We start from the raw sequence: 442,244 nt of genomic DNA, 5'->3' as shown, positions 1-442,244 counted from the left end.
GCCCGGAACGCCACGTGCGTTCCGGGCCCCTCGGGCGTTCTCCGCTCTCAGCCGGCCTTGTTCCAGGGCTGACTCGCCATGAGCGGCTTGACGTTGGCGACGTAGCCCGGGTTCGGGATGACGAGGCTGCCGACGGTCCCGCCGGCGGCCGGGTCGGTGGCGGTGTTGTAGTGGACGTTGCCCGCGCCCGCGTTGTAGGCGGAGATGACGAGGTCGAGCAGCGGGGTCTTCCCGGTGGCGGGGCCGGGGGAGAGGTCGTACGTGCCGCCGAACCCGGAGTCGCCGAAGTAGGCGACCAGCCAGTCGAGCAGCTGGGTGCCGAGCTGGACGTTGCCGGCGAGGGTCTTGGCGTCGGAGACGGTGCCGAACTTGGTGTTCATCCAGCTCACGGTGTTCGGCATGACCTGCATGGTGCCGGTCCCGCCGTAGCAGGCGAGGATGCCGGACTGCCAGCCGCTCTCCTGCCAGGCGATGGCCTTGACCAGGTTGACCGGCAGCGGCGGGAGCTTGTCGGTGCCTCCGCTGCTGAGGGTGAGCGTGCGGGCCTGGCCGGCCGCGGCGGTGAGCGCCGCGCCCACGGCCTCCTTGGCCTCGTCCGGCTGCGGCTTGCTCGGCTTGCAACTGCTCTGCAGCGGCGGGGCGTGCGGGCCCTCGGGCACGGGCGGCGGCGGGGGAGCGACGGGGCCGGGCTTGGCACCGCTCGCCGTCGGGCCCGGGCTCGCCTTGGCTGCCTTGCCCGCCGACGCGCTCGCGCTCGGACTGCCGGTGGCGCTCGCGCCGGGCGACGGCGTCGCACTCGCGGACGCACTCGCGCCGGCCACGTCGGCGGGCGACGCGCTCGCGGCCAGAGCCGTCGTGCTCGGCGCCGCACGGGTGTCGGTCGTCGCGGACTTGCTCCCGCACCCGGCCAGGATGGCGGTCGAGACGGCCGCCGCCGACACCATCACCAGCGCACGCCGGGATGTGCTCACTGCCATGTGGGGTTCCCCCCACTTGATCGCCGGTGGTCCCGGCGAGTGGCGGTCATCCTACGGGGGCGTGTTCCCACCCTGTACGAACGGGTGGTCGAGCGCCGTGCCGAGCACCGCCGGGGCCTCGACGAGCGAGGGCCCGTACCAGGTGAGGTGGCGTCCGCTGACCAGCGCCGCCGGCACGCCGGGGAACGCCTCCGGGCCGTCCCCGGCGGTGAACCGGTACGGCTCGTCCGGCAGGACCACCAAGTCGGGTGCGCAGGCGAGCAGTTCGGGCAGCGGGACGGCCGGGTAGCGCTCGGCGTGGCCGGCGTGGACGAGCCGCACCCCGAGGCGCCGCAGCACGTCCCCGGCGAAGGTGTCGCGGCCGAGGACCATCCACGGGCGCCGCCAGATCGGCACGATCGCCCGCGGACCGTCGGTCTTCTGCCCGCTCCGCCGTCCGTCGGTCTCCCGCCCGCTGCGCCGACCGTCCACCCCGCGCCACGCCGCCTGCGCCTCGTCCAGCCAGCCCGGCCGCGGCAGGCCGCACGCGAGGGTCAGCAGCCGCTCCAGGGAGCGGAACGCGTCGTCGACGGTGCGGATGTCGGTCACCCACACGGGCACGCCGGCCGCCCGCAGCGCGTCGAGGTCCGGCCGACGGTTCTCCTCGTCGTTGGCGAGGACGAGGTCAGGGGCCAGGGCGAGGATCCGCCGGACGTCCGGGTTCTTGGTGCCGCCGATCCGAGCCACGTCCAGTCCGGCCGGGTGGGTGCACCAGTCGGTGGCGCCGGCCAGCAGGCCGGGGGCGGTGACGGCGAGCGACTCGGTCAGCGACGGCACCAGCGAGACCACCCGCCGCGCCGGGCCCGGACCGAGCCGGACGGGCAGGTCGAGATCGTCCCGCAGGACGGTGGGTTCGGCCATCGGGCCAGCCTACGCCCCGCGCCTGAGCCCGCGCGTGAGCCCGCGGGCGAGCGGACGCGGTCGCGCCGGAGGGGGCCGTGCGCCCGGGGCCGTGCGCCCGGGGCCGTGCGGAGACGGCCCGGCGCGGAACTCCCCGAGATCCGCGGGAACCCGCCGCGCGGACCGGCCGACTACCTGGTCCGGGTCCGCAGGACGGACCCCCAGCACGAGCACCCACCAGGAGAGTTCCCATGCGCCCTCGCACCGCCCGCGCCGTCGCGGCCGTCGTCGCCCTGTTCGCCACGGCCACGGCCTGCGGAAGCACCGGAGGAGGGGGCGGCGGCTCGGACGCGCAGGCGACGGCCAAGGCCGCGCCCGCCGGATCCTTCCCGGTCAAGGTCGCCGATTGCGCGGGCCAGGAGACCACCATCGCCAAGGCCCCCTCGAAGATCGTCACCAGTAACGCTTCCAGCCTGGAGATGCTGCTCCGACTCGGGGCCGGGGACCGCCTGATCGGCACCGGCTTCCCGCCCGGCAAGGGCAGCCTCCCGGCGGACCTCGCCGAGCAGGGCACCAAGGTGCCCGTCCTCGGCGACCGCGTCATCCCCAAGGAGAAGCTCCTCGGCTCCGGCGCCGACCTCTACGTCGACACCTTCGGCGCCATGCCGATGATGGGCGGCGCCACCGGGCCGAGCCCGGAGGAGTTCGCCGCGGCCGGCATCCAGCACGTCTACCTCCTCTCCACCGCCTGCGCCGGCACCCCGAAGGCCGCCAAGGCGCCGCGCACCGACCTCGCCCAGGTCGAGGACGACATCCGCAGGCTCGGCGCCGTCACCGGCACCGCCGCCCGCGCCGAGGAACTCGTCGCCGGCATGGAGAAGCGCGTGGGCGACGTGCGGACCGCCCTCGCCGGAGTGCCGGACGACAAGCGGCCGAGCTACTTCGTCTTCGACTTCGACGCCGGCACCAAGCAGCCCACCGCCGTCTGCGGCCGCCAGGTCGCCAACGCCGTGATCACCCTCGCCGGCGCCCGCAACGTCTTCGCCGACTGCGACGCCGACTTCAAGCCCGGCTCCTGGGAGGACGTGGTCGCCAAGAACCCGGACTGGATCCAGCTGGCCGTCCGCAACCGCGGCAGCGAGGAGGCCACCCGCAAGGCCTACGACGACGCCGAGGCGTTCCTCAAGGGCTTCCCCGCCACCCAGGGCCTGAAGGCCGTCCAGGAAGGACACTTCGTGCGGCTCGGCTCCGAGGTGACCACCATCGCGGGCGTGCGCAACGCCGACGCCGTCCGGCAGATCGCCGCCGCCGTCCACCCGGACCTCGTCAAGAACGGGCAGTAGACCGTGCCTCCGTCCGTCACCGGCGAGGATCCCGGCGCGACCTCCGTCGCTGCCGCTGCCGCCGGCGGCCGCCCGGCCCGCTCCCTGCGGGCCGGGCCGCTGGCCGCCGCCCTCGGCGCCGCGCTCGTCCTCGCCCTCACCGCCGCCGTCTCCCTCGGCGCCGTCGACGTCCCGCCCGGCGAAGTCTGGGCCGTCATCGTCCGCCGACTCACCGGACACGCCCCCGAACCCGGCACCCGCGACCTCATCGTCTGGCAACTACGCGTCCCCCGAGCCCTGTTGGCCGCCGTCGTCGGCGCCGGACTCGGCCTCGTCGGCACCGCCGTCCAGGCCCTCGTCCGCAACCCCCTCGCCGACCCCTACCTCCTCGGCATCTCCTCCGGCGCCTCCCTCGGCGCCGTCGCCACCCTCGTCCTCGGCACCGCCCTCGGGCTCCAGCTCTCCTTCGGCAGCGCCCTCGGCCTCACCGTCTCCCTCGCCGCCTTCGCAGGCGCCCTCGCCGCGTTCTCCCTCGTCTGGCTCCTCGCCCGGCGCGGCGGCGGCTTCTCCCCGCTGCGCCTGGTCCTCGCCGGCATCGGCATCGCCCAGTTCCTCGGCGGCATCACCAGCTACCTCGTCCTCCAGACCAGCGACGAACAGCAGACCAGAGGCGTCCTGTTCTGGCTCATGGGCAGCCTCGGCGGCGCCGTCTGGTCCCAACTCGCCATCCCCGCAGCCGCCGTGGCCCTCGGCCTCGCCCTGCTCCAGGCCCGCGCCCGCGCACTCAACGCGATGCTCATGGGCGACGAGACCGCCGCCGGACTCGGCGTCGACGTCACCCGGCTGCGCCGCGAGATCTTCGTCGTCACCAGCGTCCTCACCGGCGTGCTGGTCGCCGTCTCCGGCGCGATCGGCTTCGTCGGGCTCATGGTGCCGCACGTGTGCCGGCTGCTCGTCGGCGGCGACCACCGGCGCCTGCTGCCGCTGTCCGCCCTCACCGGCGCCCTGCTGCTCGTCGTCGTCGACACCCTCGCCCGCACCGCCCTGGACAACCAGGAACTGCCCATCGGCGTCGTCACCGCCGTCCTCGGCGCCCCCACCCTGCTCTACCTGCTGGACCGACGACTGGAGCGCAATTGAGGATCGCCGTCGAAGACCTGAGCGTCGCCCTCGCCGGACGCACCGTCGTGGCCGGCGTCCACCTCGTTGCCGAGGAGGGCGAGATCGCCGGACTGGTCGGACCCAACGGCAGTGGCAAGTCCAGCCTGCTGCGCACGGTCTACCGCCACCTGCGGCCGAGCGCGGGGCGGATCCTCCTGGACGGACGGGAGTTGGAGGGCATCTCCCCGGCGGAGTCCGCCCGGCACATCGCGGCCCTCCCGCAGGAACGCGGCGGCGACTTCGAACTGACCGTCCGCGAGGTCGTCGCCATGGGCCGCACCCCCTACAAGCGCGCCTTCGCCGCCGACGACGCCGAGGACCACCGCGTCGTCGCCGACGCCCTCGTGCGCGTCGGCATGACGGAGGCCGCCGGCCGCCGGTTCGCCCAGCTGTCCGGTGGCGAACGCCAGCGGGTGCTGCTCGCCCGGGCGCTCGCCCAGCAGCCGGACGTCCTCGTGCTGGACGAGCCGACCAACCACCTGGACGTCCGCCATCAGGTCGAACTCCTCGCCCTGCTACGGGAACAGCGCCGTACCACCCTGGTCGCGCTGCACGACCTCAACGCCGCCGCCTCGGTCTGCGACCGCCTGCACGTCCTGCACCGCGGCGCCCTCGTGGCCTCCGGAGCACCGCGCGACGTGCTCACCTCCGACCTGCTCGCCGAGGTGTTCGGCGTGCGGGCGGCGGTGGTCGAACACCCGCTCACCGGCGACCCGCTGATCGCCTTCGACCACCGCACGCCCGCGTCCTCGGCCGGTGCTCCGGTGGACGCCGACGCGGCGCGGGCTCAGACCGTCTCGTAGTGGCTCGGGCGGCCGTCGCTCTCGACGAGCCGCCCGAGCTCCGCGGCGTCCGCGCTGCGCAGCAACTCCCAGCGGCCGTCGGCCCGGTGGAGCACCGAGGAGTGCCAGGGCGTCGTCCACGCGTCCGCCGCCTCCAGCAGGCGGATGCCGAACTTCGGCGCCCCGGCCCGCTGCGGGTGGATGGACAGCCGGAACGCGTCCGGGTGGTGCTCGGCGATCAGGTCCCCCCAGGCGCGGCTGCGCTGGATCACCCCGTACGCGCGGCGGCGGCACTCGCGCTGGAGGGCCGACTTGGTGCCGGTGAAGCCGACGGTGTCCTCGGCGAGGAACCGGGTGATGCCCCGGTAGAGCCGCAGGGTCTCCTCGTCCGTCAGCACCTGCTCGCGCAACTCCTCGATGCTCGGCGCGTATCGAGCGTGCACACGGGCGCGCTTCTCGTCGAACGGCAGGTCGCCGAGGACGGCCCGCAGGTCGAAGGTGGCCAGGTGCCGCAGGCCCTCGCGCTCTATCATCGCGGCCAGCGCGTCGGAGTACTCGTCGATGTGGTTGTCGGGGACGTGGATGAGGTCGCCGAAGATGTGACCGTCCGAGCAGATCAGGATCCGCGCACCGGGCGCGTGGAGCGCGCCGATCCGCTCGCACAGCGCGTCGAGGAAGGTGAGCGACAGCCGCTCGCCCTCGTCGGGCAGGTGGCCGAGCACCTTCGCCGGGTTCGGCGACTTGCAGGGGAAACCGGGCAGGGTGAACACGATCGGCTCGCCGGCGGCGATGAAGTCCGCGAGCTGCGCCAGCTGGAGCGGGAAGTGGCGCGGCTCTGCGGCGAGTTCGGGGTCGGAGGCGCGGCGGTGCGGCAGGAGCAGGCCGAGGACGCGGGCGGCGAGGTGCTCGGCGGCCCCGTACGTGTGGGTGGATGGCTCGCGGGCGGTGATGGTGCCGACGGGCGGCATGGTGGTCCTCCAACGGGACGTTGTCGTAAGGGCTATGGGTGCGGGTGCGGGCTGCGAGCAGGCGTGGCCGTGTCCTGGCCGGCGGTGCGGTCGCGGGCCAGGGGGTGGTGGTCGCCGCCGGTCAGACGCGCCGGTCGTAGGCGACCGGCAGCTCGTTCACACCACGGGCCAGGACGGCGGGGATCCAGGTCAGGGCGTCCAGGCCGTCGCCGCCCTCGGCCGGACCGGCGGGGCGCAGTCCGGGGAGCCGGGTGAGCAACGTGCCGAGGGCCACCTGGAGTTCGGCACGGGCGAGGGCGGCGCCGGGGCAGTAGTGGATGCCGTGTCCGAAGGCGAGATGGGCGTTCGGGGTGCGGTCGAAGTCGAGCCGGTCGGCGTCCGGGAACTGCTCGCCGTCCCGGTTGGCGGCGCAGAGCGAGACGATGACCGAGTCGCCGGCCGGCACCGCGGTGCCGAACAGGTCGCTGTCCTCGGCGAAGAACCGCCAGGTGGTGAGCTCGAACGCGGCGTCGTGGCGCAGCAGTTCCTCCACCGCGCGGGGGAGCAGGCCGGGGTCGGCGGTGATGCCCTCGGCGAGCCTGACGAGGTGCCCGGGGTGGCGCAGCAGGGTGATCAGCATGGTGGTGATCTGGTTGGTGACCGGTTCCTGCCCGGCGACCAGCAGCTGGAACACGATCGAGTCGAGCTCCTCCGGGCTCAGCTCGCCGGCGTCACGGGCCGCGACGAGCCGGCCGAGCAGGTCGTCCTCGGCCCGGGCGGGGTCGTGGTGGGCGCGCTTGTGCTCGACCACGTCCGCGATGTACGTCTGCAGGCCGCGCAGCCGCGCCTCGTACGCGGGCCGGCCGGGATCGAGCGGGCCGACCGGCTGCACGGCCTTGCCCCAGTCGCGGTCGAAGCGCACGGCCAACTCGGGCGGCAGGCCGATGGTTTCGGCGAGCGCACGGAACGGGTAGTGCGCCGCGAACCCGGCGACCAGATCGGCGCCGCCGGTGGCGGGCAGCTCGTCGACCAGGGCGTCGGCGAGCTCCTGGAGGCGCGGCCGCAGGGCCTCGACCCGGCGGGGCGCGAAGGCGTCGACGACGAGCCGGCGCATCGTCGTGTGCTTGGGCGGGTCCTGGTGGAGCAGGTGCACCTGGAGCTGCGAGTGCTGCGGCTCGGGCATGATCGAGGCGAGCCGGCGCCAGTTCTCGTTGCCCAGGGCGTGGTTCTTGCCCAGCCTGCTGTCGTTGAGGGCGGCGTGTGCGGCCTTGTAGCCGGTGACCAGCCAGGCGTGGATGCCGCTCGGGAACTCCACCCGGTGGACGGGGCCCGCCTCGCGCATCCGCCGGTACAGCGGGTACGGGTCGCGCTTGTACTCCGTCCCGTAGAGCGGTACGGGGGAGGGGAGTCGGGTGCCGTCGCGATCGTCGTCGCCACCGCTGTCGCCACCGTCGTCGGACGGGAGGCCGTAGCCGAACGGGCAGCGGGCCGCCGGGTCCGCTGGGTCCGCGGGGTCCGCGGGGTCCGCGGGGTCCGAAAGGTTTGCCGGTTCTGCCGGGTTCGGCGGGCGGACGGCGGCGGGATCGAAGTCGGTGTCTATGTCGGTCATGTGCGGTGAACCTCCGGTCGTACGGTGTTCCAAGGGGGTGGCGGTCGGCCCGGGCGGCCGTGTCACGCCGTTGCGCGGTGGGCGCGGCGGTGGTGCAGGGCGAGGAGGGCGACGGCGCTCGCGGTGGCCAGGACGGCCAGGGCGATCCCGGCGCGGGTGCCGGTGGTCGCGCGGTCGCCGGCCAGGGTGGCCGCGGTGGCGAGGGCGGGCCCGAGGGCGAAGCCGAGGCTGCGGGCGAGCTGGACGGCGGAGCCCGCGGTGGCGAGCCAGCCGGGCGGCGAGGCGGTCATGACCAGGGCCTGGGTGGGGCCGCCGTTGAGGCCCATGCCCGCGCCGGCGAGGGCGAGGCGCCACGCGATGTCGACGTTGGTCCAGTCGCCGTCCAGGGGGAGCAGCAGGAGCAGACCGAGGGTGGTGACGGCGGCGCCGCTCAGCGCGGTCGGCCGGGCGCCCCAGCAGTCCGCGAGCCGTCCGCCGAAGCGGCCGGCCACCACCATGCCGAGCGGGAAGGCCAGCATGGTGAGTGCGGTGCGGGTGGCGCTCTCGCCCTCCTGGCCGCGCAGGTGCTGGGCGAGCAGGTAGTGGCAGGCGGCGAAGCCCGCGGCGAGGGCGAGGACGGAGGTGTTGACGCCGGTGGTGCCGGCGGCCCGCAGCGTCTCGGCCACCGGTCGGCCGCCGGGGCGGCGCAGCCAGACGGCGACGAGCGGCGCGGCGGGCAGCGCGAGCAGGAGCCACAGCGGGGCCTTCGGTGCGAGGGTGAGCGCGAGCAGGACGGAGGCGATGGCGGAGCCGATCAGGGCGGCGTCGCCGAGCGAACTGCGGTCGGGCGGCGAGAGCCTGCCGGTGCGCGGGGCGTGGCGGAGCACGATCAGCGCGGCGGCGAGGCAGACCGGGAGTTTGACCAGGAACACGGCCCGCCAGCCCACGTGGTCGAGCAGCAGACCGCCGATCACCGGACCGGCGACGGCCCCGAGCGGACCGAGCGTGGCGGGCACGCTCATCGCCCGCCCGCGCAGCTCGGGCCGGACGGCGGTGGCGGCGAGCACCGGCATCAGGACGAACAGCACCGCGCCGAAGGCGCCCTGGGCGAAGCGCGCCGCGATCAGCCAACTCGCCCACGGGGCGAGGGAGGCGAGCGCGCTGCACGCGGCGAAGCAGCCGACCGCCGGCAGGAGGGCCGAGCGCGTGCCCACCTGGTCCAGCCATCGCCCGGCGGGCAACAGCAGGGCGACGAGCGGCAGTTGGTAGCCGAGCGCGGCCCACTGGGCGACTCCGGGGGAGACGTGCAGGCCGGCGGATATGTCGGTGAGCGCGAGGTTCACCACGTTCATGTCGAGCATCGCGACGAACGAGAGCAGCCCGGCGGCGACGACGAGGCTCCACCGGTCCGCCGGACCGTCCGGGTTGCCTGTGCTGTGCCTCAACTTGGCTTCGGGCAGGCCGTGTTGCGCGGCCATGGAGTCCTCCGTTCCCCCGCTGCGTACCGGACGCTGTCGTCGCGGCGGCAGCGTCCGGTACAGCAGTCGGGGGTGGAGGGGACGGGGTTCCCGAACACTTGGAGGAATTTCTCCGAAACCCGCACGAGGGGAGCGGGCGGGCGACGGCGGTGGGCAACTGACAGATGACAGATAACAGATTTCGAAATCTGTTATCTGTCATCTGAAACTTGTCAGCTGTCAGCTGTCGGCTGTCAGTCGCCGGTCCTCATCGGCTGCACGCCGCACGCCGCACGCCGCTCACGGCTCGCGGCCGTCCGCCCCTCGGTCATGGTGCTCAGCACGCCGCCGCGAGCTCCCCGCCGTCGGCCGCCCGGAGGCGGGCTATCAGCTCCTCCCGGGCCCGGGCCACCCGGGACCGGACGGTGCCGACCGGGCAGCCCGCCACTGCGGCGGCCTCGGCGTAGCTCAGGCCGACCACCTGCGTGAGCACGAACGCCTCGCGCCGCTGCGCGGGCACCCGGTCGAGCAGGTCGCCGAGCGCGATCCCGTCCTCGAACCCGGCCGCCGGCCCGGAGCCCTGCCGCTCCGCCGCCTCCTGCCAGTCCGGCAGCGCGGCCAGGCGCGGCCGGGCGGCGGCCGTCCGGTACCGGTCGATCACGGTGCGCCGGGCGATCGACAGCAGCCACGTGCGGGCCGAGGATCGCCCCGCGAACCCGGGCAGGCTGCGCAGCGCCCGCAGGAACGTCTCCTGGGCGAGGTCGTCGGCGGACTGCACGTCGGTCAGGTGGGCGACGAAGCGCCACACGTCCCGCTGGGTGGCGCGGATGAAGGCCTCGACGTCCGGTGCCCGTCCGGCCCGGGCGGTCAGGGCGAGCGCGGTGAGCTGGTCGTCATCCACGGCGGCCTCCGTCGCGCCGTCCGTGGAGCCGCCCGTCGGTCCGGTGAGTCCGGCGGACCCGGCCGCGCCGCCCGTCGAAGCCGTGAGGGACGATGACCATATGAGATGCGCGCAGTTCCGCACCGCCCTGTCCGCCCGCCTCGACGGCGAGGCGGCAGGGCTCCCGGACGGCCGTCTGGACGGTCACGTCGCCCGCTGCGCGGGCTGCCGGGACTGGCTGCAGCAGGCCGAACGGCTGCGCGGCCGGGTGGCGGCGAGCGCGGCCGACGGCCCGTCCGCCGACTGGTCCGCGAGCCTGCTGGCCCGGCTGGAGGAGGACGGGCCGGGCGGCCCGCAGCGTTAGGACGAGGGCGGCAGCCGGAGCCGGTGCGCCGTCGTAGTCAGGCATGAAGGGTCCTGAGAGAAGGGCTGGGAGCGGCACCGCCTTGAGCGGCACCGCAGGTGTCCGTGGGCCGTCTGCGCCGCACGCCGTACCCAGGGGGAGCGGCGGCAGGCGCGGGCCCGGGCCCTGGCGGCACGGCGGCGCAGCGCGCTCGGCCGGACGGCAGGGCGACCTGCCCGTCGGAGTGCCCCCGGTGGCAGTGGCCGACCGGGTGGAGCGAGTGGAACGCGGGGAGACGGGCGCGTCAGCAGGCGAGGGCGAGCGCGGGTGGCCCGCGCCGCACGACGGCGTGCGTGAGCAGCACCTGTCGCGGCTGCCGCGTCCGCCGGGCGGCGCGCCGGGGCGGGGCCGGCGGGCGGACGCCGAAGGGCCGCGCGAAGAGGGTCAGCAGCGGAACGAGCAGCGCGCCCGCGACGACGGCGCCGAGCGCGCCGAGCAGCTCGAAGATCCGCACCAGCGCGGCGTCACCGCGCCAGAGCAGCAGGGCGCAGGCCAGCGCGGCCAGCACGTGGGCGGCGACCATCCCCACGGACATCCCGTGGGCCATGCCGTGCGCCATCCCGTGGGTGGCCGCGGCCTGCCCGGAGGCGTCGGCCATGCTGTGCGCCGGGGACGTCCCCGTCATGCCCGGCACCCCTGACATGCCCGGCATCCCCGGCATGCCGCTCATTCCATCCATCCCGGCCATGCCGGTCACGTCCATGCCCGTGCCGTCGCCGAGACCGGCTCCCGAGCCCGCGGCGGAACCCGCGCCGTGCCGCAGTCCGGCCACGGCGTGCAGCCCGGAGGCCGGTGGTGCGTCCGGGTCGAGTCCGGCCATCCTGGCCAGGTCCGCGGGAGACGGTCCGCCCGGTACCCGGCCGGGGTTGCAGAGCAGCAGGGCGGCCCAGTCCGTGCCGGTCAGCCGGCCGAGTCCGCCGCCCGTCGGCGCGAGCGCTCCGGCGCGCTCGAACAGCAGGTGCAGCGCGGTCTGCGCCGCGACCATCCAGGCGCTGATCACCCCGAGCCCGCGCCGCTTCCCGGCGAGCAGCCAGGTCACACCGAGGACCGCGCCGGACGCGCCGGCCAGGACCGACGGCGACACCCCGGCCCCGCCCATGGCGACGTGCGCCGCGGCGGCCAGCGCCACGCACAGCGTGGCGAAGACCACGGCGCGCAGCGAGCGGATCCGGTCGGTCATCACGATGGCACTCATCGTCGCACCCGCCGGCCCGCGCCCGTACCGCACCCTCCGGTATTGGCCGGTTCCGCCGCGTGAGACCATGCCCGGCCGCGTCGCCGGAGGCCGTCTCCTCACCGGACGTGCCCGGCCCGGGCCACCCGGCCGTGACCGCCCCGCCCCGCCCCGCCCCGGCCCGCCCGGCCGCGCCCGGCCGAGAGCCGACCAGCCCGACCGGCCGACGAGCCGACGATGCGAACAGCTGCTCGTACGACCATCGAGGTGATTTGACATCTCCCACCCCCTGGTCACTAAATGTGCACAACCCCGTACGATGCGCACACGCCGGCGCCGGAGCCCGGCACCAGTGTCGGCACAGCGGACCACCAGGAGGCACGGCCATGGACACCACGACCGGCCGGCCGGCCTCGGCCGGAGCCCGCCCCGGCGCTACCTCCCGCTCCGGCTCAAGCCCCGCGTCCGGCGGCGCCCCGGACCTGGCCGATCCGGGCTTCTGGCGGCTCCCCGCCCCCGCCCGCGCCGCCGCCTTCGCCGAACTGCGCCGCCGCCCCACCCCCCTCTACGTCGGCGACCGCGCCGGCGGCCGCGGCTACCACGCCCTGGTCCGCCACGCCGACGTCGTCGAGGCCAGCCGCACCCCCGCCGTCTTCCGCAGCGCCCCCGGCGTCACCACCCCCGAACCGCCCCGCTGGGTCCGGGCCCTGTTCGGCGACTCGATGGTCAACCTGGACGACCCCCGCCACGCCCAGCTGCGCCGCGTCATCTCCCGCGCCTTCACCCCCCGCCTCCTCTCCGGAGCCGAGGACGACATCCGCCGCGTCGCCACCCGCCTCGTCGACGTCGTCGAACGCGACCGCCCCGAGGACTTCGTCACCGCCGTCGCCGCCGAACTCCCCTTCCAGGTGATCTGCAATCTGATGGGCATCCCCGAGCGGCCCCGCCGCGCCATCCTCGACCAGGTCAACCACGCCTCCGAACACACCGGCGTCGCCCGGCCGCTGCGCCGCCGCCTGCGGGTGCCCGGCCGCGGGCTGGCGGCGCTCGCCCGGATGCAACTCATGGTCGCGGCGATCGGGCGCCGGCGCCGCAGCGCACCCGCCGACGACCTGATCACCGCCCTCGTCACCGCCGACGTCGACGGACGCCGGCTCACCGGCCGCGAGCTCGGCGCCTTCTTCTCCCTGCTGCTCGTCGCCGGCGTCGAGACCACCCGCAACGCGCTCGCCCACGGTCTCCACCTGCTCACCGCCCACCCCGACCAGCGCGCCCTGCTCCTCGACGACCTGGACGGGCGGCTCGGCGGCGCGGTCGACGAGATGGTCCGGCACGCCACCCCGATCATCCAGTTCCGCCGCACCCTGGCTGTCGACCACGAGCTCGGCGGCCCCGGCGGACCACTCCTGCGGGCCGGCGAGAAGGCCGTCCTCTTCTTCGGCTCGGCCAACCGCGACGAGACGGTCTTCGCCGACCCGGACGCCTTCGACATCATGCGCACCCCCAACCCCCACCTGGGCTTCGGCGGCGGCGGTCCGCACTACTGCCTCGGGGCGCACCTGGCCCGGCAGGAGATGAAGGTGCTGTTCCGCGAACTGTTCACCCGCCTGCCCGGACTCCGGTCGGTCGGCGGGCCCGACCTCGTCCCGTCCAACTTCGACAACCGCGTGCGGTCGCTGCGCTTCACCTTCTGAGCCCCGTACGTTCCGAGCCCTGCACGTTCCGAGCCCTGCACGTTCCGAGCCCCGTACGTTCCGAGCTCTGCACCTTCCGAGTTCTGCACGTTCCGAGCCCCGTACGTTCCGAGCTCTGCACCTTCCGAGTTCTGCACGTTCCGAGCCCTGTGCTTCCGGCCGTCACGTGAAGCCCGCGAACGCCTACCCGGCCGACGGTTCCCACACCGCGTTGTCGTGCGCGAACAGCACCCGGCGCGGCCCGAACGACGCCAGCCGGTCCAGCCACCGCGGGTGGTCGGGCAGCGGCTGCGCCACGCCGTCGAGCGCCGCGCGCCGGGCGAGCACCGCCGACCCGTAGCCGGCCGCGAAGTCGTACGCCTGGCCCGCCAGGACGATTGCGCCGTCCCTGCGTTCGACGACGAGCGACTGGTGCCCCGCCGTGTGCCCGGGTGTCGGCACGACCCGCACTCCCGGCCAGACCTCCGCCTCGCCGTCCAGCACGCGGTAGTCCGCGCCCGGGAAGTCGACGAGCGCGTCGATCGTGTAGTCGCCCTCGCGGGCCGCCGCGAGCTCCTCAGCCTGGACGAGCACCGGCGTGCCGGCCAGCAGCGGGTTGCCCCCGCAGTGGTCGAAGTGGAGGTGGCAGTTGACCACCAGGTCGAGGTCGCCGAGCGCGACACCGGCCGTCGCGAGCGCCTCCGGCAGCGGGCGGCGGACCGGGCGGTAATGGGCCTCGGTCTCCGGATCGCCGCCGCCGATGCCGGTGTCGAAGAGCAGCAGTCCCTCGGGACGCCGCACCAGGTAGGCGAGCACCGGCTCGACGCGCGGCTGCGGCTCGCCCGCCTCGGCGGCGGGCCGGACGAAGTAGCCCAGGTCGAGACGGCGGATCGCGTGCATTCAGGCCCCCCGGAGGCGTTCGTGCGCCGCACCGGCGCCCGGTCCGCACCCTACCCGTTGGCTGTGCGCGTTCAATCCGTCGATCGGCAGGCTCAGGCGGGCACGTCGGCGAGGTGGGGTGGCGGCCGTCACGGCGGACGTCCGGGAAGCGGAGCACAATGCGGCACATGACAGAGCGTCCGACGCCCCCGGCCGAGCAGATCCCCGCCGTCCAGACGACCCACGGGCCGACTCCCGCCGGGCCGGCGCCCCTCGGGCAGAACCCGCCGGCCCAGGCACCCGCCGACGCCGACGGCCCCACCGCGCACGCCTGGGCGGCCCTCGGCGGCTCCGCCGACCTCCTGGACCGGGTCGCCTTCCACGGCCCCGACACCGTCCTGCCCTCCGGCCTGCCCGTGCGCCGCCTCGCCCGGGCCACCGTCGCCGCCTGCTCCCTCGCCGCCGCCGAACTCGCCGCCCACCGCGCCGGCGGCCCCGTCCCCGCCGTCCGGATCGACCAGGGCGCCGTCGCCACCGCCTTCGTCAGCGAACGCCACCTGACCGTCGACGGCCGCGCACCCGTCAGCTTCGCCCCGCACTCCGGCTTCTGGCGCACCGCCGACGGCTGGATCCGCACCCACGCCAACTACCCGCACCACCGCACCCGGCTGCTCACCGCCCTCGGCCTGCCCGGCGACGCCGGACCCGAACAGCTCGCGGCGGTGCTGAGCGAACAGCCCGCCGGACTCGTCCAGGAGCGCGCGTACGAGGCGGGGGCGCTCGCGGTGGCCGTCGTACCGGTGGGCGACACCGTTCACCCCCTGGTCGAGACCCGCATCGTGACCCCGAACGGCCCGGCGCCCGCCGCACCCCGCCCGCTCGGCCCCGCCCCTCTGCCCGCCGCCGGCATCCGCGTCCTCGACCTCACCCGCGTCATCGCCGGCCCGGTCGCGACCCGCACCCTCGCCCTCCTCGGCGCCGACGTGCTGCGCATCGACTCCCCCCACCTCCCCGAGGCCGACGACGCCCACGCCGACACCGGCTTCGGCAAGGGCTCCGTCCTCCTCGACCTCGCCGACCCGGCCGACCGCGCCACCTTCGAGGAACTCCTCGCCACCGCCGACGCCGTCATCTCCGGCTACCGCCCCGGTGCCCTGGACGCCCACGGCCTCGCCCCCGACGCCCTCCTCGACCGCCACCCCGGCCTGATCGTCGCCCAGCTGTGCGCCTGGGGCTGGACCGGGCCCTGGGCCGGCCGCCGCGGCTTCGACAGCCTCGTCCAGGCCGGCGTCGGCATCGCCGCCCACGAAGCCGCCCACGAGGGCCACCTCGACGGCCACTCCGTCGGCCACCCCGTCGGTCACCCCGGGGTGCTCCCCGCCCAGGCACTCGACCACGGCACCGGCTACCTCATCGCCGCCGCCGTCCTGCGCGCCCTCACCGAGCAGCGCACCGGCCGCCCCGGCGGACGCCACCTCCGCTTCTCCCTCGCCGGCACCGCGTCCTGGCTCCTCCACGACATCCCGCGCTCCGAAGACCGCACCGGCCCCGACGGTCCGTCGGACGCCGCCCCCTACGACCCGGCGCCGTACCTCGCCGAGACCGACTCCGCCTACGGACGCCTGCGCCACGCCCTCCCGCCCGTGGCCTACGACGGTGCGCCCACCAACTGGTCCCGCCCGCCCGGCCGCTGGGGAACCGACCGGCCCACCTGGCTCTGACGCTGTCACAGCCGTCTGGCAGCATCGCCCCATGACCGCACACGCCACCGACTTCACCTGGTTCGCCGAGCGCCACCCCGTGCTCGGCGAGGCCTACTGCCTCACGTACGTCCAGGGCATCGGCGCCGACGAACTGCTGCGCCGCTTCGACGCCGCCCCGGGCGGCGAGGTCACCGGCCTGGAGGCGGTCGTTGCCGCGTGGGAGACCTTCGACGACGGTGAGGACGGGACGGACGACGAGGACCTGTTCGACGACGACGAGGACGACGAGGCCGACGACGAGGACGACGACGAGGTGGCCGAGGGCCCGTCCGACGATGACGACGACGAGAACGCCGACCGCCTCTTCGTCGCCGTCACCGAACTCGACGGCTGGGCCCTCGCCGTCGAGCCCTACGGCTACCTCGGCAGCCTCTGGGACATCCTGCCCCGCCTCGCCGACGGCACCCGCGCCGTCTCGCACTTCCGCAACGTCAACGCGGTCGACGCCTTCAACTGGTGGGAGGGCCCCACCTGCCGACTCCACTTCGAACCGCTCTTCCCCGACCAGCGGCACGGCACCGACGCCGACGCCGACGGCATGCAGGACCTGCTCACGGCCTGCGGCTTCCGCCTCGACGACAAGAACACCGAGCTCAACACCGAGTCCGCCTTCGCCCTCGCCGAGCGGCTGACGGACGTCCGGATCGGCGCCGGCCGCCTGGAGACGGCGACCTTCCGGATCGGATACGCGCCCAGGCCGTGACGCGCGCCCGGCCCGCATGGGACAGCCGCACGCCCGAGCCCGCTCGGCTACGCGCCCGAGCCCGCTCGGGCTATACGCCGGACGGGATCCGCTTCGCCCGGCCGCGCATCTGGAGCGCCGTCACGATCTCGATCAGGCCGAGGATCAGCAGCCAGCAGCCCGCCAGGACCGTCAGCGCGGCGATCGAACCGACCGGCCACACCATCAGCAGCACACCGGCCAGCGTGTTCGCCACGCCCGCGAAACCCTGCCAGCTGCGCGCGGGCATGTACGGGTCCGAGAACGCGGCCGCGAGCTGGGTGATGCCCCGGAACAGCCACCCGATGCCGATCCAGAGCGCGAGCAGCAGCAGCGACTGCGCCGCGCTGCGGAAACAGAGCAGGCCCAGCAGCACGCAGATCGCGCCGCTGATGAACGCCAGCACCCGCAGCGCGGTGGTGGCGTGGGTGCCGAACGCCGCGACCAGCTGGACGATCCCGATGACCAGCAGGTAGAGGCCGAAGAGCACGCCCACCACCAGCAGGGTCTCGCGCGGCCAGGCGAAGACGACGATGCCGAGGCCGAGCGAGGCCAGACCGGCGAGCAGCAGGACCTGCCAGGCGGCCTTGGCGAGCAGCCCGAGCGGGCCCTGCACCTCGGTGCCGTCGGGGGTGATGATCGGGGGGACCACGGTGGTGCCTCCTCGGGCCGGGGCGAGCCGGGAACGGGTACGGAACGCGTCGGAAGCGGACGGGGGACGACACCCACCCTCGACGCACCGGCCGCGAACCGCCCGTGCGGTACCGCCGTTCGGGGGTCCCGCGGTTCCCGGAACGACACCTTCCGAACACCTGGCGTGGATATCATCCGTCGGTATGACTTCTGAAGGGTGGGGGACCCCTCCGGTCGAGCCGATCAGCCAGCACTTCGTCGTCCGCGGCGGGAACGCGCTGGCCCACCGGCTGGTCCTGGAACTCGTCGAGCACTACGAGGTCCCGGTCGTCGTCCTGGTCGCGGACCGCGACCACGACCACGCGCCGCAGATCGAGCAGCTGACCGGCGTCTCGGCCGTGGTCGAGTACAGCAGCATCACCGACGAGGCACTGCGCGCGGTGTCCATCGGGACCGCGCGCGGCCTCGCCCTCGTCGAGGGCGACGACCAGGAGAACATCCACGCGGCGCTCAGCGCCCAGGGCCGCAACCCGAACATCCGGATCGTCCTGCGGATGTTCAACCAGCGCCTCGGGGAGAACATCGAACGCCTCCTCAGGAACGGTGCCGCGCTCTCGGGCTCCGCCACCGCGGCACCGGCGTTCGCGGCGGCGGCGCTGGGCCGGCCCAACTCGGTCGCGGTCGGCGGACGCTTCCTGCACATCGCCTTCGACGAGGCGATCACCTCCGACCGGCTCTGCATCGTCGCCGACCGCATCGACCGCCAGGACGTCAGCAGGATCCGGCTGATGCCCGAACAGGAGGGCGGCTCGGCCGAGTTCGTCCGGCTCGCGAGCGAGTTCGGGGACGACGGTCCGGTGCGCGTCGGCGGCGCCGAGGTCCCCGCCCCGCGCCGCCCGGCCGAAGCCGCCGAGCCTGCCGAGCCCGCCGGGGCTGCCGGGGCTGCCGGGGCGGCCGAGTTAGCCGAGTCAGCCGGGGCGGCCGCGCAGGAGGAAGCGACCGGAGCGGTGTCCACGGCCGTCGACGACGAGGGCGGGATCGCCGCCCTCCAGGCGCTGCCGGTCGAACCGCGCGAACCGATCAGCTGGGCACGGCGGTTGCGCTGGCGGCTGCTCGACACCGCCCGCTACTTCACCAGCGCCCGGATGCGGCTGGTGCTGCTCATCGCGCTCGCCGCCGTGCTGATGGCCTTCTCCGTCCTCTGGTACCTGAGCCGGGACTTCGGCTGGACCGTCTACATCTCGCTGCTCGACCTCGCCGGCGCGGCCCAGCCGGACCAGCCCGCCGACATCGCCGCCGGGACGGGGACGGGCGGCCTGTGGCAGCGGGTCGCACAGGTGGTGATCACGCTGTGCGGCATCACGTTCGCGCCGGTCGCCACCGCCATCGTGGTCGAGGCGCTCGCCTCCGGGCGGCGCGGCCAGCCCCGCAACCCGAGCGCCGGCACCCGGGAGCACGTGATCGTCGTCGGCCTCGGCAACGTCGGCACCCGCGTCGCGAGCCAGCTCCACGAACTGGGCGTGCCGGTGGTGTGCATGGAGCGCGACCCGCAGGCGCGCGGCATCGCCGCCGTCCGGGCGCTCGGCATCCCGGTCGTCCTCGGGGACGGCCCGTTCGAGGAGCAGCTGCGCCGGGCCCGGCTGAAGTACAGCCGGGCGGTGGTCGCGGTCAGCGGTGACGACGCGACCAACCTGGAGGCGGCGCTGGAGGCGCGCCACGGCAATCCCGAAGTACGGGTGGTGGTGCGGCTGTTCGACGACGACTTCGCCGGGCACTTCTACGCGACGCTGGACAACGCGGCGTCCCGGTCCGTCTCCTACCTGGCGGCGCCCGCGTTCGCCGCTGCCCTGATGGGACGTGAGGTGCTGGGCACCCTCTCGGTGTTCCGGCACGTGCTGCTGATCGCGGAGCTGACGGTTGAGGACGGCAGCGGGCTGATCGGCATGAACCGGCACGACCTGGAGGACCCGGGCGGCGTCCGGGTGATCGCCGCCCGGGTCGCCCGCAGTCCGCACCTGCAGTGGAACTACGCCGACCGCACCCGCCGCCTCGGCCCGGGCGACCAGATCGTCGTCGCCGCGACCCGCAGCGGGTTCGCCCGGCTCAACACGGTGCTGGCGGAGGAGGGCTGACGGGAGTCGGCGAACAGATAACAGATTTCATCATCTGTTATCTGTTCGCCGTCATCTGTCACTCGTCATCTGTCACCCGTCAGGCGTTTGCCGTCCTACCCCGGGTGTGCGGTCCGTGCTCAGCGGTTGATGAACGCGGCCGGCCGCTTCTCGGCGAAGGCGTTCATGCCCTCCTTCTGGTCCGCGGTCGCGAACGCGGCGTGGAACAGGCGCCGCTCGAAACGGACGCCCTCCGCCAGCGTGGTCTCGAAGGCGCGGTTGACGCTCTCCTTCATCATGATCGCGGCCGGGGCGGACATCGCCGCGACGGTCTCGGCCGTGGCCAGCGCCTCGGCCAGCAGCTGGTCGGCCGGGACGATCCGGGAGACCAGGCCGGCGCGCTCGGCCTCCTCGGCGCCCATCATCCGCCCGGTCAGGCACAGCTCCATCGCCTTCGCCTTGCCGACCGCCCGGGTCAGCCGCTGCGAGCCGCCGATGCCGGGGATGACGCCGAGCTTGATCTCCGGCTGCCCGAACTTCGCGGTGTCGGCGGCCAGCAGGATGTCGCACAGCATGGCCAGCTCGCAGCCGCCGCCGAGCGCGAAGCCCGCCACCGCCGCGACGACCGGCTTGCGCAGCTGGCCGAGCCGGTCCCACGGGCCCAGCCAGTCGTCCAGGTAGACGTCCGGGAACTGGTTGCCCTGCATCTCCTTGATGTCGGCGCCCGCCGCGAAGGCCTTCTCCGACCCGGTGATCACCAGACAGCCGATCTCCGGGTCCCGGTCGAACCGCGTCGCGGCCTCGACGACCTCGTTCATCAGCTGCGTGTTCAGCGCGTTGAGCGCCTTCGGACGGTTGAGCGTGATCAGCCCCACCCGGCCCTTGCGCTCGACCAGGATCGTCTCGTAGGTCTCGGTCTCGGTCATCGCCGTCGACTCCCATTCCGCTGCTCGGCGCCGCACGGGCGCGCCCTGACCACCCAACGATCTACGAAGCGCCCCGCCTCGCGCCAGTCTTGGCATGCGAGACAGTCGTCACGGGTCCAGCCCGCGGCCGAGCGGTGGGCGGAGGGCGCGCGGGTCAGGCCAGGCCGAGCTCGTCGCCCTCGCGCGGGGCGAAGTGGCGGGCCACGTCGGCCTCCGTCACCTCGGCGAGCGTGGCGGGGGACCAGCGCGGGTTGCGGTCCTTGTCGATCACCTGGGCGCGGATGCCCTCGACCAGGTCGTGACTGTCCAGCGCCGCACAGGAGATGCGGTACTCCTGGTCGAGCACCGCCTCCAGCGTCGGCAGCGGCCGGGCCCGGCGCAGTGCGGCGAGGGTGGTCTTGACGGCGGTCGGCGAGTTGGCGAGGACCAGTTCGGCGGCCTCCTTCGCCTCGGGCACCCCGGAGTCGAGGAGGCGTTCGACGATCTCCTCGGCCGTGTCGGCGGCGTAGCAGGCGTCGATCCACTCGCGCTGGGCCGCGAGGGCGGAGGGCGGCGCCGGTTCGGCGGCGGCGACGACCACGGCGGTCACGGCGTCCGCGTCCGGGGCGTCCGCGAGGGCGGAGAGCAGGGCCGGGATCTTCGCGGACGGGACGAAGTGGTCCGCGAAGCCGCACAGGAGGGCGTCCCCGGGGCCCATCGACGCGGAGGTGAGGCCGAGATGGGTGCCCAAGTCGCCCGGGGCGTGGGCCAGCAGGCGACTTCCGCCGACATCCGGCACGAGGCCGATCCGGGTCTCGGGCATGGCGATGACGGAGCGCTCGGTGACGATGCGGACCGAGCCGTGGGCGGAGAGGCCGACGCCGCCGCCCATCGTGATGCCGTCCATGACCGCGACGTACGGCTTGGGGCAGCGGGCGATGAGGGCGTTGAGCCGGTACTCGTCGCGGAAGAACGCCCGGGCGCCGGCGCCGCCCGCCTTGGCGTCGTCGTGCATGGCCCGGATGTCGGCGCCGGCGCAGAGGCCGCGTTCGCCGGCTCCGGTCAGGACGATGGTGCGCACGGTGTCGTCCGCGGTCCAGGCGTCCACCGCCTCCCGGACGGCGGTGATCATGCCGTGGGTGAGGGAGTTGAGCGCCCTCGGCCGGTTCAGCACGATCCGCCCGGCCCAGCCGTCCTGGAAGTCCTGCACCTCGCCGCTCATCGGGCCCGCTCCCGTTCGTCGGTGTCGAAGATCCCCGTCCCTGTCGCCCACCGTACTAGGCCGAACGGGCAACAGATGACAGCTGACAGAAAACGAAATCTGTCAGCTGTCATCTGTCATCTGTTCGCCGTCACGCGCCGGTCGTACGACTCGACTACGACCCGACTACGACCCGACTACGACCCGGCTAAGGCTGGACCCGCCCCGTCACCTCGCCGAAGCCGACGACCGTCCCGTCCGGGCCCGGAGCCGTCGCGGTGATCGTCACCTCGTCGCCGTCCTCCAGGAACGTCCGCGTCGTGCCGTCCGCCAGCTTCAGCGGCTCCTCCCCGTTCCAGGTCAGCTCGATCAGCGCACCCCGGGTGTCCGGCTCCGGCCCGCTGACCGTCCCCGACGCGAACAGGTCGCCGGTGCGCAGCGACGCGCCGTTGACCGTCATGTGGGTGAGCTGCTGCTGCGCCGTCCAGTACATCGACGCGAACGGCGGCCGGGAGACGAGGTGCCCGTTCAGCCGGACCTCCATCGCCAGGTCCAGGCCCCACGGCTCGCCGCCGCGGTCGTCCAGGTACGGCAGCGGCTCGACGTCGCGCTCCGGCGGGCTGACCCGGGCGTGCTGGAGGGCGTCCAGCGGGACGATCCACGGCGAGACCGAGGTCGTGAAGGACTTGCCGAGGAACGGGCCGAGCGGCACGTACTCCCAGGCCTGGATGTCGCGCGCGGACCAGTCGTTGACCAGGCACACGCCGAACACGTGGTCGCGGAAGTCGTCCAGGGCGACCGGCCGCCCGAGCGTGGACGGCGCGCCGACGACGAAGCCGACCTCGGCCTCGATGTCGAGCCGGCGGGTCGGCCCGAAGGACGGCACCGCGTCGGCCGGCGCCTTGCGCTGCCCGTGCGGGCGCACGACCGGGGTGCCGGACACGACGACCGTCCCCGCCCGCCCGTGGTAACCGATCGGCAGGTGCTTCCAGTTGGGGGTGAGCGGCTCCGAGCCCGGGCGGAAGATCCGGCCCAGGTTGGTGGCGTGGTGCTCGCTGGCGTAGAAGTCGACGTAGTCCGCGACCTCGAACGGCAGGTGCAGCTCGACCTCGCCCGCCGGCAGCAGCGCCGGCGTCAGCGCCTCGCGGTAGGACTCGTCCGTCAGCCACAGCGTGAGGTCGGCCCGCACCTGCGTCCAGGCCGAACGCCCGGCGGCCATCAGGGGGTTGAGCGAGTCCGCGGCCAGCAGCACCGACGGCGACCCGGCGGCACGGGCGGCGGCCCCGGCGTCGAGCACGAAGTCCCCGACGCGCACGCCGATCCGGCGCCGCCCGGGCTGGTCGGCGGCGGTGAAGACGCCGTACGGCAGGTTGTGCACGCCGAACGGCGAGTCCTGGGCGCTGGCGAGCCAGCTGCGGGGGGTGCTCAACGGTCCTCCTGGGCGAGTGGGCTGGGCGACAGCAGGCCGAGCGCGGCCAGGTCGTCCAGGGGTTCGGCGATGCTGCAGGTGCCGAACGCGGTGAACGAGTTGCGGATCACCGTAACCTGGTGCGCGCTCAGGACGCGGACTGCCTTGGCCAGCACGTGGCCGTCGCGTTCCGCCAGCACCTCGGCGGCCGCGGCGCGGTCCGTCTCCTGCGCGGCCAGCAGCACGTTGAGGAAGCCGTGGTGCTCGAAGCCGGTCACCGGATCGGTGTGCCGGACGGCGTTGTGCAGCCCCGCCGTGCACTTGTACGGCAGGCCTCGCCGCGCGCAGCCGGTGAGGAACGCGGCCAGCTCGTCCTCGCCCGGGAAGGCCTGCGCGACGACCCCGCCGGTGCGGAACTTCGCCCGGTAGGCGCTGTCCACCAGGGCGTCCAGCGTCTCGTCCAGTCCGTCCCCGTGCAGGAGTTCGCGCGGCAGTTCGACGGCGGCGGGCACGTCCGGCGGCAGCAGCCGGTCCAGCTCGGCCACCGCCTCGTGCGCGTCCCGGGTCGCGAGCTCGACGCCCGCGACCTCGAACGGCCCGGCGGCGGCGAGAGCCGGCCCGAGCTCGGCACTGCCCCCCGGCAGCACCAGCCCGACCCTCAGCGGCCCGGTGCCCTCCACCGCCGCGGCCAGCTCGCCCAGCCGGCCCGCCCCGCACAGGAAGGGGCCGACCGCGTCGGCGTACCAGGCCGTGCGGTGGGCGCGGTGCGCGGGCACCGCCTCGGCGACCGGCAGGTTCCCCGGCGGGAACACCGCCGCGTCGTCGAAGAGTCCGCGGAACAGGTCCGGGATCGCGGAGCCGCCGGCGCTCATCGCCCGGGCCCCCGGCCCGACCACGTCCACGCGTAGTTCGCGTCCTCGCTGGCCCGGCCGCCCTCGCCCAGCTCCAGCGGGCGGAACGTGTCCACCATGACCGCGAGCTCGTCGAAGAACTCCGCGCCGATGCTGCGCTCGTACGCGCCCGGCTGCGGGCCGTGGGTGTGCCCGCCCGGGTGCAGCGAGATCGAACCCTGGCCGATGCCCGAGCCCTTGCGGGCCGCGTAGTCGCCGCCGCAGTAGAACATGACCTCGTCGCTGTCCACGTTCGCGTGGTAGTACGGCACCGGGATCGACAGCGGGTGGTAATCCACCTTGCGCGGAACGAAGTTGCAGATCACGAAGTTGTTGCCCTCGAACACCTGGTGGGCCGGCGGCGGCTGGTGGATCCGCCCGGTGATCGGCTCGAAGTCCCGGATGTTGAAGACGTACGGGTACAGGCAGCCGTCCCAGCCCACCACGTCGAAGGGGTGGTGCGGCACGGTGTAGCGGGTGCCCGAAATGCCGTTCGGTCCACGGTGCTTGACCAGCACGTCGACGTCCCCGGGGGTGTCGACGACGAGCGGCCCGACGGGCCCGCGGAAGTCCCGCTCGCAGTACGGCGCGTGCTCCAGCAGCTGCCCGTACTTGGAGAGGTAGCGCTTCACCGGCGTGATGTGGCTGTTCGCCTCGATGCAGTACGCCCGCAGCGGCTCGTCCCCGGAGGGCACCCAGCGGTGCGTGGTCGCCCGCGGGATGATGACGTAGTCGCCCGGGCCGACCTCCAGCGCGCCGAAGACCGTCTCCACCGTGCCGGAGCCGGACTCCACGTACACGCACTCGTCGCCGAGCCCGTTGCGGTACAGCTCGCTCGGCGCCCCGGCCGCGACGTAGGAGATCCGCACGTCGCCGTTGCCGAGGACCAGCCGGCGGCCGCCCACCACGTCCGCGGCCTTCCACTCCTGGCCGGCGAACAGCTCGTGGAGCTTCAGGTGGCGGGGGAGCAGGGGATGGTTGGGCACCGTGGACTGGTCCGGAAGCTCCCACGGCACCGCGTTCACCACGGCGGACGGGATGCCGCGGTGGTAGAGCAGCGAGGAATCGGAGGAGAACCCCTCCTCGCCCATCAACTCCTCGTAGTACAGCCCGCCTTCGGGTGTGCGGTGCTGCGTGTGCCGCTTGGGCGGGATGCTGCCCAGCTGCCGGTAGTACGCCATCTCCCTGCTCCTCCTCGACCGTGCTCAGCCGCTCGTGCTCACGGTACGTCGACCGCGTTCACGGTACGTCGACCGTGTTCAGAGTTCCGCGACCCTCACAGGTTGCCGCGGGCCTCCTGCTCGCGCTCGATGGACTCGAACAGCGCCTTGAAGTTGCCCTTGCCGAAGCCGAGCGAACCGTGGCGCTCGATGAACTCGTAGAACACGGTGGGGCGGTCGCCGATCGGCTTGGTGAAGATCTGCAGCAGGTAGCCGTCCTCGTCGCGGTCGACCAGGATGCCGCGCTTCTTCAGCTCCTCGATCGGCACGCGCACCTTGCCGATCCGGGCGCGCAGCTCCGGGTCGTCGTAGTACGCGTCCGGGGTGTTGAGGAACTCGACGCCGCGCGCCCGCAGGATGTCGACCGTGGTGAGGATGTCGTTGGTGGCGAGCGCCATGTGCTGGCAGCCCGGACCGGTGTAGAACTCCAGGTACTCGTCGATCTGCGACTTCTTCTTGGCGATCGCCGGCTCGTTCAGCGGGAACTTCACCCGGTGGTTGCCGCTCGCGACGACCTTCGACATCAGCGCGGAGTAGTCGGTGGCGATGTCGTCGCCGACGAACTCGGCCATGTTCACGAAGCCCATGACCCGGTTGTAGAACGAGACCCACTCGTCCATCTTGCCGAGCTCGACGTTGCCGACCGCGTGGTCCAGCGCCTGGAACAGCCGCTTCGGCGAGCCCTCCGGGTGCTTGACCCTGCTCTCCGCGACGACGTAGCCCGGCAGGTACGGGCCGTGGTAGCGGGAGCGGTCGATCAGGGTGTGCCGGGTCTCGCCGTAGGTCGCGATCGCGGCGCGGCGCACGGTGCCGTTCTCGTCCGAGACGTCGTTCGGCTCCTCCAGCACGGTGGCGCCGGTCGCGCGGGCGTGCTCGATGCACTTGTCGACGTCCGGCACCTCCAGCGCCAGGTCGACGACGCCGTCGCCGTGGCGGCGGTGGTGGTCCAGCAGCGGGCTGTCCGGCTGGACGCCGCCCTTGATCACGAAGCGGCACGAGCCGGAGCGGAGCACGAAGGCCTTGCGGTCGCGGCGACCGGTCTCCGGGCCGGAGTAGGCGACCAGCTCCATGCCGAACACGGCCTGGTAGAACTGCGCCGTCTGGGTGGCGTTGCCGACCACGAACACGACCGCGTCCTGGGCGGTCACGGGGAACGGGTCGGTGGCCGGGTCGTGCTCGACGAGGCCGACGAGGCGGCGCAGCTGGTCGGCGTCGAGACCGGCCTCGCGCTCCTCGGGGGTCAGCTCAAGGGCGTGGGACTGCGGGGTCATCGGTCTTCCTCCACTTTGGGCCTCGGCTCTGAGGCGTCCGCTTGAGGCGGCCGCGCCGCTGATGGGGGTGGGCGGTGCGGCTGAGCGGAGAGCTTGCTCCTGTCCGGGTGGTTGGGCAACAGGTCGGTTTTTCACTGTTCAATGTGTACAAGCTGATCAGGAAATCCCGCGTTCGGCTGCGCAATATGCGCTGCTGATCGGGGTCGATTCACGAACTCTGCGTAACCGGTTCGAAGGGGTCGCCCGGTGCTCCGAGGTGGTGCCGGAACCAGTCCCCGGCCAGCTCGGCGACCTGGTCCAACGCGCCCGGCTCCTCGAACAGGTGGCCCGCTCGGGGGACCACCGCGAGTTCACTCTCGCAGCGCAGCCGGGCCCGCGCCCGCCGGTTGAGGTCGATCACCGTGCCGTCGAGGCCGCCGACGACGAGCAGGGTCGGGGCGGTGACCCGCCCCAGGGCGTCCGGCCCGGCCAGATCGGGGCGGCCGCCGCGTGACACCACGGCGCCGACCCCGGGCCCGAGGTCGGCGGCGGTGTGCAGCGCGGCGGCGGCGCCCGTGCTCGCGCCGAACAGGCCGAGCGGCAGGGCCCGGGTCGCTTCCAGGGCGGTCAGCCGCTCGGCGACGGCGGTCAGGCGGGAGCCGAGCAGGCCGACGTCGAACACCTTGCTCCGGTCCGGCTCCTCGGCCTCGGTGAGCAGGTCGAACAGCAGCGTGGCCAGGCCGGACCGGTTGAGTTGGCGGGCGACGTGACGGTTGCGGGGGCTGTGGCGGCTGCTGCCGCTGCCGTGTGCGAAGACGACGATGCCGCGGGCGTCGGCGGGGACGGTCAGGTGGCCGGGCAGGCGGACGCCGGCGGCGGAGAGCTCCACCTCGCGGTCGAGGGCGACGGGCGCGGGCGGGCGCTCGCCGCGGGCCTCGGCCAGCAGGCTCAGGACCTCGTCGTCGCCGGTCTGGGAGAAGTCGCCGTAGAACTCGCCGATCGCGAAGAACGGGGACGGCGTGGCGACGCAGACCAGTTCGTCGGCGACGTCGGCCAGGCGGTCCGTCCAGTCCCGGGGGGCCACGGGGACGGCCAGGACCACGCGGGCCGCGCCGCGGGCGCGCACGATCCGGCAGGCGGCCCGGGCGGTGGAGCCGGTGGCGATGCCGTCGTCGACGACGATGACGGTCCGGCCGCGCAGGTCGGCGGGCGGGCGGTCGCCCCGGTAGCGGCGGGCGCGGCGCTCCAGCTCGGCGCGCTCGCGCCGCTCCACGTCGGCCAGTTGGTCGGGGGCGATCCCGCCGAGGCGCATCACCTCGTCGTTCAGGACCCGGACGCCGCCCTCGCCGATGGCGCCCATGCCGAGCTCGGGCTGGTAGGGCACGCCGAGCTTGCGGATCACGCAGATGTCCAGGGGCGCGCCGAGCGCCGCGGCGACCTCCGCGGCCACGGGCACCCCGCCGCGGGGCAGGGCGACCACGACCGCGTCCGACCCGCTCAGGTGCCCCAGGCGGGCGGCCAGCCGGCGGCCCGCGTCGGTGCGGTCGGTGAAGTGGGTACCGGTGACGTGCATCGCGCAGCCTCCGAGTTCCACGGTACGTCGGGTGGGCGGGGCGGGGGTGGGCGAACAGCTGACAGATAACAGATTTCGAAATCTGTTATCTGTCAGCTGTCATCCGTTCGCCGTCGGCTGTCGGCTTTCCGTCGTCCCACCCATCCCACCCGTCCCGCCCCCGTCCCGGCCGAGTCCCGTTCGCCGCCCGCCCGAGTTCCGTTCGCCGCCCGGGCGGGGGACGGGCACGGCCCGGGCGCGAGCCGGGAATCGCACGGGACCCAGCCCCCGTGCGGCCGGGACGGCGGGCGGCGGACCGTGATGTCGAAGGCGGGCCGCCGGGGCCCGCCGCGACCCGAAGGAGCCCCGAGATGCCGGGCACCGTCCTCACCGACCTGCGCCGCCGCGGCGCCGTCGACCCCGGTCGCCTGCTCGCCGGCCCCCTCCGCGGTGTCGGCCTGCAGTGGCTAGACCCGGGCCGCAGCGCGGAGCTGGGCGCCGACACCGTCGAGCACATGCTCTACGTCACCGCCGGCTCCGGCCTGGCCGGTGAACCCGGGGAGGCCGGCGCCACCGACGCCGGCATCCCGCTCGTCGAGGGCACCGCGCTCACCCTCCCGATCGGCGCGCGGACCGTCCTCACCGCCGGCGCCGCCGGGATGGAGTACTTCCACGCGGTCCTCGCCGTCCCGCATCCCGCCCAAGCCCCGAAAGAAGGCGAACCCCGGTGATCGTCTCCAGCGCGACGGCCTCCGCCGCCGTCATCCTCGGCCCGAACGGTGAACGCGTCCGCGTCCGCTGCCTCGCCCGTCGCGACATGCTCACGAGCGCCTGCGAGTCCTTCGACCACCTGCGCCTGAGCCCCGGCGCCCACCACGTCCTGCCGGGACGCGCCGATGCCGAGACCGTGCTCCACGTCCTGCGCGGCACCGCCACCATCGGCCAACAGGCAGACGAGCCAGGCCACTTGGCATCGGACGGCGACCTCCTCCTGGCCGTGAGCGGTCGCACGCTCCATCTCGAAGCCGGCCCGCTCGGCGCGGAGCTGCTCTGTCTCACCCTCGCCGTTCCGCGCCGCACCGCGGGGACGCGAGAGAGTCTCGCCCGCCGCCGTGCCGAACGGCGCCACGTGCGCCACAACCGCCCTTGACCCCAGTGCCGTTCACCTGCACATGACCCTCGGAGGTCATCCGCGTGATTGTCGTCCCCGCCGCCGTGCCCCGCACCGCGCCCGCCCTCCAGCGTCCGATCGACGCGAGCCGCCGCCCGCCCGTACTCGCCGGCCTGACCATCGAGACGCTGCCGCCCGGTGCCCACATCGAGCAACGCCCGTCGGCAGGCGCCGAATCGGTGACCGTGGTGCTCGCGGGCTGCCTCGCCGCGGCAGGCCGGATCCTCGGTCCGGGCGAGGCGCTCCACCACGCGCCCGGCAGCGTCTGCCGCCTCACCGCCCTCCGGGGTGCACCGACCGCCATCCTCACCGTCCAGCCGGTGGGGGCCGAAGAGTCGGTCGACATTCCTTCCCAGCGCAGGAGTTCTTCGGAACGGATGGCCTGGCGGAGGGTTGCCGTCACATCGATGACCCTCGCCGCCGGTGAAGGCCACGAGCTCCTCCGCTACCCGGCGTCCGATGCGTTCATCGTCGTCATGTCGGGCACCGGCGTGCTTCTCGGCGAGTACGGCGAAGTCTCCCTCTTCCCCGGTGACTTGGCATACGTCCGGGCGGGGGAGCGGCACGGCCTCCGCGCCGGTCCGCAAGGGCCGGTCACGGCGCTTCTGGGCCGTGTCGGATGCCCGGACCCGCCCACCGACCACCTCGCCGACAGCGACCGGCCGCGCCCCTGCCGGTCGCACTGAGCCATCGCCGTCCTTCCTCCGCCCCGGGCCGGGACCGCCCCTCTGGGACCGGACCGGGACGGCGGTCCCATGCGGCCGGGGCGCACTCGTGCGCACAGTGGGGGGTGACCGATCGATCGACTCGGCCGTTCGGAAGAAGCGGGAGTACCACTCATGGCAACGAACACCACCACGAAGGCGCTCTGCGTGGCCGGCGCCGCCGTCGGCGCGATCGCGGCGGCGGTCGCGCTGAAGAACGCATGCTCATCGTCGGCCTCGGTGTCCGGCACCGGCTCGGCGCCGGGCATCGGGGAGTCGCCGCAGGGCTGCCAGCTCGGCCAGAAGTGCAGGCCCGGCCACACCTGACAGTCGGCCCTGTCCCCGATCCCCCTGATGGCCCTCGGCGCCCCCCGCGCCGAGGGCCGTGCCGTGGGGTGGCGGGTGGCCTGCCGAACGGCCGCGACGGCTCACGCCCCGACGTCTCACAACCCGGGCGCGGAACCCGAGCCGTCCGTGCCCTGCTCCCGGGAGGGCGACCGCGGCAGCGTCGCCAGCACCTCGGTCCCCGCGTGCTCCGGCAGGGGCCCGACGGTGCACCTGCCCCCGACCTCGGCGGCCCGGTCCGCCATCGACCGCAGCCCGACCCCTCCGGCCCCGTCGGCCCATCCGTCCCCGTCGGCATCCCGGGCCGTCTCCCCGACCAGCCCCACCCCGTCGTCCCGCACGGCCAGGGTGACGGCCTCCGCGTCCACCCGGATCGTCACCCTGGCGTGGCGCGCCCGGGCATGCCGCAGCACGTTGTTGAGGGCCTCGGCGGCGATCCGGTACACCGCGACCTCGACCGCCGCGGGCAGGTCGGGCAGCGGGTCCGGCGACACGTCGGCCGTCACCCTCAGCCCCGCGCCGCTGAACGTCCCGGCCAGCTGCCGCACGGCCCGCGTGAGCCCGAACTCGCCCAGCGGCGCGGGCCCGAGGCGTTCGGTGATCCGCCGCACCTCCTTGATCGCCATCCCGAGGTCGGCCGAGATCCCCCGCAGCGTCCCGCCGAGGCCGCCGTCCAGGACGGATGCCGCCGGAATCCCTGCACCTCCTGTTCCCGCAGGAGCCGATGCCGCGGGAGCCGACGCCGCGTTGTCCACCCGCAGCCGAAGCCCCGCGAGCGCCGGACCGAGCCCGTCGTGGATGTCCCGGCGCAGCCGGCGCCGCTCCTCCTCCCGCGCCGCGACGAGCTGCTCCCGGCTCGCCTGCAGGTCCTCCTGCAGCCGCAGCGACGCGACTGCGGGCGAGGCCTGGTCGGCCAGCGAGCGCAGGATGTCGATGTCGCTCGGGTCCAGCCGTTCCTCGCCGTCCCGCAGCCCGACCGTCAACTCGCCGATCGGCTCGCCGTGGTGGACCAGCGCGAAGCCCTGCTCCCGCCGCCCGTCCAACCGCCCCACCGAGGCGAGCGGGCGCCGCCCGGCCCGCGTACTGACGGTGAGCGCGACCCCGGGCAGTCGCAGTTCCTCCGCGACCGTCGCACACAGCGCGGCGGGCAACTCCGCAGGGTCGACGACCTGCCGCACCCGCCCCGCCAGGCGCCGCAGCACCTGGTACGGCTGTGCCCGCTCGCCGTAGTACAGCCGGTCCACCAGCGAGACGGCCCACCGGGTGGCCCGCGGCAGTCCGGCACCGAGCGTGAACACGAGGGCGATCAGCACCAGCGCCGGCCCACTGTGCCCGGGCGCCAGCCGGCCGGACAGGACGGCCGCGAGCGCCACGAACAGTGCGGTGATCCCGGTGGCCAGCAGCAGCCCGCTGAGGACGCTGCGCGCGGCGCGGTCGAGCCGCCAGCCGCGGTCCCGGACGACCAGGTACCCGACCGCGACCGCCCAGGCGAGCCCGGCCGCCGCGAAGAGCGCGTAGCTGAGCCAGAACGCCTCCCGGTACATCCGCCGGTAGAAGTCCTGCATGCCGGCCCAGAACAGGTAGGCGGCGAGCATCGCCGCGACGTTCGCGCGGTGCCGCGCGACGGGTTGCCGCTGCCCCGCCGCCGGGGCGGCCGGCCGGAGGATCCGCGCCAGCAGGACGACGGCGGCGATGCCGACGAGCAGGTAGTTGACGGCGTCCGAGTACCCGTAAATGTGCTCCCCGAGCGCTCCGAAGAACCGGGCGGGCGGACTGTCCGCGAGTGCGTTGGGGCGGTCGAACACCTCGGGCCTGGCGAGGAACGACAGCGAGCCCGGCAGCACCCAGAGCGCGACCGCGGCGATGTACCACCACCAGCGGCGCGTGGTCAGGCGGCCGGTGGGCAGCCAGAGCGGAAGAACGTAGAAGAGCGTGGAGTTGACCGTGTCGCAGAGGACCTGGAACACCGCCGCGGCGCCCACGACGCCGGGGTCGGCGACCTGGACGGTGACCGGCGCCGCGGCGGCGTTGGGCAGGACGAGCGTGACCGCGTAGACCAGCATGACCCAGCCGAGCGGGTTGCCGGGGCGGTGGGCGTGGAGCAGCATCCCGGCACCGGCGGTCGGCAGGGCGTAGATGAGGATGCCGAGCTCGTTCCTGGGCGTGACGACGCTCGGGTCCCCCATGTGGACGAGTACGTAGCAGATCCAGGCGGCGGCGACGACCAGGCAGACCGCCGTGACGACCGCCGCCGCCGTGAGCTGCTGCCGTGCCGCCGTCCGGGGCCGGGGGGAGGACGCCGTGGTCATGGCACCGCCTCGGAGGCTCGAAGGTGGACGTGGGCTTCGGGTACTCGGGGCTCCGGCCCGGGACGGCGAGGGGTGGCCGCCGTTCCGTGGGCCGCGTTCCAGTCTCGGCGGCCCGGTGTCCCGGGCGCATGGGGCAGGGGTCTCGTCCGCGGCCCGCAGCGGGTCACCGCCGGTGTCCCGCTGCTCCGGCCCGGCCGGTCAGCCGCCCGGATGACCCCGGAGCATGTCACGGAAAGTCACGTGATCGTCGCTGGTAGCGTCGGCCGGGTGAACGAACACCGGGTGGACGAACCGCAGCCCAACGCGCCGGATCCGGACCTGTCGCAGCCCGGCACGCTGCGACCCGAGGGCCCGAGGCGTGATGAGCCGAGGCGTGATGAGCCGAAACCCGAGGACCCGATGCCCGTGGAGCCGAAACTTGCAGAGCCGAAGCTCGCAGAGTCGGGGTCTGGCGAGCCGCAGGGAGTCAGGCCCGTCCGCGTCCTGGTCGTCGACGACCACCCGCTGTTCCGCGAGGGCCTCAAGGCGGCGCTGGAGAGTGCCGAGGGCATCTCCGTCGTGGCGCAGGCCGAGCGGATCGCCGAGGTGCCGGGGGCCGTCGAGCGGTCCGCGCCGGACGTCGTGATCATGGACCTCTCACTGCCCGACGGCTCCGGCCTGGAAGCCCTCCGGATGCTGTCGGGGCGCGAGCAGGCCCCGCCCGTGCTGATGCTGACCATGTCGGACGACGACGGGAACCTCCTCGCCGCCCTCCAGGCGGGGGCCCGCGGCTACCTGGTCAAGGGGGCCGGCCGGGAGGAGGTGCTGCACGCGGTGCGGACGGTCGCGGCGGGCGGCGCGGTCTTCGGGGGCGAGGTCGCGGGGCGGATCGCCGAGTTGCTGGCGGGTGCGCGGATGCGCGAGGCGGGACAGCTGTTCCCCGAACTCACCGCCCGCGAGGCCGAGGTGCTGGACCTGGTCGCGCGGGGACTGGACAACCGGCGGATCGCGCGTGAGCTGGTCGTGGCGGAGAAGACGGTGCGCAACCACGTGACCCACATCTTCGAGAAGCTGCACGTCGGCACGCGCGCCGAGGCGGTGGCCCGCGCCCGCGACATGGGCCTCGGTGACGGCTGACCGTCCCGGCCGGTCCAGGCCTTGGCCGACGGCCGACCGCTGCGCCACCCCTTGACGACCCCGGGGCCCGGCCGGATCCTCATGAACGCGTCAACCTTGCGATCGTGACCCGTCCCGACCCCACAACAGGTGTTCCGCCCGGAGTCCCCAACCCCGGTGCGCGTCCGCGAGGTTACGCCTTCCCGTTCTGCCCCACCGGAACCTGGAGCCTCCCGTGACCGAGCGCACCCCGCACGGCGTCCGTGCTGTCCTTCGACGTGCCGTCCCTCGTCGTACAGTCCTCCGCCGTGCAGCCCTTCGCGGCGCCGTTCTGCCCACCGCACTGGCCGGCCTGGTTGCCGCCGCCCTCCATGCCCCTGCCGCCCCGGCCACCGCAGCCGCCCCCGCTGCCCCGGCCGTCTGGGTAAAACCCGCCGGCCTCAAGGCACTTCAGGACGCCCCCGCCATACCCGTGGCCAATGTCAAGGCCCACCTCGCGCAACTGCAGTCCATAGCCGACGCCAACGGCGGGAACCGTGCCCACGGCACCTCCGGTTACCAGGCCTCGCTCGACTACGTGAAGGCGCAGCTGGACGCGGCCGGATTCACCACCGCCGTCCAGCAGTTCGACGACGGGGGTGCGGGCGGTGCCAACCTGATCGCCGACTGGCCGTCCGGCGACTCCGCGCACGTCGTGATGGCCGGAGCCCACCTCGACTCGGTCCAGGCCGGCCCCGGCGTCAACGACGACGGCTCCGGCACGGCGGGCATCCTGGAGACCGCCCTGGCCGTCTCGCGGGCCGGGCTCAAGCCCGCCAAGCACCTCCGGTTCGCATGGTGGGGAGCCGAGGAGAACGGCATGGTCGGCTCCCGGAACTACGTCAACGGCCTTTCCCCCGCCGACCGTTCGTCGATCGACACGTACCTGAACTTCGACATGATCGGCTCGCCGAACCCCGGCTACTTCACCTACCGCCAGGACCCGGCCCTGGACGCCCTGTTCCACGACTGGTTCGCCGCCCGCGGCATCGCCACCGAGCAGGACTTCGAGGGCGACGGCCGCTCCGACCACGCGCCCTTCCAGGACGCGGGCATCCGTGTCGGAGGGCTGTTCAGCGGCGCCGACTACATCAAGACGGCCGACCAGGCCGCCAAGTGGGGCGGCGCCGCGGGCCAGGCGTTCGACGCCTGCTACCACGCCGCGTGCGACACCAGCGCCAACATCGACGACACCGCGCTGGGGCGGATGACCGACGCCATCGCCCACGCGCTCTGGACGCTCTCGGCCGACGGGAGTTGACCCCGCCGGCCCGCGAGGGCACCCGGGGGTGCCGGTCCGCCGACCGGCACCCCCGGGTCCTGCGTAGCCGTCCGCAGGACTACGGCTGCATCTCGTACGCGCCCGACAGCGCCTCGACGCGCGCCCACACCTTCGCGGCCCGCTCGGCGTCGGCCACCGGCCGGCGCACGTGCGCGAGCGCCCAGGCGGCCTGCTCCTCCGTGGCCGAGGCCTTGCCGTGCAGCTCGGTCGCGTGCGCGGAGAAGTCGCGGACCAGCGCGTCGAAGACCTGGTCCAGCACGTCCGCCTCCAGGCCGGTCGACTCGGCCTGCTCCAGCACCAGCTGGCCGTAGACGATCAGCGCGAACAGCTGGCCGATCTCCAGCAGGAAGTCGAGGTCCGCCTGCTGCTCCTTGCTCGGCGCGTGCGTGAGCAGCAGCTCGCAGAAGCCGTCGGCCTGCTCGCGGAAGCGGGCGACGTTCGGCAGGTGCGCGTGCCGGTCGTAGGCGGTGCGCCAGTCGTGGAAGCGGATCGCGCCGAGGCCGCGGGCGGGGCCCTGGTGGAACAGGAAGACGTCGTCGGCGGCGTCCTTGCGGGTCGGCACGGGCGCGTAATCGGCCGGGGCGAACAGGTAGTTGGCCATGAACTTGAGGATCAGCGCCAGGTTGACGTGGACGGTGCCCTCCAGCTTCGGCAGGCCGCGGATGTCCTTGGCGGCCTTGTCGAAGTAGGTGTCCGCCTCGAAGCCCTTGGCCGCGATGACGTCCCACATGAGGTCGATGACCTTCTCGCCCTCGGTGGTGACCTTCATCTTGGTCATCGGGTTGAAGAGCAGGTAGCGGCGGTCCTCGGGGGAGGCGGTGCGGAAGTAGTCCACGGCCCGCGCGCTGAACAGCTTCATCGCCACGAGGCGGGCGTACGCGTCGGTCAACTCGCGGCGCACGTGCGGGAAGTCGGTGACCTTGCGGCCGTACAGGACGCGGTTGTGGGCGTGCGTGACCGCCTCGTACATGGCGTGCTCGCAGATGCCGACCGACGCCGTGCACAGGTTGAACTTGCCGACGTTGACGGTGTTCAGCGCGGCGTCGAACGCGGCCTGGCCGGTGTGCAGCACGTCCTCGGCGCGCACCGGGTAGTCCTCCAGCCGGAACTCGCTGACGTACATCTGGCTGTTCACGACGTTCTTGACCAGGTGGTACGCCTCGTGGCGGCTGTCGGCGGCGAAGAAGACGTAGCCCTCGGGGCCCTCGACGTCCGAGCGGCGGCCGAACACCGAGACCAGGCCGGCGACGTTGCCGTTGCCGATGTAGTACTTCGGGCCGGTCGCGGTGAAGCCGCCCTCGCCGTCCGGGGTGAGGATCATGTCGGTGGAGTAGATGTCGGCGCCGTGGGTGCGCTCGGAGAGCCCGAAGGCCATGACGTGACCCTCCGCCAGGAGGCGGGCGGCACGGGCGCGGACGGCCTCGTTCTCGCTCTGCCACACCGGGCCGAGGCCGAGGATGGTGACCTGCCAGGTGTACCAGTAGCCGAGGCCGTAGAAGCCGAGGATCTCGTTCAGCTCGGCGATCCGGGAGGTGTCCCAGCGCTTGTCCGGGTCGGCGGCGGAGGGGGTCAGGAACTCCGCGAACAGGCCTTCCTTGGCGGCGAATTCGAGGAAGTCGCCGTACCACGTGCGGTCGATGTAGGTGTCGATGAGCGCCTTCTTGCCGCGCGACTCGAACCAGTCGACGGTCGCGCGCAGCAGCCGGCGGGTCGGCTCGTCGAACTGCGCGGGGTCGTAGGTACGCGGGTTGAAGAGCATCACGGGCTCCCGGGGGTCGAGGGTGTGGAGTGACTGTGGGGTGGCTGTGGGGTGGGGCCAGGGGCGGCGCGGGAGGGCGGTCGACGGCCGACGACGGACAGGTAACAGATAACAGATTTCAAACTCTGTTATCTGTCTTCTGTCATCTGTCGGCCGTCATCTGTTCGCCGCGGTCCGCTCCCCGTTGCCTGTCGCGTCGTCAGGGCCGGTGCCGTCGGCGACGAGGCGGTGCAGGGTGGTGAGCACGTCGTCCAGCCAGGCGAGGGTCATCCGCTCGTACTCGATGCCGCCGCGCAGCACCACGTGCTGGAGTTCCTGAGCGGTGTCGAGCGAGGTGAGGTCGGGGAAGTCGCGCTGCTCGCCGTGCAGGTAGCGGGTGAGCAGGGCGGCGTGGCCGTCGCGGTGGCGCTCGACCTCGGAGATCAGTGCGGCCGGGTCGTCGAAGGCGGCGGCGCGGATCTTCACCGCGAGCTCGTGCCGGACGGTCTCCGGCTCGACCGGTTCGCGCAGCCAGTCCGCGAGCGCGGCCCGGCCGGGCCCGGCCGCCGAGTAGACCTTCTTGTCCGGCCGGCCGTCCTGGGCGATCTCCTCGGCGGCGATCCAGCCGTCCGCCTCCATGCGCCGCAGCACCCGGTAGATCTGCTGGTGGGTGGCGGTCCAGAAGCGGCCGATCGAGCGGTCGAAGCGCCGGGCCAGCTCGTAGCCGGAGCCGGGCTGCTCCAGCAGTGAGACGAGGATCGCGTGCTCCAGTGCCATGCCCCGCATCCTGCTATGCAACGAGTTGCATAGGCAATGGCTCGCCGGAGCGGTGAGACGCAGGTCACCGCCGTGATCGGATGGTTATCGACCTTTTCGGACTATTAGGTGCAAAACGTTCGAGAAGCGCCAGAATGGGTACGGGGCAAGCGCCTTCCACGATCCGAACCACAGGAGGTGGTATCGGTGTCAACCCACACCCCGATGGGCATGGAGCACCATCCGGACATCGTCGAACTACGCGAACACTACGAGCGGGTCACCTCGACCCCGCGCGCCCAGGGCATCGAGGCCCTGGCCGTGCTGGCGGGCCTGTTCCTGGCCGCATCGCCCTGGATCGTCGGCTTCACCGCCTTCAGCACCCTCACCGTGACCTGCCTGATCGTGGGTCTGGCCTACACCCTGCTGATGGCGGGCTACGGGTCGGCCTACGAGCGCACCCACGCGCGGGCCTGGGCGGCCGCGGCGCTCGGCATCTGGACGATCATCTCCCCCTGGGCCGTCTCCGGATCGGTCGCGCACGGCAAGAACATCGTCACCTGCGTCATCGTCGGCGCCGTGATGTTCCTGCTCGGCCTCGCGGCGATCTCGATGGCCACGATCACGTCGAACGGAGCAGCGATGCGACTCGGCCGGGCCGGCCGCGCCAAGGGCTGACCTTCCCCGCAGCCCGCGTCCGGGGCACGGAACGGCGGCCCGCCGCCCTCCGCGCCCCGGCGCACACCGGCCGCACGTACACCGGCCGCACGCCCGCCGTACGGGCATGCGCCGCCGAGCCCGTCGCCGCACCGGTCCGTGACGGCCCCCGCTACGGACGCGTCATCCGCAGCACGTCCAGCGCCTCGTCCAACTGCTCCTTGGTGAGCTTCCCCTCCTCCACGTACCCGCGCTCCAGCACCACCTGACGGATGGTCTTGCGCTCCGCCAGGGCCTGCTTGGCGACCTTCGCCGCCTCCTCGTACCCGATGTACCGGTTCAGCGGGGTGACCACCGACGGCGACGACTCGGCGTACTCCCGGGCCCGTTCGACGTTGGCGGTGATGCCGTCCACCGTGCGGTCGGCCAGCAGCCGGGCGCTGTTGGCGAGCAGCCGCACCGACTCCAGCACGTTGCGGGCGATGACGGGGAGCATGACGTTCAGCTCGAAGTTGCCGCTCGCGCCGGCCAGCGTGACCGTCGCGTCGTTGCCGACCACCTGCGCCGCGACCATCAGCACCACCTCGGGCAGCACCGGGTTCACCTTGCCCGGCATGATCGACGAACCGGGCTGGAGGTCCGGCAGGTTGATCTCGCCGAGGCCGGTGCGCGGGCCCGAGCCCATCCACCGCAGGTCGTTCGCGATCTTGGTGAACCCGACCGCGACGGTGCGCAGCTGACCGCTCAGCTCGACCAGGGCGTCGCGCGCGCCCTGTGCCTCGAAGTGGTCGCGGGCCTCGGTCAGCGGCAGGTCGGTGGCGCGGGCCACCTCCTCGATCACGGCCGCCGGGAAGCCGGGCGGGGTGTTGATGCCCGTGCCCACCGCCGTGCCGCCGAGGGGGAGTTCGGCGACCCGGGGGAGCGTGGCCAGCAGCCGCTCGCGACCGTGCCGCACCTGGGCGGCGTAGCCGCCGAACTCCTGGCCCAGCGTGACGGGCGTGGCGTCCATCAGGTGCGTGCGGCCCGACTTGACCACCTGCGCGAACTCGGCGGCCTTGCGCTCCAGCGCCTCGGCCAGGTGCTCCAGAGCGGGGATCAGGTCGTGCGTGACGGCGGCGGTGGCGGCGATGTGGATCGAGGACGGGAACACGTCGTTGGACGACTGGCTGGCGTTGACGTGGTCGTTCGGGTGCACCGGCCGGCCCAGCCGCTCGGCGGCGAGGGTCGCGATGACCTCGTTCGCGTTCATGTTGGAGGAGGTGCCCGAGCCGGTCTGGAAGACGTCCACCGGGAACTCGCCGTCCCAGCGGCCCTCCGCGACCTCCTCGGCCGCCGCCGCGATGGCCGCCGCCGTCTCCTCGTCCAGCACGCCGAGCCGGGCGTTCACCCGTGCCGCCGCGGCCTTGATCCGGGCCAGCGCGGCGATGTGCGCGCGCTCCAGGCGCTGCCCGGACACCGGGAAGTTCTCCACCGCCCGCTGCGTCTGCGCCTGCCACTTGGCGGCCGCGGGCACGCGGACCTCGCCCATCGAGTCGTGCTCGACGCGGTACTCCTGCCCGGCCTCGTGGACCTGGCCGGCCTGGTGGCCCCGGTGGTTCTGGTCGGCCCGCTGTCCGTGGCCCTGCTGATCACCCATCGCGTGCTGCACCTCCTGAACGGTCCCGAACGGCGTCCCCGTCCCGGTCTCCGATCTTGACAGCCGTGCGCGGGCCCCGGGTATTTCCGGTGGCCCGCGCGTTCACCCTCGGGGGTTACGGCAGTTCGGCGCGGACCAGGCCGCCGGGCGCGGTGCCGGCCTGGGCGACCGGTGCGCCGACCGGTGCCCAGAAGCCCGAGCCGCCCGAGGCGGCCGGGAAGTCGCCGCTGGCCCCGGCGCTGGTGGAGAGGACGCTCCAGACGCCGTGGGCGGCGGCCCTGGCCCCGAGGTGCTCGTCGCGGCGGGCTGCGGATTCGGGCGAGGGGCCGTAGAGGGTGGACGCGACGTAGGCGTCGATGCCGAGGGCCGCCGTCTCCTCGGCGTGCGTGGGATCGGCGGCGTCGGCGCAGATCGCGAGGCCCAGCCTGACCCCGTCCAGCTCCAGGACGACGGGTGCGTCCCCGGCGGTGAAACGGTTCAGCTCCTCGCCGTGCAGCCGCATCTTCCGGTAGACGACGGAGACCCCCTCGCCGGTGACCGCCATGGTCACGATGTATTCGCGCCCGTCGGCGTCCGCGGCCGGGGCCCCGGCCAGCGCGGTGGCGCCGGTCTCGGCGCAGGCGGCGATCAGCGGCGCGAGCCGCGCGTCCGTCGGGTCGAGGGCCGGGGCGGTGAGGTCGTAGCCGGTCAGCGACAGCTCGGGGAACACCACGAGCCGCGCTCCGGCCTCCCGGACGGCCGCCGCGTGCCGGGCGGCGTTGCCGGAGACGGTGTCCGGCCGGCCGGGCTCCTCGCAGACGGGCTGGGCGACGGCGACGGTCAGGGATGCGGGCATGGCGGTGCTCCCGGGCGCGAGGCGGAAAAGATCAACTTATGCGGTCGTCCGATGGCCCGACAAGAGGCTTCGGCGGGCGGCCATCCAGGTAGAGGGCTAGGCAGGACGGAACCGGGGTCGGGCTCCGGCACGGCTGGTCAGCCGCACGCCGGCACGCCACTATGAGCCGCATGACCAACGACCAGGACGCCACCGCCCGCTACGAGGCCATCGCCGACGAACTGGCGCCGCGCGGCGCCCACCGGAGCAAGATGTTCGGCATGCCCTGCCTGAAGGACGTCAACGGCAAGGCCTTCGCCGGACTGCACAGCGGCGAACTGGTCTGCCGCCTCGGCCGCGACTCGGCCGAGCACGCGGAGGCCCTCGCGACGGAGGGGGCGCACCTCTTCGACCCGGCGGACGGGCGGCCGATGAAGGACTGGGTCTGCCTTCCCGAATCGGCGGCCGGGCAGTGGCAGCGCTACGCGGAGGCCGCCCTCGCCGCGCCGCGCTGACGGGCCCCGGGCCACTCCGGCGGCCCCGGCCGCGCATCGGCATGAGCCGTGATCACTCGTACGGGTGAATGATCGGCTGGAACGCTTCAAACGGCCGTCCGCCACTTCGTACGCTCCTGCCCGGACCGGGGACCGACGACGGACACCCGGGCGACGAGCTCAGGGGGCGGGACGGTTGACCACAGGACGGTGGCGCGGAGCCGGCGGCGGTCGGGACGGCGAAGCGGTGCGGGCGGCGGATCCGGGCTCCGCCGACGGGGCACGAGCGCACGGCGGCGGCCTGACCAGGCGCCAGATGCTCGGCGCGTCCGCCGCGCTCGGCGCGGGGGCCTGGCTGCTGCGCGGCACCGTCGGCCCGGACAGCGCCGAGGCCGCCACGCCCGTCCCGCCCGGGCTGCCCGCCGGCACCGAGCTGTACCAGCGGGTCTTCCAGAACTGGTCCGGCGAGATCCGCACCGACCAGCTGTGGACGTGCGCCCCCCGCACCCCGGAGGAGGTCCCCGCCCTCGCCGACTGGGCGCACGCCAACGGCTGGCGCCTGCGCGCCACCGGCTACCGCCACACCTGGGCGCCGCTCACCGTCGCCAACGGCACCCCCGACAGCGCCCGCGTCCTCCTGGTCGACACGAGCCGCCACCTCACCGCGATCACGGCCGACTCACCGACCACCGTGCGCGTCCAGACCGGCGCCACCATGGAGGACCTGCTCGCCCACCTGGCCGGCCGGGGCCTCGGCCTCACCGCCTGCCCGGCGCCCGGCGAGCTCACCGTCGGCGGCGTCCTCGCCATCGGCGGCCACGGCACCGCCGTCCCGGCCGCCGGGGAGACCCGCCAGGACGGGCACGGCTACGGATCGGTCAGCAACCAGGTCACCCGGCTCACCGCCGTCGTCCTCGACCCGGCCACCGGCCGCTACGCCCTGCGCACGTTCGACCGCTCCGAGGCCGACAGCGCCGCCTTCCTGGTCCACCTCGGCCGGGCGTTCCTCACCGAGGTCGTCCTGCGGGCCGGCGCCGACCGGCCGCTGCGCTGCGTCAGCCGCCTCGACATCCCGGCGAGCGAACTCTTCGCCCGTCCCGGCGACACCGGCGGCGGCGGACTCCTGGGCGGCCTGCTCGGCGGCGGCCCACCGCGCACCTTCGCCGACTTCGTCGACCGCGACGGGCGCGCCGAGGCCATCTGGTTCGCCTACACCGAGTACCCCTGGCTCAAGACCTGGAGCGTCGCTCCGGCCAAACCGCTCGCCGCCCGCACCGTCGACCAGCCCTACAACTACCCGTTCTCGGACAACGTCCCGGAACCCGTCGCCCGGCTCGCCGGCCAGATCGTCTCCGGTGCCTGGGCGTCGGCCCCGCTCTTCGGCCAACTCCAGTACCTCGTCGCCAAAGTGGGACTCACCGGCGACCTCACGGACGTCCTCCTCTCGGGCGGACTGCTGCGCGACCTGCTCACCGGCGACCTCCTCACCCACCTCCTCGCCGCCGGGCTGCGCTCGGACCTGTGGGGCCCCTCCCGCACCCTCCTCCAGTACGTGCGCCCCACCACCCTGCGGGTCACCGCCAACGGCTACGCGATCCTCTGCAAGCGCGCCGACCTGCAGTGGGTCGTCAGCGAATTCGCCGCCCAGTACCGGAAGCTGCTCGCCGACTACCAGGCGCGCGGCGAGTTCCCGGTCAACGGCGCGGTCGAGATCCGCGTCACCGGCCTGGACGACCCCGCCTACGCGGGCGTCCCCGGCGCCCGGCCGCCCCTGCTCTCCGCGCTGCGCCCGCGCCCGGACCGCCCCGAGTGGGACACCGCCGTCTGGCTCGACGTCCTGGCCTTCCCGGGCACCCCGGGCCTCGAACGCTTCGCCCGCGACCTCGAACAGTGGCTGCTGCGCACCTTCGACGGCACCCGGGCCGGCCTGCGCGTGGAGTGGTCCAAGGGCTGGGCGTACACCGCCGACGCGGCCTGGTCCGACCCGGACCTGCTCGGCCGGGTCATCCCCGCGAGCCTGCGCGACGGCGGCGGGCCGGGCTGGGACGAGGCGGTGGCCGTCCTGAACCGGCACGACCCCCACCGGGTCTTCGGAAACCCCTTCCTGGACGGCCTGTTGACGTAGCCGACTCCGAACGGTCGGCCATCGACGATCCGTCGGGTGCGTCAGATGTGTTCCATGACGATCACCGCCAGGGTGTCCGGGGCGAGCGCGCGGAACACGTGCGGGGCATCGCCCGGGTAGCTCACGTAGTCGCCCGGGCCCAGCTCCACCGGGGCCTCCGTCGGCCCGGCCAGCGCCCGGCCCGCTCCCAGCATCACGTGCTCGACCGTGCCGGGCATGTGCGGGTCGGAGGCCCGGGTCTCGCCCGGCTGCGCCTCGATGCGGTAGATGTCGCGCCGGGCGTTCGGCGGGCAGGACGACAGCACGGTGGCCGCGTAGTCGGCCCGCTCCGAGTGCGTGACGGGGCCCTCGCCCGCCCGGATCACCCGCACCGCCGGTCGCGGCGGATCGACGAGCCGGCTGAACGGGACGTTCAGTGCCACGCCGAGCGCCCACAGGGTCTCCACGCTCGGGTTGCCCGACCCCGATTCCAGCTGCGAGAGCGTGGACTTGGCGATGCCCGCCCGTCGGGCCAGCTCGGCCATCGACAGGCCGCTGCGCTCGCGCTCGCGCCGGATCGACGCGGCGATCAGGCCGATCAGCTCCGTGCCGGAGCCCAGGGGGGAGCCCGCGCCGGGGGGCGTACCGGATCCGGCGGAAGGGGCGGGGTTGGGGGTCGGGTCACTCATGCTGTCCACTCACGCTTCCTCGCGCCTCCTGCGGTCCCGTCTGCCTTGTCGGCCGCGCCATGCTCCCATGTCCGGCTCCCTGGCTCCCTGGCTCCTGGGCTCCCGAGCTTCCTGGTTTCCCGGCTCCCAGGACCTGGCGTTCGGTGTGGCGGTCCAAGGGTTCGCCTTGACGAACGGCTGGCCTCGGGTTCATTCTAATGGACATGCGTTCGCTCTTTCGAACACTGGAGTCTGCCACCGTCCGTGACATCGCTCTGGTCTGCCTGGCCGACGCCCTCGTCGGCGCCTCCTTCGGTGCGATCAGCGTCTCCGGCGGCCTGCCGCTCTGGGTGCCGGTCGCCATGTCCCTCCTCGTCTTCGCGGGCGGGTCCCAGTTCGCCGCCGTGGGTGTGGTGCTGTCCGGCGGCGGTGCGCTCGCGGCCGTCGCCACCGGGCTGGTGCTCAACGCCCGCCTGCTGCCGTTCGGCTTCACCGTCGCCGACGTGCTCGAAGGCCCGTGGTGGCGGCGGCTGTTCGGTGCCCAGCTCATCACGGACGAGAGTGCCGCGTTCGTCCTGCGGCAGTCGGACGGGCGGCGCCGGCGGGCCGCGTTCTGGCTGTGCGGGGTCGCGCTGTTCGTGGTGTGGAACGTCTCCGTCGTGCTCGGCGCGGCCGCGGGCGGGCTGATCGGCGACACGGACGCGCTCGGCCTCGACGCCGCCTTCCCGGCGGTGCTGCTCGCCCTCGTGCTGCCCACGCTCGACGACCGTCGGACGCGCGCGGCCGCGGTGGCGGGAGCGGTGGTCGCTGTGGTGGCGACGCCCTACCTGCCGGCCGGGCTGCCGGTGCTGCTGTCGCTCGTCGGGCTGCTGTTCACGGGGAAGCCCTCGGCGGCGGGGGAGTCTCGGGCGGCAGGGGTCGAGGGTGTGGTCGCCGTGGAGAACCGGTCCAACGCCGTTAAGGAGGAAGTCCGTTGATGCCGCTGTATGCCGTGCTGCTGCTGGCCGCCGGTACGTACGCCTACCGTCTTGCCGGGCCGCTGCTCGGGCACCGGATCGAACTGTCCGAGCGACTCCGGCACTTGCTGGCCGTGGCCGCGTCCGTCCTGCTGGTTGCCCTGGTCGCCACGGGCGCGCTCACTCAGGGCCATGGCTTCGCGGGGTGGGCCCGGCCGGCGGGCGTCATGGTCGCAGGTGTCCTCGCCCTGCGTCGTGCGCCGTTCCCGGCCGTCGTCGTGGCGGGCGCGGCGACGACCGCGGTGCTGCGGCTGTGCGGGGTGGGCTGACCGTCGATAGGTGACGAGTGGCGGCGAACAGATCACAGCGAACAGATAACAGATGACAGATTTCGAAATCTGTCATCTGTCATCTGTTATCTGTTCGCCCCCACCCGTCACCTCCCGCCCGCCCCCACCGCCTTGAAGAACACCGTCGTCGAGCACGGCGCGCCCGCCGGGTCGGTGGCGTAGTCCGGCACCTCGCCGACCCGGTTCCAGCCCGCCGCCTCGTACATCCGCTCGGCCGGGCTGCCCGTCTCGGTGTCGAGCACCAGCAGTCGCAGACCCAGCTCCGCCGCCCGCTCCTCCAGCGCGGCCAGCAGCCGCCCGGCCAGCCGGTGCCCGCGGTCCGCCGGGTGCACCATCAGCTTCGCGACCTCGCCCCGGTGCCGCCCGTTCGCGGTCGTCGCCGGCCGTAGCTGCACCGTCCCGGCGAGCCGCCCGTCGGCCTCCGCCCGCGCCGCCCACACCACCAGTCGCCCGTCCGTCACGTCCGGCACGAGCGCCCGCCACCACCGCGCGGCCTCAGCGGCCTCCAGTGGTGCCAGGAACCCGACCGACGCGCCACCGTGGACGGTCTCCACCAGCAGTCCCGCCATCTCGTCCGCCGCGCCGCGCAGCTCCTCCGCGGTCACCTCGCCGACCACGTACCCGCCACCGGACATGTCGCTTTCCTCACTCGCTCGCGCCCGCCCGCCGCCCCGCCGGGTGCGGAATACTCCCCGGTATCCCGTCATCCCGCCGAGACTACCGAGACCCCGAGACCCCAAGGAGCTTCGATGACGAAGCCGACCCGGATCGACCCGGCCGACCTGCTCGCCGTCGGCGATCTCCTCACCGACGAGGAGCGGCTCATCCGCGACACCGTCCGGAAGTTCGCCGACGAGCGGATCCGCCCGCACATCGGCGACTGGTTCGAGCGCGGGGTGTTCCCGGCCCGCGAACTGGCCCCCGAGCTCGGCGCGCTCGGTGTGCTCGGCATGCACCTCGACGGGTACGGCTGCACGGGTTCGAGCGCGGTCGCCTACGGCGTCGCGTGCATGGAGCTGGAGGCCGCCGACTCCGGGCTGCGCAGCTTCGTCTCCGTGCAGGGCTCGCTCGCCATGCGCGCGATCCATGCCTTCGGCTCGGAGGAGCAGAAGCAGCGCTGGCTGCCCGGCATGGCGGCCGGTGAGCTGATCGGCTGCTTCGCCCTCACCGAGCCGGACTTCGGCTCCGACCCGGCCAACATGCGCACCCGGGCGGTGCGCAAGGGCGGCGAGGGCGGTGACTGGGTGCTGTCCGGCAGCAAGATGTGGATCACCAACGGCAGCATCGCGGACGTCGCCGTCGTGTGGGCGCAGACCGAGGAGGGCGTGCGCGGCTTCCTCGTGGAGCACGGCACCCGCGGCCTGACCGCCACCGACGTGCACGGCAAGCTGTCCCTGCGCGCCTCCGTCACCAGCGAGCTGGCCTTCGACGACATCGTGCTGCCGGCCGACGCCGTGCTGCCCGGGGTCGTCGGCCTGCGCGGCCCGCTGTCGTCCCTCAACGAGGCCCGCTACGGCATCCTCTGGGGCACCGTCGGCGCCGCCCGCGACTGCTACACCGCGGCCCTGGACTACGCGAAGACCCGCATCCAGTTCGAGCGCCCCATCGCCGGCTTCCAGCTGACCCAGCAGAAGCTGGTCGAGATGATGCTGGAGGTGGAGAAGTCGTACCTGGTCGCGCTGCGGATCGGCCGGCTCAAGGACGAGGGCGCCGCCCGTCCGGCGCACATCAGCTTCGGGAAGCTCAACAACGTCCGCACCGCGCTGGAGATCGCGCGCAGCGCGCGGACCGTCCTCGGTGCCAACGGCATCACCACCGAGTACCCGGTGCTGCGGCATGCCAACAACCTGGAGTCGGTGCTCACTTACGAGGGCACCAGCGAGATCCACACGCTCGTGCTCGGCGAGGCCATCACCGGGGAGTCCGCCTACCGCTGACGCCCGGTGAGCCGGTGGCGGGCGGGAGAAACGCGGTGGCCGGGCCCGGGCGGGCTCGGCTACCGTCCCCTGCCATGAACGGCCAGACCACGCAGAGCGCCGCGACCACGGCGAGCGCCCCGACCGCACAGAGCGCCCGGACCGCCACCACGACCCTCTGGCGCCCGACCGGCCCCGAGGAACTGGCCCTGGTCGAGGCCGCCGACTGGCGCGCCTGGCCGCCCCGCCTGCCCGAGCAGCCGATCTTCTACCCCGTCCTGAACGAGGACTACGCGGTCCGGATCGCCCGCGACTGGAACGTCCCGGCCTCCGGCGTCGGCTACGTCACCCGCTTCGAGGTCGAGACGGAGTTCCTCGCCCGCTACCCCGTCCAGCGGGCGGGTGGCCGGACCATCCTCGAACTCTGGGTGCCGGCGGAGGAGTTGGCCGAGTTCAACCGGCACATCGTCGGCCGGATCGAGGTCGTCCACGAGTTCCGGCCGCAGGCCTGACGCCCGCCGCCCGCCGTCGCCCGCCCGTCGCCCGCCCGCCGCCCGCCGCCGCCCGTCCCCCGACCTCAGGCCCCCGCCGACCGGCGGGGTGCAAGGACAATCGCCCGACACCCCACGGACACTGCCCGTTCGGTGACCGGACACCAACCGGTACGGCGAGCGGTGAACCATGGCGCGGTCGGCGGCGCCCTCGGCGGGCACGCGCCGGATGCGCACGACCGAAAGGAACCCCCATGACCGCTGCCCCGTGGCCCCGCCCCCGCGTGCTCGTCGTCGGCATCGACGGCGTCCGGTACGACTACCTGGAGCACGTGCCGATGCCGCGGCTCACGGAGGTCGCCGACGCCGGGTTCCTCGTGCCCGTCACCGTCGCGGACACCACCCCCACCATGTCCGGGCCCTGCTGGGCCACCATCGTCACCGGCGTCGAGCCCGCCAAGCACGGCGTCTGGGGCAACCACCTCGCCGGCAACCGCCTCGACGTCTTCCCCGACTTCGCCACCCGCCTCAACCGCGGCGACCGCCGACGCACCTTCGTCGCCGCCGGCTGGGACCCGCTGATGATCAACGAGTCCGGCGGCCCCCTCTTCCGCGCCCCCGGCCGCCTCTCCTACATCGCCCCCGCCGAGGACACCCCCGAAGCCTGGGAGACCGTCGACGAGGAGGTCACCCGCGAGGCCGTCCACGTCCTCGCCACCGCCGACCCCGAAGCCTCCTTCGTCTACCTCGGCGCCGTCGACGAGACCGCCCACTTCCTCGGCTGCGGCGACGAGTACCGCGCCGCCATGCGCAACGCCGACGAACGCCTCGGCCGCCTCCTCGACGCCGTCCGCGGCCGCGCCACCCACGCCGACGAACAGTGGACCGTCATCGTCGTCACCGACCACGGCCACGTCGACGCCGGCGGCCACGGCGGCCGCACCACCGAGGAGCGCACCGCCTGGGTCGCCTGCGCCGGCCACGGCATCCCCGCCGGCCCGCCCACCGGGGAGATCCGCCACCCCGACGTCGCCGCCCAGGTGTACGCCTCCCTGCTGCGCCCGATCGACCCGCACTGGACCCTCGACGGCCGCCCGTTCCCCGTCTCCCGGCCGGTGCCCGCCGCCGTCTGACGGGTGTACGGTACGGGGCCGGTGCCCCGGGTGCAGCACACCGGGCTGCGCACGGGCCGGACTTGAGTGACGCTCTATCGGGACCCCGGCACCGCTCCGGCGCACACCGCCGGCGCGGCGCCCGCCACCCGAAACCGCGGGTGGCGGCACGTACGTCTGAAGGTGGAGAGGCTACCCCGTGGGATGGAGGCGTGATCGCGACCTCGTGGTGACGCCCCGGCCGTCCGGCGCGGGCCAGGATGGTTACACCGGCCGGGGGAACACCGCGGGCCGAACGGAACACTCGACACCCGCACCGACAGCGGACACGGAAACCGGACAGGGAGAGGGCAGGCGGACATGAAGGGCATCGTGAGCAAGGTCGCGCTCGGAGTCGCCGGGACGGGCATGGCCGTCGCCGTGGCCGCCGTCGTCATCGGCCCACGCGTGTCCGAGTGGTACGACGGCCGCCACCAGGAGCAGGTCTCGTACGCCACCGGCAGCGAGGCCAAGGCCGACCGCCACTCGATGCCCGGCTGGCTGCCCGACAACGCCTCCGCCGTCCGCTACCTGATGTCGACCACCGGCGACGACCGCCTGCTGCGCGCCACCCTCCCCGAGGGGCGGCTGCCCGTCGGCTGCACCACCGGGCTGACCGGCAAGGGAGCGCACCCGGTGCCGGTGTCGCTCAAGGCGGGCTGGTTCCCCGACGGCGTCGCGGGCAAGGCCACCGGCACCTGCGGGCACTACAACGTGATGCTCTCCGGCAACCAGCTCTACGCCTGGCAGGACGGCGCCGCCGTCCAGGCGGCCATGCGGGCGGAGCGTCCCGAGAAGCGCTGAGGCACGGGCCCCGGGGCGGACGGGTGAACGGTCCGGTGCCCCCGCTGTCGGAGCGGGGCCGGGCTGCGATAGGACGGAGCGTGGACAAACCCGTCCCGCCCCGTCCCGCCCGTCCAGCAAGGGAGCCCCATGCCTGGCCCCGGCCCCGGCCCTAGCGCCGGCCCGTCCGACGAGACGCCCGGCCCTGCCGCCGGCCCCACCACCGACCTGTCGTCGGCCCCAGCCGGGGCTCCAGCAGATGCGGCCACTCCAGCCACTCCAGCCACTCCAGCCGCAGCGGCCGCAGCGGCGGCCCCGGCGGGGCCCGGCAGGGGCACCGTAGCCGTGCTCGGCGGCCTGGTCGCGCTCGGCCCGCTGACCACCGACCTCTACTTGCCGGGCCTGCCCGCGATCGCCGACGACCTCGCCGCCGATCCGGCCGCGGTGCAGCTCACCCTCACGTTCTCGATGTTCGGGGTGGCGGCTGGACAGCTGCTGTTCGGGCCGCTCAGCGACCGCTTCGGACGCCGCCCGCCGCTGCTCGCCGGGCTCGTCCTCTACACCCTGGCCAGCACGGTGTGCGTGATCGCGCCCAACCTGCCGCTGCTGATCGCCGCCCGGTTCGTCCAGGGCGCGGCCGGGGCCGCCGGACTGGTCATCGGACGGGCCGTCGCCCGGGACCGCTTCCAGGGCGTGGCGATGCTCCGGTTCCTCGCCTCGATCACCCTGATATCGGGGCTGGCGCCGATCCTCGCGCCGATCGTCGGCGCGCAGCTGCTCCGGGTGACGTCGTGGCGCGGCACCTTCGGGGCGCTGACGGCGCTCGGGCTGCTTCTCGCGCTGGTGGCGTTCGGCGCGCTGCGCGAGACGCTGCCCGCCCAGGCGCGGCACGGCGGAGGGTTCGGGTCCACCCTGCGGACGATGGGCGGGCTGCTGCGCGACCTGCCGTTCCTCGGGCTGATGCTCACGGGCACGTTCGGGTTCGGGGCGCTGTTCGGGTACATCAGCGGGTCGTCGACGGTGCTGCAGCACGTCTACCACGTGTCGCCGCAGACCTACAGCCTGCTGTTCGGGCTGAACTCGGTGGCCATCGTCGGGATGACGCAGATCAACGGGCGGGTGCTGGCGCGGCGCTTCACGGCGGGCGCGCTGATGCTGGCCGGGCTGGGCCTGGCGGTGGTCGCGGGCGTGGCGCTGGTGTTGGTGACGACCGTGTGGGACTTCGGGCTGCTCGGGGTCTGCCCGGCGCTGTTCGTGATGATGGGCAGCATGGGGATGATCCTGCCGAACTCGGCGGCGCAGGCGCTCGGTCTGGTCGAGCCGCAGGCGGCGGGGACGGCTTCGGCGCTGCTGGGGACCGGCAACTTCCTGTGCGGGGCGCTGGTCGCACCGCTGAGCAGCCTGGGCGGGCGGCCGTCGGCGGTGCTGCTGGCGGTGGTCGTGCTGTCGAGCGCGGTGCTGGCGAGCGCGGCGTACGTGGCGCTGTGTCGGCCGTGGCAGGCGCGGGCCGAGGTCCCGGGGCGTACGGGGAGCCAGGCGGGCTGAGGGGCGGCCGGCGGTCGGCGGCTGACGGGGGACGGCGGACGACGAACAGCTGACAGATAACAGATGTTGAAATCTGTTATCTGTCAGCTGTTATCCGTTACCGGTTACCCGTTACCCGCTATCCGTCAGTCGGCCCCTTCAGCCAATCGCGAAGTCGTCGCCGTACACGTTTCCCTGCCCGTACCACCCGTGCAGGTAGACCGTCACGGTGCCGGTGCCGCCGGTGGTGAACGGGACGCTCAGCTTCGTCCAGCCGGCGGAGTTGGTCCAGGTGCTGGCGTTCGCCCCGCCACTGACGCCGAGGTAGGCGTAGTTGCCCTGCACCCAGCCGCTCAGCGTGTAGCTGGTGTTGGGCTTCAGGGTGACGGTCTGCGTGCACTCACCGGTCTGGCTCTCGGTCGGCGCGGCCTGCAGCGCGTACGAGCCGGAGTGGACCGGCGTGCTCACCACGGCGCCCCCGCCCTGGCAGGTCCACGGGGCGAGGCTGCCGCTCTCCAGGCCGCCGTTGGCCAGACCACCGGGAGGCGGAGTGCTGCCGGTGACGGTCAGCGTGTAGGTGGCGGTGTGCGTACCGGACGGAGCGCTCGCCTTCACCGTCAGCGGGTACGTGCCGGCCGCGGCCGCCGCCGTCGTCGTGACGCTGAGCGTGGCGCCGGTGCCGGCGGTGACGCTGCCGGGGGTGACAGTGGCGGTGACGCCCGCCGGGGCGCCGCTCACCGAGAGGCTGACGCTCTGCGCCGAGCCCGACGTCACGGCCGTCGCGATCGAGGCCGACGTGGAAGAACCAGCGGCCACCGTACCGGAGTTCGGGTTGACGGCCACCGAGAAGTCGTTCGTTGTCGGCGTGCCGCTCGTGAACGGCGCGAAGATGTGCGTGAAGTCCCAGGCGTTCTGGGCGATCCCGGAGCACGAGTCGTTCCCGGCCGTGCCCGGGCAGCCCCCGTTGTCGCGCTGGAGCGCCCAGAAGGACAGCGTGTTGATGCCCTTCGACACCGCCCAGTTGTACACGGTCGTCGCGTTGGCCACGGTGAACGTCTCGGCCGCGCCGTAGTCGTCGATGCCGACCATCTCGGTGATCCCGATCGAACCCCACAGCTGCGCCGGGGACTTGCCGGGGTAGAGCGTGGCCAGCTGGTTGTACAGGTCCTGGGCGGAGGTCTGGGTGTCGGCGGCCATGTCGTGGGTGGCGCCGTCGTAGTAGTCGAAGGTCATCATGTTGACGACGTCGATCCGCGCGTTGTTGCCGATCGCGTTCCGCAGCACGGAGAGTCCGTTGTCGGCCAGTCCGCTCGTGGTGGTCGGCAGCGTGTACGAGAACTGGACGGAACGGCCGTTGGCCGCGGCCCAGTCCTGCACCAGCTTGATCGCCTTGTTGCGGCGGTCGATGCCCGCCGAGTCGGTGAGCGAGTTGTCCTCGATGTCGAGGTCGATCCGGCTGATGTCGTACGTCGTGACGAGGCTCTCGTAGGCGGCCGCGATCTGGTTGACGTCGGTGCAACTGTCCGCGATCTCGGTGCCGTTGTGGTCGGCCGTGTAGCCGCCGAAGGACGGGATCACGTCTCCGCCGTTGGCGCGGATGGTGGCGATGTCGGCGCCGAAGGTCGAGGAGGAGACGGGCTTCGAGGTGTCGCCGTTCCAGTACGGGGTGCACGAGCCCTTCGCGGAGGCCTGGAGGAAGGCCATCGTCAGGTACTTGGCGCCGGACTGCGCGGCCAGCGTGGCGGGGCTCTGGCCGGTCCAGGACTCGAAGTAGGGGGCGAAGACCCGGCTGGGGAGCGGGGTCGCGGCCTGGGCGGAGCCCGTCCCGGCGGCGACGAGGCCGGCCGAGGCGGCCAGCGTGGCACAGGCCGTCAGGGCCGCCTGGATGGTTCTGCGTAGACGCATCGATTCTCCAACAGACATGGTGGGGCAGGACGTTGGGGCGGCGCAGGGACGTACGGGTCGCGCGGCGGGGAGCGGGCGGCGTGCTCGGGGCAGGCGGTGTCCACGGACTCGCGCGGCGGCGAACGGCGGTGCGGGTGGTGCGGACGCGCGCGCCGGGCGGGTTCGGGGGTGGAGCGGAACAGGGCAGGGCGGTGCCTCGGCCGCCGGTGGTCACACCCCCACAGTGCATCCCGGTCGGATCGACATGCTTATGGTTGGACTAGACCACTTCTCTGTCAAGGTGCCTTGCGGTTCGTCGCCGCACGGCCCCGGCCGCGTCGGGAGCCGCCGAAGGCGGGCGGCCGGACCCCGGGCCGGTTATTGGATTGTGGACACCGAACCCCGTCCGGGAGGATCGGACCCTTGTCCGACAGGACGCCCGACACGGCACCACACCCACCCCGGAGGAACAGCCCTGTGACGACCCCCTCGCTGGACGAAGCCTGGCGCCACCTGGAAGCCGGCGACCCGCAGGCCGTCCTGCGCGAACTGCGCGCCCTCGCCGAGGACGTGCCCGCCGCCCAGGTCGCCCCGCTGGTCCAACGGCTGGCCGCCGGCAGCGGCTTCGACGACCTGGCCGAGGCCGCCGCCCGCCTCGCCACCGCGAGCGGGGCAACCGCCGGGAGCGCCACCGGGGCCGGTACCCCCGATGCCGTCGCCCTCTACAAGTACGGGTACGCCTGCGTCGAACGCGGCGCCGCCTTCCTCGCCGCACCCGCGCTCGCCGAGGCCCTGCGCATCGCCACCGCCGAGGTCCGCGAGGGCGAGAAGACCAAGCGCGGCCTCTTCGGCCGCAGCAAGCCCGGCCCCGACAACCGCCTGCCGATCCTCGCCGAACTCGTCTCCGCCCTGGAGGACGAGGAACGGCACGCCGAGGCCGTCACCGCCCTGCAAGCCCACGAGTCCGTCCTCCGGGACTGGCCCGAGCGCTACCTCCTCGCCTACAACGCCCTGATGGCCGGCGACCGGACCACCGCCCGCACCACCCTCGACCGGCTCTCCGCCCCCGACGACCAGTGGCGCCCCGCCGCCGACCGCGTGCGCCGCGCCCTCGGCCGGGCCGACACCGTCGAGGCCGCCGCGTCCACCACGGACCCGTTGAACCGTCAGGACCTGCGCGGCTGGCACTTCGCCCTCACCGGAGGCCTGCTCGCCACCCTCTCCCCGTACGGGTTCACGGCGGGAATGACCGGCCGCTACGCCTTCCTCCAGGACTCCTACGGCCTGTGCCGGCACGGGCTGGAGCGGCTTCGCCTGATCCTGGACGCCGCCGGTGTGCGCCCGCAGTCGGTCTCGCTGCTGCCGGGCCGGGCCGATCGGGCCCTCGGCCTCGCCGCCGCCGAGCTGCTCGGCCTGCCCGCCCGGCCGTACCAGCCGGGCACCGGGGACACCGTGGTCGTGGCCTACGACCTGAGCGACGTCGAGGGCATCGGCCCGGAAACGCTGACGGCGCTGCGCACGCGCTCCGCGGGCGAGGTGCTGTACGAGCACGCGACCTGCTGGACCGACACGCCGCCGGTCACCGCGGACGTGAGCGGCCTGCTCGGCCAGACCGTCGCCCCGCCGTGGCGGATGCTCGGCAACGAGCCGGACGAGCGCCCGGCCGAGGAGCTGACGGCCGAGATCCTGGCCGCCGACCCGGCCCCGGACGGCGGCGACGGCGAGACCCCGTCCGACCCGGACGAGGCGTTGGCGGCCTTCGCCCGCGCGGTGCGCGAACGCTGGCTGGACGGCCCGCGCGACCGCTGCCGCACGAGTGGTCCGGTGCCCAGCTCCCGCTTCCGGTAGGGCACTTGGGTGGGGGTGTCCGAGGTGCCACGGCCGCGCGTCTGCTGACGACGCGCGGCCGCGGCGGCCCGGTGCTCAGGACACCGGGCGCGCGGGGGCGCCGCGCCGGGTCAGGCCGGCGGCGGGCAGAGGGTCGTGCGCAGCGCCTCGTTGATCTTCGCGGCCTTGTCCGGCCCGAAGCCCTGCGGGTGGTCGGGGGTGGTGAAGCGCTGGTCGGCCAGTTCGACCAGCTTCGCCTTGTCCTTGGGGAACTGGTACATCGACTGGCACTGGCTGCGGGCCCGGTCGATGGCCTGGTCGGGCTTCCCGCCGACGATCGCCGGGTCGATCGCGTCCAGTGCGGCGACCAGCTTGGCGGTGACGTCGGTGCCCGGTTTGGCGGGCATTCCGGCGTCGGTGGGCGGCGCGGGCTTGGCCGGCGCCGACCCGCCCGCGGTACCCGAACCGCCGGTCGCGCCCGAACCTCCGGACGCGTCCCCGGCGGCGGAGCCCGTCGAGGCGTCCGCGGGCGGGGTGGCTCCGGGGGCGGGGGTCGCGGTGGCGGAGGCGGAGGCGGCGGCCGAAGCGGGGGAGGCAGCCGCGGACGTTGAGGTGCCGGTGCCCGCTCCGGAGCCCGAGGCGGAAGTCGAGCCGGAGCTGGAACACGCGGCGAGGCTCACCGCGGCGAAAGCCGTGAGGGTGGCGGCGAGGAGACGAGTGCGCATGGCGTCACACTGTCATGTTCGCGGCGCGGGAGGGAAGGCCCTCAGGCGGGGGTAACGGTGGGCGGCGAACAGCTGACAGATAACAGATGTTGAAATCTGTTATCTGTCAGCTGTTACCTGTTACCCGTCATCTGCCGGCGGTCGCCCGCAATCCGTCAGCCCAGCCCGTTGGCCTTCAGCCAGTCCTTGGCCACCGCCGACGGGTCCTCCTTGTCGACCGACACGCGCTTCATCAGCGCCGTCAGCCCGGTCGTGTCGAGCTTGGCCGACACCGCGTTGAGTGCGGCCGTCGCCGTCGGCCCCACCCCGGCCTTGTTGACCAGCGGGGTGACGTTCTGCGCGCCGAAGACGCCCTTCGGGTCGGCCAGCGGGACGAGCTTGAACTGGACGATCTTCGGGTCGGTGGTGAACACGTTGCCGACCTGGATGGCGCCGTCCTTGAGCGCGTTGGCCGTCGTGTCGCCGGTGGGCTTCCACTCCTTGAAGGTCAGTCCGTAGACGTCCTTGAACTGCTGCTCGCGGCGGGACTTGAATTCCGGCGGCCCGCCGATCGTGAACTCGCCCGCCTTGGCGGCCAGGTCGGCGACGGTCTTGAGCCCGTACTTGTCGGCGGTCTCCTGAGTGACGCTGAGGGAGTCCTTGTCCTCGGCGGGGGAGGAGTCCAGGATCCCGAGCGAGGCCGGCAGGGTCTTGGCCAGCGCCGCGTTGACGTCGTCCTTGGCGGTGGCGGTGGACTTGGCGTCCAGGTAGGCGAGCAGGGCGCCGTTGTACTCGGGCAGGACGGTGAGGTTGCCGCTCTGCAGCTGCCCGTAGAGCACCTCCCGGCTGCCGATGTTGAACTTCTCCTCGACCTTGACGCCCTTGGCCTTGAGCGCCTGCGAGTAGATCGAGCCGAGCAGCACGTTCTCGGGGAAGTTCGCGGAGCCGACCACGACGGTCCCGCCGTCGCCGGCGCCGCCGCTCGCACCCCCGCTCCCGGCGGCCGTGCTCGCGCCGCCGCCGGCCGCCGCCGAGGACGAGCCGCTGTCGAGCGGGTTCCCACCGGAGGAGCCGCAGGCGGTGGCGCCGAGGGCGAGGGCAGCGAGGGTGCCGAGGACGGCGGCGCGCCTGGTTCTGCGAATTGTCGACATGGTGACAGGTGTCCTTCCGAGACGATGGAGACAGAGGTTCAGGGGATCCGGCCGCGGACCCGCATCAACGGGCCCAAGGCGACGGGACAAAGCCGACGGGCCGGAGCCGACGGGCGCGAGTCGGCAGGCCAATGCCGACTGGCCGAAGTCAGCGGGTCCGGTCGGCGGCCCGGCGCTGGGCGCGCACCCCGCGCGGCAGCGCGTACCGGGCGAGCAGGACGAAGAGCAGCTGGGCGGCGACCGCGAGCAGCACCACGAGCACCGCGCCGCCGGCCGTCACCGCGTACTTGCGGGTGGCCAGCCCGTCGAACACGTACCGGCCGAGGCCGCCGAGCCCGACGTACGCGGCCACCGTCGCGGTCGCGATGACCTGGACGGCCGCCGTGCGGAAGCCCGCCAGCAGCGTCGGCGCCGCGGACGGCAGGCACACCTGCCACAGCACCTGCGGGTGGGTCAGCCCGATGCCGCGCGCCGCGTCGCGCACGTCCGGGTCGGTGCCGCGCACTCCCTCGACGGCCGCGACCAGCAGCGGCGGGGCCGCGAGCGCGACCAGCGGGACGAGCACCGCCGTGTCGCCGACCCCGGCGAGCAGCACCGCGAGCGTGACCAGCCCCAGGGTGGGCAGCGCGCGGGCGAACCCGGCCAGCGCCGTGACGGCGGTGACGCCGCGTCCGGTGTAGCCGATCAGCAGCCCGAGCGGGACGGCGACGAGCGCGGCGAACAGCAGCGCCTCACCGGAGAACGCCAGGTGCTCGGCGATCCGGTGCGCGATCGAGTCCGGACCGCTGCGGTGATCCGGGTCGGAGAAGAAGTCGCTCAGCCACGAGAGCCAGTTCACCGGCCTGCTCCCTTCTCGCGGACGGCCCAGGGCGCGAGCAGCCGCCGCGCCCCCACCAGCACCAGGTCGACGGTCAGCGCGAGTGCCGCGATCAGCGCGATGCCGGCCACGATCGGGGTCGGGAAGGTGCGCTGGAACCCGTCCATGAACAGGTAGCCGAGCCCGCCGCGCCCGACCAGCGCGCCGACGCTCGCCAGCGAGATGCTGGACACCGCGGCGACCCGCAGTCCGGCGATCAGGTACGGCACGGCGGCGGGCAGTTCGACGGCGGTCAGCCGGTGCCACGGCCCGTAGCCCATGGCGGTCGCGGCCTGCCGGACGGCGTCCGGCACGGCGCGCAGCCCGTCCACGGTGGTGGGCAGGAGCACGGCGAGCGCGTAGAAGGTGAGCGGGATCATGACGGTGGCCTGGGTGGCGAGGCCGGTGTACGGGATGAGCAGCATGAAGACGGCCACGGCGGGCAGCGCGTAGACGATGTTGAAGACGGCGGCGAGCGGCTGGTACGCGCGGGGGAAGCGGGCGCAGGCCAGGCCCAGCGGGACGGCGATCAGCAGGCCGATGAGCACCGGGACCAGGGCGATCACGGCGTGGTCGGCGAGCAGGTTGCCGAGGTAGCCGAGGTGGTCGCCGATCCAGTACCAGCGGACGATCGGTTCATCGTCCACCGGTGGCCCCGCCCTTGCCGTCCGCCGCGCTCTTCGCCTCGGCCTTCTCCCCGTCCCTCTCCTCGCCCTTCGCCTCGCCCTTCGCCTCGTCCTTCACGAGTGTCCCGGTGTCGCTCGGGGCGGTGGCGGTCGTGTCGCCCGGCGCCGTCAGGGCGCGGAGGACGGCCTCGCGGTCCGCCGTGCCGGTGGCCCGGCCGTCGGAGTCGAGGGCCACGGCGACCCCGGCGGGGGAGAGGACGGCGGCGTCGAGCGCGGTGCGCAGCGTGTCGGTGTCCGGCCGGTAGCCGGGGGCCGGGCGCAGTTCGGCGGTGGGGGCGTCGCGGTCGATCCAGCCGATCGGGCGGCGCTCGTCGTCCAGTGCCAGCTCCCAGCCGTCGAAGCGCAGTCCGCCGGCCAGTGGGCGGGTGGCGACGGTGCTCGCCGGGCGCAGGCCGAGGCCGCGCAGGCCGCGATCCCGGCCCAGGAAGGCGGCGACGTCGTCGTCGGCGGGCGCGGTGAGCAGGGTGTGCGGGTCGGCCAGCTGGGCGATCCGGCCCTGGCCGCGCAGCACGACGACCTGGTCGCCGAGCCGGACGGCCTCCTCGATGTCGTGGGTGACGAACAGCACCGTCTTGTGCAGTTCGGACTGGAGGCGCAGCAGTTCCTCCTGGAGCCCGGCGCGCACCACCGGGTCGACGGCGCTGAACGGCTCGTCCATCAGCAGCACGGGCGGGTCGGCGGCCAGGGCGCGGGCCACGCCGACGCGCTGCTGCTGGCCGCCGGAGAGCTGGAACGGGTAGCGCTTGGCGGTCTCGGGCGCGAGCCCGACGAGGTCGAGCAGTTCGGCGGCCCGGGCGCGGGCCTTCTTGCGGTCCCAGCCGAGGAGGTAGGGCACGGTGGCGACGTTGTCGATCACCTTGCGGTGCGGGAAGAGCCCGGCCTGCTGGATCACGTAGCCGATGCCGCGGCGCAGCTTGGCGGGTTCCAGCCCGGCGACGTCCGCGCCGTCCAGCAGCACCCGGCCCGAGGTGGGCTCGACCATCCGGTTGACCATGCGCAGGAGGGTGGTCTTGCCGCACCCGGACGGTCCGACCAGGACGGTTATCCGTCCGGTCGGCACGTCCAGGTCGAGGCCCTCGACGGCGATGGTGCCGTCGGGGTGGCGCTTGCCGGCGCCGTCGAATCTGATCACGGGGAGTTTCCTCGTCCGGGCGCCCCGCGGTGGCGGCGCCGTTGGTCGGTCTGTCGTCGGTCTCTCGGTTGATGGCGGTCTTGTCGACAAACGGTGGCGGTGCGGACCGCGGTGGTGCCTGTCGGATCTCCTGCCCGGGCGTTCTTCCGCCCGCGTGGCTGCCCGGCTTCGGACCGGCGGAAACTCTGATCAGACTATGACTTACATCATCTCCTGTCCCTTATTCACCGCCTGTCACGAGGAGCGGAGCCGCTGCGGCAGGGCTCCGTCGGGGAGTCAAGCCGGTCGGTCGCGCCGCTGTTCAGTCGTCGTCGGGCCGCCGTTCAGCCGCCCTGACGGGTCGGCAGTCCGGCCGCCGCCCAGCCGACGAAACCGCCGTCCAGGTCGGTCGCCCGGTGCAGCCCCAGTTCGCGCAGCGACGCCGCGGCCAGGCTCGACGCGTACCCCTCCGAGCACACCACGATCCACTCGACGTCGTACCCCGACGCCTGCGGGATCCGGTGACCGCCCGTCGGGTCCAGCCGCCACTCCAGCACGTTGCGCTCGATGATCAGCGCCCCGGGGATCTCCCCCTCCGCCGCCCGCTGCGCCGCCGGACGGATGTCCACCAGCAGCGCGCCGTCCAGCTGCGCCTGGTACGCCTCCCGGGCGCGCGGGCGGTACACGCCCTCGCGGGCCCGCTCCACCAGGTCGTCGATCGTGGTCACCACTGTTCCGGTCCTTCCTCAGAGGTGCGGACGAGCCCGCCGGCCCGCAGGTCGTAGTGCGCCATCGAGCTCAGCGGGGGCGAGTAGGCGTGCAGGGTGACGGCCGGGCCCGACGCCGTGTTGCGCACGTCGTGCACGTACTCGGGGCCGAAGGCGCGGGCCGTCCCCGCCGGGACGCGGCGGATCAGCAGGCCCTGGTCCGGGCCGCCGAGCGAGAGCTCCTCCAGTTCGCCGAGGGCGACGGTGAAGGCGCCGCGCGAGCCGCCGTGGTCGTGGAAGCCGGTGGACTGGCCGGGCAGCCAGCTGATCAGCCACACCTCGTGGTCGTCGTCGGCCACCAGGCGCCGGTACCAGCGCTCGTCCGTCGACAGGCGGACGTGGTGGATCCACTGGTCGGGCCGTTCGGCGAGCTCGCGGACGATCGCGCGCAGGGCGTTCGGGGTGAGCGGCGCGCGGGCTTCCTCGACGGCTGTGTCGGCGGCGGCGTGGGTGGCGGCGGCGTACGTGGCGTTGGTGTTCGTGGCGGCGGCGTTCGTGGCGTCGGTGGGTGGACGGTCGGGGGCGAGGTCCAGGCTCATGGGGCGTCCTCGGGTGCGGCGGGAACGTCGGGAGGGTGCGCCCGCCGTCCGGGAGCCGCGGCGGAGCGGTGCCGAAGGAGCGGCACGGCAGCGCGAGGGGTGCACCGGGCGGGGGCGGGTTCAGAACTGCGGATGCGGGTGCGCGGCGCGGGCCCTGGCAGACGTCACAGGGCGGAACCGGCGCGGAGGGGCAAGGTCAACAGGCACACATGGAGCTCGCCTGGCGTCGCAGATCGACGTGCAGGCGGCAGACCAGGGTGGTGCCGGAATCCATGGTCCGGATCCTTCCCGACCCGCGCGGCGGGAGTCAAGCGGGACCCGCAGTGCGTCCATACCTCGGACCAAGGCTGCTCACACCTCGGACGCCCCGCTCCTTCCACCCTCGTCTCCAGGCCCGCGTCACCCCTCGGCGGAGCGCCGCGGCGCCGGGGGAGTGACGGCCGATCGGGCCGTACCCGCGCTGCCGGGCGACTGCGCCGGTACGGGCCCCGCCCCGCCACCGGCCACCCGCTGCGCCGCCAGCGCGGCCTCGACCAGCGGAGCCGCCTGGTCGCCCAGATAGCGGCCCAGCGTCTGGTACGCGTCGAACTGCCGGTGGTCGAACCACTGGTCGCTGGTCAGGTCGTTCGGGAACGCCGCGTTGCCCACCGCGTAGGACAGCAGCTCGTACGGCATGTCGGCGGTCAGGACGGCCTGGACGACGATCAGCGTGCCGTGCCGGGCGTCATCGCTCCCACCGGATCCGCCCGCGCCGGATTCGCGCTCGCCGGATCCGCCCTCCCCGGCGAGACCCGCGAGCGGCACCGGATAGTGGATGTCCCCCGTGACCACCGTCCGCTCCGACAGCCGCGCGGACAGCTGCGCCGCGAGCCCCCGCAACGGCTGCGGCCCGTCCGACGACGCCCTGCCGTCAGCGGCCGCGGCCTGCGCTGCCTGGGCGGCCTGTGCCACCTGCTCCGCGGCGCTCCCCGGGATCAGCACCTCCGGCTCGTGCAGCGTGATGACGACGCCCAGCTCCTCGCGCGCCAGCGTGATCGCGGCGGCGAGGTTGGCCGCGTACCCGGAGTCGCCGCTGGCGTCGATGCAGACCGCCGTCCGGACGCCGTGGCGCAGCAGCTCGACCAGGCCCAGGTTCTCGTAGTGCCCGCCGTCGGTGGTCAGCAGGAACCGGTCGTCCATCGGGAACCGCCCCGTCAGCTCCCGCAGTTGGTACTGCAGCCGCCGTACGGCCGGCTGCGCGGGGCGCCGCCAGTCCGGCACGCCGGACCAGTCCGGGCCCAGCACGGCCGGGTTGGGCAGCCAGGTGCCGAGCCGTGCGTTGGTGACCGCGAACAGCCCCTGGTACGCCTTGGACTGACGGCCCATCGCCGAGGAGAACGCCGCCCCCGACACGGCCATCGCCGACTGCACGGTGAGGTCCCGGGCGATGTGCCGCCGGGTCCGCCGCTCCAGCAGGTCGGTGCGGGCGTAGCCCACGTCCGGACCGCCCACGTAGTCGTGCGACAGCGTGAAGGACACCGCCCGGCGGCCCGGCGGGGTACGGGTGTCCCCGGAGAGGTTGGCCGCCGCCGAGAAGATCACCTGGGGGAAGTCCGGGTGCCGGGCGCCGTAGTGGCTGAGCCACGTCTCCTCGCGGAAGAAGTCGTACGGCCGGGCCACCACCGCGCCGCCCTCGGCGACCCGGCGGACCGCGAACGCCCTTGCCAGCCGCAGCCGGTAGAACGGGTGCAGGCTCATCCACGTCTGGTCCAGGTTGAGCCCGACCGCGCCGAGCACCAGCGGCAGCGCCACCTGGACGGCCGTCGGCCACGCGTACCCGGTCGCGACCGCCCAGCCGAGCGCGAGCAGCGATCCGGCCGACAGGACCGCCAGAGCCGCCCACACCACCACGTACTGGGGGAGGTTGGCGGTGAGGCCGCCGCCGAACCGGCCCGCTCCGCGCAGCGCCCCGGCGACCGCCGCCGCGCCCCGGCGGATCGTCCGGCGGTCGCGCCAGAGTATGCCGAGCAGCAGCGCGAGGTAGCTGAGCACGACGGTGAGGCTGAGCCCGGCGCCGGTGAGTCGTGGGCCCGCGGCCAGCGCGGCCTGGAGCCGCACCGCGCTCCACGCCAGCGCGGGCACCGCGAGGACGCCGGTGGCCACCAGCGCGGCCAGCGCGAGGCTGCCCTGGAAGAGCCGGCGGAGCACGCGCGGCAGCACGGCGTCCCAGCCGAGCGGGGGGAACACGAGCACCGAGAGCAGCCAGCACGCGGCGCCGGTGACGAGCAGGACGGCCAGGACGGTGACGGCGGGCGCGCGGAGGACCAGTGCCCCCGGCGACCCCGCCCCGCCGGTACGCAGCCCGGCCGCCGCCAGGCCGTCCAGCGGGGTGACCGGCACGAGCCGGTAGAACCGGCTGAGCCCGAGGCCGACCACCAGGACGGCGGTGAGCAGCAGCGTGAACGCCGAGATCACGCCGCGCAGCAGCGTGCCGAGGGCGACCAGCCACTCGCCCGAGCCGTCGGCGATGTACTTGCCGTGGCGGCGGAGGTGGTCCTCCTCGGGGGAGCCGGGCTCCAGCACGGTGTCGGCCGTCAGGCCCGAGACGGCGTGCACGGAGGCGCCGGGCGCGGAGTCGCTGAGCGCGAGCTGCATCGCGCCGACCGCGTAGCCGCCGCCCGAGACGGAGACCAGGTACCGCGCCCGTCTCAGCCACGGCCGCAGCGACTGGAGCGCGCCGAGCGTGACGCAGGCCGAGCGGATGCCGCCGCCCGAGGCGCAGAAGCCCAGCTCGGCGGGTTCGCGCCCCGGTGGCACCCGGGAGCCGTCACGCCAACGGGCCTGGCCCGCCCGGGCGGTGGCGTCCGCGGGGGCCTCGGGAGGGCAGCCCGGTGCGCCGTTGCGCGGTGGCCACAGCGCCCCGTGCGTGGTGACGACCGGCCAGGGCGGGATCAGCGCGGGACGGTCGGGGGAGCCGCCGGGCGTCGCGTCCCCGTCCGGGCCCGGGCCCGTGACGGGTGGACGGGACCGGAGCCCCCGCACCGCTCGGACGGCGGTGACGGCGAGCGCCCCCGCGGCCGCGGCCCCGGCGGGCAGGAGCAGCAGCCACGCCGTGGTGGCCAGCCCCGAGGCGACGGCGAACGGCGCGTCCGATCCGTCCGGGCGGTCCAGGGCGCGGGCGAGCAGCACGTCCGCCGCGAAGGCGCAGCACGCCGCGAGCAGCCCGGCACCCCCGGCGGCGAGCGCGGTCAGCCGCCAGCGCGCCCGCCCGAACACGTACAGGCCGAGCAGCGCGGCGGCGGCCAGCGTCAGACCGGCGCCGCCGGTGAGCCAGGCGTCGGCCCGGAGGGCGGCCGGCCCGTCCCCGGCGCGGCCGCCGAGCGCCGCCAGCGCGGCCGTCCGCGAACCGGCCAGCCGCAGCGCCACCACCCCGCCGGGCGGCGCCATCCGGCGGAACAGCAGACCGCCGAGGGCAACGGGCAGCAGCGCGCCGAGCGCCAGCAGCAGCCCCGCCCACGGCGGCACGGCGGGCGGGCCGGCCGGCGGATCCGCCCGCCGCGCCCACGCGAGCAGGCGGCCGGGACCGAGCCCGGGCGGCGCCTTGCGCACCGCCCTCCCGAGAGCCGTCGTCATGCCTGCCACCCCCTGATCCCCGGGCCCGCGCCGGCGGGCGAAGTCGCGCTGCGCCGCCGCACGGTAACGGTCCGAAGCGGCGTCCACGCGCGTTTTACCCACCTTGGCCGGAACCGGCACCCGGAACGCCCGGATTCACTCGAATGAGTAAGGAGCGCACTCCCGGGGTAGATGACCGATTCATCCCGTCCAGGCGGACCCGCGTGTCCGTGTAACAAGATCGCCCCGGACGCGTTACCCCCAACGTATTGTCAGGCCACCGAACCCGGCCTACGGTCGACAGATCGCAATTTCTACGCACGTAGACGCACGCCGCCGCACACGGCTCCGCGTGGACGCACGCGGAGCCCCTGCCACGCCTGCCGAGCGTGCGCGGAAAGGCGCGCGGAGACCGTGCCGCGACCCCGCACACCGGCCTGCGCGCCGCAGGCCAGAGCCACCCCGTCAACCCTCAGACCGCAGGCCCGGCTCCCCGGCCGGGCCCCGGAGTTGCGGAGGTACCCATGTCGCAGATCGTCCGTGCCGCGCTCGTCCAGACCCGCTGGACCGGCGACCAGGAGAGCATGATCGCCCTCCACGAGCGGTACGCCCGCGAGGCAGCCGCCCGGGGCGCGAAGATCATCGGTTTCCAGGAGGTCTTCAACGCCCCCTACTTCTGCCAGGTCCAGGAGCCCGAGCACTACCGCTGGGCGGAGGCCGTGCCCGACGGCCCCACCGTCCGGCGCATGCAGGACCTGGCCCGCGAGCTCGGTCTCGTCATCGTCGTCCCGGTGTACGAGGAGGAGCAGGCGGGGGTGTACTACAACACCGCCGCCGTGATCGACGCCGACGGCCGCTACCTCGGCAAGTACCGCAAGCACCACATCCCGCAGGTCAAGGGCTTCTGGGAGAAGTACTACTTCAAGCCCGGCAACCTCGGCTGGCCCGTCTTCGACACCGCCGTCGGCAAGGTCGGCGTCTACATCTGCTACGACCGGCACTTCCCCGAGGGCTGGCGCGCCCTCGGCCTCGCCGGCGCGCAGATCGTCTACAACCCCTCCGCCACCAGCCGCGGCCTGTCCGCCTACCTCTGGCAGCTCGAACAGCCCGCCGCCGCCGTCGCCAACGAGTACTTCGTCGCCGCCATCAACCGGGTCGGCACCGAGGAGTACGGCGACAACGACTTCTACGGCACCTCCTACTTCGTCGACCCGCGCGGCCGGTTCGTCGGCGAGGTCGCCTCCGACAAGGAGGAGGAACTCGTCGTCCGCGACCTCGACCTCGGCCTGATCGAGGAGGTCCGCCAGCAGTGGGCCTTCTACCGCGACCGCCGCCCCGACGCCTACGGACCGCTCGCCGAGGCCTGAGGAGCACCCCGATGACCACTCCCGACCCCCGCCACCGCACCGTCATCCGCGGCGGCCTCGTCATCACCGCCTCCGACGAACTCCACGCCGACGTCCTCATCGAGGGCGAACGCGTCGCCGCCCTCGCCACCACCGGCAGCTCCGCCGCCGGGGCCTGGACCGCCGACACCGTCATCGACGCCGCCGGCCACTACGTCATCCCGGGCGGCGTCGACGCCCACACCCACATGGAACTGCCCTTCGGGGGCACCGCGGCCTCCGACACCTTCGAGACCGGCACCCGCGCCGCCGCCTGGGGCGGCACCACCACCATCGTCGACTTCGCCGTCCAGCCCGTCGGCGGCTCCCTGCGCGAGGGCCTGGACGCCTGGCACGCCAAGGCCGACGGAAACTGCGCCGTCGACTACGCCTTCCACACCATCGTCTCCGACGTCACCGACGGCGTCCTCAAGGAGATGGACGCGCTCGTCGACTCCGGAGAGTCCACCTCCTTCAAGCTCTTCATGGCCTACCCCGGCGTCTTCTACAGCGACGACGGCCGCATCCTGCGCGCCATGCAGCGCGGCGCCGCCAACGGCGGGCTCGTCATGATGCACGCCGAGAACGGCATCGCCATCGACGTCCTCGTCGAGCAGGCGCTCGCCGCCGGGCGCACCGCGCCCCGCTACCACGGGGAGGTGCGCCGCGAACTCCTGGAGGCCGAGGCCACCCACCGGGCCATCAAGCTCGCCCAGGTGGCCGGCAGCCCGCTCTACGTCGTCCACGTCTCCGCGGCTTCCGCCCTCGCCGAGATCGCCCAGGCCCGCGACGCCGGGCTCAACGTCTTCGGCGAGACCTGTCCGCAGTACCTGTTCCTCTCCACCGACAACCTCGCCGAGGAGGGCGCGGACGGCTTCGAGGGCGCCAAGTACGTGTGCAGCACGCCCCTCCGGCCGCGCGAGCACCAGGAGGCCCTGTGGCGGGGGCTGCGCGCCAACGACCTCCAGGTCGTCTCCACCGACCACTGCCCGTTCTGCTTCGCCGGGCAGAAGGAACTCGGGCGCGGCGACTTCTCCAAGATCCCCAACGGCCTTCCGGGCGTGGAGAACCGGATGGACCTCCTCCACCAGGCCGTCGTCGACGGGCACCTCACCCGCCGCCGCTGGATCGAGATCGCCTGCACCACGCCGGCCCGCATGTTCGGCCTGCACCCGCGCAAGGGCACCATCGCGCCCGGCGCCGACGCCGACATCGTCGTCTACGACCCCACCGCGGTGCAGACCGTCTCCGCCGCCACCCACCACATGAACGTCGACTACTCCGCCTACGAGGGACGCCGACTCACCGGCCGGGCGCGGACGGTGCTCTCGCGCGGCACCGTCGTCCTCGATGGCGACAGGTGGCTCGGCCGCGCCGGACACGGCACCTTCCTGCGCCGCGACACCTGCCAGTACCTGGTCTGACACCGCCCTTCCCTTCCCCTCCTCCTCCGGTCCGTCCGCCGTCCGGGCTCCTTCCGGCCCCGGGCGGCGGCCCCGTCCCCCTTCCTGGAGCCACCGATGGACATCGGCCTCGTCCTGCAGACCGATCCGCCCGCCCGCCTGCTCGTCGACCGGATGATCCGCGCCGAACGGGCCGGGTTCAGCCACGGCTGGACCTTCGACTCCTGCGTCCTGTGGCAGGAATCCTTCGTCATCTACAGCCGCATCCTCGCCGAGACCGAACGGCTCACCGTCGGTCCGATGGTCACCAACCCCTCCACCCGCACCTGGGAGGTCACCGCCTCCCTCTTCGCGACCCTCAACGACATGTACGGCAACCGCACCGTCTGCGGCATCGGCCGCGGCGACTCCGCCATGCGCGTCGCCGGACGCCGCCCCGCCACCCTCGACCGGCTCTCCCACGCCATGCACGCCATCAAGGAGTTGGCCGAGGGACGCACCGTCGAGGTGGACGGCACCGAGATGCACCTGCCGTGGGTGCGGCCCGGCGCCTCCCTGCCGATCTGGATGGGGGCGTACGGGCCGAAGGCGCTCGCGCTGACCGGACGCCAAGCGGACGGATTCATCCTGCAGTTGGCCGACCCCTACCTCACCGAGTACATGGTGAAGGCGGTGCGGGCCGCCGCCGTCGAGGCCGGCCGCGACCCCGACAGCGTCACCATCTGCGTGGCCGCGCCCGCCTACGTCACCGCCGACGACTCGCCCGCCGCACTCGCCCACGCCCGCGAGCAGTGCCGGTGGTTCGGCGGCATGGTCGGCAACCACGTCGCCGACCTCGTCAACCACTACGGCGAACACTCGGACTTCGTCCCGGACGCCCTCACCGACTACATCAAGGACCGCCAGGGCTACGACTACAGCCACCACGGACGCGCCGGGAACCCCGACACCGCCTTCGTCCCGGACGGGATCGTCGACCGCTTCTGTCTCATCGGGCCCCCCGCGGCGCAGCTCGCGCGGCTGGAGGAACTCCGCTCGCTCGGCGTCGACCAGTTCGCCGTCTACGCGATGCACGACGCCGTCGAGGCCACCATCGACGCCTACGGGACGGACGTCATCCCGCAGTTGTGACGCGCGACCGCGCCGTGGCGCCCAAGGCGGTCACGCCCTGCACGGACCACACCCGGGAACGGATAGGGGAGTTACCCATGGCCGACACCGCGACCACCGGCGGCGGACAGCTGCAGCACTCCGACGGACGGGTCGAACTCGACCCGTCCAGCGGGGAGTTGCCGCCCAACGGCTTCACCAACGACGACCTGCGGCCCGTCCCGGTGGCGCGGCGGACCTGGACCACCTACAACTTCCTCGCCCTCTGGGTCGGCATGGCCCACAACATCCCCTCATGGACGCTCGCCTCCGGCCTCGTCGCACTCGGCATGGACTGGAAGCAGGCCGTCCTCACCATCGCCCTCGCCAACCTCATCGTGCTCGCGCCGATGCTGCTCACTGGCAGTATTTGTAAAGAACAAAACCTCCTGACCTGCACAGACGCGCGCTGGATTGGTCGATCGTGGGTACTTGCTGCCCCCAGATGAGGCACGGGTGGGCAGGAGGCCTCATCAGGGGGCAGCAGCTCTGAGGGTGCACGGGAAGGGAGTTGGGCCCGCGCGGCAGGCTGTCTACGACGCTACCGCAGGGGCCGGCTATCCCCGACCGGTGAGGCGCTGAGGGCTGTCGCCTTCGGTGAAGGCGTCGTACTCAAGCTCCGCGATCTGTGCCTCGCTGAGAGCCTGTTGGTCCAGGCTCATGGCGCCGTACTCCGGGTCGTGAGTGCGAAGAATGAGATCGGCGGCGGCCGCCAGGACGGGCTCGCAGACGATTTGGCATCGCAGATCGAGTACTGCGGGTGCCGTGATGACGGTGGTGCCTCGCTGCTCGATCAACGGGGCAGCGAGCCGCGGTACACCGTGCCAGTGTGCCAGCGCGTCCAGGTCTTGGCCGTCGCGGTGGGAAATGGGGCTCAGGTCGATCCAGATCGCTTCTCCGAGCGTCGGCAGCAGGTCCTGCATCACCCTTTTCAGCTCAGGGATCGAGCCGAAGAGGGTGATGACTGCTGCTGGCGCGGCGGCACCGCCGAGGATGTTCGGCTCCGTCAGGCCGGGCCCCTTGCTGCCGGTATCCGGGATGTTGACGGGGCGGACGTCGAAGCCGGCGAGGGCGAGGCGGCTGGCGGTCTGATTGGCGATCGGCGTGGTGCCGAGTAGGGCAAAGTGCACCGTTAACTCCTGGGTGTGAGGGAGACCCGGGGTTGTCGTGGGAGGTCTACGGTAGGGGCGCACAACCGGCGCACGAAACGGAAAAAGTGCGCCGATTTTTCGGGGTGAGCACAACATGTGCACCGATTGTCAGTGCACTTTCACATTCGGAATCCCGGAGTCGGCCATTCCGGTACCGGGACCTCACCCAGGACCGCGGCCGCCAGGAACACCTCGCCGCTGCCGACTACTCCGCGGTCGGCCATCTCGGGTTCGCTCTCTGGCAGAGACCCGAGGAGTCGTCGATGGAGGAGCGCTTCGGCGGCCTTCAGGTGGGTGCGCACTGTCGCATCTCTGAGCGTCAGTGCCTCGGCGGCGGCGGTCACATGGCCGTTGTGAGTCAGCCAGGCGATCACGGTGCGGCGTAGCGGGCGGTTGTCGGTGTCGAGGCGCCCCAGCAGTGAAGCGGCCCAGGTGCGGACGTCTGGGGTGCTGAGGAGGTCGGCGAGCGCCACGAACTCGCTCGGCGGCCCGCAGTCTGCGCGCGCGTCGACCGCGAGGGCGAGATCGAGAATGGCCCGGTCTTGGAACTCGGTCAGGCGCAGGCCTAGGATCCCACCGATTCGCTTCATCCGGTTGGTGACGACGCCCCGGCTCGTGCGGAGCAGCGTTGCGACGGCTGAGTGGTTGAAGGCCAAGGCGAGGCTGGCGGTGTCCGTCAGTAGGTCGCGCCGGTTCTCGGCTTGGTGGTGGAGGGGTTCGAGCAGGTTTGCTGCCCAGGCCTGGGCGCGTCCGCCGAGGATATGTACGAGGCGGATGTCGGACGAGTGGAGGGCCGCTCGTTCGGTCAGGTACCGGGCGCTGAGGAGGGCGTTGGAGGCGTCGCCGTAGGCCTGGGCGGTGTGGGTGAGGGTGGAGATTCCGCTGCCTCCGAGGTGCCAGCTTGGGCGCGGGTCGGTGACGGTCCTGAGGCGAAGGCCGGTCAGGTCCCAGCCGTTGGTGATGGCGCGGGCCGGCAGTGGGGCGACGACGATGACGTCGGAGTCGTAGATCGGGCAGCGGGTAACCAGTGCCGTGCCGTGGACGGCTTCCCGGCATGCCGCGAGGACTTGGTCGCGTTCGGCTGCGGGGCCTCGGGCGATGTAGACGCGGCAGGTGTCGGATTCGAGCACGCCGTCGTCCAGGAGGGGGCCGAAGATGCGCCGGAAGTCGGCCACGTGCCCGGTCATGAGGTACTGGAGGGCCGAGACGTGGATCTGGTCGATTATGGCGTGGAGGTCTGTGGGGCGGTGCATGGTGCTGTCGTCCTGTCTGGCCAGAGGGTTTCGGTCTCCTGTGGTGGCGCAGTTAAGGCGCTGCTGGCCGGCCGGACGGGGCTATTGGCGGTGGTGGCTGCGGTGTGAGGGGGTCTGCAGCCTGGTGGCACTGGGCCTCCTGGGGTCGGTGGCGGGCGATGCCTCTGGCGGGTCTTGGCTGATGTCGGCGGCCGTTGGCATATGCCGGGGGTCGGGGTGGATCGTTCCATGTCGGCGTGGCGATTAATCGAACGAATGATCAAGGATTTGGTTACGACTTGGGCTCGCCGGTGCTGGCGAATGCAAGTCGGGGCATGGCGGTGCCGACGACTGGTATCGAACAGACTATCGATAAGTGGCGGCGTACCGGTACAGACTTTTGATCAAAGACGGGCCAGCGTCAAGGGGTGCCTGCGCCCTACAAGCCCGACGACCAGCAGCTCCGCGACCGGCGAGACGTGGGATCGCGGGTCTACTCGCTCCGGCTGCAGGCCAACCTCACGCAGGAACAGCTAGGGGAGCACACCCGGATGGACCGGCGGACCGTCGGAAGGCTGGAAAACGGCCTCATCGCGCCGACCCTCGATCAGCTCAGCTCGATCGCGCGAACGTTCGGGGTCCCGCTGTGGAGGCTCTTCCGAGACGGATAGCCCTACTCGTCTCGCTCCGGGCGGTTGTCGAGCGTTCCCGGGCAGCCGACGTGGTCGCGGATCCAGTCGGTCAGGGCTGTGCGGATGTCGTCGAAGCGGCCGCGGCCGAACTGCCCGCAGTCCCGGCAGTAGCCACTGGCACGTCCGGGTTCTGGGTCCAGTGACACGCTCCCACCTGCGGCGCTCACTGGCTCGCCGTCTCTGTGGGGCGCGGGCATCCGATGTGGTCGACGATCCAGTCCGAGAGTCCCGTGCACCGGCCGTCGAACGTCCCGACGCCATAGTCGTCGCAGTCCCTGCAGAAGCCGCTGACTCCGCTCTCCGGTGCCTGTGTCTGGGTGGTGTCGCCGCTGTTCACGTTGAACGCTCCTTCGGTCTCTGTGTGTCTCGTTGTCGTGGTCGGCAGATCGCACATGTGCAGGTCTCGCGCCAGCGGACGGCGGGGTCGTCCTCGCTGGACTCGCCGGGCTCGGGTTCGGGCTCCCACTGGCCCGTCCATCTCGGGGGTCTCACGGGCCCTCCGTCGGCTGGTCCTCGAATCCGGCTGCATTCCCGTGCATCGCGTCGGATGCGGAAATGCAGGGCCACGTGGTGCCGCAGCGCACGCAGTGGCCGCCGATCGCGCGGTGCTCGTCCAAGCGCATCCGCGCCGCCGTGGCCGCGACGTGGTCTTGCAACCCGTGGCGCGACGGCCGGCGCTTGCCGCGAGGGTCGACGTTCACGAGGTCGTTGGTGCCCATTCGGGTCCTCCAGAGAGGTGGCGCCCGCATGCGCAACCGGGAACGAGGCAAAGGCAGATCACGACTCGCTCCCGAGGCAGTCGGGGTGAGCGGCGATCGCCCAGCCCAGCGGTGCTCCAGGGGTAGGGGTGTACGCGTGGCCGGCCGGCGCCAACGGCGGATCGCTGTGGCCGCAGACGATGCAGGCCTCGCCTCGGCACTGCTTCGCGCTGTACTCGGCGGCGAGCGTCGTCTTCCCGAGCCAGATCTGGCGCGAGAGAACGGCCCGCATCAGGTACTCGTCCACCCCCACCAAACCGGCACCGGCATCGAGGGGACGGGCACCTATCAGCAGAGTGATCACGCCACCACGGCGGACAAAATCGGCCCACTCCGACGCCGACGGGACGCGAATGGCTCCCGATGCGTTAGGCAGCAACACGAGGGCGTCGGCGTCGGCGAGCGCTACGAGGATCCCCGGGGCCGGCAGCGGGAGCTCCGGCGTCGCCAAGCCGGCTGCCACCGCGACTTGCCGAAGATCGCGGCGCTCTCCGCTCGCGGGGGTGATCAGCATGAAAGCGACGAGCCCGTCAGGCGTCGAATCGATCCATGTCCATGCTGATAACGACAAGTCCGCTACGTTGAGCTCGGCGGCCGTCAACACGGGCCCCCTCCTGGAACGTCGGGTCTACCATCACCTCTAGGCAACACCGCGAGCACTGCCATGGTCATCGGCGTGGGGGGTGTTGGAGGGTGTTGAATCTGCGGCCGGTTGTGAGGACGGGTAGGCAATGGCCATGAAGACGCCGAATACCAAGCTCTCCGGGTGGCTGCAGCGCGCCGACCTTAGCAACAAGGCCCTGGCCCGAGCGGTCAAAGCTGCAGCTCACGGGGCTGGACACGTTCACATCTCATGCGATGGATCGAGCGTCGGGCGATGGCTTCGAGGCGAGCAACCTCGTCGGCCGCTGCCCGAGATCATCGCTGACGTCATTTCAGCCGAGGTTGGATATCGGGTCACATCGTACGAACTCGGGCTCGGCGAAAGCAGGGCCGAGGACCGCTCGCTCCTTTACTCCCGCAGCTACGAGGTTACGGTGGAAACCGTCTCTGACCTGGGGAGAGCAGACGTGGACCGCCGCCGTTTCCTTGCCGTTGCACCGTTCGCCGCCGTCGCCGCGACCGGCCCAAGTCGGGACTGGCTTCTCGCCACCCTCGACCAGCAGCCGGAACCCGGTCCACGGGTCCGTCTTGAGGATGTCACCGCCGTCAAGAACATGTTCTCCGAGTTCCAGAAGATCGACATTTTCCAGGGCGGCGGCAGCGGCCGACTCATCCTTGCCGCGTACATGAACGTCCACGTCTACCCGCTCCTGCGTCGGCCGCAGACGGACGATGTCCGGCAGGCCCTGTGCGAGGCCGCCGCGGAACAGACCTACCTGCTCGGCTGGATGGCCTACGACAACGGCGAGCACGGCACCGCCCAGCGCTACCTCATCCAGTCGCTCCGCCTCGCCCAGGAATCCCGGAACGTGCCCCTCGGCGCGCACGTCCTCGCCGGGATGGCCGACCAGGCCACCCTCCTCGGACACCCGGACGAGGGCCTACGGCTCGCCCAGTCCGGCCGACACGGCCTCCGCGGGTCGTCAGCTGCAGCGCTCGCTGACCTTTGGGCGCTCGAAGGGAGGGCACTCGCGGCGATGGGCGACAAGCGAAGCGCGATCAGTGCGGTGGCCCAATCCGAGGCCGCTGCCGAGCAGATCCGTGCAGACGACGAGCCTGAGTGGGCCCTCTTCATCGACCCGGCCTACCTGCACGGCGAACACGCGATGACGCTCCGGGACGTCGGCGACCACACTGCCGCTGCCGAGCACGCCAAGCGAAGCATCGATCATGCCCGGCAGCAGAAGCGCGCTCGCCGTGGCGCGCTCTCACAGGCCGCCCTCGCGTCCACCCACCTTCAACGACGAGACCTTGACCAAGCCTACGCGGCCGGCCTGCGCACACTCTCGCTGGCAGGCAAGGTCAAGAGCAGCCGGGCCATCGAGGCGGTAGCGGACCTGCAGAACCGGATGGAGCCCTTCGGGCGAAACAGGTTGGTCGCGGACTTCGCAGAGCGGGCGCGTTTGCTAACTGCCGCCTGAGCTAGGTTCCGGGTGTAGGGCGTCCACGGGCGGACCTGCCCGCACCCCTCGCACAGCATCATGGCCGATTCCATAGCTTCACCGTACTGCCGTGGGAACGGCGAAGCGGCCCCCGCCCGGCGCGCGGCCGGGCGGGGGCTCAAACATCAGGAGTGGACTACGGCGACCACCGTGCCGGCCACCGTCGCGATCGCGACGACGAGACCGGCGACGAGGCTCAGCAGCTGCATACGACGGCGGTCGGCTTGCCGGACCTCCTCGTCGGCCGCGACCCGGCGCTCCAGCCGGTCGAGACGCCGGTCGTGGTCGTCGATCTCCGAGGCCTGGGTCTTCAGCTGCTCGTCAACCTGTCCCGCGCGCTGGACCAGGAGGCTGAGGCTTCCCTTGGTCTCGGCGAAGCCGGTGGAGACGGCGCCGCGGAGTTCGGCCACGGCCACGGCGAGGGCGGCCTGAGGGTCGCCCGCCGGGGTGCTCACTCGCGGCTCCCTGCGATGGGTATGACCTGCGCTCGCGTGGGGGCGGCGGCGGACACCGGGGCGGTGACCTGGGTCCTGGTCCACATGCCGACCGCTGCGGCGACGAGCGACATGACCAGGGCCTGCTGCTCGGCGCTCCAGTGGAGGCCGAGGCCGACGGCGAGCGCGAGCACCGACTGGACCGCGCCCATCACGGCCGCGGAGACTCCGTCCTGCGTTGTCACTGCCACGGCCACGCCGACGGCCGATGCCACCACGGCGTTGACGAGCGCCTGCTGGTCACCGGAGAGATGTATGCCGAACGCGGCTACCGTCTTGACGATGACCGCGGCCAGGGCTGCCCAGAGTGCCGGTTCCCGCCCGAGGAGCTTCGGCATCACGAGGCCGCCGTTCCGGTGGCTGCCGGGGTGCCGGCGACGTCGACCTGGACGTGTACCGTCGCCGATGCGATCGCCTGCTGGACCGCGGCGACGACTGCGGCGGTGTCGACGGCGGGGTGCTGCGCCGTGATCTGGGCGGCGAGGGCGGTGATCGCGGCGGACTGGGCGGAGAGCGTGGTCTGGAGTCCGGCGAAGGCCCGCGCGGTGGCGCGGTCGCTGATGTCCTTGCCAGCGACGTACCAGTACGCCTCCAGGTCGCCGTCCGCCGTCCAATCGTCCTTCAGATGGGGCAGCTTGTAGTTCCAGACCTGCTGGGGCAGCGACCGGACGAGGGAGCGGATGCCGTCCGGGTTGTCGTCCCCGTAGTGGACGGCGTAGGCGATGGCGTCGCGCACGGGCTGGCTGCTGACGGCGCCGGCCACGGCGGCGCTGATGCGCGCGATGTCATTGTCGTCGAGGGGCATGGTGTCCTCCTGGTTGGGGCGTGGGGCGCCGGCCTGGACCCACGCGTAGAGCGTGTCGCCGGGGCAGTCGGTCTGGTAGCCGTCCCTGTGGCCCTTGATCTCGGGGCCGGCGGGTCCCTGCTGCTGGCAGTACTCGATCGCGTCGCGCAGGCCTTGGAGCTGTTCCGGTGTGGGCTCGGTCGAGCCGGACGACCCGAGGAGGGCGCAGACCGCGTAGTGGGCTTCGTTGAGCGGGACGTCCCCGTTGGCGCTGTTCCGGCGGGTGAGTCCGCGGCCCTCGAAGACGAAGCCGTGCTCGCAGACGACGAAGGAGTAGCCGATGTCGGACCAGCCGTTGCTGTCCATGTGCTCGGCCTGGACCCTGCGCACATAGGCGGGGCAGCCGGCGTGGTCGCCGAATGTGTACGGAGAGCCCAAATAGTGGACCTTCACGCCAAGGCGGGGGATGGCGTACGGGATCGAGCCGTTCGGCTCCTTCCACGGCCGCGCGCCCCACTGGGCGCGGGTGACCAACTGCAATCCCGGCCACGGACCTGCGGCTGGCGGGGCTGCCGCAGGATCGGGCGTTGCCGCGCCGATCCATGCCCGGAGATCGCCGATCGTGCCGCTGTACACGTCAGTGTCGAGCGGGGTATCCGTGAACTGGTGGAACCTCCAGGCGGCTTGGACCCGCGGGTTGCCAGGCTGAACGTAGTCGGCGATCCACAAGAAGTCGCCGGCGTTGTCATCGGTCCTGTGCCACCAGTCGACGCTGGTGTACGTGCCGACCAGGTGTCCCGGGTAGCGCTGCCGAACGGCGGCGAGCCAGGCGTTCTTCGCGGCCGTGGCCTGAGCGTCGGTAACCGGCTGTCCGTAGGGCTCGAAGTCCAGCACCAGCAACTCGGTGCTCGGGACGTCGCCGACCACCCGGCAGAAGTGGTCGATCTCCCCGGCGACTGGGTTCTCGCAGTGGATGAAGTGGTAGTGGCCGAGCACGATTCCACGGCGCCGGGCCTCGGCGACCTTCGCCGAGTAACCGGTCTGCTCGGTCCGGGAACCCTCGCTCGCCTTCACGAACACGAACTGGGCGTCGGCGGGAATCCCGGATTGGTAGTCGGAGAGGTCGTAGCCGCGAGCGTTCGCCATCACGCAGCCCCCTTGTCGATCGGCGGGTTGGCGATGCCGAGATGGGCGGCGATGGCCTTGTTCCAGGCGAGCGCCGCCTCGTTCACTTCGTAGTCGTGTTCTGCGCGCAGGCGGTCGTGCTCGGCTTGCCGGTTCTGGCTGAGCAGCAGGATGGGGCCGGTGAAGCCGGCCTGGAACGAGTACACGAGGTTGAGCAGGACGAACGGGTACTCGTCCCAGCGGGACCAGCCGTGGACGGTGTTCGCCGCGATCCAGGCCGCGGTGAACAGGGCCTGGCCGATGATGAACCGCCAGCTGCCCATTCCGTAGGCGAGGCTGTCGGCCACGCGGTCCCCGAAGGTCTTGTCGTCGTGCCGGGCTTGGTTGGCAGGATGGCGGTTCACGAGGCGTTCCTGCTGGATGCGTTGAGCATGTGGTGGTGGATGGCGTCGATGCGGGCGCGGGCCTCCGCGGCGACCAGCGGGTCCCGGATGAGCGTCGCCTGGTTGTCCTGGAGCGCTTCGCCGGAGTGGCTCCAGTTGGTGGAGCCGGTGACGACGTCGACGCCGTCGATGATCAGCATCTTGAGATGCATGATCGCGCCGTGCTCGGAGCGGCCGACCGCCACGCTCGACGCCGGGTACGCCTCGCGCCCGAGCAGCGTCCGCTCATGGACGCCGCCGGCCTGACTGGAGTCGAGCGTCAGCTGGACGAAGACCTTCTCGTCGGCCAGCTTGGCGTGCAGGGCGTCGGCAAGCTCGTCGTCGTCGAATCCGTACATCGCCACGACGAGGCTGGAGTTGGCGGACTGGATCAAGTCAAGCAGTGCGCCGTGGACGTCGTCGACCGGCGAGTACCAGGTGCGGATGTGGGCCGGGTAGCCGGGTGGGAAGCCGCCGGTCTTGTGCCGGTCCAGGTCCGTGAGGGCGGGTAGAGCCATGAGGGCCTCCAAGCATGGGGAAGCCCCCGGGTTGCAGCACCGGGGGCTGGGGATGGTCGCGGTTCAGATCTGGGTGAGGCCGGGCACCCATGGCTGGACGGCGTTGGCCCACATTCGGGCCATGGTCAGGTAGCCGGCGTCGGACGGGTGGACGCCGTCGAAAGTCCACCTTCCAGGGGGCGGCGTGATGCCGTTGTTCAGGTTGTCCCGGCACCACTGCGCGGTGTTGACCTGGGTGAGGTCGACCAAGGTCACGCGGGGGTTCGTTGAGCGGGCGTTGTAGGTCGCCTGAATGACGTTGTTGGCGGCCTGCTCATAGCTGATCAGGTTGCTGTCGGCTTGGCTGATCGGGACCAGGGCCACGGCGACCTTGACGGTCGGTGAGAAGGCCAGGATCTGGTCCACCAGCGCGCCGTACGCGGCGGACGTGAACACGGTGGTGTCGTGGTCGTTCGTGCCGATGTTCAGTAGCACGATGTCCGGTTGGCTGGTGGACAGGGCCGAGGCCATCTGCGGCTGCAGGTCGCTCAGCTTCCAGCCCGGGTAGGACACGTTGGACATGACCGGGTGGACGCGCTGCTGATCGATGAGGTCGGCGAGCCACGCCCGGTAGCCCTGGCGGTCGGCGCTGCCGTAGCCCCAGGTGATGCTGTCACCGGCGCAGAGGATCTTGACCTGGGTGGCGGGAGTGGGCAGCAGCGCCTTGCGCAGCCGCATCATGCTGTCACGCTGACCGCAGGCCAGCAGCCCGAGCTGCCCCTGCATGACCTCGAAGTTGTAACGGGTCGCCCAGACGTCCGTCGTGCTGCCGTTGCCGGCCTGCTCGATCCATCCTGCCGCAGTGGAGCCGGTGGCGACGGCCTGTGCAGTGTCGGGGCTGTAGGGGCCGGTGGGAATCATGCCGTGATCTCCTCTGCGTCCCGGGTCGCGGCTTCCGCCTACGGGTGGCGGGCCCCCGGTGGTGGTGGTCTTGCTGCGGGCGCCCGCCGGTGGGCGTTGGCGGGGTGCTGGGAAGTCAGCCGAGGAGCGGTTCGATGCCGATGGAGCGCGAGTAGATGGTCGCGGATCCGCCGGCGGAGTCGACTTTGTGGTTCCAGGTGACGGTGATCGTTTCGCCGATGTTGGTGCTGCTGACCCGGATGGTCAGGCTGTTGCCGTCCTGCATGTAGCTCCCGGTGGAGCCGACGAGGAGTGAGAAAGCGTCGGACGGCGCCCGGATCGCCCCGGAGACGCTGCCGGTCACGTTGAAGGACGAGATGGCGTAGTGGTTGGCGTTGATGTCCTGCCGGACGGTTCCGTAGACCCGGAGCCGGCCGGACGGCGGGACCGTGGCGGTCGCACTGAGGGACGGCGTGGTGATGGCGGCGTACGACGTGTTGGTGATGCCGTTCGAGGTGGTGTCCTCGACGTACGCCGACGCCATGTTGCCGGCCTGGAGGGTTCCGTCGGTCTTGAGCTGGCCCGCACCGTTGCGGTAGAGCGTGGTGTCGGTGGCGGCGCTGCCGGGGCCCCAGGACATTTTGCCGGCCATGTCGCGCTGGAAGCGGGCGTTGGCGTCGCCGGTGGCGCGGGAGTTCTCGGCGGCGCCGGTGGAACTGGTGGCGCGCAGGTCGATCAGGGGGTTGGCGTTGCCGCTGGCGGTGGTGGATGCCAGCAGGGCGGTGGAGTCCGTGGTCAGGGCGACCGTCTGCTGGCCGCGGGAGGACCAGGGGAAGCTGGTAGCGGTGGTCGGGCTGCTGGTGGTGCCGGTGGCTTCGAGGACGTTCGGGCCACGGAAGTAGTTGGTGTTGGTGCCGTCGTCGTAGACGCCGGTGGTGGCGCCCTGGACGTATCCGGCGGTGAGGGTGACGTTCTGGGCGCTGGAGGTGACCTTGATGCCGTACTGGGGGCTGTTGGTGCCTGTGCCGTTGTCGTCGACGCCGGGGAAGACGGTCACGCTGTTGATGATCACCGGGATGGTGGAGGCGACCATGGCGATGCCTGCGAAGGAGCCCCCGCCGCTGCCGCCGTTGCGGCCGTCCCGTCGGAACATCCCACCGTTGACGATCACCGGGACCGTGCCGGTGGCGGTGATGTGCAGGCCGTCGCCGGCGTTGCGGTCCGTGGACAGACCGGTGATGACGAGGCCGCCGGCTCCCGTGCCGGTGGCCCACGCGCCGGTCAGCTCGACACCGTGACTGCCGTTGCGCTCGGCCCGGCAGTCCGTCAGGTGCGAGTTCGCCGCCGAGGCGTTGAAGTAGATCCCCGAACCCGTGCAGCTGAGGGCCTCCAGGTCGTACCAGGTGGAGTCGATGAACCCGGCCACGCTGAACCCGTAGCCGCCCACGCCCTTGGCCAGGACGCGGGAAACCCGCCACGATGACGGCGCGCCACTGGCGTTGGAGGCGCCGGTGATCCCGTTGCCGCCGACGGAGGCGATCTGCACGTTGTCGATGGCGACGGAGTGCACGTACCCGGTGGCGAGGATGCCGTGGACGCTGTTGCCGCCGGCGAGCGCCGAGCCGTCGACGTTCAGGTTCCGAATCTGCTGCTCGGCGCTGACAGCCGAGTACGAGCCGGTGGCCTGGTCGACCATGCTGATGACGGCTGTGCCGGAGAACGAGGCGAGCGGCTTGATGGACACCCCGCCGGTGTCGGCGTGGTTGCCGTGCGGGCCGGTCAGCGCCACGCCCGGCGGGATTGTGAGGGGGGCGCTGGTGCGGTAGGTGCCGCCCGGCAAGTAGACGACCTGCCCGGCGGTGGCGGAGTTGAGCGTGGCCTGGATCGCGGTGGTGTCGTCGGTGGTGCCGTCGCCCTTCGCGGCGGGCTTGACGCTGATCGCGTCGGTGCCGGGGGCCTTCCAGGAGGCGTTTCCGGCAGCGTCGGACGTGAGGACGCTGCCGCTGGCGGGGCTGGCGGTCAGCTGGAGGCCGGGGACGGTCAGGGGGCCGGTCATGGTGTCGCCGGCCTTGAGGACGCGGTCTGCCGCGCCGTACATCGCCGCCGTCATACCAGCTTCCCGAGGATCACGTACGTGCGGGTGGACCGGACCGGAAGGACGAGGACGCTGTCGTTCGCAGCCGGCGTGTAGGAGGCCAGGCGCTGGTAGGGACCGGTGAGGGTGGTGGCCCCGTTGACGAACGCCCTGGGCTGGCCGCTGGTGTAGGCGGGGTCGATGACGGCGGGCAGGACGGCGAGGGGCCAGCCGGAGTCGATCGCGGAGGTGCGGGTTTCGACTCGGCCCAGGCGCAGCTGGATGGACTGGAGTTCGGCGGGGAAGCGCTGCTCCAGCGGGCGCGGGTAAAGGGGCACCGGAGGCTCACCGGCCTTTCTGGGACTATCCGGTGACGACGCCGGAGGTCTGGAGCTGGATGGTCTCGGGCTGCTGCGGGCCGGGCGGGTAGCAGGTCCAGCCGACGACGCGGACCTGCTGCTGCAGTCCGGGGGCGCCGGTGGAGGTGGGCGGGTGCAGCGGAGAGGTGGCGACCAGGGTGGTGGTGTCGCCGAGGACGATGTCCCGCAGCTTTGGGTAGCCGGATCCGCCGATGGTGACGAGCGGATTGGTCATGGCCTGGGCGCGCAGCTGGACTTCGCCGTCCGCGAAACCGTCGATGGCTGCCTGGGTGGTCACCCAGGAGCCCTGCCAGGAGACGGAGGACTCCATCAGCGGGTAGCCGGCGGAGAGGTCTCTGGCGTCGGATCCGTGGGGGTAGGCGGACTGCCACTGGAGGGCCGCGCCGTTGGGCGGGGCGGTTGCCCAGACGACGTTGCTGCTCTGGCTGCCGGTGCGCTGGTAGCTGTAGTCGATCAGGTTGCCGGGGTAGGTGAGGGTATAGCCGGAGGCTGGGGCGGGGCGGCCCATCCTGAGGTAGGCGAGGCGAAGGAAGATCGCCAGCGCGCCGGAGGAGTCGATGCCGGGGACGAACGCGTATTCCAGGTTCCCGGAGGCGCACATGTCCTGCCAGGCACTGCTGATCTGGGTGAGGTCGGAGTACGTGTAGGAGGCCGTCCACTGTGTTCCGGCGATGGCCGCGGCCCCTTGCGGGACGACCAGGCGGGACACGGCTCCGTTGCGGGCGACCATCGACAGGTAGGTGGGGGTGCGGGTTGTCGCCGGGGACAGGGAAGAGATGTAGGCGGACTGCTTGGAGGTGCCGTAGCGGACCAGGTCGATGAACGCCTGGAACAGGTCTACCTGCTGGTAGATGATGGTGTCGGTGATCAGCCGGTGCTGCCACAGGGTGTCGATGGTCTGCGCTGAGATCGGCAGCGTGCCCTGTTTGCGGCCCTGGTCTGGCCAGTCCCAGACGATGCCGGCCCACACGGGGTAGCCGTCCTGGAGGACCCAGAGTACGGCGCGGCGGCATTCGAGTGCCTCGACGGCGGGGGCGTTGACGGCGTAGGCCTCGTTGAGGGCGAGGGATCCGGTGAGGCTGCCCGATCCGTTGAGCTGCATCCCGAACGACTGGACGGACAGGGGGAGGCTGTCGGCGAGAGTCTCTCCGCTGATCAGGTCGGTCGCAGCGTAGGTGTAGGTGCTCACAGGGTGACCGGCTGCACCCGGAGGATGATCTTGCTGTTCTGTCCGACGACCGTGGTCCAGTTGTTGGTGCCGACCATGCTCTGGGCCGTGACCTTGACGGTGTGGGTGCCGGCGGACGGTGTGTCGCCGGTGGCGCCGCTGGTGTAGTAGGACCAGGACCCGCCGGAGTAGGTCCCGTTGTCGGTGGGGCAGCTTGCGGTGAAGAAGTTGTCCAGCACCGTACTGTCGATGTACATGCGGAACAGGACACTGAAAGTCGTCGTCGACGAGTTGTTGGACGACACCGCACCCCACTTGAAGAACACCTGGATGTCGGTGGTCCCGTCGGTGGTGATGGTGCCGCTGAGGACTGTCGTCTCGGCGCCGAGAAAGCTGAAGTTGGAGGTCAGCGTCGTGATGTAGGGCGGCCACGGGAGCACCTTCAACTGCTGCGCGCCCGAGCTGTTGTTGTGGTAGAAGCTGCCGCTGCCCTTGTCCCAGGCGACCTGGCCGCCGTAGCCGGTCACGGCGTTCTTCGGGGCGACGAGGACGCCGCCGGCCGTGGTGGTGAACGGCCGCTGGTCGGCGATCATGCCGTTGGTGATGGAGCTGGCGGCGGCCGGGACGGTGAGCTTCGCGAGGGTGATGGAGTTCGCCGGGGCGGCGGGCGTGGACGGGGTCACCGCCGCGACACCCGTGATGATCTGGATCGCGCCGAGGCTCGACGAGGTGCCGACATCGGACACGTACGCCACGATGATGTCGATCCGCGGGTTGGACGGGTCCGCGGTCTGCACGGTCAGCGTCGCGGCCGACGCCAGGGTTGAGACGTAGCCGCCGGCGGTCGGGGTCGCGGTGTTCGGAACGACGTAAGAGCCGGGGCCGACGACGACCGTCATGCCGGATCCCGCGGTCACGGCGAGGCCGGCGCCGCCGATGACGCCGCCCAGCACGCCGATGTTGCTGCCGGTGACGATGCCCGGGTCGTAGAAGTAGGCGGTGACGGCGGAGTTGCGAAGATCGTTGCCGCCGCTGGCGTCGTACGTCTTGCCGGTGAGCCACAGCGGCACGGACGTTGTCACCTGGGTTGCCATCGGTTCCCCTCTCGGCGTGATGGGTGGTTCAGACCCAGGAATCCCGCCAGTAGTACGTGGTCATGGCGCCGGAGCCGGCCGCGCCGCCGAACCCGATCTGGCTGACGCCGGGCGCGAGTTGCCACCAGGACGAGCCGATGTCGGCCGGCCAGAAGGTGCCGCCGGTCGATGGCATGCCGGGCGACGTGGAGGGCACGGTCGGGTTGACGAACCCCTGCCGGTTGAGGAAGTCGACGACGAAGATGTCCCCGGCATTGAGAGTCAGCCCGGACCAGGAGACGGTCTGGTTGGTGGCCAGGTTGGTGAGCGTCGGCCCGGTGATGGGGCCGGACACGACGGCGACCGGTGGCGACTGGAACGACCCGGCGTTGGTGGCGGCCGCCGCGCCCGGCGGCGCGGACGCAGTCAGGGTGAACGGCACGGTGAACGGCACCACCATGCCGCCGCCGCCCCCGGCCGGCGTCAGGCCGATGCTCAACGACCTCTGCGCGGTGGCGTACTTGCGCGGGTCGGGGGCGACCAGGCCGACGGTCCAGGTCACGTCGGTCAGGGTCGGATAGGCCTCGGTCAGTTTCCCGGAGCGCCTCGCGCACACGAACTTGGGGACGGGTTCGTCGACCCGCAGCATCGCCAGGTCGCTGACCGGGACGGCCTGCTGCAGCATGGCGCGGGCCTGGTCCCGCAGTGCCTGGGTCGGCGCGGACGCGGTGACGGTCCAGGTCAGGGTGCGGGGCGCGAAGTACTGAGGGGAGGCCCAGCCGCCATGGTCTCCGGCGCGCGCGATGACGCCTGCTCCCTGGACGTCGGGTCCGTCCCAGCCCTCCAGTTTCTGCCACAGCCAGGCGATGCCGTTGGCGTCGACCTTCCCGAACTCGATGTCAATGCCCGCGGCCGCGTAGGTGAGGCCGCCGGTCCAGAAGCCGACGTCACCCGCCGGCACCGGCAGAGCGAAGCCGCCAACGACGGTGAAGTCCTCGACCCCGAGGAACGTGTTGGCACCGTACTGGCAGGACCAGTTGGCGACGTAGACGCCCTGCGCGGCCGAGGCGGGGATGTTCCACGTGCAGGCGTACTGACCGACGCCGGTGCGCCATACCTGCCCGGAGACGGGCTGGGAGGCGCCCTGATAGGTGTACGGTCCGGCCGTGTCCGCGGCGAGTCCGACCTGCTGCCCGTACGTGATGTCGAGCTGCACAGCCGAGGGGTCGGTCAGCGCGCCGCCGGTCTCGTTGTAGAAGGCGAGGTAGAGCGTCCACGGCTGGCCCGCAGCGGCCTGTCCCACCCGTCACCACCTCCGGTGCCTCGATCGACTCGGTCACGGTCCGGCAACGTGGCGACGGCGTGATCGGAGCGCTGCCACACTGACTGCACCAAACCGCCACAGCCCCGGGGGTTACCCGTGCGTCGCGTCTTCCCGGCACTCGCCGGTGTCCTGCTGACGGCCGCGTGCGCCAGCACCAGCACCACCACTGCGCACCCGCCGGCCTCGCCGCCGGCCGCGACACCGAGCCCGGCCCCGTCGGCGACGGCGATCCCGACACCAGCAGCCACGCCGACCGCGACACCGAGCCCCACCGCAGTGGCCACGGGACAGCTGGAAGTGGCGATCCCCGCTGCTCGGCTGCCCTACAAGCCGGCGCAGGGCGCGCCCGAACTCGACGACGTCAAGGTCGTGAAGACCGCGGCCGATCCGTGCGGGATCCCGGCCGACGACTCCGGCAACGAGGCGCAGCTCCTCAACGCCCGGATGGACGTGAACGTCATGATCGTGACGTTTGAGTTCACCAACCCCTGCCCGGTCCCGGTGAGCTACACCTTCCACGTCACCCAGGCAATCGGCAGCCAGACCGGACCGTCCGGCGGCCCCGCCGTCGATGCGACCACGTCACCCATCCCGCCGGGGAAGTCGATCTCCTTCAACGTCAACGTCGATCCCAGCCCGAAGCTGACCGCCGCCCAGGTGAGCCGGCTGTGGGTGGGGGTCACCCGGATCGCCAAGGCGTAGGCCCAGCCGACCCCTTGGCGTGGGGCACCGCGGACGAACCCCCGACGCCCCACACGCCTGCGCGAGGTCAGACGCCGCTGAGCGAGAGCGCAAGCCGGCGCTGCATGTCGGCCTGCTGCTCCACCGTCGGCAACTGCGTGCCGTGGTAGTGCTGCTCGACGGTGACCTGCCGGCCGACGGACGCCCCCGCGGCTCCCTGCCCAGCGAGATGCCGCACCAGGTCCACGAACGCCGCAGACTGCTCCGGCGTCAGGACAGCCTCCGGCTTCGCCAGACCGTTCACCGGGACGGTGCCCGGCATCAACCACCCGCCCCGGTCGTAGCCCTGCGGCGGCAGATTGGGGTTGGCCTGCTGCACACGGCTGATGCTCCCGTAGCGGCCCACGATGTAGCGGGTCGCCGCGGCGACGTTGGCGACCGGATCATAGATGTCGGTGCTCGTGCCGGGAACATGGTTCGACAGGAACGTCGACATGATCGTCTGCGCCAGGCCGCGCGACGGGTCGCCGTTCTTGGCGTTGATGTCAGTGAGGTTGATGGCTCTGGGATCCCAGCCGGACTCGCGATTGATCAGCGTGTTGAGACCGGCCCGCCACTCGTCCTGCGTGCCCGGCGGCGGTACACCGGCGGCCTGGAGCGCCGCGTCGATCACGGCCAAATGGTCCCCGGTGGGGATGGGGCCGCTCCCCGCGCTGGGTGCCGGGTGCGTGCCGAGGATCGCCTGCACCATGTCGCGGATCAGGGTGGTCGGCACGCCGGTCATGAGCTTGGCGTAGTTGCCGGCCGCGCCCTGGGTCCCGACCAGCTTGGTCAGGGCGTTGGTCAGGGCGTCGCCGTTGCCGGTGGCGAGGGCTGCGATGATCTTCGCGATGTCGGTGGCCGTGCCGATCAGGTCGCCGACGAAGCCCTTGACGGCGCCGACGATGCCGCCGCCCGCGAAGTTCCCGTCCGAGGACTGCCGGCCGCCGCCGTACGCCGCGTTCAGGGCGTGCACCGCTCCCGGACCGATCGCCTGCACGGCCTCCGGAACCAGCACGCCCTCGCCGGGCGAGAGCATCGCCGGCACGGTGTCCTGACCGGGCGCGTAGCCCGGGACGATGCCGCCGGTGGCAAAGCCGGCGATGAGCGGCAGGTCCAGACTGTGCATGCCGATCGCGCTGGTGACGGCGTTCCAGAGCTTGGCGATCCCGCCGTCGTAGACGGTGTTGACCATGAACCGCACAGGCGCGATGAAGATGTCCGCGAGAGTGCCCCAGGTCTTCTTGAGGGTGTTGACGAAGTCGGAGAGGCCCTGACCGATGCCGTTCCACATCGGCTCGAACACGCCGTGCCACAACCACTCCGCCTTCTGATCAACCCAGTCGACCGCGGTGCGCCAGTGCGACGCGAAGTCGAGGATGGCGGAGATCACCGAGACGATCGCGCCTTCCACCGGGCCGGTCAGTTTCGCGGCGAATTCCACGAGGACGCTGGCGATCCGGATCACCAGACTGACCAGTGGCAGCAATGATTCGATGAGTCTGACGGCGGCCGGCACCAGCGGTAGAATCGCCTGAAGGGTCTGGATCATTCCGAGCTGCAGGTCTTTGGTGAGGAATTGTGCCAGCTGAAGAACGACCGGCAGTAGCGCCTGGAATAGCGGCGTCAGATCCTGGCCGATCTGACCGATAATTTGGCCAAGAACCGGCAGTAGCGGGGCAAAAGCCTGAACGACTCCGGTAATCGCCTGGGCAACCGGTACCAAAAGCGGCCCAAGGGCGGAGAAAATCGGGCTCAGCCCCTGCCCGAGCGACCCGGCAAGCGTCGTCACCGCAGGCAGAAGGGCCGCGAGTGCGGGCGCCAGCGCCTGCGCAATGCCGCCGACAACCGTGCCCAGCAGCGAGCCGATAGGCGCCAAGGCCTGCCCAAGAGTGGACAGCCCAGAAGAAAGTGCGCCAACAAACGGAGAAAGTGACTTTACAACGGCAGTCAGCCCATTGGCAATTCCGGCAACCGCGCCGGCCAGGCCATCCGCCGCGCCTTTCTGTGCCCCGAGCTTCGCCAGCGCCCCCACGAATCCACTGACCGCAGGGACCACCGTCTTCACGAGCGTGAGACCGTTGTCGATCAGCCCCTGGAGAACGTCCTGCCCCGACTTAGACTGAAGCGCCGAACCGAGGCTGCTGAACACCTTGCTGATCTCCGAGCCCATGGCCGACACGCCAGCGGTCAGCGCGGGCATCGACTGCGAAAGCCCGGTGACGAACTGCGCCAACCCGGGCGCGATCGCGTTCTGCGCCGCCTCCCGCATCCGCGTGAACGCGCCGTTCATCCCCAGGATCTGCTCGACCACGGCACGCATCGCCGGGGTCATCCGCGACAAGTCCTTCGCCAGCTGGTTGGCGGCCTCATTCTCGGTGGCCTTCATCGCGGCCCACTGGAGCTGCTGCTCCTGCACCACGTTGCTGACGTTGCGCTCCGCCAGGGCGACGCTTCGGGCGTCCATCTGCCGCTGGTAGGCGGCCTCCTGTTCGGCGGCCGTCAGCTGCATCTGCGCTTCCTTGACCTGCGACGCATTGTTGAGCTGCGTGTTCGTCAGGTTCTGCTGCGCGATGGCGTACTGGGCCTGCGCGTCGGTCTGCCCGAACTGCGCTGCGACGAGGGACTGCTTCGCCTTGATGATCTCTTGAGAGCCGTCGATGCCCTCCTGGTTGGCCACGTTCGCCTTGTACTGGGAGGCGGTCAGCTGGTCCTGAGCGTCGACGAGCCGCTGCTGCGCCTGCGCGACCGCCAACGCGGCCTGCTGCCGGTCCAACTGCGTGGAATAGGCGTTCTCGTTGACCAGCCTCTGCTGGTAGATCGCCTGCTGGATGCCGAGCTGAGCCTGCTCGACGTTCAGCTTGCTGTCCGCGAGCTGGTCGTCGAGCTCCCGCAGGTTCTCCCGGGCCCGCTCCCACGCCTGGTTCAGGTTGTACTGCGCCTCGGACAGTGCGTAGTTGGCCTGCTGGACGCCCTGCTCGGCCTGCACGACCGACTGCAGTGCCTGCACCTGCTGGGCGGCGGCGGAGCGCTCCACCGACGCAAGATTCATCTGCGCGGACTCGATCGACCGGGCCGCGGTGATCGCGTCCTGCGCCTGCTGCATGCGCGCGGTGGTGACCTGCTCCTGCGCCCCCTGCCGTTGCACGGAGTTGCTGAACTGGATTGCGGCGGTCTGCTGGGGCAGCATGCCGATGTTCAGGGCGGCCTGGTGGGCGTCGCCCAGGGCTTTGGCGACCGGGCCGAGCGCCAGCGCGCCGGCGCCCGCGAGAAGACCGCCGCCCATCGCGGCGCCGCCGATGCTGGGCAGCAGGCTGGTGATGCCGCCGGCGATTCCAATCGGCATCTTGTACTCGGACAGGAAGCCGGCGAAACCACCCTCTCCGCCGGAGCCACCACCGCCGGCGCGAGGCTTGGCGGACTCCCCGTTCAGCTTCTTGAGCCGAGCCTCGGCCCGGTCGACTTTGGCATTGAACTCGCCGTCGTCCAGGTTGAGCCGTGCCTTGGCCTCCTTTGAGTCGAGCTCGGCGAGCTTCGCCAGCAGGCGGTCCAGGTCTGCTGTGGCGCGCGTCAGGCCGGCGGACGCCTGGACCCGAACCTGCGCGTCCCGCGTCTGCAACTCGTCGAGCCTGGAGCGGAGGATCTCCAGCCGACTCTGAGCCTTCGCGATGTCGGCGGTGACCTTGGGAGTCGCCTCCTTGGTGCTCAGCTCCTCCAGCTTCGCCGTCAGGGCTTCGATCTGCGCTTGTGCCGACGCCATCTGCGGGGTGACCGCGGGCCGGGCGATGACCGAGTTGAGCCGGTCGATCTTCGCCTCGATGGCTTCGACCTTGGCCTGAGCGTCGGAGATGTCCGCGCGGACCCGCGGCGACGGGTCGGCAGCCGCCAGGGCCTGGAGACGCTCCCGGATCTCGCCGATCTTCGCGGTGGCCTCACCGTCCTCCAACCTCACGTTCGGACGGGCAGTGCGAGCGCCGAGCTCATCGACCGTGGCCCGCGCCCTCTCGGCACCGGCGTCGAGCTCGCCAGTGTCGAGCTCAACCCGCACCCGGGCGCGCGTCCCAGCGGTGGCCTCCTCCAGCTTGGCGAGGAGTTCCTCCCGGAACCCCTCGGTGTCCGGCGACACGGTCACGAACGCGGCGGCGATGCGGAAGCCCTCGGGCACGACTCACCCCCGGGCGATCCGTAGCTGAAGAGGCCGGCGAATGCCGGGTCGGCTCTGAGCGCCGCAGGAGTGCCGGGGTTGATCTCCTCATGGCGGCCGGGCGCCATTTGCGGCATGCTCCCGGCGCCGCCGTCCTCCTCGCGGGCGGCGGTGGCCCTGACCCGCATCACGCCCTCGTACGCGGGCATCCGCCAAGCGAACCGCAGGAACGTCGGACCGTCGAGGACGGTGATGTCGCCGATACGGTGGAAGACGCTGAAGTCGGAGGCGAGGTCGTCGAGATGGTCCAGCACCCACCCGACCTGCACCACCCGGTCGACTACGCTTTTGGGAGCTCCAGAGCGCCCATGGTCTGCCGGGTCGCGATCGCGGTGATCTGCTGGAACTGCTCCGGGGTGAGCTGGTCGTACTCCCGCAGCGCCCGGTAGCCGTCCTCGCCGAGGAGGCTACCGAGGAGGTAGTCCGCGGCGACGGCATCACCTTGGTCCTTGGCGAGGTGCATGTACTGCAACGCTACGTTCATGCGCGGGCGGGCCGGGATCGTGTACTCGACATCGTCGATGTAGAACAGCGGGACCCGCTTCTCGTCGGCCCGCGGGGCGGTCGTGAGGCGCAGGACCTCGAATCCGGGCTCGGCCGGCGCCAGTGGCGCGGGGGGCGGACTCATACGGCTGGCGGCCTTCTTGCTGGCGGTCACCTTCGCGGCCATGAGCTCCTCTTCGGGGATGACGGGGATGGAGGGGATCCGACAGTGCTGCAGGGCGGGCGCGACGTCCCGGGACGAGCCGGGGTGGCCATCGGCCCCGCCCACCTGGCTAGGCCGTCTGGTCCACGATGTGCACGGGCGGGATGCTGCTGCTCACGTAGTACGCGCTGAAGGTGCAGTCGTAGGACTGCTGGGTCTTCTTGTCGTAGGCGAGCTGCGCCTTCACCTGGCTGAGGACCTTGCGGACGATGACCCGGCGCAGTGCCGGCTGGCCGCTGGCGAGCATCGGCGCCCAGCCGTCAATAATCAAGCCGGCGTAGGTGGGCTGGGTGGACGCGGAGGTGACGGGGATGTCCAGCGTCGTGTAGCCGGTGTTCGTGGCAAGGGTGCCGATGTTGTTGAGCGCCGTCTGCAGGTTGGTCAGCGTCATCTCGGCGAGCTTGGCGGTGACCGTCATCTTCATGGCGGTCAGGCGGGCGCCGACGTCCATGGTGATCTGATCGACGGTGAGGGAGGTGTAGGTGTTGTCGACCTCCCAGGTGACGCCGCCGTCGGTGCCGCCGACGTCTGTCCAGGGGGCGCCGGGCGGCGTGGTGGGGCCGTTGGGAGTGACGGCGGAGTCGAGCGGCTCGGTCGAGCCGAACGGTGCGACGTACAGGCGGGCCGGTCCGAGGACCAGGTTGGCGGCATTCACTGCCACAGGGATCATCCCCTACGTGGTGGGTGCGGGCATGAGAAAGGCCCGCACGAAGCGGGCCGGAATCTGGGCGTTGGAACGCGGGTTAGAAGACACCGCTGTTCTGGAGCAGTGCGACGCCGGTGACGCTCGCCGGGGTGCCGAAGTCCACGAAGATCAGGCCGCCGGGCTGGTTCTCGTCCGTGGGGAACGGGCCGACGACGTTCGTTGCGTTCGTGGCCAGCGACGCCGTGATCGCGGAGACAGGCTGGCCTTCGATGGTGGTGCCGATGTTCACGATGACGGTGCTGCTGCCCGCGCTGCTGTTGCTGGACTGAGGCGCCAGGCCGGTGTTGGTGGGCGGGGCGGTCAGTGTCAGGTTGGTGCCGATCGCGGTCGGGGAGCCGGCGGTCTGCTGGCGGGTGTAGCTGGCGCCGCTGGCCTGGGTGACGTAGGCGTACCAGCCGGTTGCGTTGCCTGCGGCGGCCGGGGAGGTGACCGTGATGGTCGAGGTCGAGCCGGTCGTGGTGACGCTGGCGGAGGCGGAGGCGACGGTCTCGCCAGCGGTGTTGGTGTAGGAGACCTCGACCTGGTAGGTGCCGGCGGCGACGGTGCCGCCGGTGGTGGCGGTGGACACGCTGGGTGCCGTCGGGGAGGTCAGCTGGCCGAGCTGGACGTGCAGCACCTCGCGGCCGGTGTTGGTGAAGGACACCCCGGTGTTCGCGCCGAGTGTCGTGGCGTTGAGCAGCGAGGTGAGGTTGAGCGGCGAGGCCGAGCCGGTCTTCGGCTGGGCGGTCGCGGTCAGGCTGAGGCGGGTCATCAGACGTCCTTCGGCTTGGGCCCTGCCTGCTGCTTGGCGGGCACGGGATCGGCGGCGGCCGGGCTGGGCTCCTCGACCAGAAGGCCCTGGGCACGGAGCACCTGGGCCTCGTCGTCGGGGACCTCGACGGCGTCGGGGAAGAAGGTGGTGCGGACCAGGGGCATGAGGTCCTCGCTCAGTAGAGGCGGTCGTTGACTGTCACCCACGACAGGGCCAAGTCCGCTTGGTGCCGGGCGTAGTCGCCTTGGTCGTCGTAGAGGCGGCGGAAGGCGGTGGCCAGGTAGGCGGTCTGTACGGCGGCTGTGGGGTAGACGATCCCGTTGGCGGTGATCCGCAGGGGCCGGGCGATGGCGCGCCGGTCCCAGGTCGCGCGGCGGATGGCGCCGGCCAGGGCCGAGGCCTGGTTCCAGGGCGGCTTGTTGCTGCCGGGGACAGTGGCCCAGCAGTCGATCTGCATCACCGGCCGGTTGACCGGCAGCTGCGGGTCGGGGCCGCCGCCGACCACGGCGACGGTGACGAACCCGGTGGAGACCCACGGGGCCGGGGAGCCGTCCGCGTTGACGTCCGGCGGAAGGGTGGTGCCGACCATGGCCGGGGTGAAGCCGGGGATGGTGGCGATCCACTGGGCGCAGACGAGTTCGTCGGTGCCGTCCAGCGGAAGAGCGGGGGTGGCCACCGCGGGGCCTCCTCTTACTCGCCGCGCTGCTGGAGGAGGGCCGGGCGCAGGAAGGGCTGGGGTCGGGTACCGGGGTGGTGGACCTCGCGGACCGGGTGCGCGGCGCCTTCCCAGTAGAGGGCCTGTTTTCCGTTCGGGCGGATGACGTGCGGGCCGGTGCCGAGTTCGACGTAGGCGGCGTAGGTGCGGCCGTCGGCTCCTCCGGTCGCGGAGACGATCAGGTCCGGGCCTTCCATGTGGTGCTCGATGGAGGCGGCGAGCGCCCCGGTGTCCTCGGGGCAGTAGCGGGCGGCGTCGGCGGTGATCGCCGGGCCGAGCCGTTCAGCGAACAGCCGGGCCACGGCGACGCTTACCTCGTCCTCCCAGACACCGTCGATCTCCACGTGGGCCACGAGGTACCTCCTCAGTCGGAGCCGGCGGTGACGCCGGAGCGCTCGCGCAGCGTCAGCGTCTTCGGCGGCGGGTAGTAGCCGATGCCGGGCTGCTCCTGAATGTTCTCGATCATGAAGTAGCGGCCGGTGGTCTCGTCCCGGATGGTGTCCGTGGTGCGCACGTCGGCCCAGTTCGGGACAGTGCAGGTGATGCTGCGGATGATCTGCTGACGCTGGCTGGCCGAGTCGAACGCGGTCTGCTCGGTCTCCGCCAGGGAGGCCGGGACGCCGGTGTAGGTCGGTACGCCCACGTCGGTGGCATCGCCGTAAGCGTTGACGGTAGTGCCGCGCATGATGGTGATGGTCCGGTTCCAGAAGCGCAGGACCCCGGCCGTCCCGGAGGCCCCGCCGCTGCCGAAGCTGGGCCGGCGCCGGGCCATCAGACCACCCGGCGATAGTCGTCGAGCAGCATCTCGACCTCCGTGGCCAGGGCACCAGTCCCCCCGGCGAGTTGCCCGGACAGGGACTGCGTCGCGATGGCGTCGATCCCCTCCAACGCCTCCACCGCGGCGGCGAGCCCGGCGGCGTGAATGACGTTCGCCGGGAGCGCCGACACGACCGCTCCCACCGGGTGGGCCTGCGTGAGCGGCTGCGCGAGCTGGATCGTGCCGGGCCCGGCCTGCACCGCGATCGCCGTGTTCGGCAGCACCGTGGGGGTCGCGGCGGTGGCGCTGCTCACCGCGATGTTCTCCGAGGCGGCGCCGTCGTACAGGAACCCGGCCGTACCGTGCGCTCCGCCCCAGCCGGTCACGTCGTCCACGCTGATCGACATCGCCCCAGCCGCGGCAGCGACGGTGAGGCCGGCATGCGGCCACCCCGAGGAGCAGGACGACTGGACCTGCCAGCCGCCGCGGCCCTGGCGCCAGTCGATCCAGCCAGCGGCGACGTCGATCGCGCTGCCGCCCGACGGCCCCGTCGCCGGGCCCGGTCCTGCGAACGACACCGGGGTGCGGAGCCGGAACTGGCCGGCGGCCACCGGCGACCAGGCGGGCGGGAACGAACGCGACGGCGAGACGAGCACCGCCCACACGTCGGAAAGGTGCCGGTGCCTGGCGATCAGCGTGCCCAGCTGGGTGTGCCGGTCGACGGCGACCCGCGGGCCGCCGGGGCCCGCGTTCGTCTCCGTGACGATGACCGAGCGCAGTGGCTGCCGGCAGTAGGAGTCGACGACCGCGGTCGCGCTCCAGCACACCTGCTGGATCTGGGCGAGCTGCGACGGCGTGTCCGCCGTCAACGTCGGCATCACCCGCCAGCTGATTCCGGCTGGCTGCGCCAGCAGCATCGCGGGCGTGATGTACGGCGTGGCCACGCGGGATCACCTCCGGATCGGAAGGGAGCAGCGATTCGGAGCTGGGAGCGGCCGGCCTATTCGACCTCGGCCGCCTCGGGCCGGGAGGCGGCGGCCTTGCGTGCGCGGGCGGGCTTGGCCGGGCCGCGGTCCTCGTCGAAGCCGGCGGTTTCCTGCTTCGCCGCGTTCGCTGCCTGCGCGGCCTGCACCAGCTGCTGTACGGCGTCGAGCAGCGTGGCCGGGTCCTTGCGGCGCTCGATCTCCTCGGCGACGAGGCGCTGCTGGCGCTCCACGTCGGTCTCCCAGGCCGGGAAGCTGCGCAGTTCCTCCGCCAGCTCCTCGGGCAGGTCGAATCCGCCGTGGCCGGGGTCGGCCTCGATGCGGCCGTGGTGGGGGTGGTCGAGCGCGGTTGCGCCCGTACGTGAGTAGAGGCGCATGCCTGTGCTCCTTGAGGGTGAAGGAAGGGCTGCCGGTAGCGGCCGCGGGTCGGTCAGCGGCCGAACAGACTGAAGCTCACGCCGCTGAACGTCGGGCTGCCGGTGCCCGTGATGGTCCACCGGATCCGGCCGCTATAGGCCAGGTTGTAGCCGGTCGAGATGTTGCCTGCGACCGTGCCGGCGAAGCCGAGAACCACACCCGAGATCGCGATGTTGTTCGACGTGAGGACCCAGTTTCCGAAGGCGTCGCGGACGTCGAAGAACACGGCCAAGCCGGGGGAGGTGCCGGTCGGGGCATTCGCGACGTTGACGACCAGGAGGCCGTTGGACACCGACGAGACGTCGATCAGGCCGCCGGTGGCGCTGTTGACCTGGTTGGTGATGTTGGCTGTGACGGTGTCCGAGTTGCCGCTCAGCGTGAGCCCGTCGGCCCGGAAAAGCTCTTGAGTGGCAGTGAAATTCGGATAGGGAACGCCCGCGCGTGCCGGGGGCATCCGCGCCTCCTCGTCGTCAGGGCAAGCGAAAGGCCGAGAGTGCTCGACTCCCGGCCTTTCTGAGTATTGCCGCTCAGCTATTCGCCGTCGCGGTGCTTCTCTATGTAAGTGGCTGCGGCTCGCATGCGGATGGGGTCGTCCTTGAAGTGCCCCAACCCTGAGTTGCATGTTCCGCAGAGAAGCTCACGAACGTTGCCCGTCCTGTGGCAATGATCCACAACCAGCTCGGCGGGACGGTTGCAGATGGCGCAGCGCCCCTCCTGGGCGAGCACCAGTTCATCCCAGCGTTCAAGTGACAGCCCGTAGAAGTACTCAAGCTGCCACTTGCGGTTTCCGCGCGGGTTGTTCTTTCGCCATCGGGCGTAGCGTTCTCGCTGTCTGGCCTGAAACTCTGGGTCAGCTTGGCGAGCTCGGAGCCGTTCGAGATTTGATTCGTGGTTGCGGTACCAGCTCTCGCGCTTCTGTTCCAGGATGCGTTCGCGTTGAGGACCTTCGCGGCGAGCCTTTCGGTTCGCCTTGTACTTGTCGCTCTGGCGGTACTTTCGGTCAGCTTCACGCTTTGCTTCGGGGTTGTCCTTGGCTCGCTGGCGGGCAGCAGAGATGGCACACGGCTTGCACCTGTACTGCCGCCCGTCCGGCGACTTCGATGACTTGTGGAAGTCATCTGACGGCTTGGCGATTTTGCATACGTGACAGGTTTTCACCTGTTCAGCGTATCCCTAAATCGCGCCCCCTATCGGGGCTTAGGCGACATTCTGCAAAGACGCCATCGCGACCGGGGCGCGGTTCAGGAAGGCGCCGACGCTGCGGATTTCGAACTCGCGCCTGGGGCCGCCACCGGCGGTGTTGGCGATGCGGGAGACGCCGTAGTCGAACTGGGCGGTGTCGCGCAGGGCGCGGTACTCCAGGACGGAGCTGATGTTGGCCTGAGGGAACGGCACGCGGTCGGTGCGGGCGATGATGGTGCCCGGCGGGAGGGAGACGTGGACCTCGATCGGCACGGTGACGCCGCCGGCGGGGGCGTTGACGATCTCGCCGACCCGGCCGCCTGCGGTGACGGAGACGCGGCCGGAGGCGTCGGTGTTGAGGTAGGTCGTCGCCGAGCTGGAGCCGAGGATCAGGTTGGCGATCTCCTGGGCCTGGGCGGCGTTGACCATGATCGCGGTCGGGGAGCACTTGACCTGCTGCCACAGCGGCAGGAACAGGAGGTTCTCGATCTCGGTGATGCTGCCGCCGGTGAGGGTGAGTGCTGCGCCGTTCAGCGAGTTGTTGATTGCCGGGTTCGCGGTGCCGGTGCCGGGCTGGCCAAACTGGCCGGCGCCGTTGTAGTCGCCGTTGAGGGAGGCGAGGAAGCCGTCGTACTCGGCCGCTGCGGCGGACCCGTTGTCGGCGGCGGCGTTGTACGTCGGGGACGCGTTCGCAGTGCCCTGCCAGGAGGTGGACAAGTCGGGGGCGGAAGTGAGCGACGGCAGCGCCTGGTTGGACGTGATGACCTTGGTCATGGTGACTGCGTTGACCGTGGTGGTCGTGTAGTAGTACCAGGTGGTGCCGTTGCTCGACTGGAACCAGTCGTAGGCGACGGCGCCGCGCACCGAGCCGACGGTCGCGGAGACGGTGTTGGTGCTGCCGGCGCCGGTGGCGATGTTCGCTGAGTTGCCCTGGCTGTTGCCGTTGCCGTAGTAGTAGCCGGTGCCGGTGCGGGCGGCGACGCCGACGTACACGGTGGTGGTCGCCGCGATGGTGCCGCCGGTGGTCGACGTGGTCAGGGTGGGCGCTGCGGGCCGGGCGAGCGCGAACGACTGGCCGCACATGAGCTGCCGGTCGTCGCCGATGAGGACCTGGTTGAGGACCTGGAAGGTGGAGATGGCGAAGGGGTCGCCGTAGCCCTGGGCCAGGTCGTAGGCGTCCTGGGTGACGAGGCCCGCGAAGCCGGTGGGCTTGTAGCGGGCCTGGAAGTCCTGCTCCTGGAACTGGACTTCGTTCGCGGCGTAGTCGAAGCCCATCGCGGGCGAGGGCTGGCTGTTGGTGAGGTTCATGATGGCGCGCCACACGGCGTAGGGGTTGCCGTTGGGGCTCATCTTGCGGGCGACGATGTCGCGGAACGGGGTGACGACCGGGATGAGGGAGACGAGCTCGCTCAGGTCGTAGGACCAGATGCCGGTGTTGTTGAGGATGCCGCTGGTCTGCGCCTTGCTGATGGCGGCCAGCGTGTCCTCGGTCATGGTGCCGAGTGGTGCGCTCAAGGGGTGCCTCCTGGGCATGCGAAAGCCCCCGGGGCGCTTGGCGCTCGTCCGGGGGCTGCGGGGTGGCTGTGGGTGCGGTGGGGCTACCGCTGGTGAATTGCCTGGAGCGCGGCGATGGCGGCGGTCTGCATGTCGGTGGCGGCGCGGTTCTGCTCGGCGGCGGTACCCCGGTAGAGGACGCCCTTGAGCTCACGGGCCTTGGCGACATCGACGGCTGCGGGTGCGCCGTGGTCCTGGCCGCGCAGGTGCTCGGCCGGTGGGGTCGCTCCGTTGGTGAACACCTTCGGGGCGGCGGGCTGCTCCTCCAGCACCGTGACGCGGCCCTTGAGCGTCTCGACGAGGTCCGCCAGTTCCAGGACGGCATCGCCGGTCTTGGCGATCTGGTCGGCCTGGGTGGCGCTGTGCTTCGTCACGACGTCCTCGACCGCAGCCAGGAGGCTGCTCTTGAACATCTCCGGGAAGGTGGTGCCGTCGTCCGGGGTGGTCTTGGTAACCGCCTCGTCGTCCGGCGCGTTGGTGGGGGTGCCGGCCTCGGCCGCGGGCTGCGGTTCGAGGTCGGGGGTGTCATCGTCAGCAGACGAGTCGTCGGTGGCGTCGGAGTCGTCGCCGTCCATGTCGTCGGGCCCGGCCTCGGCGTTGGCGACCGGGGTGACGTCGGAGGGGTCGACGATGCCGATGAGACGCCCCTTCTGGTCGTAGACGACGACCACGGCTGGCTTCTCGCCGTCGGCCTTGGCCAGCGGCTCGGCGCCAGCAGCGGGCTCGGCGATGCCCATCGCGGGCTCCTGGCCGGACGCCGCGGTGCGGTCCTCGGACGGGGTGGGCGTGGGCATGGCGGGCTCCTCGTTGGCCGTCTTGGCGACCGGGGCTTCGGGTAGCGATGCGAGGACCTTCTGAAGGTGCTCGGCGGCGGTGCGGATCGCGTTCTCGTTCGCGGCGGACAGGACCCGGCCGGCCTTCGCGACCTGGCCGAGAGCCTCGACCGTGTCCAGCGCGGCCGGGTCGAAGCCGTCGAGGGCCTTCCCGACCTGGGCCATGGCCTCGCCGCAGAGCTCGGCCTCGGCCTGCTCGCCGACGGCGAAAGAGGCGAGGGTGTCGATCACGTAGTCCAGCGCGAACTGCGCGTCCTGGAGGTCCCAGGCGGCCTCCGCGTCGTCGGGGTCGGCGCTGGCGGCCTCCAGCAGCTCCCGCTCGGCCATCACGCCGAGGGCGTTGCGCAGGCGGACGGCGATGCTCGTCCACTTCTGGGCGGTGGCGGCGTCGATGGCCTCCCACGCCGGGCTGCCGGGCTCGTTCACGTCGCCGGATGCGTCGTCGTCGGGTGCGGCGAGGACCACGGTGGGGTCCAGGCCGTCCACGCCCTCGTCCGGGTCGCCGCCGATCATCTTGCTGACCTCCTTGAGGCTGCCGTCGGCGGCCCAGTTGTCGGGAATCTCGCTGGTGGCGCCGAGCGCCTTGGCGCGGGTGATCACGTGGCGCCTGATCGCGTCGTGGTCGGCGCCGCCGCGGCCGATGGCGCGGATGGCCCGGTCGAGGTCTTCGTGGTCGGCGATGGGGTAGGACTGGTCCTTCATGGCCTGGCCGTCGGCGGCCATGTTCTTGAGGTCGTCCGCGTCGTACTTGGCCTTGGCCACGTGGGCGTCGTCTCTGCTGTCGCGGGCGCGCAGTGCGGCGGTGTGGATCATCTTGGCGATCGCGCCGGGGCTGCCGGTGACGGTCACCTGCTCCTGCGCCGTGTCGGGTTCCGGGCCGGCGGTCTTGCCGATCAGGTCCCGGACGAAGCCGGGGTCCATCAGCCCCCGGCCCTGCGGCTCGGCGGCCTTGGCGATGAGGAACCGCGTGCCGTTGGCGGCCTTGTCGACCAGGTCCACGCGCGGGATGGTCGCGTCGCGCAGTTCGGTGAACTCGTCGTCGGGTGTGGTCATCAGCTGCTCCGGTTGGGGATGCGCCGCGCCGTGCCCTGCGGCGAGAAGCCGGTGATCCGGCCGGACTTGAAGAGCTGCCACGCGGGTTCGTCGAGGACGGCGCCGACGAGCCAGTCGCCGGCCTTCACCACGACGCCGTCGCCGAGGTCCCAGTCCGGGCCGCGCCAGATGTAGGACTCCACGACGGTGGCGGCTCCGGTGGTGCCGTCGACGTGGTTGAGGCCGACCTGGGCGCCGCCGGCCTGGAGGAACGACCAGGCGGCCTTCTCCAGCTCGGCCGGGCTGAAGAAGTCGCGGCCGCCGTCGGCGCCGCGCTGGATGCGGGGGTCCGGGCCTGCCTGGTAGGCGACGCCGAGGACGTAGCGCTGCTCGGGCACGGGGCACCTCCTAGGCGGGGAGGACGGCGCATCGGCACCGGGGGTGGGCGGGCGGTCCGGCGTCGCCGCTGGGGTAGGGGTGGCCGATCGGGACTGGGCCGGTGGCCGAGTTGGCGTCGCAGACCGCGCAGACGTTGCCGTCAGGCTCGGTCTGCCAGCGGCCCAGCGCGACGCCGGTGCGCCGGTAGCCGTCGGCCGCGCCGGCGGTGACGGCCCGCGTGGCTTCGGTGATGGCGCTCGCGTAGGCGCGGTCGGAGTCGGTCATCGCCGTGTGCATCGCAGCGCCGATGGTGCGCGGCGCATGTCCGGCGGTAACGCCCGAGGCGAGGGCCGTGGCCGCATCCTTGATGCGGGACACGGTCAGAGCCGCCGCAGCGGCTGCGGCCCCGGCGGTCAGCACCCCGAGGGCAGGCCCGGTGCCGTGCTCGTTGATGCGGGCCTGCGCTGCAGCCGGATTGCCTGGCTCCCAGCCGTCGAGGACTGCGGATTCGCCGCCGGTGACCGCTGAGGCGGACGCCGCGCCGACGAGGTAGGCATCGGTGTAGAGGCCGGCGAGCGAGTCCGCGAGCGCGGGCCCGGCGGTGATGGCCTGTCCGCTGAGCCAGGTGACGGCGGCCGCGGTCAGGGCCTGCTGGCCCGTTCCCTGACCGCTGTTGCCCGCGGCGAAAGTGCGGGCGAGCCGGGCTGCGGCCGTCGCGGTGAGCGCGGTGCCGAGCGCGGCGGCGATCAGCGGCGCCCAGTAGCGCGCGGTGCGCTCGTCCTGCTCCCAGCCGGGCCAGTCAGGGCTTTTGGGTCCGCATCATCACCGGCCTTCGCCACGTCGGCCGGATCGTCCTCGCCGAGCGCGGCAAGGACCTCGGGCAGAGCGGCCAGCAGCTCCGGCCGCACCGCGGGGTTCCCGGCGAGAAGCGCCGGGTCCCACCACGCGATGGCCTCGACCTGGTCGCCGTCTGGGTCGTCCGGGTTGTCGACCTGGTCGCGGCCGCCGGCGACCGGAACCATGTCCTCGGAGTCCACCGTCCAGACCGTGCCCTGGTAGATGCCGTCCGGACTGGTCCAGGAGCCGGTGCACGCTCCTGGAGGAGGGATGCAGCCGGTCTCCTCGGCCCATTCGCGCCAGGCGCCCTGCAGCGGAGTCTCGGCGCCTTCGAGGTGGCCGCCGGGGAACTCCCACATGCCGGCCGCGGGGTCCTCCGGGGCGAGGGCGCGCTGGATCATCAGGACGCGGCCGGTGTCGGCCGCCTGCACGGCGAGCCCGGCGACGGCGACCTCGCCGGCGGCCTTGCGGACGGCGAGGCGACGGCTCTGGTTGAGCCGGCGCGCGCGCGACGGCGCGACGTGCTGGAAGGTGAAGTCCCGCCAGCGGCCGTCACGGCGCCGGGCGCGGGCGAACCGGTGGAAGGCCGCCAGCTCCTCCTTGGCCAGCTCCGTGCGGTCCTGGTTCTCGTCGTCGTCCTCGCCGGTACCTACGAGGTCGTAGCCGGTGATGCCGGTGGCCGACGTGATTCCCGCGGTCGGCGTCGCCAGCGCAGAGGCGCCGGCGTCTTTGGCGACGTCCGAGGCGTGGACCAGTTGGTTGTACTGGGTCTGGTAGGCGTCCTCGGCGGCCGCCGACGCGGCTTGGTCGGTGGTGCCGGGGGCGGGCACGGTTCCCGGCGGCGGGATGAACGGCTGGGCCAGGATCGGCTGGTCCTTGGCCGGGCCGTACGTCTCGGGGTCGACCCTGCCGGCGATGCCGTCGATGGCGAGGAGCGGGATCGGTCCGACACGGGGGGTGGAGAAGAACCGTGGGGTGGGCCGGGTAGGGTCGGCGGGCAGGCCCAGAAGAGCCTCGCGGCCCTCGTCGGCGGAGGCCATGCCGGTCTCGATGTAGACCTGCCACGCTTGCGCCAGCACCAGGCGGTCCTCTTTCTCCTGCCCGGTGTCGAAGGTGAAGGAGAGCGGCAGTTCGAGGTCGTTCTGGAGGAAGTCGCTGAGAACCGACTGGATGTGGGCGATCAGCGGGAGGTCGCCGACGCGGTGCTGGACGTCGCCCTGGGACTCGGACGAGGACAAGTTGACCGTCTCGGTGAAGCCCAAGTCGGACGGGACCACGTGGTAGGCGGCGCAGGTCTTGCGCATCAGGAACAGGGAGAAGGTGTCGCTGAAGTCCTTCTCGTTGCTCCAGGTGATACCGCTGCCGCCCGGCATCCACTTGATCTGGTGCTTGGCGGCCTGGTCGCCGAGCATCATGGCGTCCCACACGGTCTGCCACTGCTCGATCTGGTCGGGGGTCCACGTCTCCGGCGCGCTCGCGAATGCCTCCGGGATGTTGCCTTCGGTGAAGCGCTGCAGGAAGTGGGCCTGGAACCGGAGGTCCGTGTTCGCGTTCAGGAGCACCGTCTCCAGCGGCGCTGTGCCGTACGGGCTGTTGGAGCGGGGCCGGAACGGCTGGTAGATGAGGTCGTCGCGGGTGAGCCAGTTCCAGGGCAGGCCCTGCACGTACTGGACGTACGCCTCGGCGTCGGTTGGGATGTTGCCCCAGTAGTCGAGTAGCGGGGCGATGGTGGTGCCGTCCACGACCTGCAGCCCGATCGCGTCGCCGCGGCGGTTGCGGAGCCGGTATAGCGTGCCGGCGTCGTAGGCGAGGACGTCGTACAGGTAGGTGGCGAGCCAGTTCGCGAACGGGGTCTGACGGTCGGGCTTAGCCAGGACGGCCATGCCCTGGGCGATGGCCGCTTGTGCGTCGGCGTGGAAGCCCGGGGCCGCGGTGAGGGACCAGTCCAGGGCCCGGATGGAGTCGATCCGGTGCCAGATACAGGCCTGCGCGACGTCATAGGCCTCGACCAGCCCGCGCAAGGTATGGAAGCTGACGCGCTCGTGGAGGCGCGGCCGGGCGGCGATGTTGACGCCGCTCTGGAAGTCCCGGCTTCGGGGCTGCCGCGAGTACCCGTCGAACGGCATCTGCGGGGTGCCCGGCGAGAACGGCGACTGCGGGGTCATCTGGGCGGCCTGCTCGGCGGCCACGAGCTGATCGGGCACCCGGTTTCCGCTTCCGAAGACCTTGGCGATGCGATCCCGGATACCCACGCGCCCTCCTTACGGATGGTGGTGGCGTTGCTGCCGCATGGCGGCGGTGCGGGCGCGTCTGCGGGCCTCGGCCGGGTCTTGAGAGGCTGGTTCGGGTGCGGTCACTGCGGCCTGGCCACTGTCGGGTACCGGAGTGGGCTGTTCGAGCTTCTTACGCAGGTGGTCGATCCAGGCGTGCGCGCCGGTCCCAAGGTTGGTGAGGACGTAGCGCAGGGCGTCGGCGGCGTGGTCATCAGAGGTGCTGTCGGCGTCCTCTGGATCGCCCTTGGTGGCGTGCGGCAGGTCCGACAGCTCGCGGTAAAGATCGGTGACGGTCGAGAAAATGTGCAGCTTGGGGCAGGTTTCCCAGCCGAGCGCCCGATGGTGAGGGCAGGCCGGAGCCTCTTTTAGGTAGGACCTCACGCGCTGCCAGCCGATGACGCGGGAGCCTGCGCCCTTGCCAGCCTTCGTGAGGTGTACGCCATTTTCGGCGTACACCGTGGCGATCGGCTTGGCGTCGCCTCGGGTTGCCCACATCGCGTCGTCGGCGTAGCGGGCGGTGATGCGTTCGTCTTCGGTGGCGAGGATCTGCTGGGCCTGCTCGGCTTCGCCGACGTGCCGCCTATATATCTCCCGATAGACCCACACGCGGCCGTCTTCGTCAACGGCGGCCCACAGTACGGCCCATGGGGCGGAGTAGCCCCAGTCGATGCCGTTGTAGCGTCGCCAGGAGGTGGGGAGTGTGATGGGGGCGAGGACGTGCCGGTCTCGTTTGATCTCGGGGAACATCTGGCCGGCGAACACGTCCCAGTTCCCGTCGAGGAAGGCTGAGCGGAGTTTGCCCTCCAGGGCTTGCAGATCGCTCTCGTACTCGGGGTTGACGTGCGGGTTGTCGGACAGTTTCGACGGAATGAACCGAACGGTCCGGCCACGTACGTCGGTGATGACTCGCGTCCCGTAGTCGGTCGGCTTGATGTAGCGGGTCTTCACTGCTCCGTGCCCGGGCCCGCCGGGGTTCGTGCCCGAGCGGATCCCGACGACGGGGATGTCCCGGCGTCCGGACCGCAGCCGGGATTCCAGGAAGGAGCAGACGTCCGGTGGGGTCAGCGTCCTCTCGTCGAACGTGAGCTTCTGGTACTGGCCGCCTTGGCGGCGGGTGGCGTCCTGGAAGGACTCGGCGTACCGGTACATGATCAGCGAGCCGTTGGAGAACCGCAGCTCGAACTCGGTTCCGTTCCACTGCGCCCCGATGGCCCGGGCGAAGCCGGCCTGCGCCAGCTCCGCAATCAGGGACTCCTTGAGCTCACCGTAGGTCCGGCGGAACGCCCCGATGCGGATCCCCGGGTAACGGACGCAGTCCCGCAGGTCATCCATCAACAGGGCGCGGGTCTTGCCTCCGCCGGCGGCGCCGCCGTAGAGCACATCGAACTCGGTAGCGGCGTGGAACTCTTGCTGCTTCGCGGTCGGCACGTAGCCGAGGTCGGCGAAGACGTCTGGCTCGGGGGCTTCGAGGCTTTCCGCGAGGAGATCGAGCGCGTCCCGCCGCACGGCTCACCGCCCTACGTGACCGCCCTGAGCTTGCGGGCCATGACCTGCTTGACGGTGGTCGCTTGCTCGCTGGTGACGCCGATTGCAGTGAGGCCGGCTTGGACGGCGTCCATGAGGAGCTGCGCCTTGGCCTCTTCGATCCGGGCGAGTCGGCCGTCGATGTCGAGGCGGGCGATGGTCGACAGCACCGTGTTGGTTCGGTCCATCGCCCGCTCGTACAGGCTGACTTCGGCCCGCAGCTGTTCCGCGCCAGCAGCGCCCTCGTAGCGGACGTCACTGCCGAGCCGGTTGACGATCTCAGCGATGGCCTGCTGCCAGGCGACGACCTGCCCGGCGAGTTGGGCGAGGGCGGTCAACGGGTCATCGATCGGCTCGACGTCGAGCTCGGCGAGCACCTTCCGGACCTCTCGTTCGGCAATCGTGTGGGCAGCTTGGACTCTCTGGCCGGAGGTGTTGCCGCCGTGCAGCTTGCACCGGCCGACGCCGGGGTGGTCGGTGCCCCAGCCGGCGGGGAGTCCGCAGTGCTCCGCGGACCCCTCCTGTCTGGTCTTCGCGCCGCAGACCGGCCCGTTGCCCCTGGCCACGGTCAGACCTGCGGGGACGGCTTCTCGACCTCCGCCGTTGCGGCCTTGACGTCGGCGATGGCTTCGGTGCCCAGGGCCTTGGCCTCCTGGGCCACGTCCTGGCCGATCGACTTGGCGTCGCGGGCAGCCTCGGCGACGACTGGGCCGGCGTCGTGGGCGACCTGGCGGGCGTCCGTGCTGACCTCGGCGGTGAGAGCGGTCTCGTCTCCGTGGAGGCGCGTCCACAGGTCGTGGGCTTTGGCGGCGAGGTGGTGGCCTTCGTCCTGGAGCTTGGTGGCGAGGGAGTGGAGTTCGTCGGCGATGGACATGCGGGTCTCCTTAGGGCGAGGGCTGATCAGGCGGTGGAGCGGGTCGCGGCGGCGGTGTCCGGCAGGAACTCGGCGGGCACGGGGGCGGTGACGTGGTCGACGCGTCGGGCTCGGCAGGTGGGTCCGTCGTGCCACCAGCGGCGCTCGCCGAGCCACGCGCGGTGGCCGCATCGGGAGCAGGTGCCGGGGATCGGGTCCCACTCGGTCGGGTCGGTAAACGGGGCGTCGAGGGCGCGCCATCTGTCTTGGGCGGGCTCCATGGTCACCTCCGGGGTGGGGCTCGCGGCCTGGGGACGGTGGTGCCAGGCCGCGAGCCGGGGCCCGCCGCCCTCAGGGCGGGCCGTCCCCGCCGGCCAGCGCGCACGGGCGGCACACAGCGGGGAGTCTGAGGAGGATCAAGCGGCTTGCGCTCGGCCGCTGCGCATCTCGGCCTCGACCTGGAGGACCTCGGCGGCGCGGTAACGAGGCCTGGTCGCTCGGGGATTGACCGCGTGGAGCTTGCCGCGGTGCGCCCAGATCCGGATCCGCCCGGGCGGGACTCCGGCGGCGTCGGCGGCTTGCTGGGTGGTCCAGGTGATGGTGCGGAGGTCGCCGTCGAGGTGGATCACAGCGGCCTCCTTCGGGAACGACGAAGGCCCCGCGCCGCTGAGGCGGCCGGGGCCTGGTCGAAGACATGGGGGTACGGGGAAAAGTGTTACATCGATTCCGGATTCGTCAAGCTGCGCTCCGGTGCGGCGCGGTCGCGGTGATTTCGCTGGCCCAGTCCTGGTATTCGGCGGGGGTCATCAGCAGCCCGCAGTTGCGGCATTCGACGTAGTCGGCGCCGTCGGCGTGGGCGAGGGCCCGCCAGTCGCAGCGTTTGCACGGCGCGGCCTTCTGTTCCATGCGGGCGTCGCGTGAGGTGAATCGTTTCGCCGTGCGGTTGAAGTGCCGGATCTGGGCTGCCGGGTTGCCGCTGCCGGGTTCGTGGGTCTCGTTGGCCGCGGGGTGGTGTTCGAGGATCCAGTCGAGGTGGGCGTTGAGGAAGCGGACGGCCTGGGTGGCGGTGGTCCCCTCGCGGACGTCGTCGGGGCGCGAGCCGAGCCCGCGCAGGTCCCGTACGTCGTCCTCGATCTCGGTGAGGCCGCCGACGATGTGGTCCGTGAGGAGCCTGCTGGCCTGGCCGGGCCACGGTGCGATGCCGGCGGGCCGGCTGGTGGTGACGTCCGCTGGTCGGGCGGTGCCGTGGGTGGCCTCCAGCCATATGGCGGCGAGGAGTTCGGGGAGCTCGGTGAGGTCGGTGCGGGTGCGGTCCTGGCAGGTCTGGCAGTGGACGGGCTGGCCCCAGGTGGGGGTGTAGTCGTGGGGGAGGCCGGTGCGCTCGGCGTCGCGCCAGGCGCAGTTGCAGGGGCCGGGGCAGGCGGTGGGGGTGGTGGGCATGCTGGTCCTCCCGGGAGCATCGCGGGCTGATCATCACCAGTGTGTCACCGGAAGCGACAAACTGCGTCAAAGCCCAGCGTCCGCCCGTCACATCGGACGGGCGGGCGCATCATCGGCGCATCAGCTGATGCGCTGCTCCCACGGCCAGGCTGCATCCCGTCCGGCCTCAAGCAGCGGAATCATCCGGAAGGCGTGATCGGTTAGCCCACCGAACGCGTGCCGGTTCCCACCACCGGACGGGCCGTGGCCGGCCCGGTAGCCAGCGAGGTTCCAGGTGTACACCGGCACGTTCGCCGGGACCTGCGCAGTCGGGTCCGATCCGTAGTAGCCGTAACCGGTCTGCTCGTCCGTGACGACGACGACCCGATCGTGTCCCCGGTAGTGCTGGCGCACGGCCTCGGCGGTGTTCGTGCCGCCGAGGTCGAGGAATCGGCCGATGATGCGCAGGACCGACTCCCCCTGGCCGTATGGCACCGCCACGGAGTGCGTGCCGAACTGGACGAGGTCGGCGTGGGCCGCGCGCAGAGCGACGGCCGTGCCGAACACGGCAGCGGCGTCTGCCCGGTTCAGCTTGGTCTGCTCGCTGATGCCGCCGAACATCGATCCGGACCGGTCGACCAGGACCAGCGTCCGGCCCGGGAGCGCCGGCACGTTCGCGAGCGAGTAGCCGAGGGCCTTCTCCAGGGCGTAGCCCCAGCGCAGGGACGGGGCGTGCTTGAAGGCGGCGAGGAACCGGAACGGGAACTGCCGGGACTTCGCGACCTGGTCGGGGTCGCTGATCCGTGCCGCGACCTGCTCGGCGACCTCGTCCGAGACACCGGCCTCGTCGAAGTTCCGCAGGTTCCGCAGCAGCGCCATCGTCCCCATGGACGGGATGATCGCCTGCCACGCCTCGGCGTCCATCGGGCCCTGGAGCCACCCGGCGAGCATCTCCCACGTGAACCCTGCGGCGGACAGTCGGTCTGCCGCGTCCGGCAGGCGCAGGAACTCCCGGCGCTCCCCGACTTCCAGGGACCGGATGGCGAGGTTGGCGGTGAGCGTCCGGTTCGACCCGGGCGCGACCGCGGTGTCCGGGTTGTGTCGGCGGTCGAGGGCGTACTTGAACAGGTCGCCCTGCCACGGCTTGTCGGGGTGCGGGGTGGCGTGGACGAGGTTGAGGACGTCGCCGAAGCGGTAGCCCTTGCTGTCGGTGTCGTACTTGAGCAGGGCCTTGCTGTTGTAGAGGCGCTGCACGGCGTCGGCGATGCCGCGCTTGACGGGCTTGGGCAGGTTCCGGCCGTGCTGCGAGGTCCAGTAGGCGAGCAGCTCGCCGGGCTCGTCGGGGCGCTGGAGGACTGCGTTGATGACCTGCCGGGACTGGCCGTCGAGCTTGGCGGCGAGGCGGGCTGCGGCGAACTCGGCTGCGCCGACGAGGGATGCGGTCCGCATGTTGCCGTCCGAGCGGAGCCATCCGAGGAACTGGGCGGTCCACTGGGGGTCTTCGACGGCGAGCTGCCGGATGAGCTGGGTGTAGCGGTCGTCGCGGTGGCCGGCCTTCTCGTAGAAGGTGTTCTGACCGACCATGTTGGCTACGGCGAGGAGGAAGAGCTCCGACTTGGGCTCGCGGAGGTGGCCGTTGCCGCCCTGGTGGTTGATCGTGGTCTGGCCGGTGCTGCGGATCGGCGAAGTGGCCGCCGGCCGGGTGTTGCGGGTGTTGAAGCGGGACATGAAGAAACCCCTCATTGTGGAGGGGAGGCTTCAGCAGTGGGCGCCCGAGATCGAGAGTCGGCGACGGGCTTGCGACTGATGCTCTACCTTCTGAGCTACCGGCCAGAGGCCGGGCGGGAATTGAACCCGCGACCGTCAGTTCCAGAGAAGGATCCGTTGCCTGCGCACCGGGCGCCCCGATGCTGGTGCCTCCCGAGATCAATGCGGAGCGCGGCGTGATTCATGCGAAGAAGTAGCCGTGCTCCAGCGCACCGGGAGGTGCAGAATCTGAAGTTGTTTGCCCAGAGATCGAGTTCGGCTGAGGGAACGTAGGCGCTCTGCCAACTGAGCTACACCGACCCGTAGTCGATGACGGGACTCGAACCCGCGACAACCCCATTAACAGTGGAAGTAACCTCGGCCTGCGCACCTGGGCGATGACCAATGTACTCCGATCGGCCGGAAGTGCAGTGAGATTATCGGCGTGTCACCGGCGGTCGGGCTGAGGAGGCGCGCGGCGGCTTCGGGCGGGCGCGGAGAGCACGACTCACCCCCGGACCTCGGGGTAGGTGTGGCCAGCGGGCGGGTAGGTGCCGTCGTAGCGGCGGGCGTACGACTCGACGAGGGCGCCCTCGATCAGGTGGGCGAACTCCGGTGGGGCGTCCCCTTCGGCGAGGGTCTGCCGGATGTCGACGAGGAGGTACGCGGTGCGGTCGTCGTCCGCCAGGCAGGGGTCGGTGATCACTGCCCGGCCTCGCGCTGGCGACCCATCTCGGCCTTGATGTCGTCCTCGGTGGCGCCGAGGGCGATCGCGTCCCCCATAGCTCGGAGGCCGATGTGGGGGTCGGTGAGGCAGTAGGGTCCGCCGTGGGCAAGGATCTCCCGAGCGGCCTCGCTGACGGCTTCTTCCTTCGTCATTTGGGAGCGCCTGTCGGGTAGTTCGAGGGGTAGTTGTCAGGTAGTTCGAGGTAGTTGGCCGGGTAGTTGTTGCAGGTCAGAGCGTGAACTACCCGGCGAGAGGGGCCTCCTGCGGCTCCTCTTGGGGGAGGGGCGGGAGATCGGCTCTGGCGATGCCGACGCTGGTGCTGCCGGCCACCTTCAGGGAGTCGCGGACGCGGATCCCGTGGTGGGCGGCGACGGCCCGGATTCCGGGGATGCCGCAGCGGTCGAACGGGGGCTCCTTGGCGAGGTCCCGGAGGAGTACCCCGTTCCGGTTGCCGATGGCCCGACGGAGGTGGTCGAGGAAGGCCTCGCGGGGGTCGTCTTCATCCTCCTCTTCGAGGGCGTCCTCTGCCGCCTCGGGGGCCTCGACGGACGGGACCGATCGGGGGTGCTCGGCGGCCGGTTGGGGCGTGCTGTGCATCAGCGCCAGCACCACCCACACGACGGCCAGAGCGCCGGCGATGGCCGGTAGGTACCGGTGTAGCGCCATCCACCCGCCGACCGTCAGGCAGGCTGTGCAGAAGGCTCCAGGCCAGCTGACGATCCCCCAGGCGCGGGCCTGGCTGACCGCTGCGTTGAGCAGCTCGCGGCGCCACAGGCGGCGGGCGAGGGCCATGGTGCCGGTGCCGAATGCGCGGCCGATCCCTGCCGGTTGGACGTAGGGGCGGAGGTCTGGCGCGGCGAAGGCGCGTGTCTTCTGGGGCTTCTCCAGGCTGGTGGCCATCAGTGGATCCCGAGGAGGTTGCCGGCGGCCTTCGCGAGGACGCCGGCCGGTACGGCCCAGATGCCGCCGGCCTGCTGGAAGATGGTGAACGCGGCTACCCCGAGGATGGCCGACATGCCGGGCGGGACCTTGGCACCGTAGGCGATGACGGCGAGGAGCAGTGCGACGCCGCCCATGCCGCCGTTGCCGACTGCCCCGTCAGGGCCGGTGAGGGCGGATGACAGGCCGCCGGTGATGACGGCGGCCGAGGTCCAGAAGGTGGCGCCGACGGAGTAGAAGTAGCCGGCGACATATCCCCAGCAGGCGGCGCTGTGCTGGCTGAGCTTGATCTTGCCTTTGCCGCGGCAGCCGAGGATCAGGATGGTGGTGGCGATGAGGGCGGCGAGGCCGGAGCCGATGACGCCGAAGATCTGTCCGGTCTGCATCAGATCCGTCCGGGGGCGTAGAGGCCGAGCGCGAGTACGGCGGTGGCGAGGGGGACGCGGGCGAGGGTGGCGGGCACGAGGCTCCAGCTGGTGATTTGAGCGAGGGGCCGGCCGCCCCGGAGGCCGATGTCGACAATGAGGCCTCCGGTAACGGCGAGGAGGCCGATGCCGACGCCCCACTTGGGATCGGCCTGGCCGAGCTCGGCGATCGAGGCGCTGAGGAATGGCCCGTAGCCGAGCGCCCAGCCGATGCCAGCGGCGGTACCGGTGATGAGGAGGACACGGACCCGACCTCGCTGGCGTTCGTCGCGGGGGGTGGCCCGTCGGGCGGCGGTGCTGTCGACGGCGGCGAGGGCGAGGCGGCGTCGGCGGGAGAGCTGCGATTCGGTGGCCTCGGCCGGTTCAGGCTCGGGCTTGTCGGGGACTTCGGCCGAGGGTGTCTGTGGCGGCTGCTCGTCGGCGGTCGGCTTGCTGAGGTCGACGTGCGTGGGGCGCCGGATCCGCGTTGTGCGGGGCTCCTGCTTGGCCTTGCGCTCGGGGGGCTGGGTGTGGTCAACGACCGGGGGCCGGTTGGCGATGGGGATCCGGGGTCGGGGCGGCTCGGCAACCATCGGCTGGCCGATGAGGACGGTCGGCTCGGGCGCGGTGTTGGGCGGTTCGATGGGCTGCGGCGGGATGACGAGGGCGGGTTCGACGACCCGGCGTTCGGCCGGGACGGGCAGGAGGTCGGACATCTCAACTCCGGAGGAGGAGGGGGAGGGCGATGAGGGTGAGGGCGATCCAGATGCCGGCGGCGGCGCGGAGCGTCACAACGGCGTCGCGGGGGCGGAGCACCGCGAGCAGGGTGAGCGCGCACGCGGCGGGGATCACCCAGAGGAGGGCGGCCGTCACGGGTAGAACCCCGCACCGGAGAAGCGGTCCGGGCTCGGCTGCTCGGCCGGCTCCGACTTCTTGGCGGCCTTCTGTTCGGCCCTGCGGGCACGGGAGAGCGCGGTCCGGATGTACGCGGTGTCGGTGGCGATGCCCTGCTGTGCGAGGGCGATGGCGATGGGTCCGGCGGGGGTCTTGAGCCCGCCGAGGTGCTGGGCCATGGCCACAATGGCGTCGGCCTTGGTCATGCCGCTGACCAGGGGTGCATTCGGTGCAGCATTCGGGCGCATCCGGGGTCCGATGGCGGGGGTGGGGCCGGCTGGCGGCTGCGGGACGCGGTCGAGGCGGACAGTGGGGACGGCGGCCCGTTCGAGCAGCAGGGCAACCTGCCCCGGAGTGACGGTGACCTGGTAGGCGGCGAGGATCTGGGCGATCTCGGTGTCGTCGGCGCCGGGGTTGGCATCGGCGACGCGCTGAACCGCGGCGGCGGGGCCGATCTCGGCGAACTCAGCGGCAATGACGTCTTCGGCGGTGCGGGCCGGGAGGGATGATACGGGCGGATGCGTCGGGGATGCGCCGCTGGTCACGTGGGCGACGGCCTGTGTCTTGAGGGAGCGGTAGGCCTTGCTGCCAGCGAGAGTCCAGCCAAGGAAGCCGTAGGCCGGCATGCGCATCGGGGTCTCTCCTCGGGCGCCGCGGCAGGCGGCTCGCTCGGCTGCCCAGGAGAGGGCGGAGACCAGGAGGAAGGCGATGGCCGGGGAGGCGTACAGAACTTCGGCGGGTCGGCCGCCGCCGGTGAAGCGGGCGTGGACGAGGTTGAGGTAGACGGACAGGCCTGCCATGCCGAGGGTGGCGAGGATGGGGGCGGCGGCGGAGCGGTCGTCGCGGACTGCGTCCGTGGCGAGCTTGAGGCAGACGTAGGCGACGCCGTCGTAGACGAGGCCGGCCACGATGGCGAGGAGCATCGGGACGTCGTAGTGGCGGGCGACGACGTAGAGGGACCAGGCGGCCATGAGGGCAGCGGCGGTGCGGACGAGGCCCATGGCGGCCGTCCAGCCGATGGGGTCAGCGGTGTCGTCCGGCGGGGTGGTGGTCATGGTGGGTGTGCTCCGGGGATGCGGGCGTGGCGGCATGGCCGGACCAGCGCACTGTGGCTGGCCCGGCCGGTACCGGGGGCTACGCGGCGTAGGCGAGCTGCCAGGTGAGGGCGTGGTCGTGCTGCTGCTCGGCGCCGTCGAGGCAGTCGAGGCAGTAGGGGCGGCCGGCGTACTCGCGGATCTGGTGGCGGGGCACCTCGTCCAGGCAGGCGGTGCAGGGGACGAGGTCGTCGGCGGTCACGCGTCGTCTCCGAAGGCGCGCCACGCTGCGGGCCTGGTCTCGGGGTCGGCCCAGTCGACGCCGACGTCCGGGGCGCCGATGAAGGTGGTGGGCGCGGACCGCTCGGGCTCGCGCAGGTGCGCGGTCTCTTCCTTGAGCTCGGCCGCGAGTCGGGCGAGGTCGACGGGCTCGTTCACCGCAGGCTCCCGTTCTCGTCGCGCTGGGCGGCGGCGAGGGCTTCGGCGGTGTCGGCCATGCTGGTGCGCAGGTCGGCCGCGGTGACCGGGTCGCCGGCAGCGCGGTGCCGGGCGCCGAGGTCGTAGCACCGGCGGACGGCACGAACGAGCTGCGGCGAACGGGTGGTGGCCGGCGTGGAGTGGTGGCGCGGGCTCCCCGGGTAGGAGGAGCAGCTGGTGTTCCGGACCGGGAGCCGCGGGGCGGTGCCGGTCGGCGGGGTGGTGACACTACGATCGGGCATGGTCCTGTCCTCGTACTTTGCGGTGGAGGGTGGGACTGGCCCCGGCCATGTGGCGTCGCAAGCGCCGGCCGGGGCCTTTGTGTTGCTGCAAGCACTGTGAGTGCCGCATTGCTCTCACTGTAGGGGTCCCCTACAGTTAAGGCAAGCGGCCACGAGAGAAGGGGCCGAATTGGGCAACGAGGAGGTGCAGCAGGTGACCGACGCCCTCGAAGCGGTCGAGAGAATCCCGGACTTGGAGGAACGCGTCCGAGCTAAGAGCCAGATCATGGCTGACCAGGTAAAGCGCAACCGAGCCTGGGCCAAGGAGCGCAAGGAGTTGATCGAACGACTGCACGACGAGGGCGAGTCCTACCGGGCCATCGCGGACCGGCTGGGTATCAAGCTGAGTACCGTGCAGGATGTGTTCCGCGGCTACACCGGCTCAGGCACCACCCGACCGAAGAAGCAGGCCGCGGACCATCCGCTGGCCTGACGCATCACCATGCATCGCGGCCCCACCTGATTTCCCGGGTGGGGCCGTTGTTGTGTCGCTGACCAGCGGCGCATCCGGTGCGCATCGCACGGCATCCTGTGACTCGTGGGGCCGGAGCGGCTGGCCGCGCAGGTGATGGCAGCCCGGTACGGTGGACTTCCCCATCCACGAAGGAACGTTCATCCATGCGCCCTGCCCGCTTTCAGCAGCTCCTGCTCGACGCCGCCGCCGCTTTGCCTGGCGCCGCGGCGAAGACCTTCGCCGATGCCGGCGGCAGCAAGCAGCCCTTTGGAGTCGTCGTCGAGGCCGGCGGCCGGTCGACCCGCTGGCAGATCGTCGTGATGAGCGCCCCCGGCGAGAAGTGGGGCGACCACCCCGACCCGGAGCCGGCACTGGGAGAGAAGCCTGTGGGCCCCGCTATGCCGGCCGAACTGAACGACCTTGCCGCAGTCGAGCACGGGCTCGTCGCCGCGCTCCTGGCTGCCGACGCGGGTGAGATCGCCGCGGTCGAGGTCTACTCGGCGCGCCCGAACCCGCCGGTAGTCGGCCACGGCGCCACCGTCGACCTGCACGACGGGTCGAGGATGTTCATCAACCACGTCCGCTAGAAACGCGGGTGCGCTCCACCGAAACGATTCGGTGGGGCGCACCCGCGCGTGGACCTGGATGCAGGCTGCGTCAGGTCGCGGGCCCCAGAGTCAGCACTTCCTCGCCGGCATGGTCCAGCGGCGCGAGCAGCGGCACCTCGTCCATGCCGAGCTTCACGGCGATGCTCTGGACGGCTTCTCGCAGGTACGGCCGGAGGATGGGTGATGCCACTCGCTTGGCGAAGGCGGCAATGATCTCTGGGGAGACGGTCAGCTTCTCGGATGCCTGGAAGAAGGCGGCCACGTCTGCCACGAGGACGCCCTCCTCGGCGTGGACTTCCGCGCGCGCTCGCGCGGCGAGGACCTTGCCGTCGAAGAACTGCATCAGGCGGACCTGTGCGAGCCCCTCTTTGGGAAGATCGCGGTCGGTGCGGTCCGAGCGCTCGAAGCCGTCGAACCTTCGCCCGCTGACTTCGTAGTGCTGGATGCTGTTCAGGTGCGCCACCGCGAGAAGCTCATCGACAGACGTGATCTTCCGGGGGCTTTTGCCTGTCATGCCGTCTTCCGTCGGTTGGACGAGCTGGGGATGCGCTCTTCGGTCTCTGCGACCTGTGTCCAGCTGCTCGACGGCTGCGCTGCTTCCTGGTCGGTGTGCGCCTTGATGTAGATCTTCAGGCCGACGGCCCGCGCGTATCTCATGATCGTTGACAGACGGGGGTCGCCGCCCAGGCGCTCGAACTCCGATACCGCTGACTGTGTGGTCTCCATGTCGGCGGCAACGGTCTTCTGTGTGAGCTTCGAGGACTTCCGGTGCGCTACGAGGGTCTGGATGAGCTGCATCAGGGCTTCCGCGTCCTCTTTAGCCCGCTTCGCGTCCGGGTCGTCCGGGTCGATGCCGAGTAGTGCTGCGAGGTGGTCGTCCATGGCGCTTTCTCCCCTTGAAGATGCTCCGAGTATCGCCTAAGCCAGATATTCCATCAACGGCGGCCCCCTACTCAGGTCACGACCGTCGACGCGTAGTCCACTCGGTCAGCCGCTTGCGTGCGACCTCGATGTCTTCCGACCGGGTAGCGATGCCCTGAGTGGACTTCTTGTTGATGAACTTGAGCGCGAGCAGGACAGGGCCGTCGCTGTCGACCTCGGAGTAGAAGAGACGGAAGATCCGCCTCTCACCCTCGAAGCGCAGCTCCAGCAGGCCGTCACCAAGGTGTTTGACGTCGGGAGGACGGAGCGTGCCGGACGCGGCGCGCTCCATGATCGCCTGGAGCTTTGCGGCCTCGAATCGCTTCAGGTCGCACTTCTTGATCTCCCGACTGACTACGTCGGCCCCCACGGACGACCGGTAGAAGTCCCAACGTCTGGGCACAGGCGACCCCCATCATTCGGCAGACCCACCCCCGTCAGGAAGGGTAGCGGATATCGCTTGAACCGATACGGGGTTTCCGCTCCCCCACCGCAGACACAGCTGCACCCCGCTGGGGAAGGCCCGGCAGGGCGCAGCTGTGAGCGGTCAGTCCGTTGCCTTGGGGTGCCGCGGGCTGGCGATAGTGGCCCAGCAGGTACGCTCCGCCTCGTCGTAGAGGTACCAGAGAGGCCGAGCCGCGCCTCGTTCCGCCGAGGATGGCTGCTAGCGACGTCGCGCTTGATCGTGAACCCGCACAGGCAAGCCGCCCAGACCACCTGCCAAATTTGGTAGGTGATGGCCTGCGGCCACCCCGGGGAGCTGGCTTCCGTCCCCGTGGCGACCGAGCGCGTCTTTGTCCGAAGAGCGGGCCGAATCGCAAGCGTCAGGCGGCCCGAGGTTCCTTGAGGTGTCGGCCCACGTACCAATTTTGGTACGTGCATGCGCCTGAAGTGCTTGATCGTGGATGCGTACACGGAAGCAGTTCTGATCACCTACCAGATCTTGTAGGTGGTGGCAGGGCCGGCTGTTCGCGACGGCCGTCCGGCGGAACTACGCGTTCTCGTCTTTGGCGGCTGCGAGTCCGGCGGCAAGGGCTTCGATCGAGGTTCGAAGTAGTGGAAGTCGATCGCCCGGAACTCCCCACCGTTGGCCGAGCTCGGCCGCGATGTCAGTCATGGGCGGCGTTGTAGGGACTCCGATGTCGTCCTGGTCCATGATTCCCGCCCCGATGAGCAGGTCGATCACTGAGGCATTCACGGTTCGGGCAATCGCCTTGAAGTGCTCGGGTCCCGGGATGCTGGCTCCGTCGAGCCACCGGCCGGCAGTGCTCCGCGAGACGTCACATGCATCGGCCAGTGCGGCCCTTCCGCCTCCGCGCTGGCTGTCGATATCGAGGCCGGCGGCTCGCATGGCCTGGGTGAGCCACCTAGCGAATTGCTGGGCGGGGGTCATGGCGGGCCTCCGGGGGCTCGTTGTTCCGATCGAGCAAATGGTCGCACAGATGCAACCTCGCGCGCGGCGCTGCGGGCGGGTCATCCAAGTCGGGGATTCCATTTGTAGAAGTAGTTGCGCAAGTGGTACTTGAGGGCTAGGTTGATGTCATCAGGGATCGCCCATCTGGAAGGTCCACATGGCTCACCGATTGAACGCCAGAAGCCTCCGCGAGGCAGCTGCCCTCGCCGGAGACACCACCGACTACCGCATCGCGAAGCGCTCCGGGCTGGCCCGCGCCACCCTGTCGCGGCTCGTCAACGGCCGTGTCGAACCCTCGGTCACGAACGTCATGCGACTCGCCAAGTGCTACGGAGTCACCGTCGAATCGCTGCTTCGCCCGGTCGACGTCAACGCCGCGGTCGCCGCCTGAACGAGTAAGGGCTCGGTGCGCGAACACCGAGCCCTCAACACCAAAGCGCCTAGCAAGGTCTGGACAACCGAAGGCGCAGATTTGGAGCACTCACATGATGGCACCTTCCCCTGCCATGCCCAAGCCCGCCCCAATCCGGGCGGCCCTCGCGCCGGCCCTGCCCGACGACGCCGTGTGCCCGCTGCGGATCCACCGCATCCCCGAAGGCGTCGTCGCCGCCTACTCCCCGGCCCAGCTCGACCGACCCGCCGCCTGGCGGCTCCTGCTCGACGTCTTCGGCGACCTCCTCGACGTCACCCCCGCACCGGCCCTCGGCAGCTGAACGCCCCGCCGCCCCTGACCGCCAGGGGCGGTCCGCCCGTCACCTATTGGGGCGCCGACAAGGCGCACAGCGCGTTGGAGCAACAGCAGTGGATCCCTTCACCGACCCGACCTTGAGCCTGCGCGCCAAGGGGGTCTACAGCGTGATTGTCAACTTCGGCGAGAACGCGCGAGTCAGCGCCGACACGATCGCCTCGCTCTCCCGTGACGGCCTTGAGAGCACCCGGGCGGCCATCCGAGAGCTAAAGGACCGCGGCTACCTTCGAATGGAGCGAACCCGCGGCAAGGGGGGCCTGCTCGGAGCGCCGAGGTACGTCCGGACGAAGCCAAGGGCGCTGAGCCGTTCGGAGAAGACGCTCATCGCGGAGGCCAGCAACCGGCACGGGACTCTTGGCTGGACCTACGCGGTGAGCGCCGCTGACCGGAGGCACGTCAAGATCGGCCGCGCTGTAGACCTCGACCGTCGCCTCAACAGCCACAACACCAGCTCGCCGGTGCCGCTCACCATCATCTGGGCACAGGAAGGCGGCGCCGGCCTGGAGACCCATCTGCACCACCACTTCGCCGACCGATGGATCCGCGGCGAGTGGTTCGACTTCACCGGCACCGACGCAGTCCAAGTGATCACCGTTGCCGCCTCCCAGTTCGGGGGCGCGTCGTGACCATCAACGGATCTGCGCTGGTCGTTCGTGCCTGGGAGCCCCCAGAGGAGGTCATCCTGAGCCGGCACATCATCGAGTCGCCCGGCCTGCAACCCGAAGATATCGGAGTCCTTGCTCGCCTCCTGGTCCGCGATCCGGGCCAGCCGTCCACGATCCTCGCGCTCGCCAGGGAACTGCACGAGGCCGGCTGGAAGATGGGAGAGAGCCGGTTCGCCGCGATCTTCAAGCGGCTTAAGAAGGCCGGTCACGTCCAGCACGTCTCCGAGTTCAACCCCGCCACCAACCGCCCGCAGTGGGTCGTACGGGTCTACCGAAACCCCGCCAACAACGACCAGTACGTCCAAAACGGCGTCGAGGCGGCGTCGCAGGTCAGGGCCGAAACAGTGGAAAGCTCGGTTTCGCCCGCCGAACGACCCCGCGAAGCCGTGGAAACCGACGTTTCGCGAGGTCAGAGCGAAACCGTGGAAACCACGGATTCGGGAGCGAAACCGTGGAAATCCGGGATTCGGAAAACCACGGTTTCGCGAGGTCAGAGCCGGAACCGTGGAAACCACGGATTCGCGGTTCACCCCCCACACCCCCCGGAGGAGGTGGATACCTCCTCCCCCAACCCCCTCACGCAGCCGGCTGCGCCGGCGGGGGAGGAGGCCGGGTTCTCGCCGGAGCAGACCGTGGCGGCCGGGCGGTTTCTCCAGGAGCTGCCGGCACCGTGGGCGGTCGGCCGGCGTACTGCGGTCCGGCTGGCCCCGAAGCTCTTGGAAGCGATCGCGGAGCAGGGCTGGGACCTCGACCAGGCGCTCGTCGCCGAGCTCACGAAGAACCCGAACGGGATCAACAGCCACAGCCGCGTGCTGGCGACGCGCATCGACGACCTGCCGCTGCACGCCGTCGTCCGACCGGCACCTCGGACGGTCGCGCCTCCCGGCCGCCGCGCGGCCCGGACCATGTGCACCTGCTGCGGAGTCCAGGCGGCAGCCACCACCATCCACGACGGCCAGCCCTACTGCGACGCCTGCACCACCCCCTGCGCCCGCTGCGACACCACCGTCCCCACCGACCAACTCCACCACAGCCAGTGCCTCACCTGCCTGCCCATCACCCACAGGACCGCCCCGTGACCGACATCGCCGTCCGCGGCACCACCCCACCCTCCGAGGTCGCCGCCGCCGAACTCGCCGTCGCCGGCGCAGCGCTGAGCCGCATCGACTGCACCGAAGCCGCCGCCGCGATCCTGCGCCCGGACGGCAGCGACTTCGTCAACCTGCCCGCCGGCGCCGTCTTCGCCGCCGCAGCCCGCATCGCAGGCTCCGGAGCAACCGCGGTCGCCCCGCCCATGGTGCTGAAGGAGATGCACCGCTCTGGGACGGCGCAGCTGGTGCAGGGCGACATCAACCGCCTCTGGGCTCTGGTCGAGCATGCGGCGATCGGCGTCGACAACACCCTGTACCAGGCGAAGCTGATCGCCGATGATGCGGCACGACGCGCCCTGTTCCACGCCTGCTACGAAGGCGCGATGCGGTCGGCCGACGCGTCATTCGACCTGGGCCTCGACCTCGATGCGGTGATCGGCGCCGTCACGGCGGCCGGCACTGCGAGCCGCGCCGAGAACCAGACGCTGTACGCCCGGGATCACATGAACTCCCTGGTCGACCAGCTGCGGAACCCGGACAAGTCCCCGGTGCTGCCCTCTCCCTGGCCGGACCTCGACCGGGTCGTGAAGCTCAAGGCCGGGAAGTTCATCCTGATCGCCGCGCGGCCCGGCGGCGGCAAGTCGCTCGCCGGCGTGAAGATCGCCGCCCACGCCGCGATCACCCTCGGCGAACCAGCGGTGATCTTCTCGATGGAGATGCCTGGCACCGAGGTCATGGTCCGCATCGCCGCAGACCTCGCCCAGGTCTCGATCAACAAGCTCGACGAAGGCACCCTGTCCGACTGGGACTGGTCCCGGATCGACAACGTTCTCCCGCTCGTCGAGCAGGCCCCGCTGGTCATCGACGACACCGAACGCCTCACCATGGCCCACGTCCGCACCCGGCTGCGATGGATGATCACCGAGGGCATCAGGCCACGCTACGCCGTTTTCGACTACGTGCAGCTTATGCAGCTCGACCCGTCGTGGGGCGACTCCGGTTGGGAGAAGCTCGGCGGTCTGTCGCGCGAACTCAAGATCCTCGCTGGCGAGTTCGACCTCGTCGTGATCGGCCTCGCTCAGCTCAACCGCGAGTCCGCCAGCCGGCCCGGCAAGATCCCGGAGGTCTCCGACCTCCGTGGCTCCGGTTCCCTCGAACAGGACGCCGACGTCGTCATCCTGCTGTACCAGGAGCCCCATGAGTCCGACCCGAAGGAGCTCGCCCGCCCCGGTGAAGTGGACATGCTGATCGAGAAGAACCGGCAGGGCCCGAAGGCCCGGGTGTCACTCTCCTGGCAGCCCCACTACGGGCGCATCGCCCAGATGGGCACGTAGGTGCCGCACAGCCAAGGTCTGCAAGCCATCGAGAAGTTGAGCGCATTCCGTCACGTCACCGGGCTACTCGTACGTCTGCACCACTGGAACAATTCATCACATACCAGGAGGTAAGGCCCATGACTCGCACCGCGACCACCCCCACGCGCATCCAACGCCAGCGCACCAAGGGCTGGAGCTCACCCGAAGGCGCCGTCTATGTCGGTCGGCCGTCCGGCTGGGGCAACCCGTTCCGCCTGGGCGGCCCCTACCGGTTCGTCGACGCCGACGAGCGGGTCCTCATGGGCGTCGTACGCACTCACGACCAGGCCGTCGAGCTGTTCCGCTGCTTCCTGAACGGCCGCCCGGATCTTCAGGCGAAGGTCCGCGCCGAGCTCGTCGGCCGGGACCTCACCTGCTGGTGCCCGCCCGGGCAGGCCTGCCACGCCGATGTCCTGCTCCAGATCGCCAACCCCAGCACGGAGGACTGACTCATGGCCAAGCCGAAGCGCACTGCCCGCGAGGAGATCGAGCGCGCGTTCCACGTCTCGTTCAAGCTGCCCGAGCAGGCCGCTGAACTCCTCGACGACTACCGCGCCGAGGTCCTCGCCGAGGCCCACGCGATGATCCTTGCCGCCTCGAAGGGGCTGCTCGACGCCATCGACGAGGCCGACCTTGCGCCCAGCGACTGGGGCCGGCACCAGGAGTGGTGCGACGCCGCCGACGTCCTCAGCCGGGCCGCCAAAGCCGCAACCGCCAACTGACCACCTGCCACGCCACGGAGAATCGTATGAGCACTCACTACGCCACCGGAGATGTGTGGATCGGCAACGTCGACAGCGAGGACGAGGTCGAGCACATCGCCGAGATCATCGATACCGCTCTCGGCGCTGCCGGCTACCACGCCACCGTCACCGTGACCGCCGGCTCCTACGGGACCGCGGGGGGAGACCGGTGACCAACATCCCGCCGCCCGCACTGCCCACCTCCCACCAAGGCGAGTCCGTCACCTGGGGCAGCTGGGAGCCCGCTACCGCCGGAACCATGGCCACCTGCGGTCGCCCTCGTCTGCCGAGCCCCTGCCAGGAGTGCGGTGCCGATGCCCGCTGGTACGTCTCCGGCACCGTCGGGCGGCCGGCGAACGCTCAGGCATACGGCAACTTCTGTGGCGCCTGCGGGCGTCTGGGCCTTCGGTGCGTCCGACCGCCAGCGCCAGGGACGTGGCGGGCCACCGTTGAGGCCATCGAGCTCCCCTCCGCAGTAACGGGAGAAGGTGATGCCGAGTGAGGCCCTTCACGCCCCCGCCAGAGGGCTTGTGTGGCGTCTGCGAGGCAACCGTCCAGGTCCGCCGCGACAGCCGACTCAAGGTCCACCCCGCGCCGTACGACGCGGACACGCCGATCGTCTTCACCATCACCGACCGTGGACCCGTCGCCTGCACCAACTGCCCCGGCTCCGGCGAGCCGCCGGCGGTTCTGCTGGAGATGACGTTCGCCCGCTGGCTCCACGCCCACGCGAACCGCCGCGACGCCCACACCAACGCGATCACCTACCTCGCGCAGCACATGTTCCGACCCTGCTCCCGCACCCGGAAGACCCCCGCCGACGTCACCTGGTCGACCGTCGACGAGCTCCACCTGCTGCTCCACGGCGACGACACCGACTGCGGCTGGCAGTGCCGGTACATCGAACAGGTCGCCGTGGCCTACGCCGCGTACGACGACACCCGTCGCGTCGCCTGAACCCCGCCGCTACCCCTCGAAGGAGACCGCACCATGCCCGGCCACCTCCGCAACGTCTACCTGGACACCGAGTTCGTCCCCGCCGACCCCACGACCAGCGGCCTTATCAGCATCGGCCTCACCGACAACCACGGCCGCGACTACTACGCAGTCAACGCCAACATCAACCCCGCCGAGATCGCCTTCCACCCCTGGCTCGGCAAGCACGTCTGGCCCTACCTCCCGAAGAACGACGCTGGCTTCCTCGATCTGTTCCACCCCGACGTGAAGCCCCTCGCCGAGATCCGCGACGACATCACCCGCTACTTCGGAGACCACGAGTCGGCTCACCTCTACGCCTGGTACGGCGCCCAGGACATCTGCCGCCTCCACTCCCTCTGGGACAACGACTGGTCCCGCATGCCCGAGGACATCCCGCAGTGGTTCCACGAACTGCAGTCGCTCGCCTGGCAGGCTGGCAACCCCCAGCTTCCGCAGCAGGAGAGCGGGGAGCACCACGCCTTGGCCGACGCCAAGTACAACCGGCAGCTCCACGAGTTCCTGGTCACGGCTCGTGGGTGACGGCCAGCCTCGGCGTCGACGAGCAGCAGGACTGGACGTAGATCGCTGCGTCCTTCTCGCGCACCACGTCACCTTCCAGCGCCTTGGGTGCGCCTTTTCCCATCAATAGGGCGACCCCTGCAAGGTACGGTTGCCGTCTGTAGCGGTGTGATCACGGACTTGGGGGTGTGTCCAGTGATGAAGATCGACCAGATCATCGGCCAGCGCATCGAGAAGGGGAGGCGCCGAAGGGGCTTACACCAGGGGCAGCTCGGGGTCGAAGTGGGGCGGTCCGAATCGTGGGTGGGGCAGGTGGAACGCGGGGTCATCCCACTGGACAGCGTCAGCATGGCCGAACGGCTCAGCCAAGTCCTCGGGATGACCGTCAATCACATCCTGGCCTTCGACGTCCGATACCCCAACGCGCCTGTGGTAGCACAGTCAGGCAGATCGCAGGCGGCATCCCCGCCGTTGTCCCGCGCCCTGGCGCCCGATGCGGAAAGTTATGACACCGTGCTTCGACGTACGTTCACCCTTGGTTCGCTCGCCGGCCTGACCGCCGCCTTCGCCAGCATGTCACCCGACGCCCAGGCCCAAACCAGCCGGCCCAGCACCGTAGACCAAACGCTCGTCGACGAGTTGCGCGCGATCGGCGCATCCTATCGCCGCTCCTACAAGAGCTTCCCCGCCTCCAGCCTGGTACCGGTCGCGCACCACCAGATCCAGCTCGTCTCGTCGCTGCGGCCAAAGGACCAGCCCACTCACCTGCGAATCCCGCTGCTGGCCCACATGGCCGAGATGGCTGCCCTCGCCGCGATCCTGCTCTCCATCGACCTCGGCGACCAGGAACAGGCCGAGGCCTACAGCGACCTCGGCTACCAGGTCGCCAAGGAGATCCAGAGCCCCGAGCTTTGCGCGCTTCTGCTGGGCGGCCGGGCCTTCGGCGCCTCATACGGGGGCGACCCCGGCGGCGGCCTGGACTACGCGCTCGCTGCGGTGGACGCCGCCGAACGCGGGGCCTCCGCCCGAATGCGGGCCTGGACGCACGCCGTCGCGTCCGAGATGCACGCCTCCACCAACGACGAGCACGGCTTCCGATCCTCTCTGGAGGAGTCCCGTACCGTGCTGTCCGGTCCGATGGACGACGAACGGTGGGGCGGCATCGCCTGGTTCGACGAGTCCAAGGCGTCCGCCTACGAGGGCAGCGACCTGTTGCGCCTGGGCAAGTACGAGGAGGCCCTGCCGTCCCTGGATCAGGCGATCGACAATCTGGGGCCCGAGATGCTGCGGCACCGCTGCACCGCCCACATCGCCCGCGCGGAGGCCCACGCCGGTGCCGGCCACGTCGATGCTGCCTGCCAGGACGGGCATGCAGCCCTCGACCTGGTCGCCAAGATCCAGCACCGCGAGACTCTGCGGCGGGTCAGCGAGCTGCAGCGCAGGCTCAGGACGTCCAAGACTTCCGCGGCCCGGCGCCTGGGCGAGCACCTGATCGACACCCGTTCGGCCCTCGCGGCGGCCGGCAGCGTGGCCTGACCCCAGAATCTCCGGACGGCAGGACCGGATCGAGATCGATCCGGTCCTGCCGCTTTTCTGTCCCTCCCGCCGATCCTATTGCTGGTCAGAGCCCACACTTCCCCAATTGGTCCAGACCGACCCGCAGCCAGGTTGCGGTGCCACAACCTGGCTGCGGATCTGATCTTCGCCCGGTCGGCACCATGGTCTCCGGCCGCCCAAGAGCGCGAGATACACCGGCCCCTCGGGGCGGCCCACCAAACCGCGACGGCATTCCGGAACGGAGACTCAGGTGACCGCCACCGTCGAATCACAGTCCGCGACCGGCCAGCATCGGGGCCGGCACCGCGACCCAGTCGAGGCAGCCCTGAAAACACTGGTGGTCTGCGGCCACGTCGTCGTGCTCGGCCTGCTCGGCGTGCTCGTCGAGCGAGAACAGGTCCACCACCAGGCCGTGACGGCCACCGCCGCACCGGACATCGAACCGCCCACCACCGCAACCACGACGAAGACCCCCGACGCCCGGCGCTGAGCCGCCGGCACCGGTTGCTCACTGATGGGACCAGCTCTCGTGAAGACCACATGCGCTACCCCGCATCAGCCGCGCCGCCGAGTCGACGCCTACGTGCTGATCCGTGACCAGGGCGGCAGAGTGCTGCTGATCCAGCCGCCGTACAGGGACGACCTCGTACTGCCCGGCGATGGCGTGCATCCCGGTGAGCAGGCCGCCGAGGCGGCAGCACGGGCACTCGCCGACAGCATCGGCCTGCGCAGGACCCTCATGGGCGCCCTGGCCTACGACACGGTGCCGGCGAACTTCAACACGGGAGCCGCCGAAACCCTGAGCGTGGTCCTCAACGGCGGCGTGATGACCACCGTCGAGGCTGACGCCCTCTCCCTACCAGTTCGGGCCTCGGACGGGATCGACGCCCTCGTCTGGGTACACGTCGACGACCTGCACCAGCACGTGCTGCCGCCCACCGAGCACCGCATCCGCGAGGCAAACGCTGCAGCGCTGCTCGGAATCCGACTGCCCCCGCCCTACATGGGCGAGTTCGCCACAAACCACGCCACCGCGTAGGCACCACACAGACCCCTGTTCCAGGCGGGCTCGAACTGCCGCCCGCTGTCCGCCGGTCAGTCCGGGCCCTGGCACTACGAGACGGGCGCTCCCGGCGCTACCTCGCTTGGAGCGGGCCCGCCTCGAACCAGGCAAGCACTCACGGCCTCGCCTTTGGCCGAATGCAGCGGTCACCCAAGTGAAGGACGGTCCGATGAACAGCCCGACGCACGCGCGCTTCCAGCATCGCATCGCCCGCAAGCCCAGGAGCGTCGTAATGCAGGGCACCGGGTTCTGCAACGCGGCCTGTACCTACTGCTACCTGCCGAACAAGGACGACAAGACGCCAATGTCCTTGGAGGTCGCCAAGGCAGTGGCTGCGGCGATCGCAGCCCTGGACCACTCCGACGGCAGTCCCGTGAACGTGGTCTGGCACGCGGGCGAGCCGATGGCCCTCGGGACAAAGCGGATGGCCGACTTGTTGGAGCCGTTCCGCGGACTGATGAACGCGGGGGCGGTCAGACACGGGATGCAGACCAACGCCATGCTCGTCTCAGAGCGATGGCTCAGCCTGATCCACGAACACCGCATCGACGTCGGCGTCAGCATCGACGGACCCGAGCACCTGTGCACGCAGCGCGTGGACCGAAACGGCCGCCCGATCTTCCGCCGAGTCATGAGAGGCATCGAGCGCCTACGGGATGGCGGCGTCCCCTTCAGCGTCATCGCGGTCGTCACCGGCGAGAGCGTCAAGCGCCCGGTAGAACTCCTCGACTTCCTCGCCTCGCTGGGCCCCTGGAACATCGGGCTCAGCATCGAGGAAGCCGAGGGAGCGAACCTAGGCCGGCCACAACCGACACGCGAGGACGCCCAGGCGTTCTGGACGGAGACCATCAACTGGGTGCGACGCCAGGGGCCCCGCGGAGTCCAGGTTCGAGAGGTGAACCGGCTCGGCCAGTTCCTGAAGGCCACACCGAAGGAACGCGCGCAGCGTCGAGAGCAGTACAGAGTCGACCCGCTCCCGACAGTCGCCACGAACGGGGACGTCGTTCTTCTCTCCCCTGAGCTTGCCGGGATCTCATCGGATACCTACGGTGATTTCCTGGCGGGAAATGTCCTGCAAAAGGACCTCCAGTCGATCATAGGCGACGGTCATGAACTGCGCTATGTCCGGGAGTTTCTCGAATCCCTGGACTACTGCAAGGCCAAGTGCACGTTCTACGACTTCTGCCTCGGATCGCAGGCAGGAAACCGCTTCTTCGAGCACGGTTCCTTCGTGCCATCGGAAACGCGGTTCTGCCAAGTCACCGAAATGGCGCTCATCGAAGCGCTCAACACCACCATCAAGAAGGAGAAATCAGCATGAGCATCCTCCTGGACGACCTGGTCGGCAAGGAGCCGGCCGTGACCGACCTGGTCTCCATCGTCACGGCCGACGCCGCGGAGCTGAGCGGCTGGAACAACTGGTCCAACTGGAACAACTCCGCGCCGGCCCCCAAGCCGTAACTCCTCGGTAGCCCAGGAACAGAACGCGTGACATAAGCGGCCCACTGCCCGACGACAGTTGATTCGGGCAGTGGGCCGCACCTTCTCAGAGACCACTGCGAGGAACGAGGAAAGAGCATGGTGTTCTTCTCACTGGAAGCCGGTGTCGAACAGGTCGCGCGGCGCTGCCAGGTCAGCGGGACGCGACTGGCACTGGAGGAAGTCGACCCCGACTACGAGCCCGGCGCCGTCATCCCCGACGGCGCCTGGCGGGACCTGGACCCCTTGCACGCCCGGCTTCTCTGCACGGAGCGCGACGTGCGGCGAGCGGTTCGAATCGTCTCCGCCGCCGACGTGCCGGGCACGGCCCCGTTCGCCAAGGACGCGACGTACCTCGGCACCGTCACCAGCGGAGCCGACGCTCTGACTACGACAATCAACAATGCCAGCGGCCAGCGCCTCGGCCTTCACGTCGACAACTGGGACCGCCTCACCTGCAGACACCGGGTCGAATCCCGACTTCGGCTGTGCATCAACCTCGGGCCCGCACCTCGCTGGCTGCTGGTCGGTGACATCGATGGGGTAGCCATCTGCTCCGAGCTGTACCCACGCGAGTACGCCGACAGGACCCCTCACACCGACGACGTCCGAGCCTTCGTGAAGAACGGACACGCTCTCGGATGTCTCCGGATACGCCTCGAACCCGGCGAGGGCTACATCGCCCCCACGGAGCTGATGGTGCACGACGGGTCGACGGCCGGAACCGCTGGGCCGTCGGAGGCCGCATTCTGGCTTGGCCACATCCCGCAGGGGGCCTTCCAACCGGTGTGGTGACGCGCATGAGCGCCGCTCTCCAACTCGTCAAGCGAGATGGAGAGCGGCGACCGCTTTTGAGCGTTAGCCGCGGCGTCCCGGCGCCCGCTCGGACCGGCGCTGCGCGGGAAGCGGGATCGGCCGGGATTGGGTCGGCGGAATCGCCTGCGTGAGGGGTTGAGCCGACGGTCCGAGCGGCGCCAGGTCGACCTGCACGCCGTAGTCGGCGAGCGCGTTCAGCTCGTGCGCGGAAACCTCGTGGGTCGCCGCGTTCTCGTCGGTGACCAGCCGGGTGATGGTATCGGTGGGCACGGTCGGGAACATGGAGTGCGCGCCGATCTTGGTGTGGTCGGCGAGGACGATCACCTCGGTGGCGGACTCCACCATGGCCCGGTCCACGCTCGCGCAGAGCATGTTCGCCGTGGAGAGGCCACGTTCGGCGGTCAGACCGCCACCGGAGAGGAACGCCTTGGTGGCGCGCATCTCGTGCAGCACCTGCTCTGCGTCGTTGCCCACCAGTGTGGTCCCGCCGCACAGGGTGCCGCCGGTCATCACCACTTCCACCCGATTGGCGTGCACCAACGCCTGCGCGACGAGCAGCGAGTTGGTGACCACGGTCAGACCAGGCACCCGCGCGAGCCGGCGGGCCAGCTCCTGGGTGGTGGTGCCGGCGCCGACCATGATGGTGTCGCCGTCCTTCACGAGGGTGGCGGCGAGGTCCGCGATGGCACTCTTCTCGACCGGGGACAGCAGGGTCTTCTGCGGGTAGCCCGGTTCGCGGCTGAAGCCGCCGGGGAGCACCGCGCCGCCGTGCCGGCGGTCGAGGTGCCCGTCTGCCTCCAGCGCCCGTACGTCTCGGCGCACGGTCACTTCGGAGGTCTGGACGACGCGGGCCAGCTCGCGGAGCGAAACGGCTCCGTTGGCGCGCACCATCTCCATGATCAACTGACGACGTTCTGCAGCAAACACAGAACTGACGGTAGCTGAACGGTCGCTGGCTTTCAGGCTCTTGCGGTCAGTAACACGAAATGCCCACCTGATTGCGGCGCGTGACCGTAGAATGCGCGCCCCCCTGTACCTTCATCGAACCCGTCGCCCCTGTCGGCATCCCCTGTCATCATCCGAAGATGCTCATCACACCGCGCCCGGGCGCCAACCGGGACAGCCTCCTCCAAGCCCTTCGGCAGGCCCACGTGGACGTTCGCAACCTCTACACCTCCGGCGACCGAGACACTCTCAAGGCGCTCCTTGCATATCTGGAATGGGCGAACAACGCGACCAGCCAACTCGCGGGCCAGGTCAGCGACCGGGACCTCGACCGTCTCATCCTGACTGCCCGGCACAGTCAGATTCTCGCGAACCTCGGCATGCTGGCCGCGCCGGACACCGCCCGCTTCGCCAACGGACTGCTCAACCTCGAACTCCGACAGCGCACCGACGACTTCGACGCCGCCGTCCGGTCCCTCGAAGCCGCTGTCAACCGCCGTCGACAGGCCGGCCGTGACATCGTCTTCGACACCGGCGTGTTCATCAACCACCCCGAGAAGCTCGAAGCGATCGACTTCCGGGAGCTGACCGACGTCTACGACAGCACCATCAACCTGGGCATACCGATGGTGGTCATCGACGAACTCGACAACCTCAAGCAGGGCAAATCGGACGTTAGATGGCGCGCGGGCTACAGTCTCGCCGTGATCGACCGGCTCTTCTCCTCCGGTCGGCCGACGTTCGCGGTCCTTCACGAGGCGGATCTGTCGGAGACCGTGTCGGGAGGGCTGCCGCAGCCGAAGGTCACGGTCGAGCTGCTCTTCGACCCGCCCGGTCACGCCCGACTTCCGATCGCGGACGACGAGATCGTCGACAGGGTCGTCGCCCTACAGGCGCTCGCCGGTGACGCGGTCACCCTGTTCACCTACGACACCGGGCAGTCGACGAGGGCACGTAACGCCGGCCTCTCCGTGCGGAAGCTGGTGAAGGCGGACCCGGAGCCGCAGGGGAAGGCGTGAGGAACCGCGCCCTGCCGCCTTTGGGACAGGCAGGACGCAGCCCTGTGGGCGGTCACGCGCGGCCGCCAACGGAGTTGGGCGCCCACAGCCGGGCACCCGGGTGACCACCCCTCCGTGGCGAGGAATGCTACGCCCGCGGAATTTGGGCATCCAGATGTTGCGCAGCGGAATCCTTGGCCACCTGTTCCTCCAGCTGCAGCTGGCAGTCTCGCCACACCGTGAACCAGCGCCGCCACTCCCGCAGCTGCGCCCCGCGGTCGAACCACGGCCCACCCTCCATCGGCGGCCCGCAATCCTGCACCTCGACCCCCGGCGCCACGTTGCACGCCGGCCGTTCCCTCCGGATCGTCGCGTGCTCGGTCGTCATTGACTCCGGGAGGCCGTACGGCAGCCACTCGATCTCCGTCCGCGCGACCGCGGGCCACCAGCCGAACCACTTCGCGTGCTCCCGGAACCGGCGAGTCGGGTCGAGAGTGGTGCCGATGTACAGCAGCCACCTGTCGGCGTCGTAGCACCGGTACAAGGCCGTCGGACCCGCGTGCGCGCGCTGGCGGCGCACCTCCAGCCGGACCTCCCAGCAGGGCCTGCAGCGCTCGCCGGGCCAGCGTCCGGGGGAGTGCCGGCCGCAGTCCCGGCAGGGGCCGGCGCCGTTGCTGCCAATGTCGGCGGAGTTCATGGGCGCAGCATGGCAGGCGGCCCTGACAGACGCCGAGAATAGCCTGCGGAGTCACCGGCTGCCCCGCCAGCGGTGTCCCCGGTAGCGCCGCGCTGCGCCGCCACCGCGCAACCCACCAGGCCGACCCGAAGGAGAAGAACGCGTGATCCAGATCCTGTTCGTCCTCCCCGACGACCGCGAACGCACCCGCACCATGCCCGCCGTCCCCCGAGTCGGAGACCACATCGGCTGGCAGCCCGACCCTGACGGCCACCACGAAGAACACACCGTCCAGTCGGTGTACTGGTCCCTCGACGACCGGGATCAGAACCACGTCGTCATCACCCTCGAAGACCGGATAGTCGACGGCCGGCCCGCGAACGGTCCAAGCGCACCATGGCCGAGCCTCTGACCGGTCCTCCCGCCAGGCCTAGCAGGCTGACCCGCCACACCTTGCCCGCACTGACTACAGGAGGATCGGATGACCTTCATGAACCCGGAGCACGCCGCCGACCGGCTCGGAATCGCCGAACAGAACCACGACCTCTTCGTCGCCCTCGTCGACGCGCTACGCACCCCGGAAGCCCGTGACGCCGAGACCGCGCGACTCCGGGCCGAGCTGGCCGCAATCGACGAGGTCCTCGTCGAGAACGGCATCGACTACCCGCTCGGAGCGCGCGGGGTGCGGGACCTGGCAGCGTTGCTCAAGGCTGCTGAGTGACGACGGTGGGCTGAGTCGAACGCAGGCGGGTCCGTCCGGGGATGGGCCTCCTGCGTGGGCCACGTCGGTGCAGGTGGGGGCCCGATCAGGCTCTGTGGAGCCTCGGCTGGCTGACGTTTGATCACTCGAACAAAGTATCGAATACTGAGGTCGTGTCCCCCACCACGCCCACCGACGCCGAACCCGCGCCCCGCGAGCTCATGACCCTCCCTGGCCAGCACTACTCCGTGCGGCGGTGGCACCTCGCCGAGATCCACCTCGAAGGCCAGTGGCGGCCCGCGATGCTGTCCGAATGGCGGCGCCCGCCCGGCAGCCCCCGCTGGGTCGCGCATCTCAGGTGGGGCCCCGACGCCAGCGGCACCCAGGCTTGGGGCTGGTTCCTGCACTCTGACCAGGCGATCCGGCCGCTCGCCGAACCAGCCGACGGCGGCACCCCCGACGCCGCCGTCGTCCCCACCGAGCAGGCCGGCGCGCCCGACCCCGACGACGCCGGCCGCTGCTGGCGACTCGCCTGGATCCGCACCGGCGGCGCCTGGAGGTCCGCGATCGTGTTCGAACAGCGACGCCCCGGACCGGGCCCGTGGATCGCGCACGCCCGCTGGGGCGAAGACCGCGAAGCCGCCTGGGTCGTCGCCGACGGCGTCTCCCTGCGCCCGGTCCAACAGCACGCCGTCACCGGGGGACGAAGCCGATGAACCTCGCGACCGCCTCACCAGCCCCCGACCGCGCCGAGCGACTCGCAGACCTCCTAGACCTCACCTCCCCAGCCACCCGCACCCGCCGAGCACAAGCCGACACCCTGCCCGTCCTCGAACCGCTGCGCCCACTCCTGCCCGGCGGTCTCGCGAAGGGAACGATCACCGAAATCCCCGACATGAGCCTGCTCCTCGCCACCGCCGCAGGGCCGGCCACCGCCGACCGGTACGCATGGACGTCAATCGTCGGACTCGGCGACCTCGGCCTGGCCGCGGCCGCCGACTACGGAATCGACCTGCGCCGCCTCGTCGTCGTCGACGAGCCAGGCCCGCACCTCCCGGAGGTCCTGGCCGCGCTCGCCCCCGCAACACCCGTGATCATCGCCGGCTCGCCCGACCGCCTCCCACCGCGCGCTATGGACCGCCTCGCCGCACACCTCCGCCGAGCCGGCACGATCCTCGTCACCCCTGGACCGTGGCCCGGCGCGCAGCTACGCCTGGAAGTCACCTCCGGGCGCTGGGAAGGGCTCGGTGACGGCCACGGACAACTCACCCGCCGGCAAGTCGAGGTGCGGGTCACCGGGCGTGGACCGGCTGCCCAGCCGCGGACCGTGCAGCTCTGGCTGCCGGACGACGGCGGAGGAGTGACTACGGTCATGGATGAGGCAGTGGAACCGGACACCATCGCGGCGCTGGCATGACAGGAAGCACGCCGAGCGATCACTCTGCCTTCGGCACCTGGCGCCATCCGTAGGCCGCTGCGCCTTCATGTATCCAAGCCGCAGTGAACTCCATGAACAGATCCATCGGCCGCTGGCCGTCCGGAAGCCCGAGGACGGCTAGAAGCCGACCGCCGGTGGTGGCCCCGGTGTCGCAGTGGTGGCACAAGTGGAGATCGAAGCCTTCGCCGAGCGTGAGGTGTGCAGTGAGGGCGACCGTCCGGCCGCACCTGGAACAGGGGTCTGTGCCGACGGCGACGGTCGCAGTGGGCCGCGGGGCGGGATCCGGCATCGGGCCTCCTCCGTGACGGGGTGGCCAGCATCCGCCCGTGATCATGCGGAGTCAAGGGTTCCAGCCGCACCCCGACGGCACCGAGCTTTACTCGCAGCTGCCGAAACGGCACTCGAAGTCGGCGCGGTCGGCTTCCGCCGCGGCGCGGACCTCGCCCGGCAACCAGTGCGGCTCCGGAGATTGGAGCCACCGCCCGACGGCACCGTGATCGCAGGTCAGTTCCGCCGTGACGAACCAATGGTCACTCCTGGACCACGGCACCGTACATTCGCATGCCCACCCGCGATCACAGGAGGTGACCCGTGCGGAGGGGCAGCCGTTGAGATGCGTCAAGCCGATCGGGGAGGATCCGCCCCGCAGGTTCACGGTCTGAAGGCCTCTGAGCAGCCACGCCTTGACCGCCTCATCGAGGTCATCGTTCACAGCCGGTCCTCTCGGTCTCGCAAAGCACCGACGCTCCGTCATCGCCTGTCGGCTGACGCTACCCGGTGAGGGGTGAGTGCGGCCCTGACATCGTCAGCACGAGCGCTTCAGAGCGTCTGGGAGGTGGCGCGACTGAGGCGCCTACAAGAGGTCGGGCTCGTAGGCGAGGAGGGCGTGGCCGCGCTGCTGGTACCAGGCGGTGACTGTGGCGGCTACGACGTCTCGGATTTCCTGGACGACGTCGTCGGCGTACATCTGCCTGCCGTCCTTCTCGGGGAGGTGTTCGCAGTCGAGGATGGTGACGGTGAACTCGACGTGGCGGAGTTCGCGGCTCACCGTGCGCTCCGGTCGTGCGGGCAGCGGCAGCCGGGCTTCACGTGCACCCACCCGAACGATGCCTCGTAGCAGGCGGCCGAGATCTCCGGCGGCCGGCAGGACACACGGAACACCGAATCAGCCATCGCCGTGAACGGCGTCCAGGCCTCGAACTGCTCAGCCTGCCATCCAGCCATCTCGGCCAGCAGGCCGATGCCGAGCTCCGCTGCCTCCGCCTCAACAGCCCGCAACGATCGGGCAGCACCCGCCCGAGCGGCAAGGTAGCCAGCCACGTCGAAGTCGCTCACAGCCCCTCCTCCCAGCCGTATCCCTCGGCGAGCAACCGAACCGTCCGGCACGGCCACGTCTCGCCCCAGCACGTCGAGCAGCACGAGACCGTCCCGGTGTTGAGCACGAACGACGGCCGGTCACGGACATCCACCTGGTGCTCGTCGAGGATCTGCCGGTCGGCCGCAACTCGGCGCAGGACCGTCTGCGGGTCCCACAGGGCGATGTGCCGCGCCTGTTCGTTGGTCGGTGATCCCTCGTCGTAGATCACCGGCCTGTCTTTACCTTCGACGAGCCAGCGGTCCTCCGGGTTGTGGGTCCAGGTCGGCCCGTTCGCGATGGCGGCGGTGCGCGCGATCTGCTCCACGCGGTCCAGCTCGGCCCGAAGCCACGTCACGAGGGCGCTCACGGCCTCTCCTCAGCCGGCGTCTGTGAGAACGGCACGGTTGGCGGCGTCGGCCGGAGGTGGATCTCCCCGGACCGAAGTGCCGGGTCTTCGACCAGCGGGATCCGGTAGCCGAGGAGCACCGCAACGTGCACGGCACCCCAGGACGGATTCGGGCCTTCGGGGTAGAGGCGGCCGAACCGCGTGAGAGTGCCGCGCTCGGCCGCGATCTCGTGGACAGGGTCCGTGCGGATCACGGTGAACTCGGCGGGATCGACGGGCGGTTCCGTACCGCGGCTGCTCATGCGGCTCTCCTGGTCTGGTAGGTGGCGATGTCGGGCAGGTCGACTATCCGTGGCCGGGCGGATGGGGCGGGGAGCGTGAGGCTGTCCTCGATGGACTGCTGGCGTTCCTCGTCGCTGGCGTTCTCCCACCAGTCGATGAACGCCTCGACGTCGCCCGTCACCCCCACTCCTCGGGTGCGGCTTTGTGCTCCTCGGCCCACTCGTCGGCGTCGTCCTCGGTGCCGATGTTGTCGACGTAGGCGGGGCAGGACCGGCACGAGACGTTCCACTCGCCGTCCACCTCCCAGATGCGGGAGTCGTGGACCTCGGGCCGGTCCTCGGGAGGCTGGCAGCAGTTGGCGCAGGTGCAGCACAAGGGCGTGCCCTTGTAGTTGCGGTAGACGACGTCTGGCCTGCCGCAGCCAGCGCACGGTGACGTACTCGGGACTCCGAGGGCGGCTTGGGCGGCGGCGATGCGGGCCTCGGCCTGCTCGGCACGGGCTTTGTGGTCACACTCGATCGGGGCCGGGCAGCCGCGCAGCTCGCCGAACGCCAGCTGCCGGATGGCCTCGTACTTCTCGGCCGTGGTGTGGCCGTCCCACTGGGCGCGCGGGTCGTCGGCGGCCACGTGCTCGACGTGGCCGTACAAATCGGCATCTCGCGGCGCGATGTGCCAGGAGAACTGCCGTCCACCGGCGGTGATGTACAGGATCTGCCAGCCGGGTTCGTCGATGTCGGTGGCGGGGGTGATGACGGCGGGGTGGATGGTGGCGAGCCAGGCGGTGAGGTGGGCGCGCTCGCGGTAGGCGCCGTCACGCTCGACCGTGGCGGCGTCGACGGCGGCCTCGGCGTCAAGCATCTGGGCTCGGCGTCGCGTGCTGGTCTTCTGCGACGCGGCGAGTTGGCGGGTCAGCTCCTCGATGGCGGGTGCGATGTCGGGCCACGCGTCGCCGTGTCCGCCCCAGGGTTCGAGGAGGTCACGAGCGTGTTCCAGCAGGGCGGCCCGTTCGCGGGCTCCGGCCTCGGCAAGCTGTGTGCGTTCGATGAGGCCGCCACGCTCCCGGCGGAGCTTGCCGAGTTCGTCCTCGGCGGCGTCGAGCTGGGTCTTGAGCTGCTGCTGGTAGGCGCTGGTCATGCGGCCCTCCGGGGCTTGCTGATCTGCGGGTTGGCGTCGGTGGTTTCGGCGAGCCGGGCCGCGGCTTCAATCGCCTGCGCGATGCCGGCAGCCCCGCAGTCGAGGTCGAGCTGGCCAGCCTGGTGGGCGAGGACGACAGCGTGAGTGGTGCTGCGGGCGCCGAGCTTGATGCGGGCGCCCTGGGTGCGGTCGAGGATGGCGTTGCGGCTGAGGCCGAGGCGGCGGGCGGTCTGCTCGCTGGTGTAGCCGTCGGCGGCGTATCGGAGCGCTTCGATCTCCCCGGGGCTGAGGGGCTGTCCGGGGTGGGCCTTGATGGTCATCTCTGGCGCTCCCATTGCTGTTCGAGGAGGTGGATCTGGTGGTCGACGTAGGTGTCGGTGATGGGCGGCGGGACGTAGATCGGGCGGCGGTCGGCGTGGTTGGTGTTGCGGAGCATCCAGAGGCCGACGAGGGCGCCGGGCCCGCAGGTGGCGAGGACGGTCCAGGCGGTCATGCGGCATCGTCCTCGTCGTGGTCGTGGAGGGCTTCGATGGCGTCGGTGATGGCCTGCCGGACGTCGGCGAGGGCGTCGTTGTAGCCCGCGATTGCGGCGTGGTATTCGGGGTCGTCAGGGTCCGAGAACTTGTTGGCGACCGAGTCAGGGATTCCGACGACGGCCTTGAGGGCGGCGATCAGCTCGTCGACGGGGATGAACTCGACGACGGTGGCGCCGTCGTGGCCGTGGATCTCCTTGACGTGGCCGAGGTGGTCCCAGACGACGGTGGATCCGCGTTCGCCGCGCCAGCGAACGACGGCCCGGGACTTTCCGGCGGCGGGGAAGAGGACGCCGTCGGCGACGATGCCGGTGCCAGAGACGCCGGTGATGTCGTGGTGGCGGCGGAGGACGAACGGGCTTGCGGCGGGGCTGAGGGTGTCGAGGTAGGCGGTGATGCGGTCGGCGGGGGTCATTGGGAGTCTCCAATCGGGGCGGTGTGGTCGTCTCGGCCGGTGGGGTGGAGGGCGAGGAGGACTGTGTCCAGGCCGGCGCCCTCGCAGACGCCAGCCAGGACCAGCCACGGACTGACGGTCATTCGGTGGCCGGGTCGACGAGGTCGAACAACTGCCACCGGCCGCCCTCGCGGTCCCACTGTTCGACGCGGATTCGGGTGACTCGGCTGGTGCCTGCCTTCACCGCGGTGACTTCTGCGCGAACCCGCTCGTAGGCCTTGGCTTCGCTGGTGAATTCGGTGCGGGTGGGGCTGCCGGGCAGGTTCAGGACGACGGCCCAGGGTCGGGACTTGCGCTTCGGGGCAGTCACTGCTGGCCGCCTTCCGGCTGGTTGTGGATCTGGATGGCCTGGTCGAGGGTCCTGGCGCCGAGCTTGCGGATCGCGCGGCGGACGGTGCCGCGTACGGCGCTCTCGGTGATGCGAAGGGCGGCGGCGATGTCGTAGTCGGTGCGGCCCTCCGCCTTGTAGCGAAGGACGTCGCGCTCGCGCGGGGTGAGCGGGCGCGTCACTGGTCACCGACCTGACCGAGCACCGCGCGGGCCACCGCGAGGGCGGCGTCCTGGTTGGCGTTCGTGAGGTTGGTCCACGTGACTGCGGCGACGTCCAGCCAGTCGGCGAGGGCAAGGCCGACGCCGGGGTGCATCAGAGCGATGTAGGTCGCCGCCACCGGCGGAGCCTTCGGGTCGGTGAAGGTGTTGGCGATGAGCAGCGGCACGCCAACGTTGCTGATCGCCTGGGGGTAGCCGCTCGGGCCGCTATGAACCGTCCAGGGTCCACGGATGCCGTGGAGTTCGAGGTAGCCGACGTGTTCGCGCAGCACCTCGGCTGCGGCGGCGAGCAGGTCGGCGGGCTGGTCGGTCACGGGTGCTCCTCGGGTTGGGGCCTGCCGCCGTGGGACGGCAAGCCGGGGTGGGTCAGCGGCGGGCGGCGTTCCGAGCGGCAGCGAGACGCTTCGCCCGCCACTCGTCCGGGATGTCGTACAGGGCGGCGAGCGCGTCCCGGATCGGCCCGGCTTGCTCAGCGGGCATCGCGTCAAGGACGGGGGCGAGCAGGCCTTCGAGGTGGGTGATGCGGTCGTCGGTGGTGCTGCGGGTCCAGGCCGCCAGATTGACGGTGGGGATCTCGATCTGGCGGCCGGCGAAGTCCCGGAGCCAGGTGCCGTGCTTTTGCTCGGCCTCCTGGAGCCTGCTGACGCCGTTGATGAGGCGCGTCTCGATCCAGGTGGTGCCGTCGGGGTCGCGGTAGATCCGTTGCACGGTGTCCTCCTCGGTGGGTGGCTGGTGCCGCCCGCGGTCACGGGCGGCGTCAGGCGTCAGGTCAGGCGGCGGCGGGGGCGGCTCGGTGCCAGAGTTCGGCGAGGGCGGCGTACGCCTGCTGCGGAACGACACCGTTGCCGCCGGCCTTGAGTTGGGCGTTACGGGCCCTCGCGGCGGTCATGCCATCCAGCAGGGGGGCGTCCGTGATCCAGCCGGCGGGAAGGCCCATCATCCACTCGACGACCTGGGGCGCGAGGCGTCCGTGATCGTCAGTTGGCCGGGGAGCTGTCCGTCCGGTGACGTGCTCCCAGCGGCGGATCGCGGGCTCGTAGACGCCCCAATCCGGGGGCTCGCAGGTAGCAGCGAGACCGCGGTGCGCAGGTTCATGCCGCCGTGCGCGGTGTGTCCGGGGCCGGTGTGGTCCGAGCTGGTCGGTGACGGCAACAGGCGTACGTCCGACCGCAGCCCCCACCCCGTGGTGGATCCCCTGTCCGTTCCACCGTCCGACGCTCTCGGCGTGGAGAGCAGCTTGACCCGCTCCACCAGCGAGTCCGGGTAGCCGCCCGACTTCCAGTCGCGGGCCCCGGGCGTCGGCAGGCCAGGCGAGGATGAAGACGCGGTCGCGTTGGTGGCAGGCGCCGATCTCGGACGCCCGTAGGCTCGTCCACTCCGCATCGAGCCCGAGCTCGGCCAAGTCGCCGAGAACGGCGCCGAGAGCTCGAAGATGGAGTTCGGCTCCGGAAGCACCATCCACACTCGGAGCGTCGGGTCCCATTCCACGATCGGCGGGTGCGGAGAGGAGGCCGGGGACATTCTCGATCACCACCAGGTTGGGTTGGAGGGCGGCTATGGCGTGGGCCATGTGGGCCCACAGTCCGGAGCGGGTTTGGTTGTTGAGGCCGGCACGTTGTCCGGCGAGGGAGACGTCGGTGCAGGGGAAGCCGCCGGTGAGGATGTCGACCGGCCCGTGGTCGGCGAGGACCTGGTCCCAGTCGACGGTGGTGATGTCGCCGAGGTTGGGGACGCCGGGCCAGTGATGGGCGAGGATTCGGGCGGCGTACTGGTGCAGGTCTGGGCGGCCCCTCTTGTCCGGGGGCTCGTACTGGGAGTGCCAGACGGTCCGGGCCCCGAAGAACGCTTCGACGGCGAGATCGAGGCCGCCGTAGCCGCTGAACAGGGAGCCGATGCGAAGGGGCATGGTGGCGGTTCCTCAGCTGGTCGTGTCGCGGGCGGCGGCTGCGAGGTCGGCAGCGGCGCGGCGCAGGGGGCCGTGCTCGATGCCGGTGATCCCGTTCCACTGGCCGTCGATCTTGTCGGCGGTGGAGCGGAGGAGGGTGGCGGCGGCCTGGGCGGCCATACGGAGCCGGTCGATCTCGGCGTCGCGGCCGTCGAGTTCGGGCTGGACCACGGCCAGGACGGCGTCCACGAGGGACGGGGCGTCGCCGTGGCAGAGCGAGCAACCGGTCTCGAATCGGTGGCCGCCCTCGCCGTGCTGGGTGAGCGGGGGCATGTTGGCTGCCCAGGGAACGGCAGCGATGCGCAGGGCATACTCGATGCGCTCGGCGAGCGGCGGCGGGGTGTCGCTCACCGAGCACCGCCAGCGGTCTTGTCGGCGACGGATCGAAGCGTGTCAACGGCCCAGTCGACGCCATCGCTGAACTCGGGGCTGCGGTCGGGGTTGCCAGCCTCCAGGACGTCGGCTGCGCGGCGGTAGGCGTTGGCGGTCAGCTCGTTGACGAGGGCCGTCGTGGGGCCGTCGCCGAGGAGGTCGGTGAGGCGCTGGCGGGCGGTGGGCTGGGGCCCGTAGATGTCGCCGTCGTCGTAGATGCCGGTCACCGGGCACCGCCGTTCAGGACGGCGCGGGCGGCCTGCTCGATGGCGTGGTTGATGGCGTGCTCGGCGTCGTCGACGGGCTCGCGGATCAGGAGGGCGCGAACACGCTCGGCGGCGGCCGCAAGGATGTTGCGGGTCTCGTTGGCAGTGGCCATTACGGGTCTCCGTGTCCGGTGTGTGGTTGGTTAGTTGGTGGCGTGACCAGGAAGGTTCAGCGCATTGGCCGTGATCTGCGCGATCTCTGCGATGGTCTGCGCGTAGCCGAAGATGGTGCGGTTCAGCTCGTCTCGGACCTGCCAGCCGTCTGTGATCGGCGCCTCGGGGTGCCCGACGTGGCCGCGACTCGGGGCCACGGGAGATCCGTATGCCCAGGGCAGTCGGGGCCGGCGCGGCTCGGGGAGCGCGAGTTCGGCTGGGGTGGGCTGCGGGGCGATGCCGATCACGTTCCAGCTGGAATGGCCGTGGGGGCCACATCGGACGGCGGCGTAGGCGCGCCCGTGGATGGTGACCGTTTCGATGGGGCTGAGGGCCATGGGGTGCTCCGGGGATCGAAGAAAAAACCTTGTGGGAACACAGTAATCAAGAACCGTGTGGGCACACAAGCTGCTCGGTGATAAATCCGTGTGGGAACATGACCGATATGACCGAGGACAGCGACCACACATTCGCCACCCGCTTCCGCATCCCCCGCCGCATGTGGGACGCCTACGGCCGCATCACCGACCGCCAAGGCACCGACCGCACCGCCGACCTGGTCGCCCACGTCCGCGCCGTCATCCAGCAGCACGGCACCCCCGAGGACCTCGCGGACCTCGCAGCCGCAGAGCAGGAGCTGAAGGAACGCCGCTCCCGCAAGGGCGGCCGGCCGCCCAAGGTCAAGCCCGAGCAGTAGACCCATGCCGCAGGGCGGCCGCCGACCAGTGCCGCGCGGCGCTTCATGCTGCCCGCGTCCGGTGACGCTGGCCGGGTACTGCTGATGCATCGTCGGGCCTCCGTGGCGTGGCGGGCCCCCTGACGGCCTCGCGGGGGCGGGGTGGTGTCGTGGTCCGGTGCGGGCGTGCGCGGCCGTTGTGGGGCTGTCCTGGCCGCGCACGGGGCCGTCAGGTGACGGGCTGGACGGTGAGGGGGGTGACGCGTCCGGGGCCGCGGTGGAGGGGTCGGTCGGTGTCGGGATCGACGTGGACGATCTGCTGGGCGCCGTCCTCGGGGATCCAGTCCCAGGAGGTGAGTTCGGTGCGGGCGTAGTCCTCGCAGTGGGCGAGTGCGGCGGTCTCGGTGGGCCACAGGGTGGGTTCGGTGCCGTCGTACTCGGCGAGCCAGTAGGTGGTGGGCTGGGCGGCCTCCAGATCCCGGACCCGGGCGAGCAGGTCCGGAACGGCGGTGCGGGCGGCCTCGATGAACTCGCCGTCGGCCTTGATGCCGATGCTGATCACGATGTGGTTCTCGCCGGGGCCGTCGTCGGGGCTCTGGAGGACCCACAAGTGTCCGGGGTAACCGTGGCCATCGAGGTCGTCGCGGAGGGTCCACGGGCCGCCGGTGGCGGCGTCGAGCCGTGCCTGGATGGCGTTGAGGTCGAGGGGCTGGGTCATCGGTGGTCCTCGCAGTCGGGGCAGACGCGGTAGAGGTGGGCGAACCCGTCGGCCTGGATGGCGCCGAGGGTGCGCAGGGTGGCGTAGGGCTCTCGGTGGTGGTCGTGTGGCGTGGTGCGGCTGTGGGTTCGGATGGCTGGGTTGCAGAGCGCGGTTCGTTCGGGGGTCCAGCGGTGGAGGTCGTGGCGGTCGGTTGTGGTGCCGGCCCAGTCGGCGGGCTGGAGCTGCTTCATCGGGTGGTCTCCTCGGTGCTCGCCTCGCGCAGCCCGTGGAGGTACACGAGCGCGGCCTGCAGGCCAGCCATCTCCGGGTCGTTCTGCGGACGGCCCGACATCAGCCGGACGATGCCGCTAATGCCCTCCTGGATGGCGGCGCGGCGGGTCTCGTCCTCGGTGAGCGGGAACACGGCGGCCAGGAGGGCGCGGATCTCGGTGGCGTCGCGGTCGTCGAGCTCGGTCTTCAACAGGCTGGTGCTGCTGCCGTTGAACTTCGGGCCGGCGAGCCGGTAGCCGTGGCCACGACCGTTCTCGTCGACCTGGTTGATGCTGATCTGGAGGCCTTTGGTCCATCCGTCGCGGCAGACCTCGATGGTGATGCGGTCGGTGGGCTTGCTCATCGGGTGGTCTCCTCGGCGCGCAGGTCGATGTGCTCCAGGCTGATGCCGCCGGCGTAGCCCTCGACGGCGACGACCGGCTCGCCGTGGCCGAGGTTCCAGGCGAGAGACCGGGTTCGGGTCTCCAGGCGCTGGTAGTCGGTGATGCCGATCTCGGCAGCGAACTCGGGGCGGACGCCGGGGTAGGCGGTCACGAACGTGCCGACCGGGTGGGCGGTATTCCACTGCTCCGCGGTCAGGTCGCTCATCGGATGGTCTCCTCGGTGATGGTGAGCTGGCCGGCCGCTTCGACCGCGGCTCGGCGGGTGGCGGCGGCGGTCTGCCGGTGGTGGTCGCGGTCGTAGTGCAGGTGGCACTTGTGGCCGACGTGGTCGCGGTACGCGCGCAATACCTCGGGCAGGGTCTGTGTAGGCGGGCACCGGAATTCGTCGATCCCCCGCGCTCGGCTGCTGCCTGTACGGAAGCGCGGTGAGGTCAAGGTGATCGACGCACACTTCCGGACGCTCCGGGCCGGTACCACCCAGGTATGCACGCGCTGTTCGGCGTCGATCCCGATCAGGGTGATTACGTCGGCGGCCTTCTCGGCGCCGAGTCCCTTCGGTGCCGCGAACTTGAAGATCGCGCGGCGCCCCGACCGGAACGTGCACCAGCTCTCCTGGGCGTACTTGACCTCGATGCGCACCGGCCGGTCGAGGTAGGGGAGTTCGACGTCCCACGGGCATCCGTGCTCCGTGAGGGCGCCGCCGGTGAGTCGGGCCACTGCGGCTTCCCAGAACTGGTAGGTCCGGGTGACGTCGACGCGGAACTGCTGCCGCATGAGGTTGGTTGCGGCGAGCTCCTCGGGCCCGAGAAGGGTGCTTATGGGCTCAGATAGCAAGGTCGTCTCCGATGGGCAGTGAGGTCTGTCCGGCAGCGGCGAGCGCGGCGGCACGCGTGCGGCGCCGGGTCTCTCGGCGGTGGGGTGCGTCGTAGGAGTTGTGGCATGCCTGGCACATGGCGCGAAGGTTGGCGGGGTCGCAGTCCTCGGGGGTGTGGTTGAGGTGGGCGACGGTGAGGACCACCTTCGAGCCGGTGCCGTACGCCTGGCTGCCGTTGAGGTTGGGGCAGCGGCCGATATGGGTGCCGCGCCCGCACTCACCAAGGCATTCGCAGCGGCCGGCGGCCCGGTTGGTGCGGATGTCGAGGCTGATGGCGTCCCAGTCGGCGGGGTAGCGATCGCGGTTCTCCGGGCGGATCGGCATCAGGTCTCCTCAGGCGGCGGGGAAGATGTCGGGGTGCTGGACTTTCCAGTCGAGCCAGTGCTCCATCGGCTTGTCGTCGGCGACCGTGTGGATGCGGTCGAGCAGCCGCGGGAGGGAGAGCGGGCCGAGCGACTTGTCAGGTGTTCCAGGGCGGCGCATGCGGGGAGGCTCGGGGACGAACATGGGCCCGTACTGCCAGCTGTCCAGCCGGTAGGCCCAGTCGTCGCTGCCGTACTTTCGGAAGATCGTCGTGTTGCAGCCGCTGTCGACGTCGAGGGGCCGCTCGGCGAGCTGGCGCTGGTAGCTGTCGTTGAACCAGTGCTTGAGGTAGTGCTCGATGTGTGAGGCGATCATGAGTGCCTCGGCGTCGGTCGGCCGCGCGGCGCTCTCCCGGTCGAAGGTCGCGACGTACCGCCAGCGGGGGAAGGTGCTGGTCACGGGGATACGGAGCGTCACGAGCGGGTCGTCGCGGTCAGCGTCGAAGGGCCAGTCGGTCTCGGGACTCACGGTGGTCTCCTAGGCGGCGGTGCGCGTGGTGTTGGTGCCGGTGCGGCCGGTCTCGGTGTCGGTCCAAGCAGTCCACGCGAGCCGATAGCCGTGGCCGAGGCCACTGGTGCAGACGTACGTAACGTGCCTGCCGATGGGCTGGATGCGGCCACTGATGGTGCACCCGCAGGTGAGGGTGATGCGGAAGGGACTGCGCGGAGGGGAATGTCGGTGACGCATCGTGGCTCCTCAGGCAACGGGCCGGGGATGGTGGCCTGGGGCGGAGGGCGCGGACCTCCTCCACCCCAGGCAGAACGGGACGACTCAGCTAGCGGCAACCTTCGCGAGGTCCAGGCGGATCAGGTCCGCCGCGGAGCCGTGCAGCACGCACTTCGCGCTGCTGAAGACGGCGGTGTGCACGACCTGCTGCGGGCCGAGCTCGCGGCAGAGGACGCTGACGCGCCGGCCGATCTCCGGGACGGTGACGCCGAGTTCCTGGGCGAGGCCGGCGACGGTGATGTTCTGGCTGGTCATGATGCTTCCTTCGGTGAGTGGGTAATCAAGCAGGTGCTGGGGCGAGGCGGGCGAACAGCTCGGCGGTGGTCAGCCGTTCGGCTACAGGTCAGCGACCAGGCAGGTCGCGTTGTCGCGGTGCGCGCCGCCGAGGCTGATCGCGAGCCGCACGAGGTGGTTGGCGCAGTCAGCCGGGCCGAGGCGTCGGTCGAGTTCGTGCGCGAGGTCCCGGCCGGCGTCCTCGATCGGCTCGTAGCAGCCGTCGGAGGCGAGGAGCAGCCGGGCCCCGGTCCGGTCGTGCACTGCGGTCCACTCCGGAAAGAGGGCGTCACCGCCGGCTTCGGCGCCGAGGCAGCGCGTCACGTAGTTCCGCGCCCACCGCGGCGCGACTCCGCCCAGCGCTTCGATCACGGCACGTTCGTTGTGGTCCGTCGTCAGCCGTGTCAGGCGTCCGCTGGCGTCGAGAAGGTAGGCGCGGCAGTCGCCGATCCAGGCGACGCGCAGGAGTGCGTCCGGCCCGGTGACCGCGATCACCGCGCACGCGCCTTCCACCTCACCGTCGGCGTCCAGCGCCCGTTCCGTGACGACCTCGTCCTGCACGCGGCTGATCGCCTCGTGCGGCTGCAGCGTGCGGGCGGTCAGGACGGCGAGCCGACGCGCCCGCATGCGGGTCCAGGCGCGGACCTCATCGTTGCTGCCGATGCCGTCGAGGAGGGCGTAGGCGCGTCCGCCGTCGGCGGTGGCGCGGGTCGCGACGGCGTCGCACTGGTGGCTGCGGTCACCGACGAGCTGGGCAGAGGCGTAGCTGCGCACAGGAGTCTCCTTGGTGCGGTTCGAGCGGTAGGGGGCTGGTCGGGGTGCCCGTGCGGGACGGGCACCCCCGGCGGCGGTCAGGCAAGGGCGATGCAGGCGGGGTCGGGGCCGGCCCGGTCGACGGCGTCCGCGAACTGGGCCTCGTGCTCGGCCCCGTCGCGGGTGCTCACCTGCTCGACGGGGATCCAGGAGTCCCAGGGAACGGGGTTGGGGAGGTCGATCCGGGTCTCGGCGTACGTCGGCCGGCGGAGCACGTCGACGCGGAAGACGTCGTTGCTGCGGCTGGCCACGGTCAGGTACGTGCAGCCGCCCGTGGAGGTCGTCCTGGCGTCGTAGACGGTGAACGTGGTGGACGCGAGTACCTCGCGGGCGTCGGTCATCTCCTGGTTGCGGGCCTGGATGTCGTACAGCTCCTGGGTGCAACCGGAACAGACGGCCATGAAACGGCCGGCGGACGGGTGGCGGCGGCAGGTCTGGGTGCGCATCTCGGTCAGGCGCCGGTCACGAAGAGGTGGGTGACGGCGGTGCCGTACAGGTTGGTGACCTGGATGGACGTCCCGCCACGGCGCTGGGCGATCTCGATCATGCGCGCGACGTCGGCGCGGGTGAGACCGGTGCGGTGCCAGTGGTGGCCGGAGGTCTGGAATCGCAGGGTGAACAAGGCGTCTCCGTTTCGGGTGGCCGGGGTGGTGGGTGGTGGCCGGTCAGGCGGCCAGGAGCAGCGCGGCGGCCAGCGCGTGGTAGCAGCGGCGCCCCTTGAGGCCGGCCGGGCAGTTGCACTGGCCACTCACGGCGGTCAGGTACATCTCGGTGCCGTCCGACGAGACGGAGCGGCAGACACGGGGGCGGATCTGGATGATCGCGCCGTCCTCGATCAGCTCCCGGGCGGACTCGACCTGCGCCGCGCTGTAGTCGCTGTGGTGGGCGGCGGCCTGGCGGACCTTCGCGGCGCAGCCGCGGCCGTAGCCCTTGGCGATGCTGGCCGGGCTGGTGAGCTTGCGACCGCAGCGGAGGCAGTTGGCGTGCTCGTTCAAGGGGGCCTCCGTACGGGAGTTGGGCCGCTTGGTGCTGCCCGGTGACTCCAGTATGTTGGCCAATGCTTGGCCAGTCAAGAGGCCAATGCTTGGTCATCTTTGGGATTCCTGGAATGGCCAACACGTGGCCTTTCCGGTGGCCAAGGAATCTGGGACCATAGGCGCTATGACCGCCTACGAACCCGATCCTCAGACCGCCAAGCTCTTCGCCCAGCACAAGACAGCTGCCCAGATCGTCAAGCGCACCCGCAAACCCGTCCTCGCAGCCGCCGAAGCCGCCGTCCGAGCCGGCGCAACCAACCAGCAGCTCGCAGAACTCACCGGCATGTCCGACGAGACCTTCCGCAAGCTCGCCGAGCGGATCGGCGTCGACAACCGCCAGAAGGCGCCCACCGTCGGCCGCGAAGTCGAAGCCAAGAAGCGCGCCATCGAGAGCTGACCCAAGCCACCCCATCAGCCGCCGGCCCGCCGCGCCGAGCGGCCCTTCGTGCTGCCCGCGCCCGGTCACCGCTCCGCCTCGAAGCGCCGCACCGGAATCCCCACCGCCTCCGCACGCCGAACGCAGTCCACCGTGCCGCGGCTACCAGGTAGCACGAACGCGAGCACCAGCCGCGCACCCGCGTTGACCATCGCCTGATTCCGCCGCGGACCAGCCGACTTCCCCCACCGCGGCCAGTCCGCCGGCCACGGCTCCACCTCGACGCCAGCCCGCCGCGCCCACGCCGCAGCCATCGCATCCGCGCCCGTCGGACAAGCCCCGTGCACGATCACGATCGGCCGGAACAGCCCGAACGCAGCCCCGAGCGCGTGCTCCACGGCCGCACAGTCCGACCAGGCGCGCGACCCGGTCACCAGAATCCGAGACGCGCTCACGGCCGCACCCCCACAGCCCCGCAGTGCGAGCAGGAAAACCCAGCTGGCGGAGATCCGAAACACGTCCCGCACGTCGGCATCACCTCGCCGTCCCCCGCAGCCAGCAGCGCCAGCTCAGGTGCCCAGTCCAGCCAGATCAGAAGGCTCAGCAACAGGTTCGCGTCCGGCGCACCGCCACGCCCCATCCGCGTGAACGCCCCCGACGTCGTTCCCAGTGCCGTCGCGAGACGCCGACGCGACCAACCGAGCTCCGCCCGTCGCGCATCGGCCAGCTCCAGCAGCCGGACGGCGTCCAGCCTGTACGCCGTCACGACAGCACCCCTGCATCCGACAGACGCACCACATGCAGCGTTCGCGGCGCCACCACCCCGGACACCGGCCGGCACCACACACCCCTCGCGGCCTCGCACCGCCGGCACTTCACCGACAGGCCCGGCGTCACCACGGCGGCCATCTCCCGCGCATGCTCGTCCCGCTGCAACTCGGCATCCCGAACAAGCCGCCGCAGCTCGCCACCCGCGCCGGTCAGACAGGCCGCCAGGTGCTCGACGCTGCGTCGCAGCTCGGCCGCCTCCACGGGGCTGAGGAAGCGCTTCTCGGTGATCGTCAGCAGCTCCGCGAGCCGGGCTGCGGACGGCGGCGAGGCCGCCGCGGATCGAGGGGGAGTGGAGGTTGCAGTCGCACTGTGCGCCATGAGTGCCTCAAATCGGGGCCAGGAGGGGGCAAGGGGGCGCCTTGCGGGTGGGGTTGGAGTGATTGCCTTAAGTGGCACCCTTCGAGTGCCTGAGTGGCCATCAAGGGCTTTCGGGCGTTCGCTGCGCCCGCCGAGGCCTCACGTCATGACGCTGAAGCCGATGACCTGACAGTCACGACGCTCCGTCGAACTCGTCGTCCTCGTACGCATCCGCCAGATACTCCGTCCGCCACTGCCGGAAGCAGCTGCAGCAGCGCCACGTCGTGCGGTGGTGGGTGCCGTCGTCGTGGTGGTCGACGATCCGGGCGCCGGACAGGCAGATGGGGCAGTGCTCGGTGAGGGTCATGAGAGGGCTCCGGTGGGGGAGTGGCCGGTGTACGGGTCGGCGTCGATCGGCTTGTAGGTGCGCCAGGGCCAGGAGCCGTCGTGGCCTTGGCAGATGAACCGGGGCCAGGCGCGTTCGTCGCGGGCTCCGCGCCAGGGCAGGACGCGGCGGGCCCGGTCGTCGTGGGCGGATCGGGCGTCCTCGACGGGGCGGAGACCGAGGCCGAACTCGGGCCAGCGCAGCCACAGGGAGCTGCCGACCGGGCGGAGGGTCCGCGGGCCCATGGGGCCGCCCTGTGGGGAGTGGGCTTCCATCGACAGGGCGCAGCCTGCGGTGGCGCGGGCCTCGTCGAGGACGACGGTCACCTTGCGGGCGAGCTCCTCCGAGTTGGGGTCGCCGGCGTGCAGGCGGTAGATCGGGCCGACGATCAGCAGGTCGGGCATGACGGCTTCGACGCGGCGCATCAGCCACGCCCTGCCGTCGCCGCGGGTCAGGTCCACGCCTTGGGGGCGCAGGTCGATGTGCAGCTGGCCCCGCTTGACGGGTGCGCCGACGTGCTCGGCGACCTGGATGAGGCCGCGGTAGTGGCGGCGCGACTGGCGGCTGGAGTTCTCGCAGTCGAGGATCAGGACCTTCTGCGGGCCCAGCGCGTTGCGGTCGCCGAACGGCAGGAGCCCGGCGGCGGCGGTGATGCCGATCTGGCGCTGCAGGACGGACTTTCCTCCGCCTTCGCCTGCGGTCCACACGATGCGGTCGGTGCGCTCCAGGTAGCCGGGCAGGGTCCAGTCGTAGGCCGGGTCTTCGCCGGCGAGGAAGTCGTGGATGTCCTGGACGGGGGAGTCGTCGGCTGCCCGGCCGGCGTCGCGGACTTCGCGGATGCGGGTAACGGCGTATTCGGCGAGGTCGCTGGCTTCGGTGTCGGTGCCGTAGCCGAGTTCGCGGATCTCGGTGCCGGCGTGAACGAGGGCGCGGCGCAGCGCGAGGCTGCGGATGCGGTGGTCGAGCCAGGCGAGGCTGGGGCCGTGCTGGGCGGCGTCTATGCAGGTGTTGATGTAGTCGCGGCCGCCGCAGCGGGCGAGTTGCCCGCGGGCTTCGAGTGCCGCGGTGACGGTGAGCGGGTCGATCGGTTCGGCGGTGTCGGCGACGGCGAGGATCGCCTGGTGCATGAGCGCGTGGGCGGGCCGGTAGTAGTCCTGGGCGCCCACGGTGGTGTCGCGTAGCGCCCGGCGGGGGTCTCTGCTGAGGACTATCCCGCCGAGGAAGGCCTGTTCGGCGGGGACGTCGTTGGGTTCGGCCCGCGAGAGTTCGGTGTCGGTGGTCACTAGAAGACCCCCTGGTCTGAGTAGGCCTGGTAGTTGGTGGGCTGCTGGCGCTGCTGCTGGGCCTGGGCGCGGAGCCGCAGCTGGGGGTACTTCTGGCGGAGCTTCGGCATCGAGAGGATGTTGCTGCGCCAGAACTCGTCGTTCTGGGACCAGCGGATGGCGCCGAGGACGTCGGTGAGGGAGACCTTGTCGGTGTCGATCAGGAGCCGGGCCGCGTCGCGCCACCGCTTGGTGATGTTCGGGCGCTTGGTGCCGTTCGCGGCGACCAGATCCGCGAGGAGCGTGCAAGCCTCCTCCACGTCCGGCCGCTCTTGGCGGGCGGACCGGATGTCGACGACATCCGCGACGAAGAGAGAAGGGGACTGGGGTAGGGGTAGGGGAAAACGCGCCCGCGCGCGCGTTGAGCCTTCCTCCACCCCTTCCGGAAGGGGTTCCGCAACCCCTTCCGCAGCCCCTTCGGGAAGGGCCACCGCAGGGGGATTCGGATCGGGTTCACGGAACGCTGCCCGCAGCGCGGCGATGTGCCGCGACACCTCCTGCAGGGGCGACAGACCCTTGCGGCCCGGCTCGTCGCTCAGCTCGTCCAGCGGAATCCGCTCTACCTCCGCCAGCAACGCCGACCGCAGCCGGCGGGACGAGATCTCAAGGGCCCCCGACACCATCGCGCCCATCACCTGAGGCTGCTTCCACACCCCGTCGTTGCGCACGAACGAGCGCACCAGCAGTTCCTCGGTGTCCTCGTCGACCACGACGAACCTGCGCTCGGCCAACACCGCGAGCTGGCGCCGCAGCACCTCCGGACTCAACCCGTGCGCCTTCGAGCTCCACCGCTTCAGCGTCAGCGGCAGCAGGCCCGCATGGTTCAGGTTCGGCTGGCTGATGAGGAACAGGTAGAGCCGCTGGATCTCCCCGGGCAGAGCGGTGAAGTCGGGGTCGTCCCAGATGCGGGTGAGGATGCGGCCGTGGCCACGTGCCATGGGGGGCTCTTCTCTCAGGCGTGCGGGCGGGGAGTGAGGGCTCCGGGGCGGGCTTCCGCTAGGGCTGTCCGTGGGTGAGTGCCGCCTCGGCCGACGTCCAGGTCGGACACGGCCAGGAGACGAGCGAGCCACTGACGGAGCAGGCGGCGCAGATCGCGGCCGGCGAGTCGGGGGCGATAGCGGGCTGCGGGCGGTGGCGGTCGCGGAGGTTGGTGAACTCCTCGCGAAGGCGGGTGACTTCGCCGCAGGCCTGCGAACCCGTGGTGATGGCTTCGGTGATCTGCTTCATCAGTTCCCTGCCCTGCTCGGGAGTCGGACCCTCCTGGCCGGGGACGGGGAGCATGAGCTTGACGAGGCCAACGACGGCGTTGCTGATGGTCTTGTTGGCGGTGTCGACGTCGAAGATGGTGGCGGGCGTGTTCATGGCAGGCTGCTTTCTGCGAGGGCTGGTTGGAGAGTTGTGATCGGTGTGGTCAGAAGGGCGGCTCGGGGCTGTTCGGCTGCTGCTCGCCCCAGCCGCCGCGCTGGGTGGGGCTGCCGCTGGCCCACGGGTCGTCGCTCCGCGCCGCCTGCTGCGCCCCGCCCGGTCCGCGGTTCGCTCGGGTGACCTTCGCCGTGGCCCCCCGCAGGGACGGGCCGACCTCGTCGACCTCGACCTCGAAGACGGTGCGCTTCTGGCCGTCCTTCTCGTACGACCGCTGCTGCAGTCGGCCCTGGACGATGACGCGCATGCCCTTGGTGAGGGACTCGGCGACGTTCTCGGCCGGCTGCCGCCACACGTTGCAGGTGAGGAACAGCGCCTCGCCGTCTTTCCACTCGTTCGTCTGGCGGTCGAAGGTCCGCGGTGTGGAGGCGATGCGGAACTTCGCGACCGCGACACCCGACGGTGTGAATCGCAGCTCAGGATCGTCGACGAGGTTGCCGACGAGGGTGATCTGGGTCTCTCCGGCCATGGCCGTCCTTCGGTTCGCGGGTGAGGGCCTGCTCGGCGCAGACCTTGTGGGAGGGGCGGCGATCCTCATCGCGGAGGTGGGTGAGGTCGCCGCAGTACCTGCACGGCTTGGCCTGGGTGGCCCAGTGGGAGCGGTCGCCCCAGGCCAGGACCGTGGTCATGCTGCGGGCGCGAGGCGCCTCTTCTTGTTGATTGCCGCTCGCTCGCCTGGGGTCTTGTCGCCTCGAACGCCGTGGCGGTTCTTCGCGTCGGCCTGACCCTCGTCGTTGAGCGCCTCGGTGAGGCACTGCTCGGCGACGGGGCACCGATGGCAGTAGCTCTTGGCTGCGGCGATCTTTGCCAGCCCTTCCGCATCGCGGTACGACCTGGGGTAGAAGATGCCGAACGGGGCCTTCTCGATGCGGCAGGTTGCAAGCAGGCGCCAGCTCATCGCGCACCTCCAAGGCGGATTCCGTCGGGCCACACGGCCTTCGTCAACGCTGCCCGGTTGGCAGCTGGCATCGGGGCGATCGGGTGGTCGAGGTAGTCCCGGCCGGCGGCCATGAGGACGACGGCGTCGGCCAAGTTGTCGTCGCCCTCCGTCGGCCAGGAGGGCCAGCGGCGGGCGACTGCGTCGACGACGGCGGACTTGGCGGCTGTGCCTTTGCCGGTGGCGTAGAGGGCGCGCTGGTTCGGGGTGAGCAGACCGACGGGGATTCCGCCGGATTGAAGCCAGCGGTAGACCTCCCACCAAAGCCACGCGCGTTCGTGGCTGGCGCCTCCTGCCCGGGAGGGTGCAGGGAGTTCGAGGACGACGAGGTCTGGGCGGCCGATGCCCTGGATGATGCGTTCGCGAAGCCTGACGAGCTCGTAGAGTCGCTCGGGGTGGGGAAGCTTGCTGAGCTCGCGGCCCTTCTTCTTCCGATCGGGGTAGCCGACGGCATCGCACCAGCCACGGGAGGACGCGATGCCGGTGCCGGTGGAGCTGTAGCTTCCGATGGCAAGGTCGAGACCGATGACGGTCGGGCCGTGGGTGAGGGTGCCTCCCGGGGGCGGGAGGAGGGCGGTGTCAGTCATCTCGGGTGCTCCATGCCGTGAGAGCGAGAGTGATGAGGGCGAGCGCGGCGGCGGTCAGGAGGATGAAGGCGAGCCCGTACCAGGCCTGGTCGTCGACGAGTTGGCGAAGGAAGCGGCGGATCACGGATGGTCTCTGTCGGGACCGCGGCGGCGGCCGTGGAAGAGGAGCTGGACGGCCTGGACGCCGGTGTGGACGAACCAGGCCAGAGCGAGTGCGAAGGCCAGATTCACGCGGCGATCGAGTCGGCGGCCTGCGGCTCGACGACGCCGGCCGCCGCCGCAAGGTCCCGGTAGTGGTGTTCGTTCGCGTCCCGGAGAGCCTCGTTGCGGTCTTCGAGGAGCTTGATGCGTGCGAGCAGGTCCTTCTCCCGGAGCTGCTGTGAACGGCGCAGCGCTTTGATCTCCGCCCGGTACCGTTCGCTGTCGATCAGGAGCGTCGCGTTCTGGAGACGGGCCGCGGTGAGCTTCTTCGTGACCGATTCGATGTCGCCAGCGAACCGCTCGGAGCGGCGGAAGTGGTCGCCGGCTTCGCTGCGGGTCGCGCCCAGTGCCATGTTGAGCTGCTTGACTCGGCTCTCTAGCCAGGCGATGCGCTCGTCCTTCTCGGCTATGCGGCGTCTACTGCCGAACAGGTTCATGCTGCCCTCCGGACTGGGGTGCGGGATTGGTGGCGACGTCGGCCGGGAGCTGGCCGAGGCCGATGGCGAGGGCGATGGCGTGCGGGCCGCTCTGGGCGCCGAGCTCGTCGAACGCCCGGCGCAGTAGGAGCCGGCTGGCCCGGACGGTGATGTCGAACAGCTCGGCGATCTGCGGGTGGTCAAGGCCCTGGGCGAGGCCACGGAGCACGTCGTTCGAAGTGACGCCGCCGAACGCCGGGGCGGGGATGAGCGGCCAGTTCCGGTCGACGACCTCGGTGGGGTCCTTCTTCCGCAGGTACTGCTCGAAGCCCTCGGCCCAGGTGGCGAACCAGCCGATCTGCCAGCGGTGCAGGAGCTCAGCGGGCGCCCGTAGCTGCGGGTACATGTCGAAGATCCGGCGAGCGACGTCCAGGGCGGCCTGGGCGTCGGCGGCGGCAGCGTGGGCGTTGGTCAGCTCAATGCCGTAGTGGGCGGCGAGGTTCTCCAACTTCCGAGGGCCCTTGCGGTACTTGTCGGCTGCCCGGTCCATGACGAGCGGGTCGACGACGGGGCCGATCGGCTTGCCGTCAAGCTTCTCGGTGAGCGTGGGGACGCCGTGCCGGGTGCACTCGCGGTCGAGGATCGTGAGGTCGAACGGGGCGTTCATGACGACCAGGGGCGACCCGGCGTTCAGCTCGGCGGCGAGGACCTCCGCGATCTCCTCGACGACCTCCTTCGCCGGGCGTCCGTGCTCGCGAGCGTGCTCGGTGGACATGTGGTGGACCGAGGTCGCCTCGGCGGGGATCTCGACGCCGTCGACGTCGGTGAGCCATTCGCGGACGCCGGCCGGGGTGATGAGCGCGGCGCTCACGATGCGGTCGGTCTCGACGTCGGTGCCGGTGGTTTCAGTGTCGAAGGCGGCCATGCGGCCGAGGTGCCAGCTCACTGGCCACCGCCCGCACGCTCACGGCCGATTCGGATGACCATCGCGCCGATCGGCTCCTCGTCTCCGACCTCGTTGGTCACTAGCGCGTTTGCCTGCCGGGTCTGCTGCAACTCGGCGTGGATCTGCCGGAGCCGGCCGACGCTTGTAGCCGGGTTGCTGATCTCGTCCAAGTAGGAAGCAGCAGGTCGAGCAGGCGCCTCGCCGCGTTCCACGTACGAGGAATCCGGGTCCGGGTCGGAGGTCGGGGTGAGGCCAAGCGTCAGCAGGATGACGCGGAGTGCCACCGACTGGGCCTTTGCCGTCGCCTTGTCCGCCGAGTCCAGAGCCTCGCCGGCGGACTGGACGGGCGGAAGGCTGTCACCCATCGGTCCCATCAGCTGCCATGTCACCAGGACGGTGCACTCGTGCATCTTCTTGTTGTTCGCCGACGTGGCGTCGCGGTAGGTCGCCTCGACGTTGATGGGCAGGAGGTTGAGACCGCGGGAGAGCGTGACGGGACCGAAGGTATTGACCGTGGTGTCGACGCCGCGGAAGTTGAAGCGCGTGCCGCCGCCGTTGTACTGCTCCCGCTTGCCGATCGCTCGGACGTCGCGGCGGGCGCGGAGCCAGGCGATGTGCACGGGCACCATTTCGGGGTCGCCCTCGCCCGGCTCGTACTCGCCGAGGTCGGGGATGACGTCGCACACCGGGGCCTCTACGTCGGTGCGCTGGGCCAGGCCGACATCGGCCCGGCCGGCTTTCGCGGCGGCCCGCTCGGCGAGCGTGGGCTGAGTCATGCGGCGTACCTCTTCCGAACGTCATTGGGAATGCTGAGCTGGTCGTACGAGCGGTCCTCGACACAGTCCGCGTACGCCTCGGGCCACCGTTCACGGAGCCGCGAGATGTCTGCGGTCTCCTTGCTGCGCTGCTCGATCGAGTACGCGGGGCGGTCGCCCATCACGGCCATCTCGGCGCCGCCGAGCGCGGCGAGCATGCCGGCCTTCGCTGCCTTCTGCCGCTTCTCTGCGGCAGTGACGTCGGCTCGGGCCTGCAGGTAGGCGGTGAGGGCGTCCTGGGCGTCGTCGTCGCGGTCGATGTGGACCACGCCGGACCGCTCAGGGTGTAGCCGTCGGTAGAGTTCGAGAAGCGGGTCCGGGTCGGCCTCCGGAGTGAGGACCGGCGGCCGGCCATCAAGGATGCGCTGCCACAATTCTTCGGCGGCGGTCCGGAGATCGAGCAGCAGCTGTTGGTGGTCGGCGATGCGGACCGTGAACTGCCGGTAGTCGTTCCCGCCGATCTTGACTCCGACGTGCATGTGCTCGAACCCGCAGACGTCGGCCTGGTGCAGGGTCTGCGCGAGGACGTCGTCCGGGCACCCGCGCCGCCACATCGGGGCCTTCATCTTGTCGCGGCACTTGATCTCCAGCGCGCACTGGGCGCCGGGCTCGATCGGGCACTCGATGACGCGACGGTCGAGGGTGCACATCTGCCACGGACGCTCGACGTTGGCAACGAGGCCGACCCGGCGAACGACGGAGCGGTTGCTCATGGCCCAGCGACGTGCGACGCCTTCCTCGTCGACGCGGCCCCAGTAGGCGGGCTCCGAGTCGTCGGACTCCAAGGGGAGTTCGCCGCGCTTGTCGTAGTAGACGGACAGCTCGTTGCCGTACTTGGAGAGGCCAAGCATGGCGGCGATGTCGCTGGACCCGATACCGCGACGGCGGGCGGCGAGCCAGGCGCCGCGGTCGGCGTCGGCCGAGAGGACGAGCCGGGCGGTCGGAGTGACGCGCCGCCCGGCGGCCGGGGCCTGGGCCCCGGCCGGCACGGTAGTGGTCATCGGTCACCCTCCCGCCGACCAGGCAGGTACCGGACCACCTCGCGCGCATCCTGGGCCGCCCGGATCGACCGAACCCGCTGCCGGGCCTGCCAGTCGAACCAACCGAGCAACGCGAAGCCGACCACGGACGCGACGATGGCGAAGACAACCATCACGCCACCTCCCCGTGCTTGTGCTGGTGCGGGAACGCGATGACCTCGGGGGCCATGGCGGCCTCGCGCCGGGCCGACATCGTCAGCGTCGCCGCCGCGGCCAGCTCGTCGGCGAGCCGGTAGGCGTCCAGGTGCGTCAACTCGACCTCGGCCTCGCCGAACTCCAGGTTCGCCTCCAGGTCGTCGACCGCCGCGTCCCACGCCTCGCCGCCCTGCGAGACGACCGCGGCCAGGGCGTCGAGCTCGTCCATCACCCGCTGCCGCGAGTCACCCCACGCCTCCGCCAGCGTCCGCAGCGTCCCGTACCGGACCTCACGGACGCGCAGCAGCACGTGCATCCACATCGGGTCGATGCGGGCGTTCAGCATGCCGTCGCTCATCGGCCCTCACTCCCCTCGGAGTCGGCGACCTTTCGCCAGGCCCGGTACTCGGCGAAGCTGCCGCTGCGCGGCTTCTCGTCGACCAGAGCCGTTGCGGCGGCCAGGGCGAGCGTCGCGTGCACCTGCGCCTCCGCGATCAACAGCACGGCGGCCGGCGACGTCTCGTCGTTGAGCGTGGGGATCTTGCGGACGTCGGCGAGCAACTGCTCAGCCTCGTGGTAGTGCTCCGGGCCCGTCATCGGGCACCGTCCGCGCCATGTACCAGCTCCAGGGCCCGGCGGTACGCCACGACGGTGTCTGACGACCAATCCGCCGGATCCCCGTGATCGCCGACGAACCACGCCGCGAGGTCACGCTCGGACAACCGGACCTGCGACCACGCGAGGAACTCGCCGTCGTACACGGATCCCGCCAACTCGGTCTGCAGGCGCACGCCGCAGCCGCCGTCATCGAGGCGCAGCTCCTGGTGGACGACGCCCCCGAACCGACCCTGGTACGCGAAGACCGCTTGCGCGTCGTCGAGGTGGACATCCACGACCGCGCGCCGGTTCGACCAGTGCAGGCGGACCCCGTAGGGGACCGGCTCGCCGAAGGCGACGATCGTTTCGGCGAGCGCGAGCGCGGCCATCATCTGGGGGCGGCTGCGGCGCGCGTGGCGCACCGGCCGGCGGGGGCTTTGGGTAGGCTGTGTGATCACGGCCTGCCTCCTTGGTGTGATGAGTTGATCGGTGGGCCGGGGCCGTCCCTGGTTCGCGCCAGAGGGACGGCCCGCTCAACATCTGTCGGGTGACGCGGGACCAGCCAGCGTCGGTGAGCCGCGTTCGAACTCGTCGAAACACTTCGGGAGTTCGGCACGGGTCGGGGCGGCTGTCGTTATGCGGCGGCCTGGCGAGGGAGTTCCTCGGCCGACCGCGGGGACCGCTGGTAGGGGTGGGTGCCGTTGCGCCACTGCTCGTCGGCCTCGGCGCGCTGGCGGATGATGAGCGCCTCGATGGCGTCGATCGAGCCGAGCCGGTGCCCTGGGTAGAAGGCGGCCTCCGCCGCCTCGCGCGGGGTCAGAGCGTCACGCTCGGCGCGGGCCTGGGCAAGGACCAGGCCGGCGGCTCGTATTGCCTGGCGGCGGACCTCGTCCTGCTCGGGCGTCATGCGGCCCGCCCGTCGGGAATCGGGTTGGTGTGCCTCTTCGCTCGGTGGCGACGGGGACGCGGGGTGCGGCGACGGACGATCAGGTCTTCGATGCGCAGCCCGTACGCGGCCGCGAGTTCGACGACAGTGCCGAGATCCGGCCCATTTTCGTCGCGAACGACGCGACTGAGGGAGGCACGGTCGAGGCCTGCGTGCTTGCTGATGGCATAGAGGTTCATCTCGCCGCTGTCGTGGACGTGGTCGGCCTTCGCGGCTGCGGCGTGGAGCTTCTCGGTGTTGAGGCTGAACGTGGGGGGCATGGTCACCTCCTTGCGTTGGCGCAGAACAGCGTGGTTGTGGCCACACAATGCGTGTGCTCGCACATCAACCATAGAACGAAGCGTGTGCGGGCACAAGCACTGACCTGAATCGCTCGCCCGCCCTGGCGTTCCAGTGCCCGGTAGGGAACTCTTGGAGTGCCCAGGTCAACGCCAGTCGCGCCCTTGGAGTGCAATGTTGTGCGCGCACACCTAAAGCCCCGCCAGTCCCGACCCGATAACATCACCGAGCACGCGCACACGAACCCCGCAAAGGAGCAGCTCATGGACGACCGCGACGTCCCGTTCCACGACTGGCTCCGCGCACTCGCCATCCAGGCCGGCTACGACCTCAACGGCCGCGGCGGCCTGACCGACTTCTCCCGGGCCGCCGGCACCGACAGGGGTCAGACAAGCAGAGCCATCCGTGGCGAAGTACGGCCCAGCATCGACAACCAGCGCGCCTGGGCGCGCGTGCTCGGCGTACCACTCACCGAGATGCTCGTCCGCTCCGGAACCCTCAACTCCGACGACCTGCCCGAGTCTGGCTCCACCCCGCCGCCCCGGGTGCGGGAGATCGACCTCTTCGCAGTCGCGGCAAAGTTCGGGATCCCACCTGAGCGCGCCCACCTCTTCGTCAAAAGCGTCGAAGCCGTCGCAAACACGTTCGCGGACGACGACAAACCGCTACAGTAGATCTGATCGCAAACGGGTGGGCACCCAGTCTGCGATGAGGTGGTATGTCATGCCGTCAGCTCTCGCGAAGTGGCGCTCCGCGCTTTCCTTCGCAACGGCAGTCGGGCTGGCCGCAACCCTGTTCGGCGCTGTCGTGCGCGACCGAACGGTCGAACTTGCGAGCCTTGCGGTCCTTACCGTAGCGGTGGCGTCCCTGCTTGCTGCTTCACGAAGCTGCATGAGCCCCACAGAGGTGCTCGCGCTCCGCGAGAGGACCCAAGCCGAGGCCTTCGCCATGGCCATCGAACTGTGGCGCGACGGGCAACTCGACACGGCGCCCGCGAACGCTGGCGGATCCGAGCTCTCCCCCGATGGCCAGCAGTAGCGGTCGGTCCCCCGCTGCACTCCCGACCTTCAAGCAGCCTGAGCCCAGACGCCGTTCGCCACCACCCCGGGAAGACTCGTGACCAGCCTCGACGACCCGATCCCTGCCATCGGCTACATCCGCGTCAGCATGGCCCGAGAGGAGATGATCTCTCCCGAGCTCCAACGAACATCCATCGAGACTTGGGCTCGACGTAACAACCGCCGCATCGTGGAATGGGTCGAGGACCTCGACGCGACCGGCCGCAACTTCAAACGCAAGATCATCAGAGCGATCTCGTACATCGAGACCGGCGCGGCCAAGGAGATCGCCGTCTGGAAGTACAGCCGCTTCGGCCGAAACCGGCACGGCAACATCAACAACCTCGAACGAGTCGAACGCGCCGGCGGCCAGCTCGAATCCGCAACGGAACAGGTGGACGCCCGTACGGCATTCGGTCGCTTCCAACGCGGCATCCTGTTCGAAGTCGCAGTCTTCGAATCCGAACGGGCCGGAGAACAGTGGAAGGAGACCCACGACTGGCGCCGGAAGAATGGGCTACCGTCGGGCGGCGGTGAGCGCTTCGGATACATCTGGCATCGCAGAAGGCTGTACGAACCAGACGGCACCATCCGTCTTCAAGCCGAGCGCTACGAACCCGACCCCAAAGTAGCGCCCGCGGTCAGGGAGATCTTCGAGATCTACGCAGAGGGTCGAGCCGGCTTCGACTCGCTCGCTCGCTACCTCAATGCGCTCGGGCTCAAGACAACCCGCGGATACCGCTGGCATGGAGAGTCGCTCCGTCACTACATGGACTCAGGCTTCGCCGCCGGATACCTGCGCGTGCACTCACCGAACTGCCACTGTGACCCCTACCTGTCGGGGTGCCCCAACCACATGCTCATCAAGGTGGCAACGAAGGCCGGAGAAGAACCAGTTCTACCGGCGATCATCAGTGAGGAACTGTGGGCCGCATACGTCGCGCGCCGGAACGAGGTCAGGTCTCTCCCTCCCAGAGCGCGCCGGGCCACCGGACCGTTCACGGGCGTGACCAAGTGTGCCCTCTGTCTCGGATCGGCGATTCCGGCCTCCGTGAAGCCTTACCTCTACCTCCAGTGCAACAACCGGCGAAAGCTTGGCTCAGTCCACTGCCAGGGCGTGAGAGCCCGCTTCGAAAGCGTGGAGGAGCAGCTCCTGACGTGGCTGCGACGCATCGCATCCGAGATCGAGCGTGAAGGCAGCGAGCCGCCGACGAGGAAGGCCGCGGGCCTCCACATGACGGCGTCCGAGGCCCGGAAGAACCAAGCACAGGAGTTGAACGACCAGAAAGCGCGTCTTGAGCGTGCCGTGGCCAAGCACATGCGCGCGTACGCCCTGCTGGAAGCAGATGACGACGACGGCGCCCTGGAGCGGGAGTTCCGGGAGACGCTGGCGACGCTGCGACAGGAGAAGCAACAGGTCGAGAGCCAGATCGCAAAGATGGCGCCGGCCCTCGCCGCCGAGGAACGGCTGGCTGAGGCTCGGGCTGCAGCCGCGCCGGTGGTCGCGGGCCTGTTGGACGAGTGGCACTCGTTGTCCCCTGAGATGGTGAATGCGCTGCTCCGCAAGCTCGTGCGGCGCATCGAGATCAACCGGGACAAGTCCATTACACCGGTGCCGACTTGGGAGCAGGATCCGCGCGCGTGAGTCCAGGGGCAGTTTTGTGCCTTGCAGATACTTCCGACAGGACACGCGGGCACCAAGTACGGCATCCCGTTCCCGGTGTTCGCCCGCGCCTCCTTCGGGCTGCGCGGCGCCAACCTGCCCGCCCTCATCCGGGCCGCCGTCGCGTGCGCCTGGTTCGGCATCCAGACCTGGATCGGCGGCGAGGGCATCTTCCTGCTCGCGGGCAAACTCCTCGGCGAATCCTGGCGCACCGCGGGCGAGTTCGGCGGCTACCCGTGGACGCAGTGGCTCTCCTTCCTGATCTTCTGGCTGATCGAGATGGCCATCATCGCCCGGGGCATGGAAACGCTGCGGCGCTTCGAGAACTGGGCCGCGCCCTTCGTCATCGTGGGCGCCCTCGCGCTCCTCGTCTGGATGGCCCTCAAGGCCGGCGGACTCGGGCCACTGCTCGACCAGCCGTCCCAACTCGGCTGGGGCGGCGGCTTCTGGAAGGTCTTCTTCCCGGCGCTGATGGGCATGATCGGCTTCTGGTCGACGCTCTCGCTCAACATCCCCGACTTCACCCGCTTCGGCGGCAGCCAGCGCGCCCAGATCCGTGGCCAGGCCCTCGGCCTCCCAACGACGATGACGCTCTTCGCGCTGCTCTCCGTCCTCGTCACCTCGGGCTCGCAGGCCGTCTACGGCAAGCCGGTGTGGGACCCGATCGAACTCGCCGCGAAGATGGAGAGCCCGGTCGGCCTCCTCTTCGCGCTGCTCACCGTCCTGGTCGCGACGCTGTCGGTGAACATCGCCGCCAACGTCGTCTCGCCCGCCTACGACCTCTCCAACCTGCTGCCCAGGTTCATCGGGTTCCGGACCGGGGCGCTCGTGACGGGCGTCGTCGGGATCGCGATCTTCCCGTGGAAGCTGATCTCCGACCCGCACGTGTACATCTACACCTGGCTCGGAGTGGTCGGCGGCCTGCTCGGCACGGTCGCCGGGGTGCTCATCGCCGACTACTGGGTGCTGCGCCGTACCCGGCTCCGGCTCGCGGAGCTGTACCGGCCGGGCGGGGCGTACTGGTACGCGGGCGGGTGGAACTGGCGGGCCGTGGCCGCGCTCGTGGTCGGCGGCGTGCTGGCGGTCGGCGGGTCGCACGGCGGGCCGTTCCCGGCGGACGGGCTGGTGCCGGCGCTCCGGCCGCTCGCCGATTACGGGTGGGCGGTCGGGTTCGCGGCGTCGTTCGTGCTGTACGCGGGGCTGGGGTGGCGGGGGAGGGGGCGGCTGATGGCGGACGACTGACAGATGACAGATAACAGATTTCAAACTCTGTTATCTGTCATCTGTTTGTTGTCACCTGTCACCTGTCACCTGCCGCCCGTTGCTTGTCGCCCGTCGCTTGTCGCGCGCACCGCTCCCCGTCAGTCGGCAGCCCGCTCGACCGCCGCGAGGACCTTCGCCGTGCCGTCCTCGGCGGCGAGCGTGGCGGCCACCCCCGCGGCCCGGTCGCGGTACCGGGGATCGTCGAGGGTCCGGCGGATGGCGGTCGCGAGGCGGGCGGCGGTGAGGTCGCGGAGGGGGACCGGGCCGGGCGAGACCCCGAGCCGAGCCAGGCGCGCCGACCAGAACGGCGCGTCCAGCTGGGCCGGCACCGGGACGGCCGGTGTGCCGCAGCGCAGGGCCGCGGCCGTGGTCCCGGCGCCCGCGTGGTGGATCACCGCGGCCACGCGCGGGAACAGCCACTCGTGCGGGGTGTCGCCGATCGTGAGCACGTCGTCCGTGTCCGCCGCGGTGAGCTCGCTCCACCCCGACTGCAGGACGGCGCGCACCCGGGCGGCACGGACCGCCGCGAGGACGGTGGCGGTGAGCCGCTCCGGATCGGGGACGACCAGGCTGCCGAATCCGACGAACACCGGAGGCGGACCCGCCGCGAGGAAGTCCAGCAGACGCTTCGGCGGCTGCCATCGCCGGTCCGGGCACGGCCACCAGTACCCGGCGACGTCCAGGCGCGGGTGCCAGTCGGTCGGCCGAGGAATGACGGTGGGCGAAAACCCGTGCAGGACCGCGTGGTTGTGCCGCGCGCGGGCGATGCTGAGGCGCGGCAGGCCGAGGCGGCGGCGCAGCGCGCGGACGGCGGGGGCGAAGAGCTGGTCCGTCGCGGTCTGGACGGCGTGGCCGGCGAGCAGGTTGCCGGGCCCGCCGAGCGACCGGGTTCCCGTCACGGCCGGTGCGAACTCCCGGGTGGGAGCGATCGGTTGGAGGTAGAGCCCGATGCTGGGAATGCCGGCGGCCTCGGCGGCGGCCTGGCCGAGCGCGCTGGTGGTGCTGGTGGTGAGCAGGAGGTCGGTGCCGAGTGCGGTGGCGTCGGCGATGCCGTCCCCGAGTGCCGGCATGAACTGACGTCCCAGGCGCAGAAGTCGGAGTACCACGCGCGGTCCCGAACCGGCTTTCAGCAGGCGCCGCCCTTCGTCCGAGGCGAGTGCGGCCCGCGGGTCGACGGGCAGCGGGCGGAATTCGAGTCCGGCGGCGCGCACCTGGTCGGCGAACGTGGTGTGGGTGGCGACGGCGACCTGGTGCCCGGCCGCTCGCAGGCGGGTGCCGAGCCCGGTGAAGGGGGCGACGTCGCCCCGCGATCCGGCGGTGGCGATCAGGATGCGCATGGCCGCAGTATCCCGGCGCCGCCGCCGTGCCGGGAGGAGGCCACGCCCGTGCGTCCACCCTGTGGCCGCTCGTGTACGGGGCCCGGTCGGCGACCGTCCCGCCAGTGCGTGCCGGAACCGGCGGGCCGCCCTCGGGCGTCCGTACCGGCAGAGCGGTCGGACGGGGCCGTCCGCTGGAGAACGGGAGGGCACATGAGCATCGTTGCCTGGATCGTGCTGGGCCTGATCGCGGGAGGCCTCGCCAAGCTGCTGCTGCCGGGGAGGGACCCGGGCGGCCTGATCGTGACGACCCTGATCGGCATCGCCGGGTCCTTCGTCGGCGGCTGGATCTCCGCGCGCTTCCTGCACCGGCCGGTGGCGACGCACTTCTTCGACCTGGCGACCTGGGCGTCGGCGATCGGCGGCGCGCTCGTACTGCTGATCATCTACCGGCTGCTGTTCGGCAACTCCCGGCGCTGACCTGGCCCGGTGGACGGCGCCCGGCGGCCGACGGCCGGTGGACGGCGGCCGGGCGCCGCGCCGGTCAGACGGTCGCCGGCAACTCGGTGACCCAGTGCGGCAGGTCCTCACGGGCGGCCAGCCAGGCGGCGGGGACGCCGGCGAGGCCGGTCCGGGCGGCGACCACCCCGGCGGCGATGGCGCAGGTGGTGTCCTTGTCGCCCAAGCCTTCGAGGGTGTGCCAGATGGCGTCGGGCAGCGAGTCCAGGTGCCCGGCGGCGGACCAGAGCGCGAACGGCACGGTGTCCGGCGCGGACAGCCGGAAGCCCGAGCCGAGCACGTTCGCGGCGTGCCGGACACTGGCGTGCTCGGGCAGCCGGGCGGCGATCCGCAGGCCGGACCGCACGTCGCCGTCCGGCAGCCGCCCGGCCACCTCGGCCAGCAACTCGGCTCGGGAGGGCGGGTTCTGACCCCGGCTGCGGACAGCGAGCGCCGCGGCGAGTGCGACGGCGACCGAGCCGGCGACGGCCTCCGGGTGGAAGTGCGTGGTGAGCGCCTGGAGTTCGGCCTGCCGGGCCACCTCGTCCAAGTCGTCCGCGAACCACGCGCCGAGCGGTGCGACCCGCATGGCGGTGCCGTTCCCGTGGGAACCCTGTCCGTCGAACTGGGCGGCGGTGACGATCCGCCAGTCCTCGCCGTGATCTATCGCGCGCAGCACCCGGTGCGTCGACGGGCCGTACTTGCGCCCGTACTCGCGGGCGTACTCCGCGGCGAAGTCCCGGGCCAGCACGTCCTGTTGGATCTCGCCGTGGGTCGCCAGGTGGCGGACGAGGACGAGTGCCATCGCGGTGTCGTCCGTCCAGTGCCACGGCGCGGGCCGGGTGAGGCGCGCCGCGAGCGCGGCCGGGGCCTCGTCGAGTGGCACCGAAAACCAGCGGTCGCCGAAGGCGTCGCCGAGGGCGAGCCCGTGCAGGCTGTCGAGAACGGGACCGGTGGTGCCCGCGCGCATGTCATCCTCCGAGTGAGATCAACCGTGCGCGGAAGTCTGCACGAACACCGCGCGGACCGGCGACCGGTTTACGCCCCGGCGCCGGCCCGCCCGGGCCCGGACGTGCGCCGTCACCTGGCGCGAAGGCCGTTGAGGATGAGCGTCCAGAGGGCCTCGAAGCGCTCGTTCGCCTTCGGGTCGGACCACTCGCCCGCGTACGCGGGGTCGTGGAAGTGCGCCGTGGCCTCGAAGACGGCGCGCGCCGTCGTGAGGATGTGGGCGAGCTTGAAGTCCTTCTTCTCCATGCCGTCCTGGACGATCTGCGCGATCTGGCGGACCATCGTGTCGATGTGCGCCTCGACCGTGCCGCTGTTCTCCTCGACCAGCACCATGTAGGTCGCGAACAGCTGCGGGTCGTCGAGCGCCTTCTTCCGCTTGGCCGCGAACAGCGTCACCAGCCAGCGGTGCAGCCGCTCCTCGGCCGGGCCGCCCTCGATCGAGATGTTCGCGAGCACGAAGTGCGCCTGGTCGAGCCAGCGCTGGGTGACCGCCTCGCGCAGCGCGGCCTTGCTCGGGAAGTGGCGGTAGACGCTGCTGTGGCTGACGCCGAGGATCCGGGCGACGTCCACGACGGTGGCCTTGGCCGGGCCGAACCGCCGCAGGACGTCCTCCGCAGCGGTCAGGATCTGCTCGGCGGTGAGGGTGGTGTCCGTCGTCACGGGAGGTACGTCCTTACGGGAGGGCCGCCCGCCGTGGGGCGGACGGCGGCGGTACGGGCGGGGGTGTCTGGCGTGCGGTGTGCCGGCCGGGACGTGCTCCGGCCGGTCAGCGCTCGCTGTCGAGGCGGGCCATCTGGTCGGCGGCGTACCGCTCGCCCGCGGCCGAACCGGCGGGGACGACCGCCTCGATGGCCGCGAGGTCGGCGGCGGTGAGCTCGACGTCGAGCGCGCCGAGCGCCTCCGCCAGGCGGTCCCGGCGGCGGGCGCCCACCAGCGGGACGACGTCCTCCCCGCGCGAGGCGACCCAGGCAATGGCGACCTGCGCGACGCTCGCGCCCTTCGCCGTCGCCACGTCGCGCAGCGCCTCGACGAGGGCGAGGTTGTGGGTGAGGTTGTCGCCCTGGAAGCGCGGGCTGTGGCTGCGGAAGTCGGTGCCCGCCAGCGGGCGTTCGGTGTTCCAGTGGCCGCTGAGCAGGCCGCGCGAGAGCACGCCGTAGGCGGTGACGCCGATGCCGAGCTCGCGGGCGGTGGGGAGGACGGCTGCCTCCGCGGACCGGGAGAGCAGCGAGTACTCGATCTGCAGGTCGCTGATCGGGTGCACGGCGGCGGCCCGGCGCAGGGTGTCGGCGCCGACCTCCGACAGGCCGATGTGGCGTACGTAGCCGGCCTTGACGAGGTCCGCGATCGCGCCGACCGTCTCCTCGATCGGGACGGTCGGGTCCAGGCGGGCCGGGCGGTAGACGTCGACGTAGTCGGTGCGCAGGCGGCGCAGGGTGTAGGCGAGCGCCGTCTTGGTGGCGGCGGGACTGGTGTCGTAGCCGACCCACTGGCCGGACGGGTCGCGCTGGGCGCCGAACTTGACGCTGATCTGCACGTCCGAGCGGTCGCGGCCGCGCAGGGCGTCGTGGATCAGCAGCTCGTTGTGGCCCATGCCGTAGAAGTCGCCGGTGTCGAGGAGTGTGATCCCCGCGTCGAGGGCGGCGTGGATCGTGGCGATGCTTTCGGACTCGTCGGCGGGGCCGTAGAGGTCGGACATGCCCATGCAGCCGAGGCCGAGGGCGGAGGTGAGGGGGCCGGCGGCGCCGAGGGCGCGCTGCGCGGGCTTCGGGGTGCGGTCGGAAGCAGACATGAGGGCTCCAAGGGTCGGTACGGCGCCGGGAGGCGATGGACGAAGTGACCCGGGTGCCACTATGGCACGACAGCGAACAGATTTCAAAATCTGTTTGCTGTCATCTGTTATCTGAAATCTGTCATCTGTTACTCGTCGCTCGCAGCCCCGCCATCCGTGCCCTCAGCGTCCGCGAGCCGGTAGCGCAGCGCGCCGGTCGGGCAGCGCCGCACGACCTCGGCGACGGCCGTGGCGGGCGCCGCGTCCGGGGAGATCCACGGCCGCCGACCGGTGTCGAACACCGCCGGCAGCCCGCGCACGCACTCGGCGGCGTGCCGGCAGATCCCCGCGTCGAACGTCACCGTGATCCCCGCGGCCTCGTACGCCTTCGCGCCGCGCGCGGCGGTGCCGTCGCCGCCCATCAGTCGCTCACCCGGCTTCGGTTCTCGTACGCGAGGTCCGTGTACTCGGGGTGGCGGATCATCCAGGCCTTGATGAACGGGCAGGTCGCCAGCACCGGCAGGTTCCGGGCGCGGGCGTCGTCCAGCGCGGCGCGGGCCAGCGCGCCCCCGAGGCCCTGCCCCTCGAAGTCCGGTTCGACCACCGTGTGCGGGTACACCACCAGGTTGTCGCTGCGCAGGTACTCGGCGAAGCCCGCCATGCGGTCGTCCACCCAGGCCTCGAAGCGGTTCCGCTCCTCGGCATCACGTACGGACAAGGTCATCGCGGGCTCCTCGCTGCCGGAATCGCGGGGCCGGGCGTGGCCCCGGTCCATCATCGAGCGGCCGGAGCCGCGTCGCCCGTCGGTTCGCCGGATACCGCGGCCGTGTCCTCGCCGGCCAGGGGGCGGAGTCCGGTGCACGGTGCCGCGTCCCAGGCCGCCCGACCACCCGGGGCGCGCAGCAGGTAGGCCCGAGTCGGGGGCAGGTTGCGCCACACCGTCCGCTCGCCCAGTCCGTACGCCGCCTCGAATCGTCGCAGCAGGCGGACCACCGCCCGGTGCCGGGCGCCGCGCCGTGGTCCGGAGGTGAGGGTCCGGGCGGCCGTCGTCCCCAGGTAGCCGAAGTACGTCAGCTCGCCGCCGGGGACGAGCAGCCGCACGTACAGGTCCAGGAGCCTTCGGACCTGCGCCGGTTCGAAGTTGGTGAACGGCAGCCCCGACACGATCGCGTCGTAGCGGCCGCCCGCCGGGCCCGCCGCATCGTCCAGCTCCTCGACCCGGCAAGCGGAGAGCCGCAGTTCGAGCCCCGCCGGACGCGCGGCCAACACCCGGTCCTCGCGCAACCGGTCCGCGAAGCGCGGGTTCGCCTCGACGACGTGCAACCGGTCGCCGGGGCACAGCACTTGGACCAGCCGCCGGGTCACCGCACCCGTTCCGGCGCCGACCTCCAGTACCGAGATCGGCCGGTTCGGACGGCTGGTCGCCGGAACGACCAGCGCGTTCACCAGCTCCGCGCTGCTCGGCGCCAGCGCACCGGTGTCGTGGAAGGTGCGCAGTGCCTCGGCGAAGAACAGGAGATGGTCGCGGGTCGCCGACTGTGGTGAACTGCCGTGCGGAGATGATGAGTCGGACCATTCGTTCGTCATGCCGTCGACGCTAGGAGCGCCCGAAGTCCCCGGAATCGGCCGACGGACCGCGCCGACCCCTGACGAAAGTCGAGGGTCCCGGTGACCGCAAGGAGGGGGCCGCGCCGCGTCGGCCGCCCGTAGCATCGAGCCGGACGGATGGAGGGATCGTCGGGAGAGGACGGGGGTGGGCCGATGCGCACGGGCCCGCTCGGCTGGTACGGACCCGGCCGCCGCCCATGGGTCGACACGCTGCTCCTGCTCGCCGTCCTCGCGCTCGCCGTCGAGGAAGCGCTCGTCCACTGGTCCCGCACGGACGACCCGTTGCGTGTGCCGGAGGCCGTCGCAGCGACCCTCGCCTCGCTTTCCCTGCTCCTCGCCCGCCGGTATCCGGTGGCCTCCGCCGTGCTGCCGGTCCTCACCGGCGGTCTGCTCAACCGAGCCCTGCCCGGATTGTTCAGCGTCTACCACCTCGCCTATCTCGGCCGCGTAGGTCCCGCCGTCGTCGGCGGCACCGCCATCGCCGTGCTCAACGCCACCCGGGCCGACACACTGGTCGGCTGGGCCGGCGCCACCGGATCCCAACTCCTGCTCCAGGCCGCGACACTGTCCGTCGGCCTCTGGCAGCACGGTCGCCGCGTCCTGATCCGCACCCTGCGCGAACAGGTCGAAACACTGAGCCGCGAACGGGAGTTGCGCGCCGAGCAGGCCAGATCCGCCGAACGGGCCCGCATCGCACGGGAGATGCACGACGTCCTCGCCCACCGCCTGAGCCTCCTCGTGCTGCACGCCGGAGTCCTGCGCGACCAGGCCAGGGCCGGTACCGTCGCCGAAGACCCCGACCGCCTCACCCACCGGCTCGAACTCCTGCGCACCACCGCGGCCCACTCCCTCGACGACCTGCGCGACGTCCTCGGGGCGCTGCGCGCCGACCCGCCGCCCAGGCAGCAGTCTCGCGAACCGAGGCCGCAGGACGGTGAACCGGGGCCGCGGGACGGTGAACCGGGGCCGCGGGCGCAGGAGTCCGCGCGGGTGGCGGCGCCCGCCCTGCGCGATCTCACCGAGCTGGTCGGCGAGGCCGTCGAGGCCGGGCAGGAGGTCGAACTCGCCCTCGCCGGCGATCCCGACACCGTCCCGACCACCCACCGCCTGGCCGTGCACCGGCTGGTCCAGGAGGCGCTGACGAACGCCCGCAAGCACGCGCACGCCGCACCCGTCACCGTCCGGGTCGGCTACGGAGCTCCGGCCACCACCGTCGAGGTTCGTAATGGTCCAGGATCGGCGACGCCCAACGGCTGTGCGAGTGACGGAGGTTACGGCCTGGTGGGGCTCGCCGAACGTGTCGCCGCGCTCGGCGGACACCTCGACGCCGGGCCGGACGGCAGTGGCGGCTACCGCCTCTCCGCACGCCTCCCGGAACGTCTCTCGGCACGCCTCCCGGCAGCGGAGCGCCCGTCGCAGGCGCTCCCGGAGGTCACTGCCGGGGATGGGGCGGTGTCGGCTGGAGCGGACGGTCCGCGGCGGCGGCCAGGCCGACCGGATCCGGACGGTCGGGTTTCGGCCGAGTCGGACGCGGAAGGGCCGGATTCCGCTGGGCCGGTTTCGGCCAGGCCGTCGACAGACAGACCGGATCCGGACATAGTGCCCGGCCCGCCCATCCTCCTGCCCCCCGCTCCGCCCCCGCTGCCCGAGGACGTCCCATGATCCGCACAATGGTGGTCGACGACGACGCACTGGTCCGGCTCGGCCTCGTCGACCTGCTCGCCCAGGACCCGGGGCTCGTCGTCGTCGCCGAGGCCGCCGACGGCCTCCAGGCCGTCGAACTGGCGGCCGCCCGACGGATCGACGTCGTGCTGATGGACATCCGGATGCCCCGCCTCGACGGCATCGCCGCCACCCGCCGCCTGCGCGAGCTGCCCGAGGCCCCGCGCGTCATCGCGCTCACCACCTTCGACCTGGACGAATACGTCTACCGGGCGCTCGCCGCGGGTGCCGACGGCTTCCTGCTCAAGGACACCCCGCCGGCCGAGATCGCGCGGGCCGTGCACGTCGTCGCCGGCGGACAGGGCATGCTCCACCCGTCCGCCGCCCGCCGCCTCATCGACCGCTACCACCGCACGGGCGCGCCCCGGTCCGTCGCGGCCCGCAACAGGGTCGCCGGGCTCACCCCGCGTGAGACCGACGTGCTGCGCGAACTCGCCGACGGACTCTCCAACGCCGAGGTCGCGGGCGTCCTCGGGATGCGGGAGAGCACCGTCAAGGCACACGTCAGCCGGATCCTCACCGCCCTCGGCGTCGGCAACCGCGTCCAGGCCGCGCTGATCGCACGCGACGCAGGGCTGGTGGCGGACGGCGCCTGAGCCCGGCGCGTCCCGGCACCGCCTCCGGCTCCCGGCCCGGCGGGTGACCCCGATGCCCCTGGTCGCGCCCCGGATTCGTACCGCGCGCTGAGCCCGTGTCACCCATCCGGCGTGGAAATGCGGCGCCTTGGCGGTTTGCGCTGCCGAAGCGCGGCGGCGGGTCCATGGTGGAGGTGGACGCGATCCGGCGACCGCGTCCGCGCGCCGAACCGGGCCCGCACGCCGAGCGTCCGCCGCCGTTCCCCGACGGGTGCCCGAGGCTGGGTCCGGCCCGGCACGCTGGGAGCAGGGCCACCTCGCAGGAAGCCGAACGGTTCTTCTAGGCTCACATCTCGGCTTCCCCGCGGTGCGCTCACCGCGCCCACCGCTACGAAGCCGCCGTCCACGGGGCACCGGGCGAACCGGAGCCACCGGATCGAGCGAGGAGGACGCAATGCCAAGCACGCCGACCAGCCGTTCCACCGCAGTTGGGCCGGACGGGCCGTCCGGACGGACCGCCCACCAATCCGGCCGCCCGGCCCGGCCCGCCCGGGTCCGGCACGCCGGATGGACCGGCCGGCCGGTGCAGCCGCTGAATACCGGCGGCGGCCGAGGAGGCGAGCGTTGAGTCCCCAGATCGTCGGGTCGCCGCGTGCGACCGCGGCCGCCACGACTGCACCTGCCGCACCCGCACCCGCCACGGCCGCACCCGCCACGGCCGCACCCGCCGCGACCGCACCCGCCGCGACCGCGCCGAAGTCCACGCCCAGGACGACGTCCACCGCAGCCTCCGCGCCGGTGCCCAAGGCCGCCTCCTCCGTGAACGCCACTGTGACCGCCACCGGGAGGGCGACCGTGCCTGGCGCCACCGAGGGCGAGACCCGGTCCGAGGCCCGGTCCGAAATCCGGTCCGAGGCCCGCGCTGCGGCCCGCGCCGAGACCCGTGCTGCCGACGCCCATGTCGTCGAGGCCCGGCCCGGCGCCGTCGCCCAACCCGCCTCCACCGCCGCGCTCCCCGGGCTCCCGCAGGCCCTCAGCACCCGCGCCCGGACCCTCGCCGGCGGCGTCCGACGCCGCTGCGCCGACCTGGCGCGGATCGAGTCCCCGAGCGGTGACGCTCCCCGACTCGACGCCCTCGCCGAGGAGTTGGCCGCCGGCTTCCGTGCCACCGGAGCCACCGCCCGTCGCGAACCCGGTCCGGCCGGCGACCACCTCGTCCTGGAGTGGGCGGGGCAGGACGAGACCCTGCCCCACCTGCTCATCGTCGGCCACCACGACACCGTCTGGCCCGTCGGCACCCTCGCCGACTGGCCCGTCGCCGAACAGGACGGCACGCTCACCGGTCCCGGCGTCGTCGACATGAAGGGCGGCCTCGCCGTCCTGGAAGGCGCGTTCGCGCTCCTCGCCGACCTCGGGCAGCGGCCGCACCGCAGCGTTCGGGTGGTCGTGGTGTCCGATGAAGAGATCGGCAGCCCGGACGGGCGGCGCCTCGTGGAGCGCCAACTGCGGGGCGCCGCAGCCGTTCTGGGCCTCGAACCGCCGCATCCGGACGGCCGGCTCAAGACCGCCCGGCGCGGCAGCAGCCGGGTGCGGCTCACCGTCACCGGCCGGGAGGCCCACGCGGGCAACGACTCCCGCGACGGGGTGTCGGCCGTCGACGAGCTCGTCGACCAGCTCGTCGTGGTCCGCGGACTGGCCGGTCAGCCCGGAACGGAGCTCAACGCCGGTCGGATCAGCGGCGGTTCGCGTGCGAACGTCGTCGCGGGGCGGGCCGAGGCCGAGCTCGGTCTGCGGTTCTCCACCGCCGAGGCGCAGCGCCGGACGCTCGACAACCTGGCCCGGCTGACCGCCCTGCGACCGGGGGCGCGGGTGCGCACCGAGGTGCTGTCGAGCCGTCCGGCGTGGCCGGAGCGCTCGGGCAATCCGCTGCTGAGGCACGTCCGTTCGCTCGCGGCGGTGCTGGGGCAGCAGCTCGACGGCGGTCCGGCGGGCGGCGCGGGGGATACCAACCTGCCCGGCTCGCGAGGACTGCCGACGCTGGACGGCTTCGGCGCGGTCGGCGCCGGGGCGCACGCTCGGCACGAGTACATCCGGATCGATCAGCTCGCTCCCCGGATCGCCCTGCTCGCCGCGCTCCTCGCGGTGCCGCTGCCGAGGCTGCGGGACCGCGCGGAGGGCTGACGGGCGGGCGGCCGACGACTGGCGACGAACAGATGACGGCGAACAGATAACAGATGACAGCGAACAGATTTTGAAATCTGTTCGCTGTCATCTGTCTGTCCGCCCGCACCCCCGCACCTCCCGGCGCCCCTGCGCCCCCGCATCCCCCGCATCCCCCGTCACCCGCGCCATCCCCGCGACCCTCATCCCTTGCCAGGGCCCTGCCTCGCCGCGCAGAATGGTACCGACCGAACGGTCAGTCGGTTGATGCGCGGCGAAGGCACGTGAGAGGGGACCGTGGTGACAGCAGAGGTGGCCGAGCCGGTCCCCGCACAGACGCAGGAGGAGCGGTTCGAGGCGGTGATCGCCGCCGAACAGCGGATCGAGCCCCGGGACTGGATGCCCGACGCCTACCGGGCGACCCTGATCCGCCAGATCGCCCAGCACGCGCACTCCGAGATCATCGGCATGCAGCCCGAGGGCAACTGGCTCACCCGCGCCCCGTCGCTGCGCCGCAAGGCGATCCTCCTGGCGAAGGCCCAGGACGAGGCCGGCCACGGCCTCTACCTCTACGCCGCCGCCGAGACGCTCGGCGTCGACCGCGCCGAGCTGACCGAGAAGCTGATCTCCGGCCGCCAGAAGTACTCCTCGATCTTCAACTACCCGACCCTCACCTTCGCCGACGTCGGCGTGATCGGCTGGCTGGTCGACGGCGCCGCGATCTGCAACCAGGTGCCGCTGTGCCGCTGCAGCTACGGCCCGTACGCCCGCGCGATGGTCCGGGTCTGCAAGGAGGAGTCCTTCCACCAGCGCCAGGGCTACGAGCTGCTCATGACCCTCATGCGCGGCACCGACGCCCAGCGCCGGATGGTCCAGGACGCGGTCGACCGCTGGTGGTGGCCGTCGCTGATGATGTTCGGCCCCTCGGACGCCGACTCCCCGAACACGGCCCGGTCGATGGCGTGGCGGATCAAGCGCCACACCAACGACGAGCTGCGCCGGCGCTTCGTGGACATGACCGTCCCGCAGGCCGAGCACCTCGGCGTGACCCTCCCCGACCCCGAGCTGCGCCGGAACGAGGAGCGCGGCGGCTGGGACTTCGGCGAGCCCGACTGGGCCGAGCTGACCCGCGTCATCAAGGGCCAGGGCCCGTGCAACGCCCAGCGCGTCGAGCGCCGCCGGGCCGCCCACGAGGACGGCGCCTGGGTCCGCGAGGCGGCCGTCGCCTACGCGGAGAAGCGCGCCGCCGAGCACCGGGGCACCGAGCAGCGGGGCGCCGAGCACCGGACCGCCGAGCACGGGACCGCCGAGCAGCCCAGCAGCACCGAACAGGAGAACGGAAAGTGACCGAGTCCAACGTCGACGGCGTCGCCAAGGCCGGCTGGCCGCTGTACGAGGTGTTCGTGCGCCCCCGGCGCGGCCTGAACCACGTCCACGTCGGTTCGCTGCACGCCTCCGACGACCGGATGGCCCTGCTCGCCGCCCGCGACCTCTACACCCGCCGCAACGAGGGCGTGAGCCTGTGGGTGGTCCGCTCGGACGCGATCACGGCCTCCACCCCGGACGAGCGGGACCCGTTCTTCGAGCCCAGCGGCGACAAGGTCTACCGCCACCCGACCTTCTACGACATCCCCGAGGATGTCCCGCACATCTGACGGGGGAACCACCGTGCACGACCACACCGCACCCGCCGGCACTGCCGCCGCACCGGACGACGACCACGTCTACCTCAGCCTCTCCGAGGCCGCCCCCGGCCCCGAGGGCGAGGGCCGCTGGGCGTACGGGACGGGCTTCGCCGACCCGCTGCTCGGCGTGGACAGCGCCCTGCCCGAGGGCGTGGACGGCGCCGACCTCGCCGCCTACTGCCTGATGCTCGGCGACGACGCCCTGATCCTCGCCCAGCGGCTGATCGAGTGGTGCACCCGCGCGCCCGAGCTGGAGGAGGAGGTCGCGCTCGCCAACCTCGGCCTCGACCTGCTCGGCCAGGCCCGCCTGCTTCTCACCAGGGCCGGCCAGGCGGACGGCACCGGGCGCACCGAGGACGACTTCGCGTACTGGCGCGAGGAGCACGAGTTCCGCAACGTCCGCCTCGTCGAGACGCCGAACGGCGACTTCGCGCACTCGGTCGCCCGCCTGCTCGTGTTCGCGACCGCCCGCGGCGCGCTGTACGAGGCGCTGAGCGCCCACCCGGACCCGGTGCTCGCGGCCGTCGCCGCCCGCGGCGTCAAGGAGCTGGCGTACCACCGCGAGTACGCGACCGCCTGGACGCTGCGGCTCGGCGACGGCACGCCGTACTCGTCGGCGCGCATGCAGGCCGGGCTGGACGCGGTGTGGCCGCTGCTGGAGGAGCTGTTCACGGCGCACCCGGTGGAGCTGCGCGTGGGCGTCGACCCGGCGGTGCTGCGCGAACCGGTGCTGCGCTCGCTCGCCGCGGTCCTCGCCGAGGCGGGGCTGACGGTGCCGGACGTGCTGCCGCTGGCCACCGTCCTGGGCCGCGCGGGCCGGGACGGCGTGCACACGGAGGTACTGGGCCCGCTGCTCGCGGAACTGCAGGTGCTGGCCCGCGCCCACCCGGGGGCGACGTGGTGACGGGCGCGGGCGTGTCGGCGGAGCCCACCGTGCGGGACCTGGCCCGCGCGATCGCCGCGGCCGTCCCGGACCCGGAGCTGCCCATGCTCACCCTGGCCGACCTGGGGGTGCTGGCCGACGTCGAGGCGGACGGCGCCACGGGCGCGGTGACCGCCTGGCTGACCCCGACGTACTCGGGCTGCCCGGCCGTCGCGGAGATGGCCGCCGACGTCGACCGCCGCCTGCGCGCGGCCGGCTACCGGGACGTTCGGGTGCGGCTGCGGCTGGACCCGCCGTGGTCCACCGACATGATCACCGCCGAGGGCCGCCGCAAGCTCGCCGAGGCGGGCATCGCCCCGCCGCGCCCGGGCGCGGGGGCCGCTGGTGCGGCGCCGGTCGCGCTCACCCTGGGCCCCACCCGGACGGCCGCCTCCGCCGCCCCCGTGCCGTGCCCGCAGTGCGGCAGCGCCGACACGGAGGAGCTGTCCCGGTTCGGTTCCACCGCCTGCAAGGCCCTCTGGCGCTGCCGCGCCTGCCGCGAGCCGTTCGAACGCGTCAAGGAGATCTGAATGCCCGCCGCCAGCACGGAGACCAGCGCCGAGACCGGCACGGAGACCAGCGCCGAGACCAGCGCTGAGACCAGCGCCGGGATCGGCGTCGCGGCTCCCGCGGCCGCCCGCCGCCCCGTCTTCCACCACCTGCGGATCTCCGGGATCGAACGGCTCTGCGAGGACGCCGTCGCGGTGACCTTCGCCGTGCCGGACGCGCTCGCCGCCGCGTACGAGTTCCGGCCCGGGCAGACGCTGACGCTGCGCCAGGAGGTGAACGGCTGCGACGAGCGCCGCTCGTACTCGATCTGCGCCCCCGCCGGCGGCCCGCTGCGGATCGCCGTCCGCGAGGTGCCGGGCGGTCTGTTCTCCCGTCGGCTGGTGCGCGAGGCCCGGGTCGGCGACGAGCTGGAGGTGCTCACGCCCACCGGCCTGTTCAGCCCCGAACTCGGCGTCCCCGCCGACCACGTGCTGCTCGCGGCCGGCTCCGGCATCACCCCGATGCTGTCGATCGCCGCGTCCGTCCTGGCCGCCGACCGCGCCTCCACCGTCACCCTCCTCTACGGCAACCGGCGCAGCGACACCGTCATGTTCGCCGACGAGCTGGCCGACCTGAAGGACCGCTACCTCGGCCGCTTCCAGCTGGTCCACGTGCTGTCCCGGGAGACCAGGGACGCCGAACTGCTCAGCGGCCGTCTGGACCCCGAGCGGGTGCGCGCGCTGCTCGGCGCCCTCGTGGACGTCGGGCGGGTCGGGCACTGGTGGCTGTGCGGCCCGTTCGGCATGGTCGCCGGGGCGAAGGACCTGCTCGCCGAACTGGGCGTGCCGGGCGAGCGCGTCCACCAGGAACTGTTCCACGCCGAGGACGAGCCGGTCACGGAGCGGGCCGACGACCCCGACGCGGCGGACGCCGGGGCGGACGGCGCGCACAGCGAGGTCACCGTCGTCCTCGACGGGCGCGGCAGCACGCTCTCCCTCCCGCGCGACCGCTCGATCCTCGACGGGGCCCAGCGCTCCCGCCCCGACCTGCCGTTCGCCTGCAAGGGCGGCGTCTGCGGCACCTGCCGCGCGCTCGTCACCGACGGCGAGGTGGAGATGCGCCGCAACTTCGCGCTGGAGGAGAAGGAACTGGCCGCGGGCTACGTCCTCACCTGCCAGGCCCGCCCGCTGACGGACCGGGTGACGGTCGACTACGACCGCTGAGCTGACCCGGGACCTGCCGCCGGACCGCCGTCAGCTGGATCCGGACCGCGCCCGGACCGCGCCCGGACCGCGCCCGGACCGTGTCGGACCCCGACCACGTCAGACCCCGACCGGGTCGGGGCGCCTCGCCGGCTCACCCGCCGGCTCACCCGCCGGCTCACCCGCCGGGTCGCCGAGCAGGCGGACCAGGTCGTTGACGGCGGCGCGCCCGGCCCGGTTGGCGCCGACCGTGCTCGCCGACGGTCCGTAGCCGACGAGGTGGACGCGCGGATCGGCGGTGGCCCGGGTCCCGGTGAGGGCGATGCCGCCGCCGGGGGAGCGCAGCCCGAGCGGGGCGAGGTGCCCGACCTCGGGGCGGAAGCCGGTCGCCCACACGATCGCGTCCACCGCCGACTCCTCGTCCCCCCAGGCGACTCCGTGCTCGGTGAGCCGGTCGAACATCGGCCGGCGGTGCAGCGCGCCCAGCTCCTCGGCACGCCGGTACGCGACCGACGGGCCGAGCCCGGTCACGCTCACCACGCTGCGCACGGGCAGTCCCAGGCGGACCCGCTCCTCGACCTTCGCGACCACTGCCCGCCCGTACTCGGGGGTGAACGGCCCCTCGTGGAAGACCGGCGGGGTCCGCGTGACCCACACCGTCTCGCCGACCGCCGCGACCTCCGACAGCACCTGGATCGCGGACGCCCCGCCGCCCACCACCAGCACGCGCTTCCCGGCGAACTCCGCCGGCCCGCGGTACTCGACGTAGTGCAGCTGCCGCCCGGCGAAGTGGCCCGGGTAGTGCGGCAGGAACGGGCGGGTCCAGGTGCCGGTGGCGTTGATCAATGCCCGGGTGGACCAGGTGCCGTGGTCGGTCTCGACCAGCAGGCGCGAGTCCGGCCGGTCCGACTCGGCGCGCACCGCGTGGACGGTCACGGGGCGCACGACGGGGAGCGCGTGCCGCGCCTCGTACGCCGCGAAGTACCCCGGCACGACCTCGCGGGCGGCGGAGGCCGGGTCGGGGGCGGGCAGTTCGGCGTCGGGCAGGTCGTGGAAACCGTGCACGGTGGCCATCCGCAGGGAGGGCGAGCGGTGCGCCCACGCGCCGCCCGGACCGCTCCCCGCGTCGAGCACGACGAAGCCGCCGTCGGCGTCCGCCCGGTAGGGGGCGAAGCCTCGGCGGCGCAGGTGGTAGGCGGCGGACAGGCCCGCCTGCCCGGCACCCGCCACCAGGACGTCCACCCGCCGCTGCCCCGCGTCGTCGGTTGCACCGTAAACAGTCACGCCGATGAAACATCGGGGGTGGGGCGGGTGTTCCCCACCGCCCCCGGAGCCCCCAGGAGCCCCCCGGGGGCCCGGATCAGCCGGACCGGCCGCCTCAGGTCGTCGGGGAGATCACGGCCGCCGTGCCGTACGCGCAGACCTCGGTGCCGACGTCCGCCGCCTCCGTCACGTCGAAGCGCATCATCAGGACCGCGTTGCCCCCGCGCGCCTTGGTCTGCTCGACCAGCCGCTCCATCGCCTCGTTGCGGCTCTCCACCAGGGTCTTCGTCAGACCCTTCAGCTCGCCGCCGATCAGCGACTTCAGCCCGGCACCGATCTGGCTGCCGATGTGCCGGCTGCGCACGGTCAGCCCGAACACCTCGCCGATCACGTGGTCGACGCGGAAGCCGGGGATGTCGTTGGTGGTCACGACCAGGACGTCGGCGTTCGGGCCCTGCCCGCCGCCGTACTCGTTGATGTCAGCCATGGGCCCCATCCTGCCGCCGTCGCGCGTCCGAGTGACAGAGGCGTGGCCGGGGCGTGGCGGACAAGGTGTCCGGAAGCTGGTTCAGACCGGTGATCGGGCGGCCGAAAAGCCGTACCGTAGCCCCATGGGCGAGCGAAGCGATCATCCACAGGGGCCGGGCGCGGCGGAGGACTCCGGTGCGCAGGAGATCGAGGCGACGGTGGTGCTGGGCCTGCGGATCACCAACTGGCCGGCGCTGCGCGCCGCGGCGATCGCGGCCGTGGAGGAACTGGACTTCGACGGCATCGATCCGGCGGGCCAGCGCCGTGACCTGCTGCGCGAGGTGGCCGAGGACGCCAACGCGGCGCTCGGCGCGCTGCTGCACCCGGACCGGCTGGTGGCCGCGATCCCGGGCGTCGAGGCGATCGGCGGGACGCTGGAGATCAGCGTCACCGAGGACTTCGCGCCGGATTTCGCCGAGCTGTTCCCGCTGGAGGGCGACGACGAGGACGGCGGCGGCGCGGGCGGGGACTGGACGCTCACCCCGCGCACCGCGTGCCTCCTGCACGCCCAGCTGCTCGGGCTGGCCGACGCCGCGTACGACGACCTCGACGAGCACGGGGACGACCCGGTCGCCGACGGCGAGGACGCCGACTGGACGGTCTTCGCCCGGCTGCCCCAGCGCACCTGGCGCCTCCACCGGGGCTGGCGCCGCGGGATGGCCCGTGCGTTCGACGACCTGGCCGACGACCTCGCGCTCGGCGAGTGGCCGCTGCCGCGCTGCCTGGCCGAGGAGATCGCGCTGCGGATGGCCCTCCTCGACGCCCGCGCGCTGCTCGGTGCGCAGCCCGAGTCGGTGGCCGACATGATGGGCGACCTGCCCGCCGACCTGTACGACTACGACTGGGACGGCTGCCACGACGAGCTGTTCGGCGTGTACGGGCCGGACGACGGCGACCCGGAGCTCGCCACCGAGCAGCGCACCGAGCTGCTGCTGGCGGCGACGCACCCGGAGGGCTGGTTCCTGGCCTACGAGGACGCGGAGGAGCGGGACGGCCAGCGCGGCTACCGGCGCTGACCCGCCGTCCGGCGCGTTCCGGGGGCGGCGGCTAGGCTGCGGACATGTCCGATGTATCTGATATGCGCGACGTGCCCGCAGGCCCGGACGGGCTCCCGGCGGCCGGGGACGACCAGTTCCTCTCCCGGATCGCGCTCGGACTGGACGGCGTGCAGGCGGCGCAGCGCGGCCGTACGGCCGAGGCGCGGGCAAGCTTCGAGGCGCTGTGGGAGGCGCTCGGCGAGCGCGGCGACGTCTTCCACCGCTGCGTGCTCGCCCACTACCTGGCCGACCTCCAGGACGACCCGCGGGCCGAACTGGAGTGGGACCGCCGGGCGCTGGCCGCCGCCGACTCGCTGACCGCCGAGCGGGCCCAGACGTACGAGTCCGCGCTCCAGGTGCGGGCGTTCTACCCGTCGCTGCACCTCAACCTGGCCTCCGACCACCTCAAGCTGGGCGAGGCCGACCTCGCGCGCGAGCAACTGGAGCGTGCCGTCCGCAGCCTGGACGCCCTGCCGGAGGACGCCTACAGCGCGGGCATCCGTGCGGCGGTGGACGAGCTGCGGCAGCGGCTGCGGTAGCCGCCGGCGGGTGTGGCCAGCGGGTCTGGCCGGCGGGTGTGGCCGGCGGGTGTGACCGAAGGGTGCGGCAGAGGGCTGGGGCCGGGAGGGACCTGCCGTGATCGGGTGACCCGGGGGGCTGGCATGCTGGACGGGTGACTTCTCCGTTCGATGCCCCCGTTCCCGTGCCCACCTCGGACGACCGCGACGGCCGGCCGCAGTACGTGCTGCCGCTGGTGGTGCGGATGGAGCGGGCCACGCCGCCCGGGCGGACGGACGCGCTGGAGACCTCGGCCCGCGCCGTGCTCACGCTGCTCGCCGACCCGCGGGTCACCGAGGCGGACGGCGAGTGGACCGAGCGGGTCGTCGCGTGGGAGGACGCACGGATCCGCAAGGTGGTCCGGCGCGCCCGGGGCGGGGAGTGGCGCCGGGCCGGCGAACTGCCCGGGATCACCGTGCGGGGGCGGGAGGCGGAGGTGCGGGTGTTCCCGCCGGTCCCGCTGGACGGGTGGCCGAAGGAGCTCGCGAAGCTCCAGGTCTCGGGGACGGACCTGGAGGAGACCGAGGAGATCGGCGCCCCGCAGGCGGGCCTGCCGGTGCTGTGGCTCAACCCGGACGTGGAGATGAGCGCGGGCAAGACGATGGCCCAGACCGGGCACGCGGCCCAGCTCGCCTGGTGGCGGCTGGACGAGGCGCAGCGCAAGGAATGGGCCGAGTCCGATTTCGCGCTCGCCGTGCGGACGCCGACGCCGGAAGCGTGGGCGGAGCTGGTGGCGAGCGGCCTCCCGGTGGTCCGCGACGCGGGCTTCACCGAGATCGCCCCCGGCAGCTGCACGGTGATCGCGGAGCACCCGGCGCTGCGCTGAGCCCGAGAACCGGATGCCGCCGTCGCGTCGACGGTGCCCCGGCGCGTCGATGGTGCCCCGGAGCGGAGCCGGCGCCCGGCCTCCTCGGTCCTGCCTGGCCGGGCCGGGTCGACGCCGTGTCGGGCTGCCGTCCCGGCCGCCGTGGTCCGCGGGCCGTCGAGCGCGGCGAGGGCTCCCGCGCGGATGTCGTCACCCGGAGGACCAGTACCGGGCGTCAGGCCGCGATGAGCTCCTTCTCGCGGGCCGGTGTCCCGACCTTGGGCTTCCTGTTCGGCAGCGAGAGCCGGAAGACCTTGCGCCACGCGGAGAACACCTGCTTGGGCAGCGGCCCGGTGACGTACTCCAGCTCGTACTTCTCGAACAGCGCGCGCACCTTCACCGCGACTTCGGCGTACCGGTTGCTCGGCAGGTCCGGGAACAGGTGATGCTCGATCTGGTGGGACAGGTTGCCCGTCATGAAGTGCATGGCCCTGCTGCCGCTGATGTTCGCCGAGCCCATCATCTGGCGCAGGTACCACTGGCCGCGCGTCTCGCCCTTGACCGACCGGCGCTCGAAGACCCGTACGCCCTCGGGGAAGTGCCCGCACATGATCACCGAGTGGGTCCAGATGTTGCGGACCAGGTTCGCGGTGAACGTGGCGGCGAGCGTGGTGAGGAACGACGGGCCCGACAGCAGCGGGTGGATCACGTAGTCCTTGAGCACCTGCTTGCGGATCTTGCGGCCCACGGCCTTCGCCCGCGCGCGGAACTCCGGGTTCCCGCGGCGGCGCTTGTGCAGGTTCTTGCCGAGTTCGAGGTCGTATGCCGCGATGCCGTACTCGAAGAAGCAGGCGTTGACGAAGTTCCACAGCGGCTGGCCGAGGTGGAGCGGGTGCCACTTCTGGTCCTCGTCGACGCGCATGATGCCGTAGCCGAGGTCGTTGTCCTTGCCGATCACGTTGGTGTACGTGTGGTGCAGCTCGTTGTGCGAGTGCTTCCACTGCTCGGCCGGCGAGACGTGGTCCCACTCCCAGGTGGTGGAGTGGATCTTCGGGTCCCGCATCCAGTCCCACTGGCCGTGCAGGACGTTGTGGCCGATCTCCATGTTGTCCATGATCTTCGCCACGGACAGGCCGGCGGTGCCGAGCAGCCACGCGGGCGGGAAGATCGAGAACAGCAGCACGCCCCTGCTGGCCAGCTCGAGCTTGCGCTGCGCCGAGATGACCTTGCGGATGTAGGCGGCGTCCTTCTCGCCGCGGTCGGCGATCACCGCGTCGCGGATCGCGTCCAGCTCGCGGCCGAGCTCCTCGATCTGCTCCGCGGTCAGGTGGGCGGTGGGGTCGATTGCGGTCAAGGTGCCTCTACCGTTCGATGTCGCAGGGGCCCGCCGCGGCGGACACGCAGGTCTGGATGAGGACGCCCGGCTCGGCCTCGGTGATCTCGCCGGTGCGCAGGTCGCGGACGGCGCCCGCCTTGAGCGGCGTGACGCAGCCGAAGCAGATGCCCATGCGGCACCCGGAGGGCATGAGCACTCCGGCTTCCTCGCCGATGTCCAGCAACGGCGTGGCGCCGTCCGCGTCGACGGTCTTACCGGTGGTGCTGAACGTGACCTCGCCGCCGCCGCCGTCGCCGTTGCCGGCGACGATGCGGGGGCGGAACCGTTCGGTGTGCAGGCGCTCTCGGACGCCGTGTTCGGTCCAGTGCTCCTCTGCGGCGTCGAGCAGGCCCGCGGGCCCACAGGCCCAGGTCTCGCGCTCGGCCCAGTCGGGCACGAGTTCGCCGAGGCGGGCGATGTCGAGCCTGCCGTCCGTGGAGGTGTGCACCTCGGTGAGGCGCAGCTTCTTGTCCGCGACCAGGCCGTGCAGTTCGTCGCGGAAGATCACGTCTTGCGGCCGGGGCGCGCAGTGGACCATGACGACGTCGTCGAACTCGATGTCGCGCAGCATGCCCATCACGGGCGTGATGCCGCTGCCGGCCGTCAGGTAGAGCACCTTGGCGGGCTTGGCGCGCGGCAGCACGAAGTCACCGGTCGGCTGGTCGAGCTGGACCAGCGTGCCCGGTGTCGCCCTGCGGACGAGGTGGTTGCTGACCTTGCCGTCCGGGATCGCCTCCACGGTGATCGTGATGCGGCCGTCCCGGCGGTCCGTCGGTGAGGTGATGGAGTAGGAACGCCACAGGCGCCTCCCGTCGACGTCGACCCCGATCCGTACGTACTGACCGGCCGTGTGGCCGCGCCAGCCCCGTCCCGGCCTGATCACGACGGTCGCGGCGTCACCCGTCTCGGGGTGCACGGCCTCGATGCGCCCACGCAGGTCGGCGCCCGCACGCAGCGGGCTGACCAGGTCGAGGTAGTCCGACGGCAGCAGCGGCGTCGTGACCATCTCCAGCAGTTTCCACGCCCTGCTGCGGAGCGCTGCACTCGTCATGACTCCAGCTTGCTGCGCCTCGGGGCGTAAAGTCCTGACCGTAGGACGTAAATCCGATCGGCTGAGTTGTTCGCAGGGAACAAGAACATGAGCCAAGCAATCCGGAGGGCCGGCGAGCTGGTCCTGGACGAGACGACGGTCACCGCGCTTCGGGCGGCGCTGACGGCCACCGCCGACGAGGTCGTCGAGGCGATCATCGACGAGGTCCCTCCCTACGCCAACGCGCTTTCTGGCCGCATGGGCGGCACCATCCGCCGAGCCGTCCGCACCGCCCTGGGGCACTACCTGGACCTCGCGAGCGGGAACGCCACGGGTGGCGACGCCGGTGACGCGGCCTACGAGCTGGGCCGCGGCGAGGTGCGGGACGGCCGTTCGATGGACGCCCTGCTCAGCGCCTACCGCGTCGGCGCCCGTGTGGCCTGGCGATGCCTGGCAGCGGGTGCCGTGCCCGCGGGTCTGCCCGCCGCCGAGGTCGCCAAGTTCGCCGAGCTGACCTTCGCCTACATCGACGAGCTCTCCGCCGCGAGCGCCGCGGGCCATGCCGACGAACTGGCCGCCCGGGGCAGGGCCCAGGAGCGCCACCTGGAACACCTGGCCCGCGACCTCCTCGCCGGCGCGAGTCCGGACGTGCTGCTGGCCTCCGTTCAACGGGCCGGGTGGCAGCCCCCGGTTACGCTGACCGCGGTCCTGCTGCCCGCCGCCCAGGCCCGGCCCGCCTACCGCGTGCTCGACCCGAGCACCCTCGTCCTCGACGATCTGCCGGACGCCACCGGTGTGCTGCTCGTCCCCGATGCCGACCGGCCACACCTCCTGCGGCAGCTGACCGACCGCACCGCCGTGGTCGGCCCGGCACGGCCATGGATTCGTGCGTCCGCCTCGTACGCGCGAGCCGTACGTGCGCGCTCCCTCTCCTCTGAGATTCGCGACACCGAGGACCACCTGCCCGAGCTGGTGCTGAGCGCCGACGCGGACGCGTTCGCAGACCTGCGTACCCGAGCCCTCGCGCCGCTGCGGACCCTGCCTGTCGCGACCGCACGGCGGCTGGAGGAGACGTTGCGGGCGTGGCTGCTGCACCAGGGCAGGCGGGACGAGGTGGCGGCGGCGTTGTTCGTCCATCCTCAGACGGTCCGGTACCGGATGTCGCAGCTGCGGGAGCTGTTTCCGGATCTCGCCTCGCCCGACCGGGTCCTTGAACTGACCCTGGCGGTGGGTCTTCGGGGCGGCTGACGCGTACTTCGACCGTCCACGGCTGTGTCTGGCCGCCTCGCCCGAGCGGCGAACGGTGGTCGGGTGACGGCGAACAGGTAACAGCGAACAGATAACAGATTTCAAAATCTGAAATCTGTTATCTGTTCGCTGTTTGTCGTCGCCCGACGGCGGTCACTCCGCCGCCCTCGCCCCCTCCGCCGCCGTCGCTCCCTCCGCGAGGTGCTTGATGGCCAGGAGGCGCCGGTCCCAGGCGTCGGCCAGGTCGGCCATCCAGCGGGCGGTGGCCGTGAGGGTGTCGGGGGCCGGCCGGTAGCGGACTTCGCGTCCGGCGCGATGGGCGGTGACGAGGCCCGCCCGGTCGAGGACGGCGAGGTGCTTGACGATCGCCTGCCGGGTGACGGGGAGTCCGTCGGCGAGCTCGGTGGCGGTCGCCGTGCCCCGGGCGGCCAGGGCGTCGAGGACGTGCCGCCTGGTCGGCTCGGCGAGCGCGGCCAGTACCGCCGCGACCGGATCGCTTCCGTGCTCCGGTGTCACGCGGGCAACTTCGCGACATGGAGGACGAGTTCGGGAAGCTTCCGATCCCATCCGGCGCTGTTCTGCTCGTGACGGGCCAGGACGGCTTCGGCGGGCAGTGTGAGGGTGGCGAAGCCGCTCTCGACCATCCGCAGCCGGGTGCCGCCGGGAACGGTCGTGAGGGTGAACCGGACCAGCGTGGAGTTGTCGGCGGCGGGCTCCTCCCCGGCCGCGCCCTGCGACCAGCGGTAGGAGAACACCGCGGGCCGCTCCACCTGTTCGATCCGGGCGGGCAGCGTGCCGTGCACCCCGTGGTCGAAGACCATGCGCCCGCCCGGCCGCAGGTCGATCTCGGCCGGGGCGCCGCTGCCGAACCAGCGGCCCAGGAACTCGGCCCGGGTGAGGATCTGCCAGACCCGCTCGCGGGGTGCCGCGATGACGATCTCGCGTTCGATGCTGTCGGCGGCCGTGCCGTCGGTGACCGTGCTGTCGCTGACCATGCCGTGGATCTCCCCCATCCGGTGCCGTTGTGTGCAAGTCCAGCGTTGCACGTCGATCCGCCGACGTGCAACCCGAAAGTTGCTAATGGCCCGACGCCTCGTACCGCCGCATCGCCCGCAGTCCGCCGTAGGCCGCGGCGGCCGTCCACGCGGTCATGATCAGTAGGCCCGTCCAGTGGCCGTAGTGGATGCCCGGCTCGGTCCGGGTGCGCATCGCGTACAGGCCCGCGCGGTCGGGGAGGAACTGGCCGGCCTCGCGTACGCCGGGGACGGCCGCCAGCCACGTCGTGCCGAGGAAGACCATCGGCGGGATCAGGCCGAGGGCGGCGCTGAGGTTTCCGAGCATCGCCGTCAGTCCGAGGCAGAGGGTGACCAGCAGCGGGTGGTAGGCCACGCCGGCCAGGAAGCTGCGGGCGAGGCCCGGGGTGGAGAGGTCGAGGCCGGTGGTCGCGGCGGTCGCGGCGAACGAGCCTGCGGTGGAGGCCAGTCCGAGCAACAGGCCGAGCCAGAGGCCCACGGCGAGCTTCGCGCCGTACAGGCGTCCGCGCGACGGGACGGCGGTCAAGGAGGTACCGATCATGCGGGTGTTGAACTCCTGGCCGATCAGCAGGACGCCGAGGCAGGCCACGCCCACGTGGCCGAACAGCAGCCCGTAGTGGATCGTCGCGGCCGGGTCCTTGCCGGGCGGTGCAGGGTCCCGCCCGGACGCGGCGCCGACGGCGGCGGTGATGCCGACGGTCAGCGCCAGGGTGACCAGCGGCGCCGCCCATTGGGACGGCAGCGTGGTGAACTTGATCCGTTCGGCGCGCAGTGCGTTGTGCGTGGTGGTCATGACGGTCCTTGGTTTCCAGAGCAGTTGGCGCGCTCGTGGTCGGCGCTCTGTGGTCCGTGGGAGGTGGCCCGTGGTCAGGCGGCACGGCGTCGCAGGGCGTGCAGGCCCGCGTACGCGGCGGCGCCCGCCCAGAGTGCCGCGATCAGCAGGCCCGTCCAGTGTCCGTAGGCGACCTGCGGCTCGTCGGTGTAGCGCAGCGCGTACTGGCCGGCGCGGTCGGGCAGGAACTGCACCACCCGGTCTGCTCCCGGGATGCCGCCGAGGAGCGGCGAGAGCAGGAAGACGGTCGGGGCCAGCAGGCCCATGGCGGCGGTGAGGTTGCCGAGCAGGGAGGTCACCCCGAGGCAGAACACCGTCAGGAGTGCGGGGTAGAGCACACCGGCGGTGGCGCTGCGCACCAGAGCCGGACCGGTCCATACGCCCGGGACGGTGGCGGCGTACCCGGCGAACGCGCCCGCCGTCCCGACCATGTCGACGACGAGGGCTGCCGCGGCTGCGAGGGTGAGCTTCGCGCTGTACAGGTGTCCGCGTGACGGGATGGCGGTCAGGGAGGTGCCGATCATGCGGGTGTCGAACTCCAGGCCGATCAGCAGGATGCCGAAGCAAACCAGCGGTAACTGGCCGAAGTTGAGGCCGTAGTAGACGCCGGAGCCGGGGTCGTCGGTGAGGTGGGGCTCCGTGCCGCCGAGCGCGGCGCCGACCGCAGTGGTGATGCCGGGGGTCAGGAGGAGCGCGAGCAGGGGCGGGATCCAGAGCGATGGCAAGGTGGTGAACTTGATGCGTTCGGCGCGAAGGGCGTGGCGAAACACGCTTCCAGTGTTGGTGGTTGAGCTCATGTTGCGGCCGCCGAGCCGGCGCGGTACTCGACGCTCTCGGCCGTCATCCGCATGAACGCCTCCTCCAGGGAGTCCTGTTGGAGGGCGATCTCGTACAGCACCACACCGTGCTCGGCGGCGAGTGCGGCGATCCGTTCCGGTTCCGCCCCGCTCACCTCCCAGGCTCCGTCGTCCATTTGGGCCGCCGATACGCCGTCCGCGGCCAGCCGGTCCGCGGTCAGTCGGTGCGCGGTCGTTCGGTGCGGGGCGTCGCCGCCGAACAGTGCGGCGAGCTTCGTCGCGTCGACGGCGCGGACGCGCACCCGGGGGCGGCCGTGGCGCTCGATGAACTCGGCCGTCGGGGCGTCCGCGAGCAGGCGGCCGCGGCCGATCACCACCAAGTGGTCGGCGGTGAGCGCCATTTCGGACATCAGGTGGGAGGACACCAGCACCGCCCGCCCCTCGGCGGCGAGCTCGCGCAGCAGGGTGCGGATCCAGCGGATGCCCTCGGGGTCGAGGCCGTTCACCGGCTCGTCCAGCATCAGGACGGGCGGGTCGCCGAGCAGGGCCGCGGCCACCCCGAGGCGCTGGCGCATGCCGAGTGAGAAGCCGCGGATCCGGCGGGTGGCCGCGTCGGCCAGACCGGCCTGCGCGAGCACCTCGTCCACCCTCTGCTCCGGAAGGCCGTTGCTCGCGGCGAGCCAGCGCAGGTGGCCGCGTGCGGTCCGTCCACCGTGCAGTGCGTGGGCGTCGAGCAGGGCTCCCACCCGCCGCAGGGGGTACGCCAGTTCGGCGTACGGGCGGCCTCCGGCCGGGCCGCCGCCGCCGATCAGCGCGCGGCCGGCGGTCGGGCGCTCCAGGCCAAGGACCAGGCGCATCGTCGTGCTCTTCCCGGCGCCGTTCGGGCCGAGGAAGCCGGTGACGACGCCGGGCCGGACAATGAAGGACAGGTCGTCGACGACCCGCCTGCCCTCGTACTCCTTCGTGAGGCCCTGGATCTCGATCACGGCCGCGCGCTCCTTCCTGCCGTTCCTCTTCGTTCCTCTCGCCGGGCCCGAAGGCGTTCCGGCCGGGCGCCCGTGCCGGTCCTCCGGCGGGTGGCTCCATTGGACCGGGGCGGGCCGGTCCGGCGGATCCCGCCGCGGAGGGGATGCGCCTCCCTCTCGGGAGGGAGCCGGTCGTGCACCGGCGAGGGACGCCAAGGGTGGTGCTGACCTGGCAGGATGGCGCAATGCCGAGGTTCATAGCGCCGCTGCTCGCAGGCGCCACGTACGCGCGCTGGCTGCACCTGCTGATCGGGTGGGTCTTCGCGGGCGTCGTGCTGATGATCTATCCCGGGACGTACCGGAAGGGCCTCGCCGAGATCCTGGCGCAGAGTGTCGCCATGGACGCCGTCCTGCTGTCGCTCGTCGTGCTGGTGCCCGCGATGCGCCGTGCGGAGGGCGTCCAGGCGCGGCTGCTGCTGGTGCCGGACCGCGAGGAGGACATCGCCGCCGAACCGTCCCGCACCTGGACCGACCGGCGGCGCACGGCCGCCTGGCTGATCGGGCGCGTCGCGCTCGGAACGGTGACGGGGTTCGCGTCGGTGGCCGTGCTCACCGCCGTCTATGCGCTACTGACCGGATCCGACACGGCCTTCGCCGGGCTCCGACTTCCCCACGCACTGGGGCGGTTCTGGCGACCGCTGGCGGCACCGGTGCTGCTCTTCGGCTACGGCTGGCTGGTTGTCTGGGCCGGGCGGCTTCAACTGGCGATGGCCATAGGGCTGCTGAGCCCGTCACCGGCGGAGCGCCTTGCGGAGGCCGAACTACGGGCCGAACGCCTATTGGAACGCAACCGGTTGGCCCGCGACCTACACGACTCAATCGGCCACGCCCTGACGGTGACGGTGCTTCAGGCCGGTGCCGCGCGCGAGGTCGGAGATCCGGCGTTCGCCGCCAAGGCGCTCGAAGTCATCGAGGAGACCGGCCGCAGGGCCATGGACGACCTCGAACGGACGCTCGTCCTGCTGCGCGAGGCTCCGGACGGAACGGCCACCGAGAATCCGGGTCTTGAGCACCTTTCCTCCCTCTTCGACACCGCGCGGGCGGCGGGGAACCCGGTCGACGCGTCGATCGACGTGCCCGCCGGCGTCCTGCCCGGGGTGCTGTCCCGCGAGTCCTACCGGATCGTCCAGGAAGGGTTGACCAACGCGCTCAAGTACGCGCCGGGCGAGCCGGTCAGCGTCCGGATCGCCGTCCGGGACGGGCGGTTGGAGCTGCGCTGCGCCAACCCGTTGCGCAACGACTCACACGCGCGCGGCGGTTCATCGGCTCGGGGTGCCGCGCCGGGTGGCCGCGGCGGGAAGGGGCTGCGCGGGATCCGCGAACGGGCCGTCCTGCTCGGGGGCGAGGCCACGGCGGGGACAGCGGGGGCAGCGGGGACAGCGGGGCAGGGCGGGGGCGGCGCCGGCCCTGGTGAATGGGTGCTCGCCGTCCGGCTGCCCCTACGCTTGGGATCGTGATGATCAACAACGGGCGCACCGCCGGGACCGTCGACATCGTGCTCGCCGACGACGAGGAGCTCGTCCGGGCCGGCCTGCGGGCCGTCCTGGAAGCACAGGGCGACCTGCGGGTGGTCGGCGAGGCGGCCGACGGCGCCGAGGCAGTGGCACTCGCCCGCGCGTTGCGCCCGGACGTCGTGCTGATGGACGTCCGGATGCCCGTCCTGGACGGCCTGGCCGCGACCCGCGAACTCGTCCGGCCCCGGGCGGCGGCGCACCCGGATGGTCCGGGGGCCCCGGAGGAGCGGCTGCCGAGGATCCTCGTCGTCACCACCTTCGAGAACGACGACTACGTCTACCAGGCCCTGCGCGCGGGCGCGGACGGCTTCCTGCTGAAGCGTTCCCGCCCGGCCGAGATCGTCCACGCCGTGCGGCTCGTGGTGGCCGGGGAGTCGCTGCTCTTCCCGGCCTCGATCCGCCGCCTCGCCGCCGGCCACGGCAACCCGGCGGCCCGCGCCGCGTTGGCGAGGGCGGCCCTGACCGAGCGCGAGGCGGAGGTGCTGCGGCTGGTCGCCCGGGGGCTCAGCAATGGCGAGATCGCCGACCGGCTCTTCGTCGGCGTGCAGACGGTCAAGACGCACGTCAGCAGCGTCCTCGCGAAGCTCGGCGCGCGCGACCGCACGCAGGCGGTCATCGCGGCGTACGAATCAGGGTTCGTCGAGCCGGCGGAGTAGCAGTCTCGGAGTACAAGTCTCGGAATAGGCGTTTCGGGACAGGGCGGGGCGGGGCAGGCGCGGCGCGGGCCCCTGTCTCAGGCCGGGTAGGCGTGCGTCTGGGCGGCCTTGACCGACGCCCACACCGTGGTGCCGGGCGCCAGGTCGAGCTCCGCGACCGCGGCCGGGGTGAGGTCCGCCGCCATCGGCAGCTCGCCGGTCAGGTCCGTGCGGACCTGGTCGCCGTGCAGGTCCAGCCCGACGACCTTGGCCTCCCACACGTTGCGCGCGCTGGAATCGGGCCGCTCCCGGTGCAGCGTCACCGCGGACGGCGGGAACGCGACGAACGCCGGACCGGACAGCTCCTCGGTGGTGGCCAGCACCGTGCCGTCCGCCAGCTCGACCCGCCGTCCGTCCGCCCGTCCCTGGTACAGGTTGAGGCCGACCAGGCGGGCGATGTAGTCGGTGCGCGGCCGTCGGGCGATCTCCGCCGGGGTACCGGACTGCACCTCCTGGCCCCCCTCGATCACCACCAGCCGGTCCGCCAGCACCATGGCGTCCAGCGGGTCGTGCGTCACCAGCACCGCGACCGCCTCGAACTCGGCCAGGTGGCGCCGGAGTTGGGAGCGGACGTCGAGGCGGGTGCGGGCGTCCAGGGCGGCCAGCGGCTCGTCCAGCAGGAGCAGCCGCGGGCGCACCGCCAGCGCCCGGGCGAGGGCCACGCGCTGCGCCTGCCCGCCGGAGAGGCCGCCGGGACGGGAGGCGGACTGGTCCGCCAGGCCCATCCGCTCCAGCCAGACGGCCGCCTCGGCGCGGGCCTCGCGCTTGGGACGGCCCTGGCAGCGCGGGCCGAAGGCGACGTTGTCGAGCGCGCTGAGGTGCGGGAAGAGCAGGTAGTCCTGGAACACCACGCCGACCGGGCGCTCCTCGGCGGGGGTGTGGACGTGGCGCGCGGGGTCCGCCAGCAGGGCGCCGTCCAGGCGCAGGTGGCCGCCGGTGAGCGGGAGCAGCCCGGCGAGGGCGCGCAGGGCGGTGGACTTGCCGGCGCCGTTCGGGCCGAGCAGGGCGATCACCTCCCCGGGCGCGGCGGTGAGCGCCAGGTCGAGCGTGAACGCGGCCCGTTCGATCCGCAGCCGGGCGTCGAGGGCGGGCGCTGGACGTCCGGCTGCGGGATTCCCGGGCACGGGGCTTCCGGGCACAGGACCTTCGGACGCGGGACTTCCGGGCACGGGGCTTTCGGTGGCCGGGTTTCCTGAGGCCGGGCTTCCTGAGGCCGGGTTTCCTGAGGCCGGGTTCGGCTGAGCGGGGTTCACGGGTCCTGGGTTCATCCGGGCGGCGTCCATGGGGCGGGGGAGAGGGAGGGGGCGGAAGCGGTCATGGGGTGGTCACGGCGTGGTGGACATCCACCGGTCGCGCAGACCGACCAGGACGGCGACGGACACCGCGAGCAGCACCAGGGACAGCGCGATCGCCGCCTCCGGGTCGGACTCCATGGCGAGGTAGACGGCCAGCGGCATGGTCTGGGTCTTCCCGGGGAAGTTGCCCGCGAACGTGATCGTCGCGCCGAACTCGCCGAGCGCCCGGGCCCACGCGAGCACGGCCCCGGCGGCGATGCCGGGCGCGATCAGCGGCAGCGTGACACGGCGGAAGGCCGTCAGCCGGGACGCGCCCAGGGTCGCCGCGGCCTCCTCGTAACGGGGGTCGGCGGCGCGCAGCGCGCCCTCGACGCTGATCACCAGGAACGGCATCGCGACGAACGCCTCGGCGATCACCACGCCGGTGGTGGTGAACGGCAGGGTGATGCCGAACGCCGAGTCCAGCCACGAGCCGACGATCCCGCGCCGCCCGAGGACCAGTAGCAGCGCCACGCCGCCGACCACCGGCGGCAGCACCAGCGGCAGTGTAACCAGCGCCCGGATGACCCGTCGGCCGGGCAGCTCGGTGCGGGCGAGCAGCCACGCCAACGGGACGCCGAGGACCAGCGACACCGTGGTGGCGAGCGTCGCGCAGATGAGGGACAGCCGCAGGGCGTCCCAGACGGCGGTGCTGGTCAGCTCCTCGGAGAGGGCGCTCCACGGGGCGCGGACCAGCAGGCCGACGAGCGGGAGGATCAGGAACGCCAGCCCGAGCAGCGCCGGGAGCAGCAGCGTGGCCGGGACGCGCGGCGCGTGCCGGCGTCGGCGCGGTCCCTTCCTGGCACGGGACGGCGTACCGGGCGTACCGGGCGTGCCGGTCGTGCTGCCGGGAGTGCCGGTTGCGCCGGCCTGGCCGGCGGCGGGGCGGGCGCCGGCCGGGGTGTCCCCGTGGCCGGTGCCCGCCCCGGTGCCGTTGTCTCGGCCGCTCACGGTGCCTGGAAGCCCGCCGCGGTCAGGACCTGCTTGGCCTCGGGCGACTGCACGTAGGCGACGAACGCGGCGGCGCCGTCCTTGTTCGGGGCCTTGGCCAGCGTGGCGATCGGGTAGTCGTTCACGGCCTTGGCGGCCTCGGGGAAGTCCACGCCGTCGATCTTGCCCGCGTCGGCCTTCACGTCGGTCTGGTAGACGAGGGAGGCGTCGACCTCGCCGAGCTCGACCTTCGTGAGCGCGCCCTTGACGTCCTGTTCGAGGGTGACGGGGGTCAGGTTGACGCCGGCGGCCTGCAGCGCCGTCAGGGCGGCGGCGCCGCACGGCACCTCCTTGGCGCACAGCGCGACCTTCACGCCGGAGGCGGTGAGGTCCTTCAGCCCGGTGATGTGCTTGGGGTTGCCCTTGGGCACGGCGATGGTCAGCGTGTTCTTGACGAAGGTGGCCGGCGTGCCGCTCGCGCCGCCCGCGTCTGTCACGGTCTTCATGGTGGCCGGGCTGGCGGCGGCGAACACGTCGGCCGGGGCACCGGAGTTGATGCTGGTGGCGAGGCTGGAGCTGCCGCCGAAGTTGAACGTGACCTTGGCGCCCGGGTTCGCGGCCTCGAACTTCTTGCCGAGCTCGGTGAAGGTCTCCTTGAGCGAGGCGGCGGCGAAGACGGTGATGTCGCCGGTGGCCTTCGGGACCGAGCCCGCGCTCGCCGTGCCGCCGGCCGCCGCCGAGCCCGCGGAGGCCGCCGGGGTCGTCGCGCCGGCCGAGGACTTGCCGCCGTCGCTGCCACACGCGGTGACCCCGAGGCTGAGGACGAGGGCCGCGGCGGCGGCGACGGCGAGTCTGCGGGTGGTGGTCGTGCGGGAGCCCATCGGTGCTTCCCTTCCTCGGCGCGCGCCGGAAGGGGCGCGGGGTGAGGCCGCAGGTGCGGCCGTTACGGTGATCATAGTGCCGCAGATGCGAGCGGAAAATCGTCTGTCGCATTGCACAGGCGGGGCGTGGCGAGGGTGTCTTCCCAACTGTGGGAAGGCTCAAACGTGCACGGACGGTGGTGTCGGGGTGGCCCCGGGGTGGTCCTGGGGCGCACTGGGGGTGCGGCCGCGGATCGGGCGCTGCCGGGGAGCAGCAGGGGAAGGCGCACAGTGGAAGGCATGCGGTGGAAGGCATGCGGCGGAAGGTGCACGGCAGAAGGCCCACGGCAGGGGCGCGCTGAAATTCCGTCGCGCCCGGTGGTCCGAGCCGACAGAGTGGTGGCGGTCCGCGCCCGGCCACCCGGCCGGGTGCACCGAGAACCACGGGGAGGAGCCCGTCCGTGTCCACGCTGCGCGTCACCGCCGAGAAGCTGGTCGTCCTGGAACACCCGAACGCCGACGCCCTGGAGCTCGCGCAGGTCGGGCTCTACCGGGCGGTGGTCGCGAAGGGCGTGTACCGGACCGGCGACTACGCCGTCTACATCCCCGAACAGTCCGTGCTCCCCGAGGAACTGATCGCGGAACTCGGCCTGACCGGCAAACTGGCCGGCAGTAAGGCGGACCGCGTGAGGGCCGTCCGGCTGCGCGGCGAACTGTCGCAGGGCATCGTCTGCCGCCCCGCCGCGCTCGCCGGCACCGACCTGGCCGCCGCGGCGGAGCACGGCGAGGACTTCGCCGAGGCCCTCGGGATCGTCAAGTGGCAGCCGCCGATCCCCACGTCGATGAACGGCGACGTCGTCCGCGCGCCCGACCTCCTGCCCTGGGTGGACATCGAGAACCTCAAGCGCTACCCGGACGTCTTCGAGCCCGGCGAGCCCGTCGTGCTCACCGAGAAGCTGCACGGCAGCTGCTGCCTCGTCACCTACACCGCCGCCACCGGTGAGGTGCACGTGTCGTCCAAGGGCATCGGCGCGCAGGGGCTCGCCCTGGCCGAGGACGAGCGCAACCTCTACTGGCGTGCCGTGCGCGCCCACGGCATACCGGACGTGGCCGCCCGACTGGCCGAGCGGCTCGGCGCCGAGCGCGTCGGCATCTTCGGCGAGGTCTTCGGGGCCGGCGTCCAGGACCTGACGTACGGCGCCGCCGGCCGGAGCGAGCTGCCCGGCTACGCCGCGTTCGACGTCTCCGCCGTGGTCGACGGGCAACTGCGCTGGCTGCCCGCGGCCGACCTGCTCGACGGCCGGCTGCCGCTGGTGCCCGAGCTGTGGCGCGGACCGTTCGACCCCGACACGGTGCTGGGGCTCGCGCAGGGCAAGGAGACCGTCTCCGGGCGCGAACTGCACATGCGCGAAGGCGTGGTGATCCGGCCGGTGACCGAGCGCTGGAGCCCGCTGCTCGGGAGCCGGGCGATCGCCAAGGTGGTCGGCGACGCCTACCTGACCCGCAAGGGCGGCACCGAGTACGAGTAGGGGCAACGGCGGGCTCGGCGGCCAGTCTTGCTCGGCGGGTGCGGGTGCGGGTGCGGGTGCGGGTGCCGGTGCGGGAGCCGGTTCGGGAGCCGAGGCCGGTGCGGGAGCCGGAGCCGGAGCGGGGCAAGCGCGGGGGCGAGCGCGTTCGGTACGGCCGGGCGCGTTCGATGGGGTGTCCGCCCTCCCCGCGCACCCTTCCGCCGATGATTACCGGTCAGTTAGGTTGTTGGGGCGCCGTGGAGAAGGAGACCCGATGACGATCGCCGCCGCCCCCGCACCTGCCGTCCCGACCCGCTCGATACCCGGACCGCCCGGCCTGCCCCTCATCGGCTCCGGACTCGACATCGGCCGCCGCCCGCTGCGCACCCTGCGCGACGCCCGGCGCGACTACGGCGACCTGGTCCGCTTCCACGTCGGGCCGATCGGCCTCGGCACGGACCTCTACGCGGTGTTCTCCCCCGAGGGCGCCCAGCAGGTGCTCGGCGGCGAGGCCGCCAACTTCCGCAAGGAGAACGCCTTCTACGACGAGCTGCGGACCAGCGTCGGCAACGGCCTGCTCACCAGCCAGGACGACGACTACCAGCGCCAGCGCCGGCTCATCCAGCCGCTGTTCACCCGTCGCCGGGTGGACGGCTACGCGGACGCGATCGCGCTGGAGTCCCGGGCCCTCACGGCGCGCTGGCACGCGGTGCCGGACGGCGTCGTGGACGCGGCGGACGAGATGTCGCGGTTCGCGCTGCGCACGGTGTCGCGGATCCTGTTCGGCGCGGACGTGGAGGAGGCGGTGGCGGTCGTGCACCGCAGCTTCCCGATCCTCGGCGCCTACGTCCAGGACCGGGGCGTCGCCCCGATCCGCCTGCCGCGCCACTGGCCGACCCCGGGCAACCGGCGGGGCGTCGGGGCGCAGCGGGACCTGTACGCGGTCTGCGACCGGATCATCGCCGACCGGGCGGTGCGCGGTGCCGACCCCGACGCGGACGACCTGCTGACGCTGCTGGAGCAGGCGCGCGGCGAGGACGGCGAGCAGTTGGACCGGGACGAACTCCGGGACCAGGTCCTGGTGTTCCTGCTCGCCGGGCACGAGACGACGGCGACCTCGCTCGCCTTCGCCCTGCACTTGCTCGCCGGGCACCCGGAGCAGCGGCGGCTCGCGCAGGAGGAGGCGGAGAAGGTACTCGGCGGTCGGGCGCCGACTGCCGCGGACCTGGAGGAACTGCCGTACATCACGCGGGTGTTGAAGGAGGCGATGCGCCTCTACCCGGCGGCTTCGCTGATCGGGCGGCGCTCGGTGGAGGAGACGGTCATCGGCGGGCACGTCCTGCCGGGAGGCTCGCAGGTGCTCGTGGTGCCGTGGGTCACCCACCGGCACCCCGACCACTGGGAGGAGCCGGACCGCTTCGACCCGGACCGCTTCCTGCCGGAGCGGGAGAAGGGGCGGCACCGGTACGCGTGGTTCCCGTTCGGGGGCGGTCCGCGGGCGTGCATCGGGCAGCACTTCTCGATGCTGGAGGCGGTGCTGGCGCTGGGCGTGCTGCTGCGGGACTTCGATCTGGAGGTGGTCGACCACCGGGTGGCGCTCGCCCAGGGGATCACGTTGCGGACGGCGAGCCCGATGAGGATCCGGGTGACGCCGCGGTGATCGGGTGAGGGGTGGCGGGGGGCAAGGGCCAAGGGGGCGGTGGCCGGCGAACAGATGACAGATGACAGATGACAGATTTCAACATCTGTCATCTGTTACCTGAAACCTGTTCGCCGTTCGCGGACCGCCGTTCTCCGCCCGCTGTTCGCCGCTCGCGCGCCCGCCAGTCCGCTGGGCTCTCCGGGCCCAATCGTCCCGGGGTGCACAACCGACCCATTCGACCACACGGTTCCCGCCCCGCGGGCAGCTTTTCGGATCTTCCGCTGGCCAATGCCGGTCCTCGGTAGCGTCCCACGCATCCCGGACCGGGGTCGCATGAGCGTCCGGCATATGCCGGGGACAGGCCGACCGGAGGTCCCATGGGAAGCGTCAACCACCTCGGCTCCGGCTGGCTGACACCCACGCTCTCGTACGTCCTGGCCTGCGCGGGCGCCGCGCTCGGCCTGCGCTGCACCCTGCGCGGCCTCGCCGCGACCGGCGTCGCCCGCCGGAACCGGCTCCTGACGGCCGCCGCCGCGATCGGCTCGGGCATCTGGGCGATGCACTTCGTCGCCATGTCGGGCTTCGCCGTCGCGGGCACCGAGTTGCGCTACGACATCCCGCTGACCGTCCTGAGTCTGTTGGTCGCGGTGCTGGTCACCGGTCTCGGCCTGGCCGTCGTCGCCTACCGCGGCGCCCGCGGGCCCGCCCTCCTGGTCGGCGGCCTCATCACCGGCCTCGGCGTCGCCGCGATGCACTACCTCGGCATGGCCGCCGTGCGGATGCGCGCCGGCCTGCGCTACGACTCCGGGACGGTCGCGCTGTCGGTCCTGGTCGCGGTCGGCGCCGCCACCGCCGCGCTCTGGGCCGCCGTCACCATCCGCAACGGCTTCGCGGCGGCCGCCGCCTCGCTGGTCATGGGGCTCGCGGTGAGCTGCATGCACTACACGGGCATGGCCGCCGTCCACGTCCACCCCGAGCTCGCCCGGACCGGCTCCGGCGGTGCGAGCCCCATGGAGTTCATCTTCCCGCTCGCCGTCGGTCTCGGCTCCTTCCTCTTCCTCGCCGCGGCCTTCGTCGCGCTCTCCCCACCCGCGCAGGACCGGGCCGGCCGTCGCACGGCGGGCGAACTCGCCATCGAGGAGTTCCCGGCGCCTGCCGCGCCCGCGTCCGCGGACCCCGGCCGGCACGACCGGGCGGCCTGAGGGTGCCCGCGTACGGACGCGGCAGGTGTGCGGGCCGGGTGCCGCCCGGTCGGTGCGGCACCCACGGTCGGACCCGCGTTTCGGGGATCAGCCCCGGCTCTGGAACAGCACGCGGGTCCAGGTCGAGTTCGGGCAGTTGCCCCACACGTCCCACGCCTGCGGCCGCGCGCCGATCCACAGGCCGGTGCTGGACGTGCCGTTGGCGCAGTAGGTGATGGTCCGCAGCTCGCCCGAGTAGATGTCGCACTTCCCCTCCCAGCGCCAGCCGTAGTTGGCCGTGATGACGCAGTGGTAGGAGGCGGTGGCGGCGTCGGCGGCGAAGTTCGGGCCGGCGGTGATGGTCTGGTCGGCCGCGGGGTCGGCGGCGGCGGGCAGGGTGGTCGTCCCGAGGATGCCGAGGGCGGCGGTGGCCGCGGCCCCGAACGTGGTGATCTTCCTGGCGATGCGACGCGGCATGGTGGTTCTCCTCGCTCGGTCGTTCGAATCGGGCGGAGTGTCCAGGCCGTCCGGAGCGCGGGAGTGGCGGCGGGAGCCGGTTCGAGCCGGTGTTCTGTGGCGAATTCCCGTTCTCCGTACGGATGATGACGCGTTGCACACGATTGAGCGCGTACAGTGAGACGACGAACTATGATGTGAGCTGAGTCACATGTGTGCGCCTGGTTGGGGCGGCTCCAGCTGGGTGTTCGGGTGCCGATTTCCGGGGAGAGCGGCATGGCGGAATTGACCGATCGATGTGCCGGCGGACGTGATCCGGTCGGCGAACCGACCGATTTCAACCGGGTGTTCACGGAAATGCTGCCGAGGCTCCACCAGGCGGCCGCCTCGCTCACCGGGAGCCCGTTCGCGGCGGGTGACATCGTCCACGACGCGTACCTGCGGATCGCCCGGCGCCCGGAGCGGTTCCTCGGCCATCCGCAGCCGTACGCCTACGTGTTCACGACGATGGCGAACATCCTGCGCGACCAGTGGCGGCGGGAGCGGCGCCGCGTCACGGTGCCCGAACCGGCGGAGCGGGAGCGGGAGCGCGCGGCGGCCGATCCGTCGGGTGGCGGGATGGCCGAGCTCCAGGCGCGGTGGGAGGTGGTCCGGCTGCTGCGCTGTCTGACGGCCAAGCAGGCCAGGGCGGTGGTCCTGGTGGACCTCGACGGCTACAGCGTCGACGAGGCCGCGGAGCTCCTCGGCCTCCACCGCAGCACGCTGGCGGTCACCCGGCGCCGCGCCCACGTGCGCCTGCGCGCCGTCGTCGAGCGCGAGCGGGCGGCGGCGGGCGAGCGCGGCCGCAGGGGCGTCGGCCGGGGCGGGAAGGGTGGTGAGGCCGCCTGCGGGGGCGGTGTGCGTGCTGCTCCGACGCACCGAACTGACGGCAAGTCAGCTGATGTGACGTCCCGGCCCGTACGCTGAAAATCGTGATCACGTACGAGGACCGCCGTATGCGCGCCCTGGCCGACGAGGGCCGCTGGCCCGAACTGCTGGCCGCCTACCGGCGGGCCCGAGCGGCTGCGGTGGCGCGCTGCGGCGAGCTCTTCGGGGCGGAGGAGGCCGCGCCGCTGGGCCATCTGATCGCGTACGCGGCACCGCCGGAGGTGGCCGTGCGGCTGTTCGACCGGGACGGTGGGCCGGGTGCCGTCGCCGGGCTGGGCGACCACGACGCGGGACCGCTGTGGGAGGTGCTGGCGACCCGGCACTCGTGGCTGAGGCTGGCGCCGCTGCTCGTCCCGGCGCGCGTGCGGCGGCTCGTCGCGCACACGCGGGTGCTGATCGGCGAGGACTTGTCCTACGGCGCCGAGCCCGACCCGGAGGGCGTGCCCATGGTGCTGGAGCCGTGGGAGGCGGCGGGGTGGGGCGAGGGGGTGCGGGTCCGCGACTACCTGCCCCGAGGGGGTGCGCGCAGTGCGGTGCTGACGCTGCCGGCCAGCCGGGAGGGCCTCGGGCCCGTGGCGCTGCCCGACCCGGGGCGGCGACTGCGCGGGCAGCGGGCCACCCGGGTGCTCGCCGAACTGGTGGACTGGGCGGAGGTGGCCTGTGTGCGCGGCCCGGCGCCGCAGGCGGCCGCCCATCTGGCCCGCAGTGGGCTGGTGACCGGCGGGTACCTGCCCTTCGCGCTCGCCGTGCCCGCGCTGGTGCAGGCGGGGGCGGTCGATCCGGCGCGGGGCACGGCGCACGGGCGGCTCGCGCTGTGGCGGGCGCTGGGGGCGATGGCGGGGGCGGACGGCCCGGACCGGGGCGAGGTGAACGCGCTGGTGGCCCGGATGCGGTGCTTCACGTGGTGCGAGCCGGCGGACGGTCTGCGGCACCTGCATCTGGTCCTGGAGGATCCGGCGTGCGGGCTCGCGTGGGCGGTCAGCGGGTCCGAGGAGTTGTGACGGTGGGTGTGGCGGTGGGTGTGCCGGGCGCGCGGTGGCCGGCGGCCGACAACGGACGGCGAAGGGCGAACGGCGAAGGGTGAACGGCGAACATCGGACGGCGAACAGATAACAGCTGACAGATAACAGATGTTGAAATCTGTTATCTGTCAGCTGTCGGTTGCCGCCGTTCAGCCCTCGGCGGCATCGCCCCGGCCCGGCGCCGTTCCGGGGGTTGGTCAAGCGGCGCCGGACCGGGGGTGTCAGGGGTGAGGCCGTCAGGCGGCCGCCGGGGCGCCGCTCGCCACCGGGGCGCCCTCGGGCGCCGGAGCGGGGCTCACGGCCGTCTGCGCCGCGTCCTGGCCGCCGTGCGTGTCGATGAGCGTCCGCTCGTCGAACGGCAGCTCGCCCGCGAGCACCCGGCGCGCCCGCTCCGCGTCGAGCTCGCCCGTCCAGCGTCCGATCAGGACGGTGGCGACCGCGTTGCCCGCGAAGTTGGTCAGCGCCCGGGCCTCCGACATGAACCGGTCGATGCCGACGATCAGTCCGACCCCGTCCACCAGCGCGGGCTTGTGCGACTGCAGTCCGCCGGCCAGTGTGGCGAGCCCGGCGCCGGTGACCCCGGCCGCGCCCTTGCTGGCGATCACCATGAAGACCAGCAGCGACAGCTGCTCGCCGATCGACATCGGCTTGTCCATCGCCTCGGAGATGAAGATCGACGCCATGGTGAGGTAGATCGCGGTGCCGTCGAGGTTGAAGCTGTAGCCGGTCGGCACGGTGATGCCGACGACCGGACGGCTGACGCCCAGGTGCTCCATCTTGGCGATGAGGCGCGGCAGCGCGCTCTCGGACGAGGACGTGGAGAGGATCAGCAGGAACTCGCGGCCGAGGTAGCGCAGGAGCGCGAACACGTTGACCCCCGCGACCAGTCGCAGCAGCGCGCCGAGCACCACCACGACGAACAGGGCGCAGGTGACGTAGAAGCCGATCATGATGACGGCGAGGCTCTTGAGCGCCGCCGTGCCGGTCGCCCCGACCACGCCCGCCATGGCGCCGAACGCGCCGATCGGCGCGACCCACATGATCATCGCCATGACCCGGAACACCAGCCGCTGGACGTGCTCGACGCCGCGGAGCACCGGGGCGCCGGCCGGCCCCATCGCCTGAAGGGCGAAGCCGACGAGCAGGGCGACCAGCAGGGTCTGCAGCACCTTGCCCTCGGTGAGGGCCGAGACCAGGGTGTTGGGGATCATGCCGAGCAGGAAGTCGGAGGTGGACTGCGCGCCGCCGGCCGCCGCCTGCGCGTGGCCCGACTTGGCCAGCGCGGCGGTCAGGTGCAGGCCGCTGCCGGGCTCCAGGAGATTGCCGACCACGAGCCCGATCGCGAGGGCGACCGTCGACATGGCGAGGAAGTAGCCGATGGCCAGTCCGCCGACCTTGCCGACCTTGGCGGCCTTGGTGACCGAGCCGATGCCGAGCACGATCGTGCAGAAGATGACCGGGCTGATCATCATCTTGATCAGGTTGACGAAGCCCGTCCCGATCGGTTTCAGCTCGACCGCGAACCCCGGGGCGGCCAGGCCGACCACCACGCCGGCGATCACGGCGGCGATGACGGCGAGGTAGAGGTAGTGGGTGCGGTCCCGCTTCGCGGCGGGAGGCTGCGCGGCCCCCTCCGGTGCGCGGCGCCCGTCCGGCTCCTCCTCGCGTCTGCCCCCCGAAGGCTTTGCGGCTCCAGCGATCGACATCTGCGGCTCCTTCGCCCTGCAGTCCTGGCGGCCCCGGGTGGTGGGCCGCTCCGACTATCAGGCCCGGGAGTGATGGAGGTCACGTTTGCGTTCATAGAGTTCGCAAAGGCGCATCAGCACCCGCGCCCGCACCCGCACCCGCACCCGTCCCGTCGCGGAGTGCGCGCCCCCGGGGTCCGCGGAGCCGTGGTGCACACTGGCAGGCATGTCCGTGCGCACCCCCACCGCCACCGCGCCGCGCCGGCTGCTTCCCGACCCGCGCCGCCTGGTCCGCAGCCTGGCCGGACAGCTGTTCGCCGTCCAGGTCGTCATCGTGGCCGCCGTGGTGGCGGGCGGTGCCGTGCTCGCGTACCTGTTCACCGCCGACCGCACCGAGGAGGCGGCCCGCCGCGAGGTGACCGCCGTCGCCCACGCGGTCGCCGACTCGCCGACCGTCCGCGCCGCGGTCGCCGGGCCCGACCCGACCGCCGTCCTCCAGCCGTACGCCGAGCAGGTCCGCGTCGACACCGGGGTCTCGTTCATCACCGTCATGAACACCGACGGCGTGCGCTGGACCCACCCCCTGCCGGAGCAGATCGGCAAGCGCTTCCTCGGTCACATCGACTGGGCGCTCGCCGGGCAGACCCGCAGCGAGACGTACACCGGCACGCTCGGCCCGTCGGTACGGGTGGTCACGCCGGTCCTGGACGAGCAGCACCGGGTGATCGCGCTCGTGAGCGTGGGCATCACGTTGGAGAGCATCTCCGAGCAGCTGACCGGCCCGCTGCTGGCGCTGGTCGGGGTGGCGGTGGCCGCGCTCGCGGTCGGCGGGGCCGGCACGTACCTCGCCAACTCCCGTCTGCGCAGGCACACCCACGGCATGGGCCCGGCCGAACTCAGCCACCTCTACGAGTACCACCAGGCGACCCTGCACTCGGTGCGCGAGGGCCTGGTCCTGCTCGACCGCGCCCACCGGGTGGTGCTGTGCAACGATGCCGCCCGCGAACTCCTGGGCCTGGAAGGGACGGTGGAGGGGCGGCCGGTCGCCGGGCTCGGCCTGCCGGAGGCGCTCGTCGCGGCCGTGCTGGGCGACGGCCCGGTCCGCGACGAGGTGCACCTGACCGCCGAACGGGTCGTCGTCCTCAACACCTCCACCATCGGCACCGGCCTCGGCCGCGTGGTCACCCTCCGCGACCACACCGAACTGCAGTCGCTCAGCGGCGAGTTGGACTCCGTGCGCGGCTTCACCGAGGCGCTCGGCGCACAGGCCCACGAGGCCGCCAACCGGCTGCACGCCGTCGTCTCGCTGATCGAACTCGGGCGCCACGAACAGGCGGTGGAGTTCGCGACCGCCGAACTCGCCCTCGCCCAGCAGCTCACCGACCGGGTCGTCGCCGCCGTCAGCGAACCCGTCCTGGCCGCGCTGCTGCTCGGCAAGGCCGCCCAGGCGGCCGAGCGCGGTGTGGAGCTGACCCTCGCCGAGGACAGCCGCATCGACGACGGCGTCCTGCCGCCCGGTCTCTCCGCCCGCGACCTCATCACCGTCCTCGGCAACCTGATCGACAACGCCGTGGACGCCGCGATCGCCGGCGCCGCCGACAGCCCCGTCCCGCCGGAGGTCACCGTGACGGCGCGGATCGACGACGCGGACGACCACCTGGTGCTGCGCGTCGCCGACACCGGGGCGGGCATCGACCCGGCGGCCGTCGAGGACGTGTTCCGGCGCGGCTGGAGCACCAAGCAGGACGGCCGCGGTCACGGCCTCGGACTGGCCCTCGTCGCGCAGGCCGCGCGGCGCAACGGCGGCACCGTCGAGGTCGGCCGCGAGCGCGGTGCGGTGCTCACCGTCCGGCTGCCCCTCGCGGGGAAGGCCGGCGAAGCGGGGTCGGCAGGCGGCGCAGGGTTGGCGAGTGGCACAGGGTTGGCAGGCGGCGTGGGCGCGGCAGTCGGCGCAGGGATGGTCGGAGGCGCGGGGACGGCCGCAGGCGCGGGGAAGACCACCGTCGCGGGAAAGGCGGAGAGAGCGGCGGAGGTGGTCTCGTGACCGCGGGCTTCGGGCCACCGGGCGCCTCCGGGGCCGCCGCCCCGGCCCGCGCCCCCGGCATCCCGGTGCTGATCGTCGAGGACGACCCCGTCGCCGCCGCCGCGCACACCCTCTACGTCGAGCGCGAGCCCGGCTTCCGCGCCGTCGGCACGGTCCACAGCTGCGCCGACGCGCTGCGCTTCCTGGAACGCGCCCGAGCTGCTGGGACCCCCGTCGGCCTCACCCTGCTCGACCTCTACCTGCCGGACGGCCACGGCCTCCAGCTCTGCCGCACGCTGCGTGCCGCCGGCCACACCACCGACATCATCGCGGTGACCTCGGCCCGCGACCTCGCCATGGTCCGGCAGGCGGTCTCGGCGGGGGTCGTCCAGTACCTGCTGAAACCGTTCAGCGCCGCCGCCCTGCACGACCGCCTCGAACGCTACGCCCGCTACCGGGACAGCCTCGGCCGCACCGGCGAGGCGACCGGCCAGGACGAGGTCGACCAGGCGCTCGCCCTGCTCCGGACGCCCGAGCGGACCGCCCTGCCCAAGGGCCTCAGCGCGCCGACCCTCGACACCGTCGCGGGCGTGCTGCGCGAGGCCGCGACCGGGCTGTCGGCCGCCGCCGCGGGCGCCGCCGCCGGGGTCTCGCGGATCACCGCGCGCCGGTACCTCGAACACCTCGTCGACATCGGGCTCGCCGTGCGCGAGCCGCAGTACGGGAGCGTCGGGCGGCCGGAGCTCTGCTACCGCTGGAAGGCGGGGGACGGGTCGGCCGGGCGCCGCGCGTGACGCCCCGGAGGACCTGGCGTGCGGGGAGCCCCTGAGAGCCGGCCGGGAGTCGGCGGCGGAACGCCCCGGAAAAAATTCCGCCGTGCGGCCGTGACCGCTCGCCCGGGCGCTCGTTGGGGAGGGCGGGGAGGTTCACCCGGTTGGGTGGTTCCGGGCACCCCGGGGCGTCCGGCCAGGTCAGGGGCGATAAAGTTAGGCTTACCTAACTTCTCCTGGGGGTATGTCTTGTCGCTCGCCGCCATTCCCGCCCAGGCGCCCGGCGAGGCCGTCCTGCGCCGCCAGCGCGTCCGCGAGTCCTCCGCCCGGACGTACGCCCGCTCGTTCCCGATCGTCCCCGTCCGGGCGAACGGCATGACCGTCGAGGGCGCGGACGGGCGGCGCTACCTCGACTGCCTCTCCGGCGCCGGGACGCTCGCCCTCGGGCACAACCACCCGGTGGTGCTGGAGGCGATCCGCCGCACCCTCGACAGCGGCGCGCCGCTGCACCTGCTCGACCTCGCCACCGCCGAGAAGGACGACTTCACCACCGCCCTGTTCGAGAGCCTGCCCCCGGAGTTCGCCGCCCGCGCCCGGGTGCACTTCTGCGGTCCGGCCGGGACGGACGCCGTCGAGGCCGCGCTCAAGCTGATGCAGACCGCCACCGGCCGCTCCGGTGCCCTCGCCTTCACCGGCGCCTACCACGGCATGACCGCCGGCGCCCTCGCCCTCACCGGCAACACCGCCGTCAAGGAGCCCCTGCCGAGCGGCGGGGACGTCGTCCGGCTGCCTTACCCGTACGGCTACCGCTGCCCGTTCGGTGTCGGCGGCGACGCGGGCGCCGACCTCTCCGCCACCTACGTCGAACGGCTGCTGGACGACCCGTCCGGCGGCGTCACCACCCCCGCCGCCATGATCCTGGAAGCCGTTCAGGGCGAGGGCGGCGCCGTGCCCGCCCCCGACGGATGGCTGCGCGCGATGCGCCGCATCACCGCCGAGCGCGGCATCCCGCTGATCGTCGACGAGGTGCAGACCGGCGTCGGCCGCACCGGGCGGATGTGGGCCGTGGAGCACAGCGGCGTCGTCCCGGACGCCATGGTGCTCTCCAAGGCCATCGGCGGCAGCCTCCCGCTCGCCGTCGTCGTCTACCGCGAGGACTACGACGGCTGGCGGCCCGGCGCCCACACCGGCACCTTCCGCGGCAACACCCTCGCCATGGCCGCCGGTGCCGCCACCCTGCGGTACGTCGCCGCCCACGGCCTCGCCGAGCGCGCCGCCGTCGTCGGCGACCGACTGACGTCGCGGCTGCGCGACCTCGCCACCGAACTGCCCGCCATCGGCGACGTCCGCGGGCGCGGCCTGATGCTCGGCGTCGAACTCGTCGACGCGGCGGCCGAGCCCGACTCGTGCGGCGCGCGCCCGGCCGACCCGGCGTTCGCCGTCCGGGTCCGCGAGGCCTGCCTGGAACGCGGCCTGATCGTCGAACTCGGCGGGCGCCACGACGCCGTCCTGCGGCTCCTCCCGCCGCTCACCATCACGGACGAACAGGCTGCCGCCGTGTTCGACCGGCTCGCCGACGCGATCGCCTCGGTGAGTTCGGTGAGTTCGGTGAGTTCGGTGAGCTCGGTGAGTTCGACGAGTTCGGCGCCCTCGTCCGCTGCGGCGGGATCGGCGGGTGTGAGCGGGTCGGCGGGATCGCCGGTGTCGGGCCGGGACGATGCGGTGGCGGCCCGGGGCGCCGAGAGCGTACGGGAGGGCAGGTGACCGGCGCGGGGGCCGGCTCCGGGCCCGCGCACGACCGGGAACCGGGGGACGAGAGCGGCTACGAGCCCGGGCGCGGGCGCGGGCGCGGGTCTCGGCGCGACGGCGACTCCGGCCGCGAGCCCGACCACGAACTCCCCGACGCGGCATCCCCGTTGGACGCCCTCGCGGGCGGCGCCGGCGGACCGGGCGCGCTCGGCCCCCTGCTCGCCACCGTTCTCGACGCCCTCGACGCCGGCACCGGCCTGCGCGCCGGCCCGCTCCCCGCCGGAAGCCCCGCCGAGCTCACCGCCCTCGTCGCCGACGGCCTCTCCGGCGCCCACGGCCGCGGCGCCCTCGCCCGCCTCACCGAACTCCTCGCCTACGGCGCCGCCGACCCGGCCGACCCCGCCTGCGCCGCCCACCTGCACTGCCCGCCACTCGCCGTCGCGGCCGCCGCCGACCTCGCCGTCAGCGCCCTCAACCCCTCCCAGGACTCCTGGGACCAGGCCCCCGCCGCCACCGCCGTCGAAACCGCGATCCTCGCCGAACTCGCCGCCCTCGTCGGCTACGACCCCGCCCGCGCCGCGGGCGTCCTCACCTCCGGCGGCACCGAGTCCAATCTCATGGGCCTCATGCTGGCCCGCGACCAACGCCTCGACGGCATCGTCGAGTTGGACGGCATCCCGGCCGGCGCCAGCCCGCGCATCATCGCCTCCCAGGCCGCCCACTTCTCCGTCCAACGCGCCGCCGCCCTGCTCGGCCTCGGCGAGCGGTCGGTCGTCGCCGTCCCCGTCGACCGCCAACTCCGCATGGAGCCCGAAGCGCTGGAACGCACCCTGGCCGAGACCGCCTGGGCCGGGCACACCCCGATCGCCGTCGTCGCGACCGCCGGCACCACCGACACCGGCGCGATCGACCCGCTGCACGCCGCCGCCGACCTCGCCGTACGCTACGGCTCCTGGCTGCACGTCGACGCCGCGTACGGCGGCGGCGCCCTCCTCTCCGACCGCCTCGCCCCGCTCCTCGACGGCATCGCCCGAGCCGACTCCGTCTCCCTCGACTGGCACAAGCTCGGCTGGCAACCCGCCGCCGCCGGCGTCTTCCTGGTCCGCCGCGCCGAGACCTACGTCTCCCTCGCCCGCCGCGCCGAGTACCTCAACCCCGTCGACGACGAACACGCCGGCTACCCCAGCCTCCTCGGCCGCTCGCTGCGCACCACCCGCCGCGCCGACGCCTTCAAGATCGCCGTCACGCTGCGCACCCTCGGCCGGGACGGGCTCGGCCGGCTCGTCGACGCCTGCCACGACCTCGCCCGCACCGCCGCCGAGGTCGTCCGCGCCGAACCGTCCCTGGAACTCCACGGCGAGCCCGTCCTCACGACCGTCCTGTTCCGCTTCCGCCCGCGCGGCCTCACGGACGGCGAGGCGGTCGACGAACTCAACGGGCAGCTACGCCGGTTGCTGCTGCGCACCGGACGGGCCGTGGTCGGCCGCACCGAACTGCCGGGGGAGGGCCCCGGGAGGGTCCGGCTGAAACTGACGCTCCTCAACCCGCACAGCACGCCGGGGGAGGTCGGCGCCCTGTTGCGCGAGGTGGTCAAGGCGGGCCGCAAGGTGGCCGGGGAACGGGCCGGCTAGGGCGCCGAGGAGCCGGCCGGCTGGATCACCGGGAAACCGGTCGGCTGAGGGCGGGCGCTCCGGGCCGGCCGGGCCGGCCGAGTCGGCCGACGCGGTGGGGCCGAGGGGGCGGCGATTCCAAAACAAATCCCTTTTCCCGTCGCCGCGTTGGAGGAAGGCACACTGGTGTGAGAGGCTGTCCCGGCGATATTCGCCCGCCTCCGCCATATCTTCGTGGACACACTCCGGATGGCTGTACAGGCTGATTTCGGCCGACCGCTGATCACATTTCGCCAACCCCTGTGCAGGGCTTGCGGAGATCCCGAACGGCGGCGGTAACTTCGGGTGGTCGCCGCCCCACCATGCGCACACGGCATCTCGGGTCAGGCCGCCTGACCAGGCGCGCATCCTCCACTGCGACGGGTCCACCCGCACCTAGGGGTGAACTCCGCCTACCCGCCGTGCACTTCTGTGAATCGCGGTAATTCCCCCTGAAGACAGTCCTGTGACGATCGCTGTGAAGCGGAGGCAAGGCATGCGTGAATCCCTCCTGGACGAAGCCCCGATAACCGCCGGGGCCGGTGGGTGCCCGGCCGGATTCCCGGCCCCGTACGAGGCGCTGCCGTACTCATCCCGGTGCCGTGAGATCTGGCGCCGCGGAGAACACCTGCTCATCGGCGTCAGCCCGGGCAACAGCTATTTCAGCCACCGCCGGATCACCGAACTCCTCGGGTGGGGGCGTCAGTTCTTCGAGCGGACCGACATCGTCTACGCCGACCTGCACGTCAGCGCCCAGTTCGAGTCCTTCGGCTACACCCCCGAACACGCCGGCCGCCGCGCCCTGAAAGAGGTCAAGGCGACGGCTCGGCGGATCGAGCGCGGGGTCGAGGAGGCCGGGCGCCGGGACGACGTCCGGGTGCACGCCCTCTCCTCCTTCGCCGGCGACCCCGTGTACCGGCGGCTGCACGGGCAGATCGTCGAGGCCCTCCACACCGACCGGGTCTTCCGCGACGCCGCCGAGGGCATGGCCCGCGGTTTCCTGGCGGCCCGACTGGACGAGGGCCTCGCGCCCAGCGAGCCCCAACTCGCCGCCGGAATCCAGTACATCGCCGCCGAGCTGCCGTTCTTCCTGGACACCCCGGCCCTGCTGGGGGTGCCCTCGTCCGTCACCTGCTACCACATGCAACTCCCGCTCACCCCCGTCCTGTTCGGCCGGGACGAGGGCCTGCGCGCCGTGCCCGGCCAGGGCTACGCGGTGATCCGCCCGGCCGCGACGCGGACCGGCACCGCGTCCGCGGCCCCGTCCGAGATCGGGTCCGACGTCGGGTCCGACATCGGGTCCGATGTCGTGCCCAGTGCCTCGCTCGACGCCGAGCCCGCGCTGCCCGCACGCGCCGCCTGACCGATCCCAAGCCGCTCGAACCATCTCTCCGAGGAGCCACACCCATGACCGTCACCGACCCGGTGACCACCGAGCCCGCCACGTCGAACGGCGCACCGCAGGGCGGCACGTGCCCGTACGCCGAGTTCCCGCTCCCGCGCCGGGGGGACGTCCTCCCGGCGGAGGTGGCCGTACTGCGAGAGGAGCGGCCGATCGCCAAGGTCCGTACCCTGACCGGCGATCCGGCCTGGCTGGTCAGCAGCCACGCGCTCGCCAAGCAGGTGCTGGAGGACGAGCGGTTCAGTCTCAAGGACACCGCCAACCCCGGCGTCCCGCGCCAGTACGCGCTGACCATCCCGCCCGAGGTCGTCAACAACATGGGCAACATCAACAGCGCCGGGCTGCGCAACGCCGTCATGAAGACGCTCTCCCCGCGCGCCGACCGCGAACTCGACGGCTGGCTCAGGGCCGAGGCCCACCGGCTGATCGACGGGCTCGTCGCCCAGGGCGCCCCCGGCGAACTCCGGGACGGCTTCACCGAGCCCTACTCCGCGGCCCTGCACTGCCGCCTCCTCGGCATCCCCACCGACGACTGGCGGCGGCTGATGGCCGGCATCGACGTCGCCTTCATCACCAGCCCGACGCCGTTCGCGGGCGCGACCCCCAACTGGTACAAGGACCTCGGCTACATGGTCGGGCAGCTCAACGCGGACCCGGAGCCGACGGATGGCCTGCTCGGACGGTTCGCCGAACTGCGCCGCTCCCCGGACGTGTCGGACCGCGTCAGCGACGAACTGCTCGCCACCGTCGCGCTGTCGCTGTTCGGCGCGGGTGCCGTCTCGACGTCGTCCTTCCTGCTCAACGCGATCGTCTACCTGTGCGAGCAGCCCGAACTCGCCGACCGGCTGCGGGCCGAGCCCGCGCTGATCGGAGCCGCGGTGGACGAGCTGCTGCGGGTCAACCTGTCGATCGGCGATGCCCTGCCGCGTCTCGCGCTCGACGATGTTCAGGTGGGCGACGTGATGGTGAGGGCCGGCGAGTTGGTACTCGTCCTGGTCGAGGGTGCCAACTACGACCCGGCGGTCTTCCCCGACCCGGAGCGGATCGACTTCGGCCGGACGAGCAACCCGCACCTCGCGTTCGGGGCGGGCCGCCACTTCTGCCCGGCCTCGGCACTCGGCCGCACGCACGCCGAGATCGCGATCACGGCGCTCGTCGAGCGCCTGCCCGCCCTGCGGCTCGCCCTTCCGGCCGAGCAGTTGGCGTGGCGGCCGGGGTTCATCAAGCGGCTGCCGGAGCGGCTTCCGGTCGTGTGGTGACCGGTCGTGTCGTGAGCGGTCGTGCGGTGACCGGCCTCCGGCGGCCTGCCGGCCGTCCTCGGCGGCTGTCGGATGGGGAGGAGGGAGAGGTCAGGGAGAGGCCGTGGAGGGGCTCAGTCGGCCATGAGGATGCCGCGGGCCAGCTCCCAGGTCTCCGGGTCGGCGGCGACCAGCAGGCCGTCCTCGCAGCCGGGGGCCTCGGGCCGGTAGGTGCTGCCGTCCATGCGGGCGGCGACGCCGCCGGCCTCGGCGAGGAGCAGGCCGCCGGGGGCGTGGTCCCAGGGGAGCGTGCGCCAGTAGAAGACGAAGTCGGTGTGGCCGTCGGCGACGTCGGGGTACTCGATGCCGGCGGCGTTGCGGCCGGGGGAGAGCTCGCCGAAAGCGGCGGCGTTGGCTTCGAGGCGGCGGCGGTGGTCGGGGTCGAGGAACCGGCTCTTCACGATGCCGCGCAGCTTGGCGGGGTCGTGGGGGGCCGGTGCGCGGGTGAGGCGGGCGTCGTCGCGCCAGGCGCCGGCGCCCAGTTCGGCGCGGTAGGCGGTGGCGGTGGACGGCTGCCAGATCCAGGAGGCGACGGTCCGGCCGCTGCGGACGAGGGAGCACATGACGGCGTAGTCGGGGCGGCCCGCGACGAAGTTGGAGGTGCCGTCGACGGGGTCCACCAGCCAGACGGCGGGCTCGGAGTGCAGGGCGTGGGCGAGCGAGGGGTCGGCGGCGACGGCCTCCTCGCCGACCACGGGGACGGGCAGGAGCTCGCGCAGCCGCCGTTCGATGATCGCCTCGGCCTCGCGGTCGGCGACCGTCACGATCTCGCCGGGAGCCTTCTCCATCACCTCGCCGGCCGCAAGCGCGCGGAAACGCGGCTCCACCGCCTCGGCCGAAGCCTCGGCGAGAATCTCCGCCACCTTGTCCATCAGCACGTCCGCGCTCCCTTCGCTGGTTACCACTTTCGCACGACCGTGCGGGGGTGACCTGCGGGGGTGACGACTGACAGCTGACAGATAACAGATTTCAAAATCTGTTATCTGTCAGCTGTTATCTGTTCGCCGTCGGTCGTCATCCGCCGGCGCCCCGGTGCAGCACGTCGGTCCGGGGCGGCGGGAGGCCTCGCGGCGTCGGTCAGTTGCCCAGGTAGTGGAAGCCCGGGTGGGGGTGCATCAGGAACTCGTGGTGGGAGATGTTCCACGCGTACGCGCCCGCCATCGCGAACAGCACCCGGTCCGCCGACCGCAGGCCGTCGGCGCCCTCGGCGGCGCGCGCGAGGACGTCCTTCGGGGTGCAGAGCTGGCCGGCCAGCGTGGCCCGGCCGGTCTTCACCGCGGGACGCGGCCACGGGTGCGGCCACGCCTCCACCGCCAGGACCTCGAACGGCTGCGAATGTCCGCGCGTGGCCGGGGTCCGCAGGTGGTGGGTGCCGCCGCGGACGACCGCGAAGTCCTCGCCGTGGCTGGCCTTCACGTCCAGCACCTCGGTCGCGTACCAGCCGCAGTACGCCGTGAGCGCGCGGCCGGGCTCGATCCGCAGGGTCAGTCCGGGGTGGGCGTCGAGCAGCTTGGCGAGCCCTTCGCCGAAGGCGGTCCAGTCGAAGCGGCGGCCCGGATCGTCGTAGTCGACGGCCATGCCGCCGCCGACGTTGACCTCCTCCAGCGGGAAGCCGTGCCGCTCGGCCAGAGCGGCCGACCATTCCACGATCCCTTCCGCGAGGGCGAGTTGGTCCGCTGCGGCCAGACCGCTGGCGAGGTGGGCGTGCACCCCGCGCAGGCGCAGCCGCCGTCCGATCGGGCCGTCGCCGGTGAGGAGGCGGACGCATTCCTCGGCGCGGTCCGGGTCGAGTCCGAACGGTGTCGGCCGTCCGCCCATCGCGAGCGCCACGGCGTCCAACGTGCCCGTCCCGACCGGGAGGTTGACGCGTAGCAGCACGTCGACCACCGTGCCGGGCCGGTCCGCGAGGACGGCGGCCAGGCGGTGGAGCTCCTGCTCGCTCTCGACGTGCCAGCGGTGTACGCCCGCGTCGACCGCGGCCACGATTTCGGCGGGGGTCTTTCCGGGCCCGCCGAAGGCGAGGGGAGCGCCGGGCACGGCTGCCCGCACGTGCGCCAACTCACCTCCGCTGGACACCTCGTAGCCGTCGACGGCCTCGCGCAGCGCGACCAGTACCGGAGCCTCCGGGTTGGCCTTGGCGGCGTAGTACAGCTCGACCCGCTCCGGCAGCGCGGCCCGCACGGCAGCGGCGTGGTCGCGCAGTGCGGCCAGGTCGTAGACGTAGGCGGGCAGTTCGTCGGGGCTGAGTTCGGCGACGTGCCGGCGGACGGACTCGGTCATCGGGCGCTCCCAACGGGGACGGTGAGGGGCATCCGGGCGGCCTCCGCGAGTACGGACCCGGCGAGCGGCGACGGCAGTCGGACGTATCCGGCCTCGCGGTCGGCCTTGCGCTCCCAGCGGGTCAGCAGGTTGGCCTTGGCGGGCAGCGGGACGCCGGCGAGGAGCGCGCGCAGGCGCGGCGGGCGGCCGTGGGCGGCCGCGTACTCCTCCAGGGTGTCCCGGACCGTCTGCCAGAGGGCGCCCTCCAGCTCCGGGTGGCGGTCGGCGAGCGCGGCGAGCAGTTCGGCGACGTGGTTGACCAGGAGGCAGTAGACGACCCGGTCCCAGCCGCGTTCGGCGTCGTACGTCATCGGTCCGGCGACCTCGGGCGGCAGTGCCGCGAGCAGGGCGGCGTTCTGCTCGGGGACGAGCTTGGTGCCCTCCAGGTCGCGGAAGAGCACCTGGGTCGGGTGACCGGCGGCGTCGACGCCGATGAGGACGTTCTGCAGGTGCGGTTCGAGGACGACGCCGTGGTCGAAGTAGGCGGCCAGCACCGGCGGGATGAGCAGTCGCAGATAGGCGCGCCACCAGTCGAGGGCCTCGTGTCCGTCCGAACTGCCGTCCAGCAGGCGGGAGATGTGCGCGGAGCTCGTCGGGTGTTCGTCGGCGACGGCCGCCGCGAGCAGCGGCGTGACGCCGGGCCGCAGCACGCCGCCGAGGCCCTCGCGGACGATGAGTCCGAAGCCCTCGAACAGCGACTGGTCCGGTCGGCCGTCCGCCCCGGGCAACGCCAGCGTGCGGTAGGCGGGTTCGCGCAGCATCGCGGCGTCGGGGAAGCGCCGGGCGAGGTCGGCGAGCGCGGGGGCGAGCACCTGGGTGAGTGTGACCGCACCGGTCAGCTCGTACGCGGCGTTCTTGCGCAGGCAGTTGGTGATCCGGACGTTGAGACTGAACTTGAGGAACGCGTCCGCGCCGTAGAGGGTGCGCACCGAGGCGGTGGCGGCGAACTCCTCGCCGCGCGGGCCGAGGTCGAGCACGTCGCCGCTGGCCAGGGCGCCGCGCAGCAGCGGGTGATCGCCGATGAGTTGGTACTGCCACGGGTGGGCGGGCAGCAGGCGGTACCCGGCCGGCACCTCGCCGAGCCCGTCGAGCAGGGCGGTCGAGGCGGCGTCGAGCGAGTGTCCGGCCAGCAGTTCCTCGCGGACGGCCAGGTGGCGCAGTCGGAACGCCGCGCGCGACTCCGGGGCGTAGTCGCGCCAGTCGCCCCGGGCGGCCGAGCGGGACTTGGGCGCCGGGTGGAAGCGGTGCCCGAAGAGCAGGGCCTGCTCGGAGTCGAGGTAGCGGTCCCGTCCAGCGGCCGGCCTGTCCGCCAGGCCCGTGCGCACGCCTTCGTGGCTGGAGGCGACCTGGTCGGTGAACTCCTCGTTCACCGTGCCGGTGCGCAGTTCGAGTTCGCCCTGGACGTGTTCCGCGAGCTCGCGCCAGTCCAACTCTTCCCAGCCGCCGGAGCGTTCGATCTCGACGGGGCCGTTGAAGCGGTGCGCGCCGAGCAGGGAGGTTCGGCGCAGGGCGGCCCGCAGGAGGACGCCGCGGCGGGGGAGGCGGATCTGGAGGCGGTTGTCGGTGACGGCGGTCTGGTGCTCGGGGGCGGAGACCTCGCGCAGCAGGCAGTTGAGCAGGGTGTGGGCCACCGCGTCGTCGGCGGTGGGCAGTTCGTGGGTCATCGGCGACTCCAGCGCTGGCGGGCGGACGGGACGGTGAGTGCGGTGGCCGCAAGGGCGGCGAGCAGGGCGGCGGCGGTGCCGGCGACCACGGGAGCGGCGGCGCCGAAACGGTCGTTGGCCAGCGCGGCGACGGCGCCGGCGGCGACTGCGCCGCCCTTGGAGACGAGTTCGAGGGTGCCGAACATCCGGCCGGGTTGGCGGCCCTTGGCGGCTCCGGCGGCCAGGACGGCGAGGCTGACCAGGCCGAGTGTGAGCCCGGCGCCGAGCAGGAGCCGCACGGCGACGAACACCGGCAGTGAGTAGGCGACGGCGTGTCCGGCGAGGCCGACGGTCACACAGGCGAAGCCGAGCGCGATCCCGGTGTGCGGACGGGCGTGGAAAAGGGTGTGGGTGTGGGCCGCGAACACCAGGTAGCACAGGTGCGGCAGGGCGAAGAGCACGCCGGTGGTGATGCCCGAGACGCCCGGCAGACGTTGCTGGGCCAGCGTGATCAGGTAGGGGAAGGAAATGACGGTGGCGAAGACGAAGGTGAACTCGAAGGCGTAGAGCGGCCGGAGGGAGACCGGCGCGCTGTGTTCGGCCGAGGTCTCGCTCGCCGGGACGTCGGTGGTGACCACCTCGGCCCGGCGGGCGGCCTTGGGCTCGGGCAGCCGCAACAGCAACAGGGCCGCTGCGAGCGGGAGTACGGCCATCACCAGGTACTGGCGGTGCGGGTCGATCCACGGGGACAGCGCGCCGACCAGGATCGGGGCGGCCACGAGTGCCGCTCGCGCGCTGCCCTGCATCAGGGTGAGCGCCCGGGAGAGCCGGGGGCCGTCGAGCGCGGCGGCGAGGTAGCCGTTGGTGGCCGCGAAGGTGCCGCCGAGGAAGCCCTGGAGGACGAGCGCGACGGTGAACGCGGGCAGGCTGTCGGCCGCACCGGCGAGCAGGAACGAGACGGTGAGCCCGAGTTGGGCGCGCAGCAGCAGACGCTTGCGGCCGAACCGGTCGGCCAGTCGGCCCCACAGCGGGGCGCCGAGTGCGCTGAACACGGTCGGCACGATGTAGAGCACGCCGGCCCACCGGGCCTGTGCGTCGCCGAGCGTGGGCAGGATCGCGGTCAGGTAGGGCGGCAGGCCGAGCGCGGCGAAGGAGGCGACGAAGTAGCAGGCCGCGACGGCGTGCACCTGACGGCGGCCGAGCCCGTCGGAGCGGTCGGCCTCGACGGGCCTCCGCTGCGGCAGTGCCTCCACGTCCGCGGTCATCGCGGGAGGCCGTTCACCAGGAGGTAGTTGGGGCCGCTCGTGTAGTGCTTGTTGATGTCGGCGGCGCCCGAGCGCTGCTTGGTGAGCAGGGTGCCTGCGGTGACCATGGCCTTGACCGGCAGCCGTTCGGCGTCCAGCAGGCTCGTGCGCAGCGGCGCGCCCACCGGTCCGAGGCGGTCGACGGCTTCCGCGAGGCGCTTGCGCAACAGGGCGAGCGTGTCCCCGAGTTCGGCGCGACCGTGGTCGGCGAGGCCGAAGGCGAGGGAGGCGGTGCAGAGGTGGCCGGTGATGGTGGTGAAGAGGTCGGTCAGCGCCCGGTCGTCCTCGCCGAAGATCCGTGCGTCGTCGAACTCCTCGGCGCCGGGAGCGAGTTCGCCGAGCTTGGCCGTCAGGCGGCCGGTGTGGACACGCGGGCCGTCGTCGTCCTTGTAGAGGAGGCGCAGGCCGCCCTGATCGAGGATGACGGAGGTGTTCTGCTGGTGCGACTCCAGCGCGATGCCGTAGCCGAACAGCGTGGTCTGCCAGTCGAACAGCAGCTCCAGCAGGTCGTCGTAGAGGGCGACCGGGTCGCCGCCGTAGAAGCGGTCGGCGAGGTGGTCGATGACGAGCCGGCCGCCGGGCGCGGGTGCCAGCAGCGAGGCGAGCGGGACTGTGACGGCCTGGTCGAGCCCGGCCGGGTAGCGGCGCAGCAGCACGGCGAGCAGTTCGTGCCCGGCGTGGGCGTAGGTCTGCTCGTCGGCGTGCAGGATCCGGCCCGTGAAGCGCGGTTCGCGGGCCAGCACGGCCTCGATCAGGCGCTGCCCGGCGGCGCCGTCGACCAGGGTGCCGGGCTTGATGGTGCGGCGGTTGAGCCGGCCCAGGCTGGCGGTGGCGAGCGGGAGCTTGAGGTGGCAGGCGGGGTTGTCGGCGACGGCGACGGTGCGCATGGAGAGCGTGGGCACGACGGTCAGGTACGGGCGGTCGGCGAGGATCGCGCGGCCGGCCAGGCCGGTGGCCGCGAGCGCCGCGTCGAGCGGGGCGCCGACGGTGAGCGGGTGCACGGGCAGGGTGGTCCAGCCGTCGCCGGGGCAGGCGTCGCCGAGGCCGAGCCAGGCCGGGGTGGGCCACCAGCTGGGGAGCGGCGCGGCGCCGTGGGCGGTGACGGCGTCGGTGGGCACGGCCAGCCAGCGCAGCTCGAAGGCTGGGTGGAACTCCGGTGCGAAGGCGCGCAGTTCGGCCTCGCCGAGACCGGCCCGGCCGCGTGCGGTCGGGTAGACCGGGTGGTCGAGGTAGGCGGCGAGGGTGTCGTGGCCGAGGCTCGCGGCGGCGCCGTTCCAGGCGGCCGGGTCGGCGCCGTAGAGGTCGGTGAGCCGCGCGTGCACCTCGGGTCGGACCTGCTCGTGCAGTTCCATGGTGATGAGGGTCTGGCGGCATTCCTCGGCGAGGGCCGTCCAGCCGGGCCGGTCCTCGGGGTCGGCCAGCTCGGTGAGGTTCGCCACGATGGCGTCCAGGTCGGTGAGTCGGCGACCGGCGAGGTCCACGAGGGGTAGGCGCGCCGCGTACTCGGACTGGAAGCCCTCGGGGGCGACGGGTATGGCGAGCGCGGCGTCGGCGAGGACGAGCCAGGAGCCGTCCGCCCGGTGTTCGACCGTGCCGCGGGTGCGGAGGCCGAGGACGTCCTCGCGGACGAGGGCGGAGAGCACGCGAAGGGTGAGCTGCTCGGCGGCGGTCACGGGGTGATCTCCCAGCGGTTGGCGGCGAGGAAACGGGCGACGGCGGCGTCGACGGCGTCCTGGTCCTCGCCGATGGCCCAGATGACGCCCAGGTAGTCGCGGTTGGTGCGGTGGTGCTCGTGCCGCTCCCCGAGCGGGCGCAGCGGGCGGTAGGCGAGCCGGACGCCGTCGCGCTCCTCGTCGTACGGGGCGGGGGCGGTGGTGAGGACGCCGGCGCGGTCGGCGCAGACCACCTCGTTGCGGGCGCGGCGTGGGGTCGCGGCGCACAGATCCGCGAGGTCGGAGGGGAGTTCGCGGCCGAGGTGGACGCTCAGGATGTGCTCGAAGAGCGGGATCCCGAGGATCTCGGCGAGCATGAGGTCGCACTGGTCGCCGATGGCACGGTAGTTGACCTCGATGATCCGGGCGCGGCCGTCCGGCTGGACGACGAACTCGGTGTGGCAGGCGCCGAGTCCGACGCCGAGTGCGTCGAGCTGGGCGAGGACCTGGGCGACGACGGCCGCGGGGTGGGCGGGGACGAACTCCAGGACCTCCTCGATGAAGTCCGGGGGAGGCGAGAGCCGGGTGCGGAAGCCGCCGAGGGCGTGGCGGGTGCGGCCGTCGCCGAGCGTCTCCAGGGTGCAGAGGCGTCCGTCCAGGAACTCTTCGACGACCAGCGTGGCGCCGGCCCTGCGGTGCTGGATCTCCTTGCAGCGCAGGGCGAGTTCGGCGGCGTCGGCGACGAGCGTGACGTCCTCGCTGGCGACTCCCTCGCGCGGCTTGACGACGCACGGGAACGGCGGGTCCAGCTCGGCCGGGTCCTGGCCGGGGGCCAGCTCGGCGGACCAGACGGTGTCCTGGCCGGTGAGGGCGAGGTGGCGGCGCAGCTGGCCCTTGTCCTTGGCCCGCAGTGCGGCCTTCCAGTCCTTGGCCGGCAGGCCGAAGTACTCGGCGGCGAGGGCCGTTTGGGTCTGGAGGTGATCGCTGTTGCTGAACACCGCGTCCGGCGCGTGGTGGCGGGAGACCAGGCTGACCACGGCGCGGAAGTCCCGGACGTCGCACTCCAGCACCTCGGGGGCGGCGAACGGCAGAGAGGAGTAGGCCCGCCGGTGGGGTTCGGCGCAGTCGGTGAGCACGGTCACGTCGAGCCCGAGCCGGGCGGCGGCGGGCAGGAAACCGGCGGTGACCGAGTCGGTGGGATTGAGGGCGAGCAGGTAGAGCCGCATGGCGTGGAGGTCCTCGCTGGGGTGGTCGCGGGCGAGTGGCGGCGGACGGGTGGCGGCGGACGGCTGGAGGGGCGCCTGACGGGCGACGACGGACGGCGAACAGATGACAGATAACAGATTTCGAAATCTGTTATCTGTTCGCTGTCATCTGTCGCTCCGCCCCTGTTCGCCGTCCTCCGCCCGCTGCGGGCAGTCCGGCAGTCCGGCGGTCCGGGATGTCCCGGCAGTCCGGGGGCCGGGGGTCCGGCCGGCCCCGCTGCCGGGGCCGGCTGCCGTCGGCTACTTCGGGGCCTCGACGCCCGCGGCCTTGGCGATGTCGACGAGCATGGCGTCGGCGGCCTGGACGCCGATGCCGGACATCCAGGTCTCGTCCGGGACGGTGAACACCTTGTTGTTCTTCACGGCGTTGAGGCCCTGCCAGACCGGGGTCTGCTGGACCTCGCTCTCCTTGGTCTTCGACGGGTCGTCGGCCGTCGTGACGAACACCAGGTCCGCGTCGGCCTGGTTGATCTGCTCGGCGCTGACCTCGACGATGTTCTTGTCGACGTCCTGCGAGGCCGGGCGGGCCAGGCCGACGTCCTTGAGCACGACGCCGCTGTAGGAGGCCTTCGCGTACAGGCGGGTCGGCCCGGCCACGAAGCGGACCACGGACGCGGTCGGCATCGTGCCGCCGTTCTTCGCCTTGATCTCCTCGCCGAGCTTGACGGCCCGCGCCTGGTAGTCGGCGAGCGCCTTCTTCGCCTCGTCCTCCTTGCCGAGCGCCTGGGCGTAGAGGGCGAGGTTCTCCTTCCACGGGAAGCCGGTGGTCTCGGCGAGGACGGTCGGCGCGATCGCGTTCAGCTGGTCGTAGACCTTGGCGTGGCGGACCTTGGAGGACAGGATCAGGTCGGGCTTGAGGGAGGCGATCAGCTCCAGGTTCGGCTCGTTCATCGGGCCGACGTCCTTGGTGTCCTTGATCTTGTCCTTGAGGTAGTTCGGGAAGCCGCCCTCGGTCTTCATGTGCGGGGAGACGGCGCCGACCGGCGTGATGCCGAGCAGGGTGACGTCGTCGAGCTCGCCGCTGTCCAGGACCACGACGCGCTTGGGCTGGCTCTTGATCTCGGCGGTGCCGGCCGCGTGCTTGACGCTGCGCGGGAAGCCCGCGGCGGTGCCGGCGGAGGCGGACGAGGAGGCGGAGTCGCCGCCCGCCTTGGCGCCGTCCCCGTTGCTGCCGCAGGCGGCGAGCAGCGCGGTGGAGAGCGTGGCGGTGAGGATGACGGCGGGCAGTCGGCGGTTCATCGGAATCCTTGGATCGGGTCGAGCGGAGAGCGGGGGACGAAGAGGAAGCGGAAGGGGAGGAGGAAGAGGAAAAGGGAGGTCAGACCGCAGCCGAGGCGCGAGCACGAGCGCGAGCACGAGCGCGATCCCGCGCCCGCGGCACGACGAGCGGCGTGCCCGTCTCCGGGTCGGGCACCACCCGGCACGGCACCTGGAAGACGGCCTCCACCAGCTCGGCCGTCAGCACCTCCGACGGTGCCCCGGCGGCCGCGAGCCGCCCGTCCTTGAGGACGACGAGGTGGTCGGCGTACCGGGCGGCCTGCCCGAGGTCGTGCAGCACCATGACCACGGTCCGCCCGGCCTCCTCGTGCAGGTCGGCGACGAGGTCGAGGACGTCGAGCTGGTGGCGCAGGTCGAGGAAGGTGGTCGGTTCGTCGAGGAGCAGGAGGTCGGTGTCCTGGGCGAGCGCGAGCGCGATCCAGGCGCGCTGGCGCTGCCCGCCGCTGAGCCGGTCGACCTGCTGGTCGCGCAGTTCGGCGGTGCCGGTGCGGGCGAGGGCGTCCTCGACGGCGGCCTGGTCGGCCCTGGACCACGGGCTCAGCATCCGCTGGTGCGGGTAGCGGCCGAGCCGCACCAGCGACTCGACGGTGATCGCCTCGGGCGTGACCGGCTGCTGCGGCAGGAGGCCGAGCCGCTTGGCGAGGGCCCGGGACGGCATCCGGTGGATGTCGGAGCCGTCGAGGGTGACGGTCCCGGCGGCCGGGTCGAGGAGGCGGACGAGTCCGCGCAGCAGCGTGGACTTGCCGCACGCGTTCGGGCCGACGATCGCGGTGACCGCGCCGCCGGGAAGTTCGAGGTCGAGCCCGTCGACGATCACGCGGTCGCCGTAGCGCAGGCCGAGCCCGTGGGTGGCGAGGCGGTTCGTGCCGCCGGCGGTCGCATCCACGCCTGTCCTCTCCGCGCCTGTGCTCTCTGCGCCTGTCCTCTCCACGCCTGTCCTCTCCGCGCCTGTGCTCTCCACGGCCGTCTTCTCCACGTCTGCCTCCAACACGGCCGTCTTCTCCACGGCCGTCTTCTCGGCGAGGGGCGTCTCGGGGGCGGTCATCAGCTGCTCCTCTGGGGAAGCCGGCCCTGGCGGATCATCAGCACCAGGAGCCAGGGCGCGCCGAGGGTGGCGGTGACGGCACCGACCGGCAGGCCGTGGACGGGGATCACGTGGAGCACGAGGAGGTCGGCGCCGAGCAGCAGGACGGCGCCGGTGAGGGCGGTGAGTCCGAGTGTGCCGAGGGTGGGCGGCCCGGCGAGCAGCCGGACCAGGTGCGGGACGGCGAGCGCGACGAAGGCGACCGGCCCGGTGAGGGCGGCGGCGAGCGAGGCGAGGGTGATGGTGAGCAGCAGCAGCCACATCCGGTCACGGCCGGGGTTGAGCCCGAGGCCGCCGGCGGAGTCGTCGCCGAGGTCGAGGACGGCCACGCGGCGCTGGCAGAGCACGACGGCGGCGGCGGTGAGTCCGATGGCGGTGCCACCGATCGAGACCTCGGTCCAGGTGCGGCCGTAGAGGGAGCCGGTGGTCCACTGCATCGCGGAGGAGGCGAGCTCGGCCGGGAACCGTACGATCATCAGGTTCACGGCGGCGGCGAGGCCCTGCTGGACCGCCAGGCCGACCAGGACCAGACGGGTCACGGCCATCTTGGAGCGCCACGCGAAGCCGCCGAGGAGGAGCGCGGCGAGCAGTCCGCCGCCGAGTGCGGCGAGCGGGATCAGCTGCTGCGAGGCGCCGGTGGCGAGCATGAGCACCGCGCCGAAGGAGGCGCCGCCGGTGACGCCGATGGTGTCGGGGGAGGCCAGCGGGTTGCGGAAGAGGCGCTGGAGCATCGAGCCGGCCATGGCCAGCCCGGCGCCCGCGATCAGCGCGGACACGACGCGCGGCGCCCGGAACTCCTGCACGACGAGGACGTCCCCGGGCGTGCCCTGGCCGACGAGGGCGCGCAGCGCGTCCCACGCGGAGATGCCGACCTGCCCGGTGCCGAGGGCGATGCCCGTCAGGAGCACGAGCAGGGCGGCGGCCAGCACCGACCAGGCGGCGGTGCGGACGCGGCGGCGGGTGAGCGCGCCCGTCGGGGCGGCGGCGATCGCGGTCACCGGGCCACCTTCCGTGCCAGCACCGCGAGCAGCGGCGCGCCGAGGAAGGCGGTGACGATGCCGACCTCGATCTCGGACGGGCGGACCACGAGCCGCCCGAGCACGTCGGCGGCGAGCAGCAGCAGCGGACCGGCGATCAGGCAGCCGGGCAGCAGCCAGCGGTGGTCGTTGCCGAGGAGCGGGCGGACGAGGTGCGGGGCGGCCAGTCCGATGAACGCCACCGGTCCGGCGACGGCGACCGCGCCGCCCGCCAGCAGGACGACGGCGAGCCCGCCGGCGACCCGGATCCGGGCCACCGGCACGCCGAGCGACTGGGCCGCCTCGTCGCCGAGGGCCAGCGCGTTGAGCGCGGGGGAGATCGCGAACGCGCCGAGCAGGCCGACCGCGAGGAAGGGCAGGACTGGGGTGAGGGCGTCCAGCTGCCGTCCGGCGATCGAGCCGGCCAGCCAGAACCGGGCCTCGTCGAGCGTGCGGTGACTGGCCAGCATCAGCGCCGAGGTCCACGAGGTGAGCACGACGGTGAGCACCGTGCCGCCGAGCGCGAGCCGGACCGGGTCGAGGTCGCCGCCGCGGCGGGACATCGCGTACGCGGCGACGGCGGCGACGGCCGCGCCGGCGAAGGCGAACCAGACGTACTGGGCGGGCCGGGCGAGGTCGAGGGTGTAGATCGCGGCGACGACGGCGAGGCTCGCGCCGGCGTTGATGCCGAGGGTGACCGGCGAGGCCAGCGGGTTGCGGGTGACGCCCTGGGCGACGGCTCCGGCCACGCCGAGCGCCGCCCCGACCGCCAGCCCGATGAGGGTGCGCGGGACCCGAAGGCCCGTCACCACGTCGGCGTCACCGCCGTGGGCCGTGCCGGTCAGGGCGTCGGCCACGGTGGACAGCGGGATGGAGCGCGAGCCGAGCGCGAGGCTCAGCGCGGCGCACAGCACGAGCGCGCACAGGCCCGCGGCCAGCAGCAGGGGCTGCCGGAGCGCAGGGCGCCGGGGCGTCGCGGGGGCCGCGGAAGCCGGCGGATCGGTTCTCAACACGGGTCGACATCTTAGGTTAGCTTTGCCTAAGTTCGTCAACCGTTGACAAATCGGACATGCCGCGCGCCGGGTGCCGTGCGGGTGCGGTGGAGTGAGGTGGGGTGCCGCTCGGGCGGGTGTGTCGCGGGCGGTTTGAAAGTCTGTAAGGTGAGCCTCACCTTATCCCATCTCGGGAAGCAGAGCTCGGGAGTTTCGATGATCCCCGGACCACCCATGCCCGCAGCCGCGCCCGCGTCGGCGATGCTGCCCGCGTCGCCCGTCCCGCCCGCGTCGCCCGTGTCGGCGATGCCGCCCGCGTCGCCCGTGTCGCCCGTCCTGCCCGTGTCGCCTGTGCTGCCGACGCCGCCCGTCCCGCCGGCAGCGCCCGCGTCCGCGCTGTTCGCGGACTACCGGCGCCTGCGCGACCTCTGCCCCGCGCTCGTCCTGCGCGTACTCGGTCCGGCCGACCCCGACCCGTCCGCCGCCGACGGCTGGTACTCCGGCGCCCAACTGGCCTGCGACGAGTCGGCCCTGGCCGCTGCGCTGGCCGGCGAGGAGGCCCGCACCGCCGACCGCCACGGCCGCGCCGCCCGGCCGCACGTCACCGCGTCACGTCTGCTGCACCACTACGTGTGGTCCGCCTGCCTGCTCATCGCCGGCCCCTGGCACCTCGCCCGGCGCGTCCCGGCCGTCGACCCCGCGGACCTCTGGTTGCACGCCCCCACCGGGGACCTCGCGTTGCGCCCGCGCGGCCACGTCGGCCGTCCCGGCGGTCCGCTCGGCGAGGACGAGTTGAGGGCCGAGCTGCGCGCCGCCGTCGTCGCCCACGCCGATCCGCTGGTCGCCGCCTTCGCCGGGCCCACCCGCCGACGGGACCGCGCGCTGTGGGGGATGGTCACGGACGACCTGGCCTCCGCGATCTGGTACCTCGGCAGGATGCTCGACGAGGAGGACGCGGCGGTCGCCGCCGCCGGGGCCGTCCTGCCCGGCGGCACGCTCCCGCTCCCCGGCGCGGCCGACTTCCGCCGTCTGCGCACCCCCGACGGCCGGTGCCACCCGACCCGGACGCGACTCGGCTGCTGCCTCTACTACGCCGTCGCGCCGGACGCGCTCGCCTGCCTGACCTGTCCGCGCACCTCCGACGAGGAGCGGGTGTCGCGGCTCTGACGGTCCGTGGCCCGGCGCCCGCGGCCCGGGGCCACTTGGTGCTCCGGTTGGTGCACCGATCGGTGCTCGGACGGGCTGTCAGTGCCAGCTGCTAGGTTCACCCGCATGATCATCGATGCGACGACGCGGGTGCGGATCGCCCGCCCCTCCCGGGACCTCGCGGCGGCCGAGCGCTTCTACGTCGGCGGCCTCGGCCTCGACGTGCTCTGGCGCACCACCGAGCGCGTCCCCGGCGAACACGATCTGCTGATGGTCGGCCCGCCGGGCGGAGGCTGGCACTTCGAGCTCACCCACGACCCGGAACACCCGCTGGAACCGGCCCCGACCGTCGACGACCTGTTCGTCGTCTACCTCGGCGCGCCCGTGGACGACGGACTCGTCGCCCGGCTGGAGGCCGCCGGCGGCACCCGGGTCACGTCCAACAACCCCTACTGGGACGCGCACGGCGTGACGATATCCGACCCGGACGGCTACCGGCTCGTGCTCTGCTCCCGCACCTGGGGCGCCTGACCGGCCGGCCGGTCCCCGTCCGGAGGCGTCGGCGTGGCCGGAAGCACCGCCACGCCCGCCTCCAGGTCCACGCCGAAGTTCGGCGGCGCTCCGGCGTGCTCGTCGTCGCGCAGCACCAATTGCTCCCGGCGCTGCTCGATCTGCACCTGCTTGCCGGAGCTGAAGAGCGCGTGCAGTTCCTCCATCACGCCGCCGCCCAGGCCGAACCCGCCGCCACCTCCACCCCCGGCAGCGCCCCCGGCATCGGACTTCGAGCCGCGCCGGGGCGATGCCTCGTCCCGAATCTGCAGCGCCGCGAGCAGCAGCAGTCCCACGATCGCGGCCACCACCGCCGCCGTTCCCACGATCATCCCCATGACGGTCTCAACGTGCCCCGGTCGTACGGTCGTTCCCTCCGTGCGACCCGCCATCCGCGACCTGTGGCGCGCCGCCCGTGACCCTCGGCCCGGACGGCCGAAGCGGAGCCGGTGGCCGGGCAGGCGCATAACTCGCGGGCCAAACCCCGGCCCACGGGCTACCCTGCCGCCCGACGTCGAGAGACGGTACAACCGGTGCGACAACCGGACCGGCAGGCAGAACAGAGAGCGAGCACATGACCGTGCGCGGCACCACCGTGGAGATCCCGACGGCGGACGGCGTCGCCGACGCCTACTTCGTCCACCCCGACGACGCACTGGCCCACCCGGCCGTCATCGTCCACATGGACGCCTTCGGACTCCGGCCCCACCTGATGGCCCTGGCCGACCGGCTCGCCGAGGACGGGTACGCCGTCCTCGTCCCCAACGCCTACTACCGGCACGGGCGCGCGCCGGTCATCGACTACGCCGAGGTCATCGACCCGGACAACGACCCGGCCCTCTTCGACAAGATCGTCCCGCTGCTCAACACCCTCACCCCCGAGGTGAACCGGCGCGACGCCGACGCCTACCTGGCCTGGCTGGACGAGTCCCCGCTCGTCAAGGACGGCCCCGTCGGGCTGACCGGCTACTGCCGGGGTGCGGTGCACGCGCTGCGCATGGCCGCCACCCACCCGGACCGGGTCGCCGCCGCGGCCGGTTTCCACGGCGGGAACCTCGCGCGCGAGACGCCGGACAGCCCGCACCTCGGCGCCCACCTGATCACCGCCGAGCTGTACTTCGGCCACGCCGACGACGACCCGTCGCTGCCGCCCGAGCAGATCGCCCGCCTCGCCGAGGCGCTCGCCGAGGCCGGCGTCCGCTTCCGCGCCGAGGTGTACCGGGGCGCCCTGCACGGCTACACGCAGGCCGACACCACGCGCTACGACGAGGCCGCCGACGCCCGGCACTGGACGGCGCTGCTCAAGCTGCTGAAGCGCACGCTTCCCGCCTGACGCCGCCTGACGCCGCCTGACGCCGCCTGACGCCGCCTGACGCCGTCTGTCACCGTCTGATCCCGCCCGGCACCGTCCGACGCCATCTGACAGCGCCGGGTCCCGATTGGACCTTCGCCCGGCTCTCGCCCGGGCCGTCAGCCGCGCTCGTCCGGCGCAGCGGCAGCGGCGGCGGTTCCGGGCCCCGGCGCGTCGGCGCACTCCTCCAGTGCGTCGGCGCGCCGCCGCAGTTCGGCCGCGATGTCGTCCCAGTCCGGCCCGTGCAGGACCAGGCTCATGGCCGCCTCGCGCATCAGCTCCGGCTCGTCCGGGCGCTGGAGGAGCACCAGGCGGTAGGCGAGGTTGCGGATCCGCACCGGCAGGTAACCGTCGCAGAGGTACGGGCAGAGCTCGCGCAGCATGGCCAGGATCGTGTCGGCGTCCGCGAACGTCAGCGACTCGACGAAGTAGCCCTCGTCGTGGTCCGGTTCGGTGCAGGGGCCGGGTGCGACCGGTTCGGGCCGGTACTCGTCGCCGTAGAGGCACCGCGCGTGGTCGGTCAGGCTGCTGTGCATGCCGGGAGCCTACGGCTGTTTGTCACGGATGTCCGTTCCGGGTCGTTCACATCTTATCTTTGCGCATTACTCACGCGACGGACACGAAGTGTTCGGGTTACGGTGTGCCCGGGCGGTCAAGGTCGGGTCCGGCGGCACATGTCGTCCGGGCCACCGGGGCCGCCGTTCGTACGGGCGGCCGGGGAGGCGCCCGGCGCCGCCGAGCGGTGAGGACCGACCCGCGCATCCGGCACTGCAGGCCGGTCGCCGGCCGGTCCGATCGGGCGGGCGGCGCGTCACGGTGATCCGTGACGGCGGTCCGTTGACCGCTGTCCGTGACGGCCGGCCGTGACGGCGAGCTGCGACGGAGAGCCGTGACGGAGAGCCGTGGCGGCGATTCATCACCAATCACGACGAACCATGTTCCAGAGTTCCAGGGGGGAACCGGACTGTGCACGAAATGACTGTGGGGGCGGCTGCGCGCGCCCGGACGGCCTCGCGCCCGCGGCGCGGTGGCGGGGCGACGGTGCCGCCGGCGATGGCGGCCCTGTCGGAGCGGGTCCCCGGCGGGGTCCGCCGGGGCGAACTGGACCTCGGCGGCCGGGTGCTGCGCTGGGTCGAGGCGGGCCAGGGAGGGCCGACCGTCGTCCTGGTGGCCGACAGTGGCGCGCCGGCGCTCACGTGGGCGCCCGTACTGCCCGAACTCGCCCGGTTCGGACGGGTCGTGGCGTACGACCGGGCCGGGCTCGGTGCGAGCGACTTCGACGCGGGCCTCACCCTGGATACCCAACTCGCCGACCTGGTCGCCCTGGTGGAACACCTCGGCGACGGCCCGTGCGTGCTGGCCGGACAGGGCTGGGGCGGCCTGCTCGCCCAACTCGTCGGCTGGCAGCGGCCGGAGCTCGTCGGAGGCCTGGTCCTGGTGGATCCGGTGCACGAGGAGTTCCACGCGCCGGCCGTCCGCGCCGCCGAGGCCGCGATGGTACGGATCGGACTGCTCCGGTCGGCCTTCGCTCCCGGTGCCGGGGCCGTCCGCCCGGGCCGCCACCAGTGGCGCACCGCCGTCGCCGAGAACCGGCTGATGACGCTCGCCGTGCCCGAGATCCGGCGCCGCCGCTCCGCCGCGCGCACGACCGACGTGCCGGTGGCCGTCCTCAGCGCGACCGAGGGCCTGCCGGCGGTCCTGCGCACCCGCTGGACGATCCTGCAGTCGCGCATCGCCGAGCGCGCGACCCGCGGCACCCACATCGTCGTGCGCGGCGCCGGCCACGTCATCCACGCCGACGACCCCGGGGCCGTGACGGCAGCCGTGCTGGAAGTCGCGGAGCACGCCCGGCAGTCGGCGCGCGCCTGAGGCGACGGGTTCCTCGGGTGGCGCGCCCGGGGAGGCGCCGGCCGCGTCCGGGACGGCGGGCACACGCGGTTCACCGAGGGGCCCGGTGCGCCGGGCGTGACCGCTGCGCCGCGTGCGCCCCGGTACGCCCGGTGGCTCCCGGTGCAACCCGTGTGCCCCGGTATGCCAAGCGTGTGCGAAACGCCCTTGTCACCGGAGGAAACCTGCTCGTACGGCGGGTGATGACGCCGCGGCACCCTCTGGCACACTGTGTGCCCGAAGGCCCGCTGGGGAGGGTCATGACATCTGGGGGCAGGGGATGACGGGACGGGGGACCGTGCTCGGCGGGCGCTACACGCTCACCGAGCGGATCGGCGGCGGGGGCATGGGCACCGTCTGGCGGGCCGAGGACGGCGTGCTGGCGCGCCAGGTCGCCGTCAAGATCCTGCACTCGGCGCTGTTCGAGGACGGCACGTTCGTCCGGCGCTTCCGGCGCGAGGCGCAGATGGTCGCCGCGATCGACCATCCCGGGATCGTCGACGTGTACGACTACGGCGAGAGCGGTTCGGGCGGCCGCGGCGCCTCCGGCGGCACCGGCGGCACCGGCCGTGCGGACGGCCCGGAGGGCGAAGGAGCCGCCACCGGCGGGGCCGCCGCCGACGACGGGGACGACGGCGAGCGCTGCGCCTACATCGTCATGGAGCTGATCGAGGGCCGCCCGCTCGACCAGGTCCTCGCCGCCGACGGCCCGATGTCCCCCGAGCGCGCCTTCGCCCTGCTCGCGTCCGCGCTGGACGCCCTGCAGGCGGCCCACCGCCAGGGCATCGTCCACCGCGACATCAAGCCGTCGAACCTGATGGTGCGCGCCGACGGCCACGTCACGATCACGGACTTCGGCATCGCCCGCGCGGTCGCCAGCACCAAGATCACCGCCTCGCACGCGATCATCGGCACCGCGCTCTACATGGCGCCCGAGCAGGCCGAGGGCAAGGGCGGGGTCGCGCCGGCCTCCGACCTGTACTCGATCGGCGTGGTCGGCTACGAACTCCTCACCGGGCGGCCGCCGTTCGAGGGCGAGAGCGTGCTGGAGGTGGCGCTCAAGCACGTGCGCGAGCCCGCGCCGGAGCTGCCCGCCGCGTTCCCGCCCGCGGTGCGCCTGCTCGTGACGAGGGCGCTCGCGAAGAAGCCCGAGGACCGCTACGCCGATGCGGCCGCGATGGCCGCCGCGGCCCGGTCGGCGATCGGCGCCCCGGGCGCGGACGTCGTCCCGGAGGAGGTGGTGGCGCGCGCCCGGGCCGCCGCTGCCGCAGCCGCTGCGGCCGCCGCCGCCGATGAGGAGGCCGAGGCGGGTCCGGTGGGCCCGGCGGGTGCCGTAGGCAAGAACGGCCGGCCGGGGAAGGAAAGCGGCGGTAGCGGCGGGGGAGCGCCGAACGAGGTGGCGAAGGTGGGCCCGCAGCAAGCCACCGAGCCGGGGCGGCGCCGGTCGCGGCGCGCGATGCTGGTGCCCGTCATCATCCCGGTCGTCATCTCGATGGGCACGGCGACCGTCCTGCTCGTCGACCGCGGCCCCGGCGGCGCGGACGCCCACACGCCGCCCGGCGCGCAGCCGACCGTCGCGACGGCCCCGGCGACGCCGGGCGCTCCCGGCACGACGGGGACGGACACCACGCCGACCCCGTCCGCGGCGGCCACGACGGCCACCCCGCCCCCGGCCGACACCCCGGGTGCGTCCGCCGCCCCCAATCAGCCGCCGAACCCGGCGAGTCAGCCGCAGGTGCCCGTTCCGGCGCCCGGCAGCGGCGGCAACGCGGCTGCGTCCGGTGGTGGCCGGGGTACCGGCAGCGCGTCCGGCGGTGGTGCGTCCGGTGGCAGCGCGTCGGGTGGCCAGTCGAATCCGTCGGGCGGCGGCGGTGGGGGTGCGGGCGGCACCGGCAACCAGCCCGCCAACAACGGCAATCCCCAGCCCCAGCCCCAGCCAGGTGGCGCGGCGGGCGGCGCGGCGGCGGGCGGTGGCGGTGGCTCGCCGTCCGGCGGTGGTGCGCCCGCCGGTGGCGGATCGGCCTCGACGCCGACCAATCCCAGGCCGGCCGGGTGCGGCGGGAGCGACTGGGTGACCATCGTCAACGTGCGGTACGGCCTCCCGCTCGGGCTGCAGAACGACAACCTGTCGGCCGGCAACCCGGCGGTCCTGGGCGGAGCTTCGGCGTACGGCTGGATCGCCACGCTCGGAGCGGGCAACTACACCAACTACAACGCCTGCAACAAGAGCGGCCCCCTGCTCGTCCAGAACATGGACGGGATGGGCCCCGGTTCGACCGCCACCGTCGCGCTGAATTCCGGGTGGAACCCCCTGAGCGCCTGGGTCGTCCGGCCCGCGAGCGCCGCTGGCACGTACACGCTCGCCGAGAACGGCGGGGCGCGGTGCCTGACCGGAAACGGTTCGGGCAGCCCCGTCACCATGACGGCGTGCACCGACGGTCTGGCAGCGCAGCAGTGGCGGCTCACGAGTGGCTGACGCGGCGGAGGTCGGGGGCAGCTCCGGCGGCTGCTCCGGGGGCTGCGACGAGGAGGAACCGCGGCCGCCCGTCGCCGGGATGACGATCAGCGTCCGGACCCGCCGCGACGTCGTGGTCGTCGATCCGGAGCGCTTCCTGGCCGCGGCCCGGGCGGCGTTCCGCGAGCTGTACCCGGGCGCGACGGAGCAGGACGCCCGCCGTCACGTCCTGGACGTGACGGACGCGGTGGACGTGCTGCTGGAGCGCGACGGCGTCCTCGCCCCCGGGCTGCGGGACGCGGGGGCCGGCAGGTGCGGGCCGCTGCCCGGACGCCGCGTCCTCGACCGGCCCGACGGTCTCTCGCCCGCCGGCGAGATCCAGCAGATCGTCCTGGGCGACCCCGAGCCCTTGCAGGACATCGTGCTCTCCCAATTCGCCGAGGGCCGCGACCTGTTCGCGCTGCCGCCGACCGAATGACCGGACGGGGGCGCCCCGCTCGCTGCACCAGGCGGGGTAGCCGCGCCCTCGGGAGTCGTTCCGGCAGCATTGGTACGGACCATCGCGGGAAATCTCAATGATTCCCCAACTCGCCGACTGCGCACCGGAGTCGGGCGAACACGCAAGTCAGCGGGGCTAGCAGACGCCTCGACCGCGAACAAGCGCGACCGGTGGCGGGACCTCGCCAAGCGGATGTCAAGACTCCGTATCGAAAGTTTTACAGGCGTGTAAAACTCGCCCGGCAACCCGTCATCTCCCGTCGGTGGAACGGCCGGTGTGGCATCGGCCCAGGCCGGCGGACATCGTTCGAGTGGTAACCCACTGCAAGGGCGGGTGGAATTCCCCGGTTTGTCCGTGTCGCTGGATGTCCGTCAGGTTGGCGGGACCTGGCCACTTGATGAAGTAGACCTGTCAAAACGCTTGTCGGGTTGTCATGCTTTTTGACAGCCCCCGCCGGCAGCCCCCACCCCCACCCCTCGGTGGTCTGCCGTTCGATCGCAACGGGGCCCAGTACGCCAGTGCCCGTCCCGCCCCACAGGTGCCGACCCCGGCCCCCGGGACGCGGTGCGACCGCGCACAGACGCGGTTTCCCGGAAGGACTCGTACGTGAAGCGAAAGCTCGCAGCCGTCGCCGTGCTCTCGGCCACGGCCCTGCTGACCGGCGTGATCCAGGTGAGCACCACGGCCGCGCAGGCCGCCCCGACCGCCGCGCTGCAGGCGCAGGCCGCCCACCAGCACGCCACCGTGCTCGCGGTGGCGAACGGCGAGGCCGGCCCGCTGGCCAAGCAGCTCGCCCTCGGCGACCAGGAGAAGCTGGTCGCCAAGGACGCGGTGATCGACGCCGACGGCACCCGCCACCTCCGCTTCGAGCGGACCTACGCCGGCCTGCCCGTCATCGGCGGCGACCTGGTGGTCCACCAGGCCAAGGACGGCGCGGTCAAGTCCGTGAACAAGGCGGTCGCGGCGCAGCTGAGCCTGCCGAGCCTCACCCCGCGGATCCCGGCCGACAAGGCCGCCGACAACGCGGCGGGCGCGGTGCGCGCCACCGTGGGCGTCACGCTGGACGCCGACGAGTCCCCGATGGCCGACGTGCACCAGGCCGGTGCCGCCGAGCTGGTCGTCTGGGCGAGCGACGGCAACCCCCGCCTGGCCTACCGGGTCCAGGTCGAGGGCACCCGCGCCGACGGCACCCCGAGCCGCCAGGTCCTCGTCACCGACGCGGCCACCGGCGCGGTGCTGTCCACCCACGAGAAGATCGAGACCGCGGCCGGCACCGGCAACGGCGTCTTCGTGGGCAACGTCCAGCTCAACACGGCCCAGAGCGGCTCCTCGTACTCGCTCAAGGACGACACCCGCGGCGGCCAGTCCACCAGCGACATGAGCAACGGCACCAGCGGCAACGGCTCGCTGTTCGCCAACAGCACCAACAGCTTCGGCGACGGCACCGCCGGGAACCGCGAATCCGCCGCCGTGGACGCCCAGTTCGGCGCCGCGACCACGTGGGACTTCTACAAGTCCACCTTCAACCGCAACGGCATCCGCAACGACGGCGTCGGCGCGGCGAGCCGCGTGCACTACGGTTCCAACTACGTCAACGCGTTCTGGAGCGACGACTGCTTCTGCATGACCTACGGCGACGGCCAGGGCGACACCCACCCGCTCACCGAGATCGACGTGGCCGGCCACGAGATGACGCACGGCGTCACGGCCGCGACCGCCGCGCTCAACTACTCCGGTGAGTCCGGCGGCCTCAACGAGGCCACCTCCGACATCATGGGCACGATGGTCGAGTGGTACGCCAACCTGCCCTCGAACCCGCCGAACTACTGGATCGGCGAGCTCATCAACCTGAACGGCGACGGCAAGCCGCTGCGCTACATGGACCAGCCGAGCAAGGACGGCTCGTCGGCCGACTACTGGTCCGCCGACGTCGGCAACTCCGACGTGCACTTCTCGTCGGGTGTGGCGAACCACTTCTTCTACCTGCTGTCCGAGGGCAGCGGCGCGAAGTCGATCAACGGGTTCGACTACAACAGCCCGACGTACGACGGCTCGACGCTCGCGGGCATCGGCCGCGACAAGGCGGCCCAGATCTGGTACCGCGCGCTGACCACCTACTTCACCTCCACCACCGACTACGCGGGTGCCCGTGCGGCCACCCTCAGCGCGGCGACCGACCTGTACGGGGCGAACAGCGCCGAGTACAACGCGGTCGCGGCCACGTGGACTGCGGTGAACGTCAACTGACGATACGTCAGGTGAGTGGCGTGGGCCGCGGTGCGGTGACAGTGGTGCGGCGACCGCGGTGCGGTGACGCGGGACCAGTGAAGCTGGTGCTGTGATGCAGGTGCGTTGATGCAGGTGCGTTGATGCGGTTGCGGTGATGCAGGAGGGGACGCGGTGTTCCCCGGCGGGGGCGGCGGTGGGATGACCACCGGCGCCCCCGCTGCCGTTTCACGCGGCGGGCGACGCGGCCTTCGCGGCAACGGGCGCGGGCGGCGTCGAGTGCCGGCGCCGGAATCGGTGCTCGGTCGCGGTGCAGGCGGTGAGGACGAGGGCGGCCGCCGCGGCGGCGGCCGTGACCGCGAAGGGAGCGCCCGGCGAGAAGTGGTCGGCCGCCCAGCCGCTGACGAAGGTGCCCGCCGACTGGGCCAGGATGAGCGCGCTGACCAGTGCTGCCATCGCCTCGCCGAGACGGGCGGCCGGCACCGTGCGCTCGACCAGGCCGAACATCGTGATCATCTGCGGCGCGACGGCGACCCCGAGGAACCCGACGGCCGCGGTGAGCGCCACGAGGCTCCCGTCCGCGAAGAACAGGACGCAGGAGGCGGTGAACAGCAGCGCGGTGCCCGCCCGCAGGCGCGGCGGCAGGCCCCAGCGGGCGGGGAGCGACGCGGTGGCGATGCCCGCGATCGAACTGGTGCAGCCCAGGAATCCGTACAACAGCCCTGCGGAACCCGGCCGGCCCAGCGCCTCGGTGGTGGCGGTGATGCCGACCTGGACCGAGCCGAAGCAGGCGCCCAGCAGCGCCATCCCGGCCATGAGGAGGAGGTAGGGAGTGTTGAACAGGCGCTCGGCGGACTGGGATTGGGCGTGGACCGGGGTCGGCACGCCGGTTGCGGCGGTTGCGGCGGTCTCGGCGGTCGGGTGCAGGGCGAACAGCGTGGCGCAGACGCCGGACAGCACGGCAGCGGTGAGCATCCCGGCGGACGGGGAGACGGCGGTGGCGAGCATGCCGACGAGTGCCGGGCCGGCCGTGAAGCTCACCTCGTCGACGATCCCGTCCAGCGCCAGCATGGCCGAGGTCAGCTCCGGTTCACCGGCCGACAGCCGGACCCAGCGGCTGCGCGACAGCGGGCCGACCAGTGGGACGGACAGGCCGGTCAGCGCGGCGGGCGCGATCTGCCAGCCGAGCGCGAGCCCGTGCTCGGAGGCGGCGACCAGGGCGACCAGGGCGGCGGCGTTGACCAGGGCGGCGGCCAGTCCGACCGTGCGCTGCCCGCGCCGGTCCGCCAGCCGTCCGACGATCGGACCGCCGATCGCCTGACCGCCCGCCAGGGCCCCGGCCACCAGCGAGCCGGACCACACGCTGCCGGTGTTCCGGCTGACCAGCAACAGGGTGCCGATCGGGCTCATCGCGTTCGGCAGCCGGCCGAGCAGCGACCACAGCAGCACCCGGCTGCCCGTCAGTTGCGTTGCCATGCGGAAGTTCACGGCCACGGACACGGTGCAGGCCTCCTCTGCGGAACCGGTACGGGCGCCCGCCTCCCGTCTCCGGCCCGACCAGGTGACAGCGACCTGCGGGTGAGCCTAGACGGTAGAGGTGACGGCGGTGTGACGGTAATCGTTTGATCACCCGGTGGAGTCGAAGGGTGGGGGAGGGGTGATTGGAGGAGTGGCCAAGGGGGGGTGAGGGAGGTGAGGGGGCGGTGGTGGGGCGGGCGACGGCGAACAGGTAACAGATGACAGATTTCAACATCTGTTACCTGTTACCTGTCATCTGTTCGCCGCCGGCGGTTGGCTGTCGCCCGTCACCCCTGTCGCCCATCAGTCGCCCACGAGGTCCTTCCGGATCTGGTCGAGGACCAGCCCGGCTCCCGTGTACCCGATGCCGAGCATCCACAGCCCGTCGTCCACCTGGAACACCCGGCCGTTGCGGACGGCGTCGAGGTTCCTCCACAGCGCACCGCCCAGGATCTTCGGCTGGTCGGACTTCGCGGCGTCCCCGTACACCGAATAGAAGATGACGTCGGCCGCGGCCTGGTCGACCTGCTCGGGGCTGATCTCCAGCGAGAACCCGGGCTTGTCCTGGTTGGCGGGCCGGCCGACCCCGAGGTCCTTGAACAGCGATCCGACGAAGGTGTCGTTCAGGTAGAGCCTGGTCGGCGCGCCCGCGAGGAAGCGCGCCATCTCGACCCTTGTGGCGGTGGCCTTGGCCGGTCCGCCGAGCGCGGTGATCAGATCCCGCACCTTCGCCTGGTACGCGGCCTCGGCCGTCGCTGCCTCCGCTTGCCGCCCCAGCGCCTCGGCGTGCAACCGGACGTTCTCCTTCCAGCTCGGTCCGGTGGTCCTGGACAGCACCGTGGGTGCGATCTTGGCCAGCTGGTCGTACCGCTTGTCGTCGCGCACCTGGTTGCTCAGGATGAGGTCCGGTCGCAGCGCGGCGATCGCCTCCAGGTTGGGCTGGCCGATGGCGCCGACGGCCTTCGTGTCCGCGAGCCGGTCGCCCGGGAGGTAGGCGGGGAAACCCGCGCCGTCGCTGACGGTGGTCGCGCCGACCGGGATGATCCCGAGAGTGACGGCCGAGTCGAGCGCGTCCGTGTCCAGCACGACCACGCGGGAGGCCCGGGCCGGCACGGTGCTCTCACCGCGCGCGTGCCGTACCGTCCGCGTGCCGGCCGAGCTCGCCGCCCGTGACGGACTGTCGGCTCCGCAGGCGGCGAGCGCGAGGCCCGGGGAGAGTCCGGCGGCGAGACCGAGGGCGGCGCGGCGGCTCAGGTGTCCGGGCATGGGCGGCTTCCTCCGGCGACGGTCCAACGGGCGGGCAGGGCGCGGGAATTCCTGCCCGTCACGCGTGCGCGCTACGCGTCGGAGCCGCTGCCGTCCTCGCTGCCGTCCTTGCCGCAGCTCTCACTCCCGCTCTCACTCCCGTCCTCGCTCCCGTCCGAGCCCTCCGCGCCGTTCTCCCTTCGGTGGCGCAGCAGTTCGTCGTACTCGGCGTGCACGCGGCGGTCCATCGCGAGCGCGAACTGGGCGTCCGCGACCGTCCGGGCCAGCGGGCGGACCCGCAGGATGCGCTCGGTGAGGCGGGCGGCCTCGCCGGGGGGCAGCGGGGAGTCGGCGGACAGCGCGCCGAGGATGTGGTCGGTGACGACGTTGATGAAGATCTCGGCGATCGCGTCGACGTGCGCCTGGGTGCGCCGGCTGGCGTCCAGGACGGCCGACAGCGGTACGCCCTCCGCGACCAGCGCCGTCGTGGCGTCCATCAGGCGGCGGCTGATGTGGGTGATGCCGTCGTCGGTGACGGTGATGTAGCCCTGGGCGAGGGATTCGGCCGTGTTCTCCTCGGTGAGCTGGTCGCCGAAGCCGTCCTTGAGCTCGTCCCAGGTCAGGCGCACCGGCGTCTCGTCCGACCAGGGCGCGATGATGGCCGCTTCCAGGCCGATCAGTTCCGCGACGTCCCGCCCGCTCTCGCCGGCGCCGATGAGTTCGGTGATGCCGCCGAGGGTGTGTCCGCGTTCGAGCAGCTCGCCGATCATGCGCAGGCGGGCCAGGTGCTCCTCTCCGTACCAGGCGATGCGGCCCTCTTTGCGCGGCGGTTGGAGCAGTTTGCGCTCGCGGTAGAAGCGCAGCGTGCGGGTGGTGATGCCGGCCGCTTCGGCCAGTTCCTCCACCCGGTACTCGCGTTTTCTGTCGTCCGCAGCAGCTCTGGCCTTGTCCACGGCGATCAGCATAGGACGGTCCGCCGCGGTCGCCGCCGGAATCGGGGCGGTCGGCCGTCTTCCCAGCGCTGTCGGCAAGGGCTACCCTGCCAACCATGCCAGTGATTGCTGGCATGGTTATCGGGATTCCGGGCAGAACGTCCGGGAGAGTTCCTCTTGGGCGGAGAGCACGCGACCGCCCCCACCCTCAGGAGGACGCCGCATGGCATCCAGCACCAAGCGCCCCCGGCCCGGCGCGTCCGCCGCCCCCGAGGCGTCCGAAGCCGCCGAAGGCGCCGGCGCTGTCGAAGCGGCCGAGGCCGTTGCGCTCGTCGAGGCCGTCGCGTTCGCCGGCGACGTCGAGGTCGTCGAGGTCGTCGACGAGGAGGCGGCCGAGGCCGTCCCGCACGTCCGGGTGGCGGTCGTCGGTGCCGGCTTCGGCGGCCTCGGTGCCGCCGTCCGGCTGCGCCGGGCCGGGATCACGGACTTCGTCGTCCTGGAGCGCGCCGACTCGGTCGGCGGCACGTGGCGCGACAACAGCTACCCCGGGTGCGCCTGCGACGTCCCCTCGCACCTCTACTCCTTCTCCTTCGCGCCCAACCCCGAGTGGCCGCGCAGCTTCTCCGGCCAGCCCGACATCCGCGCCTACCTGGAGAAGGTCGCCACGGTCTTCCGACTCCGCCCCCACCTGCGCTTCAACGCCGAGGTGCTGGAGGCCCGCTGGGAGGGTGAGCACACGCGCTGGCGGATCACCACCACGGCCGGCACGTGGACCGCCGACGCCATCGTCTCGGCCTCCGGTCCGCTCGCGGACCCGCAGATCCCCGACCTGCCCGGCCTGAGCGCATTCACCGGCAAGGTGTTCCACTCCTCCCGCTGGGACCACGACTTCGACCTGACCGGCAAGCGCGTCGCGATGGTCGGTACCGGAGCCTCCGCCGCCCAGATCATCCCGTCGATCCAGCCGAAGGTCGGAAAACTGACGGTCTTTCAGCGGACGCCCGCCTGGGTCCTGCCCCGTCGTGACCGCGAGATCACCCAGCTGGAGAAGTGGCTGCACGGACGGTTCCCGGTGACCGGCAAGGTCCGCAGGGGGACGCTCTTCGCGCTCCGCGAGCTCCAGGTCGACGCCTTCGTCCGCCGGCCCGGCCTGCTGCGCGCCGTCCAGCGGCTCGCCGAACACCACATCGCCCAGGGCGTCCCCGACGCCGCGCTGCGCGCCAAGCTCACGCCGGACTACCGGATCGGCTGCAAGCGCATCCTGCTCAGCAACACGTACTACCCGGCGCTCGCCGCCGCCAACACCGAGGTCGTCGCCTCCGGCCTGCGCGAAGTGCGCGGCTCCACGCTGGTCGCGGCCGACGGCAGCGAGCACGAGGTGGACGCCATCGTCTTCGGCACCGGCTTCCACGTCACCGACATGCCCATCGGGGCAAGGGTGTTCGGCGCGAACGGCACCAGCCTGGCCGAGGAGTGGAAGGACGGCATGGAGGCGCTGCGCGGCTCGACCGTGCGCGGCTTCCCGAACCTGTTCTTCGTGATCGGCCCCAACACCGGCCTCGGCAACAGCTCGATGATCCTCATGATCGAGTCCCAGCTGAACTACGTCGTCGACGCGCTCACCACGCTCGGCTCGATCGGTGCCGCCGCCATGCAGCCGACCGCCCGCGCCCAGCGCCAGTGGAACCTCGAACTCCAGCACCGGATGGACCGCACCGTCTGGTCCACCGGCGGCTGCCACAGCTGGTACCAGGACCAGAACGGCAAGAACACCGTGCTGTGGCCCGGTTCCACCACCGCGTTCCGCCGCGCCACCCGCAAGGTCGACCTCGGCGAGTACGAGCTCATCATGCGCGCGACGCCGGCCACCGCGTCCGACTCGGCGCAGGCCATGACTGCCCAGGGAGTGTCAGCATGAGTCCGCAGCTTTCCCCCGACTGCGTACCGCCCACACCTGTCGAGGAGTTGGCCGTCCGCTCCGCCGACGGGCTGCGCCTGCACGTCGAGATCCACGGCCAGCCCGGGGCGCCGACCATCGTGCTCGCCCACGGCTGGACCTGCTCGACCGCCTTCTGGGCGCCGGTGATCCGCCAACTCTCCGACCGCTACCGGCTCGTGGCCTACGACCAGCGCGGTCACGGGCACAGCGAGATCCCGCCGAGCGCGGCCCGCTACTCCACCCGGGCACTCGCCGATGACCTCGCCGCCGTCCTCGCCCGGACGGTCCCGGCCGGGGAACGGGCCGTCCTCGCCGGCCACAGCATGGGCGGGATGACCATCATGGCGGCCGGCGGACGGCCCGAGGTCGCCGAACGCACCGCCGCCGCCGTCCTCGTCTCCACCGGTCCCGGGCGGCTGCTCGACGAACTCGCCGTCCTGCCCGAGTCGTTCCGCCCGGCCGGGCTTCGCCGGTTCCTGCACGGCCGACTGCTCCACTCCCGGATGCCGCTCGGTCCGGTCTCGGCGGTCAGTCGCGCAGCGCTCAAGTTCGCGACGATGGGGCCGGATTCGGCGCCGGGCCGGGTCGAGGCGACGGCCCGGATCGTGCACGCCTGCCCGACCACCGTCCGCGCGCGCTGGGCGGGTGTCCTCGGACGGCTGGACGTCTTCGCCGGACTCGGCCGCCTCGCCGCGCCGACGTCGGTCATCGCCGGCACGGCGGACCGGCTGACACCACCGGTCCACGCTCACCGCATGGTCGCCGAACTGCGCGACCCGCAGGGGTTGTTGCTGCTTCCCGGGGTCGGTCACATGTCGCCGTTGGAACGGCCGGTCGAGGTCGCGGCGGAGATCCACCGAATGGCCGTGGCCCATCTGACTGCGGACAGCGGTCCCGCCGCCGATTCCGCCCCCGGTTCCGTCTCCGGTTCCGGTTCCGATGATTTCGACTCCGAGAGGAGCGTCGTCGCATGAACGCCATACCGCCGTTGTCCGCCCAGGTCGTCGTCGTCACGGGGGCCGCCCGTGGTGTCGGCGCGTCGCTCGCGCGCAAGCTCGCGCGCCGCGGGGCGAAGGTCGCGCTGCTCGGGTTGGAGCCGGCCGAACTCAAGGACGTCGCCGCCCAGTGCGGCCCGACCGCGACCACGTGGGAGGTCGACGTCACCGACCTCGACGCTCTCGATGACGCCGCCCGGCGGGTCAAGGAGCATTACGGCCGGATCGACACCGTCGTCGCCAACGCCGGGATCGCCATCGGGGGGCCGTTGGTGGACAGCGACCACCGGGCGTTCAGCCGGGTGATCGAGGTCAACCTGCTGGGCAGTGTGGCCACCGCGCGGGCGTTCCTCCCCGCCCTCATCGAGAGCCGCGGCTACCTGCTCCAGATCGCCTCGCTCGCCGCCCTGACGCCGTCGCCACTGATGAGCGCGTACTGCGCGAGCAAGTCCGGGGTGGAGGCGTTCGCCCACTCGATCCGTGGCGAGGTCGCCTACCAAGGGGTCAAGGTCGGTGTGGGGTACCTGAGTTGGACCGACACGGACATGGTGCGCGGTGCCGACGAGGACGTCGTTCTCAAGCAGATGCGCAGCCGCCTGCCGTGGCCGGCCAACAAGACCTACCCGCTGGAGCCGGCCGTGGACCGGATCGTGGCCGGCATCGCCCGGCGCTCCGCGCACGTCTACGCCCAGGCCTGGCTGCGCGGTATGCAGCCGGTCCGGTGGCTGCTGCCGAGCCTCATCGCGGTGGTGGGCTCCCGAGACGTGGCCAAGCTGGCCCCGCAACTGGCCGCGACCGCCGCCTCGCGCCTGCGCGCGGTCGGCGCGGGCGGAGCGGCTGACACGGTGGCGCGCAGTTCTGACAGTGGTGCACGGGCCGACGGTTGACGGTCGGCTCGTGGTGAGGGGCTCGGGCGCGGGGTAGTGGCGAGCGACGGGTAACAGATGACAGCTGACAGATAACAGATTTCGAAATCTGTTATCTGTCAGCTGTTCGTCGTCGCCGGTCGGCCCTCACTCCAGCAGTTCCTCCGGCGTGCTCCGGGCGATCCTGGCGAGGGTCTCCAGGGCATGTGTCAGGACCGGGACCGGCGGCGACGCGAGGCCGACCCGGACGGCGGACGGAGACACCCTGGGGTCCACGGCGAAGGCTGCGGCCGGGGTGATCGCGATGCTCTCGCGCGCCGCGGCGGCCACGAACGTTTCCGCCCGCCACGCCGTCGGCAGTTCCCACCACACGTAGTAGGAGCACGGGTCCGCGCGCAGGTGTTGTCCTGACAGCACTTCCCGTGCGAGCAGCTGACGCGCGGTCGCATCCGAGCGCTTCGCCGCCTCGACCGCCGCGACGGCGCCGTCCCCGACCCAGCGGACGACCGCCTCCAGCGCGAACCCGCTGGGCGTCCATCCGCCGGACCGCAGCGCGGCGGCCATCCGGTCGCGGAATGCGCCGGGGACGACGGCGAACCCGGTGGTCAGGCCCGGGGCCAGGCGCTTGGAGACGCTGTCGACCAGGATCGTTCGCTCGGGCAGCAGGGCTGCGAGGGGCACGAGGTCGGGTCGCAGGAAGGACCAGATGGCGTCCTCGATGACGGGCAGGTCGAGACGACGCAGCTCGTCGGCGAGGGTTGCCCGGCGCTCGGGTGGGAGGCTTCCGCCGAGCGGGTTCTGCAGGCGGGGCTGGAGGTAGACGGCGCTGAGCGGCGCGGCCCGGTGCGCGGCGGTGACGGCGCCGGTCCGGAGGCCGTGCTCGTCGACGGCCAGTGGTACGAGAGTGATCCCCAGCCGCTGCGCGACGGCCTTGACCACGGGGTACGTCAACGCCTCGACCCCGAGCCGCCCTCCGGGCGGTACGAGCGCGGCGACCGCGCCGGCGACCGCCTGCCGGCCGTTGCCCGCGAACAGCACGTCCTCGGGCGATGCCTGCCACGAGGGCGAGCCGTGCGGCCCGGATGCCAGCTGGGCGAACGCGTGGCGGCAGGCGGCCGTCCCGACGGCCCCCACCGGACGCAGCGCGGCGTCGAGTGCGTCCGCCCGAAGCATCGGTGCGAGGGCGGCGCCGAGCAGCGCCTGCTCGGGCACGACGGGGTAGTTGAGCTCCAGGTCGATGGGTGCCCCGGCTGGTTCGGCGAGCGGGATGTGGGGGCCGGGCGCCCGCTGGTCGGCGCGGACGAAGGTGCCGCGGCCGACCTCGCCGGTGGTGAGCCCCCGGAGGGCCAGTTCCCGGTAGACGCGCCCGGCGGTCGAGGCGGCGATGCCGCGGCGGCGGGCGAAGGCGCGTTGGGTGGGGAGCTGTTGCCCGGGGCGAAGCCGTCCGTCGGTGATGGCGTTGGCGATCTCGTCGGCGATGAGCCGGTAGTCGTCCATCGACGGGCCCTCCGTGTCGGTCGTGCTCGGCGGGATTGCGTTGATTGCACCGAGCGCAAAGTTATCATTGCATCGAGCTCGGAGTGCGGCCTAGCCTCCTCGCATGGACCTGTTGATCCCCGCCGCCGCCCCGCACGCCCTGCTCGGAATCGCCGCCGTGGCGCTGGGCATGGTGCTCACCCCCGGGCCCAACATGATCTACCTGGTCTCGCGCTCGATCGCCCAGGGCCGCCGGGCCGGGCTGGTGTCGCTGGTCGGGGTCGCGGCCGGATTCCTGGTCTACCTCGGGGCCGTGACGGTTGGCGTCGCCGCGGTGTTCACGGTGGTGCCGGCGCTCTATGCGGCGATCAAGCTCGCCGGGGCCGGGTACCTGCTGTGGCTCGCGTGGAAGGCCGTCAAGCCGGGTGGCGCGCCGGTCTTCGCGCCGCAGCAACTGCCGCACGACTCGCCGCGCAAGCTGTTCGGGATGGGCTTCCTGACCTGCCTGCTCAATCCCAAGATCGCCATCATGTACCTGTCCCTGCTGCCCCAGTTCGTCGACCCGGCGCGCGGTCACGTCGCGGCCCAGAGTCTGGTGCTCGGCCTCACCCAGGTCGTCGTGGCGGTCACCGTCAACGGACTGATAGCGGCGAGTGCGGGCAGCATCGCGTCCTTCCTCAACCGTCGCCCGGCTTGGCTCCGCATTCAGCGCTACGCGATGGGCACGGTCCTCGGTGGACTCGCCCTGCACATCGCGGCGGACCGGGCGAAGGCGGTTGCGGTCTGAGCGGGTGGGGGGCGGCGGATGGCAGCCGACGGATGACAGCTGACAGATAACAGATTTCGAAATCTGTTATCTGTCAGCTGTTATCTGTTCCCCGCCACCTCCGTCAGCACCCCGTACCCGACCCGCAGGAACCGCCCGTCCATCGTCGGCCCCGTGTTGGCGAGAGCGGCGACGGCGCTCTCCGTCTGTGGTGAGAAACCCACGAACGCGGTGAACCCGCGCGTGGCGCCGGAGTGGAAGAACAGGTCCCGGTCGCCCGCCCGTCGGTGGTTCCACACCAGGCACACCTCGTCGCCGGACCCTGGCAGTCGCAGCCGGGGGAGCTGCACCTCCCGCAGCGCCGCGCCCAGCTCGCCACCCGGCTCGCCGTCCCCCTCGTCGCCCGACTCGCCCGGCCACGTGCCGACATGCGCCTGCAGGAAGCGCAGCAGGTCCGCGCCACTCGCCCGGACCGCGCCCGCGCCCGGAAGGCCGGGCATCCGCCACGGCGGCAGTGCCCGGCCGCGCCGGTGCCCGATGGCGCGGTCCGGGGTGTCCGGCGCGCAGGCCAGCGTCCGCAGTCCCAGGGGCCGGCCGATCCGTTCGGCGAGGAGTTCGGCGTACGGCGCACCACCCGTCTCGGCGAGGAGGCGGCCGAGCAGTGCGACCCCGTAGTTGGAGTACCCGTACCGGCTGCCGGGCTTGGTGTGGACGGTGGTTCGGGCCACCGCATTCCTCAACTCCCGCTCCCCGTAAGCCCCGTACGGATTGCTGTACCAGGCCCGGACGGCGCTCGCCAGCAGGCCGGGCGGCAGGCGGTGGAGGCCCGCGGTGTGCGTGGCCAGGTGGAGGAGTCGGATCGGCCCGCCCGAGCGGACGGTCAACGGCCGCCAGGAGCGCGGGAGGTGGAGTTCCAGCGGATCGTTCAGCGCGAGTTCGCCGCTCGCGGCCATCGCCGCGAGCAGCAGCGCGGTGAACGTCTTCGTGACGGAACCGAGTTCGAAGACGGTGTCGGGCGTGCAGTCCGGCGCGCTCGGGGCGCGTCCGAGCCGCCCGTGGCACCGCACCTCCGCCGAACTCCCGCGCGCCATGGCCAGAGTGACGGCCGTCGCCGACGGTCCGGCCGCCTCGACCAGGGCGGACAGATTCCTGTCCGCCCCATTCACGTCGCCACCGGTGTGCCGCCGAGCGCGCGGGACAGGGTGATGGTGGCGGCCACCACTCCCACTACCGCCGTGTGTTGGTGGTCACGGAAGGCCTGTTCCGGGTCCTCGTCGACCGGTTCGGAGTCGCGTGGCAGCAGCCCGTCCGCGTGCTGCGCGGTGGCCAGCGCGTCCCAGCCCTGCCGCCCGGTGGCCGGCTCGCCGACGCACGCGTCGACGGCGAGCAGTTCGGCGGCGAGGTCCCACTGTCCGATCTCCAGCCAGACGTCGAGCCAGACGGGCAGCCAGTCGCGCACGTAGGCGCGCACCGGTTCTGGCAGGCCGTCCGGGCGGGCGCCCCAGTCGGTGAGGTGGAAGACGGTGTGGGTGATCCGGTAGGCGGTCATCCAGTCGACGGCCCACGGCTCCGGTGTCGCACCGAGCCAGGTGGCGGCGGCGAGTGCCGCCCAGTCCGGTCGGTCGGCGAGCCCGACGATCCGGCGGGCGTTGGCGACGGCCAGCTTCCGGTTGGGTTCGGCCTCGACGGCGTGGACCGCGCGCAACCGGCCGAGCGAGTCCAGGAGTTCCTCCATCGCGGCGTGCCGGTAGCCGGCGCGGGCGAAGTGGGCGTACGTCTCCAGCGGGTCGGTCATCGCGAGGTGGCGCAACTGTCGTTCGTACAGGAGATCGCCCGCGCGCACCTGGTCCCAGGCGAAGTCGAGGAGGCCGCGCGCGGTGCGGGTGTCGCCGGGGCCGGTCACGCCGTCGCGCAGGACGAGGGAGGCGGCGAGGGCGAGTTCGCCGAGCGGCTTGTAGGCGTCGTTGGGGTCGGCGAGGTCGACGACGGTGTTGTCGGGGAGCCGGCCGAACCCGTTCCGGCGGCCGGTGTCCAGCCAGTTCAGCGCGTGCGAGCCGAGGCGTTGCGCGGTGGCCAGCACGCGCGTGTCGGCCGTCATCGTGCCGCCCTCGCCCGGACCGGTTCCGGCGGACCGTTCAACAGGCACTCGGCGATGGCGAGTTCGAGCAGCGTGCGGGCGCTTCCGTCGCCGGTCAGGCGGATCCGTTCCAGCACGGGCCCGACCTCCAGCCGTAGCGGACGGCCGTCGGCCCGCGCCCAGGCGAGCCAGCGGGCGAGCCGGGCGGCGGTGCGAAGGTCCCGGCGGAGCATCGAGCGGGCGGTGCCGCGCGCGAGGTCGAGCGTGTGGGCGCGGGCGAGTTCGTGCACGGGTCCGTCGAGACCGGGCAGGGCGAGCACGGACAGCTGCGCCATGCGGACGGACCACGCCTGCCAGTCGCGCGGGCCCGGGGGTGAGCCAGGTCGGGGGCCCGGCCGCGGCACGGCGCCGGGAGGCGGGGCGGCCTCACCGCCGTACGGTGTGCGCGCGAGCAGTGCGGAGGCCGCCCAGTCCTGCCAGGCGATCACGAGGTTCGCATCGTCGGCGGGCGGAGGTGGGCCGGTCGGGGAGCCGTCCCACGAGTCGGCGGCGGGCGGCGGGAAGACCCGTCGGGCTTCGGCCAGTAGCCGGGCTGCGGCGTCGTCCAGCGGCACGAGGGTCGACTCCTTCAGCGGATTCGACGGATTCAACGGATTCGACGGATTCAACGGATTCAGCGGATCCAACGGAGCCAACGGATTCAGTGGATCCAACGGTGAACGAGCGTTGAAGAGTTGAGGAGCGAACAGGTCCGGGCCGAGTATGCGCGCCGCCGCGAGCACAGCCCCGGGTACGGAGCCCTCCGGGTCGGTCAGCAAGGAGGCCAGCAGCCCGTCAGGCTCCGTGAGCGAGGCCGTTCCCCCGGCGCCCCGAAGGGCGTCGAGGGTCCGGCGGGCCATCCGCTCGACGGCCGCGGCGTACTCGTCGCGCAGTGGTGTCTCGGCGAACGGCATGGTGCGCTGGTCCTCCTTCCGGAGTCCGGGAGGGTTCACGAGGGAACCTCGACGGCTCACGAGAGGTCTCGGGGATGGCGGCGGGTCGCAGGTGCCGTGGCCGCGGCCGTCGCCGTGGCCGTAGACCGGGCGGCCAGCAGGCCAGCAGGCCAGCAGGCCGCCGACTACGGACTACCGGCCACCGGCCACCGGCCACCGGCCACCGGCTGCCGGGCTACCGGCTCGGCCGCTGCTCGGGCCGCTTCGGGCTCGGTTCCTTGGGCGACAGCAGGAGCAGCAGCACGACCGCGGCGTCGGGGCGGTACGTGGGCGCGTCGGTCACGACGGCCTCGTCCTCCACCATCAGGCTCGCGAGTGTGACGGCCTCGACCGGCGTCGCGCTGGGTGACACCGGGCCCGGTTCGGTCCGGAACTGAGTAAGCATCAGGCATGCCTCCTCACGCGGATGTCATCACCCGGTTGGGCGATGCCCCTGTCCGACCTTACGAGCCGGGCCGGGGCCGTGCATCCGCAGTCCGCTGAGCAGGGATGTTGCCCTGGGTGTGGGCCCGGTCGCGGCGAGTCGGTACGGTCGGGGGCATGACCACAGCCTTGATCACCGGCGCGACCGCCGGCATCGGAGCCGCGTTCGCCCGCCGGCTCGCCCGCGGCGGCTACCGGCTCGTCCTGGTGGCGCGCGACACCGAGCGCCTGGAGCGCACCGCCGCCGACCTGCAGGGGAAGTACGGAGTCGAGACGGAGGTGCTGACCGCCGACCTCGCGACCGACGAGGGCATCGGCGCCGTCGAGGCGCGGCTGGCCGACGCCGCCCGCCCGGTGGACCTGCTCGTCAACAACGCGGGCTTCGGCAACCGCGGCGCCTTCCTGACCGTCCCGCTCCAGGACGAGCTGGACATGCTGAAGGTGCACGTCGAGGCGGTCCTCCGGCTGACGACGGCGGCGCTGCCCGGGATGCGCGACCGCGGCCGGGGCGCGATCATCAACGTCGCCTCCGTGGCGGCGTTCCTGCCGCGCGGCACGTACGGGGCGAGCAAGGCGTGGGTGGTGAGCTTCACCCAGGGGGTGCTGCGTGACCTCGGCGGCAGCGGGGTCCGGATGATGGCGCTGTGCCCGGGCTTCACGCGGACCGAGTTCCACGAGCGGGCCGGCATGGGCACCGGCAACATTCCGTCCTGGTCCTGGCTCTCGGCCGAGCGGGTCGTGGAGGAGGCGCTGCGCGACCTCGGGCGCGGCCGGTCGGTGTCGGTGCCGGGCAAGCGGTACAAGGCCGCGGTGGCGCTGGCCCGGGTGCTGCCGTCCGGGAAGCTGGGCGGGCTCTCCAACAAGGCGGCGCGCACCTACCGGACGGACTGACCGCGCGGGACGGACCGAACGCGCCAGGCGGGTGGAACGGGCGCGGCGGGCGGGCGGGACGGGTGGACGGGGCGGACGGACCGACCGGCCGGCCGACCGCGCCAGGCGGGTGGACGGGCGGCCCCCGTCCACCCGTGGCACACGGCGTGATCGGGCGGGCGGCCACGCGCGCCGCGGGAATAGGGCGACCCTCACTATTAGCTAGTCTAACTATGAGCTACTCTCGCTATGCTGGTGGCCGCCCGGCCGCCCGACCCCCGGAGGTCCGCCCTTGAGGCCCGACAGAATCGACTGGACCCCGTCCCCGCGCGACGAGGGCGAACCACGCCCGCCCGCGCAGTGGCGGCGCATCCTCGCCCTCTTCCGCCCCTACGCGGGCCGCCTCGCCACCGTCGGACTGTTGGTCGGCGCCTCCGCCGTCGTCTCGGTCGTCTCGCCGTTCCTGCTGCGCGCCGTCCTGGACACCGCGATCCCGCACGGCCGCACCGGCCTGCTGAGCGTGCTCGTGCTCGGCATGATCGCCGCCGCCGTCGTGAACAGCGTGTTCAACGTCCTCCAGACGCTGATCTCCACCACCGTCGGCCAGCGCGTCATGCACGACCTGCGCACCGCCGTCTACGGCCACCTCCAGCGCCAGTCCCTCGCGTTCTTCACCCGCACCCGCACCGGCGAGGTGCAGTCCCGGATCGCGAACGACATCGGCGGCATGCAGTCCACGGTGACGTCCACCGCCACCAGCCTGGTCTCCAACTTCACCGCCGTCGTCGCCTCCGTCGTCGCGATGGTCGCGCTCGACTGGCGGCTGACGGTCGTCTCGCTGCTCCTGCTCCCGCTGTTCGTCTGGATCAGCCGCCGGGTCGGCAACGAGCGCAAGAAGATCACCACCGAGCGGCAGAAGCAGCTGGCCGCGATGAGCTCGGCGGTCCAGGAGTCGCTCTCGGTGAGCGGCATCCTGCTCGGGCGCACGATGGGCCGCTCCGGATCCCTCGCCCGGGAGTTCACCGAGCAGTCCGACCGCCTCGCCGACCTGGAGGTGCGGGCCAGCATGGCCGGGCGCTGGCGGATGAACACCATCCAGATCGTGATGGCCGCGATGCCCGCCGTCATCTACTGGGCGGCCGGGCTGACCGCCGCCGGCGGCGCGCCGATCGTCTCGGTCGGCACCCTGGTCGCCTTCACCACGCTCCAGCAGGGCCTGTTCCGCCCGACCGTCGGCCTGCTCTCCACCGGCGTCGACGTCCAGACCTCGCTCGCGCTGTTCCAGCGCATCTTCGAGTACCTCGACCTCCCGGTCGAGATCGCCGAACGGCCGCGGCCCGTGACCCTGGAACGGATCCGCGGCGAGGTCCGCTTCGAGGGCGTCGACTTCCGCTACGACGGCGGGCAGGAGCGCCCCACGCTCGCCGGGGTCGACCTCACCGTCCCGGCCGGGAGCTCGCTCGCCGTGGTCGGCGAGACCGGCTCCGGCAAGACCACCCTCAGCTACCTCGTCCCCCGGCTGTACGACGTCACCGGAGGCCGCGTCACCATCGACGGCGAGGACGTGCGCGACCTCTCCTTCGACACCCTCGCCCGCGCCGTCGGCGTCGTCTCCCAGGAGACGTACCTCTTCCACGCCTCCGTCGCCGAGAACCTGCGCTTTGCCAAACCGGACGCCACCGACGACGAACTCGTCGAGGCCGCCCGCGCCGCCCAGGTCCACGACACCATCGCCGGCCTGCCCGAGGGCTACGACACCCTGGTCGGCGAACGCGGCTACCGCTTCTCCGGCGGCGAGAAGCAGCGCCTCGCCCTCGCCCGCACGATCCTGCGCAACCCGCCCGTCCTGATCCTCGACGAAGCCACGAGCGCGCTCGACAACCGCACCGAGCGAGCCGTCCAGGAGGCCGTCGACACCCTCTCCGCGGGCCGCACCACGATCACCATCGCCCACCGGCTCTCCACCGTGCGCGGAGCCGACCAGATCGCCGTCCTCGACCACGGCGCGGTCGTCGAACTCGGCACCCACGACGAACTGGTGGCGCTGGACGGCCGGTACGCGGCCCTGCTGCGCCGCGAGGCACCCCAGGTGCCCGACGCCCCGGAGCCGGCGGTCCTGGGGCACGTCTGACGAGCCGGCCCGAGGCCGGGGGTACGTGTGACAGGCCGGTCCGGAGCCTGGGGCACGTCTGACGAGCCAAAGTGAGGCGAGGGGACCCGACGGCCGCGGCTACGCCGCCTTCGGCGCCTCGTTGTAGCCCTCCGCGACCTCCTGGCCGGACAGCCGCTGGATCGCCGCCATCACCTCGTCGGTGACCTGGCGGCGGGCCCTGGCCGAGCGCGCCTGCCCGTGCAGCTCGTCGAAGTGCAGCGGCTCACCGAAGCGGACGGTCACCTTCTTGAGGCGCGGCACCCGCTTGCCCACCGGCAGGATCTGCTCCGGCCCCTCCAGCGCCACCGGCACGACCGGCACGCCCGCCGTCAGCGCGAGCCACGCGACGCCCGTCTTGCCGCGGTAGAGGCGGCCGTCGAGCGAGCGGGTGCCCTCGGGGTAGATGCCGAAGGCCTTGCCGTCCTCCAGGATCTCCAGCGCCGACTCCAGGGAGGCCTGGGCGGAGCGGTAGGTGCCGCGCTCGACCGGCACGGCGCCGATCGCCTCGAAGAAGCCCTTGGAGAGGCGGCCCTTGAACCCCGGGGCGGTGAAGTACTCGGCCTTGGCGAGGAAGTGGACCCGGCGCGGGGCGGTCAGCGGGATCACCACGCTGTCGATGAACGACATGTGGTTGCTGGCGAGGATGACCCCGCCCTTGCGCGGCACGTTCTCGACACCTTCGATGACCGGCCGCCAGATGCCGCGCGAGACGGGTTTCAGCACCAGCCTGGTGACGAGATCGAGCATGGTCCCTCCCTGGACGAACGAGCGCCCGGGAGGAGCCCGGGCCGGTATCGGTTCCGCAGACTACGCCACCGGCCCCGCCGCCCGTCCACTCCCTCAGTGCGTGGCCCGCGCCACGGACGGTGCACCGGGGCCGGGTAGGGTACGCCCGTCCGAACACCGCACAACCCGCAGTTCCCAGGAGGGCAACCATGCAGAGCACCGAGGAGATCAAGGCGCTCTTCGACCGTTTCGACAAGAACGGCGACGGCAAGATCACTCCGGCCGAGTACGCGCTGGTCGCGAACGAGATGGGCGACCACGACGTGACGCTGTCGATGGCCGAGGCGCTCATCCACGCCATGGACACCCACCACCAGGGCTACCTGACCTTCGACGAGTTCCTGGCCGCCCGCCGGGGCTGAGCCCGCCGTGACGGGGCCGGTCGCCGTACCGGCGGCACCGGCCCCGATCGCCTGACGAATGACAGCTGACAGATAACAGATTTCGAAATCTGTTATCTGTCAGCTGTCATTCGTTTGCCGGTCGTTCTCCGTCAGCCCGCGACCGGGAACACCCGGCGCACCACCCGCTCCGCCGCTCCGCCGTCGTCCCACGGGCAGAACTTCGCCCGGAACCGCGCCCGCGCCGCCGGATCCGCGTCGCCCGCGAGCAGCGCCGCCGCCAGCCCGTCCGCGTCCACCGTGACCGCGCCCGGCGGCTCTGCGAACAGGTCGAAGTACACCCCGCGCACCCGCCGGTAGTCGTCCCAGTCCGGCGCGAACACGACGATCGGCCGGTCCAGCACGGCGTAGTCGAACATCATCGACGAGTAGTCCGTCACCAGCACGTCCGCCGCGAGGTAGAGGTCCTCCACGGACGGGTGCGCCGAGACGTCCACGATCTCCGCCGCGTCCTCGCCCGCGACCAGGTCCCCCGGGCCGGTGGTGTGGAAGTAGTGCGTGCGCACCAGCAGCGTGTACGAGGGGCCGAGCCGCCGGGCCAGGTCCTTCACGTCCAGCAGCGGCACGTAGCCGCCCTGGCCCTCGCGGTGCGTCGGCGCGTACAGGACCGCCGTGCGGCCCGGACGCAGGCCGATCCGCTCGCGCATCGCGCGCACCTCGTCCGGGGTGGCGTTGGCCAGGCGGTCGTTGCGCGGGTAGCCGGTGTCGAGCATCTCGTAGCGGCCGGGGAAGGCGCGGGCGAAGTGCTCGCTGGTGTGCGGGTTGGAGGAGACGAGGAAGTCCCAGCGGTCGACGGCCTCCTGGAGCCGGTCGAAGTCCATGCCGTCGGCGGCCTCGGGACGGTCCCGCAGATCCATGCCCATTGCCTTCAGCGGGGTGCCGTGCTGGGTCTGGACGTGCACCGTGCCCGGCCGCTTGGCCATCGTGTGCGGGAAGTTGACGTTGTTGACGAAGTACCGGGCGGTCGCCATCACCTTGAGGTAAGCGGGGGTGTTGACGATCACGTACGGCACCCCGGCCGGCATGGCCGCGGCCTGCGTGCGGTTCTCCACGACCCACACACCCCGGATCTCCGGGACGAGTTCCTTCGCCTTCTCGTAGATCGCGGCCGGGCTGCATGCGTAACCCCGGTGCCAGTACGCCGCGTAGACCGCGAGGGTGTCGTCCAGCGGCAGCCGGCGGAACGCGTTGTACGCGGTGAACCGGGCACCGCTGCGCACCCCCTTGCGCACCGCCGGCGCCACCGCCCGCGCGCCGCGCTTGAGTTCGCGCGGCAGCCGCCCGGTGCGGCGCAGCTCCGCGTAGGCGATCCGCGCGCCGCGTGCCGCCAGCCGGTACTGCACGCCGCGCACGCCGCCGGGGAACTGGTAGTCGTCCGGCCGGTGGTGGGCGAAGTGCCGGGAGATGCTGTGGAAGAAGTCCTTGCGCCGCTCGACCGGCACGAGCCCGGGGGTGTCGTAGACGTTGAGCGCCTGGCGGACGGTCCGGTCGAAGACCAGCGTGCGCAGCGACTCCGGGACGGGCCGGCCGGGGCGTTCCGGGCGGTCCAGGAACGCGAAGATCGCGTCGTACTGGGCGAACACGTCGGCGTGCTTGGGGGAGGTGGTCGCGGTGATCGCGCCGTCCCGGTTGCGGCGGTAGACGTAGCAGGGGCGGTCGACGTAGCGCAGCCGCTCGGCGGCGAGCAGCGCGGGGTAGGTGACCGAGATGTCCTCGTAGTAGCCGCGCCCGAACGCGACGCCGAGGCCCTCCAGGTACGCGCGGCGGAAGACCTTGTTCCACACCGACATCACCGTCTGGAACAGCGCCGGGTGCTCGGCGAGCGTGCAGCCCTCGACGAGCGGGGAGCCGAGCAGCACGTGGCGCCAGGGGTTGGGCTCGGTCGCGCCGTCCGGGTAGACGTGGGTGAAGTCGGTGACCAGCACGTCGGCGGGGACGGCCTGGCGGCCCTCGTGGCGCAACTCGTCCAGGACCACGCTGACGGTCCGCTCCGGCAGCCAGTCGTCGCTGTCGACGAACCAGACGTACTCGCCGCGCACGAGCGGCAGGGCGGCCGCACGGGCGCCGCCGAGGCCCTGGTTCTCGGTGAGGTGCAGGACCCGCAGGCGCGGGTCGCGGGCGGCGTACTCGTCCAGGATCGCGCCGCAGCCGTCGGGGGAGAGGTCGTCGACCGCGATCACCTCGAAGCGCGACTCCGCGGCGGGGGTGTCGCCGAGGATCGAGTCGAGGCAGCGCGGCAGGAACCGCTCCACGCCGTGGACCGGGAGCACGATGCTGAGGAGGAGTGACACGCTGGCCGAGTCTACCGACCGCCCGGACGTGACCTCTGAGCTGGGCTTCAGTCGGGGCGAGGGGGCTCCGGAGCGGGGTCGCCGAGAAGGGCTGCGCAGTGGTCGGGGGCGATCCGGGGCTCGCGGCGGACGGTGGTCCTTGTGTCCCGTCCTCGTGTCCGGTCCTGCGCCTGGCCCTGAACCCGGAGCCGCCGGTGCCGGGCCCTGGTGGGGGCGGCACCGGCAGCCTGGTGGCGGCCCGGCCGACCCTCTACGGCCGGCCGCCGGTCCGGGCACCCGTCCGAGCCTGGCCGCCGCAGCGTCGAGGCGGCCGGGCAGTGGCTCGGGGGAGCCGGAGTCCTTCATCATTCGAACACGCAGTTGGGCAACGTGCGAGCCCTGCGCGTAGAAAGAGATATTGCTTGGAGGTTACGCCGGAGTCAATCCCTCGAATGTGTTCACTTCATGAATGATCCAATTCGGTGATCGCTCCGGTGGAGTGATACCCATGGTGCTGGTGGTCCGTCCTCCGGGGCGACCCCTGCCCAGCCCCTGTCCTGTTCCCCGCCCCGTGCTTCGCCGACCCGTGTGCCGACCCCTCCGTCCTCCCGCGCGCGACCCCTATATACCGGCCGCGCCACCGGGCACTCCCGATGATCCCGTGCGCCGGGCGCGTGCCTCGTGACCGGGCGCCGGGTCCGTACCTCCGAAAACCGCTGACGGAGGGCCGGTCGTGCACCCATCATTGATGCCTAGTCGTGACCGGTCCGGGTGGCCCCTGGTGCATCGTCAGTTGACGCCGCACGATACGGTGGCACAACACCAAGGACGGTTGCGCGAAGGCCGTCCGTCACGGATAGTCTTCGCCTCACGGCCCTGGCGCCTCGTAGGGGTGGGAAAACTGATGGAACACATGCAAGTGCGGACTCGGCCCCGTGTGCCGGCGATCCAGTGCGGTGTCGGCGCGACCGGCCGCCGGATCGAACGACACCTGGCCGTGCTCGGCGCGCCCGCCGTCCCGGCGGTGGACACCGCCGAGGCGCTCGGGCTGATAAGGGAGCTGACGCCGCGCGGCGCCGGCGCCCCGGCGTCGCCGCGCCGCCACGTACGGGTGTCGCTGCTGGCGCCCCTGCGCCGGCTGCGGCGGAGCCTGTTCGGCGGTCGCGGCTAGGACCCGGGGCCTCACGGCCTCCGGCCCGACCCGCACCCCGGCACCCGGCCCGGCGGACCACGAGGACCGTCGGGTCTTCGTCGTACCCGGACGGGTCCGGGTCGGCGGGGTGAGGGCCGCCGGGCCGAGAGCTCCTTGGCCGAGTGGTGCTCGTCCCACTCGAGTGGTGCTCGTTCCAGTGGCGCTTGCGCGAACCGGCGGACGGCTTCCGGCAGGATGGCGCTCATGGCGGACAACATCCACTCCCACCCCACCAGCCCCTTCCAGACCACCACCTTCGAGATCACCACCGGCAGCCGCGACGTCGCGCTCGACATCACCGACCGCTGCGCCGCGTTCCTCACCGAGCGGGCCGCCGGCCGCGACGGCCTGCTCAACGTCTTCGTCCCGCACGCCACCGCCGGCATCGCCGTCCTCGAGACCGGTTCCGGTAGCGACGACGACCTCCTCGCCACCCTGCGCGACCTACTCCCCGCCGACGACCGCTGGCGCCACCGCCACGGCAGCGCGGGCCACGGGCGCGACCACGTCGTGCCCGGACTGGTCGCCCCGCACGCGACCCTGCCGGTGATCGGCGGTCAACTCGCCCTCGGCGTCTGGCAGTCCGTCGTCCTGGTCGACACGAACGGGGACAACCCGCGCCGGACCGTCCGGCTGTCCTTCCTGGGCGGCTGAGCGGACGTCAGACGCGGGCCGTGACGGCGGCGAGGTAGCGCTCGATGGCCAGGAACTGGCACAGCGCCGCGACCGGACGGCCCAGGCGGGCGTACCAGGCGGCCAGCCGGGAGAAGGCGGCCACCTCGAACCACACCTCGCCGTCGGCGTCCATCGACACCAGGAACGACTCCTCGCCGCACTCGGGGTGGCCGGGCAGCGTGCCGTAGGCGAAGCCGATCCGGTCCGGCTCGTCCACCGTCCACACGACGCGGCAGGGGATCACGAGGCGCGGCCACCGGCTGCCGGGCAGGGCGATCCGCAGCAGGACCGTGGCCCCTTCGGTGGCGGGCGCGTGCGGGTGGACGGCGAAACCGGTGCCCAGCTGGCTGCCCCAGCCGAGGACGTACCGGCCGGCCCGCTCCAGCACGTCGGGGCCGTGGCCCAGGTGCACGCGGCGCCGCAGGTGCGCGTACCCGTGGGGGAGCGGCCCGCCCCGGGTGGCTCCGACCTCGGGATACGTCGGTGCGGCGGCGCGGGCGGCGGTGAGGCGCTGGTGGAGATCTCGGCCCATGGGGGCCACCGTAACCGGGGGGCCCGGGGCGGATGGCGGCGGGGTTGGGGCCGGGCGGGGCGCGGGTTGGCGCTCGGTAGGCAGGGGGCGGCGGACAGCGAACAGGTAACAGATGACAGATGACAGATGTTGAAATCTGTCATCTGTCATCTGTTCGCCGTCATCTGTCGTCCGTCAGCTGCCCCCCGCCTTGCCGCACACCGGGCGCGAGGAGTAGGAAGGCGGCATGAGCGATACGGAGACGAACGAGGACACGGCCGTCTGCGCGCCGGCTCCTGCCGAAGGTGCCGAGGCCGCCCTGGTGCACGACCCGGCGCTGACCGGTCCGCGCGCCGACTGCGTCCTGTGCGGCGAGCCGACCGAGCTGCCCGCCGACCACCCGGGCGCCACGCTCTGCCCGGTCTGCGCCTGGCAGCAGGCTCAGCGGATCGCCTGCTCGGGCTGAGGCCGCCCCTTCCGGGCGCGTCTCAGGCGTCCTCCCGCCCGGCCAGAGCGAGGGTCGATCCGTGCCGCCCCTTGTGGACCAGCAACTGGGCCGGGATGCGGGTGCGCAGGTCGGCGACGTGGCTGACGATGCCGACGGCCCGGTCGCGTTCGCGCAGCCCGTCGAGCACGTCCATGACCTCCTCCAGCGTCTGCTCGTCCAGAGTGCCGAAGCCCTCGTCGATGAAGAGCGTGTCCAGCGGCATGCCGCCCGCCTCGTCGGTGACGACGTCGGCGAGGCCGAGGGCGAGGGCGAGCGAGGCGAAGAAGCTCTCGCCGCCGGAGAGGGTCGCGGTGTCGCGCTCGGTGCCGGTCCAGGCGTCGACGACGCGCAGGGCGAGCCCCGAGCGCTTGTTGCCGGTGCCGCGGTCGTCGCTGTGGACGAGGGTGTAGCGGCCCCCCGACATCCGGACGAGCCGGTCGCTCGCCGCCGCCGCGACCTGCTCCAGCCGCGCCGCCAGAACGTACGACTCCAGGCGCATCCGCAGCCGGTTCTCGGTGGAGGTGCCTGCGGCGAGCGCGGCGAGCCGGTTGATCCGCTCGAACCGGACCAGTGCAGGCGCCAGTTCCTCCGCCAGGGCGGCGAGTTGCGCGCCGATGGCGGCCAGCGCAGTGCGGCGCTCGCCGGCCGCGGCCTGGGCGGCGTGGGCGTGGCGCAGTCGTGTCGTGGCGGTGTCGAGTGCGGCCTGGGCGGCGGGCAGGTCGGCGTCCGGGCGCTCCGCGGCCGTGGCGAGCTCGGGCAGCGCGAGCTCGCGTTCGACGGAGGCGAGTTCGGCGCGGTGCCGGTCCAGCCGGGCCTCCAGCTGCTCGCGCTGTCCGCGGGGGAGCATGACGGCGAGTGCGTCGTCGGCGCTGGGGAACCCGGCCGCGGCGGCGGCCTTGGCGAGTTCGTCCTCGGCGTCGGCCAGCCGGGCCGCCGCCTCCGCGCGGGCGCGGACCGCCGTGACCGCCGCCGCGACGCCGTCGGCGAGCCGGGCGAGGGCTGCGGCCCGTTCGGCGACGGAGGCGGCCTCGCCCCGGGCGGCGGCCACCCGGGCGGCGAGCTCCCGCTGTTCGGTGTCGAGGGCCTGGAGGCGGTCGGTGAGGACGGCGCCGCGCTCGCGGGCCTCGCGCAGTTCGTCGTGGCGGCGGGCGCGGTCGTCGGTGAGCCGGCCGATCTCCCGCTCGACCCGGCCGAGCGCCTCGGCGGCCCGCAGCGCCTCGTGATGCTCGCGGTCCAGCGTGGCGAGGGCGTCGGCGACGGTTCGGGCGTCGTCCGGTCCGGCCGCTCCGGCGGCCGTCGCCTCGCGGACCCGCAGCGCGGTGAGGGCCTGGTCGGCGTCGGTCGCGGCCTGCTCGGCGGCGCTTTGGGCGGCGCGGGCCCGGTCCTCGTCGGCCGCGCTGACGCGCTCGCCGGGAGCGGCCAGGGCGGGGGCCGGGTGCTCGGCCGAGCCGCAGACCCGGCAGGCCTCGCCGGTCCGCAGCTGCTCGGCCAACTCGGCCGCCATGCCCACGAGTCGGCGCTCGCGGAGGTCCTGGCTGTACTCGCGGGCGTTCAGGGCGGCTTCGCGCAGCGCGTGCGCGCGCGGTTCGGCGGCGGAGATCTCGGTCCGCAGGTCATCGCGTTCCCGGGCCGCCTTCAGTCGGGCGGCCACCTCGACGCGCCTTCCGTCCAGTTGCTCGACGCGGGCGCCGGCCTCGCGGGCCGCCGTCTGGTCCGCCTGGAGGCGGACCAGCCGGCCGTCGAACTCGGCGAGCCAGTCCTCGGCCTCCTCGGCGAGGTCCTCGGCGTGGAGCCGCTCCTCGTCGGCGGCCCGCTGCTCGCGGGCGAGTTCGACACAGTGCCGCTCGTCGGCCCCGGCGGCCTCCAGGCGGACCACCTCGGCCCGCAACCGCCTTTCGGTATCGGCCAGTTCGGCGGCGTCGGCCTCGCCGAGCCCCATGGTCGCGGGTTCGCGGACGTCTCCGGTCAGCGCGGCCCGGTGCCGGTGCTCGGCCTCCTGCGCGCGGCCGTGCGCCTCGGCGGCGTGCTCGCGCAGGCGCAGCGCCGACTCCACGCCGACGGCCGCCTGCGCCGCCGCCAGCCGCTGCCGGTCGCGCGCCGCCTCCGGTTCGAACCCGGCGAGCCGCTCCGCCCGTTGGCGGGCCTGCCGGTGGCGCTGCTGGCGTCCGGACAGTTCCTCGGCGGCCTCCCGCTCGCGCTGGGCCTCCACGTGGGCCGCCTCGGCGCCCGCGAGGGCGGCGTCCGCGACGGCCTGCTGCTCGGCCGCCCCGGCGCGCAGGATCGCCGCCCACCCGAGCACGCCCGCCGTGAGGTCGGCGCGGTCGTCGTCGGCGGGCACCCAGCCGTCGGCCGCTTCGGCGCCGGGCCCCGCCGCCTGCTCGGCCTTGCTCGCGAGGTCGCGCAGCCGGCGCCGGCCGGCCTGGACGGCTGCCTCCTGGGAGCGCCGCTGCTCCGCCAGCCACGCCTCGACGTGCTGGAACCGCTCGGTGTCGAACAGCCGGCGCAGCAGCTTGCCGCGTTCCTCCGAATCCGCCCTGAGAAAGCGCGCGAAGTCCCCCTGCGGCAGCAGGACGACCTGGCAGAACTGGTCGCGGTTCATGCCGACGAGCCGGTGGATCTCCTCGCCGGCCTCCTGGTGCGACTTGCTGAGCGCCCGCCAGCCCGGGGTGCCGTCGCCGGTGTCCGCCGCCCATTCGCGCAGCAGGGTCTGCGCCCGCTCGACGGTCGTGCCGGTGCCGACCTTCTTCGGCCGCCGCTGCTCCGGGAGCCGGGTGATCTGCAGGCGCCGCCCGCCGATCGTCAGCTCCAGCCGGACCTCGGTGAGGCGGTGCGGGTCGGCGTGGTCGCTGCGCAGGCGGTTGGCCCGGCGGCTGCCGGGCACGTCGCCGTAGAGGGCGAAGCAGACCGCGTCCAGCACGCTGCTCTTGCCCGCACCGGTTGAGCCGCGCAGGAGGAACAGCCCGCCGGCGGCGAGCGCGTCGAAGTCCACCGTCTCGGCGCCCGCGAAAGGGCCGAAGGCGGTGACGGTGAGCCGGTGCAGCCTCATCGGGGCAGGTCCGCCTTTCGCTCGGCGCTCTCCCGCACGCTCTCGAACCCGGCCTGCAGCCAGTCGAGTTCGTCCTCGTCCGGATCGGAGCCCGGGCGCACGTGCCGCAGGAAGCCCTCCGCGATCTCCAGGTCGGCCCGCCCGCCGACCCGGGCCGCGTACGACTGCGAGGGCTCCGCCGGCGTCTCCTCGGGGTCGAACAGCAGCTGCAGGGTGTGCGGGAAGCGGCGGCGCAGGCGCTCCATCGGCTCGCTCGGACGGGCCGCGTCGGTCAGGGTGGCCTGCACCCACGACTGCTCGTGCTCCGCGTACCTCTCGTCGTTGAGCAGGGCGTCGAGCGTGTCGCGCAGGGTCGCCAGCGGGCGCGGCCGCGGGCAGTCCACGCGCTCGGCGGTGACGGAACCGTCGGCGCCGAGGTCGACCAGCCACATCGTCTTGCGCTGCCTGGCCTCGGAGAAGGAGTAGGCGAGCGGGGAACCGCTGTAGCGCAGGTGCGGCGCGAGCGTCTGGCAGCCGTGCAGATGGCCGAGCGCGGCGTAGTGCACGCCGTCGAAGACCGAGGCGGGTACGGCCGCGACGCCGCCGACCGCGATGTCGCGCTCGCTGTCGCTCGGCGTGCCGCCGGTGACGAAGGCGTGCGCCAGGACCACCGCGCGCGTGCCCGCCGGCCGGGTGGCGAGGTCCTCCCGGACCCGGTCCATCGCGGCGCCGAGCACGGCCGCGTGCCCGCCGCGCTCCAGTCCGAAGCCCTCGCGCACGAGCGTCGGCTCCAGGTACGGCAGCCCGTAGACGGCCACCGGGCCGTGCTCGTCCGCCAGCAGCACGGGGTCGGCGCACTCGCCCGGATCGGTGCGCAGGTGGATCCCGGCGCGGCCGATCAGCCCCGCGCCGACGCCGAGACGGCGCGCCGAGTCGTGGTTGCCGCTGATGAACACCGTCGGCACGCCGAGCGCGGCCAGCCGGTGCAGCACGTCGTCGAACAGGGCGACCGCCTCCAGACCGGGCAGCGCCCGGTCGTACACGTCCCCGGCGACCAGCACGGCGTCGACGCGTTGCTCCTCGACGACCGCCACCAGGTGGTCGAGGAACGCGCGCTGGGCGTCGTGGAGGCTCTCCCGGTGGAACGAGCGCCCCAGGTGCCAGTCGGAGGTATGCAGCAGTCGCATGGTCCCCGACCCTAACCTCCGGCACCGACAATCCCGGCCGGAACCGTGGACCCGGGCACCCCGGGACGGTGCGACCGGGCGGGCACGTCCGATTGTCGGTGACGGTGTGTATGTTCCTCGTCGCGGACGGTCGCGTCCGTGGCCGGTCGGCGTGGCCGGCCGGAAGCACTTCGAGTGGGTCGGGGAGAGGAGCACGGCATGTCGGTGCGGGTTCTGGTGTCGGGGATGGTCCGCGGGCGGTGCTCGCGGTCGCTCGTGGAGACGCTCGCGGGAGCGTGTGGTGCATGGAGGGCGCGCGGGCAGTCACGAGCGCGCCCGTCGGCGGCGCGGTGGAACCGCCCCGGTGGGGACGGGCCCCGCGCGGGCGGACCTCGCTGGAGCGGGCCACGGGCGAACGCGCCGGGGCGTGGCGGCGCCGGGCCCGGTGGGGTTGGTGGCGGGCGTCCGCCGGGCGGTGGGGCCGGCGGTGGTGGAGCCGGGGCCCGAGGGAAGCGGCGGCGTGGCCTGGCGCGTGGGGCGCCGCCGCCGGTGCCGGTGGCCCTGGCGGTCCCGGCGCGGGCCGCGGACTACACCGGGCTGGCCGGGCACGGCCTGTTCGGCGGCCTCACGCACCGGGAGTACCTGCGGCTGACGGAAGACCTGCTGCGCGGGCTGCGCCGGCAGGGGGTGGAGGTGCACCTGCGGGTCATGGAGGCCGAGGACTACGCGGACTACTGCGACGCCTTCGGCCTCGACCCGGCCACGCCCGCCGCCCGGGTCGCGTACGCGGGCGACCCCGAGCTGGCCGGCGAACCCTTCGTCTACGCGGGGGAGCCGCTGGCCGAGCTGGTCCCGCTGCTGCTGGAGGACCACCGGGCCAGGGTGCGGATGTCCTTCGCCTGCGCCGTCCTCCTGGAGGCGGTCGGCGACGACGACGCGGGGCAGCGGCACCTCGTGGCGGTCATGGAGTACGCCACGACGGTGTTCGTGGCGCTGGCCGAGGGCGCGGGGGAGGGGTTCCACCTCCTGACGCTGCGCTTCCACGGCCCGGAGGACGGCGAGCAGCTCACTGCGGCGGCCGAGCTGTGCGTCGAGGCGGGCATGCTCTTCCCGGGCGGCCGGGACACGGAGGCGTTCTGCGTGACGCTGGCGGCGGGCGTGGCCGTCGCGGGCGGCGGCGCGCTGCTGCTGCACGGCGACGCCGGGCCCGAGGGGCCGCCGGTGCGGGGCTGGGCGCTGGTGGGTGGACGGCTGCGGCCGATGAGCGCCCACGAGGTGTTCGACGAGCTGGCCGACACGATCGGGCGGGGCGTGCCGTTCCCGCCCGGGGTGCTCCCGCGGCCCGGTTTCCCCCTGCCGTCCTTCCCGGGGCGCGCGGCGCCGTGGGAAGGGCCCGACGACGGCGGTGCGGGCGGAGCGGAGCCCGCCGGTGGCGGCTCGCCGGGGAACGGTTCGCCCGGCGATCGTTCGGCCGGGGACGGCCTGGCCGGGGAGCGTCCGGACGACGCCTCCGAGGGCGGAGGTGAGCCGCTGGCCTGACCAGGGCTTTTCGTCCTACGCGTCCACCAAGCGGAGCTGGGGACTGTTCATCGACCGCCTGTTCGGGGAAGATTTCGGGGAAGATCAACAGCTGGAGCGCGCGGCACCCCACGCCGCCGCTTCAGCCGCTCCGCCCCGTACCGCGCTCCGCAGGTCCGCCCCGCGCCCCGTCGGTCCCGGCCGAGCCCGACACCGAAAGGGGGGACGCATGAGCCGGATCGAGTACAGCGCGGAGGTCGCCGAGCTGCTCGGCAAGGTGCGCCGGCGTCCCTCCGCGGGGTGGCCCTGGCGGCCGGGTGAGCAGGTGCCCGAGGGGCTGCCGGTCAAGCAGTCGTGGGGGTGGCTCTTCGCCCCCGACGGCCGGGTGCTGACCCTGGTCAACCCCCGGGACGGCATCTGCTCGCTGCCCGGCGGCTCGCTCGAACCGGAGGACGCGGGCGACCCGGCCTCCGCCCTGGCCCGGGAAGCCGCCGAGGAGGCCCAGGCCGTCATTGGGCAGCCGTACTACCTCGGCTACCTCTACGACCGGGTGGGCTCCGCCAACGGCGGGAACGAGTGCGCCCGGGTGCGGATGGCCGCGGCGCTGCGGGCGGTCGGCCCGAGCGCGGCCGACCCGGCGTCCGGCCGGCACTACCGGCGCCTGCTCGTCGCCCCCGGGCTCGCGGTCGAGCTGCTGGGTTGGGGCGAGCCCGGACTGCGCCAGGCGAGGGCGGCCGTCGCGTGCGCCGTCCGGTGGCTCGGCGTGCCCGCGGCCGCGAACGAGACGATCGAGGAACTGCCACTGGAGGGCTGCGAGGTCTTCCCGGGCACCGTCTACTCGAAGCACTGACGTTCGCCGTCCGCCACCTGCCACGCGCGGTGGAAGGGCACGGCTGAGCGAGCCATCGGTGGTATCGCGCAACGCACCTCTCGGAATCACTCTCTGAGCACCTCTCAACGCTCCGATCGACGCGTCGCTCAAGCCTGTACTCAAGCCCGGGCTCAAGCGTGCGCTTAAGGCCGGCCAAAGCGCGTCCCTCGGCGCCCGCCTGGTGCGTACACGCGCGCACCGGCGCTGAACAGCGCCAATACGCGCTCTGTGAAGAGGCGTTCACTCCAGCGTTGTCAGACTGACCGTCAATATCCTTGGCATGAGCGCTTCCCGAGCTTGCTACCGCCTGGTATCAAATCTGTGACCCACATCACGCCAGGAGGTTTCATGCTGCGCCCCACCCGTGCCATGGCCGCCACCGCGATAGCGGCCCTCCTCACGCTCACCACGTTCTTCGCAGCCACGTCCGCGAGCGCGGACGCCGTCAACTACGTCGCCCTCGGGGACTCGTACTCCGCGGGCGTCGGTTCCGGGAACTATCTCGGCGACAGCGGCAGCTGCAAGCGGAGCACCAACGCCTATCCGTACCTGTGGCAGAGTGCCAACTCGCCGTCCTCCTTCAGTTTCGTCGCCTGCTCGGGCGCGAGAACCGGAGACGTCCTCAACAGCCAGGTCTCCGCACTGAGTTCCTCGACGACGCTGGTCAGCATCACCATCGGCGGCAACGACGCCGGCTTCGCCAGCACCATGCAGACCTGTGTGCTCAGCTCCGAGAGCTCCTGCCTCAGCTCGGTCTCGGCCGGTGAGGCCTACGCCCAGAACACCCTGCCCGCCCAGCTCGACCGGGTCTACTCGACGATCCACGCCAAGGCGCCCAATGCGCACGTCGTGGTCCTCGGGTACCCGCACCTGTACGAGATCGGCGGCAGCTGCATCTTCGGCATCGGCGACACCAAGCGGTCCGCCATCAACGAGGCCGCCGACGTGCTCGACGGCGTCATCGCCAAGCGTGCCGCGAACGCCGGCTTCACCTTCGCCGACGTGCGGGACGTCTTCAGTGGGCACGAGATCTGCGGCTCGCTGGACACCTGGCTCCACAGCACCACATGGCCCATCGACGAGAGCTACCACCCGAACTCCTCGGGCCAGGCCTACGGGTACCTGCCGGTCTTCTCGCAGTCGTGACGGCTGACGGCTGACGGCCGGCAAGCGACAGATAACAGATGACAGATAACAGATTTCGAAATCTGTTATCTGTCATCTGTTCGTCCGCTCCTGTCCCCGCCACTCCCAGGTAACGGCCGGCGCTCACCCAACCGCCGGCGCCCGGCCCCTCAGCGCATCGGTGGGAACGGAATCCCGGCGAGCGCCGGCAGCAGCTCGGCCTCCTCGTACGCGAGGTGGGCCTCCAGCTCGGCGGCCATCCGGTCCACCTCGGCCCGCAGTCGCTCCGGTTCCTCGGCCTCGATCCCGGCCAGCAGGGCGACCAGCTCCTCCTTGATCCGTCCGATGGCCCGGTGCTGCTCGCCCAAGAGGTCCAGCGCCCCGGCAAGTTCGGGATGGCTGCGCGCCAGTGCCGGGAAGATCGCTGCATCCTCGCCGCGGTGGTGGTGCGTCAGCCCCTCGCAGAACGCCAGGCAGTGCTGCCGTAGTTGGAGCCCGAGGCTCGCCCTCCGCCCCGCGACGTGCGCCTGCGCCTCCTCGCGGACGTACCGCAGTTGCGCGCGCAGCCAGGTGTGCGCCTCCAGGAGCTTGTCGGCGAGGCTGCGCACCTCCCGTGTGGGCGTTTCGGGCCGTTCCAGGACGACGACCGGCAACTCCCGCCCCGCATGGTCCTGGTAGTCGCCGTATCCCGGCGCGAACCGCACGGCGGCAGCGAACAGCCGCTCCCGCCGCGCCCCTTCCGACGGCACCGCGATCACGTCGAACGCCTCCGTGCCGAGCTCGACCCGGACGACGGGATGGGCGAGCAGGTTGCGGTACCACTGCGGATCGTCCGGCGCCCCGCCCGCCGACGCGACGACGAGGAGCTCTCCCTCCTCCCGGACGTACCCCAGCGGAACGGTGTGTGGCCGCCCCGATCGGGCCCCGGTGGTGGTGAGGAGCAGTAGGTCGCCGCCCTCGAACGGCCCGCCGACCTTCCCGCCGTTGGCACGGAACTCGTCAATGACACTCTGGTTGAACGAAATAGGCATACGTGTGTGGTGAAGTCTCCGAACGAGTAAAGGAGTCAAGGCCACACGCGAGTGCCGCGAAGCACACGCGTACGCGGACACCACGGGTGGCCGCGTACGTCAGATCAGGGGAGCGGAGAAAGTCCTCATCGCGCATCGTCCCTCGGAGTAAGGTGCCGGCTCGGCTGTCGGCCGGCCCACTTCTCTGTGGCCGACGCCGCGCTGCACGCCTCCATTAGAGCCATGCCGCGATCGCCCTGTCAACGAGCAAGATCGGCAGGCGAGTCGAGTGACGGCGCCGCCCCTCCTCGGGTGGAGACCGGGTACGAGAGGGGCGGCGGCGCGCTTCCCATGGGTCAGTGCAGGTAGTCGATCAGCCCGGCGGGCTTGAGGCCGGCGGCCTGGGCGGCGGCGAGTGCGCGCGGGAGGTCGGTGGCGAGGGTGTCGGTCCAGTGCATCAGGACGACGTCGCCGGGCTGCAGGGTGCCGGGGTGCCAGATGTTGGAGGCGCCCCAGCTGAAGTCGGCGTCGGCGGTGAGGACGGTGCGCATGCCGCAGTTGGCCGCCGCCTGCAGGGTGTCGGCGTTCCAGGCGAAGTAGGGCGGGCGGAAGACGGTCGGGGCCGTGCCGAAGGCGCGGGTCATGGCGTCGCGGGCGTCGCAGATCTCGACCTGCTGCTGGGCGAGGGTGAGCGTGGTGGGGTCGGTGTGCGAGACGCTGTGGTCCTGGGTGGAGGAGCCGGGCACGGCGGTGACGCGCTGGAAGAAGCCGGGGTCGGTGCCGGCGGGCATCGGCAGCGGGAAGGCCGTGATCGGCAGGTGGTTGTCGGCGATGAACTTCTCCGCCTCGGGGGTGCGCGTCCAACCGTCGTCGACGGTGAAGAAGACCACCTTGTCGGTGGTGGGCACGGACCCGAGGGGCGTGGCCGGGGCGGGTGCGGGGCCGTCGACGTGCACGTCGTCGACCGAGAACGGGCCCTCCTGGTACCAGCCGTGGACGTAGAGCCGGATGCTGCGCGCGTTCGGACCGGTCGTGAACCGGGTGGTGAGCTGCTGCCAGCCGCCGCCGGTGGTCTCGGTCCAGGCGGGGGCGACGTCGTGGCCGGTGCCGGTGGCGCCCAGGTGGACGAAGCTGCCGCGTACCCAGGCGGAGGCCGTGTACGTGGTGTTGGGCTGGACGGAGACGGTCTGGGCGCACTCGCCGGTGGAGTCCGCGTTCGCCGGCGTGACGGTCAGCGCGGAGGTGCCCGTGTGCGGGGCGGTCGTGGTGACGGCCGCCTCGGCCGGACCGCCCGTGCAGGTCCAGCCGGCGATGGCGCCCCAGTCGGACAGGTTGGGCGCGGGCAGCTCGAAGCCGGGGTTGGTGGCCAGGTTGACGATGGGGGCGGCGGCCGCGGAAGGGGAGCCGGTGGCGGAGGGCGCGGCCGTCGCCATGGGAGCGGCGGCGGTCACGAGCGCCACGGACGCCGCCAGTGCGGACAGGCGCGTGGACAGGCGCGTGGACAAGTGCGCGGACAGACGTGTGGACAGGGGCACGTGAAGACTCCTGCGTGTGGGGGAAGCACGCCCGTGGGGAGGGCGTGACGGAAGCGGTGGCCGTCGAGACGCCGAAGCGTCGAACCGTGGAAACGTCGAACCGTGGAAACGCTGAACCGTGGAAACGCTGAACCGTCGAAAGCTGGAACCGTCGTACCGGGGCGCTCCCCGAGGGGCGGGAGCGGGAGGTGGTGCGCCGCACTCGGACCGAGGAGAAACAATGGACTGGACCAATCGGTCCGTCAAGGGAATCCCGTCGAACGGCTCCGCCAACCGTCCCCGAATCAACTACAGGGCTGCAAAACGGACAAGACGGCACGTCAGGGGACGTACAGTTCCTCGATGTCCGCCGCGTAGTGCTCCGCGATCGCCGCCCGTCGCAGCTTCAGCGACGGCGTGAGCAGCCCCTGTTCCAGGCCGAACTCCCGTGGCAGCAGCCGGAACGCACGGATCGACTCGGCCCGCGACACCGCCGTGTTGGCCGCCGCCACCGCGCGCTGGATCTCGGCGTGCAGCTGCTCGTCCGCGAGCACCGCCCACGGGTCCAGCAGCTCCCGTCCGTTCGTGCGCAGCCAGTGTGCCAGGGCGGCCGGGTCGAGCGTGATCAGCGCGGCGATGTACGGGCGGTCGTCGCCGACCACCAGGCACTGGGAGACGAGCGGGTGCGCCGACACCCGTTCCTCCAGCGCGGCGGGGGCGAGGTTCTTGCCGCTGCTGGTGACGATGAGGTCCTTCTTGCGGCCGGTGATGGTGAGGTACCCGTCCTCGTCGAGGTGGCCGAGGTCCCCGGTGGCGAACCAGCCGTCCTGCAGCGACTCAGCGGTGCAGCGCGGGTGGTTGAGGTACCCGCCGAACACGGACCCGCCGCGCACCCACACCTCGCCGTCGTCCGCGATCGCCACCGAGGCGCCGGGGATCGGCCGGCCGACCGTGCCGAGCTTCTGCCGCCCGGTCGGGTTGGCGGTGATCGCGGCGGAGGTCTCGGTCAGCCCGTAGCCCTCGTACAGCTGGAAGCCGGCGCCGGCGAAGAACAGCGCGAGTTCGCGGCGCAGCGACGAGCCGCCGCACACGATGCTGCGCGCCCTGCCGCCGAGGACGGCGCGCAGCCGCGGGTAGAGCGTCTGCTCGTAGGCGAGGTGGCGCAGGCGCAGCCGGGGGTTCGGTCCTGGGCCGCGGCCGAAGAGCCTCTGCTCCCTGGCCGCCGCCCAGTCGACGGCCACCTGCCGTGCCTGCTCGAAGAGTTCGCCGCGTCCGGCATCCTCGGCGGTGCGCCGGGCCTGCTGGAAGATCTTTTCGAAGACGTACGGGACGGCGTGCAGGAAGGTGGGCCGGAAGGAGGCCAAGGCGGGCAGCAGGGCGTCGGTGGAGACCTCGGGGACGTGGCCGATCCGGAATCCGCCGCGCATCGCCGCGACCTGCACGGCCCGCCCGTAGACGTGCGCGAGCGGCAGGAAGAGCAGGGTGGAGGGCTGGCCGCCGGAGGGGTCCCGGAAGACGTCGCTCCAGCCGCCGAGCAGGGCGTCGGCCTCGGCGGCCAGGTTGGCGTGGGTGATCAGGCAGCCCTTGGGGCGTCCGGTGGTGCCGGAGGTGTAGACGACGGTGGCGATGTTCGAGGCGGCGACGCCGAGGCGCTGGCGGTGCACGAGGGCGTCGGGCACGCCGAGCCCGTCCTCGGTGATCGCGCCGACGCAGTCGCGGTCGAGCTGCCAGATGCCGCTGAGGTCGGGCAGGGCGTCGCAGACCGCGCCGACGGTCATCGCGGCGTCCTCGTCCTCGACCAGGCAGGCGACCGACTGGGTCTCGGCGAGGATCCAGCGCACCTGCTCGGGCGCGGCGGTGGGGTAGACGGGGACGGTGATCGCGCCGATCGACCAGAGCGCGTAGTCGAAGAGCGTCCACTCGTAGCGGGTGCGGGACATCAGGGCGACCCGGTCGCCGTAGCGCACGCCCCGGGTGAGCAGGCCCTTGGCGAGGGCGAGGACCTCGTCGCGGAACTCGCGGGCGGTGACGTCCCGCCACGCGCCGTCGGCGGTGCGCAGGGCCAGCTGGGGGAGGGCGGGGGTGCGTTCCGCGGTGTCGTAGAGCGAGTCGGCGAGTCCTCCGGCGGCCTCGGGTGCGGCCAGGGCCGGGGTGGTGAACTCGCGCACGTTCCTCCCCGGTTCGCGTCCTCCGGCGCTCGCCCGCGTCCCGCTCGCGGCTGCCGTGGAGCCGAAACTATCGGATCGTCCCGCGGCTGCCCAGGGTTGTGTCGGTGACGCGACGAGATCGGCACAAGGGCGTACGGAAAGTGCCGTACGTCCGTACGGAGAGCGTCGTACGCGGGTGCGACCGAGGGCCGCGCCCGGACGGTGGGGGCCGCCGCCGTCCTGACGTGTGCGGGGCAAGTGAAGACGAGAAGGATTTCGGCCCTCGAACGAGTGGTCAGGGCGTAGTAGGCTCTCGCAGACCTGTGGCCGGGCCCCCGGCCAGGCCCGATCCGTACCCGACCCCCGAACCGGGCTCCCCACCGCCCGTGTGCTCGCCCCGCTCCGCCCACCCTCCCCTTCCGCGCCTGGCACTTCCCGACCGAGGACTCCATGCGTCTGCGTAGCAGCTCGATCCGCGCGAAGATCATCGCGCTGCTCCTGGTGCCCATCGTCGCGCTCACCGCCCTGTGGGTGTACGCGACCATCGCCACCACCGGAGACGTCTGGAACCAGCTGGAGCTCAGCCGTACGTACAAGGAGTTCGGCGCCCCCGCCGACCAGTACGCCACCGACCTGCAGAACGAGCGCCGCGCCGCCGTTCAGCGCCTCGCCGACCCGGGCTCGCGCGCCGCCCGCGACGCCTACGACCGCGCCAAGGCCGACACCGACCGCGACCTCGGCGTCCTGCGCGACAAGAAGGAACGCATCGGCGGCAGGCTCTCCACCGCCCAGCGCGGGCGCCTCCTGCAGATCCTCGCCGCCGCCGACCAGATGGTCCCGCTGCGCGCCCAGGTGAGCCGCTCGGCGCTCAACTGGGAGTTCGCGCTCGACCAGTACAGCGACCTGGTCAAGCCGGTGTTCGGCTTCCGCTCCGCGTTCGTCGCCCAGCAGAGCGGCCAACTCCCGCGCCAGGGCACGATCCTGATCGAGCTCGTGCGCGCCCGCGAGTACCTGGCCCAGGAGGACGCGGCGATGGAGGGCCTGCGCACCGGCACCGCCCGGCCCACCGCCGAGCAGTACCAGACCGCGCTGGACGCCCTGCACAACCAGCAGGCGCTGTACACCGTCTACATCGCCGAGCTCGAACCCGCCGACCAGGCCGACTACATCGCCCTGCGCGGCGGCGACACGTGGGCCGCGCTGGTGCGCGCCGAGGCCGACTTCGTCGGCGCCGGCGGCCCTGCCAACGTCGCGCAGGCCATCAACGGCGACTCCTGGCGGGAGACCGCCGACCGCGCCCTCGGCGACCTCGCCGCCGTCAACTCCCGCATCGCCGACGGCATGGCCGAGCGCGAACAGTCGTATGCGACCGGCCTGTTGTGGCGCGGCGGGATCGCCGGCGCGGCCGGCCTGGTCGCCATCGTGCTGACGGTGCTCATCTCCTTCCGGATCGGCCGCGGCCTCGCCCGCGAGCTGATCGGCCTACGCAACGCCGCCAACGAGCTCGCCACCACCCGCCTGCCCGCCGTCATGCGGCGGCTGCGCCGCGGCGAGGCCGTGGACGTCGCCGCCGAGGCGCCGGAACTGCGGTTCGGGCAGGCCGAGATCGGCCAGGTCGGCCAGGCGTTCAACGCCGTGCAGCGGGCCGCCGTCGAGGCCGCCGTCGAGCAGGCCGACCTGCGCCGCGGCGTCTCGGCCGTCTTCGTCAACCTCGCCCGGCGCAGCCAGGTGCTGCTGCACCGCCAGCTGACCCTGCTGGACACCATGGAGCGCCGCACCGAGGACCCCGCGGAGCTGGAGGACCTGTTCAAGGTCGACCACCTCACCACCCGCATGCGCCGTCACGCCGAGGGCCTGATCATCCTGGCCGGCGGTTCGCCGGGGCGCGCCTGGCGCAAGCCGGTGCGGATGGTGGACGTCGTGCGCGCGGCGGTCGGCGAGGTCGAGGACTACGCCCGCGTGACGGTCCGCCCGTTCCCCGGCACCGGACTGCTCGGCAGCGCCGTCGCCGACGTGACCCACCTGATCGCCGAACTCGTCGAGAACGCCGCGGTGTTCTCCCCGCCGAACACCCAGGTCACCGTCCAGGGCGAGGTCGTGGCGCACGGCTTCGCGCTGGAGATCGACGACCGCGGGCTCGGGCTGAGCGGGCCGGCGCTCGCCGAGATCAACGAACGCCTCGCCGTGGAGCAGGAGTTCGACCTCGCCGACACCGACCGACTGGGCCTGTTCGTGGTCAGCCGGCTGGCCCGGCGGCACGGTATCCGGGTGCACCTTCGGCCCTCGCCGTACGGCGGGACGACGGCCGTCGTGCTCGTGCCGCGCGAGCTGCTCGCGGAGGCACCGGACGGGCCGGCCGAGCCCTCGCAGGCGGGGCGGCGTCCGGTGGCGACGGCCCGGCGCGGCCAGCGGGACCTCGTGGCGGTGCCGGGAGGCGCGGCCACGGCGACGTCCTCCGAGGTGTCCCCGGCGGTGTCCTCCGAGGTGCCCTCGGTGGTGCCCGGTCCGGCTCCGGGTGACGGAGCGCCGGGCGCTGCTGCGAGCGCTGCGAGAGGCTCCGCGGGCGGGAAGCACCGCGTCACCGGCGGGCCGCGGCCGTCCGCGGCCGAACCGGCCCGAACGCCGGGCGGGCTGCCGCGCCGGGCGTCGCGGACGAAGGGCGGGCCGGTGCTCGTCCCGCCTCCGGGCTCGCAGGGCCGCGGTTCGACGGGCGGCTCGGCAGGTGGTCCGGCAGGTGGTCCGGACGGCGGCTCGGAGGGCACCGGCCGCCACCGCCGGGCGGAGATCCTGCCCGCCGTGGGTGCGGCGGCTGCCGGGCCTGCGGACGTCGCGGTCGGTGATGTGGTTCCGGAGGCTCGGGCGGTTCCGGTGGATCTGGATGCCCTGGATGCCCCGGTGGCCCCGGTGGCCCCGGTGGCCCCGGCGGTCTTGGGGGAGCAGCCGGCTGCCGGTGCGCGGACCCCGGGCGGACTGCCCCGGCGGGTGCGGCAGGCGAACCTCGCGCCGCAGCTCAAGCAGCAGATGAAGGAACGTCTCCGCGGCGGGCGCGCCGAGGACGCGCGACCGTCCGAGGACCCGGTGGTCCGGGCGGCACAGGAGGCCGAGCGGGCCGCCCGGGAGGCCGAGCGCGCGCGGGATCGGTCGCCGGAGGAGGCACGGGCCACGTTCGCGTCGTTCCAGCGCGGGTTCACCCGGGGTCGCGGCGCCACCGGTCAGTCGTCGGCCGCGTCGTCGTCAGCCGCGTCGCCGTCGGGCCCGACGAGCCCGTCGCCGACGCCCGAAGGCCGGCCCGCCGTCACGTCCGTCCCGGTCTGGCAGCCGCCGGGCACCTCCCGGCGGGCGATCAGCCCGGCGCCCGCCCCGGCGGCCCTCCCCGCGCCGCCCGACGGCAGCCGGGCGCCGCTCGCCAGGCGCCCACCGGCGGGCCCGCCGGTCCGCTTGGTACCGCCGGCCGGTCCCCTGGGTCCCTCCGGCCCCTCCGGCCCCTCCCGCTCCGGTGCACCCGGGACGGACGCGCAGACACCACCAGCAGGACCGGAACGACCAGTACGACCGGTTCGACCAGCACCACCCGTAACGCCCGCTCCAGCGGAAGGAACTGATTCATGACCATCTCGACCCAGCCGTCCGGGGACCTCAACTGGCTCCTGGACGACCTGGTGGGACGCGTCGCGGCCCTGCGGCACGCGGTGATCCTCTCCAGCGACGGCCTGGCCACCGGCGCCTCCCGCGGTCTCGAACGCGAGGACGCCGAGCACCTCGCCGCCGTCGCGGCCGGCTTCCACAGCCTCGCCAAGGGCACCGGCGGGCACTTCAAGGTCGGCGGGGTCCGCCAGACCATGGTCGAGCTCGACGAGGCGTTCCTGTTCATCACGGCGGCCGGCGACGGCAGCTGCCTGGCCGTGCTGAGCGAGGCCGAGGCGGACATCGGCCAGATCGCCTACGAGATGGCCCTGCTGGTCAAGCGGGTCGGCGAGCACATGGCCGCCGAGCCGCGCACCGAAGCCGCGCTGCCGCCGGGGAGATGATCGGTTCGATGGCGGATCCGAACGCGGAGGCGGTGGCGGAGCGGGACGAGTCCGTGGCCGCGACGGACGGGGCCGGGCCTGCGGCCGCTTCGAGCGCGGACCCTTCGAGTGCGGACGCCGCGGCCGTGGACGGCTCGTCCGCGGACGAGCTCGCGGACGAGCTCGCGGACGAGCTCGCGGACGAGCCCTCGGACGTGCCCGAGGTGGACCTGTTCCGGCCGCGCACCCCGGTCGACGATCGCTGGTTCGACGACGAAGCCGGCCCGGTGGTGCGGCTGTACTCGATGACCCGCGGCCGCACCCGCCCGGTCGAGGACGGCCTGTTCGACCTCATCTCGCTGATCACCGCCGCCGAGCCCGGACCGGACGCGGGGGCCGTGCCCGCGCACGTGCTCGACCCGGAGCACCAGACCATCCTGGCCTGGTGCCGCCGCGAGCCGCTGTCCGTCGCCGAGCTCGGCTCGTACACCGACCTGCCGGTCAGCGTCGTCCGCGTGCTGCTCGGCGACCTCTACGACGCCGAACTGATCAGCGTCACCCGACCCGTTCCGCTCGCCGAGCTACCGGACGAGCGCCTGCTGCGAGACGTGATCAATGGACTCCGTGCGCTCTGAGTACCACGCCGGGCACGACACCGGAAACGACGCCGGGCACCGCGACGGGCCGGCCGCCGGGCCCGACGCCACCGACCCACGCTGGCGCGGCGGTCCGGCCGTCGCGGTCAAGATCCTCGTCGCGGGCGGCTTCGGCGCGGGCAAGACGACGCTGGTCGGCGCGGTCAGCGAGATCCGCCCGCTGCGCACCGAGGAGGAGCTGAGCGAACTCGGCCGCCCGGTGGACGACACCTCGGGTGTGGAGGCCAAGCGCACCACCACGGTGGCGATGGACTTCGGCCGGATCGACCTGAGGCCCGGGCTCGCGCTCTACCTGTTCGGCACGCCCGGTCAGGACCGCTTCTGGTTCGTGTGGGACGAGTTGGCGCGCGGAGCACTCGGCGCCGTGGTGCTCGCGGACACCCGGCGCCTCGCCGACTGCTTCCCCTCGGTGGACTTCTTCGAGCAGCGCGGTATCCCGTTCGTCGTCGCGGTGAACTGCTTCGACGGGACGGAACGCTTCTCGCCCGAGGAGGTGCGGGACGCGCTCGACCTCGACCCGGGCGTCCCGGTGCTGCTGTGCGACGCGCGGCTGCGCGAGGACGGGAAGGACCTGCTGGTCGCCCTCGTCGAGCACGCCGCCACCCGGCCGCGCCGTGCGGCCTCCCGGGCCTGACCCTTCGTCCGCCCGTACTTTCGCTCCTTCAATCGCTCCCTTTGCCGTTCCCGCCGCCATCCCATCGAGCCGTCGTCTCATTTCCGTGTCCGCATCCCGGACGTCCGGCGCGATGAAGGTTGCCTAGACCGGGCCGGCGTGGAAGGCTCTGTGGACGAAGGCCGCCCGGCCATGCCGTCGGGGAGCCCGGATGCGCGTCGGTGCTGACGCTTGTCCGGCAGCAGGCTCTTCGATCACGCACCTTCGGCCCGCAGCCCGCGTCGCCGAGCACGGATCCAGGGGAGGGCAGCAGGATGACCGTCGGTCGGCACACCACCGCGGCCGCGCCCGCCTCCGTCCGCACCCCGGTCCCGTCGGTGCTCACCGCCCGCCGCTACATCGACCACGCGCTGACCTGCAGCGCGTGTTGTCGCTGACCGGCCGGCCCCTCCCCGGTACGCCCGACCCCGCTTGCGGCCCCAGGCCGCGTCGTCCGGCGCACCGTCACCCCGTCGACCAGGCCGGAGCGGCACACCGGAACCCGGCGTGCCCGCGACCGGCGATCCGGCCCCGCCACGCGGAGAGACCACCTGTGAACCTCGCCTTCCCCACCCCCGCCCCCGGAGCCGCCGGGCGCCCACGCGCAGCCGGGACGTCCCCCGTCGAGCGCGGCGGCGCACCGTCCGGGCGGTCGATCGGGCGGACGAGCGGACAACCGAACGGGCGCTCGCGCACGGTCGGTCACGCAGTCGCGGACGGCCGCTCCGGCCGCTCCCGCCGATCCGGTCGCGCTGACCTGGAGCCGTTCTGGCCCTCCAGGCAGCCGCACCTGTTCGATCAGACGTGTCCGGGTTCGCCCAGCGCGTCCCGGTCCTCCGCCCGCTGATTCCGGACTCCGGATCCCGGACCCGCCGTCCGGATCAGCCCAGGCAGTAGCCCGGTCGACGCGCAGACGACTCCACCCCGTCCGTCACGCGCGAAATGAGCGGCACACCATGTCTTCTTCTTCCACGGCCACCCTGCCCCTGCCCACCGCGACCCCGCACCTGCGCGCGGTCCGCTCGGTCCAGCCCGTTCCCGCTGTTCCGTCCGTTCCGTCGGTTCCGTCCGGGATCGTCAACTCCCAGGTCCGGGCCGCGCGTTCGGTGCCTCCGCACGTGCTCCCGCCCCGGCCCGCCCCGACGGTCGCTCCGGCCGCGGTGCCTCCGGCGCCGCCGCAGTCGCTGCTGGCGGCGCTGCCGGAAGGCGCGTCCGTGGTCGCGGCGCTGCCGCAGGGCGCGCTGCCGCACACCCTCCTCGCCCAGTACGGTGCGCAGTTCGGCGACCCGGCCGGGCGGCCGATGGTCGGGTACCTGGTGCTCGTGCCCGCGGAGAACCCGGCCGGTGCGGGTTCGACCGCGGTGGGTCCGGCCGGCGGCCCGGCCGGCTCGTCGGCCGCCCGACCGGTCCGCCCGGCGGGCCGGGGCATCACCGTCGACAACGAGCGGCGCAACGCGTACGTGGACGGGCGGCTGCTCGACCTCACGTACCTGGAGTTCGAACTGCTCGCCCACCTCACGGAGCACCCGCAGCGGGTGCACACCCGTGATCACCTGGTCTCCGCCGTGTGGGGCTACGGCCACGTCGGCGACGGTCGGACGGTGGACGTGCACGTGGCCCGTCTGCGGCGCAAGCTCGGATCGGCCTACCGCGACACGATCGTGACGGTCCGCCGGGTCGGCTACAAGTACACGCCGGTGGCGTGAGGGGTCGCCCGCTCCGGAGGCCGACGGTGAACAGCTGACAGAGAACAGCTGACAGGGAACAGATAACAGACGACAGATAACAGATTTTGAAATCTGTTATCTGTCGTCTGTCACCCGCCCGCCGTCACCGGCTCAGTCGGTCGATCTCCGCGAGCTCCTCCGCAGTCAGCGGGCCGCCGTTCAGCGCGTCGATGTTCTGGTCCAGTTGCGCGACGCTGCTCGCCCCGATGATCACCGACACCACGCGCGGGTCGCGCAGCACCCAGCAGAGCGCGAGCTGGGCGAGCGTCTGCCCGCGGCCCTCGGCGACCTTGGCGAGCGCCCGGAGCTGCTCCAGGCGCGCCCCGTCGAGGGCCTTCTCGCTCAGGAACTTCCCGACCGACATCCGCGACCCGGCCGGCACGTCGCCGGACAGGTAGCGGTCCGTCAGGAGGCCCTGTGCGAGCGGGGAGTAGGCGATCAGACTGGTCTGGGTGTCGCCGACGGCGTCCAGGACGCCCTCCTCCACGGACCGGTTGAGGATCGAGTACGCCGACTGGTTCATCAGCACCGGCGTCCCCAGCTCGCGCAGGATCGCCACCGCCTCCCGGTGCTGCTCCGCCGGGTAGTTGGAGATGCCCGCGTACAGCGCCCTCCCCGAGCGGACCGCGCTGTCCAGCGCGCCCATCGTCTCCTCGATCGGGGTCTCCGGGTCGTACCGGTGCGAGTAGAAGACGTCGACGTAGTCGAGCCCCATCCGCCCGAGCGACTGGTCCAGGCTGGCCAGCAGGTACTTGCGGCTGCCGCCGTTGCCGTACGGACCCGGCCACATGTCCCAGCCGGCCTTGGTGGCGATGAACAGCTCGTCCCGGTACGGGCGGAGGTCCTGCGCGAAGAGGTACCCGAAGTTGCGCTCCGCGCTGCCGTACGGCGGGCCGTAGTTGTTCGCCAGGTCGAAGTGGGTGATCCCGCGGTCGAAGGCGCGGCGCAGCACCGCCCGCTGGACGTCCAGGGGTTGGGCGTCGCCGAAGTTGTGCCAGAGGCCGAGCGAGACGGCGGGCAGCTGTACGCCGCTGCGTCCGGCCTTGCGGTAGGTCATCGAGCCATAGCGGTCATCCGAGGCGAGGTAGCTCATGCCGGACATCTTGCCAGCCGGTGCGCGTGGATCAAGGCCTTGCCGGCCCCCCTGGTCGCCGCCCGCCCCCTGGTCGCTGCCCGCACCCCGCCCCCCTGGCCACCACCGTCTGCGCCCCCACCCCCGGGGTTGCTTACACCCGCCGTGGCAGTGCTCATGCATGACACGGCGTGACGTGACGCGTGCCACCGGCATGGGCGGAATGCCGGCAGGCGGTGCGGGGGATGACGATCGGGCGAGGGAATGCGGGTGAGGGAATGCGGGCGAGGGGCCGTGGCCGCCGGGGGGCGGCGCACGGCCCTCGGTCGTCTGGGGGATGGGCGTGCCGCCATGGCGGAGGAAACGCCGGGGGGAAACCACTGGCGCTCTGTACCTACTGGTATGTACAGTGATCCACATGGCAACCCAGGACCGTCTCATCGAGAGCACCCAGGAGCTCCTCTGGGAGCGCGGCTACGTCGGCACCAGCCCCAAGGCCATCCAGCAGCGCGCCGGCGTCGGCCAGGGCAGCATGTACCACCACTTCACCGGCAAGCCCGACCTGGCCGCGACCGCCCTGCGCCGCAGCGCCGAGGAGATGCGCGCCGTCGCGGAGGCCGACCTCGTCTCCCCGGGCAGCGCCTACGACCGCATCGCCGCCTACCTCCACCGCGACCGCGACGTGCTGCGCGGGTGCCGGATCGGACGGATGGCGCAGGACCCGGACGTCATCGCCGACCCGCAGCTGCGGGCGCCGGTCGAGGAGACGTTCGACTGGCTCCGCGGGCGGATCGCCGAACTCGTCGCCGAGGGCCAGGCGGCGGGCGAGCTCGTCCCCGGCGTCGACCCGGTCGACACCGCGGCCGCGCTGGTCGCGGTCGTCCAGGGCGGCTACGTGCTCGCCCGCGCGGCCGACCGTGCCGAGCCCTTCGAGCAGGCCGTCCGCGGCGCCCTCGCCCTGCTCGCGGCCCAGCGGACGAACCGAACGGCCTGAGACCGGAGCCGGACCGCGGGCGGGCCCCGCAAACGCCCGTCCCGATCAAGCCGCCCACGGAGGAGAAGCACCCGTGCACGCCATGCAGTACGAGATCACCCTCCCCGCCGACTACGACATGGGGATCATCCGCAAGCGCGTCGCCGAGCGGGGTCACCTCCTCGACGCCCACCCCGGCCTGGGCCTCAAGGCGTACCTGGTCCGGGAACGCGGGCGCGACGGCTCGCCGGTCAACCAGTACGCGCCGTTCTACCTGTGGCGGACGGCCGAGGGCATGAACGGCTTCCTCTGGGGCCCCGGCTTCCGTGGCCTCAGCGCCGACTTCGGCCGCCCCGCCGTCAGGCACTGGCTCGGTGCCGGGCTCGCGCGAGGGCCCGTGGCCGCCGGGCCCGCCGTGCCCGGTGCGGACGGACCGGCCACCGCCACCCGCCGGACCGTCCGCCTCTCCGAGACCGCCGATCCCGCCGAGGCCGTCGAGCAGGCCCTCGCCGACCTGCCCGCCCACCCCGCGCTGCACACCGCAGCCGTCGCGGTCGACCCGAGCCGGTGGGAGCTGCTCCAGATCGCCCTCTGGCGCGGCGAAGTCCCCGACGGCGCGCCCGGCACCCGCTACCGGGTGCTGCACCTGTCCCGGCCCGAACTCGACCGGCTCCCCGCCGGCCGCCACTGGTGAAAGGATTCGCCACCCCATGACCACCGCGCCCGAGTCCCTCGCGCCCCAGTCCTTTGCGCCCGAGTCGCTCGCCCCCGAGTCCCTCGTGCCCGCCGACCTCGCTCCCGCTCCGCTCGATCGAGAGGCCGGTTACGCCCTGCTCGCCGACCTCGCGGGGCCGGCCGCCGCGTCGACCCTCGCCGGCCTCGACGGTCTGGCCCCGGGTTTCGCCGACTGGATCGTCACCGCCCTGTTCGGCGGCACCTACCAGCGCCCCGGCCTCGCCCTGCGCGACCGTCAGGTCGCGAACCTGGCCGCGCTCACCGCCCTCGGCGGCGTCGAGCCGCAGCTCGCCGACCACGTCCGCAACAGCCTGCGGATCGGGATGACGCGTGAGGAGATCACCGAGGTGATCGTCCACCTGGCACCCTACGTCGGGGTCCCGAAGGCCCTGGCCGGCCTGCGCGTCGCCACCGCGACCTTCGCCGAGGCGCAGCAGGCGCAAGCGGTACAGACGGTGGAGACGCCACAGGCGGCATCGCCCGCCCAGGACCAGGACCAGGACCCAGACCAGGACCAGGACATCGCGCAGGGCCAGGACATACAGCGGGAGGCCGGCGCGTGACCGCCACCGTCCGCACGGTCCTGGGCGACATCGACCCCGCCGAGCTCGGCGTCACCGACTCCCACGACCACCTGTTCATCCGAAGCCCGCTGCTTCCCGGCGAGGAGCTGGACGACCCGGCCGCCGCGGAGGAGGTCCTGCGCTCCTTCGCCGCCGGCGGCGGGCGGACCTTCGTCCAGTGGACCCCGCACGGAATGGGACGCGGTGCCGACGCGCTCGCCCGCCTCTCGCGAATGACCGGCGTCCACGTCGTCGCCGCCACCGGAATGCACCAGGCGGTCCACTACGGCGAGGACGCCGGCGGTCTCTCCGCCCGGTACGACGGACTCGCCGAACGCTTCGTCACCGAGCTGACCACCGGTCTCCCGGGCGCTCCCGAGGGCGTCCGAGCCGGGCTGATCAAGGTCGCGTGCGACGTGGGCGCCAGCAGCACGCACACCCGTCTGGTCATGGCGGCCGCCGCCGAGGCCCATCACGCCACCGGCGCCCCGATCGCCGTCCACCTCGAACCCGGCGGCGACCCGTACTTCGTGCTGCTCTGGCTCCACGACCGCCACCGGGTCCCGGTCGACCGGATCGTCCTCGGGCACCTCACCCGCCTGCCCGACGTCCGGCTGCACCGCGAACTCGCCGACGAGGGCGTCTACTTGGCCCTGGACAGCCCCTCGCGGGCCGGCCACCCGGAGGACCACCAGGCCTTCGACCTCATCGCGGGCCTCGTCGACGCCGGCCACGCCGACAGGCTGCTCCTCGGCGCCGACACGACTACCCGCACCGCCCGCCGGGCCGGCGGCCCCACCCGGCTGCTCACCGACCTCGCACCGCGCCTCGGCCGCACGTTCGGCCCCGAGCTGCCCGAACTGCTCCTCACGGCCAACCCGGCGGCCGCCTTCGCCACCGACTGGCGCACCCCCTGAGGCCGACGCCCCCGTCCTCCCTGCCGTCCTTCCTGTTGTCCTTCCGACCGGCTCCGCGGCCGGCTCTCCTGCCATCTCTCCTGTGGCCGACTCCGCCCACCCGGGTTTCAATCCGAGTACCCCGACGGACCACGCCACCTCCAGAGAGGCGGACCGACGATGCACCCCTGGCTCGCTCCCGCCCGGCTCGCCGTCGCCGCGCTCGCGGCCGTCGCCCTCGGTTTCTCCGGCTATCACGCGGCGACCGGTTCCACCGGGGTGGTGAACTACTTCGGTTACTTCACCATCCTCGGCAACGCGGCCGCGGTCGTCGTCCTGGCGCTCGGCGGACTGGCGGGCCTGACCGGCCGCCGCCCCGTGCCCGACCCGGTGCGCGGGGCGGTCGTGCTCTACCTGGTGATCACCGGACTGGTGTACGGCACGGTCCTCGCCAAGTACCCGGACCAGCTGACGATCCCGTGGGTCAACGACGTGCTCCACCGCGTCATGCCGCTCGCCGTGCTCGCCGACTGGCTGATCGACCCGCCGGCGCGCCGCCTGCGCCCGGGGGCAGGGCTGTGGTGGCTGGGCCTCCCGCTGCTCTACCTGGGTTACACACTGCTCCGGGGCTGGGCCGTCGACTGGTATCCGTACCCGTTCCTCGACCCCGGCGTGCATGGCGGGTACCGGCGGGTGGCCGGCGCGTGCGCCCTGGTGGCGGCGGCGTTCGTCGTGGTCGGGGCGGCGATCCTGGCGGTCGGCAACGCCCTCGCCGCCCGCCGCGACGCCCGTCACGGCACCGTGCAGCGAGGCCGCCGCGCCCACGCCAGGACGACCTGAACGCATCAAGACGACCCGAACGCACCAGGGCGGCCTGAACGCACCAGGGCGGCCTGAACGCACCAGGACAATCTGAAACCGACGAACAGCTGACAGATAACAGATTTCGAAATCTGTTATCTGTCAGCTGTTATCTGTCATCCGCCGGCCGTCACTCCCGCACCCCGGCTCACCGGCTCACATGTGGGTGCCGCCGTCGATGCGGATCTCGGTGCCCGTGACGAACGCGCCGTCGTCCGACGCCAGCATCGCGATGACGCCCGCCACGGTCTCCGGCCCCGCGAAACCCTGGCCGATGGCGGGGGCGAGCTTGGCGAGCAGGCTGAAGTCGGCGTCGGCCGGCAGGCCCGGGTTGTTGGTCATGCCGCTGTCGATGCTGCCCGGCGCCACGCACACCGCGCGCAGCCCCTGCTTCGAGTACTCCGACGCGATGGCGTGCGTGAAGGACTGGATGCCGCCCTTGGTCGCGGCGTAGGCGGCCATGTACGGGTGGGCGAAACTCGCCGACGTGGAGCTGAAGTTGACCACCACGCCGCCGCCGCTCGCGAGCAGCGCCGGAAGCGCCTCGCGGGTCATCAGGAAGGTGCCGGTCAGGTTCACCGCGAGGAGCTTGTTCCAGAATTCCAGGCTGGTCTCGTGGGTGTGCGAGGAGCGCAGGATCCCGGCCGCGTTGACCAGGACGTCGAGCCCGCCAAGGCGTGCGACGGCCTCCGCGACGCCCGCCATGACGGCGCCTTCGTCCGAGATGTCCAGCACCGCGGTGGTGAGCCGGTCGGCGGTGCCGTCGGCGGTCGCGCGGTCCGCGGTGCTCCGCAGGCCGTCCGCGCTGACGTCGACCGCGACGACCTTGCCGCCCTCGGCGAGGATCCGGTGCACGGTGGCCTGGCCGATGCCCGAGCCGCCGCCGGTGATCAGGACGTTCCGTCCGCTGAAGCGCTCCATGGTGGTTCTCCGTTCGTTCCCGTGGTCTCTCGACCTCAAGAGACACGGTACGCCCGAGTGGCATAACGTGCCAATAAGTCTCGACATGCCGACCCGGCGTGAGCTGCCTGCCTGGCACGGGACGCGTACGCTGAGCCCGTGACCGGACGCCCTTCCCTGACCCAGCGCCGCCGCGAAGCCACCCGGCTGGACATCGCCCGCACCGCCGCCGCGCTCTTCGCCGAACGGGGCGCCGAGGCGACCACCGCCGAGGAGATCGCCAACGCCGCGGGCATCTCGCTGCGCACCTTCTACCGGTACTTCTCGGTCAAGGAGGACGCCGTCGCCCCGCTGCTCGCGGCCGGCGGGCGGCGCTGGGTCGAACTGTTCGCGGAAAGCTCCGCCGACCTGCCGGTGCGCGAGGCGCTGGAGCGCTCGGCGGTCGCCTCGCTGACCCCGGCCGACGCGCCTGCCGCCGAGGCCATGCACTGGACCCGCAGCCTGCTGCGCGACCCCCGTCTCGCGAGCACCTGGCAGCGCGTGCACGCCGACTCCGAGGAGCGGCTGCGCGGCGTCCTGGCCGACCGCTGCGCGGAGGACGCGGACGTGCTGGAGATCCGCCTGGCCGCCGCTGCGGCGACCGCCGCGATCCGGGTCGCCCTGGAGGAGTGGGCCCTCTCCGACGCCCCCGCGACGGGCCCGGGTTCACCTCAGGAGCTGGGCGCCCGCTGCATGCGCGAACTCACCGGGGGGCTGCGCCCGTGGAGCCGGGTGCCGTGAGCAGGGTGCCGTGAGCAGGCCTGTGCGTCAGCGGTCCTCGAAGGCCGCGGCCGGCAGGGGTTCGACGCCGACGACGCGGCGGATGCGGGTGGGCTCGATGAGGACGGTGACGCGCCGCTCGCCGGGGATCCGCCACTCGTAGCGCTCCGCGCCGAGGTACTTGCGGGCGAGATCGTCCATCCGGCGGTCGGCGCGCTCGCCGGTCACGAACCCGACGGCGCGGCCGTGGATCTGGACCCGGTCGTACGGATCGGCCAGGTCGGCGTTGGAGAGGCAGACGCGCGGGTCGCGGCGCAGGTTCCGCTCCTTCGTGCGGCCGATGGCCGTGTTGAACAGGACGAGGTCGCCCTCCAGGTCCACCCACATCGGGGTGACGTGCGGGGCGCCCTCGGCGTCCGTGGTCGCCACGTACCAGATCCGCGGCTCGCGAACCCGAGCCCGGATCTCCTCGTTCCAGCCGCCCACCGCGCCACCTCCAGGGATTCCCGATCACCTGACGTTCTATCAGGTTCGGCTCGGCGAGATGACAACTTTCAGATGACAGATTTCAAACTCTGTTATCTGAAAGTTGTCATCCGTCACCCGGAACCCCGGCCCGCTAGGGTGGAAGATCGCGTCCCGACGGGGAACCGGGGAGGTGCCCCGGATGTCCTAGCGGCGGGGGCGTGAGTTCGAGGCGTGGGAGCAAGTAGGACATGGGTCTGACGAGCCACAAGGTGTTGGCGCTGACCGTATTGATCGCCGTCGTGATGATGGCCGCCACGGTCTGGCTGTGGCCCAGACTCGCGAGGAAGACCTGGCAGGCGGTGCTCGGCCGGATCGGCACGCTGCTCGCCACCCAGTTCACCGTGCTCGCCGCGCTCGGACTCGTCGCCAACAACTACTTCTCCTTCTACAGCAGCTGGGACGACCTGCTCGGCACCGGCGGTGACAACGGCCCGGTGGTGATCCACAACAAGGCGGACGCCTCCGGCCGCCTGCTCGTGGAGACGATCGGCCACGCCTCAGTCCAGGGCGGCGGCGCGATGGGCCGCGAGCCCGCCAAGTCCGGCGAGATCCGCAAGGTCCGGATCGACGGCAAGCTCACCCGGCTGTCCACGGAGGGCTACGTCTACCTGCCGCCGCAGTACTTCCAGCCCGAGTACGCGCAGCGCCAGTTCCCGGCCGTGATCGTCAGCACCGGTTTCCCCGGGCAGGCCGAGAACCTGATCACGCGGTTCAACTACCCGGGCGCGGCGCTCAAGCTGCTCCAGGAGGGGAAGATGCAGCCGACCGTCATGGTCCTCATGCGCCCCTCGCCGGCCCTCCCGCAGGACACCGAGTGCGAGGACATCCCCGGCGGCGCGCAGTCCGACACGTACTTCACCAAGGACGTCCCCTCGGCGATCCAGGCGAGCTTCCGGGTCTCCGCCGACCCGCAGGCGTGGGCCTTCATGGGCAACTCCACCGGCGGCTACTGCGCGGTCAAGCTCGCCATGCGCCACCCGGAGGTCTTCCCGACCGCCGTCTCCCTCTCCGGCTACTACCGTGCCGCCGAGGACCCGACCACCGGCGACCTCTTCGGCGGCAGCCGGCAGCGCCGGGACGAGGCCGACCTGATGTGGCGGCTCAAGAACCTGCCGCAGCCCAAGGCGGCCGTTCTGCTGGCGGGCACGAAGCAGGGTGACGGCGACTACAAGCACGACACCGAGGCGTTCATCGACGCGGTGCAGAGCCCCGGCCCGATGAAGGTCTCGTACAGCATGCTGGAGACCGGCGGCCACAACTTCGAGACGTGGAGCAAGCTGCTGCCGTCCTCGCTGGAGTGGCTGTCCGAGCACCTCAAGGTCCCGAACCAGCCGGGCCAGCCGGCCCCCGCAGCCTGAAGCCGGCCTTCGTAGCCGGACAGCCGGTTCCCGCAGCCGGATGGTCCCCGCGGCCCGACTCGCTGCAGCCGGCCGGTTCCCGCAGTCCGACGGTCGCCGGCCTCGCGGACCGGCCGGCCTCAGGCCACCCGCTCCAGCGTCCCCGTGTGGAGCTCGCCGACCCGGCCGCCCTCGCCCTCGAAGGTCCAGAACGCGCGCACCGTCAGCCGGACCAGGTCCATCACGTGGCTGACGGTGATGCCGCTCTGCTCCGTCCAGCTGACGAAGTACACCTCGGGCGCGACCTCGGCGACGTGGAGCGCCACGTCCTCCCACTGGCCCGCCGACTCGCCGAGGCCCTCCCAGCGCAGCCGCTTGCCGTCGGCCGAGTAGGCGTTGCGGAAGGCCGCGCCGTTGTCGGCCCGGAAGAGGTAGGTGCGGCCGGCGAAGGCGGGCAGGGGCGCGGTCATGGTGCGGCGGTTCCTCGTCTCTGCGGGAGGGGGCGCGGTGCTCTTGTGCACGACGGTGGATGTCGGACCTCCAATTTATCCGATCGGGCGAGCTCGCACGCCACTGCCAGTGAAGACGCACCCCCGTCACCGTCACCACGCAAGGCCCGCCAGGGCACCGCCGGCCAACAGGTGACACCGGCACCGGCACAGGCACCGCGACGGTCGGCGGCACCCGGCTGCTCGGCGGGCGCGACCGCCTCGAACCCGCCGGGGCGCCGGACGCCGGGGTCCGGATCGGCGCCCGGCTCGCCCGAACATCAACGGCCCGCCGGGATGCCGGCCAACTGATCCACTGCGCACCGTAGTTGATCGACACAACTGTGAGCTGCGCGACAACCGGTCGAGACGAGTTGTCCGTTCACGGACCGACTGCCTAGCCTGCAACGGCGTCCGCCCTCGCGGACCCCGCCGCCGGGACGCCGAGTCCCGTCCACCCGACGGCGGGCAACCGAGCACCACAGCGGACGGGAGCGGGGGAACCAAGGTCAGCGCCACGACCCGGCACGCCCTCGCGCGTGCCGGCCGCGGCTTGGGGTGAAGCCGTTCCCACAGGCGGCCGGGCGACCTCTCAGTCCGAACCCGACAGCTCACCTCGCAGGCGTCGCAGAGGACACCCCATGCACAAGCCTGCCCGGCGCCCCGCGCCCCGCCATGCCCGCCCGTCCCACCGCGGCCGCACCGCCGCCCTCGCCGCCACCGGCGCGCTCGCCATCACCGGCGCCGGCCTGTTCGGCCTCCAGTCCGCGCCCGGAGCCCAGGCCGCCACCGGTCCGACCGTCACCCAGGACCGGCTCGCCCCGGCCACGATGGTCGCCGGCCGGGCCGCCACGGCGACCCTCACCGTCCACTCCTCGTCCTGCTTCACCGCCAAGACCGTCGGCGTCGGCGTGCGCGACGCGGCCGGCAACAACCTCGACTTCCCCGGCAACGCCAGCAATGTGCCGATCTGCCCGTGGAGCTACACCTTCACCAGTGGCGCGCGCGCCCTGCCGGCCGGCACCTACACCCAGTTCGGGTTCTGGCAGGACTTCGGTGGCGCCTGGCACAACCTGCCGTCGCAGCAGCTCGTCGTCTCCGGCACCCCGACCCCGACCACCACCCCGTCGGCCACCCCCACCCCCACCCCCACGCCCACCCAGGCACCCACCCAGACGCCCACGCAGACCCCGAGCGCCACCGCCACCCCGAGCACCCCGGCGCCGTCCTCCCCGATCGCCGGCAAGTCGCTGACCTGGTCCGACGAGTTCAACGGCCCGATCAACTGGGGCCAGCGCTGGGTCGGCGACAAGAGCACCGCGTACAAGTACGGCAACCACAACCCGGACGACAACAAGCTCGACTGGCTGGACCCGAACAACGTCAGCGTGGCCAACGGCGTCGCCACCTTCACCGCCACCCCCGGCAGCAACACGCTGGAGAACGGCAAGCAGTCCTGGAACACCGGCTTCCTCACCACCGAGGGCTCCAGCGAGGGCTTCCAGGTCAAGACCGGCGACTACGCCGAGACCCGGGTCAAGCTGCCGGCCGGCTCCGGCGCCTGGCCGGCCCTGTGGACCTGGAAGAACGGCAACGGGGAGGTCGACTCCTTCGAGTACCACCCCGACAACCCGAACCTCCTGGAGCTGACCAACCACGTCAACCCGGGCAACTTCGACTACTACACCAACGCGAGCGCCGTCGCGAAGGACCAGTGGGTGACCATCGGCACCTACTACGGCGCCACCTCGGTGGACTGGTACGTCAACGGCGTGAAGGTGTTCTCGGACGGCAAGGGCGTCGGCGCGAACTTCTCGGCGTACCTGATCCTCAACCTGTCGGTGTGCGCGGGGCAGTACCACCCCGCGCCGCAGGGGACCGCCCCGATCACCTTCGCCGCCGACTACGTCCGCGTCTACCGGTAACCGCACCGGCACACGGTAGCCATCAGCCGGCAGCCGTCTCGACGACCCTGATGTCGAACGGCTGCCGGTTGTTGCGCGGGTGCCGGTCGTCCGGGCTGATCACCGTGACCTTCCCACCGGTCAGCAGGCCCGTATGCGCCATGGGGGAGATCCGCACCGTGACGAGCGCGGTCGCGCTGCGTCCCTCGGGCAGGCCGGGGCCGAAGGTGCAGCGCACCTCGCGGCCCAGGAACGCCTCGCAGTTCTCGGGGAAGTACGGGCCCACCGCCGTCACCTCCTCCGGCAGGGTGACGATCACGGTGAAGGGCGAGGCGGTGGTGTCCGGGCCGAGGTTGGCGACGAAGGCGTGCACGGTCGTGGTGCCGCCGGGCGGTGCGGGGCTGGGGTCGAGCCGGACGACCTCCAGGTCGGAGTCGGACAGCGCCGCGGCCCGGCTCGCCGGCGCGAGCTGCACGGCCGGACGGGGGTCGGGCCGCTGCCCGGCCCACGACGGGACGGCGGTCAGCGTCGCCACCGCACAGCCTGCCGCCACGGCCACCGTCAGCCACGTCCCGCTCCGTGCCGCGTTCCCAGCCCTGCCGCGAAGCCTCTTGCGCCTGCGCTCCATCGCCGTTCACCGTGCCCTCGTGCTCCGGCGGCCCGCGCCGTCGCGGGCCGCGTCCGCACCAGGGTGGCCGAGCGGCGGGCGGCCGTCGCCGCGCCCCGCCCTCCGTCCGCCCGAACGGAGGAACGTGTGCACAGGAAGTCGACCAGTCCGACTTCCTGCGCATGACACCTCAACTGACCACTCGTCAGGGCGCGAGGACCTGCCCCAGTCGGGCCGCGATCTTGTGCATCACGGAGACGAGCGACGCCGCGCCGTCCTGCTGCTCCAGCGCCCGGATGCGGGCCTCGGGGCCGGAGACCGACAGCGCCGTCGGCGTCGGCGCGCCCGGGACGGCGAGCGCGATGCAGCGCACCCCGATCTCCTGCTCCTGGTCGTCGACGACGTACCCGCGCTCGCGCGCCTCGGCGAGCTGGTGCAGCAGCTCCTGCGGGTCGGTGACGGTGTACTCGGTGTGCGCGGGCAGCGTGTTGGGGCCGAGTATGGCGCGGGCCTCCTCCTCGGGGAGCTGGGCGAGCAGCGCCTTGCCGACGCCGGTGCAGTGCGGCTGCACCCGCCGGCCGACCTCGGTGAACATCCGCATCGAGCGGCGCGACTGCACCTGCCCGACGTAGACCACCTCGCCGCCCTCCAGGACCGCGAGGTTCGCGGTCTCGCCGGTGGCCTCCATCAGCTCGGCCAGGTAGGGGCGGGCCCAGCTGCCGAGCAGGCGCCCGGCGGTCTCGCCGAGCCGGATCAGCCGGGGGCCGAGGGTGTAGCGGCGGGCGGTGTCCTGGCGGACGTAACCCTGCTGCACGAGGGTACGTACCAGGCGGTGGATGGTCGGCATCGGCAGGCCGGAGGTGGTGGAGAGCTCGCTGAGCGTCGCCACGCCGCCGGAGTCGGCCAGCGCCTCCAGGAGCTGGAAGGCGCGTTCGACGGACTGCACGCCGCCGCTCGCGCGGTCGGCGCCCGTCGTCGATGCTGTGTCGGGGGTCGCAACCACCGGCGTTCCCTTCGCTGTCGGGGAGGAGTAGAGTCCCGGCGATCACATCAACAAACCGTTGAAATTCTGTATCGCGGAAACTAGTCTCCACCTTACAGAATCGAATGCGCCGACAGGTGGGTTCGGATCAAGGAAGTTCCCCAAAGGAAGCTCCCACCGGAGCTCCCTTCGCCAGGCTCAACCGTCTTAGGAGTGTCCTGCTCATGGCCACAGATCAGGGACCCGGCGTCTCCCCCGCCGCTCCGGTCGTCACTGTCGCCGGTCCGCGCGTCCACCGGGCGGAGGAGGTGCTCACTCCGGAGGCGGTCGCCTTCGTCGTCGGCCTCCACCGCGCGTTCGAGGGCCGCCGGCAGGAACTCCTCGCCCGGCGGAAGACCCGGCGCGCCGAGATCGCGCAGGCGGGCACGCTCGACTTCCTCCCGGAGACCGCCGACGTCCGCGCCGGCGACTGGAAGGTCGCCGAGGCGCCGCGCGCCCTCCAGGACCGCCGCGTCGAGATCACCGGCCCCACGGACCGGAAGATGGTCATCAACGCCCTCAACTCCGGTGCGCGGATCTGGCTCGCCGACTTCGAGGACGCGACCTCCCCGACCTGGGAGAACGTCGTCAGCGGCCAGGTCAACCTGATCGACGCCTACGAGGGCCGGATCGACTTCACCAGCGACGCCGGCAAGGCCTACGCCCTCAAGCCCGCCGCCGAACTCGCCACCGTCCTGGTCCGCCCGCGCGGCTGGCACCTCGACGAGAACCACCTGCTCGTCGACGGCGTCCCGGTGGCCGGCGCGTTCTTCGACTTCGGCCTGTACTTCTTCCACAACGCGGCCCGGCTGCTCGCCAAGGGTCCGGAGGACCCCAACTCCGGCCCGTACTTCTACCTCCCGAAGACCGAGAGCCACCTCGAAGCCCGGCTCTGGAACGACGTGTTCACGCACGCCCAGGCGCAGCTCGGCATCCCGCACGGCACCGTCCGCGCCACTGTCCTGATCGAGACCATCACCGCCGCGTTCGAGATGGACGAGATCCTCTACGAGCTGCGCGACCACGCCGCCGGACTCAACGCCGGCCGCTGGGACTACCTGTTCTCGATCGTCAAGAACTTCCGCGACGCCGGCGAGCACTACATCCTGCCGGACCGCAACAGCGTCACCATGGCCTCGCCGTTCATGGCCGCCTACACCCGCCTGCTGGTGCAGACCTGCCACAAGCGCGGCGCCCACGCGATCGGCGGCATGGCCGCGTTCATCCCCAGCCGCAAGGACCCCGAGGTCAACGCGGCCGCCCTGGAGAAGGTCAGGGCCGACAAGGACCGCGAGGCCGGCAACGGCTTCGACGGCTCCTGGGTCGCCCACCCGGACCTCGTCCCGGTCGCCCGCGCCTCCTTCGACGCCGTGCTCGGCGAGCGGCCCAACCAGAAGGACAACCCCGGGCCGTCCGAGCCGGTCACCGCCGCCCAGCTGCTCGACATCGCCGGCGCCGGCGGCACCTGCACCCACGCGGGGCTGCACAACGCCGTCCAGGTCGGCGTCCGCTACATCGAGGCGTGGCTGCGGGGCCTCGGCGCCGTCGGCATCTTCAACATGATGGAGGACGCCGCCACCGCCGAGATCTCCCGCTCGCAGATCTGGCAGTGGATCCACAACGGCGTCGTGCTCTCCGACACCGGCGAGAAGGCCACCGCCGAGCTGGTGCGCGGCCTGGTCGCCACCGAGCTGGCCGAGCTCCGCGCCGAGCTGGGCGAGGCCGGGTACGCCGGCGGGCGCTGGCGCGAGGCCGCCCAGCTCTTCGAACAGGTCGCCCTGGCCGAGGAGTTCGCGGACTTCCTGACCCTCCCCGCGCTGCCCCTGCTGGGCTGACCCCAAGCTATCCGCCGGTGCCACCGCCGCACGCCTGCCGCGGTGGCGCATGCCGGCGGGCCACTACTCCGTTCCGTACGGCGACGAATCCACCTGTCCTCTCGTCGCCGTGCGGAACGGCCTTTTTTGCCACGGCCCCTTTGCCGTGGTCCTTGTTCCCGTGAGGAGTTCACCCATGGCACGCATCTTCTTCAACGGCCAGGCGATGGCCGGCGGACCGTTCCACGCCAAGGTCGCCGACGCGCTGATCGGGCCGGCCCGGACCGCCCCCGGCTACCGCTTCTTCTCCATCGACCACAGCGGCGGGACGGACGTCTGCCCGGGGCTGCTGGCGGACCCGGACGTGGACAGCGCGATCGACGGCGAGCTGTACGACATCAGCCTGGAGCGTCTGCGCGACGTCATCCTGCCCGGGGAGCCGCGTGAACTGGAGCTCGGCGTGATCGAGCTGGAGGACGGCTCCGCGTGCCTGTCGATGCTGCTCGCCCGCGGGGAGCTGGAGCGCGGCGTCCACCGCGAGATCACCCACCACGGCGGGTGGCGCGCCTACCTGGCGACGCTGGGGCGCACGGCCTGACCAAACCTGACCGGCCTGACCAAACCTGGCCAAGCCTGACCGGCCTGACGGCTGGGGGCTGTTCTAGGGGCCGACGGCAGGACAACCAAAGACGGATAACAGCGAACAGATAACAGATGACAACTTTCGTCATCTGTTATCTGTTCGCTGTTATCCGTTCGGCGCCCCCGGGCACGCCGCAGCCCCGGACCCTCGCCGTGGGTCCGGGGCTGCGGTCCGCGCGCCGGGTGTGGCGCGCGGAGTCCGGGTCACGCACCGTCCCTGGGCGGCCCGGAGTACAGGGAACGGAAGAGGAGCGGGCTACCGGTCCGTCAGACCGGGCGGGCCGCGAGCTCCTTCGCGGCGCGGGCGCAGTCGCGCGCGATGCGGTCCTCGTTGACGGTGGTCAGCTGCCCCTTCTCGACGACGGCGTTGCCGTTGACGAAGAGGACGGACAGCGGCGGAAGCGCGCCGAACGTCAGGGCCGCGACCGGGTCGGCGATGGACGAGTGCATGATCCCGTCGATCTTCCACAGCGCCAGGTCGGCGAGCTTGCCGGCCTCGATGGAGCCGATCTCGTTCTGCCGGCCGAGCACCCGCGCGCCGCCCATGGTGCCCAGGCGCAGCGCCTGGCGCCCGGTCAGCGCGGTCGGGTAGCCGTGCAGGCGGTTGATGAGCAGGGCGTTGCGCAGCTCGGTGCCGAGCTCGCCGGACTCGTTGGACGCGGTGCCGTCGACGCCGAGGCCGACCGGTACGCCGGCCTTGATCATGTCGGGCACGCGCGCGATGCCGGCCGCCAGGCGGGCGTTGGAGGAGGGGCAGTGGGCGACGCCGGTGCCGGTCTCGGCGAACTTGGCGATGTCGGAGTCGTTCATGTGGACGCAGTGCGCCATCCACACGTCCTCGCCGAGCCAGCCGACCGACTCGAAGTAGTCGGTCGGGCCCATGCCGAACAGCTCCTTGCAGAACTGCTCCTCCTCGGCGGTCTCCGAGCCGTGGGTGTGCAGCCGTACGCCCTTGCGGCGGGCGAGTTCGGCGGACTGCCGGAGCAGGTCGGTGGAGACGGAGAACGGGGAGCAGGGCGCGATGGCGACGTGCAGCATCGAGCCGAAGGAGGAGTCGTGGTACTTGTCGACGGCGGCCTCGGAGGCGGCGAGGATGTCGTCGAGCTCCTCGACGGCGTGGTCCGGGGGCAGGCCGCCGTCCTTCTTGCTGCGGTCCATGGAGCCGCGCAGCGCGGTGAAGCGCAGGCCGAGTTCCTGGACGGCCTCGACGGAGGCGCCGAGGACGTCGCCGCCGTCCTTGGGGAAGACGTAGTGGTGGTCGGAGGCGGTGGTGCAGCCGGACTTGAGGAGCGCGGCGGCGGAGCCCTGGCTGGCGGCGTGGACGAGCTTCTCGTCGATGCGGGCCCAGGTCGGGTAGAGGGCGACGAGCCAGTCGAAGAGGATGTTGTCCTGGGCGAGGCCGCGGGTGATCCACTGGTAGAAGTGGTGGTGGGTGTTGACCAGGCCGGGGGTGACGAGGTGGCCCTCGGCGTTGATCCGGCGCACGACGTTGTCCAGCCAGGCGGGGGCGGGGCCGCTGCCGACCGACTCGATCTTGTTGCCGAGGATGACCACGTGGCCGCGGGCGTGCTCGGTGTCGTTGGCGTCGACCGTCGCGATGGCGGCGTTCTCGATGACGATCCGCTGGTCGGCGGGTGGGGGCTGGACTGCCATGGTGTTGCTCCTATGGGGGAGGGCGAGAGCGGTGCCGCGTGCTGCGCGTCCGTGGAGGGGCGGCGGCGGGTGACGGGTGGGGGCGCGTCGAGCGGGCACGCGCCCCCACCCCGCCGGTCAGGACGGTGTCACCGTCGGCACCGTCGTGCCGGGTGGATCGCCGGCCGCTGCGCGGCGGGCGGCCCCGACGTGGTGGAAGAGGAGGTTGAGCAGGACGGCCGTCACGGTGCCGGCCGAGATCCCGGAGTGCATCAGGGTGCGGACGGCCTCCGGGAAGGCGTCGTAGAACGTGGGTACGGCGATCGGCACGATGCCGACACCGAGCGACACCGAGACGAGGATGGTGTTCGAGCCGGACTCCATGCCGGCCTCCGCGAGGGTGCGGATGCCGCTCGCCGCGACCGTGCCGAAGAGCACGATCCCGGCGCCGCCGAGGACGGGCTGCGGTACGAGGGAGACGAGTGAGCCGAGCACGGGGAAGAGCCCGAGCAGGATCAGGATGCCTCCGCCGGCCGCGACGACGTAGCGACTGCGGATCTTCGTCAGTGCCACGAGCCCGATGTTCTGGGCGAAGGCGCTGGCGGCGAAGCCGTTGAAGACCGGGCTGAGCGCGGTGGCCAGGCCGTCGGCGCGCAGGCCGGCGGCGAGCGTGGGTTCGTCGGCCTCGCGGTCGACTATTCGGCCGAGCGCGAGCATGTCGGCGGTGGACTCGGTCATCGAGACCACCATGACGATGCACAGCGAGACGATGGCGGCGGCGTCGAACTCGGGGGCGCCGAAGTGGAACGGGGAGGGGAGCGCGAAGACCTTCGCGTCCTTGACCGGGCCGAAGTCGGCGAGGCCCAGCGGGAAGGCGATCAGGGTGCCGAACGCCAGGCCGACGAGCAGGGAGAGCTGCTGCCAGAAGCCGCGCAGCAGCCGGTTGCAGAGCACCACCGCGACGAGGGTGATCGCGGCGAGGCCGATGGCCCGCATGGAGCCGAATCCGGGGGCGCCCGGCGAGCCGCCGCGCGCCCAGTTCACCGCCACCGGCAGCAGGGACACCCCGATGAGGGTGATCACGGTGCCCTGGACGACGGGTGGGAAGAACCGGATGAGCTTGCAGAAGTACGGTGCCGCGAGGAAGCACAGGACCCCCGCGACGATCACCGCGCCGAAGATCACCGGGAGGGCGTGCTTCGGTCCGTGTTCGTTGGCGATGGCGATCATGGGCGCGACGCCCGCGAACGACACGCCGTTCACGAACGGCAGCCGCGCGCCGATCTTCCAGACGCCGAGGGTCTGGAGCAGGGTGGCCAGTCCGGCGGTGAACAGGCTGGCCGAGATGAGCAGGGCGAGTTCGGCGGGGGAGAGTCCCACGCCGGCGCCGACGATGAGCGGGGGTGCGACGACTCCCGCGTACATCGCGGCGACGTGCTGGAGTCCGGTGGAGACGAGCTTCACCGGGGACAGCACCTCGTCCACGGGGTGGGTTCCCGGTCCGGGCGGCGTGCCGGGGAGGCCTGGGACGCCGCCCGGACCGGAAGATCTTGCAGGGGTGGAACCGCCGTCGGTGGTGCTGGTGTTGCTGGGTGCCATGTCGAGCCCCTCTTGTGCCCGCGGCTCCCGGCGCGCCCGTGGCGCTGGAGACTGCCGGATACTTCCCTGGCCGAGGGCGGGACGGCGGTGCAAGAGTCCCTCGGCCGGCCTCTCCAGTGCCCCGGGCCGGCCGCCGTGAGGCAGGCACGAACTCCGGTGGGTGGGGGTGGAGAAACACGTGGAGCAGGTAGTGACAAGGGTGGTGCTGGAGGTGCTGCAAGGGGTGGTGCCGGAGGTGGTGCGAACCGCCCGGACTCGGCCGGCCGATGAGGGCCGGAGGGTGCGGCGATGCCGGGCGGTGTCCATGGTGGGGGAGGTCAGACGACCGGGATGACCGGGACGACGCCCTCGCGGTGCACGGTGCCCTCGATGAGGCCGTACATGCGGTCCGCGGCGTAGTAGACCTCGTTGTCGTTCTTGAGGCCGAAGGGCTCCAGGTCGACGAGGAAGTGGTGCTTGTTGGGCAGCTCCAGGCGGACCTCGTCGACCTCGGCACGGTTGTTGAGGACCCGGGTGCCCATCGAGTGCAGGGTCTGCTGCAGCGAGTAGGAGTAGGTCTCGGCGAAGGCCTCCAGCAGGTGCCGCTTCACGTGGGTGTAGGAGCGGTTCCAGTTGGGCTGGGCCTCGCCGTCGCGGCCGCTGTAGCCGTACTTCCAGCGGGCCGTCACCTGGGTGGCGAGGATCCGGTCGTAGGCTTCCTGCAGGGTGGTGTACTTGTCCTTGATGTAGCCCCAGAACTCCGAGTTGGTGGAGTTCATGACGATGAGGTCCTTGAGGCCGGAGATGACCTGGACGGTCTCGCCGTCGTAGACGACCTCGGTGGTGCGGGTCTCCTGGCCGGTGCGGACGAAGGAGTGGCCGACCTCCTCGGAGCCGATGAAGCGGGCCGAGCTGTCCGGGGTCTTGATCCGGTCCCAGGAGTACTCCTCGATCCGGATGCGTGCGCTGTGGACGACGCCGCGCTCGGTGTCGTCGACGAAGTGCCGCGCGAGGATGATGCCGAAGGCCTCGGCCGACTCGATCCCGTACTCCTTGGCGAAGGCGTAGACGGTGTTCTTGGTGGTGTCGGTGGGGAGGCAGTTGGCGTTGGAACCGGTGAGGTGGACGTCCTCGAACTCGCCCTGGAGGGAGACCGAGACGTTCAGGTCCTTGATCTCGTGCCGGGTGGAGTCGCGGTAGACGCGTACGATGCGGTTCTCCGCCTTGCCGTACTGGTTCTGACCGAGCACGTGGGCCATGACTTTGGCTCCTTGAGCTTCCAGGTCGGTCTACTAGCTTCCGCGGTAGACCGAGTATCCGAACGGGTTCAGCAGCAGCGGCACGTGGTAGTGGTGCTGCGCGGGCGCGACCGTGAAGACGATCGAGACCTCGGGGAAGAACGGCTGCTCCGCGGACCGCCGCGCGTAGTACGCGGCGGTGTCGAAGAGCAGCCGGACGACCGAGCCCGCCTCCACGGCCGGCAGGTCCTTGGCCCGGCCGTCGGAGTCCGTGGCGGAGGTGCCGAGCACCTTCCAGCCACCCTCGGTGTGCAGTGCGAGCTCGACCGGGACGCCCTCGGCCGGGCGGCCGAGGCTGGTGTCGAGCACGTGGGTGGAGATGCCAGTCATGGGTGAAGTGACCTTACTGATGGCAGATGTGGGGTTGCTTCGCCGAGCGCGGCGCGGCCTCGCGATGATCTGACGAATCGTCAGAAATTAAGATCCGTCGGGTCGGTCGCGGATCGTGCCGGGAAGCGGAACCGACGATACGTCAGAACCGGCTCAGGACTCGTCGAGCAGCCGGTTGATGCGGATGTCGTTGATCTTGCGCAGCTCGCCCCGGACGATCTCCGCCTCGGCGGCGGGGTCGTTGGGGTGGCGCTCGCGCAGGGCGGCGAGCATGGTGGCCGCGGTACGGCCGGTCGCGCAGATCAGGAACACGTGGCCGAACTTCGCCTCGTAGGCGGCGTTGGCCTCGTGCAGTTCGTCGAGGAGCGCTTGGTCCACGCCGTGGATGCCGGCCTGTTCGCGCTCGGAGGTGGCGTCGCCCGCCTTGGGCTTGCCGATCCGGGCGTGGCCGGCCATCGCGTCGTGCAGGTCCGCGACCGTCAGCGACCGCATCGCCGCCGCGTTGGCGGCGAGCAGGGTGCTGCGGTCCGACCAGGGCTTGGCCTCCGCGACGGCGGCGGCCCAGCGGGGGCTGGAGCAGATTTCCAGCAGGATCGCCTCAAGCTCGGCGGCGTCGGCCGCCGCGAGGGCGTCGAGGGCGTGGGGGTGGTTGGTCACAGGTGGACCTCCTGAAGAGTGGTGCCACCCGCACAAGCTAGATCGGCCCCACCCGGCCGTCAACACTTTGTTTAACGGTTGGTGGTTACGTTTTGGGCGGGCCCGTGTTGCCGGGCCGTTTCGTGTGCGATTCGCCAAGTGTGCCCCGCCGGAGGGCGGCCCACACTGGAACGCACCGGCGGGGCTGCCCGTTTTGGGAGGGTTCCGCCGGCGGTGCCCACGGGTGCCTCAGGAGGACTTCGAGCCGTCCTGGCGGTTGAGGTAGTTGTACACGGTGAAGCGGCTGACGCCGAGCGCCGAGGCGACGGTCTCGACCCCGTGGCGGACGGTGAAGGCGCCGCGCTCCTCCAGGAGGGCGACGACCCGCTGCTTCTCCCAGCGGTCGAGCTCGGCCAGCGGGCGGCCGTCGAACTGGCGGGTCATCTCGGCCAGCAGCCGGTCCAGCGCGCTGCTCAGGTGCGGCAGCCGGACGGCGAGCGCCGGGGCGCCCTCCCACTCCAGGACGACGTCCTCGGCCTTCGCCTCGCCCAGCGGGACGGGCGTCGCGCCGACCGCGTCCAGCAGCGGCTTGACGGCCGCGGCGAGCGGGTGTTCCACGTGCTCGGTCACGGCGTACCGCCCTCCTCCCGCGTCGCGTCGGCCACCGCGCCGCCGTTGCCCTCGCCGTCGCCCAGCACGCTGACCTGGACCGAGATCCGGGTCGCGCCGGCGTCCAGGGTCTCGCGGAGCAGCCTGGTCACCGCGGTGAGGACCTGGTCGGCCTCGCCCTCGGCGCCGGTCCCGAAGGGGCCGACCGAGACGGCCAGGCCGGCCTCGTCGACGACCTTGCGGGCCGCCGCGGCGTGCTCGGGGAACGTGTCCAGCTCGAACGGTTCTGTCGTGAACTCCACCATCAATCGCACCCGCTCACTCTAGCGAGCGGGGGTGGGACGGGGCAGGCCCTGGGTGATCGGACAGCGCCGGGCCCTTCGCGGAGGGGTTTCCGGGCCACTTCAACAAATTGTTGCGGCGGCCTTGACAGTCGATCGGCGGGGCGGAGATGCTTCCACCACGCAGAATCCCTCTTCCGGATTGTGGAAGTTGAGGATGTCGGAAGAGAGTGAGAGGTGAGTGACGTGACGGCAGCTTCCCGGCACAGCTTCACGGTCAACCTGTCGATCCTGTTCGGTGAGCTCCCGCTGCTGGAGCGCCCGGCCGCTGCCGCCGCCGCCGGCTTCACGGCCGCCGAGCTGTGGTGGCCCTTCGGCGAGGAGCACGCCCCCTCGCAGGCCGAGCAGGACGCGCTCCGCAAGGCCTTCACCGACGCGGGCGTACGGCTCACCGGCCTCAACTTCCTGGACGACCTGAGCAAGGGCGTCCGCGGTACGGTCTCGGTGCCGGCCGACAAGGAGCGCTTCCGGGCCAACGTCCCGGTCGCCGCCGAGCTCGCCGCCTCGCTCGGTGCCACCGCGCTCAACGCGCTGTACGGCAACCGGGTCGAGGGTGTGGACCCGGCCGAGCAGGACGCGCTCGCGCTGGAGAACCTGGTGCTGGCCGCGAAGGCCGCGCACGAGATCGGCGCGATCCTGCTGATCGAGGCCCTCAACGTGGTCGAGTCCCCGGACTACCCGCTGGTGTCGGCCCCCGCCGCGGTCGAGATCGTCGACAAGGTCAACGCGGCCACCGGGCTCGGCAACGCCAAGTTCCTCTGCGACCTCTACCACCTGGCCAAGAACGGCGAGGATCTGGCGGCCGTCATCGACACCTACGCCGACCGCATCGGCCACGTGCAGATAGCCGACAACCCGGGCCGCAACGAGCCCGGCACCGGAGAGCTGGACTTCGAGGACCTCTTCGCCCGCCTCTCCGCCGCCGGCTACGCCGGCTCGATCGGCCTGGAGTACCGCCCCTCCACCGGCGTCAGCGCCGACAGCTTCGGGTGGCTGCCGCGCGAGCTGCGCGCCGCGAAGTAGCGCCGCGCCGCGAGGCGGCACCGCGCCACCGGGCGCGCCGCGCCGCGAGCGCGCCCCGGCCCGTCCCGCGGGCCGGCCACCCGGCCCTCCCCACCTACGTACAAAGGAACGACGCGATGAGCCGCAAGATCGCCTTCGTCGGCCTCGGCATCATGGGCAAGCCCATGGCCATCAACCTGGTCAAGGCCGGGCACGACGTCACCGGTTTCGACCTCTCCCAGGACTCGATCGACGCCGTCGTCGCGGCCGGCGGCCGGGGTGCCGCCAGCATCGCCGAGGCCGTCAAGGACGCCGAGGTCGTCATCACCATGGTCCCGGCCGACCCGCACGTCGAGGCGGTCATCCTCGGCGAGGGCGGCGTGCTGGAGAACGTGAAGGCCGGCACCCTCGTGATCGACATGTCCTCGATCACCCCGCAGACCTCCATCAAGGTCGGCAAGGCCGCCGTGGAGAACGGCGTGCGCGCCCTGGACGCCCCGGTGTCCGGCGGCGAGGCCGGTGCCGTCGAGGCCGTCCTGTCCATCATGGTCGGCGGCGAGGCCGCGGACTTCGCCGAGGCGAAGCCGCTGTTCGACGCCCTCGGCACCACGGTGGTCCACGTCGGCCCGGCCGGCGCCGGCCAGACTGTCAAGGCCGCCAACCAGCTGATCGTGGCCGTCAACATCCAGGTCCTGGCCGAGGCCGTGGTCTTCCTGGAGAACGCGGGCGTCGACCTCGCCGCCGCGCTGGACGTGCTCGGCGGCGGCCTGGCCGGCTCGACCGTGCTCAACCGCAAGAAGGCGAACATGCTCAACCGCGAGTTCGCCCCGGGCTTCCGGATCGACCTGCACCACAAGGACATGGGCATCGTCACCGACGCCGCCCGCGCCGTCGGTGCCGCACTGCCGGTCGGCGCCGTGGTGGCCCAGCTGGTCGCCTCCGCCCGCGCCAACGGCGACGGCTCGCTCGACCACTCGGCGCTGCTGCGCGGCGTCGAGCGGCTCTCGGGCCGCGAGGTCAAGTAACCCGCCGGGCTCCCCCGGGGAGCCCGCACAGACTCCTCCTGGTGGCGTGTACCTATCCGGTCGTGCCCGCGCCACCAGGAGGCCAGGCCCGACCGGCAGCCGGGCCGGGGCTCATCCGCCCGCCTGCCGGTCGAACCAGCCGGTGACGCGTCCTCCCTGTCGGGGGCACTTCGGTCGTGCCAGTGACGCGTCGCCCGGCCCCCTCCCTGCCGAGGGGAGCCCCTCGTACGTCGGAAGCGGGACGAGGGGAACGGCGGGAGGGGGCCGCCCTCCGGGGCCGCCCAGCTCAGTGCCGGCCCTGACCGGCATCGTCCGGGCAGGGGATGGCACTCCCGGGCCGCCCGGGCCCAAGCTTGAAGAACCAGCCGCACCCGTACGGAAGTGAGGACCGCGCCATGCCCGCCACCCCCCACCAGGGCCATGTGGTCGTAGCTCCCGACAAGTTCAAGGGCACCCTGGAGGGCGCCGAGGTCGCCGCCCGGATCGCCGCCGGCATCCGCCGCGCCGCGCCCGGCACCGAGGTGCGCGAACTGCCCGTCGCCGACGGCGGCGAGGGCACCCTGGCCGCCGCGCTCGCGGCCGGCTTCACCCGCGTCCCGGCCAAGGTGGCCGGCCCCACCGGCCTGCCGGTGGACGCCGCGCTCGCGGTGCGGGGCGACACCGCCGTGGTCGAACTGGCGCAGGCCTCCGGCCTGGCCCGGCTCCCCGGCGGGCGCACCGCCCCGCTCGCGGCCGGCTCCTTCGGCGTCGGCCAGCTGATCGGCCGGGCGGTCGCGCTCGGCGCCAAGCGGATCGTGCTCGGCCTCGGCGGCAGCGCCTGCACGGACGGCGGCGCGGGCATGGTCCAGGCGCTCGGCGTCAGCCTGCGCGACGCGGACGGCAACGAACTCGCGCCCGGCGGCGCCGCGCTGCGCAGGCTCGCGACGATCGACCTCGGCCCGCTGGCCGACGTGCTGGCCGGCGTCGAGGTCGTCGTGGCCTGCGACGTCGACAACCCGCTGCTCGGCCCGCGCGGCGCCACCGCCGTCTACGGCCCGCAGAAGGGCGCGGACGGCGACGACCTGGTGGTCCTGGAGGAAGGCCTGACCCGCTTCGCGGACAAGGTCGCCGAGGCCGCCGGGCGGGACGTGCGCGAGGCCCCCGGCGCCGGGGCCGCGGGCGGGGTGGGCTTCGCCGCCCTCGCCCTGCTCGGCGCCACCATGCGACCCGGTATCGAGCTGCTGCTCGAACTGCTGGGTTTCGACGAGGCCGTGCGTGGGGCACGCCTCGTCGTCACCGGCGAGGGCTGCCTGGACGCGCAGACGCTCCACGGCAAGGCCCCCGCCGGCGTCGCCGCGGCGGCCACTCGGGCGGGGGTTCGGGTGGCCGCTGTGGCGGGGCGGCTGGAACTGTCGGAGAGCGAGTGGCGCTCGGCCGGCTTCACCACCGCGATCGCCCTCACCGACCTGGCCGAGCAGCCCGGCGACAGCATGACCAAGGCCGCCGAACTGGCCGAGACCGCGGGGGAGCGGCTGGCCGGGGCACTGCTGAGCGGCTGAGCCGTGCACCCGCGTACGCGTGGCGGCCAGGGCGCGCGAACACTCGTACGTTCCTCCATTGACGTTTTGTTGAAGGCGGGCCTAGGCTCCCGGCAATCCTTCGGTTCCCTCCTTCTCCGAGCGCCCCGGACGACCGCCCACCCCGGCCGGTCCGGCGTCCCCGCACCCCCAACTCCCAGGTTTCGGAGGTCCCCCATGCCTGTCAGCCAGCCCACGGTGATCCGCTCCCGGCGGGTGGTCCTGCCCGACGGCGAGCGCCCCGCGGACGTGCTGATCCGGGACGGGAAGATCGCGCAGATCGCCGCGCACGGCTCGCTGCTCGCCGGTGACCGCCGGCTCGTCGACCTCGGCGACACCGCGCTGCTCCCCGGCCTGGTCGACACCCACGTGCACGTCAACGAGCCCGGCCGCACCGAGTGGGAGGGCTTCGCCACCGCCACCCGGGCCGCCGCGGCCGGCGGCGTCACCACGATCATCGACATGCCGCTCAACTCCGTCCCGCCCACCACCACCGTGGACGGACTGGCCGTCAAGCGGAAGGCCGCCGAGGGCCAGACCTGGGTCGACCTCGGCTTCTGGGGCGGCGCCATCCCCGGCAACGCCGCCGACCTCGAACCCCTGCACCGCGAGGGCGTGTTCGGCTTCAAGAGCTTCCTCGCCCCCTCCGGCGTCGACGAGTTCCCGCACGTCGAGGCGGCCGACCTGGAGACCGCCCTGGCCGAGCAGGCCCGGATCGGCGCCCTCGCGATCATCCACGCCGAGGACCCCGCCGTCCTCGCCGCCGCCCCGCAGCAACCCGGCGTCCACTACCGGGACTTCCTCGCCTCCCGCCCCGCCGACGCGGAGACCGCGGCCGTCGCCCGGCTGCTCGACACCGCCCGGCGCACCGGCGCCCGCGTCCACATCCTGCACGTGTCCTCCGCCGCCGTCCTGCCGCTGCTGCGCCAGGCCCGCGAGGACGGCGTGCGGGTGACCGCGGAGACCTGCCCGCACTACCTGACCCTCGCGGCCGAGCAGGTGCCGGACGGCGACACCGCGTTCAAGTGCTGCCCGCCGATCCGCGACGAGTCCAACCGCGACGCGCTGTGGGCGGCCCTGGCGGCGGGCGAGTTCATCGCCGTCGTCTCCGACCACTCGCCGTCCACCCCCGACCTCAAGCTGCTGCCCGCGCACGGCGGCAGCGGCGACTTCGCCGCGGCCTGGGGCGGCATCGCCTCCCTCCAGCTCGGCCTGCCGGCCGTCTGGACCGAGGCCCGCCGCCGCGGCCACACCCTCGGCGACGTCGTGCGCTGGATGGCCTCCGGACCGGCCGAGCTGGCCGGCCTGAGCGCCACCAAGGGCGCCATCGAGGTGGGCCGCGACGCGGACCTGGTCGCCTTCGACCCGGACGGCGAATTCGCCGTCCACGCCAACGAGTTGCACCACCGCAACCCCGTGACCCCGTACGCCGGGCTGACCCTGGCCGGCGCCGTGCGCACCACCTGGCTGCGCGGCCGGGTCGTGGACACCGCCGCCGAGCCGTTCGGCCGGCAGCTGGCCCGCCCGGCCGCCCCCGCCCCCGCGGCCGCCCCGCCCGGGTCGAACTGACCCGCGCCGCCCGGCCCGCACCCACCCGCACCGACTCGCACCGACTCGAACCGAGGAGACGACGTGACCACCGCCGACACCCCGAGCGCTCCCTTCACAGAGCTGGTCAACCTGGCCTCCCGGCTGCTGGGCGCGGGCGTCGTCGCCACCAACGAGGACACCTTCGCCGACGCCGAGAACCTGCTGGTCGCCAAGCCCGCCGAGTTCCGCCCGCACACCTTCGGCCACAAGGGCCAGATCATGGACGGCTGGGAGTCCAAGCGCCGCCGCGGCGTCTCGGCCGACCAGCCGCACCCCACCGACCAGGACCACGACTGGACGATCGTCCGGCTGGGCTCCGGCGGCGTGATCCGCGGCGTGATCGTCGACACCGCCCACTTCACCGGCAACTACCCGGAGAGCGCCCGCGTCGAGGCCGCGTCCGTACCGGGCAGGCCCTCGCCCGAGGAGGTCGCCGCCGCCGAGTGGACGACGCTGGTGCCGCGCACCGCGCTCAAGGGCGACACCGTCCACGAGTTCGCCGTCGAGGACGACACCCGCTACACCCACGTGCGGCTGAGCATCTTCCCGGACGGCGGCGTCGCCCGCCTGCGCGTGCACGGCGAGGTGCTGCCCGACCCGCGCGAGCTCGACGGCCTGACCTTCGACCTCGCCGCCCAGGAGTACGGCGGCGTGGCCGAGGCGGCGTCCGACCGCTACTTCTCCTCCCCGCACAACCTGAACGCTCCCGGTCGCGCCTCCGTCATGGGCGAGGGCTGGGAGACCCGGCGTCGGCGCGACAAGGCCAACGACTGGGTGCAGATCGCCCTGGCCGGGGGCGGTGAGGTCCTGGCCGCCGAGGTGGACACCACCCACTTCGTCGCCAATGCCCCCGGCTGGGCCGACCTCGTCGGCTTCGACGCCTCCACGGGCGGGAACCCCTCCGAGGGCGCGGACGGCGAGTGGTTCGAGATCCTGCCCCGCACCCGCCTGCAGCCCGACACCCGCCACCGCTTCCGGCTCGACGTCGGCCGACCGGTGACCCACGTGCGCATCAACGTCTACCCGGACGGCGGCCTCGCCCGCCTGCGCCTCACCGGCCGGCTCACCGAGGCGGGCCGCGCGGCCCTCGCGCTGCGCTGGTTCAACGCCGTCCCGGCCGCCGAGGCCGCCGCCGCGCTCGCCGAGGCAGGCCTGAGCGCCGACGAGGCCGCCGCGCTGACCGCCGCCCGCCCGCTGGCCGACCCGGCCGCGGCCACCGCGGCCGTCGCCGCGCTCCAGCCGTCCGACGGTCCCGACGGCGAGCACTCCTCGCGGCGCCGCTCGGCGCTCTGGCGCCTGCTCGGCGTCTGAGCCCCCGCCCGGTCCACCTCCTCCCCTCGTCACGCACCGCCTGTTCCGACACCTGAAGGACCCCTCCATGTCCAAGATCCTGACCACGGAGTCCGGCGCCCCGGTCGCCGACAACCAGAACTCGGCCTCGGCCGGCGAGTACGGCCCGCTGCTGATCCAGGACCAGCAGCTGCTGGAGAAGCTCGCCCGCTTCAACCGCGAGCGCATCCCGGAGCGCGTGGTGCACGCCCGCGGCTCCGGCGCCTACGGCTACTTCGAGGTCACCGACGAGGTCTCGCAGTACACCCGGGCGGACTTCCTCTCCGAGGTCGGCAAGCGCACCGAGGTCTTCCTGCGCTTCTCCACCGTGGCCGGCGCCCTCGGCTCCAGCGACGCGGTGCGCGACCCGCGCGGCTTCGCGCTGAAGTTCTACACGGGCGAGGGCAACTACGACCTCGTCGGCAACAACACCCCGGTCTTCTTCATCAAGGACCCGGTGAAGTTCCCCGACTTCATCCACTCGCAGAAGCGCGACCCGTACACGGGCGTGCAGGAGGCCGACAACGTCTGGGACTTCTGGGCCCACTCGCCGGCCTCCACCCACCAGATCACCTGGCTGTTCGGCGACCGCGGCATCCCGGCCTCCTACCGCCACATGAACGGCTACGGCTCCCACACCTACCAGTGGGTCAACGCCAACGGCGACGCGTACTGGGTGAAGTACCACTTCAAGACCAACCAGGGCATCCGCTCCCTGGACGGCGACCAGTCCGCCGAGGTGCTCGGCGCCGACGCCGACTCCCACCAGCGCGACCTCCACCAGGCCATCGAGCGCGGCGTGTTCCCGTCCTGGACCCTCTACGTCCAGCTGATGCCGGTCGCCGAGGCCGCGGACTACCGCTTCAACCCCTTCGACCTCACCAAGGTGTGGCCGCACGCCGACTACCCGCTGGTCAAGGTCGGCCGCCTGGTGCTCAACCGGAACCCGGAGAACGTCTTCGCCGACGTCGAGCAGTCCGCGTTCTCGCCGAACAACTTCGTGCCCGGCATCGGTCCGTCCCCGGACAAGATGCTCCAGGGCCGCCTGTTCGCCTACGCCGACGCCCAGCGCTACCGCCTCGGCGTCAACCACACCCTGCTGCCGGTCAACGCGCCGCGCGCCACCGAGGCCAACAACTACGGCCGCGACGGCTTCATGGCCGCCAACAGCGCCGGCCGCGCCAAGAACTACGAGCCCAACTCGTACGACGGCCCGGCCCAGACCGACAACGCGCTCGCCGCGCCGGTCAAGCTGGACGGCCACACCGGCACCTACACCACGCCGGCCCACACCAAGGACGACGACTTCTTCCAGGCCGGCGAGCTCTACCGCCTCATGTCGGCCGGCGAGAAGACCCGCCTGATCGACAACATCGCGGGCTTCCTGGCCCAGGTGACGCGCGACGACATCGTCGAGAAGAACCTGGCCCACTTCCACGCCGCCGACGAGGAGTACGGCGCCCGCCTGGAGGCGGCCGTCGCCAAGCTCCGCGCGGGCGACGAGGGCTGACGCGGGCTCCGCCCACTCCGCCCCCTCCGCTCCTCCTCCACCCTCACCGGCCGCCGGGGCCCGCACCCCGGCGGCCGCACGACGGGCCTTCCCCCCTGGGCAGTGGGGGAGGGCCCGTCGCGGCGTTTTCCGCCCCCGCGTGCCTCCGTGCGCCGCCCGGCAAATCCGTGAATACGGAGCTGCACGGAATATTCACGGAGAGCAGTTGCCGGAGCCCTCGGGTCGATAGGCTGGAGGACGCCCGCGGTCGCTCCGTGGGGGACATCGGAAGGGGACGACATGTCGACACCAGCCCCGGGTCGTCACGCCGCGCTGGACCAGGGACTGCCCGGTCCGTTCACCTCCCTGCAGCACGCCCTCAGACTGCTGGAAGCCGTCGACCGGCACTCCGACGGCGCCACCCTGGTCGCCCTCGCCCGGGAGACCTCGCTCGGGCTGCCCACCGTGCGCCGGCTCGCGGAGATCCTGGAGATCGAGGGCTACCTCCAGTGCCAGGACGGCGGCTGGGTGCTCGGCGGCACCTTCGCGCTGCTCGGCCAGCACAACCGGGAGCAGCTCGTCCGCGCCCGGCTCAACCGCAAGCTCGCCGAGATCCGCGACGAGCTGGGCGCCGCCGTGTACTTCGGCCGCTACCACGACGGGGAGCTGACGGTCGAGGCGGTCTCCTCGTCCGAGTACGCCCCGCCGGTGCACGAGTGGGTGGACTTCCGGGCCACCGCGCACGCGAGCGCGATCGGCAAGTGCCTGCTCAGCCAGCTCGACTCGGACGGCCGGCGCGACCACCTCTCCCGCCACCCGGTCGCCCGGCTCACCTCCCGCACCGTCACCGACGCCGACCAGCTGATGCACCGTCTGGAGCGGCAGCCGGCCACCGTCCCGGTGCTGGACATCCAGGAGTACGCGCTCGGCACGGTGTGCGCGGCCGTCCCGGTGACGGCGGGCAGCACGGTCGGCTGCCTGGCGATGTCGATGCCGGTGGACAACGTGCACCGGCTCAGGGCGGCGGCCGAACTGCTCGCGGCCCGGGCGGCGCCGGTGATGCTGGCGATGGCGGTCTGAGCACCGCCGTCCGTTCGACGGAGCCCCACCGGAGAACCGGTGGGGCTCCGCGCGTTTCCCGGGGCGTTCTCCGGCGCACATCACTTATTAGACTCGATGTCGATAAGAGCCGCCGAAACCCTTGTCCCCGTCGCTACCCGCGAGTACGTTTCCCTGAGTCGAGCCGCCGCCCCGAGCCGCCGCCCCAGGTCAGGAGGGCCCGCCATGCCCCGATCCACCCCCGTTCCCGCCCTCGCCGCCCCTGCGGCCCGCGTGCACGAGAGCCTCGTCCTGGAGCCCCGGGACGTCCGCTTCGACTGGGCCGCCCTCCCGCTGCACTGGATCCCCGACGAGCCGATGGCCACCCACGTCATCAACGTGCTGCACCTGCTGCTGCCCGAGGGGGAGCGCTGGTTCGTCAAGGTGTTCAAGGAGGCGCTGCCACTGATCCGGGACGAGCAACTGCGGGAGGAGGTGCTCGGGTTCATCGGCCAGGAGGCCATCCACGCGGAGGCCCACCAGGAGGTCCTCGACCACCTCCTCGGGCAGGGGCTCGACCCGCGTCCGTACGTGCGGCAGGTCGCCTGGCTGTTCCGGCGCGTGCTCGGCGACAAGCCCGGCCTGTCGCCCGCCCGGCGGCGCGAGAACATCATCGAGCGGGTCGCGTTCATCGCGGCCATCGAGCACTTCACCGCCTTCCTCGGCAACTGGGTGCTCAACTCGCCCGGCCTGGACCGCGCCAAGGCCGACCCGACGATGCTCGACCTGCTGCGCTGGCACGGCGCCGAGGAGGTCGAACACCGCAGCGTGGCCTACGACCTGATGGTCCACCTCGACCCGGGCTACCTGCGCCGGATCCGCGGGATGGCCGTCTCCGGGCCGCTGCTGGTGCACCTGTGGGTGCGCGGCGCCCGGTTCATGCTCGCCGCCGACCCCACCCTGGACGGGCGGATCAAGCCCACCTGGCGCGAGGCCGGCCGGATCGCCAAGCGCGGGCTGCTGCCCGACCCGGTCAATTCGATCCGCTCGGGCCTGCGCTACCTCAAGGCCGGCTACCACCCGACCCAGGAGGGCTCCTCCAGTCAGGCCCTCGGCTACCTCGCGACCTCCCCGGCCGCCCGCGCCGCGGCGGTGGCGGGGAGGGGGTGACGGCTGACAGATAACAGATTTCAGATAACAGAAAACGTCATCTGTTATCTGAAATCTGAAAGTTGTCAGCCGTCAGCCGTCGGCGGTTGCCCGCCACGAGCCACCAGCCGCCCCCGCCCGCCCCCGCCCGCCCCCGCCCGCCCCGACGCCAAGGACCCGCCGGATGGACCTGCTCAACCCGCCCCCCGACCTCTACGGCCGCCCCGGCGCCGACGGCTTCATGCGGCGGATCACCGCCTTCAGCGACCGCTACTCCCCGGCCGTCGGCGGCCCGCTGCTGCGCCGCAACCCCCGCCGCCCGTTCAGCCGGCCCACCCCGCTGCTGCAACTGGTCGTCGCCGCCCGCCGCGAACTCGCCACCGACGTCGTCGAGTTGACGCTGGCCGACCCCTCCGGCGGCCCGCTGCCCGGCTGGCAGCCCGGCGCCCACCTGCGACTCGCCCTGCCCTCCGGCCGCGAGCGCCACTACTCCCTCAGCGGCGACCCCGCCGACCCCGCCACCTACCGGATCGCCGTCCGCCGGCTCCCCGGAGGCGGCGGAGGGTCCGTCGAGATCCACGACACCCTCCACCGCGGCACCCGCCTCACCGCCCGCCGCCCCCGCAACGGCTTCGCGTTCTGCGCCGAGCCCACCGTCCTCCTCCTCGCCGGCGGCATCGGCATCACCCCCCTCCTCCCCATGGCCCGCGAGGCGCAGCGCCACGGCCTCGACTGGCGGCTCGTCCACGTCGGCCGCAGCGCCGACACCCTCCCGTACGCGGACGAGCTGCGCGCCCTCGACCCGCGCCGGGTCGTGCTGCGCACCGACGACGAGCACGGCGGCGTCCCGACGGGCGACGAACTGCTCGCGCACGCCCCGCGCGGCGCGGCCGTCTACTGCTGCGGGCCGGCCCCGATGCTGGCCTCCGTCCAGCGGGCGCTGGACTCGTCCCCGGCCGGGGCCCTGCACTTCGAGCGCTTCGGGGCCGCCCCGATCGCCGGCGGCAAGCCCTTCACGGTGCGGCTCGGCGCGGACGGTCCGGCGCTCGACGTGCCGGCCGACCGGTCCGCCCTGGACGTGCTGCGCGAGGCCCGGCCGGACCTCCCGTACTCGTGCCACCAGGGTTTCTGCGGCACTTGCGAGGTCCGCGTGCTGGCCGGCGGCCCCGAGCACCGGGACCGCCGCCTCACCCCCGAGCAGCGGGCCGCCGGCGCCCTGCTGCCCTGCGTCTCCCGGGCCGCCGAGGGCGAGACCCTCGTCCTGGACCTCTAGCCGGACCCCTGACCCCCAGGCGCCCCCCACGAGCGTGCTCGACCTGCAGAAGGAGCCCCGATGCCCCCGACGGCGAAGCTGCCCCCGACGGCGAAACCGACCCCGTCCTTCCCGTACGACGAGCGCGACCTCGCCCGGTTCCGCGAGACGCAGCAGCTCGCCTACGACTGCGCCGAGGAGGTCGCCGCCTGGATCGAGCCGGGCGTCACCGAGCGGCAGGCCACCGCCGAGCTGCGCCGGCGCCTGGTGGCGGCCGGGGTGCAGGATTTCTTCCACGTCCCGTTCGCGTGGTTCGGCGACCGGACGGCGTTCCGGCACTTCCGCACCCCGCTGCAGTTCTTCGCGGGCAACCGCCGCCTGGAAGAGGGCATGCCGTACGTCCTCGACTGCGCGCCGATCGTCGACGGCTACACGGCGGACATCGGCTACGGCGGCAAGGTCGGGGAGAACCCGGTCTGGGACCGCCTCGCGGCCGACCTGCGGGTCTACCGGGAGCTGATCCTGGCCGAGGTGCGGGCCCGCCGCCCGCTGGCCGAGGTGTACGCGGCCGTGGACGCGCAGCTCGCCGAGCACGGCTACGACAACCGCCACCGGGTCTACCCTGGCCGGGTGATCGGCCACCAGGTGACGAGGACGACCGCGCGCGGCCCGGCCGGGGTCACCGTCTTCGGCTTCGGCGTGCGCACCCTGCAGACCCTCGGCCGCGAGCTGGTCTCCGAGCGCCTGCACGGCCGTTCGCCGTTGTGGGCGGACGGCCGCTCGTCGCGGCACGCGCCCACCCCGGGGCTGTGGGCGGTGGAGCCGCACATCGCCTTCCGGGGCGTGGGCATCAAGTTCGAGGAGCTGCTGGTCGTCACCGAGGACGACGCCTACTGGCTCGACGACGACCTGCCGCACGTCCGCCGCTGGACGTCCGGGTCCACGTCCCAGTCCGCGCCCACCTCCGAGCCCACCTCCGAGCCCACGCCCGAGCCCACCGCCCTGGAGACCGCCCGATGAGCGAGAGCCCGAAGAGCGAGAGCCCGAAGACCCGCCGGACCGTCCGCTCCGGCGGCCTGCCGCTCGCCGTCTACGAGCAGGGCGACCCGGACGCCCCCACCGTCCTCCTCGTGCACGGCTACCCCGACACCCACGCCGTCTGGGACGACGTCGCCGACGACCTCGCCCGCGACCACCACGTGGTGCGCTACGACGTCCGCGGCGCCGGCGCTTCCGGCGCCCCCGCGACCCGCGACGGCTACCGCCTGGAGCAACTCGCCGACGACCTGTTCGCGGTCGCCGACGCGGTCAGCCCCGGGCGCCCGGTGCACGTCGTCGCCCACGACTGGGGCTCGGTCCAGTCCTGGGAGGCCGTCACCTCGCCCGGCGCGGAGGCCCGGATCGCGTCCTACACGACGATGTCCGGGCCCTGCCTCGACCACATGGGGTACTGGCTGCGCCACCGGCTGCGCCGCCCCACCCCGCGCCACCTCGGGCAGCTGCTCCACCAGGGCCTGCACTCCTGGTACATCACCGCGTTCCACCTGCCGTTCCTCGGCCCGGGCGTGTGGCGCCTCGGCCTCGCCCGCGCGTGGCCGCGGGTGCTGCGCGACCTGGAGCACGTCACCCCCCGCCCGGGCCACCCGCAGCCGGGCCTGCGCCGGGACGCGGTGCGCGGCATCGAGCTGTACCGGGCCAACTTCCGCCCCGCGCTGGGCAGTCCGCGCGAGCGGCCGACCGAGGTGCCGGTCCAGCTGGTGACCCTCACCCGGGACCGCTACGTCGGCACCTACCTCTCCGAGGGCCTGGAGCGCTGGGCCCCGAACCTCACCCGACGGACGCTGCGGGCCGGCCACTGGTCGGCGCTGCTGGAGAAGGGAGCGCACGTGGCCGATATGGTCCGCGAGTTCACGGCGAAGACGGAGGCGGGCGACGGGCGTCCGGCGAAGGGCGACGGCCCGCTGATCGTCGTCACCGGCGGCGGCAGCGGCATCGGCCGGGCCACCGCGCTCGCCTTCGCCGAGGACGGCGCCCGGGTGGTGGTGTGCGACCTCGACCTCGCCGCGGCCGAGCGCACCGCCGAACTGGCCTCCCTCATCGGCCCGCAGGCCCACGCCTACCGGGTGGACGTCGCCGACGGCGCCGCGGTGGACGCCTTCGCGAAGGCCGTGGCCGCCGGGCACGGCGTGCCCGACGTCGTGGTCAACAACGCGGGCATCGGCCACTCCGGGACGTTCCTGCAGACCACCGAGCAGGAGTGGCGGCGCGTGCTGGACATCAACCTGTGGGGTGTCATCCACGGCTGCCGCGCCTTCGCGGCCCTGATGGCCGAGCGCGGCGAGGGCGGCCACATCGTCAACGTCTCCTCGGCCGCCGCCTACCTGCCGTCCAAGGCGCTCACCGCGTACGCGACCAGCAAGGCCGCGGTGTTCATGCTCTCCGACTGCCTGCGCGCCGACCTCGCGTCCCACGACATCGGGGTCTCCACGATCTGCCCCGGCATCGTGAACACCAACATCACCCGCACCTCGACCTTCTCCGCCACCACCGCCGACGAGCAGGCCGCCAAGCAGGCCCGCGCCGCCCGGCTCTACGCCCGCCGCGGCTTCCCGCCGGAGAAGGTGGCCGCCGCGATCCTCCAGGCCGTCCGCACGAAGAAGCCCGTCGTCCCCGTCACCCCCGAGGCCAAGGCCGCCCGCCTCCTCAGCCGCCTCAGCCCCGCCCTCCTGCGCCTGGCCGCCCGCCTGAACGTGACCTGAGGCCGGTACGGGTCTGCGACAGCGGGTGCGCACCGCACATCGCAGGCCCGTACCGTGCCCGGAGGTTGGACACGGCCCGCATCGCACTGGACGTCATCGACGGCGAACTCCTGGCCGAGGCCGCCGAGATCCTCGGCACCACGACCGCGGTCGCCACGGTCAACGCAGCGCTTGAGGAGACGGTGAACCATCGAAAGGGCAGGCGGTTCCCCGACCGGCCCGCCGGCGGCGGCGTGCTGGTCTGCCATGTGTGCAGGGTACCCGCGCAAGCCGTCGTGGTTCGTCCGTACCATGGCGGCCCATGGAGATGACGACTGCCCTGTGGTCCTTCGCCCTCGTCGTGGGGTTGTTGACGCTCACGCCCGGACTGGACACCGCGCTCGTGCTGCGGACGTCCGCGCTGGCGGGGCGGCGGCAGGCGTGGGGGGTCGTGCTCGGCATCCAGACGGGGACGCTGATCTGGGGGACGCTCACGTCGGCCGGGGTCACGGCGCTGCTGACCGCCTCGCAGGTGGCGTACGAGGTGCTGCGCTGGGGCGGGGCCGCGTACCTGGTGTGGATGGGCGTCGGAATGCTGCGCAGCCGCGGGGTGCAGGCCGCGGAGGAGGAGGCGCCGGCGCGGGGCGGGTTCCGGTACGGGTGGCGGCGGGGTGCGCTGACCAACCTGCTGAACCCGAAGGTCGGGGTCTTCTACGTCGCCGTGCTGCCGCAGTTCATCCCGTCGGGGGCGCCGCACTTCGCCGCCGGAGTGGCGCTGACCTGCGTCCACGTCGTGGAGGGCGGGCTGTGGTCGGCGGTCCTGGTGGGCTTCGCGCAGGTGGTGCGCGGCTGGCTGCGCCGTCCGTCGGCGCGCCGGCTGATGGACCGGGTGACGGGCGTGGTGGTGGTGGGGTTCGGGCTGAAGCTCGCGCTGTCCGACTGAGCGGACCGGGCCGGCCGCCGGCCGCTAGCGCCCCAGGCGCGACAGCCCCTCGCGCAGGTCGTCGGGATTCATGCAGATGTGGGTCTGCACGGTCGCGTTGAACTCCAGCCAGAACGGTTCGCAGATGGACGGCAGGGCGGCCTCGTCCGGGACGTCGACCACGATGATCTGGGCGCGGTGGCCGTTGCGGTTGAAGAAGTAGGCCGCTTCGGGCTTGAGGGCGGCCATGATCCGTTCGAACCTCTCGCCGACCGTGCCGTCGGCGATCAGCTTGTTCGTGGTCGCGGTGTCGATTTCGATGTCCAGCAGGACGCGCATGGCAGGTGCTCCTTGCCCGGGCTCGGGGTGAGTCCGCAACTCCAGCCTCGCGCCGGCCACCAGGGGCCGCAACGTCACCCGCCTGGCGGCCGGTGGGTGGCCGCGGCGGGCGTGGCGGGCTGCACTGGTTGGGCCACTGCCCAGCCGAGAAGGAGCCCGCTATGGCGATCGTTGTGACCTTCGACATCCCCGGTGTGACCCAGGCCCAGTACGACGGGGTGATCAAGGCCCTGACCGGCAGCACCACCGGCTTCAACCTGCCGTCCGACCTGCCCGTCGCGGGCATCGTGTCGCACGTGGCCGGTCCGACCGCGACCGGCTGGCACGTGACCGACGTGTGGGAGAGCCGCGAGGCGTTCGACCGTTTCGCCGAGGTGCTGCGGCCGATCCTCCAGGACGTCGGCATCCCGGCCGACCCGCCGCAGGTCTTCGAGGCCTACCGCGTCGTGCGCTGAGCCGGTGCGTCAGCCGGCGCCCGTCGGCGTCGGCCGGCGAGCCGCCCCCGCCCGTCAGGCGGCGTGCGTGCGCGGTGCCTGGCTGTCAGCGGGCTCCGCCGCCGCCACGTCGTGGTGGATCGGCCCGCTGCCGGCGCTGAGCGGGAGGCAGCTGCCGCCGCGCCGGTGGGCGATGATCTCGGCGGCGACCGAGACGGCGGTCTCCTCGGGGGTGCGGGCGCCGAGGTCGAGGCCGATGGGGGAGCGCAGCCGGGCGATCTCGGCGTCGGTGAGGCCGACCTCGCGCAGCCGGGCGTTGCGGTCGCGGTGGGTGCGGCGGGAGCCCATCGCGCCGACGTAGCCGACGGGCAGCCGCAGGGCGCGCTCCAGCAGGGGGATGTCGAACTTGGCGTCGTGGGTGAGGACGCAGAGCACGGTGCGCCCGTCGATCCGGTCGAGCTGGGAGTCGAGGTAGCGGTGGGGCCAGTCGACGACGACCTCGTCGGCGTCGGGGAAGCGCCGGGCGGTGGCGAAGACGGGCCGGGCGTCGCAGACGGTGACGTGGTAGCCGAGGAAGCGGCCGATCCGCACGACGGCGGCGGCGAAGTCGATGGCGCCGAAGACGATCATCCGCGGCGCGGGCACGTAGGACTCGACGAAGCAGGTCACGGTGCCCTGGTCGTGCTCGTCGCAGGGGCGGCCGTCGAGGCCGAGGACGATCCGGCCGGTGCGTCCGGCGTCGAGCATGGCGCGGGCCTCGGCGACGATGGCCCGCTGGAGCCCGCCGACCGTCGAGGGGGCCGGGGACAGCGCCCCGGTCGCGCCGTCGGCGGTGACGGCGAGCGTCGCGCCGACGAGTCCGCCGGGCCCGGCGATGATCCGGGCGAGCGCGACGGGCGTGCCGGCGGCGATGTGGGCGATGCCGGCGTCGAGGCCGGGGTCGGCCCCGGGCACGACCGGCTGGACGAACACGTCGAGGATTCCGCCGCAGGTCAGGCCGACGGCGAAGGCGTCCTCGTCGCTGTAGCCGAAGCGTTCGAGGACGGGTTCGCCGCTCGCGATGGCGCTCTGGCACAGCTCGTACACGGCGCCCTCGACGCAGCCGCCGGAGACGCTGCCGATCGCCTCGCCGTCCGCGTCGACGGCGAGGGCGGCGCCGGGGTCGCGGGGCGCGCTGCCGGAGACGCCGACGACGGTGGCCACGGCGAAGGAGCGCCCGGACGCGTGCCAGGCCTGCAGCTGGTCGGCGATGTCCTGCATGTCGGGAGGCTCCTTACACGTTTCGACAGTAGCGGGGGCGCCGCCGTACGGGAAACGATCCCGTACGGCGGCGTTGGTGTGCGAGCGGTCACCGTGCCGCAGTTGGCCGCCCGCGCGCCGCGGCTAGTGCACGCCCAGCCAGGACTTGATCGGCGAGAGCGCGAAGTACACGACGAACACGCCGGTGAGGATCCACATCAGGACGCCGGGCTCGCGCCACTTGCCCTGGCCGGCCTTGATGACCGTGTACGAGATGACACCGGCGGCCACGCCCGCGGTGATGCTGTAGGTGAACGGCATCAGGACGCAGGTGAGGAAGGCCGGGATGGCGACCTCGCGGTCGGACCAGTCGATGTGCCGGGCCTGGCTGAGCATCATCGAGCCGATGACGACGAGCGCGGCGGAGGCGACCTCGACCGGGACGATGCCGGCCAGCGGGGAGAAGAACAGCATCAGGGCGAACAGGCCGCCGGTGACGGTGGAGGCGAGTCCGGTGCGGGCGCCGTCGCCGACGCCGGTGGCGGACTCGACGAAGACCGTCTGGCCGGAGGCGCCGGCCAGGCCGCCGACCGCGCCGCCGGCGCCGTCGATGAACAGGGCCTTGGACAGGCCCGGCATGCGGCCCTGCTTGTCGGCCAGGCCCGCTTCGGTGCCGACGCCGATGATGGTGGCCATCGCGTCGAAGAAGCCGGCGAGCACGAGGGTGAAGACCGCGACGGAGGCGCTGATCGCCCCCATGCCCTTGCCGCCGAAGGCGCCGAAGAGGTCGACGTGGCCGAAGAGGCTGAAGTCGGGTGCGGCGACCGGGCTGCCGGGCCACACCGGGACGGAGTTCGCCCAGGCCTTGGCCGGCACGTGGGCCAGCTTGTTGACGACGATGGCGACCACGGTGCCGCCGGCGATGCCGATCAGGATCGCGCCGCGCACGTTGCGCGCCATCAGCACGAAGATCGTCAGCAGGGTGAGGCAGAAGATCAGGACGGGCCAGCCGGAGAGCTCGCCGAAGGGGCCCAGCGACAGCGGGGTGGGGCCGCCGGTGTGCACGAAGCCGGCCTTGTAGAGGCCGATGATGGTGACGAACAGGCCGATGCCGATGGTGATCGCGTGCTTGAGCGGCAGGGGTATGCCGTTCATGATCTTCTCGCGCAGGCCGGAGACGACCAGCAGGACGATCAGCAGGCCGTAGATCACGCACAGGCCCATGGCCTGCGGCCACGTGGTGTGCGGGACGACCAGGGCGGAGACCGCGCCGGAGACGGAGAGGCCGGCGGCGAGGGCCAGCGGCACGTTGCCGACCACGCCCATGAGGATCGTGGTGACGGCGGCCGCGAGGGCCGTCGCGGTGGTCAGCGCCGCGTGGTCGAGCTTCACGCCGGTGACGTCCGCGCCGCTCAGGATGAGCGGGTTGAGCAGGATGATGTACGCCATCGCCATGAAGGTGGTGAGACCACCGCGTAGTTCGTTGGCGAGCGTCGATCCCCGGGCCGAGATCTTGAAGTACGCGTCGAGCGCGCTGTTCGGCCGTGCTGCCGGGACCGACGTGGGGGTGTCGTCCTCGGCGGGTCTGTCTTCGGTGGTGCCGGGTTCCGTGGGGATCCGGGTCATGTCCACTCCCAAGGTTCAAAGGGGGTTGGGGTGGGCGAGCCGACCTGACTGCCAGGCAACGAATCCGGCGCAGGGGGACTAATCGACTCACTGGGCGCACTCTGTGGCTGTGCCGGCGGTGCGTAGGTGGTGCGCACCGCTGCAGAACCCCGGCGTGGGAGAGGCAGCGGGACAGTGCGTTCGCGTATCGGCTTGTGGTGCATGGGAGTCGCCTCAACTGCGAGGTGGGGGTTGGTGCTGGTGGTGCCGGGTGGTGCTGCCCCGGGGCGGCGGGGAAGACGGTCGCCGCCCCGGGGACGTCCGGTGAACGGCCGGGGTCAGCCGGGCTGTTCGGTGGTCAGGTGCTCGGGGCGGACCGGGATCCGCTTGAGCGCGAGGCCGGTGGCGTTGCGGATGGCCGCCACGATCGACGGGGTGGCCGAGACGGTCGGGGCCTCGCCGACGCCGCGCAGCCCGTAGGGGGCGTTGGGGTCGGGCAGTTCGAGGATCTCGACCGGGATCGGCGGGGTGTCGAGGATGGTGGGGATCAGGTAGTCCGTGAAGGAGGCGTTGCGCACCTTCCCGTCCCGGACGATGATCTCCTCCATGACGGCGAGGCCGAGCGCCTGGGTGCAGCCGCCCTGGATCTGGCCGACCACGGAGAGCGGGTTGAGCGCCTTGCCGACGTCCTGGACGGCGGTCAGCTCGACCACCTTGACCAGACCGAGCTCGACGTCGACGTCGACGACCGCGCGGTTGGCGCAGAAGGTGTACTGGACGTGGCCGAAGCCCTGTCCGGTCTCCTTGTCGAACGCCTGGGTCGGGCGGTGGTGGTGCTCGCGGGTGAGGTCGATGGCCTCGTCGCCGAGCAGGTCGACCATGGAGACCAGCGGGCCCGCGCCCTCGGAGACGACCTTGCCGCCGACGAGGGTGATGTCGTCGTGCAGCCAGCCGTAGCGGCGGCGGCCCTTGTCGATCAGCGCGCGCTTGACCGCCTCGGCGGCGAGCTTGACGGCGCCGCCGGTCATGTAGGTCTGGCGCGACGCGGAGGTCGAACCGGCCGACCCCACCTCGGTGTTGGCCGGGTGGATGGTGACGAGCTCGACGCCGAGCTCGGTGCGGGCGATCTGGGCGTGCACGGTGACGCCGCCCTGGCCGACCTCCGCCATCGCGGTGTGCACCATGGCGACCGGCTCGCCGCCGATCACCTCCAGGCGCACCCGGGCGGTGGAGTAGTCGTCGAAGCCCTCGGAGAAGCCGACGTTCTTGATGCCGACGGAGTAGCCGACGCCGCGCACGATGCCCTCGCCGTGCGAGGTGTTGGACAGCGCGCCGGGCAGCTGGCGCACGTCCAGGTGGGCGGTGTCCAGCGGCGGGGGCAGCGGCATGTCCTTGACCCGCTGGAGCAGGTCGGCCACCGGGGCCGGCGAGTCGATCTGCTGGCCGGTGGGCATGAAGTCGCCCTCGGCCATGGCGTTGAGCTGGCGGAACTCGACCGGGTCCATGCCCAGTTCGGCGGCGATCCGGTCCATCTGCGTCTCGTAGCCGAACGCGGCCTGCACCGCGCCGAAGCCGCGCATCGCCCCGCAGGACGGGTTGTTGCTGTAGAGCGCGATGGCGTGCATCTTGACGTTCGGGATCACGTACGGGCCGTGGCCGAGCGAGGCCGCGTTGCCGACGACGGCCGGGGAGGCGGAGGCGTAGGCGCCGCCGTCCAGCACGATCCGGCAGTCGGCGAAGACGAGCTTGCCGTCGCGGGTGACACCGTGCTCGTAGTGCATCTTCGCCGGGTGGCGGTGCACGTGGCCGTAGAAGGACTCGTCGCGAGCGTAGACGATCTTGACGGGCTTGCCGGTGTGCTGCGCCAGCAGGCACGCGTGGATCTGCATCGAGATGTCCTCGCGGCCGCCGAAGGCGCCGCCGACACCGGCGAGGGTGAGCCGGACCTTCTCCTCGGGCAGGTCCAGCACCGGGGCCATCTGCTCGCGGTCGACGTGCAGCCACTGGGTGGCGATGTACAGGTCGATGCCGCCGTCCTCGGCGGGCACGGCGAGGCCGGACTCCGGGCCGAGGAAGGCCTGGTCCTGCATGCCGACCTCGTAGTCGCCGCTGACGATGACGTCCGCGAGCGCGCGGACCTCGTCGGTGACGCCGAGGCCGGAGACCAGCTTCTGCTCGTGGCAGATGTTGCCGTAGCCGTGCGACTTGAACTCGTGCGGCTCGTGCACGTAGCCGTGGGTCTCCGGGTCCAGGCACTGCTCCTCGGTGACGATCGGGGTGAGCACCTCGTACTCGACCTTGATCTTCTTCACCGCGCGGCGGGCCGTCTCCGGGTGGTCGGCCGCGACCAGCGCGATCGCCTCGCCGTGGTAGCGGACCTTGTCGATCGCGAGGGCCGGCTGGTCCTGGATCTCCAGGCCGTAGAACTTCGAGCCCGGGATGTCCTGGTGGGTGAGGACGGCGTACACGCCGGGCACCTTGAGCGCCTCGGAGATGTCGACGCCGAGGATGTTGGCCCGGGGGTGCGGCGAGCGCAGCGCCATACCCCACAGCATGTCCTCGTGCCACATGTCGGACGAGTACGCGAACTCGCCCTTGACCTTCAGGTTGCCGTCCGGGCGCAGCGGCGAGCCGCCGATGCCGTCCTTGGACGCCTGGTCGATGTTCTGGAGGTTCTTCTGCCCCTGGATCGTGCGCGTGCTCATTCCGCAGTCCCCTTACCGGCGCACTTGCGGGCGGAGGCGAGCCGCACCGCGTCCATGATCTTCTCGTAGCCGGTGCAACGGCACAGGTTGCCCGACAGCGCCTCGCGGATGTCGTTGTCGCTGGGCTGCTCGTCGCGCTCCAGCAGGGCGTCGGTCTGCACCAGCAGGCCGGGGGTGCAGAAGCCGCACTGGACGGCGCCGGCGTCGATGAACGCCTGCTGGACGAGGCCGAGCTCGCCGTTCTCGTCGGCCAGGCCCTCGACCGTGCGGACCTCGCGGTCCTGCACCTGGCCGGCCGCGACCAGGCAGGAGCAGACCGGCACGCCGTCGAGGTAGACGGTGCAGGAGCCGCACTCGCCCTGCTCGCAGGCGTTCTTGGAGCCGGGCAGGCCGACCCGCTCGCGCAGCACGTACAGGAGGCTCTCGCCCTCCCACACGTCGTCGGCCTCGACCGGCTTGCCGTTGGCGGTGAAAGTGACCCTCATGCCGCGCTCCTGATCTGCTTGCTGTAGTCGTTCCAACACCAGGTGAGGGTGCGGCGGGCCATCACGGCCAGGGAGTGGCGCCGGTACTCGGCGGTGCCCCGGACGTCGTCGATGGGGGAGGCCGCGGCCTTCACCAGCTCGCCGAAGCGCTGGATCACCTCGGTGCCCAGCAGGCCGCCGGACTCCCAGAGGCCGCGCTCGGCCAGGACGCCCTGGAGGTACTCCTCGGCCTCGACGGCGCGGCGCGGAGTGGGGGCGGCCGAGCCGATGCCGGTGCCGACGGTGCCGTTCCTGGGGTGCAGGGCGAAGCCGAAGGCGCACACCGCGATGACCATCGCGTTGCGGGTGCCGATCTTCGAGAACTGCTGGGGGCCGTCGGCGACCGGGATGTGCACGGCCCGGATCAGCTCGTCGGCCGCCAGGCTGTTGCGCTTCACGCCGACGTAGAACTCGTCGATCGGGATCATCCGGGTGCCGCGCACGGAGGCCGCTTCGACGAACACGTCCCGCCCGGCCGCCAGCAGCGCGGGGTGCGCGTCACCGGCCGGGGAGGCGCCGCCGAGGTTGCCCCCGACACCGCCCCGGTTGCGGATCTGCGGCGAGCCGACGGTGTGGGCCGCCAGCGCGAGGCCGGGCAGCGGACCGGACAGCTCGTCGATGATCCGGGCGTAGGGGACCGAGGCGCCGAGCCGCACGACGTTGCCGTCGTTGGACCATTCGGTGAGCTCGGTGATGCGGTTCAGGTCGAGAATCGCGGATGGCCGGTGCACGTCGAAGTTCATCTCGACCATGACGTCCGTACCGCCCGAGATGGGCAGCGCGGTCGGGTACTCAGCCTTCGCCGCGAGTGCCTCGTCCCAGGTAGCGGGCCGAAGGAACTCCATGCGGGTGTCTCCTCAAGTCGTCGCCGGCCGGACGGGTGGGCTGGGTGCCCGGAACCCGGTGTTCGGGACCTGCCCACCGTGTCGTCGCCTCGGCGTCGGATCCCGGTCACCGGGCTGTGTCCGGCGGCGTGTGGCCAGTGAACCGCTGTGACGGGGCCCACTGGCAGTCACCGATGGCATGAAGCCCCGGCTGTGGTCCCGCCCGGCATCCTGTACGTTCCTCTAAGGAGGACAACGTCGCAGTCCAGCTAATCACCAGGCGCTACCTACGACCGTAATCCGGCCGTGATTCGGGAGCTACGGGCCCGTGACCCGCCGTCCCGGACGGACGTAACGCCAAGCACGGATGTTCGGGCACACTGTCACCCCCGGCAGCGCGTTCGGGCCCCTCACCCCCACCGATCCAGCCCGTTAGGAGTCTGCGGATGCGTGTCCGTGACCTGCTCGCCCCCGGCGCCCCGCGACTGCGCCTGCTCGCGGCCGAGGACGAGCTGGACCGGCAGGTCAGCGGTGTCATGACCACGGACCTGCACGACCCCGGGCGCTACCTGCACGGCGGCGAGCTGGTGCTCACCGGCATGCTCTGGCGCACCGGCCCGGCCGACTCGGAGCGCTTCGTGCGCACCATCGCGGCCGGCGGCGCCGTCGCCCTCGCGGCCGGCGAGGCCGAGGTCGGCCCGGTGCCCGAGGACCTCGTCGACGCCTGTCGCCGGCACCGGATGCCCCTGCTCGCCGTCCCCGACGACATCGCCTTCGGAACGGTCACCGAGTTCGTCGGCCGGCAGGTCTCCGCCGACCGCGCCGCCGACCTCGCCGCCCTCGTCGACCGCCACCGGCTGCTCGTCTCGGCGGCCGGCGGCGGCGGCCTGGACGCCGTCCTGGACCTGCTCGGCGGCGACCTCGACCTCGACTGCTGGGTGCTCACCCCGACCGGCGCCGTGATCGCCGGGCCCGCCGACCGCCTGTCCGCCGAGGACCGCGACCAGCTGGTGCGCGCCCACCTCGCCGCCCAGCGCCAGCGCCGCCGCCCCCCGCACCGGGCCCGCCTCGCCACCGGCGCGTACTCGCTGCTGCCCGCCCCGGCCACCGCCGACGCCGAGCACGAGGCGCCGCTCGCCGACTGGGTGCTCGCCGTGGCCGGCGACGTCACCGAATGGACCACCAAGCGCCAGCAGCTCGCCGAGAACCTCGCCCGCCTCGTCGCCGCCGAGCGCCAGCGCCGCGACGAGGGCCGCCGGCTGCGCCGCCGCCTGGCCGACGAACTGCTCGACCGGCTGCGCCGCGACGCCGACCCGGCCGAGATCAGCCGCACCCTGTACGCCTCCTCGGCGATGGCCGCCCGGTACGAGAACGCCGAGCCCAAGCCGCAGGCCCCGGAGGGCTCCTGGCTGGTGCTCAGCGCCGACGGCACCGGCCTGCCCGAGGGCATGGTGCGGGCCGTCCTGGAGGAGGCGCTCGGCGGCACCACCGACCGCGCGCTGGTCGCCGGGGCCGGCACCGGCGCGGTCGTCGTGATGCCCGTGCTGGAGGCCGCCGTGCCCGCCGACACGCTGCGCGAACTGCTCGCCCCGCTGGAGGCCGGCCTCGGCTCCGAGGGCCGCATCACCCTCGGCGTCTCCGCCCCCGCCTCCGAGGCCGGCGGCCTGCGCGGCGCCCTGGAGGAGGCCCGGCACGCCCGCCGGATCGCCGCCGCCCGGGTCGGCCGGGTGTGCGTGGCCGGCCCCGAGGAGCTCGCCTCGCACGTGCTCCTGCTGGCCGCCGTCCCCGACGAGGTGCGCCGCGCGTTCCGCAGCCGCCTGCTGGACAAGGTGATCGGCTACGACATCGAGCACCAGGCGGACCTCGTGCGCACCCTGGAGGCGTTCCTGCGCTCGGACGGCTCCTGGACGCGCTGCGCCGGGCAGCTGCACGTCCACGTCAACACGCTGCGCTACCGGATCGGCCGCATCGAGGAGCTGACGGGCCGGGACCTCTCGCGCCTGGAGGACCGGGTGGACTTCTACCTGGCCCTCGAACTGGCCTGACACCCGGACGACATGACGAAGGGGCCCGCCGCGTACGTTCGCGGCGGGCCCCTTCTGCGTTCGGGTGATCGTTACTGCGCGGGGATGATCCCGGTCAGCCACTCGAAGACGTTCGGCACCATGCGCTTCCACAGGTCGGTGGTGTGCGGGCCGGTGGTCTCCTGCACCTGGATGGTGGTCGGGGCCTTGGCCGCGGCGGCCAGCGCCTGGGCGTCCTCGAAGCCGTCGCCCTTGGCGCCGCTGATGAAGAGCGAGACCTTCGGCGGGGTCTGGGCGGTCTTCAGGATGTTGACCGGGTTGTTGGCCTCGCGCAGCTGCGGGTTCTTGCCGACCAGCGAGTCCGACTCCTGGGCCGGGTCGTTGTAGCCGGAGAGGCTGATGCCGGCCCGGTAGCGGTTCGGGTGGGCCAGCGAGAGCTTGGCGGCGCAGTGCGCGCCGGCCGAGTAGCCGGCGATCGCCCAGCGATCGGGGGAGGGGTCGGCCCGGAAGTTGTCCATGATCATCTGCGGCACGTCCCGGGTGACCCACGCGTCGGCGTTGACCTTGCCGGGGATGTCGGTGCAGCCGGCGTCCTGGTGGTTGCCGAGGAGCAGGGTGCGCGGCGAGACCAGGATGAACGGGGCGACCTTGCCCTGCTGCATGAGCGGCTTGAGCTGCTCGGACACCTTGAGGGTGCCGTACCAGGTGGAGGACGAGCCCGGGTAGCCCGGGATCAGCTCGACGACCGGGAACTTCTTGTCCTTGTACGCCGGGTCGTCGTACTGCGGCGGCGTCCAGACCAGCACCTCGCCGTCGACGCCGGACACCTGGCCCTTGAGCTCGGTCTTCTTGACGTCGCCGGGCACCGCCGGGTCGTTCACGCCGCCGAACTGCTGGAGCACCTTCGCCGGGGGCTTGGCGTCCCCGCCCGACTTGGCCGCGCCGGCCGCGTCGTCCTTGGGCACAGCGGGCACCGCGCGGACGTGGTCGCCGGTGCCGAGCAGGTCGTCCCAGCTGCCGTAGATCAGGTTCGCGTTGTTCACCATCACGAAGACCGTCAGCACGGCCGTGATCTGGCAGAACACGATCATGACCAGCCGCGAGAGCACCTTGACCGGTTCGGGTCCGCGCACCTTGCCCCAGAAGAACAGCGCGACCGCGATCGACACCGGCACGAGGACGACCGTGAGGATGAAGAAGGGCGTACCTGTCAGTTGCATCAGTTCTCGTTATCCGGATCGCAAGCCGCTCGGGCCCCACTCGCCCGCGCGCACTCCAATGGCAAGGGACGGCGTTGAACCCGGGATCGGTTGCCGTCCGAATCTGTGCGGAACCTGAGAGGAACATCACGTTTCTGTGATGTTCCGCTTTCGGATCGGCGTCTAGTCTGCCACCCGGACGGCCGTCCGCCGGACGAGGTGTCCAGCCGACGCTCAGGAAGGTGCCCCGAGGCACCTTACCGTCCGCCCCGCCCCGGCCGCCGGGCGAGGCGGTGCGAGCCCGTACCGCGGTTACGGAGAGAATCGTGGGATGAGCACAACCCGCTTTCGCCCGTCCCGCCGGTTCCGGCCCGTCCTCGCCGTCCTCGCGGTCGCGGTCGCCGTGGCCGGCTGCAGCAGTACCGGAGGCAGACGCGCCGAGGAGGCCCGCGCCAAGGCCGCGGCCGCCGGCGGCGGCGCCGTCACCACCCCGCGCTGGAAGGTCGCCATGGTGACCCACGCCGGGCCCGGCGACGCCTTCTGGGACAGCGTGCGCAAGGGCGCCGAGCAGGCCGCCGCCAAGGACAACATCACCTTCCTGTACTCCAACGACGCGCAGACCCAGAACCAGGTCCAGCTCGTCCAGGCCGCCATCGACCAGAAGGTCGACGGCCTGCTCGTCACCCTCGCCAAGGGCGACGCCATGGCCGCCGTCCTCGCCAAGGCCAAGGCCGCCGGCATCCCCGTGATCACGATCAACTCCGGCCAGGAGTACTCCGCGAAGTTCGGCGCGCTCACCCACATCGGCCAGGACGAGACGACGGCCGGCCAGGCCGCCGGCGCCGAGCTCGCCTCCCGCGGCCGCAAGTCCGTCCTGTGCGTCATCCACGAGCAGGGCAACGTCGGCCAGGAGCAGCGCTGCTCCGGCGCCCAGTCCGGCTCCGCGCTGCCCGGCGCCTCCTTCCAGGTGCTCTACGTCGACGGCGTCAACATGCCCGACGCCCGGGCCGCGATCTCCGCCAAGCTCCAGGCCGACCCGGCCATCGACACCGTGCTCACCCTCTCCGGTCCGATGGCCGCCACCGGCCTCCAGGCCGTCCAGGACGCCCGCCGCCAGGTCGAGCTCGACACCTTCGACCTCGGCACCCAGGTCGTCGCCGGGCTGAAGTCCGGCAGCGTCGGCTTCGCCGTCGACCAGCAGCCCTACCTCCAGGGCTACGAGGGCGTCGACCTGCTGTGGCTGTACAAGTCCAACCTGGACATGCTCGGCGGCGGCAAGCCGGTCGCGACCGGCCCGCAGATCCTCACGAAGAACGACGCGGACGCGCTCGCCGAGTACGTCGCGAGGGGGACCCGTTGAGCAGCCCGTCCGGCCCTCCGCCCGGCCCTGCGTCCGGCCCTCCGTCGAGCTTCTCGCCGAGTGCGGCGGACTTCCTCGTCCAGGACCGTCCGGCGGCCCTGCGGCGCCTCCTGGCGCGCCCCGAGCTCGGGGCGCTGATCGCCGCCGGCGCCGTCTTCCTGGTCTTCGCGGCCGCCGCCGAACCCTTTCTGCGGGTCGCCTCGCTGGGCACCGTGCTCTACGCCGCGTCCACCATCGGGATCATGGCGGTGCCGGTCTCCCTGCTGATGATCGGCGGCGAGTTCGACCTGTCGGCCGGCGTGCTGGTCACCACCGCCGCGCTGACCTCGTCGATGGTCTCCTACCAGTTCACCGCCGTCACCTGGGTCGGCGTCGTCGTCTCGCTCGCCGCCGCGCTCGCGGTCGGCTGGTTCAACGGCTGGATGCTCGGGCGCACCAGGCTGCCCAGCTTCATCGTCACGCTCGGCACCTTCCTGATGCTGACCGGCGCCAACCTCGGCGTCACCAAGCTCGTCTCCGGCACCGTGTCGACCAAGCCGATCTCCGACATGCAGGGCTTCGCCTCCTGCCGCTGGCTGTTCGCCTCCGAGGTCACCGTCGGCGGGCTGACGGTCAAGGCCACCGTGTGGTGGTGGCTCGGCATGCTCGCCGTCGGCAGCTGGGTGCTGCTGCGCACCCGCTTCGGCAACTGGATCTTCGCCGTCGGCGGCGACGCGGCCGCGGCCCGCGCGGTCGGCGTGCCCGTCGCCCGGACGAAGACCGTGCTCTACCTCGGCGTCGGCTTCGGCGCCTGGGTGCTCGGCCAGCACCTGCTGTTCTCCTTCGACACCGTCCAGTCCGGCGAGGGCGTCGGCAACGAGCTGATCTACATCGTCGCGGCCGTCATCGGCGGCTGTCTGATCACCGGCGGCTACGGCTCGGTGGCCGGCTCCGCGCTCGGCGCGCTGATCTTCGGCATGGCCAGCAAGGGGATCGTGTACGCGCAGTGGAACCCGGACTGGTTCAAGTTCTTCCTGGGCGCGATGCTGTTGCTCGCCGCCCTGCTGAACGCGTTCGTCAAGCGCCGGGCCGAGCGGGGGCCGCGATGACTGCCGGGATTCCTTCCGAGGGCGAACTGCTCGCGCTCGACGGCGTGGGCAAGAGCTACGGCACCGTCCGGGCGCTGCAGGACGTCTCGCTGACCCTGCGGGCCGGCGAGATCAGCTGCGTGCTCGGCGACAACGGCGCGGGCAAGTCCACCCTGATCAAGATCATCGCGGGGCTGCACCGGCACGACGAGGGCGTCTACACCGTCGGCGGCGAGGAGGTCCGGTTCGACTCCCCGCGCCAGGCCCTCGACCGCGGCATCGCCACCGTCTACCAGGACCTGGCCGTCGTCCCCCTGATGCCCGTGTGGCGCAACTTCTTCCTCGGCTCCGAGCGCGGCCTGCGCCGCTGGGGCGGCCTGCGCCTCGACGCCGACGGCATGCGCGCCACCACCCGCGAGGCGCTCGCCCGGATGGGCATCGACCTGCACGACGTCGACCGGCCGATCGGCACCCTGTCCGGCGGCCAGCGCCAGTGCGTGGCCATCGCCCGCGCCGTCCACTTCGGCGCCAAGGTGCTCATCCTGGACGAGCCCACCGCCGCCCTGGGCGTCAAGCAGTCGGGCGTCGTGCTCAAGTACGTCACCGCGGCGCGCGACGCCGGGCTCGGGGTCGTCCTGATCACGCACAACCCGCACCACGCGTACCTGGTCGGCGACCACTTCACCCTGCTCAAGCGGGGCCGGATGGCCGGCAGCCACCCGCGCGACGCGATCGGGCTCGAACAGCTCACCACCGAGATGGCCGGGGGCTCCGACCTCGCCGAGCTCTCCCACGAGCTGGCGCGGCCGAACGCGGGCGGCGGCCCGCGCGGCGCGTCCGGCGCTGACGACACCCGTACCGACACCACCGGTTCCGACGCCTCCCGTTCCGAGACCACCCGTTCCGAGACCACCCGTTCCGACACCCGTTCCGAGACCCGTGAGGAGCGTCCGAAGCCGTGAACAGCCCCCAAGGCAGCACCCGGCCGGCCGTCCTGCCCACCCTGCTCGGCCTCGGCCCGCGCGCCGAACGCCGCCGCCGCGCCCTGCCCGCCGGGATACTGCGGCTGCCCACCATCGGCATCGACATCGGCGGCACCAAGGTCGTCGCGGGCGTCGTGGACGGCGAGGGCAAGGTGCTGGAGAAGCTGCGCACCGACACCCCGCACAAGAGCAAGAGCCCCAAGGTCGTCGAGGACGTGATCGTCGAACTGGTGCTGGAGCTCGCCGACCGGCACGACGTCCACGCCGTCGGCATCGGCGCGGCCGGCTGGGTGGACGCCGACCGCTCCAAGGTGCTCTTCGCCCCCCACCTCAACTGGCGCAACGAGCCGCTCCAGCAGGCGCTCAGCGAGCGGCTGCGGTTCCCGGTGATCGTCGAGAACGATGCCAACGCGGCGGCCTGGGCCGAGTGGCGCTTCGGTGCCGGGCGCGGCGAGGACCACATGGTGATGCTCACGCTGGGCACCGGCATCGGCGGGGCCGTCGTGCGCGACGGCTACGTCGACCGCGGCAAGTACGGGCTCGCGGGCGAGTTCGGGCACATGCAGGTGGTGCCCGGCGGCCACCGCTGCCCGTGCGGCAACCGGGGCTGCTGGGAGCAGTACTCCTCCGGCAACGCGCTGGTGCGCGACGCGAGGGAGCTGATCGCCGAGGAGTCGCCGGTGGTGCAGCCGCTGCTGGCCCTCGCGGGCGGGACCGTCGAGGGCATCACCGGCCCGCTGGTCACCGAGGCCGCGCAGGCCGGCGACCCGACGGCGACCGAGTTGCTCTACGAGGTCGGCACCTGGCTGGGCGTCGGCATCGCCAACCTGGCCGCGGCCCTCGACCCGGGCCGGTTCGTCATCGGCGGCGGCGTCTCCGAGGCGGGCGACCTCCTGCTCGGCCCCGCCCGGGACACCTTCCGGCGCACCCTCACCGGCCGGGGCTTCCGCCCCGAGGCCGTCATCGTCCACGCGGCCCTCGGCAACGAGGCGGGCCTGGTCGGCGCCGCCGACCTCGCCCGCCAGGTCGCCCGCCGCTTCCGCACGATCAAGCGCCGCCGGGTCGAGCGCAGCGCGCTGTAGGGCGGGGGGCGGCGAACAACTTTCAGCGAACAGATAACAGATGACAGATTTCGTTTTCTGTTATCTGTTCGCTGTTGGTTGTCGGCCGTCCTCCCCGACCGCAAACTCCCGAAGGGTCAGCCCTCGGCCTTCCAGTAGTCCCGGCCGTCGGAGGCCGGGGTCGGGGCCGGTCGCCGCACTTCGCCGCCGCCGTGTGGTTGTCGGGATCACACCTCCTGTGAAACAACGGAGTTGACGCCGACTCAGGAGGAATGGGATGAGGGCTCTGACCCGCCTCGCGCCACCGTTGTTGCTCGCGAGTGCTCTGGTGTGGTCCGCCGCCGGGCCGGCCGGGGCGGTGGCGCCGCCGGCCCACGTGCCGGAGGCGGTCGGGTGGGGCGGCGCCGTGTCCACGGTGTCCGCGGAGGCCACCGCCGCCGGGATCGAGGTGCTGCGCAAGGGCGGGAACGCGGTGGACGCGGCCGTCGCCGCCGCCGCGGCCCTCGGCGTCACCGAGCCGTACTCGTCGGGGATCGGCGGCGGCGGGTACTTCGTCTACTACGACCACGCCACCGGCCGCGTGCACACCATCGACGGCCGCGAGACCGCCGGCCGCACCGCCGACACCGGGCTCTTCCTGGAGGGCGGAAAGCCGCTCGCCTTCCCCGACGCCGTCACCAGCGGCCTGTCGGTCGGCGTCCCCGGCACCGCGGCCACCTGGGACGACGCGCTACGGCAGTGGGGCTCGCGCTCGCTCGCCGAGAACCTGCGGCCCGCCGAGCGGATCGCCGACGACGGCTTCGTCGTCAACGCCACCTTCCGCGGCATGACCGAGGACAACTACAGCCGCTTCAAGGACTTCCCGGCGACGGCCGGGCTGTTCCTGCCCGGCGGCAAGCTCCCCGAGGTCGGCTCCGTCCTGCGCAACCCCGATCTCGCCGCCACCTACCGGCAGTTGGGCAAGGACGGCACCAAGGCGTTCTACCAGGGCGACATCGGCCGGGACGTCGTCAACACCCTCCAGCACCCGCCGGTCGACCCCGCCTCCGGGCGCAACGCCCGACCCGGCAAGGTCGACGCCGCCGACCTCGCCTCCTACGCGGTCCGCCGCCAGGCCCCGACACACGTCGCCTACCGGGACTACGACGTCTACTCGATCGCCCCGTCCAGCTCCGGCGGCACCACCGTCGGCGAGGCCCTCGGCATCCTGGAGAACGGCGACGTCTCCGGCTACAGCGGCACGCAGTACTACCACCACTTCCTGGAGGCCTCCCGGATCGCCTTCGCCGACCGCAACCGCTGGCTCGGCGACCCGCGCTTCTCGGACGTGCCGACGAAGGAACTGCTCTCGCCCGACTACGCCGCCTCCCGGGCCTGCCTGATCAGCCCGGACAAGGCCCTGACCAGCCCGCTCGCCCCCGGTGACCCGTACGACCCGGCCGAGTGCGCGGACGGCGGCCAGGCCGCCCCCGAGCCGTACGAGGGCCAGAACACCACGCACCTCACGGTGGCCGACCGCTGGGGCAACGTCGTCGCGTACACCCTGTCCATCGAGCAGACCGGCGGCAGCGGCATCACCGTCCCCGGCCGCGGCTTCCTGCTCAACAACGAGCTGACCGACTTCGACTTCGCCCCGCTCGCGGCCGGCGTGCCCGACCCCAACCTGCCCGGGCCCGGCAAGCGGCCGCGCTCGTCGATGTCGCCGACCGTCGTGCTGCGCGACGGCGAGCCGCTGCTCGCCACCGGCAGCCCCGGCGGCGCGACCATCATCACCACCACGCTCCAGGTGCTCCTCGGCCGACTCGACCGCGGCCTGAGCCTGGAGCAGGCCATCGCCGCGCCGCGCGCCAGCCAGCGCAACACCGCCACCACCCAGGCCGAGCCGGGCTTCCTCGCGCTGCCCGAGCGGTCCGGGCTGGAGGCGCTCGGGCAGCGCTTCAGCCCGGTGGACGAGATCGGGGCCGCGACCGGCGTCGAGCGGCTGCCGGACGGCCGCTGGGTGGCCGCGGCCGAACCCGTGCGGCGCGGCGGCGGCGCGGCCGCCGTGGTCCGGCCCGCGGGCTGAGAAGCGGACCGGAGCCTGCCGGGATTGTCGGTAGCGGGCGGTATGTTCGGGGTGGGCGCTCCCAGCGGGCGCCCACCCCGTCCGCCGTCCGTACGACCCGGGAAGGCCGCCCGCCGTGACCGTCCGCATCGCCACCTGGAACATCAACTCCGTCACCGCGCGGCTGCCCAAGCTCCTGGAGTGGCTGGAGAGCGCCAAGCCCGACGTGCTCTGCCTCCAGGAGCTCAAGTGCGCGGCCGACGCCTTCCCCTACGAGGACGTCCGCGCGCTCGGCTACGAGACGGCCGCCCACGGCAACGGCCGGTGGAACGGCGTCGCGATCGTCTCCCGGCTCGGCCTCGACGACGTCGTGCGCGACCTGCCCGGCCAGCCCGGCTACCTCGCCGACGACGCCCTGCTGCCCGACGTCGAGCCCCGCGCCATCGCCGCCACCTGCGGCCCCGTCCGGGTCTGGTCCGTCTACGTGCCCAACGGCCGCGAGGTCGACCACGCCCACTACCGCTACAAGCTGGAGTGGCTGGAGGCCCTGCGCAAGGCCTCCGCCGACGACGCGGCCGGGCCGCGCCCCTTCGCCGTCCTCGGGGACTTCAACATCGCCCCCACCGACGACGACGTCTTCGACGTGGCCGCCTTCGAGGGCCTCACCCACGTCACCCCGGCCGAGCGGGCCGCGCTGGAGGCCCTCGGCGAGGTCGGCCTGCACGACGTCGTGCCCCGCCCGCTCAAGTACGACCACCCCTACACCTACTGGGACTACCGCCAGCTGGCGTTCCCGAAGAACCGGGGCATGCGCATCGACCTCACCTACGCCAACGAGCCCTTCGCCGACGCCGTCACCGACAGTTACGTCGACCGCGAGGCGCGCAAGGGCAAGGGCACCTCGGACCACGCCCCGGTGGTCGTCGACCTGGATCTCTGAGTCACGCACAGCTACCGCCCGTAACCCGAACGGTCCTGCGCGGTGGCCGGGCGCCGAAGGGGTGCCTACCGTCGGTGAGTGACTGGGTGCGGTTGTTCGACCACGTGGACATGGGAGTCCCCGGCCGCGCCCGAGAATCCCGGAGGTTCCGGCATGCGCCCCACGCGTACGGCCGCCGCCGCCCTGATCGGCGCGACGGTACTGACCGGTCTGACGGCCCCCCTCGCGATCGCCAGGGACGGTGCGGCCTCGGTCAGCCCGTCCCAGGCCGCACCGGGCCAGACCGTGACGGTCACGGTCTCTTGCGAGAAGTCGGACAAACCCGACGCGAAGACCATCACCGCCCACTCGGCGGCCTTCGAGGGCGGCCCGGCCACCCTCACCCTGGGCCCGGACGGCAAGCACAGCGGCTCCGCGCGCCTGGCCGGCCAGCACGGCGGGGACAGCAAGGTCGACGGCACCTGCCCCGACGGCGGTGCCTTCTCCACGTCCGTCACGGTCACCACCGTCACGGGCCCGGACCAGGGCACCGACAAAGGCCCCGACAAAGGCCTGGGCGACTGGGGCAAGGCGGCCGGGGAGTGGGCCGGTTCGCTCGGTCAGTCCGGTGCCGGGAGCCAGCAGGTCGCCCCGCACGGCTCCGTCCACACCGGCCTCGGCGGCTCGGTCGCGGGCGACCCGGCCGAGCTGGCGGGCGGCCTGGTGCTCGTCGCCGGCGGGGTCGGCGGCTTCTGGCTGCTGCGGAGGCGCGGTGCCTGATGGCCCTTCCGCGTGCCTCCCGCTCGCATCCGCCGCGCCGCCGGACTGTTCTCGGACCGGCGGCGCGGTGGTGTCCCGATGGTGTTGCCGCGGTGCCCCGCGACGCCAGGGCGCCTCGGGGCGGGCTCAGGCCTGCCGCTGCTCGGCCTTCAGGGCGCCGTCGGCCAGCAGGTACTGGGCGAGGATGTACGTCGCCATGATCCAGAACTGATGCCCCGGCAGCTCGCGCCACTTCGCCAGCTGGGTGGCGATCAGGGTGTCGGAGAGCAGGAACAGTGCCCCGCCCAGGCCGGTGCGCCAGCCCAGCCCCGCCGAGGTGACGGCGGTCGAGGCGAGCAGCAGGCTGTAGCCCGCCACCGGCACCTGGAGGTCCCCGAGGTCCGGCCAGAGCTGCCCGATCATGCCGGCCCACGCCCCCGCGTACGCGGCCGCCACCAGGAGGGCGCGCTTGCGGTCGGTGAGCGCCCCCTGGCGCACGAACATCGTCACGTAGCAGACGTGCGCCGCCGCGAAGGAGCCCATTCCGGCCAGGAACGCGGTGTCGTCCTTGAGCTGGAGCAGCACGTCCCCGCCCGCGCTCAGCAGCAGCGCCGGTGCCAGCAGCTTCGGCGCCTCCCGCTCCGCCGCCGTCGCCGCCGAGACGCTGTGCGCGGCCAGCAGGGGCATCAGGGCGGGCTTGGTGGCGTTGCGGAGCACGGAGGTGCCGGAGAGGATCGCGCCCAGGTGTGCCGCCGAGGTGGCCGCGAAGCCGCCCAGCAGGCCGGTGGTCGAGCGCAGGCGCCCGCCGAGGACGGCTCGGGTGGTCGTACTGATGCTCATGCGGCTGCTGACCTCCGGGAATGAGGGTGGGGGGAACGGGCCTCGCGCTCGAACCCTAGGCGACCGTCCGGCGCGGCGGTAGACCGGGTTACCGGTGCGTAACCCCATTCGGGGGCGGGGGATGACACCTCGGCGAGAGGTGCCTGGGGATCGTGACGGGGCTGTGGCCGGGGCGCGATGGGGCCGGGGTGGCGGTGCCCGCGGGCCGTCGGCGACGTAGCGGAGGGCGGGCGGCCACTTGGCCGGGATGTCCGCCCGGGGCCCGGTTGCTGCCGACGGGTGACCCGGCCACCGTCTAGTCTGGTCCCCGACATGGAGCAGCAGGAGTACGCGGCCTCCGCCACCCGGGTGGCGGACGGCAGGCCGGACGGGCGCACGGGCGGAACGGGGCGGGGGACCACCGACGCCGTCCTTGCCGTACCCGCCCCCGCCGCTGCGTCCGCGACCTCCTGTGCATCCGTCACGCCGTCCGTCACGGCGTCCGTCGCGCCGTCCGTCACGCCGTCCGTCCCCGTTCCCGGCAGTAGGTCTGACGGTGTGAAGGGGCAGTCCCCGGCGGAGCGGGAGCTGTCGCCGGATCCGGGGCTGCTGCGGCTCGCGCACTGGTTCGCCGCGGCCGGCCCCGGCATCGCCGACGACCTGTGCACCGCGTCCTTCGGCCTCTATCCGGCCCGTCACTTCGGTGTTCCGGCCGACGTGCCGGCCGACGCCGACATCAGCTGGTGGCACGGCCCCACCGCGCACGCCGCCGCCGTGCGCCGCGTCCGCGAGGCCCGCCCGGTGCGCGGCCTGCGCCGCGCCCGCCGGGACGCCGCCGCGCCGCCCGTCGTGCGCTCAGGCGCCAAGGCGGGCAAGCCCGGAAGGCACCGCAAGCCCGAGCGGACCCGGCCGCTGTCCGGCGCGCAGGATCGTTCCGCTCAGGAGCGGGAAACCGAGGGGCGCGCGGTCCAGGCGTGCGGAACGCAGGCGGGCGAAATGCAGCCGCGTGACGTCCAGCCCCGTGAAGCCCGGGACCGCGATGTCCAGGAGTGTGCCGCCCAGGGGTGTGCCGCTCAGGAGTGTGCTGCCCATGAGCCTGCTGCCCAGGAGCGTGAGGCCCGGGATCGCGGCCCCCAGGACCCGCCGCACCCCGACGCCGCCGCCGAACGCCGCATCGCCGCGCGGCTGCTGCTCGCCCACCCCCTCGTCACCGCCTCCGGCCCGCACGCCGACGGCTTCCCGCTGATCCGTCGTCACCGCGACTGGCTCACCGAGCGCTTCGACACCCTGCTCGGCTACCGCCTCGTCGTCGGCCCCTGGCACGCCCGCCTCTACAAGGCCGGCCTCGGCCCCGCCGCCGCCCGCCGCCTCCACGACCCCGGCACCGGCACCCCGTTCACCCCCGCCGGCTACGCCCAGCTCGCCCTCGCGCTCGCCCTGCTCGTCGACGCCCCCGAGCAACTCCCGTACCGGCGGCTGCTCGACGCCATGCGCGCCGCCGCGCCCGACCTGCCCGCCGCGCCCGCCGACCGCGCCATGGCCCTCGCCGCGCTCGCCGGCTGGCAGGTGCTCGACGGGCTCCCGGACGACCCGGCCGCCGCCGACCGCTCCTGCGTGCTCACCGTCGACCGCGAACTCGCCCGCGCCGTCCCCGCCGGGCCGCCCGCCCTCGCCGACGGCGCCGCCGACCTCATCCGCCGCGCCGCCGACGCCGAACCCGCCACCGCCGTGCGCCGCCTGCTCGCCGAGACCCCCGCCGTCCTCGCCGCCGACCTCCCCGGCGAACAGCGTGAATGGCTGCGCGACCACCGACTCAGCGGGCCCGCCGCACTCGGCGAATTCCTTGGCCTGGAAGCCGAGTTGAGGGCCGAAGGGGTGGCCCTCCTGGACCCGGCCGACGAACTGACCGACCTCGCCCTGCCCGGTGCCGGCACCCTGCCGCAGGCGGCCCTGCTGCTCGTCGAGCGCCTCGTCGAGGAGGTCCGCCCGCTGCCCGGCGACCCGACCGACGGCGACGTGCCGATCCCCGACGCGCTGATAGACGGCGTCCTCGGCGACATCGCCGACGAGTACGGCCTCCCGGCCGGCTGGCGCCGCGACTACCTCGCCGACCGCACCGCGCTGCGCCGCGACGCCCTCGACCTCCTGCACCGCCTGGGCCTGATCACCCCCGCCCCGCGTGCGACCCGGCCCCCGGCATGGCTCCTGCGCCCCCCGGCCGCCCGCTACGCCCCCGCGCTGGACCTCCGCCCCTCCCCGGGCACGGGCCGCCACTCCCGCCGCGACGAGGGCGAGTAGGCGCTCCCGAGGCCCTCCCGGGCTGTCCGGCCCGGACATGCGAAAGCACCGCGCCCCTGGGGGACGGCGGTGCTGGTGGGTCCGGTGGGGCGGTCGGTTACTTGCCGGCGGTGGCGGTCGTCGTCACGGTGTCGTGCCGGACGGTCTCCACGGTCGCGCCGACGCCGAAGGTGCCGAGGACGATGGAGGCGAGGACGGCGGCGCAGGCGAGCAGGCGGCGGTGGCGCTGGGGGAGCGGGAAGCGCGGTTCCTGGTAGGTCGCCGGAGGGAAGGCGTTCATGTCACGGAGGGTGGCAGGACGGAATGAACGGTCGGTACGCACGGGTTAAGTCCGGACGGGGGTTGGACGTCGGTTGGGGCGGATACGCCCCAACCTGGCTCGGGCGGGGCGTCGTGGCTGGTCAGACGGGTGGTGTGCGGTCGCGGCGGCCCGCGTCGGCGAGGGCCTCGCCGACCGCGACGCGGACCGCGTCCCGCAGTCCGTGCGCCGGGTGGAACCGGGACGGCCCGGCGGCCGGGTCCTCCCGCAGCTCCTTCACGAGGGACACGCAGAGCAGCAGCATCACGACGACGAACGGCAGTGCGACGAGGATCGTCGCGTTCTGCAGGGCGGTGAGCCCGCCCGCGAGCAGCAGCGCGGCGGCGACCCCGCCCATGAGCACGCCCCACACCACGACGAGCCACGTGCGCGGGTGCAGCGAGCCCCGGCTGGACAGCGAGCCGAGGACGAGCGAGGCGGAGTCGGCGCTGGTGATGAAGAAGGTCATCACGAGCACCACCGCGACGACGCTGGTCACCGACCCGAGCGGCAGCGAGCGCAGCATCTCGAACAGCGAGGCCTCGGCGCCCTGCGGGATCGTGGCGACGAGGTCGGCGGTGCGGGTGGTGACCAGCCGGATCGCGGTGCCGCCCATCACGCAGAACCAGACGACGGTGGCCCCGCTGGGCACCAGCAGCACGCCGAGCAGGAACTGGCGGATGGTCCGGCCGCGCGAGATGCGGGCGATGAAGGTGCCGACGAACGGCGCCCAGGACAGCCACCAGGCCCAGTAGAAGATCGTCCAGGAGCCGAGCCAGCTCTCGTCGGTGAAGGCGCCGGTCTGGGTGGACATCGCGAGCAGGTCGGACAGGTACCCGCCGACGGTGGACGGGACGGCGTCCAGGACGAACACCGAGGGCCCGAACACGAACACGAAGAGCATGATCAGCGAGGCGAGCACGACGTTCGCGGTGGAGAGCCACTTGACGCCCTTGTGGACGCCGGAGAACGCGGACAGCACGAAGGCGGCGGTCAGCGAGCCGATGATGACCATCTGGGCGTTCTGGGTGTTGCGGACGGACGAGATGTAGCCGAGCCCGTCGGCCACCTGGAGGGCGCCGAGGCCGAGGCTGGTCGCCGAGCCGAAGACGGTGGCGAACACGGCGAGCAGGTCGATCGCCCGCCCCGGCCAGCCGTCCGCGCCGCGCTGCCCGATCAGCGGGACGAAGGCCGAGGAGATCCGGTTGCCCCGGCCCTTGCGGAAGGTGGTGTAGGCGAGCGCGAGGCCGCCGACGGCGTAGATCGCCCACGGGTGCAGGGTCCAGTGGAACAGCGAGAACTCCATGGCCTGCTGGGCCGCGGCGGCGCTCTGCGGTTCGAGGCCGGAGCCGGGCTGCGGGGCGGCGAACAGCTGCAGCGGCTCGCCGACACCGTAGAACATGAGGCCGATGCCCATGCCGGCGCTGAACATCATCGCGACCCACGCGAGGGTGGAGAACTCGGGCTCGTCGTCGTCGCGGCCGAGCCGGATGCGGCCGAAGCGGCTGAAGGCCAGCAGGACGGTGAGGGCGAGGAACACGTCGGCGGCGACGACGAACAGCCAGCCGAAGTTGTGCAGGACCCAGCCGAGCGCCGTCTTCGAGGTCCGGCCGAGGGAGTCCTCGGCGAAGATGCCCCAGGCGACCACCGCCAGGACCAGGACGGCGCCGACCCCGAACACCACCCGGTCGACGGGGAGGGTCGCGGCGGGTTCGTCCGGACCCTTGGGTCGGGGCTCGGACTGCGGCGGCTGGGTGCTCATCGGGCGTACCTCTCGTACCTCGCGGGGCGGACCGGGGCGGCGGCGATATGACGGGGATTCGGCTGCATATCGCACTATGTCCAGTTCGCACCGCGAGGGCGGGGAGGGCGCGCCGGGGAGGCGGCGGGAGGGGACTTACGTCCCGTCACGGCCGCTCGCCGGTGACGGTCAGGCTCCGTACTCGTGCGTCGGCGGGGCGCGCGGTGGTCAGGCCGCGTACTCGTGTGCTGGGGCGTGCGCGGTGGTCAGGTAGCGGGCGAGCGCCTGGCGGCTTCGGGTCAGCTCGTCGATGCGCGAGTCGATGTCGGCGAGTTCGCCGCGCAGTGTGGCGAGCAGGTCCGGGCAGGCCTCCAGGGCCGGGATCGGGCCGGTGGCGCAGGGGAGGATCTCGGCGATGACGCGGGTGGACAGGCCGGCCGCGAGCAGGCTGCGGATCTGCCGGACCCGGACGGTGTCGGCCTCGGCGTACTCGCGGTAGCCGGCGGCCGAGCGGGCCGGTTCGAGCAGACCCTGCTCCTCGTAGTAGCGGAGCAGGCGGGTGGACACCCCGGTCAGGCGGGAGACTTCTCCGATGCGCATGACCGGGCGAACGTCCCGTCGGCGGGCGGTGTTCCCCGCCGTCGCCCGCTGCTCCCCGAGGGCTCGGCGGCAGGCCTCAGGCGGCCGTGGCGTCCAGTTCCTTGAGGAAGTCGAGCACCACGGACCGCAGTTCGGGCAGCCGCTCGACCACGGGGAGGTGGCCGGAGGGGATTTCGGCGAGGCGGGCGCCGGGGATGCCGTCGGCCAGGACTCGGTGCTGGCCGGGCGGCACGAGTTGGTCCTCGGTGGTGCTGACGACGAGGGTCGGCACGGCTATCGCGGCGAGCTCGGCGCGCACGTCGGCCCGGCCCGCCAGCCGGAACTGCTGCCGGAAGCCCGCCGGGACGGGCGTGTCGAGCGACTCCCGCAGGAACGCGAGGTCGTCGGGGGAGAGCGCGTCGATCCACGTCCCGCCGAGCACGACGGTGAGCATCAGGCGGGTCAGGTCGGCCGGGCGGTCGGCGAGGTCGATGGCGAGGTCGGCCAGCAGTCGCAGCCGCGCCGAGCCGCCGGCCACGCCCGCGAGGAGCAGCAGCGAGCGGACCCGCCCGGGGTGGCGGGTGGCGGCCCGGACGGCGACGGCGGCGCCGAGCGAGTAGCCGGCCAGGTCGAAGGTGTCGAGGCCCTCCTCGTCGGCGGTCGCCACGAGCCGGTCGGCGAGGTCGTCGAGGGTGGGCTCGCCGGGCTCGTAGGGGGTGTCGCCGGAGCCGGGGTAGTCGGGGGCGACGACGGTGCGGTGGGCGGCGAGGCCGGCCAGCAGCGGGCCCCAGTTGTCCCGGGCGCTGCCGCCGGCGCCGTGGGCGAGCAGCAGGCCGGGGCCGGTGCCGCGGACGATCCGGGCGAGCGGGGGGAAGGGGGTGGACGCCATCGTGGGTGCTCCTGTCCGTGGGTGCGGGGCGCGGCTCGTCCGTACCGTAGGTGTTCACACCGGTGAGAAGGTCAAGCCCCCCCCGGCCGTCTTACGGGGGGCCGGTGCGCGGCCGTACCATCCGGAGCGTGACGGAACGGTGGCGCACAGTGCCTTCCGTCCGGAGGGAAGGAGTCCGCCCATGGCCGATGACGTCCATGCGCCCGCCCACGCACCAGCCGAGGTGTCCGTTCGGGAATCCGTTCGTGAGTCTGTCCCTGAGTCCGTCCACGTGCCCGGGATCGTCAAGCCGCTGCCCGCGGCGTGGTTCGTGGCGCACGACACCAACGCCGAGATGCGCTGGGACGCGCTGCGCGGCGCGGACGGCGGCGCGGCGATCGGCCGGCACGTCCCGGTGGAACGGTTCTTCGTCCGCAACCACACCCGCACCCCGCTGATCGACCCCGGCACGTGGCGGCTGCGGCTGTTCGGCACCGGTCTGCGCGGCTCCCCGTCCGTCGACCGGCCGGTCGAGTTCTCCCTCGACGACCTCCGGGCCCTGCCCCGCACCCGGATCAGCGCCCTGATCGAGTGCGCCGGGAACGGCCGCAGCTACTACGCGAGCCGCCAGCACCAGCGCGTCCCGGGCACGCCCTGGGCGCTCGGCGGTGTCGGCTCCGCGAGCTGGTACGGCGTCCGGCTCGCCGACGTGCTCCGCGAGGCCGGGCTGGGCCCCGGCGCGGTCGACCTGCTGCCGGCTGGCCTCGACCCGCACTACGTCCGCGACGGCGTCGACCACGGCCCGGTGCGCCGCCCGCTGCCGCTCGCCAAGGCGCTGGACGACGTGCTGCTCGCCTACGGGATGAACGGCGAGCCGCTGACGCCCGACCACGGCGCGCCGGCCCGACTGGTGGTGCCGGGCTGGGTGGGCATCGCCTCGATCAAGTGGCTCGGCTCGATCGAGGTCGCCGACCGGCCGCTGTCCTCGCCCTGGAACACCGACTTCTACCGGATGTTCGGCCCCGGCCACCCGCCCGGCGGCGGCGCCCCGTTGAGCCGGCAGGTGCCGAAGTGCGCCTTCGAGCTCGCCGAGGGCGCCGTGCTGGCGGCCGGGCGCACCCACCGGCTGCACGGCCGCTCGTGGTCCGGCGGGGCCGCGGTGCTCCGGGTGGAGGTGAGCGACGACGGCGGCCGGACGTGGCGGCGGGCCGAGCTGCACGACGAGCCGCGCGCCCGCGACTGGACGCGCTGGAGCATCGGCTGGCGCCCCGCGGGGCCCGGCCGCCACGAGCTGCTCGCCCGGGCGACGGACCGCCGGGGCGGCACGCAGCCGCGGTCGGCGGAGTTCAACCGGGAGGGCTACCTGTTCGGTGCGGTGGTGGCTCACCCGGTGACGGTGGTCGCGGGACCGGCACCCGGCGGGGGCCCGGTCTAGGCAGGGGCCCGGTCTAGGCGGTGGTCGGGACCGGCGCGGTCTGGACCGCGGTGGCCGGTACGGCAGTGGTCTGGACCGCGGTCTGGACCTCGTAGGGCGCCGGGTAGGGCGTCTCGTACGGGGTCAGGACCAGCCGCACCACGTCCTCCAGGCGCCGCCTGGCGTCCCCGAGCGTCGTGCGGCCGGTCACCCACGCGGTCAGCTCGCCCTGCCAGGCGTGGCCCACGATGTGCCGCACGAGGTCGCTCGCGGCGCCCGGCACCTCGCCCATCAGCGCCTGGAGCGCGGCGCTGTCGGCCCGGGCCATGCCCTGCAGCGCCTCGCTGGCGAAGGGGTCGGTGGACGCGGCGACGGCCACCCGCAGCCGCGCCAGCTCGGGCTGCCGCTGGTAGGCGCGCATCCCGCCGCGGACGAACCGCACCGCCCGGTCCGTGGCCCCCAGCCCGGCGCGTGGCCCGCGCAGCTCGGCCACCAGATCGGCCAGCAGCAGGCGGTGCCACTCGGCGATCGCCGCCGCCAGGAGGTGGTCCTTGGAGGAGAAGTAGCGGTACGCCGTCCCCAGGGCGACTCCGGACCGCTCGCAGACCTGCTTCATCTGCAGCCGCTCGACGCCGATCTCGTTCACCAGGGCGAGCGCCGCCGCGATCAGGCTTTCGCGGCGTTCGAGCTGACGCGGAGACATCGCCTCCACCGGCCGTGGTGACAGGTCAACCTTGGTCACCCGCACCATGATACGGGCCGGGGCCGCTCAGGAGTATGACGCCGACCGGCCCCCTTCCGTTCGCCGGGCGGTCACCGCCGTGCCGGGGAGGCCCGGGACGGCGCTGAGCAGGGCGGCGCCGGCCGCCGGGCCCGGCCCGGCTCAGCGCCGTTCCCGGATCAGCGCCTCCTGCACGGCCGAGGCGACGAGCCGCCCGTCCCGGTCGTAGAACTCGCCGAGCGACAGCCCCCGGCCGTCCGAGGAGGACGGGCTGCGCTGGGCGAACAGCAGCCACTCGTCGGCCCGGAACGGGCGGTGGAACCACATCGCGTGGTCCAGCGAGGCCATCAGCAGCCGGGGCGGCTCGATGCGCCGGAAGAAGTTCGGCTGCACGTGCAGTCCGGCGGTGGACGCGAGGGTGAGGTCGGACAGGTAGGTGAGCGCGCACGTGTGCAGGAGCGGGTCGCCGTCCGGCAGCGGGGAGCCGGTGCGCAGCCAGACGAACTGCTGCGGCATCCCCGGGACGGCCTCCGGCAGGCCGGGCGCGTCGTCCGGGACGAAGCGCAGTTCGAGCTCGCGGAAGCCCTCGGTGCGGGCGAGGGCCTCGCGGGCGGCCGGCTCCCAGAGCGAGAACGCGTCCGGCAGGCCGTCGGGGCCGGGCACCGGGGGCATCGGGCGGTGGCGCTCGGCGGCCGGCTCGGGGCGCTTGAAGGACGCGGAGAGCGTGAAGATCGCGTTCCCGTTCTGCACCGCTGTGACGCGGCGGGTGGTGTAGGACATGCCGTCGCGGACCCGGTCGACCTCGTAGTCGATCGGCTCGGTCGGGTCGCCGGGCAGCAGGAAGTAGCTGTGCAGCGAGTGCACGGCGCGTTCGTCGTCGCAGGTGCGCCCGGCGGCGGTCAGCGCCTGCGCGGCGACCTGTCCGCCGAACGCGCGCATCGGCGCCCCGGCGTGGCAGCGGCCCCGGAACGTGTTCTCGTCCAGCCGCTCGATCTCCAGCAGCGAGGCGAAGGAGCCGGCCGGGGCGTCGGCTCGTCTCGCCTGTTCGGTCAGGTCGGTCACGGGCCCATAGTGGCAGATGCCAACCGGTGGCGGTGTGACGTGGGTAACCATCGAGGGGGCGAAAGAGATGTAGAACCTGTTTCAGTCGCGCTCGCGGGTGAGGAATTGTCAGTGCCCTCACCTAGCGTGCTCGGCATGACGCAATCCGCACACGCGTACGCCTATCTGCGCCCCTCCGCCGTCCTCGATCCGGACGCCGCGGGGGCCGGCCGGCGACTCGACCTGGCCACCTCGGGCGGGGCCACGCCGCTCGGCGCGGCGGCCAACCCGCGGTTCTTCACGGGCTTCCTCGCCGACCCGGCGCCGGCCGCCGCCGCGCTGCTCGCCGTCGCGGACGTCTCCGCCGCCCGCTACTACCAGCCGCAGCTGCGCGCCTCGCTCGACCCGGTGGTCACCGCCAACGGGGACCGGCTGCGCTTCGAGTCCTTCTCCGGCTGCTGCGGCGTCTACGCCCGGCTCGACGTGCTGGAGGCCGGACTCGACGGCGACGACATCGGCCACGGCACCACCAACGTGGACGTCAACAACCCGCTGCGCGAGGCCCTGACCCGGATCGGCCCGGCCGATCCGCTGCACCTCGCGGTCGGGCCGGACGCGCTGGAGGTCACCACCTTCGACGGGCCGGTGATGGAGAAGAAGGTGCCGCTGCCCGAGCGCTGGCTGCGCGGCTTCGCCGAGACGCAGGTCACCGCTGCCGGCTTCGACCTGCGGGCCGAACTGCCCGCCGCCGAGGCGGTCCGCTTCCTGCGCTCGCTGCCGCGCGGCGGGGGTGGCGAGCGCGGCGGGCGCGGCGGCGTCGGGTGGGTCGTGCCGGCCGGGCGCACCCTGCGGCCGACCACCCGTCCGGTTCCCGGCGCGGTCTGCCTGCCCGGCCCCGAGCGGCTGGTCGCGCTCCAGCGGGTGCTGCGGCACGCGCTCGCGCTTCGGGTGTACGGGCCGGTGGCCGGTGCGGCCCTGGCCGGCCCGGCGGCCTCCGCGTGGGAGGTCGTGCTGCCGGGCATGCGGCTGACGCTGACGCTCTCCCCGGACGCCTCGCGCGGGTTCTCCGGCGAGGGCGGCGTGCTCGGGGCCCTGGCCACCGGCACCGTCGAGCGGGACGCCGAGCTCGTCTCCGTCCTGCTCGCGTGGGAGCCGCGGATCGAGGTCGCCGACCTGGCCGAGCAGTCCGGGCTCACCACGGAGCGGGTGCGGGCCGCGCTCACCAGGCTGGGCACCGCCGGGCAGATCGGCTACGACACCGCCGAGGCCGCCTACTTCCACCGGCAGCTCCCGTACGACGCCGGGCGGGCCGAGGCGGCGAACCCGCGGCTGCGGGCCGCCCGGGCGCTCGTCGCGGCGGGCGCGGTGCGGCTGGAAGAGGGCGGTGCGACGGCCGTCGTCACGGTGGACGACCATGTCCAGCGGGTGCGGACGGACGAAGCGGGCCGGGTGAGTTGCACCTGCCTGTGGTGGGCCAAGTACCGCGGCGGGCGCGGGCCGTGCAAGCACGCGCTCGCGGTGGGGATCGTACGGGACGGCAAGGAGGCCGGGGCGTGAACGCGGCGGCATCGGCGGACGCGGTCGTGGCGATGGCGGACGGGGTCGGCGAGCTGCTCGCGGCCGTCCGGAGCGGTGCGGTGCGGGCGGTGCCCGGTCTGCTCGCCGCGCTGGACCCGGCGCAGCGGCGGGCCTGCGTGCCCGGGCTGAAGGAGCAGCGCCGGGAGATCCGCGGCGAGTGGTCGAACCTCGCGAACGCGCGGGCCGCCGCCCTGCTGGTCGCCGGGGCCGGCTGCCACGCGGGCCCGGCCGGGGCGGCCACCTGGATCGGCGGGCGGGACTTCGGCGGGCGCAGCGGCACGCTGCCCCGGGAGCTGGCCGTGGTCGTCGCGGCGCAGCCGGTGGAGTGGCAGGTCGAGGTGGCCGCGCGGCTGGCCGAGCGGGCGGCGCCGGGCTGGGGCTGGTCGCTCCACCCGGTGGTCGAGGCCGTGGTGCGGCGCACCGGGTGCGCGGTGCCGCAGAGCGAGCCGTTCGTGCGGCAGTGGGTGGACGGCAAGGTCATCGGCGCCACCGGCCCGCGCCCGACGCTCGCGGACGCGCTGCGCGCCGATGCCTTCACCCCTGTGCTGATACCGAGGGTCTTCGAACTCGACGACCTCGGCGGGCTGTTGTCCTGGCGGCTCAGCCCCCGGCCCGGGGACGTCTTCGCCGAGGCGGTGGCGGAGCTCGCGACGTCCGGAACGCTGGAGCGCGGCGAGGTGCTCGACCGCTGCCTGGCCCGGTTGCTGCGCGGCGGGAGGCTCGCCGACCAGCGCGTCTTCCTGGACGTGTTGCGCGCCCTCGCGCCCACGCGTGAGGAGTGCGCCGTCCGCGCAAGGGATCTGGTCGCGATGCTGGACGGCCTGGCGGTCATCGCCGGGTACGCGCAGGAGGAGCTGGCCGGGCTGGACGAGGCCGGGCTGGTCGAGCCCGAACTGCTGGGCGAGGCCTCGGCGGTGGTGCTGTTCCGGGCCGAGAAGAAGCTGGTGCGCGCGCAGTTGGGGTGGCTGGACAAGGCGGCCCGGCGCTCGCCGGAGCGGGCGGGCGCGGTGGTGCTCGCCGCGGCCGGGGCGTTCGGGCACCCGGACGCGGGCGTCCAGGAGCGGGCGTTGAACGTGGTGGCCCGTCACCTCAAGGCGTCCGGGAGCGCGGTGCTGCCCGAACTCCTGTTCGCCGCAGAGGGGTTGAACCCCGTCCACCATTCGCGGGCGGGCGAGCTGTTCGGCGCGCCGGTCGGCGGGGACGACCCGGACACCGGGTGGAACGAGCTGCTGCCGCCCGTTCCCGAGCCGCTGCCGCTCGGGGCGCCGATCGCCTCGGCGGCGGAGGTCGCGGAGGAGCTGTCCGCGCTGCTCGCGTCCTCGGCGCCGGAGGTCGCGGTGTTCGAGCGCGTCCTGGACGGGCTCGTGCGGCACGCCTGCGAGGACCGGGCCGCGCTCGTCGAGGCGCTGGGGCCGGTCCTTCGGGTGCACGAGTGGAACGACGTCGGGCGTTGGCAGGACTGCGGCCCCGGGGGCGTCCTCTACGTCGCGACGGCGGCGGCCGGCCGGACGCCGCCGCACCGGCTCCGGGACTTCCTCGGCGGCAAGGGCCGCTCCCCGCTGCGCGGCGACCACACGACGCTGTACGGCCGGGTGCTCGCCGCCCGGCTGGAGGAGGCGGCGTGGCAGGTGACGGCGAACCGCCCGCCGTACCTGCTGGCCACACCCACCGACGCGACCGGCGCGCTGGACGCGGCGGTGCTGGTCGAGCGGCTGGCCGGGTACGCGGCGGCGGGCGTCACGCCGGGCCAGGCGGACCTGTGCTCGGCGCTGCTGCGGGTCGGGCCGGCCGACGCCGGCGTGCTCCGCGCGGCGGAGGCGGTGCCCACGCCCGCCGGGCGGTGGGTGGCTCAGTGGCTGCGCGACGGCGGCCTGCCCGGCCAGGCGTCGGAGCGGGTGGTCTTCGCGCCCGGCCGGGGCGCGAAGAGTTCGCACCTCTACGGCGAGCGCTGGTGGGAGGACCTGCACCGGGTCGCCGTCGCCCAGCCGGGCCTCGGCGCCGGGCCCGAGGGGCCGGCGGGCGAACGGCTCGCCGGCGACTTCCTGGCGCTGCTGGACGGCACCGAGCCGAGCGTGGCGTGGGTCCGGGCGCAGCGGCACTGGCTGTGGACGCCGACGGCGCACTGGGCGGCGATGCTGCCGTGGCACCGCGAGGAGCTGGCGGCCCGCTGGCTCGACTGGTTCGCCTCGGCGGCCGACTTCGACGAGCGCGGGGCGGGGCCGCTGCTGCCCGTGCTCGCCGAGGCCGGCGGGCGGGCGGGGCTGGCGCTGCACCTGGTCCTCGGGTACGGGCTCGGTGCCCGGCACGCCGAGGACCGGACGGCGGCCGTCGACGCGCTGCTCGTGCTGGCCGCCCGCGGCGACCTCGACGGCGCGCTCCTCGGGCGGGAGCTGGGCGCACTGGTCGAGTGCGGTGTGGTGAAGCCCACCCGGCTCGCCTCGGCGCTGGGCCTCGCTGCAGGGACGGGGGCGTACGCGACGGTGTGGTCGGTGCTCGGCGCCGCGCTGCCGGTTCTGCTGGCCGCGGACCAGAGCGTGCGCGGCCTCGGGGACCTCGTCGCGCTGGCCGCCGACTGCGCCCGCCGGACGGGGACGCGCGGTGCGATCGCCGAGGTGACGGGCACGGCGGCGAACGGCGGCTCTGGCCGGGTGGTGAAGGAGGCCCGGGCGCTGCGAGACGTCCTGGGGGAGTAGGGCGTAGGGGGCGGGCGGACGCCGGGGGGAGCGGCGACGGGCGACGGGTAACAGATGACAGAAGACAGCTGACAGAAGACAGATAACAGATAACAGATTTCAGCGAACAGATTTTGAAATCTGTTCGCTGAAACCCGTCTCCCGGACCACCACCGGGTCGACGCTCCCGCGCGCCGCCGCCGCGACCGCTCGCCACCACAGCCGCAGGGCGGGCGGATTCACCGGTTCGAACGGCTTGCCCGGGCGGGGTACCGCGAGGTGGGCGCCGAGCGCGTGGGCGGCCGTGACCACCCGCTCGGCCGGCTCCTCCCACGGGTGCAGCGCGAGGTTGAAGGTGCACCAGTGGATCGGCAGCAGCAGTTCGCCGCCCAGGTCCAGGTGCGCCCGCACGCCCTCCTCGGGCGTCATGTGGACCTCGGGCCAGAAGTCGCTGTACGCGCCGACCTGCATCATCGTCGCGTCGAACGGTCCGAGCCGGCGCCCGATCTCGGCGAAGCCGGGGAAGTAGCCGGTGTCCCCGCTGTGGAAGATCCGGTGCCCGCCGCCGGCCACTACCCAGGACGCCCACAGGAACAGCGCGCTCGTGCGCGGTCCCCGGCTGCAGTAGTGCCGGGCGGGCGTGGCCGTCAGCGTCAGCCCGGCGACCTCGGCCGATTCCCACCAGTCCAGCTCGACGATCCGCGCGGCCGGCACCCCCCAGTGCTCCAGGTGCGCACCGACCCCGAGTGGCACCGCGAACACCGCGCCCGTCCCGTTGAGCGCGCGGACGGTCGCCATGTCGAGGTGGTCGTAGTGGTCGTGCGAGACCACGACCACGTCCACCGGGCCGAGTTCGGCGAGCGGCAGCGGCACCGGGTGCAGCCGCTTGGGGCCCGTCCAGGCGAACGGCGAGCAGCGCTCGCCCCACACCGGGTCGAGCAGCACCCGGCGTCCGCCGATCTCGGCGAGGACGGTCGCGTGCCCGAGCCAGGTGAGCCGCAGCCCGGACTCCGGCGGCTCGGCGAGGTCGGAGGGCAGGAGCCGGTGCACCGGTACGGCGGCGGCGGGCGCCCGGCGGGTCTTGTCGCCGGACAGCTGGGCGAGGGTGATCTCCAGCGGGCTGCGCTCGTACACCAGCCGGCGGGTGGGCAGCGGGTTGCGGAAGGAGCCGTCGGCGAACTGCGGGGAGCGGTGGATGCGGGCCAGTCGTTCGCCGCGCGGGTCGGCCCCGAAGGCCTCGGCCCGCACGCGGTGCCAGGCCGCGCGGGGCAGTTGGGCGAGTCCGGGTCCCGGGCTGGTTCCCGGGCTGGATCCCGGGCCGCGGGCCGGGCGTGCGGGCGGAGGGGCGAGCTGGGAGGTCAGACCGGCGAGGCGGGAGAACCACGGGGCAGGGCGGGGCACGGCTCCTCCAGGGACGGTCACGGCTACCGGGCATGCCGGGGGGCGCACCACGGGGCGGGCCGGGTGCGGCCCCCACGCAGTGCGACAACCATCTCGTCGGAGATTACGCCCCGTGAGCCGTCCGGACCCGGTGGAGACGTCCGTGCGGGCCAATCGGAGTACGGACCAGTCGGAGTACGGGCCGATCGGAGCACGGGCCGATAGGAGTGCGAGCCGATCGGCGTACAGGCCAATTGGAGTGCGGGCCCGCCGCTGAGGGTGGGCCCCCGGGCGGCGGGTCAGGCGTAGAAGCGGGTGATCGTCTCCGCGACGCAGTGCGGCTTGGCGCTCTCCGCGCTGGTGATGGTGAAGCGCACGACCGCCTGGACCCCGCCCGGCACCTCGGTGGCCGAGACGAGCTCGGCGGTGGCCCGGATCGCGGTGCCCACCGGCACGGGCGCCGGGAAGCGCACCTTCTCCGACCCGTAGTTGAGCGCCATCCGCACCCCCTCGACGCTGTAGCACTCCTTGGCGAGCACCGGGATCATCGACTGCGTCAGGTACCCGTGCGCGATCGTCGAGCCGAACCGGCTCTCCTTGGCCCGCTGCGGGTCCACATGGATCCACTGGTGGTCGCCGGTCGCCTCGGCGAACAGGTCGATCTGCCGCTGCTCGATCGTGTGCCACTGGCTGGTGCCCAGCTCGGTGCCGACGGCGGAGGTGAGGTCGGCGAGGGAGGCGAAGCTCGTCACGGTCGCTCCTGGAGGGGGACGGGCCGCAGCCCGGTGATCAGGACGTCGGCAGGGTATGCCTACTCCCGGGTACCTGTCAGGAGCGGGCCCCGCACCTCATCGAGGGTGGACGCGGAACTCCCAGGTCAGCGCCTCAGGACCGCAGCGCCCCTAGGGACCCGCAGCACCCCTCAGGACCCGCGGCACCCCTCAGGACCCGCAGCAACTCGTCGAGACCCGCGGCACCCCTCAGGACCACAGGACCCCGTGTCCGGCCGGGAGCAGCCGGCGCCCGCTCACCAGCTCCGGCACCAGCGCGAAGTACGTCGGCTCCGGGTCCCCCACCCAGGGCCGCAGCCCGGAGCGCAGCGCCCGCCGCACCTGCTCGGGGTCGCCGACCGCGTTGGCCCGCCCGTGCACGAGCACGCTCCATCCGGTGCGGGTGACCGGGTCCAGGAGGTCGGCCTGGAATGCCACGACGGTGCCGTCGAGCCCGCGCGCGGTCGCACTCCCCCGGCGCACGGCGAGCAGCAACCGCCCGTCCACGACCTCGAAGGAGACCGGCAGGACGGCGGGCAGCGCGTGCTCGGTGTACACCACGCGCCCGACGGGCACGGTGCTGAGCAGCCGTAGGCACTCGGTCTCGCTCAGGGTCTCCACACGGTCGTCGGGCTCCATGCGTCCGATCGTCCTCCGGCCGCCGCGCGGGCCGATAGGGCCCATGGTCCCGGAGCGAAGGGGCCGGGAGCCCCGTCGGCGGCGGCCGGGGGCGGTAGCCTGCCCGGCGGGCGGCCCCGGGTGCGCCGGGGCCGGCGAGGAGGGGGTGTGCTGATGGCCGGTGGGGTCGATCTGGTGGTGATCGGGGCGGACGGCGGCCCCGACAAGGCTTTCGGCGGGTCGGCGCACGCGCCGGACGGCGCCCGCCTGCTCGCCGGGGAACTGCCCGGGATGTGCTTCGACACCGGCGCGGGGGGCTGCCGGGTCACCGCCGTCGCGCCGGACGCGGACGCCAACGCGATGCTCACCGCCGTCCGTTCGGCGGCCCAGCACCCCGGTCGCTGGCTGGTGGTCTGCCTGCTCGGCCAACTGGTGGCCGACCCGCGCGGGCGCCGGCTCGCCCTGGTCACGGCCGGCAGCACCGCCGGCAACGCCTACCGCCGCGGCCTCGCCTGGGACTGGGTGGTCAGCGCCATGGTGCACGGCGACCAGGAGGAGACGCTGCTGCTCGTCGACGCCGTCGCCGACCGGGACACCTGGGCGGCGCTCGAACGCGGTGCCGACACCCGTTCCGGCCAGGAGGGCGCGGGCGAACTGCTGACCTACTCGCGCGTCCCGCTCTGGGGCCGGATCGGTCGTTACGTCCCCGGTAGACGCGGCCGGGACGCCGTGCTGCCGGGCGGTGAGGGATCGTTCAGCCACGCCCTCACCACCGTGCTGCGCCAGGGCCTGCCGGGTGCGCCGGCCGCCGTCGGGCCGCTGGACCTCCAGCCCGCCGTCGCCGCGGTCGTGGACCGCGCGGAACCGGCCGGAAGTTCGGGTGCGCCGGGCGCGCGCCTGCTCGTTCCGCCGCAGGGCGGGCGCCTCTTGATGCGCAATCGGGCGGCGGTGCGGGGCGCATTGGCCGGATTGTCGCTTTCCGAAGAACTGTTGGCCGTCCTGTGGCGCGAAAGTGCCCCGACGGATCCGCCTTCCGCGTAAGGTCAGGGGGCCCGAGGTGTTGCCGTGATGGGGTGGGTTGGCGAAGAATCGATGCCCCGCGGAAACATCGGTGGGACGGCGGAATTCTTCCGGCGGCCACGGACTTCGGTCGGGTTCGGTCGCGATGAGGTGGGGCGATGCGGCAGCGCGGAAATGTGTTGCGCCCTGGGGCGGTTGGGGTCGGTGGGGTGGTTCTGGCGATGCTGCTGGGCGCGTGCGCGAGCGGTGGGCCGGGCGGTTCCGTCGATCGTCTCGGGACGGGTGCGCCGAGCGTCGCGCAAGTGAACCCGCTAACTCCTTCGGGTGGTTCCGTAAACGCCACGATCGCGCCGACCACCGGTCCGGAAGGTGCCGCGGGCCGACTGGCCGTGAACACCTATCAGGACTGGTGGCGGGCCCAGACCGAGGCATTCGGGCGCACGGATTCGGACGGAATCGCTCTGGAGACGTACTCCTCCGGACAGGCGCTCGCCGATACGCTCGTCGGACTGCGTCAACTCCACGACGCCAAACTGGTGATGACCGGGGCGCCGCGCAATTCCGCCGTCGTGACGGCGGTCGACCTGAACGCCGATCCGCACACCGCGGTGATCGAGGACTGCCTCGACGTGTCGCAGTGGAACCGGGTCGACGCCACCACGAAGGCCGCGCGGGAACCGGTGGGGCGGGTCGACCGGTACGTGGCGAAGGCGTCCCTGCGCTGGTTCCAAGCACGCTGGCTGATCTACGACTTCAAGCGGGAGGCGGACCGGACATGCTGAACACCAGGAATACCGCTCGGCGATTCGCACCCCTCGCGCCGGTGTCGGCGGCCCTGCTGCTGATGTCGGCGGCCGTTCCGGCGATCGCGGACGAAACACCGGGCGGCAGCGCGCAGCAATGCGCCCCGAACGTGATCTGCGGTGAGGTCCACGGTGGGGGAGGCACGTCCACGGGCGGCGGAAACGGAGGCGGTGGCGGGGGCGGAAACAGCGGCGGCCCGCTGCTGTGCAGCTACCACGGGCAGGAATGGCCGTGCCACGACCCCGAGATGGGCTGGTTCAGCAACAGCGACGGCTGCTACTACACCACCGTCGACAAGCCGGCCGACGACCCCGCGTGGGAGGGGCACAAACCGTCCGAGGGTTCGTTGTACCTGCCGTCGTGCCCGCAGGCCGGGGGAGGCTTCTCCCCGGGCAAGATCCAGTTCAGCGCCACCGCACCCTCCGCACCGCCGCCGGACCCGCGGGCGATCGCGATGAAGATCGTGGGCCGGATGCCCTTCCCGGCCCCCGCGCCCGCCGCCGCGCCACTCGGCACGGCGGTGGTGAAGTCACCGGTCTGGCTCTGGCTGAACGGCCGCCAGGCGCCCGATCCCATCTCCCTGCCGCTCCAGGGCATCACCGTCACCGTCACGCCCAGGCTGAAGAACGTGGTCTGGACCTTCAACGACAAGTACTCGCTGACCTGCGACAAGCCCGGGACGCCGTACGACCCCGGCTACGGCGCCGCCAAGTCCCCCGACTGCGGCTTCGAGTTCCCGACCGGCTCGGCCGGTGAGCCCGGCGGCGCGTTCACCGTGTCCGCCACGGCGAACTGGGTGGGCGAGGTCACCGTCACGGGCCTGAACACCAAGGTCGACCCGATCCCCATGCCGCAGAGCGCCACCTTCCAGCTCAAGGTTGCCGAGGTGCAGGTCCTCAACTGACCTACTCCGCCGACGACCGACGATCAGCGACCGGCGACCGACGACCGACGACCGACGAGCACGACGACACGCGAAAGGCCTCAACCCGGTGGAGAACCGTACGTACGCGACGCCGGGACCCGGCACACCCGCAGGCGCCGCGGTGTCCGTGGCCGTGCCCGAACAGGCACAGGGCCAAGGCGGCGGCAAGGGGACGGGGAAGAGCAAGGGCCGCGCCGCGCCGCACGCCCCCGCCCGCACCCTGCGGGCCCGGCGCCGCCGTCCGGCCGTGCTCGCCATGTCGATCGCGCTGATCGCCGCCGGCGGGCTCGGCGGCGCCGTCCTCTACAGCAGCACCGGGCAGCGGGTCGCCGTGCTGGCGCTCGCCCGGGACGTCCCGTACGGGCAGGTGATCACCGACGACGACCTCGTGGTGGCGCGGATCGCCTCCGACCCGGCGCTGCGCCCGGTGTCCGCGCAGGACCGGTCGGGCGCGGTCGGCCTGCGGGCCGCCACCGACCTCAAGCGCGGCGCGATGCTCACCAAGGGCGACCTCGCCCAGTCGCTGGCCGTGCAGCCCGGGCAGATCATCGTCGGCGTGGCGGCCCACCGCAGCCAGCTGCCCGCCTCCCGGCTCCAGCCGGGCATGCAGGTCGTGATCGTCTACACCCCCGACAACGGCCGGGCGGACTCGCTGACCGCGACGGTCATCACGGTCGGGCGCCCGGACACCGACGGCAGCGTCGTGACCGACGTGGCGATCGGCACGGCGGACGGGCCCCGGCTGGCCCAGTGGGTCGCGAGCGGACGGATCCAGGTGCTGCTCGCGCCGCGCGCCGCCGCCGGGGACGCGCCGCCGGCCGCCGGGGCGTCCACCCCGGCCCCCTCGGCCCCCTCGACTCCCTCGGCTCCTGCCTCCCCGGCCGCGGGGACACCGGCGCCGGGGACTCCCGCGCCAGGGACCTCCGCCGCCGGGGCGCCGCCCGCGGGCAGCCCGTCGGCCGGGGCGAGCCGCAGCACAGGGGCGGGTGGGGCCTGATGGCGGTGATCGCGGTGGCCGGCGGCCCCGGCGCACCCGGTGCGACCACGTCCGCGCTGGCCCTCCTGCTCGCCTGGCCGCTGGAGCCCGGCCGCCGGGTCGTCCTCGTCGAGGCCGACCCGGACGGCGGCGCCGTGCTCGCGGGCGCCCTGGAGGGGCGCGTCGAAGCGGTGTACGGGCTGCGCAACCTGGCCATCGCCGACCGGCGCGGCCTGCTCGCCCAGACGCTCTGGGAACAGCTCGTCGACCTCTCCCCGGACGGCACCGCCGAGCGCCTCCTGCTGCCCGGTCTCACCGACCCGAGCCAGGCGCCCGGCCTCGCCTACACCTGGGAGCCGCTCGCCGACCTGCTGCACGGGCTCGAACAGCAGGGCTACGACGTCATCGTGGACCTCGGCCGCTCCGGCACCACCGGCGCGAGCGCCGTCCTCGCCCGCCGGGCGGATGTCGTCGCGGCCACCGTGCGGACGACCCTGCGCGGGCTGAGCGCGGCCCGGCCCCGGCTGGCCGCGCTCGCCGAGGACCTGGCGACGGCCGGCACCGGGGCGGACGCGCTCGGGCTGCTGCTCGTCGCGGAGGGGCCGTACTCGGCGGCGGAGGTGTCGCGCGAGTTCGGCCTGCCGGTGCTCGGGCTGCTGCCGCACGCGGTGCGCACCGCGCGGGTGCTCTCCGACGGCGGGGACATCACCGACCGGCGGTTCATCCGTTCGGAGCTGATGCGCACGGCGCGGTCGGCGGCGGACGAGGTGCAGCTCGCGGTGCGCCGTCGGCGCCAGCGGCTGGCGCCCGGACAGGCGGTGGCGCACGTGCCGGTCGCGGCGGTGGCGCCGGTGGCGTCGGTCACGGCGGTGGCGTCGATGGCGGGGCCCGTCGCCGCGCCCGCGCGGAGCGCGCAGCCGGGGGCGCCGGTCGGCGTGCCCGCCGGGGCTGCCATGGCGGCGCCGTCGTCGGTGGAGGCGGAGCAACTTCCGTACGCTCAGGCGAGGTTGCAGTCTCCGATGCAGTCGTCCGGCCAGGTGCGGCCGCAGGTACAGCCGCAGGCCCAGGTGCAGTTCCAGGCGCAGCCGCAGCCGGTCGCGCCGGTGATCGTCACCGGCCCGGTGGCGCCGCTCGCCGGGCTCGCGCCGCAGCCGGCCGCACCCGCGCCGTTCCCCGGGCAGGGGCCGCAGGCGTACGCCCCGCAGGTGCAGGCCCCGTCGCCGTACGCCCCACAGGCGCACGGGCAGCAGGCGTACGGACCGCAGGCACACGGGCAGCAGACCTACGAGCAACGGACCTACGAGCAGCAGGCCTACGGACAACAGCCGCAGCAGCCGTACGTCCAGCAGCAGTCCCACCCGCAGCAGCAGGTCCCAGAACAGCACGTCCAGGAGCCGGACCCGCACCAGGAGCAGCAGCCCCCGGTGAACGGTCGGCCCCACGGCCCCGGGGAGGTGCTCCGTGCGCGGTAGCCCCCTGCACCAGCGCCCGTCCGCCGATCCGGCCGCGCTCCCGTGGTCGGGCCCGCTGCCCGCGACCGGGCCGGTCCATCCGCAGCCGGTGCCCCAGCCGGTGCCTCAGCCCGTACCCCAGCCGGTGCCCGGCCAACAGCCGCATCAGCACGCCCAACAGTCACAGCAGCACGCCCAACAGCCGCCGTACGCCCAGCAGTCCGTGTACGCGGCGGCGCCGGCCGGGCCCACCGCCGTCCCGTCCCAGCTGCCCTCGCTCGACCTGCGCGGCGCCGGGACCCGGCCGGCCGTCGACCCGCAGGTCGCGCGCGAGCTCAAGCGCCAGGTCGCGGCCGAACTGCACCAGCAGATCGCCCGGTTGACCTCCGGCACCGGCGCCGAGCCGGACCGCGCCACCCGCCGCCAGCGCGGCCGGGCGCTCATCGAGGAGGCCGTCGCGCGCTGGTCGGACGCCTACGCGCAGACCCACGGCATCCCGCCCACCCGGGAGCAGGACCGCGCGCTCGCCGAGGCCGTGTTCGACCTGCTGTTCCGCGCCGGGCGGCTCCAGCCCTACCTCGACGACCCGGAGATCGAGAACATCCTGATCAACGGCTGCGACGACGTCTGGGTCTCGCGCGTGCACCAGCCGCTGCGCCAGGTGCCGCCGGTGGCCGACAGCGACGCCGAACTCGTCGAGCTGCTCCAGGACCTGGCCCGCCAGCACGGTGGCGGAGAGCGCAGCCTCTCCACCGCCAGCCCGACCCTCGCCCTGCGCCTGGAGGGCGGCATGCGCCTCCAGGCGCTCACCGAGGTCACGCCCCGCCCGTACGTCGCGATCCGGCGCCACCGGGTGGCCTCCGCGACGCTCCCCGAGATGGTCCGGCTCGGCACCCTGGACAGCACCTTGGCCGCCTTCCTGGCCGCCGCCATCCGGGCCCGGAAGAACGTGATGATCACCGGCACCCAGGGCGTCGGCAAGACCAGCCTGCTGCGCGCCATGGCCGCCGAGATCCCGCCGGACGAGCGGATCGGCACCCTGGAGTCGGAGTTCGAGCTCTGGCTGCACACCCTCGGCCACCTGCGCCAGGTCGTCCCGATGGAGGCCCGCGAGGGCAACGGGGAACGCGTCGAGGGCCGCCTGGCAGGTGAGTTGACGATCGGCGACCTCATCCCGGCCGCGCTGCGGATGACGCTCTCGCGGATCATCGTCGGCGAGGTCCGCTCCGGCGAGGTCGTGCCGATGCTGCGCGTCATGACCAACGGCGAGGGCGGCTCGATGTGCACGCTGCACGCCCGCGGTCCGCACATGGTCGTCGACCGCATCGCCGAACTCTGCCTGGAGTACGGCTCGCACATGACCGACGGCCTCGCCTACCGCCTCACCGCCAACGCGCTGGACCTGATCGTCCACGTCGCCATGGTCGACGAGACGGCCGTCGGCGGGCGCCGGCACCGCTTCGTCTCGCACGTCCTGGAGGTCACCGGCCTCGGCGAGAGCGGCCGGCCCGCGCTGAACACCGTCTTCGGCCCGCGCCCCGAGCTCGGCGAGCCGCGCGCCGTCCCGCACACCCCGCCGCAGTGCCTGGACGACCTGCGCCGGGCCGGCTTCGACGCCTCGCTCCTCGGCTCCCGCTACGGGAGTTGGGCCTCCCAGCTCCAGCTGCGGATCGGCGGTGGCGCCCGATGATGCTGCTCTTCGTGCTGTGCGGGCTGCTGGTCACCGGTGGCGTCGTCGCCCTGGTGGCGTGGGCCCGCGGCAGCGAACCGGCGCCGGAAGCGGACGGCGGCGACGAGCAGGAGAACCCGCTCGCCACCCGGGCCCACACGCTCTGGTACGGCGCCCCCGGCACCGCCCCCGCCCGGATGGTGCGCCTGCGCCGGATCCAGCTGCCGCTCGCACTGATCGGCGCCGCGCTCGGCTGGCTGTTCACCGGCATCCCGCTGACCGCCCTGCTGGTGCCGCTCGCCGTGTTCGGCCTGCCCTGGCTGTTCGACACCACCCGCTCCGACACCCACCGGATCGAACGCCTCGAAGCGCTCTCCGAGTGGACCCAGCGCATCGCCGACGTGCTGCTGCTCGGCGTCGGCCTCAACCAGGCGATCGTCACCAGCCGCCGCACCGCCCCCGCCGCGCTGGAGGAGGAGATCGGCGAGCTAGCCGCCCGCCTCCAGGCCCGCTGGCGGCCCGAGGAGGCGCTGCGCGCCTTCGCCGACAGCCTCGCCGACGCCACCGCCGACAAGGTGCTCGCCGCGCTCCTCCTGCGGGCCGGCGACAGCGGCCCCGGCCTCGCCCGCGCGCTCGCCGACATGGCCGACTCGGTGCGCGAGGAGGTGCGCCAGCGCCGCGCCATCGAGGCCGACCGGTCCAAGCACCGCACCACGATCCGCTGGCTGGTCGGCATCATCACGCTGGTGATAGTGGTCGGCGCCTTCAACTCCGACTACACCCGCCCGTACACCACCCTCGTCGGGCAGGTCGTGCTCGCCGTCGTCGCCGCGCTGTTCGTCGCCATCATCGCGTGGATGCGCGCGCTCGCCTCCCACCCGCCGGTGCCCCGGCTGCTGGTGGCCGACCGGCGCAGCCGCACCGGCCGCCGCCGCCCCGCGCCCGGTCAGGACGCCCAAGGCGCCGACGAGGCAGCGGAGTTGCTCGGGGAGGCCCGATGATCTCGCCGTGGTCCGTCCTGGCCGGTGCCGCCGCGGCCGGCGGCGTCGCGCTGCTGATCGCCGAACTGCGCCCGGCGCCGCCGGACCTGCGCCAGGCCCTGGACCGGCTGCACCGCGTCCCCGCCGACCGCCCCGAGGACCCGGACGAGCGCCCGCGCTGGTACGACCGGATCGGCGAGCGCTCCGTCGCCGTGCGCGGGGTGCGCGTCCCGCACCGCGAACTCGCCCTGATCGGCCGCACCCCGGCCCGTTTCATGGTGCACAAGCTGCTGTTCGCCGTGATCGGCCTGATGCTGCCCGCCTACCTGGCGGCGGTGTTCGCCGTCGTGGACGTCCAACTGCCCTTCGCCCTGCCGATGGTGGCCGGGCCGCTGCTGGCCGCGCTGCTCTGGTTCGTCCCCGACGCCATCGTCGCCGGCGAGGCCAAGGAGGCGCGCGTCGAGTACCTGCACGGCATCGCCGCCTACCTCGAACTCGTCGCGCTCGAACGGGCCGCCGACTGCGGGCCGGCCGAGGCGCTGCGCCGGGCCGCCTCGGTCGGGCGCGGCACGGTGTTCCTGCGCATCCGCGACGCCCTCGACCGCGCCGCCACCGACCGCATGCCGCCGTGGGCCGGGCTGGACGCGCTGGCCGCCGAACTCGGCCTCACCCCGCTCCAGGACGTCGCCGACATCATGCGCTTGTCCGGCACCGACGGCGCCGCCGTGTACGACACCCTGCGGGCCCGCGCCAAGGGCCTGCGGGGCGAACTGCTCGCCGAGGACCTGGCCCGCGCCAACGCCGACAGCGAGCGGATGGTCGCCCCCGGGTCCGCGCTGACCCTGCTGATGACCGTCCTGATCGTCTTCCCCGCCCTCCACCAGATGCTCGCCTGACGTCCGCCCGGCGCCCGCCGGGCGGACGAGCCCGCACCGCACCTCACCACCGGGAGAACCCGATGACCCACCTGGCCGTCCGGCTCAAATACCTGGCCGGGCTGTTCCTGCGGCCCGTGCTCCTGCCCGTCCAGTTCGCCCTGCTGCTGTTCACCTTCCGGCTCGGCCGGCTGCGCGCCGCCCGGGCCCGCGGCGACCGCGGCGCCATCAGCATCGAACTCGCCCTCGCCATCATCGCGCTGGTGGTCGTCGCCGGCGCCGTCGCGGCCTCGCTGGTGATCCTGCAGAAGAAGGTGTCCACCAAGGTCGAGCAGGACCCGAAGTACCCGGGCGGCGCGGCAACCTGATGATGGGCGACAAGCGCCGTTCGCGCGGCAGCGGCAGCGGCAGCGGCGGCAGCAGCGGCAGCGGGAGTGACCGGGGAGCGATGAGCCTGAGCCTGGCCATCGTCTTCCCGGTGGTCCTGTTGCTCCTGCTGCTGGTCGTGCAGGCCTCGCTGTGGTGGTACGCGCGGCAGGTCGCGCTCACCGCCGCCCGCGAGGGCGCCGAGGCCGGCCGCACGCAGAGCGCGGCGGGCGCGGCGACGAAGGGCGCGCCGGACGACGCGGCGGACCAGGCGGCGAAGGACGCGGCGGCGCGCGCGCAGGCCGAGGACTTCCTGCGGCGGCAGGGCAGCGGCACGTACGAGGTGAGCACCGACGGCAGCACCGCGCAACGGGTGCGGGTCACCGTCCGGCTGACCCCGACGCTGCTGATCCCCGGTCTGTCCGCGCCGCACATCACCCAGTTCGCGGAGGCGCCGCGCGAGCGCTTCGTTCCGCCGGGAGCGGCGCCGGGGGCGGCGCCGTGAGCGGGCGGTCCGGGCCTTCCGCGCGCACGCGGTGGCGTCCGGCCGGGGTGCGGCGACGGCCGGACCGTGGCGGGGTGGCCATCGAGGCGGCGATCATCGCGCCGTACGTGGTCGGGCTGGTCCTGATCGCGATCGCGGCGGGGCGCTTGCAGACCACCTCCGCGACGATAGAGGCGTCGGCGCGCTCGGCCGCCCGCACGGCCTCGCTCGTCCGCAGCTTCGACGGGATGGCGGAGCCGGCCAAGGAGGCGGCCCGCGACCAGCTGAAGCAGCAGGGCGTCTCCTGCGGCAACCTCTCGGTGACCGTCACCCAGGGGGAACTGGAGCTGCCGGGCGGCGCCGTCGCCACCGTCAAGGTCCGGGTGGTGTGCGACGTCGGGCTCGGCGACCTGCTCGGCGGGCTCTCCGGGGTGCCCGGGACGAAGACCCTGGCCGGCGAGTTCACCTCCGTGGTGGACCGCTACCGGGGCGCGTGACGACAGGTGGGCCGGATCCGGGGATTGGGGACGGCCCGGGCGGGGGAGACGCAAGCGGAGAGCGCCCGGGCGATGACGGAACGGGGCCGGGCGGCGCCCGGTGGGGGCCGGGGCGTTCGGGGCGGTCGGGGCGGGGCCGGCCGGCTCGGGGCGAACGGCATTGGGACGAACGGCTCGGGGACGAGCGGGGACGAAGGGCCAGGGGGCGAACAGCGGTGGGGAAGTCCGAGGGGGTGTGAAGGTGCGTGCACGTGAGGGTGCCGGGCCGCACGGCCGGCCGACCGGTCTGCTGCGCCTGCGGCGGCCGCGGCGGCGGTCCGACCGCGGTGCGGTCTCGCTCTTCGTGGCGATCTGCGCCGTCTACCTGGTGTTCGTGATCGCCATCGTCGTCGACGTCGGCGGCCGCCTGCGGGTCGTCGAACGCAACGACGCCTACGCGCAGGAGGCGGCCCGGGTCGGCGGACAGCAGCTCGACCAGGCCCTCGTCCTCCAGGGCAAGGGCATCCAGGTCCAGCACGACTACGCCCTGAAGGCCGTCGACGCCTACCTCGGGCTGTACGGACTCACGGCGGCCGGGGTCACGTTCTCGGCGGACGGCAAGGTCGTCACCGTCACGGTGGTGACGGACTTCCGGCCGGTCCTGCTGGGCTCCCTCGGAGAGCGTCAGGTAACGGGCAGGGGCAGTGCCACCCTCGTCCACGGAGTCGAGAAAGCGGAGACCGACTGATGGCCGCGCCACGTGCAAAGGACCAGGCCCGACCCGCCCCGGACCAGGCCCGGACCACCCGGAGCCACAAGCGGGTCCCGCAGGCCCCCGCCCGGCGGGCGCCGGGCGGGCGCGGGCGCGCCGGGGCGGTGATCACCGCGCTCGCCGCGCTGGTCACCCTGGCCGCCCTGCTGCTGGGCCTGCCCGCCCTCCTGCTCTACGGGACCCAGGCGGTCGCCGCGATGGGCGACGTCGCCCCGGACGGCATCGGCCAGGCGCTCACCGGCCCGGACGACGGGCGGCTGTTCCTGTGGCTGCTGGTCGTCGTCGGCTGGCTGGCCTGGGCCTGCTTCGCGCTCTCCGTCCTGCTGGAGGTCCCGGCCCAGCTGCGCGGGCGGATCGCCCGCCGGATCCCGGCGTTCGGCTGGAGCCAGCGGATGGCCGCCGGGCTGGTCGGCGCGGTGCTCGCGCTGCTGCCGGTGGCCGGTTCGTCCTTCGCCGCCGTCTCCGAGCGGCCCCAGGCCGCCACGGCCGCAGCCCAGTTGACGGCCGGCGTGCAGCGCGCCGCCCTGCCGGCGGCGCAGGCCGCGCCCGCCCTCGCGGCCGCCGCCGAGCAGCACCCCAGCTACACCGTGCGCGACAGCCGGCCCGCCGACAGCCTGTGGTCCATCGCCGAGCGGCAACTGGGCTCGGGCGAGCGCTGGGTGGAGATCGCCAGACTCAACGACGGCCGGACGATGGACGGTTCGGGCGTCCGCTTCGACGCCGACCGGCCGATCCAGCCCGGCTGGGAACTCCTCATGCCCGCCGACGCGAAGCCGGACGAGGCCAAGTCGCCCGCCCAGTCGCCCGCTTCCGCCCCCGCGCCGACGCAGCCGGCTTCGCAGGCCCCGCAGACCCCCCAAGCGGGCACGGAGGCCACCGGCACCGAGGCCACGGGCGCGGCGGGTGCCCAGGCCACCGGCGGACACGGGACGGTGACCGTCAAGGAAGGGGACAGCCTCTCCGCCATCGCCCAGCGCGAGTTGGGGGACGGCGACGCCTGGCCGAGGATCTTCGACGCCAACAAGGGCGCCCAGGCCCCGGACGGCGAACGCCTGACCGACCCGGACCAGCTGGTGCCGGGCATGGTGCTCACCGTCCCCGGCGCAGCCACCTCTCCCGCGCCTGCTCCTGCCCCTGCGCCGGCCCCAGCTCCCGCCCCGACGCCCGACCCGGCGCCGGCCCCCGCGCAGCAGACGCCCGCGCCGTCCGCCCCGGCCGGCCAGCCGCCCGCGACGCAGGCACCCGCGACGCAGGCACCCGCCACGCAGGCTCCGGCGCCCGCACCCACCCAGGCGGCGCCGACGCCTGCTCCCTCGCACGCCCCGGGCCACACCCCCGCACCCGCGCCCGCCGCCCACGCCGACCCGGCGCCCAGCGACGACTACACCGTCGCCCTCGCCGCCTCCACCGTCGGCGTCCTGCTCGCCGCCATCATGATCGGCACCGTCGCCCACAAGCGCGGTGGCCAGCTGCGGGCCCGCCGCCCCCGGCACCGCATCACCATGCCCGAGGCCGAGGCCGCCTCCTTCGAGAACGAGCTCAGGGCCCGTCAGGACGACGCCGGCCTCGACCTGCTCGACCGCGCCCTGCGCACCATGGCCCGCAACACCGTCCGCGGCGGCAAGCGCCTGCCCGCGATCATCGCGGCCCGGATCACCCCCGGCCACACCGTCGAGCTCCACCTCTCCGGCCCGGCCGCGCCCATCGCGCCCTTCCGCGCCGCGCACGCCCCCAACGTGTGGTGGTGCAGCCCCGACGCCGGCGACCTCCTCAACGCCACCCAGGCCCGCAAGACCGCCGCCCCCTACCCGGCCCTGGTCACCCTCGGCACCGCGCCGGACGGCTCCGTCGTCCTCGCCGACCTGGAGACCGTCCGCCTCCTCCACCTCTCCGGGCACCCCGACGACGCCCGCGACGTCCTGCGCACCCTCGCCATCGAGCTCGCCCACAGCCCGCTCGCCGACCGGCTCCACCTCCACCTCGTCGACCTCGCCGAGGAGGTGCCGATCAGCGGACCGGCCGCCGAACGCGTCCACCGCCACCCGACGCTCGAAGCCGCGCTCGCCGCCCTCGGCCCGCGCACCGCCAAGGCCCGCGCCACCCTCGTCGCCGCCGAGGCCACCAGCCCGCGCGAGGCCCGCAGCCGCGGGCAGGCCGACGAGTCCTGGACCCCGGAGATCGTCCTCTGCGCCCAGCAGCCCGGCGGCGGCGTCCCCGCCGAACTCGGCCGCCTGCTCGACGCCCGGCCGCGCACCTGCGTCGCCGTGGTCACCCGCGCCCCCGAGCGCGGCACCGGGCCGGTCGCCCGCTGGACCCTCCCGACCACCGGCCAGGCCGCCATCCCCGGCCTGCACCTGACCGTCGAGCTCCAGCGGCTCACCGGCGCCCAGTACGACCAGGTCGCCGAACTGCTCCGGGCCGCCGACGACGCCACCCAGCACCCGGCGCCCGCCTGGACCCTGGACGGCCCCGGGAACGACGACGCCGACGACGGCTTCGGCGACGACTCGGACACGGCCGAACTGCCCGCCGCCGTACCGGTGCTGGCCACGGTCGGCGGCCCGGCCGAGGAGGGCGCGAACGGCGCCGCTGGGGTCGGTGGGGTTGGTGGGGTTGGCGGGGCCGGCGGGGTTGGTGGGGCCGACGGGGCCAACGGCGTCGGCGGCTCCGGCGCGGGGGCCGGGGCGCGGGCGCTCACCCGGGTCATCGGCACGGGCGCGAGCCCGTTCGCGAGCACCGACCCGGCGGCGCCGACGACCGGGACCGGGCGGCACGCCGTCAACGGGCTCGGGCGCAAGGCGGTGACGGGGCAGGTGCCGCCGGTCCTGCCGCCGGTTCTGCCGCTCGGGCCGGTCACTCCGCTCGGGCCGGTCGCGTCCGCCGGGCCCATCGGGCCCGCGGCTCAGGCCGTGCCGGTCGAGCAGCCTGTCGAGGACGGTGCCGGCGAGGGCGGCGAGGACACCACCCGGGACCTGCGGGTACCGGGGCCGGCCGCCGTCGTGCTGCCGGTCCAGTCGGTCGCGCCGGTCGCGCCGGTCGCGCCGGAGTCCGTGGCCCCGGTGCCTGTAGTCCCGGCACCCGTGGCCCCGGCACCCGCCGTCGAACCGGCTGCCGAGCCCGCGCCGACGCATGACCCGGCACCGGCGTCCACCGGCGCGGCCCCGCGGATCCCGGCCCGTCCGGAGCCGGGGACCGGTCCCGCCGCCACCGCCCCGGTCGTTGTCACGGCCGCCGGCACCACGACCACGGCCGCCGGTCGCACCGACAGCGACGACCTCCTCGCGATCCTCCGCTCCCCGGAGGCCCACAGCGCCCGCAACGCGCCCCGGATCCGGCTGCTCGGCCCGGTCGACGTGGCAGGCGCCGTCGGCACCGTCGAACCCGGCCACCTGCCCCGGCTCACCGAACTCGCCGCCTACCTCGCGCTGCGCCCGGGCGCCGACCACGCCGCCCTCGACCACGACCTCCACCCGGGCGCGGCCCACCTCGACCCGCACCCCACCACCGCCGACGCCGTGAGCCCGCTGTCCGGCAAGATCGCGGGCCTCGCCGCGTGGCTCGGCGCCACCCCCGAGGGGCGTGCGTTCCTGCCCACCGACACCGCCGACGGCTACTCCTACGCCCCGGCCGTCACGTGCGACTGGGACGAGTTCCGCAGCCTCTACCGGCGCGGCATGCGCAGCACCAGCGCCACGGCGGACGCCGCGCTCGCGCACGCCCTGGCCCTGGTCCGGGGCGCCCCGTTCGCCGAGGCCCCGCCCGCGTCGTACGGGTGGGCCGAGGCCGAGCGCCAGGACATGATCGCCGCCATCGTCGACACCGCCCACGAGCTCGCCGCCCGCCGCCTCCAGTACGGCGACCACCGCAGCGCCGAGGCCGCCGTCTTCCGCGGCCTCGCCGTCGCCCCGGACGTCGAGCTGCTGCACCGCGACCTCTTCTACGCGTACGCCTCGGCCGGCGCCCGGGACCAGCTCCTGCGCGCCGTCAACCGCCTCGACGCCCTGAGCCGCCGCACCGGCCGCGACCTGGACGCCGACACGGTCGCCCTCCTCCGTGACCTCCTGGCCGGCTCCTGACCACCGTCCTCCGGCGGTGGGCCCGTCCGCCGCCGGAGGGGGTGTCACGCGGTGCCCGCGCGGGCACAGTTCGATCACCGCGCCGCCGGAATCCGCACACGACGGGGGAGTGCCGTGGCGGTCCCCCGCATCCATCGGCCAATGTGCTTGACCGGAACGGAAGTTGACGGGCGAGGGCCGGGTTCCGGGTCGACCGGCGCGCCGATCGGCGACCCGGCCTGGATCGGGTGCGCCGGGATCTCGTAGGGTGGCCGAAACGGGAGTGGTGCCGCGCACCACGCAGTAAGGGCATCAGACGCCGCACGAGCGGCGGGGTGGGGCGGTGACCAGAAGATGGCGGAGACGACAGCTGTCCCAGGAGGCCCCGAACCGGCAGCGGACGCGGGGCCCCTGGACGCCGTGCCGCCGCCCCCGCGCATCCCGGGCGACGAGCACCCGCCCGGCCCGGCCGCCCTGTACGAGCCGCTGGACGTCCCCGCGTCCGTGCCCGCGCCTACGCCGGGGCCGGCGCCCGTGCCGACGCCTGCGCCGGTACCGGTGACGCCGCCGGCCGCGCCGACCGGATGGACCCTCACCGGCATGCCCGCCGTGGGCGCGCCTGGCCCCGCGCCCGTGCAGGCCCCGGCTCCGGCACCCTCCTTCGCGACTCCGCTGCCGTTCTCGGTGCCCGGTGTCGGCGGCGGACTGGGGGCGGCGCCGCGCGGGCGGATCCTGGTGGTCGAGGGCGGCTACGGCAGTGCCGGCCGCCGCACCTGGGGCCGCGGCGTCCCGGCCCAGGCGACGGTGCTGTCCGCGATGCTCGCCGCCGTCTCGCCCCAGGTGCTGCTCGCCGCGGACGCGGTCGACGCCGTCCACCTGCCCGGCGCCAGCGACCCGCACACCGTCCTCGCCCACCTGCGGGCCGCAGCCCGCCACCCCGGGCCGCTCCTCGTCCACCTGGGCGGCCACCTGGTCGCCGACAAGCGCGGCGGGCAGCTCCACCTCACCCTGCGCGACTCCAAGGCCGCGAGCATCCGCCAGGACGGCCTGCCCTGGCAGGCGATCGCCGCCGAGCTGAGCCACCGCCCGGCCGACTGGCAGACCCTGGTCATCGCCGACCTCAGCGCCGACCAGAACGCCTGGCCCCTCCTCCAGACCGGCGGCCCCGGTGCCGCCGCCCCGCTGAGCGACGGCGTCCCGCTGTGGGCCGTCGTCAGCCCGGACCCGGAGCAGATCGGCACCTTCACCCGCGCCCTCATCGAGGCCCTGCACGGCGGCCGCCCGGGCGCGGGCGAGGTCCTCGCGCCCGAACAGCTGCGCCAGCAGGTGTACTCGGTGCTGCGCCCGGACGTGGTCATCGTCGCGACGCACGCTCCGGACCGCCCGGTCTTCCGCAACACAGCCCGCCGCACCGACGGTCCGGTGGTGGACGTGGTGCCGATGGGCGTTGCGCCGGTTGAGGCCGTGCCGGTGGACGTGGCGCCTGTGGACGCGCTGCCGATGGGCGCTGCGCCGGTTGAGGCCGTGCCGGCCCAGCCGGTGGCTCCGGTGCCTGCTGCGGCCCCCGAAGCCGAGGCCGCCGAAGCCGAGGTCGTCGAGCCCGACTTCATCGAGCCCGAGGCCGGTGAGCCCGAGGCTTTCGTGTCCGATGCTGTCGCCACAGCGGTCGTCGAGGAGGTCGTCGAAGAGGAGCCCGCTCCCGAGGCCTCGGTCGACGGCCTGGTGAGCCTCCGCAAGGCCGGCGTGCCGCCCACCCCGCGACCGCCCGCGCGCCCGGTCACCCTGCAGAAGCAACTGCCCGACGTCCCGAGGACCATGACGCTCCGCGCGCTCATGCTGACCGACGTTGACGTTGACGTCGAGGCCGACGCCGAGGCCGTGGCCGACGTTGACACCGAGGACGTCGCTGTCGGGGACGTCACCCCGACGCCGACGCCGACGCCGACGCCGACGCGGACCCCGACCCCGACTTCGGGAGTGAGGCTCGCGAAGGCCGCGTCGCCCGTTCCGTACGCCGCTCCGGTCGTGGACGAGCCGCAGGACGCCGTCGTCGAGCCGGAGCCGGAGGATGTGGTGGTGCCGGCTCCGGACTTGGAGGAGGAGCTCCAGTCCGAGGCCGAAGTCCCGCTGGAGGAGCCTCGGTTCGAGGAGGACGTTCCGGTGGAGGAGCCCCCTCTGCTCGACGAGCCTGCTCCGCTCGAAGAGGCACCCGGGCCCGAGGCCCAGGCCGAGCCCGAGGCGCAGCCCGAGCCCGAGCCCGGGACGTCGGACGAGCCCGCGGATCCGGCCGCAGCGGAGGACCCCGCGTCCGCCGGCCCCGAGCCGCGCGCCGACTACCGCGAGACGCTCGGCCGGATCGTCCGCAGCGCGGACGCGGGTGACCACGCCGCCGCCACGGACCTCGCGTTCGCCCTCGAACTGGAGGCGATCGCCGAGCACGGCGCGGTCTCCGAGCCGGTCCTCCAGGTCCGGCAGGTCCGGGCGCACGTGTGCCGGCTCGCGGGCAAGCCGGCCGAGGCCGCGGACATCTACCGCGAGGTGGCGCTGACCCTGCTCCGCTCGCAGGGCGCGGACCACCCGGAGACCCAGCAGGCGGCCACGAACGCCGAGGCCTGCTGGCGGGCGATCAAGGACCGCACGGAGGCCATCCGCATCGCGCCGGAGATCATCGAACTGCGCGCCTACCTCCCGGGCCCCGAGGGCCGCAAGCTCCGCGCTGCTGAGCGCTACCTCGCCCAGCTGGCGGCACCGGGCAACTGACCGGCGACAGCCGACGGGTGACAGGTAACAGCGAACAGATAACAGATTTCGAAATCTGTTATCTGTTCGCTGTTACCTGTTCGCTGTCATCCGTTCGCGCCCCGCGCGCACGCCTCCGAACGCCACTGGGCGGGAAGTCGGCCGCCGCCGACTTCCCGCCCAGTGCATGTGCTGTCGCTGTCGCGCAGGTGCCTACCGGAAGTCCCTACCGGAGGTCCCTACCGCGTGCAGCTGCCGTGCTGCGTCCCTGTTGTGACCGATGAAGGTCCGTCACCGGCCCGCGAGGGCGTGGACGAACTTCGTGCCGTCGATGGTGCCGAGGCCGCTGGCGAGGTCGTAGCCCTCGGTCGCGTTGTAGCCGGTGACGCCGTTCCAGCCGTTGTCGCCGTCCTTGACGTCCGTGATGCCGCTCCAGTCGCTCGGGAGCAGGCTCAGGCCGTACATGCGCCAGTTGATCTGGCCGAGGCGGTAGCCGGCGGCCTGGTCGGCCAGGGCGACGATGCCCGAGAACAGCGGGGTGGCCTCGCTGGTGCCGCCGGTGAGGTGCCAGCCGACCGCGGTCGGGTCGTACGACTCGTACGTCCAGGCGGCGCCGTCGACGGCCGCGCTCATGCTGATGTCCGGGGTGCCGCGGTGGTTGCCGGTGACGTTGGCGACGCCGGCCTGGTACCACGGGCGCTCGAAGATGCCGGAGACGCCACCGCCGCCGGCGCCGGACTTGTCGTGCCACACCTTGTCGGCCGCGGTGCGGTTGCCGTTGTCGTCCAGGGTCAGCTGGGTGCCGCCGACCGAGGTGACCAGCGGGTCCGAGGACGGCCACGAGTTGACCTTGTACGGGTACAGGTCGGTGCCGTTGGTCTGCGCGTCGGTGGCGCCGTTGTCGCCGGAGGCGGCGAGCACGGTGACGTTGTGGGCCGCGGCGGACTTGAACGCGTAGCGCAGGTCGGTCAGGGACTTGAAGTCGCCCTTGTCGTAACCCGGGAACGTGTTCTCGGTGGCGCCGAAGCTCTGCGAGATGACGTCGCCGACGCCCTTCTTGATGAGGTCCTTCTCGGCGTCCATCATCTCGGGCAGGCCGGTGGTGCCCTCGGTCTCGGCGACACCGGTCTCGACCAGGACGATGTGGGCGTCGGGGGCCATCGCGTGGGCGTACTCGACGTCCAGGGTGGTCTCGCCGGCCCAGCCGGTGTGGTCGGGGTTCTTCGGGTCGAAGACGGGGACGTTGCCCCACTTGACGACCTCGACGTTGGTGTCCTTGATGCCCCACTGCTTGTCGAAGACCTCCAGGTCGTGCTGGATGGTCGGCGAGCCGAAGGAGTCGACGATGACGATCGTGCGGCCCTTGCCGGTGATGCCCTCCTGGTACAGCGGGCCCAGGTTGTAGGCCTTCTGGTACTGGAGCGGCGAGTAGCAGTGGATGCCGATCTGGCTGACGCACTGGGTGGTGGTCAGCGGGGCCGGGCGGGTCGTGGCGAGGTGGTGTCCGGCCGAGGCGGGCTGGACGTGGACGCCGGCCAGGTTGTGCGAGGGCGCTGCGACGGCAGCGCCGACCGCCGGGACGGAGACGGTGCCGGCCGTGACGGCGGTCGCTCCTACGGCGAGCAGAGCCAGGGCGCGACGGAGGGTAGCGGGGCTGCCCATGGGACTCCTTGGGGGACGCAGGGCCCGACCTTGGTCCGGTCGGGTCGGTCCGGCCATCCCATCGATTGCCACATGATCATGCCATAGTCATTTTGTGGGGTGGTGTTACGAACGGCATGGTCATGTTCGGCCACGTGAAAAGGTAAAGGCCGTCCCAGGGGAAAGTAACTCCGCTGCTGGGACGGCCCGTTGACTACACGTCGGGAAGCCTCGCCGATTTCACAGTTTTCACCGTGTTGGCCAACTTTACCAAGTTCATCGGCGCGGGGTAAGCCTTCGTCGGGTCAGCGTGCCCCGCCGTTGACGTACAGGGTCTGCCCGCTGACGTACGAGGCGTCCTCGCTCGCGAGGAACACGACCACCGAGGCGATCTCCTCCGGCTGCCCGACCCGCCGCAGCGGGGTCCTGGCGGACACCTCGGCCTGGTGCTCCTCGGCCGAGCTGCCGACCCGCTCCGCGGTCGCGGCGGTCATCGCGGTGGCGACGTAGCCGGGCGCGACGGCGTTGACGTTGATGTTGAACGGGCCCAGCTCGATGGCCAGGGTCGCGGTCAGCCCCTGGATGCCGGCCTTGGCGGCGGCGTAGTTGGCCTGGCCGCGGTTGCCGAGCGCCGAGCGCGAGCTGAGCGAGACGATCTTGCCGAACTTCTGTGCCACCATGTACTTCTGCGCGACGTGGCTGCAGTTGTAGGCGCTGGTCAGGTTGACCGTCAGCACCGCGTCCCAGTCGGCCTTCGGCATCTTGAAGAACAGGTTGTCCCGGGTGATCCCGGCGTTGTTGACCAGGATGTGCACGCCGCCGAGGTCGGCGGCGACCCGGGCGAACACCGCCTCGACGGCGTCGTAGTCGGCCACGTCGCAGCCGTACGCCCGTGCCGTGCCGCCCTTGGCGGTGATCTCGGCGACCGTCCCGGCCGCGCGCTCGGCCGTGAGGTCGACGACGGCGACCGCCGCGCCCTCCTCGGCCAGCCGGCGGGCCGTCGCCGCGCCGATGCCCTGCGCCGCACCGGTGACCACGGCGACCTTTCCTGCGAAACGCGACACTTCGTACTCCCTGGGGGGTGGGTCCTGAGGGTGGATATGTAGACAAAGGGATGTCCGGATAAAACCAGGTCCGGACAAAACGACGTCAGGACGAGCCGGAACGTCGGAACGAGCAGAACGATTGGAACGAGTGGAACGAACCAGCGGAACGCAGGAATGAGCCGGAACGTCAGGCGTTCTCGACCAGCACGGCCGTGCCCTGCCCGACGCCCACGCACATCGTGGCGAGCCCGCGCCGCGCGCCGGTGCGGTGCATCCGGTGCAGCAGCGTCGTCAGGATGCGGGCGCCGGAGCCGCCGAGCGGGTGGCCGAGGGCGATCGCGCCGCCGCTCGGGTTGACGCGCTCGGGGTCGATGCCCAGCCCGTCCATGGAGGCCAGCGCCTGGGCCGCGAACGCCTCGTTCAGCTCGGCAGTGTCGACGTCGCCGATCGACCAGCCGCTGCGCCCGAGCGCCTTCCGCGTCGCGGGCACCGGTCCGATGCCCATGACGTCCGGGTGTACTCCGGCGGAGGCCCCGGCGACGTACCGGCCGAGCGGCTCCAGGCCCAGGTCGCGCAGCGCCTCCTCGCTGACCAGGACGAGCCCGGCGGCGCCGTCGTTCATGGGCGAGGCGTTCCCGGCGGTGACGGTGCCGTCCGGGCGGAACGCGGGCTTGAGCCGGGCGAGCTTCTCCAGGCTGGTGTCCTCGCGGATTCCCTCGTCCAGGGTCACCGTCACGCCGTCCGGCCGCTCGACCGGGATCAGCTCGGCGTCGAAGTGCCCGTCCTTGCGCGCGGCGGCGGCCCGCTGGTGGCTGCGCAGCGCGAAGGCGTCCTGGCGTTCGCGGCCGATGCCGTACCGGCCGGCCACCTCCTCGGCGGTCTCGCCCATGCTGAGCACGCCGTGCAGTTCGGCCATCCGGGGGTTGGTGAGCCGCCAGCCGAGCCGGGTGTCGTAGGTCTCGATCCGGTGCGGGAGCGCCTCGTCGGGGCGGGGGAGGACGAAGGGGGCGCGGGTCATCGACTCGCAGCCGCCGGCGAGCACGACGTCGGCCTCGCCGGAGCCGATCGCCCGCGCTGCGAGCGTGACGGCCTCCAGGCCGGAGGCGCAGAGCCGGTTGACGGTGGCGCCGGGGACGGTGTCGGGCAGGCCGGCGAGCAGGACGGCCATCCGGGCGGCGTTGCGGTTGTCCTCGCCGGCCTGGTTGGCGGCGCCCCAGTAGACGTCGTCGATGCGGGCGGGGTCGAGGGCGGGCACGTCGGCGAGCAGGGCGCGCAGCACGGTGGCCGAGAGGTCGTCCGGCCGGACCGTGGCGAGCGCTCCGCGCAGCCGGCCGATGGGTGTGCGGCGGGCGGCGGCGAAGTAGACGGGACGCACGTCGTCGGGCTCCTTGTCCAGTGGAGGGGTGGGGGTGTCCTGGTCGGATGGTTCAGGAGGCTCAGGTGGCTGAGAGGGCTCGGAGGGCTCAGAAGGCGTTGACGCCGGTGAGCGCGCGGCCGATGAGCAGCTGGTGGATCTGGCTGGTGCCCTCGTAGAGGGTCATGACCCGCGCGTCGCGCAGGTACTTGCCGACCGGGTACTCGTCGATGAACCCGTAGCCGCCGAACACCTGGAGCGCGTTGTTGGCGGCCCGGACGGCGGCCTCGCTCGCGTAGAGCTTGGCGACGGAGGACTCGGTGGCGAACGGCAGGCCGCGTTCGATGTGGTCGGCGACCTTCCAGGTGAGCAGCCGGGCGGCCTCGACGTCGACGGCGATGCCGGCCAGCAGTTCCTGGACGAGCTGGTGCGAGGCGATCGGTTTGCCGAACTGCTCGCGTTCCCCGGCGTAGCGCACGGCGGCCTCCAGGCAGGCGCGGGCGATGCCGACGCAGCCGGCGGCGACCGACATCCGGCCCTTGGCGAGGGCGCCCATCGCCACGCCGAAGCCCTTGCCGACGGCGCCGAGCCGGGCGCCGTCGGGCACCCGGACCGCGTCGAAGGAGAGTTCGGCGGTGGCCTGGCCGCGCAGGCCGAGCTTGCCGTGGATCTCGGTGCGGGTGAAGCCGGGCAGGTCGGTGGGGACGAGGAAGGCGGTGATGCCCTTGTGGCCGCGCTGCTGCGGGTCGTCGCCGCCGGTGCGGGCGAAGACGAGGGCGACGTCGGCCCAGGTGCCGTTGGTGATGAAGGTCTTGGCGCCGCTGATCAGCCAGTCGTCACCGTCCCGGACGGCCCGGGTGGTGAGGTTGGCCGCGTCCGAGCCGGTGCCGGGTTCGGTGAGGGCGAAGCACGCGAGGGCCTCGCCGGAGGTGAGCCGGGGGAGCCAGTGGCGCTTCTGCTCCTCGGTGCCGTGGCTGTTGATCGACTTGGCGACGAGCCCGAGGGAGACGGAGACGATGCCGCGCACCGCCGAGTCGCCGCGTCCGAGCTCCTCCAGGACGAGGCAGTAGGCGAGGTGGTCGCCGCCGCTGCCGCCGTACTCCTCGGGCAGGGTGAGGCCGAGGAAGCCCAGCTTGGCGAGTTTGCCGACGATCGCGCGGTCCACGGACTCGGCGCGGTCCCACGCGGCGGCGTACGGGGCGATCTCGCGGTCGGTGAACTCGGCGGCGAGTTCCCGGACGGCGGTCTGCTCCTCGGACAGCTCCAGATTCACGGCGGCTCCCGGTTCCGGGCCCGGCGAGGGGCTGTCGCGCCCACCGACCTTCCGTGCCCATTAAACTAGCGCTGCAAGTTTTACGGGGGGACTGTAGCTCCGACCGGGCCGTGCTGGGAAGAGGCGCCTGTCAGAATCGGTCCCCGACCCACCCGACCGGAGGACTCCGGCCGGACGGACCGCCCGAGGAACCGGAGGAAGCCGCTCGATGGCCCGCCCGCGCACCCCGCTGCTCAGCCGCGAGCGCATCGTCTCCGCCGCGCTGCGGCTGATCGACGCCGAGGGCCTGGACGCCCTCTCCACCCGCCGACTCGCCACCGAGCTGTCGGTCAGCGGGCCGTCGCTCTACAACCACTTCGCGACCAAGGACGAGCTCCTGGACGCGGTCGTCGACACCGTCATCGGGGAAGTCGACCTGTCGATGTTCGGCGGATCGCCGGGCACGGCGGGTGCGCCGGGCACGGCAGGCACGGCGGGTGCGGCGGCGCCGACCCCGTGGCCGGAGGCGCTGCGCGACTGGGCCCGCTCCTACCGCGCCGCGCTGGCCGCCCACCCCAACATCGTCCCGGTGCTCGCCCAGGGCCCCGGCCGCCGGCCGCACGCGCTGCGCCTGGCCGACGCCGTGTTCGGGCACCTGGTGGACGCGGGGTGGCCGCGCGGCCAGGCCACCCGGATCGGCGCGCTGATGCGCTACTTCGTCACCGGCTCGGCGCTGGCCTCCTTCGCGGCCGGGTTCCCGGCGGACGCGGAGCTGTACGACGTCGCCGACTACCCGCACCTCGGCGAGGCGCACCGACTGGCCGGCCACCGGGGCACCGTCGACGAGGCCGCGTTCGAGACCGGTCTGGAGGCGCTCCTCGACGGGCTGGCGCTGCGCTTCGAGCGCCTCACCGGGGCGGGCGCGTAGCCCGCGCCGGCGGCCGGCCCCGCCTGGTCACCAGCGCCCGCACGTCACAAGGGCCCGCGCGTCACCGGGGCCCGCGCGTCACCAGGGCTCGCGTGCCAGGAAGGCCGGGCGCAGCGACGGGTCCACCGGGTCGTAGTAGCGGTGGTAGACGGGGGTGAGCCCGCCGGAGACCGGGGGCACGATCCAGCTCCAGTCCGCCGGGGTGGGCCGGCCGAGGCGCTTCTCCTGCGCGACGTGCTTGAGGAAGCGCTCCGACTCGGTGTGGTGGTCGGCCATCGTCACCCCCGCCTCCTGGAAGGAGTGCAGCACGGCGACGTTGAGCTCGACCAGCGCGCGGTCCCGCCAGAGGGTGCGGTCGTTGGAGGTGTCCAGGCCGAGCCGTCCGGCGACGGTGGCGAGCATGTCGTAGCGGTCGGCGTCGGCGAGGTTGCGGGCGCCGATCTCGGTGCCCATGTACCAGCCGTTGAAGGGTGCGGCGGGGTAGCGCACGCCGCCGATCTCCAGTGTCATGTCGCTGATCGCCGGTACCGCGTACCAGCGCAGGCCGAGTTCGGCGAACCAGGCGAACTCGGGGTGGGAGAGCGGGACTTCGAGCGTGGTGTCGTCCGGGAGCTGGTACCACTCGGGGCGCTCGCCGGGCCGTTCCCGGATCAGCAGGGGCAGTACCTCGAAGCGGTCCTCGGCGCACTTCCAGCCCAGGTCCCGGGCGAGGGCGGCGAGTTGGACGCCGGCCGGGTCGCCGGTCACGCGGCCGGTCACGCCGCCGGTGACATCGTGGGTGATGCCGTCGGGGATGCCGTCCGGGCCGTCGTACGGGCCGTCGTCCGGGTCGGCGGCCGTCGTCCGGTGGCCGGCGTAGCGGACGAGTTGCTGGTTGAGGATGCGCGCGGCGGGCCGGCCGGGCCGGTCGGGGGCGAACACCGAGACGACCGGGCGGATCCGGCCGCCGTTGCCGGCCAGCCGCAGGTGTTCGAAGCACTCGGCGGCGATGTCGTCGGCGGAGGTGAGGTGGCGCAGGTCGCGCACCACGAGGCTGCGCCAGTACAGCCGGCCGATGCAGCGGGCGGCGTTGCGCCAGGCCAGTTTGGCGCCGTAGGCGAGCTCGGCGGGGGTGTGCTCGTAGGTGCCGGTGCGGTCGATCTCGTCGAGCACGGCGCGTATCCGCTCGTCCGGGTCGCCGCCGGCCGCGGGCTGCTCGTGGTGGAACTGCCGGATGAACGAGGTGGCCTGGGCGGGGTCGGTGAACGGCGGGTCCGCCGGGAGCAGCGCGTCGCCCGCTCCGGCGGTGCGGGGCTCCGCGGGGTGGGGCCCGGAACCGTGGGGCCCGGGGTCGTGGGGTCCGGCGGCGTGTGGCCCGGCGGGGTGGGCCCCGGGGTGGGTGTGGGCGTACGGGCAGCCGCCGGCGGGCGCGGCGGCGGATCTGCGGGTGCGAAGCCGGTTGAAGATCAAGACATCCCTCCTGCCGAACAGGAGTACCGGAGCCGGCCGGCCCGCCGCAGGGAGTGAACGATTCGGCCCCCGCACCCGCGCTGATCGCGCTAGGGTGCGGGGGCCGGAGGTCCGGGGCCGGCGGAGCGGCCCGTGTCCTCCCGTCAGCCCATGTCCTCCAGGCGGACGCCCTTCGTCTCCTTCATGTACTTGGCCACGAAGACGATCGACAGCGCGGCGAAGGCGGCGTAGATCAGGTAGGTCGCGGACAGGTTCCAGCGGGACATCGACGGGAACGAGACGGTGATCGCCCAGTTGGCGATCCACTGCGCGGAGGCGGCGACGGACAGGGCGGCGGCGCGGACGCGGTTCGGGAACATCTCGCCGAGCATCACCCAGACGACCACGCCCCACGACATCGCGAAGAACAGCACGAAGGCGTTGGCGGCGACCAGCGCGACGGTGCCCTGGAGGTCGGGCAGGGTGACGTTGTCGCCGCTGCCGGTGGCCGAGGAGAACGCCCAGCCGGCGGCGCCGAGGGCGACGGCCATGCCGGCCGAGCCGATCAGGGCGAGCGGCTTGCGGCCGATCCGGTCCACCAGCAGGATCGCGATCACGGTGCCGAGGATGTTGATGACCGAGCCGATGAAGCTGATCAGCAGCGAGTTGCTCTGGTCGATGCCGACCGACTGCCACAGGATCGACGAGTAGTAGAAGATCACGTTGATGCCGACGAGCTGCTGGAAGACCGACAGGCCGATGCCGACCCAGACGATCGGCAGCAGGCCGAAGCGGCCGCCGAGCAGGTCACGGAAGCGCGGGCGGTGGTCGGAGGCGATCAGGGCCTGGACCTCGGCGATCCGGGCGTCGGAGTCGACGCCCTCGCCCTCGACCTCGGCGAGCACGGTGCGGGCGTCGTCGAGGCGGCCGGCCTGGATCAGGTAGCGCGGGGACTCGGGGATGACCGAGGAGAGCACGAAGTAGACGGCGGCCGGGATCACGCAGATGCCGAGCATCCACTGCCAGGCCTCCAGGCCGAGCAGCCTGCCGCGGGTGTCGCCGCCGGCGGCGTCTGCCAGCACCCAGTTGACCAGCTGGGATATCGCGATGCCGAGCACGATCGCGGCCTGCTGGAAGGAGGCCAGGCGGCCGCGGTACCTGGTCGGCGCGACCTCGGCGATGTAGGTCGGCGCGATCACCGAGGCGATGCCGATGGCGGCGCCGCCCAGCACGCGCCAGAAGGCGAGGTCCCACGCGGAGAACGGGAGCATCGAGCCGACGGCGCTGACGCCGAACATCAGCGCGCCCGCCTTCATGACCTTGATGCGGCCGTAGCGGTCGGCGAACCGGCCGGCCACCGCGGCGCCGATCGCCGACCCGAGCAGGGCCGAGGAGACGATCAGACCGGTCACGCCGTCGCCGACGCCGAACTTCTCCTGGATGCCCGAGACGGCGCCGTTGATCACGGAGCTGTCGTAGCCGAACAGGAACCCGCCGAGGGCTGCGGCTGCGGTGATGAAGACGACGAAGCCGAGGCGGCCGGGCGCGGTGGCCTCGACCGCCCCGGAGGGCTTCTGGGTGACGCTCACGATCTTGACTCCTGGTACTCAACGCTGAGCTCGGTAGCCGAGATCGTAACCCCTGTTCGTTTAACTCTTGTACACCGGGCTCCTCAAGTTTTGCTCCGAGAATTCGTAAGGTGAACAAGCAAATTGGGGCCGACGAGGTCCCGCGGCGGGCGGCGCGTCGCGTGCTCCGCCGCCGCGCCGCTGCGCCGCGCCGCCCGCCGGGCGCCTCACATCGGGGCGGACAGCGACAGCCCGAAGCGGCCTTCCTCGTCCGTCCACCAGTGGGTCAGCCGCATCCCGGCCGCCGCCAGCTCCTCGGCCACCCGCTCGCGGCGGAACTTGGCCGACACCTCGGTGCGCAGTTCCTCGCCGCGGTCGAAGTGCACCGGCAGGTCCAGGGCCGGGATCTTCACGGTCTGGGAGCGCAGCGAGCGCAGCCGCATCTCGATCCACTCCCGCTCCGCGTCCCAGAGCGCGACGTGCTCGAAGGCGTCCGGGTCGAAGTCGGCGGCCAGCTCGCGGTTGAGCACGTTCAGCACGTTGCGGTTGAACTCGGCGGTCACCCCGGCCGCGTCGTCGTAGGCGGCGACCAGCACGGCCGGGTCCTTGACCAGGTCGGTGCCGAGCAGCAGGTGGTCGCCCTGGTCGAGGGTGGCGCGCAGGCCGCCGAGGAAGCCGGCGCGCTCGTCGGGCAGCAGGTTGCCGAGGGTGCCGCCGAGGAAGGCGACCAGGCGCGGGGCGCCGTCCGGCGGCAGGCCGAGCCGCGCGGTGAAGTCGGCCAGCACGCCGTGCACCGCGACCCCGGGGTAGTCGGCGGCGAGCGCCTCGCCGGCCGAGGTGAGCGCGCTCTCGCTGACGTCCACCGGGACGTAGGTGCGCAGCGTGCCGAGGTCGTTCAGGGCGTCCAGCAGGAGCCTGGTCTTCTCGGAGGAGCCGGAGCCGAGCTCGACGAGCGTGCGGGCCTTGGTCGCGGCGGCGATCTCGCCGGCCCGGGCGGTGAGGATGGCCCGTTCGGCGCGGGTCGGGTAGTACTCGGGCAGCCTGGTGATCTCCTCGAACAGGTCGCTGCCGCGCGCGTCGTAGAACCACTTCGGGGGCAGCCACTTGGGTTCGGACGTCAGGCCGTGCTGCACGTCGTGGCGCAAGGCGGTGCTGAAGTGGTCGGCGGGGAGCAGCCTGGTGAGGTCAAAGCTGTTCATGACAGGGCGGTCCTCTGTTCAGAAGGTGAAGGTAGGGCGCGGGCTCAGCCGCGGCGGGGGAGGGGGCGGACGGTGACGGCCGGCGCCGGAGGAGGCCCGTCCGGTCCGGCTTCGGTGAGGGCTGCGGCGGTGGCGTCGAGGCCGTTCGGGGCTCCGGCGCCGGCCAGGGTTTCCGCGCCGGCGAGGGCTTCGGCACCGGCGACGAGGAGCGAGCCCTCGGGGACGGCCGTCCAGCCGGGCTCGTCGTCGTACGGTTCGGAGGCCACCACCAGACCGCCCCCCGGCAGGGTGCGGTGGTGCAGTGTGTCGCCCCAGGTGGTCGCCGCGACCGAGCGGCCGTCGGTCAGCAGCAGGTTGAGCCGCCCGGTGGTGTGCTCGGTGACGTCCGCGACGGTGGCCGCGAGCGCCTCGCCCAGCCCGGCCCCGGCGCGCAGCCGGTGCAGGGTGAGCGCCCACACGAGGGCGGAGTCGGTGCGCGCCTCCAGGTCCAGCAGCTCGGCGGCGGGCAGCAGCCCGGCGAGCGCGTCGAGCTTGTCCGGCCAGCCGGCCACCGCGCCGTTGTGGCTGAAGAGCCAGCGCCCGGCGGAGAACGGTGCGGCGGCGTGCTCGCCGGCCGCGCACCCCTCGGTGGCGGAGCGGACGGCCGCCAGCAGCGCCCGGGTGCGGATCACCCGGGCGAGGTCGGCGAAGGCGGCGTCCGCCCAGATCGGCCCGGCCCGGCGGTAGCGGGCGGGGATCTCGTCGCCGTCCGCGTACCAGCCGAGGCCGAACCCGTCGACGTTCATCGTGCCGTGCTGCTGCGTACGCGGCGCCCAGGACTGGCGGTGCAGCGCGTACGGCGGCACGACCAGCAGCTCTCCGGGTGCCACCGGCCGGCCCAGGTAGGCGATGTGGCGGCACATCAGGCATCGCCCTGGTCGGGGACGTCGGCGGCCGTGCGGAAGCCGGAGAAGATCTGCCGGCGGACCGGGTAGTCCCAGTTGCGGAAGGTGCCCCGGCAGGCCACCGGCGCGACCGCGAAGGCGCCGCCGCGCAGCACCTTGTACTCGGGCCCGAAGAACACCTCCGAGTACTCCTCGTACGGCCAGGCCCGGAAGCCCGGGTACGGGCGGAAGTCGCTCGCCGTCCACTCCCACACGTCGCCGATCAACTGCCGGACGCCGTACGGGGACTGGCCCGCCGGGTAGCTGCCGGCCGGGGCCGGGCGCAGGTGGCGCTGGCCGAGGTTGGCGTGGTCGGGCGTCGGGCTCCCGTCGCCCCAGGGGTAGCGGCGCGAACGGCCGGTCGCCGGGTCGTGCCGGGCGGCCTTCTCCCACTCCGCCTCGGTCGGCAGCCGCCGCCCGGCCCAACGGGCGTACGCGTCCGCCTCGTACCAGCTGACGTGCAGCACCGGCTCGTCCAGCGGGACGGGCTCCAGCGTGCCGAAGCGGCGGCGCAGCCACTGGCCGTCCTCGTGCCGCCAGAAGAGCGGGGCGGTCAGGCCGGCCTGCCGCCGGTGCGCCCAACCCTCGGGGGTCCACCAGTGCGGCTCGTCGTAGCCGCCGTCGGCGATGAAGCGCAGGTAGGCGCCGTTGGTGACGGGGGTGGTGTCGAACCGGAACGCCGGGAGGTCGACGACGTGGGCCGGGCGCTCGTTGTCCAGCGCCCACGGTTCGATGTCCGTGCCCATCGTGAACGGCCCCGCGGGGACGAGGACTTCGGCGGGCAGCGTGGCGGCGTCCGCGGGCGCGGGCGGTGGCGGGGGCGCGGCCAGGGCGGGTTCGCCCTTGCGGAGTTGATGGGTGATCAGCATCGTCTCGTCGTGCTGCTGTTCGTGTTGCGCGATCATGCCGAACGCGAAGCCGGCGTCCAGCAGCGGCGCGCCCTCCAGCGGGCTCGCCGCGAGCAGGTCGAGCACCCGGCCGCGCACCTCGTGCGCGTACGCGCGGGCCTCGCCGGGCGGCAGCAGCGGCAGGCTGGGACGTTCGGCGCGCGGGTGCTGGAACGCGTCGTAGAGCGGGTCGATCTCCGGGTGCATCGGGTCGTGGCCGCCGACGTTGCGCAGCAGCCAGAGCTCCTCCTGGTTGCCGATGTGGGCCAGGTCCCAGACCAGCGGCGACATCAGCGGCGAGTGCTGGGCGGTGAGGTCGTGGTCCTCGACGCAGTCGGTGAGGGCGGCGGTGCGGGCACGGGCGGCGAGCAGCTCGGCGGCGATGGCGTCGCGCAGCGACTCGGTGCCCGCCGGAGCCTCGGCGGGGGGTCGGACGTCGGTCATGGGGCGGCCTCCTCCGGGGGAGTGCGTCGGGTGCCGGCGCGCAGGGCGTCCAGCTGGTCGTCGGCCGGGCAGCGGCCGCGTGCGGGGTAGCGCTCGGCGAATTCGGCGACGGTGGCGCGCAGCCGGGCGGCGCCGGGCAGGCGGCCCAGCGCGGCGTCGGCGGCGGCGAAGCAGGCGAGCGCGGCGCGGCGCAGTTCGGGGTCGGCGACGGCCAGGGTGGCGGCCCGGCGCCAGACGTCGGTGCGCGGCGGGCGCGGCCCGTCCGTGCCCCGCGGCGGCCCCGGCGCCTTCAACGGCTCCAGCGGCTCCAGCGCGGCGAGTGCGGCGTCGGCGGCCACCGGGTCGTCCAGCAGCGCGGTGACCAGGGCCGCGGGCACCACCCAGCCGTCGCCGGGCTGGGCGTCGATCATCCGCAGCTCCAGGTGGCCGCGCGGGCGCACCGGCGGGAAGAGGGTGGTGCGGTGGTAGTCCAAGTCGGCCAGGGTGGGCGGGCGTTCGCCGGCGCCGCGCAGCCAGTCGCGGAAGGTGAGGCCGCGCGGAGCCGTCCACGGCAGGCCGTCCGGGCGGCGCACGCACAGCACTTCGGCGTCCAGCACGTACTGGGCCCACGCCTCGCGCGGGTCGCCGTGGTCGGGGGCCGGGGCGAGCGTGCGGGTCGGGTCCATCCGGGACCACACGGTCTGCCGGGTGGACCGGTGGCCGGTCGGCTTCCCGTCCAGCAGCGGTGAGTTGGCGAAGGCCGCGACCAGCACCGGGCCGAGCCGGTGCGCCAGCAGCCAGCGCCGGTCCACCGCGTGCGGGCCGTCCGCGTCGCCGGCGTCCAGGCACACCTGGAGGGACGCGGTGCCCGTCATCATGATGCGGCCCCAGGGGCCGGCGGAGTCGAAGTGCCGCTCCATCGCGAGGTACCGGGGATGGTCGAGGACCATCCGGCGGGGGCGGGCGAGGGGGTCGGTACCGGTGCCGGTGAGACGCAGGCCCTGCGCCGCGAACGCGGCCCGCAGGGCGGTCAGATCGCGCCGGGTGTCGTCGACGCAGGCCAGGAGGCCGGTGGCGGGCGGGGAGCTGAGCTCGACCTGTCCGCCGGGTTCGAGCGTGAGGCGCGAACCGGAGGGGAGCGATGTGCCGTCCTCGCCGCCGAGCGGCAGCGAACGGAGGGCGGCGTGGGTCCGTTCAGGGGGGACGGGCCGACTGGGACATCGGTCGTCGTGGACGAACCACTCGACCTCGACACCGACCAGCCGGGGCGGACCGATCTTGAAACACACCCCCGATACGTGGCTGCGCGCTCCCGACTCCGTCAAGGGGGTGACCTTGGCCGGGGGCGTCGGGGGGCTCTGCCGGTCGGGCGGAGTGGTTGGGGATACGGGTATCACCGGACTTACCATCCTCGGGATCACGATTGCGGCCCGGTCTACTTTGCCCAGTCTGCTACGGAGCATGCGGGGGCGCCCCGCAAAATTCGCGTGAATGTTCGTCTATGCAGGTCAGGGGCGGTGCAATCGGGTGAACGGCACTGTCCGTGAACGTCGTTCGGCGGTATTCCGTGCGGAGTCCGACGGCGCTTTCACGGGTTGCCCCGGGGGTCTTCACGCCCGTGCTCGGATCCGCGCGAGGCGTTCGAGGACGGTCTCCAGCACCGGTTGTGGCAGCGCGTAGTTCAGGCGCAGCGCGCCGTGGCCACCGGGGCCGGACCCGGGGCCGGACTCTGTGTCGGACTCTGTGCCGAACTCGGTGCCGTCGGAGGCTTCCAGCGCGCAGCGGTCGAGGAGCGCCTGGCGGGCGGCGGCCGGGGGGAGCCCCAGTGCGGCGGCGTCGAGCCAGAGCAGGTAGGACGCCTGCGGCGCGGAGCGGACGGCGGGGCCGAGGAGGTCGGTCAGGCGCTCGCGGGCGGCGGCGAGGTGGACGAGCAGGGCGTCCAGCCAGGGGCCGCCCTCGCTCAGCGCCGCGTGCTGGACGGCCTGTTCGACGAGGCCGCCCTCCCAGAAACCGAAGCCCGCCATGGTGTCGAGCAGCCGGGTGCGCAGGGCCGGGTCGGGCACGAGCGCGAAGCTGCTCGGGAGGCCGGAGGCGTTGAAGGTCTTGCCGACGGAGTTGAGCGTGACCGTGCGGGCGCGGAGCGGTTCGTCGACGGTGGTGACGGCGACGGGGTGGGTGTGGCCGGGGTGGGTGAGGTCGCCGTGCACCTCGTCGGAGACCAGCAGCGCGCCCGCCTCGGCCGCCTCCTCGGCGAGGGCGCGGATGTCCCCGGCGGGCCAGACGCGGCCGGACGGGTTGTGCGGGCTGCTGAGCAGCACCACGGAGGTGGGGCGGGGAAGCAGACCGGACGGAAGGCGGTAGCCGTCCTCCGGGCGGAGCGTGAGCGGCAGTTCGCGGTACGGCAGGCCGGCCGCGCGGCAGACCTGGGCGAAGCCGCCCCACTCCGGGGTGGGGAAGGCGACGGGCGCCTCCGGGCGTACGGCCTCCAGCAGCAGCCGGATCGCGGTGCGCGGGCCGAACGGCAGGAGCAGCACCCAGTCCGGGTCGACCGCGACGCCGTGCCGCGTCCGGTACCAGCGCGCCACCAGCTCCCGCCCGGCCGGGTCGCACACCGTGTACCCGTACGCCCGGTGCCGGGCCCGGCGGGTGAGCGCTTCGGCGACGGCGGGCGGGCCGGGCAGGTCCATGTCGGCGAGGCTCATGGCGATCACCCCCGGCGCCGCCGCACGCGCCCACTTGCTGCTCCCGGTCCCGGACCGGTCGAAGGGCCGCCCGAAGCCGAAGTCGGGCGTGGCGGCGGTGCGGGCGGGGGAGGGCGTGCGGGGCGGGGTGCTCGGGCTGCGGCTCACGGCGGGCCTCCGGGGCGTCGGGCGTGCGCCGCCACGCTAACCCCGGCGGGGCCGGCCCGTCCCACGCTTCGGGCGCGGCGGGCGGGGCGCGGGGGGTGGGCCGTATGCTCCGGGCGGCCTGCGAACGGCAGGCGCACGGGGGAGAGGCGGGCGGTGCGGATGGCGATGACGGCGCAGGAGACGGCCACCGAACAGGGCGACGAGGTCACGCTGTTCGTGGCCCGGCGGGTCGAGCCGGGCTACGAGGAGGCGTTCGAGGCGTGGGCGAAGAACATCCTCGCCGCCGCGTCCGCCCACGAGGGCAACCTCGGCACCGGGCTGCTGCGCCCGGCCGGGCCGGGCGAACCCTGGCACCTGCTGCTGCACTTCCGTGACGCCGGGGCCTTCCGCGCCTGGCAGGCCTCCCCGGCTCGGGCGGCCTGCTTCGAGAAGGCGGACGGCCACCACTACGAGGTGCACCGGCACGAGATCCTGGGCATGGAGGGCTGGTTCGCCACGACGCCCGGCGCGGCGCAGCGCCGCCCGCCGGTGCGCTGGCGGATGGCAGTCGCCTCGACGCTCGCGATCGCCCCGCTCGTCGTGGCGTCCACGGTGCTGATCGGCCCCTACCTCGCGGGCCTGCCGGTGCCGGTCCGCCCGCTGGTCACCGCGCCGCTCATCAGCGGGCTGATGACGTACGCGGCGCTGCCGCTGGTGACGCGGTGGCTGCGGAGGTGGCTGTTCCCGGCGGACAAGTGATCGGTGAGACGGGTGACCGCTGACGAGTGACCGCTGACAGATGACAGAAAACAGATAACAGATTTCAGCAGACAGATTTTGAAATCTGTTCGCTGAAATCCGTCCGCCGAACCCCGTCGGCCGTCACCCGCCCGCCGCCGCCAGGTACCGGGCCAGGCCGCGCCGTCCCCGTCGCATCATCACCGCGTGGTTCGCCCGGAACAGCGGGTGCAGCGGCAGGGCGAGCCGGCGCAGCAGGGGTTTGCCGGGGCGGGTGTCCTCCTCGAAGAGAACGCGGCAGCGGTCCGCGCCCTCCGGTGTGACGGTGAACCGGGACCATCCGGCGAGGTCGCCCCGCATGGCGACCTCCAGCACCCCCGCCACCGGGTCACGTCGGCGCGCCTCCAGCCCGATCACCAGCGTGTACGGCAGCAGCGCGCGCACCACCACCTCACCCTCCTCCTCGCCCGTCTGCCGCACCTCCCGGATCTCCGGCCACCACAGCGGGTAGCTCCGCACGTCCTCCAGCGCCGCGAACACCTCCCGTGCGGGTGCGGCGAATTGCCACGTGCCCCGGAAGCGGTAGTGGTTGGGGTCCACGGCCCCAGCCTAGTCCGGTCGGGTCAGCGTGAACGCGGTGTTGACCAGGGCGACGTGGCTGAACGCCTGTGGGGTGTTGCCGAGTTGGCGTCCGGCGTGCGGGTCCCACTGCTCCGAGAGCAGGCCCAGGTCGTTGGCGAGCCCGACCAGGCGCCCGAACAGTTCGCGCGCCTCGTCCGCCCGTCCGGTGGCGGCGAGCGCGTCGGCGAGCCAGAACGAGCAGGCGAGGAAGGCGCCTTCGTCCTCGGCCAGCCCGTCCCCGGAGAGCCTGTCCCCGGCCGGCTCGTCCCCGCCCGGCCCGCCCTCGGAGAGCCCGCCCCCCGCCCGCGCGTCCCGGCCAGGCCCGCCGCCGGACCGTCCGGCCCGGTACCGCCGGACCAGTCCGCCGTGGTCGAGCCCGTCGCGGACGGCGTCGACGGTGCGCACGACCCGGGGGTCGTCCGGTGGCAGGAACCCGCTCTTGACGACGAACAGGGTGGCCGCGTCCAGCCCCCGCCCCCCGTAGTGCTGGACGAAGACGCCGCGCCGCCGGTCGTAGCCGTGGGCGCACACGTCGGAGTGGACGGCGTCGCGCATCGCCCGCCACCGCGCCGTCGGCGCGGGCAGCCCGGTGGCCTCGGCGAGCCGGACGGCACGGTCGGCGGCGACCCAGCACATCACCTTGGAGTGCACGAAGTGCCGCCGCCCGTCGCGCACTTCCCACAGTCCTTCGTCGGGTTCGCGCCAGTGCTGTTCCAGGTAGGCCATGAGCGCCCGGAGCAGCGTCCAGACGTGCCGCTCCATCGGCAGACCGGCCAGCAGCGCTAGGTGCAGGGTATCCACCACCTCGCCGTAGACGTCGAGTTGGAGCTGGCCGACGGCGGCGTTGCCGAACCGCACCGGCCGCGATCCCTCGTAGCCGGGCAGCCAGTCGGCGGTGGTCTCGCCGAGCACGCGCTCGCCGGCGACCCCGTAGACGGCCTGGAGGTCGCCGGGGTCCCCGGCGATGGCGCGCAGCAGCCAGCGGCGCCAGGCGACGGCCTCTTCGCGGAACCCGCTGCGCAGGAGGGCGGAGAGCGTCATGGAGGAGTCGCGCAGCCAGCAGAAGCGGTAGTCCCAGTTGCGCGCCCCGCCGATCCGTTCGGGCAGCGAGGCCGTGGGCGCGGCGACGATCCCGCCAGTGGGCGCGTACGCCAGCGCCTTGAGGGTGATCAGCGAGCGCAGGACGGCGGCCCGCCACTCGCCCTGGTAGCGGCACCCGGCCGCCCAGTGCTGCCAGCGGGAGACCGTGTCGAGCAGCGCCCGGTCGGGGTCGGTGCGCGGGGTGGTGGCCAGGTGGGAGGGCTGCCAGGTGAGGACGAACGGGATGCGTTGCCCGGCGGCGACGGTGAAATCGGACGTTGTGACCCCGTCGAGGCCGTAGGTGTGCACGCCGTCGGGCACCCGCAGCCAGGCGGAGTCGGGCCCGGCGACGGCGACCCGGTGGTGTCCGGTGCGCCGCACCCAGGGGTCGACGCGCCCGTAGTTGAAGCGCAGCCGCAGCGCGCCGCGCATCGGGACGCTGCCGGTGAGGCCGTCGACGACGCGGATCAGCTGCGGGGCGCGCCGCCCGTCCGGGCCGCGCTGCGGCATGAAGTCGGTGACCCGGACCTGCCCGGCGGCGGTGTGCCACTCGCTCTCCAGGACGAGGCTGTCGCCCCGGTAGCGGCGGGTGCGGCAGGTGCCGGCGCCCGCGGGGGCGAGCCGCCAGGCGCCGTGGCAGGGGTCGCCGAGCAGTCCGGCGAAGCAGCTGGGGGAGTCGAAGCGGGGCAGGCACAGCCAGTCGACCGAACCGTCCCGGCCGACCAGGGCGGCGGTCTGCAGGTCGCCGATGAGGGCGTAGTCCTCGATGCGTCCGGCCATCACCTCCATTCTCGGCTCCGTGCCCGCATGGCGCCCCGCCGCCCGCTCCCGCCCGGCAGCTCCGTCGGCAGCGCCCGCCGGACGGAGCGGGAGACGGACCGGGGGACAGGGCGGGAAGCGGACACTCCGCTTGCACCCGTTCGGGGTGCGGGGGAGGATCTTCTGTGCTTGTAGTCTCATCTGTCACAGCAGTGGCCTGTGGTCGCTGCTGCCCCAGAACCGGAGTGAAGGAGTCACAGGCATGCGGCGACCGAGCTGGGTACCGGAGGGCACGGACCTGGACAAACCGAACGCCGCACGGGTCTACGACTACTACCTCGGGGGATCGCACAACTTCGAGGTGGACCGGGAGATGGCCCGCAAGGCGCTCGCCCTGTGGCCGGAGCTGCCCCAGATCATGCGCTCCAACCGGGCCTTCCTGCGCCGCGCCGTGACGCTGCTCGCCGAGCGCGGCATCTCCCGGTTCCTGGACATCGGCTCCGGCATCCCGACCTTCGGTGCCGTGCACGAGATCGCCCGCGCGATCCGCCCCGAGGCGCAGGTGGTGTACGTCGACCGCGACCCGGTGGCCGTCGCGCACAGCCGGCTGCTGCTGGCGGACGACCCGGGGTGCGCCGTCGTGCAGGCCGACCTGCGTGACGCGGACCTGCTGGCCCACCCCGAGGTGGCCGGGCTGCTGGCGGCCGGCGAGCCGGTGGGCGTCCTGCTGGTGGCCGTCGCGCACTTCGTCAGCGACGACGAGGACCCGTGGAAGCTGATCGCGACGATCCGCGACGCGCTTGCGCCCGGCAGCGCGCTGGTCCTCTCGCACGCCTCCTCGGAGGGCCGCCCCGACCAGGCGGAGGACCACCAGAACCTGTACCGGATGACGCCGACCCCGCTGACCATGCGCACCCGCGCGCAGGTCACCGCGATGTTCGAGGGCTTCGAGCTCGTGGAGCCGGGCGTGGTCTACCTGCCGCAGTGGCGGCCGGACCAGCCGGAGTCGGTCGGCGAACACCCCGAGCGGATGAGCGGGGTGGCGGGCGTGGGGTTCCGTCCTTGAGCGGACGAAGCGGACGCAGCGGGCCCGGTGGGCTCAGCGGCCGCACCAGACACAGCGGCCGCACCGGACGCAGCGGACGCATCCGGCCCGGCGGCCGCACCGGAGGCAGCGGCCGCACCGGACACGGCGGGCGACCGGTCGGCGGAGGCGGAACCGCGACCGCCGGGGCGGCGGTCGCATGAGCAGGACCCCGGCCCCCGGCAGCGCGGAGCGGTTCCACGAGGAGTGGGCCCGGCTGCTCTCCGGCGACCACGGTGCCGTCGTCCACCCCGGCCTGCTCGGCCGCCTGGTGGCCCGCACCGCCGCGCTGCTGCACCGCGCCCAGCAGGACGAGCCGTTCGAGCCGCACCTGGCCGCCCAGGCCGGCGCGGAGCTGGTCGACGCGCACTTCACCGACCCGGTCGTGCTCGCCCGCGCGGTGGAGCTGCTGCACGCCCAGCCGGTCGGCGACGACCGCGGCCCCGCCCTGACCGGCGCCTTCGCCGCGGGCTGGGCGGCCGCCCTGCGCGAGCGCACCCTGCGCGAGCAGGAGGCGATCCGGGCCGCCGCCGACCTCGCCCGCAAGGAGGCCGAGCGGGCGCTGCGCGCCTCCGAGGCCCGCTTCCGCGCCCTGTTCGAGAGCGCCGCGATCGGCATCGGCATCGGCGACACGGACGGCAACATCCTGGCCGTGAACAAGGCCCTGCAGGACCTGTTCGGCGCCGGTCCCGAGGACATGATCGGCCGCCGGGTCGGCGACCTCGTCCACCCCGAGGACACCCCCGGCGTGTGGGAAGCGTACGAGGACCTGATCAGCGGCAAGCGGGACTACTTCCAGTTCGACAAGCCGTACTACCGGCAGGACAGCGAGGTCATCTGGACCCACCTCACCGTCTCGCTGATCCGCGACGACGACGGCCGGCCGCAGTACCAGGTCGCGATGCTGGAGGACGTCACCGACCGCTACCGCCTCCAGGAGCGGCTGCGCCACCAGGCCACCCACGACCCGCTCACCGGACTGCCCAACCGGGCGGCCTTCTTCGAGCGGCTGGAGAAGCTGTTCGAGGAGCCGGAGCCGGGCGCCCGCTTCGGCCTGTGCTACGTCGACCTCGACGGCTTCAAGATCGTCAACGACAGCCTCGGCCACGACACCGGCGACCAGCTGCTCTCCGCCGTCGCCGCCCGCCTGAAGGCCGCGCTCTCCCCCCTCGGCCACCTGGTCGCCCGGCTCGGCGGCGACGAGTTCGTCGTCCTGCTGGAGAAGTGCCGGGGCGAGCAGGAGGCGATCGCCGCGGCGAAGACCGTCCTCAAGGCGCTGGCCGGGCCCGTGCTGATCGGCGATCACAAGCTCGCCGTGGGCGCGAGCGTCGGCGTGCTGGAGCGGCGCGTGTCCACGACCACCCCGGGCGCCGCCGTCCGGGCCGCCGACCTGACGCTCTACCGGGCCAAGGAGGCCGGCCGGGGGCGCTGGACGCTGTTCGACCCGAAGGAGAACGCCCGCGCGGTCAGCCGGTACGCGGTGTCCGTGCGGATGCCGGCCGCCCTCGACCGCGGCGAGTTCTTCATCGACTACCAGCCGCTCTACGCGCTCGGCGACGGCCGGCTCGCCGCCGTGGAGGCGCTGGTGCGCTGGCGCCACCCGCAGCTGGGCGTGCTCGGCCCGGACGAGTTCGTCACCACCGCCGAGGAGACCGGGCTGATCATGCCGCTCGGCCGCTGGGTGCTGGAGCAGGCCTGCGGCCAGGCCGCCGAGTGGATCAAGCGGTTCGGCGACGCCGCGCCCCAGCTCAACGTCAACCTGGCGGTGCGTCAGGCGCGCAGCGCGGCGCTGGTCACCGACCTCGGCCGGATCCTGGACGGCACCGGCCTGGACCCGGCCCGGCTCCAGCTGGAGATCACCGAGTCCACCGTGGTCGGGCCCGAGGACGAGGCGCTGCGCACCCTGCACGGCCTGGTGGACCTCGGGGTGTCGCTGGCGGTGGACGACTTCGGCACCGGCTGGTCCAACCTCGCCTACCTGCGCGACCTGCCGGTCTCCGGCCTGAAGATCGCCGGGTCCTTCGTGGGGGACCTGCACGATCCCGGCAAGGACGAGTCGACCGGGTGGCGCATCGTCAGCGGGCTGGTGTCGATGGCGCACGCGCTGGGGCTGAACGTCACCGCCGAGGGCGTGGAGACCCGCAGGGACGCCGAGCGGCTGCGCACCATCGGCTGCGACTGGGCGCAGGGCTGGCACTTCGGGCGCCCGGTGCGGCCGGCCGAGATCGCCCGCCGGATCGCGGAGGAGCCGCAGGGCCGTCCGGTCGGCGAGCGCTGAGGTCCGGGGAGCTGACGCCCGGAGCGCCGAGGTCCGGAGTGCTGAGGTCCGGGGAGCTGACGGCAGAGGCGGGTGACGATCGGGAGCGGTGACTCGGCGTCACCACGGGTCATGGGAAGTTACGTCAAAAATCGGACAAAAGCCCTTGACGTCACCGTGCGTGCGGACGGACGATGAGTCATTGGCTCAGTCGGCGTCCTGCGGGACGCGGCAGGCCGGTTCTTCCGACGGCGCCCTCGGCGCCGTGCGAGAGCCCGGAGCGGTGCGCACCCCACCTTCGGCCGCCCCAGGCGCTCTCGACAGTTCAGGCGGTCCCCGCGGGGCCACCTCCCCAGGCTGCGCGTGCGCGTATCCGTCCGCGCCCCGGGCCTGTTCGCCACATCTCCAAGGGCAGTGCCGCGCCGCTCCCCGGCGGCGCCGGCCGCCCCCCGCCTCCGTTCGTTCGAGAGGCCCTCCATGAGCACCACCCTGCCCCCCACCGCCGTCCCGTACCCGTACGCAGGACGGCCCTCCGGCGCCCCGCCGGACCGGCACCCGCACCGGCGCGCCAGCGACCGGGTCCTCGACCACCGTCCGATGCGCCGGGCCGGCGACCGCGTCGCCACCACCCACACGGTCAGCCTCGTCATCCCCGCCCAGAACGAGGCCCGCAACATCGCCTGGGTCTTCGAGCAGATCCCGCGCTGCGTCGACGAGGTCATCCTGGTCGACGGCGCCTCCAGCGACGCCACCGTGCCGATGGCCAGGCAGTGCCTGCCGGCCGTCCGCAGCGTCCAGCAGAGCGCGCCGGGCAAGGGCAACGCGCTGCGCACCGGGTTCGCCGCCGCCACCGGCGAGTACATCGTCATGATGGACGCCGACGGCTCCATGTGGCCCGGCGAGATCCCGCACTACCTGCACTTCCTCGACCACGGCTACGACTTCGTCAAGGGCTCGCGCTGCATCGCCGGCGGCGGCTCGCTGGACTTCACCCGGGTCCGCTCGCTCGGCAACCGCTTCCTGCTCGCCGTCGTCAACCGCCTCTACGAGGCGAGCCTCACCGACCTGTGCTACGGCTACTGCGCCTTCCGCCGCTCCTTCCTGGACGCCCTCGACCTGTGCTCCACCGGCTTCGAGATCGAGGCCGAGATGATCGCGCACGCGCTGCGTTCCGGGCTGCGGATCGCCGAGGTGCCGAGCCTGGAACTCCCCCGCCGCAGCGGTCACTCGCACCTGCACGCCGTCTCCGACGGCCGCCGGGTCCTGAGGACCCTGATCGCCGAGCGTCCCGGCGCCCGGTCCCAGGTGGCCGCCCCCCTGGGGGAGCGCTGATGGAGGGCACCGACCGGCGCACCGAGGCCGCCTGCCCGCGCCCTGCCGCCCGCGACTCGCTCCACACCCCCGTCCGCGTCGTCGAGCCGGAACCGGACGAGCCGGGGGCGTCGCGCGCACCCGGCGGTCGCGGCGCCGCCGACCCGGCCGGCCGCGTGTCGGCGTTGGTGCGGCTGCACGGACACCGGCCCGGCCTGGCCACGGCCACCGGTACGGCGGGCGGCCCCGCCGCGCCGCACCGGGCGCTGGTCGACGCCTCCCTCCGGGAACCACGCGTTCCCGCTCCGTCCACCGCGACACCCGCGGCGCGTCCCGGTCGGGCCGGACGCACCCGGGTGTCTGCGGGCCCGCGGAGGGACGACCCAGTCGACACGGACGACGTCGACACGAACGACGTCGACACGAACGACAAGGACCACACCGGCCGCAGGCCGATCCGAGGCGCCGGGGGTCCGGCGGCGCCACTGCGGGCGGACGCCCGGAGCGCGGCCCGGTCGGGGTCGCCGCGCCCCGGGTGCCCGCCCGCCCACCGGGCCGGTCCGCGCTGACGCGGACCTTTCCCGAACCTGCCCAGCCCCGGCGGCACCGCGAGGAGGAACGATGCGCGGCACCAGGTGGCCCGGCGCCACGACGACAGGCGCCACCACGGCAGATGCCACGACCTGTGGCACCACGGCAGGCGAAGGCGCCCGGTCCGGGACCGCCCCCGGGGCGAGGACCGGCGCGGTGCTGTGCCGGCCCGGCCACGTGCTCGACCTCGAACTCGGCCTCGAACCCGACGCCGAACCCGACCGCGTACCAGGCCCCGGACCCGACGCCGAACCCGACCGTGTACCGGGCCCCGAACCCGACGCCGAACCCGACCGTATACCGGGCCCCGAACCCGACTCCGGCCCCGCGGCGGACTCCGGCCCGGCCCGCCTCCGGACGCCCGACGGCAAGGGCGCCACCGGGGCCTCCGGCCGGGCCCTGGCCCTGGTCAGGCTGCACGGCCACCCGCTCGGCCTGGTCGGCGCGACCGCCGACGCCCCCGGCGCACTGCTCCCGGCCCTCACCGCGGCCGCCCGCCGGGAACTCGCCATCCCGATCGGCCGCCACCTCGCGGCCGACCGGACGCGGCCCGCGAACGGCCACGGCCCCCGCGCCCCCCGAACGTCCGCCCGCGTCCTCCATCCATGCCTCGCGGCCCGGGCGGACACCCTCCTCGACGCACCGCTGATCAGCGTGGTCGTGTGCACGCACGACCGCGCCGGGATGCTGCGGGACTGCCTGGACTCCGTCCTGCGCGTGGACTACCCGCGGTTCGAGGTCGTCGTGGTGGACAACGCGCCGCACAGCGAGGCCGCCGCCCGCCTGGTCCGCGAGCGCTACCAGGGCCGGGTCCGCTACCTGCGCGAGCCGATCGCCGGCCTGGCCCGGGCGCGCAACCGCGGACTGGCCGTCGCCGCGGGGCAGTTGATCGCCTACGTCGACGACGACATCGTCGTCGACCGGGCCTGGCTGGCCGCGATCGCCGAGGCCTTCGCCGGCTCCCGGCGGACCGGCTGCGTGACCGGGCTGATCCTGCCCGTCGAACTGGTCACCGACGCCCAGGCCGCCGTCGTCCGCCACGCGGACTTCGACAAGGGCTTCGCCCGCCGGCGGTGGTCCCTCGCCGACCCGCCGCCGGACCCCCTCTTCCCGTTCACCGCGGGGCGCTTCGGCTCCGGCGGCAACATGGCCATCCGGGCCGACCTGCTGCGCGCCCTCGGCGGCTTCGACCTGGCCACCGGCCCCGGCACCCCGGCCAGGGGCGGCGAGGACCTGCTCGCCTTCTTCCGGGTGCTGGCCGCCGGGCGCGAACTCGTCTACCAGCCCGACGCCGTGGTCTGGCACCGCCACCGCCGCACGGAGGAGGCGCTCGCCGTCCAGGCCTTCGGGTACGGCAGCGGCCTCGGCGCCTACCTGACCGCCGCCGCCCTCCACGAGCCGCGGCTCCTGCCCGCCCTGCTGCGCCGCCTGCCGCGCGGCGTCGCCCTCGCCCTCGGCCGGGCCCGCGCCCGGCCGGCCGCGGACGAGGCCTGGTCGTGGCGGCTCTCCCGGCTGGAGCTCCAGGGCCTGCTGTACGGGCCGCTCGGCTACCTGGCCGCCGTGCACCGGGCCTACCGCGACAACCGGAGGGGCTGACGGGCACCATGGCCGACACCTCCCGCCGGACCGCCGCGAGCACGGACGCGCAAGCGCAAGCGCACGCGGTCGCGGCCGCCGCGCCGAGCCTGTCCGTGGTGGTCTGCGCCTACACCACCGAGCGCTGGGACGACCTGTGCGCCTGCCTCGCCTCGGTCGCCCGCCAGCACCGGCCCGCCGACGAGGTCGTCCTGGTCGTGGACCACTGCCCCGAGCTCGCCGCCCGCGCGGCCGAGGGCTTCCCGTCGGTCCGGGTCGTCACCAACGGCGAGTGCCGGGGCCTGTCCGGCGCGCGCAACAGCGGGGTGCGCGCGGCGCACGGCGAGATCGTGGCGTTCCTGGACGACGACGCCGCCGCCGAACCCGACTGGGCCGACCGCCTGCTGGCCGGCTACCGCGATCCGCGGGTGCTCGGCGTCGGCGGCCTGGTGCGGCCCTGGTGGGAGGCCGGGCGGCCGGCCTGGTTCCCGCCGGAGTTCGACTGGGTGGTCGGCTGCTCCTACCGCGGCCTGCCCGAACGCCCCTCCCCGGTACGGAACTTCATCGGCGCCAACATGTCCTTCCGGCGCTCCGAGGTGCTCGCGGCCGGCGGCTTCCGGACCGGCCTCGGCCGCGTCGGCAAGCGCCCGCTGGGCTGCGAGGAGACCGAGCTGTGCCTGCGCCTGGCCGTCCGCCGCCCGCACGGCCTGCTGCTGTACGAGCCGTCGGCGGCCGTGCGCCACCACGTGCCGGACACCAGGACGACCTGGCGCTACTTCCGGTCGCGCTGCTACTGCGAGGGCCTGTCCAAGGCCGCCGTGGCCGGCCGGACGGGCGCGGGTCCGGCCCTGTCCAGCGAACGCCGCTACCTGCGCTCCACCCTGCCCCGGGCCGTCCTCCGGGAGGTGCGGGCGGGCGGCGGCCGCGGGCTGCGCACGCTCGGCGCCCTGCTCGGGGGCGTCTCGGCCGCGTCGCTCGGGTACGCGGTCGGCTCGCTGCGCCGGCGCGTGCGCCCGCACGGCGACCGGCCAGTCCGCGGCGCCGCGCCGGGCGGGAGCCCGCCGTGAGCGCCGTCCCCGTGTTCCTGTACCACTCGGTCGCCGACGACCCGCCGTCCTGGATCGCGCCGTTCACCGTCTCCCCGCGGGCCTTCGCCGAGCAGCTCGACCGGATCGCCGACAGCGGTCTGACCGTCGTCCCGCTGCACCGGCTGGTCGCGACCCTGCACGGCGGTCCCCGGCTGCCCCCGCACGCGGCCGTGCTGACCTTCGACGACGGCTTCGAGGACTTCTTCTGGACGGTGGCCCCGCAGCTCGCCGACCGCGGCCTGCCGGCCACCCTGTTCGTCACCACCGGGGCCGTCCACCCGCCCGGCGGCGCGCCGGAGGGCAGCCTGCTGCCGCCGGCGCCGATGCTGACGTGGCGTCAGATCGCCAACCTGGACGTCCTGGGCGGGGTCGAGATCGGCGGGCACAGCCGCACCCACGCCCAGCTGGACACCCTGTCGTGGGGTGCGCTGGACGCCGAGATCGGGTACTGCAAGCGGCAGTTGGAGGAGGTGCTCGGCCACGGGGTGGACTCCTTCGCCTACCCGCACGGCTACTCCAGCGCCGTGGTGCGCCGCCGGCTGCGCGAGTACGGGTGGTCCTCCGGGTGCGCGGTGCGCGACGCGTTCAGCTCGGCCGCGGACGATCCGCTGCGCATCGCCCGGCTGACCGTCCGGGCCGACACGGCGCCCGAGGTGTTCCACCGGTGGACCCTCGGGCAGGGCGCGCGGTTGGCGCCGTACCCCGAGTCCGTCCGCACCAGGGCCTGGCGGGGCTACCGCCGGCTGCGAGCGGGGCTCGGGCGCCCGGTCGGCGGTCCGGCCGGGGCCTGAGGGGAGCCGGCCGAGAGGGCCGGCGGGCTCAGTGCTGCCAGACCCGCACCCACTCCACCTGCATCTGCGCCGAGTCGACCGAGGCCGGCGGTTGGTCGGGGACGCCGACGGCGAGGCTGAGCAGCACCTCCATGGCCACGTCCGGGATGTCCGCCTTGTCGGTCATCCAGTACCGGGCCTGGCCGTCGACCAGCCAGGTGAGGGAGTCGGCCTCCCAGTCGAGCGCGAAGACGTGGTACCCGGCCGGGAAGTCCAGCGGCCCGTAGTGGCCGGCCGAGGACAGGTCGGCGCCCTTCGGGCCCGCCCAGTGCACGGACATCTGGACGTTCCGTGACGTCCCCAGGAACTCCGCCACGTCGATCTCGGGCGGGGTGACGCGGGTGACCGGCGACAGCCAGAACGCGGGGTAGACGCCCTGCTCGGCGGGGATGCGGACGGCGGCGGCGACGTAGCCCCGGGTGAAGGTGAAGCGCGGGGTGCCGTTCCAGCTGTCGCGTCCGGTGGAGACCATGCCCGAGGTCCACGGGTACGTCCGGCCGTCGGACCCGGGGGTCGTGGCGCGCTCGGCCCGCAGGGTGAGTGCGCCGCCGCCGACGGACACCTGGCCGGGCTGGTACCACTCGGACTCGCGGTTGCCCGCGTTGGTGCACCCGTTGTTGTTCCAGTCGTAACAGGTCACCCAGCGCGACGAGTCGAGCGTGGACCCGCCGAACTCCTCCTTGAAGACGAGGTGCCAGGACCCGGGGGCGTCCGGCCGGGGGGCCTGGCCGGCGGAGCAGCCGGCGGTGGCGGCCAGCAGGACGAGCAGTCCGGCGCCGGCCGCCCGGCCGGCCCGCAGGGCGCGGCGGTGCCACGGATCGCGGTGGCGGGACGCGGTACGGAGCCTCATGTCGGTGGCCTCCCTTCGGACGGCCGGTCCGCGGTGGGCGCCGCCGCCCGCCTGCGGTGCCGGACGGCGGCCGGCACCAGGACCGTCAGCGAGGTGATCAGGGCGACCGCGCCGACGGCCCGCGCGGTGCTGATGGACCGCGTGAAGAAGAAGACCTCGGCGACGACCGTGTCGATCGCGACGCTGAACGCGACGGTGAGGACGACGGCTTCGAGCGGCTCCCGGCGGCGCCCGGCGCGCACCGGGTGGGTCAGGCGCAGCGCCGCCGCGCCGGGGCAGAGCAGCAGGAAGGAGGCCGCGACGACGGCGCGCAGCGGCAGTAGGGCCGCGGGCAGGGTCGTGGCGGCGAGGGCCACCCAGCCGGACACCGCGAGGACGGCCTCGGCGGGCGGCAGGCCCGCCGGGAGGCGGGTGAGGGCGCGGACCGGGAGGCGGGTCACGGCCGGCCTCCGTGCTGTTGCGGCCGGGGCTGCTGCGGCTGCTGCGGGTGGGGCTGGATCTCGGGCGCGTTGTGGTCGACCAGCTCGTACACGACGGCGTCGGAGTTGCGGAACACCGGGGAGAACAGGTGCGAGCCGTCCACCGCGGCCTCCAGCCGGGGCACGGTGTCCGCGGGCAGCACGCCGGTGATGTAGCACTCGGCGGTCTGGGCGCGGTTGAGGACGAGGTACACCGGGCCGGGCGGGGCGGCCAGCGACACGGCCTGCTCCAGGCCCGCGAGCGGGTCCTTCACCAGGAGCCCGCGATTCTCCAGCTGGTTCCAGGCGATCACCACCCGGTCGTGCTGGTCGTAGTCCTTGTCGATGTCCGGGACGTTGTTGGTGACCGTCACGACGAGCGAGCCGGCCGGCGCCGTCCGGTACAGGAACTCGGTCGCCGCGACCTCGCGGGAGGTGAAGGACTCCATCATCTCCTTGCCGTAGTAGCCGAACACCAGGCCGCCGAGGAAGGCCAGCAGGAGCGCGAACGAGGCGGCGGCCCGCAGCCGCACCCGCCACCGCGCGGGCGCCCCGGCGCGCAGCACCAGCGCGGCGACCAGCATCGCGGCGGCGGGCAGGGCGAACAGGTAGGAGCGGAAGATCATCTCGCCGCCGTAGCTGTTGAGCGCCGGCATCGGCATCGGGGCGATCAGCAGGTACGGCAGGGCCGTCCGGCGGGTCCAGGGCCGGCGCAGCAGCGCGACCGCGGCCAGCAGCACCACGGCGGCCGACAGCCCGCGGTCCACCCAGGCCAGGAGCACCTGGCCGGGGGCGGGGGAGCCGAGCCCGGTCAGCCACGTGGGGGCGTTGGCGTCCGGCGAGGCGATCGCCGCGACGAAGCTGCGCAGGTTCGCCGCGATGTACGGGCGGGCCGCGGTGGCCAGCCAGACCGCCTGCAGGACGACGGCGCACGCGAGGACGGGCAGCACGACGCGGCGGTTGCGGCGGGGGAGCGACAGCGCGGCCAGGAAGACGATCAGCATCAGCGGGGTGAGCTGGTGCGAGGTGACCAGGACCGCCACCAGCAGCAGCACCATCAGGAACCGGGCGGGCCGCCAGCCCTCGCGCACCGCCGCGGCGCCGGCCGCCCCGGCGGGCGGCGGGTCGGCCGGCGCGCCGGGCGGCCGGACCGGTGTCAGCTGCTTGAGGACCATCGCGAGCACGGTGACGAAGAGCAGGAACCCGAAGGTCTGCGGCGCGAAGTAGTCCTGCCCGATCCACATGCACGAGAAGAAGATCCACACGGCCCCCCAGACCAGCCGCCAGTCCCGGGTGATCGTGCGGTAGAGCAGGATCAGCGGGCCGATCAGCAGCACGTCGGCCACCGGCGTGGCCCAGTGGGCGTAGCCCATCGCCGACGGCAGTCCGGTGGCGCGCAGGAGCAGGCCGTTGACGACGAAGAAGCCCGGCCACTGGTTGTAGATGTCCAGCCAGCCCGGCCGCGGCACCGGGCCGCCGTGCCGCAGGAAGGCGTCGACCACCTCGACGTGCTTCCACGCCCACGAGTACCGGACACCGGGGTAGAGCAGGCTCGGGGTGGCGTGCACGATCGCGATGAGCCCGACCACGTACGCCGCCGACCACGCGTGGCTGAGCCGGGGGCGGCGCAGCTGGACGGCGAAGCCCAGGGTCAGCAGGCCGAGCGCGACCCAGAACAGCACCGGCAGCACCTCGATCAGCCCGAGGTCGTCCATCCGTTCCAGGTGCACGTGGCGCAGCGACACCAGCCAGAGCGCCATGGCCACCGGGAGGGCGCCGCGCGTGACGAGCGTGCGCACGGACGGTCGTCGCGGCCCGGCCCCGGCCCCCGCCGACGGCGGGCGGTCGGTGCGGACGCCGCGGGGCGCGGGCGCCGCGGGCCTGGTCATCCCGGCCACCGGGCCGGTGCGGCCGTCGCGCCGGTGTCCTTCAGGGCCGCGCCGGTGTCCTTCAGGGCCGTGCCGGTGTCCTTCAGGGCCGTGCCGGTTTCCTCCAGGGCCGCGCCGGCTTCCTTCAGCACGGGGACGACGTTGGCGCCGACCCACCAGTGGCTGCGCCCGTACCGGGTCGACTTCTCCAGGTTCGAGGCCACGTGGCAGAGCCAGGCCAGGAGCGGGAGTCCGACGCCGCCGGGGGGATCGTCGAACCCGGCGGCGCGCAGCAGCCGGAGGTCGGCGGGCGGGAGGGAGCCCGTGCGGACGGCGTCGGTGACCAGGGCGCCCCAGGGGCGGCCGGACAGCTGGGCGCGCAGCGCGATGACGAAGGTGCACGCGTCGACCTCGGCCGGGCCGTTCGGCCGGGCGCCGCCCCAGTCGAGCACTCCGGTGACCCGGGTGCCGTCCTCGCCGAGCAGGACGTTGCCGGGGGCGAAGTCCCCGTGGAACCACGCGACGGCGGTCGGCCGGCCGGTCAGTTCCCGGTGCAGCAGCTCGACGAGGGCGTCCAGGTGTTCGGCCCCGGGGCCCGCGCGGCACCAGCCGATCCGTGCGGACAGCAGGGCGCGGCGCGGCTCCACCCAGTCGTCGAGCCGGTCAGTGAGGGGCTCGGTGCGCCCGGTCGCCCGGTGCAGCTCGGCCAGGGCGCCCAGCGCGGCGGCCGCCACCCGGGGGGCGTGCTCGGGGAAACGGGCGAGGTGTCCGTCGGCGGTGACGCCCGGCAGCCAGTCCTGGGTGACCAGGGGCAGCGGCCCGTCGAGGCGGCGGGACACCGGGCGGGGCAGGAGCCGGCGCCACTCGCCCAGCCGGGGGTCGGCGTCGAGCCGGCGCAGCACCTCCCACTCGCCGGCCAGGGTGGCGACGGCCGGGGCGCTCCGGGGGTGCTTGACGGCCAGCGGCGGCGTGGCGGTGCCGTCCAGGCGGAACACGAGCACGTCCGAGCGGCCCTGGGAGCTGTGGTGGGCGGTGGCGCCGCGGGCGGGCCCGATCCGGCGGGCGAGCCGCCGGGCGGTCAGGCCGTCGACGGGCCGGTAGAGCAGGGCCGGGCGGCGGATCGGCAGCAGACCGGCCACCGCGAGCCAGGCGGCGGCGGCCGGCCCGGCGGGCGTGGGGGTCTCGGCCGGGGCCGTCTCACGGGTGCGGGTGGGCAGCCACCAGGAGCGGCGCCAGAGCAGGGCCCCGGCCACCGCGCACTGCGCCACCAGCCAGGCCAGCCCGGCGCCCGCGACCCCCATGGGCGCCAGCAGCAGCACCGTCAGCCCGAGGGCCAGGACGGCCTGCGCGGCCAGGACGGCCAGGACGACCCGCAGCCGCCGCCGCACCCGGCAGGCCGCGACGGCGACGGCGACCACCAGGTTGGGCAGGGCCGAGAGCGCGAGCAGCCGCAGCGTCGTCGTTCCGGCTCGGGCGTAGTCGGGGCCGAACACGGACAGCACCCAGGGCGCGGCCACCGTCGCCGCCAGCACCGCGGCCGCGAGCACGGCCCCGCTGTGGCGGAGCACCCGCCGGCAGTGGCGCAGCAGCTGTTCGGCGGCGTCGGGGGAGTCCGCCGGGCTGGTCGCCTCGACGATCAGGGAGGCGCTCATGTTGATCGCGAACTGGTAGAGCGCGTACGCCACCAGCCAGGCGATCGAGAAGTAGGCGCCCGCGGCGGCCCCGAGCCGGCCCAGCACGATGAGCGGCGGCAGCGTGGTGGCGGCCAGCCAGCACAAGGAGCCGGTCCAGTCGGCGGCCAGGTAGGCGGGGGAGGGGGCCTGCCGCGGTGCCCCGGCGGGCGGGCCCGTGCCCCCGGCGGCCCGGCGGACGTGCCGGGGGATGGCGCGGCAGACGATGAAGGTGTTGGTGAACAGCACGGAGAAGGCCAGCCCCGCGCCCCAGGAGCCGAGGATCGCGGCCCGCGCGCCGGCGGCGGCGAACAGCACGAGCAGCAGCAGCTTCACCGTGGCGAACAGGGTGTTCTCCAGGACCACCCAGTCCGCGCGGCGCAGTCCGGTCAGCACCCCGTCCTGGACGACGAACAGCGCGTACGCCGCGGTGGCGGCGGCGAACCCGGCCGCGACGGGCGGGGAGCGCAGGAAGCCCAGCCCGGGGGAGAGCCGCGGGACCAGCAGGACGAACCCGGCGCCGAGCAGCAGTCCGCAGCCCGCCGCCGCGAGGTAGGCCCGGCCCACCAGCCGTCCGGTCCGGCGCCCGGCCGGCGGGACGAAGCGGATCATGGTGTTGACCAGGTTGAGCTGCCCGACCCCGCCGAGGAACATCATCGCGGAGACGGCGGCGAAGCCGGCGCCGACCGCGGCGGGCGTGAACAGGCGGGCGGCCAGCGCCCAGTAGCCGGCGCCGACCCCGGCGGTCACCAGCGAACTGGCCGTGAGCAGGTGTCCGTTGCGCAGCAGCGGGTCGGACCGGCGCGCGGCCGTCCGTCCGCGGGCCGTGGCCGTCCGTCCGCCGGCTGCGTTCGTTCGCCCGTCGGTCGCGTCGGTCGCGTCGGTCGCGTCGGTCGCGTCGGTCGCGTCGGTCGCGTCGGTCGCGTCCGTCCGTCCGCCGGTCGTGGACGGGCGTCGGGTGGCGGCCGTGGGGGCGCCGGGCCGGGCTGCGGGGGTCTTCATCCGGGGCGCTCCCCGTCGGCCGGCCCGGTGCCGCCCGGAGGAGCGGCGGCGCGGACGCGCGCGGTGGCCCGGGCGAGTGCGGCGAGCCGGGGTGCCGCGCCGGCCCGTCCGGCCTCGGGCACGGCCAACAGGGCCAGCAGCGCGCGGACTTCGGGCGGATGTCCGGGCGCCCGGCAGTCCGGGCAGCCGCCCGGCCGATGGCCGATCAGCCGGCCCACGATCCCGGCGAGCCCGGCCTGATACGGGTGCCGGGCCGTCGGGACGCCCGCGGCGGCCACGGCGGGCGCCGCGTTCGCCGGGGCGGCGGCGCGCCGGGCCCAGGTGAGCAGCGGGAGGTCGGCGGCGGTGTCCCCGACGGCCAGCGCGGGGACGGCGGTCCCGTCGCCGAGCGCCGCCAGCAGGGTGCGCACGCCGCCGGCCTTGTCGACGCCGCGCGGGACGAAGTCCGACTGGGCGTCGCCGGTCACGACGGTGAACCGGGTCCCGTACGGCGGCCGGCCCAGCAGCCCGGCGACCGTCCGGGCGGGCAGCGCGGTGCGCCGCGGGCCGTCCCCGGCACTCGCGCGGAGGGACCACCGGGCGTACGGGTCGACGAAGACGCCCGGCAGTGCCGCGAGTCGGCGCCGCAGGCCGGTGGCGTCCGTCCCGCTGACGGGGTGGACGGCGCCCGTCCCCGCGTCGAAGGCCACCGCGCCGTACTCGGCGACGCCGCCGGCCAGCCGGTAGGCCGCGCAGCGGTCCCGCACCTCGGGCAGGGAACGGCCGGTGGCGAGCAGCACCCGGTAGCCGTGCGCGCGCAGGGCCCGCAGGGCGAGCATGCCCTGCGGCGAGGACGCGGGGAACCCGAGGACGTCCGACTCCAGCACCCCGTCGACGTCCAGGACGCACCAGGGGCCTTGGGGATCGGTGTCCAGATCGGCCAGATACGCGCCGGCGAGGAAGCGCTGGACGGCCGCCGCCTGCGCCCGCCGCTCGTGGGCGCGGACGAGGGGCGCGCTGGCCGGGTCCGCCGTCCGGGCCTGCCGCGCGGCGTCCCAGTTCTGGACCAGCCGGAGCAGGCACCAGCGCGCCGGGTCGATCCGGCGGCCGGTCAACTGCTCGTAGGCGGCGAGGAGTTCGGTCTCGGCGACGTGGGAGTGCGCGGGGCCGCCGGGCGCTTCGGTGACCGCGCCCGCGAGGTCGAAGGCCGCGTCGTAGGTCGCCAGGTCGAGGTTGCTGAACGCGCCGTCGGCGAAGCCGGTCTTCGTCCGCCCGCCGGTGCCGTCGGGGGGCCAGTGCCCGTCCCCGGTGCGGCCGTCGACGACGCAGGGCCGGGGTGCGGCCAGCAGGGACCGGGCCAGCGGGTACAGCAGGGCGGGGCGCAGGACGGGGTCGAGGCGGCCGCCGACGGGGGCCAGGATGCGGGCCGCGACCTCCCAGACCGGCTGGCGTCCGGCGAGCCCGAGGCTCCGGTCGGCAGGCACCGAGAGGAGCCGTTGGCGGGCCGCGACGTACCGGGCGACCTCGGCCGGGCGGGGGCGGCCGGTGCGGTCGGCGGCGGTGCCCGGCGCCGGACCCGAGCCCGGCCCCGGCCCGGGTTCGCCGGGCAGGCGGGCGCGCAGCAGGACGCCGTCCGCGAAGCCGTGGACCTCGGGCACCAGGCCGTCGAGCGCCCGGGCGACGGTCACGGCCTGCCGGCCGAGGTAGCCGACCCCCGCCCACTGGGCGACGAGGGGCAGGGCGCGCTCGCGGCCGTCGGCGCCTTGGACGTGGGCGGTCAGGGGGACGGAGAGGTGTGACCAGCGGGAGAGCGGGCCCGCCGTGCCGACCTCGGGCGCGCGGGCGGCCGTCCATCCCGCGCCCGGCGGCAGGTCGGGCGGCACGTTGCGCAGCACGTTGGGAAGCAGGCCGGCGAGCGCGGCCGCGCCCAGCCGGCGGCGGACCTCCCAATCCCCGCCGGGCAGCACGACGCACGGGTACCGCCGCAGGACGTCGGGCACCGGTCCGGCGTCCTCGAAGGTCGCGAACAGGGGGACGACGGCATCGGCGGGGAAGCCCGCGCGTTCTGCGGCTGCGGCGACGGCGGCGAGCGATCCGCCGGTGGCCGGCGGATCGTCGAGGAGGAGGACGGCGCCCGCGCCCTCGCGGACGGCGCGGACGACCGTCGCCCGGCCGGGCAGCAGCGTCAGTCCGGGCCGGGTGGTGCCGACCGTCACCGACCGGTGGCCGAGCCGGCGCAGCGCCGCGCCGGCCAGGGGCGCCAGGTAGCTGCCCGACGTGCGCACCCCCAGGACCAGGAGCGGCCGGTGCCGGGTGCCGTGCGGCCCGGTGAAGCGGCGGGCCAGCTCGACGGCGTCCGCCGGGTGCTGGTCGAAGCTGCGGAAGCAGGACGGCGGGCGCAGGTACTCCGCGCCGAGCAGCGCCCCGGCGCCGGGCAGCGCGGCGAGCCGGGCGGCGGCCTCGTGGACGGCCCGGACGAGGTCCGCGTCCGGGGTCTCGCCGTGGCCGTCCCCGTGGCCGTCCCCGTGGTCGTCGCCGTCGCCGAGGGGGCCGGGCTCCGGGGTCTCGCCGTGGACGTGGCTGTCGCCGAGGAGGCCGTCGACCACCGATCCGGCGAGCCGGTCGCGCAGCGTGGCCATCCCGTCGCCCCAGCGCCGCAGGCCGCGGCCGGGGGCGACCGACCGGAACGTCCCGGCGGACAGCGCGACGCCGAGGCGCGCGGCCCGGAGCGCCGAGCGCGCGGCGGGCCCGCGCGCCTCCGGGGCGAGGTGGTCCACCAGGCGCCGCGCGCCCCAGGAGGCGCCCTGGAGCCGGTCCTCGACGATCTGGCAGATCCCCGCGCTCAGCAGGAAGGCGTCGAGCAGGCGGGACGTGTCCGGGTGGGGGGTGGTGCGGCGGGACTCTTCGACGGCGGTGACCAGCCGGGCCGTCAGCTCGGTGACGTCCAGGTACAGATCGGCGGTGCGGGACGGCTCGTCGGAGCCGGAGCGCGGTGAGGACGGGCGGCTGGAACGTTCCGCCGTGGAGAGTGCCGCCGGGGCCTGCGCGTCACTCATCGTCGGGCTCCCGGAGTGGCTGGGATCCTCGTCTCCGGCGCGCGTCACCGGCGTGCGTCACCGAAGTGTCAGCGGTACTGTCTCCCATCCTTAGCCCGCCGGTCACCTTCAGTCAATACAGCGACGGCCAGTGGACCTTTTCTCCCTATATATGGGCAATAAATGCGCACCGATCGTGACGTGGAGTAGTCGAGGCGCCGGGGAGTTGACACAGTGTCGGAGCCGCGCGACCGCCTGTCCCCGTCGTCCGTCCGGCCCGAATTGCCGCCGCCTTCCCGGACGCCCAGGCTGGACACTGTGATCCCCACGGACGTCCGGGGTGCCGGTCGGCGCCGCCGGGTGCGCGCGGTCGCCAGTGCGGCCGCGCTCTGCGCGGTGCTGCTGGCCGGGTGCGCGGGCTCGGGCGGCGGCCCGTCCACGAACGGCTCCCCGGGGCCGACGGGCGGCACCGGCTCCCCGGGCTCCCCGGTCCGCGTGCCCCGGCCCGACCACGTCGTGGTGGTCGTCGAGGAGAACAAGTCCTATTCCGACGTGATCGGCAACACCTCCGACGCGCCGTTCATCAACGCCCTGGCCGCGCAGGGCGCGTCCTTCAGCCGGTCCTACGCCGTCGCCCACCCCAGCCAGCCCAACTACCTGGCGCTGTTCTCCGGTTCCGTCCAGGGCGTCACCGACGACTCGTGCCCCGAGTCCTTCGGCACGCCCGACCTCGGCTCCGCCCTGCTCGCCGCGGGCCTGACCTTCACCGGCTACTCCGAGGACCTCCCCGCCGCCGGCTACACCGGCTGCGCCGCCGGCGGGTACGCCCGCAAGCACAACCCGTGGGTGGACTTCGGGGCCCTGCCGCCCGGCGTCAACCAGCCCTTCTCCGCCTTCCCCCGCGACTACGCCGCCCTCCCGGCGCTCTCCTTCGTCGTGCCGAACCTGACCCACGACATGCACGACGGCACCGTCCGGCAGGGCGACGACTGGCTGAAGGCCAACCTGGCCGGCTACGCGGACTGGGCCCGCGGCCACAACAGCCTGCTGGTGGTCACCTGGGACGAGGACGACAACGACCAGGGCAACCAGGTCCCCACCGTCGTCGTCGGCCGGCAGGTCCAGCCCGGGACCTACGGCGAGCGGATCGACCACTACCGGCTGCTGCGCACCCTGGAGGACGCCTACGGCCTGCCGCCGACCGGCGCGGCGGCGGACACCGCGCCCATCGGGGACATCTGGCGGACCCAGCCCTGACCGGGCCGGGAGCGGGGCCGGGCGGGCGCCGCCGCGCACCGGATGCGCGCGCCGGGCCGCGGTGGAACGCTGATCGGGCAAGGAGGTGGGTGCGCCATGGAACACCGCCGCCGCGGACCGCGGTACGCCGTCCCGGCCGCGGCGCTCGCCCTCCTGCTCACCGCCCTCGCCGGCTGCTCGGGCACCGGCGGCGGCCCGGCCACGGCGACCTCGGCGTCGTCCGCGCCCCCGTCCGCCGGTTCGTCCGCCGGTTCGTCCGCAGGTCCGTCCGCGGGCTCCCCGGGATCGCCGCGCACCGTCCTGCCCACCGGCATCCCCGGTGACTGGCACCTGGTCTTCCAGGACGACTTCGACGGCACCGCCCTCGACGGCTCCAAGTGGAACGTCGGCAACCCGTACGTCGAGCCGCAGCGGATCACCCCGCCGGTGGGCGGCCAGGAGCTCGACTGCTACGACGCGGGCCAGGTCGCGGTGCGCGACGGCATGCTGCACATCACCGCCGTGCAGAAGCAGCAGGAGTGCGGCGGCAAGACGCTCCCCTACCTCTCCGGCATGGTCAACACGAAGGACAAGTTCTCCTTCGCCTTCGGCGCCCTGGAGGCCCGGGTCTACGTCCCCGCCGCCGCCGACGGGTCGGTCGCCAACTGGCCCGCCTTCTGGGCCGTCGGGTCCGACTGGCCCAGCGGCGGGGAGAACGACGTCATGGAGGGGCTGCACGGCAAGATCTGCGCGTACTTCAACTCCGCCACGGCCTCCACCGGCAGCTGCGCCGCCGGCGACCTGACCGGCTGGCACGTCTTCGGCGCCGAGTGGCGGAACGGGCGCGTGGACTACTACCGGGACGGCGTCTACGCGGCCACCCTCGACCAGGGCGTCACCTCCGACCCCATGTGGCTGATGATCGACAACGCCGTCCAGCCGACGATCGGCGGCCCGACATCGGTCCCGGCCACCCTGCTGATCGACTACGTCCGGGTCTGGCAGCAGTAGGACCCCTCCGCACCCGCCGCTGCGTAACGGCTTGGCCACAGGCGTTCCCCAAAGCCGTCGAAACCGGGAACGCGGTCGCCGTCCGCGCGACATGATGATGCGTCACGCGGGCGGTGGAGGGAGAACGGCAGGATGGGCGACGGCACGCCGACGGATGCGGTCCCGGACGCGGTCCCGCCGACGCGGACGGACCAGTGGCCCCGGACCCGCCGCGACCGGGCCCGCGGTCAGGCCCACGGCCAGGAACTCCCGCCCTCGCGGCTCCGGCGGCTGCGCGCTGACCCCGAGGCACCGACGCGGGTCCGGGTCGACCCCGAGGCGCCGACGCGGGTGCGCGTCGACCCGGAGGCGCCGACCAGGGTCAAGCCGCGGGCCGCCACCCCGCCCACCCAGACCCGCCGCGCGGCCCCCTCGCGCGGCGGCCACTTCGGGGGCGCCTTCCCGGCGGCCCTGCTGAACCGCTACGAGCCGAACCAGGTCGCCGGCTCGGGCACCGAGGGCACCGTCTGGCAGGTCCGGCGCCTGGACGGCGGCGGGGACGCCGCGGTGAAGGTCACCCGCACGGGCCAGGCCATGGACACCGAACTCCTGGACCACCTGCGCGACGAGGCCTACCTGCGCCACGTCCCGCGGATCGTCGACTACGGCCAGGTCGAGCACGCCGGGACCGGCTGCGACTGGGTGGCGATGGAGTACCTCCCGGTCACCCTCGCCGACCGCATCGCCGAGCTGAGCCGCGCCGGCCGGCACACCGACCCGCGCGCGACCGACCCCATCGTCCGCGAACTCGTCGCGATGCTGGACTTCTGGCAGCGGCGCGTGGCCCGCAACCCGGTCGACTTCAAGCCCGCCAACATCCTGGTGCGCCCCGGCGCCGGCCCCGGCCAGTTCGTGATCGCGGACTTCGGCGGCGTCGCCAAGCTCACCGCCAGCCGCAGCTTCTCGCCCGAGATGCAGGTCACCGTCGCCTACATGGCGCCCGAGCAGCTGGCCGGCTCCAACCACCCGGCCGGCCCCTGGTGGGGCCTGGGCAACGTCCTGTACGAGCTGTTCACCGGCCGCCCCCGCTACCTGGACCAGGACGGCCTCCTGCTGAGCGACGAGGTCCTCCAGTACGACCTGGTCTTCAACGAGGAGGTCGACCTCTCCGCCGTCACCGACCCGCGCCGCCGGCTCCTGCTCCAGGGCCTGTTCACCAGGAACCCGGCCCACCGCTGGCAGGCCCACCAGGTCAGGGCCTGGCTGGACGGCGCCAGCCCGGCGGTCGTGCGCACCCAGGCGCCCGCCGCAGCCGCCGGCACCGGCCACGCCCACCGGCCGGTCACCTTCCTCGGCGATCCCTACCACGCCCCGTCCGTCCTCGCGTGGACCATGCTGAACCGCTCCGGCGAGGCCGCCGAGTGGCTGGTCGACGGCGGCGCGCGGAGGCTGCTCTCCTGGCTGCAGGACGACGTCCGCGACACCCTCTTCGACCTGCACCACCTGCGCGAGGTCGACCGCGCCCGGGGCACCGGGCGGGCCCGCGCGGCCGCGCTCGCCGTGCTCGCCTTCGGCGCGGCGTTCGCGCCCTCCGCCGTCCCGCACTACCGCGAGCGCCCGGTCGACGCCGCCGGACTGACCCGGATCGGCACCGAGCCCGACGTCGTCGCCGTCCTCGACGACCTGCTCGCCGCCTCGGTGCCGGCCGTCGCCGCCCGCTACGACTGCGACCACCCCGAGTGCTCCGGCGAGCACTGCGGACGGCTGCTCGCCCTCGTCCGCGTCCCGCAGGTCGTCGCCGAGACCGACCGCGCCGCCCGCGAACTCGGCGGCGGCGGACGCACCGGCGACGGCCTGACCGTCGACGAGCGGGCCCACGCCTACCGCCTGGCGATCTGGCTGACCGTCCAGCCCGAGGAGCACGCCCGGCTGCTCGCCCGGCTCTCCCCGCTGCCCGCCGCGCTGTACCGGCTCCCGCTGTCCGGGCGGGTCGCGGCGATGACGGCCGTGGTCGCGGCCGTCCTGGTGGACGCCGTGGCGAAGGCCTGGGGCGCGGTGCGCCGCCGCCCGGCGGACGACGTGCGGCGCCGCTGGTCCGCGCTGCGCCGGCGCGCGGTGGGCGCCGACCCCGCGACGGTGCACGGCTGCGCGGCGCTGATCGCGGCCGAGGCGCTCCGGGGCCGGCGGACGGCCGGCGGCCGTCCGGCCGCGAACGGGCAGGCCGGGCGGGCCGGGCGCGGCGGCACGCCGGGGACGAACCGGTGGGCGGCGGCCGGGCGCACCGGGCGGCCGAGGCCCTGGCGGGCGTGGGCCGCGGCCTGGTGGACCAACTCCGGCACTGCGGTTCCCCGGCAGGTCGCGGCGGCCCTGCTGGTGCTCGTCGCGCTCGCGCTGGTGCTCTGGGCGGGTGCGCTCGCCCGGATCAGCGTCGACGCGGGCAACCAGCTGAAGCTCCTGCCGAACAGCCTGTTCGGCGGTCCGCTGCGGACGGCCGGCGAACACGCGGCCCGGATGACGACGCCCCAGCTCGGCGCGGCGCTGGCCGCCGCCCTCACCCTGGTGGCCTTCCCCGCGCGCGTCGGCCGGGGGACGCTCGTCCTGGCCGCCGCAGGCGCCGGCGCGATCGGCTACCTGCGGCTGGGGCCGCCGATGACGGTGCTCAAGCCGCCGCCCGCACTGGCCGACCGGGTGGTGACCTTCGAGGGCGGCATGGGCAGCTGGGCCGGGGTGGCGGCGACCGCCGGGGTCGTCCTCGCCCTCGTCCTGGTCGAGCGCGCCACCAGGCTGCTCGGGCCGGTCCACGCGGCGCGGCGCCGGACGGTGGCCCAGTGGCGCGGCATCGCCGACGGCCGTGGGGCGGCCACCTCCCGGACGACGGCCGTGGCGGTGGCCACCGCGTCCTGGCCGCGGCCCGCGGCGGCGGCCTGGCGGGCGGGTGCCCCCGGCGCCCGCGACCGCGCCGTGTTCGCGCTCGGCTCCACCGTGGTCCTGGTCGTCCTGCTGTGGGCGACCGTCGAGGTCCGGCTCGCCGCTGTCGGGCACCACCGGACCCCGGCGTCCTGGGGCACCGGCCAGACCGGGGCCGTCTACCAGGCCGGCTTCACGCTGCTGCTCGCCGCCGTCTCGGCCGCCGCCGCCCTGGCCGACCCGCGCACCGCCCGCCGGCTGTTCGTCCTGTGGATCCTCGGCACCCTGCTGCTCGGCGCCTGGCCCACGGCACTGGGCCCGATGGAGGCGCTGCGCATCCCGGTGGCGGAGCCGTTCTACCGCGGCATCGCCGGACTCTGGGGCCACGGCGCGTTCTGGGCCGCCGTCCTGATCGCGCTCCCGCTCGTCTGCCTGGGCGTCCAGCGGACCGTCGGCCGGACGGCCGCCCGTGCCGCCGTCCGCACCGCCGGGGGCCGCTGAGGCCTGTCCGCCGGTCCCGTCGTCAGCCGACCAGGCGGGACAGCTCGATCGAGTGGCCCGTCCGCTCGACCTTGGCGCGCAGGTAGCGGACGTTGCTCTCCGAGAGGTGGACGCCGGTCGGGACCCGCTGCTCGACGGTGATCCCGAGGGCGGCGAGCTGGGCGGCCTTGTCCGGGTTGTTGCTCAGCAGCTCGATGCCGTTGGCGCCGAGGGCGGTCAGCATCTGGGCCGCGGCGGTGTAGTCCCGGCCGTCCTCGGGCAGGCCGAGGGCGGTGTTGGCGTCGTAGGTGTCGAGGCCGGAGTCCTGCAGGGCGTAGGCGTCGAGCTTGTTGTAGAGCCCGATGCCGCGGCCCTCCTGGCGGAGGTAGAGCAGGTAGCCGCCGGCCTCGCTGATCCGCTCGACCGACTCGCGCAGCTGCGGGCCGCAGTCGCAGCGGTCCGAGCCGAACACGTCGCCGGTCAGGCACTCCGAGTGCAGCCGCACCAGCGGCGTCCCGCCCTCCGGTACCCGCCCGAACGCGAGCGCCAGGTGCTCGGCGCCGTCGGCCAGGCCGTGGAAGGTGAAGACCTCGGCGTCGGCGCGGTAGCCGTCCGGGAAGGTCAGCGGGATGCGCACGCGTGAGCGCACCGTGGCGGAGCCGGGCTGCGGCATGGGCGGGCCTCCGATGGCGAGTGGCGGATTGCCGAGGGGGTGGGGTCCCCGTCGGGGTGGACCGGGCTCCGACCGTACTCGGTCGTTCCAATTTGAACAACTGGGTACTGTCCGTGCCCGGGCCGACTACGCAGACGATGTCGCAGGCGCACAACGCCACGTCCGCCCCGACTGTTCCCGTCCACCGGGACTACGTTCCGTGATTCCCGGGCGGGGCGGGGAGCCGGTTCAGCCGGGCTCAGTGCGGACGCGAGGGGGCTGAGGGATCGTAACGGCCGCGGGGCGAGGGGGGTTTCAGTATGTGGATGGGCCGGGAGCCGTCCCGGGGACACTGCGAGACTTGCCCGCGTTTCCTGGGCACGGGAACGCCTCGCGCACGACCACTGCCGACCACGGAAGGTCCGAACCGGATGCCCGCCAACCCTCGCACCGCCCCCTCCCCGCAGGCCACCGAGGCCGAGAACCGCGCCATCGAGGCGCTCTACGCGGACGTCGTCCGCCGCAACCGCGGCGAGAACGAGTTCCACCAGGCCGTCCACGAGGTCCTGGAGACCCTCGGCCCGGTCCTCGCCCGCCGCCCCGAGCTCGTCGACGCCCGGATCGTCGAGCGCGTCTGCGAGCCCGAGCGCCAGCTGATGTTCCGCGTGCCGTGGACGGACGACGCCGGCGCGGTCCACGTCAACCGCGGCTTCCGCGTGGAGTTCAGCAGCGCCCTCGGCCCGTACAAGGGCGGGCTGCGCTTCCACCCCTCCGTCGACCTCGGCATCGTCAAGTTCCTCGGCTTCGAGCAGATCTTCAAGAACGCGCTCACCGGGCTGTCCATCGGCGGCGGCAAGGGCGGCTCCGACTTCGACCCCAAGGGCCGCTCGGACGCCGAGATCATGCGCTTCTGCCAGTCCTTCATGACCGAGCTGTACCGCCACATCGGCGAGCACACCGACGTCCCGGCCGGGGACATCGGCGTCGGCGGCCGGGAGATCGGCTACCTCTTCGGCCAGTACAAGCGGATCACCAACCGCCACGAGAGCGGCGTCCTCACCGGAAAGGGCCTCGGCTGGGGCGGCGCGCAGGTGCGCACCGAGGCCACCGGGTACGGCTGCGTGCTGTTCACCGAGGAGATGCTGCGCGCCCGCGGCGAGAGCCTGGACGGGTGCCGGGTCGCGGTCTCCGGCTCGGGCAACGTCGCCGTCTACGCGATCGAGAAGGCGCAGCAGCTCGGCGCGACCGTCCTCACCTGCTCCGACTCCTCCGGGTACGTGGTCGACGAGAAGGGCATCGACCTCGACCTGCTCAAGGAGGTCAAGGAGGTCCGGCGCGGCCGGATCGCCGAGTACGCCGAACTGCGCGGCGCCCACGTCCGGTTCGTCGAGGCGGGGGCCGAGGGCGCGAGCGTGTGGAGCGTGCCGTGCGACGTCGCGCTGCCCTGCGCCACGCAGAACGAGCTGGCCGAGGCGGACGCGATCGCGCTGGTGCGCGGCGGCGTGAAGGCGGTCGCCGAGGGCGCCAACATGCCCACCACGCCGGAGGCGGTGCGGGTGTTCCAGGAGGCGGGCGTGGCCTTCGGCCCGGGCAAGGCCGCGAACGCGGGCGGCGTCGCGACCAGCGCGCTGGAGATGCAGCAGAACGCCTCGCGCGACTCGTGGACCTTCGCCCGCACCGAGGAGCGGCTGGCCGGCATCATGCGGCACATCCACGAGTCCTGCGCCGTCACCGCCGAGCGCTACGGGCAGCCGGGCAACTACGTGGTGGGCGCGAACATCGCGGGCTTCGAGCTCGTCGCGGACGCGATGCTGGCGCAGGGCCTGGTCTGATCGGGCCTTGATCCGGTGCCCGCTGTGCGTCGCGGGGCGGCGGTTGCGCAGGGACCGCCACCCGATCGCAGCGGGCACCGATTGTCGGGTGCGGCAAGGTGGGTCCTTCCTACGGTGGAGATCAACGAGGAAGGACGGGGCCGGAGTGCTGGAGCACCTCAACCGGGCGATGGAGGACATCGACCGCAACCTGGACCGTGAGATCGACGTGGCCGAACTGGCCCGGATCGCGGTGACGTCGGAGTACCACTTCCGGCGGCTGTTCTCGATGCTCGCCGGGATGCCGCTGTCGGAGTACGTCCGGCGCCGGCGACTGACCGTCGCCGGGGCCGAAGTGCTCGACGGCGAGCGGACGTTGCTCGACATCGCGGTCCGGTACGGCTACACCTCGGGCGAGGCGTTCGCCCGGGCGTTCCGGGCGATGCACGGGGTCGGGCCCGGTGAGGCCCGGCGCGACGGCGCGGTACTCAAGTCCCAGGCCCGGATGTCCTTCCGACTCGTCGTGGAAGGAGCAAGCAGTATGGATTACCGGATCGTGCAGAAGCCGGACTTCCGGATCGTCGGCAAGAAGGCGCGGGTGCCCCTGATCTACGAGGGTGTCAACCCGCACATCGCCGAGTTCATCAAGGGGCTCGGCAAGGAGACCGTCGAGCGGATCACGACACTGACGGGCGGGGACCCGGCCGGCATCGTCTCGGTGAGCGACGACTTCGCGCCCAACCGGGAGGAGGGGTCCGAACTCGACTACTGGCACGCGGTGGTGGCGCGTGAGGACGCCGTTGTCCCGGACGACCTGGACGTCCTTCCCGTCCCGGCCGGGACGTGGGCGGTGTTCACCAACGCGGGGTCGTTCCCGCAGGCGCTGCAGCAGATGTGGGCGGACGTGTACGGCCAGTGGTTCCCGTCCAACCCGTACGAGGCCCGGCCGGGCCCGGAGATCCTGCGCACCCACTTCGTCCCGGGGACGGGCGACGCCGAGGCGGAGCTCTGGATCCCGGTGGCGCGGGCCGTGCGGAGCTGACGATCGGCGGCTGACGGCTGACGGCTGACGGCTGACGGCTGACGGCTGACGGCTGGCGGACGACAGGCGACAGGCGACAGAAAACAGATGACAGATAACAGATTTCGAAATCTGTTATCTGTCATCTGTTTTCTGTTCGCCCGCCCCCGTTCGGCGCAGCACCGGCGGCCCGTCCCCGGGCGCCCCCGCATGCTGGGCGGGGCGGGGTGGGGCTGTCAGCGGGGGCTACCCGAGGAGTGGGATCACCGATGCCCAGAGCATTCGGGTTCGTCGACTACGGCGGGCCGGAGACCCAGGAGTTCCTGGACCGCCCGGAGCTCCTGCCGGGCCCGGGGCAACTGGCCGTCGCGGTCCGCGCCGCCGGGGTGAACCCGGTGGACTGGAAGATCCGCAGCGGCCTCCTCGGCCGTCAGGGCCGCGACCTGCCGTCCGTCATGGGCCAGGAGGCCGCGGGCGTCGTCCTGCGGGTCGGCCCGGACGTGTCCGCCTTCACCCCTGGCGACGAGGTCTTCGGGGTCGCCGCCGCCGGCGCCTTCGCCGAACAGACGCTGCTGCGCGCCGGGATGAGCGCCCTCAAGCCCGCGGCCGTCGGCTTCGACCAGGCCGCGACCCTCGCCGTCGCCACGGCGACCGCCGACGACGCCGTCCGCGACGTGGGCCTGGGCTCCGGTCGCACGCTCCTGATCCTCGGTGCCGCCGGAGGCGTCGGCAGCGCGGCGACGCAGATCGCCCGCAGCCGGGGCCTGCGCGTGATCGGCACGGCGAGCGATGCCAGCCGCGGCCACGTCGAGGCGCTCGGCGCCGTGCACGTGCGGTACGGCGAGGGGGTCGCCGAGCGGATCGCGCAGGCGGCCCCGGACGGCGTGGACGGCATCCTCGACCTCGTCGGCGGCGCCGCGCCGCGCGACGCCGCCGGGGCCCTCGCCGACCGTTCGAAGCTGGTCAGCACCGCCGATCCGGCGACCGCCGCCGAGCTCGGCGGCCGCTACGTCACGCGGTCCACCACCTCCGAAAGCCTCGCCGCCCTGGCCGCCCTCGTCGCGGCCGGCGAGCTGGCCGTGCACATCACCGCCCGCTACCCGCTGGCCCACGCCGCCGAGGCGCTCGCCCTCGTCGAGTCCGGGCATGCGAGAGGCAAGCTCGTCCTCGAAGTCTCCTGACAGCAAGAAGAATTGACGAACAATCAGCTCCATATCCAATGCAGGAACAGCCAGAGAGAAGCACATGAAGCAGAACTCCGCCACGATCGGCGCCCCCTGCTGGGTCGAGCTGGGCACCTCCGACCCCGCCGCCGCCCAGTCCTTCTACGGCGAGCTGTTCGGCTGGCGCGCCGAGACCGACGTGCGGCCCGAGGCCGGCGGCTACACGCAGATGTTCCTCGGCGACGCGCCGGCCGCCGCCGTCACCCCGCTCTACGCGCCGCAGCAGCCGACGGCCTGGACGGTGTCCTTCGCGGTCGCCGCCGCCGACGAGACCGTCGCGACGATCAAGGCGCGCGGCGGCAGGGCGCTGATGGAGCCCGCCGACGTGTTCGACCTCGGCCGGTTCGCCGTCGTCACCGACACCTCCGGTGCGGTCTTCACCCTCTGGCAGGCCCGCGCGTTCCAGGGCGCGGGCGTGTTCAACGAGCCCGGCGCGCTCGGCTGGGTGGAGCTGGCCACCCGGGACGCGGAGAGCGCGACCGCCTTCTACCCCGCGGTGTTCGGCTGGTCGGTCACCGCGTCCCCGCAGTACACCCAATGGGGCCTGGCCGGCGCGGACTTCGGCGGCATGATGGTGATGGACGAGCGCTTCCCGCCGCAGGTCCCGGCGCACTGGCTGCCGTACTTCGCGGTCGCGGACGTCGACAACACCGTCACCCGGGCGAACGGCCTCGGCGCCGACGTGCTGATGGCCGCGACGGACGTCCCGGACGGCCCGCGCATCGGCGTCCTGCGCGACGCCCAGGGAGCGGTGTTCGGCGTCTACCGCGCCGGCGACGAGGGCTGACCGTCCCCGGACTCCCCGCCGGACACCAGTGCCCGCGCCGCGCGCCGCCCCCGCCACACCACGGCCGCCGCCCCCGCCGTCACGAGCACGGCCGCCAGCGGCACCACGTCACCGACGCGGTCGTACCAGGTCAGCGTGTCGGGCGCGGTGAGCGGCAGCCGCACGGTCAGCGCCCCGGTGCCGTCGGTGCCGAGCCGCGCGAGCTCGCGCCCCTGCGCGTCGAAGGCCGCCGAGACCCCCGTCAGCGAGGCCTGCACGGCCGGACGGCCGGTCTCGGCGGCCCGGATCGCCGCGAGCGAGACGTGCTGCGCGGGCGCCCACGTGTGCTGGAACGTCGACGTGGACGACTGGTAGACCAGCACCCGGGCCCCGTCGCGCGCCGCCGTCCGCGCCATGTCGGGGAACGCCGACTCGAAGCAGACCAGCGCCCCGACCGGCAGCGCACCGCCCGCCCGGTCGGTGGCCGGCAGCACGTGGTACGAGGTGCCGGGCGCCCGGTTCTCGCCCGCCGCCCGGCTGACGCCCGCGATCCACCCGAGCACCGGCCGCAGCGGGATGTACTCGCCGAACGGCACCAGCCGGATCTTGCGGTAGCGGTCCACGACGCCCGCGGGGGAGACCAGGACGGCGTCCTTCGAGATCCGCCCGTCGGCCTTGCGCGCGTCCTCCCCGGCGATGACCTGCGCGCCGGTGGCGGCGGACAGTTCGCGCAGCCGGTCCAGCGCGACCCGGTCGCGGTCCAGGTCGGACGTGGTGCTGCTCTCGCCCCAGACGACCAGGTCCACCGGCCGCCCGCCGAGCTCCGCCGTGGCCCGGGCGCTCGCGTCGAACCGGGCCTGCGGGTCGTCGACGATCCCCGGCTGGACGAGCGCCACCGTCACCGCCCCCGCCCGCACGGGCGCGTCGCGCAGCGCGAACAGGAGCGGCCCGGCCACCAGCACCAGGACGGCGGTCAGCGCCGCGACGGCCCGCGGCCGCCAGGGGGCGGCCGTGAGCACGACCAGCACCCCCGTGTTGACCGCCACCACCGCCGCGCTGACCAGCCAGATCCCGCCCGCCGACGCCAGCGCGAGGACCGCCGGGTGCTGCCACTGGGTGGCACCGAGCAGCGCCCACGGCCCGCCCAGCGCGTGCCAGGAGCGCGCGTACTCGGTGGTCAGCCACAGCGCGGGGACGACGGCCACGGCGAGCAGCGCCCGGCGGGCCGTCAGCGGCGGGCGCAGCAGCCGGTGCACGCCGAGGCCGACGACGGCCTGCAGCGCCCCGAACAGGACGGCGAGCACCGGCAGCCCCGGTCCGATCGAGGGGACCAGCCAGTACATCGCCGTCAGGATGAAACCGGCGCCGAACCACCACCCGCGCACCGCCGCCTCCCGCCCCGACGGCGCCCGCTGCATCAGCAGCAGTCCGGGCACCAGCGCGACCCACGCCAGCCACGCGAGCCCCAGGGGCGGGAACGCGAGCACCGGTAGAGCCCCGGCCGCCAGCGCCCCGAGGCGCGCCCGGTACCGGTGGGCGGGCCGCGGCGGGCCGGCACCGGCCGGGTCGCCCCGGTGGCGGGCGAAGGGCGTGGGGGAGACGGGACGGCTGAGGGCGAGGCGTCGCGACATGCCCCGTATTGTCCGCTCGGGCGCATGATGTCACCAGTGTTCACGTCACCCGGATGGATGACGTGAACACCACGTTTGGAACACCCGAACGACCGGCCGGTGCCCCGGCCCTCGCCGGGGTGCCCCGGCCCTCGCCGCCCTCCGGGCCCCTTGACCTTCCGGGTGCCAGGTGCCCCTTAACCCTCCAGGTCCCCCTCGCCCTCCAGGTCCCCCTCGGTCTCCAGGAACGCGGCCTGCAGCTGCTCGATCAGCTCCGGGTCCGGCTTCTCCCACAGGCCGCGACTCGCCGCCTCCAGGAGGCGCTCGCTGATCCCGTGCAGCGCCCACGGGTTGGCGCCGGCGAGGAACTCCCGGTTGACCGGGTCCAGCACGTACTCCTGGGTCAGCTTCTCGTACATCCAGTCCGCGACCACGCCCGTCGTGGCGTCGTAGCCGAACAGGTAGTCGACGGTCGCGGCCATCTCGAACGCGCCCTTGTAGCCGTGGCGGCGCATCGCCTCGATCCAGCGCGGGTTGACCACCCGGGCGCGGAAGACGCGGGCGGCCTCCTCGGTGAGCGTCCTGGTGCGGACGGTCTCCGGGCGGGTCGAGTCGCCGATGTAGGCGGTCGGTGCCTTGCCGGTGAGCGCGCGGACGGTGGCGACCATGCCGCCGTGGTACTGGAAGTAGTCGTCCGAGTCGGCGATGTCGTGCTCGCGGGTGTCGGTGTTCTTCGCGGCGACGGTGATCCGCTTGTAGGCGGTCTCCATCTCCTCGCGCGCCGGGCGCCCGTCGAGACCGCGCCCGTACGCGTAGCCGCCCCACACCGTGTAGACCTCGGCGAGGTCGGCGTCGGTGCGCCAGTCGCGGCTGTCGATCAGCTGGAGCAGGCCCGCGCCGTAGGTGCCGGGGCGGGAGCCGAAGACGCGGACGGTGGCCTTGCGCTCGTCCCCGTGGACGGCGAGGTCGGCCTGCACGTGGGCGCGGACGAAGTTGTCCTCCGCCGGTTCCTCCTGGGCGGCGGCCAGGCGCACCGCGTCGTCGAGCAGGGCGACGACGTGCGGGAACGCGTCGCGGAAGAAGCCCGAGATGCGCAGCGTGACGTCGATGCGCGGGCGGCCGAGCTCCTCCAGCGGGATCGGCTCCAGGCCGGTCACGCGGCGCGAGGCGTCGTCCCAGACCGGGCGGACGCCGAGCAGGGCGAAGGCCTCGGCGATGTCGTCGCCGGCGGTGCGCATCGCGCTGGTGCCCCACAGCGAGAGCCCGACGGAGGGCGGGCAGGCGCCGTCGTTGTCGGCCCGGTAGCGCTCGACCAGCGAGGCGGCGAGGGCCTGGCCGGTCTCCCAGGCGAGCTTGCTGGGCACGGCCTTGGGATCGACGGAGTAGAAGTTGCGGCCGGTGGGCAGCACGTTGACCAGGCCGCGCAGCGGGGAGCCGGACGGCCCGGCCGGGACGAAGCCGCCCTGGAGCGCGTGCAGGACGGCGTCCAGCTCGTCGGTCGTGGCGGCCAGGCGCGGCACCACCTGGGTGGCGGCGAACGCGAGCACCTCGCGGACGGCCTCCGGGTGCCCGGCGGCGACCTTCTCCACCGCCTCCGGCGCCCAGTCCTCGGCCTCCATGGCCTCGACCAGGGCACGGGCCCGGGCCTCGGCCGCGTCGGTGGCGCCCAGCGTGAGCGCGGCCTCGTCCAGGCCGAGCGCCTCGCGCAGACCGGGCAGGGCGCTGACGCCGCCCCAGATCTGGCGGGCGCGCAGGATGGCGAGCACGATGTTGACGCGGTCGGTGCCGGCCGGGGCCTGGCCGAGGACGTGCAGGCCGTCGCGGATCTGGGCGTCCTTGACCTCGCACAGCCAGCCGTCGACGTGCAGCAGGAAGTCGTCGAAGCCGTCGTCCTCGGGCCGCTCGTCGAGGCCGAGGTCGTGGTCGAGCTTGGCGGCCTGGATGAGGGTCCAGATCTGGGCGCGGATCGCGGGCAGCTTGGCCGGGTCCATCGCGGCGATGTTGGAGTGCTCGTCGAGGAGCTGCTCCAGGCGGGCGATGTCGCCGTAGGAGTCGGCGCGGGCCATCGGCGGCACGAGGTGGTCGACCAGGGTGGCGTGGGCGCGGCGCTTGGCCTGGGTGCCCTCGCCCGGGTCGTTGACCAGGAACGGGTAGACGAGCGGGAGGTCGCCGAGGACGGCGTCGGGGCCGCACTCGGCGGACAGCGCGGCGGTCTTGCCGGGCAGCCACTCCAGGTTGCCGTGCTTGCCGAGGTGGATGACGGCGTGGGCGCCGAAGCCGCCGTCCTCCTGGGCGGCCTGGATCCAGCGGTAGGCGGCGAGGTAGTGGTGGCTCGGCGGCAGGTCGGGGTCGTGGTAGATCGCGACCGGGTTCTCGCCGAAGCCGCGCGGCGGCTGGATGAGGACGAGCAGGTTCCCGGAGCGGATCGCGGCGAGCACGATGTCGCCGTCGGGGTTCTGCGAGCGGTCGACGTACAGCTCGCCGGGGGCCGGGCCCCAGTGCTCCTCGACCCGCTCGCGCAGGCCCTGCGGGAGGGTGGCGTACCAGCGGCGGTAGTCGGCGGCGGGGATGCGGACCGGGTTGCGGGCCAGCTGGTCCTCGGTGAGCCAGTCCTGGTCGTAGCCGCCGGCGGCGATCAGGGCGTGGATGATCGCGTCGCCCTCGTGGCCGTCCTCGGCGCCGTCGTCCAGGCCGGGCAGGTCGTTCCCGAGGTCCATGCCCTCCTCGCGCAGCCGGTGCAGCAGCCGGACGGCGCTGGCCGGGGTGTCCAGGCCGACGGCGTTGCCGACGCGGGCGTGCTTGGTCGGGTACGCGGACAGCACGAGCGCGAGGCGGCGCTCGGCGGCCGGGACGTGCCGCAGGCGGGCGTGCTTGACGGCGGTGCCGGCGACGCGGGCGGCGCGCTCCGGATCGGCGGCGTAGACGGTGAGGCCGTCCTCGTCGAGCTCCTTGAAGGAGAACGGGACGCTGATCAGACGGCCGTCGAACTCCGGCACGGCGATCTGCGTCGCGGTGTCCAGCGGGGACAGGCCGTCGTCGCTGGCCTCCCACTGGGCGCGCGACCAGGTGAGGCACAGCGCCTGGAGGATCGGGCGGTCCAGCGCGGCGAGCGCGCCCGCGTCCCAGGCCTCCTCGTCGCCGCCGGCCTGGGCGTCGGCGGGGCGGGTGCCGCCGGCGGCGAGCACGGTGGTGACGATCGCGTCGGCCTCGCCGAGGGCGGCCAGCAGCTCGGGCTCGGCGCCGCGCAGCGAGGCGCAGTAGTAGGCCTCCGCGCGGGCGCCCTTGTCCTCGATCGCCCGGCACAAGGTCTCGACGAAGGCGGTGTTCCCGCTCATGTGGTGGGCGCGGTAGTAGAGCACGGCGACCGTCGGGCGGGCGTCGTCGCCGTTGCCGTCGCCGGCGGTGGTCGCGGTCGCGGCCTCGCGCTCCAGCGGACCCCAGGCCGGGGCGGAGGCGGGCGGGGCGAAGCCGTGGCCGGTGAGCAGCACGGTGTCGGAGAGGAACGCGCCCAGCTCGGCCAGGTTGGCCGCGCCGCCGTGGGCGAGGTAGGCGTGCGCCTCGGCGGCGATGCCGGCCGGGACGGTGGACAGCTCCATCAGCTGGGCGTCGGGGGCCTGTTCGCCGGTCAGGACGATCACCGGGCGCGGGCCCGCCAGCAGCGCGTCGAGGCCTTCCTGCCAGGCGCGGCGCCCGCCGAGCAGGCGGACCACCACGAGCTCGGTGCCGTCCAGCAGCTCCGGCAGGTCCTCGGGGGACAGCCGGGCGGGGTTGCCGAGCCGGTACGGGACGGGGCCGGCCGAGGCGCGGGCGCTGAGCAGGTCGGTGTCGGACGTCGACAGCAGCAGGATCATGCGTAGGCCCTCCCGGCCTCGGTGGTGGCCGGGGCGGCCGAAACGGCGGCGGCCCGGACGGCCTCGGTGGTGGCCGGGGACGCGGGCGCGGGCATGCGACAGCGGTGGTGCATTTCTGCCTTCCTCGGGGTCCGCGCCCCGGGCCGGTGGAGGACGGCGGGAGTTCCTGGCTCCCGCGGCCACCGGGTGTCCCGGTGAGCCGCGGTCACAGTGGCGGGACCGCACCGGGCTTGCACCGGTTTCCTCCCCTGCGCCGTCGCTGGCGTCGGGCGGTCCGCGGGGACCGCCCGCCAGCATCGTACGGGGTGTGGCTGACCTGGGGGAGAGCGAGTTTCGACCTGCCCGGTGTCGGTGCGGGCGCGGGGGCGGCGTGGGGACGGGGTGGCCGCGGGGGTGCGGGCGTGCGGCAGGGGCGTGCGGTCGGGCGTGGGCGGCGCGTGCCGGGGTGTGCCGGGGTGTGCGGTGGCAGGGCGAGCGTGAGGCGCGCACCGGGAGCCGGAGTGTGATCCCGAGTGTGATGCAGCGGACGGAGGCAACCGATCGGATCATCTGTATGCTCGCCGCCATGCCACCGACACCCGACGCCACCCCGCCGGGCGCCGCGGTGCCCGACCGGGGGCGCGCGGACGCCTGTCCAGGGGCGCTTCGTCTGCATGCGGCCGACGACGGCGCCCTGGCCCGGGTCCGCCTGCCCGGCGGCCTCCTGACGGATCGTCAGGCACTCGCGCTGGCCGACGCGGCCGAGGCCCTCGGCGACGGTGTATTGGAGACCACCTCCCGCGGCAACGTCCAACTCCGGGGCCTGGCTCCGCACTGCGCGGCGGACCTCGCCGAACGGCTTCGCGCCGTCGGGCTGCTGCCCTCCGACACCCACGAGCGGGTGCGCAACATCGTCGCCTCGCCGCTCGCCGGTCTCGACGCCCGACCGGCCGCCGACGTGCAGGCCTGGGTGCGGGAACTGGACGCGCGGCTGTGCGCGAGCGACTGGGCGGCCGGACTCTCCGGCAAGTTCCTGTTCGCGCTGGACGACGGCCGCGGCGACGTCGCCGCGCTCGACGCCGATGTGACATTGATCGCAGGCCCGGACGGCCGCCGCCTGCTGCGCCTCGGGCGCGACGCCCTCGGACACCCGGTCGAGGCCGGGCGGGAAGTGACGGCCGTGCTGGCCGCGGCCCGGTCCTTCCTGGACGCGCTGCGCGCGGGCGGACGCAAGGCCTGGCACCTGCGCGAAGTCCCGGACCTGCTGCCGGCCGGCACCGTGCCGCTGCCCGCGCTCGCCGGGACCGCCCCCGTCGTCGGCACGCTGCCCGGCGGACTGTCGGTGGGCCTGCGCTTCGGACGGGCGAGCGCGGCGCAGTGGCGCGCGCTGGTCGCGGCCTCCGCCGGTGAACTGCGCCTGACGCCCTGGCGCGGAGCCGTCCTGCCGGGGGCCCCGGCCCAGCGGTTGGCCGGCCTCGCCGAGGCCGGGTTCCGGACGCTGCCCTGCTCGCCCTGGGAGCGGGCCTCCGCCTGCACCGGGCTGCCCGGGTGCGCCAAGTCGCTCGCCGACGTGCGGGCGGACGCGGCGCGGGCCCTGGACGCGGCGGCCGTCGGCGGGCTGCCCGTGCACTGGTCGGGCTGTGAACGGCGCTGCGGCCACCCGGCCGGGCGGTGGGTGGACGTGCTCGCCACCGGGCAGGGCTACCGGGTGACGGTGAACGGCCCGGCGGTCGGCGCGGCCGCGCGGGCTCCCGCTTTGGATGTTTCCGTCGTGGATGCTTCCGCGAGGGAGGGTTCTGCGATGGAGGCTTCCGCCGTGGACGTTTCCGCCGTGGACGTTTCCGCGATGGAGGTTTCCGCCGTGGATGTGACGAACGAGGAGATGGCCGAGGCGGTCGCCGAGGCCAGGAGGACCACGAAGTGATCGAGTACGAGAAGGACGGCGCGTCCATCTACCGCCAGTCCTTTGCCACCATCCGCGCGGAGGCCGACCTGGCCGCCCTGCCGGCGGACGTCTCCCAGGTCGCGGTGCGGATGATCCACGCCTGCGGGATGGTCGACCTGGTCGAGGACCTGGTGTACTCGCCCGGCGTGGTCGCCTCCGCGCGCGCCGCGCTGCACGCCGGTGCGCCGATCCTGTGCGACGTCAACATGGTCGCGAGCGGCGTGACCCGCAAGCGGCTGCCGGCCGACAACGAGGTCGTCTGCACCCTCACCGACCCGTCGGTCCCCGAACTGGCGCGCACGATGGGCAACACCCGCAGCGCCGCCGCCATGGAGCTGTGGCTGCCCCGCCTGGAAGGCGCCGTGGTGGCCGTCGGCAACGCGCCGACCTCGCTCTTCCGGCTCCTGGAGATGATCGAGGCGGGCGCACCGCGCCCGGCCGCGGTGATCGGCGTGCCGGTCGGCTTCATCGGCGCCGCCGAGTCCAAGCAGGCCCTGGCCGAGCACCCGTCCGGCCTGGAGCACCTGGTGGTGCGCGGCCGCCGCGGTGGCAGCGCGATGGCCGCCGCCGCCATCAATGCGATTGCGAGCGAAGAAGAGTGACGGACCGTCAGAACCGTCAGAACGTTGCCTCGACCGGACGGCTCTACGGAGTCGGGCTCGGGCCGGGCGACCCGTCGCTGGTGACCGTCCGCGCCGCCGAACTCATCGGCAAGGCCGACGTCGTGGCGTACCACAGCGCCCGGCACGGGCGGTCCATCGCACGCTCGATCGCCGAGCGGTACCTGACGGGCGGTCAGATCGAGGAGAAGCTGGTCTACCCGATCACGGTCGAGACCACCGACCACCCGGGCGGCTACCGGGGCGCGCTGGACGACTTCTACGAGGAGGCCGCCGCCCGGCTGGCCGCCCACCTGGACGCCGGGCGCGACGTCGTCGTGCTCGCCGAGGGCGACCCGCTGTTCTACGGCTCCTACCAGCACATGCACAAGCGGCTCGCGCACCGGTACCCGACCGAGGTGGTGCCGGGCGTGACCTCCGTCAGCGCGGCGGCCGCCCGGCTCGGCCAGCCGTTGACGGAGGCCGAGGAGACCCTGACGGTCATCCCGGGCACGCTGCCCGAGGAGGAGCTGGCGGCGCGGATCGCGTCCGCGGACTCGGCCGTGATCATGAAGCTCGGGCGCACCTTCCCGGCCGTCCGCCGCGCGCTGGAGCGGGCGGGCCGACTGGAGGACGCACAGTACGTCGAGCGCGCGTTCATGGAGGGGGAGCGGATCGCGCCCCTCGCCGAGATCGACGGGGAGACGGTGCCGTACTTCTCGGTGGCGGTCCTGCCGAGCAAGGTCGCCCCGCTGGAGCCGGTCGTGCGGACGGCGGAGGGGGCCGGCAGCGTGACCGTCGTCGGCACCGGGCCGGCCGGGCCGCTGTGGCTCACCCCGGAGGCGCGCGGCGCGCTGGCCGAGGCCACCGACCTGGTCGGCTACACCACCTACCTGGCCCGGGTGCCGGAGCGGCCGGGGCAGGTGCGGCACGGCTCGGACAACAAGGTGGAGTCCGAGCGCGCCGAGTTCGCCCTCGACCTGGCCCGGCGCGGACGGCGGGTCTGCGTGGTGTCCTCGGGCGACCCGGGCGTCTTCGCGATGGCGACGGCGGTGCTGGAGGTCGCCTGCGAGGAGGCCTACCGGGACGTGCCGGTGCGGGTCCTGCCCGGCATGACCGCGGCGCACGCGGCCGCGTCCCGGGCGGGTGCCCCGCTGGGGCACGACTACGCGGTCGTCTCGCTGTCGGACCGGCTCAAGCCGTGGGACGCGGTGGCCCGCCGCCTGCGCGCGGCGGCGGAGGCGGACCTGGTGCTCGCGCTGTACAACCCGGGGTCCAAGTCGCGGACGACGCAGGTCGGCCTGGCCCGGGACCTCCTCCTGGAGTACCGCGCGCCGGAGACGCCCGTCGTGATGGCGCGCGACGTCGGCGGCCCGACCGAGCGGGTCCGGATCGTGCGGCTCGGCGAGCTGGACCCGGCGCTCGTCGACATGCGGACGATCCTGCTGATCGGCTCCTCGCAGACGCGGGCCGTCGAGCGCGGGGCCGGCGTCGAGGTCGTCTGGACGCCGCGGCGGTACCCGGAGTAACGGAGAACAGCTGACAGATAACAGCTGACAGATTTCGTTATCTGTCAGCTGTTATCTGTTGCTCGTCAGCCGTCAGCCGTCAGCCGCTGACCGCCGGCCGGCCCAGTCACCGAGTCGGCTTGGTGATCAGCAGCTCCGTGTTGTGGTCCTGCCCCGCGCCGAGCAGCGCGGCCGGCCGCCCGTACGGGTCGTTGTAGGACAGCTCGCGGTAGAGCGCGGCCAGGTTCGCGTCCGACGTGCTGCCGAAGTCCGTCCCGTACGGGGCGTCGGACTCGATCAGCGTCGTGAACAGGGAGAGCGTGCCGTCCCCGTTGTCCGCGATCTCGATGATCCGGCCGTGCTGCGGGTAGTCGATGTGGGAGGCGGTGTTGATCTCCCAGAACGCGCGCTCCGGCACCGCGTGCCCGTGCGCCGTGATCTGGTTCCTGTGGGTGTGCCCGTTCACCCACGCGACGACGTTGGGGTAGCGCTGGAGCAGTGCCACCAGCTCGTTGCCGTCGTGCCGCTTCTCGAAGATGTTGCGCGGGTCGGGCAGCAGGTTGCCCATGGTGCCGCTGGTGTGGTGGCTGAAGATCAGGATCAGGTCGTCGGCGCTGCCGCCCGTCACCTTGCGCCCGTTGCCGTCGTACCAGTGCCCGCTGTGCGCCTTCAGCTGCTGCTCCAGCCAGCGCAGTTGGGCGGTGCCGATCGAACCGTCCGCGAATCCGGCCTGGTTGGTGGTGTCCAGGCTGATGCCGAGGACCTTCTCCGAGATGCGGAAGGTGTAGAAGAGCTTGCCGCTGTTCACCATGTCCGAGGTGAAGCCGTGCCCGTGCGGGCCCGCGCCGGTGACCGCCGGGTCGAGGTGGGCCTTCGCGAACTCCTTGAGGGTGAACGGCCGTCGGCGCTCGTCGGGGGTGATCTCGCGCACCGCGTCGCCGGTCGCCAGCAGCTTGCCGAGCAGCAGCGCGGCGCTCGCCGGGTCGTGCCGCAGGGCCTCCGTCAGCCGGCCGGCCTCGGCGTCGTCGCAGCCCTCCAGCTTGTACCGGCCGGTGTAGAGGTCGTTCAGCAGGCCGAGGTCCGGGAGTGAACCCTCAAGGCTGTCATCGTGGTTGCCGACCGTCGTGTACCAGGGCGTGCGCAGGCCGGGGGCGTCGAAGGGGCGGCCGGCGGCGGACAGGAAGCCGGGTATCTGCGGGAAGCCCTTGGCCTTGTAGCCGTCCTGGAAGGACAGTTCGGGGTTCCAGTAGGCGGAGCTGCCGGAGTTCTGCACGCCCTCGTAGCGGTCCGGGTCACCGGTGTTCTGGGCGAGGCGTCCGCCGCCCATCACCGTGAGGTACCAGTCGAGTTCGGCGTGTTCGTGGTTGTCGGTGTTGTCGCCGGTGGCCATCACCAGACTGAACGGCATCCCGGTGTAGGGGCCGCCGGCGAGCGAGTTGACGCGCTCGACGAGGGCCGAGACACCGCGGGCGTTCAGGGTCTCGTGCGGCCGGTGCGCCGCGCCGAGGAACTTGGCGAGGTACTCGAAGCGGAACGGCGACTCGGTGTCGACCAGGTGCAGGTCGGAGAACTGGACGAAGCTGGCCAGCCCGGTGCGGCGGTCGTCGCGCCCGCTGCCCGGGGCCGCGATGTCCCCGCGGACGACCAGCGGCCAGCCCGGCCCGGCCGTCAGCCGCTTGTAGGAGCCGTTGCCGACCGGCGTCGCCACCTGGTCGAGCGTGGTCCCGGTCACCCGGACGGCTCTCGCGGCGGTGGCCGCCAGCGCCCGGTCGCGCGCCGCCGCCGACGCGAACTGCGCGCCGCCCAGCGAAAGGGCCGCCCAGGCGGCGGCCACCGACGTACCCGTCACGAACGTACGCCGACTCATCCCTGCCACGAAAACCCCGCATTCTGATGACCCGGCCGGTCGCACCGGTCCCGGGCCTCGTGTCATGAACCCGCATCTGGCGGAGCGACAGATTACTCACTGGTAAGCGGCGGTTTCGAGACCCGTGCAGAGAACTTCTCGGTAACGAGAGGCGGCCATTCCCGCCGCTCCCACCGGCCCCCGCCCGCATGCCCGCCCGCATGCCCGCCCGCATCCCCGCCCGTACCCTCACCCACGTCGGCCGAGGGCCCCGGTCACCGTCCGGCCGGGTCCATGGGGGAAAATCGGCACCGGAGGCCGTTGCGGCCGTCCCGGGGCGGCGGCCGGAGTGATGACCGGTGGCGCGGCCGGGGACGGCGGTCCGTGCAGCAATCGGTGCGGCGACGGGAGCAGCGGCCACGACGGCGACCGAGACAGCGAGCGAGGCGGACGTGGCCGAACCGGGAGGCCGGGCCGGGCAGCTGAAGAGCAGCGGCCTGCGGCACGGCTGGACGACGGGCGCCTGCGCCACCGCCGCCGCCAAGGCCGCGTACACGGCGCTGCTCACCGGCGAGTTCCCGGACCCGGTGACCATCACCCTCCCCAAGGGGCAGCAGCCCGCGTTCGCCCTGGCCGCGGAGGAGCTCGGGCCGGCGAACGGCTCGGCCGCCCCCGGTCGGCACCCGGGCTCCCAGAACGGTCCGGACGGTCCGAGCGCCATGGCCGGCGTGGTCAAGGACGCCGGCGACGACCCCGATGTGACGCACGGCGCCCTCATCCGTGCGACGGTGCGGGCCGGCGAGCCCGGCGCCGGGGTGGTGTTCCGGGCCGGTCCCGGGGTCGGGACGGTCACCAAGGCCGGTCTGCCGCTGCCCGTCGGCGAGCCCGCCATCAACCCGGTGCCGAGGCAGATGATCCGCGACGCCGTCGCCGAGGTGGCCGCCGAGCACGGTGGGACGGGGGACGTCGTCGTCGAGGTCTCCGTCGACCACGGCGAGGAGATCGCCCGCTCCACCTGGAACCCCCGCCTGGGGATCCTCGGCGGCCTGTCCATCCTGGGCACGACCGGCATCGTCGTTCCCTACTCCTGCTCGGCCTGGATCGACTCGATCCGCCGCGGCGTGGACGTGGCGCGCGCGGCGGGCCGCACGCACGTGGCGGGGTGCACCGGCTCGACGTCGGAGAAGGTCGCGGTCGCCGTGCACGGACTGCCCGAGGACGCGCTGCTCGACATGGGCGACTTCGCCGGCGCCGTCCTCAAGTACCTCAAGCGCCACCCGGTGCCGAGGCTGACCATCGCGGGCGGCTTCGCCAAGCTGTCCAAGCTCGCGGCCGGCCACCTCGACCTGCACTCGGCGCGCTCGCAGGTGGACAAGGGATACCTCGCGGACCTGGCCCGGCGCGGCGGCGCGGACGAGGCCCTGGCCGCGGCGGTGGCCGCCGCCAACACGGGCCTGGAGGCGGTGCAGTTGTGCCGGGCGGCGGGCGTGCCGCTGGGGGACCTGGTCGCCGAGGCGGCCCGGGCGACGGCGCTCGGCGTGCTCGTCGGCTCCCCGGTGGCGGTGGACGTCATCTGCATCGACCGCGCGGGCACCATCGTCGGACGGGCGGAACCGCTCGGGCCGTGAGGCGCGGCGGCCGTACTTCCCGGGCCCCACGGGTTCAGTCGGGTGAACTCCCAGGAATGCGTGGAAAGCTCAGCAATATCTCATGGTGATGTGAAGATCTGACGCCCATACGGGGCGAGAAACGGACAAATGGAGCAAGGATTCGCCCCCTGATTCTGTCGCCATCTCAAGCGTGAGATATGGTCTGCCGGGTGACAGGCGACTACCTCACCCGTATCGGCACCCTCATCCGTACCGCGCGCCAGCACCGCGGCTGGTCCCAGGCGCAGCTCGGCGAGGCCCTCGGCACCAGCCAGAGCGCGGTCAACCGCATCGAACAGGGCAAGCAGAACGTCAGCCTTGAGATGATCGCCCGCATCGGCGAAGCCCTCGACAGCGAGATCGTCTCCCTCGGCTACTCCGGCCCGATGCACCTGCGCGTCGCCGGCGGCACCCGCCTCTCCGGCGCGATCGACGTCCGCAGCAGCAAGAACGCCTGCGTCGCGATCCTCTGCGCCTCGCTCCTCACCACCGGCCGCACCACGATCCGCAGCGTCGCCCGGATCGAGGAGGTCTACCGCATCCTCGAGGTGCTCACCAGCATCGGCGTCAAGAGCCGCTGGATCAACGAGGGCCGCGACCTCGAACTCACCCCGCCGGCCGAGCTCGACCTCGCCGCGATGGACGTCGAGGCCGCCCGCCGCACCCGCAGCGTGCTGATGTTCCTCGGCCCGCTGATGCACCGCGCCGAGCACTTCGCCATCCCGTACGCGGGCGGCTGCGACCTCGGCACCCGCACCGTCCAGCCGCACCTGACCGCGCTGCGCCGCTTCGGCCTGGAGGTCGCCACCACCGGCGGCGCCTACCACGCCTCGGTCGAGCCGGGCGTCCCGCTGGACCGTCCGATCGTGCTGACCGAGCGCGGGGACACCGTCACCGAGAACGCGCTGCTGGCCGCGGCCCGCCACGACGGCGTGAGCGTCATCCGCAACGCCTCGCCCAACTACATGGCCCAGGACCTGTGCTTCTTCCTGGAGAAGCTCGGCGTGAAGATCGAGGGCATCGGCACCACCACCCTCACCGTGCACGGCGTCCCGGAGATCACCTGCGACGTCGACTACACCCCGGCCGAGGACCCGGTGGAGGCGATGAGCCTGCTCGCCGCCGCCGTCGTCACCTCCTCCGAGCTGACGATCCGCCGGGTGCCGATCGAGTTCCTGGAGATCGAGCTCGCCGTGCTGGAGGGCATGGGCCTGGACTACGACCGGACCCCGGAGTACCGGGCCCACAACGGTCACACCCGGCTGGTCGACCTCACCGTGCGCCCGTCCAAGCTGACCGCGCCGATCGACACCATCCACCCGATGCCGTTCCCGGGCATCAACATCGACAACGTGCCGTTCTTCGCCGCGATCGCCGCGGCGGCGCACGGCACGACGATGATCCACGACTGGGTCTACGACAACCGCGCGATCTACCTCACCGAGCTGACCAGGCTCGGCGCGGACGTCAAGCTCCTCGACCCGCACCGCGTCCTCGTCCAGGGCCCGACCCGCTGGCGCGCCGCCGAGATGATGTGCCCGCCCGCGCTGCGGCCCGCGGTGGTCATCCTCCTCGCGATGCTCGCCGCGCAGGGCACCTCCGTGCTGCGCAACGTCTATGTCATCAACCGCGGTTACGAGGACCTCGCCGAGCGCCTCAACTCGATCGGCGCGCAGATCGAGACCTTCCGCGACATCTGACGGCCGGCGCCGATCTCCTGGCTGTCCGTCAGGAGGTCGCCCCGTCGAGGCCGGACAGCAGCAGGGCCACGTCCAGCCCGGTGTTCAGGTACTCCACGAACACCGGGTTGTTCAGTGCCCAGGGCGAACGCCGTTCCCGGACCAGTCCGATGGCCCGGTCGGTGTCGTGCCCGAGGAGCGCGAGGGCGCCCGCCACCACGAGGCCGGAGCGGTTGTAGCCGGAGTGGCAGCGCACGAGGGTCCGGCGGCCCCGGCGGACGGCCTGCGCGGTGAGCGCGACCGCGTCCTGGACGGCCCGGATCTGGGCGGCGGAGAGCACATCGTCCGGCACCGCCCGGACGACGTGCTCCACATGCGGGGCGGGCCCGTGCCCCGGCAGCGCGAACAGGCTGACGACCACGTCGAACTCGTATCCCACGATGGCGAGTTCGAGATCACCGCCGGGTGGGGTCCAGTAGTGCCCGCCCATCCAGAGCCCGGGCGTGATCTCGTTCCAGGGGGCCGAGGGGCCCGGGGTGTCGCGCTCCTTCTGGCGGGTCCCCATGCGTGGTTCCGTGGTCCTTCCCGTTCGGCGGGCGGCGCTCGTCGATCAATGGGCACGGGGATCCGGCGACGCGGGCGGACCTCTCCGCCGCAGCGGCCCGGGGTGTCCAACGATGCTGCGGCGCAAGCGAGTTACCGGGAGGGCCGACCGGACACGCCCGCAGGCTAGGCGAGTTCGCCCAAGGAACCGGCCGTCGTGGCCAGCCAGCGGACCGCGCCGGGGACGTCCGGCGCGACCGGGACGCCGTCGGGCAGCGGCGGGCGCTCCACGACGACCACGGGCAGGCCGAGTTCGCGCGCGGCGGTGAGCTTGGGGGCGGTGGCCGCGCCGCCGCTGTCCTTGGTGACGAGGACGTCGATCCGGTGCTCGCGCAGCAGCGCGCGTTCGCCGTCCAGCGTGAACGGGCCCCGGTCCAGCAGGACTTCGAGCGAGGGCGGCAACGGCGGCTCGGGCGGGTCGACCGAGCGGGCCACGAAGTGCAGTCCGTCGAGGTGCGCGAAGGTGCCGATGCCCTGCCGCCCGGTGGTGAGGAACACGCGCCGCCCGAGGGTGGGCAAGGCCTCGGCCGCCGCGGCGAGCGAGGGGACGGGGTGCCAGCGGTCTCCGTCGGCCGGTGACCAGCCGGGCCGTCGCAGCGCCAGCAGCGGCACGCCGGTGGCGGCGGCCGCGAGGGCGGCGTTGCGGGACATGCCGGCGGCGAACGGGTGGGTGGCGTCCACCACGGCGGCCACGCGCTCGGCGCGCAGCCAGGCCGCCAGGCCGTCCGGACCGCCGAAGCCGCCGATCCTGACCTCTCCCACGGGGAGCCGGGGTTGAGCCACCCGGCCGGCCAGCGAACTGGTCACGCGCAGGTGCGGGTCCCCGGCGAGTACGGCGGCGAGGGACCGGCCCTCGGTCGTGCCGCCGAGGATCAGGACGTGGCGGACCACCGGGTCACGCCCCGCAGGGCTCGTGCGGGCGCTCGCGGTCCGCCGAGTAGAGGTGGCTGTCGCGGAACTGCTCGGCGGCGAGGGTCCGTCCGACGATGATCACCGCAGTGCGGACCACGCCGGCCGCCTTCACCTGCTCCGCGATGTCGGCGAGTGTGCCGCGCAGCACCAGTTCGTCCGGGCGGCTGGCCATCGCGACGACGGCGGTGGGGCATTCGGCGCCGTAGTGCGGAAGCAGCTGCTCGACGACGTCGTCGATGTAGCCGGCGGCCAGGTGCAGCACCAGCAGGGCGCCGCTGCGCCCGAGGGTCGCCAGGTCCTCGCCCTCCGGCATGGGCGTGGCGCGCTTGGCGATCCGGGTGAGGATGACGGTCTGGCCGACCGTCGGCACGGTCAGCTCCCGCTTCAGCGCGGCCGCCGCGGCCGCGAAGGCCGGCACGCCCGGGACCACCTCGTACGGGACGCCGGCCGCGTCGAGGCGGCGCATCTGCTCGGCGACCGCGGAGAAGACGGACGGGTCGCCGGAGTGCAGGCGGGCCACGTCCTGCCCGGCCTCGTGGGCGCGGACCAGCTCGGTGACGATCTGGTCGAGGTTGAGCTGCGCGGTGTCGATCAGCCGGGCGCCGGCCGGGCACTCGTCGAGGAGCTCGCGCGGCACCAGGCTGCCGGCGTAGAGGCAGACCTCGGCGCGGGCGAGGATCCGCTGGCCGCGCAGGGTGATCAGGTCGGCGGCGCCCGGGCCGGCTCCGATGAAGTAGACGGTCACGAGGCGTCCTCCTGGGGGGTGTTGGGCTTGACGGCGGACCACTGGGTGACCGGCATGGCCTGCCGCCATCCGGTGAACCCGCCGACCGGGACGGCGTGGGCGACGGCGAGCTTGACGAGCTCGCCGCCGTGGCGCCGGTACCAGTCGGTGAGCAGCGCCTCGGATTCCAGTGTCACCGTGTTGGCGACCAGCCGGCCGCCGGGCGCCAGGGCGGCCCAGCAACTCTCCAGCAGGCCGGGCGCGGTGAGGCCGCCGCCGATGAACACGGCGTCAGGGGTGGGGAGTTCCGCGAGTGCGGCAGGAGCCCGGCCGGTGACGACGCGCAGCCGGGGGACGCCCAGCGCGGCGGCGTTGCGGGTGATGCGCCCGGCCCGGACGGGGTCGCGCTCGACGGTGACGGCCCGGCAGTCGCGGTGGGCGCGCAGCCACTCGATGGCGATCGAGCCGGAGCCGCCGCCGACGTCCCAGAGCAGCTCGCCGGGGGCGGGCGCGAGGGCGGCGAGGGTCGCGGCGCGGACGTGGCGCTTGGTGAGCTGGCCGTCGCTCTCGTACGCGGCGTCGGGCAGGCCGGGGACGAGGGAGGTGCGGGGGCCGGCGCCGAGGTCGACCGCGATGACGTTCAGCGGGTCGCCGGGCGGGTGCGGCCAGCCGTCCGCCGGGCCGTCGAGGTGCCGTTCGGCGGGGGAGCCGAGCTGTTCGAGCACCCGGAGGCGGGCGGCGCCGTAACCGCGGGCGGTGAGCAACGCGGCGACGGCCGCCGGGGTGGCGGCGTCGGCGCTGAGCACGAGCAGGCGGCGGCCGGGGTGGAGGGCCAGGGCGAGGGTGTCCAGCGGGCGGCCGACGAGGCTGACCACCTCGGTGGCCTCCAGGGGCCAGCCGAGGCGGGCGCACGCGTGGGAGACGGAGGAGGGGTGGGGCAGGACGCGGAGCCGTTCGGCGCCGACCGTCTCGGCGAGGGTGCGGCCGATGCCGTAGAACATCGGGTCGCCGCTGGCGAGGACGGCGATGCGGCGGCCGGTGTGGGCGGCGAGCAGCCCGGGGACGGCGGGGCGCAGCGGGGACGGCCAGGAGACGCGGTCGGCGGGCACCTCGTCGTGGGGGAGGAGGTCCAGCTGCCGGGGGCCGCCGATGACGACCTCGGCCGCGTGGAGGGCGGCGCGGGAGGTGGCGGCGAGGCCGGGCCAGCCGTCGGCCCCGATCCCGACGACGGTGATCGGGGGTGGCAGCTCGGGCACCGGGTGGCTCCTCGTCGTTCGGTGGGCCGTGAGGCGGGAGGGGGAAACGGACGTAGCCGGGGCAGCCTACCTGGCGGTTTGGCGGAGGATCAGGGCGGGCGACGGGTGACGGCGGACGGGGGACGACTTTCAGCGAACAGATAACAGATTTCGAAATCTGTTATCTGTCATCTGTTCGCCGAAAGTCGTTCGCGGCCCCCGCGCCCCCTCGCCCTGTCACCGCTCCGCCCAGTCCCCCGAGGCGATCAGCGCCGGCCGCGCCCGCAGTTCCGCCGCCGCCGTCGGCCCGGCCAAGTACACCCACGCCTCTCGCGTCTCACCCGACGCCGTCCGCACCGTCCGCCGCTGCCGTACGTACAGTCCCGCCCCGTCGGCCCGGCACTCCTCCAGCCGGTCCAGGTCCGCGAGCGCGCCCGCGTACGCGCCCGGGCGGACGGTGACGAGCTCACCCACGATCCGGCGCCCGGGCGTCGGGTCCGGCACCGCCCACGGGAACCCGGGACCGTCGTGGAGGGCGGCGCCCTCCAGGACCGCCGGCCGGATGTCGGCGCAGCGGCCCGCCAGGTGTACGGCGTGGTTGTGGCCGTCGCTGCGCAGGGTGCCGTAGACGAAGAACGGAAGCGACTCGTCGGACGGGCGCTGATCAGACACGGGTTCGACCTCTCGTCCGGGGGCGCCCACCGTACGTCCTCGTGCCCGACTGGTGATACCCACTGGCGTGCGGGCCCGCCGATGCGGTGTCATATCGGATGTTCTGCCAGCACCGTCCAAGGGGGACACCCGTGACAGCGCCCGCCTCCTCCCCATCGCCCGAAGCCTCCGCCGAGGACACCGACGGCGAAGCCTCTCCAGGCCCGGCCTCACCGGCGCCGGTCGCCGCCCCGGACTCGGCCGCCCCGGACTCGGCCTCCACGGGCTCCGCCTCCCCGGATCCCGCTGCCCCGGATCCCGCTGCCCCTCCCCGCCCGGCCCGGCTCAGTGGTGCGGTGTGGCTGGCGCTCGGCGTCGTCTACGTCGTCTGGGGCTCCACCTACCTGGCGATCCGGATCTCGGTCGAGACGATGCCGTCCTTCCTCTCCGCCGCCGCCCGGTTCCTGACCGCGGGCCTGCTGCTCGCCGGGTTCCTGCTGGTCCGGAGCGGCCCGGCCGGCCTGCGGGTGAGTGCGCGCCGGCTGGCCTCCTCGGCGCTGGTGGGCGTGCTCCTGCTGACCGGCGGCAACGGCCTCGTCGTGCTGGGCGAGCGCTCGGTCCCGTCCGGTCTGGCCGCCCTGCTGGTCGCGGCCGTCCCGCTCTGGATGGTGCTGCTGACGGCGTTCGGCGGCGAGCGGCCCCGGCCCGCCGAGCTGGCCGGCGTGCTGCTCGGCCTCGTCGGTCTCGGGGTGCTGTCCGCCCCCGCGTTCGGCGGGGACATCGCGCCGCTCGGCGTGATCGTGATCATCTGCGCCACGCTGACCTGGGCGGGCGGTTCGTTCGTCAGCAAGCGCCTGCCGATGCCGGGCAACGTGCTCGCCGCGAGCGCCTACCAGATGCTGGCGGGCGGCCTCGGCGACCTGCTCGTCGGCCTCGTGCGCGGCGAGGCGCACGGGCTGGACGTCGCCGCGGTCTCCGGCCGGTCCTGGTTCGCGCTCGCGTACCTGGTGCTGTTCGGTTCGCTGCTCGCCTTCACCGCGTACGCGTGGCTGCTGCGGAACGCGCCGCTGACGCTGGTCTCGACGTACGCCTACGTGAACCCGGTCGTCGCCGTGCTCCTCGGTTGGCTGATCCTGTCCGAGCCGCTGACGGGCCCGACCCTCGCGGGCGGGGCGATCGTGGTGGCGGGCGTGTGCCTGGTGGTGAGCGCCAGTCGGAAACCAACTCGTAAGTGAGGACGACGCCGCCGGTCCGAGTCGACGGACAAGGCGCGGCGCTGCCCGAGGCGTTGGGCTCCGACGGCCTGGCTGGGCGCTGGTCGACACCCTCGTCGAGCGGACCGTTCCGGAGGCCTGACGGGCCGAACGCGACGTCCCGGCGGGGGAGTCGGGGTCAGAGCGCGTGCGGCGGGGTGCCCGTCCACCAGTTGCCGGGGGCCTCGGGGTCGCGGCTGGTCCAGAACTCGATGATGGCGGTGGTGAACTCCTCGGCGGAGAGCGTGCCGTCGCCGTCGCGGTCGAGCCGCCGGAAGGCCTCGTCGGCGTCGTCGCGCGAGAGGCCGACGAAGTGGCCGCGCTGGAAGACGAAGAACTCGCCCGCGTCGACCGTGCCGCTGCGGTCGGCGTCGGCCACGGCGAGGAAGGCCTCGGCGAGCGCCCCGAGGCTGGTGCGGGCGGACTCCGGGTCGTCGGCCAGGGCGCCCGTCGAGCGGACGAACTGCTCCCTGGTGATCGACTCGGTGTCGGCCGGGAGGTGGGCGAGGTGGAGGTCGTGCCAGATCGTCAGGTAGGCGCGGACGATGACCGCCTCCGCCTCCGAACCCTCCTGGTGGCCGAGCGAACGGGCGACCGAGTGGCCCATGAGGACGTGGTCCCGCTCGGTGATCAGCCCGTCGCCGTCGGCGTCGAGGTACCGGAACCCGTGATTGATCTTCGCGATGAGCAGATCGTCGGACATGTGTCCCCTCGGTTGGCGATCCCTGCCGGTGGAGTCCGCTTGATGGACCCCGGTTGACGGACCCGGTTGACGACGTCTGCCGGGCGTGCCGCAGATCTTGCCGGAGCACGACGCCAGCACGCCAGCGCTTTCGGCCACGGCCACGCAGTCGAACGGTGGCCCGACCGATCCACAGCGCCGACCGCGCGCCGTCATCGACCCGCGCGCACTTCTCCGGCTCATTCGCACCACGACAGCGCACTCGCACGACGACTGCTCACACGCACCACGACAGCCCGTCCGCACGCCCCCGGCTCACTCGCACGACCACGACGACGGCCACGTGCGCCCCAGCAGCACCATCCCGATCCCGCACAGCACCGCGAACACCGCGAGCGACCACAGCGCGGCTCGGGCCCGCCGGGAGTACCGCCACCAGCCGGCCACCCACGAGAGCGCCGCCGCGACGGCCCCGAGGAGCCCCAGCCCGACCGCCCCGAGCGCCGGGACCAGCCACGGCGGCCCGTCACCCTGGCAGGGCAGGTCCCGCTGGAACAACTGCCAGCTCCCCGCCGCCCCGCCCGCGAGCGCCATCGCGGCCAGGCACACCCCCACCTGCGGCCACCGCACTGCGGGTCGTCCGCCCATCGATGCCCCCGTCCGCCCAGAGCCTGCTCCCGCACGGGTCCGCGCCCAACGGGGTCGGTGAACTCTCCCAGGGCGGACGGACCACGGGCGTCAGCCCCCGGACGGAGGCCTCGCAGCCGCATCCGGTCCGAACGGCGGGGGCGCGAGGGCGCCGAAAGGCGCCCGCTCAGTCCTGGTGGTCCGCCGAGACGTACGCGTCGGGGAGGAGGTCGCGAACCCGGACGGCCCGCAGGGCCGGCCCGCGGCCGACGAGCACCTCGATGCCGGGGAAGTAGTCGAGCAGCACCTGGCGGCACCGGCCGCAGGGCGGGATGACGCCCCGCCCCTCGTCGCCGACCGCGACGATCGCGGTGAGGTCGTAGGCGCCCTGGCCGGCCGCCGAGCCGATGAGGGCGAGCTCGGCGCAGGGCCCGCCGGTGAAGTGGTAGGCGTTGAGGGCCGTGACGATCCGACCGTCGGCGTTGCGGGCGGCCGCGGCGACGGTGTGGTTGTCCGCGCGGGCGAAGCGGCGGGCGACGTCCTCGGCGGCGTCGACGAGCTCCCGGTGCGCGGCGGACAGCGGGGACGGGGGCGAAGACAGGGACGGGGGCTCGGCGGCGGACATATTGGGTGGGTCTCCCGGGTCGTTCGTGACAGGCTTCGAGCATGGACCGCAGCCCCCTGTCCGTGCCAACGCTCTCCGCCGGCCCGTTCGACCTGCGCCCGTGGCGGCTCAGCGACGCCGACGTGCTCCGCGAGGCCGCCGCGGACCCGTACATCCCGCTGGTGACGACCGTCCCGGCCCGCTACGACGCCGACGCCGCGCGGGCCTTCGTCGAGCGGCAGTGGTCCAAGGCGGCGGCCGGCGGCGCCTACCCGTTCGCCGTCGCGCGCCGCGTCGACGAGCGGGCCGTCGGCTTCGTCGGGCTGTTCCCGCAGGGCGACGGCCGGGCCACGATCGGCTACTGGACGGCGGCCTCGGCCCGCGGCCTGGGCGTGGCCGGCCACGCCCTGCGCACGGTCGCGGACTGGGCGCTGCGCGAGGCCGGGCTGGCCCGGCTGGAGCTGCACATCGAGCCGTGGAACACCGGCTCGCTGCGGGCGGCCGAGCGGGCCGGCTTCCGGCGCGAGGGCCTGCTCCGCGCCCACCGGACGATCGCCGGCGAGCGCCGCGACATGGAGCTGTACGCCCTCCTCGCGGCCGACCTGGAGCTTCAGCCGCCGCCGACGGCGGCCCCTCCGGACGTCGTACGCGTACCCGCAACGGACGCCGTGCGCGCATCCGCCCCGGGCGCCGCACGCGCGTTCGTCCCGGGCACGGCGGCCAGCAGCTCGCGCGTGTAGTCCGTGTGCGGCGCGGCGAACAGCCGGTCGCGGTCGGCGGACTCGACCAGCCGTCCCCGGTGCATCACGGCGACCCGGTCGCAGAAGTGCCGGACGACGGCGAGGTCGTGCGAGACGAACAGGAAAGCGACGCCGAGTCGTTCGCGCAGCTCCATCAGCAGGTTGAGCACCTGCGCCTGGACGGACACGTCGAGCGCGGAGACCGGTTCGTCCGCGATGATCAGCCGCGGCTGCGGGGCGAGCGCCCGCGCGATGCCGATCCGCTGGCGCTGCCCGCCGGAGAACTCGTGCGGGTAGCGGTCGAGGTGGTCGCCGGACAGGCCGACCTGTTCGAGCAGTTCGGCGGAGCGTTCGCGCCGCCCGGCGGCCGTGAGCGTGGTGTGCAGGCGCAGCGGGGTGTCGAGGGTCCGGGCGACGGTGCGGCGCGGGTTGAGCGAGGCGTACGGGTCCTGGAATACGAGCTGGACCTCGCGGCTGAGCCGGCGCCGCAGCGCGTGGTCGGGCCGGGCGGTGCCGGAGTCGTCGTGGATCACCCGGCCGTCGTACGCGACGCGCCCGCCGGTGGGTCGCTGGAGCCCGGCGAGGACGCGCGAGGTGGTGGACTTGCCGGAGCCGGACTCGCCGACGAGGCCGACGGTCTCCCCGGGGGCGATGCGCAGCCCGACGCCGTCGACGGCCTTGACGGTCTCGGTGCGCCCACCGGGGAAGCGGCGGCGTCCGGGGAAGTGGACGGCGAGGTCGTCCACTTCGACGAGCCAGCGCGCCGGATCGCGCAGCCGGTCCGTCACCCGCGCCCCGAACGTCCTGATAGATGACGGATCGTCAACAGTCGGAAGCTGGGCGCCTGGTGCGGAGTCCAGCGTGAGTGCCGCTCCCACCAGTGCGCGGGTGTAGGGCTCTTGTGGATCGGCCAGCAGTCGGGCGGTGGGCGCGGACTCGACCGGGAGGCCCCCGCGCAGGACGAGGGTGCGGTCCGTCGTCCCGGCGACGACGCCGAGGTCGTGGCTGACCAGGAGCACGGCCGTGCCGTGCTCGCGCTGCAAGTCGCCCAGGAGGTAGAGAACTTGCTGTTGGACGCGGGCGTCGAGGGCGGTGGTCGGCTCGTCGGCGATGAGCACCTCGGGGTCGTTCATCAGCGCCATGGCGATCATCACCCGCTGGCGCATGCCGCCCGAGAACCGGTGCGGGTGGTCGCGGGCCCGGCCGGCCGGGATGCCGACCCGGTCGAGCATCGCGACCGCCCGTCGCCGGGCCTCGGCGCGACCGGCGCCGGGGTGGTGCAGCCGGTACATCTCGGCGAGTTGGGCGCCGACGCCGTGGAACGGGCTCAGCGAGGTGAGCGCGTCCTGGAAGACCAGCGCGATCCGGCCGCCGCGCACCCCGCGCAGGACCGACTCGTCGGCGCCCACCAACTCCCGGCCGTCCAGCCGGATCGAGCCGGTGACGGTGGTGGTCCGCGGATCGTGCAGGCCGAGCACGGCGAGCCCGGTCGCGGACTTGCCGGAGCCCGACTCGCCGACCAGGCCGAGGACTTCACCCCGGGCGAGGTCGAACGAGAGCCCCCGGACGGCGGCGACCGGCGGGCCGCCGCGCGGATCGGCGAAGGTGACGGACAGGTCGCGGACGCTCAGCACGGGTTCCGTGGACGGCACATTGACTCCGGACGACATTGAACAACAACTCCCTTCGGACGGCGGATAGCGGAGGCAGGCGGCGGACGGCGGACGGCGGACGGCGGGCAGCGGGCGGGCCTCAAGCCAGCCGGACGCGCGGATCGAGCCAGGCCACCACCACGTCGGCCAGCGCGACGAACAGGACGACGAAGCACGCGGCGAGCAGCACCGCCCCGACGACGGCGGGCAGGTCCTGCCCCTCCACCGCCTCCGCCGCGAACCGCCCGACGCCGTTGAGCCCGAACACCGTCTCGGTGATGACCGCCCCGCCCAGCAGCGCCCCGGTCTCCAGCCCGAGCAGCTGCACGAGCGGTCCGGCCGCGCCGCGCGACGTGTACTTGAGGTGGGCGCGCAGCCGGCCGAGGCCCTTGGCGCGCGCGGTGCGGACGTACTCCTCGCCCATCGTCTCCAGTAGCTGTGAGCGCGAGAGCCGGGCGAAGACGGCCGAGTTGACGAAGCCGAGGACGAGCCAGGGCAGCAGCATCCCGCCCGCCCAGGCGGCGGGGTCGGTGGCCGGCGGGGTGTACGACGGCAGCGGGAGCAGGCCGGTCGAGTAGACGAGCGCCCACTGCGCGACGTACCCGAGGAAGTAGATCTGCACGCTGGCGCCGACGAGCGTGAACCCGGAGAGCAGCCGGTCCGTGCGCGTCCCGTGCCGCAGCGCGGAGACGAACCCGGTGCCGAGCCCGAGCACCACGAGCACGGCGAGCGCGCCGGCGGTGAGCGAGAGGGTGACGGGCAGGTGGTCGGCGAGGGCCTCGGTGACGGGCTGGTGCAGCCGGTAGGAGTAGCCGAGGCAGGGCGCGGAGCAGCGGATGACCGAGCCGTCGACGTCGCCGACGTCCCGCCCGGCGACGATCCCGGTCAGGTAGTCGGTGTACTGGGTGAGCAGCGGCCGGTCCAGGCCCATGCTCGCGCGGACCGCCGCCACCTGGGCGCCGTCGCAGCGCGGTCCGCAGGCGGCGCGGGCCGGGTCGGCGGGTGCGGCGTAGAACAGGGCGAAGGCGGCGGCGGAGACCGCGGCGAGCACGGCGAGGGCCTGGAGGGCCCGCCGCAGGGCGAAGGAGAACATCGTCGGAACCTTGAAACCTCGAAGTGAGCCTCGAACTGCCGGCTCGGCCCGGCCCGATCTGTCCGAATCAAACCGAACCGAACCGGACCGAACCGGACCGGACCAGGCCTGGCCGGATCAGGACTTCAGGTACAGCCAGGCGAGCCCGACCGTCCCGTAGATCGGGTGGATGAACGCCCCGCCGACGTTGCCGCCGCGCAGCTGGTTGGCGGTCGGGTAGGCGAACGGCAGCACCGGCACGTCCTTCATGACGGTCTGCTCCAGCGCGTACAGCTCCTTCGCCTTGGCGCGCGGCTCGCCGATCCCGTTGATCCGGTCGATCTCCTTGTCGACCGCCGGGTTGCGGTAGCGCGCGCTGTTGAGGTCGTTGCCGGCGCGGCCGTCGAAGGCGAAGGGGACGAGCGTGGACGGGGTCGGCCAGTCGACGGACGAGGTCTCCTCGTACAGGTCGTACGGGGAGTCGGCGCGGTGCACCTCGTCGAGGAAGGCCTTGGGGTCGATCGGCTTGGGTACGACGGTGATCCCGGCCCTGGCGAAGCCGTCGACGAGCACCTGCGCGACGCGCTGGCCGTCCGGCGTGTTCTTGTAGCCGTAGGTGAGGCTCGCGGGTGGCTGCTTGGCCTTGGCGAGTTGGGCCTTGGCGGCGTCCGGGTCGCCCTCGGGCCGGGCCGGGTAGAGGTCGTACTTCTGCCAGTCGATCAGGGCGGGCGAGCTGAGCGTGGTGGCGAGTTCGCCGATGCGGGAGCCGCCCTGGACCTGGCGGGCCTGCTGGCGCGGGTAGGCGAGGTGCAGGGCCTTGCGGACCTCGACGTCCGGCACGCGCTCGTTGTTGATCACGAGCTGGGTGACGAAGGCGCCCTGGCGGCCGGAGACGACGAGGTCCTTGGCCTTGGGGTCGGTGTCGGCGGTCCGGTACAGCTCGGGGGAGAGCTCGTCGGAGGCGGTGGTGGCGTCGGCGCCGCCGTCGCGGCCGGAGAGGATCTCCTGGTTGATGTTGAGCGCCTCCTTGCCGTAGGTGAAGACGAACCGGTCCGGGTACTGGCTGCGGACGGGGTCGGTCTCGGCCTTCCAGTACGGGTTGCGCTCCAGCACCATGCGGGTGTTCTGGACGTGTTCGGCGATCCGGTAGGGGCCGGTGGCGAACGGCAGCCGGTCGTAGTCGGTGCCGGTGTCCTTGTCGCGGCGCACCGGCGAGGACGAGGACTGCGCGGCCATGTACGGCACGTCGGCCTGCGGCTGCGGGAAGTGGAAGACGACGGTGCGCTCGTCGGGCGTCTCGATGGCGGCGAGGTCGCCGTCCTGGGGGCCGGCGTACTTCTTGCGCGCGTCCTCGTAGCTCGCCTCGCCGGTGAGCCACTGGGGCCAGTACGGCGGGCCGACCTCGTAGCCCTTGCCGAAGGTGCGCTCGATGCCGTACTTGACGTCCTGGGCGGTGATCGGCTTGCCGTCCTCCCAGGCGACGCCGTCCTTGAGGCGGTAGGTCCAGGTGCGGCCGCCGTCGGCGGAGGTGCCGGTGTCGGTGGCGAGGTCGCCGACCAGCTTGGCCTTGCCGTCGACGACCTGGTACTGCGTCAGTTGACGCCCCCAGAGCAGCGAGGCGTTGTACGCGGCGCCCGCGTACACCTTCTGCGGGTCGAGGTGGCGGAACTCGACGCTGTTGTACACGTTGACCGTCCCGCCCTTGCGGGCGCCGGGCACGGCCGGGGCGGGGCCGGCGCTCTCCTGCTCGCCGCCGAGCGCGGCGGTCAGCGGGGAGGTCTCCTTGGCGGCGGCCGGGTTCGCGGTGGAACCCGCGCCCGCGCCGGCCGAGCAGGAGGTCGCGAGGAGGGCGGTGGCGACGACGGCGAGGGACGGACCGGTCCTGCGGGTCCAGCGCATGGCGAATCTCTCCTTGCCCCGACGGGCGGGGTCATCAGACGAACGAACGGGGAAAACGGGGCGAGGTCCAGGCGGCGAATCGCCGGATCAGCGCCGGCCCGACCGCGGGTCCAGGGAGTCCCGGACGGCGTCGCCGAGCAGGTTGAAGGCGAGGACGAAGAGCAGCAGTGCCACGCCGGGGAAGACCATGTACGTCGGGTCGGCCCGGAACACCTCGGCGCCGCGGGCGATCATCCGGCCCCAGTCCGGGACGGGCTCGGTGATCCCGACCCCGAGGAACGACAGCACCGCCTCCGAGGCGACGATCGCCGGCACCGCCATCGTCACGTGCACCAGCAGTTGCGAGCGGACGTTCGGCAGCAATTCCCGGACGACGACGTGGAAACCGCTCGCCCCCTGGGCGCGGGCGGATTGCACGAAATCCCGTTCCCGCAGCGAGCGCACGGTGGCCCGGAGGGAAAGCGCGAGCGGAATCCAGCCGAACGCGGCGAATACCAGGATCAGCACCAGGAACTGCATCCATTCCGGTTCCGCGGCGCCCGGATCGACCAGCCTCGACTGGATGACCGGGCTGAGCGCGAGCAGCAGGAGCAGGGTCGGAAAGGCGAGCAGCACGTTCGCGAGGAAACCGAACAGGCGGTCCGCGATTCCGCCGAGGTAGCCGACCGCGACACCGGCCAGCACGCCGAGCGCGGTCGTCACGGCGGCGGACGCGAAGGCGATCAGCAGCGAGGTGCGGATGCCGTACAGCAGCTGGGTGAACACGTCCCGGCCGAGGCCCGGCTCCAGGCCGAACCAGAAGTCGCCGGAGATGCCGCCGTTCGCCAGCACGGGCAGTCCGCCGTCGCTGAGCAGGCCCGGAGCGTTCTGGCCGTAGTGCTCGGCCGGGTTCTTCCCGTACAGGGCGGCGATCAGCGGGGTGGCGAGGGCGAGGAGCAGGAACAGCAGGACGACGGCGAGGGCGGTGGCGCCGACCCGGTCGCGCAGGATCCGGCGGACCGGACCGTCCGGGGCCGGCCGGACGGCGGAATCAGGTGCCGCGACTGTTTCGACGATGGCCATGCGAGGCGTACTCCCGAATTCTCCGCCGCCCTTTGGGGTGAGGGTGCGATGACGTGTATTTCCGAGCCGCCTCCGGGGGTTTCCCGGCGGCCGGCGCAATGCCATCAGATCGGATGCGATGGACCTCGGGCAAATCACTTCGAGCCGATGTGTTGCGCATTGTTTCGGCCGGTGTGACGGCTTCACGGCGCCGCAACACGCTCGTCGCGGGAGAACGGGCAAAAGCCCCCAAAGCACCCTCCCTGTCCCGCATTCTGAGATCTGCGCCACACCCCTGCGGGTATTGGTACGATCCGGGTGGGCCGCGACTGGCGCGTAGGGATGGAATCAACCATCGGGAAGCGGCTCCGTGCCCTGTCACGTGCAGTTGCCGAGCGCCTGGGCCGTCCGCATCCCCACCAGGAGACCGCCATGGCCGCCCAGCCCCAGCCCCAGCCCGAGCTTCAGCCCGAGCCCCGGCACCAGCCCGAGTCCGAGCACCAGCCCCTTCCGCAGCCCCACACCGCCGCCGACGCCGCCGCGAACACCGCCTTCCGCAGCGCCCTCGACGTCGTCGCGGGCGTCGAACCGCGCATCGCCGCCGCCATCGGCCGGGAGATCGAGGACCAGCGCGCCTCCCTCAAGCTGATCGCCAGCGAGAACTACGCCTCCCCGGCCGTCCTGCTCGCCATGGGCAACTGGCTCAGCGACAAGTACGCCGAGGGCACCGCCGGGCGCCGCTTCTACGCCGGCTGCCGCAACGTCGACACCGTCGAGACCGTCGCCGCCGAGCACGCCCGCGCCCTGTTCGGCGCCGACCACGCCTACGTCCAGCCGCACTCCGGCATCGACGCCAACCTGACCGCCTTCTGGGCCGTCCTCTCCCAGCGCGTCGAGAGCCCGGCCCTGGAGCGCGCCGCGGTCCGCAACGTCAACGACCTCACCGAGCAGGACTGGGCGCGGCTGCGCCACGAGCTCGGCAACCAGCGGATGCTCGGCATGTCCCTGGACACCGGCGGCCACCTCACCCACGGCTTCCGGCCCAACATCTCGGGCAAGATGTTCGAGCAGCGCAGCTACGGCACCGACCCGGCGACCGGCCTGATCGACTACGACGCGCTGCGCGAGACGGCCCGCGAGTTCCGCCCGCTCATCCTGGTGGCCGGGTACTCCGCCTACCCGCGGCGCGTGGACTTCCGCCGGATGCGCGAGATCGCGGACGAGGTCGGCGCGACGCTCATGGTCGACATGGCGCACTTCGCGGGCCTCGTCGCGGGCAAGGTGTTCACCGGCGACTTCGACCCGGTGCCGCACGCCCACATCGTCACCACGACCACCCACAAGTCGCTGCGCGGCCCGCGCGGCGGCATGGTGCTGTCCACCGCCGAGCTCGCCGAACACGTCGACCGCGGCTGCCCGCTGGTCCTCGGCGGCCCGCTCTCGCACGTCATGGCTGCCAAGGCGGTCGCGTTCGCCGAGGCCCGCCGCCCCGAGTTCCGGGCCTACGCCCAGGCCGTCGTCGACAACGCGCAGGCGCTCGCCGAGGGCCTGCTGCGCCGCGGCGGCACGCTCGTCACCGGCGGCACGGACAACCACCTGGTCCTCGCCGACGTCTCCGGCCACGGCCTGACCGGCCGCCAGGCCGAGGCGGCGCTCCTGGACGCGGGCGTCGTCACCAACCGCAACTCCGTCCCGCAGGACCCGAACGGCGCCTGGTACACCTCCGGCGTCCGCCTCGGCACCCCCGCGCTCACCACCCGCGGCCTCGGCGCCGCCGAGATGGACGAGATCGCGGGCCTCATCGACACCGTGCTACGCGCCACGACCCCCACCACGACCGCCAACGGCGCCCCGTCGAAGGCCCAGTACGTCCTGGACGCCGCCGTCCGCGACGGCATCGCCAAGCGCGCCGCCGACCTGCTCGCGCCCTTCCCGCTCTACCCGGGCGTCGACCTGGTCTGACCGCCGAAGTCCTTGGGGGTGGGACGCGTTGACGCGTCCCCCCCCCAAGTCCCACGGCTCGCGCCCGGGTCACTAATGCAGGGGCGTTTGAGGCACGCAAACCACCCGGCCCTGGGGGCCGTGCGGGCGGCCGCGGCC

Annotated in this window: 438 protein-coding genes, 3 pseudogenes and 3 riboswitches; of the genes and pseudogenes, 187 read left to right on the top strand and 254 right to left on the bottom strand. The window is 73.0% G+C overall.

The genetic code is table 11. The features are described 5' to 3' along the window. Positions 1-47: 47 nt before the first annotated feature. Positions 48-977 (bottom strand): transglycosylase SLT domain-containing protein, encoded by a 930-nt coding sequence (locus ACFXDE_RS02565; RefSeq protein ID WP_380490062.1) that lies wholly within the window; start codon positions 975-977, stop codon positions 48-50. A 51-nt stretch (positions 978-1,028) separates the two neighbouring features. Further along, a complete protein-coding gene (locus ACFXDE_RS02560) occupies positions 1,029-1,877 on the bottom strand; it encodes a helical backbone metal receptor (RefSeq protein WP_380490059.1) in 849 nt (282 codons plus the stop codon). Positions 1,878-2,107: 230 nt separating this feature from the next. On the opposite strand from ACFXDE_RS02560, the gene ACFXDE_RS02555 reads away from it, so the two are divergent. From ACFXDE_RS02555 to ACFXDE_RS02545, 3 genes are all read left to right on the top strand, one after another. Then, positions 2,108-3,199 carry an ABC transporter substrate-binding protein gene (locus ACFXDE_RS02555; protein ID WP_380490057.1) on the top strand — a complete coding sequence of 364 codons (1,092 nt, stop codon included), beginning with the start codon at positions 2,108-2,110 and terminating at the stop codon, positions 3,197-3,199. Between the two features lie 84 nt (positions 3,200-3,283). Continuing rightward, a complete protein-coding gene (locus ACFXDE_RS02550) occupies positions 3,284-4,318 on the top strand; it encodes a FecCD family ABC transporter permease (RefSeq protein ID WP_380490108.1) in 1,035 nt (344 codons plus the stop codon). After that, positions 4,315-5,142, top strand: coding sequence for an ABC transporter ATP-binding protein (locus tag ACFXDE_RS02545; RefSeq protein ID WP_380490054.1), 828 nt, complete (start codon positions 4,315-4,317; stop codon positions 5,140-5,142). Before ACFXDE_RS02550 ends, ACFXDE_RS02545 begins: the two co-directional genes overlap by 4 nt. Here ACFXDE_RS02545 and ACFXDE_RS02540 read toward each other — a convergent pair. The 4 genes from ACFXDE_RS02540 to ACFXDE_RS02525 form a co-directional block, all read right to left on the bottom strand. Next, positions 5,127-6,089 (bottom strand): L-tyrosine/L-tryptophan isonitrile synthase family protein, encoded by a 963-nt coding sequence (locus tag ACFXDE_RS02540; RefSeq protein WP_380490051.1) that lies wholly within the window; start codon positions 6,087-6,089, stop codon positions 5,127-5,129. The genes ACFXDE_RS02545 and ACFXDE_RS02540 overlap by 16 nt on opposite strands. Positions 6,090-6,210: 121 nt before the next feature. Continuing rightward, positions 6,211-7,677 (bottom strand): cytochrome P450, encoded by a 1,467-nt coding sequence (locus ACFXDE_RS02535; RefSeq protein ID WP_380490049.1) that lies wholly within the window; start codon positions 7,675-7,677, stop codon positions 6,211-6,213. Positions 7,678-7,739: 62 nt separating this feature from the next. After that, a complete protein-coding gene (locus tag ACFXDE_RS02530) occupies positions 7,740-9,134 on the bottom strand; it encodes an MFS transporter (RefSeq protein WP_380490047.1) in 1,395 nt (464 codons plus the stop codon). Positions 9,135-9,450: 316 nt separating this feature from the next. Then, positions 9,451-10,014 carry a sigma-70 family RNA polymerase sigma factor gene (locus tag ACFXDE_RS02525; RefSeq protein WP_380490044.1) on the bottom strand — a complete coding sequence of 188 codons (564 nt, stop codon included), beginning with the start codon at positions 10,012-10,014 and terminating at the stop codon, positions 9,451-9,453. A gap of 100 nt (positions 10,015-10,114) precedes the next feature. Between ACFXDE_RS02525 and ACFXDE_RS02520 the strand changes: the two genes are divergently transcribed. Beyond that, a complete protein-coding gene (locus tag ACFXDE_RS02520) occupies positions 10,115-10,357 on the top strand; it encodes a zf-HC2 domain-containing protein (protein WP_380490042.1) in 243 nt (80 codons plus the stop codon). 283 nt (positions 10,358-10,640) lie between these two features. On the opposite strand, the gene ACFXDE_RS02515 is transcribed toward ACFXDE_RS02520, so the two are convergent. Then, entirely contained in the window at positions 10,641-11,591 is a 951-nt protein-coding gene (locus ACFXDE_RS02515; protein ID WP_380490040.1) for a hypothetical protein, read from the bottom strand. Between the two features lie 365 nt (positions 11,592-11,956). Between ACFXDE_RS02515 and ACFXDE_RS02510 the strand changes: the two genes are divergently transcribed. Further along, entirely contained in the window at positions 11,957-13,264 is a 1,308-nt protein-coding gene (locus ACFXDE_RS02510) for a cytochrome P450 (protein WP_380490037.1), read from the top strand. 183 nt (positions 13,265-13,447) lie between these two features. Here the strand turns inward: ACFXDE_RS02510 and ACFXDE_RS02505 are convergent, their stop codons facing one another. Continuing rightward, positions 13,448-14,143, bottom strand: a complete 696-nt coding sequence (locus ACFXDE_RS02505; RefSeq protein ID WP_380490035.1) for an N-acyl homoserine lactonase family protein — start codon at positions 14,141-14,143, stop codon at positions 13,448-13,450. Positions 14,144-14,310: 167 nt separating this feature from the next. Between ACFXDE_RS02505 and ACFXDE_RS02500 the strand changes: the two genes are divergently transcribed. Then, positions 14,311-15,843 carry a CoA transferase gene (locus ACFXDE_RS02500; protein WP_380490033.1) on the top strand — a complete coding sequence of 511 codons (1,533 nt, stop codon included), beginning with the start codon at positions 14,311-14,313 and terminating at the stop codon, positions 15,841-15,843. A gap of 31 nt (positions 15,844-15,874) precedes the next feature. Beyond that, the gene (locus ACFXDE_RS02495; RefSeq protein ID WP_380490031.1) at positions 15,875-16,588 is read left to right on the top strand and encodes a DUF6461 domain-containing protein; all 714 of its coding nucleotides are present in this window, start codon (positions 15,875-15,877) and stop codon (positions 16,586-16,588) included. A 70-nt stretch (positions 16,589-16,658) separates the two neighbouring features. Here ACFXDE_RS02495 and ACFXDE_RS02490 read toward each other — a convergent pair whose 3' ends face one another. Continuing rightward, positions 16,659-17,258: an HdeD family acid-resistance protein gene (locus ACFXDE_RS02490; RefSeq protein ID WP_380490029.1), complete on the bottom strand. Its 600-nt coding sequence runs from the start codon at positions 17,256-17,258 to the stop codon at positions 16,659-16,661. A 184-nt stretch (positions 17,259-17,442) separates the two neighbouring features. Between ACFXDE_RS02490 and ACFXDE_RS02485 the strand changes: the two genes are divergently transcribed. Next, entirely contained in the window at positions 17,443-19,371 is a 1,929-nt protein-coding gene (locus ACFXDE_RS02485; protein ID WP_380490026.1) for an NAD-binding protein, read from the top strand. A 119-nt stretch (positions 19,372-19,490) separates the two neighbouring features. Here ACFXDE_RS02485 and ACFXDE_RS02480 read toward each other — a convergent pair whose 3' ends face one another. The 7 genes from ACFXDE_RS02480 to ACFXDE_RS02450 all read right to left on the bottom strand — a co-directional run bounded on the left by ACFXDE_RS02480 (position 19,491) and on the right by ACFXDE_RS02450 (position 27,797). Next, positions 19,491-20,276 carry an enoyl-CoA hydratase gene (locus tag ACFXDE_RS02480; RefSeq protein ID WP_329930762.1) on the bottom strand — a complete coding sequence of 262 codons (786 nt, stop codon included), beginning with the start codon at positions 20,274-20,276 and terminating at the stop codon, positions 19,491-19,493. A gap of 154 nt (positions 20,277-20,430) precedes the next feature. Next, on the bottom strand, positions 20,431-21,477 hold the full coding sequence (locus tag ACFXDE_RS02475; protein WP_380490023.1) for an enoyl-CoA hydratase/isomerase family protein: 1,047 nt from the start codon (positions 21,475-21,477) through the stop codon (positions 20,431-20,433). A gap of 187 nt (positions 21,478-21,664) precedes the next feature. After that, the gene (gene fahA, locus ACFXDE_RS02470; RefSeq protein WP_380490020.1) at positions 21,665-22,885 is read right to left on the bottom strand and encodes a fumarylacetoacetase; all 1,221 of its coding nucleotides are present in this window, start codon (positions 22,883-22,885) and stop codon (positions 21,665-21,667) included. Next, the gene (locus tag ACFXDE_RS02465; RefSeq protein WP_380490017.1) at positions 22,882-23,766 is read right to left on the bottom strand and encodes a hypothetical protein; all 885 of its coding nucleotides are present in this window, start codon (positions 23,764-23,766) and stop codon (positions 22,882-22,884) included. Before ACFXDE_RS02465 ends, fahA begins: the two co-directional genes overlap by 4 nt. Next, a complete protein-coding gene (locus ACFXDE_RS02460) occupies positions 23,733-24,935 on the bottom strand; it encodes a homogentisate 1,2-dioxygenase (protein WP_380445565.1) in 1,203 nt (400 codons plus the stop codon). Before ACFXDE_RS02460 ends, ACFXDE_RS02465 begins: the two co-directional genes overlap by 34 nt. 95 nt (positions 24,936-25,030) lie before the next feature. Next, positions 25,031-26,245, bottom strand: a complete 1,215-nt coding sequence (gene hppD / locus ACFXDE_RS02455) for a 4-hydroxyphenylpyruvate dioxygenase (protein ID WP_380445566.1) — start codon at positions 26,243-26,245, stop codon at positions 25,031-25,033. A gap of 208 nt (positions 26,246-26,453) precedes the next feature. Next, positions 26,454-27,797: a phosphoribosyltransferase family protein gene (locus ACFXDE_RS02450; RefSeq protein ID WP_380490014.1), complete on the bottom strand. Its 1,344-nt coding sequence runs from the start codon at positions 27,795-27,797 to the stop codon at positions 26,454-26,456. Positions 27,798-28,147: 350 nt separating this feature from the next. Here ACFXDE_RS02450 and ACFXDE_RS02445 point away from each other — a divergent pair, with 350 nt between their 5' ends. The 4 genes from ACFXDE_RS02445 to ACFXDE_RS02430 all read left to right on the top strand — a co-directional run bounded on the left by ACFXDE_RS02445 (position 28,148) and on the right by ACFXDE_RS02430 (position 29,978). Next, positions 28,148-28,507 carry a hypothetical protein gene (locus ACFXDE_RS02445; RefSeq protein WP_380490011.1) on the top strand — a complete coding sequence of 120 codons (360 nt, stop codon included), beginning with the start codon at positions 28,148-28,150 and terminating at the stop codon, positions 28,505-28,507. Then, on the top strand, positions 28,504-28,926 hold the full coding sequence (locus ACFXDE_RS02440; protein ID WP_380490010.1) for a hypothetical protein: 423 nt from the start codon (positions 28,504-28,506) through the stop codon (positions 28,924-28,926). The genes ACFXDE_RS02445 and ACFXDE_RS02440 overlap by 4 nt, the downstream gene beginning before the upstream one ends. A gap of 44 nt (positions 28,927-28,970) precedes the next feature. Then, entirely contained in the window at positions 28,971-29,633 is a 663-nt protein-coding gene (locus tag ACFXDE_RS02435) for a cupin domain-containing protein (protein ID WP_380490007.1), read from the top strand. 153 nt (positions 29,634-29,786) lie between these two features. Further along, positions 29,787-29,978, top strand: coding sequence for a hypothetical protein (locus tag ACFXDE_RS02430; protein ID WP_380445570.1), 192 nt, complete (start codon positions 29,787-29,789; stop codon positions 29,976-29,978). 116 nt (positions 29,979-30,094) lie between these two features. Here the strand turns inward: ACFXDE_RS02430 and ACFXDE_RS02425 are convergent, their stop codons facing one another. After that, entirely contained in the window at positions 30,095-32,305 is a 2,211-nt protein-coding gene (locus ACFXDE_RS02425) for a sensor histidine kinase (protein ID WP_380490003.1), read from the bottom strand. Between the two features lie 483 nt (positions 32,306-32,788). Between ACFXDE_RS02425 and ACFXDE_RS02420 the strand changes: the two genes are divergently transcribed. Continuing rightward, positions 32,789-33,421 (top strand): response regulator, encoded by a 633-nt coding sequence (locus tag ACFXDE_RS02420; protein ID WP_380490106.1) that lies wholly within the window; start codon positions 32,789-32,791, stop codon positions 33,419-33,421. A 451-nt stretch (positions 33,422-33,872) separates the two neighbouring features. Further along, positions 33,873-34,700, top strand: a complete 828-nt coding sequence (locus ACFXDE_RS02415) for a M28 family metallopeptidase (protein ID WP_380490000.1) — start codon at positions 33,873-33,875, stop codon at positions 34,698-34,700. Between the two features lie 79 nt (positions 34,701-34,779). On the opposite strand, the gene ACFXDE_RS02410 is transcribed toward ACFXDE_RS02415, so the two are convergent. Together ACFXDE_RS02410 and ACFXDE_RS02405 are read right to left on the bottom strand one after the other, a co-directional pair. Continuing rightward, entirely contained in the window at positions 34,780-36,480 is a 1,701-nt protein-coding gene (locus tag ACFXDE_RS02410; protein WP_380489999.1) for an acyl-CoA dehydrogenase family protein, read from the bottom strand. Between the two features lie 156 nt (positions 36,481-36,636). Continuing rightward, on the bottom strand, positions 36,637-37,236 hold the full coding sequence (locus ACFXDE_RS02405; RefSeq protein ID WP_380445575.1) for a PadR family transcriptional regulator: 600 nt from the start codon (positions 37,234-37,236) through the stop codon (positions 36,637-36,639). 186 nt (positions 37,237-37,422) lie between these two features. Between ACFXDE_RS02405 and ACFXDE_RS02400 the strand changes: the two genes are divergently transcribed. Then, the gene (locus tag ACFXDE_RS02400; protein ID WP_329930749.1) at positions 37,423-37,893 is read left to right on the top strand and encodes an SPW repeat protein; all 471 of its coding nucleotides are present in this window, start codon (positions 37,423-37,425) and stop codon (positions 37,891-37,893) included. A 151-nt stretch (positions 37,894-38,044) separates the two neighbouring features. On the opposite strand, the gene ACFXDE_RS02395 is transcribed toward ACFXDE_RS02400, so the two are convergent. Next, entirely contained in the window at positions 38,045-39,508 is a 1,464-nt protein-coding gene (locus tag ACFXDE_RS02395) for a class II fumarate hydratase (RefSeq protein ID WP_380445576.1), read from the bottom strand. Between the two features lie 115 nt (positions 39,509-39,623). Then, on the bottom strand, positions 39,624-40,343 hold the full coding sequence (locus tag ACFXDE_RS02390; protein WP_380489996.1) for a carbon-nitrogen hydrolase family protein: 720 nt from the start codon (positions 40,341-40,343) through the stop codon (positions 39,624-39,626). Positions 40,344-40,513: 170 nt separating this feature from the next. Here ACFXDE_RS02390 and ACFXDE_RS02385 point away from each other — a divergent pair, with 170 nt between their 5' ends. After that, complete coding sequence (locus tag ACFXDE_RS02385; RefSeq protein ID WP_380489994.1) at positions 40,514-40,837, top strand: hypothetical protein; 324 nt, start codon at positions 40,514-40,516, stop codon at positions 40,835-40,837. Between the two features lie 295 nt (positions 40,838-41,132). Further along, entirely contained in the window at positions 41,133-42,941 is a 1,809-nt protein-coding gene (locus tag ACFXDE_RS02380; protein ID WP_380490104.1) for a cholesterol oxidase substrate-binding domain-containing protein, read from the top strand. Positions 42,942-42,982: 41 nt separating this feature from the next. Here ACFXDE_RS02380 and ACFXDE_RS02375 read toward each other — a convergent pair whose 3' ends face one another. Beyond that, positions 42,983-43,609, bottom strand: a complete 627-nt coding sequence (locus tag ACFXDE_RS02375) for a helix-turn-helix domain-containing protein (protein WP_380490101.1) — start codon at positions 43,607-43,609, stop codon at positions 42,983-42,985. 203 nt (positions 43,610-43,812) lie between these two features. Between ACFXDE_RS02375 and ACFXDE_RS02370 the strand changes: the two genes are divergently transcribed. Beyond that, positions 43,813-44,565: an AzlC family ABC transporter permease gene (locus tag ACFXDE_RS02370; protein WP_380489991.1), complete on the top strand. Its 753-nt coding sequence runs from the start codon at positions 43,813-43,815 to the stop codon at positions 44,563-44,565. Further along, the gene (locus ACFXDE_RS02365) at positions 44,565-44,873 is read left to right on the top strand and encodes an AzlD domain-containing protein (protein WP_380489988.1); all 309 of its coding nucleotides are present in this window, start codon (positions 44,565-44,567) and stop codon (positions 44,871-44,873) included. Before ACFXDE_RS02370 ends, ACFXDE_RS02365 begins: the two co-directional genes overlap by 1 nt. A gap of 107 nt (positions 44,874-44,980) precedes the next feature. Here the strand turns inward: ACFXDE_RS02365 and ACFXDE_RS02360 are convergent, their stop codons facing one another. Continuing rightward, positions 44,981-45,529: a GNAT family N-acetyltransferase gene (locus ACFXDE_RS02360; protein WP_380489986.1), complete on the bottom strand. Its 549-nt coding sequence runs from the start codon at positions 45,527-45,529 to the stop codon at positions 44,981-44,983. Between the two features lie 114 nt (positions 45,530-45,643). On the opposite strand from ACFXDE_RS02360, the gene ACFXDE_RS02355 reads away from it, so the two are divergent. From ACFXDE_RS02355 to ACFXDE_RS02335, 5 genes are all read left to right on the top strand, one after another. Beyond that, the gene (locus tag ACFXDE_RS02355) at positions 45,644-46,831 is read left to right on the top strand and encodes an acyl-CoA dehydrogenase family protein (RefSeq protein ID WP_380489983.1); all 1,188 of its coding nucleotides are present in this window, start codon (positions 45,644-45,646) and stop codon (positions 46,829-46,831) included. Between the two features lie 74 nt (positions 46,832-46,905). Continuing rightward, positions 46,906-47,322, top strand: a complete 417-nt coding sequence (locus ACFXDE_RS02350; RefSeq protein ID WP_380489981.1) for an ADP-ribosylation/crystallin J1 — start codon at positions 46,906-46,908, stop codon at positions 47,320-47,322. Between the two features lie 233 nt (positions 47,323-47,555). Beyond that, positions 47,556-48,434, top strand: a complete 879-nt coding sequence (locus ACFXDE_RS02345) for an alkaline phosphatase family protein (RefSeq protein WP_380445587.1) — start codon at positions 47,556-47,558, stop codon at positions 48,432-48,434. Between the two features lie 339 nt (positions 48,435-48,773). Then, positions 48,774-49,256 (top strand): hypothetical protein, encoded by a 483-nt coding sequence (locus ACFXDE_RS02340; RefSeq protein WP_380489979.1) that lies wholly within the window; start codon positions 48,774-48,776, stop codon positions 49,254-49,256. Positions 49,257-49,580: 324 nt separating this feature from the next. Continuing rightward, positions 49,581-50,780, top strand: a complete 1,200-nt coding sequence (locus ACFXDE_RS02335; protein ID WP_380489976.1) for a multidrug effflux MFS transporter — start codon at positions 49,581-49,583, stop codon at positions 50,778-50,780. A 138-nt stretch (positions 50,781-50,918) separates the two neighbouring features. On the opposite strand, the gene ACFXDE_RS02330 is transcribed toward ACFXDE_RS02335, so the two are convergent. After that, entirely contained in the window at positions 50,919-52,664 is a 1,746-nt protein-coding gene (locus tag ACFXDE_RS02330) for a glycosyl hydrolase family 18 protein (protein WP_380489973.1), read from the bottom strand. 456 nt (positions 52,665-53,120) lie between these two features. Here ACFXDE_RS02330 and ACFXDE_RS02325 point away from each other — a divergent pair, with 456 nt between their 5' ends. Further along, positions 53,121-54,491, top strand: a complete 1,371-nt coding sequence (locus ACFXDE_RS02325) for a hypothetical protein (RefSeq protein ID WP_380489971.1) — start codon at positions 53,121-53,123, stop codon at positions 54,489-54,491. Positions 54,492-54,601: 110 nt separating this feature from the next. Here ACFXDE_RS02325 and ACFXDE_RS02320 read toward each other — a convergent pair whose 3' ends face one another. From ACFXDE_RS02320 to ACFXDE_RS02280, 9 genes are all read right to left on the bottom strand, one after another. Beyond that, positions 54,602-55,195: a hypothetical protein gene (locus ACFXDE_RS02320; RefSeq protein ID WP_380489968.1), complete on the bottom strand. Its 594-nt coding sequence runs from the start codon at positions 55,193-55,195 to the stop codon at positions 54,602-54,604. Positions 55,196-55,350: 155 nt separating this feature from the next. After that, a complete protein-coding gene (locus ACFXDE_RS02315; protein WP_380489966.1) occupies positions 55,351-56,325 on the bottom strand; it encodes an ABC transporter substrate-binding protein in 975 nt (324 codons plus the stop codon). Between the two features lie 148 nt (positions 56,326-56,473). Continuing rightward, the gene (locus tag ACFXDE_RS02310; RefSeq protein ID WP_380445600.1) at positions 56,474-57,163 is read right to left on the bottom strand and encodes an ABC transporter permease; all 690 of its coding nucleotides are present in this window, start codon (positions 57,161-57,163) and stop codon (positions 56,474-56,476) included. Beyond that, positions 57,160-57,828: an ABC transporter permease gene (locus ACFXDE_RS02305; RefSeq protein WP_380489963.1), complete on the bottom strand. Its 669-nt coding sequence runs from the start codon at positions 57,826-57,828 to the stop codon at positions 57,160-57,162. The genes ACFXDE_RS02310 and ACFXDE_RS02305 overlap by 4 nt, the downstream gene beginning before the upstream one ends. Further along, on the bottom strand, positions 57,818-58,999 hold the full coding sequence (locus tag ACFXDE_RS02300) for an ABC transporter ATP-binding protein (RefSeq protein ID WP_380489960.1): 1,182 nt from the start codon (positions 58,997-58,999) through the stop codon (positions 57,818-57,820). The genes ACFXDE_RS02305 and ACFXDE_RS02300 overlap by 11 nt, the downstream gene beginning before the upstream one ends. Positions 59,000-59,322: 323 nt before the next feature. After that, a complete protein-coding gene (locus ACFXDE_RS02295; protein ID WP_380437341.1) occupies positions 59,323-59,709 on the bottom strand; it encodes a rhodanese-like domain-containing protein in 387 nt (128 codons plus the stop codon). Next, the gene (locus ACFXDE_RS02290) at positions 59,703-60,284 is read right to left on the bottom strand and encodes a cysteine dioxygenase (RefSeq protein WP_380489958.1); all 582 of its coding nucleotides are present in this window, start codon (positions 60,282-60,284) and stop codon (positions 59,703-59,705) included. The genes ACFXDE_RS02295 and ACFXDE_RS02290 overlap by 7 nt, the downstream gene beginning before the upstream one ends. Positions 60,285-60,480: 196 nt before the next feature. Then, a complete protein-coding gene (locus ACFXDE_RS02285; RefSeq protein ID WP_380386513.1) occupies positions 60,481-60,558 on the bottom strand; it encodes a putative leader peptide in 78 nt (25 codons plus the stop codon). 125 nt (positions 60,559-60,683) lie between these two features. Further along, a complete protein-coding gene (locus tag ACFXDE_RS02280; protein WP_380489956.1) occupies positions 60,684-63,896 on the bottom strand; it encodes a hypothetical protein in 3,213 nt (1,070 codons plus the stop codon). A 503-nt stretch (positions 63,897-64,399) separates the two neighbouring features. On the opposite strand from ACFXDE_RS02280, the gene ACFXDE_RS02275 reads away from it, so the two are divergent. The 4 genes and pseudogenes from ACFXDE_RS02275 to ACFXDE_RS02260 form a co-directional block, all read left to right on the top strand. Next, entirely contained in the window at positions 64,400-65,242 is an 843-nt protein-coding gene (locus tag ACFXDE_RS02275; protein WP_380489954.1) for a nitrilase-related carbon-nitrogen hydrolase, read from the top strand. An 11-nt stretch (positions 65,243-65,253) separates the two neighbouring features. Continuing rightward, the gene (hydA, locus tag ACFXDE_RS02270) at positions 65,254-66,684 is read left to right on the top strand and encodes a dihydropyrimidinase (RefSeq protein WP_380489952.1); all 1,431 of its coding nucleotides are present in this window, start codon (positions 65,254-65,256) and stop codon (positions 66,682-66,684) included. A 96-nt stretch (positions 66,685-66,780) separates the two neighbouring features. Beyond that, entirely contained in the window at positions 66,781-67,794 is a 1,014-nt protein-coding gene (locus ACFXDE_RS02265; RefSeq protein WP_380489950.1) for a TIGR03842 family LLM class F420-dependent oxidoreductase, read from the top strand. Between the two features lie 77 nt (positions 67,795-67,871). Then, positions 67,872-68,177: pseudogene (locus ACFXDE_RS02260) on the top strand (cytosine permease); the annotation flags it as partial. Positions 68,178-68,369: 192 nt separating this feature from the next. On the opposite strand, the gene ACFXDE_RS02255 reads toward ACFXDE_RS02260, so the two are convergent. Both ACFXDE_RS02255 and ACFXDE_RS02250 read right to left on the bottom strand, forming a co-directional pair. Beyond that, complete coding sequence (locus ACFXDE_RS02255; RefSeq protein WP_380489948.1) at positions 68,370-68,942, bottom strand: hypothetical protein; 573 nt, start codon at positions 68,940-68,942, stop codon at positions 68,370-68,372. 140 nt (positions 68,943-69,082) lie between these two features. Then, on the bottom strand, positions 69,083-70,216 hold the full coding sequence (locus ACFXDE_RS02250) for a hypothetical protein (RefSeq protein WP_380489946.1): 1,134 nt from the start codon (positions 70,214-70,216) through the stop codon (positions 69,083-69,085). Positions 70,217-70,623: 407 nt separating this feature from the next. On the opposite strand from ACFXDE_RS02250, the gene ACFXDE_RS02245 reads away from it, so the two are divergent. Continuing rightward, on the top strand, positions 70,624-70,866 hold the full coding sequence (locus ACFXDE_RS02245) for a helix-turn-helix domain-containing protein (RefSeq protein ID WP_380489944.1): 243 nt from the start codon (positions 70,624-70,626) through the stop codon (positions 70,864-70,866). A gap of 2 nt (positions 70,867-70,868) precedes the next feature. On the opposite strand, the gene ACFXDE_RS02240 is transcribed toward ACFXDE_RS02245, so the two are convergent. The 4 genes from ACFXDE_RS02240 to ACFXDE_RS02225 all read right to left on the bottom strand — a co-directional run bounded on the left by ACFXDE_RS02240 (position 70,869) and on the right by ACFXDE_RS02225 (position 72,249). Further along, entirely contained in the window at positions 70,869-71,033 is a 165-nt protein-coding gene (locus tag ACFXDE_RS02240; protein ID WP_380489942.1) for a hypothetical protein, read from the bottom strand. Between the two features lie 17 nt (positions 71,034-71,050). After that, positions 71,051-71,224, bottom strand: coding sequence for a hypothetical protein (locus tag ACFXDE_RS02235; RefSeq protein ID WP_380489940.1), 174 nt, complete (start codon positions 71,222-71,224; stop codon positions 71,051-71,053). Between the two features lie 151 nt (positions 71,225-71,375). Further along, a complete protein-coding gene (locus ACFXDE_RS02230; protein ID WP_380489938.1) occupies positions 71,376-71,606 on the bottom strand; it encodes a hypothetical protein in 231 nt (76 codons plus the stop codon). 58 nt (positions 71,607-71,664) lie between these two features. Next, entirely contained in the window at positions 71,665-72,249 is a 585-nt protein-coding gene (locus tag ACFXDE_RS02225; protein ID WP_380489936.1) for a hypothetical protein, read from the bottom strand. A gap of 133 nt (positions 72,250-72,382) precedes the next feature. On the opposite strand from ACFXDE_RS02225, the gene ACFXDE_RS02220 reads away from it, so the two are divergent. Next, the gene (locus ACFXDE_RS02220) at positions 72,383-73,729 is read left to right on the top strand and encodes a transcriptional regulator (protein WP_380490097.1); all 1,347 of its coding nucleotides are present in this window, start codon (positions 72,383-72,385) and stop codon (positions 73,727-73,729) included. A gap of 146 nt (positions 73,730-73,875) precedes the next feature. Here ACFXDE_RS02220 and ACFXDE_RS02215 read toward each other — a convergent pair whose 3' ends face one another. The 11 genes from ACFXDE_RS02215 to ACFXDE_RS02165 form a co-directional block, all read right to left on the bottom strand. After that, on the bottom strand, positions 73,876-74,205 hold the full coding sequence (locus ACFXDE_RS02215; protein WP_380489934.1) for a hypothetical protein: 330 nt from the start codon (positions 74,203-74,205) through the stop codon (positions 73,876-73,878). Then, on the bottom strand, positions 74,202-74,582 hold the full coding sequence (locus ACFXDE_RS02210; RefSeq protein ID WP_380489933.1) for a hypothetical protein: 381 nt from the start codon (positions 74,580-74,582) through the stop codon (positions 74,202-74,204). Before ACFXDE_RS02210 ends, ACFXDE_RS02215 begins: the two co-directional genes overlap by 4 nt. Beyond that, positions 74,582-76,174 carry a GH25 family lysozyme gene (locus ACFXDE_RS02205; protein ID WP_380489931.1) on the bottom strand — a complete coding sequence of 531 codons (1,593 nt, stop codon included), beginning with the start codon at positions 76,172-76,174 and terminating at the stop codon, positions 74,582-74,584. Before ACFXDE_RS02205 ends, ACFXDE_RS02210 begins: the two co-directional genes overlap by 1 nt. Then, positions 76,174-76,557: a DUF1003 domain-containing protein gene (locus ACFXDE_RS02200; protein ID WP_380489929.1), complete on the bottom strand. Its 384-nt coding sequence runs from the start codon at positions 76,555-76,557 to the stop codon at positions 76,174-76,176. Before ACFXDE_RS02200 ends, ACFXDE_RS02205 begins: the two co-directional genes overlap by 1 nt. Then, positions 76,554-77,093, bottom strand: coding sequence for a phospholipase D-like domain-containing protein (locus tag ACFXDE_RS02195; RefSeq protein ID WP_380489927.1), 540 nt, complete (start codon positions 77,091-77,093; stop codon positions 76,554-76,556). The genes ACFXDE_RS02200 and ACFXDE_RS02195 overlap by 4 nt, the downstream gene beginning before the upstream one ends. A 63-nt stretch (positions 77,094-77,156) precedes the next feature. Then, positions 77,157-77,993: an SGNH/GDSL hydrolase family protein gene (locus ACFXDE_RS02190; RefSeq protein ID WP_380489925.1), complete on the bottom strand. Its 837-nt coding sequence runs from the start codon at positions 77,991-77,993 to the stop codon at positions 77,157-77,159. Between the two features lie 115 nt (positions 77,994-78,108). Further along, positions 78,109-80,082: a glycosyl hydrolase family 28-related protein gene (locus ACFXDE_RS02185; protein WP_380489923.1), complete on the bottom strand. Its 1,974-nt coding sequence runs from the start codon at positions 80,080-80,082 to the stop codon at positions 78,109-78,111. Continuing rightward, positions 80,079-80,384 (bottom strand): hypothetical protein, encoded by a 306-nt coding sequence (locus tag ACFXDE_RS02180; RefSeq protein WP_380489921.1) that lies wholly within the window; start codon positions 80,382-80,384, stop codon positions 80,079-80,081. Before ACFXDE_RS02180 ends, ACFXDE_RS02185 begins: the two co-directional genes overlap by 4 nt. Positions 80,385-80,409: 25 nt before the next feature. Continuing rightward, positions 80,410-81,615, bottom strand: a complete 1,206-nt coding sequence (locus tag ACFXDE_RS02175; protein ID WP_380489919.1) for a hypothetical protein — start codon at positions 81,613-81,615, stop codon at positions 80,410-80,412. After that, entirely contained in the window at positions 81,612-82,688 is a 1,077-nt protein-coding gene (locus tag ACFXDE_RS02170; RefSeq protein WP_380489917.1) for a hypothetical protein, read from the bottom strand. Before ACFXDE_RS02170 ends, ACFXDE_RS02175 begins: the two co-directional genes overlap by 4 nt. Positions 82,689-82,716: 28 nt before the next feature. After that, positions 82,717-83,970, bottom strand: coding sequence for a hypothetical protein (locus tag ACFXDE_RS02165; RefSeq protein ID WP_380489915.1), 1,254 nt, complete (start codon positions 83,968-83,970; stop codon positions 82,717-82,719). 297 nt (positions 83,971-84,267) lie between these two features. On the opposite strand from ACFXDE_RS02165, the gene ACFXDE_RS02160 reads away from it, so the two are divergent. Beyond that, complete coding sequence (locus tag ACFXDE_RS02160; protein ID WP_380489913.1) at positions 84,268-84,693, top strand: hypothetical protein; 426 nt, start codon at positions 84,268-84,270, stop codon at positions 84,691-84,693. 67 nt (positions 84,694-84,760) lie between these two features. Here ACFXDE_RS02160 and ACFXDE_RS02155 read toward each other — a convergent pair whose 3' ends face one another. From ACFXDE_RS02155 to ACFXDE_RS01985, 35 genes are all read right to left on the bottom strand, one after another. Further along, positions 84,761-88,876: a hypothetical protein gene (locus ACFXDE_RS02155; protein WP_380489911.1), complete on the bottom strand. Its 4,116-nt coding sequence runs from the start codon at positions 88,874-88,876 to the stop codon at positions 84,761-84,763. Beyond that, positions 88,840-89,169, bottom strand: coding sequence for a hypothetical protein (locus ACFXDE_RS02150; protein ID WP_380489909.1), 330 nt, complete (start codon positions 89,167-89,169; stop codon positions 88,840-88,842). The genes ACFXDE_RS02155 and ACFXDE_RS02150 overlap by 37 nt, the downstream gene beginning before the upstream one ends. Positions 89,170-89,195: 26 nt before the next feature. Then, entirely contained in the window at positions 89,196-89,585 is a 390-nt protein-coding gene (locus tag ACFXDE_RS02145; RefSeq protein ID WP_380489907.1) for a hypothetical protein, read from the bottom strand. Between the two features lie 106 nt (positions 89,586-89,691). After that, entirely contained in the window at positions 89,692-90,282 is a 591-nt protein-coding gene (locus ACFXDE_RS02140; protein ID WP_380489905.1) for a hypothetical protein, read from the bottom strand. Positions 90,283-90,364: 82 nt separating this feature from the next. Further along, entirely contained in the window at positions 90,365-91,078 is a 714-nt protein-coding gene (locus ACFXDE_RS02135; protein WP_380489903.1) for a hypothetical protein, read from the bottom strand. Next, on the bottom strand, positions 91,078-91,242 hold the full coding sequence (locus tag ACFXDE_RS02130) for a hypothetical protein (RefSeq protein WP_380489901.1): 165 nt from the start codon (positions 91,240-91,242) through the stop codon (positions 91,078-91,080). Before ACFXDE_RS02130 ends, ACFXDE_RS02135 begins: the two co-directional genes overlap by 1 nt. 11 nt (positions 91,243-91,253) lie before the next feature. Then, a complete protein-coding gene (locus tag ACFXDE_RS02125; RefSeq protein ID WP_380489899.1) occupies positions 91,254-91,754 on the bottom strand; it encodes a hypothetical protein in 501 nt (166 codons plus the stop codon). Between the two features lie 14 nt (positions 91,755-91,768). After that, complete coding sequence (locus ACFXDE_RS02120) at positions 91,769-92,146, bottom strand: HK97 gp10 family phage protein (protein WP_380489897.1); 378 nt, start codon at positions 92,144-92,146, stop codon at positions 91,769-91,771. 11 nt (positions 92,147-92,157) lie between these two features. Further along, positions 92,158-92,565, bottom strand: a complete 408-nt coding sequence (locus ACFXDE_RS02115) for a hypothetical protein (RefSeq protein ID WP_380489895.1) — start codon at positions 92,563-92,565, stop codon at positions 92,158-92,160. Then, a complete protein-coding gene (locus ACFXDE_RS02110; RefSeq protein WP_380489893.1) occupies positions 92,565-93,494 on the bottom strand; it encodes a hypothetical protein in 930 nt (309 codons plus the stop codon). The genes ACFXDE_RS02115 and ACFXDE_RS02110 overlap by 1 nt, the downstream gene beginning before the upstream one ends. 56 nt (positions 93,495-93,550) lie before the next feature. After that, on the bottom strand, positions 93,551-93,910 hold the full coding sequence (locus ACFXDE_RS02105) for a hypothetical protein (protein WP_380489891.1): 360 nt from the start codon (positions 93,908-93,910) through the stop codon (positions 93,551-93,553). A 53-nt stretch (positions 93,911-93,963) separates the two neighbouring features. After that, positions 93,964-94,404 carry a hypothetical protein gene (locus ACFXDE_RS02100; protein ID WP_380489889.1) on the bottom strand — a complete coding sequence of 147 codons (441 nt, stop codon included), beginning with the start codon at positions 94,402-94,404 and terminating at the stop codon, positions 93,964-93,966. Positions 94,405-94,481: 77 nt separating this feature from the next. Further along, positions 94,482-95,108, bottom strand: coding sequence for an endonuclease VII domain-containing protein (locus ACFXDE_RS02095; protein ID WP_380489887.1), 627 nt, complete (start codon positions 95,106-95,108; stop codon positions 94,482-94,484). A gap of 39 nt (positions 95,109-95,147) precedes the next feature. Continuing rightward, positions 95,148-96,647, bottom strand: coding sequence for a hypothetical protein (locus tag ACFXDE_RS02090; protein WP_380489885.1), 1,500 nt, complete (start codon positions 96,645-96,647; stop codon positions 95,148-95,150). Positions 96,648-96,730: 83 nt separating this feature from the next. Continuing rightward, a complete protein-coding gene (locus ACFXDE_RS02085; protein WP_380489883.1) occupies positions 96,731-98,572 on the bottom strand; it encodes a hypothetical protein in 1,842 nt (613 codons plus the stop codon). Further along, positions 98,572-98,949: an XkdF-like putative serine protease domain-containing protein gene (locus tag ACFXDE_RS02080; protein WP_380489881.1), complete on the bottom strand. Its 378-nt coding sequence runs from the start codon at positions 98,947-98,949 to the stop codon at positions 98,572-98,574. Before ACFXDE_RS02080 ends, ACFXDE_RS02085 begins: the two co-directional genes overlap by 1 nt. A gap of 10 nt (positions 98,950-98,959) precedes the next feature. Next, entirely contained in the window at positions 98,960-99,307 is a 348-nt protein-coding gene (locus tag ACFXDE_RS02075) for a phage minor head protein (protein WP_380489879.1), read from the bottom strand. A gap of 368 nt (positions 99,308-99,675) precedes the next feature. Then, the gene (locus tag ACFXDE_RS02070; RefSeq protein WP_380489877.1) at positions 99,676-102,018 is read right to left on the bottom strand and encodes a phage portal protein; all 2,343 of its coding nucleotides are present in this window, start codon (positions 102,016-102,018) and stop codon (positions 99,676-99,678) included. A 9-nt stretch (positions 102,019-102,027) separates the two neighbouring features. Further along, positions 102,028-103,545 (bottom strand): terminase large subunit domain-containing protein, encoded by a 1,518-nt coding sequence (locus ACFXDE_RS02065; protein ID WP_380489875.1) that lies wholly within the window; start codon positions 103,543-103,545, stop codon positions 102,028-102,030. 11 nt (positions 103,546-103,556) lie between these two features. Beyond that, positions 103,557-104,129: a hypothetical protein gene (locus ACFXDE_RS02060; protein ID WP_380489873.1), complete on the bottom strand. Its 573-nt coding sequence runs from the start codon at positions 104,127-104,129 to the stop codon at positions 103,557-103,559. Between the two features lie 2 nt (positions 104,130-104,131). After that, on the bottom strand, positions 104,132-104,437 hold the full coding sequence (locus ACFXDE_RS02055; RefSeq protein WP_380489872.1) for a hypothetical protein: 306 nt from the start codon (positions 104,435-104,437) through the stop codon (positions 104,132-104,134). A gap of 26 nt (positions 104,438-104,463) precedes the next feature. Further along, positions 104,464-104,697: a hypothetical protein gene (locus tag ACFXDE_RS02050; protein ID WP_380489870.1), complete on the bottom strand. Its 234-nt coding sequence runs from the start codon at positions 104,695-104,697 to the stop codon at positions 104,464-104,466. Positions 104,698-104,832: 135 nt separating this feature from the next. Then, entirely contained in the window at positions 104,833-105,045 is a 213-nt protein-coding gene (locus ACFXDE_RS02045; protein ID WP_380489868.1) for a MerR family transcriptional regulator, read from the bottom strand. Positions 105,046-105,151: 106 nt separating this feature from the next. Then, complete coding sequence (locus tag ACFXDE_RS02040) at positions 105,152-105,856, bottom strand: hypothetical protein (RefSeq protein ID WP_380489866.1); 705 nt, start codon at positions 105,854-105,856, stop codon at positions 105,152-105,154. Between the two features lie 120 nt (positions 105,857-105,976). After that, entirely contained in the window at positions 105,977-107,563 is a 1,587-nt protein-coding gene (locus ACFXDE_RS02035; RefSeq protein WP_380489864.1) for a TROVE domain-containing protein, read from the bottom strand. A 526-nt stretch (positions 107,564-108,089) separates the two neighbouring features. After that, positions 108,090-108,287: a hypothetical protein gene (locus ACFXDE_RS02030; protein WP_380489862.1), complete on the bottom strand. Its 198-nt coding sequence runs from the start codon at positions 108,285-108,287 to the stop codon at positions 108,090-108,092. Then, on the bottom strand, positions 108,284-108,460 hold the full coding sequence (locus tag ACFXDE_RS02025) for a hypothetical protein (protein ID WP_380489860.1): 177 nt from the start codon (positions 108,458-108,460) through the stop codon (positions 108,284-108,286). Before ACFXDE_RS02025 ends, ACFXDE_RS02030 begins: the two co-directional genes overlap by 4 nt. 88 nt (positions 108,461-108,548) lie before the next feature. After that, positions 108,549-109,208 (bottom strand): hypothetical protein, encoded by a 660-nt coding sequence (locus tag ACFXDE_RS02020; RefSeq protein WP_380489858.1) that lies wholly within the window; start codon positions 109,206-109,208, stop codon positions 108,549-108,551. Then, entirely contained in the window at positions 109,208-109,633 is a 426-nt protein-coding gene (locus ACFXDE_RS02015; protein WP_380489856.1) for a hypothetical protein, read from the bottom strand. The genes ACFXDE_RS02020 and ACFXDE_RS02015 overlap by 1 nt, the downstream gene beginning before the upstream one ends. Beyond that, the gene (locus ACFXDE_RS02010; protein WP_380489854.1) at positions 109,633-110,367 is read right to left on the bottom strand and encodes a hypothetical protein; all 735 of its coding nucleotides are present in this window, start codon (positions 110,365-110,367) and stop codon (positions 109,633-109,635) included. The genes ACFXDE_RS02015 and ACFXDE_RS02010 overlap by 1 nt, the downstream gene beginning before the upstream one ends. A 1-nt stretch (position 110,368) precedes the next feature. Beyond that, positions 110,369-110,524 carry a hypothetical protein gene (locus ACFXDE_RS02005; protein ID WP_380489852.1) on the bottom strand — a complete coding sequence of 52 codons (156 nt, stop codon included), beginning with the start codon at positions 110,522-110,524 and terminating at the stop codon, positions 110,369-110,371. Continuing rightward, positions 110,521-111,600: a hypothetical protein gene (locus tag ACFXDE_RS02000; RefSeq protein WP_380489850.1), complete on the bottom strand. Its 1,080-nt coding sequence runs from the start codon at positions 111,598-111,600 to the stop codon at positions 110,521-110,523. The genes ACFXDE_RS02005 and ACFXDE_RS02000 overlap by 4 nt, the downstream gene beginning before the upstream one ends. 79 nt (positions 111,601-111,679) lie before the next feature. Next, positions 111,680-111,841 carry a hypothetical protein gene (locus tag ACFXDE_RS01995; protein WP_380489848.1) on the bottom strand — a complete coding sequence of 54 codons (162 nt, stop codon included), beginning with the start codon at positions 111,839-111,841 and terminating at the stop codon, positions 111,680-111,682. Further along, complete coding sequence (locus ACFXDE_RS01990; protein ID WP_380489846.1) at positions 111,838-112,017, bottom strand: hypothetical protein; 180 nt, start codon at positions 112,015-112,017, stop codon at positions 111,838-111,840. Before ACFXDE_RS01990 ends, ACFXDE_RS01995 begins: the two co-directional genes overlap by 4 nt. Continuing rightward, on the bottom strand, positions 112,014-112,298 hold the full coding sequence (locus tag ACFXDE_RS01985; protein WP_380489844.1) for a hypothetical protein: 285 nt from the start codon (positions 112,296-112,298) through the stop codon (positions 112,014-112,016). Before ACFXDE_RS01985 ends, ACFXDE_RS01990 begins: the two co-directional genes overlap by 4 nt. A 193-nt stretch (positions 112,299-112,491) precedes the next feature. Here ACFXDE_RS01985 and ACFXDE_RS01980 point away from each other — a divergent pair, with 193 nt between their 5' ends. Both ACFXDE_RS01980 and ACFXDE_RS01975 read left to right on the top strand, forming a co-directional pair. Then, positions 112,492-112,770, top strand: a complete 279-nt coding sequence (locus tag ACFXDE_RS01980; protein WP_380489842.1) for a helix-turn-helix domain-containing protein — start codon at positions 112,492-112,494, stop codon at positions 112,768-112,770. A 185-nt stretch (positions 112,771-112,955) separates the two neighbouring features. Next, positions 112,956-113,378 carry a hypothetical protein gene (locus tag ACFXDE_RS01975; protein ID WP_380489840.1) on the top strand — a complete coding sequence of 141 codons (423 nt, stop codon included), beginning with the start codon at positions 112,956-112,958 and terminating at the stop codon, positions 113,376-113,378. 70 nt (positions 113,379-113,448) lie between these two features. Here the strand turns inward: ACFXDE_RS01975 and ACFXDE_RS01970 are convergent, their stop codons facing one another. From ACFXDE_RS01970 to ACFXDE_RS01955, 4 genes are all read right to left on the bottom strand, one after another. Continuing rightward, positions 113,449-113,913 carry a hypothetical protein gene (locus tag ACFXDE_RS01970; protein WP_380489838.1) on the bottom strand — a complete coding sequence of 155 codons (465 nt, stop codon included), beginning with the start codon at positions 113,911-113,913 and terminating at the stop codon, positions 113,449-113,451. Continuing rightward, positions 113,910-114,281: a helix-turn-helix domain-containing protein gene (locus ACFXDE_RS01965; protein ID WP_380489837.1), complete on the bottom strand. Its 372-nt coding sequence runs from the start codon at positions 114,279-114,281 to the stop codon at positions 113,910-113,912. Before ACFXDE_RS01965 ends, ACFXDE_RS01970 begins: the two co-directional genes overlap by 4 nt. Before the next feature lie 76 nt (positions 114,282-114,357). Further along, positions 114,358-114,690, bottom strand: coding sequence for a type II toxin-antitoxin system RelE/ParE family toxin (locus tag ACFXDE_RS01960; RefSeq protein WP_380489835.1), 333 nt, complete (start codon positions 114,688-114,690; stop codon positions 114,358-114,360). 621 nt (positions 114,691-115,311) lie between these two features. Beyond that, on the bottom strand, positions 115,312-115,713 hold the full coding sequence (locus ACFXDE_RS01955) for a hypothetical protein (RefSeq protein ID WP_380489833.1): 402 nt from the start codon (positions 115,711-115,713) through the stop codon (positions 115,312-115,314). A 190-nt stretch (positions 115,714-115,903) separates the two neighbouring features. On the opposite strand from ACFXDE_RS01955, the gene ACFXDE_RS01950 reads away from it, so the two are divergent. The 16 genes from ACFXDE_RS01950 (at position 115,904) to ACFXDE_RS01875 (ending at position 126,727) form a co-directional block, all read left to right on the top strand. Beyond that, positions 115,904-116,125, top strand: a complete 222-nt coding sequence (locus ACFXDE_RS01950) for a helix-turn-helix domain-containing protein (protein WP_380489831.1) — start codon at positions 115,904-115,906, stop codon at positions 116,123-116,125. Between the two features lie 115 nt (positions 116,126-116,240). Further along, a complete protein-coding gene (locus tag ACFXDE_RS01945) occupies positions 116,241-116,447 on the top strand; it encodes a hypothetical protein (protein WP_380489829.1) in 207 nt (68 codons plus the stop codon). Between the two features lie 88 nt (positions 116,448-116,535). Then, on the top strand, positions 116,536-117,108 hold the full coding sequence (locus tag ACFXDE_RS01940) for a GIY-YIG nuclease family protein (protein WP_380489827.1): 573 nt from the start codon (positions 116,536-116,538) through the stop codon (positions 117,106-117,108). Then, positions 117,105-118,226, top strand: coding sequence for a hypothetical protein (locus ACFXDE_RS01935; RefSeq protein ID WP_380489825.1), 1,122 nt, complete (start codon positions 117,105-117,107; stop codon positions 118,224-118,226). The genes ACFXDE_RS01940 and ACFXDE_RS01935 overlap by 4 nt, the downstream gene beginning before the upstream one ends. Continuing rightward, complete coding sequence (locus ACFXDE_RS01930) at positions 118,223-119,572, top strand: DnaB-like helicase C-terminal domain-containing protein (RefSeq protein WP_380489824.1); 1,350 nt, start codon at positions 118,223-118,225, stop codon at positions 119,570-119,572. Before ACFXDE_RS01935 ends, ACFXDE_RS01930 begins: the two co-directional genes overlap by 4 nt. A gap of 119 nt (positions 119,573-119,691) precedes the next feature. Then, the gene (locus ACFXDE_RS01925) at positions 119,692-120,042 is read left to right on the top strand and encodes a DUF4326 domain-containing protein (protein ID WP_380489822.1); all 351 of its coding nucleotides are present in this window, start codon (positions 119,692-119,694) and stop codon (positions 120,040-120,042) included. Positions 120,043-120,045: 3 nt separating this feature from the next. Then, positions 120,046-120,315: a hypothetical protein gene (locus ACFXDE_RS01920; RefSeq protein WP_380489820.1), complete on the top strand. Its 270-nt coding sequence runs from the start codon at positions 120,046-120,048 to the stop codon at positions 120,313-120,315. Positions 120,316-120,341: 26 nt separating this feature from the next. Then, the gene (locus ACFXDE_RS01915; RefSeq protein WP_380489818.1) at positions 120,342-120,509 is read left to right on the top strand and encodes a hypothetical protein; all 168 of its coding nucleotides are present in this window, start codon (positions 120,342-120,344) and stop codon (positions 120,507-120,509) included. Between the two features lie 325 nt (positions 120,510-120,834). After that, positions 120,835-121,293, top strand: coding sequence for a hypothetical protein (locus ACFXDE_RS01910; RefSeq protein WP_380489816.1), 459 nt, complete (start codon positions 120,835-120,837; stop codon positions 121,291-121,293). Between the two features lie 33 nt (positions 121,294-121,326). Continuing rightward, positions 121,327-121,854 carry a hypothetical protein gene (locus ACFXDE_RS01905; RefSeq protein ID WP_380489814.1) on the top strand — a complete coding sequence of 176 codons (528 nt, stop codon included), beginning with the start codon at positions 121,327-121,329 and terminating at the stop codon, positions 121,852-121,854. A 177-nt stretch (positions 121,855-122,031) separates the two neighbouring features. Further along, on the top strand, positions 122,032-123,369 hold the full coding sequence (locus ACFXDE_RS01900) for a multiprotein-bridging factor 1 family protein (RefSeq protein ID WP_380489812.1): 1,338 nt from the start codon (positions 122,032-122,034) through the stop codon (positions 123,367-123,369). A 271-nt stretch (positions 123,370-123,640) separates the two neighbouring features. Continuing rightward, a complete protein-coding gene (locus ACFXDE_RS01895; RefSeq protein WP_380489810.1) occupies positions 123,641-123,880 on the top strand; it encodes a hypothetical protein in 240 nt (79 codons plus the stop codon). Positions 123,881-123,904: 24 nt separating this feature from the next. Then, complete coding sequence (locus ACFXDE_RS01890) at positions 123,905-124,429, top strand: NUDIX domain-containing protein (protein ID WP_380489808.1); 525 nt, start codon at positions 123,905-123,907, stop codon at positions 124,427-124,429. A gap of 193 nt (positions 124,430-124,622) precedes the next feature. After that, on the top strand, positions 124,623-125,774 hold the full coding sequence (gene amcB, locus ACFXDE_RS01885) for a cyclophane-forming radical SAM peptide maturase AmcB (RefSeq protein ID WP_380489806.1): 1,152 nt from the start codon (positions 124,623-124,625) through the stop codon (positions 125,772-125,774). Continuing rightward, positions 125,771-125,914: a hypothetical protein gene (locus tag ACFXDE_RS01880; protein ID WP_380489804.1), complete on the top strand. Its 144-nt coding sequence runs from the start codon at positions 125,771-125,773 to the stop codon at positions 125,912-125,914. Before amcB ends, ACFXDE_RS01880 begins: the two co-directional genes overlap by 4 nt. A 117-nt stretch (positions 125,915-126,031) precedes the next feature. Beyond that, complete coding sequence (locus tag ACFXDE_RS01875) at positions 126,032-126,727, top strand: hypothetical protein (protein ID WP_380489802.1); 696 nt, start codon at positions 126,032-126,034, stop codon at positions 126,725-126,727. Between the two features lie 63 nt (positions 126,728-126,790). On the opposite strand, the gene ACFXDE_RS01870 is transcribed toward ACFXDE_RS01875, so the two are convergent. Beyond that, entirely contained in the window at positions 126,791-127,675 is an 885-nt protein-coding gene (locus ACFXDE_RS01870; RefSeq protein WP_380489800.1) for a DeoR/GlpR family DNA-binding transcription regulator, read from the bottom strand. Between the two features lie 80 nt (positions 127,676-127,755). On the opposite strand from ACFXDE_RS01870, the gene ACFXDE_RS01865 reads away from it, so the two are divergent. After that, a complete protein-coding gene (locus ACFXDE_RS01865) occupies positions 127,756-128,712 on the top strand; it encodes a PIN domain-containing protein (RefSeq protein ID WP_380489798.1) in 957 nt (318 codons plus the stop codon). A gap of 127 nt (positions 128,713-128,839) precedes the next feature. Here the strand turns inward: ACFXDE_RS01865 and ACFXDE_RS01860 are convergent, their stop codons facing one another. After that, positions 128,840-129,388: a hypothetical protein gene (locus ACFXDE_RS01860; protein ID WP_380489796.1), complete on the bottom strand. Its 549-nt coding sequence runs from the start codon at positions 129,386-129,388 to the stop codon at positions 128,840-128,842. 142 nt (positions 129,389-129,530) lie between these two features. Here ACFXDE_RS01860 and ACFXDE_RS01855 point away from each other — a divergent pair, with 142 nt between their 5' ends. The 4 genes from ACFXDE_RS01855 (at position 129,531) to ACFXDE_RS01840 (ending at position 131,484) form a co-directional block, all read left to right on the top strand. After that, positions 129,531-129,779, top strand: coding sequence for a hypothetical protein (locus ACFXDE_RS01855; protein ID WP_380489794.1), 249 nt, complete (start codon positions 129,531-129,533; stop codon positions 129,777-129,779). Positions 129,780-129,848: 69 nt separating this feature from the next. Next, complete coding sequence (locus ACFXDE_RS01850) at positions 129,849-130,088, top strand: hypothetical protein (protein ID WP_380489792.1); 240 nt, start codon at positions 129,849-129,851, stop codon at positions 130,086-130,088. 152 nt (positions 130,089-130,240) lie between these two features. Then, the gene (locus ACFXDE_RS01845; RefSeq protein ID WP_380489790.1) at positions 130,241-130,783 is read left to right on the top strand and encodes a hypothetical protein; all 543 of its coding nucleotides are present in this window, start codon (positions 130,241-130,243) and stop codon (positions 130,781-130,783) included. Further along, positions 130,780-131,484, top strand: coding sequence for a hypothetical protein (locus ACFXDE_RS01840; RefSeq protein ID WP_380489788.1), 705 nt, complete (start codon positions 130,780-130,782; stop codon positions 131,482-131,484). The genes ACFXDE_RS01845 and ACFXDE_RS01840 overlap by 4 nt, the downstream gene beginning before the upstream one ends. An 874-nt stretch (positions 131,485-132,358) precedes the next feature. On the opposite strand, the gene ACFXDE_RS01835 is transcribed toward ACFXDE_RS01840, so the two are convergent. The 18 genes from ACFXDE_RS01835 to ACFXDE_RS01750 all read right to left on the bottom strand — a co-directional run bounded on the left by ACFXDE_RS01835 (position 132,359) and on the right by ACFXDE_RS01750 (position 139,234). Continuing rightward, positions 132,359-132,553, bottom strand: a complete 195-nt coding sequence (locus ACFXDE_RS01835; protein WP_380489786.1) for a hypothetical protein — start codon at positions 132,551-132,553, stop codon at positions 132,359-132,361. Further along, the gene (locus ACFXDE_RS01830) at positions 132,550-132,840 is read right to left on the bottom strand and encodes a hypothetical protein (RefSeq protein WP_380489784.1); all 291 of its coding nucleotides are present in this window, start codon (positions 132,838-132,840) and stop codon (positions 132,550-132,552) included. The genes ACFXDE_RS01835 and ACFXDE_RS01830 overlap by 4 nt, the downstream gene beginning before the upstream one ends. Beyond that, positions 132,837-133,229, bottom strand: coding sequence for a DUF6221 family protein (locus ACFXDE_RS01825; protein ID WP_380489782.1), 393 nt, complete (start codon positions 133,227-133,229; stop codon positions 132,837-132,839). The genes ACFXDE_RS01830 and ACFXDE_RS01825 overlap by 4 nt, the downstream gene beginning before the upstream one ends. Continuing rightward, the gene (locus ACFXDE_RS01820; protein ID WP_380489780.1) at positions 133,226-133,510 is read right to left on the bottom strand and encodes a hypothetical protein; all 285 of its coding nucleotides are present in this window, start codon (positions 133,508-133,510) and stop codon (positions 133,226-133,228) included. Before ACFXDE_RS01820 ends, ACFXDE_RS01825 begins: the two co-directional genes overlap by 4 nt. Further along, on the bottom strand, positions 133,507-133,671 hold the full coding sequence (locus tag ACFXDE_RS01815) for a hypothetical protein (RefSeq protein WP_380489778.1): 165 nt from the start codon (positions 133,669-133,671) through the stop codon (positions 133,507-133,509). The genes ACFXDE_RS01820 and ACFXDE_RS01815 overlap by 4 nt, the downstream gene beginning before the upstream one ends. Next, a complete protein-coding gene (locus ACFXDE_RS01810; RefSeq protein ID WP_380489776.1) occupies positions 133,668-134,624 on the bottom strand; it encodes a hypothetical protein in 957 nt (318 codons plus the stop codon). The genes ACFXDE_RS01815 and ACFXDE_RS01810 overlap by 4 nt, the downstream gene beginning before the upstream one ends. After that, a complete protein-coding gene (locus ACFXDE_RS01805) occupies positions 134,621-134,944 on the bottom strand; it encodes a LuxR C-terminal-related transcriptional regulator (protein WP_380489774.1) in 324 nt (107 codons plus the stop codon). Before ACFXDE_RS01805 ends, ACFXDE_RS01810 begins: the two co-directional genes overlap by 4 nt. Next, the gene (locus ACFXDE_RS01800; RefSeq protein WP_380489772.1) at positions 134,941-135,117 is read right to left on the bottom strand and encodes a hypothetical protein; all 177 of its coding nucleotides are present in this window, start codon (positions 135,115-135,117) and stop codon (positions 134,941-134,943) included. Before ACFXDE_RS01800 ends, ACFXDE_RS01805 begins: the two co-directional genes overlap by 4 nt. After that, complete coding sequence (locus ACFXDE_RS01795; protein ID WP_380489770.1) at positions 135,114-135,572, bottom strand: hypothetical protein; 459 nt, start codon at positions 135,570-135,572, stop codon at positions 135,114-135,116. The genes ACFXDE_RS01800 and ACFXDE_RS01795 overlap by 4 nt, the downstream gene beginning before the upstream one ends. A 118-nt stretch (positions 135,573-135,690) precedes the next feature. Beyond that, a complete protein-coding gene (locus ACFXDE_RS01790; RefSeq protein WP_380489768.1) occupies positions 135,691-135,921 on the bottom strand; it encodes a hypothetical protein in 231 nt (76 codons plus the stop codon). Further along, a complete protein-coding gene (locus ACFXDE_RS01785; RefSeq protein ID WP_380489766.1) occupies positions 135,918-136,121 on the bottom strand; it encodes a response regulator transcription factor in 204 nt (67 codons plus the stop codon). The genes ACFXDE_RS01790 and ACFXDE_RS01785 overlap by 4 nt, the downstream gene beginning before the upstream one ends. Next, entirely contained in the window at positions 136,118-136,474 is a 357-nt protein-coding gene (locus tag ACFXDE_RS01780) for a hypothetical protein (protein WP_380489764.1), read from the bottom strand. The genes ACFXDE_RS01785 and ACFXDE_RS01780 overlap by 4 nt, the downstream gene beginning before the upstream one ends. 52 nt (positions 136,475-136,526) lie before the next feature. Next, the gene (locus tag ACFXDE_RS01775; RefSeq protein ID WP_380489762.1) at positions 136,527-136,868 is read right to left on the bottom strand and encodes a hypothetical protein; all 342 of its coding nucleotides are present in this window, start codon (positions 136,866-136,868) and stop codon (positions 136,527-136,529) included. 61 nt (positions 136,869-136,929) lie between these two features. Further along, a complete protein-coding gene (locus ACFXDE_RS01770; protein ID WP_380489760.1) occupies positions 136,930-138,066 on the bottom strand; it encodes a DNA cytosine methyltransferase in 1,137 nt (378 codons plus the stop codon). 12 nt (positions 138,067-138,078) lie between these two features. After that, a complete protein-coding gene (locus tag ACFXDE_RS01765; RefSeq protein WP_380489758.1) occupies positions 138,079-138,456 on the bottom strand; it encodes a hypothetical protein in 378 nt (125 codons plus the stop codon). Next, entirely contained in the window at positions 138,453-138,704 is a 252-nt protein-coding gene (locus ACFXDE_RS01760) for a hypothetical protein (protein WP_380489756.1), read from the bottom strand. The genes ACFXDE_RS01765 and ACFXDE_RS01760 overlap by 4 nt, the downstream gene beginning before the upstream one ends. Then, complete coding sequence (locus ACFXDE_RS01755; RefSeq protein ID WP_380489754.1) at positions 138,701-138,856, bottom strand: hypothetical protein; 156 nt, start codon at positions 138,854-138,856, stop codon at positions 138,701-138,703. Before ACFXDE_RS01755 ends, ACFXDE_RS01760 begins: the two co-directional genes overlap by 4 nt. Positions 138,857-138,886: 30 nt before the next feature. Then, a complete protein-coding gene (locus ACFXDE_RS01750) occupies positions 138,887-139,234 on the bottom strand; it encodes a hypothetical protein (protein WP_380489752.1) in 348 nt (115 codons plus the stop codon). Positions 139,235-139,341: 107 nt separating this feature from the next. Here ACFXDE_RS01750 and ACFXDE_RS01745 point away from each other — a divergent pair, with 107 nt between their 5' ends. Then, complete coding sequence (locus ACFXDE_RS01745) at positions 139,342-139,593, top strand: hypothetical protein (RefSeq protein ID WP_380489750.1); 252 nt, start codon at positions 139,342-139,344, stop codon at positions 139,591-139,593. 208 nt (positions 139,594-139,801) lie between these two features. Here the strand turns inward: ACFXDE_RS01745 and ACFXDE_RS01740 are convergent, their stop codons facing one another. The 12 genes from ACFXDE_RS01740 to ACFXDE_RS01685 all read right to left on the bottom strand — a co-directional run bounded on the left by ACFXDE_RS01740 (position 139,802) and on the right by ACFXDE_RS01685 (position 144,990). Further along, positions 139,802-140,290 carry a hypothetical protein gene (locus tag ACFXDE_RS01740; RefSeq protein WP_380489748.1) on the bottom strand — a complete coding sequence of 163 codons (489 nt, stop codon included), beginning with the start codon at positions 140,288-140,290 and terminating at the stop codon, positions 139,802-139,804. Continuing rightward, positions 140,287-140,523 carry a hypothetical protein gene (locus ACFXDE_RS01735; protein WP_380489747.1) on the bottom strand — a complete coding sequence of 79 codons (237 nt, stop codon included), beginning with the start codon at positions 140,521-140,523 and terminating at the stop codon, positions 140,287-140,289. Before ACFXDE_RS01735 ends, ACFXDE_RS01740 begins: the two co-directional genes overlap by 4 nt. Continuing rightward, the gene (locus tag ACFXDE_RS01730) at positions 140,520-140,906 is read right to left on the bottom strand and encodes a hypothetical protein (protein WP_380489745.1); all 387 of its coding nucleotides are present in this window, start codon (positions 140,904-140,906) and stop codon (positions 140,520-140,522) included. Before ACFXDE_RS01730 ends, ACFXDE_RS01735 begins: the two co-directional genes overlap by 4 nt. After that, positions 140,903-141,151: a hypothetical protein gene (locus ACFXDE_RS01725; protein ID WP_380489743.1), complete on the bottom strand. Its 249-nt coding sequence runs from the start codon at positions 141,149-141,151 to the stop codon at positions 140,903-140,905. The genes ACFXDE_RS01730 and ACFXDE_RS01725 overlap by 4 nt, the downstream gene beginning before the upstream one ends. Further along, positions 141,148-141,780: a hypothetical protein gene (locus ACFXDE_RS01720; protein ID WP_380489741.1), complete on the bottom strand. Its 633-nt coding sequence runs from the start codon at positions 141,778-141,780 to the stop codon at positions 141,148-141,150. Before ACFXDE_RS01720 ends, ACFXDE_RS01725 begins: the two co-directional genes overlap by 4 nt. Beyond that, the gene (locus ACFXDE_RS01715; RefSeq protein WP_380489739.1) at positions 141,770-142,144 is read right to left on the bottom strand and encodes a hypothetical protein; all 375 of its coding nucleotides are present in this window, start codon (positions 142,142-142,144) and stop codon (positions 141,770-141,772) included. The genes ACFXDE_RS01720 and ACFXDE_RS01715 overlap by 11 nt, the downstream gene beginning before the upstream one ends. Positions 142,145-142,153: 9 nt before the next feature. Further along, complete coding sequence (locus ACFXDE_RS01710; protein WP_380489737.1) at positions 142,154-142,651, bottom strand: hypothetical protein; 498 nt, start codon at positions 142,649-142,651, stop codon at positions 142,154-142,156. A gap of 303 nt (positions 142,652-142,954) precedes the next feature. Next, the gene (locus tag ACFXDE_RS01705) at positions 142,955-143,164 is read right to left on the bottom strand and encodes a hypothetical protein (protein ID WP_380489735.1); all 210 of its coding nucleotides are present in this window, start codon (positions 143,162-143,164) and stop codon (positions 142,955-142,957) included. A gap of 81 nt (positions 143,165-143,245) precedes the next feature. After that, positions 143,246-143,956, bottom strand: coding sequence for a PP2C family serine/threonine-protein phosphatase (locus tag ACFXDE_RS01700; RefSeq protein ID WP_380489733.1), 711 nt, complete (start codon positions 143,954-143,956; stop codon positions 143,246-143,248). 77 nt (positions 143,957-144,033) lie between these two features. Next, complete coding sequence (locus ACFXDE_RS01695; protein ID WP_380489731.1) at positions 144,034-144,441, bottom strand: hypothetical protein; 408 nt, start codon at positions 144,439-144,441, stop codon at positions 144,034-144,036. A gap of 5 nt (positions 144,442-144,446) precedes the next feature. After that, positions 144,447-144,617 (bottom strand): hypothetical protein, encoded by a 171-nt coding sequence (locus ACFXDE_RS01690; RefSeq protein ID WP_380489729.1) that lies wholly within the window; start codon positions 144,615-144,617, stop codon positions 144,447-144,449. 43 nt (positions 144,618-144,660) lie between these two features. After that, positions 144,661-144,990 (bottom strand): DUF6011 domain-containing protein, encoded by a 330-nt coding sequence (locus ACFXDE_RS01685; protein WP_380489727.1) that lies wholly within the window; start codon positions 144,988-144,990, stop codon positions 144,661-144,663. Positions 144,991-145,156: 166 nt separating this feature from the next. On the opposite strand from ACFXDE_RS01685, the gene ACFXDE_RS01680 reads away from it, so the two are divergent. After that, positions 145,157-145,429: a hypothetical protein gene (locus ACFXDE_RS01680; protein WP_380489725.1), complete on the top strand. Its 273-nt coding sequence runs from the start codon at positions 145,157-145,159 to the stop codon at positions 145,427-145,429. A 65-nt stretch (positions 145,430-145,494) separates the two neighbouring features. On the opposite strand, the gene ACFXDE_RS01675 is transcribed toward ACFXDE_RS01680, so the two are convergent. The 20 genes from ACFXDE_RS01675 to ACFXDE_RS01580 all read right to left on the bottom strand — a co-directional run bounded on the left by ACFXDE_RS01675 (position 145,495) and on the right by ACFXDE_RS01580 (position 156,545). After that, the gene (locus ACFXDE_RS01675; protein ID WP_380490095.1) at positions 145,495-145,842 is read right to left on the bottom strand and encodes an SLOG family protein; all 348 of its coding nucleotides are present in this window, start codon (positions 145,840-145,842) and stop codon (positions 145,495-145,497) included. Positions 145,843-146,170: 328 nt separating this feature from the next. Beyond that, positions 146,171-146,557: a hypothetical protein gene (locus tag ACFXDE_RS01670; RefSeq protein ID WP_380489723.1), complete on the bottom strand. Its 387-nt coding sequence runs from the start codon at positions 146,555-146,557 to the stop codon at positions 146,171-146,173. Between the two features lie 172 nt (positions 146,558-146,729). Continuing rightward, positions 146,730-146,903, bottom strand: coding sequence for a hypothetical protein (locus ACFXDE_RS01665; protein ID WP_380489721.1), 174 nt, complete (start codon positions 146,901-146,903; stop codon positions 146,730-146,732). Continuing rightward, a complete protein-coding gene (locus ACFXDE_RS01660) occupies positions 146,900-148,204 on the bottom strand; it encodes an AAA family ATPase (protein ID WP_380489719.1) in 1,305 nt (434 codons plus the stop codon). The genes ACFXDE_RS01665 and ACFXDE_RS01660 overlap by 4 nt, the downstream gene beginning before the upstream one ends. Further along, positions 148,204-149,181: a hypothetical protein gene (locus ACFXDE_RS01655; protein WP_380489717.1), complete on the bottom strand. Its 978-nt coding sequence runs from the start codon at positions 149,179-149,181 to the stop codon at positions 148,204-148,206. The genes ACFXDE_RS01660 and ACFXDE_RS01655 overlap by 1 nt, the downstream gene beginning before the upstream one ends. Before the next feature lie 58 nt (positions 149,182-149,239). After that, entirely contained in the window at positions 149,240-149,605 is a 366-nt protein-coding gene (locus ACFXDE_RS01650) for a hypothetical protein (RefSeq protein ID WP_380489715.1), read from the bottom strand. A 49-nt stretch (positions 149,606-149,654) separates the two neighbouring features. Continuing rightward, positions 149,655-150,134: a single-stranded DNA-binding protein gene (locus tag ACFXDE_RS01645; protein ID WP_380489713.1), complete on the bottom strand. Its 480-nt coding sequence runs from the start codon at positions 150,132-150,134 to the stop codon at positions 149,655-149,657. Positions 150,135-150,290: 156 nt separating this feature from the next. Further along, complete coding sequence (locus ACFXDE_RS01640; RefSeq protein ID WP_380489712.1) at positions 150,291-150,563, bottom strand: WhiB family transcriptional regulator; 273 nt, start codon at positions 150,561-150,563, stop codon at positions 150,291-150,293. Then, entirely contained in the window at positions 150,560-151,189 is a 630-nt protein-coding gene (locus tag ACFXDE_RS01635) for a hypothetical protein (RefSeq protein ID WP_380489710.1), read from the bottom strand. The genes ACFXDE_RS01640 and ACFXDE_RS01635 overlap by 4 nt, the downstream gene beginning before the upstream one ends. Next, on the bottom strand, positions 151,182-151,313 hold the full coding sequence (locus ACFXDE_RS01630) for a hypothetical protein (protein ID WP_380489708.1): 132 nt from the start codon (positions 151,311-151,313) through the stop codon (positions 151,182-151,184). Before ACFXDE_RS01630 ends, ACFXDE_RS01635 begins: the two co-directional genes overlap by 8 nt. Positions 151,314-151,416: 103 nt before the next feature. Further along, positions 151,417-151,827 carry a hypothetical protein gene (locus ACFXDE_RS01625; protein ID WP_380489706.1) on the bottom strand — a complete coding sequence of 137 codons (411 nt, stop codon included), beginning with the start codon at positions 151,825-151,827 and terminating at the stop codon, positions 151,417-151,419. After that, positions 151,808-152,752, bottom strand: coding sequence for an exonuclease domain-containing protein (locus ACFXDE_RS01620; RefSeq protein WP_380489704.1), 945 nt, complete (start codon positions 152,750-152,752; stop codon positions 151,808-151,810). The genes ACFXDE_RS01625 and ACFXDE_RS01620 overlap by 20 nt, the downstream gene beginning before the upstream one ends. After that, positions 152,749-153,528, bottom strand: coding sequence for a hypothetical protein (locus ACFXDE_RS01615; protein ID WP_380489702.1), 780 nt, complete (start codon positions 153,526-153,528; stop codon positions 152,749-152,751). The genes ACFXDE_RS01620 and ACFXDE_RS01615 overlap by 4 nt, the downstream gene beginning before the upstream one ends. Next, on the bottom strand, positions 153,525-154,568 hold the full coding sequence (locus ACFXDE_RS01610; protein WP_380489700.1) for a YqaJ viral recombinase family protein: 1,044 nt from the start codon (positions 154,566-154,568) through the stop codon (positions 153,525-153,527). Before ACFXDE_RS01610 ends, ACFXDE_RS01615 begins: the two co-directional genes overlap by 4 nt. Further along, positions 154,565-154,720 carry a hypothetical protein gene (locus tag ACFXDE_RS01605; RefSeq protein ID WP_380489698.1) on the bottom strand — a complete coding sequence of 52 codons (156 nt, stop codon included), beginning with the start codon at positions 154,718-154,720 and terminating at the stop codon, positions 154,565-154,567. Before ACFXDE_RS01605 ends, ACFXDE_RS01610 begins: the two co-directional genes overlap by 4 nt. Beyond that, the gene (locus tag ACFXDE_RS01600) at positions 154,720-155,100 is read right to left on the bottom strand and encodes a hypothetical protein (RefSeq protein ID WP_380489696.1); all 381 of its coding nucleotides are present in this window, start codon (positions 155,098-155,100) and stop codon (positions 154,720-154,722) included. The genes ACFXDE_RS01605 and ACFXDE_RS01600 overlap by 1 nt, the downstream gene beginning before the upstream one ends. After that, positions 155,097-155,339, bottom strand: coding sequence for a hypothetical protein (locus ACFXDE_RS01595; protein WP_380489694.1), 243 nt, complete (start codon positions 155,337-155,339; stop codon positions 155,097-155,099). The genes ACFXDE_RS01600 and ACFXDE_RS01595 overlap by 4 nt, the downstream gene beginning before the upstream one ends. After that, entirely contained in the window at positions 155,336-155,797 is a 462-nt protein-coding gene (locus ACFXDE_RS01590; protein ID WP_380489692.1) for a hypothetical protein, read from the bottom strand. The genes ACFXDE_RS01595 and ACFXDE_RS01590 overlap by 4 nt, the downstream gene beginning before the upstream one ends. A gap of 176 nt (positions 155,798-155,973) precedes the next feature. Next, on the bottom strand, positions 155,974-156,246 hold the full coding sequence (locus ACFXDE_RS01585; RefSeq protein WP_380489690.1) for a hypothetical protein: 273 nt from the start codon (positions 156,244-156,246) through the stop codon (positions 155,974-155,976). Next, complete coding sequence (locus ACFXDE_RS01580) at positions 156,243-156,545, bottom strand: helix-turn-helix domain-containing protein (protein WP_380489688.1); 303 nt, start codon at positions 156,543-156,545, stop codon at positions 156,243-156,245. The genes ACFXDE_RS01585 and ACFXDE_RS01580 overlap by 4 nt, the downstream gene beginning before the upstream one ends. A gap of 282 nt (positions 156,546-156,827) precedes the next feature. Between ACFXDE_RS01580 and ACFXDE_RS01575 the strand changes: the two genes are divergently transcribed. From ACFXDE_RS01575 to ACFXDE_RS01560, 4 genes are all read left to right on the top strand, one after another. Further along, on the top strand, positions 156,828-157,238 hold the full coding sequence (locus ACFXDE_RS01575) for a helix-turn-helix domain-containing protein (RefSeq protein WP_380489686.1): 411 nt from the start codon (positions 156,828-156,830) through the stop codon (positions 157,236-157,238). A 49-nt stretch (positions 157,239-157,287) separates the two neighbouring features. Next, a complete protein-coding gene (locus tag ACFXDE_RS01570; RefSeq protein WP_380489684.1) occupies positions 157,288-157,602 on the top strand; it encodes a hypothetical protein in 315 nt (104 codons plus the stop codon). Positions 157,603-157,680: 78 nt separating this feature from the next. Further along, positions 157,681-159,267, top strand: coding sequence for a recombinase family protein (locus ACFXDE_RS01565; protein ID WP_380489682.1), 1,587 nt, complete (start codon positions 157,681-157,683; stop codon positions 159,265-159,267). A 21-nt stretch (positions 159,268-159,288) separates the two neighbouring features. Further along, positions 159,289-160,527 carry an NCS1 family nucleobase:cation symporter-1 gene (locus ACFXDE_RS01560; protein WP_380489680.1) on the top strand — a complete coding sequence of 413 codons (1,239 nt, stop codon included), beginning with the start codon at positions 159,289-159,291 and terminating at the stop codon, positions 160,525-160,527. Between the two features lie 119 nt (positions 160,528-160,646). On the opposite strand, the gene ACFXDE_RS01555 is transcribed toward ACFXDE_RS01560, so the two are convergent. Continuing rightward, positions 160,647-161,885 (bottom strand): glycosyltransferase, encoded by a 1,239-nt coding sequence (locus ACFXDE_RS01555; protein WP_380489678.1) that lies wholly within the window; start codon positions 161,883-161,885, stop codon positions 160,647-160,649. 192 nt (positions 161,886-162,077) lie between these two features. Here ACFXDE_RS01555 and ACFXDE_RS01550 point away from each other — a divergent pair, with 192 nt between their 5' ends. Beyond that, positions 162,078-162,344 carry a GlsB/YeaQ/YmgE family stress response membrane protein gene (locus tag ACFXDE_RS01550; protein WP_380437327.1) on the top strand — a complete coding sequence of 89 codons (267 nt, stop codon included), beginning with the start codon at positions 162,078-162,080 and terminating at the stop codon, positions 162,342-162,344. Positions 162,345-162,408: 64 nt separating this feature from the next. Here ACFXDE_RS01550 and ACFXDE_RS01545 read toward each other — a convergent pair whose 3' ends face one another. The 6 genes from ACFXDE_RS01545 to ACFXDE_RS01520 all read right to left on the bottom strand — a co-directional run bounded on the left by ACFXDE_RS01545 (position 162,409) and on the right by ACFXDE_RS01520 (position 166,725). After that, positions 162,409-163,332, bottom strand: a complete 924-nt coding sequence (locus ACFXDE_RS01545; RefSeq protein WP_380489675.1) for an ADP-ribosylglycohydrolase family protein — start codon at positions 163,330-163,332, stop codon at positions 162,409-162,411. Between the two features lie 110 nt (positions 163,333-163,442). After that, on the bottom strand, positions 163,443-164,030 hold the full coding sequence (locus tag ACFXDE_RS01540) for a TetR family transcriptional regulator (protein WP_380437323.1): 588 nt from the start codon (positions 164,028-164,030) through the stop codon (positions 163,443-163,445). A 106-nt stretch (positions 164,031-164,136) separates the two neighbouring features. Continuing rightward, a complete protein-coding gene (locus ACFXDE_RS01535; protein ID WP_380489673.1) occupies positions 164,137-165,159 on the bottom strand; it encodes an aldo/keto reductase in 1,023 nt (340 codons plus the stop codon). Positions 165,160-165,287: 128 nt separating this feature from the next. After that, positions 165,288-165,560 (bottom strand): (4Fe-4S)-binding protein, encoded by a 273-nt coding sequence (locus tag ACFXDE_RS01530; protein WP_380489671.1) that lies wholly within the window; start codon positions 165,558-165,560, stop codon positions 165,288-165,290. Beyond that, the gene (locus ACFXDE_RS01525) at positions 165,560-165,862 is read right to left on the bottom strand and encodes a GNAT family N-acetyltransferase (protein ID WP_380489669.1); all 303 of its coding nucleotides are present in this window, start codon (positions 165,860-165,862) and stop codon (positions 165,560-165,562) included. Before ACFXDE_RS01525 ends, ACFXDE_RS01530 begins: the two co-directional genes overlap by 1 nt. Positions 165,863-165,912: 50 nt before the next feature. Continuing rightward, positions 165,913-166,725, bottom strand: a complete 813-nt coding sequence (locus ACFXDE_RS01520) for a class I SAM-dependent methyltransferase (RefSeq protein ID WP_380489667.1) — start codon at positions 166,723-166,725, stop codon at positions 165,913-165,915. A gap of 174 nt (positions 166,726-166,899) precedes the next feature. Between ACFXDE_RS01520 and ACFXDE_RS01515 the strand changes: the two genes are divergently transcribed. From ACFXDE_RS01515 to paaE, 8 genes are all read left to right on the top strand, one after another. Next, entirely contained in the window at positions 166,900-168,408 is a 1,509-nt protein-coding gene (locus ACFXDE_RS01515) for a sensor histidine kinase (protein ID WP_380489665.1), read from the top strand. Next, entirely contained in the window at positions 168,405-169,064 is a 660-nt protein-coding gene (locus tag ACFXDE_RS01510; RefSeq protein WP_380489663.1) for a response regulator, read from the top strand. Before ACFXDE_RS01515 ends, ACFXDE_RS01510 begins: the two co-directional genes overlap by 4 nt. A gap of 603 nt (positions 169,065-169,667) precedes the next feature. Beyond that, complete coding sequence (locus tag ACFXDE_RS01505; protein WP_380489661.1) at positions 169,668-171,224, top strand: M20/M25/M40 family metallo-hydrolase; 1,557 nt, start codon at positions 169,668-169,670, stop codon at positions 171,222-171,224. Between the two features lie 279 nt (positions 171,225-171,503). Further along, positions 171,504-172,550: a 1,2-phenylacetyl-CoA epoxidase subunit PaaA gene (gene paaA, locus ACFXDE_RS01500; protein WP_380489659.1), complete on the top strand. Its 1,047-nt coding sequence runs from the start codon at positions 171,504-171,506 to the stop codon at positions 172,548-172,550. Continuing rightward, the gene (paaB, locus tag ACFXDE_RS01495; RefSeq protein WP_380489657.1) at positions 172,547-172,858 is read left to right on the top strand and encodes a 1,2-phenylacetyl-CoA epoxidase subunit PaaB; all 312 of its coding nucleotides are present in this window, start codon (positions 172,547-172,549) and stop codon (positions 172,856-172,858) included. Before paaA ends, paaB begins: the two co-directional genes overlap by 4 nt. A 13-nt stretch (positions 172,859-172,871) precedes the next feature. Beyond that, positions 172,872-173,792 (top strand): 1,2-phenylacetyl-CoA epoxidase subunit PaaC, encoded by a 921-nt coding sequence (gene paaC / locus ACFXDE_RS01490; RefSeq protein ID WP_380489655.1) that lies wholly within the window; start codon positions 172,872-172,874, stop codon positions 173,790-173,792. A gap of 29 nt (positions 173,793-173,821) precedes the next feature. After that, positions 173,822-174,340 carry a 1,2-phenylacetyl-CoA epoxidase subunit PaaD gene (paaD, locus tag ACFXDE_RS01485; protein ID WP_380489652.1) on the top strand — a complete coding sequence of 173 codons (519 nt, stop codon included), beginning with the start codon at positions 173,822-173,824 and terminating at the stop codon, positions 174,338-174,340. Next, positions 174,341-175,522, top strand: coding sequence for a 1,2-phenylacetyl-CoA epoxidase subunit PaaE (gene paaE / locus ACFXDE_RS01480; RefSeq protein ID WP_380489650.1), 1,182 nt, complete (start codon positions 174,341-174,343; stop codon positions 175,520-175,522). 99 nt (positions 175,523-175,621) lie between these two features. Here the strand turns inward: paaE and ACFXDE_RS01475 are convergent, their stop codons facing one another. Together ACFXDE_RS01475 and ACFXDE_RS01470 are read right to left on the bottom strand one after the other, a co-directional pair. Next, positions 175,622-176,785, bottom strand: a complete 1,164-nt coding sequence (locus ACFXDE_RS01475; RefSeq protein ID WP_380489648.1) for an NAD(P)-binding domain-containing protein — start codon at positions 176,783-176,785, stop codon at positions 175,622-175,624. 94 nt (positions 176,786-176,879) lie between these two features. After that, entirely contained in the window at positions 176,880-177,251 is a 372-nt protein-coding gene (locus ACFXDE_RS01470; RefSeq protein ID WP_359957476.1) for a YbjQ family protein, read from the bottom strand. A gap of 124 nt (positions 177,252-177,375) precedes the next feature. Here ACFXDE_RS01470 and ACFXDE_RS01465 point away from each other — a divergent pair, with 124 nt between their 5' ends. The 3 genes from ACFXDE_RS01465 (at position 177,376) to ACFXDE_RS01455 (ending at position 179,713) form a co-directional block, all read left to right on the top strand. Beyond that, positions 177,376-178,308 carry a hypothetical protein gene (locus ACFXDE_RS01465; protein WP_380437296.1) on the top strand — a complete coding sequence of 311 codons (933 nt, stop codon included), beginning with the start codon at positions 177,376-177,378 and terminating at the stop codon, positions 178,306-178,308. Positions 178,309-178,352: 44 nt separating this feature from the next. Then, positions 178,353-178,868 (top strand): hypothetical protein, encoded by a 516-nt coding sequence (locus ACFXDE_RS01460; RefSeq protein WP_380437294.1) that lies wholly within the window; start codon positions 178,353-178,355, stop codon positions 178,866-178,868. Positions 178,869-179,002: 134 nt separating this feature from the next. Then, a complete protein-coding gene (locus tag ACFXDE_RS01455) occupies positions 179,003-179,713 on the top strand; it encodes an aminoacyl-tRNA hydrolase (RefSeq protein ID WP_380489645.1) in 711 nt (236 codons plus the stop codon). 214 nt (positions 179,714-179,927) lie between these two features. On the opposite strand, the gene ACFXDE_RS01450 is transcribed toward ACFXDE_RS01455, so the two are convergent. Further along, positions 179,928-181,046: a fatty acid desaturase family protein gene (locus ACFXDE_RS01450; RefSeq protein WP_380489643.1), complete on the bottom strand. Its 1,119-nt coding sequence runs from the start codon at positions 181,044-181,046 to the stop codon at positions 179,928-179,930. A gap of 7 nt (positions 181,047-181,053) precedes the next feature. Further along, complete coding sequence (locus tag ACFXDE_RS01445) at positions 181,054-182,118, bottom strand: ferredoxin reductase (RefSeq protein ID WP_380489641.1); 1,065 nt, start codon at positions 182,116-182,118, stop codon at positions 181,054-181,056. A gap of 87 nt (positions 182,119-182,205) precedes the next feature. Here ACFXDE_RS01445 and ACFXDE_RS01440 point away from each other — a divergent pair, with 87 nt between their 5' ends. Beyond that, positions 182,206-183,345, top strand: coding sequence for a PucR family transcriptional regulator (locus ACFXDE_RS01440; protein WP_380437286.1), 1,140 nt, complete (start codon positions 182,206-182,208; stop codon positions 183,343-183,345). Between the two features lie 153 nt (positions 183,346-183,498). On the opposite strand, the gene ACFXDE_RS01435 is transcribed toward ACFXDE_RS01440, so the two are convergent. The 5 genes from ACFXDE_RS01435 to ACFXDE_RS01415 form a co-directional block, all read right to left on the bottom strand. Beyond that, on the bottom strand, positions 183,499-183,861 hold the full coding sequence (locus ACFXDE_RS01435; RefSeq protein ID WP_380489639.1) for an ArsR/SmtB family transcription factor: 363 nt from the start codon (positions 183,859-183,861) through the stop codon (positions 183,499-183,501). Next, positions 183,858-184,358 carry an SRPBCC family protein gene (locus ACFXDE_RS01430; RefSeq protein ID WP_380489637.1) on the bottom strand — a complete coding sequence of 167 codons (501 nt, stop codon included), beginning with the start codon at positions 184,356-184,358 and terminating at the stop codon, positions 183,858-183,860. Before ACFXDE_RS01430 ends, ACFXDE_RS01435 begins: the two co-directional genes overlap by 4 nt. Before the next feature lie 64 nt (positions 184,359-184,422). Beyond that, positions 184,423-185,172, bottom strand: coding sequence for a hypothetical protein (locus tag ACFXDE_RS01425; RefSeq protein ID WP_380489635.1), 750 nt, complete (start codon positions 185,170-185,172; stop codon positions 184,423-184,425). A 74-nt stretch (positions 185,173-185,246) separates the two neighbouring features. Further along, entirely contained in the window at positions 185,247-185,981 is a 735-nt protein-coding gene (locus tag ACFXDE_RS01420) for a hypothetical protein (RefSeq protein ID WP_380489633.1), read from the bottom strand. Between the two features lie 23 nt (positions 185,982-186,004). Further along, the gene (locus tag ACFXDE_RS01415; RefSeq protein WP_380489631.1) at positions 186,005-186,994 is read right to left on the bottom strand and encodes an ATP-binding cassette domain-containing protein; all 990 of its coding nucleotides are present in this window, start codon (positions 186,992-186,994) and stop codon (positions 186,005-186,007) included. 197 nt (positions 186,995-187,191) lie between these two features. Here ACFXDE_RS01415 and ACFXDE_RS01410 point away from each other — a divergent pair, with 197 nt between their 5' ends. Then, positions 187,192-188,490, top strand: a complete 1,299-nt coding sequence (locus ACFXDE_RS01410) for a sensor histidine kinase (protein ID WP_380489629.1) — start codon at positions 187,192-187,194, stop codon at positions 188,488-188,490. After that, positions 188,490-189,203, top strand: a complete 714-nt coding sequence (locus ACFXDE_RS01405) for a response regulator (RefSeq protein ID WP_380490094.1) — start codon at positions 188,490-188,492, stop codon at positions 189,201-189,203. Before ACFXDE_RS01410 ends, ACFXDE_RS01405 begins: the two co-directional genes overlap by 1 nt. 77 nt (positions 189,204-189,280) lie before the next feature. On the opposite strand, the gene ACFXDE_RS01400 is transcribed toward ACFXDE_RS01405, so the two are convergent. From ACFXDE_RS01400 to modA, 3 genes are all read right to left on the bottom strand, one after another. After that, a complete protein-coding gene (locus ACFXDE_RS01400; RefSeq protein ID WP_380489627.1) occupies positions 189,281-190,366 on the bottom strand; it encodes an ABC transporter ATP-binding protein in 1,086 nt (361 codons plus the stop codon). A gap of 201 nt (positions 190,367-190,567) precedes the next feature. Continuing rightward, entirely contained in the window at positions 190,568-191,527 is a 960-nt protein-coding gene (locus ACFXDE_RS01395; protein WP_380489625.1) for an ABC transporter permease, read from the bottom strand. Continuing rightward, entirely contained in the window at positions 191,524-192,387 is an 864-nt protein-coding gene (gene modA, locus ACFXDE_RS01390; RefSeq protein ID WP_380489623.1) for a molybdate ABC transporter substrate-binding protein, read from the bottom strand. The genes ACFXDE_RS01395 and modA overlap by 4 nt, the downstream gene beginning before the upstream one ends. Before the next feature lie 440 nt (positions 192,388-192,827). Between modA and ACFXDE_RS01385 the strand changes: the two genes are divergently transcribed. The 3 genes from ACFXDE_RS01385 to ACFXDE_RS01375 all read left to right on the top strand — a co-directional run bounded on the left by ACFXDE_RS01385 (position 192,828) and on the right by ACFXDE_RS01375 (position 196,718). Next, complete coding sequence (locus ACFXDE_RS01385) at positions 192,828-193,895, top strand: RNA ligase (ATP) (protein WP_380489621.1); 1,068 nt, start codon at positions 192,828-192,830, stop codon at positions 193,893-193,895. A gap of 253 nt (positions 193,896-194,148) precedes the next feature. Next, positions 194,149-195,534 carry a cytochrome P450 gene (locus ACFXDE_RS01380; RefSeq protein ID WP_380437266.1) on the top strand — a complete coding sequence of 462 codons (1,386 nt, stop codon included), beginning with the start codon at positions 194,149-194,151 and terminating at the stop codon, positions 195,532-195,534. A gap of 359 nt (positions 195,535-195,893) precedes the next feature. Further along, the gene (locus ACFXDE_RS01375; RefSeq protein WP_380489619.1) at positions 195,894-196,718 is read left to right on the top strand and encodes an MHYT domain-containing protein; all 825 of its coding nucleotides are present in this window, start codon (positions 195,894-195,896) and stop codon (positions 196,716-196,718) included. An 87-nt stretch (positions 196,719-196,805) separates the two neighbouring features. Here the strand turns inward: ACFXDE_RS01375 and ACFXDE_RS01370 are convergent, their stop codons facing one another. Beyond that, positions 196,806-197,174, bottom strand: coding sequence for a hypothetical protein (locus ACFXDE_RS01370; RefSeq protein WP_380489617.1), 369 nt, complete (start codon positions 197,172-197,174; stop codon positions 196,806-196,808). A 255-nt stretch (positions 197,175-197,429) separates the two neighbouring features. Here ACFXDE_RS01370 and ACFXDE_RS01365 point away from each other — a divergent pair, with 255 nt between their 5' ends. Both ACFXDE_RS01365 and ACFXDE_RS01360 read left to right on the top strand, forming a co-directional pair. Continuing rightward, positions 197,430-198,119, top strand: a complete 690-nt coding sequence (locus tag ACFXDE_RS01365; RefSeq protein WP_380489615.1) for an RNA polymerase sigma factor — start codon at positions 197,430-197,432, stop codon at positions 198,117-198,119. Positions 198,120-198,124: 5 nt separating this feature from the next. Further along, complete coding sequence (locus tag ACFXDE_RS01360; protein WP_380489613.1) at positions 198,125-199,081, top strand: hypothetical protein; 957 nt, start codon at positions 198,125-198,127, stop codon at positions 199,079-199,081. Between the two features lie 257 nt (positions 199,082-199,338). On the opposite strand, the gene ACFXDE_RS01355 is transcribed toward ACFXDE_RS01360, so the two are convergent. Then, on the bottom strand, positions 199,339-200,808 hold the full coding sequence (locus ACFXDE_RS01355; RefSeq protein ID WP_380489612.1) for a cation:dicarboxylate symporter family transporter: 1,470 nt from the start codon (positions 200,806-200,808) through the stop codon (positions 199,339-199,341). Between the two features lie 205 nt (positions 200,809-201,013). Here ACFXDE_RS01355 and ACFXDE_RS01350 point away from each other — a divergent pair, with 205 nt between their 5' ends. From ACFXDE_RS01350 to ACFXDE_RS01325, 6 genes are all read left to right on the top strand, one after another. Next, the gene (locus tag ACFXDE_RS01350) at positions 201,014-202,831 is read left to right on the top strand and encodes an ATP-binding protein (protein ID WP_380489610.1); all 1,818 of its coding nucleotides are present in this window, start codon (positions 201,014-201,016) and stop codon (positions 202,829-202,831) included. 59 nt (positions 202,832-202,890) lie between these two features. After that, positions 202,891-203,604, top strand: coding sequence for a response regulator (locus tag ACFXDE_RS01345; protein WP_380490092.1), 714 nt, complete (start codon positions 202,891-202,893; stop codon positions 203,602-203,604). Between the two features lie 225 nt (positions 203,605-203,829). Continuing rightward, positions 203,830-205,344 (top strand): diaminobutyrate--2-oxoglutarate transaminase family protein, encoded by a 1,515-nt coding sequence (locus tag ACFXDE_RS01340; RefSeq protein WP_380489608.1) that lies wholly within the window; start codon positions 203,830-203,832, stop codon positions 205,342-205,344. Positions 205,345-205,496: 152 nt separating this feature from the next. Then, positions 205,497-206,960 (top strand): pyridoxal phosphate-dependent decarboxylase family protein, encoded by a 1,464-nt coding sequence (locus tag ACFXDE_RS01335; RefSeq protein ID WP_380490090.1) that lies wholly within the window; start codon positions 205,497-205,499, stop codon positions 206,958-206,960. 514 nt (positions 206,961-207,474) lie between these two features. Next, positions 207,475-208,341 (top strand): tRNA-dependent cyclodipeptide synthase, encoded by an 867-nt coding sequence (locus ACFXDE_RS01330; protein WP_380489606.1) that lies wholly within the window; start codon positions 207,475-207,477, stop codon positions 208,339-208,341. A 44-nt stretch (positions 208,342-208,385) separates the two neighbouring features. Next, positions 208,386-209,639, top strand: coding sequence for a cytochrome P450 (locus ACFXDE_RS01325; RefSeq protein ID WP_380489604.1), 1,254 nt, complete (start codon positions 208,386-208,388; stop codon positions 209,637-209,639). Positions 209,640-209,752: 113 nt separating this feature from the next. Here ACFXDE_RS01325 and ACFXDE_RS01320 read toward each other — a convergent pair whose 3' ends face one another. The 10 genes from ACFXDE_RS01320 to ACFXDE_RS01275 form a co-directional block, all read right to left on the bottom strand. Beyond that, positions 209,753-210,550, bottom strand: coding sequence for an inositol monophosphatase family protein (locus ACFXDE_RS01320; RefSeq protein ID WP_380437347.1), 798 nt, complete (start codon positions 210,548-210,550; stop codon positions 209,753-209,755). A 205-nt stretch (positions 210,551-210,755) separates the two neighbouring features. After that, the gene (locus ACFXDE_RS01315) at positions 210,756-211,958 is read right to left on the bottom strand and encodes a type III PLP-dependent enzyme (RefSeq protein ID WP_380489602.1); all 1,203 of its coding nucleotides are present in this window, start codon (positions 211,956-211,958) and stop codon (positions 210,756-210,758) included. Next, on the bottom strand, positions 211,955-213,661 hold the full coding sequence (locus ACFXDE_RS01310) for an IucA/IucC family protein (protein ID WP_380489601.1): 1,707 nt from the start codon (positions 213,659-213,661) through the stop codon (positions 211,955-211,957). The genes ACFXDE_RS01315 and ACFXDE_RS01310 overlap by 4 nt, the downstream gene beginning before the upstream one ends. Further along, positions 213,658-214,905, bottom strand: a complete 1,248-nt coding sequence (locus tag ACFXDE_RS01305; protein WP_380489599.1) for an MFS transporter — start codon at positions 214,903-214,905, stop codon at positions 213,658-213,660. Before ACFXDE_RS01305 ends, ACFXDE_RS01310 begins: the two co-directional genes overlap by 4 nt. Continuing rightward, a complete protein-coding gene (locus ACFXDE_RS01300; protein ID WP_380489597.1) occupies positions 214,902-216,617 on the bottom strand; it encodes an IucA/IucC family protein in 1,716 nt (571 codons plus the stop codon). The genes ACFXDE_RS01305 and ACFXDE_RS01300 overlap by 4 nt, the downstream gene beginning before the upstream one ends. Further along, the gene (locus tag ACFXDE_RS01295; protein ID WP_380489595.1) at positions 216,614-217,822 is read right to left on the bottom strand and encodes an acetyl-CoA carboxylase biotin carboxylase subunit family protein; all 1,209 of its coding nucleotides are present in this window, start codon (positions 217,820-217,822) and stop codon (positions 216,614-216,616) included. Before ACFXDE_RS01295 ends, ACFXDE_RS01300 begins: the two co-directional genes overlap by 4 nt. A gap of 279 nt (positions 217,823-218,101) precedes the next feature. Next, entirely contained in the window at positions 218,102-219,100 is a 999-nt protein-coding gene (locus ACFXDE_RS01290) for an ABC transporter substrate-binding protein (protein ID WP_380489593.1), read from the bottom strand. A gap of 79 nt (positions 219,101-219,179) precedes the next feature. Further along, positions 219,180-220,025: an ABC transporter ATP-binding protein gene (locus ACFXDE_RS01285; RefSeq protein WP_380489591.1), complete on the bottom strand. Its 846-nt coding sequence runs from the start codon at positions 220,023-220,025 to the stop codon at positions 219,180-219,182. 158 nt (positions 220,026-220,183) lie between these two features. Then, positions 220,184-221,221, bottom strand: a complete 1,038-nt coding sequence (locus tag ACFXDE_RS01280) for a FecCD family ABC transporter permease (RefSeq protein WP_380489589.1) — start codon at positions 221,219-221,221, stop codon at positions 220,184-220,186. After that, a complete protein-coding gene (locus ACFXDE_RS01275) occupies positions 221,218-222,183 on the bottom strand; it encodes a FecCD family ABC transporter permease (protein ID WP_380490087.1) in 966 nt (321 codons plus the stop codon). Before ACFXDE_RS01275 ends, ACFXDE_RS01280 begins: the two co-directional genes overlap by 4 nt. A 282-nt stretch (positions 222,184-222,465) precedes the next feature. On the opposite strand from ACFXDE_RS01275, the gene ACFXDE_RS01270 reads away from it, so the two are divergent. Next, positions 222,466-223,398: an iron-sulfur protein gene (locus ACFXDE_RS01270; protein ID WP_380489587.1), complete on the top strand. Its 933-nt coding sequence runs from the start codon at positions 222,466-222,468 to the stop codon at positions 223,396-223,398. Positions 223,399-223,503: 105 nt separating this feature from the next. Next, the gene (locus tag ACFXDE_RS01265; protein WP_380489585.1) at positions 223,504-223,908 is read left to right on the top strand and encodes a VOC family protein; all 405 of its coding nucleotides are present in this window, start codon (positions 223,504-223,506) and stop codon (positions 223,906-223,908) included. Here the strand turns inward: ACFXDE_RS01265 and ACFXDE_RS01260 are convergent. Further along, positions 223,869-224,258 (bottom strand): DUF6191 domain-containing protein, encoded by a 390-nt coding sequence (locus ACFXDE_RS01260; RefSeq protein WP_380489583.1) that lies wholly within the window; start codon positions 224,256-224,258, stop codon positions 223,869-223,871. The genes ACFXDE_RS01265 and ACFXDE_RS01260 overlap by 40 nt on opposite strands. Positions 224,259-224,500: 242 nt before the next feature. Here ACFXDE_RS01260 and ACFXDE_RS01255 point away from each other — a divergent pair, with 242 nt between their 5' ends. Beyond that, positions 224,501-225,259 carry a dienelactone hydrolase family protein gene (locus ACFXDE_RS01255; RefSeq protein ID WP_380437227.1) on the top strand — a complete coding sequence of 253 codons (759 nt, stop codon included), beginning with the start codon at positions 224,501-224,503 and terminating at the stop codon, positions 225,257-225,259. A 137-nt stretch (positions 225,260-225,396) separates the two neighbouring features. Here ACFXDE_RS01255 and ACFXDE_RS01250 read toward each other — a convergent pair whose 3' ends face one another. Further along, complete coding sequence (locus ACFXDE_RS01250; protein ID WP_380489581.1) at positions 225,397-225,813, bottom strand: hypothetical protein; 417 nt, start codon at positions 225,811-225,813, stop codon at positions 225,397-225,399. Positions 225,814-226,330: 517 nt separating this feature from the next. Here ACFXDE_RS01250 and ACFXDE_RS01245 point away from each other — a divergent pair. The 4 genes from ACFXDE_RS01245 (at position 226,331) to ACFXDE_RS01230 (ending at position 232,365) form a co-directional block, all read left to right on the top strand. Continuing rightward, the gene (locus ACFXDE_RS01245; RefSeq protein ID WP_380489579.1) at positions 226,331-227,146 is read left to right on the top strand and encodes an alpha/beta fold hydrolase; all 816 of its coding nucleotides are present in this window, start codon (positions 226,331-226,333) and stop codon (positions 227,144-227,146) included. A 298-nt stretch (positions 227,147-227,444) separates the two neighbouring features. Further along, on the top strand, positions 227,445-229,640 hold the full coding sequence (locus ACFXDE_RS01240) for a protein kinase (protein ID WP_380489577.1): 2,196 nt from the start codon (positions 227,445-227,447) through the stop codon (positions 229,638-229,640). Further along, entirely contained in the window at positions 229,633-230,097 is a 465-nt protein-coding gene (locus ACFXDE_RS01235) for a hypothetical protein (RefSeq protein ID WP_380489575.1), read from the top strand. Before ACFXDE_RS01240 ends, ACFXDE_RS01235 begins: the two co-directional genes overlap by 8 nt. A gap of 627 nt (positions 230,098-230,724) precedes the next feature. Next, positions 230,725-232,365: a M4 family metallopeptidase gene (locus ACFXDE_RS01230; RefSeq protein WP_380437216.1), complete on the top strand. Its 1,641-nt coding sequence runs from the start codon at positions 230,725-230,727 to the stop codon at positions 232,363-232,365. Between the two features lie 207 nt (positions 232,366-232,572). Here the strand turns inward: ACFXDE_RS01230 and ACFXDE_RS01225 are convergent, their stop codons facing one another. The 3 genes from ACFXDE_RS01225 to ACFXDE_RS01215 form a co-directional block, all read right to left on the bottom strand. Further along, positions 232,573-233,820 carry an MFS transporter gene (locus ACFXDE_RS01225; RefSeq protein ID WP_380489573.1) on the bottom strand — a complete coding sequence of 416 codons (1,248 nt, stop codon included), beginning with the start codon at positions 233,818-233,820 and terminating at the stop codon, positions 232,573-232,575. A gap of 345 nt (positions 233,821-234,165) precedes the next feature. Next, positions 234,166-235,128: an ABC transporter substrate-binding protein gene (locus tag ACFXDE_RS01220; RefSeq protein ID WP_380489571.1), complete on the bottom strand. Its 963-nt coding sequence runs from the start codon at positions 235,126-235,128 to the stop codon at positions 234,166-234,168. Between the two features lie 71 nt (positions 235,129-235,199). Further along, positions 235,200-236,060: a MerR family transcriptional regulator gene (locus tag ACFXDE_RS01215; protein WP_380489569.1), complete on the bottom strand. Its 861-nt coding sequence runs from the start codon at positions 236,058-236,060 to the stop codon at positions 235,200-235,202. A 202-nt stretch (positions 236,061-236,262) separates the two neighbouring features. Here ACFXDE_RS01215 and ACFXDE_RS01210 point away from each other — a divergent pair, with 202 nt between their 5' ends. The 3 genes from ACFXDE_RS01210 to ACFXDE_RS01200 are packed head-to-tail and all read left to right on the top strand — an operon-like array spanning position 236,263 to position 239,860. Further along, a complete protein-coding gene (locus ACFXDE_RS01210) occupies positions 236,263-237,957 on the top strand; it encodes a flavin-containing monooxygenase (protein WP_380489567.1) in 1,695 nt (564 codons plus the stop codon). After that, positions 237,954-238,952, top strand: coding sequence for an alpha/beta fold hydrolase (locus ACFXDE_RS01205; protein WP_380489565.1), 999 nt, complete (start codon positions 237,954-237,956; stop codon positions 238,950-238,952). The genes ACFXDE_RS01210 and ACFXDE_RS01205 overlap by 4 nt, the downstream gene beginning before the upstream one ends. After that, complete coding sequence (locus ACFXDE_RS01200; RefSeq protein WP_380489563.1) at positions 238,949-239,860, top strand: SDR family oxidoreductase; 912 nt, start codon at positions 238,949-238,951, stop codon at positions 239,858-239,860. The genes ACFXDE_RS01205 and ACFXDE_RS01200 overlap by 4 nt, the downstream gene beginning before the upstream one ends. Before the next feature lie 126 nt (positions 239,861-239,986). Here ACFXDE_RS01200 and ACFXDE_RS01195 read toward each other — a convergent pair whose 3' ends face one another. Further along, positions 239,987-241,336 (bottom strand): PLP-dependent aminotransferase family protein, encoded by a 1,350-nt coding sequence (locus ACFXDE_RS01195; protein ID WP_380489561.1) that lies wholly within the window; start codon positions 241,334-241,336, stop codon positions 239,987-239,989. Between the two features lie 103 nt (positions 241,337-241,439). On the opposite strand from ACFXDE_RS01195, the gene ACFXDE_RS01190 reads away from it, so the two are divergent. Continuing rightward, positions 241,440-242,102 (top strand): LysE family translocator, encoded by a 663-nt coding sequence (locus ACFXDE_RS01190; protein WP_380437199.1) that lies wholly within the window; start codon positions 241,440-241,442, stop codon positions 242,100-242,102. 80 nt (positions 242,103-242,182) lie between these two features. On the opposite strand, the gene ACFXDE_RS01185 is transcribed toward ACFXDE_RS01190, so the two are convergent. From ACFXDE_RS01185 to ACFXDE_RS01170, 4 genes are all read right to left on the bottom strand, one after another. Beyond that, positions 242,183-243,247 carry a serine hydrolase domain-containing protein gene (locus tag ACFXDE_RS01185; RefSeq protein ID WP_380489559.1) on the bottom strand — a complete coding sequence of 355 codons (1,065 nt, stop codon included), beginning with the start codon at positions 243,245-243,247 and terminating at the stop codon, positions 242,183-242,185. Then, on the bottom strand, positions 243,244-244,179 hold the full coding sequence (locus ACFXDE_RS01180; protein ID WP_380489557.1) for a DUF6895 family protein: 936 nt from the start codon (positions 244,177-244,179) through the stop codon (positions 243,244-243,246). The genes ACFXDE_RS01185 and ACFXDE_RS01180 overlap by 4 nt, the downstream gene beginning before the upstream one ends. Next, positions 244,176-245,111: a hypothetical protein gene (locus ACFXDE_RS01175; protein ID WP_380489555.1), complete on the bottom strand. Its 936-nt coding sequence runs from the start codon at positions 245,109-245,111 to the stop codon at positions 244,176-244,178. Before ACFXDE_RS01175 ends, ACFXDE_RS01180 begins: the two co-directional genes overlap by 4 nt. 214 nt (positions 245,112-245,325) lie before the next feature. Then, on the bottom strand, positions 245,326-245,535 hold the full coding sequence (locus tag ACFXDE_RS01170; protein ID WP_380489553.1) for a hypothetical protein: 210 nt from the start codon (positions 245,533-245,535) through the stop codon (positions 245,326-245,328). Between the two features lie 155 nt (positions 245,536-245,690). Between ACFXDE_RS01170 and ACFXDE_RS01165 the strand changes: the two genes are divergently transcribed. Both ACFXDE_RS01165 and ACFXDE_RS01160 read left to right on the top strand, forming a co-directional pair. Further along, positions 245,691-246,464 carry an SDR family NAD(P)-dependent oxidoreductase gene (locus ACFXDE_RS01165; protein ID WP_380437189.1) on the top strand — a complete coding sequence of 258 codons (774 nt, stop codon included), beginning with the start codon at positions 245,691-245,693 and terminating at the stop codon, positions 246,462-246,464. Between the two features lie 271 nt (positions 246,465-246,735). After that, positions 246,736-248,574: an ABC transporter ATP-binding protein gene (locus tag ACFXDE_RS01160; protein WP_380489551.1), complete on the top strand. Its 1,839-nt coding sequence runs from the start codon at positions 246,736-246,738 to the stop codon at positions 248,572-248,574. Positions 248,575-248,673: 99 nt separating this feature from the next. On the opposite strand, the gene ACFXDE_RS01155 is transcribed toward ACFXDE_RS01160, so the two are convergent. After that, entirely contained in the window at positions 248,674-249,342 is a 669-nt protein-coding gene (locus ACFXDE_RS01155) for a lysophospholipid acyltransferase family protein (protein ID WP_380489549.1), read from the bottom strand. Positions 249,343-249,530: 188 nt separating this feature from the next. Between ACFXDE_RS01155 and ACFXDE_RS01150 the strand changes: the two genes are divergently transcribed. Further along, positions 249,531-249,743: an EF-hand domain-containing protein gene (locus tag ACFXDE_RS01150; RefSeq protein ID WP_359957616.1), complete on the top strand. Its 213-nt coding sequence runs from the start codon at positions 249,531-249,533 to the stop codon at positions 249,741-249,743. Positions 249,744-249,874: 131 nt separating this feature from the next. On the opposite strand, the gene ACFXDE_RS01145 is transcribed toward ACFXDE_RS01150, so the two are convergent. Beyond that, positions 249,875-252,073, bottom strand: coding sequence for a CDP-glycerol glycerophosphotransferase family protein (locus ACFXDE_RS01145; protein ID WP_380489547.1), 2,199 nt, complete (start codon positions 252,071-252,073; stop codon positions 249,875-249,877). Between the two features lie 883 nt (positions 252,074-252,956). Here ACFXDE_RS01145 and ACFXDE_RS01140 point away from each other — a divergent pair. Further along, on the top strand, positions 252,957-253,223 hold the full coding sequence (locus ACFXDE_RS01140; RefSeq protein ID WP_359957622.1) for a hypothetical protein: 267 nt from the start codon (positions 252,957-252,959) through the stop codon (positions 253,221-253,223). A gap of 225 nt (positions 253,224-253,448) precedes the next feature. Then, positions 253,449-253,898, top strand: coding sequence for a YjbQ family protein (locus tag ACFXDE_RS01135; protein ID WP_380489545.1), 450 nt, complete (start codon positions 253,449-253,451; stop codon positions 253,896-253,898). A 7-nt stretch (positions 253,899-253,905) separates the two neighbouring features. On the opposite strand, the gene ACFXDE_RS01130 is transcribed toward ACFXDE_RS01135, so the two are convergent. Beyond that, positions 253,906-254,451, bottom strand: coding sequence for a DUF1990 family protein (locus tag ACFXDE_RS01130; RefSeq protein ID WP_380489543.1), 546 nt, complete (start codon positions 254,449-254,451; stop codon positions 253,906-253,908). 226 nt (positions 254,452-254,677) lie between these two features. Between ACFXDE_RS01130 and ACFXDE_RS01125 the strand changes: the two genes are divergently transcribed. Continuing rightward, on the top strand, positions 254,678-254,896 hold the full coding sequence (locus tag ACFXDE_RS01125; RefSeq protein WP_380489541.1) for a hypothetical protein: 219 nt from the start codon (positions 254,678-254,680) through the stop codon (positions 254,894-254,896). 22 nt (positions 254,897-254,918) lie between these two features. Here the strand turns inward: ACFXDE_RS01125 and ACFXDE_RS01120 are convergent, their stop codons facing one another. Both ACFXDE_RS01120 and ACFXDE_RS01115 read right to left on the bottom strand, forming a co-directional pair. Beyond that, positions 254,919-257,963 (bottom strand): AAA family ATPase, encoded by a 3,045-nt coding sequence (locus ACFXDE_RS01120; protein WP_380489539.1) that lies wholly within the window; start codon positions 257,961-257,963, stop codon positions 254,919-254,921. Next, positions 257,960-259,129, bottom strand: coding sequence for an exonuclease SbcCD subunit D (locus ACFXDE_RS01115; protein ID WP_380489537.1), 1,170 nt, complete (start codon positions 259,127-259,129; stop codon positions 257,960-257,962). The genes ACFXDE_RS01120 and ACFXDE_RS01115 overlap by 4 nt, the downstream gene beginning before the upstream one ends. A gap of 528 nt (positions 259,130-259,657) precedes the next feature. On the opposite strand from ACFXDE_RS01115, the gene ACFXDE_RS01110 reads away from it, so the two are divergent. The 3 genes from ACFXDE_RS01110 to ACFXDE_RS01100 all read left to right on the top strand — a co-directional run bounded on the left by ACFXDE_RS01110 (position 259,658) and on the right by ACFXDE_RS01100 (position 262,643). Further along, the gene (locus tag ACFXDE_RS01110) at positions 259,658-260,647 is read left to right on the top strand and encodes a hypothetical protein (protein WP_380489535.1); all 990 of its coding nucleotides are present in this window, start codon (positions 259,658-259,660) and stop codon (positions 260,645-260,647) included. A gap of 208 nt (positions 260,648-260,855) precedes the next feature. Beyond that, on the top strand, positions 260,856-261,476 hold the full coding sequence (locus tag ACFXDE_RS01105) for a hypothetical protein (protein ID WP_380489533.1): 621 nt from the start codon (positions 260,856-260,858) through the stop codon (positions 261,474-261,476). Positions 261,477-261,866: 390 nt separating this feature from the next. Further along, complete coding sequence (locus ACFXDE_RS01100) at positions 261,867-262,643, top strand: SGNH/GDSL hydrolase family protein (RefSeq protein ID WP_380490084.1); 777 nt, start codon at positions 261,867-261,869, stop codon at positions 262,641-262,643. Between the two features lie 149 nt (positions 262,644-262,792). Here ACFXDE_RS01100 and ACFXDE_RS01095 read toward each other — a convergent pair whose 3' ends face one another. The 3 genes from ACFXDE_RS01095 to ACFXDE_RS01085 all read right to left on the bottom strand — a co-directional run bounded on the left by ACFXDE_RS01095 (position 262,793) and on the right by ACFXDE_RS01085 (position 267,314). After that, the gene (locus ACFXDE_RS01095; RefSeq protein ID WP_380489531.1) at positions 262,793-263,653 is read right to left on the bottom strand and encodes a nitroreductase/quinone reductase family protein; all 861 of its coding nucleotides are present in this window, start codon (positions 263,651-263,653) and stop codon (positions 262,793-262,795) included. A 335-nt stretch (positions 263,654-263,988) separates the two neighbouring features. After that, a complete protein-coding gene (locus ACFXDE_RS01090) occupies positions 263,989-265,167 on the bottom strand; it encodes a polysaccharide deacetylase family protein (RefSeq protein WP_380489529.1) in 1,179 nt (392 codons plus the stop codon). Between the two features lie 320 nt (positions 265,168-265,487). After that, positions 265,488-267,314, bottom strand: coding sequence for an AMP-dependent synthetase/ligase (locus tag ACFXDE_RS01085; RefSeq protein ID WP_380489527.1), 1,827 nt, complete (start codon positions 267,312-267,314; stop codon positions 265,488-265,490). Between the two features lie 429 nt (positions 267,315-267,743). On the opposite strand from ACFXDE_RS01085, the gene ACFXDE_RS01080 reads away from it, so the two are divergent. From ACFXDE_RS01080 to ACFXDE_RS01055, 6 genes are all read left to right on the top strand, one after another. Next, positions 267,744-270,902, top strand: coding sequence for a nitrate- and nitrite sensing domain-containing protein (locus ACFXDE_RS01080; RefSeq protein WP_380489525.1), 3,159 nt, complete (start codon positions 267,744-267,746; stop codon positions 270,900-270,902). Continuing rightward, positions 270,899-271,321: a roadblock/LC7 domain-containing protein gene (locus tag ACFXDE_RS01075; protein WP_380489523.1), complete on the top strand. Its 423-nt coding sequence runs from the start codon at positions 270,899-270,901 to the stop codon at positions 271,319-271,321. Before ACFXDE_RS01080 ends, ACFXDE_RS01075 begins: the two co-directional genes overlap by 4 nt. An 8-nt stretch (positions 271,322-271,329) precedes the next feature. After that, positions 271,330-271,935 carry a DUF742 domain-containing protein gene (locus ACFXDE_RS01070; protein ID WP_380489521.1) on the top strand — a complete coding sequence of 202 codons (606 nt, stop codon included), beginning with the start codon at positions 271,330-271,332 and terminating at the stop codon, positions 271,933-271,935. 112 nt (positions 271,936-272,047) lie between these two features. Next, positions 272,048-272,590, top strand: coding sequence for an ATP/GTP-binding protein (locus ACFXDE_RS01065; RefSeq protein ID WP_359958091.1), 543 nt, complete (start codon positions 272,048-272,050; stop codon positions 272,588-272,590). Between the two features lie 293 nt (positions 272,591-272,883). Beyond that, positions 272,884-273,006, top strand: a complete 123-nt coding sequence (locus tag ACFXDE_RS01060; RefSeq protein ID WP_359957652.1) for a hypothetical protein — start codon at positions 272,884-272,886, stop codon at positions 273,004-273,006. A 558-nt stretch (positions 273,007-273,564) separates the two neighbouring features. Then, a complete protein-coding gene (locus ACFXDE_RS01055; RefSeq protein ID WP_380489519.1) occupies positions 273,565-274,314 on the top strand; it encodes a winged helix-turn-helix domain-containing protein in 750 nt (249 codons plus the stop codon). A 124-nt stretch (positions 274,315-274,438) separates the two neighbouring features. On the opposite strand, the gene ACFXDE_RS01050 is transcribed toward ACFXDE_RS01055, so the two are convergent. Then, a complete protein-coding gene (locus tag ACFXDE_RS01050) occupies positions 274,439-275,428 on the bottom strand; it encodes an aldo/keto reductase (RefSeq protein WP_380489517.1) in 990 nt (329 codons plus the stop codon). Positions 275,429-275,825: 397 nt separating this feature from the next. On the opposite strand from ACFXDE_RS01050, the gene ACFXDE_RS01045 reads away from it, so the two are divergent. The 5 genes from ACFXDE_RS01045 (at position 275,826) to ACFXDE_RS01025 (ending at position 279,414) form a co-directional block, all read left to right on the top strand. Continuing rightward, the gene (locus ACFXDE_RS01045; RefSeq protein WP_380489515.1) at positions 275,826-276,401 is read left to right on the top strand and encodes a TetR/AcrR family transcriptional regulator; all 576 of its coding nucleotides are present in this window, start codon (positions 275,826-275,828) and stop codon (positions 276,399-276,401) included. Positions 276,402-276,474: 73 nt separating this feature from the next. Continuing rightward, on the top strand, positions 276,475-277,074 hold the full coding sequence (locus tag ACFXDE_RS01040; RefSeq protein ID WP_380489514.1) for a DUF4865 family protein: 600 nt from the start codon (positions 276,475-276,477) through the stop codon (positions 277,072-277,074). 16 nt (positions 277,075-277,090) lie between these two features. Then, a complete protein-coding gene (locus tag ACFXDE_RS01035; protein WP_380489512.1) occupies positions 277,091-277,678 on the top strand; it encodes a carboxymuconolactone decarboxylase family protein in 588 nt (195 codons plus the stop codon). Beyond that, complete coding sequence (locus ACFXDE_RS01030; RefSeq protein ID WP_380489510.1) at positions 277,675-278,595, top strand: phosphotriesterase; 921 nt, start codon at positions 277,675-277,677, stop codon at positions 278,593-278,595. Before ACFXDE_RS01035 ends, ACFXDE_RS01030 begins: the two co-directional genes overlap by 4 nt. Positions 278,596-278,754: 159 nt before the next feature. Next, the gene (locus ACFXDE_RS01025) at positions 278,755-279,414 is read left to right on the top strand and encodes a Pr6Pr family membrane protein (protein WP_380489508.1); all 660 of its coding nucleotides are present in this window, start codon (positions 278,755-278,757) and stop codon (positions 279,412-279,414) included. A gap of 177 nt (positions 279,415-279,591) precedes the next feature. Here the strand turns inward: ACFXDE_RS01025 and ACFXDE_RS01020 are convergent, their stop codons facing one another. Further along, positions 279,592-280,356, bottom strand: a complete 765-nt coding sequence (locus ACFXDE_RS01020) for an SDR family NAD(P)-dependent oxidoreductase (RefSeq protein WP_380489507.1) — start codon at positions 280,354-280,356, stop codon at positions 279,592-279,594. Between the two features lie 138 nt (positions 280,357-280,494). Between ACFXDE_RS01020 and ACFXDE_RS01015 the strand changes: the two genes are divergently transcribed. Then, positions 280,495-281,115 carry a TetR family transcriptional regulator gene (locus ACFXDE_RS01015; RefSeq protein ID WP_380489504.1) on the top strand — a complete coding sequence of 207 codons (621 nt, stop codon included), beginning with the start codon at positions 280,495-280,497 and terminating at the stop codon, positions 281,113-281,115. A gap of 27 nt (positions 281,116-281,142) precedes the next feature. Here ACFXDE_RS01015 and ACFXDE_RS01010 read toward each other — a convergent pair whose 3' ends face one another. Further along, on the bottom strand, positions 281,143-281,580 hold the full coding sequence (locus ACFXDE_RS01010) for a TIGR03618 family F420-dependent PPOX class oxidoreductase (RefSeq protein WP_380489502.1): 438 nt from the start codon (positions 281,578-281,580) through the stop codon (positions 281,143-281,145). Between the two features lie 230 nt (positions 281,581-281,810). Between ACFXDE_RS01010 and ACFXDE_RS01005 the strand changes: the two genes are divergently transcribed. After that, entirely contained in the window at positions 281,811-282,980 is a 1,170-nt protein-coding gene (locus ACFXDE_RS01005) for an alpha/beta hydrolase (protein WP_380489499.1), read from the top strand. Positions 282,981-283,099: 119 nt separating this feature from the next. Here the strand turns inward: ACFXDE_RS01005 and ACFXDE_RS01000 are convergent, their stop codons facing one another. Continuing rightward, entirely contained in the window at positions 283,100-283,429 is a 330-nt protein-coding gene (locus tag ACFXDE_RS01000; RefSeq protein WP_380437798.1) for a MoaF N-terminal domain-containing protein, read from the bottom strand. A gap of 485 nt (positions 283,430-283,914) precedes the next feature. Next, a riboswitch (cyclic di-AMP (ydaO/yuaA leader) is annotated at positions 283,915-284,087 on the top strand. 1 nt (position 284,088) lies between these two features. Between ACFXDE_RS01000 and ACFXDE_RS00995 the strand changes: the two genes are divergently transcribed. Beyond that, complete coding sequence (locus ACFXDE_RS00995; RefSeq protein ID WP_380489497.1) at positions 284,089-285,372, top strand: hypothetical protein; 1,284 nt, start codon at positions 284,089-284,091, stop codon at positions 285,370-285,372. A 22-nt stretch (positions 285,373-285,394) separates the two neighbouring features. Here the strand turns inward: ACFXDE_RS00995 and ACFXDE_RS00990 are convergent, their stop codons facing one another. Continuing rightward, a complete protein-coding gene (locus ACFXDE_RS00990; RefSeq protein WP_380489495.1) occupies positions 285,395-285,886 on the bottom strand; it encodes a hypothetical protein in 492 nt (163 codons plus the stop codon). Positions 285,887-286,163: 277 nt separating this feature from the next. Beyond that, on the bottom strand, positions 286,164-286,961 hold the full coding sequence (locus ACFXDE_RS00985; protein WP_380489493.1) for an IclR family transcriptional regulator: 798 nt from the start codon (positions 286,959-286,961) through the stop codon (positions 286,164-286,166). A gap of 203 nt (positions 286,962-287,164) precedes the next feature. Here ACFXDE_RS00985 and aceB point away from each other — a divergent pair, with 203 nt between their 5' ends. Next, entirely contained in the window at positions 287,165-288,814 is a 1,650-nt protein-coding gene (aceB, locus tag ACFXDE_RS00980) for a malate synthase A (RefSeq protein ID WP_380489491.1), read from the top strand. Between the two features lie 175 nt (positions 288,815-288,989). Beyond that, positions 288,990-289,391, top strand: a complete 402-nt coding sequence (locus tag ACFXDE_RS00975; protein ID WP_380437808.1) for a gamma-glutamylcyclotransferase — start codon at positions 288,990-288,992, stop codon at positions 289,389-289,391. A 311-nt stretch (positions 289,392-289,702) separates the two neighbouring features. Here ACFXDE_RS00975 and ACFXDE_RS00970 read toward each other — a convergent pair whose 3' ends face one another. From ACFXDE_RS00970 to ACFXDE_RS00940, 7 genes are all read right to left on the bottom strand, one after another. Beyond that, positions 289,703-291,088: an 8-oxoguanine deaminase gene (locus ACFXDE_RS00970; protein WP_380437810.1), complete on the bottom strand. Its 1,386-nt coding sequence runs from the start codon at positions 291,086-291,088 to the stop codon at positions 289,703-289,705. Between the two features lie 117 nt (positions 291,089-291,205). Continuing rightward, positions 291,206-292,666 carry a nucleobase:cation symporter-2 family protein gene (locus ACFXDE_RS00965; protein ID WP_380489488.1) on the bottom strand — a complete coding sequence of 487 codons (1,461 nt, stop codon included), beginning with the start codon at positions 292,664-292,666 and terminating at the stop codon, positions 291,206-291,208. A 317-nt stretch (positions 292,667-292,983) separates the two neighbouring features. After that, a complete protein-coding gene (gene pucL / locus ACFXDE_RS00960; RefSeq protein WP_380437814.1) occupies positions 292,984-293,904 on the bottom strand; it encodes a factor-independent urate hydroxylase in 921 nt (306 codons plus the stop codon). Between the two features lie 33 nt (positions 293,905-293,937). Beyond that, positions 293,938-294,273, bottom strand: a complete 336-nt coding sequence (uraH, locus tag ACFXDE_RS00955; protein ID WP_380489484.1) for a hydroxyisourate hydrolase — start codon at positions 294,271-294,273, stop codon at positions 293,938-293,940. Between the two features lie 153 nt (positions 294,274-294,426). Continuing rightward, on the bottom strand, positions 294,427-294,930 hold the full coding sequence (gene uraD, locus ACFXDE_RS00950) for a 2-oxo-4-hydroxy-4-carboxy-5-ureidoimidazoline decarboxylase (RefSeq protein WP_380489481.1): 504 nt from the start codon (positions 294,928-294,930) through the stop codon (positions 294,427-294,429). Between the two features lie 228 nt (positions 294,931-295,158). Continuing rightward, entirely contained in the window at positions 295,159-295,539 is a 381-nt protein-coding gene (locus tag ACFXDE_RS00945; protein WP_359957717.1) for a helix-turn-helix domain-containing protein, read from the bottom strand. After that, on the bottom strand, positions 295,536-295,823 hold the full coding sequence (locus tag ACFXDE_RS00940) for a thiamine-binding protein (protein WP_380437953.1): 288 nt from the start codon (positions 295,821-295,823) through the stop codon (positions 295,536-295,538). The genes ACFXDE_RS00945 and ACFXDE_RS00940 overlap by 4 nt, the downstream gene beginning before the upstream one ends. A 213-nt stretch (positions 295,824-296,036) precedes the next feature. On the opposite strand from ACFXDE_RS00940, the gene ACFXDE_RS00935 reads away from it, so the two are divergent. The 13 genes and pseudogenes from ACFXDE_RS00935 to ACFXDE_RS00875 all read left to right on the top strand — a co-directional run bounded on the left by ACFXDE_RS00935 (position 296,037) and on the right by ACFXDE_RS00875 (position 310,970). Beyond that, on the top strand, positions 296,037-296,882 hold the full coding sequence (locus ACFXDE_RS00935) for a TIM barrel protein (protein ID WP_380489478.1): 846 nt from the start codon (positions 296,037-296,039) through the stop codon (positions 296,880-296,882). A 116-nt stretch (positions 296,883-296,998) separates the two neighbouring features. Next, positions 296,999-297,886, top strand: coding sequence for a 2-hydroxy-3-oxopropionate reductase (locus ACFXDE_RS00930; RefSeq protein ID WP_380489476.1), 888 nt, complete (start codon positions 296,999-297,001; stop codon positions 297,884-297,886). Between the two features lie 395 nt (positions 297,887-298,281). Next, a complete protein-coding gene (locus ACFXDE_RS00925) occupies positions 298,282-299,424 on the top strand; it encodes a glycerate kinase (protein WP_380489473.1) in 1,143 nt (380 codons plus the stop codon). A gap of 195 nt (positions 299,425-299,619) precedes the next feature. Further along, positions 299,620-301,011: an allantoinase AllB gene (gene allB, locus ACFXDE_RS00920; RefSeq protein WP_380489470.1), complete on the top strand. Its 1,392-nt coding sequence runs from the start codon at positions 299,620-299,622 to the stop codon at positions 301,009-301,011. 63 nt (positions 301,012-301,074) lie between these two features. After that, positions 301,075-302,130 (top strand): annotated as a pseudogene (alc, locus tag ACFXDE_RS00915) (allantoicase); the annotation flags it as partial. Positions 302,131-302,410: 280 nt separating this feature from the next. After that, on the top strand, positions 302,411-303,871 hold the full coding sequence (locus ACFXDE_RS00910; protein WP_380489468.1) for a catalase: 1,461 nt from the start codon (positions 302,411-302,413) through the stop codon (positions 303,869-303,871). Positions 303,872-304,150: 279 nt separating this feature from the next. Beyond that, positions 304,151-304,930, top strand: a complete 780-nt coding sequence (locus tag ACFXDE_RS00905) for an IclR family transcriptional regulator (protein WP_380437830.1) — start codon at positions 304,151-304,153, stop codon at positions 304,928-304,930. A gap of 204 nt (positions 304,931-305,134) precedes the next feature. Then, a complete protein-coding gene (locus ACFXDE_RS00900) occupies positions 305,135-306,058 on the top strand; it encodes a metal-dependent hydrolase (protein ID WP_380489466.1) in 924 nt (307 codons plus the stop codon). 163 nt (positions 306,059-306,221) lie between these two features. Continuing rightward, a complete protein-coding gene (locus ACFXDE_RS00895; protein ID WP_380489464.1) occupies positions 306,222-307,310 on the top strand; it encodes a PDR/VanB family oxidoreductase in 1,089 nt (362 codons plus the stop codon). A gap of 60 nt (positions 307,311-307,370) precedes the next feature. After that, entirely contained in the window at positions 307,371-308,309 is a 939-nt protein-coding gene (locus ACFXDE_RS00890) for a M24 family metallopeptidase (protein WP_380489461.1), read from the top strand. Beyond that, positions 308,306-310,048 (top strand): SDR family oxidoreductase, encoded by a 1,743-nt coding sequence (locus ACFXDE_RS00885; protein WP_380489458.1) that lies wholly within the window; start codon positions 308,306-308,308, stop codon positions 310,046-310,048. Before ACFXDE_RS00890 ends, ACFXDE_RS00885 begins: the two co-directional genes overlap by 4 nt. Before the next feature lie 65 nt (positions 310,049-310,113). Further along, positions 310,114-310,359 (top strand): type II toxin-antitoxin system VapB family antitoxin, encoded by a 246-nt coding sequence (locus tag ACFXDE_RS00880; protein WP_380489455.1) that lies wholly within the window; start codon positions 310,114-310,116, stop codon positions 310,357-310,359. Then, positions 310,350-310,970, top strand: coding sequence for a LysE family translocator (locus ACFXDE_RS00875; RefSeq protein WP_380489453.1), 621 nt, complete (start codon positions 310,350-310,352; stop codon positions 310,968-310,970). Before ACFXDE_RS00880 ends, ACFXDE_RS00875 begins: the two co-directional genes overlap by 10 nt. A gap of 24 nt (positions 310,971-310,994) precedes the next feature. Here the strand turns inward: ACFXDE_RS00875 and ACFXDE_RS00870 are convergent, their stop codons facing one another. Further along, complete coding sequence (locus ACFXDE_RS00870) at positions 310,995-311,288, bottom strand: hypothetical protein (RefSeq protein WP_380437841.1); 294 nt, start codon at positions 311,286-311,288, stop codon at positions 310,995-310,997. Between the two features lie 161 nt (positions 311,289-311,449). Between ACFXDE_RS00870 and ACFXDE_RS00865 the strand changes: the two genes are divergently transcribed. After that, positions 311,450-311,743, top strand: coding sequence for a hypothetical protein (locus ACFXDE_RS00865; RefSeq protein ID WP_380437843.1), 294 nt, complete (start codon positions 311,450-311,452; stop codon positions 311,741-311,743). A 54-nt stretch (positions 311,744-311,797) separates the two neighbouring features. Here the strand turns inward: ACFXDE_RS00865 and ACFXDE_RS00860 are convergent, their stop codons facing one another. The 5 genes from ACFXDE_RS00860 to ACFXDE_RS00840 all read right to left on the bottom strand — a co-directional run bounded on the left by ACFXDE_RS00860 (position 311,798) and on the right by ACFXDE_RS00840 (position 318,640). Further along, positions 311,798-312,982, bottom strand: a complete 1,185-nt coding sequence (locus tag ACFXDE_RS00860) for an XdhC family protein (RefSeq protein ID WP_380489449.1) — start codon at positions 312,980-312,982, stop codon at positions 311,798-311,800. Positions 312,983-313,105: 123 nt separating this feature from the next. After that, the gene (locus ACFXDE_RS00855) at positions 313,106-314,587 is read right to left on the bottom strand and encodes an NCS2 family permease (protein ID WP_380437847.1); all 1,482 of its coding nucleotides are present in this window, start codon (positions 314,585-314,587) and stop codon (positions 313,106-313,108) included. Between the two features lie 317 nt (positions 314,588-314,904). Then, positions 314,905-317,271, bottom strand: coding sequence for a xanthine dehydrogenase subunit D (gene pucD, locus ACFXDE_RS00850; protein ID WP_380437849.1), 2,367 nt, complete (start codon positions 317,269-317,271; stop codon positions 314,905-314,907). Next, positions 317,268-317,756 (bottom strand): (2Fe-2S)-binding protein, encoded by a 489-nt coding sequence (locus tag ACFXDE_RS00845; RefSeq protein ID WP_380437851.1) that lies wholly within the window; start codon positions 317,754-317,756, stop codon positions 317,268-317,270. The genes pucD and ACFXDE_RS00845 overlap by 4 nt, the downstream gene beginning before the upstream one ends. Then, positions 317,753-318,640 carry an FAD binding domain-containing protein gene (locus tag ACFXDE_RS00840; RefSeq protein WP_380489444.1) on the bottom strand — a complete coding sequence of 296 codons (888 nt, stop codon included), beginning with the start codon at positions 318,638-318,640 and terminating at the stop codon, positions 317,753-317,755. Before ACFXDE_RS00840 ends, ACFXDE_RS00845 begins: the two co-directional genes overlap by 4 nt. Positions 318,641-319,065: 425 nt before the next feature. Here ACFXDE_RS00840 and ACFXDE_RS00835 point away from each other — a divergent pair, with 425 nt between their 5' ends. After that, on the top strand, positions 319,066-320,664 hold the full coding sequence (locus ACFXDE_RS00835) for a PucR family transcriptional regulator (protein ID WP_380437855.1): 1,599 nt from the start codon (positions 319,066-319,068) through the stop codon (positions 320,662-320,664). 71 nt (positions 320,665-320,735) lie between these two features. Here the strand turns inward: ACFXDE_RS00835 and ACFXDE_RS00830 are convergent, their stop codons facing one another. Further along, the gene (locus tag ACFXDE_RS00830) at positions 320,736-321,863 is read right to left on the bottom strand and encodes an alpha/beta hydrolase (protein WP_380437857.1); all 1,128 of its coding nucleotides are present in this window, start codon (positions 321,861-321,863) and stop codon (positions 320,736-320,738) included. A gap of 310 nt (positions 321,864-322,173) precedes the next feature. Here ACFXDE_RS00830 and ACFXDE_RS00825 point away from each other — a divergent pair, with 310 nt between their 5' ends. The 7 genes from ACFXDE_RS00825 to ACFXDE_RS00795 all read left to right on the top strand — a co-directional run bounded on the left by ACFXDE_RS00825 (position 322,174) and on the right by ACFXDE_RS00795 (position 330,056). Further along, positions 322,174-323,202 carry a substrate-binding domain-containing protein gene (locus ACFXDE_RS00825; RefSeq protein ID WP_380489441.1) on the top strand — a complete coding sequence of 343 codons (1,029 nt, stop codon included), beginning with the start codon at positions 322,174-322,176 and terminating at the stop codon, positions 323,200-323,202. Next, positions 323,199-324,290 (top strand): ABC transporter permease, encoded by a 1,092-nt coding sequence (locus ACFXDE_RS00820; RefSeq protein ID WP_380489439.1) that lies wholly within the window; start codon positions 323,199-323,201, stop codon positions 324,288-324,290. Before ACFXDE_RS00825 ends, ACFXDE_RS00820 begins: the two co-directional genes overlap by 4 nt. Next, positions 324,287-325,231, top strand: a complete 945-nt coding sequence (locus tag ACFXDE_RS00815) for an ATP-binding cassette domain-containing protein (protein ID WP_380489438.1) — start codon at positions 324,287-324,289, stop codon at positions 325,229-325,231. The genes ACFXDE_RS00820 and ACFXDE_RS00815 overlap by 4 nt, the downstream gene beginning before the upstream one ends. After that, positions 325,228-326,334, top strand: a complete 1,107-nt coding sequence (locus ACFXDE_RS00810; protein WP_380437863.1) for an ROK family glucokinase — start codon at positions 325,228-325,230, stop codon at positions 326,332-326,334. Before ACFXDE_RS00815 ends, ACFXDE_RS00810 begins: the two co-directional genes overlap by 4 nt. 256 nt (positions 326,335-326,590) lie before the next feature. Continuing rightward, entirely contained in the window at positions 326,591-328,378 is a 1,788-nt protein-coding gene (gene ggt, locus ACFXDE_RS00805) for a gamma-glutamyltransferase (protein ID WP_380489435.1), read from the top strand. A gap of 115 nt (positions 328,379-328,493) precedes the next feature. Further along, complete coding sequence (locus ACFXDE_RS00800; protein WP_380437869.1) at positions 328,494-329,297, top strand: exodeoxyribonuclease III; 804 nt, start codon at positions 328,494-328,496, stop codon at positions 329,295-329,297. A gap of 153 nt (positions 329,298-329,450) precedes the next feature. Then, positions 329,451-330,056, top strand: a complete 606-nt coding sequence (locus ACFXDE_RS00795) for a hypothetical protein (protein ID WP_380437871.1) — start codon at positions 329,451-329,453, stop codon at positions 330,054-330,056. Positions 330,057-330,182: 126 nt separating this feature from the next. Here the strand turns inward: ACFXDE_RS00795 and ACFXDE_RS00790 are convergent, their stop codons facing one another. Next, positions 330,183-330,875 carry a lysoplasmalogenase gene (locus tag ACFXDE_RS00790; RefSeq protein WP_380437873.1) on the bottom strand — a complete coding sequence of 231 codons (693 nt, stop codon included), beginning with the start codon at positions 330,873-330,875 and terminating at the stop codon, positions 330,183-330,185. A gap of 312 nt (positions 330,876-331,187) precedes the next feature. Between ACFXDE_RS00790 and ACFXDE_RS00785 the strand changes: the two genes are divergently transcribed. Beyond that, on the top strand, positions 331,188-333,152 hold the full coding sequence (locus tag ACFXDE_RS00785) for a DUF2398 family protein (protein ID WP_380489432.1): 1,965 nt from the start codon (positions 331,188-331,190) through the stop codon (positions 333,150-333,152). 97 nt (positions 333,153-333,249) lie between these two features. Here the strand turns inward: ACFXDE_RS00785 and ACFXDE_RS00780 are convergent, their stop codons facing one another. From ACFXDE_RS00780 to ACFXDE_RS00765, 4 genes are all read right to left on the bottom strand, one after another. Beyond that, positions 333,250-333,432 (bottom strand): hypothetical protein, encoded by a 183-nt coding sequence (locus tag ACFXDE_RS00780; protein WP_380489430.1) that lies wholly within the window; start codon positions 333,430-333,432, stop codon positions 333,250-333,252. Between the two features lie 121 nt (positions 333,433-333,553). Beyond that, complete coding sequence (locus tag ACFXDE_RS00775; protein ID WP_380489427.1) at positions 333,554-335,212, bottom strand: BCCT family transporter; 1,659 nt, start codon at positions 335,210-335,212, stop codon at positions 333,554-333,556. A 207-nt stretch (positions 335,213-335,419) separates the two neighbouring features. Further along, positions 335,420-335,791: a MerR family transcriptional regulator gene (locus ACFXDE_RS00770; protein WP_380437881.1), complete on the bottom strand. Its 372-nt coding sequence runs from the start codon at positions 335,789-335,791 to the stop codon at positions 335,420-335,422. A gap of 76 nt (positions 335,792-335,867) precedes the next feature. Continuing rightward, entirely contained in the window at positions 335,868-336,659 is a 792-nt protein-coding gene (locus tag ACFXDE_RS00765; RefSeq protein ID WP_380489423.1) for an alpha/beta fold hydrolase, read from the bottom strand. A gap of 139 nt (positions 336,660-336,798) precedes the next feature. Here ACFXDE_RS00765 and ACFXDE_RS00760 point away from each other — a divergent pair, with 139 nt between their 5' ends. Then, entirely contained in the window at positions 336,799-338,073 is a 1,275-nt protein-coding gene (locus ACFXDE_RS00760; protein ID WP_380489421.1) for a sulfite oxidase, read from the top strand. 13 nt (positions 338,074-338,086) lie between these two features. Here ACFXDE_RS00760 and ACFXDE_RS00755 read toward each other — a convergent pair whose 3' ends face one another. Both ACFXDE_RS00755 and ACFXDE_RS00750 read right to left on the bottom strand, forming a co-directional pair. Beyond that, positions 338,087-338,794: a TetR/AcrR family transcriptional regulator gene (locus ACFXDE_RS00755; protein WP_380489418.1), complete on the bottom strand. Its 708-nt coding sequence runs from the start codon at positions 338,792-338,794 to the stop codon at positions 338,087-338,089. A gap of 141 nt (positions 338,795-338,935) precedes the next feature. Continuing rightward, positions 338,936-339,835 (bottom strand): acyl-CoA thioesterase, encoded by a 900-nt coding sequence (locus ACFXDE_RS00750; RefSeq protein ID WP_380489416.1) that lies wholly within the window; start codon positions 339,833-339,835, stop codon positions 338,936-338,938. Positions 339,836-339,970: 135 nt separating this feature from the next. Here ACFXDE_RS00750 and ACFXDE_RS00745 point away from each other — a divergent pair, with 135 nt between their 5' ends. Together ACFXDE_RS00745 and ACFXDE_RS00740 are read left to right on the top strand one after the other, a co-directional pair. Then, positions 339,971-341,371: an SWIM zinc finger family protein gene (locus tag ACFXDE_RS00745; protein WP_380489413.1), complete on the top strand. Its 1,401-nt coding sequence runs from the start codon at positions 339,971-339,973 to the stop codon at positions 341,369-341,371. Beyond that, positions 341,368-344,085, top strand: coding sequence for a DUF6493 family protein (locus tag ACFXDE_RS00740; protein WP_380489411.1), 2,718 nt, complete (start codon positions 341,368-341,370; stop codon positions 344,083-344,085). The genes ACFXDE_RS00745 and ACFXDE_RS00740 overlap by 4 nt, the downstream gene beginning before the upstream one ends. A 99-nt stretch (positions 344,086-344,184) precedes the next feature. On the opposite strand, the gene ACFXDE_RS00735 is transcribed toward ACFXDE_RS00740, so the two are convergent. From ACFXDE_RS00735 to ACFXDE_RS00725, 3 genes are all read right to left on the bottom strand, one after another. Further along, positions 344,185-345,336: an MBL fold metallo-hydrolase gene (locus ACFXDE_RS00735; protein WP_380490081.1), complete on the bottom strand. Its 1,152-nt coding sequence runs from the start codon at positions 345,334-345,336 to the stop codon at positions 344,185-344,187. 407 nt (positions 345,337-345,743) lie between these two features. Further along, positions 345,744-346,196 carry a MaoC family dehydratase gene (locus ACFXDE_RS00730; RefSeq protein ID WP_380437893.1) on the bottom strand — a complete coding sequence of 151 codons (453 nt, stop codon included), beginning with the start codon at positions 346,194-346,196 and terminating at the stop codon, positions 345,744-345,746. A 228-nt stretch (positions 346,197-346,424) separates the two neighbouring features. After that, on the bottom strand, positions 346,425-346,853 hold the full coding sequence (locus ACFXDE_RS00725; RefSeq protein WP_380489408.1) for a pyridoxamine 5'-phosphate oxidase family protein: 429 nt from the start codon (positions 346,851-346,853) through the stop codon (positions 346,425-346,427). A 153-nt stretch (positions 346,854-347,006) separates the two neighbouring features. On the opposite strand from ACFXDE_RS00725, the gene ACFXDE_RS00720 reads away from it, so the two are divergent. From ACFXDE_RS00720 to ACFXDE_RS00655, 14 genes are all read left to right on the top strand, one after another. Next, the gene (locus ACFXDE_RS00720) at positions 347,007-347,873 is read left to right on the top strand and encodes a hypothetical protein (protein ID WP_380489407.1); all 867 of its coding nucleotides are present in this window, start codon (positions 347,007-347,009) and stop codon (positions 347,871-347,873) included. 188 nt (positions 347,874-348,061) lie between these two features. Next, entirely contained in the window at positions 348,062-348,634 is a 573-nt protein-coding gene (locus tag ACFXDE_RS00715; protein ID WP_380489404.1) for a hypothetical protein, read from the top strand. Further along, a complete protein-coding gene (locus ACFXDE_RS00710) occupies positions 348,628-349,560 on the top strand; it encodes a hypothetical protein (RefSeq protein ID WP_380489401.1) in 933 nt (310 codons plus the stop codon). The genes ACFXDE_RS00715 and ACFXDE_RS00710 overlap by 7 nt, the downstream gene beginning before the upstream one ends. Positions 349,561-349,648: 88 nt before the next feature. Beyond that, complete coding sequence (locus ACFXDE_RS00705) at positions 349,649-350,578, top strand: SAF domain-containing protein (protein WP_380489399.1); 930 nt, start codon at positions 349,649-349,651, stop codon at positions 350,576-350,578. Further along, positions 350,578-352,029: a hypothetical protein gene (locus tag ACFXDE_RS00700; protein ID WP_380489397.1), complete on the top strand. Its 1,452-nt coding sequence runs from the start codon at positions 350,578-350,580 to the stop codon at positions 352,027-352,029. Before ACFXDE_RS00705 ends, ACFXDE_RS00700 begins: the two co-directional genes overlap by 1 nt. Continuing rightward, entirely contained in the window at positions 352,019-353,698 is a 1,680-nt protein-coding gene (locus ACFXDE_RS00695) for a CpaF family protein (RefSeq protein ID WP_380489394.1), read from the top strand. Before ACFXDE_RS00700 ends, ACFXDE_RS00695 begins: the two co-directional genes overlap by 11 nt. Then, complete coding sequence (locus tag ACFXDE_RS00690) at positions 353,695-354,678, top strand: type II secretion system F family protein (protein ID WP_380489391.1); 984 nt, start codon at positions 353,695-353,697, stop codon at positions 354,676-354,678. The genes ACFXDE_RS00695 and ACFXDE_RS00690 overlap by 4 nt, the downstream gene beginning before the upstream one ends. Beyond that, positions 354,675-355,553, top strand: coding sequence for a hypothetical protein (locus ACFXDE_RS00685; RefSeq protein WP_380437911.1), 879 nt, complete (start codon positions 354,675-354,677; stop codon positions 355,551-355,553). The genes ACFXDE_RS00690 and ACFXDE_RS00685 overlap by 4 nt, the downstream gene beginning before the upstream one ends. A gap of 62 nt (positions 355,554-355,615) precedes the next feature. Beyond that, a complete protein-coding gene (locus tag ACFXDE_RS00680) occupies positions 355,616-355,900 on the top strand; it encodes a hypothetical protein (protein ID WP_359957841.1) in 285 nt (94 codons plus the stop codon). Continuing rightward, positions 355,900-356,403 carry a TadE/TadG family type IV pilus assembly protein gene (locus ACFXDE_RS00675; protein ID WP_380489387.1) on the top strand — a complete coding sequence of 168 codons (504 nt, stop codon included), beginning with the start codon at positions 355,900-355,902 and terminating at the stop codon, positions 356,401-356,403. The genes ACFXDE_RS00680 and ACFXDE_RS00675 overlap by 1 nt, the downstream gene beginning before the upstream one ends. Positions 356,404-356,477: 74 nt before the next feature. Beyond that, positions 356,478-356,879: a pilus assembly protein gene (locus tag ACFXDE_RS00670; protein ID WP_380489384.1), complete on the top strand. Its 402-nt coding sequence runs from the start codon at positions 356,478-356,480 to the stop codon at positions 356,877-356,879. A gap of 241 nt (positions 356,880-357,120) precedes the next feature. Beyond that, a complete protein-coding gene (locus tag ACFXDE_RS00665) occupies positions 357,121-357,606 on the top strand; it encodes a hypothetical protein (protein ID WP_380437917.1) in 486 nt (161 codons plus the stop codon). Further along, positions 357,606-361,706: a LysM peptidoglycan-binding domain-containing protein gene (locus ACFXDE_RS00660; protein WP_380489382.1), complete on the top strand. Its 4,101-nt coding sequence runs from the start codon at positions 357,606-357,608 to the stop codon at positions 361,704-361,706. Before ACFXDE_RS00665 ends, ACFXDE_RS00660 begins: the two co-directional genes overlap by 1 nt. Before the next feature lie 399 nt (positions 361,707-362,105). Next, complete coding sequence (locus ACFXDE_RS00655) at positions 362,106-364,445, top strand: hypothetical protein (RefSeq protein ID WP_380489379.1); 2,340 nt, start codon at positions 362,106-362,108, stop codon at positions 364,443-364,445. A gap of 270 nt (positions 364,446-364,715) precedes the next feature. On the opposite strand, the gene ACFXDE_RS00650 is transcribed toward ACFXDE_RS00655, so the two are convergent. The 4 genes from ACFXDE_RS00650 to ACFXDE_RS00635 form a co-directional block, all read right to left on the bottom strand. Next, positions 364,716-366,086: a S8 family serine peptidase gene (locus ACFXDE_RS00650; protein WP_380437923.1), complete on the bottom strand. Its 1,371-nt coding sequence runs from the start codon at positions 366,084-366,086 to the stop codon at positions 364,716-364,718. 284 nt (positions 366,087-366,370) lie between these two features. After that, positions 366,371-367,129, bottom strand: a complete 759-nt coding sequence (fabG, locus tag ACFXDE_RS00645) for a 3-oxoacyl-ACP reductase FabG (RefSeq protein ID WP_380437925.1) — start codon at positions 367,127-367,129, stop codon at positions 366,371-366,373. A gap of 169 nt (positions 367,130-367,298) precedes the next feature. After that, positions 367,299-368,486: a thiolase family protein gene (locus ACFXDE_RS00640; RefSeq protein ID WP_380489376.1), complete on the bottom strand. Its 1,188-nt coding sequence runs from the start codon at positions 368,484-368,486 to the stop codon at positions 367,299-367,301. Between the two features lie 88 nt (positions 368,487-368,574). After that, positions 368,575-369,738: an acyl-CoA dehydrogenase family protein gene (locus ACFXDE_RS00635; RefSeq protein ID WP_380489373.1), complete on the bottom strand. Its 1,164-nt coding sequence runs from the start codon at positions 369,736-369,738 to the stop codon at positions 368,575-368,577. A 208-nt stretch (positions 369,739-369,946) separates the two neighbouring features. On the opposite strand from ACFXDE_RS00635, the gene ACFXDE_RS00630 reads away from it, so the two are divergent. Then, positions 369,947-370,645 (top strand): TetR/AcrR family transcriptional regulator, encoded by a 699-nt coding sequence (locus ACFXDE_RS00630; RefSeq protein WP_380489370.1) that lies wholly within the window; start codon positions 369,947-369,949, stop codon positions 370,643-370,645. A 78-nt stretch (positions 370,646-370,723) separates the two neighbouring features. Here ACFXDE_RS00630 and ACFXDE_RS00625 read toward each other — a convergent pair whose 3' ends face one another. From ACFXDE_RS00625 to ACFXDE_RS00595, 7 genes are all read right to left on the bottom strand, one after another. Continuing rightward, positions 370,724-371,911, bottom strand: coding sequence for a nitric oxide synthase oxygenase (locus ACFXDE_RS00625; protein ID WP_380490079.1), 1,188 nt, complete (start codon positions 371,909-371,911; stop codon positions 370,724-370,726). Between the two features lie 326 nt (positions 371,912-372,237). Next, positions 372,238-373,665: a sugar porter family MFS transporter gene (locus tag ACFXDE_RS00620; protein ID WP_380490076.1), complete on the bottom strand. Its 1,428-nt coding sequence runs from the start codon at positions 373,663-373,665 to the stop codon at positions 372,238-372,240. Positions 373,666-373,868: 203 nt separating this feature from the next. Continuing rightward, positions 373,869-374,840, bottom strand: coding sequence for an L-histidine N(alpha)-methyltransferase (gene egtD / locus ACFXDE_RS00615; protein WP_380489367.1), 972 nt, complete (start codon positions 374,838-374,840; stop codon positions 373,869-373,871). A 44-nt stretch (positions 374,841-374,884) separates the two neighbouring features. Beyond that, on the bottom strand, positions 374,885-375,742 hold the full coding sequence (egtC, locus tag ACFXDE_RS00610) for an ergothioneine biosynthesis protein EgtC (protein ID WP_380489364.1): 858 nt from the start codon (positions 375,740-375,742) through the stop codon (positions 374,885-374,887). Next, entirely contained in the window at positions 375,742-377,094 is a 1,353-nt protein-coding gene (gene egtB, locus ACFXDE_RS00605) for an ergothioneine biosynthesis protein EgtB (protein ID WP_380489362.1), read from the bottom strand. Before egtB ends, egtC begins: the two co-directional genes overlap by 1 nt. Further along, the gene (gene egtA, locus ACFXDE_RS00600; RefSeq protein ID WP_380489359.1) at positions 377,091-378,362 is read right to left on the bottom strand and encodes an ergothioneine biosynthesis glutamate--cysteine ligase EgtA; all 1,272 of its coding nucleotides are present in this window, start codon (positions 378,360-378,362) and stop codon (positions 377,091-377,093) included. The genes egtB and egtA overlap by 4 nt, the downstream gene beginning before the upstream one ends. Positions 378,363-378,683: 321 nt before the next feature. Continuing rightward, positions 378,684-379,922, bottom strand: a complete 1,239-nt coding sequence (locus ACFXDE_RS00595; protein WP_380489356.1) for an aminotransferase class I/II-fold pyridoxal phosphate-dependent enzyme — start codon at positions 379,920-379,922, stop codon at positions 378,684-378,686. Between the two features lie 159 nt (positions 379,923-380,081). Between ACFXDE_RS00595 and ACFXDE_RS00590 the strand changes: the two genes are divergently transcribed. Beyond that, positions 380,082-380,660: an antibiotic biosynthesis monooxygenase gene (locus ACFXDE_RS00590; protein ID WP_380437943.1), complete on the top strand. Its 579-nt coding sequence runs from the start codon at positions 380,082-380,084 to the stop codon at positions 380,658-380,660. Between the two features lie 123 nt (positions 380,661-380,783). On the opposite strand, the gene ACFXDE_RS00585 is transcribed toward ACFXDE_RS00590, so the two are convergent. Both ACFXDE_RS00585 and ACFXDE_RS00580 read right to left on the bottom strand, forming a co-directional pair. Beyond that, complete coding sequence (locus tag ACFXDE_RS00585; protein WP_380489352.1) at positions 380,784-381,239, bottom strand: SRPBCC family protein; 456 nt, start codon at positions 381,237-381,239, stop codon at positions 380,784-380,786. Between the two features lie 9 nt (positions 381,240-381,248). After that, positions 381,249-383,120: a glycoside hydrolase family 15 protein gene (locus ACFXDE_RS00580; RefSeq protein ID WP_380489349.1), complete on the bottom strand. Its 1,872-nt coding sequence runs from the start codon at positions 383,118-383,120 to the stop codon at positions 381,249-381,251. 241 nt (positions 383,121-383,361) lie between these two features. Here ACFXDE_RS00580 and ACFXDE_RS00575 point away from each other — a divergent pair, with 241 nt between their 5' ends. The 7 genes from ACFXDE_RS00575 (at position 383,362) to ACFXDE_RS00545 (ending at position 391,796) form a co-directional block, all read left to right on the top strand. Then, entirely contained in the window at positions 383,362-384,165 is an 804-nt protein-coding gene (locus ACFXDE_RS00575; protein ID WP_380446059.1) for an SAM-dependent methyltransferase, read from the top strand. A gap of 178 nt (positions 384,166-384,343) precedes the next feature. Further along, complete coding sequence (locus tag ACFXDE_RS00570) at positions 384,344-386,461, top strand: putative bifunctional diguanylate cyclase/phosphodiesterase (RefSeq protein ID WP_380489347.1); 2,118 nt, start codon at positions 384,344-384,346, stop codon at positions 386,459-386,461. A 456-nt stretch (positions 386,462-386,917) separates the two neighbouring features. Then, the gene (locus ACFXDE_RS00565; RefSeq protein WP_380446061.1) at positions 386,918-387,772 is read left to right on the top strand and encodes a glycosyltransferase family 2 protein; all 855 of its coding nucleotides are present in this window, start codon (positions 386,918-386,920) and stop codon (positions 387,770-387,772) included. Further along, positions 387,772-388,320 carry a hypothetical protein gene (locus ACFXDE_RS00560; protein WP_380489344.1) on the top strand — a complete coding sequence of 183 codons (549 nt, stop codon included), beginning with the start codon at positions 387,772-387,774 and terminating at the stop codon, positions 388,318-388,320. Before ACFXDE_RS00565 ends, ACFXDE_RS00560 begins: the two co-directional genes overlap by 1 nt. Positions 388,321-388,372: 52 nt before the next feature. Next, the gene (locus tag ACFXDE_RS00555) at positions 388,373-389,938 is read left to right on the top strand and encodes a glycosyltransferase (protein ID WP_380489341.1); all 1,566 of its coding nucleotides are present in this window, start codon (positions 388,373-388,375) and stop codon (positions 389,936-389,938) included. 8 nt (positions 389,939-389,946) lie between these two features. Continuing rightward, positions 389,947-390,984: a glycosyltransferase family 2 protein gene (locus ACFXDE_RS00550; protein ID WP_380489338.1), complete on the top strand. Its 1,038-nt coding sequence runs from the start codon at positions 389,947-389,949 to the stop codon at positions 390,982-390,984. Further along, positions 390,981-391,796, top strand: coding sequence for a polysaccharide deacetylase family protein (locus ACFXDE_RS00545; RefSeq protein WP_380489335.1), 816 nt, complete (start codon positions 390,981-390,983; stop codon positions 391,794-391,796). Before ACFXDE_RS00550 ends, ACFXDE_RS00545 begins: the two co-directional genes overlap by 4 nt. Before the next feature lie 28 nt (positions 391,797-391,824). Here ACFXDE_RS00545 and ACFXDE_RS00540 read toward each other — a convergent pair whose 3' ends face one another. Genes ACFXDE_RS00540 through ACFXDE_RS00520 form a run of 5 tightly spaced genes read right to left on the bottom strand, consistent with a single transcriptional unit; the run spans position 391,825 to position 400,718 of the window. Next, on the bottom strand, positions 391,825-392,685 hold the full coding sequence (locus tag ACFXDE_RS00540) for a family 16 glycosylhydrolase (protein WP_380489332.1): 861 nt from the start codon (positions 392,683-392,685) through the stop codon (positions 391,825-391,827). Further along, positions 392,682-393,125 carry a hypothetical protein gene (locus tag ACFXDE_RS00535; RefSeq protein WP_380489329.1) on the bottom strand — a complete coding sequence of 148 codons (444 nt, stop codon included), beginning with the start codon at positions 393,123-393,125 and terminating at the stop codon, positions 392,682-392,684. Before ACFXDE_RS00535 ends, ACFXDE_RS00540 begins: the two co-directional genes overlap by 4 nt. Further along, positions 393,122-395,032, bottom strand: a complete 1,911-nt coding sequence (locus ACFXDE_RS00530) for a glycosyltransferase (RefSeq protein WP_380489327.1) — start codon at positions 395,030-395,032, stop codon at positions 393,122-393,124. The genes ACFXDE_RS00535 and ACFXDE_RS00530 overlap by 4 nt, the downstream gene beginning before the upstream one ends. Next, complete coding sequence (locus tag ACFXDE_RS00525) at positions 395,029-397,683, bottom strand: phosphotransferase (protein ID WP_380489324.1); 2,655 nt, start codon at positions 397,681-397,683, stop codon at positions 395,029-395,031. Before ACFXDE_RS00525 ends, ACFXDE_RS00530 begins: the two co-directional genes overlap by 4 nt. Then, positions 397,680-400,718, bottom strand: coding sequence for an HAD family hydrolase (locus ACFXDE_RS00520; protein WP_380489323.1), 3,039 nt, complete (start codon positions 400,716-400,718; stop codon positions 397,680-397,682). Before ACFXDE_RS00520 ends, ACFXDE_RS00525 begins: the two co-directional genes overlap by 4 nt. A 297-nt stretch (positions 400,719-401,015) precedes the next feature. Here ACFXDE_RS00520 and ACFXDE_RS00515 point away from each other — a divergent pair, with 297 nt between their 5' ends. The 3 genes from ACFXDE_RS00515 to ACFXDE_RS00505 all read left to right on the top strand — a co-directional run bounded on the left by ACFXDE_RS00515 (position 401,016) and on the right by ACFXDE_RS00505 (position 406,331). Then, positions 401,016-401,954 (top strand): alkaline phosphatase family protein, encoded by a 939-nt coding sequence (locus ACFXDE_RS00515; RefSeq protein ID WP_380489320.1) that lies wholly within the window; start codon positions 401,016-401,018, stop codon positions 401,952-401,954. Between the two features lie 96 nt (positions 401,955-402,050). Beyond that, a complete protein-coding gene (locus ACFXDE_RS00510) occupies positions 402,051-402,944 on the top strand; it encodes a hypothetical protein (protein WP_380489317.1) in 894 nt (297 codons plus the stop codon). A 132-nt stretch (positions 402,945-403,076) separates the two neighbouring features. Then, entirely contained in the window at positions 403,077-406,331 is a 3,255-nt protein-coding gene (locus tag ACFXDE_RS00505) for a hypothetical protein (protein ID WP_380489314.1), read from the top strand. Positions 406,332-406,353: 22 nt separating this feature from the next. On the opposite strand, the gene ribA is transcribed toward ACFXDE_RS00505, so the two are convergent. After that, a complete protein-coding gene (ribA, locus tag ACFXDE_RS00500; RefSeq protein ID WP_380489311.1) occupies positions 406,354-406,983 on the bottom strand; it encodes a GTP cyclohydrolase II in 630 nt (209 codons plus the stop codon). A gap of 410 nt (positions 406,984-407,393) precedes the next feature. Here ribA and gdhA point away from each other — a divergent pair, with 410 nt between their 5' ends. From gdhA to ACFXDE_RS00480, 4 genes are all read left to right on the top strand, one after another. After that, positions 407,394-408,794, top strand: a complete 1,401-nt coding sequence (gdhA, locus tag ACFXDE_RS00495) for an NADP-specific glutamate dehydrogenase (protein WP_380446075.1) — start codon at positions 407,394-407,396, stop codon at positions 408,792-408,794. 145 nt (positions 408,795-408,939) lie between these two features. Beyond that, positions 408,940-409,815, top strand: coding sequence for a GyrI-like domain-containing protein (locus ACFXDE_RS00490; RefSeq protein WP_380489308.1), 876 nt, complete (start codon positions 408,940-408,942; stop codon positions 409,813-409,815). Between the two features lie 248 nt (positions 409,816-410,063). Next, positions 410,064-410,975, top strand: a complete 912-nt coding sequence (locus tag ACFXDE_RS00485; RefSeq protein ID WP_380489305.1) for a zinc-binding dehydrogenase — start codon at positions 410,064-410,066, stop codon at positions 410,973-410,975. Positions 410,976-411,039: 64 nt separating this feature from the next. Beyond that, positions 411,040-411,804: a VOC family protein gene (locus ACFXDE_RS00480; RefSeq protein ID WP_380489302.1), complete on the top strand. Its 765-nt coding sequence runs from the start codon at positions 411,040-411,042 to the stop codon at positions 411,802-411,804. On the opposite strand, the gene lnt is transcribed toward ACFXDE_RS00480, so the two are convergent. Both lnt and cobN read right to left on the bottom strand, forming a co-directional pair. After that, positions 411,780-413,414: an apolipoprotein N-acyltransferase gene (lnt, locus tag ACFXDE_RS00475; RefSeq protein ID WP_380489299.1), complete on the bottom strand. Its 1,635-nt coding sequence runs from the start codon at positions 413,412-413,414 to the stop codon at positions 411,780-411,782. The two genes, ACFXDE_RS00480 and lnt, sit on opposite strands and share 25 nt — an antisense overlap. Before the next feature lie 176 nt (positions 413,415-413,590). Beyond that, positions 413,591-417,244, bottom strand: coding sequence for a cobaltochelatase subunit CobN (cobN, locus tag ACFXDE_RS00470; protein WP_380489296.1), 3,654 nt, complete (start codon positions 417,242-417,244; stop codon positions 413,591-413,593). Positions 417,245-417,404: 160 nt separating this feature from the next. Further along, a riboswitch (cobalamin riboswitch) is annotated at positions 417,405-417,490 on the bottom strand. 307 nt (positions 417,491-417,797) lie between these two features. Between cobN and ACFXDE_RS00465 the strand changes: the two genes are divergently transcribed. From ACFXDE_RS00465 to ACFXDE_RS00455, 3 genes are read left to right on the top strand one after another with little or no spacing between them, the layout of a single operon-like run. After that, positions 417,798-419,147 carry a cobalamin biosynthesis protein CobG gene (locus ACFXDE_RS00465; RefSeq protein WP_380489294.1) on the top strand — a complete coding sequence of 450 codons (1,350 nt, stop codon included), beginning with the start codon at positions 417,798-417,800 and terminating at the stop codon, positions 419,145-419,147. Further along, positions 419,144-419,770, top strand: coding sequence for a precorrin-8X methylmutase (locus ACFXDE_RS00460; protein ID WP_380447847.1), 627 nt, complete (start codon positions 419,144-419,146; stop codon positions 419,768-419,770). The genes ACFXDE_RS00465 and ACFXDE_RS00460 overlap by 4 nt, the downstream gene beginning before the upstream one ends. Beyond that, positions 419,767-421,296 carry a precorrin-2 C(20)-methyltransferase gene (locus ACFXDE_RS00455; protein WP_380489290.1) on the top strand — a complete coding sequence of 510 codons (1,530 nt, stop codon included), beginning with the start codon at positions 419,767-419,769 and terminating at the stop codon, positions 421,294-421,296. Before ACFXDE_RS00460 ends, ACFXDE_RS00455 begins: the two co-directional genes overlap by 4 nt. 106 nt (positions 421,297-421,402) lie before the next feature. Here ACFXDE_RS00455 and ACFXDE_RS00450 read toward each other — a convergent pair whose 3' ends face one another. After that, positions 421,403-423,142 carry a TIGR03767 family metallophosphoesterase gene (locus ACFXDE_RS00450; RefSeq protein ID WP_380489287.1) on the bottom strand — a complete coding sequence of 580 codons (1,740 nt, stop codon included), beginning with the start codon at positions 423,140-423,142 and terminating at the stop codon, positions 421,403-421,405. Positions 423,143-423,573: 431 nt separating this feature from the next. Between ACFXDE_RS00450 and ACFXDE_RS00445 the strand changes: the two genes are divergently transcribed. After that, positions 423,574-424,749 (top strand): cobalt-precorrin-5B (C(1))-methyltransferase, encoded by a 1,176-nt coding sequence (locus ACFXDE_RS00445; RefSeq protein WP_380489284.1) that lies wholly within the window; start codon positions 423,574-423,576, stop codon positions 424,747-424,749. Positions 424,750-424,940: 191 nt separating this feature from the next. Further along, positions 424,941-426,470: a UDP-N-acetylglucosamine 1-carboxyvinyltransferase gene (locus ACFXDE_RS00440; protein WP_380489281.1), complete on the top strand. Its 1,530-nt coding sequence runs from the start codon at positions 424,941-424,943 to the stop codon at positions 426,468-426,470. Positions 426,471-426,498: 28 nt separating this feature from the next. On the opposite strand, the gene ACFXDE_RS00435 is transcribed toward ACFXDE_RS00440, so the two are convergent. The 5 genes from ACFXDE_RS00435 to ACFXDE_RS00415 all read right to left on the bottom strand — a co-directional run bounded on the left by ACFXDE_RS00435 (position 426,499) and on the right by ACFXDE_RS00415 (position 430,595). Further along, complete coding sequence (locus ACFXDE_RS00435) at positions 426,499-427,014, bottom strand: protein phosphatase (RefSeq protein ID WP_380489279.1); 516 nt, start codon at positions 427,012-427,014, stop codon at positions 426,499-426,501. Between the two features lie 164 nt (positions 427,015-427,178). Continuing rightward, entirely contained in the window at positions 427,179-427,943 is a 765-nt protein-coding gene (locus ACFXDE_RS00430) for a cobalt-precorrin-6A reductase (RefSeq protein WP_380489276.1), read from the bottom strand. Positions 427,944-427,947: 4 nt separating this feature from the next. After that, positions 427,948-428,709, bottom strand: a complete 762-nt coding sequence (cobM, locus tag ACFXDE_RS00425) for a precorrin-4 C(11)-methyltransferase (RefSeq protein WP_380489274.1) — start codon at positions 428,707-428,709, stop codon at positions 427,948-427,950. After that, positions 428,706-429,944: a precorrin-6y C5,15-methyltransferase (decarboxylating) subunit CbiE gene (gene cbiE, locus ACFXDE_RS00420; protein WP_380489271.1), complete on the bottom strand. Its 1,239-nt coding sequence runs from the start codon at positions 429,942-429,944 to the stop codon at positions 428,706-428,708. The genes cobM and cbiE overlap by 4 nt, the downstream gene beginning before the upstream one ends. A gap of 216 nt (positions 429,945-430,160) precedes the next feature. Continuing rightward, positions 430,161-430,595 (bottom strand): gamma-glutamylcyclotransferase family protein, encoded by a 435-nt coding sequence (locus ACFXDE_RS00415; protein WP_380447672.1) that lies wholly within the window; start codon positions 430,593-430,595, stop codon positions 430,161-430,163. A 131-nt stretch (positions 430,596-430,726) separates the two neighbouring features. Here ACFXDE_RS00415 and ACFXDE_RS00410 point away from each other — a divergent pair, with 131 nt between their 5' ends. Beyond that, complete coding sequence (locus ACFXDE_RS00410) at positions 430,727-431,809, top strand: EamA family transporter (protein WP_380489269.1); 1,083 nt, start codon at positions 430,727-430,729, stop codon at positions 431,807-431,809. Between the two features lie 157 nt (positions 431,810-431,966). Here the strand turns inward: ACFXDE_RS00410 and ACFXDE_RS00405 are convergent, their stop codons facing one another. The 3 genes from ACFXDE_RS00405 to ACFXDE_RS00395 form a co-directional block, all read right to left on the bottom strand. Continuing rightward, a complete protein-coding gene (locus ACFXDE_RS00405) occupies positions 431,967-432,530 on the bottom strand; it encodes an EF-hand domain-containing protein (RefSeq protein ID WP_380489267.1) in 564 nt (187 codons plus the stop codon). 294 nt (positions 432,531-432,824) lie between these two features. Next, entirely contained in the window at positions 432,825-433,157 is a 333-nt protein-coding gene (locus ACFXDE_RS00400) for a hypothetical protein (protein WP_380489265.1), read from the bottom strand. A gap of 166 nt (positions 433,158-433,323) precedes the next feature. Next, positions 433,324-433,761, bottom strand: a complete 438-nt coding sequence (locus tag ACFXDE_RS00395; protein WP_380489263.1) for a cytidine deaminase family protein — start codon at positions 433,759-433,761, stop codon at positions 433,324-433,326. Between the two features lie 41 nt (positions 433,762-433,802). On the opposite strand from ACFXDE_RS00395, the pseudogene ACFXDE_RS00390 reads away from it, so the two are divergent. Next, positions 433,803-434,249, top strand: a pseudogene (locus ACFXDE_RS00390) (GNAT family N-acetyltransferase); the annotation flags it as partial. Between the two features lie 101 nt (positions 434,250-434,350). On the opposite strand, the gene ACFXDE_RS00385 reads toward ACFXDE_RS00390, so the two are convergent. The 4 genes from ACFXDE_RS00385 to ACFXDE_RS00370 form a co-directional block, all read right to left on the bottom strand. Beyond that, on the bottom strand, positions 434,351-436,150 hold the full coding sequence (locus ACFXDE_RS00385) for a dipeptide ABC transporter ATP-binding protein (RefSeq protein WP_380489261.1): 1,800 nt from the start codon (positions 436,148-436,150) through the stop codon (positions 434,351-434,353). Between the two features lie 82 nt (positions 436,151-436,232). Next, a complete protein-coding gene (locus tag ACFXDE_RS00380) occupies positions 436,233-437,225 on the bottom strand; it encodes an ABC transporter permease (protein WP_380489259.1) in 993 nt (330 codons plus the stop codon). Positions 437,226-437,342: 117 nt separating this feature from the next. Beyond that, entirely contained in the window at positions 437,343-439,103 is a 1,761-nt protein-coding gene (locus ACFXDE_RS00375) for an ABC transporter substrate-binding protein (protein WP_380489257.1), read from the bottom strand. Between the two features lie 87 nt (positions 439,104-439,190). Then, positions 439,191-440,165: an ABC transporter permease gene (locus ACFXDE_RS00370; RefSeq protein ID WP_380489255.1), complete on the bottom strand. Its 975-nt coding sequence runs from the start codon at positions 440,163-440,165 to the stop codon at positions 439,191-439,193. 294 nt (positions 440,166-440,459) lie between these two features. Next, positions 440,460-440,556: riboswitch (ZMP/ZTP riboswitch) on the top strand. 20 nt (positions 440,557-440,576) lie between these two features. On the opposite strand from ACFXDE_RS00370, the gene ACFXDE_RS00365 reads away from it, so the two are divergent. After that, on the top strand, positions 440,577-442,106 hold the full coding sequence (locus ACFXDE_RS00365; RefSeq protein ID WP_380489253.1) for a glycine hydroxymethyltransferase: 1,530 nt from the start codon (positions 440,577-440,579) through the stop codon (positions 442,104-442,106). Positions 442,107-442,244: the final 138 nt, after the last annotated feature.

Source organism: Kitasatospora sp. NPDC059408, from assembly GCF_042751525.1.
Classification (GTDB): domain Bacteria; phylum Actinomycetota; class Actinomycetes; order Streptomycetales; family Streptomycetaceae; genus Kitasatospora.
The sequence above is the reverse complement of the archived record's forward strand: the minus strand, read 5'-3'. Positions and strand labels throughout refer to the sequence as shown.

Bases quoted from the DNA above. Each gene is read 5' to 3' on its own strand.
- ACFXDE_RS02565 (WP_380490062.1), bottom strand. From the start codon at position 977: ATGGCAGTGAGCACATCCCGGCGTGCGCTGGTGATGGTGTCGGCGGCG.
- ACFXDE_RS02560 (WP_380490059.1), bottom strand. From the start codon at position 1,877: ATGGCCGAACCCACCGTCCTGCGGGACGATCTCGACCTGCCCGTCCGG.
- ACFXDE_RS02555 (WP_380490057.1), top strand. From the start codon at position 2,108: ATGCGCCCTCGCACCGCCCGCGCCGTCGCGGCCGTCGTCGCCCTGTTC.
- ACFXDE_RS02540 (WP_380490051.1), bottom strand. From the start codon at position 6,089: ATGCCGCCCGTCGGCACCATCACCGCCCGCGAGCCATCCACCCACACG.
- ACFXDE_RS02535 (WP_380490049.1), bottom strand. From the start codon at position 7,677: ATGACCGACATAGACACCGACTTCGATCCCGCCGCCGTCCGCCCGCCG.
- ACFXDE_RS02530 (WP_380490047.1), bottom strand. From the start codon at position 9,134: ATGGCCGCGCAACACGGCCTGCCCGAAGCCAAGTTGAGGCACAGCACA.
- ACFXDE_RS02520 (WP_380490042.1), top strand. From the start codon at position 10,115: ATGAGATGCGCGCAGTTCCGCACCGCCCTGTCCGCCCGCCTCGACGGC.
- ACFXDE_RS02515 (WP_380490040.1), bottom strand. From the start codon at position 11,591: ATGAGTGCCATCGTGATGACCGACCGGATCCGCTCGCTGCGCGCCGTG.
- ACFXDE_RS02510 (WP_380490037.1), top strand. From the start codon at position 11,957: ATGGACACCACGACCGGCCGGCCGGCCTCGGCCGGAGCCCGCCCCGGC.
- ACFXDE_RS02505 (WP_380490035.1), bottom strand. From the start codon at position 14,143: ATGCACGCGATCCGCCGTCTCGACCTGGGCTACTTCGTCCGGCCCGCC.
- ACFXDE_RS02500 (WP_380490033.1), top strand. From the start codon at position 14,311: ATGACAGAGCGTCCGACGCCCCCGGCCGAGCAGATCCCCGCCGTCCAG.
- ACFXDE_RS02495 (WP_380490031.1), top strand. From the start codon at position 15,875: ATGACCGCACACGCCACCGACTTCACCTGGTTCGCCGAGCGCCACCCC.
- ACFXDE_RS02485 (WP_380490026.1), top strand. From the start codon at position 17,443: ATGACTTCTGAAGGGTGGGGGACCCCTCCGGTCGAGCCGATCAGCCAG.
- ACFXDE_RS02480 (WP_329930762.1), bottom strand. From the start codon at position 20,276: ATGACCGAGACCGAGACCTACGAGACGATCCTGGTCGAGCGCAAGGGC.
- ACFXDE_RS02475 (WP_380490023.1), bottom strand. From the start codon at position 21,477: ATGAGCGGCGAGGTGCAGGACTTCCAGGACGGCTGGGCCGGGCGGATC.
- ACFXDE_RS02460 (WP_380445565.1), bottom strand. From the start codon at position 24,935: ATGGCGTACTACCGGCAGCTGGGCAGCATCCCGCCCAAGCGGCACACG.
- hppD (WP_380445566.1), bottom strand. From the start codon at position 26,245: ATGACCCCGCAGTCCCACGCCCTTGAGCTGACCCCCGAGGAGCGCGAG.
- ACFXDE_RS02450 (WP_380490014.1), bottom strand. From the start codon at position 27,797: ATGCACGTCACCGGTACCCACTTCACCGACCGCACCGACGCGGGCCGC.
- ACFXDE_RS02445 (WP_380490011.1), top strand. From the start codon at position 28,148: ATGCCGGGCACCGTCCTCACCGACCTGCGCCGCCGCGGCGCCGTCGAC.
- ACFXDE_RS02430 (WP_380445570.1), top strand. From the start codon at position 29,787: ATGGCAACGAACACCACCACGAAGGCGCTCTGCGTGGCCGGCGCCGCC.
- ACFXDE_RS02425 (WP_380490003.1), bottom strand. From the start codon at position 32,305: ATGACCACGGCGTCCTCCCCCCGGCCCCGGACGGCGGCACGGCAGCAG.
- ACFXDE_RS02410 (WP_380489999.1), bottom strand. From the start codon at position 36,480: ATGCTCTTCAACCCGCGTACCTACGACCCCGCGCAGTTCGACGAGCCG.
- ACFXDE_RS02405 (WP_380445575.1), bottom strand. From the start codon at position 37,236: ATGGCACTGGAGCACGCGATCCTCGTCTCACTGCTGGAGCAGCCCGGC.
- ACFXDE_RS02395 (WP_380445576.1), bottom strand. From the start codon at position 39,508: ATGGGTGATCAGCAGGGCCACGGACAGCGGGCCGACCAGAACCACCGG.
- ACFXDE_RS02390 (WP_380489996.1), bottom strand. From the start codon at position 40,343: ATGCCCGCATCCCTGACCGTCGCCGTCGCCCAGCCCGTCTGCGAGGAG.
- ACFXDE_RS02385 (WP_380489994.1), top strand. From the start codon at position 40,514: ATGACCAACGACCAGGACGCCACCGCCCGCTACGAGGCCATCGCCGAC.
- ACFXDE_RS02380 (WP_380490104.1), top strand. From the start codon at position 41,133: ATGCTCGGCGCGTCCGCCGCGCTCGGCGCGGGGGCCTGGCTGCTGCGC.
- ACFXDE_RS02375 (WP_380490101.1), bottom strand. From the start codon at position 43,609: ATGAGTGACCCGACCCCCAACCCCGCCCCTTCCGCCGGATCCGGTACG.
- ACFXDE_RS02370 (WP_380489991.1), top strand. From the start codon at position 43,813: ATGCGTTCGCTCTTTCGAACACTGGAGTCTGCCACCGTCCGTGACATC.
- ACFXDE_RS02365 (WP_380489988.1), top strand. From the start codon at position 44,565: ATGCCGCTGTATGCCGTGCTGCTGCTGGCCGCCGGTACGTACGCCTAC.
- ACFXDE_RS02360 (WP_380489986.1), bottom strand. From the start codon at position 45,529: ATGTCCGGTGGCGGGTACGTGGTCGGCGAGGTGACCGCGGAGGAGCTG.
- ACFXDE_RS02355 (WP_380489983.1), top strand. From the start codon at position 45,644: ATGACGAAGCCGACCCGGATCGACCCGGCCGACCTGCTCGCCGTCGGC.
- ACFXDE_RS02350 (WP_380489981.1), top strand. From the start codon at position 46,906: ATGAACGGCCAGACCACGCAGAGCGCCGCGACCACGGCGAGCGCCCCG.
- ACFXDE_RS02345 (WP_380445587.1), top strand. From the start codon at position 47,556: ATGACCGCTGCCCCGTGGCCCCGCCCCCGCGTGCTCGTCGTCGGCATC.
- ACFXDE_RS02340 (WP_380489979.1), top strand. From the start codon at position 48,774: ATGAAGGGCATCGTGAGCAAGGTCGCGCTCGGAGTCGCCGGGACGGGC.
- ACFXDE_RS02330 (WP_380489973.1), bottom strand. From the start codon at position 52,664: ATGCGTCTACGCAGAACCATCCAGGCGGCCCTGACGGCCTGTGCCACG.
- ACFXDE_RS02320 (WP_380489968.1), bottom strand. From the start codon at position 55,195: ATGCGCACTCGTCTCCTCGCCGCCACCCTCACGGCTTTCGCCGCGGTG.
- ACFXDE_RS02315 (WP_380489966.1), bottom strand. From the start codon at position 56,325: ATGTCGACAATTCGCAGAACCAGGCGCGCCGCCGTCCTCGGCACCCTC.
- ACFXDE_RS02290 (WP_380489958.1), bottom strand. From the start codon at position 60,284: ATGAGCCTGGACCTCGCCCCCGACCGTCCACCCACCGACGCCACGAAC.
- ACFXDE_RS02285 (WP_380386513.1), bottom strand. From the start codon at position 60,558: ATGGATTCCGGCACCACCCTGGTCTGCCGCCTGCACGTCGATCTGCGA.
- ACFXDE_RS02280 (WP_380489956.1), bottom strand. From the start codon at position 63,896: ATGACGACGGCTCTCGGGAGGGCGGTGCGCAAGGCGCCGCCCGGGCTC.
- ACFXDE_RS02275 (WP_380489954.1), top strand. From the start codon at position 64,400: ATGTCGCAGATCGTCCGTGCCGCGCTCGTCCAGACCCGCTGGACCGGC.
- hydA (WP_380489952.1), top strand. From the start codon at position 65,254: ATGACCACTCCCGACCCCCGCCACCGCACCGTCATCCGCGGCGGCCTC.
- ACFXDE_RS02265 (WP_380489950.1), top strand. From the start codon at position 66,781: ATGGACATCGGCCTCGTCCTGCAGACCGATCCGCCCGCCCGCCTGCTC.
- ACFXDE_RS02250 (WP_380489946.1), bottom strand. From the start codon at position 70,216: ATGCACCGCCCCACAGACCTCCACGCCATAATCGACCAGATCCACGTC.
- ACFXDE_RS02230 (WP_380489938.1), bottom strand. From the start codon at position 71,606: ATGGGCACCAACGACCTCGTGAACGTCGACCCTCGCGGCAAGCGCCGG.
- ACFXDE_RS02220 (WP_380490097.1), top strand. From the start codon at position 72,383: ATGAAGACGCCGAATACCAAGCTCTCCGGGTGGCTGCAGCGCGCCGAC.
- ACFXDE_RS02210 (WP_380489933.1), bottom strand. From the start codon at position 74,582: ATGCCGAAGCTCCTCGGGCGGGAACCGGCACTCTGGGCAGCCCTGGCC.
- ACFXDE_RS02205 (WP_380489931.1), bottom strand. From the start codon at position 76,174: ATGGCGAACGCTCGCGGCTACGACCTCTCCGACTACCAATCCGGGATT.
- ACFXDE_RS02195 (WP_380489927.1), bottom strand. From the start codon at position 77,093: ATGGCTCTACCCGCCCTCACGGACCTGGACCGGCACAAGACCGGCGGC.
- ACFXDE_RS02190 (WP_380489925.1), bottom strand. From the start codon at position 77,993: ATGATTCCCACCGGCCCCTACAGCCCCGACACTGCACAGGCCGTCGCC.
- ACFXDE_RS02185 (WP_380489923.1), bottom strand. From the start codon at position 80,082: ATGACGGCGGCGATGTACGGCGCGGCAGACCGCGTCCTCAAGGCCGGC.
- ACFXDE_RS02170 (WP_380489917.1), bottom strand. From the start codon at position 82,688: ATGGCAACCCAGGTGACAACGTCCGTGCCGCTGTGGCTCACCGGCAAG.
- ACFXDE_RS02145 (WP_380489907.1), bottom strand. From the start codon at position 89,585: ATGGCCGCGAAGGTGACCGCCAGCAAGAAGGCCGCCAGCCGTATGAGT.
- ACFXDE_RS02135 (WP_380489903.1), bottom strand. From the start codon at position 91,078: ATGACCCGCCTCAGCCTGACCGCGACCGCCCAGCCGAAGACCGGCTCG.
- ACFXDE_RS02130 (WP_380489901.1), bottom strand. From the start codon at position 91,242: ATGCCCCTGGTCCGCACCACCTTCTTCCCCGACGCCGTCGAGGTCCCC.
- ACFXDE_RS02115 (WP_380489895.1), bottom strand. From the start codon at position 92,565: ATGGCCCGGCGCCGGCCCAGCTTCGGCAGCGGCGGGGCCTCCGGGACG.
- ACFXDE_RS02105 (WP_380489891.1), bottom strand. From the start codon at position 93,910: ATGCGCCTCTACTCACGTACGGGCGCAACCGCGCTCGACCACCCCCAC.
- ACFXDE_RS02100 (WP_380489889.1), bottom strand. From the start codon at position 94,404: ATGCCCCCGGCACGCGCGGGCGTTCCCTATCCGAATTTCACTGCCACT.
- ACFXDE_RS02085 (WP_380489883.1), bottom strand. From the start codon at position 98,572: ATGACCACACCCGACGACGAGTTCACCGAACTGCGCGACGCGACCATC.
- ACFXDE_RS02055 (WP_380489872.1), bottom strand. From the start codon at position 104,437: ATGTCCATCGCCGACGAACTCCACTCCCTCGCCACCAAGCTCCAGGAC.
- ACFXDE_RS02050 (WP_380489870.1), bottom strand. From the start codon at position 104,697: ATGGAGCCCGCCCAAGACAGATGGCGCGCCCTCGACGCCCCGTTTACC.
- ACFXDE_RS02040 (WP_380489866.1), bottom strand. From the start codon at position 105,856: ATGCCCACCACCCCCACCGCCTGCCCCGGCCCCTGCAACTGCGCCTGG.
- ACFXDE_RS02035 (WP_380489864.1), bottom strand. From the start codon at position 107,563: ATGTCCCGCTTCAACACCCGCAACACCCGGCCGGCGGCCACTTCGCCG.
- ACFXDE_RS02025 (WP_380489860.1), bottom strand. From the start codon at position 108,460: ATGACGAAGGAAGAAGCCGTCAGCGAGGCCGCTCGGGAGATCCTTGCC.
- ACFXDE_RS02020 (WP_380489858.1), bottom strand. From the start codon at position 109,208: ATGGCCACCAGCCTGGAGAAGCCCCAGAAGACACGCGCCTTCGCCGCG.
- ACFXDE_RS02015 (WP_380489856.1), bottom strand. From the start codon at position 109,633: ATGCAGACCGGACAGATCTTCGGCGTCATCGGCTCCGGCCTCGCCGCC.
- ACFXDE_RS02010 (WP_380489854.1), bottom strand. From the start codon at position 110,367: ATGTCCGACCTCCTGCCCGTCCCGGCCGAACGCCGGGTCGTCGAACCC.
- ACFXDE_RS02000 (WP_380489850.1), bottom strand. From the start codon at position 111,600: ATGACCACCACCCCGCCGGACGACACCGCTGACCCCATCGGCTGGACG.
- ACFXDE_RS01985 (WP_380489844.1), bottom strand. From the start codon at position 112,298: ATGCCCGATCGTAGTGTCACCACCCCGCCGACCGGCACCGCCCCGCGG.
- ACFXDE_RS01975 (WP_380489840.1), top strand. From the start codon at position 112,956: ATGCGCCCTGCCCGCTTTCAGCAGCTCCTGCTCGACGCCGCCGCCGCT.
- ACFXDE_RS01970 (WP_380489838.1), bottom strand. From the start codon at position 113,913: ATGACAGGCAAAAGCCCCCGGAAGATCACGTCTGTCGATGAGCTTCTC.
- ACFXDE_RS01965 (WP_380489837.1), bottom strand. From the start codon at position 114,281: ATGGACGACCACCTCGCAGCACTACTCGGCATCGACCCGGACGACCCG.
- ACFXDE_RS01955 (WP_380489833.1), bottom strand. From the start codon at position 115,713: ATGACCCCCGCCCAGCAATTCGCTAGGTGGCTCACCCAGGCCATGCGA.
- ACFXDE_RS01945 (WP_380489829.1), top strand. From the start codon at position 116,241: ATGCCCAAGCCCGCCCCAATCCGGGCGGCCCTCGCGCCGGCCCTGCCC.
- ACFXDE_RS01925 (WP_380489822.1), top strand. From the start codon at position 119,692: ATGACTCGCACCGCGACCACCCCCACGCGCATCCAACGCCAGCGCACC.
- ACFXDE_RS01920 (WP_380489820.1), top strand. From the start codon at position 120,046: ATGGCCAAGCCGAAGCGCACTGCCCGCGAGGAGATCGAGCGCGCGTTC.
- ACFXDE_RS01915 (WP_380489818.1), top strand. From the start codon at position 120,342: ATGAGCACTCACTACGCCACCGGAGATGTGTGGATCGGCAACGTCGAC.
- ACFXDE_RS01905 (WP_380489814.1), top strand. From the start codon at position 121,327: ATGCCCGGCCACCTCCGCAACGTCTACCTGGACACCGAGTTCGTCCCC.
- ACFXDE_RS01900 (WP_380489812.1), top strand. From the start codon at position 122,032: ATGAAGATCGACCAGATCATCGGCCAGCGCATCGAGAAGGGGAGGCGC.
- ACFXDE_RS01890 (WP_380489808.1), top strand. From the start codon at position 123,905: ATGGGACCAGCTCTCGTGAAGACCACATGCGCTACCCCGCATCAGCCG.
- amcB (WP_380489806.1), top strand. From the start codon at position 124,623: ATGAACAGCCCGACGCACGCGCGCTTCCAGCATCGCATCGCCCGCAAG.
- ACFXDE_RS01880 (WP_380489804.1), top strand. From the start codon at position 125,771: ATGAGCATCCTCCTGGACGACCTGGTCGGCAAGGAGCCGGCCGTGACC.
- ACFXDE_RS01875 (WP_380489802.1), top strand. From the start codon at position 126,032: ATGGTGTTCTTCTCACTGGAAGCCGGTGTCGAACAGGTCGCGCGGCGC.
- ACFXDE_RS01860 (WP_380489796.1), bottom strand. From the start codon at position 129,388: ATGAACTCCGCCGACATTGGCAGCAACGGCGCCGGCCCCTGCCGGGAC.
- ACFXDE_RS01850 (WP_380489792.1), top strand. From the start codon at position 129,849: ATGACCTTCATGAACCCGGAGCACGCCGCCGACCGGCTCGGAATCGCC.
- ACFXDE_RS01840 (WP_380489788.1), top strand. From the start codon at position 130,780: ATGAACCTCGCGACCGCCTCACCAGCCCCCGACCGCGCCGAGCGACTC.
- ACFXDE_RS01820 (WP_380489780.1), bottom strand. From the start codon at position 133,510: ATGAGCAGCCGCGGTACGGAACCGCCCGTCGATCCCGCCGAGTTCACC.
- ACFXDE_RS01810 (WP_380489776.1), bottom strand. From the start codon at position 134,624: ATGACCAGCGCCTACCAGCAGCAGCTCAAGACCCAGCTCGACGCCGCC.
- ACFXDE_RS01805 (WP_380489774.1), bottom strand. From the start codon at position 134,944: ATGACCATCAAGGCCCACCCCGGACAGCCCCTCAGCCCCGGGGAGATC.
- ACFXDE_RS01800 (WP_380489772.1), bottom strand. From the start codon at position 135,117: ATGACCGCCTGGACCGTCCTCGCCACCTGCGGGCCCGGCGCCCTCGTC.
- ACFXDE_RS01795 (WP_380489770.1), bottom strand. From the start codon at position 135,572: ATGACCCCCGCCGACCGCATCACCGCCTACCTCGACACCCTCAGCCCC.
- ACFXDE_RS01770 (WP_380489760.1), bottom strand. From the start codon at position 138,066: ATGCCCCTTCGCATCGGCTCCCTGTTCAGCGGCTACGGCGGCCTCGAT.
- ACFXDE_RS01755 (WP_380489754.1), bottom strand. From the start codon at position 138,856: ATGGCCACTGCCAACGAGACCCGCAACATCCTTGCGGCCGCCGCCGAG.
- ACFXDE_RS01750 (WP_380489752.1), bottom strand. From the start codon at position 139,234: ATGGCCCTCAGCCCCATCGAAACGGTCACCATCCACGGGCGCGCCTAC.
- ACFXDE_RS01745 (WP_380489750.1), top strand. From the start codon at position 139,342: ATGACCGAGGACAGCGACCACACATTCGCCACCCGCTTCCGCATCCCC.
- ACFXDE_RS01740 (WP_380489748.1), bottom strand. From the start codon at position 140,290: ATGACCCAGCCCCTCGACCTCAACGCCATCCAGGCACGGCTCGACGCC.
- ACFXDE_RS01735 (WP_380489747.1), bottom strand. From the start codon at position 140,523: ATGAAGCAGCTCCAGCCCGCCGACTGGGCCGGCACCACAACCGACCGC.
- ACFXDE_RS01730 (WP_380489745.1), bottom strand. From the start codon at position 140,906: ATGAGCAAGCCCACCGACCGCATCACCATCGAGGTCTGCCGCGACGGA.
- ACFXDE_RS01725 (WP_380489743.1), bottom strand. From the start codon at position 141,151: ATGAGCGACCTGACCGCGGAGCAGTGGAATACCGCCCACCCGGTCGGC.
- ACFXDE_RS01715 (WP_380489739.1), bottom strand. From the start codon at position 142,144: ATGCCGATCCGCCCGGAGAACCGCGATCGCTACCCCGCCGACTGGGAC.
- ACFXDE_RS01705 (WP_380489735.1), bottom strand. From the start codon at position 143,164: ATGACCAGCCAGAACATCACCGTCGCCGGCCTCGCCCAGGAACTCGGC.
- ACFXDE_RS01695 (WP_380489731.1), bottom strand. From the start codon at position 144,441: ATGCGCACCCAGACCTGCCGCCGCCACCCGTCCGCCGGCCGTTTCATG.
- ACFXDE_RS01680 (WP_380489725.1), top strand. From the start codon at position 145,157: ATGACCGCCTACGAACCCGATCCTCAGACCGCCAAGCTCTTCGCCCAG.
- ACFXDE_RS01670 (WP_380489723.1), bottom strand. From the start codon at position 146,557: ATGGCGCACAGTGCGACTGCAACCTCCACTCCCCCTCGATCCGCGGCG.
- ACFXDE_RS01665 (WP_380489721.1), bottom strand. From the start codon at position 146,903: ATGACCCTCACCGAGCACTGCCCCATCTGCCTGTCCGGCGCCCGGATC.
- ACFXDE_RS01655 (WP_380489717.1), bottom strand. From the start codon at position 149,181: ATGGCACGTGGCCACGGCCGCATCCTCACCCGCATCTGGGACGACCCC.
- ACFXDE_RS01650 (WP_380489715.1), bottom strand. From the start codon at position 149,605: ATGAACACGCCCGCCACCATCTTCGACGTCGACACCGCCAACAAGACC.
- ACFXDE_RS01645 (WP_380489713.1), bottom strand. From the start codon at position 150,134: ATGGCCGGAGAGACCCAGATCACCCTCGTCGGCAACCTCGTCGACGAT.
- ACFXDE_RS01640 (WP_380489712.1), bottom strand. From the start codon at position 150,563: ATGAGCTGGCGCCTGCTTGCAACCTGCCGCATCGAGAAGGCCCCGTTC.
- ACFXDE_RS01635 (WP_380489710.1), bottom strand. From the start codon at position 151,189: ATGACTGACACCGCCCTCCTCCCGCCCCCGGGAGGCACCCTCACCCAC.
- ACFXDE_RS01625 (WP_380489706.1), bottom strand. From the start codon at position 151,827: ATGAACCTGTTCGGCAGTAGACGCCGCATAGCCGAGAAGGACGAGCGC.
- ACFXDE_RS01615 (WP_380489702.1), bottom strand. From the start codon at position 153,528: ATGACTCAGCCCACGCTCGCCGAGCGGGCCGCCGCGAAAGCCGGCCGG.
- ACFXDE_RS01610 (WP_380489700.1), bottom strand. From the start codon at position 154,568: ATGACCACTACCGTGCCGGCCGGGGCCCAGGCCCCGGCCGCCGGGCGG.
- ACFXDE_RS01605 (WP_380489698.1), bottom strand. From the start codon at position 154,720: ATGGTTGTCTTCGCCATCGTCGCGTCCGTGGTCGGCTTCGCGTTGCTC.
- ACFXDE_RS01600 (WP_380489696.1), bottom strand. From the start codon at position 155,100: ATGAGCGACGGCATGCTGAACGCCCGCATCGACCCGATGTGGATGCAC.
- ACFXDE_RS01595 (WP_380489694.1), bottom strand. From the start codon at position 155,339: ATGACGGGCCCGGAGCACTACCACGAGGCTGAGCAGTTGCTCGCCGAC.
- ACFXDE_RS01585 (WP_380489690.1), bottom strand. From the start codon at position 156,246: ATGACGCCCGAGCAGGACGAGGTCCGCCGCCAGGCAATACGAGCCGCC.
- ACFXDE_RS01580 (WP_380489688.1), bottom strand. From the start codon at position 156,545: ATGCCCCCCACGTTCAGCCTCAACACCGAGAAGCTCCACGCCGCAGCC.
- ACFXDE_RS01575 (WP_380489686.1), top strand. From the start codon at position 156,828: ATGGACGACCGCGACGTCCCGTTCCACGACTGGCTCCGCGCACTCGCC.
- ACFXDE_RS01570 (WP_380489684.1), top strand. From the start codon at position 157,288: ATGCCGTCAGCTCTCGCGAAGTGGCGCTCCGCGCTTTCCTTCGCAACG.
- ACFXDE_RS01555 (WP_380489678.1), bottom strand. From the start codon at position 161,885: ATGCGCATCCTGATCGCCACCGCCGGATCGCGGGGCGACGTCGCCCCC.
- ACFXDE_RS01550 (WP_380437327.1), top strand. From the start codon at position 162,078: ATGAGCATCGTTGCCTGGATCGTGCTGGGCCTGATCGCGGGAGGCCTC.
- ACFXDE_RS01545 (WP_380489675.1), bottom strand. From the start codon at position 163,332: ATGCGCGCGGGCACCACCGGTCCCGTTCTCGACAGCCTGCACGGGCTC.
- ACFXDE_RS01535 (WP_380489673.1), bottom strand. From the start codon at position 165,159: ATGTCTGCTTCCGACCGCACCCCGAAGCCCGCGCAGCGCGCCCTCGGC.
- ACFXDE_RS01530 (WP_380489671.1), bottom strand. From the start codon at position 165,560: ATGGGCGGCGACGGCACCGCCGCGCGCGGCGCGAAGGCGTACGAGGCC.
- ACFXDE_RS01525 (WP_380489669.1), bottom strand. From the start codon at position 165,862: ATGACCTTGTCCGTACGTGATGCCGAGGAGCGGAACCGCTTCGAGGCC.
- ACFXDE_RS01520 (WP_380489667.1), bottom strand. From the start codon at position 166,725: ATGACGAACGAATGGTCCGACTCATCATCTCCGCACGGCAGTTCACCA.
- ACFXDE_RS01515 (WP_380489665.1), top strand. From the start codon at position 166,900: ATGCGCACGGGCCCGCTCGGCTGGTACGGACCCGGCCGCCGCCCATGG.
- ACFXDE_RS01510 (WP_380489663.1), top strand. From the start codon at position 168,405: ATGATCCGCACAATGGTGGTCGACGACGACGCACTGGTCCGGCTCGGC.
- paaE (WP_380489650.1), top strand. From the start codon at position 174,341: ATGCCCGCCGCCAGCACGGAGACCAGCGCCGAGACCGGCACGGAGACC.
- ACFXDE_RS01470 (WP_359957476.1), bottom strand. From the start codon at position 177,251: ATGGCTGACATCAACGAGTACGGCGGCGGGCAGGGCCCGAACGCCGAC.
- ACFXDE_RS01465 (WP_380437296.1), top strand. From the start codon at position 177,376: ATGGGCGAGCGAAGCGATCATCCACAGGGGCCGGGCGCGGCGGAGGAC.
- ACFXDE_RS01460 (WP_380437294.1), top strand. From the start codon at position 178,353: ATGTCCGATGTATCTGATATGCGCGACGTGCCCGCAGGCCCGGACGGG.
- ACFXDE_RS01445 (WP_380489641.1), bottom strand. From the start codon at position 182,118: ATGACGAGTGCAGCGCTCCGCAGCAGGGCGTGGAAACTGCTGGAGATG.
- ACFXDE_RS01440 (WP_380437286.1), top strand. From the start codon at position 182,206: ATGAGCCAAGCAATCCGGAGGGCCGGCGAGCTGGTCCTGGACGAGACG.
- ACFXDE_RS01430 (WP_380489637.1), bottom strand. From the start codon at position 184,358: ATGGGGGAGATCCACGGCATGGTCAGCGACAGCACGGTCACCGACGGC.
- ACFXDE_RS01425 (WP_380489635.1), bottom strand. From the start codon at position 185,172: ATGACCACCACGCACAACGCACTGCGCGCCGAACGGATCAAGTTCACC.
- ACFXDE_RS01405 (WP_380490094.1), top strand. From the start codon at position 188,490: ATGATCAACAACGGGCGCACCGCCGGGACCGTCGACATCGTGCTCGCC.
- modA (WP_380489623.1), bottom strand. From the start codon at position 192,387: ATGGGCTCCCGCACGACCACCACCCGCAGACTCGCCGTCGCCGCCGCC.
- ACFXDE_RS01380 (WP_380437266.1), top strand. From the start codon at position 194,149: ATGACGATCGCCGCCGCCCCCGCACCTGCCGTCCCGACCCGCTCGATA.
- ACFXDE_RS01375 (WP_380489619.1), top strand. From the start codon at position 195,894: ATGGGAAGCGTCAACCACCTCGGCTCCGGCTGGCTGACACCCACGCTC.
- ACFXDE_RS01370 (WP_380489617.1), bottom strand. From the start codon at position 197,174: ATGCCGCGTCGCATCGCCAGGAAGATCACCACGTTCGGGGCCGCGGCC.
- ACFXDE_RS01365 (WP_380489615.1), top strand. From the start codon at position 197,430: ATGGCGGAATTGACCGATCGATGTGCCGGCGGACGTGATCCGGTCGGC.
- ACFXDE_RS01355 (WP_380489612.1), bottom strand. From the start codon at position 200,808: ATGTCGATCGCTGGAGCCGCAAAGCCTTCGGGGGGCAGACGCGAGGAG.
- ACFXDE_RS01350 (WP_380489610.1), top strand. From the start codon at position 201,014: ATGTCCGTGCGCACCCCCACCGCCACCGCGCCGCGCCGGCTGCTTCCC.
- ACFXDE_RS01330 (WP_380489606.1), top strand. From the start codon at position 207,475: ATGCGTGAATCCCTCCTGGACGAAGCCCCGATAACCGCCGGGGCCGGT.
- ACFXDE_RS01325 (WP_380489604.1), top strand. From the start codon at position 208,386: ATGACCGTCACCGACCCGGTGACCACCGAGCCCGCCACGTCGAACGGC.
- ACFXDE_RS01320 (WP_380437347.1), bottom strand. From the start codon at position 210,550: ATGGACAAGGTGGCGGAGATTCTCGCCGAGGCTTCGGCCGAGGCGGTG.
- ACFXDE_RS01315 (WP_380489602.1), bottom strand. From the start codon at position 211,958: ATGACCGAGTCCGTCCGCCGGCACGTCGCCGAACTCAGCCCCGACGAA.
- ACFXDE_RS01310 (WP_380489601.1), bottom strand. From the start codon at position 213,661: ATGACCCACGAACTGCCCACCGCCGACGACGCGGTGGCCCACACCCTG.
- ACFXDE_RS01305 (WP_380489599.1), bottom strand. From the start codon at position 214,905: ATGACCGCGGACGTGGAGGCACTGCCGCAGCGGAGGCCCGTCGAGGCC.
- ACFXDE_RS01295 (WP_380489595.1), bottom strand. From the start codon at position 217,822: ATGCGGCTCTACCTGCTCGCCCTCAATCCCACCGACTCGGTCACCGCC.
- ACFXDE_RS01290 (WP_380489593.1), bottom strand. From the start codon at position 219,100: ATGAACCGCCGACTGCCCGCCGTCATCCTCACCGCCACGCTCTCCACC.
- ACFXDE_RS01270 (WP_380489587.1), top strand. From the start codon at position 222,466: ATGCCCGCAGCCGCGCCCGCGTCGGCGATGCTGCCCGCGTCGCCCGTC.
- ACFXDE_RS01265 (WP_380489585.1), top strand. From the start codon at position 223,504: ATGATCATCGATGCGACGACGCGGGTGCGGATCGCCCGCCCCTCCCGG.
- ACFXDE_RS01260 (WP_380489583.1), bottom strand. From the start codon at position 224,258: ATGATCGTGGGAACGGCGGCGGTGGTGGCCGCGATCGTGGGACTGCTG.
- ACFXDE_RS01255 (WP_380437227.1), top strand. From the start codon at position 224,501: ATGACCGTGCGCGGCACCACCGTGGAGATCCCGACGGCGGACGGCGTC.
- ACFXDE_RS01250 (WP_380489581.1), bottom strand. From the start codon at position 225,813: ATGCACAGCAGCCTGACCGACCACGCGCGGTGCCTCTACGGCGACGAG.
- ACFXDE_RS01245 (WP_380489579.1), top strand. From the start codon at position 226,331: ATGGCGGCCCTGTCGGAGCGGGTCCCCGGCGGGGTCCGCCGGGGCGAA.
- ACFXDE_RS01240 (WP_380489577.1), top strand. From the start codon at position 227,445: ATGACGGGACGGGGGACCGTGCTCGGCGGGCGCTACACGCTCACCGAG.
- ACFXDE_RS01225 (WP_380489573.1), bottom strand. From the start codon at position 233,820: ATGGCAACGCAACTGACGGGCAGCCGGGTGCTGCTGTGGTCGCTGCTC.
- ACFXDE_RS01220 (WP_380489571.1), bottom strand. From the start codon at position 235,128: ATGCCCGGACACCTGAGCCGCCGCGCCGCCCTCGGTCTCGCCGCCGGA.
- ACFXDE_RS01210 (WP_380489567.1), top strand. From the start codon at position 236,263: ATGGCATCCAGCACCAAGCGCCCCCGGCCCGGCGCGTCCGCCGCCCCC.
- ACFXDE_RS01205 (WP_380489565.1), top strand. From the start codon at position 237,954: ATGAGTCCGCAGCTTTCCCCCGACTGCGTACCGCCCACACCTGTCGAG.
- ACFXDE_RS01200 (WP_380489563.1), top strand. From the start codon at position 238,949: ATGAACGCCATACCGCCGTTGTCCGCCCAGGTCGTCGTCGTCACGGGG.
- ACFXDE_RS01195 (WP_380489561.1), bottom strand. From the start codon at position 241,336: ATGGACGACTACCGGCTCATCGCCGACGAGATCGCCAACGCCATCACC.
- ACFXDE_RS01190 (WP_380437199.1), top strand. From the start codon at position 241,440: ATGGACCTGTTGATCCCCGCCGCCGCCCCGCACGCCCTGCTCGGAATC.
- ACFXDE_RS01180 (WP_380489557.1), bottom strand. From the start codon at position 244,179: ATGACGGCCGACACGCGCGTGCTGGCCACCGCGCAACGCCTCGGCTCG.
- ACFXDE_RS01175 (WP_380489555.1), bottom strand. From the start codon at position 245,111: ATGCCGTTCGCCGAGACACCACTGCGCGACGAGTACGCCGCGGCCGTC.
- ACFXDE_RS01170 (WP_380489553.1), bottom strand. From the start codon at position 245,535: ATGCTTACTCAGTTCCGGACCGAACCGGGCCCGGTGTCACCCAGCGCG.
- ACFXDE_RS01165 (WP_380437189.1), top strand. From the start codon at position 245,691: ATGACCACAGCCTTGATCACCGGCGCGACCGCCGGCATCGGAGCCGCG.
- ACFXDE_RS01155 (WP_380489549.1), bottom strand. From the start codon at position 249,342: ATGCTCGATCTCGTCACCAGGCTGGTGCTGAAACCCGTCTCGCGCGGC.
- ACFXDE_RS01150 (WP_359957616.1), top strand. From the start codon at position 249,531: ATGCAGAGCACCGAGGAGATCAAGGCGCTCTTCGACCGTTTCGACAAG.
- ACFXDE_RS01140 (WP_359957622.1), top strand. From the start codon at position 252,957: ATGGAACACATGCAAGTGCGGACTCGGCCCCGTGTGCCGGCGATCCAG.
- ACFXDE_RS01135 (WP_380489545.1), top strand. From the start codon at position 253,449: ATGGCGGACAACATCCACTCCCACCCCACCAGCCCCTTCCAGACCACC.
- ACFXDE_RS01130 (WP_380489543.1), bottom strand. From the start codon at position 254,451: ATGGGCCGAGATCTCCACCAGCGCCTCACCGCCGCCCGCGCCGCCGCA.
- ACFXDE_RS01125 (WP_380489541.1), top strand. From the start codon at position 254,678: ATGAGCGATACGGAGACGAACGAGGACACGGCCGTCTGCGCGCCGGCT.
- ACFXDE_RS01120 (WP_380489539.1), bottom strand. From the start codon at position 257,963: ATGAGGCTGCACCGGCTCACCGTCACCGCCTTCGGCCCTTTCGCGGGC.
- ACFXDE_RS01115 (WP_380489537.1), bottom strand. From the start codon at position 259,129: ATGCGACTGCTGCATACCTCCGACTGGCACCTGGGGCGCTCGTTCCAC.
- ACFXDE_RS01105 (WP_380489533.1), top strand. From the start codon at position 260,856: ATGAGCCGGATCGAGTACAGCGCGGAGGTCGCCGAGCTGCTCGGCAAG.
- ACFXDE_RS01100 (WP_380490084.1), top strand. From the start codon at position 261,867: ATGGCCGCCACCGCGATAGCGGCCCTCCTCACGCTCACCACGTTCTTC.
- ACFXDE_RS01095 (WP_380489531.1), bottom strand. From the start codon at position 263,653: ATGCCTATTTCGTTCAACCAGAGTGTCATTGACGAGTTCCGTGCCAAC.
- ACFXDE_RS01080 (WP_380489525.1), top strand. From the start codon at position 267,744: ATGCGTCTGCGTAGCAGCTCGATCCGCGCGAAGATCATCGCGCTGCTC.
- ACFXDE_RS01075 (WP_380489523.1), top strand. From the start codon at position 270,899: ATGACCATCTCGACCCAGCCGTCCGGGGACCTCAACTGGCTCCTGGAC.
- ACFXDE_RS01070 (WP_380489521.1), top strand. From the start codon at position 271,330: ATGGCGGATCCGAACGCGGAGGCGGTGGCGGAGCGGGACGAGTCCGTG.
- ACFXDE_RS01060 (WP_359957652.1), top strand. From the start codon at position 272,884: ATGACCGTCGGTCGGCACACCACCGCGGCCGCGCCCGCCTCCGTCCGC.
- ACFXDE_RS01055 (WP_380489519.1), top strand. From the start codon at position 273,565: ATGTCTTCTTCTTCCACGGCCACCCTGCCCCTGCCCACCGCGACCCCG.
- ACFXDE_RS01050 (WP_380489517.1), bottom strand. From the start codon at position 275,428: ATGAGCTACCTCGCCTCGGATGACCGCTATGGCTCGATGACCTACCGC.
- ACFXDE_RS01045 (WP_380489515.1), top strand. From the start codon at position 275,826: ATGGCAACCCAGGACCGTCTCATCGAGAGCACCCAGGAGCTCCTCTGG.
- ACFXDE_RS01035 (WP_380489512.1), top strand. From the start codon at position 277,091: ATGACCACCGCGCCCGAGTCCCTCGCGCCCCAGTCCTTTGCGCCCGAG.
- ACFXDE_RS01025 (WP_380489508.1), top strand. From the start codon at position 278,755: ATGCACCCCTGGCTCGCTCCCGCCCGGCTCGCCGTCGCCGCGCTCGCG.
- ACFXDE_RS01020 (WP_380489507.1), bottom strand. From the start codon at position 280,356: ATGGAGCGCTTCAGCGGACGGAACGTCCTGATCACCGGCGGCGGCTCG.
- ACFXDE_RS01005 (WP_380489499.1), top strand. From the start codon at position 281,811: ATGGGTCTGACGAGCCACAAGGTGTTGGCGCTGACCGTATTGATCGCC.
- ACFXDE_RS01000 (WP_380437798.1), bottom strand. From the start codon at position 283,429: ATGACCGCGCCCCTGCCCGCCTTCGCCGGCCGCACCTACCTCTTCCGG.
- ACFXDE_RS00995 (WP_380489497.1), top strand. From the start codon at position 284,089: ATGCACAAGCCTGCCCGGCGCCCCGCGCCCCGCCATGCCCGCCCGTCC.
- aceB (WP_380489491.1), top strand. From the start codon at position 287,165: ATGGCCACAGATCAGGGACCCGGCGTCTCCCCCGCCGCTCCGGTCGTC.
- ACFXDE_RS00975 (WP_380437808.1), top strand. From the start codon at position 288,990: ATGGCACGCATCTTCTTCAACGGCCAGGCGATGGCCGGCGGACCGTTC.
- ACFXDE_RS00970 (WP_380437810.1), bottom strand. From the start codon at position 291,088: ATGGCAGTCCAGCCCCCACCCGCCGACCAGCGGATCGTCATCGAGAAC.
- ACFXDE_RS00965 (WP_380489488.1), bottom strand. From the start codon at position 292,666: ATGGCACCCAGCAACACCAGCACCACCGACGGCGGTTCCACCCCTGCA.
- pucL (WP_380437814.1), bottom strand. From the start codon at position 293,904: ATGGCCCACGTGCTCGGTCAGAACCAGTACGGCAAGGCGGAGAACCGC.
- uraH (WP_380489484.1), bottom strand. From the start codon at position 294,273: ATGACTGGCATCTCCACCCACGTGCTCGACACCAGCCTCGGCCGCCCG.
- ACFXDE_RS00940 (WP_380437953.1), bottom strand. From the start codon at position 295,823: ATGGTGGAGTTCACGACAGAACCGTTCGAGCTGGACACGTTCCCCGAG.
- ACFXDE_RS00930 (WP_380489476.1), top strand. From the start codon at position 296,999: ATGAGCCGCAAGATCGCCTTCGTCGGCCTCGGCATCATGGGCAAGCCC.
- ACFXDE_RS00925 (WP_380489473.1), top strand. From the start codon at position 298,282: ATGCCCGCCACCCCCCACCAGGGCCATGTGGTCGTAGCTCCCGACAAG.
- allB (WP_380489470.1), top strand. From the start codon at position 299,620: ATGCCTGTCAGCCAGCCCACGGTGATCCGCTCCCGGCGGGTGGTCCTG.
- ACFXDE_RS00910 (WP_380489468.1), top strand. From the start codon at position 302,411: ATGTCCAAGATCCTGACCACGGAGTCCGGCGCCCCGGTCGCCGACAAC.
- ACFXDE_RS00905 (WP_380437830.1), top strand. From the start codon at position 304,151: ATGTCGACACCAGCCCCGGGTCGTCACGCCGCGCTGGACCAGGGACTG.
- ACFXDE_RS00900 (WP_380489466.1), top strand. From the start codon at position 305,135: ATGCCCCGATCCACCCCCGTTCCCGCCCTCGCCGCCCCTGCGGCCCGC.
- ACFXDE_RS00895 (WP_380489464.1), top strand. From the start codon at position 306,222: ATGGACCTGCTCAACCCGCCCCCCGACCTCTACGGCCGCCCCGGCGCC.
- ACFXDE_RS00890 (WP_380489461.1), top strand. From the start codon at position 307,371: ATGCCCCCGACGGCGAAGCTGCCCCCGACGGCGAAACCGACCCCGTCC.
- ACFXDE_RS00885 (WP_380489458.1), top strand. From the start codon at position 308,306: ATGAGCGAGAGCCCGAAGAGCGAGAGCCCGAAGACCCGCCGGACCGTC.
- ACFXDE_RS00875 (WP_380489453.1), top strand. From the start codon at position 310,350: ATGGAGATGACGACTGCCCTGTGGTCCTTCGCCCTCGTCGTGGGGTTG.
- ACFXDE_RS00870 (WP_380437841.1), bottom strand. From the start codon at position 311,288: ATGCGCGTCCTGCTGGACATCGAAATCGACACCGCGACCACGAACAAG.
- ACFXDE_RS00865 (WP_380437843.1), top strand. From the start codon at position 311,450: ATGGCGATCGTTGTGACCTTCGACATCCCCGGTGTGACCCAGGCCCAG.
- ACFXDE_RS00860 (WP_380489449.1), bottom strand. From the start codon at position 312,982: ATGCAGGACATCGCCGACCAGCTGCAGGCCTGGCACGCGTCCGGGCGC.
- ACFXDE_RS00855 (WP_380437847.1), bottom strand. From the start codon at position 314,587: ATGACCCGGATCCCCACGGAACCCGGCACCACCGAAGACAGACCCGCC.
- pucD (WP_380437849.1), bottom strand. From the start codon at position 317,271: ATGAGCACGCGCACGATCCAGGGGCAGAAGAACCTCCAGAACATCGAC.
- ACFXDE_RS00845 (WP_380437851.1), bottom strand. From the start codon at position 317,756: ATGAGGGTCACTTTCACCGCCAACGGCAAGCCGGTCGAGGCCGACGAC.
- ACFXDE_RS00840 (WP_380489444.1), bottom strand. From the start codon at position 318,640: ATGGAGTTCCTTCGGCCCGCTACCTGGGACGAGGCACTCGCGGCGAAG.
- ACFXDE_RS00835 (WP_380437855.1), top strand. From the start codon at position 319,066: ATGCGTGTCCGTGACCTGCTCGCCCCCGGCGCCCCGCGACTGCGCCTG.
- ACFXDE_RS00830 (WP_380437857.1), bottom strand. From the start codon at position 321,863: ATGCAACTGACAGGTACGCCCTTCTTCATCCTCACGGTCGTCCTCGTG.
- ACFXDE_RS00825 (WP_380489441.1), top strand. From the start codon at position 322,174: ATGAGCACAACCCGCTTTCGCCCGTCCCGCCGGTTCCGGCCCGTCCTC.
- ACFXDE_RS00815 (WP_380489438.1), top strand. From the start codon at position 324,287: ATGACTGCCGGGATTCCTTCCGAGGGCGAACTGCTCGCGCTCGACGGC.
- ggt (WP_380489435.1), top strand. From the start codon at position 326,591: ATGAGGGCTCTGACCCGCCTCGCGCCACCGTTGTTGCTCGCGAGTGCT.
- ACFXDE_RS00795 (WP_380437871.1), top strand. From the start codon at position 329,451: ATGCGCCCCACGCGTACGGCCGCCGCCGCCCTGATCGGCGCGACGGTA.
- ACFXDE_RS00790 (WP_380437873.1), bottom strand. From the start codon at position 330,875: ATGAGCATCAGTACGACCACCCGAGCCGTCCTCGGCGGGCGCCTGCGC.
- ACFXDE_RS00785 (WP_380489432.1), top strand. From the start codon at position 331,188: ATGGAGCAGCAGGAGTACGCGGCCTCCGCCACCCGGGTGGCGGACGGC.
- ACFXDE_RS00780 (WP_380489430.1), bottom strand. From the start codon at position 333,432: ATGAACGCCTTCCCTCCGGCGACCTACCAGGAACCGCGCTTCCCGCTC.
- ACFXDE_RS00775 (WP_380489427.1), bottom strand. From the start codon at position 335,212: ATGAGCACCCAGCCGCCGCAGTCCGAGCCCCGACCCAAGGGTCCGGAC.
- ACFXDE_RS00770 (WP_380437881.1), bottom strand. From the start codon at position 335,791: ATGCGCATCGGAGAAGTCTCCCGCCTGACCGGGGTGTCCACCCGCCTG.
- ACFXDE_RS00765 (WP_380489423.1), bottom strand. From the start codon at position 336,659: ATGGCGTCCACCCCCTTCCCCCCGCTCGCCCGGATCGTCCGCGGCACC.
- ACFXDE_RS00745 (WP_380489413.1), top strand. From the start codon at position 339,971: ATGACGCAATCCGCACACGCGTACGCCTATCTGCGCCCCTCCGCCGTC.
- ACFXDE_RS00725 (WP_380489408.1), bottom strand. From the start codon at position 346,853: ATGGAGCCCGACGACCGTGTGGAGACCCTGAGCGAGACCGAGTGCCTA.
- ACFXDE_RS00720 (WP_380489407.1), top strand. From the start codon at position 347,007: ATGGCCGGTGGGGTCGATCTGGTGGTGATCGGGGCGGACGGCGGCCCC.
- ACFXDE_RS00710 (WP_380489401.1), top strand. From the start codon at position 348,628: ATGCTGAACACCAGGAATACCGCTCGGCGATTCGCACCCCTCGCGCCG.
- ACFXDE_RS00700 (WP_380489397.1), top strand. From the start codon at position 350,578: ATGGCGGTGATCGCGGTGGCCGGCGGCCCCGGCGCACCCGGTGCGACC.
- ACFXDE_RS00690 (WP_380489391.1), top strand. From the start codon at position 353,695: ATGATGCTGCTCTTCGTGCTGTGCGGGCTGCTGGTCACCGGTGGCGTC.
- ACFXDE_RS00685 (WP_380437911.1), top strand. From the start codon at position 354,675: ATGATCTCGCCGTGGTCCGTCCTGGCCGGTGCCGCCGCGGCCGGCGGC.
- ACFXDE_RS00680 (WP_359957841.1), top strand. From the start codon at position 355,616: ATGACCCACCTGGCCGTCCGGCTCAAATACCTGGCCGGGCTGTTCCTG.
- ACFXDE_RS00675 (WP_380489387.1), top strand. From the start codon at position 355,900: ATGATGGGCGACAAGCGCCGTTCGCGCGGCAGCGGCAGCGGCAGCGGC.
- ACFXDE_RS00660 (WP_380489382.1), top strand. From the start codon at position 357,606: ATGGCCGCGCCACGTGCAAAGGACCAGGCCCGACCCGCCCCGGACCAG.
- ACFXDE_RS00650 (WP_380437923.1), bottom strand. From the start codon at position 366,086: ATGGGCAGCCCCGCTACCCTCCGTCGCGCCCTGGCTCTGCTCGCCGTA.
- ACFXDE_RS00630 (WP_380489370.1), top strand. From the start codon at position 369,947: ATGGCCCGCCCGCGCACCCCGCTGCTCAGCCGCGAGCGCATCGTCTCC.
- egtD (WP_380489367.1), bottom strand. From the start codon at position 374,840: ATGAACAGCTTTGACCTCACCAGGCTGCTCCCCGCCGACCACTTCAGC.
- egtC (WP_380489364.1), bottom strand. From the start codon at position 375,742: ATGTGCCGCCACATCGCCTACCTGGGCCGGCCGGTGGCACCCGGAGAG.
- egtB (WP_380489362.1), bottom strand. From the start codon at position 377,094: ATGACCGACGTCCGACCCCCCGCCGAGGCTCCGGCGGGCACCGAGTCG.
- ACFXDE_RS00590 (WP_380437943.1), top strand. From the start codon at position 380,082: ATGGCGATGACGGCGCAGGAGACGGCCACCGAACAGGGCGACGAGGTC.
- ACFXDE_RS00580 (WP_380489349.1), bottom strand. From the start codon at position 383,120: ATGGCCGGACGCATCGAGGACTACGCCCTCATCGGCGACCTGCAGACC.
- ACFXDE_RS00575 (WP_380446059.1), top strand. From the start codon at position 383,362: ATGCGGCGACCGAGCTGGGTACCGGAGGGCACGGACCTGGACAAACCG.
- ACFXDE_RS00570 (WP_380489347.1), top strand. From the start codon at position 384,344: ATGAGCAGGACCCCGGCCCCCGGCAGCGCGGAGCGGTTCCACGAGGAG.
- ACFXDE_RS00565 (WP_380446061.1), top strand. From the start codon at position 386,918: ATGAGCACCACCCTGCCCCCCACCGCCGTCCCGTACCCGTACGCAGGA.
- ACFXDE_RS00560 (WP_380489344.1), top strand. From the start codon at position 387,772: ATGGAGGGCACCGACCGGCGCACCGAGGCCGCCTGCCCGCGCCCTGCC.
- ACFXDE_RS00555 (WP_380489341.1), top strand. From the start codon at position 388,373: ATGCGCGGCACCAGGTGGCCCGGCGCCACGACGACAGGCGCCACCACG.
- ACFXDE_RS00550 (WP_380489338.1), top strand. From the start codon at position 389,947: ATGGCCGACACCTCCCGCCGGACCGCCGCGAGCACGGACGCGCAAGCG.
- ACFXDE_RS00540 (WP_380489332.1), bottom strand. From the start codon at position 392,685: ATGAGGCTCCGTACCGCGTCCCGCCACCGCGATCCGTGGCACCGCCGC.
- ACFXDE_RS00530 (WP_380489327.1), bottom strand. From the start codon at position 395,032: ATGACCAGGCCCGCGGCGCCCGCGCCCCGCGGCGTCCGCACCGACCGC.
- ACFXDE_RS00525 (WP_380489324.1), bottom strand. From the start codon at position 397,683: ATGAAGACCCCCGCAGCCCGGCCCGGCGCCCCCACGGCCGCCACCCGA.
- ACFXDE_RS00520 (WP_380489323.1), bottom strand. From the start codon at position 400,718: ATGAGTGACGCGCAGGCCCCGGCGGCACTCTCCACGGCGGAACGTTCC.
- ACFXDE_RS00510 (WP_380489317.1), top strand. From the start codon at position 402,051: ATGGAACACCGCCGCCGCGGACCGCGGTACGCCGTCCCGGCCGCGGCG.
- ACFXDE_RS00505 (WP_380489314.1), top strand. From the start codon at position 403,077: ATGGGCGACGGCACGCCGACGGATGCGGTCCCGGACGCGGTCCCGCCG.
- ribA (WP_380489311.1), bottom strand. From the start codon at position 406,983: ATGCCGCAGCCCGGCTCCGCCACGGTGCGCTCACGCGTGCGCATCCCG.
- gdhA (WP_380446075.1), top strand. From the start codon at position 407,394: ATGCCCGCCAACCCTCGCACCGCCCCCTCCCCGCAGGCCACCGAGGCC.
- ACFXDE_RS00485 (WP_380489305.1), top strand. From the start codon at position 410,064: ATGCCCAGAGCATTCGGGTTCGTCGACTACGGCGGGCCGGAGACCCAG.
- ACFXDE_RS00480 (WP_380489302.1), top strand. From the start codon at position 411,040: ATGAAGCAGAACTCCGCCACGATCGGCGCCCCCTGCTGGGTCGAGCTG.
- lnt (WP_380489299.1), bottom strand. From the start codon at position 413,414: ATGTCGCGACGCCTCGCCCTCAGCCGTCCCGTCTCCCCCACGCCCTTC.
- cobN (WP_380489296.1), bottom strand. From the start codon at position 417,244: ATGATCCTGCTGCTGTCGACGTCCGACACCGACCTGCTCAGCGCCCGC.
- ACFXDE_RS00465 (WP_380489294.1), top strand. From the start codon at position 417,798: ATGCTCGCCGCCATGCCACCGACACCCGACGCCACCCCGCCGGGCGCC.
- ACFXDE_RS00450 (WP_380489287.1), bottom strand. From the start codon at position 423,142: ATGAGTCGGCGTACGTTCGTGACGGGTACGTCGGTGGCCGCCGCCTGG.
- ACFXDE_RS00435 (WP_380489279.1), bottom strand. From the start codon at position 427,014: ATGGGGACCCGCCAGAAGGAGCGCGACACCCCGGGCCCCTCGGCCCCC.
- ACFXDE_RS00405 (WP_380489267.1), bottom strand. From the start codon at position 432,530: ATGTCCGACGATCTGCTCATCGCGAAGATCAATCACGGGTTCCGGTAC.
- ACFXDE_RS00400 (WP_380489265.1), bottom strand. From the start codon at position 433,157: ATGGGCGGACGACCCGCAGTGCGGTGGCCGCAGGTGGGGGTGTGCCTG.
- ACFXDE_RS00395 (WP_380489263.1), bottom strand. From the start codon at position 433,761: ATGTCCGCCGCCGAGCCCCCGTCCCTGTCTTCGCCCCCGTCCCCGCTG.
- ACFXDE_RS00385 (WP_380489261.1), bottom strand. From the start codon at position 436,150: ATGTCGTCCGGAGTCAATGTGCCGTCCACGGAACCCGTGCTGAGCGTC.
- ACFXDE_RS00380 (WP_380489259.1), bottom strand. From the start codon at position 437,225: ATGTTCTCCTTCGCCCTGCGGCGGGCCCTCCAGGCCCTCGCCGTGCTC.
- ACFXDE_RS00375 (WP_380489257.1), bottom strand. From the start codon at position 439,103: ATGCGCTGGACCCGCAGGACCGGTCCGTCCCTCGCCGTCGTCGCCACC.
- ACFXDE_RS00370 (WP_380489255.1), bottom strand. From the start codon at position 440,165: ATGGCCATCGTCGAAACAGTCGCGGCACCTGATTCCGCCGTCCGGCCG.
- ACFXDE_RS00365 (WP_380489253.1), top strand. From the start codon at position 440,577: ATGGCCGCCCAGCCCCAGCCCCAGCCCGAGCTTCAGCCCGAGCCCCGG.